The 455509-nt window shown below is 64.4% G+C and carries 433 protein-coding genes, 3 tRNA genes, 1 other RNA gene, 1 pseudogene and 2 riboswitches (2 of these 440 cut by a window edge); of the genes and pseudogenes, 181 read left to right on the top strand and 257 right to left on the bottom strand.

The genetic code is table 11. The annotated features are described in order from the left end of the window. On the top strand, positions 1 to 157 hold the end of the coding sequence (locus P9A16_RS07230; RefSeq protein ID WP_050744019.1) for an HIT family protein. The gene continues 269 nt to the left of window position 1, outside the view; 157 of the gene's 426 nt are visible here — the last part of the coding sequence; its start codon lies off the left edge, out of view; its stop codon occupies positions 155 to 157. Positions 158 to 206: 49 nt separating this feature from the next. On the opposite strand, the gene P9A16_RS07225 is transcribed toward P9A16_RS07230, so the two are convergent. From P9A16_RS07225 to P9A16_RS07190, 8 genes are all read right to left on the bottom strand, one after another. After that, positions 207 to 551, bottom strand: a complete 345-nt coding sequence (locus P9A16_RS07225; protein ID WP_278025614.1) for an AzlD domain-containing protein — start codon at positions 549 to 551, stop codon at positions 207 to 209. Beyond that, positions 548 to 1282 (bottom strand): AzlC family ABC transporter permease, encoded by a 735-nt coding sequence (locus P9A16_RS07220; RefSeq protein ID WP_023515319.1) that lies wholly within the window; start codon positions 1280 to 1282, stop codon positions 548 to 550. The genes P9A16_RS07225 and P9A16_RS07220 overlap by 4 nt, the downstream gene beginning before the upstream one ends. A 252-nt stretch (positions 1283 to 1534) precedes the next feature. Further along, positions 1535 to 4045 carry an ATP-dependent Clp protease ATP-binding subunit ClpA gene (gene clpA / locus P9A16_RS07215; RefSeq protein WP_023515318.1) on the bottom strand — a complete coding sequence of 837 codons (2511 nt, stop codon included), beginning with the start codon at positions 4043 to 4045 and terminating at the stop codon, positions 1535 to 1537. A 9-nt stretch (positions 4046 to 4054) separates the two neighbouring features. Further along, a complete protein-coding gene (clpS, locus tag P9A16_RS07210; protein WP_037408383.1) occupies positions 4055 to 4405 on the bottom strand; it encodes an ATP-dependent Clp protease adapter ClpS in 351 nt (116 codons plus the stop codon). A gap of 295 nt (positions 4406 to 4700) precedes the next feature. Beyond that, a complete protein-coding gene (locus P9A16_RS07205; protein WP_024271064.1) occupies positions 4701 to 5054 on the bottom strand; it encodes a phasin family protein in 354 nt (117 codons plus the stop codon). Positions 5055 to 5273: 219 nt separating this feature from the next. Then, positions 5274 to 5477, bottom strand: coding sequence for a DUF3126 family protein (locus tag P9A16_RS07200; protein WP_024271065.1), 204 nt, complete (start codon positions 5475 to 5477; stop codon positions 5274 to 5276). A gap of 152 nt (positions 5478 to 5629) precedes the next feature. Then, positions 5630 to 6463: a serine O-acetyltransferase gene (gene cysE, locus P9A16_RS07195; protein WP_050744023.1), complete on the bottom strand. Its 834-nt coding sequence runs from the start codon at positions 6461 to 6463 to the stop codon at positions 5630 to 5632. An 88-nt stretch (positions 6464 to 6551) separates the two neighbouring features. Then, on the bottom strand, positions 6552 to 7337 hold the full coding sequence (locus tag P9A16_RS07190) for an alpha/beta fold hydrolase (protein WP_023516618.1): 786 nt from the start codon (positions 7335 to 7337) through the stop codon (positions 6552 to 6554). Between the two features lie 166 nt (positions 7338 to 7503). On the opposite strand from P9A16_RS07190, the gene P9A16_RS07185 reads away from it, so the two are divergent. Both P9A16_RS07185 and P9A16_RS07180 read left to right on the top strand, forming a co-directional pair. Next, a complete protein-coding gene (locus tag P9A16_RS07185; RefSeq protein WP_023516619.1) occupies positions 7504 to 7752 on the top strand; it encodes a zinc-finger domain-containing protein in 249 nt (82 codons plus the stop codon). A 22-nt stretch (positions 7753 to 7774) separates the two neighbouring features. Further along, the gene (locus tag P9A16_RS07180; protein WP_278025612.1) at positions 7775 to 8935 is read left to right on the top strand and encodes an FAD-dependent monooxygenase; all 1161 of its coding nucleotides are present in this window, start codon (positions 7775 to 7777) and stop codon (positions 8933 to 8935) included. A gap of 90 nt (positions 8936 to 9025) precedes the next feature. On the opposite strand, the gene P9A16_RS07175 is transcribed toward P9A16_RS07180, so the two are convergent. Beyond that, positions 9026 to 10216 (bottom strand): cystathionine beta-lyase, encoded by a 1191-nt coding sequence (locus tag P9A16_RS07175; protein ID WP_023515489.1) that lies wholly within the window; start codon positions 10214 to 10216, stop codon positions 9026 to 9028. A gap of 357 nt (positions 10217 to 10573) precedes the next feature. Here P9A16_RS07175 and P9A16_RS07170 point away from each other — a divergent pair, with 357 nt between their 5' ends. The 22 genes from P9A16_RS07170 to P9A16_RS07070 all read left to right on the top strand — a co-directional run bounded on the left by P9A16_RS07170 (position 10574) and on the right by P9A16_RS07070 (position 30575). Then, positions 10574 to 11602, top strand: coding sequence for an amino acid ABC transporter substrate-binding protein (locus P9A16_RS07170; protein WP_023515490.1), 1029 nt, complete (start codon positions 10574 to 10576; stop codon positions 11600 to 11602). A 97-nt stretch (positions 11603 to 11699) separates the two neighbouring features. After that, positions 11700 to 12908 (top strand): amino acid ABC transporter permease, encoded by a 1209-nt coding sequence (locus P9A16_RS07165; RefSeq protein WP_023515491.1) that lies wholly within the window; start codon positions 11700 to 11702, stop codon positions 12906 to 12908. 1 nt (position 12909) lies between these two features. After that, positions 12910 to 14064, top strand: coding sequence for an amino acid ABC transporter permease (locus P9A16_RS07160; RefSeq protein WP_024271067.1), 1155 nt, complete (start codon positions 12910 to 12912; stop codon positions 14062 to 14064). A gap of 19 nt (positions 14065 to 14083) precedes the next feature. After that, a complete protein-coding gene (locus P9A16_RS07155) occupies positions 14084 to 14860 on the top strand; it encodes an amino acid ABC transporter ATP-binding protein (RefSeq protein ID WP_023517566.1) in 777 nt (258 codons plus the stop codon). Positions 14861 to 15111: 251 nt separating this feature from the next. Beyond that, entirely contained in the window at positions 15112 to 16167 is a 1056-nt protein-coding gene (locus P9A16_RS07150) for a type I restriction endonuclease (protein ID WP_023517567.1), read from the top strand. A gap of 431 nt (positions 16168 to 16598) precedes the next feature. Beyond that, the gene (locus P9A16_RS35695; RefSeq protein ID WP_336620594.1) at positions 16599 to 16772 is read left to right on the top strand and encodes a helix-turn-helix domain-containing protein; all 174 of its coding nucleotides are present in this window, start codon (positions 16599 to 16601) and stop codon (positions 16770 to 16772) included. Then, positions 16769 to 16978: a hypothetical protein gene (locus P9A16_RS07145; protein ID WP_278025611.1), complete on the top strand. Its 210-nt coding sequence runs from the start codon at positions 16769 to 16771 to the stop codon at positions 16976 to 16978. Before P9A16_RS35695 ends, P9A16_RS07145 begins: the two co-directional genes overlap by 4 nt. Before the next feature lie 364 nt (positions 16979 to 17342). Further along, complete coding sequence (locus tag P9A16_RS07140) at positions 17343 to 17522, top strand: hypothetical protein (protein ID WP_278025610.1); 180 nt, start codon at positions 17343 to 17345, stop codon at positions 17520 to 17522. Further along, complete coding sequence (locus tag P9A16_RS07135; protein ID WP_278025609.1) at positions 17497 to 19077, top strand: AAA family ATPase; 1581 nt, start codon at positions 17497 to 17499, stop codon at positions 19075 to 19077. Before P9A16_RS07140 ends, P9A16_RS07135 begins: the two co-directional genes overlap by 26 nt. 145 nt (positions 19078 to 19222) lie before the next feature. Next, positions 19223 to 19414, top strand: coding sequence for a hypothetical protein (locus tag P9A16_RS07130; protein WP_278025608.1), 192 nt, complete (start codon positions 19223 to 19225; stop codon positions 19412 to 19414). Beyond that, entirely contained in the window at positions 19411 to 19863 is a 453-nt protein-coding gene (locus tag P9A16_RS07125) for a hypothetical protein (protein ID WP_278025607.1), read from the top strand. The genes P9A16_RS07130 and P9A16_RS07125 overlap by 4 nt, the downstream gene beginning before the upstream one ends. Before the next feature lie 860 nt (positions 19864 to 20723). Next, complete coding sequence (locus tag P9A16_RS07120) at positions 20724 to 21122, top strand: hypothetical protein (RefSeq protein ID WP_278025606.1); 399 nt, start codon at positions 20724 to 20726, stop codon at positions 21120 to 21122. Next, the gene (locus tag P9A16_RS07115) at positions 21112 to 22485 is read left to right on the top strand and encodes a phage portal protein (RefSeq protein ID WP_278025605.1); all 1374 of its coding nucleotides are present in this window, start codon (positions 21112 to 21114) and stop codon (positions 22483 to 22485) included. Before P9A16_RS07120 ends, P9A16_RS07115 begins: the two co-directional genes overlap by 11 nt. Before the next feature lie 15 nt (positions 22486 to 22500). After that, positions 22501 to 24258, top strand: a complete 1758-nt coding sequence (locus P9A16_RS07110; RefSeq protein WP_278025604.1) for a prohead protease/major capsid protein fusion protein — start codon at positions 22501 to 22503, stop codon at positions 24256 to 24258. Next, complete coding sequence (locus P9A16_RS07105; RefSeq protein WP_278025603.1) at positions 24258 to 24485, top strand: phage head-tail joining protein; 228 nt, start codon at positions 24258 to 24260, stop codon at positions 24483 to 24485. The genes P9A16_RS07110 and P9A16_RS07105 overlap by 1 nt, the downstream gene beginning before the upstream one ends. Then, positions 24482 to 24799 carry a DUF2190 family protein gene (locus P9A16_RS07100; RefSeq protein ID WP_278025602.1) on the top strand — a complete coding sequence of 106 codons (318 nt, stop codon included), beginning with the start codon at positions 24482 to 24484 and terminating at the stop codon, positions 24797 to 24799. The genes P9A16_RS07105 and P9A16_RS07100 overlap by 4 nt, the downstream gene beginning before the upstream one ends. Beyond that, the gene (locus tag P9A16_RS07095; protein ID WP_278025601.1) at positions 24799 to 25161 is read left to right on the top strand and encodes a hypothetical protein; all 363 of its coding nucleotides are present in this window, start codon (positions 24799 to 24801) and stop codon (positions 25159 to 25161) included. Before P9A16_RS07100 ends, P9A16_RS07095 begins: the two co-directional genes overlap by 1 nt. Positions 25162 to 25208: 47 nt before the next feature. Further along, a complete protein-coding gene (locus P9A16_RS07090; RefSeq protein WP_278025600.1) occupies positions 25209 to 25493 on the top strand; it encodes a hypothetical protein in 285 nt (94 codons plus the stop codon). Positions 25494 to 25506: 13 nt separating this feature from the next. Then, the gene (locus tag P9A16_RS07085; protein ID WP_278025599.1) at positions 25507 to 27684 is read left to right on the top strand and encodes a phage tail tape measure protein; all 2178 of its coding nucleotides are present in this window, start codon (positions 25507 to 25509) and stop codon (positions 27682 to 27684) included. 9 nt (positions 27685 to 27693) lie between these two features. After that, on the top strand, positions 27694 to 28257 hold the full coding sequence (locus P9A16_RS07080; RefSeq protein ID WP_278025598.1) for a hypothetical protein: 564 nt from the start codon (positions 27694 to 27696) through the stop codon (positions 28255 to 28257). A 112-nt stretch (positions 28258 to 28369) separates the two neighbouring features. Next, positions 28370 to 28879 (top strand): terminase small subunit, encoded by a 510-nt coding sequence (locus P9A16_RS07075; RefSeq protein ID WP_278025597.1) that lies wholly within the window; start codon positions 28370 to 28372, stop codon positions 28877 to 28879. Then, positions 28797 to 30575: a phage terminase large subunit family protein gene (locus tag P9A16_RS07070; RefSeq protein ID WP_336620587.1), complete on the top strand. Its 1779-nt coding sequence runs from the start codon at positions 28797 to 28799 to the stop codon at positions 30573 to 30575. The genes P9A16_RS07075 and P9A16_RS07070 overlap by 83 nt, the downstream gene beginning before the upstream one ends. A 3-nt stretch (positions 30576 to 30578) precedes the next feature. On the opposite strand, the gene P9A16_RS07065 is transcribed toward P9A16_RS07070, so the two are convergent. Together P9A16_RS07065 and P9A16_RS07060 are read right to left on the bottom strand one after the other, a co-directional pair. After that, positions 30579 to 30941, bottom strand: a complete 363-nt coding sequence (locus tag P9A16_RS07065; RefSeq protein ID WP_278025596.1) for a hypothetical protein — start codon at positions 30939 to 30941, stop codon at positions 30579 to 30581. After that, positions 30928 to 31221, bottom strand: coding sequence for a hypothetical protein (locus tag P9A16_RS07060; protein ID WP_278025595.1), 294 nt, complete (start codon positions 31219 to 31221; stop codon positions 30928 to 30930). The genes P9A16_RS07065 and P9A16_RS07060 overlap by 14 nt, the downstream gene beginning before the upstream one ends. Before the next feature lie 168 nt (positions 31222 to 31389). Here P9A16_RS07060 and P9A16_RS07055 point away from each other — a divergent pair, with 168 nt between their 5' ends. After that, complete coding sequence (locus P9A16_RS07055; RefSeq protein ID WP_278025594.1) at positions 31390 to 31728, top strand: hypothetical protein; 339 nt, start codon at positions 31390 to 31392, stop codon at positions 31726 to 31728. Between the two features lie 19 nt (positions 31729 to 31747). Here P9A16_RS07055 and P9A16_RS07050 read toward each other — a convergent pair whose 3' ends face one another. The 3 genes from P9A16_RS07050 to P9A16_RS07040 form a co-directional block, all read right to left on the bottom strand. Then, positions 31748 to 32251, bottom strand: coding sequence for a hypothetical protein (locus P9A16_RS07050; RefSeq protein ID WP_278025593.1), 504 nt, complete (start codon positions 32249 to 32251; stop codon positions 31748 to 31750). A gap of 102 nt (positions 32252 to 32353) precedes the next feature. Continuing rightward, entirely contained in the window at positions 32354 to 32569 is a 216-nt protein-coding gene (locus tag P9A16_RS07045) for a hypothetical protein (protein WP_278025592.1), read from the bottom strand. 422 nt (positions 32570 to 32991) lie between these two features. Beyond that, positions 32992 to 33462 carry a hypothetical protein gene (locus tag P9A16_RS07040; protein ID WP_278025591.1) on the bottom strand — a complete coding sequence of 157 codons (471 nt, stop codon included), beginning with the start codon at positions 33460 to 33462 and terminating at the stop codon, positions 32992 to 32994. Between the two features lie 130 nt (positions 33463 to 33592). Between P9A16_RS07040 and P9A16_RS07035 the strand changes: the two genes are divergently transcribed. Then, positions 33593 to 33820 carry a helix-turn-helix transcriptional regulator gene (locus tag P9A16_RS07035; RefSeq protein ID WP_278025590.1) on the top strand — a complete coding sequence of 76 codons (228 nt, stop codon included), beginning with the start codon at positions 33593 to 33595 and terminating at the stop codon, positions 33818 to 33820. 9 nt (positions 33821 to 33829) lie between these two features. Here the strand turns inward: P9A16_RS07035 and P9A16_RS07030 are convergent, their stop codons facing one another. Next, positions 33830 to 35116 carry a tyrosine-type recombinase/integrase gene (locus tag P9A16_RS07030; protein ID WP_278025589.1) on the bottom strand — a complete coding sequence of 429 codons (1287 nt, stop codon included), beginning with the start codon at positions 35114 to 35116 and terminating at the stop codon, positions 33830 to 33832. A gap of 130 nt (positions 35117 to 35246) precedes the next feature. Further along, positions 35247 to 35336, bottom strand: a tRNA-Ser gene (locus tag P9A16_RS07025). A 537-nt stretch (positions 35337 to 35873) separates the two neighbouring features. Between P9A16_RS07025 and P9A16_RS07020 the strand changes: the two genes are divergently transcribed. The 4 genes from P9A16_RS07020 to ybaL all read left to right on the top strand — a co-directional run bounded on the left by P9A16_RS07020 (position 35874) and on the right by ybaL (position 38986). Continuing rightward, positions 35874 to 36401: a DUF992 domain-containing protein gene (locus P9A16_RS07020; RefSeq protein ID WP_023513433.1), complete on the top strand. Its 528-nt coding sequence runs from the start codon at positions 35874 to 35876 to the stop codon at positions 36399 to 36401. 84 nt (positions 36402 to 36485) lie between these two features. Further along, positions 36486 to 36749 (top strand): hypothetical protein, encoded by a 264-nt coding sequence (locus tag P9A16_RS07015; RefSeq protein ID WP_023513432.1) that lies wholly within the window; start codon positions 36486 to 36488, stop codon positions 36747 to 36749. Positions 36750 to 36774: 25 nt separating this feature from the next. Next, complete coding sequence (locus P9A16_RS07010) at positions 36775 to 37122, top strand: hypothetical protein (RefSeq protein WP_023513431.1); 348 nt, start codon at positions 36775 to 36777, stop codon at positions 37120 to 37122. 79 nt (positions 37123 to 37201) lie between these two features. Next, positions 37202 to 38986 carry a YbaL family putative K(+) efflux transporter gene (gene ybaL / locus P9A16_RS07005; protein ID WP_278025588.1) on the top strand — a complete coding sequence of 595 codons (1785 nt, stop codon included), beginning with the start codon at positions 37202 to 37204 and terminating at the stop codon, positions 38984 to 38986. A gap of 31 nt (positions 38987 to 39017) precedes the next feature. Here the strand turns inward: ybaL and P9A16_RS07000 are convergent, their stop codons facing one another. The 7 genes from P9A16_RS07000 to pcsA form a co-directional block, all read right to left on the bottom strand. After that, positions 39018 to 39725, bottom strand: a complete 708-nt coding sequence (locus P9A16_RS07000) for a FadR/GntR family transcriptional regulator (protein ID WP_367182441.1) — start codon at positions 39723 to 39725, stop codon at positions 39018 to 39020. A 202-nt stretch (positions 39726 to 39927) separates the two neighbouring features. Beyond that, positions 39928 to 40998: a BMP family ABC transporter substrate-binding protein gene (locus tag P9A16_RS06995; RefSeq protein WP_023513428.1), complete on the bottom strand. Its 1071-nt coding sequence runs from the start codon at positions 40996 to 40998 to the stop codon at positions 39928 to 39930. A gap of 51 nt (positions 40999 to 41049) precedes the next feature. Continuing rightward, complete coding sequence (locus P9A16_RS06990) at positions 41050 to 41970, bottom strand: ABC transporter permease (protein ID WP_023513427.1); 921 nt, start codon at positions 41968 to 41970, stop codon at positions 41050 to 41052. Then, on the bottom strand, positions 41970 to 43064 hold the full coding sequence (locus P9A16_RS06985) for an ABC transporter permease (protein ID WP_023513426.1): 1095 nt from the start codon (positions 43062 to 43064) through the stop codon (positions 41970 to 41972). Before P9A16_RS06985 ends, P9A16_RS06990 begins: the two co-directional genes overlap by 1 nt. Further along, positions 43054 to 44625 carry an ABC transporter ATP-binding protein gene (locus P9A16_RS06980; RefSeq protein WP_023513425.1) on the bottom strand — a complete coding sequence of 524 codons (1572 nt, stop codon included), beginning with the start codon at positions 44623 to 44625 and terminating at the stop codon, positions 43054 to 43056. Before P9A16_RS06980 ends, P9A16_RS06985 begins: the two co-directional genes overlap by 11 nt. A gap of 48 nt (positions 44626 to 44673) precedes the next feature. Further along, positions 44674 to 45645 (bottom strand): quinone oxidoreductase family protein, encoded by a 972-nt coding sequence (locus P9A16_RS06975; RefSeq protein ID WP_023513424.1) that lies wholly within the window; start codon positions 45643 to 45645, stop codon positions 44674 to 44676. A 21-nt stretch (positions 45646 to 45666) separates the two neighbouring features. After that, positions 45667 to 46389, bottom strand: a complete 723-nt coding sequence (gene pcsA, locus P9A16_RS06970; protein ID WP_023513423.1) for a phosphatidylcholine synthase — start codon at positions 46387 to 46389, stop codon at positions 45667 to 45669. Between the two features lie 244 nt (positions 46390 to 46633). Here pcsA and P9A16_RS06965 point away from each other — a divergent pair, with 244 nt between their 5' ends. Further along, positions 46634 to 47842, top strand: a complete 1209-nt coding sequence (locus P9A16_RS06965; RefSeq protein ID WP_023513422.1) for a UbiH/UbiF family hydroxylase — start codon at positions 46634 to 46636, stop codon at positions 47840 to 47842. On the opposite strand, the gene P9A16_RS06960 is transcribed toward P9A16_RS06965, so the two are convergent. Both P9A16_RS06960 and P9A16_RS06955 read right to left on the bottom strand, forming a co-directional pair. Continuing rightward, complete coding sequence (locus P9A16_RS06960) at positions 47810 to 48772, bottom strand: AEC family transporter (protein ID WP_023513421.1); 963 nt, start codon at positions 48770 to 48772, stop codon at positions 47810 to 47812. The two genes, P9A16_RS06965 and P9A16_RS06960, sit on opposite strands and share 33 nt — an antisense overlap. Before the next feature lie 144 nt (positions 48773 to 48916). Further along, positions 48917 to 49666 carry a cytochrome c biogenesis CcdA family protein gene (locus P9A16_RS06955; protein ID WP_037408391.1) on the bottom strand — a complete coding sequence of 250 codons (750 nt, stop codon included), beginning with the start codon at positions 49664 to 49666 and terminating at the stop codon, positions 48917 to 48919. Between the two features lie 229 nt (positions 49667 to 49895). On the opposite strand from P9A16_RS06955, the gene P9A16_RS06950 reads away from it, so the two are divergent. Further along, positions 49896 to 49971, top strand: a tRNA-Lys gene (locus P9A16_RS06950). Between the two features lie 273 nt (positions 49972 to 50244). Beyond that, complete coding sequence (locus P9A16_RS06945; protein ID WP_278025587.1) at positions 50245 to 51042, top strand: M10 family metallopeptidase C-terminal domain-containing protein; 798 nt, start codon at positions 50245 to 50247, stop codon at positions 51040 to 51042. A 46-nt stretch (positions 51043 to 51088) separates the two neighbouring features. Here P9A16_RS06945 and P9A16_RS06940 read toward each other — a convergent pair whose 3' ends face one another. The 6 genes from P9A16_RS06940 to P9A16_RS06915 all read right to left on the bottom strand — a co-directional run bounded on the left by P9A16_RS06940 (position 51089) and on the right by P9A16_RS06915 (position 60406). Then, positions 51089 to 52642 (bottom strand): caspase family protein, encoded by a 1554-nt coding sequence (locus tag P9A16_RS06940; RefSeq protein WP_023514237.1) that lies wholly within the window; start codon positions 52640 to 52642, stop codon positions 51089 to 51091. Beyond that, complete coding sequence (locus tag P9A16_RS06935) at positions 52642 to 54306, bottom strand: caspase family protein (RefSeq protein ID WP_023514238.1); 1665 nt, start codon at positions 54304 to 54306, stop codon at positions 52642 to 52644. The genes P9A16_RS06940 and P9A16_RS06935 overlap by 1 nt, the downstream gene beginning before the upstream one ends. Continuing rightward, positions 54306 to 55199: an OmpA family protein gene (locus tag P9A16_RS06930; protein ID WP_023514239.1), complete on the bottom strand. Its 894-nt coding sequence runs from the start codon at positions 55197 to 55199 to the stop codon at positions 54306 to 54308. Before P9A16_RS06930 ends, P9A16_RS06935 begins: the two co-directional genes overlap by 1 nt. 67 nt (positions 55200 to 55266) lie before the next feature. Continuing rightward, positions 55267 to 58578, bottom strand: coding sequence for a c-type cytochrome (locus P9A16_RS06925; RefSeq protein WP_024271071.1), 3312 nt, complete (start codon positions 58576 to 58578; stop codon positions 55267 to 55269). A 106-nt stretch (positions 58579 to 58684) separates the two neighbouring features. Further along, positions 58685 to 60019, bottom strand: a complete 1335-nt coding sequence (locus tag P9A16_RS06920; protein ID WP_024271072.1) for a ferredoxin reductase family protein — start codon at positions 60017 to 60019, stop codon at positions 58685 to 58687. 165 nt (positions 60020 to 60184) lie between these two features. Then, the gene (locus P9A16_RS06915) at positions 60185 to 60406 is read right to left on the bottom strand and encodes a hypothetical protein (protein WP_037408405.1); all 222 of its coding nucleotides are present in this window, start codon (positions 60404 to 60406) and stop codon (positions 60185 to 60187) included. Between the two features lie 186 nt (positions 60407 to 60592). Between P9A16_RS06915 and P9A16_RS06910 the strand changes: the two genes are divergently transcribed. Both P9A16_RS06910 and P9A16_RS06905 read left to right on the top strand, forming a co-directional pair. Next, positions 60593 to 61948: a M10 family metallopeptidase gene (locus P9A16_RS06910; protein WP_023517241.1), complete on the top strand. Its 1356-nt coding sequence runs from the start codon at positions 60593 to 60595 to the stop codon at positions 61946 to 61948. Between the two features lie 162 nt (positions 61949 to 62110). Further along, complete coding sequence (locus P9A16_RS06905) at positions 62111 to 62731, top strand: GntR family transcriptional regulator (protein WP_023517240.1); 621 nt, start codon at positions 62111 to 62113, stop codon at positions 62729 to 62731. A gap of 53 nt (positions 62732 to 62784) precedes the next feature. On the opposite strand, the gene P9A16_RS06900 is transcribed toward P9A16_RS06905, so the two are convergent. The 5 genes from P9A16_RS06900 to cysG form a co-directional block, all read right to left on the bottom strand. Then, positions 62785 to 63600, bottom strand: a complete 816-nt coding sequence (locus tag P9A16_RS06900; RefSeq protein ID WP_023512814.1) for a ferredoxin--NADP reductase — start codon at positions 63598 to 63600, stop codon at positions 62785 to 62787. 211 nt (positions 63601 to 63811) lie between these two features. After that, positions 63812 to 64312, bottom strand: a complete 501-nt coding sequence (locus tag P9A16_RS06895) for a DUF934 domain-containing protein (RefSeq protein WP_023512813.1) — start codon at positions 64310 to 64312, stop codon at positions 63812 to 63814. 11 nt (positions 64313 to 64323) lie between these two features. After that, the gene (locus P9A16_RS06890) at positions 64324 to 65997 is read right to left on the bottom strand and encodes a nitrite/sulfite reductase (protein WP_023512812.1); all 1674 of its coding nucleotides are present in this window, start codon (positions 65995 to 65997) and stop codon (positions 64324 to 64326) included. A gap of 9 nt (positions 65998 to 66006) precedes the next feature. After that, a complete protein-coding gene (locus P9A16_RS06885) occupies positions 66007 to 66324 on the bottom strand; it encodes a DUF2849 domain-containing protein (protein ID WP_023512811.1) in 318 nt (105 codons plus the stop codon). 1 nt (position 66325) lies between these two features. Further along, positions 66326 to 67765 (bottom strand): siroheme synthase CysG, encoded by a 1440-nt coding sequence (gene cysG / locus P9A16_RS06880; RefSeq protein ID WP_023512810.1) that lies wholly within the window; start codon positions 67763 to 67765, stop codon positions 66326 to 66328. Positions 67766 to 67962: 197 nt separating this feature from the next. Between cysG and P9A16_RS06875 the strand changes: the two genes are divergently transcribed. Beyond that, a complete protein-coding gene (locus tag P9A16_RS06875) occupies positions 67963 to 68550 on the top strand; it encodes a deaminase (protein WP_023512809.1) in 588 nt (195 codons plus the stop codon). Between the two features lie 8 nt (positions 68551 to 68558). After that, positions 68559 to 69392 (top strand): nucleoside triphosphate pyrophosphohydrolase, encoded by an 834-nt coding sequence (gene mazG, locus P9A16_RS06870; protein WP_023512808.1) that lies wholly within the window; start codon positions 68559 to 68561, stop codon positions 69390 to 69392. A gap of 187 nt (positions 69393 to 69579) precedes the next feature. On the opposite strand, the gene hflX is transcribed toward mazG, so the two are convergent. The 9 genes from hflX to dusB form a co-directional block, all read right to left on the bottom strand. Next, positions 69580 to 70902: a GTPase HflX gene (hflX, locus tag P9A16_RS06865; RefSeq protein WP_023514953.1), complete on the bottom strand. Its 1323-nt coding sequence runs from the start codon at positions 70900 to 70902 to the stop codon at positions 69580 to 69582. A 77-nt stretch (positions 70903 to 70979) separates the two neighbouring features. Next, a complete protein-coding gene (hfq, locus tag P9A16_RS06860; RefSeq protein ID WP_023514954.1) occupies positions 70980 to 71222 on the bottom strand; it encodes an RNA chaperone Hfq in 243 nt (80 codons plus the stop codon). 96 nt (positions 71223 to 71318) lie between these two features. Next, positions 71319 to 72182, bottom strand: a complete 864-nt coding sequence (locus P9A16_RS06855; RefSeq protein WP_024271074.1) for a D-amino-acid transaminase — start codon at positions 72180 to 72182, stop codon at positions 71319 to 71321. Positions 72183 to 72219: 37 nt separating this feature from the next. Next, positions 72220 to 73596 carry a Trk system potassium transporter TrkA gene (trkA, locus tag P9A16_RS06850; protein WP_023517251.1) on the bottom strand — a complete coding sequence of 459 codons (1377 nt, stop codon included), beginning with the start codon at positions 73594 to 73596 and terminating at the stop codon, positions 72220 to 72222. 30 nt (positions 73597 to 73626) lie between these two features. After that, entirely contained in the window at positions 73627 to 74991 is a 1365-nt protein-coding gene (ntrX, locus tag P9A16_RS06845; RefSeq protein ID WP_023513269.1) for a nitrogen assimilation response regulator NtrX, read from the bottom strand. Then, positions 74981 to 77251 carry a sensor histidine kinase NtrY-like gene (locus P9A16_RS06840; protein WP_050743373.1) on the bottom strand — a complete coding sequence of 757 codons (2271 nt, stop codon included), beginning with the start codon at positions 77249 to 77251 and terminating at the stop codon, positions 74981 to 74983. The genes ntrX and P9A16_RS06840 overlap by 11 nt, the downstream gene beginning before the upstream one ends. Positions 77252 to 77458: 207 nt before the next feature. Then, entirely contained in the window at positions 77459 to 78913 is a 1455-nt protein-coding gene (gene ntrC, locus P9A16_RS06835) for a nitrogen regulation protein NR(I) (RefSeq protein WP_023513271.1), read from the bottom strand. Then, a complete protein-coding gene (locus tag P9A16_RS06830; protein ID WP_023513272.1) occupies positions 78913 to 80061 on the bottom strand; it encodes a two-component system sensor histidine kinase NtrB in 1149 nt (382 codons plus the stop codon). Before P9A16_RS06830 ends, ntrC begins: the two co-directional genes overlap by 1 nt. Then, on the bottom strand, positions 80058 to 81083 hold the full coding sequence (gene dusB / locus P9A16_RS06825) for a tRNA dihydrouridine synthase DusB (RefSeq protein WP_023513273.1): 1026 nt from the start codon (positions 81081 to 81083) through the stop codon (positions 80058 to 80060). Before dusB ends, P9A16_RS06830 begins: the two co-directional genes overlap by 4 nt. 145 nt (positions 81084 to 81228) lie before the next feature. Here dusB and P9A16_RS06820 point away from each other — a divergent pair, with 145 nt between their 5' ends. Next, on the top strand, positions 81229 to 82440 hold the full coding sequence (locus P9A16_RS06820; protein WP_023513274.1) for a bifunctional 2-C-methyl-D-erythritol 4-phosphate cytidylyltransferase/2-C-methyl-D-erythritol 2,4-cyclodiphosphate synthase: 1212 nt from the start codon (positions 81229 to 81231) through the stop codon (positions 82438 to 82440). Between the two features lie 2 nt (positions 82441 to 82442). Then, complete coding sequence (locus P9A16_RS06815) at positions 82443 to 82940, top strand: CinA family protein (RefSeq protein WP_156032052.1); 498 nt, start codon at positions 82443 to 82445, stop codon at positions 82938 to 82940. Between the two features lies 1 nt (position 82941). Here P9A16_RS06815 and P9A16_RS06810 read toward each other — a convergent pair whose 3' ends face one another. The 13 genes from P9A16_RS06810 to cckA all read right to left on the bottom strand — a co-directional run bounded on the left by P9A16_RS06810 (position 82942) and on the right by cckA (position 96352). Beyond that, positions 82942 to 83805 carry a hypothetical protein gene (locus P9A16_RS06810; protein WP_023513276.1) on the bottom strand — a complete coding sequence of 288 codons (864 nt, stop codon included), beginning with the start codon at positions 83803 to 83805 and terminating at the stop codon, positions 82942 to 82944. A 58-nt stretch (positions 83806 to 83863) separates the two neighbouring features. Next, positions 83864 to 84313 (bottom strand): type II toxin-antitoxin system RatA family toxin, encoded by a 450-nt coding sequence (locus P9A16_RS06805; RefSeq protein ID WP_023513277.1) that lies wholly within the window; start codon positions 84311 to 84313, stop codon positions 83864 to 83866. 9 nt (positions 84314 to 84322) lie between these two features. Continuing rightward, entirely contained in the window at positions 84323 to 84886 is a 564-nt protein-coding gene (locus tag P9A16_RS06800) for an AAA family ATPase (protein WP_023513278.1), read from the bottom strand. Between the two features lie 10 nt (positions 84887 to 84896). Beyond that, positions 84897 to 85460 (bottom strand): hypothetical protein, encoded by a 564-nt coding sequence (locus tag P9A16_RS06795; protein WP_023513279.1) that lies wholly within the window; start codon positions 85458 to 85460, stop codon positions 84897 to 84899. Positions 85461 to 85531: 71 nt separating this feature from the next. Next, a complete protein-coding gene (gene lipA, locus P9A16_RS06790) occupies positions 85532 to 86509 on the bottom strand; it encodes a lipoyl synthase (RefSeq protein ID WP_023513280.1) in 978 nt (325 codons plus the stop codon). 90 nt (positions 86510 to 86599) lie between these two features. Next, on the bottom strand, positions 86600 to 88045 hold the full coding sequence (lpdA, locus tag P9A16_RS06785; protein WP_023513281.1) for a dihydrolipoyl dehydrogenase: 1446 nt from the start codon (positions 88043 to 88045) through the stop codon (positions 86600 to 86602). A gap of 88 nt (positions 88046 to 88133) precedes the next feature. Then, positions 88134 to 88394, bottom strand: coding sequence for a YdcH family protein (locus tag P9A16_RS06780; RefSeq protein ID WP_023513282.1), 261 nt, complete (start codon positions 88392 to 88394; stop codon positions 88134 to 88136). A gap of 66 nt (positions 88395 to 88460) precedes the next feature. Beyond that, positions 88461 to 89102: an SGNH/GDSL hydrolase family protein gene (locus P9A16_RS06775; protein ID WP_023513283.1), complete on the bottom strand. Its 642-nt coding sequence runs from the start codon at positions 89100 to 89102 to the stop codon at positions 88461 to 88463. 15 nt (positions 89103 to 89117) lie between these two features. Then, positions 89118 to 90467 carry a pyruvate dehydrogenase complex dihydrolipoamide acetyltransferase gene (locus tag P9A16_RS06770; RefSeq protein WP_024271075.1) on the bottom strand — a complete coding sequence of 450 codons (1350 nt, stop codon included), beginning with the start codon at positions 90465 to 90467 and terminating at the stop codon, positions 89118 to 89120. Positions 90468 to 90482: 15 nt separating this feature from the next. Continuing rightward, complete coding sequence (locus P9A16_RS06765; RefSeq protein ID WP_024271076.1) at positions 90483 to 91868, bottom strand: pyruvate dehydrogenase complex E1 component subunit beta; 1386 nt, start codon at positions 91866 to 91868, stop codon at positions 90483 to 90485. Positions 91869 to 91885: 17 nt separating this feature from the next. Then, complete coding sequence (gene pdhA, locus P9A16_RS06760; protein ID WP_023517283.1) at positions 91886 to 92932, bottom strand: pyruvate dehydrogenase (acetyl-transferring) E1 component subunit alpha; 1047 nt, start codon at positions 92930 to 92932, stop codon at positions 91886 to 91888. A gap of 149 nt (positions 92933 to 93081) precedes the next feature. Next, a complete protein-coding gene (locus P9A16_RS06755) occupies positions 93082 to 93390 on the bottom strand; it encodes an FtsB family cell division protein (protein ID WP_023516821.1) in 309 nt (102 codons plus the stop codon). A 352-nt stretch (positions 93391 to 93742) separates the two neighbouring features. Beyond that, positions 93743 to 96352, bottom strand: coding sequence for a cell cycle histidine kinase CckA (cckA, locus tag P9A16_RS06750; protein ID WP_439603671.1), 2610 nt, complete (start codon positions 96350 to 96352; stop codon positions 93743 to 93745). Positions 96353 to 96674: 322 nt separating this feature from the next. Between cckA and P9A16_RS06745 the strand changes: the two genes are divergently transcribed. After that, complete coding sequence (locus P9A16_RS06745; RefSeq protein ID WP_023516819.1) at positions 96675 to 97661, top strand: flagellar biosynthetic protein FliO; 987 nt, start codon at positions 96675 to 96677, stop codon at positions 97659 to 97661. 173 nt (positions 97662 to 97834) lie between these two features. Here the strand turns inward: P9A16_RS06745 and dksA are convergent, their stop codons facing one another. Further along, positions 97835 to 98254, bottom strand: a complete 420-nt coding sequence (gene dksA, locus P9A16_RS06740; RefSeq protein WP_024271077.1) for an RNA polymerase-binding protein DksA — start codon at positions 98252 to 98254, stop codon at positions 97835 to 97837. Positions 98255 to 98616: 362 nt separating this feature from the next. On the opposite strand from dksA, the gene P9A16_RS06735 reads away from it, so the two are divergent. The 5 genes from P9A16_RS06735 to P9A16_RS06715 all read left to right on the top strand — a co-directional run bounded on the left by P9A16_RS06735 (position 98617) and on the right by P9A16_RS06715 (position 104625). Beyond that, complete coding sequence (locus tag P9A16_RS06735; RefSeq protein ID WP_278025586.1) at positions 98617 to 100587, top strand: putative bifunctional diguanylate cyclase/phosphodiesterase; 1971 nt, start codon at positions 98617 to 98619, stop codon at positions 100585 to 100587. Between the two features lie 73 nt (positions 100588 to 100660). Further along, positions 100661 to 101185, top strand: coding sequence for a SixA phosphatase family protein (locus P9A16_RS06730; RefSeq protein WP_023517022.1), 525 nt, complete (start codon positions 100661 to 100663; stop codon positions 101183 to 101185). 157 nt (positions 101186 to 101342) lie between these two features. Beyond that, the gene (locus tag P9A16_RS06725; RefSeq protein WP_024271079.1) at positions 101343 to 102818 is read left to right on the top strand and encodes a YcjX family protein; all 1476 of its coding nucleotides are present in this window, start codon (positions 101343 to 101345) and stop codon (positions 102816 to 102818) included. Then, positions 102815 to 103876, top strand: a complete 1062-nt coding sequence (locus tag P9A16_RS06720) for a YcjF family protein (protein WP_023512197.1) — start codon at positions 102815 to 102817, stop codon at positions 103874 to 103876. The genes P9A16_RS06725 and P9A16_RS06720 overlap by 4 nt, the downstream gene beginning before the upstream one ends. 200 nt (positions 103877 to 104076) lie before the next feature. Further along, positions 104077 to 104625 (top strand): hypothetical protein, encoded by a 549-nt coding sequence (locus P9A16_RS06715; protein WP_278025585.1) that lies wholly within the window; start codon positions 104077 to 104079, stop codon positions 104623 to 104625. Here P9A16_RS06715 and folK read toward each other — a convergent pair. The 3 genes from folK to folP are packed head-to-tail and all read right to left on the bottom strand — an operon-like array spanning position 104618 to position 106394. Continuing rightward, on the bottom strand, positions 104618 to 105136 hold the full coding sequence (gene folK / locus P9A16_RS06710; protein WP_023512199.1) for a 2-amino-4-hydroxy-6-hydroxymethyldihydropteridine diphosphokinase: 519 nt from the start codon (positions 105134 to 105136) through the stop codon (positions 104618 to 104620). The genes P9A16_RS06715 and folK overlap by 8 nt on opposite strands. Further along, a complete protein-coding gene (gene folB / locus P9A16_RS06705; protein ID WP_278025584.1) occupies positions 105126 to 105494 on the bottom strand; it encodes a dihydroneopterin aldolase in 369 nt (122 codons plus the stop codon). Before folB ends, folK begins: the two co-directional genes overlap by 11 nt. A gap of 27 nt (positions 105495 to 105521) precedes the next feature. Beyond that, positions 105522 to 106394, bottom strand: a complete 873-nt coding sequence (gene folP, locus P9A16_RS06700; RefSeq protein WP_278025583.1) for a dihydropteroate synthase — start codon at positions 106392 to 106394, stop codon at positions 105522 to 105524. Positions 106395 to 106608: 214 nt separating this feature from the next. Here folP and P9A16_RS06695 point away from each other — a divergent pair, with 214 nt between their 5' ends. Beyond that, positions 106609 to 107220 carry a DUF922 domain-containing Zn-dependent protease gene (locus P9A16_RS06695; RefSeq protein WP_023512202.1) on the top strand — a complete coding sequence of 204 codons (612 nt, stop codon included), beginning with the start codon at positions 106609 to 106611 and terminating at the stop codon, positions 107218 to 107220. Between the two features lie 438 nt (positions 107221 to 107658). On the opposite strand, the gene P9A16_RS06690 is transcribed toward P9A16_RS06695, so the two are convergent. Together P9A16_RS06690 and P9A16_RS06685 are read right to left on the bottom strand one after the other, a co-directional pair. After that, positions 107659 to 107979 carry a 2Fe-2S iron-sulfur cluster-binding protein gene (locus P9A16_RS06690; RefSeq protein WP_023512203.1) on the bottom strand — a complete coding sequence of 107 codons (321 nt, stop codon included), beginning with the start codon at positions 107977 to 107979 and terminating at the stop codon, positions 107659 to 107661. Positions 107980 to 108181: 202 nt separating this feature from the next. Continuing rightward, positions 108182 to 108550 (bottom strand): Hpt domain-containing protein, encoded by a 369-nt coding sequence (locus tag P9A16_RS06685; protein WP_023512204.1) that lies wholly within the window; start codon positions 108548 to 108550, stop codon positions 108182 to 108184. Between the two features lie 529 nt (positions 108551 to 109079). On the opposite strand from P9A16_RS06685, the gene P9A16_RS06680 reads away from it, so the two are divergent. Beyond that, positions 109080 to 115733 (top strand): hypothetical protein, encoded by a 6654-nt coding sequence (locus tag P9A16_RS06680; protein ID WP_278025582.1) that lies wholly within the window; start codon positions 109080 to 109082, stop codon positions 115731 to 115733. 204 nt (positions 115734 to 115937) lie between these two features. Beyond that, positions 115938 to 116909 carry a Tim44 domain-containing protein gene (locus P9A16_RS06675; protein WP_023514982.1) on the top strand — a complete coding sequence of 324 codons (972 nt, stop codon included), beginning with the start codon at positions 115938 to 115940 and terminating at the stop codon, positions 116907 to 116909. Positions 116910 to 117119: 210 nt separating this feature from the next. Here the strand turns inward: P9A16_RS06675 and P9A16_RS06670 are convergent, their stop codons facing one another. The 4 genes from P9A16_RS06670 to P9A16_RS06655 form a co-directional block, all read right to left on the bottom strand. Further along, positions 117120 to 117722 (bottom strand): ABC-type transport auxiliary lipoprotein family protein, encoded by a 603-nt coding sequence (locus tag P9A16_RS06670; RefSeq protein ID WP_439603670.1) that lies wholly within the window; start codon positions 117720 to 117722, stop codon positions 117120 to 117122. Positions 117723 to 117871: 149 nt separating this feature from the next. Then, a complete protein-coding gene (locus P9A16_RS06665; RefSeq protein ID WP_023514980.1) occupies positions 117872 to 119242 on the bottom strand; it encodes an MlaD family protein in 1371 nt (456 codons plus the stop codon). Between the two features lie 60 nt (positions 119243 to 119302). Further along, positions 119303 to 120088: an ABC transporter ATP-binding protein gene (locus P9A16_RS06660; protein ID WP_443021627.1), complete on the bottom strand. Its 786-nt coding sequence runs from the start codon at positions 120086 to 120088 to the stop codon at positions 119303 to 119305. Between the two features lie 8 nt (positions 120089 to 120096). After that, positions 120097 to 121248 carry an ABC transporter permease gene (locus P9A16_RS06655; protein WP_024271081.1) on the bottom strand — a complete coding sequence of 384 codons (1152 nt, stop codon included), beginning with the start codon at positions 121246 to 121248 and terminating at the stop codon, positions 120097 to 120099. Between the two features lie 130 nt (positions 121249 to 121378). On the opposite strand from P9A16_RS06655, the gene dgcA reads away from it, so the two are divergent. Further along, complete coding sequence (gene dgcA, locus P9A16_RS06650) at positions 121379 to 122362, top strand: N-acetyl-D-Glu racemase DgcA (RefSeq protein ID WP_023514977.1); 984 nt, start codon at positions 121379 to 121381, stop codon at positions 122360 to 122362. Here dgcA and P9A16_RS06645 read toward each other — a convergent pair. Together P9A16_RS06645 and P9A16_RS06640 are read right to left on the bottom strand one after the other, a co-directional pair. Beyond that, a pseudogene (locus P9A16_RS06645) lies at positions 122332 to 123048 on the bottom strand (MFS transporter); the annotation flags it as partial. The gene dgcA and the pseudogene P9A16_RS06645 sit on opposite strands and share 31 nt — an antisense overlap. Positions 123049 to 123360: 312 nt before the next feature. Then, positions 123361 to 124197: a UDP-2,3-diacylglucosamine diphosphatase gene (locus tag P9A16_RS06640; protein ID WP_023514975.1), complete on the bottom strand. Its 837-nt coding sequence runs from the start codon at positions 124195 to 124197 to the stop codon at positions 123361 to 123363. Positions 124198 to 124432: 235 nt separating this feature from the next. Here P9A16_RS06640 and P9A16_RS06635 point away from each other — a divergent pair, with 235 nt between their 5' ends. Then, the gene (locus tag P9A16_RS06635) at positions 124433 to 126745 is read left to right on the top strand and encodes an NADP-dependent malic enzyme (protein ID WP_024271082.1); all 2313 of its coding nucleotides are present in this window, start codon (positions 124433 to 124435) and stop codon (positions 126743 to 126745) included. Positions 126746 to 126760: 15 nt separating this feature from the next. Here P9A16_RS06635 and P9A16_RS06630 read toward each other — a convergent pair whose 3' ends face one another. Further along, positions 126761 to 127123 carry a winged helix-turn-helix transcriptional regulator gene (locus tag P9A16_RS06630; RefSeq protein WP_023516842.1) on the bottom strand — a complete coding sequence of 121 codons (363 nt, stop codon included), beginning with the start codon at positions 127121 to 127123 and terminating at the stop codon, positions 126761 to 126763. 110 nt (positions 127124 to 127233) lie between these two features. On the opposite strand from P9A16_RS06630, the gene P9A16_RS06625 reads away from it, so the two are divergent. Then, entirely contained in the window at positions 127234 to 127941 is a 708-nt protein-coding gene (locus tag P9A16_RS06625; protein ID WP_023516843.1) for a glutathione S-transferase family protein, read from the top strand. A 31-nt stretch (positions 127942 to 127972) separates the two neighbouring features. Here the strand turns inward: P9A16_RS06625 and P9A16_RS06620 are convergent, their stop codons facing one another. Both P9A16_RS06620 and P9A16_RS06615 read right to left on the bottom strand, forming a co-directional pair. Further along, a complete protein-coding gene (locus P9A16_RS06620; RefSeq protein WP_024271083.1) occupies positions 127973 to 129562 on the bottom strand; it encodes an ABC-F family ATP-binding cassette domain-containing protein in 1590 nt (529 codons plus the stop codon). A 151-nt stretch (positions 129563 to 129713) separates the two neighbouring features. Next, on the bottom strand, positions 129714 to 130775 hold the full coding sequence (locus tag P9A16_RS06615) for a phytanoyl-CoA dioxygenase family protein (protein WP_023513103.1): 1062 nt from the start codon (positions 130773 to 130775) through the stop codon (positions 129714 to 129716). 269 nt (positions 130776 to 131044) lie between these two features. Between P9A16_RS06615 and P9A16_RS06610 the strand changes: the two genes are divergently transcribed. Further along, positions 131045 to 132154, top strand: coding sequence for a DUF2865 domain-containing protein (locus tag P9A16_RS06610; RefSeq protein WP_023513102.1), 1110 nt, complete (start codon positions 131045 to 131047; stop codon positions 132152 to 132154). Here P9A16_RS06610 and bluB read toward each other — a convergent pair. From bluB to P9A16_RS06585, 5 genes are all read right to left on the bottom strand, one after another. Then, positions 132147 to 132839, bottom strand: a complete 693-nt coding sequence (gene bluB, locus P9A16_RS06605) for a 5,6-dimethylbenzimidazole synthase (RefSeq protein WP_023513101.1) — start codon at positions 132837 to 132839, stop codon at positions 132147 to 132149. The two genes, P9A16_RS06610 and bluB, sit on opposite strands and share 8 nt — an antisense overlap. Positions 132840 to 132885: 46 nt before the next feature. Next, positions 132886 to 133106: riboswitch (cobalamin riboswitch) on the bottom strand. Positions 133107 to 133162: 56 nt separating this feature from the next. After that, the gene (locus tag P9A16_RS06600; RefSeq protein ID WP_023513100.1) at positions 133163 to 133981 is read right to left on the bottom strand and encodes an SDR family oxidoreductase; all 819 of its coding nucleotides are present in this window, start codon (positions 133979 to 133981) and stop codon (positions 133163 to 133165) included. Positions 133982 to 134217: 236 nt separating this feature from the next. Continuing rightward, positions 134218 to 135729 (bottom strand): sensor domain-containing diguanylate cyclase, encoded by a 1512-nt coding sequence (locus P9A16_RS06595; RefSeq protein ID WP_023513099.1) that lies wholly within the window; start codon positions 135727 to 135729, stop codon positions 134218 to 134220. Positions 135730 to 135827: 98 nt separating this feature from the next. After that, positions 135828 to 136184, bottom strand: coding sequence for an ammonium transporter (locus P9A16_RS06590; RefSeq protein ID WP_023513098.1), 357 nt, complete (start codon positions 136182 to 136184; stop codon positions 135828 to 135830). Positions 136185 to 136187: 3 nt separating this feature from the next. Then, positions 136188 to 137867, bottom strand: coding sequence for an NAD+ synthase (locus tag P9A16_RS06585; RefSeq protein ID WP_023513097.1), 1680 nt, complete (start codon positions 137865 to 137867; stop codon positions 136188 to 136190). A gap of 314 nt (positions 137868 to 138181) precedes the next feature. Between P9A16_RS06585 and P9A16_RS06580 the strand changes: the two genes are divergently transcribed. The 4 genes from P9A16_RS06580 (at position 138182) to P9A16_RS06565 (ending at position 142986) form a co-directional block, all read left to right on the top strand. Continuing rightward, on the top strand, positions 138182 to 140110 hold the full coding sequence (locus tag P9A16_RS06580; protein ID WP_439605212.1) for an LTA synthase family protein: 1929 nt from the start codon (positions 138182 to 138184) through the stop codon (positions 140108 to 140110). Positions 140111 to 140165: 55 nt separating this feature from the next. Beyond that, positions 140166 to 140696, top strand: coding sequence for a DUF1003 domain-containing protein (locus P9A16_RS06575; protein ID WP_023513095.1), 531 nt, complete (start codon positions 140166 to 140168; stop codon positions 140694 to 140696). Positions 140697 to 140839: 143 nt separating this feature from the next. Continuing rightward, on the top strand, positions 140840 to 141262 hold the full coding sequence (locus tag P9A16_RS06570; RefSeq protein WP_024271085.1) for a TadE family protein: 423 nt from the start codon (positions 140840 to 140842) through the stop codon (positions 141260 to 141262). Between the two features lie 2 nt (positions 141263 to 141264). Then, positions 141265 to 142986 (top strand): pilus assembly protein TadG-related protein, encoded by a 1722-nt coding sequence (locus tag P9A16_RS06565; protein WP_023516586.1) that lies wholly within the window; start codon positions 141265 to 141267, stop codon positions 142984 to 142986. Positions 142987 to 143010: 24 nt separating this feature from the next. Here the strand turns inward: P9A16_RS06565 and P9A16_RS06560 are convergent, their stop codons facing one another. From P9A16_RS06560 to P9A16_RS06550, 3 genes are all read right to left on the bottom strand, one after another. Then, positions 143011 to 143406: a GFA family protein gene (locus P9A16_RS06560; protein ID WP_037408414.1), complete on the bottom strand. Its 396-nt coding sequence runs from the start codon at positions 143404 to 143406 to the stop codon at positions 143011 to 143013. Positions 143407 to 143529: 123 nt separating this feature from the next. Continuing rightward, positions 143530 to 144903 carry a class II 3-deoxy-7-phosphoheptulonate synthase gene (locus P9A16_RS06555; protein WP_023516307.1) on the bottom strand — a complete coding sequence of 458 codons (1374 nt, stop codon included), beginning with the start codon at positions 144901 to 144903 and terminating at the stop codon, positions 143530 to 143532. 182 nt (positions 144904 to 145085) lie between these two features. Then, on the bottom strand, positions 145086 to 145316 hold the full coding sequence (locus P9A16_RS06550; RefSeq protein ID WP_023516306.1) for a hypothetical protein: 231 nt from the start codon (positions 145314 to 145316) through the stop codon (positions 145086 to 145088). A gap of 147 nt (positions 145317 to 145463) precedes the next feature. On the opposite strand from P9A16_RS06550, the gene P9A16_RS06545 reads away from it, so the two are divergent. Next, positions 145464 to 146366 carry a LysR family transcriptional regulator gene (locus tag P9A16_RS06545; RefSeq protein ID WP_024271227.1) on the top strand — a complete coding sequence of 301 codons (903 nt, stop codon included), beginning with the start codon at positions 145464 to 145466 and terminating at the stop codon, positions 146364 to 146366. On the opposite strand, the gene gor is transcribed toward P9A16_RS06545, so the two are convergent. Continuing rightward, positions 146344 to 147732: a glutathione-disulfide reductase gene (gor, locus tag P9A16_RS06540; RefSeq protein WP_023515095.1), complete on the bottom strand. Its 1389-nt coding sequence runs from the start codon at positions 147730 to 147732 to the stop codon at positions 146344 to 146346. The genes P9A16_RS06545 and gor overlap by 23 nt on opposite strands. 272 nt (positions 147733 to 148004) lie before the next feature. Between gor and P9A16_RS06535 the strand changes: the two genes are divergently transcribed. Beyond that, on the top strand, positions 148005 to 148340 hold the full coding sequence (locus tag P9A16_RS06535) for a hypothetical protein (protein WP_023515094.1): 336 nt from the start codon (positions 148005 to 148007) through the stop codon (positions 148338 to 148340). Positions 148341 to 148382: 42 nt separating this feature from the next. Here P9A16_RS06535 and P9A16_RS06530 read toward each other — a convergent pair whose 3' ends face one another. The 3 genes from P9A16_RS06530 to rpiA form a co-directional block, all read right to left on the bottom strand. After that, the gene (locus P9A16_RS06530) at positions 148383 to 149249 is read right to left on the bottom strand and encodes a hypothetical protein (RefSeq protein ID WP_023515093.1); all 867 of its coding nucleotides are present in this window, start codon (positions 149247 to 149249) and stop codon (positions 148383 to 148385) included. A 99-nt stretch (positions 149250 to 149348) separates the two neighbouring features. Next, positions 149349 to 149891, bottom strand: a complete 543-nt coding sequence (locus tag P9A16_RS06525) for a DUF2059 domain-containing protein (RefSeq protein ID WP_023515092.1) — start codon at positions 149889 to 149891, stop codon at positions 149349 to 149351. Between the two features lie 18 nt (positions 149892 to 149909). Then, complete coding sequence (rpiA, locus tag P9A16_RS06520; RefSeq protein WP_023515091.1) at positions 149910 to 150608, bottom strand: ribose-5-phosphate isomerase RpiA; 699 nt, start codon at positions 150606 to 150608, stop codon at positions 149910 to 149912. A gap of 201 nt (positions 150609 to 150809) precedes the next feature. Between rpiA and P9A16_RS06515 the strand changes: the two genes are divergently transcribed. Continuing rightward, the gene (locus P9A16_RS06515) at positions 150810 to 151484 is read left to right on the top strand and encodes an HAD family hydrolase (RefSeq protein WP_278025580.1); all 675 of its coding nucleotides are present in this window, start codon (positions 150810 to 150812) and stop codon (positions 151482 to 151484) included. A gap of 17 nt (positions 151485 to 151501) precedes the next feature. Further along, positions 151502 to 152302 carry an APH(3'') family aminoglycoside O-phosphotransferase gene (locus P9A16_RS06510; RefSeq protein WP_023515089.1) on the top strand — a complete coding sequence of 267 codons (801 nt, stop codon included), beginning with the start codon at positions 151502 to 151504 and terminating at the stop codon, positions 152300 to 152302. Here P9A16_RS06510 and P9A16_RS06505 read toward each other — a convergent pair whose 3' ends face one another. Continuing rightward, positions 152303 to 154177 (bottom strand): L,D-transpeptidase family protein, encoded by a 1875-nt coding sequence (locus P9A16_RS06505; protein ID WP_023515088.1) that lies wholly within the window; start codon positions 154175 to 154177, stop codon positions 152303 to 152305. Between the two features lie 530 nt (positions 154178 to 154707). Between P9A16_RS06505 and fumC the strand changes: the two genes are divergently transcribed. From fumC to P9A16_RS06490, 3 genes are all read left to right on the top strand, one after another. Then, positions 154708 to 156099 (top strand): class II fumarate hydratase, encoded by a 1392-nt coding sequence (gene fumC, locus P9A16_RS06500; RefSeq protein WP_023515087.1) that lies wholly within the window; start codon positions 154708 to 154710, stop codon positions 156097 to 156099. A 166-nt stretch (positions 156100 to 156265) separates the two neighbouring features. Further along, positions 156266 to 157336, top strand: a complete 1071-nt coding sequence (locus tag P9A16_RS06495; RefSeq protein ID WP_023515086.1) for a GGDEF domain-containing protein — start codon at positions 156266 to 156268, stop codon at positions 157334 to 157336. 306 nt (positions 157337 to 157642) lie between these two features. Next, on the top strand, positions 157643 to 158290 hold the full coding sequence (locus tag P9A16_RS06490; protein ID WP_023515085.1) for a L,D-transpeptidase: 648 nt from the start codon (positions 157643 to 157645) through the stop codon (positions 158288 to 158290). 23 nt (positions 158291 to 158313) lie between these two features. On the opposite strand, the gene P9A16_RS06485 is transcribed toward P9A16_RS06490, so the two are convergent. The 4 genes from P9A16_RS06485 to P9A16_RS06470 all read right to left on the bottom strand — a co-directional run bounded on the left by P9A16_RS06485 (position 158314) and on the right by P9A16_RS06470 (position 161156). Further along, positions 158314 to 159075, bottom strand: a complete 762-nt coding sequence (locus tag P9A16_RS06485) for a M15 family metallopeptidase (protein ID WP_024271226.1) — start codon at positions 159073 to 159075, stop codon at positions 158314 to 158316. 25 nt (positions 159076 to 159100) lie between these two features. Next, the gene (locus tag P9A16_RS06480; RefSeq protein WP_023516548.1) at positions 159101 to 159487 is read right to left on the bottom strand and encodes a hypothetical protein; all 387 of its coding nucleotides are present in this window, start codon (positions 159485 to 159487) and stop codon (positions 159101 to 159103) included. A gap of 78 nt (positions 159488 to 159565) precedes the next feature. After that, positions 159566 to 160174 carry a pyridoxamine 5'-phosphate oxidase family protein gene (locus tag P9A16_RS06475; protein ID WP_023516547.1) on the bottom strand — a complete coding sequence of 203 codons (609 nt, stop codon included), beginning with the start codon at positions 160172 to 160174 and terminating at the stop codon, positions 159566 to 159568. Positions 160175 to 160247: 73 nt separating this feature from the next. Next, positions 160248 to 161156, bottom strand: coding sequence for an alpha/beta hydrolase (locus tag P9A16_RS06470; RefSeq protein ID WP_023516546.1), 909 nt, complete (start codon positions 161154 to 161156; stop codon positions 160248 to 160250). A 48-nt stretch (positions 161157 to 161204) separates the two neighbouring features. On the opposite strand from P9A16_RS06470, the gene P9A16_RS06465 reads away from it, so the two are divergent. Then, positions 161205 to 161675, top strand: a complete 471-nt coding sequence (locus P9A16_RS06465) for a MarR family winged helix-turn-helix transcriptional regulator (protein WP_023516545.1) — start codon at positions 161205 to 161207, stop codon at positions 161673 to 161675. Here P9A16_RS06465 and P9A16_RS06460 read toward each other — a convergent pair. From P9A16_RS06460 to P9A16_RS06445, 4 genes are all read right to left on the bottom strand, one after another. Beyond that, positions 161672 to 162883, bottom strand: coding sequence for a low temperature requirement protein A (locus P9A16_RS06460; protein WP_023516544.1), 1212 nt, complete (start codon positions 162881 to 162883; stop codon positions 161672 to 161674). The two genes, P9A16_RS06465 and P9A16_RS06460, sit on opposite strands and share 4 nt — an antisense overlap. A gap of 17 nt (positions 162884 to 162900) precedes the next feature. Then, on the bottom strand, positions 162901 to 163467 hold the full coding sequence (locus P9A16_RS06455) for a TMEM175 family protein (RefSeq protein WP_023516543.1): 567 nt from the start codon (positions 163465 to 163467) through the stop codon (positions 162901 to 162903). A 73-nt stretch (positions 163468 to 163540) separates the two neighbouring features. Next, positions 163541 to 165367: a monovalent cation:proton antiporter-2 (CPA2) family protein gene (locus P9A16_RS06450; RefSeq protein WP_023516542.1), complete on the bottom strand. Its 1827-nt coding sequence runs from the start codon at positions 165365 to 165367 to the stop codon at positions 163541 to 163543. 57 nt (positions 165368 to 165424) lie between these two features. After that, positions 165425 to 165799 carry a gamma-butyrobetaine hydroxylase-like domain-containing protein gene (locus tag P9A16_RS06445; RefSeq protein WP_024269945.1) on the bottom strand — a complete coding sequence of 125 codons (375 nt, stop codon included), beginning with the start codon at positions 165797 to 165799 and terminating at the stop codon, positions 165425 to 165427. A gap of 200 nt (positions 165800 to 165999) precedes the next feature. Between P9A16_RS06445 and moaA the strand changes: the two genes are divergently transcribed. Together moaA and P9A16_RS06435 are read left to right on the top strand one after the other, a co-directional pair. After that, entirely contained in the window at positions 166000 to 166986 is a 987-nt protein-coding gene (moaA, locus tag P9A16_RS06440) for a GTP 3',8-cyclase MoaA (protein ID WP_088016467.1), read from the top strand. Between the two features lie 23 nt (positions 166987 to 167009). Beyond that, the gene (locus P9A16_RS06435) at positions 167010 to 167660 is read left to right on the top strand and encodes a DUF1176 domain-containing protein (protein ID WP_278025579.1); all 651 of its coding nucleotides are present in this window, start codon (positions 167010 to 167012) and stop codon (positions 167658 to 167660) included. A 1015-nt stretch (positions 167661 to 168675) separates the two neighbouring features. Here the strand turns inward: P9A16_RS06435 and P9A16_RS06430 are convergent. Continuing rightward, positions 168676 to 171219 (bottom strand): methyl-accepting chemotaxis protein, encoded by a 2544-nt coding sequence (locus P9A16_RS06430; protein WP_023516025.1) that lies wholly within the window; start codon positions 171217 to 171219, stop codon positions 168676 to 168678. Between the two features lie 387 nt (positions 171220 to 171606). Between P9A16_RS06430 and P9A16_RS06425 the strand changes: the two genes are divergently transcribed. From P9A16_RS06425 to P9A16_RS06410, 4 genes are all read left to right on the top strand, one after another. Then, entirely contained in the window at positions 171607 to 172515 is a 909-nt protein-coding gene (locus P9A16_RS06425) for a DMT family transporter (protein WP_037405572.1), read from the top strand. A 120-nt stretch (positions 172516 to 172635) separates the two neighbouring features. Next, entirely contained in the window at positions 172636 to 173271 is a 636-nt protein-coding gene (gene mobA, locus P9A16_RS06420) for a molybdenum cofactor guanylyltransferase MobA (protein WP_023516027.1), read from the top strand. Further along, entirely contained in the window at positions 173268 to 173792 is a 525-nt protein-coding gene (gene mobB, locus P9A16_RS06415) for a molybdopterin-guanine dinucleotide biosynthesis protein B (protein ID WP_023516028.1), read from the top strand. The genes mobA and mobB overlap by 4 nt, the downstream gene beginning before the upstream one ends. Before the next feature lie 218 nt (positions 173793 to 174010). Next, positions 174011 to 174763, top strand: a complete 753-nt coding sequence (locus tag P9A16_RS06410; RefSeq protein ID WP_023516029.1) for an aminoacyl--tRNA ligase-related protein — start codon at positions 174011 to 174013, stop codon at positions 174761 to 174763. Between the two features lie 55 nt (positions 174764 to 174818). On the opposite strand, the gene P9A16_RS06405 is transcribed toward P9A16_RS06410, so the two are convergent. Continuing rightward, on the bottom strand, positions 174819 to 176981 hold the full coding sequence (locus tag P9A16_RS06405) for an OmpA family protein (RefSeq protein WP_024270139.1): 2163 nt from the start codon (positions 176979 to 176981) through the stop codon (positions 174819 to 174821). A 184-nt stretch (positions 176982 to 177165) separates the two neighbouring features. Beyond that, a complete protein-coding gene (locus tag P9A16_RS06400) occupies positions 177166 to 179361 on the bottom strand; it encodes an OmpA family protein (RefSeq protein ID WP_278025578.1) in 2196 nt (731 codons plus the stop codon). A 339-nt stretch (positions 179362 to 179700) separates the two neighbouring features. Here P9A16_RS06400 and P9A16_RS06395 point away from each other — a divergent pair, with 339 nt between their 5' ends. From P9A16_RS06395 to P9A16_RS06380, 4 genes are all read left to right on the top strand, one after another. Beyond that, positions 179701 to 180483: an ABC transporter substrate-binding protein gene (locus tag P9A16_RS06395; protein ID WP_023516005.1), complete on the top strand. Its 783-nt coding sequence runs from the start codon at positions 179701 to 179703 to the stop codon at positions 180481 to 180483. A 169-nt stretch (positions 180484 to 180652) separates the two neighbouring features. Then, the gene (locus P9A16_RS06390) at positions 180653 to 181456 is read left to right on the top strand and encodes an ABC transporter permease (protein ID WP_023516004.1); all 804 of its coding nucleotides are present in this window, start codon (positions 180653 to 180655) and stop codon (positions 181454 to 181456) included. Continuing rightward, positions 181453 to 182283: an ABC transporter permease gene (locus tag P9A16_RS06385; RefSeq protein WP_023516003.1), complete on the top strand. Its 831-nt coding sequence runs from the start codon at positions 181453 to 181455 to the stop codon at positions 182281 to 182283. The genes P9A16_RS06390 and P9A16_RS06385 overlap by 4 nt, the downstream gene beginning before the upstream one ends. A gap of 144 nt (positions 182284 to 182427) precedes the next feature. Next, a complete protein-coding gene (locus P9A16_RS06380) occupies positions 182428 to 182694 on the top strand; it encodes an usg protein (protein ID WP_024270141.1) in 267 nt (88 codons plus the stop codon). A 13-nt stretch (positions 182695 to 182707) separates the two neighbouring features. Here P9A16_RS06380 and P9A16_RS06375 read toward each other — a convergent pair whose 3' ends face one another. Then, positions 182708 to 183436 (bottom strand): DUF2270 domain-containing protein, encoded by a 729-nt coding sequence (locus P9A16_RS06375; protein WP_443021626.1) that lies wholly within the window; start codon positions 183434 to 183436, stop codon positions 182708 to 182710. 131 nt (positions 183437 to 183567) lie between these two features. Between P9A16_RS06375 and P9A16_RS06370 the strand changes: the two genes are divergently transcribed. Genes P9A16_RS06370 through P9A16_RS06360 form a run of 3 tightly spaced genes read left to right on the top strand, consistent with a single transcriptional unit; the run spans position 183568 to position 185700 of the window. Then, on the top strand, positions 183568 to 184383 hold the full coding sequence (locus tag P9A16_RS06370) for a methyltransferase (RefSeq protein WP_023516749.1): 816 nt from the start codon (positions 183568 to 183570) through the stop codon (positions 184381 to 184383). A gap of 50 nt (positions 184384 to 184433) precedes the next feature. Then, positions 184434 to 185324 (top strand): NAD(P)-dependent oxidoreductase, encoded by an 891-nt coding sequence (locus P9A16_RS06365; protein ID WP_256363699.1) that lies wholly within the window; start codon positions 184434 to 184436, stop codon positions 185322 to 185324. A gap of 1 nt (position 185325) precedes the next feature. After that, complete coding sequence (locus P9A16_RS06360; protein ID WP_023516747.1) at positions 185326 to 185700, top strand: hypothetical protein; 375 nt, start codon at positions 185326 to 185328, stop codon at positions 185698 to 185700. Positions 185701 to 185728: 28 nt separating this feature from the next. On the opposite strand, the gene P9A16_RS06355 is transcribed toward P9A16_RS06360, so the two are convergent. The 4 genes from P9A16_RS06355 to P9A16_RS06340 all read right to left on the bottom strand — a co-directional run bounded on the left by P9A16_RS06355 (position 185729) and on the right by P9A16_RS06340 (position 188192). After that, on the bottom strand, positions 185729 to 186217 hold the full coding sequence (locus P9A16_RS06355; RefSeq protein ID WP_024270142.1) for an Lrp/AsnC family transcriptional regulator: 489 nt from the start codon (positions 186215 to 186217) through the stop codon (positions 185729 to 185731). Positions 186218 to 186283: 66 nt separating this feature from the next. Continuing rightward, on the bottom strand, positions 186284 to 186922 hold the full coding sequence (locus P9A16_RS06350) for a uracil-DNA glycosylase family protein (RefSeq protein WP_023512829.1): 639 nt from the start codon (positions 186920 to 186922) through the stop codon (positions 186284 to 186286). Between the two features lie 93 nt (positions 186923 to 187015). Next, positions 187016 to 187330 carry an EthD family reductase gene (locus tag P9A16_RS06345; protein WP_023512828.1) on the bottom strand — a complete coding sequence of 105 codons (315 nt, stop codon included), beginning with the start codon at positions 187328 to 187330 and terminating at the stop codon, positions 187016 to 187018. Positions 187331 to 187628: 298 nt separating this feature from the next. Then, on the bottom strand, positions 187629 to 188192 hold the full coding sequence (locus P9A16_RS06340) for a thermonuclease family protein (protein ID WP_023512827.1): 564 nt from the start codon (positions 188190 to 188192) through the stop codon (positions 187629 to 187631). 269 nt (positions 188193 to 188461) lie between these two features. Between P9A16_RS06340 and P9A16_RS06335 the strand changes: the two genes are divergently transcribed. Next, entirely contained in the window at positions 188462 to 189997 is a 1536-nt protein-coding gene (locus P9A16_RS06335) for a sensor histidine kinase (RefSeq protein ID WP_023512826.1), read from the top strand. 41 nt (positions 189998 to 190038) lie between these two features. On the opposite strand, the gene P9A16_RS06330 is transcribed toward P9A16_RS06335, so the two are convergent. Together P9A16_RS06330 and cobT are read right to left on the bottom strand one after the other, a co-directional pair. After that, the gene (locus P9A16_RS06330; protein ID WP_023512825.1) at positions 190039 to 190416 is read right to left on the bottom strand and encodes a diacylglycerol kinase; all 378 of its coding nucleotides are present in this window, start codon (positions 190414 to 190416) and stop codon (positions 190039 to 190041) included. Between the two features lie 101 nt (positions 190417 to 190517). Continuing rightward, a complete protein-coding gene (gene cobT, locus P9A16_RS06325; RefSeq protein WP_023512824.1) occupies positions 190518 to 191534 on the bottom strand; it encodes a nicotinate-nucleotide--dimethylbenzimidazole phosphoribosyltransferase in 1017 nt (338 codons plus the stop codon). 287 nt (positions 191535 to 191821) lie between these two features. On the opposite strand from cobT, the gene P9A16_RS06320 reads away from it, so the two are divergent. The 4 genes from P9A16_RS06320 to P9A16_RS06305 all read left to right on the top strand — a co-directional run bounded on the left by P9A16_RS06320 (position 191822) and on the right by P9A16_RS06305 (position 194137). Further along, a complete protein-coding gene (locus P9A16_RS06320) occupies positions 191822 to 192604 on the top strand; it encodes an adenosylcobinamide-GDP ribazoletransferase (RefSeq protein ID WP_024270134.1) in 783 nt (260 codons plus the stop codon). A gap of 37 nt (positions 192605 to 192641) precedes the next feature. After that, on the top strand, positions 192642 to 192863 hold the full coding sequence (locus tag P9A16_RS06315; RefSeq protein ID WP_023513218.1) for a DUF1289 domain-containing protein: 222 nt from the start codon (positions 192642 to 192644) through the stop codon (positions 192861 to 192863). Then, a complete protein-coding gene (locus P9A16_RS06310) occupies positions 192860 to 193558 on the top strand; it encodes a retropepsin-like aspartic protease family protein (protein ID WP_278025577.1) in 699 nt (232 codons plus the stop codon). The genes P9A16_RS06315 and P9A16_RS06310 overlap by 4 nt, the downstream gene beginning before the upstream one ends. A 96-nt stretch (positions 193559 to 193654) precedes the next feature. Beyond that, positions 193655 to 194137 (top strand): SRPBCC domain-containing protein, encoded by a 483-nt coding sequence (locus P9A16_RS06305; protein ID WP_023513216.1) that lies wholly within the window; start codon positions 193655 to 193657, stop codon positions 194135 to 194137. A 24-nt stretch (positions 194138 to 194161) separates the two neighbouring features. Here the strand turns inward: P9A16_RS06305 and P9A16_RS06300 are convergent, their stop codons facing one another. From P9A16_RS06300 to P9A16_RS06280, 5 genes are all read right to left on the bottom strand, one after another. After that, positions 194162 to 194923: an ABC transporter permease gene (locus tag P9A16_RS06300; protein ID WP_023513215.1), complete on the bottom strand. Its 762-nt coding sequence runs from the start codon at positions 194921 to 194923 to the stop codon at positions 194162 to 194164. Further along, positions 194920 to 195846, bottom strand: coding sequence for an ABC transporter ATP-binding protein (locus P9A16_RS06295; RefSeq protein WP_023513214.1), 927 nt, complete (start codon positions 195844 to 195846; stop codon positions 194920 to 194922). The genes P9A16_RS06300 and P9A16_RS06295 overlap by 4 nt, the downstream gene beginning before the upstream one ends. 92 nt (positions 195847 to 195938) lie before the next feature. Further along, on the bottom strand, positions 195939 to 196760 hold the full coding sequence (locus P9A16_RS06290; protein ID WP_023513213.1) for a sulfite exporter TauE/SafE family protein: 822 nt from the start codon (positions 196758 to 196760) through the stop codon (positions 195939 to 195941). 368 nt (positions 196761 to 197128) lie between these two features. After that, a complete protein-coding gene (locus P9A16_RS06285) occupies positions 197129 to 198283 on the bottom strand; it encodes an extensin-like domain-containing protein (protein WP_443021631.1) in 1155 nt (384 codons plus the stop codon). Positions 198284 to 198715: 432 nt separating this feature from the next. Next, on the bottom strand, positions 198716 to 200536 hold the full coding sequence (locus P9A16_RS06280) for a methyl-accepting chemotaxis protein (protein ID WP_278025576.1): 1821 nt from the start codon (positions 200534 to 200536) through the stop codon (positions 198716 to 198718). Between the two features lie 209 nt (positions 200537 to 200745). Here P9A16_RS06280 and P9A16_RS06275 point away from each other — a divergent pair, with 209 nt between their 5' ends. Then, entirely contained in the window at positions 200746 to 201132 is a 387-nt protein-coding gene (locus P9A16_RS06275; RefSeq protein WP_023513210.1) for an acyl-CoA thioesterase, read from the top strand. Positions 201133 to 201193: 61 nt separating this feature from the next. Here the strand turns inward: P9A16_RS06275 and P9A16_RS06270 are convergent, their stop codons facing one another. The 4 genes from P9A16_RS06270 to P9A16_RS06255 all read right to left on the bottom strand — a co-directional run bounded on the left by P9A16_RS06270 (position 201194) and on the right by P9A16_RS06255 (position 204979). Continuing rightward, on the bottom strand, positions 201194 to 202366 hold the full coding sequence (locus tag P9A16_RS06270; protein ID WP_023513209.1) for a DUF1501 domain-containing protein: 1173 nt from the start codon (positions 202364 to 202366) through the stop codon (positions 201194 to 201196). A gap of 8 nt (positions 202367 to 202374) precedes the next feature. After that, positions 202375 to 203847, bottom strand: coding sequence for a DUF1800 domain-containing protein (locus P9A16_RS06265; protein ID WP_024270135.1), 1473 nt, complete (start codon positions 203845 to 203847; stop codon positions 202375 to 202377). Positions 203848 to 203908: 61 nt separating this feature from the next. Then, a complete protein-coding gene (locus tag P9A16_RS06260) occupies positions 203909 to 204262 on the bottom strand; it encodes a DMT family protein (RefSeq protein ID WP_023513410.1) in 354 nt (117 codons plus the stop codon). A 129-nt stretch (positions 204263 to 204391) separates the two neighbouring features. Continuing rightward, positions 204392 to 204979, bottom strand: a complete 588-nt coding sequence (locus tag P9A16_RS06255) for an NAD(P)H-dependent oxidoreductase (protein WP_023513409.1) — start codon at positions 204977 to 204979, stop codon at positions 204392 to 204394. A gap of 88 nt (positions 204980 to 205067) precedes the next feature. Between P9A16_RS06255 and P9A16_RS06250 the strand changes: the two genes are divergently transcribed. Next, the gene (locus P9A16_RS06250; protein ID WP_023513408.1) at positions 205068 to 205994 is read left to right on the top strand and encodes a LysR family transcriptional regulator; all 927 of its coding nucleotides are present in this window, start codon (positions 205068 to 205070) and stop codon (positions 205992 to 205994) included. Here the strand turns inward: P9A16_RS06250 and P9A16_RS06245 are convergent. Both P9A16_RS06245 and P9A16_RS06240 read right to left on the bottom strand, forming a co-directional pair. Next, positions 205981 to 206757 carry a LytR/AlgR family response regulator transcription factor gene (locus tag P9A16_RS06245; RefSeq protein WP_023513407.1) on the bottom strand — a complete coding sequence of 259 codons (777 nt, stop codon included), beginning with the start codon at positions 206755 to 206757 and terminating at the stop codon, positions 205981 to 205983. The two genes, P9A16_RS06250 and P9A16_RS06245, sit on opposite strands and share 14 nt — an antisense overlap. 4 nt (positions 206758 to 206761) lie before the next feature. Next, positions 206762 to 207853 carry a sensor histidine kinase gene (locus P9A16_RS06240; protein ID WP_023513406.1) on the bottom strand — a complete coding sequence of 364 codons (1092 nt, stop codon included), beginning with the start codon at positions 207851 to 207853 and terminating at the stop codon, positions 206762 to 206764. Positions 207854 to 208057: 204 nt separating this feature from the next. Here P9A16_RS06240 and P9A16_RS06235 point away from each other — a divergent pair, with 204 nt between their 5' ends. Next, on the top strand, positions 208058 to 208690 hold the full coding sequence (locus tag P9A16_RS06235; RefSeq protein ID WP_023513405.1) for a M10 family metallopeptidase C-terminal domain-containing protein: 633 nt from the start codon (positions 208058 to 208060) through the stop codon (positions 208688 to 208690). A 67-nt stretch (positions 208691 to 208757) separates the two neighbouring features. Here the strand turns inward: P9A16_RS06235 and P9A16_RS06230 are convergent, their stop codons facing one another. Next, positions 208758 to 209708 (bottom strand): alpha/beta hydrolase family protein, encoded by a 951-nt coding sequence (locus P9A16_RS06230; RefSeq protein ID WP_037405545.1) that lies wholly within the window; start codon positions 209706 to 209708, stop codon positions 208758 to 208760. Between the two features lie 213 nt (positions 209709 to 209921). Between P9A16_RS06230 and P9A16_RS06225 the strand changes: the two genes are divergently transcribed. Continuing rightward, on the top strand, positions 209922 to 210827 hold the full coding sequence (locus P9A16_RS06225; RefSeq protein ID WP_245290348.1) for a LysR family transcriptional regulator: 906 nt from the start codon (positions 209922 to 209924) through the stop codon (positions 210825 to 210827). Positions 210828 to 210857: 30 nt separating this feature from the next. Here P9A16_RS06225 and P9A16_RS06220 read toward each other — a convergent pair whose 3' ends face one another. Then, positions 210858 to 211802: a DUF3137 domain-containing protein gene (locus tag P9A16_RS06220; protein WP_023516738.1), complete on the bottom strand. Its 945-nt coding sequence runs from the start codon at positions 211800 to 211802 to the stop codon at positions 210858 to 210860. A gap of 112 nt (positions 211803 to 211914) precedes the next feature. Between P9A16_RS06220 and uvrB the strand changes: the two genes are divergently transcribed. Next, the gene (gene uvrB / locus P9A16_RS06215) at positions 211915 to 214983 is read left to right on the top strand and encodes an excinuclease ABC subunit UvrB (RefSeq protein WP_024270137.1); all 3069 of its coding nucleotides are present in this window, start codon (positions 211915 to 211917) and stop codon (positions 214981 to 214983) included. Positions 214984 to 215016: 33 nt separating this feature from the next. Here the strand turns inward: uvrB and P9A16_RS06210 are convergent, their stop codons facing one another. Then, on the bottom strand, positions 215017 to 216714 hold the full coding sequence (locus tag P9A16_RS06210) for an ATP-dependent nuclease (protein ID WP_024270138.1): 1698 nt from the start codon (positions 216712 to 216714) through the stop codon (positions 215017 to 215019). Between the two features lie 938 nt (positions 216715 to 217652). Here P9A16_RS06210 and P9A16_RS06205 point away from each other — a divergent pair. Further along, positions 217653 to 218078, top strand: coding sequence for a hypothetical protein (locus P9A16_RS06205; protein WP_024270462.1), 426 nt, complete (start codon positions 217653 to 217655; stop codon positions 218076 to 218078). Between the two features lie 15 nt (positions 218079 to 218093). Here P9A16_RS06205 and P9A16_RS06200 read toward each other — a convergent pair whose 3' ends face one another. Both P9A16_RS06200 and dusA read right to left on the bottom strand, forming a co-directional pair. After that, positions 218094 to 218681, bottom strand: coding sequence for a J domain-containing protein (locus P9A16_RS06200; RefSeq protein ID WP_130515702.1), 588 nt, complete (start codon positions 218679 to 218681; stop codon positions 218094 to 218096). Between the two features lie 121 nt (positions 218682 to 218802). Beyond that, positions 218803 to 219870, bottom strand: a complete 1068-nt coding sequence (gene dusA, locus P9A16_RS06195; RefSeq protein ID WP_023515524.1) for a tRNA dihydrouridine(20/20a) synthase DusA — start codon at positions 219868 to 219870, stop codon at positions 218803 to 218805. Between the two features lie 107 nt (positions 219871 to 219977). Here dusA and P9A16_RS06190 point away from each other — a divergent pair, with 107 nt between their 5' ends. Together P9A16_RS06190 and P9A16_RS06185 are read left to right on the top strand one after the other, a co-directional pair. Further along, positions 219978 to 220505 carry a gamma carbonic anhydrase family protein gene (locus P9A16_RS06190; protein WP_023515523.1) on the top strand — a complete coding sequence of 176 codons (528 nt, stop codon included), beginning with the start codon at positions 219978 to 219980 and terminating at the stop codon, positions 220503 to 220505. Between the two features lie 97 nt (positions 220506 to 220602). Continuing rightward, positions 220603 to 222513 (top strand): caspase family protein, encoded by a 1911-nt coding sequence (locus P9A16_RS06185; protein WP_023515522.1) that lies wholly within the window; start codon positions 220603 to 220605, stop codon positions 222511 to 222513. A 48-nt stretch (positions 222514 to 222561) separates the two neighbouring features. On the opposite strand, the gene P9A16_RS06180 is transcribed toward P9A16_RS06185, so the two are convergent. Genes P9A16_RS06180 through P9A16_RS06170 form a run of 3 tightly spaced genes read right to left on the bottom strand, consistent with a single transcriptional unit; the run spans position 222562 to position 224706 of the window. After that, positions 222562 to 222957, bottom strand: a complete 396-nt coding sequence (locus tag P9A16_RS06180; RefSeq protein ID WP_023515521.1) for a Fur family transcriptional regulator — start codon at positions 222955 to 222957, stop codon at positions 222562 to 222564. Beyond that, on the bottom strand, positions 222954 to 223784 hold the full coding sequence (znuB, locus tag P9A16_RS06175) for a zinc ABC transporter permease subunit ZnuB (RefSeq protein WP_023515520.1): 831 nt from the start codon (positions 223782 to 223784) through the stop codon (positions 222954 to 222956). Before znuB ends, P9A16_RS06180 begins: the two co-directional genes overlap by 4 nt. Then, positions 223777 to 224706, bottom strand: a complete 930-nt coding sequence (locus tag P9A16_RS06170; RefSeq protein ID WP_023515519.1) for an ATP-binding cassette domain-containing protein — start codon at positions 224704 to 224706, stop codon at positions 223777 to 223779. Before P9A16_RS06170 ends, znuB begins: the two co-directional genes overlap by 8 nt. 99 nt (positions 224707 to 224805) lie before the next feature. On the opposite strand from P9A16_RS06170, the gene znuA reads away from it, so the two are divergent. Both znuA and zigA read left to right on the top strand, forming a co-directional pair. Next, a complete protein-coding gene (znuA, locus tag P9A16_RS06165; protein ID WP_023515518.1) occupies positions 224806 to 225822 on the top strand; it encodes a zinc ABC transporter substrate-binding protein ZnuA in 1017 nt (338 codons plus the stop codon). 242 nt (positions 225823 to 226064) lie between these two features. Then, entirely contained in the window at positions 226065 to 227270 is a 1206-nt protein-coding gene (zigA, locus tag P9A16_RS06160) for a zinc metallochaperone GTPase ZigA (protein ID WP_023515517.1), read from the top strand. Positions 227271 to 227316: 46 nt separating this feature from the next. Here zigA and mgrA read toward each other — a convergent pair whose 3' ends face one another. The 7 genes from mgrA to P9A16_RS06125 form a co-directional block, all read right to left on the bottom strand. After that, the gene (gene mgrA / locus P9A16_RS06155) at positions 227317 to 228348 is read right to left on the bottom strand and encodes an L-glyceraldehyde 3-phosphate reductase (protein WP_023515516.1); all 1032 of its coding nucleotides are present in this window, start codon (positions 228346 to 228348) and stop codon (positions 227317 to 227319) included. Between the two features lie 212 nt (positions 228349 to 228560). Continuing rightward, positions 228561 to 229694 (bottom strand): Gfo/Idh/MocA family protein, encoded by a 1134-nt coding sequence (locus P9A16_RS06150; protein WP_023515920.1) that lies wholly within the window; start codon positions 229692 to 229694, stop codon positions 228561 to 228563. Positions 229695 to 229706: 12 nt separating this feature from the next. Then, entirely contained in the window at positions 229707 to 230468 is a 762-nt protein-coding gene (locus P9A16_RS06145) for a sugar phosphate isomerase/epimerase family protein (RefSeq protein ID WP_023515921.1), read from the bottom strand. A gap of 63 nt (positions 230469 to 230531) precedes the next feature. Continuing rightward, positions 230532 to 231614 (bottom strand): ABC transporter ATP-binding protein, encoded by a 1083-nt coding sequence (locus P9A16_RS06140; protein ID WP_023515922.1) that lies wholly within the window; start codon positions 231612 to 231614, stop codon positions 230532 to 230534. Positions 231615 to 231617: 3 nt separating this feature from the next. Beyond that, positions 231618 to 232547 (bottom strand): carbohydrate ABC transporter permease, encoded by a 930-nt coding sequence (locus P9A16_RS06135; RefSeq protein WP_023515923.1) that lies wholly within the window; start codon positions 232545 to 232547, stop codon positions 231618 to 231620. Continuing rightward, positions 232540 to 233442 carry a carbohydrate ABC transporter permease gene (locus tag P9A16_RS06130; protein ID WP_023515924.1) on the bottom strand — a complete coding sequence of 301 codons (903 nt, stop codon included), beginning with the start codon at positions 233440 to 233442 and terminating at the stop codon, positions 232540 to 232542. Before P9A16_RS06130 ends, P9A16_RS06135 begins: the two co-directional genes overlap by 8 nt. Positions 233443 to 233570: 128 nt before the next feature. Beyond that, a complete protein-coding gene (locus P9A16_RS06125; protein ID WP_037408037.1) occupies positions 233571 to 234806 on the bottom strand; it encodes an ABC transporter substrate-binding protein in 1236 nt (411 codons plus the stop codon). Positions 234807 to 235228: 422 nt separating this feature from the next. Between P9A16_RS06125 and P9A16_RS06120 the strand changes: the two genes are divergently transcribed. Both P9A16_RS06120 and P9A16_RS06115 read left to right on the top strand, forming a co-directional pair. Further along, the gene (locus tag P9A16_RS06120) at positions 235229 to 236272 is read left to right on the top strand and encodes a LacI family transcriptional regulator (RefSeq protein WP_023515926.1); all 1044 of its coding nucleotides are present in this window, start codon (positions 235229 to 235231) and stop codon (positions 236270 to 236272) included. Between the two features lie 127 nt (positions 236273 to 236399). Beyond that, entirely contained in the window at positions 236400 to 237653 is a 1254-nt protein-coding gene (locus P9A16_RS06115) for an MFS transporter (protein WP_278025575.1), read from the top strand. A 74-nt stretch (positions 237654 to 237727) separates the two neighbouring features. On the opposite strand, the gene gndA is transcribed toward P9A16_RS06115, so the two are convergent. Further along, on the bottom strand, positions 237728 to 239158 hold the full coding sequence (gndA, locus tag P9A16_RS06110; RefSeq protein ID WP_023513302.1) for an NADP-dependent phosphogluconate dehydrogenase: 1431 nt from the start codon (positions 239156 to 239158) through the stop codon (positions 237728 to 237730). Between the two features lie 27 nt (positions 239159 to 239185). Here gndA and P9A16_RS06105 point away from each other — a divergent pair, with 27 nt between their 5' ends. Further along, on the top strand, positions 239186 to 239347 hold the full coding sequence (locus P9A16_RS06105; protein WP_156032031.1) for a hypothetical protein: 162 nt from the start codon (positions 239186 to 239188) through the stop codon (positions 239345 to 239347). Positions 239348 to 239370: 23 nt separating this feature from the next. On the opposite strand, the gene ccoS is transcribed toward P9A16_RS06105, so the two are convergent. Genes ccoS through ccoG form a run of 4 tightly spaced genes read right to left on the bottom strand, consistent with a single transcriptional unit; the run spans position 239371 to position 243876 of the window. Continuing rightward, positions 239371 to 239526 (bottom strand): cbb3-type cytochrome oxidase assembly protein CcoS, encoded by a 156-nt coding sequence (ccoS, locus tag P9A16_RS06100; protein ID WP_023513303.1) that lies wholly within the window; start codon positions 239524 to 239526, stop codon positions 239371 to 239373. Beyond that, complete coding sequence (locus tag P9A16_RS06095; RefSeq protein ID WP_023513304.1) at positions 239523 to 241811, bottom strand: heavy metal translocating P-type ATPase; 2289 nt, start codon at positions 241809 to 241811, stop codon at positions 239523 to 239525. Before P9A16_RS06095 ends, ccoS begins: the two co-directional genes overlap by 4 nt. Next, on the bottom strand, positions 241808 to 242305 hold the full coding sequence (locus P9A16_RS06090) for a FixH family protein (RefSeq protein WP_023513305.1): 498 nt from the start codon (positions 242303 to 242305) through the stop codon (positions 241808 to 241810). Before P9A16_RS06090 ends, P9A16_RS06095 begins: the two co-directional genes overlap by 4 nt. Then, a complete protein-coding gene (gene ccoG / locus P9A16_RS06085) occupies positions 242305 to 243876 on the bottom strand; it encodes a cytochrome c oxidase accessory protein CcoG (protein ID WP_037408047.1) in 1572 nt (523 codons plus the stop codon). The genes P9A16_RS06090 and ccoG overlap by 1 nt, the downstream gene beginning before the upstream one ends. Before the next feature lie 121 nt (positions 243877 to 243997). Between ccoG and P9A16_RS06080 the strand changes: the two genes are divergently transcribed. The 4 genes from P9A16_RS06080 to P9A16_RS06065 all read left to right on the top strand — a co-directional run bounded on the left by P9A16_RS06080 (position 243998) and on the right by P9A16_RS06065 (position 246443). Next, positions 243998 to 244753 (top strand): helix-turn-helix domain-containing protein, encoded by a 756-nt coding sequence (locus P9A16_RS06080; RefSeq protein ID WP_023513307.1) that lies wholly within the window; start codon positions 243998 to 244000, stop codon positions 244751 to 244753. Positions 244754 to 244817: 64 nt separating this feature from the next. Then, complete coding sequence (locus tag P9A16_RS06075) at positions 244818 to 245234, top strand: hypothetical protein (protein WP_023513308.1); 417 nt, start codon at positions 244818 to 244820, stop codon at positions 245232 to 245234. Next, on the top strand, positions 245231 to 245587 hold the full coding sequence (locus P9A16_RS06070) for a VOC family protein (RefSeq protein ID WP_023513309.1): 357 nt from the start codon (positions 245231 to 245233) through the stop codon (positions 245585 to 245587). The genes P9A16_RS06075 and P9A16_RS06070 overlap by 4 nt, the downstream gene beginning before the upstream one ends. A 118-nt stretch (positions 245588 to 245705) precedes the next feature. Beyond that, positions 245706 to 246443 carry a GGDEF domain-containing protein gene (locus P9A16_RS06065; protein WP_023513310.1) on the top strand — a complete coding sequence of 246 codons (738 nt, stop codon included), beginning with the start codon at positions 245706 to 245708 and terminating at the stop codon, positions 246441 to 246443. 80 nt (positions 246444 to 246523) lie between these two features. Here the strand turns inward: P9A16_RS06065 and ccoP are convergent, their stop codons facing one another. Genes ccoP through ccoN form a run of 4 tightly spaced genes read right to left on the bottom strand, consistent with a single transcriptional unit; the run spans position 246524 to position 249918 of the window. After that, a complete protein-coding gene (gene ccoP, locus P9A16_RS06060; protein WP_023513311.1) occupies positions 246524 to 247387 on the bottom strand; it encodes a cytochrome-c oxidase, cbb3-type subunit III in 864 nt (287 codons plus the stop codon). 2 nt (positions 247388 to 247389) lie between these two features. Further along, positions 247390 to 247542 (bottom strand): CcoQ/FixQ family Cbb3-type cytochrome c oxidase assembly chaperone, encoded by a 153-nt coding sequence (locus tag P9A16_RS06055; RefSeq protein ID WP_023513312.1) that lies wholly within the window; start codon positions 247540 to 247542, stop codon positions 247390 to 247392. Between the two features lie 11 nt (positions 247543 to 247553). Next, entirely contained in the window at positions 247554 to 248285 is a 732-nt protein-coding gene (ccoO, locus tag P9A16_RS06050) for a cytochrome-c oxidase, cbb3-type subunit II (RefSeq protein ID WP_023513313.1), read from the bottom strand. A 10-nt stretch (positions 248286 to 248295) separates the two neighbouring features. Beyond that, positions 248296 to 249918 carry a cytochrome-c oxidase, cbb3-type subunit I gene (ccoN, locus tag P9A16_RS06045; protein ID WP_024270886.1) on the bottom strand — a complete coding sequence of 541 codons (1623 nt, stop codon included), beginning with the start codon at positions 249916 to 249918 and terminating at the stop codon, positions 248296 to 248298. Positions 249919 to 250127: 209 nt separating this feature from the next. On the opposite strand from ccoN, the gene P9A16_RS06040 reads away from it, so the two are divergent. Beyond that, complete coding sequence (locus tag P9A16_RS06040) at positions 250128 to 250610, top strand: hemerythrin domain-containing protein (protein WP_023514170.1); 483 nt, start codon at positions 250128 to 250130, stop codon at positions 250608 to 250610. A gap of 4 nt (positions 250611 to 250614) precedes the next feature. Here P9A16_RS06040 and P9A16_RS06035 read toward each other — a convergent pair whose 3' ends face one another. From P9A16_RS06035 to hemN, 8 genes are all read right to left on the bottom strand, one after another. Beyond that, positions 250615 to 251322, bottom strand: a complete 708-nt coding sequence (locus P9A16_RS06035; RefSeq protein WP_024270885.1) for a PAS domain-containing protein — start codon at positions 251320 to 251322, stop codon at positions 250615 to 250617. Positions 251323 to 251559: 237 nt separating this feature from the next. Then, positions 251560 to 252489: a lipid A biosynthesis lauroyl acyltransferase gene (locus tag P9A16_RS06030; protein ID WP_024270884.1), complete on the bottom strand. Its 930-nt coding sequence runs from the start codon at positions 252487 to 252489 to the stop codon at positions 251560 to 251562. A gap of 10 nt (positions 252490 to 252499) precedes the next feature. Then, complete coding sequence (locus P9A16_RS06025; RefSeq protein WP_023515659.1) at positions 252500 to 253528, bottom strand: zinc-binding dehydrogenase; 1029 nt, start codon at positions 253526 to 253528, stop codon at positions 252500 to 252502. A gap of 13 nt (positions 253529 to 253541) precedes the next feature. Next, positions 253542 to 254828, bottom strand: coding sequence for a beta-ketoacyl-ACP synthase (locus P9A16_RS06020; RefSeq protein WP_023515660.1), 1287 nt, complete (start codon positions 254826 to 254828; stop codon positions 253542 to 253544). Between the two features lie 9 nt (positions 254829 to 254837). Then, on the bottom strand, positions 254838 to 256037 hold the full coding sequence (locus P9A16_RS06015) for a beta-ketoacyl-ACP synthase (protein ID WP_023515661.1): 1200 nt from the start codon (positions 256035 to 256037) through the stop codon (positions 254838 to 254840). Further along, entirely contained in the window at positions 256034 to 256516 is a 483-nt protein-coding gene (locus P9A16_RS06010; RefSeq protein WP_023515662.1) for a 3-hydroxyacyl-ACP dehydratase FabZ family protein, read from the bottom strand. Before P9A16_RS06010 ends, P9A16_RS06015 begins: the two co-directional genes overlap by 4 nt. A 115-nt stretch (positions 256517 to 256631) precedes the next feature. Next, positions 256632 to 256916 (bottom strand): acyl carrier protein, encoded by a 285-nt coding sequence (locus P9A16_RS06005; RefSeq protein WP_088016464.1) that lies wholly within the window; start codon positions 256914 to 256916, stop codon positions 256632 to 256634. Positions 256917 to 257041: 125 nt separating this feature from the next. Further along, positions 257042 to 258391 (bottom strand): oxygen-independent coproporphyrinogen III oxidase, encoded by a 1350-nt coding sequence (gene hemN, locus P9A16_RS06000; RefSeq protein WP_023515664.1) that lies wholly within the window; start codon positions 258389 to 258391, stop codon positions 257042 to 257044. A 210-nt stretch (positions 258392 to 258601) separates the two neighbouring features. Here hemN and P9A16_RS05995 point away from each other — a divergent pair, with 210 nt between their 5' ends. After that, positions 258602 to 259327, top strand: a complete 726-nt coding sequence (locus P9A16_RS05995; RefSeq protein WP_023515613.1) for a Crp/Fnr family transcriptional regulator — start codon at positions 258602 to 258604, stop codon at positions 259325 to 259327. 9 nt (positions 259328 to 259336) lie between these two features. Here P9A16_RS05995 and P9A16_RS05990 read toward each other — a convergent pair whose 3' ends face one another. From P9A16_RS05990 to P9A16_RS05960, 7 genes are all read right to left on the bottom strand, one after another. Beyond that, the gene (locus P9A16_RS05990; protein ID WP_024270883.1) at positions 259337 to 259765 is read right to left on the bottom strand and encodes a L,D-transpeptidase; all 429 of its coding nucleotides are present in this window, start codon (positions 259763 to 259765) and stop codon (positions 259337 to 259339) included. Between the two features lie 152 nt (positions 259766 to 259917). Beyond that, on the bottom strand, positions 259918 to 260898 hold the full coding sequence (gene cbiB / locus P9A16_RS05985; RefSeq protein ID WP_024270882.1) for an adenosylcobinamide-phosphate synthase CbiB: 981 nt from the start codon (positions 260896 to 260898) through the stop codon (positions 259918 to 259920). Next, positions 260895 to 261908, bottom strand: a complete 1014-nt coding sequence (cobD, locus tag P9A16_RS05980; RefSeq protein WP_023516628.1) for a threonine-phosphate decarboxylase CobD — start codon at positions 261906 to 261908, stop codon at positions 260895 to 260897. Before cobD ends, cbiB begins: the two co-directional genes overlap by 4 nt. Further along, positions 261905 to 263212 carry a cobyrinate a,c-diamide synthase gene (locus P9A16_RS05975; protein WP_023516629.1) on the bottom strand — a complete coding sequence of 436 codons (1308 nt, stop codon included), beginning with the start codon at positions 263210 to 263212 and terminating at the stop codon, positions 261905 to 261907. Before P9A16_RS05975 ends, cobD begins: the two co-directional genes overlap by 4 nt. Then, positions 263209 to 264051: a uroporphyrinogen-III C-methyltransferase gene (gene cobA, locus P9A16_RS05970; protein ID WP_023516630.1), complete on the bottom strand. Its 843-nt coding sequence runs from the start codon at positions 264049 to 264051 to the stop codon at positions 263209 to 263211. Before cobA ends, P9A16_RS05975 begins: the two co-directional genes overlap by 4 nt. Further along, the gene (locus tag P9A16_RS05965) at positions 264051 to 264527 is read right to left on the bottom strand and encodes a cobalamin biosynthesis protein (RefSeq protein ID WP_051758722.1); all 477 of its coding nucleotides are present in this window, start codon (positions 264525 to 264527) and stop codon (positions 264051 to 264053) included. The genes cobA and P9A16_RS05965 overlap by 1 nt, the downstream gene beginning before the upstream one ends. Positions 264528 to 264726: 199 nt before the next feature. Continuing rightward, positions 264727 to 265797, bottom strand: a complete 1071-nt coding sequence (locus P9A16_RS05960; RefSeq protein ID WP_023516632.1) for a serine hydrolase domain-containing protein — start codon at positions 265795 to 265797, stop codon at positions 264727 to 264729. A gap of 157 nt (positions 265798 to 265954) precedes the next feature. On the opposite strand from P9A16_RS05960, the gene P9A16_RS05955 reads away from it, so the two are divergent. After that, positions 265955 to 266740 (top strand): TSUP family transporter, encoded by a 786-nt coding sequence (locus P9A16_RS05955; protein ID WP_023516633.1) that lies wholly within the window; start codon positions 265955 to 265957, stop codon positions 266738 to 266740. A gap of 159 nt (positions 266741 to 266899) precedes the next feature. Here the strand turns inward: P9A16_RS05955 and cobO are convergent, their stop codons facing one another. The 8 genes from cobO to P9A16_RS05915 all read right to left on the bottom strand — a co-directional run bounded on the left by cobO (position 266900) and on the right by P9A16_RS05915 (position 278258). Beyond that, positions 266900 to 267541, bottom strand: a complete 642-nt coding sequence (cobO, locus tag P9A16_RS05950) for a cob(I)yrinic acid a,c-diamide adenosyltransferase (RefSeq protein ID WP_023516634.1) — start codon at positions 267539 to 267541, stop codon at positions 266900 to 266902. A 26-nt stretch (positions 267542 to 267567) separates the two neighbouring features. After that, positions 267568 to 271383: a cobaltochelatase subunit CobN gene (cobN, locus tag P9A16_RS05945; protein ID WP_024270881.1), complete on the bottom strand. Its 3816-nt coding sequence runs from the start codon at positions 271381 to 271383 to the stop codon at positions 267568 to 267570. Between the two features lie 247 nt (positions 271384 to 271630). Continuing rightward, the gene (cobW, locus tag P9A16_RS05940) at positions 271631 to 272680 is read right to left on the bottom strand and encodes a cobalamin biosynthesis protein CobW (RefSeq protein WP_023516956.1); all 1050 of its coding nucleotides are present in this window, start codon (positions 272678 to 272680) and stop codon (positions 271631 to 271633) included. A gap of 3 nt (positions 272681 to 272683) precedes the next feature. After that, the gene (gene cobU, locus P9A16_RS05935) at positions 272684 to 273208 is read right to left on the bottom strand and encodes a bifunctional adenosylcobinamide kinase/adenosylcobinamide-phosphate guanylyltransferase (protein ID WP_024270880.1); all 525 of its coding nucleotides are present in this window, start codon (positions 273206 to 273208) and stop codon (positions 272684 to 272686) included. Between the two features lies 1 nt (position 273209). Then, on the bottom strand, positions 273210 to 274004 hold the full coding sequence (locus P9A16_RS05930; protein ID WP_278025573.1) for a CbtA family protein: 795 nt from the start codon (positions 274002 to 274004) through the stop codon (positions 273210 to 273212). Between the two features lie 12 nt (positions 274005 to 274016). After that, on the bottom strand, positions 274017 to 274193 hold the full coding sequence (locus P9A16_RS05925; protein WP_023514761.1) for a CbtB domain-containing protein: 177 nt from the start codon (positions 274191 to 274193) through the stop codon (positions 274017 to 274019). A 48-nt stretch (positions 274194 to 274241) separates the two neighbouring features. After that, positions 274242 to 274608, bottom strand: a riboswitch (cobalamin riboswitch). Positions 274609 to 274687: 79 nt separating this feature from the next. Next, positions 274688 to 276643 carry a peptidoglycan-binding domain-containing protein gene (locus P9A16_RS05920; RefSeq protein ID WP_278025572.1) on the bottom strand — a complete coding sequence of 652 codons (1956 nt, stop codon included), beginning with the start codon at positions 276641 to 276643 and terminating at the stop codon, positions 274688 to 274690. 154 nt (positions 276644 to 276797) lie between these two features. Continuing rightward, positions 276798 to 278258 carry a cobyric acid synthase gene (locus P9A16_RS05915; protein WP_023517379.1) on the bottom strand — a complete coding sequence of 487 codons (1461 nt, stop codon included), beginning with the start codon at positions 278256 to 278258 and terminating at the stop codon, positions 276798 to 276800. A 246-nt stretch (positions 278259 to 278504) separates the two neighbouring features. On the opposite strand from P9A16_RS05915, the gene P9A16_RS05910 reads away from it, so the two are divergent. From P9A16_RS05910 to bmt, 6 genes are all read left to right on the top strand, one after another. Further along, positions 278505 to 278648 (top strand): hypothetical protein, encoded by a 144-nt coding sequence (locus P9A16_RS05910; RefSeq protein WP_023517380.1) that lies wholly within the window; start codon positions 278505 to 278507, stop codon positions 278646 to 278648. A gap of 140 nt (positions 278649 to 278788) precedes the next feature. Then, positions 278789 to 279067, top strand: a complete 279-nt coding sequence (locus P9A16_RS05905; protein WP_156032029.1) for a hypothetical protein — start codon at positions 278789 to 278791, stop codon at positions 279065 to 279067. A 341-nt stretch (positions 279068 to 279408) separates the two neighbouring features. Then, on the top strand, positions 279409 to 280407 hold the full coding sequence (locus tag P9A16_RS05900) for an ABC transporter substrate-binding protein (RefSeq protein ID WP_023517381.1): 999 nt from the start codon (positions 279409 to 279411) through the stop codon (positions 280405 to 280407). Positions 280408 to 280663: 256 nt separating this feature from the next. Next, positions 280664 to 281575, top strand: coding sequence for an ABC transporter permease (locus tag P9A16_RS05895; RefSeq protein ID WP_024271523.1), 912 nt, complete (start codon positions 280664 to 280666; stop codon positions 281573 to 281575). Then, the gene (locus P9A16_RS05890) at positions 281568 to 282611 is read left to right on the top strand and encodes a quaternary amine ABC transporter ATP-binding protein (protein WP_023515527.1); all 1044 of its coding nucleotides are present in this window, start codon (positions 281568 to 281570) and stop codon (positions 282609 to 282611) included. Before P9A16_RS05895 ends, P9A16_RS05890 begins: the two co-directional genes overlap by 8 nt. Before the next feature lie 303 nt (positions 282612 to 282914). After that, positions 282915 to 283928, top strand: coding sequence for a betaine--homocysteine S-methyltransferase (gene bmt / locus P9A16_RS05885; RefSeq protein WP_023515528.1), 1014 nt, complete (start codon positions 282915 to 282917; stop codon positions 283926 to 283928). Positions 283929 to 283966: 38 nt separating this feature from the next. Here the strand turns inward: bmt and P9A16_RS05880 are convergent, their stop codons facing one another. The 3 genes from P9A16_RS05880 to P9A16_RS05870 form a co-directional block, all read right to left on the bottom strand. Further along, positions 283967 to 284386 (bottom strand): DUF1801 domain-containing protein, encoded by a 420-nt coding sequence (locus P9A16_RS05880; protein ID WP_023515529.1) that lies wholly within the window; start codon positions 284384 to 284386, stop codon positions 283967 to 283969. A 152-nt stretch (positions 284387 to 284538) separates the two neighbouring features. Continuing rightward, the gene (locus P9A16_RS05875; RefSeq protein ID WP_023515530.1) at positions 284539 to 285672 is read right to left on the bottom strand and encodes an aminotransferase class I/II-fold pyridoxal phosphate-dependent enzyme; all 1134 of its coding nucleotides are present in this window, start codon (positions 285670 to 285672) and stop codon (positions 284539 to 284541) included. Continuing rightward, a complete protein-coding gene (locus P9A16_RS05870) occupies positions 285669 to 286316 on the bottom strand; it encodes a helix-turn-helix transcriptional regulator (protein ID WP_023515531.1) in 648 nt (215 codons plus the stop codon). Before P9A16_RS05870 ends, P9A16_RS05875 begins: the two co-directional genes overlap by 4 nt. Positions 286317 to 286443: 127 nt before the next feature. Here P9A16_RS05870 and P9A16_RS05865 point away from each other — a divergent pair, with 127 nt between their 5' ends. Beyond that, positions 286444 to 286791: a hypothetical protein gene (locus tag P9A16_RS05865; RefSeq protein ID WP_024271524.1), complete on the top strand. Its 348-nt coding sequence runs from the start codon at positions 286444 to 286446 to the stop codon at positions 286789 to 286791. On the opposite strand, the gene P9A16_RS05860 is transcribed toward P9A16_RS05865, so the two are convergent. Further along, positions 286776 to 287660 (bottom strand): LysR family transcriptional regulator, encoded by an 885-nt coding sequence (locus tag P9A16_RS05860; protein WP_037409434.1) that lies wholly within the window; start codon positions 287658 to 287660, stop codon positions 286776 to 286778. The two genes, P9A16_RS05865 and P9A16_RS05860, sit on opposite strands and share 16 nt — an antisense overlap. A gap of 97 nt (positions 287661 to 287757) precedes the next feature. On the opposite strand from P9A16_RS05860, the gene P9A16_RS05855 reads away from it, so the two are divergent. After that, positions 287758 to 288057 (top strand): hypothetical protein, encoded by a 300-nt coding sequence (locus P9A16_RS05855; protein WP_023514475.1) that lies wholly within the window; start codon positions 287758 to 287760, stop codon positions 288055 to 288057. Positions 288058 to 288113: 56 nt separating this feature from the next. On the opposite strand, the gene P9A16_RS05850 is transcribed toward P9A16_RS05855, so the two are convergent. The 5 genes from P9A16_RS05850 to P9A16_RS05830 all read right to left on the bottom strand — a co-directional run bounded on the left by P9A16_RS05850 (position 288114) and on the right by P9A16_RS05830 (position 294067). Further along, positions 288114 to 290285, bottom strand: coding sequence for a vWA domain-containing protein (locus P9A16_RS05850; RefSeq protein ID WP_023514476.1), 2172 nt, complete (start codon positions 290283 to 290285; stop codon positions 288114 to 288116). Between the two features lie 14 nt (positions 290286 to 290299). Further along, entirely contained in the window at positions 290300 to 290821 is a 522-nt protein-coding gene (locus P9A16_RS05845) for an RNA polymerase sigma factor (RefSeq protein ID WP_023514477.1), read from the bottom strand. 79 nt (positions 290822 to 290900) lie between these two features. Beyond that, positions 290901 to 291593, bottom strand: a complete 693-nt coding sequence (locus P9A16_RS05840; RefSeq protein ID WP_245290462.1) for a phosphodiester glycosidase family protein — start codon at positions 291591 to 291593, stop codon at positions 290901 to 290903. A 99-nt stretch (positions 291594 to 291692) separates the two neighbouring features. Next, positions 291693 to 292376 (bottom strand): ferredoxin, encoded by a 684-nt coding sequence (locus P9A16_RS05835; protein WP_278025571.1) that lies wholly within the window; start codon positions 292374 to 292376, stop codon positions 291693 to 291695. Between the two features lie 107 nt (positions 292377 to 292483). Then, positions 292484 to 294067 (bottom strand): trimethylamine methyltransferase family protein, encoded by a 1584-nt coding sequence (locus P9A16_RS05830; protein ID WP_023514480.1) that lies wholly within the window; start codon positions 294065 to 294067, stop codon positions 292484 to 292486. Positions 294068 to 294437: 370 nt separating this feature from the next. Here P9A16_RS05830 and P9A16_RS05825 point away from each other — a divergent pair, with 370 nt between their 5' ends. Then, positions 294438 to 295133 (top strand): corrinoid protein, encoded by a 696-nt coding sequence (locus P9A16_RS05825; protein ID WP_023514481.1) that lies wholly within the window; start codon positions 294438 to 294440, stop codon positions 295131 to 295133. 48 nt (positions 295134 to 295181) lie between these two features. Here P9A16_RS05825 and P9A16_RS05820 read toward each other — a convergent pair whose 3' ends face one another. Further along, positions 295182 to 295340: an entericidin A/B family lipoprotein gene (locus tag P9A16_RS05820; protein WP_023514482.1), complete on the bottom strand. Its 159-nt coding sequence runs from the start codon at positions 295338 to 295340 to the stop codon at positions 295182 to 295184. 14 nt (positions 295341 to 295354) lie between these two features. On the opposite strand from P9A16_RS05820, the gene P9A16_RS05815 reads away from it, so the two are divergent. The 10 genes from P9A16_RS05815 (at position 295355) to P9A16_RS05770 (ending at position 303462) form a co-directional block, all read left to right on the top strand. Next, a complete protein-coding gene (locus P9A16_RS05815) occupies positions 295355 to 295996 on the top strand; it encodes a DUF1638 domain-containing protein (protein WP_023514483.1) in 642 nt (213 codons plus the stop codon). A gap of 96 nt (positions 295997 to 296092) precedes the next feature. Beyond that, a complete protein-coding gene (locus P9A16_RS05810) occupies positions 296093 to 296875 on the top strand; it encodes a formyl transferase (RefSeq protein ID WP_023514484.1) in 783 nt (260 codons plus the stop codon). A gap of 208 nt (positions 296876 to 297083) precedes the next feature. Then, the gene (locus tag P9A16_RS05805; protein ID WP_023514485.1) at positions 297084 to 297386 is read left to right on the top strand and encodes a virulence factor; all 303 of its coding nucleotides are present in this window, start codon (positions 297084 to 297086) and stop codon (positions 297384 to 297386) included. After that, entirely contained in the window at positions 297379 to 297966 is a 588-nt protein-coding gene (locus P9A16_RS05800; RefSeq protein ID WP_023514486.1) for a methylenetetrahydrofolate reductase C-terminal domain-containing protein, read from the top strand. Before P9A16_RS05805 ends, P9A16_RS05800 begins: the two co-directional genes overlap by 8 nt. Positions 297967 to 297969: 3 nt before the next feature. Then, entirely contained in the window at positions 297970 to 299064 is a 1095-nt protein-coding gene (locus P9A16_RS05795) for a methylenetetrahydrofolate reductase (protein ID WP_023514487.1), read from the top strand. A gap of 90 nt (positions 299065 to 299154) precedes the next feature. Further along, positions 299155 to 300120 carry a methyltetrahydrofolate cobalamin methyltransferase gene (locus P9A16_RS05790; protein ID WP_050743298.1) on the top strand — a complete coding sequence of 322 codons (966 nt, stop codon included), beginning with the start codon at positions 299155 to 299157 and terminating at the stop codon, positions 300118 to 300120. Position 300121: 1 nt separating this feature from the next. After that, positions 300122 to 300445, top strand: a complete 324-nt coding sequence (locus P9A16_RS05785) for a hypothetical protein (RefSeq protein ID WP_037409419.1) — start codon at positions 300122 to 300124, stop codon at positions 300443 to 300445. Between the two features lie 36 nt (positions 300446 to 300481). Next, positions 300482 to 302554 carry an ASKHA domain-containing protein gene (locus P9A16_RS05780; protein WP_023517074.1) on the top strand — a complete coding sequence of 691 codons (2073 nt, stop codon included), beginning with the start codon at positions 300482 to 300484 and terminating at the stop codon, positions 302552 to 302554. Between the two features lie 186 nt (positions 302555 to 302740). After that, positions 302741 to 303049 (top strand): hypothetical protein, encoded by a 309-nt coding sequence (locus tag P9A16_RS05775; protein ID WP_023517075.1) that lies wholly within the window; start codon positions 302741 to 302743, stop codon positions 303047 to 303049. A 14-nt stretch (positions 303050 to 303063) separates the two neighbouring features. Beyond that, the gene (locus P9A16_RS05770) at positions 303064 to 303462 is read left to right on the top strand and encodes a hypothetical protein (RefSeq protein ID WP_023517076.1); all 399 of its coding nucleotides are present in this window, start codon (positions 303064 to 303066) and stop codon (positions 303460 to 303462) included. A 37-nt stretch (positions 303463 to 303499) separates the two neighbouring features. On the opposite strand, the gene P9A16_RS05765 is transcribed toward P9A16_RS05770, so the two are convergent. Next, complete coding sequence (locus tag P9A16_RS05765) at positions 303500 to 304417, bottom strand: LysR family transcriptional regulator (protein ID WP_023517077.1); 918 nt, start codon at positions 304415 to 304417, stop codon at positions 303500 to 303502. A gap of 116 nt (positions 304418 to 304533) precedes the next feature. Between P9A16_RS05765 and P9A16_RS05760 the strand changes: the two genes are divergently transcribed. Continuing rightward, positions 304534 to 304752, top strand: coding sequence for a hypothetical protein (locus P9A16_RS05760; RefSeq protein WP_024271527.1), 219 nt, complete (start codon positions 304534 to 304536; stop codon positions 304750 to 304752). 105 nt (positions 304753 to 304857) lie between these two features. Then, complete coding sequence (locus P9A16_RS05755; protein ID WP_023516964.1) at positions 304858 to 305061, top strand: hypothetical protein; 204 nt, start codon at positions 304858 to 304860, stop codon at positions 305059 to 305061. A gap of 105 nt (positions 305062 to 305166) precedes the next feature. Here the strand turns inward: P9A16_RS05755 and P9A16_RS05750 are convergent, their stop codons facing one another. Further along, the gene (locus P9A16_RS05750; protein ID WP_023516965.1) at positions 305167 to 305775 is read right to left on the bottom strand and encodes a GNAT family N-acetyltransferase; all 609 of its coding nucleotides are present in this window, start codon (positions 305773 to 305775) and stop codon (positions 305167 to 305169) included. A gap of 298 nt (positions 305776 to 306073) precedes the next feature. Here P9A16_RS05750 and P9A16_RS05745 point away from each other — a divergent pair, with 298 nt between their 5' ends. After that, a complete protein-coding gene (locus P9A16_RS05745) occupies positions 306074 to 307081 on the top strand; it encodes a GlxA family transcriptional regulator (protein WP_023516966.1) in 1008 nt (335 codons plus the stop codon). A 38-nt stretch (positions 307082 to 307119) separates the two neighbouring features. Here P9A16_RS05745 and P9A16_RS05740 read toward each other — a convergent pair whose 3' ends face one another. The 5 genes from P9A16_RS05740 to P9A16_RS05720 all read right to left on the bottom strand — a co-directional run bounded on the left by P9A16_RS05740 (position 307120) and on the right by P9A16_RS05720 (position 313150). Then, positions 307120 to 308364: a GGDEF domain-containing response regulator gene (locus tag P9A16_RS05740; RefSeq protein WP_024271528.1), complete on the bottom strand. Its 1245-nt coding sequence runs from the start codon at positions 308362 to 308364 to the stop codon at positions 307120 to 307122. Between the two features lie 221 nt (positions 308365 to 308585). Beyond that, positions 308586 to 309413 (bottom strand): response regulator, encoded by an 828-nt coding sequence (locus tag P9A16_RS05735; RefSeq protein ID WP_024271529.1) that lies wholly within the window; start codon positions 309411 to 309413, stop codon positions 308586 to 308588. A gap of 186 nt (positions 309414 to 309599) precedes the next feature. Then, entirely contained in the window at positions 309600 to 309863 is a 264-nt protein-coding gene (locus P9A16_RS05730) for a hypothetical protein (RefSeq protein ID WP_037409439.1), read from the bottom strand. A gap of 147 nt (positions 309864 to 310010) precedes the next feature. After that, positions 310011 to 312488, bottom strand: a complete 2478-nt coding sequence (locus P9A16_RS05725) for a mechanosensitive ion channel family protein (protein ID WP_023514139.1) — start codon at positions 312486 to 312488, stop codon at positions 310011 to 310013. Between the two features lie 104 nt (positions 312489 to 312592). After that, the gene (locus P9A16_RS05720; protein ID WP_023514138.1) at positions 312593 to 313150 is read right to left on the bottom strand and encodes a DUF924 family protein; all 558 of its coding nucleotides are present in this window, start codon (positions 313148 to 313150) and stop codon (positions 312593 to 312595) included. A 152-nt stretch (positions 313151 to 313302) separates the two neighbouring features. Between P9A16_RS05720 and P9A16_RS05715 the strand changes: the two genes are divergently transcribed. Next, positions 313303 to 314700: a M10 family metallopeptidase C-terminal domain-containing protein gene (locus P9A16_RS05715; RefSeq protein ID WP_023514137.1), complete on the top strand. Its 1398-nt coding sequence runs from the start codon at positions 313303 to 313305 to the stop codon at positions 314698 to 314700. A 314-nt stretch (positions 314701 to 315014) separates the two neighbouring features. Then, positions 315015 to 315320, top strand: a complete 306-nt coding sequence (locus P9A16_RS05710; RefSeq protein WP_037409425.1) for a DUF3307 domain-containing protein — start codon at positions 315015 to 315017, stop codon at positions 315318 to 315320. A gap of 27 nt (positions 315321 to 315347) precedes the next feature. On the opposite strand, the gene P9A16_RS05705 is transcribed toward P9A16_RS05710, so the two are convergent. Further along, complete coding sequence (locus P9A16_RS05705) at positions 315348 to 316247, bottom strand: hydrogen peroxide-inducible genes activator (RefSeq protein WP_023514135.1); 900 nt, start codon at positions 316245 to 316247, stop codon at positions 315348 to 315350. Between the two features lie 168 nt (positions 316248 to 316415). On the opposite strand from P9A16_RS05705, the gene katG reads away from it, so the two are divergent. Beyond that, positions 316416 to 318590, top strand: coding sequence for a catalase/peroxidase HPI (katG, locus tag P9A16_RS05700; RefSeq protein WP_023514134.1), 2175 nt, complete (start codon positions 316416 to 316418; stop codon positions 318588 to 318590). A 101-nt stretch (positions 318591 to 318691) separates the two neighbouring features. On the opposite strand, the gene P9A16_RS05695 is transcribed toward katG, so the two are convergent. From P9A16_RS05695 to P9A16_RS05680, 4 genes are all read right to left on the bottom strand, one after another. Beyond that, positions 318692 to 318871: a hypothetical protein gene (locus P9A16_RS05695; RefSeq protein ID WP_023514133.1), complete on the bottom strand. Its 180-nt coding sequence runs from the start codon at positions 318869 to 318871 to the stop codon at positions 318692 to 318694. Positions 318872 to 318966: 95 nt separating this feature from the next. Further along, positions 318967 to 319998 (bottom strand): ABC transporter ATP-binding protein, encoded by a 1032-nt coding sequence (locus P9A16_RS05690; RefSeq protein ID WP_024271530.1) that lies wholly within the window; start codon positions 319996 to 319998, stop codon positions 318967 to 318969. Next, positions 319986 to 321680, bottom strand: coding sequence for an ABC transporter permease (locus tag P9A16_RS05685; RefSeq protein ID WP_023512530.1), 1695 nt, complete (start codon positions 321678 to 321680; stop codon positions 319986 to 319988). The genes P9A16_RS05690 and P9A16_RS05685 overlap by 13 nt, the downstream gene beginning before the upstream one ends. A 17-nt stretch (positions 321681 to 321697) precedes the next feature. After that, entirely contained in the window at positions 321698 to 322675 is a 978-nt protein-coding gene (locus P9A16_RS05680; RefSeq protein ID WP_023512529.1) for an ABC transporter substrate-binding protein, read from the bottom strand. 405 nt (positions 322676 to 323080) lie between these two features. On the opposite strand from P9A16_RS05680, the gene P9A16_RS05675 reads away from it, so the two are divergent. After that, positions 323081 to 323971 (top strand): DMT family transporter, encoded by an 891-nt coding sequence (locus P9A16_RS05675; protein WP_023512528.1) that lies wholly within the window; start codon positions 323081 to 323083, stop codon positions 323969 to 323971. 107 nt (positions 323972 to 324078) lie between these two features. Here P9A16_RS05675 and P9A16_RS05670 read toward each other — a convergent pair whose 3' ends face one another. The 4 genes from P9A16_RS05670 to P9A16_RS05655 form a co-directional block, all read right to left on the bottom strand. Next, positions 324079 to 324813 (bottom strand): hypothetical protein, encoded by a 735-nt coding sequence (locus P9A16_RS05670; RefSeq protein WP_023512527.1) that lies wholly within the window; start codon positions 324811 to 324813, stop codon positions 324079 to 324081. Between the two features lie 111 nt (positions 324814 to 324924). Next, positions 324925 to 325158, bottom strand: coding sequence for a tautomerase family protein (locus P9A16_RS05665; protein ID WP_023512526.1), 234 nt, complete (start codon positions 325156 to 325158; stop codon positions 324925 to 324927). Positions 325159 to 325201: 43 nt separating this feature from the next. Next, on the bottom strand, positions 325202 to 326026 hold the full coding sequence (locus tag P9A16_RS05660; protein WP_023512525.1) for a hypothetical protein: 825 nt from the start codon (positions 326024 to 326026) through the stop codon (positions 325202 to 325204). A 110-nt stretch (positions 326027 to 326136) separates the two neighbouring features. Next, positions 326137 to 326748, bottom strand: a complete 612-nt coding sequence (locus P9A16_RS05655; RefSeq protein WP_023512524.1) for a TerC family protein — start codon at positions 326746 to 326748, stop codon at positions 326137 to 326139. Between the two features lie 376 nt (positions 326749 to 327124). Here P9A16_RS05655 and P9A16_RS05650 point away from each other — a divergent pair, with 376 nt between their 5' ends. The 12 genes from P9A16_RS05650 (at position 327125) to argE (ending at position 341198) form a co-directional block, all read left to right on the top strand. Continuing rightward, a complete protein-coding gene (locus P9A16_RS05650; RefSeq protein ID WP_023512523.1) occupies positions 327125 to 328600 on the top strand; it encodes an NAD-dependent succinate-semialdehyde dehydrogenase in 1476 nt (491 codons plus the stop codon). 208 nt (positions 328601 to 328808) lie between these two features. Next, positions 328809 to 330056, top strand: coding sequence for a flavin-containing monooxygenase (locus P9A16_RS05645; protein WP_023512522.1), 1248 nt, complete (start codon positions 328809 to 328811; stop codon positions 330054 to 330056). 44 nt (positions 330057 to 330100) lie between these two features. Next, positions 330101 to 331174: a LysR family transcriptional regulator gene (locus P9A16_RS05640; RefSeq protein ID WP_023512521.1), complete on the top strand. Its 1074-nt coding sequence runs from the start codon at positions 330101 to 330103 to the stop codon at positions 331172 to 331174. Then, positions 331171 to 332652: an aldehyde dehydrogenase gene (locus tag P9A16_RS05635; protein ID WP_023512520.1), complete on the top strand. Its 1482-nt coding sequence runs from the start codon at positions 331171 to 331173 to the stop codon at positions 332650 to 332652. Before P9A16_RS05640 ends, P9A16_RS05635 begins: the two co-directional genes overlap by 4 nt. Positions 332653 to 332919: 267 nt before the next feature. Next, on the top strand, positions 332920 to 335001 hold the full coding sequence (locus P9A16_RS05630; protein ID WP_024271531.1) for an oxidoreductase: 2082 nt from the start codon (positions 332920 to 332922) through the stop codon (positions 334999 to 335001). Positions 335002 to 335011: 10 nt separating this feature from the next. Further along, entirely contained in the window at positions 335012 to 336097 is a 1086-nt protein-coding gene (locus tag P9A16_RS05625; protein WP_023516719.1) for an ABC transporter ATP-binding protein, read from the top strand. Further along, positions 336094 to 337023, top strand: a complete 930-nt coding sequence (locus P9A16_RS05620; RefSeq protein WP_023516720.1) for an ABC transporter permease — start codon at positions 336094 to 336096, stop codon at positions 337021 to 337023. The genes P9A16_RS05625 and P9A16_RS05620 overlap by 4 nt, the downstream gene beginning before the upstream one ends. Beyond that, positions 337020 to 337829: an ABC transporter permease gene (locus tag P9A16_RS05615; protein WP_023516721.1), complete on the top strand. Its 810-nt coding sequence runs from the start codon at positions 337020 to 337022 to the stop codon at positions 337827 to 337829. Before P9A16_RS05620 ends, P9A16_RS05615 begins: the two co-directional genes overlap by 4 nt. Before the next feature lie 19 nt (positions 337830 to 337848). Further along, positions 337849 to 338865 carry an extracellular solute-binding protein gene (locus P9A16_RS05610; protein ID WP_024271532.1) on the top strand — a complete coding sequence of 339 codons (1017 nt, stop codon included), beginning with the start codon at positions 337849 to 337851 and terminating at the stop codon, positions 338863 to 338865. Between the two features lie 57 nt (positions 338866 to 338922). Continuing rightward, on the top strand, positions 338923 to 339345 hold the full coding sequence (locus P9A16_RS05605) for a RidA family protein (protein WP_023513978.1): 423 nt from the start codon (positions 338923 to 338925) through the stop codon (positions 339343 to 339345). A gap of 11 nt (positions 339346 to 339356) precedes the next feature. Beyond that, the gene (locus tag P9A16_RS05600; RefSeq protein WP_023513977.1) at positions 339357 to 340034 is read left to right on the top strand and encodes a DUF1028 domain-containing protein; all 678 of its coding nucleotides are present in this window, start codon (positions 339357 to 339359) and stop codon (positions 340032 to 340034) included. A gap of 3 nt (positions 340035 to 340037) precedes the next feature. Beyond that, positions 340038 to 341198 carry an acetylornithine deacetylase gene (gene argE, locus P9A16_RS05595; protein ID WP_023513976.1) on the top strand — a complete coding sequence of 387 codons (1161 nt, stop codon included), beginning with the start codon at positions 340038 to 340040 and terminating at the stop codon, positions 341196 to 341198. A 10-nt stretch (positions 341199 to 341208) separates the two neighbouring features. Here the strand turns inward: argE and P9A16_RS05590 are convergent, their stop codons facing one another. Continuing rightward, complete coding sequence (locus tag P9A16_RS05590; RefSeq protein WP_023513975.1) at positions 341209 to 342450, bottom strand: benzoate/H(+) symporter BenE family transporter; 1242 nt, start codon at positions 342448 to 342450, stop codon at positions 341209 to 341211. 110 nt (positions 342451 to 342560) lie between these two features. Here P9A16_RS05590 and pdxR point away from each other — a divergent pair, with 110 nt between their 5' ends. Next, positions 342561 to 344051, top strand: coding sequence for a MocR-like pyridoxine biosynthesis transcription factor PdxR (gene pdxR / locus P9A16_RS05585; RefSeq protein ID WP_023513974.1), 1491 nt, complete (start codon positions 342561 to 342563; stop codon positions 344049 to 344051). Between the two features lie 71 nt (positions 344052 to 344122). Here pdxR and P9A16_RS05580 read toward each other — a convergent pair whose 3' ends face one another. The 4 genes from P9A16_RS05580 to P9A16_RS05565 all read right to left on the bottom strand — a co-directional run bounded on the left by P9A16_RS05580 (position 344123) and on the right by P9A16_RS05565 (position 348305). Beyond that, positions 344123 to 345199 (bottom strand): ABC transporter ATP-binding protein, encoded by a 1077-nt coding sequence (locus tag P9A16_RS05580; RefSeq protein WP_023513973.1) that lies wholly within the window; start codon positions 345197 to 345199, stop codon positions 344123 to 344125. A gap of 27 nt (positions 345200 to 345226) precedes the next feature. Continuing rightward, on the bottom strand, positions 345227 to 346048 hold the full coding sequence (locus P9A16_RS05575) for a carbohydrate ABC transporter permease (protein ID WP_024271533.1): 822 nt from the start codon (positions 346046 to 346048) through the stop codon (positions 345227 to 345229). Then, positions 346045 to 346908 (bottom strand): carbohydrate ABC transporter permease, encoded by an 864-nt coding sequence (locus P9A16_RS05570; protein WP_023516777.1) that lies wholly within the window; start codon positions 346906 to 346908, stop codon positions 346045 to 346047. Before P9A16_RS05570 ends, P9A16_RS05575 begins: the two co-directional genes overlap by 4 nt. A 65-nt stretch (positions 346909 to 346973) precedes the next feature. Then, a complete protein-coding gene (locus P9A16_RS05565) occupies positions 346974 to 348305 on the bottom strand; it encodes an ABC transporter substrate-binding protein (RefSeq protein ID WP_024271534.1) in 1332 nt (443 codons plus the stop codon). 212 nt (positions 348306 to 348517) lie between these two features. On the opposite strand from P9A16_RS05565, the gene P9A16_RS05560 reads away from it, so the two are divergent. The 4 genes from P9A16_RS05560 to P9A16_RS05545 all read left to right on the top strand — a co-directional run bounded on the left by P9A16_RS05560 (position 348518) and on the right by P9A16_RS05545 (position 353013). Next, positions 348518 to 350116 carry a GMC family oxidoreductase gene (locus tag P9A16_RS05560; RefSeq protein ID WP_023513780.1) on the top strand — a complete coding sequence of 533 codons (1599 nt, stop codon included), beginning with the start codon at positions 348518 to 348520 and terminating at the stop codon, positions 350114 to 350116. A gap of 92 nt (positions 350117 to 350208) precedes the next feature. Next, a complete protein-coding gene (locus tag P9A16_RS05555) occupies positions 350209 to 350967 on the top strand; it encodes a GntR family transcriptional regulator (RefSeq protein WP_023513781.1) in 759 nt (252 codons plus the stop codon). Between the two features lie 8 nt (positions 350968 to 350975). Further along, positions 350976 to 351944 carry an ROK family protein gene (locus P9A16_RS05550; RefSeq protein WP_023513782.1) on the top strand — a complete coding sequence of 323 codons (969 nt, stop codon included), beginning with the start codon at positions 350976 to 350978 and terminating at the stop codon, positions 351942 to 351944. Between the two features lie 10 nt (positions 351945 to 351954). After that, complete coding sequence (locus P9A16_RS05545; RefSeq protein ID WP_023513783.1) at positions 351955 to 353013, top strand: SIS domain-containing protein; 1059 nt, start codon at positions 351955 to 351957, stop codon at positions 353011 to 353013. Positions 353014 to 353101: 88 nt separating this feature from the next. Here P9A16_RS05545 and P9A16_RS05540 read toward each other — a convergent pair whose 3' ends face one another. From P9A16_RS05540 to P9A16_RS05525, 4 genes are all read right to left on the bottom strand, one after another. After that, the gene (locus P9A16_RS05540; RefSeq protein ID WP_023513784.1) at positions 353102 to 354370 is read right to left on the bottom strand and encodes a D-tagatose-bisphosphate aldolase, class II, non-catalytic subunit; all 1269 of its coding nucleotides are present in this window, start codon (positions 354368 to 354370) and stop codon (positions 353102 to 353104) included. After that, complete coding sequence (locus P9A16_RS05535) at positions 354370 to 355347, bottom strand: tagatose kinase (protein ID WP_023513785.1); 978 nt, start codon at positions 355345 to 355347, stop codon at positions 354370 to 354372. The genes P9A16_RS05540 and P9A16_RS05535 overlap by 1 nt, the downstream gene beginning before the upstream one ends. Before the next feature lie 34 nt (positions 355348 to 355381). Further along, positions 355382 to 356593, bottom strand: coding sequence for an ROK family protein (locus P9A16_RS05530; protein ID WP_023513786.1), 1212 nt, complete (start codon positions 356591 to 356593; stop codon positions 355382 to 355384). Between the two features lie 66 nt (positions 356594 to 356659). Further along, the gene (locus tag P9A16_RS05525) at positions 356660 to 357544 is read right to left on the bottom strand and encodes a sugar phosphate isomerase/epimerase family protein (protein ID WP_037409430.1); all 885 of its coding nucleotides are present in this window, start codon (positions 357542 to 357544) and stop codon (positions 356660 to 356662) included. A gap of 409 nt (positions 357545 to 357953) precedes the next feature. Here P9A16_RS05525 and P9A16_RS05520 point away from each other — a divergent pair, with 409 nt between their 5' ends. The 3 genes from P9A16_RS05520 to P9A16_RS05510 are packed head-to-tail and all read left to right on the top strand — an operon-like array spanning position 357954 to position 361536. Then, positions 357954 to 359477 (top strand): sugar ABC transporter ATP-binding protein, encoded by a 1524-nt coding sequence (locus tag P9A16_RS05520; protein WP_023516346.1) that lies wholly within the window; start codon positions 357954 to 357956, stop codon positions 359475 to 359477. Positions 359478 to 359507: 30 nt separating this feature from the next. After that, positions 359508 to 360476, top strand: coding sequence for an ABC transporter permease (locus P9A16_RS05515; protein ID WP_024271535.1), 969 nt, complete (start codon positions 359508 to 359510; stop codon positions 360474 to 360476). Between the two features lie 46 nt (positions 360477 to 360522). Beyond that, complete coding sequence (locus P9A16_RS05510; RefSeq protein WP_023513615.1) at positions 360523 to 361536, top strand: substrate-binding domain-containing protein; 1014 nt, start codon at positions 360523 to 360525, stop codon at positions 361534 to 361536. 94 nt (positions 361537 to 361630) lie between these two features. Here P9A16_RS05510 and P9A16_RS05505 read toward each other — a convergent pair whose 3' ends face one another. Beyond that, positions 361631 to 362161 (bottom strand): dihydrofolate reductase family protein, encoded by a 531-nt coding sequence (locus P9A16_RS05505; protein ID WP_023513616.1) that lies wholly within the window; start codon positions 362159 to 362161, stop codon positions 361631 to 361633. Between the two features lie 217 nt (positions 362162 to 362378). Between P9A16_RS05505 and P9A16_RS05500 the strand changes: the two genes are divergently transcribed. After that, positions 362379 to 362684, top strand: a complete 306-nt coding sequence (locus P9A16_RS05500; protein ID WP_023513617.1) for a hypothetical protein — start codon at positions 362379 to 362381, stop codon at positions 362682 to 362684. Positions 362685 to 363044: 360 nt separating this feature from the next. Here the strand turns inward: P9A16_RS05500 and P9A16_RS05495 are convergent, their stop codons facing one another. From P9A16_RS05495 to P9A16_RS05450, 10 genes are all read right to left on the bottom strand, one after another. Further along, positions 363045 to 364553, bottom strand: a complete 1509-nt coding sequence (locus tag P9A16_RS05495; RefSeq protein ID WP_023513618.1) for an amidohydrolase family protein — start codon at positions 364551 to 364553, stop codon at positions 363045 to 363047. Continuing rightward, complete coding sequence (locus P9A16_RS05490; protein ID WP_023513619.1) at positions 364550 to 365488, bottom strand: nucleoside hydrolase; 939 nt, start codon at positions 365486 to 365488, stop codon at positions 364550 to 364552. The genes P9A16_RS05495 and P9A16_RS05490 overlap by 4 nt, the downstream gene beginning before the upstream one ends. Then, positions 365485 to 365910 (bottom strand): VOC family protein, encoded by a 426-nt coding sequence (locus tag P9A16_RS05485; RefSeq protein ID WP_023513620.1) that lies wholly within the window; start codon positions 365908 to 365910, stop codon positions 365485 to 365487. Before P9A16_RS05485 ends, P9A16_RS05490 begins: the two co-directional genes overlap by 4 nt. Before the next feature lie 8 nt (positions 365911 to 365918). After that, the gene (locus P9A16_RS05480) at positions 365919 to 366812 is read right to left on the bottom strand and encodes an ABC transporter permease (RefSeq protein WP_023513621.1); all 894 of its coding nucleotides are present in this window, start codon (positions 366810 to 366812) and stop codon (positions 365919 to 365921) included. After that, positions 366809 to 367846 carry an ABC transporter permease gene (locus tag P9A16_RS05475; RefSeq protein ID WP_023513622.1) on the bottom strand — a complete coding sequence of 346 codons (1038 nt, stop codon included), beginning with the start codon at positions 367844 to 367846 and terminating at the stop codon, positions 366809 to 366811. The genes P9A16_RS05480 and P9A16_RS05475 overlap by 4 nt, the downstream gene beginning before the upstream one ends. After that, positions 367843 to 369423 carry an ABC transporter ATP-binding protein gene (locus P9A16_RS05470; protein ID WP_278025570.1) on the bottom strand — a complete coding sequence of 527 codons (1581 nt, stop codon included), beginning with the start codon at positions 369421 to 369423 and terminating at the stop codon, positions 367843 to 367845. The genes P9A16_RS05475 and P9A16_RS05470 overlap by 4 nt, the downstream gene beginning before the upstream one ends. Positions 369424 to 369569: 146 nt before the next feature. Beyond that, positions 369570 to 370595 (bottom strand): BMP family ABC transporter substrate-binding protein, encoded by a 1026-nt coding sequence (locus P9A16_RS05465; RefSeq protein ID WP_037407166.1) that lies wholly within the window; start codon positions 370593 to 370595, stop codon positions 369570 to 369572. A gap of 116 nt (positions 370596 to 370711) precedes the next feature. Further along, on the bottom strand, positions 370712 to 371032 hold the full coding sequence (locus P9A16_RS05460; protein WP_023512230.1) for an NIPSNAP family protein: 321 nt from the start codon (positions 371030 to 371032) through the stop codon (positions 370712 to 370714). Next, a complete protein-coding gene (locus P9A16_RS05455; protein WP_023512231.1) occupies positions 371029 to 372669 on the bottom strand; it encodes a GMC family oxidoreductase in 1641 nt (546 codons plus the stop codon). Before P9A16_RS05455 ends, P9A16_RS05460 begins: the two co-directional genes overlap by 4 nt. Before the next feature lie 3 nt (positions 372670 to 372672). Continuing rightward, the gene (locus P9A16_RS05450) at positions 372673 to 373500 is read right to left on the bottom strand and encodes a uracil-DNA glycosylase (RefSeq protein WP_037407164.1); all 828 of its coding nucleotides are present in this window, start codon (positions 373498 to 373500) and stop codon (positions 372673 to 372675) included. A gap of 259 nt (positions 373501 to 373759) precedes the next feature. Between P9A16_RS05450 and P9A16_RS05445 the strand changes: the two genes are divergently transcribed. Continuing rightward, positions 373760 to 374392 carry a TetR family transcriptional regulator C-terminal domain-containing protein gene (locus tag P9A16_RS05445; protein ID WP_023512233.1) on the top strand — a complete coding sequence of 211 codons (633 nt, stop codon included), beginning with the start codon at positions 373760 to 373762 and terminating at the stop codon, positions 374390 to 374392. A 58-nt stretch (positions 374393 to 374450) separates the two neighbouring features. Here the strand turns inward: P9A16_RS05445 and P9A16_RS05440 are convergent, their stop codons facing one another. Then, a complete protein-coding gene (locus P9A16_RS05440) occupies positions 374451 to 374726 on the bottom strand; it encodes an ArsR/SmtB family transcription factor (protein WP_371260042.1) in 276 nt (91 codons plus the stop codon). A 127-nt stretch (positions 374727 to 374853) separates the two neighbouring features. Here P9A16_RS05440 and P9A16_RS05435 point away from each other — a divergent pair, with 127 nt between their 5' ends. After that, complete coding sequence (locus tag P9A16_RS05435; RefSeq protein WP_023512235.1) at positions 374854 to 376050, top strand: MFS transporter; 1197 nt, start codon at positions 374854 to 374856, stop codon at positions 376048 to 376050. A 76-nt stretch (positions 376051 to 376126) separates the two neighbouring features. Here P9A16_RS05435 and P9A16_RS05430 read toward each other — a convergent pair whose 3' ends face one another. The 10 genes from P9A16_RS05430 to P9A16_RS05385 all read right to left on the bottom strand — a co-directional run bounded on the left by P9A16_RS05430 (position 376127) and on the right by P9A16_RS05385 (position 386972). After that, complete coding sequence (locus P9A16_RS05430) at positions 376127 to 377341, bottom strand: pyridoxal phosphate-dependent aminotransferase (RefSeq protein ID WP_023512236.1); 1215 nt, start codon at positions 377339 to 377341, stop codon at positions 376127 to 376129. A gap of 171 nt (positions 377342 to 377512) precedes the next feature. Continuing rightward, positions 377513 to 378415: a DMT family transporter gene (locus P9A16_RS05425; RefSeq protein WP_023512237.1), complete on the bottom strand. Its 903-nt coding sequence runs from the start codon at positions 378413 to 378415 to the stop codon at positions 377513 to 377515. Between the two features lie 80 nt (positions 378416 to 378495). Continuing rightward, positions 378496 to 378870 carry a nuclear transport factor 2 family protein gene (locus tag P9A16_RS05420; RefSeq protein WP_023512238.1) on the bottom strand — a complete coding sequence of 125 codons (375 nt, stop codon included), beginning with the start codon at positions 378868 to 378870 and terminating at the stop codon, positions 378496 to 378498. 18 nt (positions 378871 to 378888) lie between these two features. Further along, positions 378889 to 380196 (bottom strand): aminotransferase class III-fold pyridoxal phosphate-dependent enzyme, encoded by a 1308-nt coding sequence (locus P9A16_RS05415; RefSeq protein ID WP_023512239.1) that lies wholly within the window; start codon positions 380194 to 380196, stop codon positions 378889 to 378891. 40 nt (positions 380197 to 380236) lie between these two features. Continuing rightward, positions 380237 to 381436 carry a M20 family metallopeptidase gene (locus P9A16_RS05410; RefSeq protein ID WP_197032897.1) on the bottom strand — a complete coding sequence of 400 codons (1200 nt, stop codon included), beginning with the start codon at positions 381434 to 381436 and terminating at the stop codon, positions 380237 to 380239. Positions 381437 to 381515: 79 nt separating this feature from the next. Further along, positions 381516 to 382472: an agmatinase gene (speB, locus tag P9A16_RS05405; RefSeq protein WP_023512241.1), complete on the bottom strand. Its 957-nt coding sequence runs from the start codon at positions 382470 to 382472 to the stop codon at positions 381516 to 381518. 39 nt (positions 382473 to 382511) lie between these two features. Beyond that, the gene (locus tag P9A16_RS05400) at positions 382512 to 383420 is read right to left on the bottom strand and encodes an ABC transporter permease (RefSeq protein ID WP_023512242.1); all 909 of its coding nucleotides are present in this window, start codon (positions 383418 to 383420) and stop codon (positions 382512 to 382514) included. A gap of 9 nt (positions 383421 to 383429) precedes the next feature. Next, entirely contained in the window at positions 383430 to 384704 is a 1275-nt protein-coding gene (locus tag P9A16_RS05395) for an ABC transporter permease (RefSeq protein ID WP_023512243.1), read from the bottom strand. After that, positions 384701 to 385810: an ABC transporter ATP-binding protein gene (locus P9A16_RS05390; protein WP_024270603.1), complete on the bottom strand. Its 1110-nt coding sequence runs from the start codon at positions 385808 to 385810 to the stop codon at positions 384701 to 384703. The genes P9A16_RS05395 and P9A16_RS05390 overlap by 4 nt, the downstream gene beginning before the upstream one ends. Before the next feature lie 82 nt (positions 385811 to 385892). Continuing rightward, positions 385893 to 386972 carry an ABC transporter substrate-binding protein gene (locus tag P9A16_RS05385; protein ID WP_024270602.1) on the bottom strand — a complete coding sequence of 360 codons (1080 nt, stop codon included), beginning with the start codon at positions 386970 to 386972 and terminating at the stop codon, positions 385893 to 385895. A 147-nt stretch (positions 386973 to 387119) separates the two neighbouring features. On the opposite strand from P9A16_RS05385, the gene P9A16_RS05380 reads away from it, so the two are divergent. The 3 genes from P9A16_RS05380 to P9A16_RS05370 are packed head-to-tail and all read left to right on the top strand — an operon-like array spanning position 387120 to position 390992. Further along, entirely contained in the window at positions 387120 to 388763 is a 1644-nt protein-coding gene (locus tag P9A16_RS05380; RefSeq protein WP_023516602.1) for a 5-guanidino-2-oxopentanoate decarboxylase, read from the top strand. After that, entirely contained in the window at positions 388760 to 390235 is a 1476-nt protein-coding gene (locus P9A16_RS05375) for an FAD-binding oxidoreductase (RefSeq protein WP_024270601.1), read from the top strand. The genes P9A16_RS05380 and P9A16_RS05375 overlap by 4 nt, the downstream gene beginning before the upstream one ends. Next, a complete protein-coding gene (locus tag P9A16_RS05370; RefSeq protein WP_024270600.1) occupies positions 390207 to 390992 on the top strand; it encodes an IclR family transcriptional regulator in 786 nt (261 codons plus the stop codon). The genes P9A16_RS05375 and P9A16_RS05370 overlap by 29 nt, the downstream gene beginning before the upstream one ends. Here P9A16_RS05370 and P9A16_RS05365 read toward each other — a convergent pair. The 4 genes from P9A16_RS05365 to P9A16_RS05350 are packed head-to-tail and all read right to left on the bottom strand — an operon-like array spanning position 390983 to position 394592. Further along, a complete protein-coding gene (locus P9A16_RS05365) occupies positions 390983 to 391729 on the bottom strand; it encodes a molybdate ABC transporter substrate-binding protein (RefSeq protein WP_023511858.1) in 747 nt (248 codons plus the stop codon). The two genes, P9A16_RS05370 and P9A16_RS05365, sit on opposite strands and share 10 nt — an antisense overlap. Beyond that, positions 391722 to 392513, bottom strand: a complete 792-nt coding sequence (locus tag P9A16_RS05360) for an ABC transporter ATP-binding protein (protein ID WP_278025569.1) — start codon at positions 392511 to 392513, stop codon at positions 391722 to 391724. The genes P9A16_RS05365 and P9A16_RS05360 overlap by 8 nt, the downstream gene beginning before the upstream one ends. Next, complete coding sequence (locus P9A16_RS05355; protein ID WP_443021624.1) at positions 392503 to 393537, bottom strand: FecCD family ABC transporter permease; 1035 nt, start codon at positions 393535 to 393537, stop codon at positions 392503 to 392505. The genes P9A16_RS05360 and P9A16_RS05355 overlap by 11 nt, the downstream gene beginning before the upstream one ends. Next, positions 393534 to 394592, bottom strand: coding sequence for an ABC transporter substrate-binding protein (locus P9A16_RS05350; RefSeq protein WP_023511855.1), 1059 nt, complete (start codon positions 394590 to 394592; stop codon positions 393534 to 393536). The genes P9A16_RS05355 and P9A16_RS05350 overlap by 4 nt, the downstream gene beginning before the upstream one ends. Positions 394593 to 394793: 201 nt before the next feature. Between P9A16_RS05350 and P9A16_RS05345 the strand changes: the two genes are divergently transcribed. Next, the gene (locus P9A16_RS05345; RefSeq protein WP_023511854.1) at positions 394794 to 395003 is read left to right on the top strand and encodes a TOBE domain-containing protein; all 210 of its coding nucleotides are present in this window, start codon (positions 394794 to 394796) and stop codon (positions 395001 to 395003) included. A 51-nt stretch (positions 395004 to 395054) separates the two neighbouring features. On the opposite strand, the gene P9A16_RS05340 is transcribed toward P9A16_RS05345, so the two are convergent. The 4 genes from P9A16_RS05340 to P9A16_RS05325 form a co-directional block, all read right to left on the bottom strand. Next, a complete protein-coding gene (locus P9A16_RS05340; protein ID WP_024270599.1) occupies positions 395055 to 396071 on the bottom strand; it encodes a FecCD family ABC transporter permease in 1017 nt (338 codons plus the stop codon). Next, positions 396072 to 397100 (bottom strand): iron ABC transporter substrate-binding protein, encoded by a 1029-nt coding sequence (locus P9A16_RS05335; RefSeq protein WP_023516793.1) that lies wholly within the window; start codon positions 397098 to 397100, stop codon positions 396072 to 396074. Positions 397101 to 397174: 74 nt separating this feature from the next. Further along, on the bottom strand, positions 397175 to 398407 hold the full coding sequence (locus tag P9A16_RS05330) for a molybdopterin molybdotransferase MoeA (protein WP_023516792.1): 1233 nt from the start codon (positions 398405 to 398407) through the stop codon (positions 397175 to 397177). Between the two features lie 15 nt (positions 398408 to 398422). Continuing rightward, the gene (locus tag P9A16_RS05325; RefSeq protein ID WP_278025567.1) at positions 398423 to 398770 is read right to left on the bottom strand and encodes a gamma-glutamylcyclotransferase family protein; all 348 of its coding nucleotides are present in this window, start codon (positions 398768 to 398770) and stop codon (positions 398423 to 398425) included. 170 nt (positions 398771 to 398940) lie between these two features. On the opposite strand from P9A16_RS05325, the gene P9A16_RS05320 reads away from it, so the two are divergent. Continuing rightward, positions 398941 to 399837, top strand: coding sequence for a bestrophin family protein (locus tag P9A16_RS05320; RefSeq protein WP_023516790.1), 897 nt, complete (start codon positions 398941 to 398943; stop codon positions 399835 to 399837). A 170-nt stretch (positions 399838 to 400007) separates the two neighbouring features. Continuing rightward, complete coding sequence (locus P9A16_RS05315) at positions 400008 to 400487, top strand: NUDIX hydrolase (protein WP_023516789.1); 480 nt, start codon at positions 400008 to 400010, stop codon at positions 400485 to 400487. Between the two features lie 151 nt (positions 400488 to 400638). On the opposite strand, the gene P9A16_RS05310 is transcribed toward P9A16_RS05315, so the two are convergent. The 3 genes from P9A16_RS05310 to P9A16_RS05300 form a co-directional block, all read right to left on the bottom strand. Then, positions 400639 to 400714, bottom strand: a tRNA-Lys gene (locus tag P9A16_RS05310). Between the two features lie 117 nt (positions 400715 to 400831). After that, positions 400832 to 401749: a PhzF family phenazine biosynthesis protein gene (locus P9A16_RS05305; protein ID WP_023515670.1), complete on the bottom strand. Its 918-nt coding sequence runs from the start codon at positions 401747 to 401749 to the stop codon at positions 400832 to 400834. 128 nt (positions 401750 to 401877) lie between these two features. Continuing rightward, positions 401878 to 402984 (bottom strand): endonuclease/exonuclease/phosphatase family protein, encoded by a 1107-nt coding sequence (locus tag P9A16_RS05300; protein WP_023515669.1) that lies wholly within the window; start codon positions 402982 to 402984, stop codon positions 401878 to 401880. A 154-nt stretch (positions 402985 to 403138) separates the two neighbouring features. Between P9A16_RS05300 and P9A16_RS05295 the strand changes: the two genes are divergently transcribed. Then, positions 403139 to 404755, top strand: coding sequence for a hypothetical protein (locus P9A16_RS05295; protein WP_023515668.1), 1617 nt, complete (start codon positions 403139 to 403141; stop codon positions 404753 to 404755). 12 nt (positions 404756 to 404767) lie between these two features. Here the strand turns inward: P9A16_RS05295 and P9A16_RS05290 are convergent, their stop codons facing one another. Next, positions 404768 to 405184 (bottom strand): Lrp/AsnC family transcriptional regulator, encoded by a 417-nt coding sequence (locus P9A16_RS05290; RefSeq protein ID WP_023515667.1) that lies wholly within the window; start codon positions 405182 to 405184, stop codon positions 404768 to 404770. A 138-nt stretch (positions 405185 to 405322) separates the two neighbouring features. Between P9A16_RS05290 and P9A16_RS05285 the strand changes: the two genes are divergently transcribed. Beyond that, entirely contained in the window at positions 405323 to 406966 is a 1644-nt protein-coding gene (locus P9A16_RS05285) for a M20/M25/M40 family metallo-hydrolase (protein ID WP_023515666.1), read from the top strand. Between the two features lie 164 nt (positions 406967 to 407130). On the opposite strand, the gene P9A16_RS05280 is transcribed toward P9A16_RS05285, so the two are convergent. From P9A16_RS05280 to P9A16_RS05270, 3 genes are all read right to left on the bottom strand, one after another. Beyond that, positions 407131 to 408354 carry an aminotransferase-like domain-containing protein gene (locus tag P9A16_RS05280; RefSeq protein ID WP_023515665.1) on the bottom strand — a complete coding sequence of 408 codons (1224 nt, stop codon included), beginning with the start codon at positions 408352 to 408354 and terminating at the stop codon, positions 407131 to 407133. Positions 408355 to 408821: 467 nt separating this feature from the next. Further along, positions 408822 to 409841: a ketol-acid reductoisomerase gene (gene ilvC, locus P9A16_RS05275; protein ID WP_023515598.1), complete on the bottom strand. Its 1020-nt coding sequence runs from the start codon at positions 409839 to 409841 to the stop codon at positions 408822 to 408824. Between the two features lie 59 nt (positions 409842 to 409900). Then, positions 409901 to 410542 (bottom strand): TetR/AcrR family transcriptional regulator, encoded by a 642-nt coding sequence (locus P9A16_RS05270; RefSeq protein WP_023515599.1) that lies wholly within the window; start codon positions 410540 to 410542, stop codon positions 409901 to 409903. A 408-nt stretch (positions 410543 to 410950) separates the two neighbouring features. Between P9A16_RS05270 and P9A16_RS05265 the strand changes: the two genes are divergently transcribed. The 5 genes from P9A16_RS05265 (at position 410951) to P9A16_RS05245 (ending at position 413688) form a co-directional block, all read left to right on the top strand. Next, positions 410951 to 411331 (top strand): hypothetical protein, encoded by a 381-nt coding sequence (locus P9A16_RS05265; protein WP_037407109.1) that lies wholly within the window; start codon positions 410951 to 410953, stop codon positions 411329 to 411331. A 117-nt stretch (positions 411332 to 411448) separates the two neighbouring features. Beyond that, positions 411449 to 411748 carry a hypothetical protein gene (locus P9A16_RS05260; protein ID WP_023514552.1) on the top strand — a complete coding sequence of 100 codons (300 nt, stop codon included), beginning with the start codon at positions 411449 to 411451 and terminating at the stop codon, positions 411746 to 411748. A gap of 10 nt (positions 411749 to 411758) precedes the next feature. Continuing rightward, on the top strand, positions 411759 to 412121 hold the full coding sequence (locus P9A16_RS05255; RefSeq protein WP_023514553.1) for a DUF4087 domain-containing protein: 363 nt from the start codon (positions 411759 to 411761) through the stop codon (positions 412119 to 412121). A gap of 202 nt (positions 412122 to 412323) precedes the next feature. Then, a complete protein-coding gene (locus P9A16_RS05250) occupies positions 412324 to 412533 on the top strand; it encodes a cold-shock protein (protein WP_024270543.1) in 210 nt (69 codons plus the stop codon). Between the two features lie 141 nt (positions 412534 to 412674). Beyond that, positions 412675 to 413688: a bifunctional helix-turn-helix transcriptional regulator/GNAT family N-acetyltransferase gene (locus tag P9A16_RS05245; RefSeq protein ID WP_023516161.1), complete on the top strand. Its 1014-nt coding sequence runs from the start codon at positions 412675 to 412677 to the stop codon at positions 413686 to 413688. On the opposite strand, the gene P9A16_RS05240 is transcribed toward P9A16_RS05245, so the two are convergent. Next, positions 413630 to 414874, bottom strand: coding sequence for an FAD-dependent oxidoreductase (locus P9A16_RS05240; RefSeq protein ID WP_023516661.1), 1245 nt, complete (start codon positions 414872 to 414874; stop codon positions 413630 to 413632). The two genes, P9A16_RS05245 and P9A16_RS05240, sit on opposite strands and share 59 nt — an antisense overlap. 43 nt (positions 414875 to 414917) lie before the next feature. Further along, entirely contained in the window at positions 414918 to 415325 is a 408-nt protein-coding gene (locus P9A16_RS05235; protein WP_023516662.1) for a winged helix-turn-helix transcriptional regulator, read from the bottom strand. Positions 415326 to 415493: 168 nt separating this feature from the next. Here P9A16_RS05235 and P9A16_RS05230 point away from each other — a divergent pair, with 168 nt between their 5' ends. Continuing rightward, a complete protein-coding gene (locus P9A16_RS05230; RefSeq protein WP_023513501.1) occupies positions 415494 to 416381 on the top strand; it encodes an NmrA family NAD(P)-binding protein in 888 nt (295 codons plus the stop codon). Positions 416382 to 416424: 43 nt separating this feature from the next. Here the strand turns inward: P9A16_RS05230 and P9A16_RS05225 are convergent, their stop codons facing one another. Then, complete coding sequence (locus P9A16_RS05225) at positions 416425 to 417177, bottom strand: pyridoxine 5'-phosphate synthase (RefSeq protein ID WP_023513502.1); 753 nt, start codon at positions 417175 to 417177, stop codon at positions 416425 to 416427. Positions 417178 to 417425: 248 nt separating this feature from the next. Here P9A16_RS05225 and P9A16_RS05220 point away from each other — a divergent pair, with 248 nt between their 5' ends. Both P9A16_RS05220 and P9A16_RS05215 read left to right on the top strand, forming a co-directional pair. Then, a complete protein-coding gene (locus P9A16_RS05220; RefSeq protein WP_023513503.1) occupies positions 417426 to 418523 on the top strand; it encodes a hypothetical protein in 1098 nt (365 codons plus the stop codon). A 328-nt stretch (positions 418524 to 418851) separates the two neighbouring features. Beyond that, entirely contained in the window at positions 418852 to 419529 is a 678-nt protein-coding gene (locus P9A16_RS05215) for a MerR family transcriptional regulator (RefSeq protein WP_037407177.1), read from the top strand. A gap of 79 nt (positions 419530 to 419608) precedes the next feature. Here the strand turns inward: P9A16_RS05215 and P9A16_RS05210 are convergent, their stop codons facing one another. Next, complete coding sequence (locus P9A16_RS05210; RefSeq protein ID WP_023513703.1) at positions 419609 to 420736, bottom strand: ATP-dependent DNA helicase; 1128 nt, start codon at positions 420734 to 420736, stop codon at positions 419609 to 419611. A 189-nt stretch (positions 420737 to 420925) separates the two neighbouring features. Here P9A16_RS05210 and P9A16_RS05205 point away from each other — a divergent pair, with 189 nt between their 5' ends. Continuing rightward, positions 420926 to 421972, top strand: a complete 1047-nt coding sequence (locus P9A16_RS05205) for an AbrB family transcriptional regulator (RefSeq protein ID WP_023513702.1) — start codon at positions 420926 to 420928, stop codon at positions 421970 to 421972. A gap of 6 nt (positions 421973 to 421978) precedes the next feature. Here the strand turns inward: P9A16_RS05205 and P9A16_RS05200 are convergent, their stop codons facing one another. The 5 genes from P9A16_RS05200 to P9A16_RS05180 form a co-directional block, all read right to left on the bottom strand. Next, positions 421979 to 422347 (bottom strand): hypothetical protein, encoded by a 369-nt coding sequence (locus P9A16_RS05200; RefSeq protein WP_023513701.1) that lies wholly within the window; start codon positions 422345 to 422347, stop codon positions 421979 to 421981. Positions 422348 to 422445: 98 nt separating this feature from the next. Further along, entirely contained in the window at positions 422446 to 422808 is a 363-nt protein-coding gene (locus tag P9A16_RS05195) for a nitrile hydratase accessory protein (RefSeq protein WP_023513700.1), read from the bottom strand. Continuing rightward, entirely contained in the window at positions 422795 to 423454 is a 660-nt protein-coding gene (gene nthB / locus P9A16_RS05190; protein WP_023513699.1) for a nitrile hydratase subunit beta, read from the bottom strand. Before nthB ends, P9A16_RS05195 begins: the two co-directional genes overlap by 14 nt. After that, a complete protein-coding gene (gene nthA, locus P9A16_RS05185; protein WP_023513698.1) occupies positions 423451 to 424077 on the bottom strand; it encodes a nitrile hydratase subunit alpha in 627 nt (208 codons plus the stop codon). The genes nthB and nthA overlap by 4 nt, the downstream gene beginning before the upstream one ends. A gap of 35 nt (positions 424078 to 424112) precedes the next feature. Continuing rightward, positions 424113 to 424706, bottom strand: coding sequence for a LysE family translocator (locus tag P9A16_RS05180; protein WP_023513697.1), 594 nt, complete (start codon positions 424704 to 424706; stop codon positions 424113 to 424115). 126 nt (positions 424707 to 424832) lie between these two features. Here P9A16_RS05180 and P9A16_RS05175 point away from each other — a divergent pair, with 126 nt between their 5' ends. After that, complete coding sequence (locus tag P9A16_RS05175) at positions 424833 to 425678, top strand: aldo/keto reductase (protein WP_023515972.1); 846 nt, start codon at positions 424833 to 424835, stop codon at positions 425676 to 425678. 90 nt (positions 425679 to 425768) lie between these two features. On the opposite strand, the gene ilvN is transcribed toward P9A16_RS05175, so the two are convergent. Continuing rightward, positions 425769 to 426341 carry an acetolactate synthase small subunit gene (ilvN, locus tag P9A16_RS05170; protein ID WP_023515971.1) on the bottom strand — a complete coding sequence of 191 codons (573 nt, stop codon included), beginning with the start codon at positions 426339 to 426341 and terminating at the stop codon, positions 425769 to 425771. 19 nt (positions 426342 to 426360) lie between these two features. Then, positions 426361 to 428139, bottom strand: a complete 1779-nt coding sequence (locus P9A16_RS05165; protein ID WP_023515970.1) for an acetolactate synthase 3 large subunit — start codon at positions 428137 to 428139, stop codon at positions 426361 to 426363. A 345-nt stretch (positions 428140 to 428484) separates the two neighbouring features. Between P9A16_RS05165 and P9A16_RS05160 the strand changes: the two genes are divergently transcribed. After that, positions 428485 to 430533: an ATP-binding protein gene (locus P9A16_RS05160; RefSeq protein WP_023514435.1), complete on the top strand. Its 2049-nt coding sequence runs from the start codon at positions 428485 to 428487 to the stop codon at positions 430531 to 430533. Between the two features lie 64 nt (positions 430534 to 430597). Here P9A16_RS05160 and miaA read toward each other — a convergent pair whose 3' ends face one another. Beyond that, a complete protein-coding gene (gene miaA / locus P9A16_RS05155) occupies positions 430598 to 431527 on the bottom strand; it encodes a tRNA (adenosine(37)-N6)-dimethylallyltransferase MiaA (protein WP_051758653.1) in 930 nt (309 codons plus the stop codon). Between miaA and serB the strand changes: the two genes are divergently transcribed. Together serB and P9A16_RS05145 are read left to right on the top strand one after the other, a co-directional pair. Further along, on the top strand, positions 431526 to 432416 hold the full coding sequence (serB, locus tag P9A16_RS05150; protein WP_024270542.1) for a phosphoserine phosphatase SerB: 891 nt from the start codon (positions 431526 to 431528) through the stop codon (positions 432414 to 432416). The two genes, miaA and serB, sit on opposite strands and share 2 nt — an antisense overlap. Continuing rightward, positions 432416 to 432970 (top strand): GNAT family N-acetyltransferase, encoded by a 555-nt coding sequence (locus P9A16_RS05145; RefSeq protein WP_023514438.1) that lies wholly within the window; start codon positions 432416 to 432418, stop codon positions 432968 to 432970. Before serB ends, P9A16_RS05145 begins: the two co-directional genes overlap by 1 nt. Positions 432971 to 433061: 91 nt before the next feature. On the opposite strand, the gene P9A16_RS05140 is transcribed toward P9A16_RS05145, so the two are convergent. The 7 genes from P9A16_RS05140 to P9A16_RS05110 all read right to left on the bottom strand — a co-directional run bounded on the left by P9A16_RS05140 (position 433062) and on the right by P9A16_RS05110 (position 438846). Then, positions 433062 to 434594, bottom strand: coding sequence for a DegQ family serine endoprotease (locus P9A16_RS05140; RefSeq protein WP_439603950.1), 1533 nt, complete (start codon positions 434592 to 434594; stop codon positions 433062 to 433064). Between the two features lie 117 nt (positions 434595 to 434711). After that, entirely contained in the window at positions 434712 to 434900 is a 189-nt protein-coding gene (locus P9A16_RS05135; RefSeq protein WP_023514440.1) for a DUF2065 domain-containing protein, read from the bottom strand. A 7-nt stretch (positions 434901 to 434907) separates the two neighbouring features. Further along, positions 434908 to 435834, bottom strand: coding sequence for a protease modulator HflC (hflC, locus tag P9A16_RS05130; protein ID WP_024270541.1), 927 nt, complete (start codon positions 435832 to 435834; stop codon positions 434908 to 434910). Then, complete coding sequence (hflK, locus tag P9A16_RS05125; protein ID WP_023516053.1) at positions 435834 to 436961, bottom strand: FtsH protease activity modulator HflK; 1128 nt, start codon at positions 436959 to 436961, stop codon at positions 435834 to 435836. Before hflK ends, hflC begins: the two co-directional genes overlap by 1 nt. A gap of 154 nt (positions 436962 to 437115) precedes the next feature. Further along, complete coding sequence (locus P9A16_RS05120) at positions 437116 to 437637, bottom strand: dihydrofolate reductase (RefSeq protein WP_023516052.1); 522 nt, start codon at positions 437635 to 437637, stop codon at positions 437116 to 437118. Between the two features lie 15 nt (positions 437638 to 437652). After that, a complete protein-coding gene (locus tag P9A16_RS05115; RefSeq protein ID WP_023516051.1) occupies positions 437653 to 438447 on the bottom strand; it encodes a thymidylate synthase in 795 nt (264 codons plus the stop codon). Between the two features lie 87 nt (positions 438448 to 438534). Beyond that, on the bottom strand, positions 438535 to 438846 hold the full coding sequence (locus P9A16_RS05110; protein ID WP_023516050.1) for a DUF2853 family protein: 312 nt from the start codon (positions 438844 to 438846) through the stop codon (positions 438535 to 438537). Between the two features lie 238 nt (positions 438847 to 439084). Between P9A16_RS05110 and P9A16_RS05105 the strand changes: the two genes are divergently transcribed. The 5 genes from P9A16_RS05105 (at position 439085) to P9A16_RS05085 (ending at position 442120) form a co-directional block, all read left to right on the top strand. Beyond that, the gene (locus P9A16_RS05105; protein WP_023516049.1) at positions 439085 to 440416 is read left to right on the top strand and encodes a putative bifunctional diguanylate cyclase/phosphodiesterase; all 1332 of its coding nucleotides are present in this window, start codon (positions 439085 to 439087) and stop codon (positions 440414 to 440416) included. Positions 440417 to 440448: 32 nt separating this feature from the next. After that, positions 440449 to 440809: a transfer-messenger RNA gene (ssrA, locus tag P9A16_RS05100) on the top strand. A gap of 209 nt (positions 440810 to 441018) precedes the next feature. Next, positions 441019 to 441540, top strand: coding sequence for an SspB family protein (locus P9A16_RS05095; protein ID WP_024270540.1), 522 nt, complete (start codon positions 441019 to 441021; stop codon positions 441538 to 441540). Between the two features lie 9 nt (positions 441541 to 441549). Next, positions 441550 to 441759 carry a DUF4169 family protein gene (locus tag P9A16_RS05090; RefSeq protein WP_023514230.1) on the top strand — a complete coding sequence of 70 codons (210 nt, stop codon included), beginning with the start codon at positions 441550 to 441552 and terminating at the stop codon, positions 441757 to 441759. A gap of 136 nt (positions 441760 to 441895) precedes the next feature. Continuing rightward, positions 441896 to 442120, top strand: coding sequence for a ribbon-helix-helix domain-containing protein (locus tag P9A16_RS05085; protein WP_023514229.1), 225 nt, complete (start codon positions 441896 to 441898; stop codon positions 442118 to 442120). Between the two features lie 116 nt (positions 442121 to 442236). Here the strand turns inward: P9A16_RS05085 and P9A16_RS05080 are convergent, their stop codons facing one another. The 4 genes from P9A16_RS05080 to P9A16_RS05065 all read right to left on the bottom strand — a co-directional run bounded on the left by P9A16_RS05080 (position 442237) and on the right by P9A16_RS05065 (position 452101). Further along, a complete protein-coding gene (locus P9A16_RS05080; RefSeq protein WP_024270539.1) occupies positions 442237 to 446034 on the bottom strand; it encodes an AsmA family protein in 3798 nt (1265 codons plus the stop codon). A 42-nt stretch (positions 446035 to 446076) separates the two neighbouring features. Next, positions 446077 to 447498: an FAD-binding oxidoreductase gene (locus P9A16_RS05075; RefSeq protein ID WP_023514227.1), complete on the bottom strand. Its 1422-nt coding sequence runs from the start codon at positions 447496 to 447498 to the stop codon at positions 446077 to 446079. A 251-nt stretch (positions 447499 to 447749) separates the two neighbouring features. Next, entirely contained in the window at positions 447750 to 450926 is a 3177-nt protein-coding gene (locus P9A16_RS05070) for an efflux RND transporter permease subunit (protein ID WP_023514226.1), read from the bottom strand. Beyond that, positions 450926 to 452101 carry an efflux RND transporter periplasmic adaptor subunit gene (locus P9A16_RS05065; protein ID WP_023514225.1) on the bottom strand — a complete coding sequence of 392 codons (1176 nt, stop codon included), beginning with the start codon at positions 452099 to 452101 and terminating at the stop codon, positions 450926 to 450928. Before P9A16_RS05065 ends, P9A16_RS05070 begins: the two co-directional genes overlap by 1 nt. Positions 452102 to 452400: 299 nt before the next feature. Here P9A16_RS05065 and P9A16_RS05060 point away from each other — a divergent pair, with 299 nt between their 5' ends. The 3 genes from P9A16_RS05060 to P9A16_RS05050 form a co-directional block, all read left to right on the top strand. After that, entirely contained in the window at positions 452401 to 453222 is an 822-nt protein-coding gene (locus P9A16_RS05060) for a cyclase family protein (RefSeq protein WP_023514223.1), read from the top strand. A gap of 48 nt (positions 453223 to 453270) precedes the next feature. Further along, entirely contained in the window at positions 453271 to 453684 is a 414-nt protein-coding gene (locus P9A16_RS05055; protein ID WP_023514222.1) for a carboxymuconolactone decarboxylase family protein, read from the top strand. Between the two features lie 102 nt (positions 453685 to 453786). Next, positions 453787 to 455509, top strand: the 5' portion of a protein-coding gene (locus tag P9A16_RS05050; RefSeq protein WP_023514221.1) for an ATP-dependent helicase. Its footprint extends 737 nt past the window's final position; the window shows 1723 of its 2460 coding nt (coding positions 1–1723); its start codon is at positions 453787 to 453789; its stop codon lies off the right edge, out of view.

Here is a 455509-nt window from a genome sequence, read left to right as displayed (position 1 = left end):
CAACGAACCGGCCGCCGGCCAGACCGTCTACCACCTGCATTTCCACGTCATCCCGCGCGTCGAGGGCCTGCCGCTGAAGCCGCATTCCGGTACGATGGAAGACCAGAGCGTGCTTGCCGCCAATGCGGAAAAGCTGCGCAGGGCATTGGCGCGGTAAGAAACACCACGAAAGCCGGAGACGGAGCGCGCGGAAGGCGCGCTCCGTTTCAAACGCCGAGCAGCGCCAGCCCTGCGGCAAGGAAAGCGATGGCCGCGGCGATGCCGGCGATCTGCCTGAATCGGCCGCCGAAGAAGAAGCAGAGACCGCCGAACACGACAGCCCCGAGGCGCAGCCAGAGAGGCGAAGCCTCCAGCGTGCCGGTCGGGAAGAAGATCAGCTTGGCGATGACCGCCGCCACCAGCGCCGTCGCCACCGCCCTCACCCAGTTCAGGACCTCGGACCGCTCGTCGATGCGATTGCCGGCGATGACACCCGCCCAGCGCCAGAGGTCCGTCGCCAGCCAGCCGGCAACGGCGATGTAGATATAAGGCCAAAGACCACCGAAACTCATCGCGCGGCCTCCCGGCGGCGCAGCGCCCTTTCGCCCCACCAGGCCGCGGTCCCCCCGATGACGCCGGTCAGGAGGATATCGTATTCCGGCGCGACGACCGCGAAGACGTAACCGAGCGCCAGGCCGATGCCGAGCGCCCAGTAGATCACCCGGTGACGCGCTGAAATCCAGATCGAGGTCAGAAAGTAGACCGGCGTCAGGAAGAAGAGACAGCCGGAAACGATCGGCGGAAATTCCGAAACCGCACCATAGACAAGGCCGACGAGCACAATATTGGTGAGCGTCAACGTCACGCCAAAGCCGGCGAAGAAGGCGACGCGGCCCCCACGCGGCACGTCCCTTACCTTCTCCATCGCAAAGACCCAGGCGGTGATGGCGACGAAATGCGAGATGATCAGCAACAGCCAGGTCGGCGTGCGGCTGGTGCGGATTTCCGGAATGAGCGCCGCCACCATCGGCATCATCCGCACCGACGAAAGCGTCACCGCGAGAAAGGCCGTGGCGATATGCGCACCCGACAGCATGGAGCCGACGAGAATCACTTTTGCCGGCAGCGCCCAGACCATGCCGGTCATGAACATCACCTGGTCGACCGGGATCTTCGCTTCCGCGGTAAAAGCCGCGAAACCGACGAAGGACAGCATCAGGATGATTGCCGGCAGGCTGAAGATGCCGCGCATGCCGAGGAGGAACCAGTGGATTTGGGGTTGGGGTTCGGGCGGGGCGGTCATTCAATTCTCTTGTAGCAAAGCAAGGCCGTACGGAGTTTTGTCCCGGCCCCATGAGTTGGCAAGCTCACTTCGCCCACTGCTGTCATCTCTGGCCTCCGACCCGAGGATCCACACCCGCCCCGTAGCGCTGGATGATCGGGGCAAGCCCGACCATGGCGGAGGAAGGGTTTGCGGCGGAGCGACGGTTGCGCCACGTCCTCAACAATATAGGCCGGGCAGTCGCCTGCCCGGCCCATTCGTTTCATCGAACCGTTATTTCTTGCGCGGCACCTTCGGAACGGCGCCGGACGACTTGCGCGGCGGCTCGTCCTTCGGTTCCTCTGCCTTGGCCTCCACCACCTTCTTCGAAGAGCGAGCCTTGGCGGGCGCGGCCTCCGCGGCGACGGTTTCCTTGGGCTTGCGGGGCTTGGCCTTCTTGGCGGCAGCCTCCTCGACCTCGGCCTTTGGCTTGATCCGCGCCGTCTCCGGCACGGCGTCGAGAATCAGGCCCTTCGAGCCGTCTTCCTTCACACCGACGGAGACGCGCACGACGCCGCCCTTCTTGAGCTTGCCGAAGAGGATTTCGTCGGCCAGCTTCTTCTTGATGTTCTCCTGGATAACACGCGCCAACGGACGGGCACCCATCTTCTCGTCGTAGCCCTTCTCGGCCAGCCAAGCGATTGCCTCCTGCTGGAGATCGAAGGTGACGTTGCGCTCGGCAAGCTGGGTTTCCAGCTGCATGACGAACTTCTGCACGACCTGATGGATGACCGGCGTCGGCAGCGAGCCGAACGGGATGATCGCATCGAGACGGTTGCGGAATTCCGGCGTGAACAGGCGGTTGATCGCCTCCATGTCCTCGCCCTCGCGCTTCGACGAGCCGAAGCCGATGGCAGCCTTGGCCATGTCGGACGCGCCCGCATTGGTCGTCATGATCAGGATAACGTTGCGGAAGTCGATCTTCTTGCCGTTGTGGTCGGTCAGCGAGCCGTGATCCATGACCTGCAACAGGATGTTGTAGAGGTCCGGATGCGCCTTCTCGATCTCGTCGAGCAGCAGCACGCAATGCGGATGCTGATCGACGCCATCGGTCAGGAGACCGCCCTGGTCGAAGCCGACATAGCCGGGAGGTGCACCGAGCAGACGCGAGACCGTGTGCCGCTCCATGTATTCCGACATGTCGAAGCGCAGGAGTTCCACGCCGAGCGACGATGCGAGCTGCTTGGCGACTTCCGTCTTGCCGACGCCGGTGGGGCCGGAGAAGAGGTAGCAGCCGATCGGCTTGTTCGGCTCGCGCAGGCCCGCGCGGGCAAGCTTGATCGCCGACGACAGCGCCTCGATCGCAAGGTCCTGGCCGTAGACGACGGAGCGCAGCTCCTTGTCGAGGTTGGCAAGAACCTGCTCGTCGTCCTTCGACACCGTCTTTGCCGGAATGCGGGCCATGGTGGCGATCGTCGCCTCGATCTCCTTCTCGGTGATCAGCTTGCGGCGCTTCCCCACGGGCAGCAGCATCTGGGCCGCACCGGTCTCGTCGATCACGTCGATCGCCTTGTCCGGCAGCTTGCGGTCGTTGATGTAGCGCGCCGACAGTTCCACCGCCGTCTTGATCGCCTCGTTGGAGTATTTCAGCTTGTGATACTCCTCGAAGTAGGGCTTCAGCCCCTTCATGATCTCGATCGTGTCGTCGATGGTCGGCTCGTTGACGTCGATCTTCTGGAAGCGGCGGACAAGCGCCCGGTCCTTCTCGAAGAACTGGCGGTACTCCTTGTAGGTCGTCGAGCCGATGCAGCGGATCGCACCGGACGACAACGCCGGCTTCAGGAGGTTCGAGGCGTCCATCGCCCCGCCGGACGTTGCGCCGGCGCCGATCACCGTATGGATCTCGTCGATGAACAACACAGCGCCCGGATAGTCTTCGAGCTCCTTGACGACCTGCTTCAGCCGTTCTTCGAAATCGCCGCGATAGCGCGTTCCGGCGAGCAGCGTGCCCATGTCGAGCGAGAAAATCGTCGCGTCAGCGAGCGCTTCCGGCACTTTGCCCTCGACGATGCGCTTGGCGAGGCCCTCGGCGATAGCGGTCTTGCCGACGCCGGGATCGCCCACATAGAGCGGGTTGTTCTTGGAGCGGCGGCACAGGACCTGGATCGTCCGGTTGACCTCGGCATGACGGCCGATCAAGGGGTCGATCTTGCCGTTCTTGGCCTTCTCGTTGAGATTGACGCAATAGGCCGTCAGGGCATCCTGCTTCTTGGCAGGCTCTTCCTGCTCGCTGGCGCCGCGGGTCTGCTTCTGCTCGTTCTCGCTCTCCTCCGCGCCGCGCACCTTTCGCTCCTCGGTCGAACCGGGGCGCTTTCCGATGCCATGCGAGATGAAGTTGACGGCATCGTAGCGTGTCATCTCCTGCTCCTGCAGGAAATAAGCGGCATGGCTTTCGCGCTCGGCGAAGATCGCGACGAGCACGTTGGCGCCGGTCACTTCTTCGCGACCGGACGACTGGACATGGATCACCGCACGCTGGATGACGCGCTGGAAGCCGGAGGTCGGCTTGGAGTCTTCCTCGTAGCCCGTCACCAGATTGGCGAGGTCATGGTCGACATAGTCGGTGACGGTCTTGCGCAACACGTCGAGATTGACGTTGCAGGCCCCCATCACGGCCGCCGCGTCGGCGTCGTCGATAAGGGCCAGCAGGAGGTGCTCGAGCGTCGCATATTCGTGGTGGCGCTCGTTCGCGTAGGTCAGTGCCTGGTGGAGCGCCTTTTCAAGGCTTGCAGAAAATGTTGGCACGTTCGTTCCTCATTTCTTTTCCATGACACATTGCAGCGGATGCTGGTGCTGGCGGGAGAAATCCATCACCTGTGTCACTTTGGTTTCGGCAACCTCGTAGGTGAACACGCCGCACTCGCCTACGCCATGATTGTGCACATGCAGCATGATCCGTGTCGCCGCTTCGCGGTCCTTCTGGAAGAAACGTTCCAGAATGTGGATCACAAACTCCATGGGCGTATAATCATCATTGAGAAGCAGGACGCGGTACAGGCTCGGCTTCTTCGTCTTAGGTTTCGTGCGGGTAATGACGGAGGTGCTGCGACCGGGAGTGTCGCCGCCGCCTTCCCCATCCTGCATTCGAACCCGTCTCACATCCATTTTCGTGTTCATTCCCTTGACTGTGACCCGGACCGCGGGCCCTTCATGCGGTCGCTTTGCCTGTGGCGCACCGCTTGTCCGAGGTTGCCTTCTGGAGCTGTTATCTAATGTCTCGGCCCACGATTGTAAGACCCCCGCTTCGCACTGCAATCATAATCGCGGGTCATCCGAAGGAAATAGCGAAATTTGCCGCCGCCGCGTCAGCCTCGCGCAATCCCCGGAACGCGCAAAGGCCGGCTGCGGTTGCCCGCAGCCGGCCGATGAACGCTATACGCGTACGCAGTACTTGGAAAAATCAGGCGGCGACGGCAGCCTTGGCAGCGGCAGTCGCCTTGGCGACCGGTGCTTCGTAGGGCTTGTAGGCGCCCTTGGCGAGATCGGCATACATTTCGCTGAGCTTGGTGGCTTCGGCGACGAAACCTTCATAGGAGGACTTCACGAAGGCCGTCTGCAGTTCGAGAGCAGCTTCGACGCTCTTGACGCCCGAGAGCTTTTCGAAGTGAGCCACGCCGTTCTCGAAGGACTTCTTCGAATAGTCGGCGGTCTCGGTGGCGATCGCCTGCCAGCTCTGGGCAGCAGTGGTGTAGCTCTTGACGAACGTGTCCACGGCTTCCTTGCCCTTCTTGTTTGCCTCGTCGAAATTGAACATCGAAGTCTCCTTTGGATCCCGGTGGTATGGTCCGAAATCTATATGCAATGCACAAAAAAGTCAACAAAGATGCTGCATTGCAATATTTTGCAACCAAAGCAAGAGCTTGCGCAATAGGTACGATTATTGGACCTGACAAAAGCCGATTTGTCGCAAAAGAATAACAAAAGGCCCGGCGCCAAGGGCAGCCGGGCCTTAAACCTTGCGAATACCGATCGATCAGAGGTCGATGTCGAGGATCGCCATGGAGAAGTTGTAGGACAGTTCGCCGTCCTCGTCGTCGCGGAAGATGACGCCCAGGAACTCGTCGCCGAGATAGACTTCCGCAGACTCATCCTTGCGCGGACGGGCCTTGATGACAATCTCCTTGTTGAGATTGCGCTTGAAGTAGGCCTCGAGTTTCCTGATTTCTTCCGGCTTCACGATCTGTCTCCGTAACGGTTGATTTGCCGCGCTTCTCGCACCTGCCTCCGGCCCTGTAAACCCTCGAATTCCCCGAGAAAGCGACTTTTCCCGCTTTGGAGCCCTTCGCGCAACGCCGGGTGCAGAACTGCGTTACGCCTTCGCTGGCATTACTAGAGATCGTAGTCGAAGGCCGCCAGGAGCTGGTCCATGGCACGCGACGGCTCGTTGCAGCCCGCCTCGCCGATCACCTTGGCCGGCACGCCGGCAACGGTCGATTTCGGTGGAACGGGCTTGAGCACGACGGAGCCAGCAGCAATGCGCGAGCAATGGCCGACATGGATGTTGCCGAGGATCTTGGCCCCCGCGCCGATCATCACGCCGTCGCCGATCTTCGGATGACGGTCACCCCCCTCCTTGCCGGTGCCGCCGAGCGTGACATTGTGGAGGATCGAGACATTGTCGCCGATGACGGCCGTCTCGCCGACGACGAGGCCCGTCGCATGGTCGAGAAAGAAGCCCTTGCCGATGCGCGCAGCCGGATTGATGTCCGTCTGGAAAACGCTGGAGGAGCGGCTTTGCAGGTAGAGCGAGAGGTCGCGCCGGCCCTTCGTGTACAGCCAGTTCGCCAGACGGTGGGTCTGGATGGCGTGGAATCCCTTGAAATAGAGCACGGCATCAAGGAAGCGCAGGCAGGCAGGGTCACGGTCATAGACGGCCTGGATATCGACGCGCAGGATTCCGCCCCATTCCGGCCAGTCTTCCAGCATCTCGTCGAAAATCTGGTGCAGGAGGTTGGCCTGCAGGTCCGGATGGTCGAGCCGCTCGCAGACGCGGTGGATCACGCTTTCCTCGAGCGAACGCTGGTTCAGCACCGTCGAATAGAGGAAGGCCGCCAGCAGCGGCTCGGCCTGGGCGGCGACGCGGGCTTCCTCGCGCAGGCTGTCCCAGATCGGATCCATGGCCTTGAGCTTCTCGCCGGCCCTGAGTTCGTTCATCGCGACCATCGCCGCACTCCTTGTCGTCTGTCCCATTCAATATAGAGCAAATGGTGCCGGTGCGAAATGGCTGGCGCCGATCGTCGTAAACGGCCGCTCAGCGACCGCCGATCTCCGCATAGAATTCCAGAACAGCGTGTTTGAAGACCTTGTCGCCGACAGCCAGCATGTGGTCGCGACCGGGAATGTCGAGCGCCCTTGCGTCCGGCATCAGGTCGGCGAGCGGCTGTGGCGCCCCGGCGATATCGTCCTTCGTGCCGACGCCGATCAGCGCGGGCATGTCGATGCGCGCCATGTCGGCTTCCGTCAGGAGATCGCGCGAGGTCATGATGCAGGCGGCAAGCGCCTGCCGGTCGGATTTCGTCTGGTCGGCAAAGGCCCTGAACATGCGGCCGCGATCGTGCGTCACCACGTCGAGCGAGGGCGCCAGCAGCGCATCGGCAATGGGGTCCCAGTCGCCGACACCCTCCACCATGCCGATGCCGAGCCCGCCGAAGACGACGGAGCGCACGCGGTGCGGATGGGCGAGTGCCAGGAAGGCAGTGATGCGCGCGCCCATGGAGTAGCCGAACACATGGGCTTCGGGGATCGCCAGATGATCGAGCAGCGCAGCCGCATCGCCGGCCATCAGCGGCGGCGTGTAGAGCGCGGGATCATGCGGCTTGGCGCTCTTGCCGTGGCCGCGGTTGTCGAGCGCGATGACGCGGTAGCCGGCATCGCCCAGCGTCTTCAGCCAGCCGGGAAACACCCAGTTGACATTGGCGCTGGAGGCAAAGCCATGGATCAGCAGCACCGGTGGGCCCGACGGGTCGCCCTCGTCGAAGAAGGCGAGCTCCAGGCCATCATGGGTGAAACGGGAAAAGGGCGGGGGATCAAGGTTCATCGCGGGCCGTCTTTCGTTTGCATGCCCTGCTCTTACTGCCCTTTGCCCGCGGAGAAAACGGCAGGCATGCGGAAATCTCCCGGGGCGCGGCGGTTTTGCATCTACACATTTGCCGTGAAGGCGACTATGGTCCGCGCCAGAAAGACGGCATTTCAGGAGCATTGACATGGCTGGCCACAGCATTCCCCATTTCCAGAACGACGGCGGCCATGGCTCGATCGAGATCGGCGTGAAGGAATTCATGTGCGTCGGCGCCTCGGTGCCCTATGACCACCCGCATGTCTTCCTCGACATGGGCGACGACAACGAGAAGGTCTGCCCCTACTGCTCGACGCTCTACCGCTACAACCCGGCACTCAAGGCCAGCCAGACCGATCCGGCCGGCTGCATCTTCACCAACCAGGTCGCGGCGTGACGGCCGGAAGGCCGCCGCAGACATGCCCTCCGTAAAATCCGCATGCATCGTCGGGGCCGGCATTGCCGGCCTGACGGCAGCTCTCGCGCTCGCCCGCAAGGGCATTGCCGTGCATGTCCTGGAACAGGCGCCCGCACTCGAAGAAGTCGGCGCCGGCCTGCAGCTTTCGCCCAACGCCTCGCGCATCCTTGCCGATCTCGGCCTCCTCGATGCCCTTGCCGCGTGCTGGAGCGAACCGGACCATATCCTCCTGTCCTCGGGCCATATGCTTGCCCCCCTCGCCTCCGTCCCGGCCGGTGCCGCCGCGCGCAAGCGCTGGGGCGCGCCCTATGGCGTGCTGCATCGCGCCTCGCTGCAGGCCGTACTGGTAGATGCCGTCAGCCGGGAACCGCTCTGCACGCTGACGACCGGCCGGCGAATCGATACAGCCGAGGACGCTTTGGCCATCGCACCGGCCGACGTGGTCATCGCCGCCGACGGTGTCTGGTCGGCGCTGCGAAAGGCGGTGCCGGGCGCCCTGCCGGCGCGGTATTCGGGGACAATCGCCTGGCGTTTTCTGGTGCCCTATGGCGCCGCGCCGCCCTTCCTCAATCCGCGCACGGTGACAGCCTTTCTCGGCCCGCAGGCCCACCTGGTCGCCTATCCGCTGGCCGAGGCACAGGCGTTCAATGTCGTTGCCCTTCACGCGCATGGGCAGACACCGGCCGCCGGCTGGTCCCGCACGGGCGATGCCGCCGCCCGCACCCGCCTGCTCGATGCCTTCTCACGCTGGCACGCCGATATCCGCCAGATGCTCGCAGAAGCGCGCGGTCCGCTGATGTGGCCGCTTTTCGAATGCCCCGACGGGGCCTGGACCGATGGACGCCAACTCGTGCTCCTCGGCGATGCCGCCCATGCCATGACGCCTTTTGCCGCCCAGGGCGCAGCGATGGCGATCGAGGATGCGGCGCTCTTGGCAAACCGTCTCGCCCGAACATCCGACACGGCACAGGCGCTCCGGCAGTTCGAGGCGACCCGCCGCGAGCGGGTCGCCAGTGTGCGCCGCCGCGGCGCCTTCAATCGATTCGCCTACCACGCCCGCGGCCCGATCGCGCTCAGCCGCAATCTCGTCCTGTCGCTGCGCGGGCCCGAAAGCCTCGCCGCCGATCTCGACTGGCTTTACGGCTACCGCACACCGGAGTGAACGGGCGCCGGAAATCTTCCGCTTCTCCTACAGAGTGGAGATGACCACGCGTGGGCGGAGAGGACGCCAACGCGCCCTCCCCAAGAGCTGTCAGACAGCCCGCGCCGCCGCCAGGCCACGCTCGATGTCGGCCTTGATGTCCTTCACGTCCTCAAGCCCGATCTGAAGGCGAAGCACCGGGCCTTCCTCCGGCCCCTTGGCAACGCGGCGATCGCCGAGATTGACGTGCACCGCAAGGCACTCGAAGCCGCCCCAGGAATAGCCAAGGCCGAAAATGCCGAGCGCATCGAGGAAGGTATGGGCCTTCGCCTTGTAGCGCTCCGGCGAACCGCCCTTGAGGACGATGGAGAAGATGCCGCTTGCGCCCTTGAAGTCGCGCTTCCAGAGGTCATGGCCGGGGAAGCTCGGCAGAGCCGGGTGCAATACGCGGGAAACATCGTCGACACCCTCCAGCCAGCGCGCCAGCTCGAGCGCGCTTTCCTGGTGCCGCTCCAGCCGTACGCCCATGGTGCGCAGTCCGCGTAGCACCTGATAGGCATCGTCGGGCGAGGCACAGGTGCCGAGCGTGATCTGCGTCTCGTGCAGCTGTTCCCAATGGGCCGCATTGGCCGAGACCGTGCCGAACAGCACATCCGAATGGCCGGCCGGGTATTTCGTCGCCGCATGGATGGAGATGTCGACGCCGAAATCCAGCGGGCGGAAATAGAGCGGCGTCGCCCAGGTGTTGTCCATGCTGACCACGGCGCCGTGCTTGTGCGCGACGGCAGCGATCGCTGGGATGTCCTGCATCTCGAAGGTGTTGGAGCCGGGCGCCTCCGTATGCACCAGCCTTGTGTTCGGCCGGATCAGCGCCGCGATGCCGGCACCGATGGCCGGGTCGTAGTATTCGACCGTAACGCCGAGGCGCTTCAGCATGGTGTCGCAGAAATGGCGGGTCGGATGGTAGACCGAATCGACGATGAGCGCATGGTCGCCTGCCGACAGGAAAGCGAGGAACGGCACGGTGACGGCGGCAAGGCCCGAGGGCACGAGGATGGTGCCGGCCGAGCCTTCCAACTCGTCGATCGCCGCGCAGAGCGCGTCCGTCGTCGGCGTGCCGCGCGTGCCGTAGGTGTATTTCTGCGCCCGGCTTTCCATGGTCGCCGCATCGGGAAAGAGCACGGTAGAGGCGTGAACGACGGGCGGATTGACGAAACCGTGGTAGTCCGCCGGGTCGTTTCCGGCATGGGCAAGGCGGGTGTTCACGCCGGCGCCGGCGAGGATTTCGTCTCTGTTTTTCATGATCGATCCGAGGAAGGCAGGAGGGGATTTGAGGCGCTGACTTTTGGACAGGCGCGGCGACAGGTCAACCCCATGCGACAGCGTGGACGCGGCTTCCAAAGCGCTTCAAGTGGGAAAGACGCGAATTTTTTGAGCGGTTTACTGCACAAATCCACGATTTTTCGCCCAAAACCACAGCAATCGCCGACAAATTTAGGTTACCGGCCGGAAAATGGCGGCGCTCACTTGACCCTGTGAAATTTTGAGCATGAGATAAGCAACCTCGCGCCGGGAGGGTGGCGAGTTCCATGGGCGCGCCCGTCAAAGGGTGCGGGGCCTGCGGACAAAACAAAGACAACAGAAAAAGGTTGTGAAAAAATGGCAAAAAAAATCGTGACGGCGCTCGTTGGCGCTGCCGTACTGGGGCTTGGCGCGACGGCAGCACAGGCAGACACGCTCTCTGACGTGAAGGCCAAGGGCTTCGTGCAGTGCGGCGTGAACGGTTCGAACCTCGCCGGTTTCGGCGCGCAGGATTCGTCGGGCAATTGGGCTGGCCTCGACGTCGATCTCTGCAAGGCCGTGGCCGCTGCCGTCTTCGGCGATGCCACCAAGGTGAAATTCACCCCGCTCTCGGCCAAGGACCGCTTCCCGGCCCTGCAGTCGGGCGAAATCGATCTTCTTGCCCGCAACACCACCTGGAGCGTCAGCCGCGATTCGCAGCTCGGCTTCGATTTCCGCGCCGTGAACTACTATGACGGCCAGGGCTTCATGGTGAAGAAGGAACTCGGCGTGAAGTCCGCGCTGGAACTGTCCGGCGCCTCCGTCTGCGTCCAGTCCGGCACGACGACGGAACTGAACCTTGCCGACTACTTCCGCTCCAACAACATGGACTTCAAGCCGGTCGTCTTCGAAGCGCAGGACGAAGCGGACGCCGCCTACAATGCCGGCCGCTGCGACGCCTACACGACCGACGCCTCGGGCCTCTACTCCATCCGCCTGAAGATGGCCAATCCGGACGACCACATGGTTCTGCCGGAAATCATCTCCAAGGAGCCGCTCGGCCCGGCCGTTCGCCAGAACGATTCGAAGTGGTTCGACATCGTGACCTGGTCGCACTATGCGATGGTGGCTGCCGAAGAGTTCGGCATCACGACGGCCAATGTCGAGGAGATGAAGAAGTCCGCCAACCCGGACATCAAGCGCTTCCTCGGCGAAGAGGCTGATTCGACGATCGGCGCCGACCTCGGTCTGCCGAAGGACTGGGCCGTGCAGATCATCAAGGCCGTCGGCAACTACGGTGAATCCTTCGAGCGCAATGTCGGCGAAGGTTCCCCGCTCAAGATCGCCCGCGGCCTGAATGCGCTGTGGACGAAGGGCGGCCTGCAGTACGCACCGCCGGTCCGCTAAGCGGTTCGCGCACACTCCTTCCGGGAGGGCAGATAGCTGCCCTCCCCTTTAAACAGAACGCCCGGAAAACAGGGCGAACCAACGTCAGGGGAAATGCATGGCTCTTGCGGATGCCCGAACAGGGTCCGGCGAACCGCCGAAGGTATCTCTTCTCTACAATCCGGCACTGAGAAGCATCGTCTATCAGGTCGTCACGCTCGTCGTGATCATCTCGGCCGTCTGGTACGCGTGGAACAACGTCGTCCAGAACCTCGCGCGTGCCAACATGACGGCCGGATTCGGCTTTCTGAACAGCCGCGCCGGCTTCGACCTCGCGCAGACATTGATCGCCTATTCGAGCGACTCGACCTATTTCCGGGCGCTCCAGGTCGGTCTTATCAACACGCTCGTCGTCGCCGTCGCCGGCATTGTCACCGCGACGATCGTCGGCCTGCTCGTCGGTATCGGGCGGCTGTCGCACAACTGGCTGATCGCCCGGCTCTGCACGGTCTATGTGGAAATCTTCCGCAACATTCCGCCGTTGCTCGTCATCTTCTTCTGGTATCTCGGCGTTCTCGCCCTGCTGCCGTCGATCCGCACCATCTTCCAGCATCTCAAGGAGGATCCGGACGCCGTCTTCTTCATCTCGAACCGCGGCATCTACATGCCGGCGCCGGTCTTCGGCGAGGGCTTCGGGGTCGTGGCATCCGCCTTTGTGATCGGCGTTCTTGCCGCCATCGCCTTTGCCGTCTGGGCCAATGCGCGCCAGCGTGCCACGGGCCAGCGCCCACCGGTGCTGTGGGTCAATCTCGGCCTGATCGTGCTCTTCCCCTTCCTCGTCTTCCTCGTCATGGGCAGCCCCGTGACGCTCGACTACGCGGTGCCCGGCTCCTTCAACATGAAGGGCGGCATGGTCATCGGGCCGGAATTCCTGGCACTCTACCTCGCACTGTCGCTCTACACGGCCTCGTTCATCGCCGAGATCGTGCGCGCCGGCATCCGCGGCGTGTCCAAGGGCCAGTCGGAAGCCTCCTATGCGCTGGGGCTGCGCCCCGGCCAGGCGACCCGCCTCGTCGTGCTGCCGCAGGCGCTCAGGATCATCATTCCGCCGCTCACCTCGCAGTATCTCAACCTCATCAAGAACTCCTCGCTCGCGGTCGCCGTCGGTTATGCCGACCTCGTCGCGGTCGGCGGTACCATCCTCAACCAGTCCGGCAAGTCGATCGAGATCATCTCGATCTGGATGCTGATCTATGTCTCGATCAGCCTCATAACCTCGCTGTTCATGAACTGGTTCAACGCCAAGATGGCCCTGGTGGAGCGCTGAGATGGCTGAAAGCATTACCTATGTCCGCGACCGGTTCCTCGAAGCGGAAAAGCCGCCGTCCTCCGACCGTTCGGTGTTCGCCTGGATCCATCGCAACCTCTTTGCGTCCGTCACCGACGGTGCAATGACCATTGTCGCCATCCTGGCGATCGTCTGGTACCTGCCGGCAGCCCTCAACTGGCTGTTCGTCTCCGCCGTGTGGACCGGGACCGACCGCATGGCGTGCCTCACCACCGAGCAGGGCGGCCAGCTTCCCGCCGGCTGGAGCGGCGCGTGCTGGGCCTATGTGAACGACCGCTTCGTGCAGTTCATGTTCGGCTCCTATCCGCGCGACCAGCTGTGGCGCCCGCTGCTCGTCGTCGTCATGTTCGTCGGTCTGCTCATCCCGTTCCTGATGCCGAAGGCGCCGCGCAAGGGGCTGAACGCGCTCCTGCTGCTCGTCGTCTTCCCGATCGTCTCCTTCTTCCTGCTGCTCGGCGGCTCGTTCGGCCTGCGCCATGTGGAGACCTCGCTGTGGGGCGGATTGATGGTGACGCTCATCATCTCCTTCGTCGGCATCGTCGTCTCGCTGCCCGCCGGTATCCTGCTGGCGCTCGGCCGCCGCTCGACCATGCCGATCCTGAAGACGGTCTGCATCGCCTTCATCGAACTGATCCGCGGCGTGCCGCTGATCACCGTTCTCTTCATGGCCAGCGTGCTCCTGCCGCTGTTCCTCGAGCCCGGCAACAATATCGACAAGTTCCTGCGCGCGCTGATCGGTGTGTCGATCTTCGCATCCGCCTATATGGCGGAGGTTATTCGCGGTGGTCTTCAAGCCATTCCGAAAGGACAATATGAAGCGGCCGACGCTCTTGGTCTAAACTACTTCCACAAAATGACCTTCGTCGTGCTTCCGCAGGCCATCAAACTCGTGATCCCGGGTATCGTGAACACCTTCATCGGCATGTTCAAGGATACCTCCCTCGTCACGATCATTTCGATGTATGACCTGCTCGGCATCGTGAAGGCGAGTTTTGGGGATTCGGGCTGGATCACGCCGGTCACACCGTTGACAGGCCTGATCTTCGCCGGCTTCGTATTCTGGATTTTCTGCTTCGGCATGTCGCGCTATTCGGCCTTCGTGGAACGCCGGCTCGATACGAACCACAAGAGATAACTGAGAGGAAACAACAACAATGGCAAACCAGGCCCAGGCGCAACAGATGACGGTCTCCGCGACGGACGTCGCCGTCGAGATCGTCAACATGAACAAGTGGTACGGCGATTTCCACGTGCTGCGCGACATCAATCTCAAAGTCATGAAGGGCGAACGCATCGTCATCGCCGGCCCGTCGGGCTCCGGCAAGTCGACGATGATCCGCTGCATCAACCGCCTGGAAGAGCATCAGAAGGGTCAGATCGTCGTCGATGGCATCGAGCTCACCAACGATCTGAAAAAGATCGACGAGGTGCGCCGCGAGGTCGGCATGGTGTTCCAGCACTTCAACCTCTTCCCGCATCTGACGATCCTCGAAAACTGCACGCTCGCCCCGATCTGGGTACGCAAGATGCCGAAGAAGGAAGCCGAGGAAGTGGCGATGCACTACCTCAAGCGCGTCAAGATCCCGGAACAGGCGAACAAGTATCCCGGGCAGCTCTCCGGCGGCCAGCAGCAGCGCGTGGCGATCGCCCGTTCGCTGTGCATGAAGCCGAAGATCATGCTGTTCGACGAGCCGACATCGGCGCTCGATCCGGAAATGGTCAAGGAAGTGCTCGACACCATGGTGTCACTGGCCGAGGAAGGCATGACCATGCTGTGCGTGACGCACGAAATGGGCTTTGCCCGTCAGGTCGCCAACCGGGTGATCTTCATGGACCAGGGCCAGATCGTCGAGCAGAATTCGCCGGCCGAGTTCTTCGACAACCCGCAGCACGAGCGTACCAAGCTCTTCCTGAGCCAGATCCTGCACTAGCGGCAGCCAAGGTCCCGTAGCACAGTGCAAGGCCGGAGCATCCCGCAAGATGCTTCGGCCTTTTGTATTGTCCGCCTCTTCCCATCCACTACAGCAATACGTCCTCCCTTTTTTTCAGCTACCGCAGACGACAGCCTTCAAAAACACGTGGCAAGAGAAGAGCACTGTAAACTCAGACCAGCAAAGGCAAGCGGCTTGACTTGCAACGAATGATTGCGCAACTCTATCAAGATAACGGGTAGGGGGAAAAAATGAGTACGGTAGAGGAAAGCCTGCGAGCAATCGCAGAGCGCGTAAAGTCGCATTCGAGCACGATGGCAACTGAAGAAGCTGTGAAAACAGCTGTGGTACTCCCGTTCCTCCGCTCACTGGGATACGACGTGTTCGACCCAACCGAGGTCGTCCCCGAGTTCACAGCCGACGCAGTGGGCAAGAAAGGCGAGAAAGTTGACTACGCCATCAAGATCGATGGTGAAATTCGAATTCTGATCGAATGCAAACCCATCTCAGTCCAGTTGGACAAAAAGCACCTCGACCAGCTCTTCAGATACTTCACGGTTACCAATGCGAAATTTGCCATATTGACCAATGGACGGACCTTCAATTTCTACACGGATCTTGAGGCCACCAACAAACTGGACACCCGGCCATTCTTCGTCTTCGACTTGACTGACTTCAACGCAGGAATCCTGTCCGAACTTCGCAAATTTGAAAAAGGCTCCTTTGACGTATCAGCAATCCTAGCAACAGCCGAGCGTCTCAAATACACGTCGGGGGTAAAGCAGGAAATATCAAAGCTGATAGAAGATCCTACCGAAGAGTTTGTGCGCTTGGTATCCCGAAGTGTATATGACGGCCAGATGCGTGCACAGGCAAAGGAAATGTTTACCGGTATTGTCCGCGCAGCCTTCAGAGAAGTGATAATGGACTCAGTAAAAAATCGCCTCTCCAGCGCACTTGCTGATACACAGGAAGTTATTCAAAACATTGAAGAGCCGACAGAAGATGAGCCAGAGGTTGTTACCACAGACGAGGAGCGTGAGGGCTACATGATCGTGAAGGCGATTGTGCGGGATACGATTGACTCCAAACGGATCGCTATGCGCGACGCAAAATCCTATTGTGCCGTGCTCGTTGACAACAACAACCGACGCCCGCTGGCTCGCCTATGGTTCAACCGTTCCGTTAAATACATCGGTCTTTTTGACGGCGAGACTGAAGATCGCACAATCATCGATTCACTTGATCAAATTTACGATCACAGCGAAAGGCTCCGGGCTACAGCAAGGAGATACGCAGGTGAATGAGCTGTGATCAGCTAAGCTTGCATTAGCACCAGCGTTGGCGGCGCATGCACATGAATGCCACCTTCGCTGGATATCACAAGTTCAAAATGGCTAAAAACGCCAACGACATAATGGAACTGGAAAACACAACAGTTGGCGGAAGAGGTGTCTATCATACCAATGCAGCTAAGCAATTGATATTGCCTAGCTCTTTATTTTAAGATTTTCAGAAGTACCCCAACAAATACCCCGAGAGAAAAGAGCTAGGGGCGCGGTAACGAGCGTCACGGAAAGAAAAAGCTTGACAAATTTTGTAAATGGCCCTATTGTGCATCTCGTTTTGAGTGCAGAAGGGTACGCATACAAAACTACGACAAAATGTAAATCCTGTCAACCCCTCGGAGGAAAAAATTTTGGAAGCTGCGAATGACAACCAGCCAGGCGACCTTTTGATGGGCGCCGGTGCGATTGCGAAGCATCTCGGTATCACGAGCCGCCAACTGTATCGCCTGTGCTATGCGGGCAGCGTCCCGACGTTCAAGCTAGGGGGCGCTGTCGCTGCGCGCCGCTCCACCCTCGCCCGGTGGCTGGATGAGCAAGAATCCGGCGCGAGGGCGACGGCATGACGGCCGACGAGATCCAAGCAGAGATTGAAGCCTTCGACCGGAGTGCCCGTGCCCTGTTCGGCCTGGAAGACGGCGACGATTGGCAACACTTCACCAGCGAGTCCGAACATCCTGACCTTTATCGCCAGCGGCGAAGGCTGGAGCGGAACCTCGCCCTGGCCGAAGCCGCCACCCGCCTAGTCCCTCCCCGCCCGCGCGGCTCCTGACCGCCCGCTTCGAAGCTGAGATGCTCTCGGATCATAAGACCCGAGAGCGGCATCAGTCAGGATCCAAAAAGATATCTCAGGGAAAGCATTAGGGTTTCGACAATAAGCCTCGCCGCTACATTCTCAAATATTCTTTTATACATACTGTTACTCCTTGTTTTCTTGTTATTGGTATTCAGAAACTGAATACATTTGTAGAATATCAAGGCATGGAGATGAATGTCACTATTTTTTGTAGTGGCTCAAGAAAAATTATCCGCCGGCATCAGTCGGCGGGCAACACTATGGGGAATCAATGCACCTTCTATCATTAAGACCCGCGCCGCCAGGCAGCGGGAAGCTTGTCGCTCGCTTAGATGTCCAGATGGACGGCTTGCGGCTTTACAATCTCGCCCTGAAACAGACCGGTTGCGGGCCGCGCGTCTTTGCGCCGTCCGCTTTCGGTAGCGCCGTCGCCACCTTCACCCACGAAATCAACGCGGCGCTGGTTGCGCTGGCCATGGGAGAGTTAGACCGGAATGGCATCGATCTTAAAGCAGCTTGAAACCAATCTAGACGACCTTCGGGGAATGTCCGCCCCACTCGCCACCAACACAGACAGCCGTGAGAAACTCGTTCTCGGAGTTTACGACCGTCTGCTTGACCACGGCCATGCCACGGTGAACGTCGTTCTGGCGCCGGCGCTGCCGGACGGATCACCGGACTTTGGACACGCCGACCCAACCAATCTAGAGGCGCTGCCGGCTGATGAATGGCCGGAAGATCCACAGGTCGCAAAACGCGTCAGCATCCTAATCGACCAGATCGACGGTTGTGATCCAGCAACCTCGATGCTGCTGTTCTTTACTGACTTCGGCGACCCCGTCTTGGAGCAGATCGCAGGCCCGGAAGCCGACGGCGACATCGCAATGCGGATCGTCGGTCGCGATATCGGCGCACGGCCACCGGAAAGCGCACCCACGCCATTGTCGCAATCGATGGCCAAGCTGCGGGAAGAACTCTTCCAGCCCGTCGCTGCCAATGACAACGTTGCGCCTGCTGCGAAGAAGCTGTTCACGGTCATCAGCCCGGCTGATTTTGCGGACGCGCCGGTTCCGTCGCGCAAGTGGTATATCGAAGAACTCATTCCGGCTCGAAATGTGACGCTACTCTCCGGGGATGGCGGTACGGGGAAATCGCTGGTCGCCTTACAGATTGCGGTCGCCGGTTGCCTCGGCGCCGAGACGCTAGGGCTCGCGCCTGCGTTCGGTCGCACGTTGGTACTGGCGGCCGAAGACGAGTGGGACGAACTGCACCGACGGCTTGATGACATCTGTGTAGCACAAGGGACGACCCTAGCGGCCCTCCGCGGTATGCGCGTCATACCAGCCGCAGGCCAGGATGCCGAACTCGTCAGGGCAGACGCCAAAGGCCGGATACAGTTCACCAACAAGATGGAGGCGCTCGTCGACGAAATCGTCGATTTCCAGCCGTCTCTGGTGGTGCTGGACACCTCTGCAGACCTCTTTGGCGGCAACGAGATTGACCGCAATCAAGTGCGGTTCTTCATCTCGGCCTTACGTGGTCTCGCAATGGAACTCGACTGCACTTTCCTCCTGCTGTCGCACCCGTCCGTAGCTGGCATGCAGACGGGCACGGGCATATCCGGCTCAACCGCTTGGAACAACTCAGTGCGCAGCCGGCTCTACCTCACGGCCGACAAGGAGGATGACGACGCCCGCGTGATGAAGGGAATGAAGGCAAATTACGGGCGCAAGGGCGGCGAGATCCGCATGCGGTGGCAGGGCGGCATATTCGTCCTTGACGACGGGCGGCCTGCTGCGGGCTCCGTATTGCTAGCGGCGCGTGCCGAGCGGGTATTCGTCGAAACCCTCGCGAAGCTCTTCCAGCAGGGACAGAGGCTCAGCCCGTCACCTTCCGCGACCTATGCGGTGAAGATAATTGCGGCTCATCCCGATGCCAAGGGCTTATCGAAGAAGGAACTGGTTGCGGCTCAACAGCGATTGCTCGACTCCGGGAGCGTGCGGATTGTTGAGGAGGGCTCGCCGTCACGACGGACGAAGCACCTTATAGTGGTCGACGACCAGCCTTCAGACTAGGGGTACAGACTACCTACAGACTACCTACAGACCCCTTCAGACTGGGGGTGCTCACACACCCCCTTATACCCCCTGAGAGTGCGAAGGGGTTCGCACCCGCCCTTGGTGGGCGGTGCACCCCTCCACACTTTAAAAAGGAGAAAGCATGATCCACGCCACGGACCTCCACGCCCTCGCCGACCGGCTCGAGCGGCTGGCGCCATCGCACCGGGATCCGCATCGGTATTTTGAAGAGAAGAGCGAGATCGTCGCCGAGCTCAGGCGGTTGGCAACATTGCCGACGAGAATGGTGCCACCACCAGCCAACGACAACCACCCGAGGAGGACCGCAGCATGATCGCACAAGCCCGCAAGAACCTTCGGCAAGCCATCCCCTCCGCCGCGTTCGGAACGCCCGGCTGGGAAGCGATGCAGGCCGCGGCGCGATGGGTCTCCGGACAAACTCCGCAGGTCGATTCCATCCTCGACAAGCTCGGCCTGCTCACAATCGCCCAGCGTTGCCTCGTGGCGGGCGACACGCTTGAGGCGGTAGGCGAGGATGGCCCGTACGGCACAACCGCTCAGCGGCGCGCGTGGGCCGCTGGTAGGCTTGAAGCGGCTTGTCGGGCCATGCTTGTTGCTCAGCAGGTCATCGAGCTCCAGACAAAGGCAGCGGCGAAGATCGTGTATCTAGAGAAGAAACTCGAGCTGGCCCGTGCTGAGACAAGGGCAGCGGCGCGGTACGGTCAGATACAGGTGCCCTTCCGGGAGAAGGCGCCGGTGCGGATGGACTGGGCGGCGGAGTGAAATTCGGCAATTTTTTGCCTAATTGACGGCGATCAAGTGGGACATTTGTCCCACTTGATTTCCCTACCATTTCCGGGGTGGCGTTGATGAAACGCCACCTTTCTGTCAGCCACGCGCACTCAGCGCACCGAGGGGTGAGAGGGTACTGCTGTCAGAAGTGGCCAAATACCTGATAGAAAAAAGGAAAATTGCGTGAGTGCCACTAACGCGCACTGAACATGGCGACAGGTGAATACGGAAATTTTGGCATCTGGGTCCATTTTATGGGCTTTTCCATACAGTAGTATGAAGGTGTGGCGGGAGTTTCCGCCCTATTCCATACAGTACTGTAGATAGCTCAATTGATCCACCTACCGTTTCATTGAGCAATTCGCCCCCGCGTTAATATTTTTCGGCAAAACCTTCACTTTCCGGCTTTTCGTTCCCCTTATAAGTAGAGGGTGGCGAAACTGCGCAAATTTGCGCAGTTTCCAATTCATTGAGTTTTTCGCCCCGACGTTAATGTTTTCGCCCGGAATGTCCACAAAACGCGATCTCGGCGGGTATTCCTGTGAGAGGGTATGAAGGACGTTCCTAACGGGAACATCTCCCTTCTCTGATTTCTTTGCCCTTTCCGGCGCGGCGTTCACAAAACGCCCGTTCTGCAGTCCTCGATTGCCCGCAGGATGGGTAGTAGTGGGGAGAATACCTAGCAATTCCGAAATCGCCGCCGTTGCCTTCATCCCTCGGCGCGATCAGCCCGTCGAGCGCTTCGCAGCGCTCCGGGCAAGTTCCAAAAAGTCTCGGCCTTCGGGCCGGGGCTTTTTTTGTGCCCTCGTCAGAACCTTGATCTGTCAAATCCGAAACATAAGGAGGCCGCCATGGCGACCGACCACGCCCCGCCGTCGTGCGACCAGGGCCGATACCTGACCTTCATCGACGCCCAGAAGACGACCGACATCCCTATCGATACGCTGTTCACCTGGCATAGGCTCATCCTGGCCATGGGGCACCAGTTCGGCCAGAAGATCCGCGGCGTCTGGAATTTTTCGCCGCACGAATTGTATCAGTTCAATGTGGCGGCAGCACTTTCGACGGCCGGTCATCCGGTCGGGATTGAGCAGCTTCGCCAGATCATTGATGGGACCAAGGAGCCTGGCCGCCCTACAGGGTCGCTGTTTCTCACCACCAAGAGCACCTTCGCCATCGTCGCGGTAAACGTCGTCGACCTATGGGACTTGCTCGCGGGGATGCTGGAAAGGGCTGTGGATGCTGAATAGAATCCGCCAGTTCTTCAGCGGGAAGCGCAGTTACGACGGCGCACAAGGCGGCCGACGCTGGCGCGGCACGCCCGACATGCCGAACCAGTTGACTGCCACCCTTGAGGCTCGTGGGCCGCTTGCAAAGCGTGCCCGCTATCTTGCCGGCAACAATGCGCTCGCTGCCTCCGCTGCCACGGCATGGGTGTCTGCCCTCGTCGGCAACGGAATCAAACCGCAAAGCACGCATGCCGACACAGCGATCCGCGCCACGATGAACACGTCGTTTGAGGCGTGGACAGACGTGGCCGACATGGAAGGTATGACGGATTTTTACGGCCTGCAGGGCATCATGGCCCGGCGCATGGTGATTGACGGCGAGGCGTTCGCCTTGCTCATCAACACCGACGAAGGCCTGCGGATTCGCCTTATCGATGCCGAGCAGGTCGATGCCAGCCTATCACGTCCGACCGAGTCTGGCCGTGTCGTGCAAGGCATTGAGTTCGACTCCTCGGGTCGCCGTGTTGCCTATTGGATCATCCCCGATCAGGCAGGCCAGCCCTATGCATCAGCCGCGCCGGCTCGCCGTGTCGATGCGGCCGACGTCGTCCACATGTTCCGCCCTGAGACCCCCGGCCAGGTTCGCGGCATCTCTTGGTTCGCCCCCGCAATGCTGCGGATGGCTGATCTCGATCAGTGGCGTGATTCACAGTTGATGCGGCAGAAAACGGCCGCGCTTATGGCTGGTTTCATCGTCAGCGCCGATGGCGGTGCGACCCCAGCCGAGGGCGAGCAAAACGGTTCTACTGTGATTGGCGGCCTGACGCCAGGCGGCCTGCACTACCTCAATCCGGGGCAGGACTACAAGCAGTCGACACCCGCCTTGGTCGGCGCAGAGGTTATCGCCTTCGCCAAGATGGTGGAAAGAGAAATCGCCGTCGCCCTCGGCTTGCCGGCCACAGCCCTCACCGGCGACCTATCCGATACGAATTTCAGTTCTGCCCGTGTCGGCCTGATCGAATTCCGGCGCCTAGTGGAAACCATCCAGCATGGCGTGATCGCCTTTCAGGCATTGCGTCCGATCTGGGTTCGGTGGGCCACAACCGAAGTTCTTTCGGGACGCATCCAGACGACCGTGGCGGCCGCATTGCCTGCGAAGTTCATCCCGCCGAAGACCATGTGGGTGGACCCGTTGAAAGACGTGCAGGCCGAAGTCATGGCGATCGACGCCGGCCTCATGTCGCGGCGCGAAGCCGTTACGGCGCGCGGTGTCGATATCGAAGTCCTCGACGCGGAACGCGCCGCAGATGCAGACCGGGCAAAGAGCCTGGGCTTGGTTCCGCCTCCCGCTAACGAGAACGAACCGGCCATCTCGGCCGCCTAATTATCGGAGCACATAATGACATTGCCCACCGGCACGCAACAGCGCGCCGCGCCTATGCGCGCGACCACATGGAACAAGGACGACTGGACCTTCGATCTTGTTCTTTCAACCGGGGCAGCCCGCAACATCGGCAGCATTGTCGAGGTTCTGGACCTTTCCGGCGCCACCTGGCCGGAGACGATTCCCCTGTTGGATTCCCATCGGCAAGGTTCGCTCGATGACAATATCGGTGATGTCAGCAACATTCGCTTGGAAGGTGCTGAGATTGTCGGAACGGCCAAGCTGAGCAAGCACTCAGCGAAGGCACAGCGCATTGCCGCGGAGCTTACGGAGGGCCGATCGTTCGGGTCCTCCATTGGATACTCCGTTGGGAAATGGGCAGAAACATCGACCGGCGGAAAGCGCACGCTGACCGCCAAGCAGTTCCAAATCCTTGAAGTTTCGCTCGTCTCGGTTCCGGCAGATGCCGCGGCCGGCGTCCGTTCTCACTCTGAAGAAAGCCATTCAATGACCACCACCCAGACTCGCGCTGAAATCAATACCGCTATCCGCGCAGCCGCCAAGGCCGCCAACCTCGACCAGGCATGGATTGACGCGCAGATCGATGCCGAGGCCGACATCGCTACCGTGAATGCTGCCGCGCTCGAAGCCATCGCAGCACGCAGCCAGGCGACCAGCACGATCCGCACCACGGCCAAGGTTGGCGAAGACCACACCGATCCGGAGAGCATCCGCTCGGCGATGAGCGACGCACTGGCGCATCGCCTCGCGCCTGCCGCCGTGAAGCTCGAAGGCCGCGCAACCGAATTCCGCGGCCATGCCGTTCTCGATCTTGTCGGCGACCTGGCCGTAGCTCGCGGCGAGCGCATCAATTTGCGCGACCGCGAGGCCCTTCTGCAGCGTGCCGTCGGCGCCCATTCGAGCAGCGATTTCCCATTGCTTATGTCAGCAGCGACTAATAAGGCGCTACTGGCGAACTACCAGATCGCCGCACCGACCTATCGCTCCTGGTCGGCACGCAAGCCATTCTCTGACTTTAAGGCGCACCAGTTCTTGCGTGTTGGCGACGTCCCGGCCTTCACGGAAATCAACGAATCCGGCGAAGTGAAGTACGGCACCATCTCGGAAAATGCTGAGAAGGTGACGGCGAAAGAGTACGGGACGGGCATCGCCATCGGCCGTAAGGCACTCATTAACGACGATCTCAGCGCCCTCAGCGATTTCTCTTCCGGCATTGCTATCCGCGCCGCCAACGATGAGAATCGAATGGCATACGCCCTTCTGGCTGCCAACGGTGCGCTATCGGATACCAAGGCGCTCTTCCACGCTGATCATGGCAACCTCGGTGCCTCCGGTTCGGCGATCGACGCGACCAGCATCGGTGCGGCGGTTGCTGCCCTTCGCGCGCAGAAGAGCCTCGACGGCCTCGTCCTGAACCTGCAGCCCGCCTTCCTGGTTGTCGGTCCGGCTTACGAGACGGCCGCCCGCCTGATCCTCGCATCGATCAACGCGACGAAGGCAAGCGACGTCAATATCTGGTCTGGCTTCGCCACGCTGGTAGTGGACGCCAACATTACCGGCAATGCTTGGTACTTGTTCGCGTCGCCGTCTGCCGCTCCGGTCGTCGTGTACGGTTATGTCGGCGGTGTCGAAGGCCCGCAGGTTCGCTCGGAACGTGACTTCGACACGCAGGCCGTCAAGGTCGCGGCAAGCCTCGATTTCGCGGTGGGCGCCATCGACTATCGCGGCGCCTACAAAAATGCCGGCGCATAATGAACGCCGAAGATCTTAACGCAATGCGGGCGGCCCTTGTGGTCGCCCGTTCCTCCGGCCATCTCGAGGTGGAATTCAATTCCGGTGGCACTCGTCACCGGATGATTTACCGCTCCGTCGCCGAAATTCAATCAGCCATCGACGCACTCGACCGTGACCTCGCCGCCATTAGCGGCACGCGGGTGAAGCGCTTCGTGCCCTACTACGACAAAGGATTCTCAGAGTGAAATCATTCATCCAGACCGGCGATATCGTCGAAGTTCTCGCCCCCGCCGACGTGAAATCCGGTGATATCGTCGAGGTCGGCAAGCTTGTCGGCATCGCCTGCACCGACGCTCTGTCCGGCAAGCCCGTCAACATCAAAACCAGCGGCTGCTTTACCGTCAAAAAGGTGAGTGCGCAGGCGTGGACGGTTGGTGCGCCGGTCTATGTCGCCTCTGGCGAGGCCACGACGACGGCCAGCACCAACACCCCGCTCGGTCACGCCCTGGCCATTGCTGCGAGCCCGTCAGCGACCGGCGTCGTCCGCCTGTCCGTGTAATGGACTGGCAAGCAGCAAGGTCGGCCGCCATCGCGGCCGTCCACACCGCCTTCGCCGAGCCGGTGCGCCACAGTCCCCTGAAGAACGGCACGGCCGACCCATCCCGCCCGCTGACCGACCTCATGGCCATCCTGCATTCGCCTTCGGTCGACGGCTCGATCTCGCTGGGCAATGGGATGATCACGACGGTGTCGGCCAGCGCCCACGCCCTAGTCATAAGCCGCGCCGCCTATCCCAACATCGTCTTGCGCAGCAAGGACAAGGTCCGCGCCACTGCCCGTCCCGGCAGCCCCTGGTTTGAGATCTCAAAGATTTCGGACCGGCACTCCGGCATCATTTTAGTGGAACTTAGTGAAGCCTAATCCCCCGGCCCGCCTCGCGCGGGCCTCCTTATTTTCAAGGAGACCCCATGTCTGTCACCCTTCAAAAGCCCGTCGCCAATGGCCCCGAATTCGTCAAATCCCTGACGTGGCGGCCGATCAAGCTCGGCGACTACCCGTACATCATGCAGGCCGCTGGCTCGATGGCCCAGGGCCAAATGGGCGCCTTCAGCGACGACCTGCTCAATCTGGTGGCGCACTTCTCCGGCCTGCCGCGTGCTGTCGTCGATGAGATCGACGAAGTCGACGGCGAGCCGGTCCTCAATTCGTTGGGCGACCACCTCGCCGCCCATCTGAAGAAACTCCAGAAGTAAGAGTGTCAGGCCGATGAGCAGCACGCGCGAATCCAAACTGATTGTCGGCCTGATCGACCACGTATCTCAGCCGGCGCGTAGGATCAGCGGCGCCATCTCGGCGCTCAACCGCCAGACGTCTTCTATGATGGCCCCATTCCGTGGAATGATCGGTCCGGCACTGGCACTCGGTTCCGGCTACCTCGGCGTCACGAAGGGCATAAGCTCGACAGTCGGCGCAGCGATGGACTTCGAGTCCGCCTTCGCGGACGTCAAGAAAGTCGTCAACGCCAGCGATGCGCAGTTCGAGGTGATGTCGCGCTCGATCCGCAAGATGTCGACCGAACTGCCCATGGCGTCGACGGAGATCGCCGCATTGTTCGCGGCCGCCGGTGAGTCTGGCATCGCGACGAACGAACTGCAGTCTTTTGCCGAGATGGCATCGCGCGTCGGCATTGCATTCGACATGTCCGCGGCCGATGCCGGCGAGAGCCTTGCGAAGCTGAAGACCCAATTCGGCCTTACGGTTGCGGAGACCGGCGATCTTGCTGACGCGGTCAACCACTTGTCCAACAACATGGCCTCGAAGAGTTCGGAAATAACGACCTTCTTGCTGAAAGTCGGTTCGCTTTCCGAAATGGCCGGCTTCGCGAAGGAAGAAGTTGCCGCCCTCGGCTCGGCTATGATTGCTGCCGGCGCTCAGCCGGAAGTCGCCGCGACTGCGATGCAGAACGTCGCGAAGAAGATGACCGCCGGTTCGCTCGCCAAGAAGGAGCAACGCGACGTTGCGAAAATGCTTGGCCTGGACCTTCCGACCCTCTCGAAGGAGATGCAGAAGGACGCTCCGGGCGCTGTCAAGAAGGTCTTGAAAGCGATCTCGAAGCAGTCCAAGGATAAGCATATTTCGTTGCTTTCCGGCTTCTTCGGTGATGAGGCCAAGGCCTTCGCGCCGCTGATCGCCAATACCGAACTCATGGACAAAGCGCTCGATTCGGTCGCGGACAAGTCCAAATACACCGGATCGGCTTTCCGCGAATTCACGGCGCGAGCGGACACGACTTCAAACGCACTCGCCATCCTGCGCAACAAGATCGCCTACGTCTTCGAGGATATCGGTCTAAGTTGGCTGCCTCAGCTGAAAGCCGGCATTGCTGACTTCGGCCATGTGCTCGATACGCTCGACTCCCGCTTTACGATCTTCGACGAATTCAAGTCGCGGATAGGCGGCTTCCTATCCGGCCTTGGCGCCACGGACGGCAGCGATGCGCTGAAGGGCATCCGGGATTTCATCTTCGGTGCAGAAGACGCGGCAGGAGCCGCCGATAAATACGGGCGGCTCTTTGGCCAGTTCCAGGAATATGGCAAGGCCGTCAGGGAATTCGGGAAAGAAATAAAAGACAACCCCGTAGTGAAATTCCTGTCTGACCTTTCGCCGTACTACATTGATGCGCTCAAGTGGTCAGTTGGCTTCCTAGCCGTGTCTGCGGGCATCCGGAAGCTTGCGAGCGCCCTCTGGTTTCTTTCCGGGGCATCCACAATTGTAGGCGCGCTAAAGGCGCTGGGCGGCGTTGCCACCGCTCTCGGTATTGGCGGCGGCGGACTTGACAAGGTGATCGGCGCCGCCGGCACCAGTGCGGGCTCGATCTACGGCAAGGCGTTCGGGCTGGCGGCCAAGGCGGCGATCATTGCCGGCATCACACTCGCCGTCGCCGAGGCCCTGCAGACATTCGACCCGAAGGGGAACCTAGGTGGTGTCACATCCCCCGTCGACAATTGGCTGCGCGACAAAATGGGCTTGCCTGCAAGGGATTCGGGGATAACGCCGGGTGAGTTGTGGGACGGATTCGGGAACATTCTGCCAAAATCCGACACGACTCCGACTCAGGATCGTCTGTCATCAGTTGCTACGGACCTCGGCTTCAGGGAATCGCCAATATTTGGCGACACTAGCGGCTCTCCTCGCACGACGGGGGAGATGCTGGCTGGCCTCGACAAGCCCATCACGCTGGACGGCCCTACCATAAGCCAACTCTTGCAGCCGTCACGTGGCGTGCAGGAGGTGCGCGAGGTCAACAAGCAGCCTCCCGAGATCAGGCTATCGGTGGTGCAACACATCACCGGCGTTTCGTCGCCAGAGGCGGCAGCGGACGCTGCCGCCTCGCGCCTGGGGCAGGCCGTGAAGTCTGCCGTTGAATCTTCCTACTCCGACTAAGGATAGATCATGACCATCACAGTAAAATGGGCTGACGGCAACCTGAAGAAATACGAAAAGGATATCGCTCGGCTTGCCGAGCGGTTTCCCAAAGTCGTACCGCAAGAGATCAACAAAGTCGGCAATAAGGTGCGCACGCAAGTCGTGCGGACATTGACAAAACAGACTGGTTTGCCGCGCTCTACTATCGTCAGGGCAGTCGGCACAGAGGGAGCAGCCGCAGGCAAGTTGTTCTATACCATGAAGAGCGCGGGCGGCGACATCCGCCTTCGCTTCTTCAAGCCGCGAGAAACACGGAAGGGCGTAGTCGCCAAGCCTTGGGGAAAGCTGACGCCGTATCCGGGCACGTTCATGAAGGGCGGCAAGTTCCCCAAGCGTGTCGACTCCGCCTACCTGTCGCCCGATGTGTGGCGTCGTCTCAACAGCAGCGGCACCCGGATAACGCAACAGCGCAGCGGGGTTCGCATCCCCGTTGAAATGATCACCGGAGCAACAGCCGAGGCCTTCGATAAGATGGCAGCACCCTTGCTCGAGCAGCGCATCACCAAGGTCATTCAGAAGTTGCTGAAATAGCCTTCGGTGGGCGGGTCCTCCCCGGCCCAGAGGCCATGCGCGGCGGGCTATCCCGGAAAATCAGTCTGCACAAATTTTCCTATATCATTTCCTTCCCAAGAATGAGGTTCTAATGGAACTGAAAACTGCCGCTGTTGCAGGGCTTCTAGGGCTGTCCTCTAGAAGAATTAACCAGCTGGAGCAGGAAGGAATCGCAGTCCGAATTTCACCGGGAACCTTCGACGCGCCGGCCACGATCCAGAACTATGTGCGGCACGTCTCGGGCAAGGCCGGCAGCCAGACTGCCAACCTAGACCTCAATGCCGAGAACGCTCGCCTGGCTAAAGAACGTGCGGACGCGCAGGCTCTCAAGAACTCGCAAACCCGTGGCGAACTGGTCGAAGCCGAGGCCGTTGCGCAGACCTGGGAAGGCATCGTCTCCGAGGTCCGAAGCGCAATGCTTGCCGTGCCCGGCCGCCTTCGCCGCCGTGCTGGCGCCTCGCTCGACGCCGCTGCGATCGAGCTCATAGATCACGAAATCCGAGAGGCTTTGACCGCCCTTGCTGACCCTGACAAAACTCAGGCGGCGCGCCCTCGCGAAGGCGAAGCCGCCGCCGAAGATGAGGCTCTCGACATGGATTGAGAGCGAGATCCGCCTTCCCGAATCCGTCGCCGCCGTTTCCGGCAAGATCAGGCTGTACAAGCCGCAGCGGGAAATAGCGGACGCAATCGGCGATCCGCTCATCGAGCGCGTCACCCTAGTGAAGCCGGTCCGCGTCGGCTTCACGACCTTGCTCACCGGCGCTATCGCCGGCTTTGTGGCGAACGATCCGTCGCCCATCCTCGCCGTCCTTCCGACCGAAGCCGACTGCCGCGACTACGTCGTTTCCGACGTGGAGCCCATTTTCGACGCCTCGCCGTCCATCCGTTCTTTGCTGTCCGGCGACACGCGCGAAGGCGACCGCGACACGATGCTTTCCCGCCGTTTCCCCGGCGGCTCGCTGAAGGTCGTTGCGGCAAAGTCACCGAAGAACCTGCGCCGGCATAACGTCCGCGTTTTGCTTATCGACGAAGCCGACGCAATGGCGGCAACGAAAGAAGGCAACCCGCTTCTCCTGGCTGAGAAGCGCACGCTGTCCTTCGCGGACCGCAAGATTGTGATCGGTAGTACGCCCGTCGATACCGACACTTCGAACGTCCTGAAGCGGTACGAAGAGTCCGACAAGCGGGTATTCGAATGCCCTTGTCCGCACTGCGGCACGTTCCACGAATTGCGCTGGGCACACATTAAATGGCCGGACGGCGAGCCTGAAAAGGCGGCATGGGAGTGCCCCACGTGCGAGGAGGTGGCGACCGAGAAGCACAAGCTGCAGATGGTCGAGAATGGCCAGTGGCGCATCACCGCGCCGCACGTCAAAGGTCATGCGGGATTCAGGCTTAACGCGCTCGTCTCCCTTCTGGAGAATGCTGCTTGGGGCAAACTGGCCGCTGAATGGATTGCGGCCCAGAAGGACCCGGAAGACCTCAAGACCTTCATCAACACCATCCTGGCAGAAGGCACGACCGGCGGCGGGACCGAGCTTGATGAGCAGGAACTGCTGGAGCGGCGCCAGCCCTTCAGCCTCGACAATATCCCCGCCAGCATTCTGACCATCACGGCCGGCGTCGACGTCCAGCACGACCGTCTGGAAGTCAGCCTTGTCGGGTGGGACCGGGACGGCCTGCCGCATGTTCTCGGCCACGTCATCATCGACGGGCAATGGGACGACGATGAGACCTGGGCCGACCTCGACGCCCTGTTGAAGGAGCGTTGGAGACACCCCGCTGGCGGTACGCTCGGCGTTGACGCGGCATGCGTGGACGCTGGCGACGGCGTCACCATGGATAAAGTAATAGCCTTCTGCGGGCCGCGTATCCGACGCCGGGTGATGGCGATCAAAGGCCGTGGCGGTAACATCCCCTGGATCGCCGCCAGCCGCTCGGATAAGCGCCGCGGCTCGCTCTGGATTGTCGGAGTCGACGGCATAAAGGCCGCGCTCTTCAACCGCCTGGCGAAGGGCGAAATCCGGTTCTCCGATAAGCTTGATATCGACTACTTCGAGCAGCTCACAGGAGAGCGAATGATCGTCCGATATCGCCGAGGCGCGCGGCAATATGAGTTCGTGCCGGTTGTCGGCAAGCGGCACGAGACCCTGGACTGCGCCGTCTATGCCATCGCGGCTCAGAAGACCCTGACCATCAATATGGAACGACGCGAGTCGGAACTGAAGCAAGAGCCCCAGGCCGCACCGCGTCCGCGGGTTATTGAATCGGACTGGATTAAAGGACTGACAGGTTAGGTATTAGCTCTGGGGCTTAGGCAGGCCTAGAATATCCGCGACCCATGAAGGTGGCGACGACGGTTTAACGGTTGGTGCTGGTGTTTTAAACCAGTCCCACGCTTCGCGTGGCATCCAACCGTTCATGTTGCTCGAGTCGATCTCTGCGACGATGAAGAAGCGTCCATCGAAGAATGGCCTCAGCTTCTGCGTTAGATCCAAAGCGCTGAGCCTAGTTTTTACTGCGTATAGTACGGGAAGATGATTCCAGAATGACAAGATGTCGGCGCTATCGACAATGTATTGCCCCAGGGCCATCAGGTTCATTCCATCATACGCCCCGTATATAAAATAGGTATAGACGCCGTTCTGCTTATCGCTGTCCATCGATCTCTCCGACATACGGGTTCCCGACGGGCACAGCGTCAATGACTGGCCCCCTATTGCTATCACCCAGAAGATCGATACGCCGCATCTCCTGAATGTGAGCCTCAGAATGAAGCCTGTTCGGATCCGTTCGCTGCCAGTAAATGTAGTATCCGGCCACGAACGCGGTCATCGCGAAAGACATGCCGATCGCGATATGACCGGGAACTTCAGCCCCAGCGACGTACAGAGCGGTTGTCAGCGTGTAAAGCGCGCCGCACATCCAAATCAGCGGCGTCAAGACACTTCCGGAAGTGCTTACTTTTTGGACCAGGTTCAACATTCTTGATCAACCCTGAGTGACCACTAACCATTCCACTGGTTGGCGCACTTCCGCAACCGGATTGATTGAAACTCCACAAACAAGTTGCGCGGCCAACGGCGGCAGCGGCGTAGGAAAGGGAACAATATGAAAATCACCGAAATGACACTCGCCCGCAGCACGCCACGACACGACGGCACGGCCCTGATGGCCGTTTTCACATGCGAGATGAATGGTCTCGAAATGCGAAAATGCGAGATCGTTCGGCGCACCGATGGCTCGCCCTGCGTCAAGATGCCGGGCGTCAAGATGGGCGGAGGCACCCTAAGGGCAGTGCGAATACTCGACGTCGATGTCTGGAACGAGTTCGTCCAGATGGCGATGGCGCGATACCGGGAAGAGATGCAGGCCGAGCCCGAGGACGCCGGCTTGCGGCGCGTGCTATGCGCCGGCGAGCGGGAGTCGTTGCGGGCGGCTGGTATTTGAACAATGAAGGTGGCGCAGGTCAGATTCGCCGGGGTTCGTTTAGCTTACGCTGCAAATCATTCATTTGAGTGCTGCGGAGACGGTCGGCATGCCTTGATATCTCAGCGTCTGACATCGTGGTCTCCTTGACGCTTTCCCATTCTGGCATGATGCTTCGGAAGTAGGCGCTTCTACGAATCATATTTTTCTCAAAGCGCTCCATGTCTGGTGCGCCACGCTCCTTCATGGCCGCAAATAGCTCCAATGTCTCTCGTTCTTTTACCTCAGAATACGCGTCCAATGCGTAATCTGTGAAGGCGCGCAGCTTGATTGCTGACCCTGCAAACTTCCAAGGATCGTCCTTGTATGCGGCGTATTTCAAGTCAAATAGGTTCCAGAGGTCGCCGCTGCGCGTGCAATCCATAACTTCCTTCACTTCCTCTTCTGTGGCGTCCGTCCACAGAACTCGCATTAGGAAGTCACTCTGCTCCTCGTTCTCGATTGTTTTTACGAAGGCCTTGAATGCGTCGATTGGGTTGGTCACAGGTCGATTCTCCGCTAGCGTTCGCAACCGTATGGCGAGCGTGCCAGCGTGTCTAGCGCAAAACAAAGCCGCCCGCCAATGATGGCGAGCGGCTTTGCACAGTCAAGCCGCAGCAGCGAATGCCTCAACGTCATCGAGCGTTCCGTCATAGGCATGATGCGTGGCCCCCAACACGACCGTGTTGCTTGCATCGACGACCATGTAGCCGGCACCATACCAATCTCGCAAATATGAACGGGCAGGCGTCTTGTGGAGCGAATATCCCTGCTTCTTGAGCGAGCGGCGGACAGCGGATTCACGGGTGGAAAGGTTCAACATTGGACGATCTCCTGGCCGAGTGTTTCGATAAAAAGGAGATGTCATGTACCGGCAAACAACGACATCTCCCCCCGTGAGGGGATTGCCGACCATCGTTGCCGCGAACCGGGGCCAGTGTCGAACTCTGGAGCCGGCGCATCCTGAGATGCTGCGAGGTGGACGATAGCGTCACGCCAAGTCGGCGTCAACCTATCGACTTAATACCGTATGAGGCCGCCCCGTCTTGTGTAGGCGACGGTGGTGATGGGCGGCCTCCGGTGTCTGAAATCTAGTGGGTGCCGCCAGCGGACCGGCGACACCCGACGCCCCGTGCTCAAGCGAGGCGCCACCTCCTCGCGGAGGATAAAGACCCCGCGCAGCCTATGGGCGCGCTGGGGCAAGTTGCCCACCGGAACATGCGGTGAAACGGTGGGCAGGAAACTTTACGATGCCATGTCGATGCGGGTGTAGAACCCTGCCCGCAACTGGAGCAGGTCTCCATAGATCGTCTCGACGAGGTCGAAGCCTTCGGCGATCGTCTCGCGGATCCGGAAGGCGCCAAGGTCATGCAGCACGGCTTGGAGCATGACGGTCTCGAGGTTCAGGACGCCGCCTTCATCGCTCTCGACGAGATAGGCCAGCACACGGAGCTTATCGGCGAGCTCCGAGGACTTCGTCACCGGAGCGGCGGCGAGCGCTTCAACGACGGCTGTGTGTGCGTTGTTGATGCCGTCCATGGCTTCGTCTGGCATGGGCTGAAGATTATGCATGCTGGTCTGCAATTGTAGCGCCAGCGCCGCCATGCGTGGAATCTCGGTAGCGTCAGCCTGGTCATAGGGGAAGTGCGGCGGTTGTCTTAACGGGACGAGCCTGCGCGGCTCAAGCCTTCTGTCGGTGTGTGCCTGGGTGTGCATGGTGGGTCTCCTCGTTGATGTGGCGTCTATGAAAATAACCGTAAGGGATATTTATCTGTACGTCAAGCACATAAATAAACGAGAGGGTTATTTTCGTTGCCTTGAGAGGGGCTAAGGCGTATCTAAGGTCATGATTACAAACGCTCAAATTCGGGCCGCTCGCGCCCTCCTAAACTGGAAGCAGACCGAGCTGGCAAAGGCCGCCAAGGTGTCTGAGATGAGCGTGAAGAACCTCGAAAAGGGTGACAAGGACCCGCGAGTCAGCACGGTCAAGGCCGTGCAGGCCGCTTTCGAGTCGGCCGGCATTGAATTCATCGACGGTGGTGTGCGAAAAGTCGGCGACGTGGAGTCGCCATAATGGCGACTCCTACCGCCTTTTGCCGATGAGCAGGTCTGCAGCCGGCACCAGATCAGCGGCGATTAGGTCCGCCCACTCCTGCGCGAGTTCCTTGCGGCGCTCGAGGTGGAGCGCTCGGTTATACGCGCCCTCGACCTTTTCCTTCGGGACGTGCGCCAGCATAAGGTCAATCACGGCTCGGTCAGACGGGAAGCGCTCGTTCATGATGGACGAGAACGTCGAGCGGAAGCCGTGCGGTACATGATGCCCGTGATACCCCGCCCTATTCAACAAGTACCCCATAGCGTTTTCGGACATGGGCTTGTGCGAGTGTCGAGCGTTCGGGAAGGCAAGCACGCCGCGGCCGGATAGCTGCCGCAAGGCGGAGATCGCTTCAACGGCCTGCCGGGACAGCGGGACTAGATGGTCCCTCGCTTCATCATCCTTATGGTGGAGACGAAGTTTCATCCGCTCGGCGGGAATCTGCCAAAGCGGATTGGCCTCGACGTCCGCCCATTCCATCCAAGGCGTAGTTGCCAGCGTGCCGGGACGCGCCGCCGTAAGTGCGAGGATCCGCAGCGCCAGCTTTGTAACGGGGTGCGCCGTCTCAGCGTCGACCTTTGCCAGCATCTCCCTCGCCTTTCCAAGGTCGGTGATGGCGGGCTGCCGCCCTCGCTTCATCGGTGCCATCGCTTTCTGGACGGTGGCGGCAGGGTCGCTGTCTGCCCTCCCCGTGGCGATGGCGTACACGAAGACTCCGCTGAGACGCTGCCTGATACGCCGGGCCGTATCCTTCGCGCCCCTCGCCTCGATTGGCCGCAAGGAAGCTATGACATCGGCCGCGGTCACGTCACGGATCTGGACCTCGCCGAGGACTGGAAAGATTTCCTTTTCCAGACTGCTGATGACGTCGTCAGCGTGCCGCGCAACCCACTGCGGCTTGTTGAGATCAAACCATTCCCGCGTGATCGCCTCGAGCGTGGTCGCTGTGTTGGTGGCGGCCTGCTTGCGGAGTTTCTTCGTAAGGCTCGGATCCTTGTGCTGACGAAGCATGTCTTTCGCTTCGTCGCGCGCCTTCCTGGCATCCAGCAGTGACACGCTTGGATAAGGTCCGATTGACAGCAGCTTCTCTTTACCGCCGAAGGAATATTTGAAGCGCCATAGCTTGCCGCCAGATGGAGACACGAAGAGATACAGCCCGCCGCCGTCGGCGATCTTGAACGGCTTCTCCCTGGGCTTCTCGTTTCGGACTTTCAGGTCGGTTAGCATGGCGATACCCCAAATACCCCGTTTCCTGAAAAGGATACCCCGGATCATACCCCGTTTCCAGTGGGGTATAGAGTGGCAAGCGGCGGCAAAGGACGGCAAAGTCAGCCAAAGACCGAAAGACTTTATCCAATTATTTCAGTATTTTGCGGTAGTTTTCGGTAAAGCTAGGTAAGGTAATTGGCGGAAGAGGTGGGATTCGAACCCACGGTACGGTTTCCCGCACGCCGGTTTTCAAGACCGGTTCCTTAAACCACTCGGACACTCTTCCCCTGTCTGAAGGCCAAAGCCTGCCGGCTTTGGAGCGATGTGCAACCGGTCTCCGCCGGCCCCATCCTTCAGGCGATGCCGGCTTTGTAGCAGCTTTGGCTGCATCGTCAACGTGCGAGGGCCGGCTAGCGGCAGACTTCGTCGCCAACATCTTGTTTTGAACACAATGCCCTCCTATATAGCCGTCATCGGCATTGCTGATGAGCGCTGGAAAGCTTCTGCCGCTCGCAATGGCCGCATCACCTGATGCCCTTGACCACGGATGTACTGGCATTGGTGAAAAGGTGATGATGAGGAAGGTCGGTGCGTTTTCGCCCCGGCCTTTTTTGTTTTCGGCCATCAAGCGCTCACGGGGCGCAGTCCCTGCCTGTGGTCGAAAAGCCTCGCCCGGCAAATGCCGCGTTATGCGGCCGGTGCAATATCTTATCAAATCGTTACCTGCCCACACTCTGCCACGATCTTCTCCATGAGATGACCTGCGGCCGGGAACCAATGCACCGGATTCGCCATTACCGTGCCAGTTAGAAGGAGTGCACAAATGAACAAGAAGCTTGGAACGATCCTTGCGCTGGGCCTTGCGCAAGCTTTCGCAACGACCGCTGGCGCGGCCGACATGGTGGCACGCGATCCCGCCCCGACCTATGTCGAGCGCGGGGGTGATCGCGACGGCGTGAAGATCGGCATGCTGACCTGCGACGTCGGCGGCGGCGTCGGTTATGTCATCGGCTCGGCCAAGAGCGTCGATTGCGTCTTCTCGTCCACCCGCGGCGAGCAGGACACCTATAGCGGCGTCATCCGCAAGATGGGCGTCGACCTCGGCTTCACCACGCAGGGCCGCATCGTCTGGGCGGTCTTCGCCCCGACGGCCGGCTACCACCAGGGCTCGCTCGGCGGCCTCTATCAGGGGGCGACAGCCGAAGCGACGCTTGGCTTCGGCGTCGGCACCAACGTGCTCATCGGCGGCACCTCCGGGTCGATCCACCTGCAGACGATCAGCGTCAGCGGCCAGATCGGTCTGAACCTTGCGGCCACCGGCACATCGGTGACCCTCACGCCGCAGGGCTGATACGGCAGAGACGGGCGGCTTCGGCCGCCCTTTTCTTTTGCCGCGCGCCGGCGTTCTGGTAGAGTTGCACGGGAGGAGTTTCACATGACCCGTATCGCCCTCGCCGCTTTCGCCGCACTTTTCCTTGCCGCCTGCACGACGGATGGCACCCGCGCGGTGGAGCCCATTCCGGGCAGCATCACCTATGGCGGCCAGCCGCGCACCAAACTCACCAAGGCGCCGATCGGCAGCACGTTCGAGCACACGTTCAACGATCGCTATGGCCGCCCCGTTGTGGAAACCTACCGCATCCAGCCGGATCGTTCGCTTCTCCTGATCCACCGCTACACGCGAATCGAGTATTTCTGAGGTGATGCAGGCCATGGAGACGACAATGCTGGAAAGCACCGACATCGAACTGGAAGACGAACGGCTGAGGCAGCTCGACATCCTCGCGCAGGAGCGGGCGATGACGCCCCCCGAACTGCTGTCGCACTATGCGTCCGGCTCCTTCGGCTTCCACGAGGCGGTACACACGGCATCCATCGTGCTCGACCTCGTCGACGACCAGCTTCTCCACCATCCCGCCATCGCCGGCAACGACGAATGGTTCCGCCTCGCCGCCCGGGCGAGTGAAGCGCTCTTCAACCTATACCAGTCGATGGGTGCGGCACAGCTTGCAACCCATGCCACGGACGAGGGCAAACGGCCGGAAGAGCTGAACGCCAGCAACGACGATTGACGGCGTTCCCGCCTTGCGCGACGGGGCCGACGGCCCTACCCTATCCTCTTGAATTCCCACGAATTAAGGATAGACGCGCTTGCCCCATGCGACACCGCTGATCGCAACCCTGGTTGCCGGTATCTGCCTCGCCTTCCTGGCGGGGCTGGTCGCACATCGCTTCCGCCTGCCGCCGATCGCCGGCTACCTTCTTGCCGGCGTCGTCATCGGCCCGTTCACGCCCGGTTTCGTCGCCGACCAGAAGCTGGCGAACGAGCTCGCGGAAATCGGCGTCATCCTGCTGATGTTCGGCGTCGGCCTGCATTTTTCGCTGAAGGATCTCCTCTCCGTGCGGGCCATCGCCATTCCCGGAGCGATCGGCCAGATCGTCGTGGCGACCCTCTTCGGCCTCCTGCTTGCACTGGCGATGGGCTGGTCTGCCGGCAGCAGCTTCGTCTTCGGCCTGTCGCTTTCCGTCGCCAGCACCGTGGTGCTGCTGCGCGCCCTGCAGGAGCGCCGCATGGTGGAGACGGAGCGGGGCCGGATCGCGGTCGGCTGGCTGATCGTCGAGGACCTCGTCATGGTGCTGACCCTCGTGCTGCTGCCGCCGCTCGCCGGCGTGCTGGGCGGCACGGCGCAGACGGCCGATGTCGATCCGGAGCTGACGCGGGCGCTCGGCATCGGCGCGCTCTGGACGGCGGTGGGTGTGACGGCGCTCAAGGTCTCGGCCTTCATCGCGCTGATGCTCGTCGTCGGCCGCAAGGTCATCCCGATGATCCTGCACTACGTGGCGCATACGGGCTCGCGCGAGCTCTTCCGCCTGTCCGTGCTCGCCATCGCGCTCGGCGTCGCCTACGGCTCTGCGAAATTATTCGGCGTCTCCTTCGCCCTCGGCGCCTTCTTTGCCGGCATGGTGCTGGCGGAATCACAGCTCAGCCAGCAGGCGGCGCGGGAAACGCTGCCGCTGCGCGATGCCTTTGCCGTGCTCTTCTTCGTCTCCGTCGGCATGCTGTTCAACCCGGTCAACCTGATCGAGCGGCCGCTGGCGATCCTTGCCACCTTCATCACCATCGTCTTCATCAAGTCGGCCGCCGCCTATCTCATCGTCAAGGCCTTCGGTTATCCGCGCACCATCGCGCTGGTCATTGCCGCAAGCCTCGCCCAGATCGGCGAATTCTCCTTCATCCTCGTCGTGCTCGGGGTCGGGCTCGATCTCCTGCCGGCCGTAGCGCAAGATCTTGTCGTGGCCGGTGCACTGTTCTCGATCCTGGTCAATCCGCTTCTCTTCATGGCCGTCGATCACTATGGCGCGAGGCTGGATGCTGCAGCAGCACAGGAGCCGGACGGCAGCACGGCCGCAGTGCCCCAGCCGGAAGAAGCGGCCGAGGACGTTCCCGAACCGACGGCACTCATCGAGCATGCGATCGTCGTGGGCTACGGCCGGGTCGGCAAGCGTATCGTCGAGCGGCTGCGCGCCGCCGGCATGCCGGTACTGGTCATCGAGGAGCGGGCCGGCGTGGCAGAAGCCCTGCGGGAAAGCGGCATCGAGGCGATCGGCGAACCCGCAGGCGGGCGCGGCGTGCTCCTGCAGGCAAACATTGCCGGCGCACGCTGGTTCGTGACGGCGATACCGGATGCCTTTGCAGCCGGGACGCTGATCGAGCAGGCGCGCGCCGCCAATGGCGCAATCCGCATCGTGGCGCGGGCGGCATCCGGGGCGGAGGCCGATCACCTGCGCCAGTTCGGCGCCAACCATATCGTGATTGCCAAGGAAGAGGTCGCCGCGGCCATGGCGGACCGCCTGCTTTCCGGGGAGGCTCGGCCGGCACGCGAGGAGGATGGCGTGCAGGGCGAACTCAACCTCGCCGCACCGTCATCGCTCTGACGGGCGCACGCTTTTACGCAACACGGCCGCGCTACATGCCTTCGCGCAGCGCCTGCACGACGCGTTCGCGCCCGACCTTGATGACGTTCTCCATCGCCCGGCGCGCACCGTCCTCGTCCCGCTTGTCGATCTCCTCGACGATGCGGATGTGGCTGGTCGAGACATCGCCGATCTTGCCACGGTCAGCGGCCGGCGAGGAGAGCTTGAACGCGCCGACGAGACCTGCCTCGATGAGGCTGCCGAGCGTGCGCAGGAAGGGATTGCGCGAGGCCTCGAGCACGGAGAGGTGGAACTTGAGGTCGGCCATGGCCAGCGTTTCCGCCGTGTGTTCTGGATCCCCCATGGCGACGGCAAGGCGCATCATCTGGCTGATATCGGCCTCCGTCGCGTGGCGCGCCGCCAGCGCCGCCGCCTGCGGCTCGAAGGCGAGACGCACTTCGGACAGATGCAGCAGGAACGCCTCGTTGACGCCGACGGCGAAATACCAGGTGAGGATATCGCTGTCGAAGAGGTTCCACTGGGTGTTCGGCGTCACCCGCGTGCCGATGCGCGCGCGCGGCACGACGAGCCCCTTGGCGGCCAGCGTTTTCATCGCTTCGCGCAGCACCGTTCGGGAGACCTTGAAACGCGCGGCAAGCTCGGCATCGCCGGGCAAGGTCGCGCCGACGGGATAGTCGCCGGCAATGATTGCCCTGCCCAGTTCGTTGACGACCTGCGCGTGACTGGTACGCGTGTTCATCCCGCTGATGACGGTTTCTAACAAACCCCTGCGCAACGACGTCCCCTCCTCCGCCAAGGACCACCCATTTTGGTCCAAAGCCATTCGGCAGGTATAGAGCGCGCCGCCGATTCCGCAAAGGCCGTTCGCATCATCGGCCCTTCACAAACGAAAAAGGCGCCCCGATGGGGCGCCTTCCGTGCTGGAATGGGTCAGCTTCAGCTTACTTCGGCAGCTGGTCGTCGACGCCGGCGATGTAGAAGTTCATGCCGAGCAGCGTGCCGTCGTCGGCAACAGCGCCATCAGCCAGCCAGTCCGAGCCGTCCTGCTTCTTGATCGGGCCGGTATAGGGGTGCAGTTCGCCTGCGCGGATCTTGGCTTCCGCCTCTTCCGCCAGCTTCTTCACGTCGTCCGGCATGTTGGTGTAGGGCGCCATGGTGAGGATGCCGTCCTTCAGGCCATCCCAGACTTGCTCCGACTTCCAGCTGCCGTCCAGAACCGCCTTGGTACGCTTGATGTAATAAGCACCCCAGGTGTCGACGATGGCGGTGAGCTGGGTGTTCGGGCCGGCCGCGATCATGTCGGAGGCCTGGCCGAAGGCCTTGATGCCGCGCTCGGAGGCAACCTGCATCGGCGCAGTCGTGTCCGTGTGCTGGGTCAGGATGTCCACACCCTGGTCGATCAGCGCCTTGGCCGCGTCGGCTTCCTTGCCCGGGTCGAACCAGGTGTTTGCCCAGATGACCTTGACCTTGAAATCCGGGTTGATCGACTGTGCGCCGTGCACGAAGGCATTGATGCCCATGACAACTTCCGGGATCGGGAACGAAGCGATGTAACCGGCAACGCCCTTCTGCGACATCTTCGCGGCGATCAGGCCCTGGATATAGCGGCCTTCATAGAAACGCGCATTGTAGGTCGCGACGTTCGGGGCGGACTTGAAGCCCGTCGCGTGTTCGAACTTCACGTCCGGAAACTTTGCGGCGACCTTGATCGTGGCGTCCATGAAGCCGAACGAGGTGGTGAAGACCAGCGCGCACCCAGAACGGGCCATGCGCTCGATCGCACGCTCGGCATCCGGGCCTTCCGGCACGTTTTCGAGGAAGGGCGTCTCGATCTTGTCGCCGAATTCGGTCTGAAGTGCCTGGCGGCCGATATCATGCGCCTGGGTCCAGCCGCCGTCGGTCTTGGAACCGACATAGATGAAGCAGATTTTCGTCTTGTCCTGGGCGCTTGCGGCAGCGGCAAAGCCGAGAACGGCCGTCGAGGTTGCGAGAGCGAGAATGATTTTCTTCATTTTATCCTCTTTAGGTTATCAGGAGTGGTGTTCCCGTCTTCTTGTTCTTCGTCACCGGTCGGGCACGAACGGTTTTCCAAGCGAGGCAGGCGTGTTGATCAGCGTCATCCGCCGATTGTGCGATATCAGGATGAGGACGACAACCGTGGCGATGTAGGGAAGCGCCGACAGCAGCTGTGAGGGGATGCCAAGGCCGAGCGCCTGGGCATGCAGCTGGCTGATCGACACCGCGCCGAAGAGATAGCCGCCCGCCAGCAACCGCCAGGGGCGCCAGGAGGCGAAGACGACAAGCGCCAGCGCGATCCAGCCGCGGCCGGCGGACATGTTCTCGACCCATTGCGGCGTATAGACCAGCGAAAGCTGGGCACCGGCAAGCCCCGCGCAGGCGCCGCCGAACATCACCGCAAGATAGCGTGTGCGGATGACGTGAATGCCGAGGGCATGGGCCGAGGCGTGGCTGTCGCCGATCGCCCGCACCTTCAGGCCCGCGCGGCTGCGGAACAGGAACCAGTTGACGCCGAAGACGAGCGCGATCGACAGGTAGAAGATGATGTCCTGCTTGAAGAGCAGCGGGCCGAGGAAGGGAATGTCCGACAGCAGTGGGATGATGATCGGCTGGAGCTTGACGCCGGACATGCCGACATAGGGCTCGCCGATCTGGCCGGAAATGCCGAGGCCGAGAATGGTGAGTGCAAGGCCGGTCGCCACCTGGTTTGCGACGAGCGTCAGCGTCAGGAAGCCGAAAAGCAGCGAGAACAGCGCGCCGCAGGCAATGCCGGCAAGAACACCGATATAAGGCGATCCCGTCGACTGGGTCACGGCAAAAGCCAGCACCGCGCCCATGACCATCATGCCCTCGACACCGAGATTGAGCACGCCGGCCCGCTCGCTGACGAGTTCGCCGAGGGAGGCCAGCACCAGCGGCGTCGCCGCGGTGATGACGGTGAGAAGGATGGCTTCAATGATACCCATCAGTGCGCTCCGCCTTCGCTGGACGGACTGAACCGCGAGAAGACCAGCCGAATCTTGTATCGGATGAGGGTGTCGCAGGAGAGCACGAAGAACAGGAGCAGCCCCTGGAAGACGCGCGTCACCTTGTCGGAAACGCTGAGCGTCAGCTGTACCGCCTCGCCGCCCACATAGGTAAGCGCCAGGAACAGGCCAGCGGCGATGATGCCGAGCGGATTGAGGCGGCCGAGGAAGGCGACGATGATCGCGGTAAAGCCGTAGCCGGGCGAAATGATCGGCTGCAGCTTGCCGATGGTGCCGCTGACCTCGGAGATGCCGGCAAGACCGGCAAGCGCACCGGACAGCAGCATCGAGAACCAGATCATGCGCTTCGACGAAAAGCCTGCAAAGCGCCCAGCCCGCTCCGACTGGCCGAGAACGGTGATCTCGAAGCCCTTCAGCGTATAGCGCATCATGATCCACAGACCGACGGCGGCTATGATGGCGAAGGCGAAGCCCAGATTGGCCCTTCCCGAGGCGATGAGTTCCGGCAGGATCGCTTCCGGCGCGAAATCCCGTGTGACAGGGAAGTTGTAGGCATCCGGGCTACGCCAGGGACCGCGCACCAGCCAGTCGAGGAAGAGCTGGGCGATATAGACCAGCATCAGGCTCGTCAGGATCTCGTTGGTGTTCATATGCGCCTTGAGGAAGGCGGGGATGGCGGCATAGAGCGCGCCACCGATCATGCCGCAGATCAACATCAGCGGCAGGACGAGCGGCGAATGCCAGTCGTGGAAGACGACGGGCACGATGGCGCCGGCAATCGCCCCCATGATGAACTGGCCCTCGGCGCCGATGTTCCAGTTGTTCGAGCGATAGCAGATCGAAAGGCCGGCGCCGATGAGGATCAGCGGCGCAGCCTTGATGGCGATCTCGTGCAGCGACCAGATGTCGAGCAGCGGCTCGATGAAGAAGCTGTAGAGCGCCGAGACCGGATCCTTGCCGATCAGCGCGAACATGATGCCGCCAGCGATCACCGTTAGGCCGAGGGCGAGGAACGGCGAGAGGATGGAGTAGAGCGTCGAGGGATTGGCGCGCTTTTCCAGTTCAATGCGCATGGGCCACCTCGCCTTCCGTCTTGCCGTACATACCGCCCATCAGGAGGCCGATCTTCTCGCGGGTGAGTTCATGCGCCGGATAAACGTCGGAAAGCCGCCCTTCACTGATGACGGCGATCTCGGTTGCGACTTCGAAAATCTCGTCGAGGTCCTGGCTGACAACGAGCACCGCCGAGCCGGCTTTCGCGAGATCGACGAGCGCCTGCCGGATGCGGCTTGCCGCGCCCGCATCGACGCCCCAGGTCGGCTGGTTGACGATCAGCACGGCGGGCTGGCGGTCGAGCTCGCGCCCGACGATGTATTTCTGCAGGTTGCCGCCGGAGAGCGAGCCGGCCGCCGGATCCTCGCCGCTCTTGCGCACGTCCATCGTCTCGGAAATGCGCTTCGAGGCGATACGCACGACCGCATGGCGGATGACACCGAGCACGCCACCGGCAAGAAACGTCTTGCGGTCCGACTGGTTGCGCGCCAGGACGAGATTGTCGGAGAGCGGCAGCGCCGGCACGGCGGCATGGCCGTGCCGTTCCTCAGGGACGAAGCCGGCGCCCATCAGCCGGCGCGCCGTGATACCGAGATTGCCGGCCGCCTTGCCGCGGATGGAAACGGCGGTGGCATCAGGCACCGGATATTCGCCCGAGAGCGCGTCAAACAGCTCGCCCTGGCCGTTGCCGGCAACGCCCGCGATCGCCAGAACCTCGCCGCCCCGCACCTTCAGACAGACATTCTTCAGCGCGACGGCAAAGGGCGTGCGCGCGGGAACGCTGAGGTGCCGGGCTTCGAGCAGCACGTCACCCTTCGTATTGGTGCCTGCCGCCGTCACCGAGGCGACATCGCTGCCAACCATCATGCGGGCCAGCGAGGCTGGCGTTTCCTGGCGCGGATCACAGGCGCCGGTCACCTTGCCGTGGCGCAGTACCGTGGCGCGATCGCAGATGCGCTGCACCTCTTCGAGGCGGTGGCTGATATAGAGCACCGAACGGCCTTCGGCCTTCAGCTTGGCCAGCGTCTCGAACAGCCGGTCGGCCTCCTGCGGCGTCAGCACCGAGGTCGGCTCGTCGAGGATGATGAGTTCCGGGTTCTGCAGCAGCGCACGCACGATCTCGATGCGCTGGCGTTCGCCGACCGAAAGGTCCGCGACATGCGCCTTCGGATCGAGCGGCAGGCCGTAGAGATGGGAAAGGCGCGAGGCCTCTTCCGCCACCTTCGAAAGCGAGATTCCCGGGCTCAGCGACAGCGCGATGTTTTCCGCAACCGTCAACGCTTCGAAGAGCGAAAAGTGCTGGAAGACCATGCCGATGCCGAGCCGGCGGGCAGCACCCGGGCTCGGAATGCGTACGGGGTCGCCCTTCCACAGGATCTGCCCGCTGGTCGGCGCCAAAACGCCGAAGAGCATCTTGACGAGCGTGGACTTGCCGGCCCCGTTCTCGCCCAAGAGGGCGTGGATTTCGCCCGGCTGGATGTCGAGATCGATGGCGTTACACGCGGCAAATGAACCAAACAGTTTGGTCAGGCTGCGGACAGCCAGCAACGGGCTGCCCCCGGACGCTCCAACGGCTGACACTCTTCCCCTCTTTCCTGCAAACCCATCCTGCCGCCCGTTCGGGTCGTGTCAGGGAATGAGCAACGTCGTTCCACTCGTTTTTCTTGCTTCCAGATCCGTGTGCGCGCGTCCCGCCTCGGCCAACGGATAAGTCTGATGAATATTGATACGCACTTTGTTGCTTTGCACAACATCAAAGAGCGAGTTTGCACATGCATCCAGCGCCTCGCGCGTGGCGATATAGGCAAAGAGCGTCGGGCGCGTGGCGTAGAGCGAGCCCTTCTGCGCGAGCAACCCCATGTTGAAAGCATCGACGGGGCCGGAGGAGTTGCCGAAGCTGACGAAGAGGCCACGCGGCTTCAGGCAGTCCAGCGACTTCGGGAATGTATCCTTGCCGACGGAATCGTAGACGACGTCGACGCCCGCCCCGCCCGTCAGTTCGCGCACCCGCGCGACGAAGTCTTCCTTGCCGTAATCGATGACATGGTCGTAACCATTGGCGAGCGCGAGATCGATCTTCGCCTGAGAGCCCGCCGTACCGATGACCGTCGCTCCGAGCGCCTTCGCCCATTGCCCGGCAATGAGCCCGACGCCGCCAGCGGCGGCATGGAAGAGGACCACGCTGCCGGGCCTGACCTGATAGGTCTGGAGCAGCAGGTATTGCGCCGTCATGCCTTTCAGCATCATGGCCGCCGCCGTTTCCAGCGAGATGCCATCCGGCACCTTTACGAGATGTTTCGTCGCGACGTTGCGTTCGGCCGCATAGGCGCCGTCCGCCGACGCATAGGCAACGCGGTCGCCGATCGCAAAATCCGTGACGCCCTCGCCGAGCGCTGTGATCGTGCCCGCCCCTTCCTTGCCGGGAATGAACGGCGGCTCGGCCTTGTAGAGCCCCGTGCGGAAATAGACATCGATGAAGTTGAGGCCGACCGCGGCCTGCTTGATCTGCACCTCGCCCGGTCCCGGCGCGTCGAGCGCCACGTCTTCGAGCTTCAGTACTTCCGGCCCGCCGAGGCTGCGGACGACGATCGCCTTGGTCATCAGAAAATCTCCCTGATATGTCTACCGGCCGAGATTGGGAAAGACCTGCAGCACGGCGCCGACGACATAGAGATAGATCCCCGTCGCCACCACGCCCCAGACCACCCAGGCCGGCGTATCGAAGTGCAAGAGCAGCGCATATCCGCTGAGCAGCGCCCAGAGGAAGAAGACTGCGAGATTCAGCGCCCGCAGCCGCTGGACGCGCACCGGATGCAGGAAATTGATCGGCATGAAGGTGAGGAAGACGGAGACGAAGACGATGATCGACGCGGTCAGCTCACTCGCCTGGATGACGAAAAGCGTGAACACCACCATGTTCCAGACGACTGGAAAGCCGGAGAAGAAATATTCGTCCGTCTTCATGCCCATATCGGCATAGTAGATGGCGCTCGACACGACGATCGCTCCAGCCGCCACGAAAGACCATGGCTCGCCGATCATGCCGCTCTGGTAGAGCGCAAAGGCCGGCAAGAGCACGTAGGTCACGTAGTCGATGACGTTGTCCAGCGTGTCGCCGGACCAGTTCGGCAGCACTTCCTTGACGCGCACCTTACGCGCGATCGGCCCGTCGATGCCGTCGACGAGCAGCGCCAGGCCCAGCCACCAGAACATGTCGACAAAACGGTGCTCGGCCGCGGCCACCACGCCCAGAAAGGCGAGGAAGGAGCCGGATGCCGTCAGGATATGAACGGAAAAGGCACGAATCTCCGCGTAGGGTACGCGTTTGTAGTTGAAAAACTTCATAGCCCTTCGCAGTCCATTCCCTGGGGTTTTCGCCGGCGGTCCGCCGACATGCCCTCTTACGCGGTGTCACTGTCCGTAATATGCATTGATTGCCCTGTATCGCCAGTAGAAATCGGTCACCGATCACCCGACTTCACACCCTGCGCCGATTCATCCCATGGAAATTGCCTCTTTGCCGGCCTAGGGTCTGCCGCTAGAAGCACCCCAAACCTGTGGGTAACGCTTGACGCTTCGGAGGTCGGCCATGAGACAATTCGATATCGCGGTCGTCGGCGCCGGTCTTGCCGGCAGCCTCGCGGCGCTGGCGCTTGCCGATTCGGGCGCACGCGTTGCACTGATCGCCCCGCCCGCCCGCGCCAACGACGGCCGCACCACGGCCCTGATGGACCAGTCCATCGCCTTCCTCAGGACGCTGGGCCTATGGCAGGAGATCGCCCGCCACGCCGCGGCCCTTGAAACCATGCAGATCCTCGACGGCACCGCGCGGCTCTTGCGCGCACCGCCCGTCGCCTTCCGTTCCGGCGAGGTCGGGCTCGAGGCCTTCGGCTACAACATTCCCAACGCGCCCTTCCTCGCGGTGCTCGACGCCCGCATCGCGGCAAAAGGCACGATCGAACGGATCGAGAGCGGCGTGACGGCCGCCAATGCCTTCGAGCAGGGCGTAGAGCTCACCCTCGACGACGGCGAGCGTATTCTGGCCGGCCTCGTTGCCGGCGCCGACGGCAGAAAATCAAAGATCCGCGACAGCGCCGGGATCGCCGTCAAGGCCTGGTCCTATCCCCAGGCGGCCCTCGTGCTCAACTTTTCGCACGAGCGCCCGCACGGCAATGTCTCGACGGAGTTCCACACCGAGAGCGGCCCTTTCACGCAGGTTCCCCTGCCCGGCAACCGCTCCAGCCTCGTCTGGGTGCTGCCGCCGAAGGAAGCCGCGCGCCTCAAGGACCTACCCGCGACAGAACTCGGCCATGCGGTGGAAACGCGCATGCAATCCATGCTCGGCAAGGTCACGGTGGAAGGCTCCGCGCAGAGTTTCCCGCTTTCCGGCATGACGGCCGAGCGCTTCGGCAAGGGCCGCATCGTGCTCCTCGGCGAGGCCGCCCATGCCTTCCCGCCGATCGGCGCGCAGGGCCTCAATCTCAGCCTGCGCGACATCATGGCGCTGAAAGAGCTGATCCAGGGCGCGGCGCCGGCAAACGACGCAGGGATTGGCGAACGCTTCGACCGCAAGCGGCAGGCGGACATCCGCTCGCGCACACTGAGCGTCGACCTGCTCAACCGCTCGCTGCTCTCCGATTTCCTGCCCGTGCAGTTCCTGCGCTCGGCCGGCCTGCACCTGCTCTCCGCCCTCGGTCCCCTGCGCAGCATCGTCATGCGCGAAGGCATCGAGCCGCTCGGTTCGTTGAAAGCCTTTCGCGATGGTCTACGGGAACGGGTCGCCCGGAAGCAGGCCTGACTTGATGAGGTAGAGCAGGACGGTCACCGTCGCGACGGACAGCACCGTCGTGATGAGGATGGTCGCCGACGCCCGTTCCTGCCACACCCCGTATTGCTGGCCGATGACGAAAACATTGGTCGCCGTCGGCAGGGCCGCGAGCAGCACGGCGGTAAAGACCCAGACCGGATCGAAATTACCGGCAAGCCCGAGCATCAGATACATGGCCACCGGCAGCAGCAGCAGCTTTGCCGGCACGATATAGCCGATCTCCACCGGCACCCGCTTGAGGGGCCGAAGCGCCAGCGTGACGCCCATGGCAAAGAGCGCGCAGGGCGCCGCCGCCTGCGCGAGATAGTCGATCAGCCGCTGCAGCGGCACCGGCGGCTCGAAGCCGGCAAAGGCCGCGGCGAAGCCCGCCGCCGTCGCGATGATGAAGGGATGGGTGACGATCTTGCGCACCACGCCGCCAGCGATCTTGAGCGCCGGCTGCTTCTCCCCGCCGGCAAGCGCCATCAGCGCGGGCGCGACCATGAAATGCAGCATGTTCTCGAAGCAGAAGACCAGCGCCACCGGCACCGCCGCCGGCTCGCCGAAGGCGAGCAGCGCCAGCCCCGGCCCCATATAGCCGATATTGCCATAGGCGGCGGCCAGGCCCTGGATCGTCGCCTCGCTTATCGCCGCCCGCCGCACCCAGAGTCCGATGGCGAAGATCAGACCGAAGACGAGATAGGTCGCGCTGATATTGGCGAGGATGAAGTCGACGCGCGTCAGCTGTTCGATCGGCGTCTTGGCCACCAGCTTGAAGAACAGGGCCGGCAGCGCGATGTAGATGATGAAAGTGTTGAGCCAGCCGAGCGCCTCGACCGGCTGGCGCGTGATGCGCGCGACCACGTAACCGAGAAGAATCATGCCGAAGAACGGCAATACAAGTCCGATGATCTCAGCCATACACCGAAGCGTGCTCCCGCTTGCCTGGGGCATATCGCGCAAATGCATGCCGCTGGGCGCGCACGATATGCGAAGAATCGAAGGCCCGACACGCCGGGACTCGGTTCCGCGAGGATCGCAGCGCGCTTCAGGTCACATCCCCGGTTAGCCGATTTGCGAGAGAATGGGAAACGTTTGCTGGAACCAGATGGCGACGGCGCTGATATAGCCGAAGATGAAGGCGAGGCCGGTGAGGACAAGCAGAACGCCCATCACCTTCTCCACCGTGCCGAGATGACGGCGGAAGCGCATGAGGAAGCGCATGAAGGCGCCGGAGAACCCGGCCGCAATCCAGAACGGCACCGCAAGCCCGAGCGAATAGACCGCAAGCAGGACGGCACCGTCGCCGACCGTTTCGCGCGCCGCGGCAACGCCGAGGATCGCCCCCAGAACCGGCCCGATGCAGGGCGTCCAGCCGAAGGCGAAGGCCAGGCCCATGATATAGGCGCCGGACGCCGTCGCCGGCTTGCCTCCCCCCTGGAAGCGCGCTTCGCGGGCAAACAACCCGATCCGCAGCAGGCCGAGAAAATGCAGGCCCATCAGGATGATGATGACGCCGCCGATCTGCGCGAGAATGTCGAGATGCCGGCGGAGCACCATGCCGATCGTCGAGGCGCCTGCCCCGAGTGCCACGAACACCGTGGCAAAACCGAGCGTGAAGCAGAAGGCGGCCAGAAGCACGGCCCCGCGCGTCTCGCGTCGCACGGCCACCGCATCGCCGCCCTTGAACTGCTCAACGGAAATGCCCGCCATGTAACAGAGATAGGGCGGGACGAGCGGCAGGACGCAGGGCGACAGGAACGAGAGGGCTCCGGCAAGAAGCGCGCTCAACAGGGAAATATCGGCGATCGACAATGAACTACTCCGCAGCGGCGGGGAGAGACGGGCCGGCGCGAAACCGGCCATGTCCGCCCCTCCAATTGCGCTTCGTAGTATCCGCCGAAGTCCTCTCCTGCCAATCACCTTTTGGAGAACGCGACCAAATGCAGCAAAAGCTGTTTTTCGCCGCATTTTCCGGGTTGACCCGGCAAATGCTCCTGCCTATGTTCCGCCCACTTCCGCGGGGCACCTTCGCACCGCCAGGGAGCGCGTAGCTCAGCCGGTAGAGCAACTGACTTTTAATCAGTAGGTCCAGGGTTCGAATCCCTGCGCGCTCACCACAAGACCCCAGTGACACCGACAAAATTCGGCGTATCGCCCTTGGAAGCCAGGCCTTCTAAAGGCCCACTTACGATGCGGCTGTGCAACCTTTGAGCGGCTACCCATAATTGCGTCCGTTAAGTTTCCGGCAAGCATGGGGCTTCTAACCTTGCGCTCTAGATTCGTGCATTCGAGCGCATAAAATGTCATTTGATAACAAGACTATTCAGATCGATTACTGGTTCTATCGCGTCAATGGAGTGAACACGCCGGATCCGAAGCATCTCTGGGGCATGCCTTATGCCGGCTGGGGTCTGAAGCGAGTCGGCCTTGGCGAGGAAATCACGACGGCCCAGACGCAAAGCGCGTCAGATTCGCCGGGCGGCTGGGAAAAGAACCCGACGGGGGGCATTTTCTCGATGGACTTCACCGGTTCCGGCATCAGCATCAAGTTCTACGAAACGGGTCTGTTCACCCTCTATGTACCGAACGGGCCGCATATCCTCGACGTGAACAACGAGCTGCCGCCGATCGCTGGCTTCCGTCTGGATACGAACCTGCATTGGCTGGAGCGATCCGATATCGCCTACGGAAGCGAATGGATGCTGATCGATTGGCGGGGCGGTTCGTTCACGAAAGAGAGCTATGTCAGGATCGATGTGCTGTTCGCCAATGAAATGAACGGCACCGCCAAGGCCAACGTCCTGAAAGGTGGCAAAACCATCGATTACATCACCGGCGGCAAAGGCGCGGATGTGCTGACGGGCGGGGGAGACGCCGACCTGTTCATTTTCCGCAAGGGCGATACCGGAAAGACAAAGAAAACGGCCGACCTGATTACGGATTTCAGTGCGAAGGATGGCGACAGGATCGACCTGCACCTCTGGGACGCCAATACAAAGAGACCGGGAACCCAGGATTTCAAGTTCATCGCGCAGGACAAGTTCTCGAAGGAGGCCGGAGAACTGCGTTACGAAAAGAGCGGCAGGGAAACGCTGCTGCTGGGCGACACCAATGGTGACGGAAAGGCGGACTTCATGGTTCGTCTCAAAGGCTCGATCATCTTCCACTTCGACCTTTTCGAGTTCTGAGGCGGCCGCGCGTGCGGCCACCATCGGCAATCCCGCAAGCGAGCGCTCAATAGACCGCGTATTTCAGCAGCCCGAGCGACCAGTTGACGCTGCGGTTTTCCGTATCGCGGGTCCAGGTCTGCTGCAACGTGCCGGCAATGTCGGCGATGGTGGTGCGGGCGTCGAGCTCCTTGGTCAGGCCGTAGTCGCTGGGAGCGACCCTGGTGAGATCGACGTCGTCGGCGATGACGATGGCGACCAGCACATTTTCGCTCGGGCCTTCCGCTTCGAAGTCGAAGCCATAGTAGTCGTCCGGAATGGTGAGCGGGGTGTTGGCGGTCAGCGGCGTGATCTTCTGGGCCGATTCGTTCGGGAAGATCTGGGTCGCCTTGCCGTCCCTGTCGACGTCGTAGAGGATCAGGTGCCCGCCCGTGCCGCTGGTCACGGTGATCTTAAAGACGTCGCCGTTCTTCAGGCTGTCGGAGGAGAGCACCACCTTGACGTCGCCCGTCTCGGCCTTGCCGAGGATGTCACCAACGGCATCCACCGGATCGGCGGCGACATAGGCGGTCTGCGGGGTGTTCTCGACCTTCACCTCCTCGACCTTGCCGTAATCGGGCGTCTGCTGCTGGGTGTCGCCGCCCGTTTGCGGCTGCTGGTATTGCTGGGCGGTGGCATCGGCGGTCGGCGTGGTGGCGCTGGCGCCAAGCAGCGCGTAGTTGACCTCCAGCTGCGGGTCGAGGCCCTGGCACTGGGTCTGCGCGGTGCAATAGGTCTGCGACTGCTTCTTCACATATTCCAGCAGCTCGGCATTGGAGACGATGCCGTTGCCGTTGCTGTCGCCGGCGGCGATCTCGTGGCCGTTCACATAGGAAAGCGTGAAGACGCCGTGGCGTTCTTCCGGCGGCAGGCGCGTGTCGTCCCAGGCCACCTGGTAGGACGAGGCGGCGCTCCAGGCCTCGACGCCGTTCTGCTTGGCGATTTCGGGCTTGTCGACCACCGCGACGTCGATGCGCAGGCCGCGTGTCTTCACCGCTTCGACCGGCTTGGCGAAGGGACGCGGCAGGAAACGCGCGCTTTCCAGCGCCTCGCCGACATTGGTGGAAAGCGAGCGCGAGATCGTGCCCGAATGGCAGGCGTCGATGACGATGGAGACGGCACGGTCCTTCAGTTTGGCGAGCATCGCGTCGATCTCGTCGTCGAGAATGACGTTGGTCCAGTCCCCATCGCCGGCGGCAATGTCGAAAGTGGACAGCGCTTCGTCGAGCCCGTCCTCCTCGTCACCGTTCTGGTCCTTAACCTGAAGGCCGTGGCCGGAAAAATAGAAGTAGACGCGGTCGCCAGGCTGGGTGCCGGCGACAAGCCATTCCTCGATGCTGGCGAGAATGGCTGCCTTGGTCGCATCCTTGTCCCGGAGGATACGGATCGATTCCGGGGCAAAACCCTGTTTTTCCTTGAGCAGCTTCTCGATCAACGGCACGTCGTTCTTCGGCCCCTCGAGGAACATCTTTTCGGGCAGCGTGGCATAGGTGCCAATGCCGATCAGAAGCGCCCTGTCGGCCGCCTCGGCGGTGGCAGCCAGGCAAAGCGAGAGGAGAAGAGCGGCGGCGTAACGGATCATCAGAGCGATTCCCGCGTATAGAGGGGTTGGATGGCGACACTCGCCTCCTTGCCGTCGAGCCGCGTCAGCAGCGCCTGCAGCAGGGTTTCGGCGGTCACGGTCTTGTCGGCAAGCACCGCGCCGATCGCATCGACGGGCTCGCCGGTCCAGATCGTGATCAGGTGATCGGCGCCGAAGGGTTTGACCACCTCGACATCCGTCAGCTTGAATTGCGAGCTGGTGGTGCCGGCTGCCTGCATGTCGAGGAACTGCACCTCGCCCGTATTGGCGAGATTGAAGACCAGCATGTTCGGATAGCGGCCGGGCGGAGCATCGAAGCGCAGGCGGTTTCCGGCGGCATAGATGTCCTTGACCGGCGTCAGCGAGACGGAGCCGGGATTCTGGCTCGCAAGCGCCTTCAGGAAATCGAGCAGGACATATTTGTCGACCACCGCCTGGATACGGTCCGCCCCGACATTTTCCGCCGCCACGTCGCCGTTCGGCGTGTAGAAGACGCCGCTCGCCACATCCCAGCGATAGGCTGTGCCACTGCCATCCGCGTTCTTCGGCTTGTCGGCCGCGCCATCGACCTGGAGCGCGATGCTACCCGTCCAGCCGAGCTCCTTGGCCGACTTGATGGTCTTCTGCGCGGCCGCAGTGCTGCCGGTGTCCGTCGTCGCCACCGTGGCATTCTCGACGGGAATGCCACGCGTCAGCCGCACGACGACCTCGCTCTCCGAGCGGGCCACCTGCGGCATGAAGTTCGGCACCTGCAAGGCTTCCGAACGGTTTTTCACGTTAGAGAAGATGTAGTCTTCCAGTTCGATACGGGTAATGACACCATCGCCGTCGCGGTCTGCGCTCCCTTCAAGGGCGCGGGCGAAACTCCAGCTGAGCGCACCGCGCGGCTCGCCGTCGATGATGACCTCCGGCGTCGGCTGGCTTTCCAGCGAGGCGGCAAGCACGGTTACCTGCTTGAAATCGATTTCCTTGAGGTTGGCGCCGGCGAGCGCCTCCTGCGAGGGCGGTGCGAGCTTGACCGTGACGGCTGGCGCCAACCGGGTCTTGCCGGTGACGGAACGGCTCATGCCGCCGGAAAAGCAGCTGTCGGACACGAAGAGCACATGTACGCCCTTGGCTTCCGCCTCGCCGAACCAGGCATTCATCTCGTTGTCGACGATGATCTCGTTCGAGGTCTCCGCATAGCGGTTGCGGTCGAAGCCCGGCAGCTGGAGGAACTCGTCGAGCCCGTCGGCCTCGTCGCCGGCGACGAGTTCGGGCATCTGCGCGCCGTGGCCGGCATAGGTGAAGATGATCGTGTCACCGGCCGCCGCCTCGGCCACCATGTCGATCCAGGCCTTGCGGATGTCGTCCTTGCGGGCCTCGGCATCGGTAAACTTCCGGACTGTGAAGCCGGCAGCGCTCATCGCCCGGTAGACGTCCTCCGCATCGCGCACCGCGCCGTCGAGGCTGACATCGTTCGGATACTGATCGGCACCGACGACAAGCGCGTGGGTCTGCGCGGCAAAGGCCGGAAGCGGCGCAGCGGCGGCAAGGCAAAGCGCCAGCGCGGTTCCGGCAAGGGAACGACGCAACAGCGCGCGGACACGGCAAACGGGAGCGCCGTCGCTCTTCGAGGCAAAGGCAAGGCAGACAGGCTCCAGCAGGCGGGGCAGCACTCTCATCACTCCACGTCCACTTCCACCCGGCGGTGCAGCTGGTTCAGCGTTTCCGTATCATAGGCACTGGCATCATCCGGCTTGAACGGCTGGTCCTCGCCCTTGCCCTCCACGGTGATCGCACCGGCATAGCCGTTGCTGGAGAGATAGCTTTTCAACGTCTCTGCGCGGGCGACGGAGAGCCTGTAGTTGGCCTCCGCCGAACCGACCGGATCGGTATGGCCGATCAGCGTGATCGCACCAGGCTTGACCGCCTTCAGGCATTCCGAGAGATCCTTTGCGGCCTCGATGCCCTCGGGTGTGAAATCCGCCGTGCCGAAGACGTAGCGCACGGGCGTCGACTTCTTCTTGATCTTCACGCCGCGGAAGGAAACCTTGCAACCGCCCCGCATGGCCAACTGCACGGGCCGCGGTGCGGCAAGGCGCATTTCGCTGGCGAGCCTGTCGAGGCGCAGGATGTACTGCTCGTCCGGCGCCATCCAGTCCGGCGTCAGCGTCTCGTTCGAGCCGTCCTCCAGGGCAAGCTGGTAGAAGCGCGCGGCCTGTTCATAGTCCTTGCGCTCGCGCGCGAGATCGCCGAGCGCATCCAGCACCTGCCAGGGACCGCCATACTGGCGCTGCAGGTCTTCCAGCGCCTGCCGATGATCGGAAAGCCGGCCGCCGCTGCCGACGGCGGTCGCGATGCGGTTGAAGGTCGTCAATGCTGCGATACGGCCGGTGAGCGCCCGTTCGTTGGCGCTGCAATTGGCCGTGCCCGCCGTTTCCGCAAGCGCGCGTGCCTTCTGCTCGTCCCCTGCATTGAGCGCCTCGACGACACCGGTAAAGGCCTCACAGGCCGCGGCGGCAGGCGCCGCTCCGGCCAGTACGAAGAGTGTCGCTGCAAGGGATCGCATCAGCATTGTCGGTCCAGCCTTCATGTCCTCATGTAAGAAATGGGCAGGGGCCCGAAGGCCCCCGCCCCTCACGTCATTTGATCTCGAAGGTCACCATCTGGACGCCGCTTGCCCCGTTGTCCTTCTCGGCCTGTTTGGCGAGATTGACGGCAATGCCGCGCGTCAGCGGCTGCTTCGTGCTTGCGGCCAGTTCCTTGGCCTTCTCGGCCGTCAGCTTCTGGTCGCCAAGGCCGCCGATGCGGCAGTAGGCGATCATCGTTTCGCCGGGAGACGGCGAATCGAAGGTCAGGTTGCCCGTGCCCGGCTGCGGGATCAGGCGGCGCTCACCGGGATTGAGCGTGGTGCTGCCGATCATCACGTCGGGGATGATCTCCACATTGCCGGTGTCTTCCACATACATCACCTGCAGCTCGCAGGCATGGTTCGTGCTGAGTTCAAAGGCAAGGTAATCCCCAACCTTCGCGCTTGTCGACGGCACATGCAGGGCAAGCTTCACCTTGCTCTCCTGCGCCTTGTCGTCCTGCTTGTAGGGCGGGACATAGACCTTCTCCTCGGGCTTGGCATACTGGTCGCCACCCGTGGCCTGATCGGCCGGCTTCTGCTGGTAGTCGGTGCCGGCCTGTTCCTGCTTCTGTTCCGGTTTCTGCTCCGGCTGCTGGTAGCCGCTGTTGTCGGCGGACTGCTGGCCGGCATTGCCCTCCGGGTTGACGCCGCGCTTCAGCGGCTCGAGCTGGAGAAGCGGCTGAAGCATGAAGGCGTATTGCTCCTCGACCTCGACGCGCGGGATCGTCGCACCCGATTCGAGTGTCGCCACCCAGTCGATGCCGATACGCAACGCATTGACATCGGTGAGACGGCGGATATCGGAGGCGAACTCTTCCGGCGTCATGTCGAATTCGGCCGCCAGCTGCTCGAAGTTCAGCTCGTCCTCGTACTTGTCGGCGAAGTAGGTGAAGATCTCGGCGCCGCCGGGAGCCTTCAGGCTGGTCTTGCCGCCGCCGGCCGTCGCTTCCGTGATGCCGAGGCGATCGAGCGCGGCGACGAAACGATCGGTGTCGCGCTTGTACACCTCGTTCAGTTCCTCCTGCGGAACATAGACGGCGAGCAGTTCGTCCTGCTGGTCCTTCGAAAACAGCGTCGACGTCTCGATATGTTCACGCAGCTGGTCACGCTTGGAGAGGATGCCGTCGAAATGGCAGTCGAAGCAGGAGCGTGCATTGATGATCTCGACGCCCTTGCCGATCGGCCGCTTGCGGAAGGAGACGATCGCCGTCGGGCCGATATCGAGCTGGTCGCCCTTGTCGGTCGACAGATAGTAACCCTGCATGCCGTTCGGAAGCGAGAAGATCATTTCGCCGCCGTCATGATCGAAGGGTTCGAGGCCCGCCTTGAGGCGCACGCCCTCCGGTCCTGCCGGGAAGCGCTTCAGCACCTGCTTGCCGACATCGCCGGCAAAGTCATAGGACTTCCAGTAGTAGCCGCCGAAGGGCATGTCGTGCCGCTCCAGCATGCGGTTGTGGTCGGAAACGCCGGAGGAACCATCAGCAAAGCCGGCGCGGACGATACGACGGCGCTCGATGTTCTGGTCGACCGGCACACCGAAGCGCTTTTCCAGCTCGGAAATGTTCGTCGGCAGCTTCATGAGACGGTTATAGACCTTCGGCCGGGCACCGTTGCTCATGAACCAGTCGACACGCATGATCGGCAACTGCGTTTGCGTCGCCTTGGCAAGCGAGTGCAGCTGGGCGTCGCTGGCCGGGTCCACGCCATAGAAGTATTCGTTGATCAGGAAGTCGTAGTCCTCCTGGCTCCATTCGAGATCGCGCAGGTCGACACGCACGAGCAAGCCGTCGGAACCTTCCACTTCTTCCGGAAGTACCAGTTCCGGTCCGTAAGAGAGCGAGTTGAGCAGCTTCTTGAACCCGCCCGCCAGAACCTTCATGCGCTTCAGGAAGGTTTCATGGCTCTCGCAGCTCATCATCCCGTTGTACTGGTCGCGATAGCTGAAGTAGCGCATGAACGGCTGGTCGTGTTCATCGACCTTGGAAACATCGCGCAGCGCCAGTTCGACGAAATCGAGATATTTCAGCATCGGCCGCGAGCGCTCGGTCTTCGTCGCGGACACTGCTGTCGGGATAGCATCCTTGTTCAGCGAGTTGATCCAGTTGGCAAGGCTCTGCACTTCCGCATCATCGGGGCGCTTGCCGAGCGGCATGCGGCCGCTGGTGACGCTGGTGTAGAGCAGCGACTTGGCGGCGTCGCCCGGCGTCACGAAGGCCGGATTGGCGGCAATCGAGGCAAGATCACCCGAAGGGAAGGAACCCTGCGAGCTTTCGCCCGGGCCATGGCAGTTGCGGCAATATTTGCCGATGAAAGCGTCGGCCGCCGAAGCGAATTCGGCGCTGCCGCCACCGGCGGCGAGCGCTGTTTCGGCGGTCGCTTCGCTGCAGACCGGCGCGGTGCTGGTCTCGACCGGTGTCACCTTGACCTCGCGGTCTGCAAGGAAGGCATACATGGCCTGCTTGTCTTCATCCGACAGCGTCGAAAGGCCTTGCGCAATACGGCGCATGACCGGATCGGCCAAAGGCGAGCCGGAGAGTTTCTTTCCTTCGTCGATCAGACCCTTGGTGAAGACCTCGTGCGAGGCAAGGCCGGCCATGCGGGCCTTGGTGATATCGGGCGCGACGGCACCGGTCAGGCCCTTCTCGCCCTCATAGGCGCGGGCCAGATCGAGACCGTAGGTCGTGGTGCGCGGCGTATGGCAATCGCCGCAGCCGCCGACATTCTCGACCAGGTAGCGGCCGCGCTCCATCTGCGTTTCCTCGCGCGGCTGGTAAGCCGGCACGGTGAAATGGCTACGCTTCCAGAGCGTGATCGTCGTCTGGCGGCTGAAGGGGAAGGCGATCTCATGTTCCTTCGAGGCGGCATCCGACTGCGGCAGCGTCTCGATATAGGCCTTGATGTCGAGCACGTCCTCCGGCTTCATGCCGCCATAGGACGTGTAGGGCATGACCGGATAGAGATTGTCGCCGCTCTTCTTGAGGCCCACCATGACGGCATTCAGGAAGTCCGCATTGGACCAGCCGCCGATACCGTTCGGATGGGCGGAAATGTTCGGCGCGAAGAACTTGCCGATCGCCGTCTGCATTTCCATGCCGCCCGAAAGCAGCTCGGTGTTGTCACCGGAGCCGTGGCAGGCGCCGCAGCCGGCTGCGCCGAACAGCAGCTTACCATTTTCGGCATTCGCCTTGTAGGTGCCGTAGGCATCGGCCGCGAACTGGTCGATGGCGAGCGCTCCGGTGGGACAGAACGCCGCCACGGCAAGGCCGATGGCAGCGGCAAGCCGGGCGCCGGGGCTGAAGAATGATGTCCTGAACATGCGCATGGCTTGTTCCTTTCGCTCCATGAAGCCGGCGCACCGGCTGGAAATGCAAACCCTTGAACCACAATTCCGAAAGAAAAACCGCTTCGCAGTTTCCTTGGAAACTGCCCTACCGAAATTCGAAACGCTCGAACTCGACGCGGCGCGGCGCCTTGCCGAGTTCCCTCAGTCCTTTTTCGATCGCCATCCGCAAGGGCGGCGGGCCGCAGAACCACAAATCGGCCTCCGCCGGGTCCATGCTCGTGCCGGCAACGAGCTTCGATGCGTCGAAGCGGCCGTCGGTCGCCGAATTGTGCAGCACGAAATTGAAGTTCTCGAGCTTTTCCGCCTGCGCCCGAAACGTGTCGAGGCCGATCGCCTCGGCCCCGTCGCGCACGCAGTAGACCATGTGGATATCCTGCCCCTCGTCGCCCTTCAGCCGGCTCGCCATGGCGAGGAACGGCGTGACGCCGATGCCGCCGGCTAGCCAGATCTGTTTCTTGCCGCCGCGCTTGTGGTTGAAATGGCCGTAGCCGCCCTCCAGCGTCAGCGCATCGCCGACGGCCACCGTCTCGCGCAGCGCCTTGGTGTAGTCGCCGAGCGGCTTGATGGCGAAACGCACCGATCCGTCGTCCTCGATGCCGGCGATGGTGAAGGGATGCGGCTCGCGCAGGCCCGGCTTGTTGACGCGAAAAAAACCGAACTGGCCGGGCATGGCCCGGATCTTGCGGCCTGTGGGTCTGGCCGAGATGATCGTCGCTCCGTCATGGCGCTCGACATTCACCACCTCGTATTTCCGCGTGCGCAGCCAGGGCAGGAGCTGGGTATAGGCATAGCTGACGATACCGAGCGCGGCAAAGAGGTTGAGGTAGACCGCCAGCAGCACTGTGCCATCATAAGGCCGCTTGATGAACATCTGGTGGAAGGCGACGAGCACGAAGAGCAGGCCGATGAAACGGTGGGTGATGCGCCAGTACTGGTAGGGAATCTGGAAACGTGTTTTCGGGATCACCTTCACCAGGCTGAGGACGAGCAGGAAGACGAAGCCGTAGAAGGCCCACTCGCCCGCCGTTTTGGCAAGCAGGTTGAGGCCGCTGGTCACCGAAAGGCCCTGGAAATCCGGCGCGACGAAATAGTGCACCAAGATAAGACAGAGCACCGCGATGCCGATCTTGCGATGGAACTGGTAGATGCGGTCGAGCCCGCCGAACAGCCTTTCGATGAAAGGCGGGCGGGTCGCCATGAACTGCGCGATACCCATGGCAACGAAAGCCATGGAGGAGGCCATCAGGGAGAAGGTGGTTCCCGCATTGGTATGGCTGACGGCTGGAACGGCCAGCAGCCCGGCAAAAATGATCAAAAGCGTCGCGACGATGGAACCCGCAGTCAACGTATGCCCCCACAAATTCAACTGGTCCGGTCCGAAATCCAGGGGCATGCTGGCAAGGCCCATGACGTTCGTCAACCGCATTCCTCCTATCGACGGGCGGGCGCACGGCTTTATTCGGGATGGTTTATTAGGAAAGGGAAACGTCTGGAAAGAGCGCCGGAGGTAGCATCGATGCTGCATGCGAATGTGCAAAGGGCGCCTCGCGGCGCCCTTCTTTTTTAGTCGGCTTCGTGAGCGGGTCTACTTTCCGAGCCGCTCGATCTCCTCACGCGCCCGGTCGGCGAGCGGATGCTTCGGATGGCGCGCGATAAACAATTCCAGCGCGTCACGCGTCCCTTTCGACTTCAGATTTTCATACTCAGCCTGTACGGCCTTCTCGGGATCGGAGGGCTTTGCCATGATGCCGCCAGTGCCGGCCGGCGCCTCACCGGCCGCTGCAAGGACAAGGCTGGTGGTCGCCACGATAGATATCTTTGATAGCAATTTTAACCTCCGGTCGAATACCATTCGGCAATTGTCCGTCCTGTTCTACGGGCTTCCATTTCACCACGGGAAGCGTGCATGGTTCAAGTGTTCACAGAATCGACCTGAATTGCGGTCTATCCAAGGCACGCACCCCACACACCAAGCAGACGAGGAGAATGCGACATGACAGGTACAGGCAAGACCACCAAGACGATCGGCGAGACCGGCATATCGATGATTGACGGCGTTCTGTCGGGCATGGCCTGGTCGGGCTCGGTGACCTATGCGTTCCCCACGTCGTCGTCCGCCTACACCTATGCCGGTGAAAAAGACAACGGCTTCGGTTCGATATCCTCCATGCAGCAATCCGCTGCCCGTTTCGCACTCGATACGAGCTTCGGCAGCGCCGCGAACAACGGTTTTTCGGTCGAGGGGTTCACGGGCCTTTCCATTTCACAGGGAAGCACGACCAGTTCCAACCTGCGTTTTGCCGAATCCAACGACCCGGATACGGCCTGGGCCTACTATCCCGGCACGACCAACGGCGATGGCGACCTCTGGTTCGGCCGCTCGTTCGACTATCGCTCGCCCGTCGCCGGCAACTACTCCTGGGCCACGATGCTGCACGAAATCGGCCATGCGCTCGGCCTGAAGCACGGCCATGAGACAGACGACGGTTTCCCTGCCCTGCCGGGCAACAAGGATTCGATGGAGTATTCCATCATGACCTATCGTTCCAACATCGGCGGCCCGGCGGACGGCTACAGGAACGGCGAATTCGACTATGCCCAGTCCTACATGATGGCCGACATTGCCGCCCTGCAGCGCATGTACGGCGCCGATTTTTCAACCAATTCGGGCAACACGGTCTACAAATGGAAGCCCGGCAGCGGCGATACGCTGGTCAATGGCAAGGTCGCCATCGACGCGGGAGGCAACCGGATCTTCGCCACCATCTGGGACGGTGGCGGCAAGGATACCTACGACCTCTCCGCCTACAAAACCGGCGTCAATGTCGATCTTCGCCCCGGCCAGCATTCGAAATTCAGCGACGTCCAGCTTGCCCTGCTGAACTTCGAAAGCGATGCCTATGCCCGTGGCAACATCTTCAACGCACTCCTCTTCAAGGGTGACACCCGCTCGCTGATCGAGAACGCCAAGGGCGGCAGCGGCAATGACGTCCTGCGCGGCAACCAGGCGAACAACACGCTGCAGGGCAATGCCGGCAACGACAAGCTCTTCGGTATGGCCGGTAACGATAAGCTCATCGGCGGCGCCGGCAACGATGTGCTCACCGGCGGTGCCGGCAACGACGACTTCATCTTCAAGAAGGGTTACGGCCGCGACACGATCACCGACTTCAAGGACAATGTCGACGATATCGATCTTCGTTCCTACAATTTCTCCAAGGTGAGCAGCGTGCTCAGCAAGGCTTCGCAGGTCGGCGACGATGTGCATATCAAGCTCTCGGCCACCGACATCCTGATCCTCGACGACTTCAAGCTGAAGGATCTCGACGCGCGCGACTTCCTGCTCTGATTTCTCAGCAAGAATTCAGGCAAAGATGGGCCGGAACGCACGTTCCGGCCTTTTTCATGCCTTTCACGGCCCGAAGCCGGCGGAAACTTCAGTGATATATCACAACAATGGACAGCGGCCTCACGGCATGCGACGATGTGATATATCAAACAGGGATACGAAATGACGGAAAGCGCGGCTTCGCAGGCCCACCTCGCCTATCTCGCCCTCGAAGGGTTGCTCGTCACGCTCAAGCTGAAACCCGGCTCGCTCGTCACGGAACGCCAGCTCATCGCGCTTGCCGGCCACGGCCGCACGCCAGTGCGCGAGGCGATCCAGAAGCTGGAATGGCAGGGCCTGATCGCCGTGCGCCCGCGGGCCGGCCTGCAGATCACCGCGATCAGGCCCGAGGACCACGCCGAGGTCATGGCAACGCGCCGCCAGCTGGAGCCGCTTGCCGCCGAGCTTGTCGCCCGCAATGCGGACAAGGCGCACCGCGAATCGCTCGTCGCCTGCGCGCAGGCGATGACCGCCTGCTCGATCCATTCCGACATCGAAGGCTTTCTCGCCGCCGACAAGGCTTTCGACGAGATCATGGAGGCGGCCTGTCCCAACCGCTTCCTGACGACCGCCCTCGCCCCGCTGCAGACCCATGCCCGCCGCCTCTGGTTCGCGCGTGCCGACAGCCGGCAGATGGACCGCTCGGTGGACCTGCATGTGAAGGTGATCCGCGCCATCCGAAACGCCGACGGCCCCGCCGCCGCCGCCGCCATGGCGACCCTCATCGACGACCTCACCGGCTGAAACGAAAAGGGCGGCCCGAAGGCCGCCCGTCAATCTTCAAGACCGGCGTTCGCTCAATCGACGAAGGCGCGTTCGATGACGAATTCGCCGGGTTTGTTGTTAGCGCCTTCGATCAGGCCGGCCTCTTCCAGGAGCACCTTGGTTTCCTTCAGCATGGCCGACGAGCCGCAGATCATGCCACGATCGACCGCCGGGTCGAAATGCGGCACGCCGAGATCGGCGAACATCTTGCCATTGCGGATGAGGTCGGTGATGCGGCCCTGGAACGGATAGTCCTCGCGGGTCACCGTCGCATAATGGCGCAGCTTGTTGCCGACGACTTCCGCAAGGAACTCGTGGTTGCGGATCTCTTCGACGAGGTCGAAACCGTATTTCAGTTCGGCAACCTCGCGGCAGGTATGCGTCAGGATGACCTCATCGAATTTCTCGTAGGTTTCCGGATCGCGAATGAGGCTGGCGAAGGGCGCGATGCCCGTGCCGGTCGAGAACATGTAGAGCCGCTTGCCCGGCGTCAGCGCGTCGAGCACCAGCGTGCCGGTCGGCTTCTTGCGCATCAGCACCGTGTCGCCCGGCTTGATCTGCTGGAGATGGGAGGTCAGCGGGCCGTCCGGCACCTTGATCGAGAAGAACTCCAGCTCCTCGTCCCAGGACGGGCTGGCGATCGAATAGGCGCGATAGACCGGCTTGTCGCCGACCATCAGGCCGATCATGGCGAATTCGCCGGAACGGAAGCGGAAGCTTTCCGGGCGCGTCATGCGAAAGCGGAACAGACGATCCGTATAGTGCTGCACGCTCGTCACCGTCTCGGCGAAAACGCCGGCGGGAATGGCGGAGGCCACAAAATCTTCGGTCTTGGCAGGTGCGTTCATTTCGGGATCGGTCCTGGCTTCGCGTCGAGAAAATTTGACGATAGGCAGATATTACATCCTGAGCAGCAAAGGAAGGTATTCCGTTCCAATGCGCTGATTGGCCGCGCAATAGTTTGCCGCTCATGTCGTTTTTGCGCAAGACCGGCCGTCCGGCCTTGATCTCGCGCAAAGCTGCCACGAAATTGCGGCTATTCGCCGGCCGGCGCCCGCATCAGGCCCGGCGGCGCCAGCTGTAGGAACCCGCATCTCCGGAAGGACGCGCAGTCGGCTGGTAGTAGTTGTCGATGCCCGGCAGGCGGTTTTCCGCAAGCCGCTTCAGCGCCGTCGCATTGGTGACGGCGAAGCTGTCGATACCACAGCGCAGCATCAGCGGGATCTGGTCGATCAGCACGTCGCCCACCGCCCTCACCTCGCCCTTGAAGCCGAGGCGCGCGCGCAGCAGCGAGGCATGGCTGAAGGCCCGCCCGTCGTTGAAGGCCGGAAAAGCGACTGCGACCAGCCCGATGCGGTCGAGATGACCTTCGAGCTTGCGCACGTCGTCCGCCGGATTGATCAGCACGCCGAGGCCGACCTCGTCCGTCTCCGAGACCTTCGCGAGGAAATCGCCGAGGCCGAGGATCGCCTTCTCGTTCGAGCCGGCCTTGGTCTCTTCAGTTTCGACCACCCAGGGATCGTCGGTCACGAAGCCGGTTTCGTTCCAGATTTTCGTCATCACCGGTCTCCTCAGGCTGCCGCGGCGGTCTTGTCGCCGTAGAGCGCATCCTTGAACGGCTGCGGCCCGACGCGGCGATAGGCGGTCAGGAAGGTCTCGGAGGGCTCAAGGCGCAGGCCGAGATAGGTATCGACGATCACCTCGATCGCATCCGTCACCTTTTCCGGCTCGAAGCCGCGTCCGATGATCTCGCCGATCGACGTGTTCTCGTCGCCGGACCCGCCGAGCGTGATCTGGTAGAGTTCCTCGCCCTTCTTCTCCACGCCGAGCAGGCCGATATGGCCGACATGATGGTGACCGCAGGCATTGATGCAGCCGGAGATCTTGATCTTCAGCTCGCCGATCTCGGCCTGGCGCTCGGGCGAGCCGAAGCGGGTGGAGATCTCCTGCGCGACCGGGATCGAGCGGGCATTGGCCAGCGCGCAGTAGTCCAGCCCGGGACAGGCAATGATATCCGTGATGAGGCCGGCATTGGCGGTTTCAAGCCCGGAGGCGACAAGGCCGCGATAGATCGGCTCGAGATCGGCCAGCGCCACATGCGGCAGGATCAGGTTCTGCTCATGGCTGACGCGGATCTCGTCAAAGGCGTATTCCTCCGCAATGTCGGCGACCGCCTCCATCTGCGCATCCGTCGCATCGCCCGGGATGCCGCCGATCGGCTTCAGCGAGATCGTCACGCTGGCATAGTCGGGGTGCTTGTGCGGATGCACGTTGTGCTGCACCCAGCGGGCAAAATCGGCATCAGCTTTCTTCCACTGTGCAAGGCTCGCCCAGCCTTCGGCGCGCGCGGCAAGTGCCGGCGGCGCGAAATAGGCGGTGATGGCGGCGATGTCCCTTTCCGGCAGCTTCAGCTCGGTGTTCCTGAGTTCGGCGAACTCCACCTCCACCTGCCGCGCCAGTTCCTCCGCGCCGGTCTCGTGCACGAGGATCTTGATGCGCGCCTTGTACTTGTTGTCGCGCCGGCCATGCAGGTTGTACACGCGCATGATCGCGGTCGTGTAGGACAGGAGGTCCTCTTCCGGCAGGAAATCGCGGATCTTCTTGGCGACCATCGGCGTGCGGCCCTGCCCGCCGCCGACATAGACGGCAAAGCCGATCTCGCCGTTGTCGTTCTTCTTCAGGTGCAGGCCGATGTCGTGCACCTGGATCGCCGCGCGGTCGCGCTCGGCGCCGGTGACGGCGATCTTGAACTTGCGCGGCAGGAAGGAGAATTCCGGATGCACGGAGGACCACTGGCGCAGGATTTCCGCATAGGGACGCGGATCGGCGACCTCATCAGCCGCAGCGCCGGCGAAATGATCGGCCGTGACGTTGCGAATGCAGTTGCCCGAGGTCTGCAACGCATGCATCTCCACCGTCGCGAGATCGGCCAGCGCGTCCGGCAGTTCCGACAGTTTCGGCCAGTTGTACTGGATGTTCTGCCGCGTGGTGAAATGGCCGTAGCCACGGTCATACTTGCGCGCGATATAGGCCAGCATGCGCATCTGGCGCGCATTCAGCGTGCCATAGGGAATGGCGACGCGCAGCATGTAGGCGTGGAGCTGCAGATAGACGCCGTTCATCAGGCGCAGCGGCTTGAAGGCATCCTCGGCAAGTTCCCCGGACAGGCGGCGGCCCACCTGATCGCGGAACTGCTCCACCCGGCCGGAAACAAAGGCGTGATCGAATTCGTCGTAGCGATACATAGGCGTTCCTCAGGCGGCCGAAGCGGCCGTCGCAGTCAAGCCGGCATAGCCGGCGGCATAGGGAATGGTCGGGCCGGCGGCACGGATGCGCTCGCGCATGCGCAGCGGCCGCAGCACGCCGTCGATCTCTTCGACATCGACGACATTCACGTCAACCACCTTGTTGTCGGCGAAGGCCTGCTTGCCGGTCGCTTCCAGCGCGTCGACGGCCTCCTTGTGGCGCGCGACGAAGGCAGCCTGGAGCTGCTCGTTCCAGGTGCCGCTCGCATCCAGCCAGACGGAAATACCGTCGGAAAGGCGGTTGGCTGTCAGAACCTTGTCGGCCATGTCATGCTCCCAATACTGCTGTGGTGCGAACCGGCTCGCGGACAGCGAGCGGCTCGGAATGTTCGAAATTGGCGCCGGCAACGGCGTCGCCGATGATCACCATGACGGGACCGGTCAGCTCGTCGCGGTGCTCGAGGCCCGGCAGGTCCTTCAACGTGCCGTGCAGCAGCCGCTTTTCCCGCCGGCTGGCATTCTCTATGACAGCGACCGTCGTCTCGGCCGGCAGGCCCGCTTCCATCAGCCGGGCGGCGACGGAGGCGGCGACCGTGCGGCCCATATAGACGGCCACGGTGGCGCCGGAGATCGCAAGCCGCGCCCAATCCGGCAGGACAGAGCCCGTCAGGTCGTGGCCTGTCGTGAAGACGAGCGAGGACGCGACGCCGCGCAGCGTCAGCGGCAGTTCGAAATCGGCAGCTGCGGCGAAGGCGGAGGTGATGCCGGGCACGACCTCATAGGTGACGCCCGCCTGGCGGAGCGCCGCCATTTCCTCGCCGGCACGGCCATAGACCAGGGGATCGCCGGATTTCAGGCGCACGACACGTTTTCCCGCCTTGCCGAGTTCGACAAGCAGGTCGTTGATCTCTTCCTGCGACTTGGAATGACAGCCCTTGCGCTTGCCGACGGAAAGGCGCTCGGCATCGCGGCGCCCCATGTCGACGATGGCCTGCGGCACCAGCGCATCGAAGACGATGACGTCGGCTTCCATCATCACGCGCTGGGCGCGCAGCGTCAGGAGATCCTCTGCGCCCGGTCCGGCGCCGACGAGCCAGACATGACCGGCGGCCCTGCCCTGCGAGGTCAGGAGGGAATCGGCAATACGCTGCGCGAGTTCGATATCGCCATTGTTGACGGCATCGGCCACGGCGCCCTGAAAGAAGCGGCGCCAGAAGACGCGCCGCGTCACGCCGCGCGGCAGGATACGATCGACGGCTTCGCGGTAGCCGTTGGCGAGGCTGGCAAGGCGGCCGAGCGAAGGCGACAGGATCTGGTCGACCTGCGCGCGAATCATCTGCGCCAGGACGGGGCCTGCCCCCTCCGTGCCGATGGCGACGGCGACGGGTGCCCGGTTGACCAGCGCCGGCGTGAAGAAATCGCAGTAGTCCGGCTGATCGACGGCATTGACCGGAATGCGCAGCGCACGGGCCGCGATGGAAATCGCCCGGTCGGTGGCAGCGTCGCCCGTCGCCGCGAAAACAAGCGTCGCATCGGCAATGGCGTCGCTGGAAAAGGATGCACGCACCAGCTCCAGCCCCTTGTCGGCGATGAAGCGGGCGAAGTCGGCCTCCGGCGTCTCGGCGAGCACGACGATCCGGGCATCCGTGTTGAACAGCAGCCGCGCCTTGGCAAACGCCTCGTCACCCCCACCCACGACAACGACCGTCCGGCCGCTAACGCGGAAGAACGCCGGGAATGTCGAAAGCTTCTGGTGTGCTGCGGTCATGGTGTGGTCCGGTTGAAGTCTGCGCACTATCGCGAAAAATGGCCACAAACAAAAGAAACAGAAATTCCAATGGCTCCGGGGGCGCGTATTGTTTTGCTCGCACCTCCCGCATTTTGAGCATAAGTCACCGGCCACCCTTGCCTGCCCACCGCACCGGCCGCTATGGAGGCACTGTCACGCCAACGGGGATTCCCATCATGGACCAGTCCGCCCTTGCAAAGCGCCTCCTCGATGTCATCGAATTCGATATTCTGCCGTTGACGCGCGACGGCGTTGCCGCCGGCAACAAGGTTTTCGGCGCGGCTATCCTCAACAAGGCCGATCTGTCGCTCGTGATCGCCGAAACCAACAACGAGACGGAAAACCCGCTCTGGCACGGCGAAGTGCACACGCTGAAGCGCCTTTACGAGCGCATCGAGAAGCCGGACACGAAAGACTACATCTTCCTCTCCACGCACGAGCCCTGTTCCATGTGCCTTTCGGCCATCACCTGGGCAGGCTTCGACAATTTCTACTATTTCTTCAGCCATGAGGATTCGCGCGACAGCTTTGCGATCCCGCACGATCTGCGCATCCTCAAGGAAGTTTTCCGGCTCAATCCCGGCGGTTATGCAAAGACGAACGCCTTCTGGCATTCCGCCGCCATCGCCGATCTCATCGCCACTTCCGACGAGACCGCGAAGGCAGCCTTGAAAGCACAGGACGCAAAGATCCGCGCCGCCTATGACGACCTGTCGGACGCCTACCAGTCCGGCAAGACCGGCAACAACATCCCCCTCAACTGAGAACCGCGATGGAACCGAGCCGCAACATCGAACGCCTGATCGAGATCATGGCGGCCCTGCGCCAGCCTGAGACCGGCTGCCCCTGGGACGTCGTCCAGACCTTCGAGACGATCAAGCCTTATACGATCGAGGAGGCGTACGAGGTCGCCGACGCCATCGAGCGGAACGACATGGACGACCTGTGCGAGGAGCTGGGCGACCTCCTCCTTCAGGTGGTCTTCCATGCCCGCATGGCAGAGGAGCGCAGCGAATTCGACTTCGGCAACGTCGTCGAAGCCGTCACGCGCAAGATGATCCGCCGCCATCCGCATGTCTTCGCCCGCTCGGACGCGGACACGCCCGAAGCGGTGAAGCTGCAGTGGGATGCGATCAAGCAGGCGGAGAAGCGGGAGCGCAAGGAGCGCCGCGCCAGACGCGGCCTGCCGGACGACCCGCTCCGCGGCCATCTCGGCTCCGTGCAACGTTCCTTCCCCGCCCTCGTCGAGGCGCTGAAGCTTCAGGAACGCGCCGCCAAGGTGGGCTTCGACTGGTCCGAACCGGCGCCGATCCTCGACAAGATCGAGGAGGAGGTCGGCGAACTGCGTGAAGCGCTGCGGAACGATGACAAGAAGGCCGTCGCCGACGAACTCGGCGACCTCATCTTCGCGCTGGTCAATATCGGCCGTCATGTCGGCGCCGATCCGGAAATGGCGCTGCGCGGCACGAACACGAAGTTCCGCAACCGCTTCTCGCATATCGAGGACAACCTTGCTGCCAACGGCGAAAGCCTCGAAGCGGCGACGCTCGAGCGGATGGAAGAGTTGTGGCAGGCGGCAAAGCGGATCGAGCGGCAGTTGACGTAAGGGGCTGAAAGGCCCCTCATCCGCCTGCCGGCACCTTCTCCCCGCAAGCGGGGCGAAGGGGCAGGATGCAAGGCCTTCTCTTATCCGGGACGTTTCGGTTTTTAGGAAACCGGTGCGACACCCCCTTCTCCCCGCCTGCGGGGAGAAGGTCGCGGCAGCGGGATGAGGGGCACTCAGCCCGGCGCCCTCAGCGCTCCCAGTCCTCGACCACTCTCTTGCCGCCAATGCCGAGCCGGCGGTCGAGTTCGGCAGCTTCCGTTTCGGTCAACCGCAGTTCCAGCCGTACATTGCCGTCTTCCAGGTCCTCGCGCGCATCGACGATCGAATGATCGTAGACCCAGGGCAGAAGCTGAAGCTGCGTGACCGGCAGGATGACGTCGCGATCGACCAGCACGCCGGAAAGCCGCTGGTTGATCTCGGAAAGCAGCTTGTCGACGCCCTCGCCGGAGATGGCGGAGACGGCGATGACGGTCGGCTGGCTCTCGGCTTTCTGCACCAGCGCCTCGCGCGCTTCGGGCTCCAGCCGGTCGATCTTGTTCCAGACCTCGAGGATGCGCTCCGCCCCGTCCTTCTCGTCGATACCGAGATCGGCGAGGATGCGCAGCACGTCCGAGGACTGCGCGCCGTTGTCGGGATCGGACATGTCGCGCACATGGAGAATCAAATCCGCCTCCAGCACCTCTTCCAGCGTCGCGCGGAAGGCGGCAACGAGGTGGGTCGGCAGGTCCGAGATGAAGCCCACGGTGTCGGAAAGGATAACGGTGCGGCCCTGCGGCAGCTTCATGCGGCGCAGCGTCGGGTCGAGCGTGGCGAAGAGCATGTCTTCCGCCAGAACCCCTGCCCCGGTGATGCGGTTGAACAGCGTCGACTTTCCGGCGTTGGTATAGCCGACGAGCGCGACGATCGGATGCGGCACCTTCTTGCGCTTGGAACGGTGCAGCTGGCGGGTGCGGCGCACCTGCTCCAGCTCGCGCTCCAGCTTGACGATCTTGTCCTGCAGCAGCCGGCGGTCGGCCTCGATCTGGGTTTCGCCTGGACCGCCCATGAAGCCGGCGCCACCGCGCTGGCGTTCAAGGTGGGTCCAGCTGCGGACCAAGCGGCCCTTCTGGTAGTTGAGATGGGCAAGCTCGACCTGCAGCGTGCCTTCCTTGGTGGAGGCGCGCCGGCCGAAGATTTCGAGGATGAGGCCGGTGCGGTCGATGACCTTGGCACCCCATTCCTTTTCGAGATTGCGCTGCTGTACCGGGGTCAACGGGTGATCGACGATGACGAGACCGGCATCGTGTTCATCGAGCAACGCCTTGATCTCCGCGATCTTGCCGGTGCCGAGCAGCGTGCCGGGCTTCGGCTGGCTGACGGGCACGACGGCAGAGGAAGCGATGGTCAGGTCGATAGCCCGGGCAAGGCCGACGGCCTCTTCCAGCCGCGCCTCGTCGGACCGCATGGTCACGGTCGGATCCGGTTTTCCACGTGCGGCCTTGAGGACCGGCACGATGACGACGGCGCGCATATCGTCCCGGTGCTTTTCAGCCTCCGGAACGATGGAATCCTTGCTTGTATCGGATTTCTTAATGGTCTTGGGTCCTGTCAGGAGCCGCTTTCCTCGGTCTCGAACATCTGCAACGGCTGGCCGGGCATGATGGTCGAGATCGCGTGCTTGTACACGAGCTGCGAGTGACCGTCGCGACGGAGCAGCACGCAGAAATTGTCGAAGGAAGTGACAACCCCGGTCAGCTTGACCCCGTTGATGAGAAAGATCGTCAGGGAAATCTTTTGCTTGCGAACGGTATTAAGAAAAAGATCCTGCAGGTTCTGAGAACGTTCCGCCATCGCGCCGCTTCTTTCTGATTGCCGGCCCTTGAGACCGGTTGACTAAAATAAATGTCCCCAGGCCCGACACGACGTGGCGGACCGTCAATTTTGGTATCAAATCGCGGTCTTCTCCGCAACGGCGAAAAAGGCCTCGCGGATTTTCTGTGCCGTCATGCCGGGATGCCCGTTGGCGATCGCGTGTCCGTCGATCGAAACGACCGGCAGGCAGATCGTCGTCGCCCCGGTCACGAACACTTCCCGCGCCTCCAGCATTTCCGCCAAGGAAAAGCGGCGCTCCTCGACGGCAAGGCCCAGCTTTTCAGCGACATCCATCAGCGTCGTGCGGGTAATGCCCTTGAGGATGCCGTGATCGGCCGGCCGCGTGACCAGCGTACCGGCCCGGTCGACGATCCAGAGATTCGTCGCGCCGCCCTCCGTCACATGGCCCTCCGCATCCACAAAAATCGCTTCCTGCGCGCCGGCCTCCTTCGCCTGCTGGCGGGCCAGCACATTCGGCAGCAGGCCGACGGTCTTGATGTCCACCCGCCCCCAGCGATTGTCGGCCACCGTGGCAGCCTTGATGCCCGAGGCGTATTTGGCAGCGTTCACCGCCGGATCCAGGCTTTTTGCCGTGACGACCAGCGTCGGGCGCACCTCCGGCGCGGGAAAGACATGATCCCGCTTCGCGACGCCGCGCGTCACCTGGAGATAGACCATGCCGTTCGTCACGAGATTGCGCCGCAACACTTGCCGCAGGATGCCGGTCAGCGCCGCGCGCGGCATCGGCGGGCGAATACGGATTTCCGCCAGCGACCGGTCGAGCCGGTCGAGATGGCGGCCGAGATCGACGATAAAACCCTGCTGGATCTGGCAGACCTCATAGACCGCATCGGCAAAGACGAAACCGCGGTCCAGGATATGCACCGCCGCATCGGCATGGCGGACATATCGGCCGTTGACATAGGCGATGCGCGGCATGGATGTTCCCGTTATAGGCGTTTGCGGACGCAAACGCTCAGAAATACTGGATGCTGACCCGGAAAAGCTGCTCGACATGGCGCACGGCCGCAGCAGCCGCGAACAGCACGACGCGATCCTTCGCCTTGATCTTGGTGTTGCCATCCGGCCGGATCACCGTCTTGTCGCGATAGATCGCGCCGATGCGGATACCGGACGGCAGTTCGATCTCGCGCAGCGGCTTGCCGACGAGCGGCGAGGTCTCCAGTGCTTCTGCCTCGATCACCTCGGCAGACCCCTTCTGCACCGCATAGACCGAGCGGATACGCCCCTTGCGGACGTGCTGGAGGATGCCCGATATCGTCACTGCGCGCGGATTGATATGCGCATCGATGCCGAGCGTCTTGGTAAAATCCTGATACATCGGGTCGTTGATCAGGACGAGGTTCTGCTTGCAGCCGAGGCGCTTGGCCATCACGCTGCCGAGAATGTTGATCTGGTCGTTGTTGGTCAGTGCAACGATCAGGTCCGCATCCTGGATATCCGCCTGCAGAAGCATCTTCTGGTCGAGCGCCGATCCGTGCAGCACGACGGCATTGCGCAGCTTGTCGGCGATGACGACCGCCCGCTCGCGGTCGCTCTCGATGATCTTCAACCGCGTCTTCGACTGATAGTCCTCGATCGCCTTGGCGACGAAATAGCCGATATTGCCGCCGCCGGCGATGACGATACGCGCCGCCTCCTGCTCCTCATGGCCGAACAGCGCCAGCGTGCGCCGGACGTGCTCCTTGTCGCAGACCACATAGGCAAGATCGCCCGAATGCAGCTGGTCGGAGGAATTCGGCACGAACAGCTTGCCATTGGAGAAGATGCCAGTGACGGTGGCGTTGAGATCCGGGAAGAGCTCGCTGAGCTGCTTCAGCGGGGTCTCGACGACCGGGCAATCCTCCATGCATTCGATCGCCACCATGACGATGCGGTCGTCGGCAAAGCGCACGACATCAGTCGCGCCCGGGAAGGAGATGCGCCGCAGCACCATCTTGCCCACCTCGATTTCCGGCGAGATGGTGACGTCGATGGGCATGTCGTCGCGCGAATAGAGATCGGAATACTCGGGCGCAAGGTAGCTCTGTGAGCGGATACGCGCGATCTTCGTCGGCACGTTGAACAGGGAATGCGCCACCTGACAGGCGACCATGTTGATCTCGTCGAACAGCGTGACGGCGATCAGCATGTCCGCCTGGTCCGCGCCGGCCTTGGCCAGCACTTCCGGATGCGCGCCGTGACCGACGACGCCGCTGACGTCGAGCGTTTCCGTTATGGCCGATATCAGCGAGGGCTGCGTGTCGATCACCGAAACGTCGTTGCCCTCTTCCGAGAGCCGTTCCGCAATACCGTAGCCGACGCGCCCGGCGCCGCAGATGATGACCTTCATGCCCAAGAATCCCTCAAGTCGCTTGGCGCCTTATACGCCAAGCGACTTCAGTTTGCGATGGAGCGCGGAGCGTTCCATGCCGACGAATTCCGCCGTACGGGAAATGTTGCCGCCAAAGCGGTTGATCTGGGCGATGAGATAGTCCCGCTCGAACATTTCGCGCGCCTCGCGCAGCGGCAGCGTCATGATGTGCTGGTCGCCCTGCGTGGAAATCTTCGGCAGCATGTCGCCCACTTCCGTCGGCAGCATGTCGGCGGTGATCGGTGTATCCGGACCGTCGCTGCGCGCGAGAATCATCAGCCGCTCGATATTGTTCCGGAGCTGGCGGATATTGCCGGGCCAGTCATGCGCCTGGAGCACCGCAAGCGCGTCGTCGCCGATCTTGCGGGCGCGGATACCCGCCTGCTCGCTGATCTGGCGCATGAACATGTCGACGAGGAAGGGAATGTCCTCGCGCCGTTCGGCAAGCGGCGGCACGCGCACGGGCACGACGGCAAGCCGGTGGTAGAGGTCTTCCCGGAAACCGCCTTCGGCGATCAGGCTTTCGAGATTGTAGGCGGTGGAGGAGATGATGCGCACATCCACCTTCACCCGCTTCGAACCGCCGACGCGCTCGAACTGCTGATCCACGAGCACGCGAAGGATCTTGTTCTGCGTCTCGCGCGGCATCTCGCCGATCTCGTCGAGATAGAGGATACCGCCATGCGCCTCCTCAAGCGCCCCTGTCCTGCGCGGTTGGCCGGGTGTGCCCTCGGTGCCGAACAGCGCGATCTCCATGCGCTCGGGCGTGATCGCCGCCGCGTTGAGCACGACGAACGGCCCGCTCGCCCGGCTCGACTTGCGGTGAATCATGCGCGCCACCAGCTCCTTGCCGGAGCCGGAGGGGCCGAGAATCATGATTCGGCTGTTGGTCGGCGAGACCTTTTCGATGTTCTGGCGCAGCTGGGAGACGGCGACCGAGGTGCCGATCAGCTCAACCGGGTCGCCGGAGCGCTTCTTCAGCTCCGTCACCTCGCGGCGCAGCTTGGAGTTCTCCAGCGCCCGTTCGGCGATCAGGATCAGCCGGTCGGCCTTGAACGGCTTCTCGATGAAATCATAGGCGCCACGGCGGATCGCCGAGACGGCCGTCTCGATATTGCCGTGGCCCGAAATCATCACGACCGGCAGGTCCGGATGGCGGCTCTTGATCTCGTCGAGCAGCGCGAGGCCGTCGAGCTTGCTGCCTTGCATCCAGATATCGAGGAAGACGAGGCGCGGCACGCGGTCGCTGATCGCGGCCAGCGCGCTGTCGCTGTCATAGGCCGTGCGCGTCTCGTGCCCTTCGTCCGAAAGAATGCCGGAAACGATCTCGCGGATGTCCTCTTCGTCATCCACCACAAGAATATCAGACGCCATGGCTCACTTCCTTGCTCTTCTTGTCCGCATCGACGGCCGCCGTTTCCTCGTAGGGCAGGATCACACGGATCATCGCCCCATGGCCGTTGTCGAAATCCGCCGGGGCATCATGCAGTTCCAGCTGCCCGCCGTGGTCTTCGATGATTTTCTTCACGATGGCGAGGCCGAGCCCCGTGCCCTTCTCGCGCATCGTCATGTAGGGTTCGAGAATCCGGTGCCGGTTCTCCGTCGGCAACCCCTTGCCGTTGTCAATGACATCAACGACGAACCGCCGTCCTGCGTCGTCGGGCGTCGCGCGCACGAGGATTTTCCGCTCCTCGCGCGTCACTTCGGGCGGCAGGGCCTCGATGGCCTCCACCGCATTCTTGATGAGATTGCCGAAGGCCTGGCCAAGCATGCGCGTATCGAACAGGCCTTCGAGCGGAACCTCGCCGAGATCCTTGCGGAAATCGACATGGGTATTGCCCATCTCGCGCAGGAAGACAGCATCCTTGAGGATGTTGCGCAGGTCCGACCGCTCCTTCGTCGGCTTCGGCATGCGTGCAAAGGCGGAGAACTCATCGACCATGCGGCCGATATCCTCGACCTGGCGCACGATGGTGTCCGTACACTGGTCGAAGACCGCGCGGTCCTCCGGATCGATCTGCTTGCCGTAGCGGCGACGGATACGTTCGGCCGAAAGCTGGATCGGCGTCAGCGGGTTCTTGATCTCGTGCGCGATGCGCCGCGCCACGTCCGCCCAGGCGGTCGAACGCTGCGCGATGACGAGATCGGTGATGTCGTCGATGGTGATGACGTAGGATTCCTTGGCGTCCTTCGCCTCCTCGCGCGTCACCTGCACGTTGAGCGTCCGCTCTTTGCCGCCGTGCATGATGTTGATCTGCTTGCGGTAGTTGTTGCGGTGGCGGGTAGCCCCCTCGGCTAGCACCGCCGCGATTTCCGGCGCCACCGCGGTCAGCGGCTGGCCGATCAGGTCGTTGGCGTTGCGCCCGAGCAGGATTTCGGCCGAAAGGTTGGCGATCGTCATGCGCCCGTCGTCTTCCACGCCGATGACCGCCGCCGTCACGCCCGAAAGCACCGCCTCGATGAAGCGGCGGCGGTGGTCGACCTCGTCCTTCGCGTCAAGGATCTGCTCCTGCTGCGCGCGGATTTCCGCGATCATCTTATTGAAAGTGCGCGAGAGGTTGCCGACGTCGCCGTCGACCGTGCGCACCGGCACGCTGACATCGAGATTGCCCGAGGCGACGCTGTCCGCCGCGCCGATCAGCTGGCGGATCGGCCGCACGATGCGGTCGGCGACGGCGATCGCCGTCCAGATCGCCGCGAGCAGCACGATGAGGGCGAAGCCGAGATAGAGCACGCCGAAGGCGATCTGCAGCGTCGTGCGCCCGGCCTCGAGCGCCCGGTACTCCGCCGTGTTCTCCTCCATCAGCCGCATGGAGCGCATCACTTCGGGGTCGACGGTGCGGATCGTGTAGAGGAAGGCGTCAGAAATATTGTCGAGCTTGATGATGGCACCGACGAGATTGGTGGCGCCCGGCGGAATGAGCGTCGGCTGGCCGGCCGCAGACGCCTTCAGCGCATCCTCCGGCACGGCCGGCAGCGGGTTCTCGATCTGGATATTGGCCTGCAGGATGGTCGAACCGTCGGCCCGCAGCAGGAAAGCGCCGAGCATGCCGCGCCCGCGCGCCTGCCGCGTCATCAGATCGACGAAGCCCGTGCGGTCGAGGCTGTAGAGCTGGCGGTTGCGATCGAGATCGTTCGCCATCGACGCCGTCTGCCCCTGCAGATAGCTCGCGTTTTCCAGGACGTAGGCCTGCGCCACATTGAGCGAGGAACTGACAATCGACTGGGTGCGGATGGAGAACCAGCGGTCGAGGCCGACATCGAGCGTGATGGAGGCGAAGATGGCGACGAGCACGGCAGGCGTGATCGCGACGATGGAGAACAGCGCCACGATGCGCACATGCAGGCGGGCAGCGGCGCGTCCGCGGCGGCGCGCGCGCAGGAGACGCAGGATCTCGCGGCCGATCAGGACCATCAGGCCGACGATGAAGACCGCGTTGATCGCCGCCGAGGCGATGACGACGTTCGCCTCCGGCTTGATCGGCGTCAGGCCGAGCAGGATGAACAGCGAGATGGTCGCGGCAACGAGGGCACCGCCGGCCAGCACCAGACCAGGCAGGGCAAAAGAGGCCCGTCGATCGCCGGTCGCTCCCTTTCCATTCTCGTTCGAAAGCAGGCTCACGCCTTCCGTCATCTGCCGCATCGCTTCCCCGGCCGGGCATCCCGAAGGGCGCCGGCGTTCTTCTCGTGTTTTCCGGAGTAGCGCCGACCGCATGAGGGACCGGCCACATTCGTACCCGCATCCATGACGATCAGGCACGCAAGCCTATTCGGCCGCAAACCCCTCTGTTACCCTCAAGCAACAGATTGTGGCCAAAATGCAACGCCCCCTGCCGTTAAGTCAAGCAGAACGCGAACTTCTGTATACAGATACACCCAGTTCGCGAATTTTCTTGCGCAGCGTGTTGCGGTTGAGGCCGAGCAGGTCGGCCGCCTTGATCTGGTTGCCGCGCGTCGCTGTCAGCGCGGCGAGAATCAGCGGATACTCCACCTCGGCCAGCACGCGCTCATAGAGCCCGGCCGGCGGCAGGCCGTCGCCGAAGCTTGCAAAATACTGCCGCATGTTCTCCTCGACGGCCTGCGAGATGGAGAGCGAGCCGCTTCGGACCGCTGCCTTCTCGATCGGGCTGTCGGGAATGTCGGCACGCAGCTCCGCCTCGATGATCTCGCGGGAGATGACGTCCTGCGGGTAGAGCGCGGTGAGGCGGCGCACGACGTTTTCGAGTTCGCGCACATTGCCCGGCCAGGGATGCGCCTTCATCAGTTCCAGCGCCTCCTGGTCGAAGCGCTTGGCGTCGAGCCCTTCCTTCTCGGCCTGCTGCACGAAGTGGCGCACGAGATCGGGAATATCCTCCGCGCGGTCACGCAGCGGCGGCAGGCGCAGCGGCACGACGTTGAGGCGATAGTAGAGGTCCTCGCGGAAAAGCCCCTGGTTGATCGACTGCTTCAGGTCCTTGTTGGTCGCCGCGACGATGCGCACGTCGGTGCGGATCGGCGTCCGCCCGCCGACTGTCGTATATTCCCCCTGCTGGAGCACGCGCAGCAGCCGCGTCTGCGCATCCATCGGCATGTCGCCGATCTCGTCGAGGAACAGCGTGCCGCCCTCGGCCTGCTCGAAGCGGCCGGTCGAGCGGTTCTGCGCGCCGGTGAAGGCGCCCTTCTCGTGGCCGAACAGTTCCGATTCGATGAGGTCGCGCGGGATCGCCGCCATGTTGATCGCGACGAACGGTCCGTTGCGGCGCTTGCCGTAGTCGTGCAGCGCGCGGGCGACCAGCTCCTTGCCGGTGCCCGATTCGCCTGTGATCATCAGCGTCAGGTCCGTCTGCATCAGGCGGGCGAGCACGCGGTAGATTTCCTGCATCGCCGCCGAGCGGCCGACGAGCGGCATGCCGTCCTGCGTGTCGTCGTCGAGCCGCGCGGGCTTGCGCTTCGGCTCCGACAGGGCCCGGCCGATGATGGCGATCAGCTCGGTGAGGTCGAAGGGTTTCGGCAGGTAGTCGTAGGCGCCCTTCTCCGAGGCCTTGATCGCCGTCATGAAGGTGTTTTGGGCACTCATCACGAGCACCGGCAGGTCCGGCCGCGCCTTCTTGATGCGCGGGAGGAGGTCGAAGGCGTTCTCGTCGGGCATCACGACGTCGGTGACGACGATGTCGCCCTCGCCGGCGGCGATCCAGCGCCACAGCGTTGCCGCGTTGGAGGTGATGCGCACGTCATAACCCGCGCGGCTGAGAGCCTGGTTGAGAACCGTGCGGATCGCGGCATCGTCATCGGCAACGAGGACTGTGGCGCCTGTCATCAATCATGTCCTTTGGTCTTGGGAAAGTCGTCGTCTTCGCTGACGCCGCGGGAGGCCGGCATCAGCACGCGGAAGGTGGTCCGGGAGGCCTGGCTGTCGCATTCGACGATGCCGCCATGCCCCCCGATGATCTTGGCGACCAGCGCGAGCCCGAGGCCCGAACCGTTGGTCTTGGTGGTGATGAAGGGATCGAACAGATGCGGCAGGAGATCCGCCGGCACGCCCGGCCCGTTGTCGTGCACGCAGAATTCCAGCGGCAGCGAGATCTTTTCCCGCGTGCCGGCAACGGAAAGGCGGATGCCCGGACGGTAGGCGGTCGTAAGCTGGATCTCGCCGTCCGGCCGCTCGCCGATCGCCTCGGACGCGTTCTTGATCAGGTTGAGGAACACCTGCACGAGCTGGTCTCGGTTGGCAAAGACCGGCGGCAGCGACGGATCGTAGAGTTCCGAGATCTTGATGTTGCGCGCAAAACCCGCCTTGGCGACGACCTTCACATGGTCGAGCACCGAATGGATGTTGAGCGGCACACGGTCGACCGGCCGCTCGTCGGAAAACACCTCCATGCGGTCGACCAGCGAGACGATGCGGTCCGTCTCGTCGCGGATGAGCCGGGTCAGCGTGCGGTCCTCGTCGATGACGGAGGTTTCGAGAAGCTGTGCCGCGCCGCGGATGCCGGAAAGCGGGTTCTTGATCTCATGCGCCAGCATGGAGGCAAGCCCCGTCACCGAACGCGCCGCCCCGCGATGGGTGAGCTGCCGGTCGATCTTGTCGGCCATCGAGCGTTCCTGGATGACGACCACCACCGAACCCGGCTCGGTCGTGACAGGCGCCACATAGATATCGACCAGTTTTTCCGCCCCGAGCCGCGGTGAACTCAGGTCGACGCGGTATTCACTGACCGGGGCCTTGCGCTCGCGGACCTGATCGATCAGCGTCAGCAGCGGGCTGCCGAAGGGAATGAAATTGGAGATGTCGTGCCGCGAGAGATAGCCCGCGCTCGACCCGAAGAAGGATTCGGCTTCCCAGTTGGCGAAGGCGATCAGCCCGCGCGCATCGACGAGGATGACAGGATTCTGGATGGCGTTGAGCACGGCGAGCGCCAGGTCCGGCGCCTTCGCGGCATTCTGGTCGAAGGGCCTGTCCGTCATGCCGCCTCTCCGAGCCTTGCTGCGCCACCCGCAAGCAGCGCCGTCGCGAGCCTGTCGGCGACGGCATCGCTATCGCGCGCCGTCATGATCTCCGCCTTGGCCGACCCCGTAAAGCCGGGTGCAAAACGCTCCAGATACCAGCCGACATGTTTGCGCGCATGGCGCAGCCCCGCCTCGACGCCGTAGAAGTCGAGCATCATGCGATAGTGCTCCACCGCAACCGCCGCGATCTCCTCCGTCGAAGGATGCGCCGCCGCGCCCGCCAGCACTGCCGGATGCCACGGCCGGCCCTGCGCCCCGCGCCCGACCATCACCGCGTCCGCGCCCGAGCGCCGCAGGATCTCGCGCGCGTCCTCGGCCGTATCAACGTCGCCGTTCGCCACCAGCGGGATGGTCAGCACGTCGCGCACCGCGCGGATCGCGTCCCAGTCCGCCTTGCCCTCGTAGAACTGCATGCGGGTGCGCCCATGCACGGTGATCATCGCCGCCCCCGCCGCCTCGGCGCGCGCTGCGATATGCGGCGCGTTCAGCGAATCGTGGTCCCAGCCGAGCCGCATCTTCACCGTGACCGGCACCTTCACCGCGCCGACCGTCGCCTCGATCAGCCCGAGCGCATGATCGGGATCGCGCATCAGCGCCGAACCGGAATAGCCGCCGATCACCTTCTTGGCGGGGCAGCCCATATTGATGTCGATGATATCGGCGCCCTCACCCTCGGCGATCCGCGCCGCCTCGGCCATCCAGTGCGCCTCGCGCCCGGCGAGCTGCACCATATGCGGCCGGATGCCGCAATTGCGGATGCGCGACCAGCTTTCCCGCGCATTCAGCGCCAGCTCCCGGCTCGCCACCATCTCCGTCACGACCAGCCCCGCGCCGAAACGCCAGGCGAGATCGCGGAACGGCAGGTCCGTGACGCCGGACATCGGCGCGAGGACCACCCGGTTGCGCAGGGTCCGGCCGCCGACGTCGAGCGGCGCTGACAGACTGGGGATCGTCAAATGCTCATCTTTCAAGCAAGTCATCTCTCTGCACTATTTTTAGCCATTGTTCTCGTTCTTGCCAAGCTGCAATCCTGCATGCCCGCAATTTTCCTTACAGCGCTGGAATTGCGGCACCCTTCCGGCTAAACCACCTCAAATCGCTTTGAAACGGGAGCTACGAGACCAGATGCTGGCGGAAAATGCGCTATCCTGCGGTGTGGTGATCGTCGCCGCCGGTCGCGGCGAACGGGCGGGCAGCCATGCCGAAGGCCCCAAGCAGTACCGCCGCATCGGCGGAAGGCCGGTCATCTCCCATACGCTCGATCTCTTTGTCAATTGGCTGCCCGCCCGGCGTATCGTGGTCGTGATACATCCCGATGACGAAGCGCTGTTCGAGAATGCACGCGCGCAGTCCCTCCCCGCCGGCGACCGCCTGACGGTCGTCACCGGCGGCGCGACGCGCCAGCAGTCCGTTCTCGCCGGCCTCGAGGTCCTTGCGGAAGGCGACGTCACCCATGTCCTCATCCAGGATGCCGTGCGCCCCTTCGTCGAGCCCACCATCCTGGAGCGCACGCTGACCGCCTTCCACCATGGCGCCCGCGCCGTGCTGCCGGCCGTCGCCGTCGCCGACACGCTGAAGCGCGCGGACGCCAACGGCAATGTCGCCGAAACCGTCTCGCGCTCCGGCCTCTTCGCCGCCCAGACGCCGCAATCCTTCCATTTTCAGACGATCCTCGAAGCCCATCGCCGCGCCAGCGCCTCCGGCCGCACGGACTTTACCGACGATGCCTCGATCGCCGAATGGGCGGGCGTACGCGTCCACCTCGTCGAAGGCGGCGCGGGCAACGTCAAGCTTACCTTACAGAAGGACATCGCCATGGCCGACCAGCGCCTCGCCACCGCCCTGCCCGACGTTCGCACCGGCAACGGTTACGACGTGCACCAACTCGTCGAGGGCGACGGCGTCACGCTCTGCGGCCTCTTCATTGCGCACGACCAGAAACTCTCCGGCCATTCCGACGCCGACGTCGCGCTGCATGCGCTGACCGATGCCCTGCTCGCCACCTGCGGCGCGGGCGATATCGGCGATCATTTCCCGCCCTCCGACCCGCAGTGGAAGGGCGCGGCGTCCCGCATCTTCCTCGAACATGCCGCCGGCATCGTGCGCGCCAGGGGCGGCGTCATCATGAATGCCGATGTCTCGTTGATCGCCGAAGCGCCGAAGGTCGGCCCGCACCGCGAGGCGATGCGCCAAAACCTTGCCGATTTCCTCGGCATCTCCATCGATCGCTGCTCGGTCAAGGCGACGACCAACGAGAAGATCGGCTTCATCGGCCGCCGCGAAGGCATCGCCGCCATCGCCACCGCGACCGTCGTCTACAGGGGAACCGACGCATGAGCATCTGGCCAAAGGACATCGAAGAGGCCGCACAGACGATCGTCACCGATTTTGCGGCGCGCGGCCTTTTGATCGCCACCGCCGAATCCTGCACCGCCGGCCTCATCGCCGGTGCGATCACCGAAATATCCGGCTCCTCCAACGTCTTCGACCGCGGCTTCGTCACCTATTCCAACGAGGCGAAGCGCGAGATGATCGGCGTCGCCAATGCGACGCTGAAGGCGCACGGTGCCGTCTCCCGCCCGACCGCCATCGAGATGGCCGAAGGCGCCATCGGCAATTCCGGCGCAAACATTTCCGTGGCTGTGACGGGCATTGCCGGCCCCGGCGGCGGTTCGGAGGAAAAGCCCGTCGGCCTCGTGCATCTCGCCGCCGCCCGCAGGGGCCATGCGACGCTGCACCGGGAGATGCGCTACGGCAATATCGGCCGCAGCGCCGTGCGGCTTGCGACGGTGCGGACCGCCCTCGACATGCTGATCGAGCTGTCGAAGACCGATTGAGCTATTTCGTCGATCCCGGCAGACAGAGGCCGGTGACGTCGAGCAAGGCCTCCATGCGGACCTTCGCGTCGGTCGCTTCCCACCAGGGAACGCCGGTCGCCAGATATTCCTTGGCCATCCAGGCGTCGTTCGTCTCCTTTTCGCGGCGAACGGCGTCTTGGTATTCCTTGCCGGCCCGCTTTTCCGTCATGCATTTCGTGTAGTCGTCGCTGCTCAGCAAACGGCTGGCATAGATGCCCTCGAAATCGCCCGTGCTGCCCGCCTTGCCGGTCTCGATGTCGGCGACGCGCGCCGCCTGCTCGCGGGAAATGTCGAGATCGACGGTCTCGATATAGACCCGCCGCCCCCAATCCATTTCCTTGTTTGCCGGGTCGACCGGCGCGATCTCATAAATCCGGCTGAGGAGTTTTGCACCCCCTATGACGTCCGAGACGACCGCGACGGTCGTCAGTTTGTAGGTAAGGTTTCGCGCCTCGACCTTTCCGGTAAGCAGGCCCATCGGTTCGTGCTTGCGCGTCACCGTCACCGTCTCCCCGACAGGCACCGCCCGGATATCCGGCGTCACCGTCTCCTTGCCGTTGAGGAAGAGATACATATTGGCGATGCGGCCGGGTGGAAAATCCCGGTCGGTGTAGAGCAGCGGCTGCGGATAGGAGCCGGGATTGCGCGAGTGCGTGCTCACCTTCAGCCCTTCGGAGAGCCAGTAACTGCCGGCGATCGGGCGTTTGTCGGCATCGAGCAGCAGCACATAGCTTCCAGCCTTGCGCAGCAGCGCCAGATCGGGCTCGGCGGATGCCGCATCGGCCGAAAATACCGCAGCAGCCAGCAGAAAACAGCGCAAACGTCCCATCGTCACAGCACCCATCGTCCGCCTCCCGGCCGTTGATATCTAGGGTGAATGACGGATGATCGGCCGGTTTTGTTCAGCCGCCGTAGATCGTGGCCGCGCGCTTTTCAAAAGCCTCGGTGAACATACGGAAGGCGCGGTCGAACATCGAGCCCATCAGCGCGCCGAGAATCCGGCTCTTGAATTCGTAGTCGATGAAGAAATGCACGGAGCATCCGCCGTCCGGCAGCGGCTCGAAGCGCCAGCGATTGTCGAGATAGCGGAACGGCCCGTCGATATACTTGACGTCGATCGCCCGTTCGGCGCGGTTGAGAAGAACCTGCGTCGTGAACGTCTCGCGGATCGCCTTGTAGCCGACGGTCATGTCGGCGATCAGAAGTTCCTTGCCGTCGCGTTCCTTGCGCGAGCGCACCGTAAGCCCCTCGCAGAGCGGCAGGAATTCCGGATAGCGCTCGACATCGGCGACGAGGTCGTACATTTGCTCGGGCGTATGGGGAACCGGACGGCGGGTTTCGAACTGTGGCATGGCCGAGAGCTAATATTGCCGCGCGAGGATGGCAAGTAGCTCCCGGTTCTCGGCCTTCGATTTCAACACGCAAACCGGCACATCCGGTCCATATGCCGCAAGCTTCTCCTTGATTTCCGGGCTCTCCGTCTTCTCGAAGTTCCAGATGTAAGCGAGGAACTCGCGCGTCATCCGCTCCGGGCAGCCATCGGCCATTTCCGGCCGCGACCGGCCGCGGAATTTCAGCCAGCGCGACAGGACGCCGTAGAGCGACGCCCAGCGCGGCGGGCGAAGCCAGAGGACGAGATGCGTGCGCGGCAGGCGCTCCGGCAGGGTGCCAGGGCTGGTGCCGTCGATGATCCAGCGCTCCTCCGCCACGATCGCCTGAAGGCGCATCAAGGCCTCAGCACGCGGTCGCACGGTCCAGCCCGGCAGCCAGAAGATCTCGCGGTCCATGGAGACATAGGGCAGGCCGAGCCGCTCGCTCAGCTTTCGCGCCAGCGTCGATTTTCCGCTGCCCGAGCAGCCCATGACCAGCACGCGCTCCGCCGTGTTCAGCCGCGCGGCGGCGGTCTCTTTCGTGATGGTGATCATGGTGGTTCTCCTATGCGCCGACGCGCGTCAGCAGGCGGCGCGCCTCACGTCGCGAAGACAGGGTGACGAGCGGTACGCCTTCGCCATGCTGCTCCAGCTTGCGGATGAAGACCGGTGCAGATTTTCTCTCGAAATTCCAGATGTAGTCGAGGAAGGTGCGGTCCGGCAGTGGTTCCGGGCAGCCCGCCGCCATTTCCGGCCGCACCGTGCCGTGGTAGCGCCAGACACGACGCGCGACGCCGAGAAGGCAGGTGAGCCGCGGCATGCGCACCCAGATGACGAGATCCGAGCGCGGCACGCGGAGGTCGAAGGTGGACGGATTGCTGCCGTCCATGACCCAGCGCTCCCGCGCCACCAGCATTTTCAGGATATCGAGCCGCGCGGCCGGATCACGCTCGCGCCAGCCGGGCAGCCAGCGCACGTCCCGGTCGATCGACTGGTACTCCAGGCCGAACCGCGCGGCGAGCGCCTTTGACAGCGTCGACTTGCCGCCGCCCGAGCAGCCGATGACCAGCACGCGGTTCGCCGTCTCCAGTCGCTCGGCCGCTTCCTCGATCGTGATCGAAACCGTCATTGCCATCCCCGAAACGCAAAACCCCGCCGTCGGGCGGGACGGCGGGGCTTAAAGGAAGGCTGAGGAAAAGTCTATTCCGCGGCGGCAAGAACCTTGCGTTCGCGCGCGGCCTTGAGCCGGGCGAAATCGTCGCCGGCATGGTGCGAGGAGCGGGTCAGCGGGCTGGAGGAGACCATGAGGAAACCCTTGGAATAGGCGACGGTTTCGTAGGACTTGAACTCTTCCGGCGTCACGAAGCTCATGACGGCATGGTGCTTGCGGGTCGGCTGGAGATACTGGCCGATGGTCAGGAAATCGACGTCGGCCGTGCGCAGGTCGTCCATCAACTGGAGCACTTCGTTGCGCTCCTCGCCGAGGCCCACCATGATGCCCGACTTGGTGAACATGGTCGGGTCCAGTTCCTTCACGCGCTGCAGGAGGCGGACGGAGTGGAAGTAGCGCGCACCCGGACGAACCGTCAGGTAATTGCCCGGCACGGTCTCCATGTTGTGGTTGAAGACGTCGGGCTTGGCGGCGACGACACGCTCCAGCGCGCCCGGCTTCTTGAGGAAGTCCGGCGTCAGGATTTCAATCGTCGTCAGCGGCGAGGCTTCGCGGATCGCCCAGATCACCTTCTCGAAATGCTCGGCCCCGCCATCGGCGAGGTCGTCGCGGTCGACGGAGGTGATGACGACGTGGGAAAGACCCATCTGCTTGACGGCCTTGGCGACGTTCTCCGGCTCCGCCATGTCGAGTGCATTCGGCTTGCCCGTCGCCACGTTGCAGAAGGCGCAGGCGCGGGTACAGATCTCGCCCATGATCATGAACGTCGCGTGCTTCTTGTCCCAGCACTCGCCGATGTTCGGGCAGCCGGCCTCTTCGCACACCGTCACCAGCTTGTGGGAGCGCACGAGATCGCGCGTTTCCTGATAGCCCTTGGACACCGGCGCCTTGACGCGGATCCATTCCGGCTTGCGCAGCACTTCCGTGTCGGGCCGATGGGCCTTTTCCGGGTGGCGAACGCGCGGGGCGTTGGGATCAAGATTGGTGCGGTCGAGAATGGTGACCATGTCGATTCCACTTTCCTGTGGGGCGCCAACACCCCTTGCGGACCGGAAATTAGCGGGCCCGCCTCCATGTGGAGGCGGGCTTTAGCACGTTCAAGCGTTCAGTGCACGCCCATAGGCATCGAGCACGCTTTCCTTCAGCGTTTCCGAAATGGTCGGATGCGGGAAGATCGTGTGCATCAGTTCTTCCTCGGTCGTCTCCAGATTCATGGCGATGACGAAACCCTGGATGAGCTCGGTCACTTCCGCGCCGACGAGGTGCGCGCCGAGCAGTTCACCGGTCTTCTTGTCGAAGATCGTCTTGACGAGACCCTGGTCTTCGCCGAGCGCGATCGCCTTGCCGTTGGCGACGAAGGGGAAGCGGCCGACGCGGATGTCGCGACCCTGTTCCTTGGCCTTGGCTTCCGTCAGGCCGACCGAGGCGACCTGCGGATGGCAATAGGTGCAGCCCGGGATCTTCGACTTGTCCATCGGATGCACGTTCGGCAGGCCCGCGATCTTCTCGATGCAGATGACGGCCTCATGCTCGGCCTTGTGGGCCAGCATCGGCGGACCGGCGACGTCGCCGATCGCGTAGATGCCCGGTACGTTCGTCTTGCCGTAACCGTCGATGGCGATGAAGCCGCGGTCGGTCTTCACGCCGACGGCTTCAAGGCCGATATTTTCCACATTGGCCTGAACGCCAACGGCGGAGATCATCCGGTCGGCGGTGATCTTCTCGACCTTGCCGTCCTTCATCTCGACATGGGCGGTGATCGAGTTCGCCCCCTTCTCCACCTTGGTGACCTTCGCCTCCAGATGGATCTTCATGCCCTGCTTTTCGAACTGCTTCTTGGCGAGTGCGGAGATTTCCGCATCCTCGACCGGCATCACCGTCTTCATCACCTCGACAACCGTCACATCGACGCCGAGCGTGCGGTAGAAGGAGGCGAATTCGATGCCGATGGCGCCCGACCCCATGACGAGCAGCGACTTCGGCATCTCTTCCGGCTTCATCGCCTCGAAATAGGTCCAGATCAGCTTGCCATCCGGCTCGATGCCGGGCAGTGCGCGCGGACGCGCACCGGTGGCGATGACGATATGCTTGGCGGCGTAGGTGCCTTCGGGAAGAACATTCTTCGGCAGCGGCGCCTGCGGCTGCTGGATCGCCTTGGTCGTCTTGGACACGACGATCTCGCCCGGCTTGGTGATCTTGGCTTCACCCCAGATGATATCGACCTTGTTCTTCTTCATCAGGAAGCCGACGCCGCCGTTCATGCGCTGGGCGATGCCGCGCGAGCGGGCAACGATCGCCTTCAGGTCCGGCGTCACCGAGCCTTCGATCTTGATGCCGTAGTCGCCCGGATGCTGGGCGTAGTGGAATATCTCGGCCGAGCGCAGCAGCGCCTTGGTGGGAATGCAGCCCCAGTTGGAGCAGATGCCGGCGAGATGTTCGCGCTCGACGATGGCCGTCTTCAGGCCCAATTGCGCCGCGCGGATCGCGGCGATGTAGCCGCCCGGACCCGAACCGATAACGATGACGTCGTAGGCATTCGACATGAGCGCTTCCACTCCTCTGTTGTTCTTCTGCGCCACAGTCGGCCAACCGCCGCCACGGCCTTGACGAGAAGCGGAAGCACTCCGCCCCTCAGGGAAGCTGCTCGACCTTTTCCGGCCGCATCAGCATCCCGTAGATTTCATCCTTGAGCCGCATCCTCTCCTTCCGCATGTCGGCCATGTGGAAGTCGGCGACGGGCTCGATATCCGTCTCGGCGCGGTGGATCGCGAGATTCACCGCTTGATACTCCTCGGAAATCCGGTGGAAATGACCATCGACCTCGCGCAGGTGGCGGATCTTGGCCAGGTGCTCCGGAAATTCCTCTGCCAGCTGGTGCGGGGTATTCGGCATGTCCATCTCCTTCTTCTGATGATGGTGCCAGCCTAGCGCGCCCGCGCCTTCACTCCTTGATCCCGATCAAAGCCCGAGCATCATGCGCACGACCGGCTCGAGACCCTTGCCGATCGCCCGCGTGTTCTTCGCATCGAGATGCACGCCGTCGAGCGGCGTGGTCTCGGCCACCGCGCCCGCATCGAAGAAGCCGCAGCCGGCTTCGTCCGCCAGGTCCGCATAGAGCGTCGCCAGCATCGCCGATTGTTCCACGCCGCCGGCGAACATCGCCGCAAAGGCGGTGTTCGCGGTTTCGCACAGCGGCGGCGGGGAGACGATCAGCACCTCCGGCCCCTCCTGGTCACCGAACGACCAGGCATGGTGGCGCACGAGCGACACCAGCCGCTCCATGCCCTGCACGGCGCCAAAGGCGGTGCCGCAAACGACCGGCTTCATGTCATTGGCGCCGAGCAACAGGATGACGAGGTCGATCGGATCGTGGCTGTGCAGGATGGTCGGTAGGATGCGCGCGCCGTTGCGGTCGCAGTCCGCCATGTGGTCGTCATAGGCGGTGGTGCGGCCGTTGAGGCCCTCCGCGATCACGGTGACACCCGGTCCGAGGGCCTTGGCGAGCACGCTCGGCCAGCGATCCTCGAAGGCGTGCCGGTCGAGCGTTTCCGCTTTGTAACCCCAGGTCAGGCTGTCGCCGTAGCAGAGAACCGTCTTCATGGCCGCACTCCGCTATCAGACGAGCATCCCCATCGGGCTCTCGATGTAGCGCTTGAAGGCGCCGAGCAGTTCGGCACCCAGCGCGCCATCGACGCAGCGGTGGTCGGTGGAGAGCGTGACCGTCATCGCGTTGACGATGACCATCTGGCCCTTCTTGACCACCACCCGCTCCGTGCCCGCGCCGACTGCCAGGATCGTCGCATGCGGCGGGTTGACGACGGCAGCGAAGTTCGAGACGCCCATCATGCCCATGTTGGAGACCGCGGTCGTGCCGCCCTGGTATTCCTCGGGCTTCAGCTTGCGCTCCTTGGCCCGCTTGCCGAGGTCCTTCATCTCGTTGGAGATGGCCGACAGGCTCTTCAACTCCGCCTTGCGGATGATCGGCGTGATCAGGCCGCCCGGGATGGAAACGGCGACGCCGACATCCGCGTGCTTGTGCTTGACCATGTTCGTGTCGGTCCAGGAGACGTTGGCGTCCGGCACGTCACGCAGGGCGAGTGCCATGGCCTTGATCACCATGTCGTTGACCGAGAGCTTGTAGGCCGGCTTGCCGTCCTTCTCCGGCGCGGAACCGTTGATCTGGGCACGCAGCGCCAGCAGCGCATCGAGCTCGACGTCAACGGAGACGTAGAAGTGCGGGATCGTCTGCTTGGATTCCTGCAGGCGCTTGGCAATGGTCTTGCGCATGCCGTCATGCGGCACGAGCTCGTACGAGCCCTGCTCGAACAGCTTGAGCACGGCCTCTTCCGACATGCCCTTGGGGGCCGCGGCGGGCGCTGCGGAGGCGGCGGCAGCCGGGGCTGCTGCTGCGGCGGCGGGCTTGGCACCGCCGGAGGCGATCGCCTTCTCGACATCGCTCTTCACCACGCGGCCGTGCGGGCCGGAGCCGGAGACCGACTTGATGTCGACGCCGGCATCCCTGGCGATACGCCGGGCGAGCGGCGAAGAGAAGAGGCCGTTGCCGACGAAATGACCGTTGCCGGTGCTGGCAGCGACAGCAGCCGGCGCGGCTGCGGCCGCGGGCTTCTCTGCTTCCTTCGGCGCTTCGGCCTTGGCCTCGGCAGGCTTGGCTTCCGCCTTCGGCGCGGAACCACCGCCGGCAGCGGCTGCCGACACATCTTCACCGTCGGCGGCAAGGACGGCGATCAGGCTGTTGACCTTGACGCCTTCAGTACCGGCGGGCACGACGATCTTGGCGACAACGCCCTCGTCGACGGCCTCGACTTCCATCGTCGCCTTGTCGGTCTCGATCTCGGCGATGACGTCACCGGATTTCACGGTGTCGCCTTCCTTGACCAGCCACTTGGCGAGGTTGCCCTCTTCCATGGTGGGCGAGAGGGCGGGCATCGTAATGTTGATCGGCATTTCGGCGCCCTCCCCTTATTTGTAGCAGACGGTTTTGACCGCCTGGACGACTTCGCCGACATTCGGCAGCGCCAGCTTTTCGAGGTTCGCGGCGTAGGGCATCGGAACGTCCTTGCCGGCAATCGTCAGGATCGGCGCATCGAGATAGTCGAAGGCCTGCTGCATGACGCGGGTCGCGATCTCGGTGCCGACGGAGGACTGCGGATAGCCCTCTTCCACGATGACGAGGCGGCCCGTCTTCTTGACGGATTCGATGACCGTCGGCAGATCCATCGGGCGGATGGTGCGAAGGTCGATCAGCTCGACGTCGATGCCGTCCTTCTCCAGTTCCGCAATCGCCTTCAGCGCGTAGGTCATGCCGATGCCGAAGGAGACGACGGTGACGTCGTTGCCCTTCTTGTGCACGCGCGCCTTGCCGATCGGCAGAACGAAGTCGTCCATCTTCGGCACGTCGAAGCTCTGGCCGTAGAGGATTTCGTTTTCGAGGAAGATGACCGGGTTCGGGTCGCGGATGGCCGCCTTCAGGAGACCCTTCGCGTCGGCCGCCGTGTAGGGCATGACCACCTTGAGGCCCGGAATGTGGCTGTACCAGGCGGCATAGCACTGCGAGTGCTGGGCCGCGACGCGCGCTGCCGCACCATTCGGGCCGCGGAAGACGATCGGCGCGCCCATCTGGCCGCCGGACATGTAGAGCGTCTTGGCCGCGGAGTTGATGATCTGGTCGATCGCCTGCATGGCGAAGTTGAAGGTCATGAACTCGACGATCGGCTTCAGGCCGGTCATCGCCGCACCGACGCCGACGCCGGCAAAGCCATGCTCGGTGATCGGGGTGTCGATAACGCGGCGGGCGCCGAATTCCTGCAGCAGGCCCTGCGTGATCTTGTAGGCACCCTGGTATTCGGCGACTTCCTCGCCCATGACGAAGACGTCGTCATCGCGGCGCATCTCTTCCGCCATGGCGTCGCGCAGCGCTTCGCGCACCGTCGTCGCCACCATTTCGGTGCCGGCCGGAATATCCGGATCGGCGGCAACTTCGCCCTTCGGCTGCGCCGGAACGGGCGCGGCAGCGGCGGCAGGTGCCGGCTCGACGGCCTTCGGCGCCGCGGCTTCAGCGGGCTTGGCGGCGGCCTTCGGCGCGGCGACCGCGTCGGCGCTCTCGCCGTCCTGCAGCAGCACGGCGATCGCCGTGTTCACCTTGACGCCCTCGGTGCCGGCGGCGATCAGTATCTTGCCGATCACGCCTTCATCGACGGCCTCGACTTCCATCGTCGCCTTGTCGGTTTCGATTTCGGCAATCACGTCGCCGGACTTGACGGTGTCACCCTCGTTCTTCACCCATTTGGAGAGCGTGCCCTCCTCCATGGTCGGAGACAGGGCGGGCATGAGAATCTCGATTGGCATTGGTGTCCCTCCCCGGATTACAGCAGGATGTCGGTGTAGAGTTCGGATGCATCCGGCTCCGGATCGGCCTGCGCGAAATCGGCGCTGTCGGCGACGATGTCACGGACGTCCTTGTCGATCTGCTTGAGATCGTCCTCGCTTGCCCACTTGTTTTCCAGAAGGCGGGCGCGCACCTGCTCGATCGGGTCGTGCTCGGAACGCATCTTCTGCACTTCGTCCTTCGAACGGTACTTCGCCGGGTCGGACATCGAGTGACCGCGATAGCGGTAGGTCTGCATCTCGAGGATGACCGGCCCCTTGCCCGAGCGGCAATGTTCGACGGCTTCGTCGGCGGCGGCCTTCACGGCACGTACATCCATGCCATCCACCTGGTAACCGGGGATGTTGAAGGATGCGCCGCGATGCGAGAAATCGGTCTGGGCGGAGGCGCGCGAAACGGACGTGCCCATGGCGTAGCGGTTGTTCTCGATCACGTAGACGACCGGCAGCTTCCAGAGAGCGGCCATGTTGAAGCTCTCGTAGACCTGGCCCTGGTTGGCAGCGCCGTCGCCGAAATAGGCGAGCGAGACATTATCGTTGCCGCGGTAGCGGTTGGCGAAGGCAAGGCCCGTGCCGAGCGAAACCTGCCCGCCGACGATGCCGTGGCCGCCATAAAAGTTCTTTTCCTTGGAGAACATGTGCATGGAGCCGCCCTTGCCCTTGGAAAGGCCGCCACGACGTCCGGTCAGTTCCGCCATCACGCCGCGCGGGCTCATGCCGCAGGCGAGCATATGGCCGTGGTCACGATAACCCGTGATGACCTGGTCACCTTCCTTCAGCGCCAGCTGCATGCCGACGACGACCGCTTCCTGGCCGATATAGAGGTGACAGAAGCCGCCGATGAAGCCCATGCCATAGAGCTGGCCAGCCTTTTCCTCGAAACGCCGGATGAGCAGCATTTCGCGATAGGCGTGAAGATCGTCTTCCTTGGAGAACTCGGCAATCGTGCCGCCGGTGAAGTCTTTCTTTGCAGGCTTTGCCGCGGTTTTGCGGCTGGACGTGGACGCGGTTTTACGCGGAGCCATTCGTTCCTCCCTATGTTTGCCTCTTGGAGGAAACCATAGGGGAGAAAGCCCGCCTCAGCAATGCCATAAATGCATGGCTTATATTCTTCCCAACCCATTGATTAGTAAGGCATATTTACGATTAACCAGATTTCGGTTAATCGACTTCTTCAATGGAAAATAACGATTTCGTCGGCTCTGGACATATTGAGATAGGAGCGTGCTTTTTCGTCGAGCATGTCACGCTCGAGCGAGCCATCGCTCATCAGGGCCACCTCTTTTTCCAGGATCTGACGCTGCCGCACGAGGACGTCCAGGCGCGCCTGACGCTCTACTCTCTGCCGTTCGAGCTCCTCCATCCCCCTGAGGCCGAAATCGCCATGGACGGAATGATAGCCGAAGTAGGAAAGGAATGCGACTGTAATCACCGGCAACGCCAGCCGGCCGAATTTCCGCTTCTTATGGTGTTTGGTCCACATGCACAGCAGTCCCGATACGCAATACGGGTACGACACTAGCGGCAAGCGGTTAACCGACCATTGACCATGATGGTTGGGCAAAGAAAAAACCGCATCTGCCGATGCGGCCCCGGTTTTTCCGTTGAAAGGCCGGTGCCGTCAGGAGCCGAGACAGAGCAATCGCATTTGGAAGGAAGCCGCTGCCTCATTCCCCTTCTCCCCACGGGGGGAAAGTGCCGGCAGGCGGATGAAGGGGATGGCAAAGGCGCAAATGATCCGTCCCCCCCCTCATCGACCCCTTCGGGCCACCTTCTCCCCACCGGGAGAAGGAAAGAAAGGCACTGTCGAATTCCCTATGCGATTGCCTGAAGGCTCAGGCGTCGAGCATTTCCCGCACGGCCTCGGCAAGCTGCTTCAGAGAGAACGGCTTCGGCAGGAAGCCGAACTTGGCGTCCGCCGGCAGGTTGCGGGCAAAGGCGTCCTCGGCATAGCCCGAGACGAAGATGAACTTGAGGTCCGGATAGGTTTTCCGCAGCTCGCGCAGCAGCGACGGACCGTCCATCTCGGGCATGACCACGTCGGAGACGACGATATCGACGGCACCGTTCAGCTCTTCCATGATGTCGAGCGCCTCGACACCGGACCCGGCCTCGTGGACGGTGTAGCCGCGGGTCTCCAGCATGCGCTTGCCGCCGCGCCGCACCGCTTCCTCGTCCTCCACGAGCAGCACCACGGCCGAACCGCCGGTAAGGTCGCGCGGCTCCTTGTCCGCTTCCCGCGCGGCCACGGCCGTCGATTGACCGCCGGTCTGCGACAGTGCCTGCACCGCGCCCGCCGCTTCCGCCGGCACCACCTCTTCGATATGGCGCGGCATGAGGATGCGGAAGGTCGTGCCACTGCCGACTTCGGAATCGAGATAGATGTAGCCGCCGGACTGCTTGACGATGCCATAGACCATCGAAAGGCCCAGCCCTGTGCCCTTGCCGACTTCCTTGGTGGTGAAGAAGGGCTCGAAGATCTTGTCGATGATTTCGGGCGGGATGCCGGTGCCCTGGTCGGCCACGTCCACTTCCACATAGTCGCCCGGCGGCAGATCGCGCAGGTTCCGTGCCGCCGCCTCGTCGGCCTCCACATTGCGGGTGCGGAAGGTGATGGTGCCGCCCTCCGGCATGGCGTCGCGCGCATTGACCGCAAGATTGATCAGCACCTGCTCGAACTGGCCGAGATCGGTCTTCACCGACCAGAGGTCGCGGCCATATTCGACATCGATCTTGACGTTGGTGCCGGTCATGCGATCGACGAGCATGCGCAGGTCACCGATGACGTCGGTGAGGTTGAGCACGGTCGGGCGCATCGTCTGCTTGCGCGAGAAGGCAAGCAGCTGGCGCACCAGCACCGCCGCCCGGTTGGCGTTGCGCTTGATCTCCATGAGATCGGCAAAGCTCGCATCGGACGGGCGCGCGGACAGAAGCAGGTGGTCGGAGGAAAGCAGGATCGCCGTCAGCACGTTGTTGAAGTCGTGCGCGATGCCGCCGGCGAGCGTGCCGACCGCATTCATCTTCTGCGTCTGCGCCATCTGCGTCTCAAGCGCCTTCTGCTCGGTGATCTCGACGGCATAGACGATGGCCGCCTCCTCCGGCGCCTCGTCGCTCTGGTCGATGACGGCGTTCACATAGAAGCGGAAATGCCGGCCGTCGTCGGCCGGATGCAGCGAGTCGATCGGCGCGATGTCGCCCTGCCGGTCCTTCGCCGCATCGAGCGCCGATTGCAGGCGCAAGCGATCCGTCTCGTGCACGATGGTCTCGAGCTTGGCGCCGCGGTCGATATCGTCGCGCGAGACGACGCCCGAGAACAGCTTCAGGAATGGCGCGTTGGTGCGCAGGATCCGACCGCCGCCATCGACCGAGGCGATGGCCATCGGCGTGTTGTTGAAGAAGCGCGTGAAGCGCATGGAGGCAATCGAGGCGGACTGATCGTTCGCGCTGCCCTCCTCGCGCGCAAGAACGATGGTGCGGCTTTCGCCAGGCGCCCCGTCGCGCGTCGTGGAAACGCGGTGCACGATGCGCACCGGAAGGCTCTGGCCGTTCGTCTTGCGCAGGTCGAGATCGAGCAATTCGGTGCGCTTCAGGCCAGGCTCGGCCTGCACGGACTGGATAAGCGCCAGCCCCTCGCCCGCCACCATCTCGGCGATCGACAGCGAGCCGGGATGGAACTTCGCAAGATCGATGCCGAGCCATTCGGCAAGCGTCGCGTTCAGGTAGACGATCTCGCCCTTGCGGCCCGCGGAGAAGAAACCGGCTGGTGCATGGTCCAGATAGTCGATGGCGTTCTGCAATTCCTTGAAGAAGCGCTCCTGGTCGTCCCGCTCGGAGGTGATGTTGGAAATCTGCCAGATATAGAGCGGTTGCTTCGGCTTGTCGCGGTTCGGCAGGATACGCGCCTTGAGGCGATACCACTGTGCGCCCGAGCCGCCGGAGCCGGCCGGGTTGAGCGGCTTCTGGACGCGGAACTCCTCGGCGCCTTCCTTGCCTTCGTGCAGGCCGTTGGTCAGGCGATAGACGGCTTCGGTCGCGTCGCGATTGCGCGACAGCAGGGTCTCGAGCGTCTGCACCTCGGCAGCGCCGTTCGCCCCCGTCAACGCGCCATAGGCCGCATTGGCGTAGACGATGCGGCCCTTGCGGTCGGTGACGACCGTGCCATCGGGATGCGCATCGAGAAAGGCGCGTGCCAGATCATCCGAGCGCGCTGCCTGCGGCATGACCTCGATGAAGCCGATCAGCGCGGAAACGACGAAGAAGATGCCGGCCATGGCGAGAACGCCGAGAACCCCGAGCACGAGCTCGTTGTCGAGCTGGTTCTTGAAGACGATGAACGCCCCCGCCGAAGCCGCCAGCACGACCGCGAGCAGCACCACACGCAGCGCCACCGCCGGCCGCACGCCGCGGTCCACGATCGGCACATTATCCCCGTCCGGCCGCTTCATCGTCGTCATCAGTCCCTCGTCTGCAACAGTCCGGGTCTTGCGCTTGACCCGAACCCGATGCCAGAATCATGTTTATCCGCACGAGGGAAGCGCAAAAAGCCGTCGAGGGGAAGCAAGGCCGCGAATTCACAGGGAATATTCCCGGCTCAAACATCGCAATTTCCCTAACCTGCCATACTTACGCGACGATGACGACGGCAATCCGTGCTGGACAACCGGTATACCGCGCTTGTAGGACCCCGGGAAAAGCCGTCAAATGCAGCCAACCGGCCCGAAAGGCCGAACTGCTGGGCCAAAACTGCTGAGAAGGAGTGACCGCGCCATGTTCCAGGAGATTCTCGCAGAGAACGGCACGAAGTTCGTCATCGCCGCGGTGGTGGTGCTGCTCGGCCTTCTCTGCCTCGCGCTGGTGCTCTGGATCATCCGGGGCCGCCCCTCCTCGCCCTTCATCCGCGGCGGGCGCAACCGTGCGCCGCGCCTTGCCGTGCTCGATGCCGCGGCAATCGATACGCGCCGCCGCCTCGTCCTGATACGCCGGGACGACGTGGAACACCTCCTGATGATCGGCGGCCCGACCGACATCGTCATCGAAACGCGCATCGCCCTCCCGTCGGCTGACCATACCCAGCCAACGGAAAAAACCAACCAGAGGACCGAGCGTGCCGAGCCCGCACCGGTGCTGCAGGAAACAGTGGCGAAGGCGGCCGAACCCGCGATCGCCGCCCGCACCACCGCCTCGGCCGGTGCTGTCGCATCGACCAACGGCACGGTGGAGCGCCGCCCGGCGGCAACGCCGGAGGGCGTCTCGGCGATGACCAGGGTGCTTTATGCCGGTGAGGACGATACCGCTCCCCGCACCACTCCGGCGCAGGCGGTCAGCCAGCCGGTCCAGACGACCCAGCAGGCGCAGACGGCCATGCAGCAGCGTACGCCGGAGCGCCGCATCGAGGACGTCCTCGAACAGAACCGCCAGCGCGTCCTGCCCCAGTCCACGGTAACGCACACGACACAGGCAACCGCCGGCCAGACGGTGCAGCGCCCGATGGCGACGCCGACGCTCGCCAAGCCGACGCCCCAGCTTGCCGACAACCCGGCGCTGGTCAGCGAGTTCGAAAAGATCCTGGAGGCCGAAATGGCCAGCAGCGCCGCCGCCGGCACGACCGCCCACACAGCCGCCCAGCCGACGCTCAACCCGACGCAGACCGCCGCCACGATCGGTCATGGACAGCCCGTCGCAAAGAGCCGCGAGGAAACGGAAGCGGAGATGGCGCGCCTGCTCGGTGAAATTGCCGCCAATCGCAAGGCGTAAGACAACCGGTCCGAACCGCACAGAAAAAAGCCGCTGGAAACACGAGGTTTCCGGCGGCTTTAATTTTGGTCTTGCCAGCACCGAACAACACGAAACCTGCCGGCACCGGAAACATCCGGTGTTCGATTACCGCGAAGCCTGCCCTCGGACCTCCTCAGATCCATAGGAAAGGTCTACTCGTCGCGATACACCTTCTCCCGACGCTCATGGCGCTCCTGCGCCTCGATCGAAAGCGTGGCGATCGGGCGGGCGTCGAGACGCTTGAGGCCGATCGGCTCGCCTGTTTCCTCGCAGTAACCGTAAGTGCCTTCGTCGAGACGTTGCAGCGCCGCATCGATCTTGGAGATCAGCTTGCGCTGGCGGTCACGTGCCCGAAGTTCGATGGCACGGTCGGTTTCCGAAGACGCCCGGTCCGCAAGATCCGGATGATTGGCGCTTTCTTCTGCCAGATGGTCGAGGGTTTCGCGCGCTTCGCGCAGGATGTCGTTTTTCCAGGCGTTCAGCTTTGCTCGAAAGTAAGCCCGCTGGTTTGCATTCATGAATTCATCGCCCTCATCGAGGACGAAATTGCTAAGATCGATCTTCTCACTCAACGCGATTCTCCTGAAGAACATCTCAAGGCGCGCTGTATATCCCCACGGGTAACGTGTTTCAAGCCTGTAGAAACTTACCCACGGTTTTTCGCGTCTGCCTCTGTTTTGAACCTTGCCAGACTAATATTTCATCAAGATTACAACGGGATGGCAAAATCGGCCGCCAAACATCCCCGTCGCCTCGCCCAAAGGGCGCTCTATCGCCTGTCTGTCGCATCGTCCTGCACCAAATATAGGCACGCGATTGCCGATCCGGGATAAGGGTAGGACGATTTTCTTTCGCGAACCTGTAGCGCCCTGGATTCAGACTTATTTTAGCAACTCATGCTTTTCTCTTGCCGTAAGGGCAGGAGCACGCATTGATGTTCAGCAGGGCAAAGGCCATTCTTTCGATCGAATCCGGCAATCCGGAGCTCGTCCAGGCGCAGCTTGCCGCCTTTACCAAGCAGGTGCCGCTGCTCTACTTCATGCTGGTGACGAATACTGTCGCCATCACCGTCACCCATTTGGACACCGCTCCCGTCTCTCTCACCCTCTACATTCCCTCCGCGCTCTATGCCATCAGCCTGTTCCGCCTCGTCCACTGGTGGTTCAGCCGCAACCGGCGCTACACCAATGCGGAGGCGGTGGGCCGGCTGCGCTCGACCTATCGCCTGACCGCACTGCTCGGCGCCGGCTTCTGCGCCTGGTCGCTGAGCCTCTATCCCTATGGCAACGCCTACCAGCAGTCCCATGTCGCCTTCTACATCGCCAACACGGTCGTCGGCTGCATCTTCTGCCTGATGCACCTGCGGGCGGCCGCGCTCGCGCTGACGGCCATCGTGCTCGGCCCGTTCACCATCTTCTTCGGCACTTCGGGCAATCCGGTCTTCACCGCGCTCGCTCTCAATGTCGCACTTGTCACCGTCGCCATGGTGTTCATTCTCTTCACCTACTACCGGGATTTCGGCGCCCTCATCCAGTCGCAGAAGGAGCTGGAGGCGCGCCAGGCGGAAACCCAACGCCTCAGCGACGAGAACCATCGCCTCGCCAATCTCGACAGCCTGACCAACCTGCCCAACCGCCGCCAGTTCCGTGCCGAGCTCGAAACGAGGATCGCACGGGCGGAGAAGAACCGCACGGGCCTCGCCCTCGGCCTTATCGACCTCGACGGCTTCAAGCCCGTCAACGACACCTTCGGCCACGGCATCGGCGACAAGCTGCTCGTCGAGGTCGGCGAACGGCTCCTCGCCTTTGCCGGCCAGGGTCTGTTCCCGGCCCGCCTCGGCGGCGACGAGTTCGGCATCATCTTCGAGGGCAAGGCCTGCGCAGAGCGGCTCCATGCGATCGGCGACGAAATCTGCGCGGCCCTCCAGGAACCCTATGTCTTCAACGGACAGACAGCACGCGTTTCCGGCTCGCTCGGCATCTCGATCCTCGGCGATGCCGGCACCACGGCCGACCGGCTCTTCGATCGCGCCGACTTTGCCCTTTATCTCGCCAAGCAGAATTTTCGCGGAACGACGGTCGTCTTCTCCGCCGAGCACGAGGCCGAGATCAACGAGCAGGGCCGCATCCAGCAGGCGCTGCGCGCCGCCGATTTCGAGAAGGAGATGTACCTCGTCTTCCAGCCCATGGTCGATGCGGACACGAACGGCATCTCCGCCTATGAGGCACTTGCCCGCTGGCAGAGCCCGACCCTCGGCAACGTGCCGCCCGGTATCTTCATCCGTGCAGCCGAGCGGGCCGGCATCATCGGCCGGCTGACGGAGATCCTGGTGCAGAAGGCGCTGGCGGCCACACAGAGCTGGCCGGATCACATCCGCCTCTCAGTCAACCTGTCGACCCGCGACGTCGTCTCCAACAAGACCGTCGATGCCCTGCTCGAGATCATCGCGCAAAGCGGCGTCGACCCGGCCCGCCTCGACATCGAGGTGACGGAGACGGCCGTCATGCGCAACTTCACGCTCGCCGCCGACAACATCCGCCGTTTCGCCGACCGCGGCATCGGCATTGCGCTCGACGATTTCGGCACGGGCCATTCGAGCCTCAACTACGTGCACAAACTGCCGCTCACCAAGATCAAGATCGACCGCAGCTTCATCGTCGATATCGCCACGAACGAACGCAGCCGCAGCATCGTCAAGACGATCGTCGACCTCTCCCGCAACGTCGGCTGCGTCTGCGTTGTCGAAGGCATGGAGACCCATGAGCAGGTCGCTGCGCTGCGCGGCCTCGGCTGCCGCATGATGCAGGGCTACTACTTCGCACGGCCAGAGCGGCTGGAACACACGCTGGCTTGTCAGGCGCCATCCGACACGATCGTGAACGCGCCCGTGCGCAAAACCGGTTGATCTTTCCCGCAAGGACAGACATGAAGTCGGAATGCGGCACGGATCGTTTGCTGCAGGCGGATGGAGGACACACTTGGCATCTCTCGGCACGCCGGCCTTCCGGCTCTACATCCTTCGTCACGCCCGCGCCGCCTGGGCCGAGCCCGGCCAGTCGGATTTCGACCGCGCCCTCGACGACGATGGCTTTGCCGAAGCCGAGGTGATCGCCGAGGAAGCCGCCGACCAGGGCTACAGGCCGGACCTCATCATCTCCTCCACCGCGGTTCGTTGCCGCCAGACCGCCGAGCCTTTCCATCGCTCGGTGAGCGAGGAGTTGACCATCGATTATGTCGATTCCCTTTATTCCGGCACGGTCGACACCTATGCCGAACTCGCCTTCGCGGACCGGCAGGAGACCGCCGTGATGATCGTCGGCCACAATCCGATGATCGAGGAGTTCTTCCACCGTCTCGTCGGCAAGGAGATCGCCGAGACCGCCGCCCCCTTCGGCTATCCGACAGCAGGCCTTGCCATCCTGGATTTCGACGAGCGCCCGACCGAAGACAACTATGCCGGCGCCTGCCTTGCCGGCTTCATGACACCGCGCCCGGCGCATTGAGGCGCAGCGCGATCCCTCGGGGCCGCCTCTTGATTTTCGGCATCGCGCTGGCGCAAAACCGCTGCAGATTCCTGCGTGACATGGTTTGCGTGAAAAGGCGGCCTCTTTTTCCGCCGGATTTCGTTTCCTATATCGCCTTCGATGCTGGAAAGAGACCTTGCCCCCTAGCCTGACCACCTTCACCGACGAAGCCCTGCTCGCGCTCGACGCGCTGACCGGCCGCGCCACCAACCTCGTCAACCCGTCGATCCGCCTCGGCGTGACGGGCCTGTCGCGCGCCGGCAAGACCGTCTTCATCTCCTCGCTCGTCCACAACCTGCTGAATGGCGGCCGCCTGCCGCTGTTCGAGGCAGGGCGCTCGGGACGTGTGTCAAAAATCCGGCTGGAGCCGCAGCCGGACGACGCCGTGCCGCGCTTCCAGTACGAGGACCATATCCGAGCGCTGGTCGCCGATCGCCTCTGGCCAGATTCGACCCGGGCCATCTCGCAGCTTCGTCTGACACTCGATTATGAAAGCGCCTCCGGCTGGGGTCGCCTGCTGTCACCCGGAAAACTGTCGATCGACATCGTCGACTATCCCGGCGAATGGCTGCTCGACCTGCCGCTGCTCGCGCAGGATTTCCGCACCTTCAGCGCAAACACCGTGGCGCTCGCACAGTCCGGCATCCGCGCGGAGCTCGCGCGCGACTGGCTGGCGCTGTCGGCCACCATCGACCCGGCAGCTTCAGCCGAGGAAGCGACCGCGCGCACGCTGGCAGAAGCCTTCACCGCCTATCTGAGGGCCTGCAAATCCGACGAACGTTCGCTCTCCACCCTGCCGCCCGGCCGTTTCCTGATGCCCGGCGACCTCGAAGGTTCGCCCGCCCTCACCTTCGCCCCCCTGCCGAACCTGCCGGAAGGCCGCCCGGACAGGGGATCGCTGCATGCCATGATGGAGCGCCGCTACGAGGCCTACAAGACGCATGTGGTGCGCCCGTTCTTCCGCGAACATTTTGCCCGGCTCGACCGGCAGATCGTGCTGATCGACGCCCTTCAGGCCATCAACCGCGGCGCCGAGGCCGTACACGACCTGGAGCGCGCGCTCGGCGACGTGCTCGATTGTTTCCGCGCCGGCACGAACAGCTTTCTGTCCTCCTTCGTGACACGCCGCATCGACCGCATCGTGATTGCCGCCACCAAGGCGGACCATCTGCACCACGAAAGCCATGCGCGGCTGGAGGCCGTCACCCGCCGCCTCGTCGAGCGCGCCGTCGAGCGCATCGGCATGAGCGGCGCCGGCATCGAGGTGATGGCGCTCGCCTCCGTGCGCGCCACCCGCGAGGCGACCGTCAAGCACGATGGCGAGGACCTGCCGGTCATCGTCGGCGTGCCCATGGCCGGCGAGCGGATCAACGGCGAGATCTTCGACGGCGAACGAAAAACAGCTATATTTCCCGGGGACTTGCCGAAGGATCCGGATTCACTTTTCAAGGAACTTGAATCCGTTCCTGAAGGCGAGGCGCCGCATCTCCTGAACTTCGTGCGCTTCCGACCGCCGCATATCGAGGAGACGGGCGGCGGCCTGAAACTGTCCGTGCCGCACATCCGCCTCGACCGCGCACTGCAATACCTGATCGGAGACCGGCTCGCATGAACGACCGTCCGCGCAAGCCCGCCGCCTTCGCTTTGCCCGCCGGCTCCCCGCAGCCATCCGAGCATGCAAAGCGCCGTGCGCCCGCCGCCTTCGACGACGCCGTCACGCTGACGCCGGATGCTGAGGATCCCTTCATCGCCACCACCGCCGACCTGCCGGATCTGGCACCGCCGATCGCCACCCCGCGCAAGCGCCGCCTCACCCTCGGCCGCATAGCCCTCGGCGCGCTCGGCCTCCTCGTCTCGCTCGCCGTCGGGCTCTGGGTCGATTCGCTGATCCGCGATCTCTTCAGCCGCAACGACTGGCTCGGCTATCTCGCGATCGCCGCTGCCGCGATCGCGGTTCTCGCCGTCTTCGGCCTTGTCGCGCGCGAACTGATCGGCCTGCGCCGTCTCGCCGCCGTGCAGGACCTCAAGCACGACGTCGCCGAAGCCGCCCTGTCGCCAAGCCCGTCGGTCGGCCGCGCCATCCTCGCCCGCCTCGTGCATCTCGTGGCCGCCCGGCCGCAGACGGCGCGCGGGCGCGCGCGTCTCGCCGAGACCGAAGGCGAGATCATCGACGCGGCCCACCTCGTCGACCTTGCCGAACGCGAATTGATGGCGCCGCTCGACCGCGAGGCGCGTGCGCTGATCCTCGGCGCGGCCAAGCGGGTCTCCATCGTCACCGCCGTCAGCCCGCGGGCGCTGGTCGATCTCGGCTATGTCATTTACGAGAGCAGTCGGCTGGTGCGCGGCATGGCGGAACTGTACGGCGGCCGTCCCGGCAAGATCGGCATGCTGCGCCTGATGCGTGATGTCATCGCCCATCTCGCCGTTACCGGCTCTATTGCCATGGGCGACAGCCTGGTGCAGCAGGTGCTGGGCCACGGGCTTGCCTCGAAGCTTTCCGCCCGGCTCGGAGAAGGCGTCATCAACGGCCTGATGACGGCGCGAATCGGCATTGCCGCCATGGATCTCTGCCGGCCCATGCCCTTCCGCGCGCTGAAACGGCCCGGCATCGGCGATTTCATCGGCGACCTTACACCGAGCATGACGAACGGCCGGCGCGACGACGCCTGACCCCCGGCACCGTGCATCATTCGCGACGCGCAGGCGGGGTCCTGGAACTGTGGGCTCGTTGCAACACCCCGGTTTTCAGGGCCTGCATGACCGGTAAATGACGAAGGGCAAGACGCCCGGAAACCGTCCATTAACCATTTTCGCGCAAATCTCGTCGCACACAAGCAGGCCAGATGGCCGTCGCCCATCAAGGATCGTTCATGTACTCGCGCACCTCTTTGATCGCCCGCGTCTCCGTAGCGGCCTTCCTCGCAGCCACCGTCATCGCGCTTCCCGCCTCCGCCGGCTCGCGCGACAAGGCGTTCTTCGAACAGGTCACCGGCAGCTGGCAGGGCAAGGGCGAGATCGTCGCCGGCAAGTACAAGGGCACCAAGTTCGCCTGCGACCTGACGGGCGACACCGCACCCGCCAAGGGCGCCGGCATCCAGCTCGAGGGCTTATGCCGCGTCGGCGTCTTCAAGCAGCCGATGTCCGCGCTCATTACCAAGTCGGGCAGCACCTACAAGGGCAAGTTCCTCGACGGCGCTTCCGGCAAGGGCCTCGACATCACCTCCGGCCAGGTCAACGGCGACAAGGTGGTCGTCGGCATCAACCGCCAGAAGCTGAACGGCGCGATGATCGCGCGTCTCGAAGGCGACAACAAGATGAACATCACCATCTCGGTGAAGGTCGAGAACAAGATGGTGCCCGTCATCGGCGTCTCGCTCGACCGCAATCTCGACGACATCGCCGTCGGTTCGATCAAGTAACCTTCCACCATTCCGGGCCGACGCTCGCCGGCTCGATGCCCGCGACATCCGCATCCTCCAGCCAGGACCTCACCGTGCGCCCCCCGACCGCAAGGTCGGGCGCAACGTCGGCAAGCGGCATCAGCACGAAGCCGCGCCCCGTCATGCGCGGATGCGGCAGCTCCAGCCGCCCGCCGGATTGCGCCACGCCCTCATAGGTCAGAACATCGATATCGATGGTGCGCGGACCCCAGCGCTCCTTGCGCTCGCGCTTCATGTCACGCTCGATGGAAAGGCAGGTGTCGAGCAGCGGCTCGGGCGCAAGCGTCGTCTCCACCAGCGCACAGGCATTGAAGAACCAGTCCTGGTCGGTCTTGCCCCAGGGCGGCGTGCGGTAGAGCCGCGAGACGGCCGTCACGCGGCAGTCCTCCCGCGCGTCGAGCGCCTGCAACGCCTCGGCCATGGAGCGCACGGGATCGCCGATGTTGCCGCCAAGGCCGAGCGAAGCCCGGCGGAAAGGCTCAGACGGCATGATCGACCGTCACCTGCACATAATCCAGCACGCCGGGCACCGGCGCGTTCGGCTTGCGCACTGTAATGCGGGCACGGGAAATCTGCGGGAAGCGGGCACCGAGCACGGTGGCGATCTCCTGCGCCAGCGCCTCGATGAGATAGCGCCGCTGACCTGTGACGATCTTCTCGATCTCCTGGAAGGCGACGCCGTAATCGACGGTCGATTCGATCGCGTCGTCGGAAAGCGGGCGCAGCGGCCGCACCTCCAGCTCCGCATCGACGAAGAACCGCTGGCCGAGGAATTCCTCGGCGTCATGCAGGCCGTGGCGGGCGAAGAAGGCACAGTTCTTGAGCGTGATCGTGTAGGTGGTGGTCATGGTCTTTCCTGTCTGGCTGCCTGTCTGTCAGGCGCGCGCCTCGCGCGCCGTCACCTTGCGCCTTGCGTCAAGCATAGCATCCGCCATTGCCAGCGCATCCCTGTTGATTGCGACATCGTGCACCCTGAAGACCGCCGCACCGGCAGCCCGCAGCAGCGCGGTCGTGGCGGCAGTGCCGGCATCCCGGCCTTCCGCCTCGCGCCCCGTGACGGCGCCGACGAAACGTTTGCGCGAGGTGCCGGCCAGGATGGGCAGTTCGAAACCGAAAAGCTCGCCGAAACGCGCCATCAGTTCGAGATTTTCCTCCGTATCCTTGGCAAAGCCAAAACCGGGATCGAGTACCATCGCCTCTCGCGCGACACCCGCCTCCCGGGCGATCTCCAGCGAGCGGCCGAGGAAGAGATACTGGTCCCCCACGACATCCGGCTGCTTCTGACGGTCGCGGCCGGTATGCATGATGCACAGCCCCGCCCCGGTCGCGGCGGCAACGCCGGCAATGTCGGGTTCGCGCTGCAGGCCGTGCACGTCGTTGACGATATGCGCCCCGGCCGCGACGGCCAGCCGCGCCGTCTCGGCCCGGTAGGTATCGACCGAGATGATCGCGTCCGTCGTAGCTGCAAGCGCCTCGATAACGGGCAGAATACGGTCCTGCTCCTGCGCTGCCGACACGGAAGCCGCGCCCGGTCGGGTGGATTCTCCGCCGATATCGACGATCTCCGCCCCCTCTTCGAGACAGAGCATGGCCTGCGCCACCGCCTTGTCCGTGCTGTCGAAGCGACCGCCATCGGAAAAGGAATCCGGTGTAACATTGACGATCGCCATCAAAATGCCACGCGGGCCGAGCTCCAGGGAGCGCCCGTGGGCGAGCGCCCAGCAAAAGGGCTCGAATGGTGAAAACATGGCGGTTTTCCTCGCAGTTGGCGACAGCGCCTTGGACATCTCCTAGACACCCTTAGCTTTAAATCAACGGATTTGACGCTAAGGCTATCGAGCGGCGTCCCGGATAGGGTGTTGCGCTCGCCGAGCCTATGCCCCAAGCTTGGGGGAAGTTCAACCGGCGCTTTCGGCCGGTTTCCACACCGGATGTCCCGGTGGCGAAAGGAATGCTGACTGAATGACGACCATCGCTCGCCTGATGGCCCTTGCCGCCCTCGCCTGCCTCGCGTCCCAGCCCGCCCGCGCCGAGACCATCACCTCGAAGACCTTCGCCTATTTCTCCGTCGGCGGACGCACCGCGGCCGAACTCGACGAGGAACTGTCGAAGCGCGGTCCGATGATGAAACACAGCGGATCGCGCCATCCCGGCGCCACCCGCATCAAGTGGGGCGGCTCGGTCACCTATGTGCGCCGCGGCAGCCGCTGCGCGGTCGGCGAGGCGCGGGTGACGCTCTCCACCGAGATCATCCTGCCGCGCTGGAAGCACCGCAAGCGTGCCACCCCGTCGCTCGCGCTGATCTGGGATACGCTTTCGAGCGACATCAAGCGCCACGAGGAACGCCACGCCGAAATCGCCCGCACCCATGCCCGCAGCCTGGAGCGCACACTGAAAGCCCTGCGACCCGAGGCCGACTGCGAACGCATGCAGGCGCGGGTCGATCGGGTGACGGCGGATGCCGTAACGAAACACGACGCCGACCAGGCCCGTTTCGACCGCATCGAATCGAAGAACTTCAACGACCGCATGATGCGCCTTCTGGTGCACCGGCTGAAGAACCGCGCCGAGTAAAGGCGCACCGCGCCGGCAGGTATATCTTGAAGGAGTTTTAATGGAACGGGACCGGGCCAAGGCACGGAGGCGTTTCCATGCATGAAATGACTGGTTAGTTTTAGCGATAGCGCAATTCCGCAAATCGCCGTATGTTTATATCAACAGTGAACGGGAAGACGACTTTCCTTCCCGAAGTTGCATGAAGCGGTTTGTAACAGGTTCTCCTGGCGCGTCCTTATCAAAGCAGCAGGTGTCTCCTCCCTCTCCTGCCTGCGATGCGCCCTCCTGGCCTCGCTCGTCCTGACCGACCGGCGAGGCTCTTTTTTTGCCCTTCTATTCTTGCAGGCGAGCAGAACCCGGCGATCTCTTCTTCACGCGCAAAGAAGAGGCGACAAGAGGCCGGCCGAAACCAAATCGGCTTCGGCCGGTACTTCCGACAATCTGAAGGAAAAGATGTCAGGCCTGGCGTTCGGGAACGTGGACCACGAGCCCGTCAAGCGCATCCGACATCTTGATCTGACAGGAGAGCCGCGAGGTGGGGCGCACCTCGTAGGCGAAGTCCAGCATGTCCTCTTCCATCGCTTCCGGCGGGCCGACGGTCGCGCTCCAGGCATCGTCGACATAGACGTGACAGGTCGCGCAGGCGCAGGCGCCGCCGCACTCGGCCTCGATGCCGGGCACGGAGTTGCGCACGGCGTTTTCCATGACCGTGGAGCCGTTGGCGACATCCAGTTCGTGGCGCGTGCCGTCAAAGGCGACGATGGTGAGTTTGCTCATGATGGCTTCCGGATCCTCAAGACTGCCCGGGCGGGCGAACGAACGGCCGGCGGAAGGATGGTCGAACGCGCCGGTTTTCCGCGGACGTTTCCAACAAAACCCCTCCCCAGTCAACATCGCGCGCCCGGCAGGATCCGGATGGTCCGGGCGCGGCATCGGCTTTTCCCGCCGCGCCAGGGAAGACACGGCGGGTCTGCGCCGTTCAGCGGCAGAGTTTCAGGATGAAGTTTTCCGCCTCGACCACGGCGGCGGCAACGCCGGCAAGCGCGATTGCATCGGCCGGATTGTCCTCGAGCACAGCGGCCGCCTTGCCGACGGCGGTGGCGCCGACGGACTGTGCGGAGCCCTTGAGGCGATGGGCGACGGCAGCGCGGGCGGCGCCCTCCAGGCTCGCCAGGTCCTTCATGCTCGCGCGCGCCTGCCGCGCGAACATCTGCAACACTTCCAGCTCCAGCCCCTTGTCACCCATGGTCTGGCGGGCAAGGTGTACCAGATCGATCGGCTTTTCCCCGGAATGGGACATGCCGCCTGCATTGTCCGGCGCCTCGAATGCAATGTTGAGCGCTGCCATTTGCCAATATCCTTATAGACGCGATGTACGCATGTTTCTTTGTGGTGCACGCAGGTGTCGATGCGGCACGGGTGTTTCCGTCGTTCCGCACAGGGACATGGGACGTTCATTCTGCGCGGCCGGCGCGCCTATCCGATTAAAAGACGGCGCAAAATGGGCATGAATCGCGAACTATGGTTAACGGCTGAAAAATAGCCATTTTCGCAGGTTTTCCATCGCGATACAGAATCGCCCGATATTAACTTCCTGTTAAGTTTCGGGCGAAGGGAGATGGCAATGAATTGTGTGATACAGGCTAATGTGTCACTACGATACGACCGGATAGTCCCGGTGGATAAGCCGTGGGCGGAGATACACCGCTTCGCCTTTTCGGTCTATCGAGCGAATTTGGAATGAACGGCGGTCCGGACGCTGCGTGCCATGAGGGTATGCAGCAAGACCGGCCACCAACCGGACCGGTTCGAATGCGCCTGAGCAGCGGCAGCGCGCATGAAGCCCGATCCCGGACATGGTAACGAGGCGTATCCGCATGGCGACGAACAAGCCCACCGAGTCGATCGACGACAAGGCCTTCCAGGCCCTGGAAGAAGCACTGAAGATCGACTTTGATGATCTAGCGCCGGAGACGCCCTCGAAGAAGGACGCTTCGGAGGCCCATGTGTCTGAACCAGCAAGCCGCGTTCCGAACAAGACGCAGGAAAAGCCTGCGAGCCGCCCTGCATCCGGCGAGACCGCGCGTGGCCTCAGCCCCGAGCAGGCACCGAAAACCCCGGCCTTCACCCCCGCCAACGACGGCTCCCGCAAGACGCCTGCCGCGATCCTGAAGTCGCTGGACGTGCGCTCGGGCCGGGCCTCGATCCGCATGGCCATCCTGATGTCCATTCTCTGGGTCATCGGCGGGCTGGGCGTTGCCAACCTTCTCTATGCGCCCGAGATCTGGCAGATCCGCTCGGTGGCCGACCTGGTGGCGCTGCCCGGTGCCATCGGCATGGTCGTCGCCATCGTCATGCCGATCATGCTCTTCTTCGCCTTCGCGATCATGATCTCCCGCGCCCAGGAACTGCGCAGTGCCGCCCGCTCCATGGCGGAAGTCGCACTCCGTCTCTCCGAGCCGGAAACCGTCGCGAGCGACCGCATCATGAGCGTCGGCCAGGCCGTCCGCCGCGAAGTCTCCGCGATGAACGAGGGCATCGAGCGTACGATCGCCCGCGCAACCGAGCTCGAAACGCTCGTGCATTCCGAAGTCAACGCCCTCGAGCGCAGCTATTCCGACAACGAGATGCGCGTGCGCACCCTCGTCCAGGAACTCGGCTCGGAGCGCGAGGCGATCGTCAGCCATGCCGAGCGCATCCGGTCGTCGATCTCCGGCGCGCACGAACAGCTGAAGGACGAGTTGGCCAGCGCCGGCGACAACATCACCCAGCGCCTCGCCACCTCGGGCGAAGCCTTCGCCTCCATGCTCGACACCCGCGCCGCGATGCTGATGGAGAAATCCGACAGCGCGACGCAGACGATCGGCGCCATGCTGTCGGCCCGCACCGACAGCCTGCTCTCGACGCTCAGCTCCTCCGGCCTCGCGCTCGCCAACGAGTTCGACAGCCGCCTCGACCAGCTCACCAAGAACCTCGATTCGCGCGGCCGTGACCTGCTGCAGCAGTTCGAGACCCGCGCGAGCTCGCTCGACACCAATACGGAAAAGCTGAATGCCGCGTTGAACGAGCGCGCCAAGCAGCTCAATGAGACGCTGATCGCCCGCACCCGCGAGATCAGCGAAAGCCTGTCGATCGGCCAGCAGGCCGTCACCGGCGGTCTCGACCACATTCTCCAGTCGATGAACGCCGCGCTCGACGAAAAGGGCGCGCAGTTCCGCCAGAGCCTCAAGAACGCCGCCGACGACACCGTCATGGACCTCGACCTGCGCACCGGCTTCTTCGACGAGCGCATGCACGCGACCGTCGGCCAGATTGCCAGCGCCTTCGACCATCGTGTCGAGGAGTTCACCCAGGCCTTCGACCAGCGCGCCGGCTCGCTCGACAGCAAGCTGATGGAGAGCCTTGCCCGCATCAACGAAACGGTCGCCAGCGGCCGCGACGCGATGGATGGTATCCTCACCTCCAGCATCGACCGTCTCGGCAACACGCTCACCGACCAGTCCTTCGCACTGGCCACGACGCTCGCCACCAGCCAGGAAGTCCTCGAAAGTGCGGTCTCCGGCCATGCCGACGCCATCTCCAATGCCGTCAGCGGTGCGCATGAACGCATGGGCGCGGTCCTCTCGGAAAAGTCCGCCGCCCTTCTCGGCGGCCTCGCCGACGTGCAGAACCGCATCGAAAGCGGCTTCGGCACCCGTGCCGAAGCGCTGGCGGAAAGCATTTCCGGCAGCGAACGCCGCCTGACGGACGCGCTGGATTCGCGCGGCTCGGCCATCGCCACCGACATCGAGGCCGCACAGGCCCGCATGGAAGAGGCCCTTGGCGCCCGCGCCAGCGCCCTGGTGGAAAGCATTTCCGGCAGCGAGCGCCGCCTGACGGATGCGTTGGATTCGCGTGGCACCTCCATCGCCTCCGGCATCGAAACCGCCCAGGCGCGCATGGAAGAGGCCCTCGGCGCCCGCGCGGACGAGATCGCCTCGACGATCGCCGCCAGCCACAACCGCATCGACAGCGCGCTGTCCGAGCGCACCACCGCCCTCTCCTCGATGCTGAACGAGACCGGCAGCCAGCTCGAACAATCCGTCGGCGCCGCCGCCGGCCGTGTCGAGAACGCCCTGACGGGCGCCGCCCGCCAGATCGACGACGCCATCACCGGCCGCACGGCCAATCTCGCATCGGTTCTGTCCAACAGCGCCGGCGCGATGCAGTCCGCGATCGACGCGGCGGCTGAACGCGTCGAAACAGTCCTCTCCGAAGGCAACCAGCAGCTCACGGGCGTCCTGCATGGCCAGGCTACCGAATTCGCCGAAGCCTTCTCCGGTCGTGCCGCCAACATCGCCGAACAGCTTTCGGGCCGCGCATCCGAACTAGCCGGTTCGCTCGTCTCCACCCACGAGCAGATCCGCGCGACGCTCGACGACCGCATCGACGCGATCAACCTCGCCATCACCGAGGGCCGCAACCAGCTCACCGAAACGCTCAACGATCAGGTCACCTCCATCGGCACCTCGATCGCCACCAGCGCCGGCATGCTGGAACTGTCCATGGAGCAGCTTTCGGACCGTGCGTCGACGCTCACCGGTTCGCTGGCCTCCACCCATGACGAGATTCGGGCAACGCTCGACGACCGCATCAACGCGATCAACCTCGCCATCACCGAGGGCCGTAACCATCTCACCGAGACGCTGAACGACCAGGTGACCACCATCGGCACCTCGATCGCCACCAGCGCCGGCATGCTGGAACTGTCCATGGAGCAGCACGAGGAGGCTCTTCGCCGCACCATCGACGGCAGCGGCGCCCTGCTCGACCAGCGCGTGCGTGAAAGCGTCGGCGCCGTCGCGGAACGCCTCGTCGAAACCTCGGCGAAGATCGTGCACGCAGCCGACACCTTCGGCAGCCGCATGGAGCAGACCGTCGACAACGTCGCCAACCGCTTCGACACGACCGGCAGCCGCCTCGAGGAAAACCTCGGCAAGCTCGAATCCCGCATCGAATACAGCGTCGACCACGTCTCCGGCCTTGTCGATACGGCAGCATCGCGCATCTCCGACACCCTGTCGGAGCGCCTCACCGATCTCGACCGCGCCGGCGGCGACGTTTCGCTGCGTGTATCCGAAGCCCTCTCCCGGCCGATGGCCGAGGTGGAGCGCATCGGCGACGAGACGACGGCACGCATCGCCGCCGCCCTCGCCGGCCGCGTCACCGACATCGAGCGCCTTGGTGCCAGCGCTGCCGAGCGCATCGAAGGCGCCCTCTCTGGCCGCCTCACCGATATCGAGCGCGTCACCGGAGAAGCTGCCGAACGCATCGACGGTGCGCTGGCAAGCCGCGCCGACCAGATCGCCCGCGTCGCCGGGGAAGCGGCTGACCGCATCGACGATACGCTGATTGCCCGCGCCACGCAGATCGAGATGACCGTCGGCAGTGCCGCCGAGCGTATCGACAGCGCCCTCGTCAACCGCGTCGACGAGATCAACCGCGTCGTCGGCCAGGTCGCAGACCGCATCGACGACACGCTGCTCGCCCGCGCAACGCAGATCGAGCTGACGGTCGGCAATGCCGCCGAGCGCATCGACGGCGCCCTCGTCGGCCGCGTCGACGAAATCAGCCGCACCGTCGGCGAGGCTGCCGAACGGCTCGAAGGCGCGCTCCTCAACCGCGCGAGCCAAATCGAACGCACCGTCGACAGTGCCGCCGAACGCATCGACGGCGCCCTTGTCGGACGTGTCGACGAAATCAGCCGTACGGTCGGGGAAGCCACCGAACGTCTCGAAGGCACGCTCCTCAACCGCGCGAGCCAGATCGAGCGCTCCGTCGGCGACGCCGCCGAGCGTATCGATGGCGCCCTCGTCAACCGCGCCGACGAAATCAGCCGCGCCGTGGGTGAGGCTGCGGAGCGCATCGACGGAACCCTGGCCAGCCGTGCCAGCGACATTGCCCGCATTGCCGGAGAAGCCGCCGAACGCATCGACGGAACACTCGTTGCACGCACCGGCGACATCGAACGCATCACCGGAGAGGCTGCGGAGCGCATCGCCGGCACGATCGACGAGAAGACCGGCCGCATCGAGGAACGCCTCGGCACGATGGACCGCGCGCTGACCATCGGTCTCGACAGTGTCAACCGTACGATCGACGGCAAGGCCGCAGGTCTTGCCGCAACGCTGCGCGACGCCGTTTCGCAGGCCGCCCAGGACATGGACGCCGAAGCGGTCCGCTCCGCCCAGTCGCTCGCCAAGACCGGTGAGGAATTCGCCAGCCTCAGCTCGTCGCTGCGCGGCGCCGTCTCCCGTGCAGCCCAGGAAATGGGCGTCGAGGCCCAGCGCGCCGCCGAAAACATCGCCCGCACCGGCGAGGAGTTCGCCGGCAACCTTTCGGCCCGCAACGAAGCCTTCGCCCGCGCCGTCGAAGAGACCACCTCCTCCGCCGTCGCCCGCTTCACGGAAACGGAAAACCGCCTTGCCGACCAGGCCCAGTCGCTGCGCGCCGGCCTCGGCGACGTCGAAAAGGCTCTGGAAGCGCGCGGTGCCTCCATCCGTTCGACGCTCGACGAACGCACCCGCGAGCTCAACTCCATGCTGGCGAGCCGCACGGAAGAGCTGGCCCGCCTGATCGACGAGGAAGCCCGTCCGGTCATCGACAGCTATGCTGCCGTCGGCCGCGAGGCTGCCGAAGGCATCGGCGGTGTCGCCCGTGACGCTGCCGAGCGCATCAGCGGCGTCGCCCGCGAAAGCGCCGAGCGCCTGCGCAACGAGAACGCCGCGCTCATCAACGCGATCTCCGCCCGCACGGCCGATACGCTCGCCGCCATCACCAGCCGCACGGAAGAAGCCGCCGGCACGATGCGCGAGATCGAAAGCGGCCTTGCCGCCAATGTCGAAAGCCTGATCGCCCGCCTCTCGGAAAGCAACGGCGCGATCGCCGGCATCGTCGATGCCGCCAGCCAGACGCTCGGCGCCATCGATGGCCGTCTGATGAGCACGGCCGAACGCTTCTCCACCTCCGCCGAGCGCGCCTCCGACATGGTATCCACCACGTCGCGCCTGCTCGAGGGCAAGGTGGACCGCCTGTCCGACATCTCGTCCGGCACGCTGTCGCAGATCGGCGGCATCGTCGGTCGCTTCGAGGACCACTCGAAGATCCTGTCGCAGGCCTCGGATCTGCTCGCCGCCGCCCAGTCGAACCTCGTCTCGACGCTGGAAGAGCGCCAGGACGCGCTGCGTTCGCTCTCCGTCGGCCTCGTGCAGCGCTCGGAGGAGATCGAGAAGACCATGCAGTCGCTCGAAGGCATGGTCGAGGGCGTCTTCACCCGCGCCGAGGAGCGCTCGAACCTCATCGCCGGCAACCTGCGCGGCGGCATCCAGACGTCGTTCGCCGAAGTCGGCCGCATCCTCGGCGAGACCGAGAAGCGCGCCGAGGCCGCTGCCAACACGCTGCGCGAGCAGCTGACAAAGGCCGGCGAGGAAGCAGGCCAGTCGGTCGAGGGTTCCTTCGCCCGCGCCGAAGAGCGGACCAAGGAAGTGGCGAACCGCCTGCGCGGCAGCGTCGGCGCCTCGCTCTCCGATGTCGATCGCCTGCTCACCGAAAGCGGCAAGAAGTCCGAAGCCGCCACGACCGTCATGCGCGAAACGCTGCGCGAGGCCGTCGAGGAAGCGGTCGGCAAGTTCTCCGGCGCGACCGAGGAAATCCGCCGCGCCGCCGCCGACATCCGCAAGGAGCTCGACCAGACCCGCGGCGAGCTGAAGCGCGGTGCCTTCGACCTGCCGGAAGAGGCCAAGGAAAACGCGGCGCAGATGCGCCGCGCCGTCAGCGAGCAGATCAAGGCCCTGCAGGACCTGTCCGACATCATCGGCAAGTCCTCCTCGGCGCTGGAAGTCTCCCGCCCGGCCGCGGTTCAGGCCAAGGTCGTACAGCAGGCACAGCCGGTGCAGGAAACCCGCGTCGAGCCCCGCCGCGAGGAGCCGGCCCAGCAGCTGCGCGGGAGCCTCGGCCTCGAGCGTGCCGCACCGGCCACGGTGCCGCAGCGCGCACAGCCCCTGCCCGCGGAATCCGAAGCCAAGACCACCGGCGAAGGCGGCTGGATGCGGGATCTCCTGCGCGGCGCCGTCTCGCGTGAGGAGGCCCAGTTCGGCCAGCCGCGCGCCGATGGTCAGGCGGCTCGTCCGGACAGCCGCAACCCGCGCCATGTCGTCGAATCGCTGAACTCGCTCTCGGTCGATATCGCCCGCGCCATCGACCACGATGCCTCGGTCGACCTGTGGCGCCGCTACCAGCGCGGCGAGCGCGACGTCTTCACGCGGCGCCTCTACACGCTGAAGGGCCAGCAGACGTTCGACGAGATCAAGCGCAAGTACGAGCGCGAGCCGGAGTTCCGCACCGCGGTCGACCGCTACATCTCGGACTTCGAGAAGCTGCTCGCCGACGTCGCCCGTAACGACCGCGACAAGGTCATGACGCAGACCTACCTCACCTCGGACACCGGCAAGGTCTACACCATGCTGGCCCATGCGGCAGGCCGCTTCAGCTAAGCTGATCCGGACGGAAAACGAAACGGCCGCCCGCAAGGCGGCCGTTTTGCGTTCAAGGCCCCAATTGGCGGAGCTGATAACGCACCTTTGATGAGACATGCCCTTCCGGGTGACCGATTTCCGGCGACGGAACCTTAAAATCCGGCTCTCCAGCCGCTATATGCGAACCAACGCGCCTGCGGGCGCATGGGAAGAGAGACGGAAATGATCTTTATACAAGGCTTTGGACGCATTCTGGCGACGCTGGCAGTCGCGGTGATGGTGATGATGACGGTGGTGGACGTGGCGGAAGCCCGCCGCGCCGGCGGCGGCCTCGGCAGCCGCGGCAGCCGCACCTTCTCGACGCCCTCGACGACGCGCACCGCACCGACGGATGCCCAGCCCATCGACCGCACCATGACGCGCCAGCAGTCGGCCCAGCCGTCCGCGGGACGCAACGCCACGGCCACCAATCCGCGCCCCGGCCTCTTCGGTGGTTTCGGCGGCACGCTGCTCGGCGGCCTGATGCTCGGCGGCCTCGTCGGCATGCTGATGGGCCAGGGGCTCGGTGGCGGCATCGGCATGCTCGGTCTTCTCCTGCAGATCCTGCTGATCGCCGGTGTCTTCCTGTTCCTCCGCCGCATGTTCGCGCAGAAGAATGCCACCGCCTATGCCGGCAGCGGCCATGCCCGCAACGCCACGCCGGACGGCGGCTCGCAGTTCAAGATCCCGAGCATCGGCGGCGGCAGCCGTCAGGCCGCACCGCAGCCGAAGGGCGGCGACGAGCTCGGCATCAAGCAGGCCGATCTCGAACAGTTCGAAAGCATGCTGAAGGAGCTGCAGGCGGCCTATGCGGCCGAGGACTTCCGCACGTTGCGCCAGATCACAACGCCGGAAGCCATGTCGTACCTTGCCGAGGAACTGAGCGACAACGCCACTCAGGGCCTGAAGAACGAGGTGCGCGACATCCACCTCGTGCAGGGCGACGTTGCCGAAGCGTGGCGCGAAGGCGCCGACGAATACGCCACCGTCGCCATGCGTTACGAGAGCATCGACGTGATGCGCGACCGCTCGACCGGCAAGCTCGTTTCCGGCGATCCGGACAATCTGACGGAAGCGGTCGAGATCTGGACCTTCGTGCGCCGCGACGGCGGCGACTGGAAGGTCTCGGCCATTCAGGGCGTCGAAAACGCCTGACGGGACGGCTGCGCGTCGGCGCGGCCCCTCATCCCGTTGTCGCAACCTTCTCCCCGCAAGCGGGGAGAAGGAGCAAGGGGCACAGTTTTCCAATCAACATGGCGTTGTTTGCCTGGGGAAACCCGCAAGGCACTCCCCTTCGCCCCGCTTGCGGGGAGAAGGTGCCGATAGGCGGATGAGGGCCTTTCTACGCCCGCGTGTCGAAAGAAATCAGATCGCGCCGAGCGTCCAGCCGACAATATCGGCCGTGACCGCGGCAAAGGCCGCGTCGAGCGCCTTCACGAAGGCCGGATTGCCCGCACCGCCAACCGGAACCGTCGCACGAAACACCTTCTGTGCCCGGACAGTCCCGTTGCGGTCGTTGAGCAGCTTTGCCGAAATCTCCACCACCGCCGCATCGGCGCCGGCGGTCTGCACCTCGAAGGCGCGGATATCGGTGACGATCTGGTAGTCGATCGCCAGCCCCTCGCCCGGCTTGCCGACACCGCCAAGACGGCCGGTGTTCTCGAAAGCCTGCACGAGCTTGGCCTGCACCATCTTGCTCAGGCTGTCGCTCCACTGCGCGCCGGCAAGGTACTGGATTTCGGAGGCGGACGGGCGGATGACGATCTGTTCGCTGTCGAGCGCCTTCAGCGCCGAAGGCTGCGGCACGAGGATCTGCCGGCTCTTGGCCGAAGGGCCTTCGACGGCCGTGACGGAGGAGAGCGCGAACGTATCGTTCTTGGCCTGTGTGCTGCCGCAGGCGGCAAGCGTCGTCGCCAGGACGGCCACGAGCGCGGCGCGCGCCGCAGTCCCGTTCCGCAACAAACCCATACCCGAACTCGTCATGTCGTCCTCAAACCCTTGTAACTGCCTGTGTAGCAGCGGCACGGCATGCTGTCACGGCTGCGCGGACGGACAAATCCGCCTCGGCCCGCCGGCGGCCGGCAGTTGTGGGGATAGGGCCACACCTTGCGGCCGGATCAGCGCCGGTTGCGACCGTCATACTGCTTGACCGTGTCGCCGCCGAAGAGCAGGCGCTGCGGATTGCGCTCGAAGCCGGAGATCGCACCGTCGAGATTCTGGATGGTGCGGCGTGTATCAAGCACCAGCGCCTCGATATCCCGCAGCCCCGAACCGGAGAATCGCTGCAATCCGTCGGCAATCGGTCCGATCCGCCCGTTCAGCGTATCGGCCGCCTGCTTGATCGACTGCAGCGTCGCCTTGGCCTCGGCGAAGAGCGATTCGGAATCCCCCTCGCCTAGGAAGCCGTCAAGCTTGGCGAGCACGCCATCGACGCGCGTGGAGGCGGCATTCAGCTTGTTGCTCATCTGCTGCACGTCGGTGATGATCTGGTCGATATCCTCCTCGCGGGCGCCGATACGGTCGGCGACGCCCGTCACGGAGGCGATGGCCTTGCGGGCATCGGCAGTCGCGACCGAAATGTCGTTGATCGCCCCGCCGACCTTCTGCGGATCGACCGCAGCGATCAGGCTGTCGATCTTGTCGAGCGAGGCCGTCGCCTGCTTGCCGAAGGTATCGAAGGTCTCGGCCGTCTTGCGGAAGCCCTCGACCGTGGTCTTGATGTCGCCGGACGCGGCCGCGATGTCCTTGCTGACCTTGTCGACATTGCCGACAAAATCCTCGACCTTCTTCGGGTCGACAGCCTTGATCAGCTCGTCGACCGAGGCGAGCGTCGAATCGAGCCGGCCGGAAAGATTGCGGAAGGTTTCCGACAGGCCACCGACGCTCTGCAGGAACTCGTCCACCTTCTCGCCGTTGCGGGCGAGCGAGCCGGAGAACTGCTCGGCATTCTGGATGGTCGTCGTCAGCGGCCCTCGTGCATCGGCGACGAAGCCCTGGATATCGGTGATCGCCGCATCGGCACGCTTCAGGATCTTGTCTGCGGTCGACAGGATGTTCGTCACGCTCGACTGTTCCGCCTGCAGCACCGCCGGAACCTCGGTATCGAAGGCCTGGCGCAGGATGTTCGGATCGGCAGCACTGCCGCCGGAAAGCTCGATATAGGCCGCGCCCGTCAGACCCTGCACTTCAAGCACCGCGGTCGTCGTCTGCTTGACCGGCGCGCTGGTCGAGACCTCCGTCATGGCGACGGAGAAGAGCGGATCGTCGGCATCGATGGCAAGGCTGCGTACGGAGCCGACCGGGATGCCGTTGAAGCGCACGGGCGAGCCGATGCTGAGCCCGTTCGCCGATCCCGGGATGCGGATCGCCAGCTGCGCCATCTCGCCGCCGCGGCCGTATTGCGACATCCAGTAGACGAAAGCGAAGGCGGCAGCCATGACGAGGACGGTGAAGAAACCGACGAGGGCGTAATTGGCTTTGGTTTCCATGCTTCGGGCTATCCTGCTCGCAGTTCCATCCACCCGGGCCCATCGGCCCCGGACACGTCCTTACGTTTTGCGCACGATCGATCGCGCGCGCTTGCCCCGGAAATAGGACTGCACCCAGGGGTCGTCAAAGGCCAGCATGTCCTCGATCGTGCCTTCGACCATGACCTTCTTCTGCCCGAGAACGGCGATGCGATCGCAAACCGAAAACAGGCTGTCGAGGTCGTGAGTCACCATATACACGGTCAATCCGAGGGTGTCGCGCAGTTTGGCGATCAGCTCGTCGAATTCCGCCGCGCCGATCGGATCGAGGCCCGAGGTCGGCTCGTCGAGGAAGACGAGCGCCGGGTCGAGCGCCAGCGCCCGCGCCAGCGCCGCACGCTTGATCATGCCGCCCGAAAGCTCGGAGGGAAATTTGTTCGCGGCCTCCGGGGCAAGGCCGACAAGCTCGATCTTCAGCCGCGCCAGCTCGTCCATCATCGACTGCGGCAGGTCGAGATATTCGCGCATCGGCACCTGGATGTTCTCCATGACCGTCAGCGAGGAAAAGAGGGCACCGTGCTGGAAGAGCACGCCGAGCTTCATGTCGAGCGCCAGCCGCTCGGCCTCGCTCGCCTTGTCGAAATCCATACCGAAGATGCGGATGTTGCCGGAGCGGCGCGGCAGAAGGCGCAGCACCGTGCGCATCAGCACCGACTTGCCCGTGCCGGACGCGCCGACGAAGCCGAGAATCTCGCCGCGATAGATATCGAGATTGAGCTCATCCAGCACGATGTTGCTGCCGAAGCCGACGGTCAGATCCTTGACCGAAAGCACCACGTCGTCCGCCTTTGCCGAAACCTGCTCCATGGACATCCCTAGAAATCGATCGCGGCGTAGAACATGGCGAAGAGGCCGTCGACGAGGATGACGACGAAGATCGACTTCACCACAGCGGCGGTGACGTGGCGGCCAAGCGATTCGGCGCTGCCGCCCACCTTCAACCCCTCGACCGAGGCGACGATGCCGATGATCAGCGCCATGAACGGCGCCTTGATCATGCCGGACACCACCGTCGAGAGGTCGATGGCCTCGCGAAGACGCGACAGGAAGGTGTCGAAGGTGATGCCGGAATAGGACCAGGCGACGAAGGCTGCGCCGCCGAGGGCCGCAAAGTTGGCGATGATGGTTAGCAGCGGCAGCGCCACCGTCAGTGCCACCAGCCGCGGGAAAACGAGCACGCCGATGGGGCTGAGGCCCATGACCTTCAGCGCGTCGATCTCCTCGCGCATCTTCATCGAGCCGATCTCGGCCGTGATCGCGCTGCCGGAGCGGCCGGCGATCATGATGGCGGTGAGCAGCACGCCGACCTCGCGCAACTGAAGGATGCCGACGAGGTCGACGACGAAGACCTCCGCCCCGAAGTAGCGCAGCTGGAAAGCGCCCTGCTGGGCGATGATCGCACCGATCAGGAAGGACATCAGGAGGATGATCGGCACCGCGCGGACACCCATATGGTCGATCTGGTGCACGATCGCCGAGGGCGAGACGCCGCTGCGGCGCCCAAGCTTCAGTTGCGCGCCCCGCACCGCCGAGCCGAGGATGAACATGGCGGCGACCGTATCGTCCCAGACGTCCATCATCGCGCGGCCGATGGGGGTGAAGATGCGCTCGAACAGGGTGCCCTTCCCGCCGCCGCCATACCGTGGTTCGGCGAGCTTTTCCGGCAGGGCAGAAATCAGGTCGGCGTAGTGCGTACCCTCGCGATCGGTAAGGCTGACCTCGTTGCCGCCGCCCTGCCGCTCGGCGATCGCCCGGCGCAGCAGCCAGGCGCCGGCCGTATCCATGGCCGAAACGCCGCTGAGGTCGATTTCCAACGCACCGGCCTGCCCGCGGCCGATATCGGCCAGCCGCTTGCTGGCGGCAACCGCGTTCGTGTTCACCCACTCGCCGGAAAGGCGCCAGACCTCCCGGCCGTTTTCAGGCGGGTTTTCGATCGCGATGTCGAGGGGGGAACGGGTGGCGGTCAAGTCTCTTGCATCTTCCCGTGCTTGGGACAACATGCGCCTGTCTTACCGGCTCGCCGCCCATCTGTCACCGAACGAACCTGCAAAAGCCCCTTCCCGCCTCGATTTTTTCAAGCCTGCCAGGATCAGTCCCATGCGCCGCACGATGCTCGCCACCACCGAAAGCTTCCCGATTGCCGGCACCTTCACCATTTCGCGCGGCGCCAAGACGACGGCCGAAGTGGTGACCTGCACGATCGGCAGTTCGGGCCTTTCCGGCCGCGGCGAATGCGTTCCCTATGCGCGCTACGGCGAATCGGTTGCCGGCGTGCTCGCCGCCATCGAGGACATGCGCGGCGCCGTGGAGGACGGCATCGGCCGCGAAGAACTGGGCAGGATCATGTCCGCGGGTGCGGCCCGCAACGCCCTCGACTGCGCGCTCTGGGATCTCGAGGCGAAACTGTCGGGGGTGCCGACCTGGCAGGTGGTCAATGCCGCGGCGCCGCAAAAGCTCGTCACCGCCTTCACGCTCTCCCTCGGCGAACCCGAGGCGATGCAGCGCCAGGCCGCACAGGAGGCAGGCCGCCCGCTTCTCAAGGTCAAGGTCGGCACGGCGGACGATGCCGCCCGCATCCGCGCGGTGCGCGCCGGCGCCCCCGAGAGCGCCATCATCCTCGACGCCAACGAGGGTTGGACGCCGGAAAACCTCGCCTATCACTTCGCGCTCTGCGCCGAGGCGCGCATCGCCCTTGTCGAGCAGCCGCTTCCGGCCGGAAACGATTCGGCCCTGCGCGACATTGCCCGCCCGGTCCCGATCTGCGCCGATGAGAGCGTGCACCAGACGCAGGACATCCCCAAACTTGCCGACCGCTACGACGCGATCAACATCAAGCTCGACAAGGCCGGCGGGCTGACGGAGGCGCTCGCGCTGCGCGAGGCGGCGAAGGAATGCGGCCTGAAGATCATGGTGGGCTGCATGGTCGGCACGTCGCTGGGCATGGCCCCGGCCGTGCTGTTGGCGCAGGGCGCCGATTTCGTCGATCTCGACGGCCCGCTGCTGCTTGCCCGCGACCGCGAACCGGGTCTGCGCTATGAAGGTTCCACCGTCTATCCGCCCGAGGCCGCGCTCTGGGGCTGAACACGCGGCGCGACGATGCGTCCGGCAATGACCGAGAGAAGACCGGCAGCGGCAACGAGCGACATCAGGTAGAAGCCCTGGACGCCGTACCAGCTGAAGGCATAGCCCGAGACGAAGGTGGCGAGCGCCGTGAAGACGCCGGTGTAGAAGAAATAGAGCCCCTGCGCCGCCGCCTCCTGCTCCTCCGCCACGCGCTCCACGAGCCGGCTCTGCGCGCTCATATGGATCAGCGCGTAGGTGAAGGCATGCAGACATTGCAGCGCGAAATAGCCGGCAAAGGACATGTCCATCGGAAAGAGGATCCAGCGGCCGACCGCAACGGCGCCGCCGACCATCATCATGGACCAGAGATTGAAGCGGCGCCGCAGCTGGACGGCAAAGAGGAAGAAGAGCACTTCGGCCAGAACGCCCGCGCTCCAGAGAATACCGACATCGACGCCGCTGAACCCCATCTTCTGCCAGTAGATCGCCGAAAAGGCGAACAGCATGGCGTGGCTCGCATTGACCAGCGAGACGCCGATCAGCATGAACTGCACATCCGCCTGCCGCAGCGTGCTCTTCGTCGGCATGGTCGCGATCGCGGCAATCGGCGACGGACGGCGCGGCTTGCCGATCCTGGGCGCGATCACCGCGCCGATCACGGTCAGCACGAAGGCCACCGCCATCGCCGGCAGCACCATCGCACCGCAATACGGCGGCGCGCCGGCGGTCACGGTAAAACCGGAGGGGGCATTCATTGGCGGGGAACCTGCGTTGGAACGCCCTCCGCTCTATCATGCCGATGTACGTACGCCAATGCGCTATTTCTGCCCACCGGCGGGAATGCCGAACTTGTGAAACCGGACACAGGCGCAGCGCGATCCGCCAGCTTCCGCCCCATGCTTTTGCATCCCGGATGCACGCAAGTTGCCGCAGGGCAGTTCCGCTTTTCTTCGAATCGCGGAAACGCTCTATCTCGTTTTTACGCAAAACCACTACGCGCTTCCGCTGGAATTTCTCTAAGCGGCCTCCGGCTCCCGGGTCTCGATCGCCAGCATCCGGTGCGAGACCGGAAGGACTTCGGCGGGGCTTGAGGCGAGCTTCTGCCAGGTGATCAGTTCCATCTCCCCGTCATGGTGTTCGGCAATCGCCGTGCAGCTCTCCACCCAGTCGCCGCTGTTGATATAGCGGATGCCGTCGATCTCGGTGATGACGGCGTGGTGGATATGGCCGCAGATCACGCCGTCGGCATCGTGGCGCCGCGCCTCCTCGACGACCACCTTCTGGAACTCGCCGATGAAGTTCACCGCCGTCTTGACCTGCTGCTTGGCCCAGGAAGAGAACGACCAGTACGGCAGGCCGAGCCGGCGGCGGATGGCGGCGAAGACCACGTTGATGGCGATAGCCGCGTCATAGGCCCAGTCGCCGAGATAGGCGACGACGCGGGCATGGCGCACGACGACGTCGAACTCGTCGCCATGCAGCACGAGATAGCGCTTGCCGTCGGCCGCCTCGTGGATGATGCGATCGGCCACTTCCACGCCGCCGAAATGGGTGCCGGGGAAGTCGCGCAGGAATTCGTCGTGGTTGCCGGGAATGTAAATGATGCGTGTGCCCTTGCGCGCCTTGCGCAGCAGCTTCTGCGTGACATCGTTGAAGGCCTGCGGCCAATACCAGTTGCGCTTCAGGCGCCAGCCGTCGACGATGTCGCCGACGAGCACGATCGTTTCCGCTTCATGATGCCGCAGGAAGTCGATCAGGAAGTCCGCCTTGGCCGCCTTCGATCCCAGATGCACGTCCGAGATGAACAGCGTGCGGAAGTGGCGGACAGTGGGGTCGGCAAGGGTCGCAGTCATGCGTTCTTCTCCGGGTGGCCGGCCGCCGCGGTGGTCGTCGGGAGGGGCGGCTTTCAACCCGTTGAAAACCAGACTCCTGTTTCAGATTGATGACACACCTATGCCTTTTTCGGCGGCAAATAGGCATTGCACAGGCCGCTGATTGCGGCTTTATGGAAGACTCGGAAAACTTCACGTCGCGGCGGTTTCGCAGAGCCAAGAGCCGCAACGAAAACAGCATATGGCAGGGAGCATCATGAGCACGGGTGACAAATCGCGGACGCAGGACGGTCCGGCAAGCGGCGACATCGACCAGCAGGCCCTCTTCTTCCACCGCCACCCCCGCCCCGGCAAGCTCGAGATCAACCCGACCAAGCCGCTCGGCAACCAGCGCGATCTGGCGCTTGCCTATTCGCCGGGGGTCGCCGCGCCCTGCCTTGCCATCCGTGACGACCCCAACACGGCCGCCGACTACACGGCACGCGCCAACCTCGTCGCCGTCGTCTCGAACGGCACGGCCGTGCTCGGCCTCGGCAATATCGGTCCGCTCGCCTCCAAGCCCGTGATGGAAGGCAAGGCGGTGCTCTTCAAGAAGTTCGCCGGCATCGACGTCTTCGACATCGAGATCGACGCGCCGACCGTCGACGAGATGGTCAATGTCGTCTCGGCGCTGGAGCCGACCTTCGGCGGCATCAACCTCGAAGACATCAAGGCGCCGGAATGTTTCGAGGTGGAGCGCCAGCTGCGCGAGAAGATGGATATCCCCGTCTTCCACGACGACCAGCACGGCACTGCCATCATCGTCGCTGCAGCGGTCCTCAACGGCCTGGAGCTCGCCGGCAAGGCGTTGTCGGACGCCAAGATCGTTGCTTCGGGCGCCGGCGCGGCCGCGCTTGCCTGCCTCAACCAGCTCGTTTCCCTCGGCGCGAAGGTCGAGAACATCTGGGTGCATGACATCGAGGGCCTGGTCTACAAGGGCCGCGAAGCCCTGATGGACCAGTGGAAGAGCATCTATGCGCAGGAGACCGACAAGCGCCAGCTCTCCGAAACCATCGACGGTGCGGACGTCTTCCTCGGCCTGTCGGCCGCCGGCGTGCTGAAGCCGGAGCTGCTCGCGCGCATGGCGGAAAAGCCGCTGATCATGGCACTCGCCAATCCGACGCCGGAAATCATGCCCGAGGAGGCGCGCGCCGCCCGCCCGGACGCGATGATCTGCACCGGCCGGTCGGACTTCCCCAACCAGGTCAACAACGTCCTCTGCTTCCCCTACATCTTCCGCGGCGCGCTCGATTGCGGCGCGCGCACGATCAACGAGGAGATGAAGATGGCCGCCGTGCGCGCCATCGCCTCCCTCGCCCGCGAGGAAGTGTCCGACGTCGCCGCCCGCGCCTATTCCGGCGACACGCCGAGCTTCGGTCCGAACTACCTCATCCCCTCGCCCTTCGACCAGCGCCTCATCCTGCGCATCGCGCCGGCCGTTGCCCGTGCGGCGGCGGAAACCGGCGTGGCGACACGCCCGATCGCCGATTTCGACGCCTATCTCGACCAGCTCAACCGCTTCGTCTGGCGCTCGGGCTTCGTCATGAAGCCGATCTTCGCTGCGGCGAAGAACGCGGCCAAGAAGCGCGTGATCTTTGCCGAAGGCGAAGACGAGCGTGTGCTGCGCGCCGCCCAGGTGCTGCTGGAGGAGGACATCGCCAAGCCGATCCTCATCGGCCGCCCGCAGATCATCGAAGCGCGCCTCAAGCGTTACGGCCTGCGCGTCCGCCCGCAGACGGACTTCGAAGTGGTGAACCCCGAGGACGATCCGCGCTACCGCGATTATGTCGACGACTATTTCCGCATCGTCGGCCGCCGTGGCGTCATTCCGGAAGCCGCACGCACCATCGTGCGCACCAACCAGACGGTCATCGGCGCGCTCGCCCTCAAGCGCGGCGAAGCCGATGCGCTGATCTGCGGCGTCGAAGGGCGTTATGCCAAGCACCTGCGGGATGTCAGCCAGATCATCGGCAAGAAGGAGGGCGTGCTCGACTTCTCCGCCCTCAGCCTGCTGATCTCCCAGCGCGGCGCCACCTTCTTTACCGACACCTATGTCACCTTCGACCCGACGGCCGAGGAAGTGGCACAGATGACGGTCATGGCTGCACAGGAAATCCGCCGCTTCGGCATCACGCCGCGCGCCGCCCTGGTCTCCCATTCGAACTTCGGCTCGCGGGATTCCGACAGCGCCTTCAAGATGCGCCGCGCCATGGAGATGGTGCGCGACATGGACCCGACGCTCGAGGCGGACGGCGAAATGCACGGCGATGCCGCGATCTCCGAGGCGCTGCGCCAGCGCGTCATGCCGAATTCGACGCTGTCCGGCGAAGCCAATCTCCTTGTCTTCCCCAATCTCGACGCCGCCAACATCACGCTCGGCGTCGTCAAGACGATGACGGACAGCCTGCACGTCGGCCCGATCCTGCTCGGCGCCGCCATGCCCGCCCATATCCTGTCGCCGTCGGTCACCTCGCGCGGCGTGGTGAACATGGCCGCCCTTGCCGTGGTGGAAGCCTCCTACCCCGCCTGAGCCGCAATCCCCGCCTTACGAAACGGCCGCCGCCTCGGCGGCCGTTTTTGTTTGCGGTGCCGGGTGCGCGGCATCCCGCGCCTCCCACCAGTCGCCGAGCGCATCGACCAGCGGCAGCAGCGTCAGGCCGGATGGCGTGAGGTCGTATTCGACCCGCAGCGGATAGCCGTCGAACACCGTGCGCTGCACGATGCCCGCCTTTTCCAGCTTGCGCAGTTCGAGCGTCAGGATGCGGTGCGAGACGGTGGGATTGTCGCGCCTGAGGTCGCTGAAGCGCTTCGTTCCGTCCTTGAGGTAATAGATCAGCAGCGTCGGCCAGCGGCCGCTCAAGACCTGCATGACCTCCTCGATCGGGCAACGGGAAACGAGATCCTTCATGACGGGCTCCGGCGTGGTGACAAAAATGTGCGTAATTTACATGGGGGCAGGCAAGGCTTAGGTCCAGTGTCGCTGCGCAGCGTGGTCAACAGAAATCACGGAGAAGAACATTGGAACCGATCCTCGTCTACGGCTTCCCCGCCGGAAGCTCCATGGGCCTTGTCGCCGCGCTGGAGTGGCTGGGAAAACCCTATCGCCTCTGCCGCGTCGACATGCTGGGCGACATGCGCGACCCTGCCTATGCCCGCCTCAACGCCCGGCATGAGACACCCGCCCTCGTCACCGATGACGGCCGGGTGATCACCGAAACCATGGCCATCGCCCATTGGATCGCCGCACGCGACACGGAACGGCGCGTCAGCTTCGAGGCAACGGCGGCGGAAGCCGACCGCATGGTTCAGCTGATGGCCTTCCTCAACACCGGCTTCACCGGTTCCTTCAGCCCGCTCTGGTCGGCGCTCGAACTGGAGACACCGGACCCGGTGCTCGAAGATTCGCTGCGTCGCTGGGGCCGCGAGGGTGTCATCGAACGGCACGACAAGCTGGAGACGATGCTCGGCAACACGCCCTACCTTGCCGGCGACCGTCCGACATTGGCGGACGGCGTGCTCATCGGCGTCGCCCGCTGGCTCGACTACCACGCCGTCGCCCCGGCAAGTCGCTGGCCCCGAATCGAGGCCATCCGCCGCCGACTGGAGGCCGACCCTGCCGTCGTGTTCGCCACCGCACTTGAAAGCGGCGAGACACCGGCCGGCAACGGCGCCTTCAAGGGCCACGTTCCGCTTGCCGAGGTCATCGAGCGTTTCGGAAAGGCCTGAAGAAGGAAGGTCGGGCAAAAACCCGGCCTTCCTATCCTCCTGCAGAAAGCTCCAGCTGGCGCGTGACACCGATCGCCGTCAGAAACGCCTCGTCATGGCTGACGACGAGGAGCGCGCCGTCATAGGCGCGCAGTCCCGCCTCCACCCCCTCGATCGAATCGATATCCAGATGGTTCGTCGGCTCGTCGAGGACCAGCAGCGCCGGCGGCCGGCCCCCGCCGAGCACGCAGGCTAGTCCGGCACGCAGCAGCTGCCCGCCCGAAAGGCTGTCGGTGACCTGCAGCGCGGCATCCGCGCGGAACATGAAACGCGCCAGCGCCGCCCGGCAGGCATTTTCGCCGGAACCGGGATTGATCCGGCGAAAATTATCACGGATCGACAGGGCCGGATCGAGCAGGCTCACCTTCTGATCGAGCATGGAGGCGTCCGTAAAGAGGCGCACGCTGCCCTGCCACGGCATCAGCGCGCCGGTGACGAGCGCCAGGAAGGTCGTCTTGCCCGCGCCGTTCGGCCCCGTCACGGCCACCCGCTCCGGCCCGGTCAAGGTGAAGGAAAGGTCGCGGATGACCGGACGGTCCGGCCGGTAGCCGGCGGTGACGCCGTCCATCCGGAGCACCGTCTTGCCGGCGGCAAGATGGGTCGGCAGCACGCTGACGCTCAGCGGCTGGAGGATTTCGATGCGCTCGCGCGCTGCCGCCACCGCCTCGCCCGCCTGCGCCTGGCGGTCCTCGGCAAGCCGCGCATTGGCGCCGCCCGTCAGCTCGCTGCGCTCCTTCATCGCGCCCAGCATGATGCGCGGAATGTCGCCACGCGCTTTCTTGCGGCGGCCGGCACTGTCCTTGCGCGCCTTGCGCTCGGCAATGACCTGCATGGTGTGCGCCACCTCGGCGGCATGCCTTTCCGCATCCGCAAGGTCACGATGGGCGGCGGCGAGTTCCAGCGCCTTGCGCGCACGATAGGCGCTCCAGTTGCCGCCATAGCGGGTGGCGCCGATCGTCGTCAGCTCGACGATGGCATCCATGGTCTCCAGCAGCGCGCGGTCGTGGCTGACGACGATCGCCCCCGCCCGCCAGCCGGCGAGCAGATCGATGACCGCCTGCCGCCCATCCCGGTCGAGATTGTTCGTCGGCTCGTCGAGCAGGAGAAAATCGGGCCCGCTGAAGATGAGGGCCGCGAGCGCCGCCCGCGTGCGCTGTCCACCGGAAAGGGCGGCAAGCGGCGTCTCCGCCTCCGCCTCCAGCCCGACGCGGGCGAGCGCGGCGGCAAGCCGCGCCTCCAGCGTCCAGTCCGCATCGGCAAGGGCCTCGGCGTCCGCCTCCCCGCGCGCCGCGCGGGAAAGCAGGTCGAGCGCCTCGACGATGCCGAACAGGCTGGCAACGGTTTCCTGCGGGTTGACCTGCACGCTCTGGCGCAGCAGCCCGACCGTGCCGTTCACGGCGACGGTGCCGGCCTGCGGCGTGAGCGCACCGGTGACGAGCTTCAGCAGCGTCGTCTTGCCGACGCCATTGCGGCCGACGAGGCCGGCGCGCTCGGCGCCGAAGGTCAGGTCGAGATCGGAAAGGAGGGCGTGGCCGTCAGGCGTGGACCACCGGATTTTGGAAAGGGTGATGGAATGCGGCATGAATAGAGATTTCCCCGAGGACAAAACGAAGTCGGTTTGTGGTCGGGTTGAAATCCATGGTGCACCATCCGGTCGGCATTGCGTTGCCGGAAATCTAGGGTCGAACCGGCCGCCTTGCAAGGGTGCGGCCGGTTCGTCCGTTTTTTTAGGCTCAGGCCGAGGGCTGCTTCAGCCGCTTCGACCATTCGTCGGCCTTGCCCTGGCCGGCATCCTTCCAGGGCGAGCCCTTGAGGCCGAGCTTCGCACGAAACCCCATGGCCGAGATGATCAGGCGGTTCATACCGGAGGCGATGAAGGGCAGCGAGGCGATGTGCAGACCGGTAAACGGCAGGAAGGGATTGCGGCGCAGCGAGCCGTAGATCTCGATGCGCGTCGTCGTCTTGTAGCTCGGGCTGCGGGCATGGAAGCCGTGCGTGTCGGCGACGACAAGCGTGTTCGCCTTCACCGTCATCTTGACCGGCTGGCCATAGCCCAGCGCCGTCAGCTCGTCCGGCATGATGCGCAGCGAGCCGCGGGCGGAATACTTGTTCTCGATCGCATCGGCATTCTCGCTGATGTCGCGCTCCCAGGCGAGGCGCTGCGGCGTCATCTCGTGCGAGCCGGGCACATAGGCGAACGGGCCGTCCTCCTCGCCGACATCGCGCAGGAACAGCCACGCCTTGGCCGTCGGCTGGAACGTGTCGCTGTGCAGCGCGGTCTGCGGGTCGGTCGAACCCTGCGTGATGACGGACGGCAGCGCCATCACCACCTGCACGACGAGCAGCGGCTGGCCGGCATGGGACGAGACGTAGCGCAGGAGATTGCTGACGCGCGGGTCGTTGCGCGCCGCCTTGAAGCCCGGCAGGCTTTCGAGGTCGCTGTCGTCGATGATCGCGCGGCGCGTGACGGTTTCGCCCTGCAGCATGTCGTAGCGCTCGAAATCCCGCTCGGCGATCTCGCGGGTGACCGCGGCAAACACGTCGGGCGACAGGAAGTTCTCGATCTTCACGAAACCGTTCTCGGCATATTGCCGGCGGTGATCCGGGGCGACGAGGTTTTCCAGCTTCTTGCGGCGCCAGGCCGCCATGCGCATGGCAAGCGAAACGCGCTTCTCGTGCAAGCCCTTCCGGTTCAGCCACTTGCTGCCGATGATGGGGTTGTCAGCGAAGGATTTTGCGCCGGATGCGAGCTGAAGCGCGTACCAGGGGCTGAGCAAGATGGAGGAAATCCGCATGAATACCTGCCTGCAAGGGCCGGGGTTCCGCCATAGGCGGTTGCGCCATCCGGGCGCAGACCGGCTGTTGAGTTTGTCGAGAGTGCTACACCAAGGCCCATGGGAGATCAATTGCGCGCCACGGGCAAAAAGGTGAATACGCAACTCATATTTTGTGACCGACATTAATCACAAATCCGGGAGCACGTTGCGCTTCCCCCGCCAGGGCCTATGATAGGAACTGCATATGCGGCCGGAACGCGGCCCAACCAATTCACGGGATCGATGATGTGACCGGGCGCCTTCGCCTCCTCCTTGCCATTGCAACCGGCCTGCCGCTGCTCCTGTCGGGCGGCACGGCGGCGGCGAACGTGTGCGAGCGCCTCCAGGCGGAGCTGGCCAACCTGCCCAAGGTGGTGGTCGATACGACGAGCGCACGCAAATATGCCGGCGCGATCGCCCGCCAGAACATTCAGCTGCGCAAGGCCAGGAGTGACCAGCGCCGCCTTGGCTGCTCGGGCGGCAGCATCATCGTGGTCGGCGGGGCGAATGCCGAAGCTTGCGACACGCTCTCAAGCGTCATCGGCAAGATGGAGCGCAACCTTGAAATCCTCGACAAGAAGCGCCGCGAATTTGCCGGCGGCACCTCGTCGCAGGGCAAGCGCAGCCGTCTCACCGCCCTCCTGGCGAGCAACGGCTGCGGCGACGAGGCGAAGGTCATGCCGATCGCGGCGACCGAGACGCTGCGCACGCTCGATGAAAAGCGCACCCTGCCCCTCGGCACCGCGCCCGACGGCAGCGAGCGCCTGCAACTGCGCTCGCTCGGCGGCAGCAACGGCCATGGCAACCTGCGCACCGTCTGCGTGCGCACCTGCGACGGCGGATTCTTCCCGATCTCGTCGGGCGCGACGCCGCTCGACTTCCGGCGCGACCAGAAGGTCTGCGCCATGATGTGCCCGGAAACCGAGACCGAACTGTTCTACCAGTCGATGACCAGCGGCCAGGAAACCGAGCAGATGACCTCCACGGTCACGGGCCGCCCCTATTACGAAATGCCGAACGCCTTCTCCTACCGCACGCGCGACCTTTCCAAGCCCGGCGCCTGCGGCTGCAACCTCTCGGCCTACTATCAGGAGATGATCAAGCGCGAGAAGGCGCTGAAGGGCGACGACGCCGAGACCGCGCGCGCCGGCACCGCCGACGATTCCGACAGCGGCTCGATCACCACCATTCGCACCCTGCCGAAGAAGGAAGAGACCCCGGTCAAGGTGCCGGCGAAGGTCGAGGAGCGCGACTACGACCCGGCCAGCAGCAAGGTGCGCACGGTCGGCCCGGTCTTCCTGCCGGCCAACGAATCCGCCATCGACCTCGGCCGCCCGGTGGATGCCGGCGTCAACTGACGCCTTCCTCCGGCCAGCGTTCCTCGAACACCAGGTCTTCCAGCGGCAGGCGTTGCCGCCAGCCCTTCACCGCCAGCTCCGGCTCGCCGTAGAGCCGGTCGACGAAGCCGACGCACAGCCAGGCGACGATCTCGACATGACCGGGTATGCCGAGGATCGAACGGATATCGCTGTCGTGGAAGATGCTGACCCAGCCGACGCCAACGCCTTCCGCCCGCGCCGCGAGCCACAGATTCTGCACGGCGCAGACCGTGGAATAGACGTCCATTCGCGGGTTGTGCGTGCGACCGAGAACCACGCTGCCGCCGCGGGTCGGATCGCAGGTCACGCAGATCGACAGCGGCGCCTTCAGGATACCCTCCAGCTTCAGCGCACGATACTGCGCCTGACGCTCTCCTTCGAACATCGCCGCCGCCTCGGCATTGGCTTTCAGGAAGGCCGCATGCACCGCCTGACGGGTCGCCGCGCTGCGCACCAACAGGAAGTTCCACGGCTGCATGAAACCGACGGACGGGGCATTGTGGGCGGCCTGCAGCAGGCGGCCGACGAGGTCGTCCGGCAGGGGATCGGTCAGGAACTGGTCGCGCACGTCGCGGCGCGTTTCGATGGCACGGTAGACGGCTTGCTTTTCCTCGCGGGAAAAGGCGCCCGCCCGGACCAGAGGGTCCAAGGGTTCGCTTCGCATCGTCATCTCCCCAACAATGCGTCACAACCTGCCGCCGTCCGCGCGGTTCGGTCTATCGTGCCAGGCCGGTCTTCTGACTTCGGGTCACGCGGCAGGCACCTGCCTTCCCGGTTGAACAACCAGTGGCAAAAGCCTGAATCGATTCAAGCTTTTACGGTGCAAACCATCCCCGTCACAGCGTTGGGCACGTTCCGGACCTGGGTTTATCACCCGCACCGGATTCCCGATTCTCCCGCCGGAGCGGGCACCTGACGCGAAGGATATGCGCATGGCTTGCGGGCACGATCAAGCCCGCCTGCGCCATGCACCGCCGTGCCTGCGCCTCAGAGCGGCGCATCCGGATGGGGCGAGCCGTCATAGGCACCCCAGATAGACTGGTCGAAGCAGATCACCGAGCCCGTCATCAGGCCGGATTCCGGCGAGGAGAGATAGGCGCAGGCCCGCGCCACCTCGGCCGGATCGACGAGCCGCCCGAAGGGCTGGCTTGCCGCCGCTTTCGCCAGCCAGTCGTCGGCCGCGCCATGGAATTCGCGCTGGATGCGATCCTCTCCCTCCGAGGCCATCCAGCCGATGTTGAGGCCGTTGACACGGATGCGGTTGCGCAGAACGGCATAGGCCGTGTTCTTGGTCAGCGTCTCGAGCGCGCCCTTGGAGGCACAATAGGCGGCGATGAAGGGCTGGCCGGCCTTGGCCGACATCGAACCGATATTGACGATGGTGCCCTCGGTCTTCTCGCGCCGCATCACCGTGATCGCCTCCTGCATGAGGAAGAACGGCGCGCGTACGTTGACCGCGAACATGCGGTCGAACAGCTCCGGGCTCGTATCGAGGATCGTGCCGCGGTCGGTGATGGCGGCGGCGTTGACCAGCGCGTCCACACGGCCGAAGGCCGCGTCGCAGGCGGCAATGACCGCGCGCGCATCCTCGACCACAGCGAGATCGGCCTTCACATAGAGTGTCGCAACACCCGTCGCGCCGGAAATCTCCTTGGCCTTCGCCTCGCCCTTGGCGGCATTGCGACCGCAGATGACGAGACCCGCCGCACCCCGCTCGGCAAAGAGCCGGGCGATCGTCGCCCCCAGCCCCTGCGTTCCTCCCGTGACGACGGCGATCTTGCCGTCGAGCCGCGCACCTTCACTCATGCCATGCCTCCCTTGCAGACCGGCCGATGCTGGCTCGCGAACAACGAGAAGCCGATCGACACATGATTCATTTCCGCAAGCAAATCCCCTATCGGGCTGTTTCTCAAGCCATTTCCGGAGACAGAGACCGACCGGACACGACTATCTTCAGACAGGGCCGGCGCCTGCTGCGGTGCATCCTGGCGGAAACCCCATGGAAACAAGGCGGTAGGCGCTTCAGTGCGCAGGGCGACTGGTCAGGCCGCGCGTACCGCACCGGCTTCGGCAATCGCGTCGCCAGCCATGTCGCCGACATGAACGGCTCGGTTGCGACCGGCATTCTTGGCCGCATAGAGCGCCGCATCCGCCATCACCATCACGTCGTGCAGGCTACCGCCATGGTCCGGGAACTGGGCAATGCCCGCGCTGCCGCCGATGACCAGAAGCTGCCCGTCATGGGCGATCGGTATTTGCGCATCCCGGACAAGGCCCTCAGCAAGCTCGAGGAGCATCTCGCGGCTGGAGACACCGCCAAGGAGCACGGAAAACTCATCGCCGCCGAGGCGGGCGACCGTGCCGAGCGGGCCGATACGCTCGGAAAAGCGGCGTGCGACAGCCTGCAGCACCGCATCGCCAGCTGCATGGCCGTACCGGTCGTTGACGGCCTTGAACCGGTCGAGGTCGAGAGCGACGATCGAGAAGGGCTGGCTCTCGCCCTTGCGGATGGCATGGCGCACCTCTTCGTCGAAACCGCTGCGGTTCTTCAGCCCCGTCAGCGGATCGTGCTGGGCAAGGAAAGCGTTCTGCGCCTCGCTGCGCTGCAGTGCCTTGACCAGTGCAGAGAAGCGCAGCGTGACAAACAGCATGACGCCGGCAAAGACCAGCACGAACATCGCGATCTGCGGCAGTGCCGATTTCCAGACGAACAGGCCGGGCATGTTCGGCCGCCAGGAGGCGACCATCGGATTGTAGGTATCGGCACCGACCGGCGTCATCACCAGCCCCGGCTCCTGCGTCACGATGGGCGTGAAGCCGAGGTCGCGCAAACCGAGCCGCCGCTCGGTATTGGCCAGCATCTTCTGCGAAACCGGCTTGACGGTGATCAGCAGCGTCGGCTGCATCCGGCTTGCGGGAATGTAGAGCGACTTCGGGATAACTGCCTGCACGACGACGATGCTCATGACACGGTCGATGAGGCGCATGCCGGAGACGTGGATTTCCGGCAGCGCCGGCGTCAGCAGGTCGGGGTCCTCCTTGGCGCCCTGGACCTGCCATCCGCCACGGTCGGGCGACAGCGCCTCGCGGTAGGCGCGCTCGGCCTTGAGCGTCAGGTCGCTCACCCAATGCAGCTTCTCGCGCGCCTTGCTTTCGGAAACCGTCTCGCCGCGATGCACGCCGAGCACCTTTTCCCCGTCCGGCGTGGTGAAGATCATCCAGGAAAAGCCGAAGTCGGCCCACATCCAGTCGCGCAGCTGATCCTTGACGAAGGCATCACCCGGCATGCCGTCCTTCAGTTCGTTGAAGGTCTTGTCCCAGAAGGACAACTGGCTCTGGTACTGCACCACCTGGTCGATCTGATGGCCGAATTCGTTGCGCACCAGCGTGCGCTCGGTCTCGGCGGCAAAACTGTCGGCCCGCTCGATGGCATAGTCCAGCACGAGATAGTTCGCGGCGCCGAACAGGACGACGATCATCACCGCCGCCATCCGGATCGCCAGACCAACCCCGCGTCGCCGCTTTGCGCGGCCCACCTGCGCCTTGCCTGTCATCGTTTCCCTGCCTGTCCCCTGCCGGTTTTTCCGGCTTATGGGACGAAGGCTAAATGACAGACGGCAAAATTCGCTTAAATGAGCTGGTGAGCGAAAGCTTAACTTCCGCCAGCCGGACCCGGAAAACCTGACGCTCCATCCTGCCGCGTCTCCTCCTCCGCCGAGAGCTTCCGGCAGATAGACTGCATCAGCACAAGATTGCGCTGGTCGCGCCAGGTGGTGACGACACCCCAGACGAGGAGCAGCAGGATGGCAAGGAAGGCAACGCCGAGAATGACGAGGCTGCCGGTTGCAAGGCCGTAGAAGCCGAAAACCGCCGGCGTAGCGAAATAAGCAATCTGCGCCGAAAGCTGCCGCCCGGCCGAAAGATCACTGAGTGACCACAGACGGATCAGCCGGACTTCCTCCTCGGTGAAGGCCGGGCGCATGCCCGGCTTGTCGGCGGGATCGCCCACGCCCTACCCCCGGTCGCGATAGCGATTGGTGATCGGATAGCGCCGGTCTCGGCCGAAATTCTTCTTGGTGATCTTCACGCCCGGCGCGGACTGGCGGCGCTTGTACTCGGCGATGTAGAGCAGGTGCTCGACGCGGTGCACGGTCGCCGCGTCATGCCCGCGGGCGACGATCTCCTCGGTGCTCATCTCGCGCTCCACCAGGCATTCGAGGATGTCGTCGAGCACCGGATAGGGCGGCAGCGAATCCTGGTCGGTCTGGTTGGGACGCAGCTCCGCCGACGGCGCCTTGTCGATGATGTTCTGCGGGATCACCTCGCCCGTCGGCCCAAGCGCGCCTGGCGGCACATGCGCGTTGCGCCAGCGCGAGATCGCATAGACCTGCATCTTGTAGAGGTCCTTGATCGGATTGAAGCCGCCGTTCATGTCGCCGTAGAGCGTCGCATAGCCGACCGACATTTCCGACTTGTTGCCGGTCGTCACGACCATCGAGCCGAACTTGTTGGACACCGCCATGAGAATGGTGCCGCGTGCGCGGCTCTGGAGGTTTTCCTCCGTAATGCCTTCCTCCGTGCCTTCGAAAAGCTCCGAAAGCGAGGAGAGGAAGCCGGTGACCGGGGCCTCGATCGGCACGATGTCATAGCGGCAGCCGAGCAGCCGGGCGCAATCGGCCGCATCCTTCAGCGAATCCTTCGACGTGTAGCGGTAGGGCATCATGATGCAGCGCACCCGCTCCTCGCCGAGCGCATCGACGGCAATCGCCGCGCAGATTGCCGAATCGATGCCGCCGGACAGGCCGAGCACGACGTTCTTGAAGCCGTTCTTGTTGACGTAATCGCGGAAGCCGAGCAGGCAGGCCCGGTAGTCGGCCTCCTCCTTCTCGGGAATGCGCGACGCCGGCCCACCGTCGCAAACCCAGCCGTCCGCCCGCTTCTTCCAGGTGGTGAGCGCGATCGTCTCCTCGAACTGGCTCATCTGGAAGGCGAGCGATTTGTCCGCATTGAAGGCGAAGCTGGCGCCGTCGAAGACCAGTTCGTCCTGTCCGCCGAGCTGGTTGGCATAGAGCAGCGGCAGGCCGGTCTCGATGACCTGCTTCAGGACGACCTGGTGGCGGATGTCGACCTTGCCGCGATAATAGGGGGAGCCGTTCGGCGACAGCAGGATTTCCGCGCCGCTCTCGGCCAGCGTCTCGCAGACGCCGAGATCGCCCCAGATGTCCTCGCAGATCGGGATGCCGAGACGCACGCCGCGGAAATTGACGGGACCGGGCATCGCGCCCTGGTCGAAGACGCGCTTCTCGTCGAACTCGCCGTAGTTCGGCAGGTCCACCTTGTCGCGCACCGCGATCACCTTGCCGTCGTCGATGACGGCGACCGCATTGTAGCGCCCGGTTTCGTCCTGCCTCGGAAAGCCGATGATGACGCCGGGGCCGCCCTTGGCGGTATCGGCCGCCAGATCGTCGACCGCGCGCCGGCAGGCTTTCAGGAAGGCCGGCTTCAGCACGAGGTCTTCCGGCGGATAGCCGGAGATGAAGAGTTCGGTCAGCAGCAGCAGATCGGCGCCCTGCCGGGCGGCGTCCTCACGGGCGGCGCGCGCCTTGGCAAGGTTGCCGGCGACGTCGCCGACTACAGGGTTCAATTGCGCAACCGCGATGCGCAGCGTCGCCCTGCCTTGATCGGAGGTCATGTCTTGATCGGAAGTCATGTCTGCGGACCCATCTCTTGCTGGTGTCCGAGCCTGCGGCCGCGCGTCGCTGTCGCCCTCTCGAACGGTCGACAAGCTCTTTAGAGCATGGCGGACGTTTTGGGAATGAAGCGCGGAGCGTTTGCCGGACCTTTCGGCGCAAGAGCCCGGTTTTCAACGGGTCCGCAGCGCCATGGCGGGCCTGCAACAGACGGAACCAAAGCGGGGGACGAACGTTGCAGAAACCGTTCATCTCCTGTTCAAGATGACGTCCGTATGACAGATACACGAAACTTTCATGAAATCTGGAGACGGCCTTGGCCCTGTTCACCTCCGCAGCCGTGGCAATCAATGCAACCGAAGAACGCGCCGTCGAGGCCGGCTTCTTCGCGCGCCATGCCAAGACGCTTGCCGTCCTGCGTTCCCTTGCCGTTTCCGCCCTTCTTGCGCTCCTCACCGTCGTCGTCGTCGAATGGATCACGCGCGGCGCGCTCGATCAGGTGCGCCTCTATTTAACCAATCTCGAACAGCCTGCCTGGACGACGACGGGCGTCTTCTTCCTGCTCTACCTCGCCGTCGACGCGCTGATCGGCCGCCAGCACAAGGCTGTCCTGCTCGTCTCGCCGCTCGTCGTGCTGATGGGCGTCATTTCCCAGCAGAAGCAGGTCTTCCTCACCGATCCGCTCTACCCGACGGACCTGCTGTTCGGCCGGCAGATCCTGGAACTCATGCCCGTGCTCGTGCAGGACCGGCCGTGGACGGCCGCTCTCCTCGCCGTCGCCGTTCTCGCCTCCGTCGCCGGCCTCATCAGCCTGTGGGTCTTCGCCTGGCGCCGTTTCCGGCCGCTGACGAAGAGGGAACGCCTGACGCGGCTTGCCGTCGCGCTACCGCTTCTCGCCGGCTTCGTCTCCATCATGGACTATAACGAGTTCTCCTGGGTCCGCGACCGGTTGAAAGTCTTCCCGATCATGTGGGACCAGGCGGAGAACTATCGCCACAACGGTTTCGTCATGGCCTTTGCCATCAACCTGCCGATGGCAAACGTCCAGGCGCCCGCCGGCTACATGACCGAGGCGATCGACAAGATCCCCTCCAAGCCGCTGCCGGCCGGTACCACGCACCGTTCGAAGCCCGACGTGATCGTCGTCATGAGTGAATCGCTGTGGGATCCGGCACGCATCGAGAGCGTGAAGCTTTCGGCCGACCCGATGCCCGTCATCCGCGAAAGCCAGGGCGGCAACGTCTTCTCGCCGGAATTCGGCGGCCTCACCGCCAATGTCGAGTTCGAGGCACTGACCGGCTTCTCCAACGCCTTCCTGCCGACGGGCTCGATCCCCTACCAGCAATATGTGCGCAAGCCGATCCCCTCGCTTGCCACCTTCTTCCGGGCGGAAGGCTACACGGCGCGCGCCATCCATCCGTTCTCCGGCTGGTTCTGGAACCGCAACAGCGTCTACAAGGCGTTCGGCTTCGAGACCTTCAAGGACGTCGACAAGATGCCGCCGCTCGCCAAGCGTGGCAACTTCACCTCGGACGAGGCGCTGACCAAGGAGATCATCCGTCAGGCGGACCTGCAGGAAGATCCCTTCTTCTTCTTCACCGTCACGCTGCAGGGCCACGGCCCCTATGACGACGGCCGCTACGCCAAGACCGACATCAAGGTCGACGGCAAGCTCGATGCCCGCGACAACCGCATGCTCGCAAGCTACGCGCAGGGCGTGAAGGAAGCCGACAACAGCCTGAAGATGCTGATGGACTGGGCCAAGGACCGCGACCGCGAGACGATCATCGTCGTCTTCGGCGACCACCTGCCGCCGCTCAACACCGTCTACCAGAACTCCGGCTACATGAAGGGCATCACCGCTTCACGCAAGGGTTCGCCCGAGGTGATGAAGAAGGAACACGAGACCCCGCTCGTCATCTGGTCGAACAAGACGGGTGCGGAAAAGGAAATCGGCACGATCAGCCCGGCGTTCCTGTCCTACTACATCCTCAAGGAAGCCGGCTTCGAGCATCCCTACTACACCGGGTTCCTCGGCGCGGTGCACGAGAAGCTGCGCGTCATCGACCGCTACATGCTGATCGACGCCAAGGGCAACGGTACGGGCGGCTGGGCGCGCAAGAAGACGATCGACCCGCTGGTGCGTGACTTCCGCTTCCTGCAGCACGACATCATGTTCGGCAAGCAGTACGGCCTCGAGCGCTTCTTCAACTCCCATGCGGAACTGATGGCCGCAGGCTACTGATTTCCCAGAAAAGAACGTTAGGTTAGGGCTCCGATTCCCACAACGGAGCCCGGCCATGAGACCCTTCGACGACGCCGCCCAGATCCTCTTCGGCAAAGCCTCCAGCGAACTCGACGATACCGAGCGCGAGGTCCTTCTCCATTCCCGCGAGGGTCGCATCCTTTCAGAGGATCGCAACGACGCCTATGACGCAAAACAGTCTGTCGGCGAGCGGGTCGCAGACGCCATCGCCCGCGTCGGCGGCTCGTGGGCCTTCATCATCACCTTCCTCGGCTTCCTCGTTGTCTGGACGATCGTCAACACGATCGTGCTGACGCGTGAAGCCTTCGATCCCTACCCCTTCATCTTCCTCAACCTCGTGCTCTCCATGCTCGCCGCCCTTCAGGCGCCGATCATCATGATGTCGCAGAACCGGCAGGCCGCCCGCGACCGCTTCGAGGCCTCGAAGGATTACGAGGTCAACCTGAAGGCCGAGATCGAACTGATGGCACTGCACCACAAGATCGACACCCACTTCATCAGCGAGATCGCTGCGTTGAAACTGGAGGTTCTGCGCTTGCACGAGGTGCTGCGGCAGAGGGAGTGACAATCGTCCACAACCTATCTGAGTTACAATTTTAGCTAATTCAATTAATAGGAGAAAATTAACACACAGGGCGCACGATATAGGTGCATTCCACCAGAATGCGCGAATACCTTGTCAGCGGACAATCCCAAGGAGGAGATGTCATGCACACGCTGTCTAACCTGGTAAAGGATCGATTCGGTACTTCGGCTCTGGAATTCGCGATCATTGCGCCCCTGTTCTTCCTTGTGCTCTTTACGCTCATCGCCTACGGCGTCTATCTCAGCGTAACCCATGCGGTACAGCAGGTCGCAGCAGACGCGGCCCGCACGGCGGTTGCCGGCCTCAACCAGACCGAGCGCATCACGCTCGTCAACCGCTACCTCGATACGTCCCACTTCGACTACGCCTTCCTCAATCGTGCAAAGATGCAGGTCGTCGTTACCGACGATCCGGCCAACCCGGAGCAATTCACCGTCACGATCACCTACAACTCCGAGGATCTGCCGATCTGGAACCTCTTCACCTTCGCCCTGCCCAGCCAGAAGATTAAACGCTACTCCACCGTCCGTGTCGGAGGAATGTGACCATGAAACGCTCTCGCACCTTGCTTTCCGACCGCGACGGCAACATTGGCACGCTTGCCGCCATCAGCCTGCCGCTGCTGATCTTCTCGCTCGCCCTCGGCGTCGACTACGGCTACCTCACCGTGCAGCAGCGCGAGTTGCAGACCGCCGCCGACCTTGCTGCCATTGCCGCCGCCTCCAATGTCAACGACGCGGAGAAATCCGCCGCCAGCTACTTTGCGCTCAACAACCTCCCTGTCGCCGTGACGGGCAAGGACGGCGCCACCATCCCGGCCGTCGTCACCACCTTCAACTCCAAGGCGACGCCGGCAACGGCTGTCGTCGAGCGTGGTCGCTACACGGCCGATCCCGACATCGCCCCGGCGGAGCGCTTCAAGGCGGCGAGCGCCGATGCGGACGCCGCACGGGTGACGATGACCCGCTCGTCGGATCTCTTCGTCGCAACGCTCTTCACCCCCAAGTCCCCGCTGCTCTCGGCAACCGGCTCGGCCGCCCGCTCCAAGACGGCGGCCTTTTCCATCGGAACACGCCTTGCCAGCCTCAATGACGGAATCCTGAACGCGGTGCTCGGCCAGTTGCTCGGCACCAACCTCTCCCTCAATGTCATGGACTACCGGGCGCTGGTCGATACCGACATCTCCGTCAACCCTTTCCTGAAGGCCGTCGCGACGCACCTCAACCTGACGGCAGGCACCTATGAGGACGTGCTGAACGCCGGCATCACCATGCCGCAGCTCCTCGCCTCGATGCGCGCCGTCGAGGGCCTGTCCGGCCCCGTGCGCTCCGCATTGCGGCTCGTCGAGCAGGCAACGGCCGGCAGCAAGGTGAAGCTGCCGCTGTCCCGCATTCTCAATCTCGACCCGAAGAAGGGCCTAGCGATTGCCACCGGCGGCGACTGGAAGATGTCGATCAACGCCCTGCAGATGATCACATCGGCCGCAGCGCTCGCCAACGGCAAGAACCAGGTGGCGCTCGACGTCGGCGCCGTCGTGCCCGGCCTTGCCGCGGTCAAGGTGACCCTCGCCATTGGCGAACCGCCGGTGGAAACGCCCTCGCACCGTCTCGGTGCACCGGGCACCGCCGTGCGCAGCGCCCAGACGCGGCTTGCCGTGGAAGTCTCCGTCGATGGCCTCGCCGCGCTTGCCGGCCTGCGCATCAAGCTGCCGCTCTATGTCGAGGTCGCGGCCTCGGAGGCAAAGCTCTCCGATATCCGCTGCCTCGGCGGCTCGCCGACGAATGCCAATGTGGTGGTCGATGCGGTGCCTGGCGTCGCGGAGGTAGCCATCGGCAAGGTCAATCCGTCCGTGCTCTCGGACTTCTCGGACGACGCACGGGTGGAAAAGGCTCGCATCGTCGATTCCGCCCTCCTCAGCATCGACGCGATCGCCCATACCGAAGTGAAGAACCTCGGCAGGACCCGCCTCACCTACACGCCGACGGAAGTCGCCGCCGGCACGACGAAATCCGTCTCGACGCGGGACACGCTCACCTCGGCCGTGCGCACCCTCTTCGGCAATCTCGACGTCGACATCAACATCAAGCTGCTCGGCCTGCCGATCGGCATTCCCGGCATCGCCGCGGCACTCGGCAGCACGCTCGGTGCCGTGACGCCCGCCATCGACGAACTGCTCTACAACCTCCTGATCCTCGCCGGCGTCCGGGTCGGCGAGGCGGACATCCGCGTGACCGGCGTCAGCTGCCAGCGGCCGGCGCTGGTGCAGTAGACCGGACGGTGCGCCGCCGCTGCCTCAGCGCGTCTGGGGCAGTTGCGGCGCACCGTCGTTGATTTCGTAGTAGTCGCCCTTGTCGGTACAGAAGATGTGCACGCCCATCTCGAGCCCGGTCGGCAGGTCGAAGGCACCGGCCATGACCGATATGTGATCGGCCGTATCGCCCTTCCAGAATAGCGCCGAGCCGCAGATGCGGCAGAAGCCGCGCCCGGCAGTCGCGCTCGCCCGGTACCACGTGATGTTCTCTTCCCCTTCGATCGTCAGCGCGTCGTTGCGCACGTCGGTAGCGGCGTAGAAGTGGCCCGTCTGCCGCCGGCACTGGCTGCAATGACACGCAACCACCTTGCCGAGCGCGCCACGGGTGCGAAAGCGCACCGCGCCGCACAGACAATGCCCCGTATGTTCCTCACTCATGCCTTCCCCCCAAACGGAAACCGGGCCAGCTTTTCCAGCTGGCCCGGTCCTGTCAATTTCACATTCCTGAATGCTTGCATCAGTTCCGCTAATCTACGGAACCAAAGCATGAACGAATGGCGATCAACCGTTCACAACCATGCGTTTTTCATCGCGGCCGCCCTTCATGCGCTCGGCAAGAAGGAAGGCGAGCTCCAGCGCCTGGTCGGCATTGAGGCGCGGATCGCAATGCGTGTGGTAGCGGTCGGCGAGGTCATCGCCCGACAGCGCCCGGGCGCCACCCGTGCATTCCGTCACATCGTTGCCGGTCATCTCGATATGGATGCCGCCTGGATGCGTGCCTTCCGCGCGGTGGATCTGGAAGAAGCTTTCGACTTCCGACAGGATCCGCTCGAACGGACGGGTCTTGTAGTTGTTGAGCGTGATCGTGTTGCCATGCATCGGATCGCAGGACCAGACGACCTTCTTGCCTTCCCGCTCGACGGCGCGGATGAGCTTCGGAAGGTTGTCGGCGACCTTGTCGTGGCCGAAGCGGCAGATCAGCGTCAGGCGGCCAGCCTCGTTCGCCGGGTTCAGGAGGTCGGTCAGCTCCAGAAGGCCGTCGGCGGTCAGCGACGGGCCGCACTTGAGGCCGAGCGGGTTCTTGATGCCGCGGCAATATTCGATATGCGCATGGTCGGCCTGGCGCGTGCGGTCGCCGATCCAGATCATATGGCCGGATGTCGCGTACCAGTCGCCCGAGGTGGAATCGACACGGGTCAACGCCTGCTCGTAGCCGAGCAACAGCGCCTCATGGCTGGTGAAGAAATCGGTCTCGCGCAGGCCCGGATGGTTTTCCGCGCTGATGCCGATCGCCTTCATGAAATCCATGGTCTCGGAAATCCGGTCGGCGAGCTTGCGGTAGCGCTCGGCCTGCGGTGAATCCTTGACGAAGCCGAGCATCCACTGGTGCACGTTCTCGAGGTTGGCGTAGCCGCCCATCGCGAAGGCGCGCAGCAGGTTGAGCGTGGCGGCAGACTGGCGGTAGGCCATGATCTGGCGTTCCGGGCTCGGCACGCGCGCCTCTTCCGTGAACTCGATGCCATTGATGATGTCGCCGCGGTAGGACGGCAGCGTCACGTCGCCCTGCTTCTCGATGCCCGAGGAGCGCGGCTTGGCGAACTGGCCGGCAATGCGCCCGACCTTGACCACCGGCTGCTGGGCGCCGAACGTCAGCACCACGGCCATCTGGAGGAAGGCGCGGAAGAAGTCACGGATCGTGTCGGCGCCGTGCTCGGCGAAGCTTTCGGCACAGTCGCCGCCCTGCAGCAGGAAGCCCTTGCCCTCGGCCACATTCGCAAGCGAGGCCTTCAGGCGCCGTGCTTCGCCGGCGAAGACCAGCGGCGGAAACTTCGAAAGGCGCTCTTCGGTCGCCGCCAATGCGGCGAGATCGGGATAGTCCGGAACCTGCTGGATGGGCTTGTGCCGCCAGCTACTCGGGGTCCAATTCTCTGCCATGATACTCACCTGTCCTGATGCGCCCAAGAAAGCCCGGGGCGCCACGTCCGTTTGAAGATGCGGGCTTATAAACCGTTAGATGGGTCTTGCATAGCCGCAGTTCCAGCCGCATCGACGCATTTGCAACGGTTGCGGCCCCGCTCCTGGACAGGCAATAAAACACCGCAAGCGACCGGTCTGGTCTAGAAACGACGCAGGATTGCATGTGAGGCAACCGGCCCGTCCGGCAGGACCCGCCGGGTGGCGCCCCGCTTCGGTCGGCTGCGGCCGGCAAGGAGACGCGAGAGAAGCGCGCTCACCCCTTCGAGACCCCGCCACGCCTCCGCCTCCAGCGGATCGGACAAGGGGTCCGCCCGGCGCCGCTTCGTCATCTTCTCCGCCCTGTCGAGGGCGATCATCCATTCCGGGCTCATGACGGCCTCCTGTTTCCGGTATCCTTTCCGAGATAGCGACCGCTCGCCGGCCGGCGTAGATGCGGAAATGAAACGTCCGTTTCACGGATGAGCGATGCCGGCCGGCGGCTTTTGCGCTAGAAAAGGGCGTTCAACAGGAGCCGGTGCATGTCGGAAGTCGACTGGAGCGATCTGCAGCTTTTCTTCCACGTCGCGACGGAGGGCGGCCTTGCCGGCGCGGCGGCGATCACGGGTGCCAGCGCACCGACGATCGGCCGGCGCATGCTGGCGCTGGAGCGGGCCATGGGCCGCACGCTCTTCATCCGCAGCCAGCAGGGTTACAGGCTCGCGCCGGACGGCGTGGTTCTGCTGGACCATGTCCGGACGATCCGCCGCACGACCGCCGACATCACCCGCTGGCACGGCGATGCCTTCGCATTGCCCATCGTCTCGATAGCCGGCGACATCTGGGTGATGGACTTCATCGCGGAAAACACGCGCGCGCTGCGTGGCCCGGCCGACAGTTTCCGCCTGTGCTGCAAGCATTTTCCGGCAGGGGAAGACCTGACCTATCGCCACGGCATGATCGGCCTCTTCCACAGCGCACCGAAGAGCGGCAATGTCGCCGTGCGCAAGTCGGTGACCGTGGCCTATGCGGTCTATCGCGCCGCAGATCTCGCCTTCGAGGCGGACCCGCCCTGGGTTTCGATCGGCACCGAGGTCGCCGTGTCCGATGCGGAGAAATGGGTTTTCCGCAACCACGAGCCGCAGATCCACACCTGGACGAATGCGCCGGCCGTGCTCGCGCGGCTGATCGCCGGTGGCGCCGGGCGCGGCGTGCTGCCGGCCTTCGTCGGCGACGCCATGCCCGCGCTCGTGCGCGAGGGCTCCCCAATCGAGGATCTCGGCCATCCGCTCTGGCTCGCCGTCAACGACGACGACCGCCACCGGCCGGAAATGCGGCTGGCCCTCGATCGCCTCGCAGGCCTCTTCAAGCGCCACGAGGACCGCTTCGCCGGCCGGCTGGCCGGCGAGGAACAGCCGTCCGTCAGAGCCGCTGCCCGTTCCTGACGCGATAGCTCGGCTGGTACATGGTCACCAGCTCCTCCGACGCCGTCGGATGCACTGCCATGGTGCGGTCAAAATCGTCCTTGGTGACGCCGGCCTTCAGCGAGATGCCGAGCAGCTGCGCCATCTCGCCGGCCTCATGGCCGAGAATGTGCGCGCCGACGACCTTGCGATCGGCCGCATTGACGACGAGCTTCATGATCGTCTTTTCCTGCCGGCCGGAGAGCGTCGCCTTCATCGGGCGGAACTCGGCGCGGTAGACCTCCAGCTCGTCGAAGGTCTTTGCCGCCGCCTCTTCGCTGAGGCCGACGGTGCCGATCTCCGGCTGGGAGAAGACCGCGGTGGCGATGAGGTCGTGGTCCGGCGAAACCGGGTTGCCGCGGAACTCCGTCTCGATGAAGCACATCGCCTCATGGATCGCGACAGGGGTGAGCTGCACGCGGTCGGTGACGTCGCCGAGCGCGAAAATGCCGGGCACGTTGGTGCGGGAATGGGCATCGACGATGATCGCCCCCCGCTCGTCCGTCGCAACGCCGGCCGTGTCCAGGCCGAGGCTGCCGGTGTTCGGCGCGCGGCCGAGCGCCAGCATCACCTGATCGACGGCAAGCGTCTCGCCCGTCTTGGTGGTGACGGTGCGCCCGCCACCCTCGACTTCGCTCACACGGGTGATGATGTCCTCGCAGAGGATGCGGATCCCCTTGGCGACCATCGCCGCCTGCACGCCCTGGCGCATGTCCTGGTCGAAACGCGACAGGATCTGCTTGCCGCGGTAGATCAGCGTCGTCTCGACGCCGAGGCCATGGAAGATGTTGGCGAATTCGACCGCGATGTAGCCGCCGCCGGCGATCAGGATGGATTTCGGCAGTTCCGGCAGGTCGAACGCCTCGTTGGAACTGATGCAGAGCGCATGGCCGGGCAGGTCGGCATGCGGCGTCGGATGGCCGCCGACGGCGATGAGGATGCGCTCGGCCGTCACCAGCTCGTCCGTCGCCGTCAGGCGCACGGTGTTCGGCCCGACGAGCACGGCGCGGCTCGCAAGGATTGTCGCGCCCGCATTGTCGAGGCCCTTGCGGTAGAGCCCTTCCAGACGGGTGATCTCCTTCTCCTTGGCTGCAACGAGCGCCTGCCAGTCGAAACGGGTCTCCCCGACCTGCCAGCCGAAGCCGGCGGCATCCTCGAAATGTTCAGGAAACTGCGAGGCGTAGACATAGAGCTTCTTGGGCACGCAGCCACGGATGACGCAGGTACCGCCGAAACGGAACTCCTCGGCGATAGCCACCTTCTTGCCCATGCCGGCGGCAAGGCGCGCGCTGCGCACGCCGCCGGAGCCTCCACCGATGACGAAGAGGTCGTAGTCGAATGTCGGCATGGTGATCTCCTGCGGGCAAGCCTGGCCGGACGGCCGTCTGACGGGGGCCGACGGTGCGAATCCGCCGTCGGGCGCTACACATATAGGAACAGCAGGGCCAAAAGGAAAAGACCACGTCGCCGCAGCCCGGCGCTGCAGGCATTTCCTCCCCTTCACGTCTTCGCGAGATCCGCCCAAAAATGGGTAGGACGACGGCGGCAATTCCCGTTTACGTCCGCCCGCATGCACTCTAAGAATTGCACGCTCGATTGTGGGCTAACTGGATGACAAATATGCACAAATTCAGACATTTCACAGCAGCCGCCGCAGCACTCGTCATGCTTGCAGGCCCGGCCGCCGCGGAAGACCTCGTCTTCAAGCTCAAGAACGGCACCGGCTCGGTGCTGACCCGCTTCCACACCTCCCCGGTCGGCGTCGACAAGTGGGAAGAGGATGTTTTCGGCGAGCAGGTCCTGAACCCCGGCGAAACGATCGAGATCACCATCGCGGACGGCCGCAGCGTCTGCGAATACGACATGCGCTTCGAGTTCACGGAAGATTCCGACCTCGACACGACCACCGATACGCAAAACCTCTGCGAGCTCGGCGAATACACGATCCACGAATGAGCCCGCCCGGGATCGCCGCGCATTGCGGCGGTCCCGCACGTCTCAGGCCATGACAGTGCCGCGCTCGACGGCCGCCTGAAAAGCCTCGGAAATCGCCGAAAACTTGAGCGCCTGCCAGCGCCGGTATTCTAGGACGAGATCCGGTGAGACCCAGCAGTCGCCGCGATTGCCGGCAAGCGCCCAGCCGATCAGCCCCTCGTCCCGCGCCCTGGCCAGGATGCGTGCCGTGTGGCTCTGCGAGATCAGGTAGCGCGCGGCAATGCCGCTCGACGTCACCGGTCCGATCCAGACCCGAGTTTCTGTCAGGTGCCACGGCGCCCGCGCCGCGATGTCGTGCAGGATGTTGCTGCCCGCTTCCGCCCGGGTGAACAGGCCGACGGCATTCGGCGGGCGACACCAGCCCTGCGCGGAAAGCAGCAGGCGCGCCATGCGCGTCTGTGCAGGAAGGATGAGGTCCGGCGCCGCCCGCAGACGCTCCGCACGCCCCGCGCCGTCCATGCGGTCGAGCGCTTCCAGATGGGTGCAGTACCAGCGGCGGATCAGGTCTTCCGTATGCGCCCGCGCAACGAAAACCCGCTGCCGGCGGTCGCTGTTCGCAAGCGGCTCGACGAGACCGTACTGCCGCATCTCGGCCAGGAAGGCGAGAACGGTGTTGCGGCTGGCGATCGGCGTATTGGCAAGGAAGCGCAGGAGATTGCTGGGCGAGATCGGCGGGCGCGCCGGATCGAGACGATGCTCGAAGTGCAGCGCTAGCGTTGCTTGGCTGAGAAGCCATTTTTGCAGGTCCGCCAGATAGCGCACCTCGCGGGGAATCTCGCGATGCGTGGCCAGAAGCTCGGCGGCGGAAAAAACGAGACAGTCCTGGAACCGACTGTCCGCAAGAAGACGGTCGACGCTATAGACTATCATCTGGTCGGGAACGCGATCGGCGAAAGATCGCTCTGGCAGCACGGGCGACAGGGCGGCATAACGGAAAAGGGCGGCTCGCGCCGCCCCTTCATCATTCGGTTACTGCTGCGGCTGCGCTTCGCCGCCCTCGGCCGACGCTGCGGCGCCGAGGATCGGGTTCAGCTTCTTGGCGCTTTCGGCACGCAGGTCGCGGTCGACGCCGACAGCCCAGATCTCGGCGGCCTTCATGACTTCGCGCGTGGCGATCGGGCCGTCCGACAGCAGCTTCTTGCCGACCGGCGAGCTGTAGAAGTCAGCGATCGACTTCAGCTCTTCCTGGGTGAAGGTCTTGGCGTAGATCGTCGCGGCTTCCTTCTCGAGGTCGGCGCGGCGCGGGGCGAGCGCCAGAGCCTGCTCGTCGACGGTGGCGTTGATTTCCGTCTCGTGGTTCGGCGAGGCCTGGACGAGCGTCGCCTTGATGCGAACGGCAAGACCCGGCAGGATGTTGTCGAAACCGTTCGTGGCACCGATCGCGTCGATGGCGGCGCGGGCAGCCTTGACCTGCTCATCGGTGACGTCCTGCGCCTTGGTGGCGCCGGCAAGCGCTGCCGATACGATGAGGGTCGCCGCGAGGGTCCGGCCGAAACCAGCAAATTTGATCATGTCGGTCTGTGCTCCTGTCTAGTCTTTTGCCGTCAGCGTGCGCGCACCCGCGGGTCCCGCGATGATGGCCAGCGACGCCATGTTGATGAAGAGTCCGTGTTCGACGACACCGGGAATGTCATTGAGGTTGCTTGCGAGCGCATCTGCATCAGGAATGCGGCCAAAAGATGCGTCGAGAATGTAGTGTCCACCGTCCGTCATGAACGTGCCGTCGCCCGAAGCGCGCAGCGCGATTCCCCCGGAAAGCCCAAGGCGGGCCGCCGTCTTCTCGATGGCGATGCGGGTGGCGGTGAGACCGAAGGGATTGACTTCGATCGGCAGTTTGAAGGCGCCGAGCGTCTCCACGACCTTGGTCTCGTCGGCAATGACGATCATGCGCGTCGAGGCGCTGGCGACGATCTTCTCGCGCAGCAGCGCGCCGCCGCCGCCCTTGATGAGGCGCAGCTTGCCGTCGACTTCATCGGCGCCGTCGATGGTGAGGTCGAGTTCCGGCAGTTCGTCGAGCGACTTCAGCCGCACGCCGAGCTCGACGCAGAGCCGCGCCGTGCGCTCGGAGGTGGGCACGCCCTCGACCTTCAGGCCGCCGGCGACCTTTTCCGCCAGGAGCCGCACGAACTCCTCGGCGGTCGATCCGGTGCCGATACCGAGGCGCATGCCGTCCTCTACATGGGTGAGCGCGACCTCTGCGGCCTTGATCTTCATTTCCCGGGCGTCCATGCCCAAAACTCCTTGAATGGTCGTCGGCCGGCGCCGAAGCGGCCGGATTTCCGGTGAGACACTTACACGCCCCCGCCGGCAAACGAAAGCCAAAAACGCCGCCCGTCCCATGCCGGCCAAGGCGGAGAAGGCGATTGCAAATGCCGGCGCCATCGCATACCGGAAGGGCCTGCCTGCGTCCTCCCCATACAAGGTTTCCCCATGTCCGCTTCTCTCGTAGTCTTCGATCTCGACGGTACGCTCATCGACACGGCGCACGATCTCGTGGCAAGCCTCAACCACACGATCGGCCTCGAGGGCCTCGAGCCCGTCGGTTACGGCGACCTTACCTATCTCGTCGGCCACGGCGGCCAGGTGATGATCAAGCGCGCCTTCGCGCTGCGCGGACGCGACATTTCCGAGGAGGAGCTGCAGCGCATGCTCGCCGCCTTCGTCGAGCACTATTCCGGCGCGATGCCCGGCGTTTCCGTGCCCTATCCGGGCCTTCTCGACGCCATGGACCGCCTTGTCGACGCCGGCCACCGCCTTGCCGTCTGCACCAACAAGCTGGAAGGCCTCGCCCGCCGCCTGCTCGACGGCCTCGCCCTCACCCCGCGTTTTGCGGCGATCACCGGCGGCGACACCTTCGCGGTGCGCAAGCCGGACGCCGAGCACCTGCTCGGCACCGTCCGCCTTGCCGAGGCCGATCCGAAGCGCACGGTAATGATCGGCGACAGCCTCAACGACATGCTCGTCGCCCGCAATGCCGGCGTGCCCTCCATCGGCGTGCCCTTCGGCTACTCGGACGTACCCGTCGCCGACCTTGAACCGAGCCATGTCATCACCCATTTCGACGAATTGACACCCGACCTCGTCGAGCGGCTCATCGCCCGCTGATATCCCGGAGGAAAGCCTTGGACTGGACGGAAACACTCTTGAACCTCCAGTCCGGCTGGACTCCCGTCCATCAGGGCGAATCCGGCGACCGGGTTTTCCGCAGCCCGGATGGCCGCAGCTACGCCAAGCTGGCAACCGGCAACCGTGCGCCGGAGCTTGCCGGCGAACGGGACCGTCTCGGCTGGCTCGCCGGCCGGGGCATCGCCTGTCCCTTGCTGGAGGACTGGCGGGAGAACGAACACGGCGCCTGCCTGGTGATGAGCGCCGTGTCCGGCGTTCCCGCCGTCACGCTTACGGGCGACGACCTTCTGAAGGCATGGCCGTCGATGGCCGAACAGCTTGCGGCCATGCACGCCCTTCCCGTCGCGGATTGCCCCTTCGAAAAGAACCTTTCCGGCATGTTCGCCCGCGCCGCCGACGTGGTGGCGCGCGATGCCGTCAATCCGGACTTCCTGCCCGACGAGGATCAAGGCCAGCCGGGCAGCGTGCTCCTCGCCCGTGTTGAGGCAGACCTGCCGCAGCGGCTCGCGCAGGAAAAAACGGACCGCGTCGTCTGCCACGGCGACCCCTGCCTGCCGAATTTCATGGTGGACCCGCACACACTGCGTTGCACGGGCCTGATCGATCTCGGCTGGCTCGGCACGGCGGATCGTTGTGCCGATCTCACGTTGATGCTCGCCAACGCTTCGGAAAACTGGGCAACGCAGGCACAGGCGGCAGAGGCCTTCGACACCCTATTCTACGCCCTAAAGATCGAGGCGCCCGATGAGGGGCGCCTCGCATTCTATCTCAGGCTGGATCCGCTGACCTGGGGTTGATCAGCTTTCCCCCTGCCGCGCCTTCTGCGTGGCGGCGAAGGCCTTGCGCATGTAGCCGTCACGGTCATAGACATCGTCGAAATACTCGACCACGCCGTCCTTGTTCGGCCAGGCGGTGAAGTAGGCGATGTAGATCGGAATGTCGGCCTTGACGTTCAGCGCCTTGTTCTTGCCACCGGCGATTTCCTTGCCGACGTCTTCCTCGCTGACACCAAGCACCGCGGCGGCCATCTTGCGCGGCTCGGCAAGACGCACGCAGCCGTGGCTCAGCGCCCGCATGTCCTTCTTGAAGAAGCTCTTCGACGGTGTGTCGTGCATGTAGATGGCGTGGCTGTTCGGGAACAGGATCTTCAGTTCGCCCAGCGCATTGTCGCCGCTCGGCGGCTGGCGGACGGAGACGCCCGCGGTCGAGCCGTACCAGTTGACCGACGACGAGGCGACCGCGCGGCCGCCGACAGCGACCTCATAGCCCATGCGGTCGAGATAGGACGGATCGTTCCGGAGCTTCGGCAGCATCTCGTTGATGATGATCGACTGCGGCACGCCCCAATAGGGGTTCACCTCGACGGTCTGCACCTTGTCCTCGAAGAAATAGGTCTGGTTCGACTTGGAGCCGACGACCGTGCGCATCGAGAACTTTTCCGCGCCGTCCTCGTAGTAGTAGACTTGGAAGGCCGGCTGGTTGATGAAGACGTGGCGCGCGCCGAGATCGACCGGCAGCCAGCGCGCCTGTTCCAGCGCCACTTCGAGCTTGGCGACCTTGTCAGCGACCGAATCGCCGCCGACGAGCTTTCGGATCGACGCCTTGCCGACGACGCCATCCGGTTTCAGCCCGTTCTCCTTCTGGAAGGCTTCGACGAGCGCGACCAGCTCGGGTGTGTAGTCCGGCGTGTCCTTGTAGTTGGCGATGGCAAGCGAATGGTCCGTCTTCAATGCATCCGAACCGTGCCTGACGACACCCTTGACGATGTTCGCAAGTTCCGGATTGCTCTGGCCCGGCTTCAGCACGGTGCCTTCGGCGATGACGACACGGTCCTCGCCAGAGGTCTCCGCCTTCAACTTTGCAAGCTCGGCCTTCAGCGCCCGGAAATCGGCGCTCGCCGGAGAACGGCTTTCGAGATAGCCCTTGACGTTGCTGCTCATCGCCACGTTCTTCAGCGCCGCGACGAGGTTGACGTCCTTGCGCTTGAAATCGTGGTAGCCGGAGATCTTGTTCGGATCGATGCGGCCGCGCACGGCGTCCTGCACATAGGCGGCGACGGCCGCGGAAAGACCGACCTCGAAGGCCGCAAGCTCGCTGTAGCGCGCATTCATGTCGGCGCTGTCAAAGCTTTCGGCCGGGATCTTGACTGCATAGTCCCAGGGATCGAGGCCGACGGCGGCCGCATCGGCCAGCACCGCGATGGCGGTCTTCGCCTTGTCGTTGATGCCGGTGCCGTCGATCCAGACGAATTTCTTCTGCGTGCCGTAGAACGTCTCGACCGCCTTGGCGGCATCCGGTGTCGCACGCACATTGATGGTGGAGAAGGCGGCGCGCACACCGGCATCGCCGGCCGGCGCGATATCGGCCGAAATGGAGCTGGTGACGACCGGGTCGGCCAGCTTGTCAACCGCGACACGCCTCAGGGCATCGGCCTTGTAGGTGTAGTAGCGCGGGCCGGTAACACGCGGAAGCGGCTTGGCTTCCTGCTTCACCTCGGCGCCAGGCAGCGCCACGCCGGTCGTGACGCCGGGGAGCGGCTCGGACTTCTGCTTCTTCTTGCCGTTCAGCCATTCCATGACGGTCAGGGCGTTGGCGGGTGTCGCATGGAGCGAAACAGTGGCGCAGGAAAGAGCCAGCGTGGCGGCCAGCACGGCAGTCTTGGTAAGCTTCATCTGTATTCCATTCCCCGAATGAACCGTACGCACGGTCTCTGGCGGCGCCCGAACCAGCAGGCCGGTAAGTTATAGGAAAGGATGGTTGATGAAAAGGAAACGCCCCTTCCCCCAGCCCTCGCAAAACCTCACGAATCCGTGACGCCAGACCCTGGCAAGCCAGACGGATGAAGCCCCGTAAAAATTTGAATTGGCGTCGATTTTTCCTGCGGGAAACACAAATTCCGCAAAATCCGCCTTGAGAGCGCGAAAAAACAAGCGGGCGGTTGTGATGGAAAAGGCACAGCGCCGAAAGCCCCGGCCGGACCTGTCGGCGCCCCTGCGCCGGCCTAATCGATTTTAACCGAAAGTCTCGTGCGCCCCGCCAATCCGCCCCTTGCAACCCCGTCGCAGATGGGCCAGAGATTTGCGCGATTTTTTCGCGCCAGCGCGGGGCCCCGGAAGGTCCGCGCGTGCCCGGCCTGCCGCTTCCCATGCGGCGGCACCGCCGGCGGCTCACCGAAGCGCATGGGTATTTAGCGGGAAGCACAATGACATCGACGCGCACGGAAACGGATACATTCGGCCCCATCGAAGTGGACAACAGCCGCTATTGGGGCGCGCAGGCCCAGCGCTCGCTCGGCAACTTCAAGATCGGCTGGGAAAAGCAGCCGCTGTCGGTCGTACGTGCCCTCGGCATCGTCAAGCAGGCTGCCGCCCGCGCCAACATGGAACTGAACCGCCTCGACCCTGAAATCGGCAAGGCCATCACCGAGGCCGCGCAGGAAGTCATCGACGGCAAGCTCAACGATCATTTCCCGCTCGTCGTCTGGCAGACGGGTTCGGGCACCCAGTCGAACATGAACGCCAACGAGGTGATCTCCAACCGGGCGATCGAAATGCTCGGCGGCGTGATGGGCTCCAAGAAGCCGGTGCATCCGAACGACCACGTCAACATGAGCCAGTCGTCGAACGACACCTATCCGACAGCCATGCACATCGCCTGCGCCGAGCGCATCGTGCACGACCTCCTGCCGGCGCTGAAGCACCTCCACGCCGCGCTCGAAGCCAAGGTCAAGGCCTTCGACCACATCATCAAGATCGGCCGTACGCACACACAGGATGCAACGCCCCTCACCCTCGGTCAGGAGTTCTCCGGCTATGCCGCGCAGGTCGCTTCCGCGATCAAGCGCATCGAACTGACGCTGCCGGGCCTGTGCGAACTCGCCCAGGGCGGCACCGCCGTCGGCACGGGCCTCAACGCCCCGGTCGGCTTTGCCGAAAAGGTCGCCGCGCACATCGCCGCGATCACCGGCATCGACTTCGTGACCGCACCGAACAAGTTCGAGGCGCTGGCCGCCCACGATTCCATGGTCTTCTCGCACGGCGCGATCAATGCGGCCGCCGCAGCGCTGTTCAAGATCGCCAACGACATCCGCTTCCTCGGCTCCGGCCCGCGCTCGGGCCTCGGCGAACTGGCGCTGCCGGAAAACGAACCCGGCTCCTCCATCATGCCCGGCAAGGTCAACCCGACCCAGTGCGAAGCCCTCACCCAGGTCTGCGCCCAGGTCTTCGGCAACCACGCCTCGCTCACCTTCGCCGGCAGCCAGGGCCATTTCGAGCTCAACGTCTTCAATCCGCTGATGGCCTACAACTTCCTGCAGTCCGTCCAGCTCCTCTCGGATGCCGCGATCTCCTTCACGGACAATTGCGTCACCGGCATCGAGGCCCGCGAGGACAACATCAAGGCGGCGCTCGACCGCTCGCTGATGCTCGTAACCGCACTCGCCCCGAAGATCGGCTACGACAACGCCGCCAAGATCGCCAAGACCGCCCACAAGAACGGCACGACGCTGCGTGAGGAGGCCGTCGGCGGCGGTTACGTCACCAACGAAGAATTCGACGCGGTTGTGCGCCCTGAGAAGATGATTATGCCGGGTTGAGGCAGAATTTTCGAATATTCTACTACGGAGGCCGCAGATCATTGAATCTGCGGCCTTTTTTCTGACTGCTTTCCGTTGCGGCAGCTACAACCGTTAATCATTCCCAAAGCATTTGGGTATTATTTTGCGGGATGGGAGCCAATGAAGGAAATCAGGAGCAGCCGACATGAACACGGCCGTTGCGCAAAAGGTCCAGGTGCCGGATATCGCCGCGCAGGTGACCTATGCCATGCGCATAATGGGTGTCTCTCCCATCCCGCGGAACTACGAGCTGTTCTATGAGGCCTATATCGGCTCCAACCCCAAGCTGACGCGGGAACTCGCGGCACTCGGCAGCAAGGCCTCGCAGGAGGAGCTGGACGAGATCGGCGCCCAATATTTCGGCCACCACCATGGCGCCACCGCCATCGACGGCGCGCACACGCGGATCGTCGGTGAGCTGGAGGGCCTGCTGCGCCTCCTCAAGCAGGAGCAGACCTCGCTCGAAAGCTACAACAAGCTGCTCGACGAAACGGTCGTCCGCATCACCGGCAAGAACGCCACGAGCGTCGACATCATCAGAAGCGTCATCGGCGTGCTCACGCAAGCGACGGGCGACACCATCAACCAGGGCAAGGAGATGGTGCAGAACGTCGCACAGAAGTCGATCGAAATGGACAATGTGCGCAAGGAGCTCGACGAGTACAAGCGCATCGCCAACACGGATTCGCTGACGCAGCTTTCCAACCGCCGCGCCTTCGACGACAAGCTCTCCGCCATCTACAATTCGACGATGTCGCGCAACGTGACCGCGCTGATCCTCGCCGATATCGACCACTTCAAGAAGATCAACGACACCTATGGCCACCCCGTCGGCGACAAGATCCTCGCTTCCGTCGGCAGCCTGATCCGCGCCAATGTGCGCAAGGACATCCTCGTCGCCCGCACCGGCGGCGAGGAATTCGCGATGATCGTCGAGGGCAACACCGAGGAAGAGGCGATGGCGATCGCCGAGCGGATCCGCATCGCGCTGGAGCACACGCCCTTCAAGAACTCCAAGACCGGCGTCAACTACGGCCCCATCACCATTTCGCTCGGCTTCTGCATGGCCTCCTGGGCGGAAGGCCCGGGCGAACTCTACTCCAAGGCGGACATCGCCCTCTACTGTGCCAAGAACGGCGGTCGCAACCGCACCATGCCCTTCGAGGACGGCATGAAGAAGGACTTCTCCAAGAGCTGGCTGATCTACCGGAAGTAGGCGGCCAAAACTCCTTTCGAAAACGGCGCCTTCGGGCGCCGTTCTGCATTTTGCGCTCCCCGATGGAACCCCGGCCGCCATCGCGCGTTCCAGGCGCAGGAGGAACGCGCCATGCAAACGGGATTTTTCGAGCTGACGATGCTGACCGCCCTGATGTTGAGCAGTCTCATTTGGATCCAGCCCTTCTGAAGCGGCCGGAGGCCTGTTCCCGCCGGAACATCGTGGCCGGCAGCGCTGTCCTACAACGTCCCCATCAGAACAAGGCGCCGGGCACGAAGCCGACGGCCGACGACAGGGACCAGGACAATGAAAACGCTCGCCATCGCACTTCTCGCAGGCCTCCTCTCCACCGCAGGCGCCGCCGTTGCCGCCGACAATACGGTCGATCCGGTCGAGGTCGCCTCGCTCTCCTCCTCCACCCAGAAGACCGGCTGGCTGCAGGTGCTTTCGGGCGGCAAGCCGGTGAAGTCGGAAAAGAAGATCGCCGCCGTCTCCCGCGCGCCGATCGCCCGCGAACTGGTCGCCTTCACGGAGAAGGTCGCGCCGGGCACCATCATCGTCGACAATTCCGAACGCCGCCTCTACCACGTCCTTGGCTCGGGCCTCGCCATGAAATACGCCATCAGCGTCGGCCGCGAAGGTTTTATCTGGACCGGCTCGGAAAAGGTGACGCGCAAGACCGAATGGCCGACCTGGACGCCCCCGGGAGACATGCGCGCCCGTGAAGCCAAGAAAGGCAAGATCCTGCCCGTCTCCATGAAAGGCGGCCTCGAAAACCCGCTCGGCTCGCGCGCCATCTACCTCGGCTCGACCATCTACCGCATCCACGGCACCAACCAGCCGTCCTCGCTGGGCAAGGCGCAGTCCTCCGGCTGCATCCGCATGGCGAACGAAGACGTCGAACACCTTTATGCCCAGGTCACGACGGGCGTCACGGTCATCGTTCGCGATTGATTTCGAGAGCCATCGCCCACCCCTCAGCGGCAGGCGGAAGCGCCTGCCGCTTTTGCGATCGCGATGAGGTCCGGGCGGTATTCGAAGTGCATCGTATCGTAGTGATACCAGCGCCCGCCCCAGACAAAGCCGTGCTGCTCGAAGAGCGCGACGATCTCCAGCGGATACTTGTTGGAATATTTCGGCACCTTGCCGGGCTTGCCGCCCGACCAGATCCAATAGTCGGCGAACTTGGTGTTGAGGTCGATGGCAGCCCCGAAACTGTGCACCGACATGTTTTTCGCACCGGACACTTTTCGCCAGTTGAACACACCGGCAGACGGCGCGAGATAACGCTTCAACTCCGGTTTGGCCATGAGCGCATCGCGCACCTTCTCCAGCGCCGCCGCCGCACCCTGCCGCTTCGTCACACGCAGCGTCTCGCCGAACCATTTGACCGGCACCAGATCCGCCTGCACCGCCTTGGCGGATTTCCCATAAAGCCGCATCATCAGCGCATCGCTGCGGATGCGGCCGGGGTCGAAGTCGACGGCGGGTTTCGCCTCACAGGCCCCCAGCGGATAGATCTGCCGCAGGCTGTCCTCGACGTCGCCGGCAGCAAGCGCCGCCTGGTGATCCTTCGCCTTGCCGTCGTCGATCTCAAGCGGTGGCCCGCCGTCCTTGAAGACAAGCGTGTTTCCCTCGATGCCGGCAAGGCTTTCCGGATAGGCGGCCACCAGCAGTTTCAGGCGGGCCGCAAGGTCGGGTTCCGCAGCACCGGCCGGGGACGCGGCGACGACCAGCATCGCCGCAGCGGCCGCGAGGCGCCGGCTAGTTGACCGAGATGTTGATATAGTCGCCTCCCGCACCGCGCCAGATTTCGACATAGATCTGCACGTCGCCGTCGAGCAGACGGCGGGCGGCGCTGCGCTCGATACGGCCGGCGCGGATCATGCGCTCGGCAAGCTCGCGGTTGCGCGCGGAAGCGAAGAAACTGTCGAGGTCGTCGCCGGGCTGGCGCACGCCGAAGCGATGCACATTGGCGCGGTCCTGGCGGAGGACCTGCCAGGGCTGAGTCAGGCGTTCGTTGTTGGAGTTGTAGAGATCGTCCTGGCCGATATAGGCGCCGTAGCTCTCGATCAGCTCATCCGCCCTGGCCGCACCGGCCGAAACCGCGAGCACAGCGGCGAAAGCCGCCGCAAAAAGTCTTTTTCGCATTCCCTGCTCCACTTTCCGGCCAAAGCCGATCATCATCGAAGACAAGACGGGTGACGGTGGCGGGATATTCGCCGACGCCTACCACATGGACGTGGCGGCACGGCCGGGCCAGTCCCGGTCGTAGGCGGCGCCGTCGAAGCCCTTCTTGGCCGAGGCGAGCATCTGCCCGACCGTCGGCAGGCAGGCCGTATCGCGGTGTTTTTCCGGATTCCAGAGGTCGGCGCGCAGCACCGCGCGGGCGCATTGCGAATAGACCTCGTCGATGGTGATGACGACGACGGAGCGCGGGTGTTTGCCGTCCATCACGAAGCGTCCGGTGATCTCGGCGTCAATGCGCACCACGGCGCGGCCGTTGAGGCGCATCGTCGTGTTGGAGCCGGGAATGAGGAACATCAGCGCGACACGCGGGTCACGAACGATGTTGGAAAGCGAATCGATGCGGTTGTTGCCGCGCCAGTCCGGCAGCATCAGGGTACGCTCGTCCTCGATATGAATGACGGCGCCGGCATCGCCGCGCGGCGAACAATCGAGCCCCTCCGGTCCGACCGTGGCAAGCGCCATGAAGGGCGAGGCCTCGATCATCATGCGGTATTCCGGCAGCAGATAGTCCGTCACCTTGGCGAGCGAGGCTTCGCCCGGCGCCCCGTAAAGCGCGTTCAGTTCCTCGACCGAAGTGACGATGCTCATGCCTGTCTCCTGTGCTGTGCGACCGCTGCCGCGCTTCGCACCCTTGCATGACAGGCGCGTGACGGAAAGCCCGTCAGGCGGCGATGCGCTCCCGATCCTCCGCAAGGAACTGCACGATCCGGTCGATGACAGGCGCGGCGGAGATGATGCGGCGATGACCGAACCCGTTCGCCCATTCGAGCGTGACATTCGGCCCGGACGCGGCGTAGCGCCGGGCGTGCAGCGCCGGCACCTCCTTGTCGTCCTCGGCATGAAGGACGAGCATGGGAGACTTCAGCCGGCCGGCCCCATTCGCCGCGTCGAAGGCCGAAAGCGGCGCGCCGGCGATGCGCTCGACATGGCTCTCCAGCGCGCCCTGCGCCTTCGGCCCGAGCTTCAGGAAACGGCCGAGGTCCTTGAACAGCCAGGTCATCTCGCTTGGAGAGCCGATGGTCACCAGCCGGCGCGGCCGGTGCGCCGGCACCGACGGCACGAGGCCGCTCGCCGCGCAGGCGAGCGACGCCCCGCCGAAGGAATGCCCGCAAAAATAGTCGAAACCGCCGAAACGCTGCCACGCCGCGTCGATCGCCCTGACGGCCATCGGCAGCGTCAGCGTGCGCCCGCCCGAGGCGCCGTGCCCCGGCAGGTCGAGCGCCACCACCTCATGGCCGGCGGCGACCAGTGCCTCCGTCAGCGCCGAAAGATAGGCCGCGCGCGAGCCCCAGCCGTGCACCACGAGAACGCGGCCGGCAAAATTCTGGCATGGCCGCGCAGCAAAACGGTGCGCCACGGCCCGACCGCCGGCAAAGGCGAGCGGCACGCGTTCGGCCTGCCGCATCCAGCCGGCCGAACGCGCGAAAAGGTCCTTCTCCTTCGCCGTGCGCGGCCGGCGGCCGGGCGTCGTCGCAAAGAGGCGGAAGGCGGCGCGACCGGCCGCATCGGGGGAGATCCTCGCGACGCCGGACAGCGCCAGCCGGATGACCTTCAAGCCAAAGGATGCCATAGTGGGAATCCAAAAAAAATGTTCAATGCTGAACAATAAAGTACAACGATGAACAAAAATCAAGCCTTCCCCTGGGATCATCCGCGCTTTCGCAGCTGGATCGGCGTAGGGCGTGCCTGCCAGCTGATGCAGCAGGCGATGAGCCGGGCGATCGCCCATCTCGGCATCAAGCCGCCGCATCTCGACATCCTGATCAATCTCTATCGCTTCGACGGCATTTCCCAGCAGGACCTCGCCCGCAAGCTGCTCGTCGGCCGCTCCAACATGAGCATGCTGCTGCCGCAGCTCGAAAAGCGCGGCCTGATCGAGCGGCGGGCCGACGCCAAGGACAAGCGTGTGCTGCGCCTGTCGCTGACGGAGGCCGGCCGCAGCCTGACCGAGGAGGCGATGACCCTGCAGACCGGCCTCATCGACCGCACCCTCTCGCAGGCACCGGCCGAGCGATGCCTGGAGGTCGCCGAGGCGATGGAGGACATCATCCGCATCCTCCAGACGATGGAACCGGAAGACCCGGTCTAGACCGTGGCGACGTGATCCGCCCGCGTCGATTTCAGCGACAGGAACTCCCAGAGCGCGACACCGAACAGGACGGCGGCCGCGGCCATGAAGAGCTGGTAGGGCTCGACGAAGGGTACGGCCACCGAGAGCGCAAGCAGCGCGGCGCTGCCGGCGATATGCGACAGCGGCGAGCGGCCGCGGATCGCCGCCTTGAACCAGATGTTGCCTGCAAGGAAGACCACAGGCCCGCCGATGATCGCACTCGCCGTCTTGAAATCGACCGCGCCATGCGGATGGGCAAGCGCGAACTCCTCCGCCACCGCCGAGAGGATGATGCCGGCGACAATCGGGATATGGGCATAGGTGAAGGCCATGCGCGCGATGCGGCCCGGCGTCGCCGAATGCTCGATGAGATGCGCCGCCTCGCCATGGCCGAAGCGGAAATAGATCCACCACATGGTGGCGGTCGAAAGGAACGCGACGGCGAGCAGGAGAATGGTGAAGCCGTCGAGCAGCTCCATGCCGGCAACCGTCCGCCCGGTGACGAGGATCGTTTCGCCAAGGCAGATGATGACGAAAAGCGCGCAGCGCTCCGCCATGTGCTCGCCGGAAACCTGCCAGTCCCCCACCGTCGAGCGACCGAGGCCGGGCACGACGAAGCCGAGCGCCGGAGAGGCATATTCGATAGCGAGCGCGACCAGCCACAGTCCCAGCCGTGCCTCGCCCTCGACAAAGGCGCCCGCCAGCCAGAACACGCCGGAAAACACCGCCCAGATCGTGATGCGCGTGAAGTTGAGGCTGTTCTGCGGCCATTCGCGCCGCATCACATAGGCGGTGAAGGCCGCGCGGCCGACCTGCATGGTGACGAAGACGAGAGCGAAGAGCAGCCCGCCCGCGCCGAAGGCCGTCGGAATGGCGATCGACAGCATCAGGCCGAGGAACATCAGCACGAAGAGCAACAGGCGCACCGGCGCCTTGTCCGGATCGAGCCAGTTCGTCACCCAGGTCGTGTCGATCCACACCCACCAGATGGCCATGGTCAGCATCGCCGCCTCGACGAGGCCGAGCAGCGAGTAATGCGCCGCCAGCGAATGGGAAAGCTGGATGATCGTCAGCACGAAGACGAGGTCGAAGAAGAGTTCGGCGAAGGCCACCTTGCCTTCCTGGGCGGTGCCGCGCGCCCTGAGGCAGGCGGAATTGGCGAAACGGTCGTCGGTCGTCGCCGTCATGGCTGGCGTTCCTTTTTCTACAGGCGCTCGATCCGCCGGTCGGGCACGATCCACAGAAGCGCGACCGCGGCATAGATGACATGGGAAATCACCGGCGAGACAAAGGCAAGCCCGATCGCCGCGAGATAGAAGAGCGGCGAGAAGCGCCCCTTGAAATCGCGCCCGAAGGCCTCGCGCAGCCGCTCGGCATCGGGGTGCACGGCAACGATGCGCACCTGCAGGATCTCGTAGGCGACGGCGGAGAGCAGCAGGATCGCGCCATAGAGCGCGGTCGGAAGCGGTGCGGCCGGATTGTTGCCCATCCAGGCCGTGACGAAGGGAATGAGCGACATCCAGAACAGGAGGTGCATGTTCGCCCACAACACGCCGCCGCTCGCATTGCCGCACACCGTCAGGAGATGGTGGTGGTTGTTCCAGTAGATCGCGACATAGACGAAGCTGAGGAGATAGCCGAGAAAGACCGGCATCAATGGCATGAGGGCAGCCAGCGTCGGCTCGGCCGGCACGGTGAGCTGCAGAACCATGATTGTGATGATGATGGCGATCACGCCATCGCTGAAGGCTTCGAGCCGTCCCTTGTTCACGCGCGCCTCACACCCCTGTCTTTATTAGACATGAAGCAAGTTGCGCTGAGTCGCTACAGCGGATTTTTCGGCGTCAGCCCGCCTCTTCCTGCTCGTGGCGCTGGCGTTCCTCCTCTGCCGCCGCACGCTGGCGCCCGGTGCGCGCCGCGACGATGTCGGCCGGCTGGGCGTTGCCGCGGATGAGCTGACGACCGGCATAGATGCCGCCGACCGTTTCCAGCTCCAGCCGCTCGCGGTCAACGTCGCGGAACTCCTCCACCACCTCGGCGGCAAGGTCCTCGTCCTCACCCAGAACCTTCAACGTCTCGCGGCTGAACACCATCGCCGATTCGAAGGTCTCGCGGATCTGGAAGTCGACGCCGGCATGGACGAGGTCGACGGCATGGCCGCGGTCGTAGGCTCGCGCCAGGATCGGCACGAGCGGGAACTCCTCGCGCACCACCTCGGCGATCTTCACCGCCGCCGCCTTGTCGTCGAGGCAGATGAGGATCGCTCTGGCGGTCGCCGCGCCGGCGGCGTGCAGGATGTCGATGCGCGCACCGTCGCCATAATAGACCTTGAAGCCGAACTCCGCGGCATCGCGCACGAACTCGGCATCCTTGTCGATCAGCGACAGCGTGTAGCCGCGGGCGAGCAGCGGCTGGCTGACGATCTGGCCGAAGCGGCCGAAGCCGATCATCAGCACCGTGCCCTCGACATTCTCCGGCAGCGTCAGCCCCTCGGTGGACGGCTGCTGCTTCGGCACGATGCGATCGTGCAGGATGACCATCAGCGGCGTCAGGATCATCGAGATGATGATCGTCGCCGTCAGGATGGCATTCTCCTCGCCGTTGAAGATGCCGGCGGAAACGGCGGCGGCGTAGAGCACGAAGGCAAACTCGCCGCCCTGCGCCATCAGCACGGCCCGTTCCAGGCTTTCGGCATGGCACGTCCCGAGCAGCCGGGCGACCACATAGATCAAGAGGGTTTTGGCGACCATGTAGCCGACGACGCTCGCCACGACGAGCTGCCAGTTGGCGGCGATGACGCCAAGGTCGATCGCCATGCCGACGCCGAGGAAGAAGAGGCCGAGAAGGATGCCGCGGAACGGCTCGATGTCGGCTTCAAGCTGATGACGGAAACTCGATTCGGAAAGCAGCACCCCCGCCAGGAATGCGCCCATGGCCATCGAAAGACCGGAAACCTGCATGGCAAGCGCCGAACCGAGAACGACGAGCAGCGCCGCCGCCGTCATCACCTCGCGCGCGCCGGAGGCCGCGAGCACCCGGAAGAGCGGATTGAGCAGGTAGCGCCCGGCCAGCACCAGCGCCACGATGGCACCGATGGCGATGCCGATGGAAAGCCAGCGGTCGGAGGCATCCGTCGCCGCCGCCCCCGTGCCGAGCAGCGTGACGATGGCAAGCAGCGGCACGATGGCAAGGTCCTCGAAGAGCAGGATCGCGATGATGCGCTGCCCCTTCAGGGTCGACATCGTGCCCCGCTCCTGCAGCATCTGCATGACGATGGCGGTGGAGGTGAGGACGAAGCCCGTTCCGGCGACGAAGGAGGGAACGAGCGGGAAGCCCAGCGACACGCCGATGCCGGTCAGCGCCGCCATCGCGCCCATCACCTGGATCGCGCCGAGCCCGAAGATGTCCTTGCGCATGCCCCAGAGCCGGGAGGGCTGCATTTCCAGCCCGATGATGAAGAGGAACATCACCACGCCGAGTTCGGCGACATGGATGATCGCCTGCGAATCGGCGAAGAAACCGAGGCCGAAGGGACCGATCGCGAGCCCCGCGGCGAGATAGCCGAGCACCGAGCCGAGCCCGATCTTCTTGAAGATCGGCACGGCCGCGACGCCTGCCGCCAGGAGCACGACGACCTGGGTGAGATCATTTGCATTCGCTTCGGCTGCCAAGGGGCATCTCCCGTTCGCTTCTGGGTGGACGCTACCCTCGACAGGCAGTCCGATATGTTACCGCGGTTTCTGCGAAATATCGCGGTTCATGCCCTTCTCCGCAAGCTCACGCTCATAAGCGGCGAAGAGTTCCGCGCCTTTTTCCCCGAGTTCCCGCAGATAGGACCACGTGTAGATACCGGTATCATGAAGGTCGTCGAAGCCGATGCGCACGGCATAGTTGCCGGTCGGCGTCATGGCGATGATCGCGACATTGCGTTTTCCCGGTACCGTCACCTTCTGGCCCGGCCCGTGGCCCTGCACCTCCGCCGAGGGCGAGAGCACACGCAGGAGTTCGGCCGAAAGATCGAAGCTGGCACCGTCGTTGAAGGTCACGACGAGGCGCTGGCGGTCCTTCGACACACGCAGTTCGGTCGGCCAGAGATCGCTCATCCCGTTTCCTTTCCGTCTGTTTTCGCGAAGGACTATGCGCCAGATCAAGGATGCGCAAGGCGGAAAATGCTGTCATAATCCCGTGACCGGCTTGACGCTGCGCTTCCGGCGCACGACATGTCGGCAATGGAGGACGTGTCTTGAATTCGTATGCAGGCCCGCTGGGTGGCGCGAACCTAATCGCGCAGTCCGACGCACCGATGATCGATCCCTTCGGCCGCGCCATCACCTATCTGCGCGTATCGGTGACCGACCGCTGCGATTTCCGCTGCACCTATTGCATGGCGGAAAACATGACCTTCCTGCCCAAAAAGGACCTCCTGACGCTGGAAGAGCTGAACCGGCTCTGTTCCACCTTCATCGCCAAGGGTGTGCGAAAGCTGCGGCTGACCGGCGGCGAACCCCTGGTCCGCAAGAACATCATGCATCTCGTGCGCGAACTCGGCCGCCAGGTGCATGATGGGCGCCTCGACGAACTGACGCTGACGACCAACGGCTCGCAGCTCGCCCGGCACGCGGCCGAACTTGCCGATTGCGGCGTGCGCCGCATCAACGTTTCCCTCGACACGCTCGATGCGCAGAAGTTCCGGACCATCACCCGCTGGGGCGAGCTCTCCAAGGTTCTGGAAGGCATCGACGCCGCGCAGGCCGCCGGCCTGCACATCAAGATCAACGCCGTCGCCTTGAAGGATTTCAACGACCGCGAGATCCCCGACCTGATGCGCTGGGCGCACGGCCGCGGCATGGACCTCACCCTCATCGAGACCATGCCGATGGGCGAGATCGAGGAAGACCGCACCGACCGCTACATGCCGCTGTCGGAAATGCGCGCCCGCCTCGAGAGCGACTTCACCCTGACGGAAAATGCCTACAGAACCGGCGGCCCGGCGCGCTATGTCACGGTCGCCGAGACCGGCGGCCGCCTCGGCTTCATCACGCCGATGACGCACAATTTCTGCGAAAGCTGCAACCGCGTGCGCCTCACCTGCACCGGCACGCTCTACATGTGCCTCGGCCAGAACGATGCGGCCGATCTGCGCCTTCCGCTGCGGGCCTCCGACGACGACGCCCTGCTCTCGCAGGCGATCGACGAGGCGATCACCCGCAAGCCGAAGGGCCACGATTTCGTCATCGACCGCCGCAACCGGCCGGCCGTTGCCCGTCACATGAGCGTCACCGGCGGCTGATCCCCGCCGAAAGCGAGGTTTTGGTGAAAATCCTTCCGCCCGCCCTGCCCGCCCTTTTCCTTGCCGCCGCCCTTCCTTCCTTCGGCCTTGCCGCCGAGCGGCCGGAGGGCATCGCCGCCGCTGAGGCGATCGCCAAAGCCGCCCTTGGCGCGGATTGCGACATGAACGGCATGGAGGAGGTGCCGATGGTCGGACCGGAGGCAGAAGGGTTCGGACACGCCCTCTACCGTTTCACCTACAAACCCGACTACGACCCGAACGGCCCCGGTGTCGAGGCCACGCTCTACCAGCTGTTCTGTGGCTCGGGCGCCTACAACATCCGCAACGCTTTCGTCCTGCAGACAAGCGATGCCGACACGCCGAAGCTCATCGCCTTCGCCACGCCGGATCTTGCCTATGCCTATGCAAACGAGGAAAACAGCCGACTGACTGCCGAGCCGAAGATCAACGGCTTCCGCGCCACCACCCTTCTGGTCAATGCCAGCTTCAACGAGAAGACCCGCACCATCACCAGCCACGCCGCCTGGCGCGGCATCGGCGATGCCTGGGACAGCGGCGACTGGGTTTTCCGCAACGGCAATTTCATGCTGACCCGCTTCGAGTTCGACCCGACCTACGGCGACCCGGACCCTGCGGTGCCGGAAAGCTATGTGGTCTACGAAGCCGGCAAGTAACGGCGGCGCTTCCGATTTCCGGCGCATCCGCACCCGCCACCAACGCCTCCGCCATGCCGGATCAAGGGCGCGGCCTACTCAGCCCAAGAGACGCTCCTCCCACCTATCTCCCGTCGCCGCGCACGTGATCCGGGGTCCAGCTAACGCGCGTTCGCACAGCTAGAAGACTCACCCAACCCGTTGACGCCCCCCCTTCCGCGCCGCAAACGCGGCGCCGCGGGCCCCCGCATAACGTCCGGTATGACGGGAGAAGAGTTGTGTGTAAACGCAGGCGGCAGCGCTTGTCTCACCCATCCCATGAACGCCAATTGCACGAAAACCCGCCCCCGCATTTTCCCCGCCTCCTTCACTCATGCCTACAATCCCCCATCCCGCCACGGATACACCGCGAGGCGTCGTGGCGAGGCGGGGTCGGCGCTTTTGGCGAGGGACGGACGTAGGCCGTCGCCCAAGGGGCCTGCGGAAAATGGTCTCCCTCCGGCGACACGGGGGAAGCGGCGGGCGTCGGACCGAGCCTTCCGCTTCATGCCCCGAACGGCGCGCCGGGCGTGCCTGTGCGGCACACAAGGGGGCCGGTCTGGCGGATGCGTCGGCATCGTCCGCCGGGATGAGACCGTCCGGAAGGCAAAACCTTCCGTCCACCATCGCCATGGCGCGCGATGGCAGATGACAAAACGGAAACGGCCTCCTTCCGGAAACCGGCGAACACCATCCATCGTCCCGGCCTTTGCAGAGAGACCGGAGTTGCGGGCAAAAACCGCTGAACGGGGCGCTGAAAGGCGCCATACATTACTTTCAGATGCGGCACCTTCCAGCGCCCCGTCCGATGCTCCTTGAAAAAACCACGGGCGGAAAACCGCCGCGTGGATGTCGGTGCAAAACAACGCCCGCGCCGCCGGATCCATCAAGCAAGCCACGGCCTCTAAAGGTGGGCAAGATCTCTCTTCCCACAACAAAACGGCCGGGCTCCTGCCCAGCCGTTCCATGCTCGTGAGACGCGTTTTTCAAACAGTCTTCAAGCCGCGTGGTGCTGCCCGAAATAGCCGCCCTGCCGCGTATCGAGGTCGCGCGTCTTGAAGTGGTCAATCTTCTGGTTGAGCACCTGGACGCGGTGGCGCAGGCCGTGGATCTCGGCCGTGTTCTCCTCCACCATCGCCGCGTTCTGCTGCGTGATGAGCTCAACCTGGTGCACCGCCTGGTTCACCTCGTTGATGCCGTCGTACTGGGCGGCCGCGGCCGCCTCGATCTTGCCGACCAGCGCGTGGATCGAGGAGATATGCTCGTTGATGACCGTCAGCGCCTCGCCGGTCTCGGTGACGAGCGCGACGCCGTTGCGCACCTGTGCCGAACTGTCGGAGATCAGGCCCTTGATCTCGCGAGCGGCGCCGGCACAACGCTGGGCTAGCTCGCGAACCTCCTGCGCGACGACGGCAAAGCCGCGACCTGCCTCACCCGCCCGCGCCGCTTCGACGCCGGCATTGAGCGCCAGGAGGTTCGTCTGGAAGGCGATTTCGTCGATGACGCCGATGATCGTGCTGATCTTCTCCGACGACCGGTTGATCTCGCCCATGGCGTCCACGGCCTTGGCCACGACCTCACCGGAGCGCCGGGCATAGCTGTGCGTCTCGTCGACGGACACCGCAGTCTTCTGGGCGCTTTCGGCCGTCGAACGCACGATGTCGGTGAGCTGGCGCAGCGCCCGCGAGCTTTCCTCCAGCGCCGCCGCCTGCTGTTCGGTACGGCGGGCGAGATCGTCGGCGGAGGTGGCAAGGTTGCCCGTGCCGCCATTGATCTCCATCGTCGTCGCCCGCACGTCCGACAGGGTCACGCGCAGCGCCTCGACGGCGTTGTTGTAGGTGCGCGCCATCGCGACATATTCGGCGGCAAGCGCTTCCGTCATGCTCTCTTCGAGATTGCCGGCGGCCAGCTGACCAAGCACGTCGGAAAGCGCGGTGAGCGCTTCGGTCTGCTCCGCCTCGATGCGGGCCTGTTCGCTGGCCCGGCGGGCCTGCTCCTCGGCCGTCGTCTGGCGCTGGGCCTCGGCCTCCTGCTCCAGCCGGACGTTTTCCCGCGCCGCATCGCGGAAGACGGCGACCGAGCGCACCATGTCGCCGATCTCGTCGCCGCGGTTGCGGCCGTCGATGCTGATGTCGAGGTCGCCGCTCGCCAGCCGCGACATGGCTTCCGTCACCCGCTTCAGCGGCCCGCGCAGCGTTTCCACCAGCATCAGGCCGCCGATGATGGCGAGCAGCGTGCCGGCGACCATGGCGATGATCGAGACATTGGCCGAACGCTGGCTGTCCGTCTTGCCCGCCTCCTGGGCGCTGGAGACGAACTGTTCCAGTGTCTGGCTGGCATCGGCGACGGAGGCGTAGGCGGCGACGCGCGCGGCCTGCCATGTCTCGCCGACCGAGATGAGATCCTGGGTGCCCTGCTCGATCCTTGCAAGCGACGGGGCGAGCTTCTGCGCGAGATCGCGCAGGGCGGCGTTCTTCGTGCCGAGCTTGGCAAGTTCGGCGGCGCTGCCGGCAACGGCCTTCACATCCGCCAGCACGGCATCGCGGCTCGGCTGATCGAGCTTGCGGTGCAGCTCGCTGATGTGCAGGCGCGTCTCGTCGATACCCTTGAACGTATCGCCCATCAGCGTGATCAGCGTCTTCAGGAGCACGATCTCCGCATCCATGCCGACGAAACGCTTCGCCGCCGTGTCGGAGTTCTTGCCGGCCTCCTTGAGGAAGTCGGCATCGAACTTGGCAAGCTTGGTCAGGACGGGCACGAACTTCGTCTTCTTGGCCTCCACGTCGTCGCTGCCGGCAAGGATGTCCTTGACCTTGGCGACCTCCGCCTCGAAGGGCTTGATCTGCTCCAGCGCCTTCGGCGAGGCGATCGCCTTGGATTCGGCGAGCTGCTTGAGGAGCTGCGGCAGGTAGGTCTCGGCCGCCTTGACCTTGTCCTCCGCCTTCATCGCCAGCGCGACGGGCTTGCGGAACTTGCCGATGCGCTCGGCAAGCCCCTGATAGGCCGCGGCGTCGAACAGCAGCGCCTTGGCAAAGGCTTCCTTCTCGCCCGATTCGTTGCGGATGACGCCGATCTGCTTTTCGGCGAAGGCACCGTCCTTGGCCATCGCCGCCAGCGCCTCTTCCAGACCAGCCGTCACGGCGTTGCGCTTCTGGTCGATCGACCAGAGCGTTTCGCTCTGCCCGCGCATGGTGCCGGCCAGTGCCACGACGGACGCGATCTTCGTCTTCTCGGCCGCATCGGGCAGAAGGGCGTCGAGATCGTTGATGCCGGCCTCCTGTTCGTCGATGCGTTCGCCGAGCGCCGTGCGCGTCGCCTCGCCCGGCTTGTCGACGAAGTCCTGCAATCCGGTGCGCAGATTCTGGAAATGCGACAGGCTGTTGATCGTCTCGCGCGTCACCGTCATGTGACCGTTCAGCGTGCTCGCGGTGAAATAACCGACAAGGCCGATGCCCGCGATCAGCGCGACGAGAGGAATGACGAACAGCAGCACCTTGGTGACGATGCGGCGCTGCTGGAGCAGGCGGTCGATGAAGGACATGGGTTCCCCGACGTTTTTTATGACGACCAAGATCCCGTCGGGTGTTCCTCAAAGCCGAAACGGCCGCTCAGGCTCGTTGTCGGAGCGCGGCCGGTATCCGATATCGGGGCATCGGCCGGCCTTGCATCAGGCGGCGCGCCCCCACCCGTCGCATCATGCGATCGCTCATTGGGATGACGCAACGATAGGGGGGGAAGCTTAATGAAATCCTTCGGCAAAGCGGCAGGAATTCAAGCCTTTGCGCCAGAATCATCATACTTTTCTGCCCGGATTTCGCGCAATTGCCGCTCGATGCGGCAACCACCCCGTTTGTTCCAACCGCCGGGGTGATGGAATGCGGTGGGCATTGTGCCTAAGAAGGAGAAAGACACGCTTGGAATCATCCGCATGACCGCCTCCGCCAACGCCAAGGGTGCCCTGTTCATGGCCATCGCCATGGTCGGCTTCACCTGCAACGACGCACTCGTCAAGTCCGTCACCGGCGGCATGAACACCGGCCAGATCCTTTTCGTGCGCGGCCTGATGACGACACTACTCGTCGTCGCCATCGCCCGCTGGATGGGCGCGCTCGGTTCCTGGCGGGTCGTGCTGCAGCCGGCTGTCGCCCTGCGCATCGCCGCCGAAATCCTCGCCTCGCTCGCCTATGTCTCGGCGCTCGGCGCCATGCCGCTTGCCAATACGGCCTCGATCCTCCAGGCCCTGCCGCTCGCCGTCACGCTCGGCGCAGCGCTGTTCCTCGGCGAAACGGTCGGCTGGCGGCGGTGGCTGGCCATCGTCGCAGGCTTTGTCGGCGTGCTTATCGTCATCCGCCCCGGCCCGGAGGGTTTTTCGCTCGCGGCCGTCTATGTCATCGCCTCGGTTGTCGGCGCGGCGGCACGCGACCTCTGTACCCGGCGGATCGACCCGTCCGTGCCGACGCTCTTCATCAGCGTCATCACGGCGGCGTCGATCACCGTCACCGGCGCCGTGATGATCGTGCCGCTGGGCGGCTGGCAGCCGGTTTCCGGCGAGGCTTTCACCCGTCTTGCCGCAGCCAGCGTGCTGCTGCTCGTCGGCTACCAGACCATCGTCATCGCCATGCGCACCGGCGAGATCTCCTTCATCGCGCCCTTCCGCTATACGAGCCTCATCTGGGCGATCGCCATCGGCTTCCTGTTCTTCGGCGAAGTGCCGGATTTCTGGATGACCGTGGGCGTCCTCATCATCGTCGCCTCCGGCCTCTACACCTTCTATCGGGAGAACCGCCGACGGGACGCGGAGGCCGTGGCGCAGGAATCGAAGCCGGAATCCCCCTGACAGGCTTGCGCGCCGTCACTCCATCTGGTCGTTTGTGCCGCGGGTGCGCACGGTAAGGTGATTACGCCCGGCGGCAAAATGCTCTAGACGAAGACGGAAAGACCTTCCGATGGAAGCGAGATGACAGCAACGCATGCGATAGTGGGAGTGATCCTTGCCGGCGGCCTTTCCTCCCGCATGGGCCAGGACAAGGCGCGCATCCGCCTCGGCGGCACGGCTCTCATCGACCGTGCGGCGCGGCGCCTCCGGCCGCAGGTCTCGGCCATCGCCGTCAATGCCAATGGCCCGGTGCTCTTCGAACGCGGCGAGGAGCTGCCGGTCTTCGCCGACCTCGATGCCGCCCGCGCCGGACCGCTCGGCGGCGTGCTTGCCGCGCTCGACTATGCGCGGCGTCATCATCCCGAGGCGAGCCACGTCGCCACCGTACCGACGGACAGCCCCTTCTTCCCGACCGATCTCGTCGCGCGCCTGTCGCGCGTCATCGACACGCCGGAGCGCATGGCGGTCGCCCGCTCCGTCAGTGGCCTCCACCCCGTCTTCGCCCTCTGGCCGGTGACGCTTGCCGAGGATCTCGGCGAATGGCTGGCCGGCGGCGGGGCGCTGCGCGTGCGCAGCTACCTCGAGCGCCACCAGGCCCGCGAAATCACCTTTCCGCTGCTCGAGACCTCGCGCGGCGAGTTCGATCCCTTCTTCAACATCAATACGCCCGACGATCTCGACGAGGCGGAAAACTGGCTCTGGGTGCTGGAACGATGACACGACCGAAGATCTTCGGGATTGCCGGATGGAAGAACTCCGGCAAGACCGGCCTTGCCGTGCGCCTGGTGAGCGAGCTCGTCGCCCGCGGCTACCGCGTCTCCACCATCAAGCACGCCCACCACGACTTCGACATCGACAAGGTCGGCGCCGACAGCTACCGCCACCGCCAGGCCGGCGCGCTCGAGGTCACCATCGTTTCCGGCACGCGCTATGCCATCATGCACGAGCTGCGCGGCGCTCCTGAGCCGAGCTTCGAGGAAATCCTCGCGCGCCTTGCGCCCTGCGACCTCGTGCTGATCGAGGGGTACAAGCGCGAGCCGATCCCCAAGATCGAGGCCCGGCGGCTGGAGGCCGCCAACCGCATGCCGCTCGCCCCCGAAGACCCTCACATCGCCGCCATCGCCGCCGATCATCCCGTCACAGACACGGCCCTGCCCGTCTTCGACCTCGACGACACCGCGACCATCGCCGATTTCGTCGTCACTGTGACCGGGTTGCCCGTTCCGCCCGCCGTTTGACAATTTTTGCCGCTGCCCTTAGATGCGATGCCATGAGCACCGCACGCGCGCCCCTTGCCGAACGTCTCCGCACCTGCCTGCAGGTCGCCGTTCTGCGCGCCAACGGCCGAGGTCTCCGCGTCCAGTCGTAACGACCGGATCGCTGCACGCGTCCGGCGGCCGGCTGGACGTAAAGCCCCCCAACAGCTTCCTTCAACGATGCCAGGGAGACAGGCACCGTGCTCAATCTTTTTAACGTGAATGCGCTCGTCCATTGGGAAGAGCGCGACATCGAGCTGCGCGACCAGATGGTCCGCTTCTTCTCCGGCGAGGTGCGCAGCTTCCTGCGGTCCGTCAATCCCGCCTGGGACATGCGCCGCGTGGAGGCCCCCGTGCTGACGCCGCGGGCGCTGATATCCGACGCCTATTCCAATGCCGATATCTGGGTGCAGGAACGGCTGGCATCCGGCGAGACCGAGCTGGTTCTGCGGCCGGAGACCACGCCGTCGACCTACGCTTACATGCAGCACCTCCTGGCGACCCATACCGGCACGCGCCTGCCGCTCTGCGTCTGGCAGGCCGGCCGGTCGTACCGGCGCGAGCAGGACCAGGCGACGAAGCACATGCGGCTGAAGGAGTTCTGGCAGCTCGAATTCCAGTGTGCCTACTCGGCCGATACCGGCAACGACTATCATGCCGCAGCGCTAGAGCCGGTCCGCCGCATGATTGCCGCGCTCATCCATCTGCCGACGCGGATCGTGCCCTCGGACCGGCTGCCCGCCTATTCCGAGACCACCATGGATGTCGAGGTCGACAACGGCGACAAGTGGATGGAGGTCTGCTCGATCTCGCGGCGCACCGATTTCCCGATGCGTTATCGCACCCAGACGAGGAAGGGTGAAGTACACGAACACGAGGTCCGCGTGCTGGAAATCGCCATCGGCCTCGACCGCTGCGTCTACAACTGGTCGCTCGCCGCCGAACGTGTGTGAAATGAAAAAGGCCGCGGAGGGATCCGCGGCCTTTCTCTGTTCGAGGCGTGGTCGATCACTCGGCCATCGCCACCGGCTTCACCAGCGGTGTGACGCGGCGGATGGTGACCCGGCGGTTGAGCTGTTCGGCGGCGTCCGTGTCGATCTTCAGGAAGCGCTCGCCATAGCCCTGCGTGGCAAGGTTCTCCGGCGGGATGTCGTAGACGTCGGTCAGGATGTTGGCGACGGCCTCGGCGCGCTCGTCCGAGAGCACCAGGTTCGATTCGTCCGAACCGACGGCATCCGTATGGCCCTCGATCAGGAAGGTCTCGCCGGGATCCTTGTCGAGGATCTCGTTCATCGCCTCGGCCACCTTGCGCAGCGTGGACGCCTGGTTCATCGAGATGTCCGCTGACCCCGTCGCGAAGGTGATCGTATCGAGGTCGATGCGGCGCACCTTGTCACGGATACGAGCCGAGTACTTCACCTCGTCCAGCGTGTAGACACGCTCGACCGGCTCGACCGGCGGCCGCTCCAGGAAGTCGCGATAGTCGGCGCGGTCTTCGGCGGACGTGTCGATGATGTATTCATCGACCGGGATCGTCAGGCGCATCGGCGGCAGCCGCTCGCCGGGATCGACGAAGGTCGGCCGGCTGTCGCGGTCGATTTCCGGCGCATAGAACATCACATATTCCCGGCCGTCGCCGTCGATACGCGAACGCTGGATGATTTCGCCGTAGCGGTTGCGGATGGTGACGACGCGGTCGCCGTTCGGCCGCTCGATGACCTCGCGCACGCGGCCGTTCGGCAGGTCCTCGTAATAGGTTTCCGTGGCGCGGCGCGACAGGCGGCGGCCATCGTCGGACCGAACGATGATCCTGTCACCGAAATTGATCACGAAGCGGTCGTCGACCTCGCGCTCGACGCGCCAGCCGTCGCGATCCTCGTAGCGCGGCCGGCGGTCACGGCGCTCGCCGCGTTCACGGTCGCCCGATTCGTAGCGGATACGATCGCGGCCTTCCCATCCGACCTGCGCATCGCGGTCGGATTCGGGAACGCGCACGCGCACGTCGCGACGCTTCTCCTCGCGTTCGCGGCGCAATTCCTCGCGCGAGCGGTCACGGCGGTTGTCCCAGTCCTTGTCGCTGTCGAGAACGGCAGCGCCGTCGATGAACGGCAGCTCGATCGTCTCGGTGGTGCGCGACGGGTCGCGGGCGATGCGCTCACGGTCCTTGTCGCGCTCGCGGCGCGGACGCCCCGCGGTCTCGTCCGGACGCTTGCGCTCCCGCTCGGCCTCGCGCTTGCGCTCCTCACGACGTTCCTCGCGGGTCTTTTCGCGCCCTTCCTGCTGCTGGTCCGTATCCGCCTCGCGCCGGCGGCGCTCTTCGCGCGCCTTCTGGCGATCCTGCTGCTGCTGGTCCTCGCTCTCGGCTTCACGCTGCTTCTTGCGGCGCTCCTCGCGGTTCTGCTGCTGCTCTTCCTGCTGGCGTTCGGCATCGCGCTGACGCTGGCGGCGTTCCTCGCGCGCCTTCTGGCGGTCCTGCTGTTGCTGGTCCTCGCCCTCGGCCTCGCGCTGCTTCTTGCGGCGCTCCTCGCGGTTCTGCTGCTGTTCTTCCTGCTGGCGTTCGGCATCGCGCTGACGCTGACGGCGCTCTTCGCGCGCCTTCTGGCGATCCTGCTGCTGCTCGCCTTCGCCCTCGGCTTCACGCTGCTTCTTGCGGCGCTCCTCGCGGTTCTGCTGCTGCTCTTCCTGCTGGCGTTCGGCATCGCGCTGGCGCTGGCGGCGCTCTTCGCGCGCCTTCTGACGGTCCTGCTGCTGCTGACCTTCGCCCTCGGTCTCACGCTGCTTCTTGCGGCGTTCCTCGCGGTTCGGCTGCTGTTCTTCCTGCTGGCGTTCCGCGTCGCGCTGGCGCTGGCGGCGCTCCTCGCGGGAATTCTGCCCGCCCTCTTCCTGGCGGCGCTCCTCTTTGCGGCGCTCGCGGCGTTCCTCACCCTGACCGTCGGCATCGCGGTTGTTCCGCTCGCGGTTGCGCGGGCGCTCTTCACCGCCTCCCTGCTCCTCGCGGTTGCGCTTCTTGCGGATGAGTTCCTCTTCCTCGGACTGCACCACCGTCACATCGGATTTTTCGACGAGCGGCAGCACCGGCCGCATCATGGCGGCCTCGACCGGCTGCCAGATAAACGACAGCGAAGCGATGGGCAGGGCCACCGTTGCCAGAAGTCTTGTTCTCTTAAGCATTGGCGTTTCCTCGTTTGCCAGCGTTCGGACGCTATTGCATCAGGGTTTGGGGCGAATTTGTGTTTCCGCGCAAGCCGCCCGCCGTCGATATCAGACGCTAATTCATGGCAGATGAATTCGCGCTGAATGCACAAGGACCGCCGGCGGCTACCGGCGGTCCTTGCCTAAACGCATGAAGATACGATCAGTTCGCCCGCGCCATGGGGCGCACCAGCGTGGTGACGCGGCGGATGGTGACGCGGCGGTTCTGCTGTTCGGCGACCTGCGTCTTCACCTTCAGGAAGCGCTCGCCATAGCCCTGCGTCTGCAGGTTTTCCGGCGGAATGCCATAGACATCCGTCAGGAGGCTGGCGACCGATTCGGCCCGTTCGTCCGAAAGGACGAGGTTGGACTTGTCGGACCCCACGGCATCCGTATGGCCCTCGATCAGGAAGGTCTCGCCCGGATCCTTGTCCAGAACCTTCTGCATGGCCTCGGCGACGGACCGCAATGTGCGGGCCTGTGACATCGGCACATCGGCGCTGCCGGTGGCGAAGGTGATCGTGTCGAGGTCGATACGGCGTACCTTGTCGCGCAGGCGGGCGGAATGTTTCACCTCGTCGATCGTGTAGACCCGCTCGACGCGTTCGACCGGCGGCTCGGCGAGGAAGTCGTAATAATCCCGGTCCGGATTGCTCGACGTGTCGATGATGTAGTCGCTGACGGGAATGCGCAGGCGCATCGGCGGCAGCTCGTAACCGACGTCGACGAGGCCCGGCCGCGGCGAATCGTCCTCAAGCTCCGGCGCATAGACGAGAATGTATTCCCGCCCGTCCCGGCCGACGCGCGACCGCTGGATGATATCGCCGTAGCGGTTGTAGATCGTCACGATCTCGACGCCGCCCGGACGCACGATCGTCTCACGCACGCGGCCCCGGGCGAGGTTGTCGTAATAGACCTCCTCCGAATCACGCCGCAGGCGCGGGCGATCGTCACCGCGCACGATCAGCTGGTCACCGACCTCCAGCACCGTGCGATTCTCGACGCGCTCGACGATGTTCACCTCGGTGACGCTGTTGTCGATCGTCGTGTTGTTGACGGTGTTGTTGTTGATGATCGTGTTGTTGATCACGGTGTTGTTGATGATGTTGGTCGTCTCCGGCACGGCGAAGTCGGGCGCCTCCTTCACGCGCTTGCCTTCTTCCTTGATCGCCGCCTCGATCCTGCCGGGCACGGCCTCGCGCACCTCTTCGGAGATCGTCGCCTGGGCAGCGTCGTCGGTTTCGGGAACCGGCACGTCCTCTTCCTGCGCGCGCAGTTCCTCGCGCTTCTTGCGACGCTGCTCGCGGCTCTCCTGGCCACCGGCATTGTCGGCGTCCTTGTCGCTGTCGAGCACAGCAGCCCCGTTTTCGACGGGCAGAACGACGGTCTCGTCGGTCTTGGCCGGATCCTCGGCGATTTCCTGTTTTTCCGCCTCGGTCATCGTGTCGACAACCTCGGGCACCGGCTCGGTTACCGGCGTCTCGCCGGTCTCGGCCGTGGCGGGCTGATCCGTGCCGGTATCCGCCGGGCTTTCCTCTCCGGCAACCGCCGGCTGCTCACCCTCGCCCACTGCCGGCTGCTCGCTTTCGCCGGCCGTCGTCTCCGACGTACCGCCATCCTGCTGCTGCACGGGCTGTTCAGCCTGCTCCTCAGTGGCCGGCTTCTGTTCATCCAAAGCCTTCTGCTCTTCGGCGGCCTTCTGTTCGTCCGCCTGCCGCTGCGCCTCCGCCTCGGCGGCCGCCCGTTGCGCTTCGTCTTCAGCCGCCTTCTGATCGGCTGCGGCCTTCTCCGCGTCTTCGGCGGCCTTCTGTTCCTCGGCCTGGCGCTGCTCTTCTTCCGCAGCAGCGCGCTGCGCTTCGTCTTCAGCCGCCTTCTGCTCCGCCGCGGCCCTCTCGGCCTCTTCCGCGGCCTTCTGCTCTTCGGCCTGGCGCTGCTCCTCTTCCACAGCAGCGCGCTGCGCTTCGTCTTCAGCCGCCTTCTGCTCCGCCGCGGCCCTCTCGGCCTCTTCGGCGGCCTTCTGTTCCTCGGCCTGGCGCTGCTCGGCTTCCGCGGCGGCACGCTGGGCTTCTTCCTCGGCCGCCTGCTGCTCGGCCGCGGCCCTCTCGGCCTCTTCAGCGGCCTTCTGTTCCTCGGCCTGGCGCTGCTGCTCGTCCTCGGCAGCGCGCTGTGCCTCGTCGTCCTGCTGCTGTTGCTGTTGCTGGAGCAGCAGTTCTTCTTCGCTCGGCTGGCTTTCGCCGGTGCTTTCCTGGGCAACCTCGAACGGCTTCATCAGGGCATCGGCCAGCGTCGGCGTCGCAATCAGCGCGGTCGACAGGACCGGCAGCGCCACGGTTGCAAAAAGTCTGGAGCGGAAAGTCATCGTTTTGTCCTCACGGTGTCCCGTCTTATTCTCAAGAGAGGGACGCCCGGCCCTTCCGGCCGTTTACGTCCCCGTCACAATCCTTCAAAGGTCTGGCATTCGCCGCCTTAACCCCGCCTGAACGGCGTCCGTTGCGACGCGAGATAGGCCGCGTGCGCAGCCCTGCCAGGGGGGCGCCATGAAATTGTCGGGGAAACCGGGCGGAAAGACGGCGCGAATCCAGTTGATTTTTTGGCGAAAACCGGTCGATTATCGGCGCCAAGCGGGCAGCCCTGCCCGCTTCAATTCGAGGCCCGGACAACAAGAAAAACCCGAGAGCCTTCAACAGAGAGGATCAATATGCGTATTTCCAAACGTTTCACGCTCGCAGCGTCCGCTGCAGTCATCGCCCTCTTCGCGACCTCCGCGATGGCAGAAGGCGAGAAGATCGTGATCGGCACGGAAGGCGCCTACCCGCCCTTCAACAATCTCGAATCCGACGGCACGCTGACCGGCTTCGATGTCGATATCGCCAAGGCAATGTGTGAGGAAATGAAGGCCGAGTGCACCTTCGTCACGCAGGACTGGGACGGCATCATTCCGGCGCTCATCGCGAAGAAGTTCGACGCGATCATCGCCTCCATGTCGATCACCGCCGAGCGCAAGGAGCAGGTCGACTTCTCCAAGAAGTACTACAACACGCCGCCGGCGATCGTCGTCCCGAAGGATAGCGAGATCAAGGAAGCCACCCCGGAAGCGCTGGCCGGCAAGTCGCTCGGCGCCCAGGGCTCGACAACGCATTCCAACTATGCCGAAGCGCATATGAAGGATGCCGAGGTCAAGATGTACCCGACGGCCGACGAGTACAAGCTCGACATCGCCAATGGCCGCATCGACGCCGTCATCGACGACGTGGTGGTACTCTCCGAATGGCTGAAGACCGACGACGGCGCCTGCTGCAAGCTGCTCGGCACGCTGCCGGTCGACCCGGTCATCAACGGCGAAGGCGCCGGCGTTGCCGTGCGCAAGGGCGATACCGCGCTCGCCGACAAGTTCACGGCAGCGGTCGCGGCGATCCGCGCCAACGGCAAGTACCAGGAAATCAACGCCAAGTACTTCCCGTTCGACGTCTACGGCGATTGATCCGCAACACCTCTGTGTCATGCGGGTTTTTTCTGACCCCATCACCAGAATGCACGGGCGGGAGGGCTTGCTCTCCCGCTCCTTTTGTTTGAGAACTTGCACATAAGAAAAGACGGGTGCATCACGCGCCCGGACAACAAGCGCAAGGCGCATCGGGGGTTCTTCTGGCATGAGCGGGTTCTTCACCGCCATCGTCGAGGCGGTATCCGCATTTCTCGGGATCATCGATCCCCTCTGCGGGCCGATCGGCATCTTCACTCTTTTTGCCGGCGACACGCTGCTTGCCTGCGGCAATGCCGGATGGGGCGACGAGATCGCCTTCGGCTTCCTGGTGACGGCAAGCCTTGCTGTCGCCACCCTGCCCGTCGGCCTCGTCATGGGCTTCTTCATCGCGCTGGCAAAGCAGTCGGAAGAAAAGTCTCTGCGGATGTCTGCCAACATCTACACGACGCTCTTCCGCGGCCTGCCGGAGCTCCTGACGCTCTTCATCGTCTATTACGGCCTGCAGATCCTCGTGCAGAATCTGATGACCGCCGTCGGCTATGAAGGCGCGGTCGAGATCAACGCCTTCTTCGCCGGCATGATCGCACTCGGCGTCGTGTTCTCGGCCTATTGCTCGGAAGTGCTGCTGTCGGCCTTCAAGGCCATTCCGCGCGGCCAGTACGAGGCGGGCTACGCCCTCGGCTTGCACCATGGCCGCACCATGCGCCTCATCGTGCTGCCGCAGCTCATCCGCGTCGCCCTGCCCGGCCTCGGCAATCTCTGGATGGCGCTCCTGAAGGATACCGCACTCGTCTCGGTCATCGGCCTGCCGGATATCCTGCGTCAGACGGGCGTCGCTGCCCGCGTGACGAAGGAAGCCTTCCAGTTCTACTCCATCGCCTGCCTGCTCTTCCTCGTCCTCGCCTTCCTCTCCTCGCTGGTCTTTTCGGCGATCGAAGGCTGGGCAAAACGTTCGGAGGTCGCCCGATGAGCGTCGTCACCACCCTCATCCCGCCGCAGGCCCCGCCGGAAGCCCCGCCGAAGCCATTCACCGCGGGCCGTTTCTTCGGCAACATCTTCATGGGCGTCTGGCTGGCGCTCACCGTCGGCGTCTTCCTGATGATCGTCAACGGCTGGGATCCCGACAAGTTCACGAAATACGGACCGAGCTACCTTTCGGGCCTTGGCGTCACGCTGCTGCTCGTCATCCTCTCCGTCGTGCTTGGCGGCCTCATTTCTCTGCCGCTCGCCTTCGCGCGCATGTCGAAGAACCCGGTCCTCTCGTGGATCGCCTACGGCTACGTCTATTTCTTCCGTGGCACGCCGCTGCTGACGCAGCTCTTCCTCGTCTATTACGGCCTCGGCAGCTTCTCCGCCGAATTGAAGGCCTGGGGCCTCTGGTGGTTCTTCCGCGACGCCTGGAACTGCGCGCTCCTGACCTTCACACTCAACACCGCCGCCTACCAGGCCGAAATCCTGCGCGGCGCCATCGAAAGCGTGCCGCGCGGCCAGCATGAAGGCGCCTCCGCGCTCGGCCTGCCGAAGCAGGTCGCCTTCTTCAAGGTCATCCTGCCGCAAGCGCTCATCGTCGCGCTGCGCCCTTATGGCAACGAGATCATCCTGATGATCAAGGGGTCTGCCATCGTCGCCATCGTCACGGTCTTCGACCTGATGGGCGAGACCCGCCGTACCTTCTCGCGCACCTTCGATTACCAGGCCTATCTCTGGGCGGCGCTGCTCTATCTCCTGATGGTGGAGCTGCTGCGCAACCTCTGGGCCTGGCTGGAAACGCGTCTGACGCGCCACCTGAAGCGATGACGCCTTTTGGCAGCACTCACGGATGAGTGCTGCCAAATACCTGATTGCAAAGAAAAAATCCCGATACGGGCCAAACTTAAAGAGTTCATTAACCTCGCGGGCGCTCAATCATAAGGACCATCATTCACACGCAATGAGGTCCCTATGACGAACGACATGGCAATGCAGCTCAAGGGCTACGGCATGACCACGGCCCAGATCCTCTACCGCATGCCGGATCACCCCCAGCTTCTGCAGACCTATATCTGGCAGCACTACGATCTCGCCCCGGACTTCCCGGAGATGAAGGGCTTCCTGAAATTCTGGCAGGAAAAGCTGGACGGCCCCCTCCATTCCGTCCGCTACGTTCATCGCCGGCTGATCTCGGCAACGGAATGGCGGGCGCTGAAGGGCGAATTCGTCATCAACTGAGGCCCGGCCGTGATCAGACGTGCACGGATCCATGTGCCAGCTCGGTGTCGGACATGTCCACCTTGAGCGAGAAATACAGGATCACGGCATAGAGCAGCAGCACGGAGGCGATCACCACGCTGCCGGGTACCGGCCCGAGCGCCGCATTGGCGACCACATGCTCGAAGGCAAGCGTCATGTCCTTGCCCGCCGTCGCCGGCCGCTGCATCATCGATGACGAGATCTTGAGCGCCCAGGCGAGCAGGAGGATCAGGTAGAGCCAGCAATAGTTGCGCCGCAGCCGCCGGCAGGCCGCATCGCGGTAGCTGATCAGGAACTCCGGCTTGCGCAGGCTCTTGGCGATGGGCGCCGCCCAGTCGAGATCGAGCGTGGCGCGCGGATTGAGGATTTCGGCAAAGTAGAACCGCTCGAGCTGGCGCACCCGTGCGCGGTAGACGTCGAAGAACCGGTAACGCCGCGCCTCGATCATCAACAGCAGCGAGACGAGCAGCATCGCAAAGAGCAGAACGCCGTGATGCGAGGTGGGCGTCGACAGCGAAACGGACAACAGTGCCGCCACCACCGTGATCGCCCAGTTCGAGGTGCGGTCGATGCGGTCGCGCCAGCCGGCCATGCGCCCGAGTTCGCCACGATAGTAGTGCACCATCGTGTTGATCGTCTCCATCGGCGTTGCCGGCAGCGCCGGGCTGCCGGTCCGCCTGGTCTCGGCAGCGGGCGAAAAGGGGGGCGTATCGGCGGGCATGTCATTCCTCCCAATGGTCTTTTTGGTTTTGGGAGAAGGATCATGCGCCTCTTTCGGCGATTGATAAATGCCTATTTGCAGGTGAATGGCGCCATTGCCAAAGCCTGGCCCGGGCCGTAAGAGACGCCTCCATGACCAAGATCGACGAAGATGCGCTCGCGGAAGCCTACAACCGCGCCCTTTCGCTGGAAAAATCCGGCGATTTCGATGCTGCCGCCAAGGCCTATGCCGAAGTGCTGGCGCTCGACCCGGAAGATCACGGCGGCGCCGCGGTGCGCCTTGCCTCGATGGGCCGCGGCGACACGCCGGAAAAGGCGCCCGACGCCTATGTCACCACGCTCTTCGACCAGCATGCCGAGGTCTTCGACAACGTGCTCGTCGACCAGCTCGGCTATTGCGTGCCGCTCACCGTGCGCCAGCGTTTCCAGGCCCTTGGCATGGGCCCGTTCAAGCGCGTGCTCGACCTCGGCTGCGGCACGGGTCTGACCGGCGGCGCGCTGCGCGACATGGCGGAAGACATCACCGGCATCGACCTGTCGGAAAACATGGTCGAGATCGCCCACGACAAGGATCTCTACGAGACGCTCTATGTCGCCGAGGCCGTCGACTTCCTCGACGACAATGACGACGAGCCTTTCGACCTCATCACCGCGACGGACGTGCTGCCCTATCTCGGCGCGCTCGAACCGCTGTTCTTCGGTGTGGCCGAAAACCTCGTGCCCGGCGGCCATTTCATCTTCTCCTCCGAAACGCTGTCCGAGGAGACCTTTGCCGGCCGCCCCTTCATGGTCGGTCCGCACCAGCGTTTCGCCCACGCCGCCGCCTATGTGCGCCAGCGCCTCGAAGAGACGGGCTTCGACATCGTCGAGATCACCGACATCACGGTACGCCTTGAAGAAGGCGAGCCGATCCTCGGCCATCTCGTGCTGGCGAAATACCGCGGCTGACGAGAAACACTTTCGCAAAAACCGATGATCCGCTACACCTCCTGCCAACGATTGCAGGAGGTTACAGCATGGCAAAGGTTGCATTCATCGGTCTCGGCGTCATGGGCTATCCCATGGCTGGGCACCTCAAGGTCAAGGGCGGCCATGAGGTCGCGGTCTACAACCGCACCTTCGCCAAGGCGGAAAAATGGGCGGCCGAATTCGGCGGCAAGGCGTTTCGCACGCCGGCGGAAGCGGCTGCCGATGCCGACTTCGTCTTCACCTGCGTCGGCAATGACGACGACCTGCGTTCCGTCACCATCGCCGAAGACGGGGTTTTCGACGGCATGAAGCCCGGCGCCATCCTCATCGACAACACCACCGCCTCCGCGGAAGTCGCGCGCGAACTCGACGCCGCCGCGCGCCAAAAGGGTTTTGCCTTCGTCGACGCCCCAGTCTCCGGCGGCCAGGCCGGCGCGGAAAACGGCGTCCTGACCGTCATGTGCGGCGGCGAGAAGGATATCTTCGACAAGGCACGACCGATCATCGACGCCTATGCGCGCATGGTCGGCCTGATGGGCCCGGCCGGCGCCGGCCAGCTTGCCAAGATGGTCAACCAGATCTGCGTTGCCGGCGTCGTGCAGGGGCTCGCCGAGGGCATCCATTTCGGCAAGAAGGCCGGACTCGACATGGAGGCGGTCATCGACGTGATATCCAAGGGCGCGGCCGGCTCCTGGCAGATGGACAACCGCCACAAGACGATGATCGCCGGTAAATACGACCTCGGCTTCGCCATCGACTGGATGCGCAAGGACCTCGGCATCGTGTTGTCGGAAGCCCGCCTCAACGGCGCGAAACTGCCCGTCACCGCGCTGATCGACCAGTTCTACGGCGACGTGCAGGATATGGGTGGCAACCGCTGGGACACGTCCTCGCTGCTCGCGCGCCTTGAGAGGAAGTAAGGTGGCGCTCCGCCACGCCCTCTTCGCCCTGACCGCCGGAGCCGTGCTTGCCGCTCCGGCACAGGCGGACGATGCCGGCCGGCTGGCGCTCGCCACCGCCCTCAACGGCAAGATCGCCCGATGCTGGTCGGTGCCGGCGGACCTGCCGGACCATGTGCAGACGGTCCGCGTGACATTCTCGTTGACGGAGGCAGGCGAACTCATCGGCTCGCCGGCAATCGACGGCCCGGTCGGCGGCGATGCGGCGACAAAGGGTTTTGCCGCCAGCGCGGTGCGGGCGGTCGTGCGCTGCGCACCCTTTGCGAGGCTGGCGGAGCTTGCGCCCTACGATGCCTGGAAAACGGTCGTCGTGACCTTCAGGCGGCCGGATCTGTGAAAACCCGGCCGCAGCAGCGCAAGGCCGCCTATTCCTCGCCGCTCTTCTGGTTGTCCACCATCATGTAGTCGAGCGGCAGCTCGGTCGTGTACTTGATCTGCTCCATCGCGAAGGCCGAGGAGACGTCGCGGATCTCGATGCGCGCGATCATGCGCTTGTAGAAGGCGTCGTAGGCGGCAATGTCGGGCACGACGACGCGCAGCAGGTAGTCGACCTCGCCGCTCATGCGGTAGAATTCCACCACTTCGGGGAATTCGACGATCACCTCGGAAAAGCGCTTCAGCCATTCCGTCGAATGGGCGTTGGTGCGGATCGACACGAAGACCGTGACCTTGGTGTTGATCTTGACCGGATCGAGCAGCGCGACGCGCTTGCGGATCACGCCATCCTCTTCCATCTTCTGGATGCGCCGCCAGCAGGGCGTGGTCGAGAGCCCCACCTTCTTGGCGAGATCAGCCACGGCGAGCGTGGAATCTTCCTGCAAGAGGCGCAGGATTTTGCGGTCCAGACGGTCCATTGATTTCCCCTACGAAATTTAATTCCCTCATATACCGCGATGGCGACAAATTGAAAGAATTGCATTTCACTCCGTAAGGGTTTTCACCCGCTTTCGCAACTCGGGTAGAATTTCCGCCTCAAACCATGGGTTGCGCTTCAGCCAGCCGGTGTTGCGCCAGCTCGGATGCGGCAACGGCAGCACGGAAGGCCCCTCGTTGCGGTGAAGGTGCCGGCGCCAGTCGCGCACCGTCTCGGTCATGCTGGCGGCCTTCGCCGCACCCAGATGCCAGGCTTGCGCATATTGCCCGATCCCCAGCACCAGCTCGATCTGCGGCATGGCGGCAATCACCCGGGCGCGCCACAGCGGCGCGCATTCGCGGCGCGGCGGCAGATCGCTGCCATGGGCGTCATAGCCGGGAAAACAGAAGCCCATCGGCACGATGGCGAAGTTCCGCGGATCGTAGAACCCGTCGCGCGTGACGCCGAGCCAGTCGCGCAGCCGGTCGCCGGAAGCGTCGTTGAACGGCAGGCCGCTCTCATGCACCCGAAGCCCCGGTGCCTGGCCGGCGATCAGGATGCGCGCGCTGTCGGAGAGGACGGCGACGGGCCGCGGCTCGTGCGGCAGCCGGTCTGCCGGTCCCTTTGCTGGCGTGTCGCGACAGACCCGACAGGCCGCGATCGCCGCGCGAAGGGCGGCGATCTCTTCGGTCCCTGTCTCGTCCATCGACCGCCCCTCCTTGAGCCTTCCCGCAATGGATCAGATCGACCAGCACGACGCCGGTCCCGGAAAATTCAACGCGACGCCTACGCTGAAACCCTACCCTTCAACGACTTCGCTGATCTGCACGACGGGGGCGATGTCCGTATAGTTGGCGACGTCCGCGGCGATCTCCGTACGGTGGGGACCCAATGCCTCCTGGAATGTCGCCAGATCCGGAGAGTAGACATGGCACGCCGCGACGAACCCCGGCGCGCTTCCAGGTTCGCGACCCGCAAGGCCCCTGTCGATCTCGTAGCGCAGGCAGGCATCGCCGAGCCGTTCCCGGAGCAGCGGCATATGGCGGGTGCGGTAGTAGTCGTGATCGAACTTCGAACCGCCATCGGCGGGATAGTAGACACTCATCTTGATCATGGTGGGCTCCTGCCTGAACGCCTTTCCGAGCGTCGGAGGGGCCTTTCTAGCGCACCGCCTCGCAAAGCGCATCCAGATTTTGGCTGGAGCGGTTTGACGGGAGCAAAGCAGTTTTCGCCGTGCGTTTTGAAGCGGTTGCAGCAGGTCGCATACGGGCCGGCCATCAACCCGAGGCACACGGCGCGGCTTGCTCGGTAGCGGCGCTTCGATCACCTGCCACTCGAAATCCGTCGATCCGCAGCTCCCTTCAGGAAGCCTGACCAGAACAGCGACCGCCAGCAGTCAATGAGTGCGCGACCTAAAGCCCGAACGCCCCCAGAATGCCGCCGAGCATACCCGGCTCCGCATCATGCGCATCCTCCTGCGGCCGGCCGTTCGTCTTGCGCCATAGCTGCGGCATGTCGAAATCGGCACCCCACAGGCCCTTGCGCTCGGCTCGCGCGAACTGCTCCTCGTCCTCATAGCCGCCATAGGCGACCGCCAGCCCCTCGCGCACCATGCGCGCTCCGAGATCGCCCGCCGGGTTCTCGCAGCGCGCCAGCCAGCGATCGTACTTGTCCGTGCCCTGCGTGCGGCAGGTGATGGGCCCAGCCCGCAGGAACTCCGCAAGCCGCGAGCGCGCGGCGACGCCGCAGCGCCAGTCCGCGCCGTCGCGCCGGCAGATCTGCGTCAGCTCCGGCGTGTCCATGCCGACGAGCCGGATGCGGTGGCCGTCGAGCGTCAGCGTATCACCGTCCGCCGCCCGCGCCGCACCGGTGAAGGTCTCGCCGCCCCCGCCGCCGACGCGCGCCACGATCAACGCCGTCAGCGCGAGGATCGCCATCGCCACACCGACATCGCGCGCCCGCCTGGAAAGCCCCATGGAGTCCCGTCCTTGCCCCGGCAGTTCCAGCAGAGCCGCGCGGGCGCCTGCAGGCGGAACTGCGTAAAATGAAAGAGATAGGGTGTTTTCGCGATTCGGAGAAAGGCGGAAATACCCCAGCGTCATGCCGCTACGTCACGATGGTGGCGCGCTGCCGGCAGGTTGTTCCGGAAAATGCCGGAATGGTTCGCAAATGGTTTATGCGCGGCAGCATCTTCTTAAGGATTCCCCCCTAGACTTCAATCCTGTCCGCAACAGTTGCAATCGTGATGAGTACCGGCGTCAGTACCTCGACCGACAAGATCATCGTCGACAAGTCGCGCAGCCATCGAAACAAGGCTGTCTCGCGGACCGTTCGCGCGACCCGGGAACGCCTGCAGACCGCCACCGGCATCGCGCCGGGCTTCGAGCGCGAGATGCTGCAGCTGCATATCGCCTCGGCCGCCCAGAATGCGCTCGCCGTACCCGTCGTGGTCGTGCTGATTGCCGCCGTCGGCGTCTATCTCACGCAGGAGATCGGCCTTCTCGCCTGGGCGATCCTTGCGCTCAGCGTGCATGCACTCGGCATGATCGTCGCCCGCCGGGCGCACAAGCAGGAAATCACCGCCGACAACACCCGCCGCTGGCAGCGCATCTTCCTCGCCGCGCAGGTCGCGATGGGCCTCGCCTGGGCTGCCTTCTCCCTGCAGACCTGCGGCCCCTGCGGCAACGCCACCTTCGATTTCTACAAGGGCTCCGCCCTGCTCGTCGCGCTCGCCGTCACGGCCATCAGCACGCTGATGCTGCGCCATGCCGTGCTCTATGCCTTCCTGCCCACGGTCGTCGCGCTCTCCATCTCCGCCCTGCTGCGCCCCAATCCGGCGACGTTCGGCATGGTGACGATCATCTCCGCCGCGCTGATCTTCCTCATCTTCATGACGAACCGCCTGCGCCACACCAGCGCGCAGCTGCTCTCCTCCCAATCGGAAAAGGACGACCTGATCGCCGAACTGGAAGTGGCCAAGTCCATGTCGGACGAGGCCCGCCGGCGCGCCGAAGAGGCAAATCTCGCCAAATCCCGCTTCCTCGCCTCCATGTCCCACGAGCTGCGCACGCCGCTCAACGCCATCCTCGGCTTTTCCGAGGTGATGTCGACGGAGGTGCTCGGGCCGCTCAACAACCCCGTCTACAAGGAATACACCTCCGATATTCACCGCTCCGGCCAGCACCTGCTCAACCTCATCAACGAGATTCTCGATCTTTCGCGCATCGAGGCGGGCAAGTACGACCTGTCGGAGGACAGCGTGCATCTCGTCGATATCGCCGAAGATTGCATCGGCATGGTGCAGCTGCGGGCGCGGGCGAAGAACATCACCATTTCCGAGCAGGTCGAAGGCGACATGCCGGCCGTCTGGGCAGACGAGAAGGCACTGCGCCAGGTCGTCCTGAACCTCCTGTCGAATGCCGTGAAATTCACGCCCCAGGGCGGCGAGATCTTCGTCAAGGCCGGCTGGACCGCCGGCGGCGGACAGTACATCTCGATCCGCGACAACGGCCCCGGCATCCCGGAGGAGGAAATCCCCGTCGTGCTCTCCGCCTTCGGCCAGGGCTCCATCGCCATCAAGAGCGCCGAGCAAGGCACCGGCCTCGGCCTGCCGATCGTCCAGGCGATCCTCGCCAAGCACAATGGCGAGTTCATCCTGAAATCCAAGCTGCGCGAAGGCACCGAGGCCATCGCCATCCTGCCGGCCAAGCGTGTGCTGCAAAGCCTGCCCGCCGTCACCGAGACCCAGGCCGTCGCGCCGCGCAGGAAAAGTTTTGCCTGAAACGTTTGCCGTCCGGGTCCTCGGGTCGGGCCCGAAACCGTTCAGATGAACTTCGACGCCACCACATAGCCGGCATAGACGGCGTTGGCGATGATCAGGCAGAAGACGGCGAAGGAACCGAGGTCCTTCGAGTGCTTGCCCATCTCGGAAATCTCCGGCGAGACACGGTCGACGATCTCCTCGATCGCCGTGTTGAGCGCCTCGAAGGCGATCATCAGGAGGAAGAGGATCGCCATGGCGACATACTGGAAGAAGGATGCGCCGACGAGGGTGAAGAGCACCATGGCGACGCCGAAGGCGATCAGCTCGTGGCGGAAGGCGGATTCGCCGAGCAGGCGGCGCGCGCCGGCGGCTGAATAGGTCGCTGCCGCAAACAGGTGGCTGATGCCCGTCTTCTTCTCGATTGGTCCCTGACCCATTCCCGCAATCCCGTTTTCGCCGCTCTCATGAAACACGCCCGCATGACGGGCGTGTTTCGCGCTCTCAATCCATGCCATTGAGGCTTTTTGCCGGCCGCTCGTTAGGTGCGGTTGCTGACGCCCGCCTGAACGAAGGTCGCCATGCCGGAATGGCAGGCCGCCGCCGCCTTGACGATGCCGGCGGCAAGCGCCGCCCCCGTGCCCTCGCCGAGCCGCATGCCGAGCGCGAGCAGTGGCGTCTTGCCGAGCTTCTCGATCGATTTGAGGTGCCCCGGTTCGGCCGAGACATGGCCGATCAGGCAGTGGTCGAGTGCGGCCGGATTGGCCGCGCGCAGGATAGCGCCCGCCGCCGTCGCCACATAGCCGTCGAGGATGACGGGAATCTTCTGCATGCGGGCAGCGAGGATCGCGCCGGCCATGGCGGCGATCTCGCGGCCGCCGAGGCGGCGCAGCACCTCCAGCGGATCGGAAAGATGCGCCCGGTGCAGCTCGACGGCCCTCTTCACCGCCGCCACCTTGCGCTGAAGGACCTCGCCTTCCGAGCCGGTGCCGGGCCCGACCCATTCCTCCGCCGTGCCGCCATAGAGCGCCAGGTTGATCGCCGCGGCGATCGTCGTGTTGCCGATGCCCATCTCGCCGATGCACAGGAGATCCGTGCCGCCGGCAACCGCCTCCATGCCGAAGGCCATGGTGGCCGCGCAATCGCGCTCGGACAGTGCCGCCTCCTGCGTGATATCGGCGGTCGGATAGTCGAGCGCCAGGTCGAAGACCTTCAGGCCGAGATCGTGCGTCACGCAGATCTGGTTGATCGCCGCGCCGCCGGCCGCAAAGTTCTCCACCATCTGCGCGGTGACGGAGGACGGATAGGGCGTGATGCCCTGCTGGGTGACGCCGTGGTTGCCGGCGAAGATGGCGACCAGCGGCCGCGTCACGGCCGGCGGCCGGCCGGTCCAGGCGGCGAGCCAGAAGGCGATCTCCTCCAGCCGGCCAAGCGCGCCCGGCGGCTTGGTGAGCTGCTTGTCGCGTTCGCGCGCCGCCACCAGCGCAGCCGAATCGGGGCCGGGCAGGTTGCGCAGCAATTCACGAAAATCATCGAACGGCAGGCCGCTGGCACTCATCTTGGGGAATTCCTTAAGTTTCGGCTTTCAAAGGCGTGTGTTTGGTGTCTCCTAATAGAGGCAGGGCGCGAATCCGACAACCGCATTTGCGGCGGCCTTCGTCGCCCTTTCGTCACAGGGCAATCGGGTAGGATGGCGCGGTTTGCAAAAAGCCCCTCACCTGCCTGCCGGTATCCTCTCCCCGCAAGCGGGGCGAGGAAGGAAAACCTCCCCGTTTGCGGGAAGAAGGTCCGGCAGGGGGATGAGGGGCGCGTCACAAGCCGAACCGCCTTCGGAAAGGACCAGACTTGGCCATTCAGGACTATATCGACGACACCGCCCGCTCGGTCGCCTTCCTCTCGCGCGTGCCGGTGCCGCAGCGTCATTTCATCGGCCATGACGGACGGTTGTCGCGCGCCGTACGCGCCTTCCCGCTGGCCGGCGTGCTGATCGTGCTGCCCGCTGCCGCCCTCGCCGCTCTGCTGTCTGCGCTCTCCGCACCGCCGCTGCTCATCGCCTTCGCCACACTCGCCGTACAGGCCCTCCTCACCGGCGCCCTGCACGAGGACGGGCTTTCCGACAGCGCAGACGGCATCGGCGGCGGGCGGGACCGGGAGAGCGCGCTCGCCATTATGAAGGACAGCCGCATCGGCTCCTACGGCGCGGTCGCGCTCATCCTCTCCTTCGGGCTGCGGGCCGCAGCCATCGCGGCCCTTGCCGCCGTCCTCACACCGTCCGGGCTCGGCATGGTGCTGCTCGCCGCCGCCGCCGCCAGCCGCACCGCGATGGTCTGGCACTGGTCGCTGCTGCCGCCCGCCCGGCGCGACGGTGTCGCAGCCTCGGTCGGCGAGCCGGACAGCGGCGCGACGATCATCGCACTCGCAAGCGGCATCCTCCTTGCCGCCGCGCTCCTGCTGCCGCATGGCAGCGTGCTGTCCTTCGTGCTCGCACTCCTCCTCGCCGTGGTCGCCGTCCTCGCCTTCAACCGTACCGCGCTCGGCAAAATCGGCGGCCATACGGGCGATACGATCGGCGCCACGCAGCAGCTCGCGGAAATGTCAGTGCTCTTCGCCCTTGCCTTGGCGCTCTGAGCTGCCGATATAGGAAAAACAATTTTCGGGAGCCGCGATGGAATCGCCCTGTATCCTCGTCTGTTCGATCGACATGGTGACCGGCTACTGCTTCGGTTGCGGTCGCACGCGCGATGAAATCGGCGCCTGGACGCTCTATTCGTCAGACCAGCGCCGCGCCATCATGGCCGAGCTTCCCGCTCGTCTTGCCACCGTCGAACGCAAACCGCGACGCGAGACCCGCCGCACCCGCATGGCCCGGGAGCGCGGCGAAGCATGAGGCTGTACATCCTTCTCGGCATCCTCGCCATCGGCCTCGGCGCCCTGATCCTCAACCATGACAGCGGCCGCACCATGGGCATGGACAACAACGATTTCGGCCGTCTCGTCACGCTGTCGGCGATCGCCACCATGATGGCGGCCGGCGTACTCGCCGGGCGACGGCAATGGGGCGAAAGCATACGCCAGGCCGGAATCTGGCTGGTGATCATCCTCGTTCTCGCCACCGGCTATCTCTATCGCTTCGACCTGCAGGAGGTCGGCAACCGCCTGACCGCCGGCCTCATTCCCGGCCGCGCCGTGGTGACGACCAGCGCCAGCGGCGAACAGATCCTCGTCATCCACAAGGGCGTGTCCGGCCACTACGAGGCCGAGGTAACGATCGACGGCACACCGCTGCGCATGCTGGTCGATACCGGCGCCAGCTCCGTCGTGCTGTCCTACGAGGACGCCATGCGCCTCGGCATCAACCCGGACGACCTCGTCTTCTCCATCGACGTGTCCACCGCCAACGGCCGGGCGCTCGCCGCTCCCGTCACGCTGCGCCAGGTCGCCATCGGCCCCATCCTGCGCGGCACCATCCGCGGCATGGTCACCGAACAGGGCCGACTGGAACAGAGCCTGCTCGGCATGAGCTTCCTCGAAACGCTCGGCTCGATCGAGATCACGCGCGACGAATTGCGGCTGAAGGATTGAGGCAGCGCGCCCGCCCGTTGCAGGCGCTCGCAGAGAAAACCGCTATCGCATATACGGGTCGCGGCGGCACGCGAACGACACGGAAAAGGAGACGGCATGAGCCCGAAACCCACCGGCCACGTTCTTGGCAATGACCTCGTTCTCACGCGGACGTTCCGCGCGCCCATCGACGATGTCTGGGCGAGCGTGACGAAATCGGAGCGCACCGCCCTCTGGTTCGGCCGCTGGGAAGGCGATGCCGGCCCCGGCAAGACCGTGCGGCTGCAACTCACCCACGAAAAGGACCAGCCGTGGTCGGATGTCGTGATCGAAGAATGCGAAGCGCCGCACCGGCTGGTCGTCGCCATGAAGGATGACTACGACGACTGGCGCATCGCGCTGACATTGACGCAGACGGACGACGACACGACCGAGCTGCGTTTCGTGCAGCCGCTCAGCGACCGGAAGCTTGCCGGCGATGTCGGGCCGGGCTGGGAGTATTACCTCGACATGCTGGTCGCATCGCGCGAAGGCAAGGCGCTGCCGTCCTTCGCGGATTACTACCCGTCGCAGAAGGCCTACTATCTCGACGGCGCGTGACCGCCCGGGTGCTCCCGAACCAAATCAGTTCTTCAGCTTGTACCCCGTCTTGAAGATCCAGGCGGTGATCGAAAGGCATACCGCCAGGAAGCCCAGCACTGTCACGAGGCTGACGATGGGGTTAACGTCGGCGATCTCGTAGAAGCTCCAGCGGAAGCCGGAGACGAGGTAGAGCACCGGGTTGAAATGGCTCACCGCCTGCCAGAAGGGCGGCAGCATGTCGATCGAATAGAAGCTGCCGCCGAGGAAGACGAGCGGTGGGATGATCAGCATGGGGAAGAGGTTGAGCTGCTCGAAGTCCTTCGCCCAGATGCCGATCATGAAACCGAACAGGCTGAAGCTGACGGCCGTCAGCACGAAGAACAGCACCATCATGAACGGGTGCTTGATCGAGATGTCGACGAAGAGCGAAGCCGTGACGAGAATGATCGTGCCGACGATCAGTCCCTTGGTGGCCGCCGCGCCGACATAGCCGATGACGATCTCGATCATCGAGATGGGCGAGGACAGGATCTCGTAGATCGTGCCGGTAAATTTCGGGAAATAGATGCCGAAGGAGCCGTTGCCGATGCACTGGTTGAGCAGCGTCAGCATGATGAGGCCGGGCGCGATGAAGGCGCCGTAGGACACGCCCTGCACCTCCTGCATGCGCGAGCCGATCGCCGCGCCGAAGACGATGAAATAGAGCGAGGTGGTGATGACCGGCGACACGATGCTCTGCAGCAGCGTGCGGCGCGTGCGCGCCATCTCGAATGCGTAGATCGACTTGATCGCCTCGATGTTCATCGGCCCTCTCCCACCAGTTCCACGAAAATGTCTTCCAGCGAACTCTGCTCGGTGGAGATGTCCCTGACCCGAAGCCCCGCCTGCGACAGCGCGGAGAGGAGCGAGGATATGCCGGTGCGCTCACCGGAACTGTCGAACTCGTAGACCAGCCGCTCGCCGCCCTCGGCAAGCGTCAGTCCGTAGGACGACAGCGTATCGGGCACGGCCGCAAGCGGCTCGGCGAGTTCCACCGTCATCTGCTTGCGTCCGAGTTTCGCCATCAGCGCCTTCTTGTCCTCGACCAGCAGGATCTGGCCGTGGTTGATGACGCCGATGCGGTCCGCGATCTCCTCGGCCTCCTCGATATAGTGCGTCGTCAGGATGATGGTGACGCCGGAGGCGCGCAGGCGCTCGACGAGCTGCCACATGTCCTTGCGCAGCGAAACGTCGACCCCCGCCGTCGGTTCGTCGAGGAACAGCACCTTCGGCTCGTAGGAGAGCGCCTTGGCGATCAGGACGCGCCGCCGCATGCCGCCCGAGAGGTGGCGCAGCACCGTGTCCTTCTTGTCGTAGAGCGAGAGGTCGCGCAGGATGCGCTCGATGAGCGCCGGGTTCGGCGAACAGCCGTGCAGACCGCGCGAGAAGGCGACCGTGTTCCACACCGTCTCGAAGGCATCGAGCGTCAGCTCCTGCGGCACGAGGCCGATGATCGCGCGGGTCTTGCGATAGTCCGTGAGGATGTCGCTGCCGGCGACCGTCACCGAGCCGCCCGACGGCGTGACGATGCCGCAGATGATCGAGATCATCGTCGTCTTGCCCGCGCCGTTCGGCCCGAGCAGCGCCAGGATCTCGCCCTCCTCGATGTCGAGGTCGACGCCCTTCAGCGCCTGGAACCCCGATGCGTAGCTCTTGGTGAGATTGCGGATGGAAACGATGGGCGCCATGGGAGGGTCCGGAGAGAGGGATTTCATGCGGAAGGACACCCTATATGGCGTGTCCCTCGTCGATTTTCACCCTGAGGGCGCAAAAAAGTCGCTCAGCCGTAGATGCTCGCGAGGAAGCGCAGCGAAACGAGGATGAGGAAGATGCCGAAGCCGACCTCGAGCTGCCGCTTGCTCATCGAATGCGCCAGCCGGACACCCCAGGGCGTGACGACGAGGGCGATCGGCACGATGAGCGCGACGGCCACCCAGTTGATGAAACCGGTGGAGAACGGCGGCAGGCCCGGCTCGCCCCAGCCGGCCCAGATGTAGCCGACGATGCCGGGAATGGAGATCAGCACGCCGACGCCGGAGGACGTCGCCACCGCCTGGTGGATCGGCCGGCCGAAGGAGGTCATGTAGGTGTTGTTCAGCACGCCGCCGCCGATCCCCATCAGGCCGGAAAGCGTGCCGATGACGACGCCTGCCACCTGGTTGGCGATGCCCGTCGGCAAATCGTTGCCCACGCGCCAGGTATCGCGGTTGAACAGCATGCGCAGCGCCACCAGCAGCGCGATGCCGACGAAGATGAGGCGAAGGCCGACGCTGGAGATCAGCGCAGCGATGACCGAGGCGAGGATCGCGCCGAAGGGCAGCGCGACGATCCAGCTCTTCAGAAGGTCCACATCCACCGCGCCACGCAGCCGGTGCGAGGTGAAGGAGCGGATCGAGGTCGGCACGATGATGGCGATGGAGGTGCCGATGGACAGGTGCATGCGCACCGCCTCCGGCACGTCAAGATAGCCGAATACCTGGTAGAAGACCGGCACGAGGATCGCCCCGCCGCCAATGCCGAAAATGCCGGCAAGCAGGCCGGACACGACGCCCGCCGCGACGAGCGCGAGCGCGAAGAGAACAAGATCGGCGACGGGGGGCATGGCAGGCTCCTGGGGATCCGCCAGGACGGCGGCGACTCGCGGGAATTTCGCATTTGCGAAGTGCGCACTGTCATCAAACCGTGACCCATTTCAACCATTGTCTGACGCGAGGCCGGCAGGAACGACACGCACCCCGCTCACCAGGCGTTCCCCCTGCCCTCGCGCAGCGGCCTTGCTCCCGGACCCTGAGGGAGTTTTCGGCGGCCCCATCCGCCTGCTTCCCCCGCGGAAGCACGCCTGACATCCTCGCCGGTCCGCGCCGGCGACGGTGATGGAATGTGACGTTCCAGGCGGCCCCACCCTACGGGTTGCCACCCCTTCTTTCGACCGGCGCCCCGCCGGTCTTTTTTTGCCCTCAGATCAGGCCGTTACAGGCTGCAATGCCTGTAGCCGGATTTGCGCGCCCTGAGATCGAAGTGGAAGTGGTCCTTGTGGAAGCGGTCGCTGCCCGGCCCGAGCACGGTGGAAAAATACTTGCAGCTGTCGCCGCGCACCGATTTCAGGAGGCCCTTTTCGCGGAAAGCGAAGAAACCCTTCTTCTCGATGGCGATCGCCTTGCCGTTCTTCAGCACGATCTTGCCGACATCGATGGCGTTGCCCTTGGCGTGTTCCGACATGGAAGCACCGCGCTGCGAGTTCATGGTGCGGCAGGAATAGGAGGACATCTGGTGGATGGCCGAGACGCCCGAGAGATAGCGGGTGCGGCTGGACGGAACGAGCTCGTTCTTCACCCAGCGCGCGAAGGCCTCGGTGATCTGGCAGTTGACCTGGGCCGCCGGCTTGATCTGGATGCCCCCGGAAAGGCCCGACAGCTCGATCGGCCAGGCGATGCCGCAGGAGCGCCCGCGGGAAATGCGCGGCACGTCGCGGAACTTGACGCCGAGCTTCTGCAGCCGCTGGCGGCAGGCCTTTTCCGAAGCCGGCATGCCGCCCATGGTTTCCGGCATCTGCATCGGATTGTTGAGGCGCGGCAGGAAGGCGACCTGTTCGCCCTCATTCGTCTGCCGGCGGCGGGTCGTCGCCTTGTCCGGCACCTGGAGGTAATCGCCGCCGTCAGGCGCCTCGCCGAGCTCGACGCCGGCGTCCGACATCGGGATCGTCGCCGGCTGGCCGATCTGCTGCGGCGTGTCCGAGCCGATGCCGTCGACGACGACCTGGGTGGCGTTGCCTTCCGCGATCTCGTTCGCCTGCGCCTCCGCCAGCCCCTCGACGCGCGCGACGCCGAGCCCCTCGTCCATGTTGACGCCGCCTTCCGGCACCGTCAGCACGCCGGAGGAGGCCTGGACGGGCTGGGTGATGCCCATCGCCTCGTCGCTGTCGATCATCGGCAGGCGTTTCTTCTCCGCAAGCGGCGTGACCATCGCCGTATCGGCCGCGGCCGTCGTCTCGACCGGATAGTCGGTGAGATCGCCGCCCGTGTCGCCGATATCGGCGGCAGGGCGCTGCGAGACTTCCTCCGAGGGTCGGATGGCGCCGACGATGTCGTCGGGCGGTGTCATGCCCCCGGAACAGGCGGCAAGCATCGCCGGGATCAGGAACAGCCCGAGCGGCCGGCGCAGACGAGAAACAAACGCTATACCCATTGTCACTTCCGCCAGCCCTGCCCCGCGCCCTGCGGGTCCCGGTTGCGCACATTGTTGTCCGGTCATGGTGCAGGTCGCTTTTGTCCGCATTCGGACGGGAAAAGCCCGAAACCGGACGCGAAAGCGATCGTCCTGCATTTCCAGAGGATTTTCGCGCAACAGGGTAAAGGAACCGTTTTCAGACACCCCGCGAGATTAGTGGGGGGAGCCAGCCGCACAGAACAACGCTGCTCTTGTCGGGAGACACACGCAGGCCGGTCTTCATGGCCGATCTCCCCCTCTGCATTGCAGACACCTTGCCGAACCGACCCCAACGAAAAACCCCGGCGCCTGGGGCGCCGGGGCAAGTTCGTCCGGAGATCGTCTTTTGCGTTATGCCGCGCGGCGCCGGTTGTCCGCCGCTCCGGCTGCGTTCAGCCGGAAATTGCCGAGCAGGGTCTTCAGCTGCTCGCTTTCCTGGGTCAGCGTCTGGCCGGCCGCATTGGTTTCCTCCACCATGGCGGCGTTCTGCTGGGTCATCTGGTCCATCTGGTTGACCGCGGTGTTCACCTCGGCAAGGCCGGTCGCCTGCTCGCGTGCCGCGGTGGCGATGGAGGTCACCTGGTCGTTCACCTTGTTGACCAGCGCCTCGATCTCGTTCAACGCATCGCCCGTCGAGCGCACCAGCGCCACGCCGGTGCCGACCTCCGTCGCCGAATTGCTGATCAGTCCCTTGATCTCCTTGGCCGCATTGGCCGAACGCTGAGCAAGCTCGCGCACCTCCTGCGCCACGACGGCAAAGCCGCGGCCGGCCTCCCCTGCCCGCGCCGCCTCGACGCCGGCATTGAGGGCAAGAAGGTTGGTCTGGAAGGCGATCTCGTCGATGACGCCGATGATCTGGCTGATGCGACTGGAGGCGTCCTCGATGCGGCTCATCGCGGCGACCGCATCGCGCACGATCATGCCGGAGCGGCCGGTCGACTGCCTGGTCTCGGCCACCATGCGGCTCGCGTCGGCGGCGCGGTCGGAGGCGTTGCGCACCGTCGCGGTGATCTCGTCGAGCGCGGCGGCGGTTTCCTCGAGCGAGGCTGCCTGCTGTTCCGTGCGGTGCGACAGGTTGTTGGCCGCTTCCGCGATGCCGCCGGCACTGCCGTGCACGATATCGGTGGAGCGGGCGATGGCGTTGATGACGCTGGACAACGCATCGACGGCGCGGTTGAAGTCGTCGCGCAACTTGGCGTATTCCGGCGCGATCGCCTGGATCGAGACCGTCAGGTCGCCGTTGGCAAGACGCTCCAGCGCCTGGCCGACGGTGTTCATGGCATCCATCTGCCCCTGGCTGACCGCCCGCTGGCGGCGCTCGCCCTCGCTGCGCTCCTCGTCAAGGCGCCCCTGCTGCTCGCCCTCGCGAAGACGAAGCTGCGCACGCTCGGCGACCGACTGGCGCAGGATGGAAACGACCTTGGCCATCTCGCCGATCTCGTCCTTGCGGTCGGTTTCCGGCACGTCACTGGACACATCCTCGTCGGCAATCGCCTGCATCGAAGTCTTCAGACGTAAGACCGGGCCGGTCACGCTCTTCACGATGCCGTAGGCGGCAAGGATGATGGCAAGGCCCCCGACGGCGAGGATGATCGCCGTTTCGACGGCGTTGCGGCGGAACATGGTGGCAAGATCGTCCGCATAGACGCCCGTGCCGACGATCCAGCCCCAGGGCGCAAAGCCGGCGACGTGCGAATATTTCAGCACCGGCTCCTCGAAGCCGGGCTTCGGCCACAGATAGTCGACAAAATCCTGGCCGGTCGGGCTTGCCTTCACCGCCTTCACGAATTCGACGAAGATCTTCTTGCCGGTCGGGTCGGCCATGCCGGACTGGTCCGTGCCGTCGAGCGCCGGCTTGATCGGATGCATGACGATCACGGCGTTCATGTCGTTGATCCAGAAGTAGCCGCTGTCCTCGTAGCGCAGCGCCCGCACCGCGTCCTTCGCCCGTGTCTGCGCCTCTTCGCGCGTCAGCGTGCCGGTGGTTTCAAGTGCATGATAATACTCAAAGAGCGTCAGCATGCTCTGATCCATCGCCGCCAGCTTCGACTTGCGCTCGGCAACCATCGCGTCCTGAGAATGGTAGAGACTGTAGACAAGTGCTGCGGCGATGATGGTCAGGGCCAGACCGACGAGCAATGACAGGCGTGTGGATATTCTGAAATTCTTCATCGGGTCTCCTCAACACGAACGGACGCGGTACTCCAACCTTTCCGAAGGTCCGGGAAACCCTTTAAAATCGCCTAAAATTGCAATCATCAATTTTTAGAGTTTGAAAATACTCGGAAATACCAAAAACCGGTTCGGCGCGCCGCAGACAAGCCCTCTTCCGCCGCTGCACGCATTCCGCTAGACCGGTATCAGCCAAGGAGAGGATGCGCATGACCAGCAACAGCACGCCGAACGGACAACTCACCCTTCGCACGCTCGCCATGCCGGGCGACGCCAATGCCGCGGGCGATATTTTCGGCGGCTGGGTCATGGCGCAGATGGACCTTGCCTCCGGCATCCGCGCCGCCGAGCGCGCGCGCGGCCGCGTCGTCACCGCCGCCGTCAAGGAGATGGCATTCGACCTGCCGGTGAAGATCGGCGACACGCTCAGCATCTATACGGACATCGTCCGCGTCGGCCGCACCTCGATCACGCTCTCCGTCGAGGCCTGGGCACAGCGCTACCTCACCACCACGCTGGAAAAGGTCACGGGCGCCACCTTCGTCATGGTCGCGCTCGACAAGGACGGCCACCCGACCCCCGTTCCGGTCGAGTAGCCGCCGGGAAGCCGTCCGCGATGCAACAGCCAGCCACCGCCTCGACCTGCCGGGCCAAAGGTCAGCCGCGCAGATAGGCCGCCCGGCTGTCGAAACTCAATCCCGGAAACACCGCGGTCTCGAGGTCGCGCGCCGAAATGCCGAACTGCTGGCGCAGCATGGCGGCTGCCAGCTGGCGCAGGTCCGTGGTGGGTCTGAGGTCGCGCCCGTCGAGCAGGTCGCCTTCGGAAAGCGAAGGCCAGTCGCGATAAACCTTGCCGCCCGCCACTGCGCCGCCCGACAGGATCGCAAGACCGCCTGTGCCGTGGTCGGTGCCGTCAGAACCGTTCTCCCGCGCCGTCCGCCCGAATTCGGTGATGGCGAGAATCGCCGTCTTGCGCCAGACATCCGCCGGAAGGCTCGCCTTCAGGGTGGTGATCGCCGTCGCGAGGTCCTTGACCGGCCTCCGGAAGCTGCGCGCCTGGTTGAGATGTGTGTCCCAGCCGTTGATGGAGAAACTGGCGATCCGGTGGTCGGCCGCCAGCATGCCCGCCGTCAGCTTCGCGACCGAAGCGATGCCGGCTGCGCGCTTGCCTTCCGTGCCATGGATCGTGTCCGAGAGCATGTCGGTCGCCGTCGCCTCGCGCAGCGCGGCGGCAAAGAGCGGATCGTTGCGGTAGAGCCGGACAAAGAAGGCCTGCTCGTCCTCGGCAAGCGCGAGATCGGCCCGCGTCGACCAGACATCGACCGGATTGCCGCCCGTAAGGATCAGCTCGGCCGTGGTGGTGACATCGATCGCCCGGCGATCGGCCGGGCGCGGAATGCTGGCGATCGCCCGGTTGAGCCAGCCGGTGCGCTCGTCGCGCACCGCAGCGCCGCCGCTTTCCAGCATGTCCTGCCCGTCGAAATGGCTGCGGCCGTCGCGATAGGGCGTGGAGATGGCGTGTACGAAACCCAGTTCGCCCGCCTTCCAAAGCGGCATCAGGTCCGCCGCCGCGGGATGCAGGCCGAAGAAGCCGTCGAGATCGAGGAGCCCCTTGTCGGCACCAAGCGCCAGCTTCGGCCGCAGCACCTTCAGCGCCGGGTCGCCGTAGGGCTGCACCAGCGCAAGCCCGTCCATCGCCCCGCGCAGCACGATCGTCACCAGCCGGTTGTCGCCGGGCATGGCCGCAAAGCTGACGGGCGTGACGAGCGGCGCGGCTGCCAGGCAGCAGGCCCCGGACAGGAAGGCTCGACGGTTGAAGTCGCTGGCCATACCTTCTCCTAACGCCGGTTGAATTCGGGGGATGCCAGCACCATTGCCAGCCCCACCGCACGGCTCGGCGCGCGTGCCACGGTCTCGATCGTGTCCGCCCGCGCCGCATCCGCCATCGTCGCCTCCAGGAAGGCGCGCGGATCGGCCTTGTCGCCGAAGCGCGCCACCAGGCGCCGCGCCCAGGCGATGCGCTCGGTAAGCTGGCTGGCGGTGATCCAGGCCGAAAGCCCCTCTTCCCAGCCCGCCGGGCTCGGCGCCGACCAGATCGGCTGGCCGAGCCGGTCGATGATGCCGACGGAGAGCGGATTGGCCGTCAGCGCCGGCTTGCCCTCGGCGGTCATCATCATCACGTCCGCAAGCGCCGCGACATCGGCCGCCGGACGGCCGCCACCCTTCTTCGCCCCGTCGCCCGGCACAAGCGCCTCGGCCGGTACATCCAGCGCACGCAGCGCGGCAACGACGAAATCGAACGGCTGGCGCGCCTTGCGGCCGCCGTCCTCCCAGCTTCGAGGATGGTCGAGCATCGCCCGGTAGACCGCAGGCAGTGCACCACCGCTGCGCTTCCACGCCGTCACCATGGCGTCCACCACCGGCTGCGGCGGGTCGTCGGCGATGAAATGCACGACGAGCTTACGACAGATGTGGCGACGGGTCTCCTTGCGCGCGGCGAGGTCGTCGAGCAGCGCATGGATATGCATCATGTCCCGCCGCTTGCCGCCATACTCCCGCCCGAGAACCCGGTAGGTGCCGGGCTCGGCCGAGCGCGGGCGAAAGGCGGTCTCGTAGACCGGTGCGCGATACCAAAGCCCGGTCAGCACATAGGCCGCCGAACGCACGTCCTTCTGGCTGTAGCCGCTGCCGGCCCCCATCGTGTGCAGCTCGATGAGCTCGCGCGCGAGGTTCTCGTTGAGCCCCCGGCCGGACTTCAGCCCCACCGGCGAGTTCGGCCCGACGGAGCGGGTCTGGTCGAGATAGGCGAGCATCGCGGGATGCAGGGCCGCCGCCTTCAGGAGATCGGCAAAGGAGCCTGCAAGATGCGGGCGGATGGCCTCCGCCTCGTGCAGCGGCGCCAGAAGCCGCATCGCGCCGCCCTTGCGCGCGTCGATGGCGAAATGATCGCACCAGAAGGCGACCAGCCGCTCGTAGAAGCCGTTCGGCGAAAAGACCGCCTGCCGCACCTTCAGGTGCCGGTCGCGCTGCAAGGTATTGGCAAGCGCTATGGCATAGGGGTTGATGGTGCGCGTGCCGACGGTCATCAGCGTCTTCTTGTCGCGCGCCGCCTTGTAGGCCGCGTCGAGGTCGCGATAGGCGGCAAACCGCGCCCGGCGGCCGGCAATGCCCTCCGCCGGAAAAAGACAGGGGTCCCGGCCGCCGCGCTCCACCTGGCGCAGCAGCGCGGCGACGCTGTCAGGCGCAGCCTCCCCCGGCCTCCGGCCATAGCCGAAGCGCAGGGACGCCATGGTAGCGAAGCTTGTCGTCACGCGAACCTCATCCATCGCCCGAAGGCTTACCCCCGATTGCGACTATTTTACGGGAAAAGGCCTATCCCTTGAAGACGAAGGCCGCACCGGCGGCGATCAGCATGAAGCCGATGGCATGGTTCCAGGTGAGGCTCTCCTTGAGCCAGAAAACCGAAAAACCGGCGAAGACGAGCAGAGTGATCACCTCCTGGATCGTCTTCAGCTGGGCCGCCGAGTAAACCTCGTGACCGATGCGGTTGGCCGGCACCGCCAGGCAATATTCGAAGAAGGCGATGCCCCAGCTGGCAAGAATCGCGATGAAGAGCGGCGCCGACTTGAACTTGAGGTGCCCGTACCAGGCGAAGGTCATGAAGACGTTGGAGAGGCAGAGCAGCACGATCGGCCAGACGGCCGCGGGAGAGAGGCTGAAGGGCATCACGAATCCTGATTCCTGAGGAGCTGCGACAAGGGAATAGCCCACTTGCCTGCTCCGTCAAGACCGCTCCCTGAAATCGCGACCCTCGCCGCCGCGCACCGCCGGCCGATCGCGGGACACGCCTCCGCCTCACCCCCAGGCCTCGACGAGATAGCGGCGCGGGTCTTCCTCCGCCTCGCCTGCCCTGCCCCAGGCGTCGAGCCTCGCCGCATAGTCCCGGCCCGCTGAAAACAGCGAGAGCTCGTCGCGCTTGTCCGCCCGGTAGACGAGAAAGGGCGGCTGCCAGGACAGGCCGCAGCGATGGGCGCTCGCCTCCAGCGGGCGCAGCAGTTCCGCCATGGTGAACCGGTTGGCGCCGCCGGGCACATAGGCCCCCGGCACATTGCCCGCCGTCGCCGCAACGAGCAGCGGTTTGCCCGCCAGCAGACGGCCCTCCGCCTCGTAGTGGACATAGACCATGCGGGTGAACACGGCGTCCTGCCAGGCCTTGAGAAGCGGCGGCGTGGAATACCACTGGATCGGGAATTGCAGCACGATGCGGTCGGCCGAAAGCAGCCGGGCCGCCTCCGCGCCGGCATCGACCCCGCCGTCCGGATAGAGCGAATGCACATCGATGAGTTCGACCGCCGGCAGCCGCAGGGCAGCGGCAGCAAGCACGGCATTGGCGCGCGAGCGGGCGAGATCTGGGTGAAAGAGAAGGATCAGTGTCTTGCTCATGGCGTCGTCTCCTGTGTTGACGCCATCAGGATGCCGCGAACAGTAAAATCACTCCAATGGATGATTTGTATATGGTATTATCTGTTTCATGAATTTACGCTCGGTCGACCTCAACCTGCTCGTCGTGCTCGACGCCCTGCTCGACGAGGCGCATGTCTCGCGCGCCGCCGTCAAGCTGAACCTGTCCCAGCCGGCGACGTCGAGCGCGCTCGACCGCTGCCGCCACCTCTTCGGCGATCCGCTTCTGGAGCGCGGCAAGGGCGGCATGCGCCTGACGCCGCGGGCGGAGGCGCTGCGCGACCCGCTGAAGACCCTTCTCGCCGGCATCGCCGCCGTCGTCGATGCGCCGGAGGAACCGCTCGCAGACATCCGCCAGACGGTGCGCATCGTCACGGCAGACCATCCGGGCATCCTGATCGCCGGTCCGCTGCACCAGGCGCTCGCCGGCCCCGCCCCCGGCATCGACATCGTCATCCAGCCCTGGCACGGCGCGCCGGCGGCCCTCGAATCCCTGGCGCGCGGGGCGAGCGACATCGCAGTCTCGGTCTTCCCGAGCGTCGATGCGGCCGCCTTCCATTGCGAGACGGTGCTGGAGGAACATTATGTCGTGGCGATGCGCCGGGACCATCCCGCCGCGGCCGGCTTTTCGCTCGACCGCTGGCTTGCCTATCCGCACATCCTGGTGTCCGGTCGCGGCGACACGCGCAGCGGTTTCGACGACCAGCTGTCCGCCCTCGGCCGGAGCCGGCGCGTCGGCATCGTCGTGCCGAGCTTCCTGATGGTGCCGCCGCTGCTGGAGGAAGGCGATCTCATCGCCATGATGCCGAGCCACTGCCTGCCGGCGGACGCGGCGGCGCGCTTCCACATCGCCCGGCCGCCGATCCCCGTTCCCGGCTTTCCGCTGCACATCGCCTGGCATCGCCGCCGCGACAAGGATCGCGCCGTCCGGCATGTCGCGGGCGTGCTGCGCGCGCTGCTGGCCGGCGCCGAAGCGCCCGCCTTCACCCCTGCATGAGCCCGTCCCGCACCGCCCGCAGATAGGTCCGGCCGACCTTGATCTCGGTCTCGTCGCGCAGCACGACGTGCAGCACATTCAGCGGCCCGCGCTTCACCCGCGCCACCTGGTCGCGCCGCACGATCGCGCTGCGGCTGATGCGCAGGAAATCCTCCGTCGGCAAGCGCCGCTCCAGCGCCGAAAGGCTCTCGTTGTAGAGGAAACTGCCCTGGTCGGCGTGCAGCTGCACATAGTCGCCGTCCGCCTGGAAACGCGTCACCCTTTCGGCCGGAATGCGGATCGTCTCCCGGCGCGATTTCACCCAGAACTGCGTCGGCCGCGTCGCCTGATCGCGCAGCGCCTTGCGCAAAGCCGCGACAGTCTCGCGCAGCTCCACCACCGTGTCCCGGTTCTCACGGGCAAGGATCATCTCGCGCGCCCGGTCGAGCGCCTGCCGCAGCCGCTCCGGCGTCACCGGTTTCGTCAGATAGTCCACCGCGTTGCATTCGAAGGCACGGATGGCGTGGTGGTCGAATGCGGTGACGAAGATCGGCAGGGGGGCATGCGTACCGGCCTGTTCGAGCACATCGAACCCGCTGCCGCCAGGCATCTGGATATCGAGCAGCAACACGGAGGGCGTCAGGGCGGCGATCTGTTCAAGCGCCTGCGGCACGTCGCCGGCCTCGCCGGCAACGCTCACCCCCTCGATGGTGGCGAGCATGCGAACCATGCGACGCCGGGCGATCGGTTCGTCATCGATGATAAGGACGGAAATTTCGGTCATGCGTTCATGCGGTCCTGATAGGCATGGTCAGGGTCACCCGGAATCGGCCATCGCTGGTCCGGCCGTAGTGAAACCCACTTGCGTCGGGAAAGCGCCGTGACAGGCGCTCGCCGACATTTCTGAGGCCGATGCCGAAACTCGCCCCGCCGGGCTGCTGGTCGGCAAGCGCCATGTCGTTCTCGACGAAGAGCCACAGGCGGCCCGCCTCCTGCCTGGCACGGATGGCGATGGTCACACCCCCTGTCTTGCGGCAGGCGCCGTGCTTGACGGCATTTTCCACGAGCGGCTGGAGGATGAGGCTCGGCACAGGAACCTTGCGCAGCTCCTCCGGCAGGTCGATCTCCACCGCCATACGGTCGGAAAAGCGGCGCTGCTCGATGGTGAGGTAACCGGCTTGCAAGGCGACCTCCTCCTCCAGCAACAGGTCCTGCAGCGGATCGAGCGCCAGCGTCGTGCGCAGATAGGCCGAGAGGGAGAAGACCATGTCGCGTGCGTCGTCGCGCTCGCCTTCCTCGATCAGCCCGGCCATGGAATTGAGCGTGTTGAACAGGAAATGCGGGTTGAGCTGGTAGCGCAGCGCCCGCATCTGCGCCGCCATGGCCTCCTCGCGCATCTGCGCCAGCCGCCGCTCGCGGTCGCGCAGGTCGAAGCTGTAGGACAGGGCGAGGAACAGGCAGCTCCAGCCGAAATAGAGCGACGTCCCGTAGATCACGTTGTAGGCGATGCTCGTCATGTCCCACACCGGCGCCTCGGGATAGACGCAGATCGTGTAGATCGCATAGTCGATGCCGCAATAGAGCACACCGCCGACGAGCGACAGCACGAAGCACAGCACGGCCTTGACCGGCAGCGCCAGCGCCTTCAGCCGGATCAGCACCATCGTCAGGACCACAGCCAGCAGAGCGGCGCCCGACAGGAGGAAGAGCTTGCCGATCGCCGATTCGATCGGGTCCGTGCCCGCCAGCCCCCACAACAGGCTGGAGCTCAGAAAAACGGCAACGAGATACAGCCCGCCGAAGCGCAACGTTGCCCGTTGCAGCTGCGATTCGCTCTGGTCGGCGTGAAAAACAAATGGCAGACTCGATACCGTGCTCATTTCGCGAATAATCGTTTTTTCCCGGAAAACTGTCGAGTGCCGTTCACCGACGAAAATCAACCGTTCGTCGAAAGTGCGACCGTTCGGCTGTCGCTTTGCGCCCCTTCGCCGCCCCCGCGCTTCACAAGCCGGCCCGCTCCCGACCATTCATGCGCACCGGTTGGCTGAAAGGCCGCCGATGTTTCATGATTCCGGAGATATTCTATGGCTACCCTCAAAGGTGACAACAAGAACAACTTCCTGATGGCGGACCCGATGAACGGTGATTCCGTCTACAAGATCTATGGCTACGGCGGCAACGACCGGATTTTTGGCCATTCCAGTGCCCACAACAAGATCTACGGCGGTGATGGCAACGACATCATCTACGGCGGCGACTACAAGAACACGATCGAGGGCGGCAAGGGCAACGACCAGATCCATGGCGGCGACGGCCGCGACGTCATCATCGGCGGCGCCGGTGTCGACAAGCTGTGGGGCGGCGACGGCGGGGACCGCTTCGTCTTCAAGAGCATCTCGGAGATCGGCAAGGCCGAAGGCCGCCGCGACGTGATCGAGCAGTTCAAGTCCAACACCTTCGACGGCCGCGACAAGATCGACCTGTCCGCCATCGACGCCATCGCCGGCACCAAGAAGAACGACGCCTTCACCTGGGTCGCCAAGGAAGGCGCTGCCTTCAGCGGCAAGAAGGGCGAACTGACCTGGACCGAGACCCAGCTCAACAACGGCCACTACACCAAGCTCGTCCTCGGCGACGTCAACGGCGACAAGAAGGCCGACTTCATCCTGGAAGTCGATTCCTTCAGCGACCTTTACAAGGGTGACTTCATCCTCTGATCGCTCCTCCCAAGCGGCGCGAAACGCCGGCTTCGCCGGCGTTTTGTTTTCTATCCGCCTCAAGGCGTCAGTTCATGTACCGGGCCAGATACGACAGCACCTTCTCGGGATGGCGGCCGAACCAGTTGTAGCCGTCTTCGAAGCGCTTCGTCGTGCCTTCGATCCAGTGAAGCTCCTTGTCAGTGCTTGCCAGCGCGTCGAATGTGCTCTGCGCGTCGCTCGGATTGTTGATGATCGCATCGTCCTTCACTTGCCACATCAGGACGGGGAGCTTGATGTTCGGCGCCCAAAGCCTGCCCGACATGTCCGCAGCGGCAAAACCACCCAGCTTGAGAAGTTCCAGATCGATCAGTTCCTGATACTGCGCGATACCCTGGTAGCCGCTGAGCTTGGTGAAGACCGACGTCATGTTCGGCACCAGCGGGCTGAGCAGGCATCTGACGTTCTCGAAAAGCTCGGGACGCTTGCTGATCGCCGCATATTGCGAGACGCCGCCCAGGCACTGGCTGAACAAGGCGACATCCATCTTGCCCAGGCGCGGATGGGCATCGACGAACGTCTTCACACCGACGCAGTCGCGCCATTCCCACTGGCCGACGCCGCAGACCCCGCCATTGGCCGCACCGCTCTGCCCGTGGTTGCGGAAATCATAGGTCAGAACGTTGTAGCCGGCATCGGTCAAATGCTTGTACTGGATCACAAAGTCGATCTCGACCGGCTCGATGAAGTCGGCCCAGGGCTTGCCCATATGGCCGGGATAGCCGGCACGGCACATCGGAAGGGCGTGGTTGAAGATGACGAGTTTGTTGCTCTCGCCGCCCTTGGCCGGAATGTACCAGGCTTCGAGCGGCGTGCCGTCGTCCGAGGGGATGGACAGGTCGTGCCAGCCTTCCATGCCGTATTCGTCGGGGTTCTTGAAGATGAAGCTGCGCGGCATCTTCACCATGCCGGCCAGCGCCTTGACCTTGGCGTGATCCTCCGGGGAGACGGTTTTTTCCTGCTCCAGGGCCGTCCGCATTCTTTCCTTTGAAATTCCGGTCACAACATGACTCCTTTATCTGTCCGAAGATGGGGTATCCGATCGAGACCATGCTGGCGTGCCGAAGCATGATGTCCGTGGATATAGGGCGCATGCTAAACGGGGGAATGGATCGGATAAACCGCCTGGACACGACATCAGTGTTTAGTCATAACTGACAATATGCCACTTGATCCCTCCCTGCTCCCCGCCATGGCGTGGTTCGTCCACGTGGCCCGCCGCCGCAGCTTCACAAAGGCGGCCACGGAAATGGAGGTGACGCGCGCGACCGTGTCCCAGCATCTGAAATCGCTGGAGCGGCACCTGAACGTGCGGCTGCTGCACCGCACCACACGCGACATGTCGCTCACGGAAGAGGGCCGGCGTCTGTTCGACGTGCTGCAGCCCGCCTTTGCCGCGATCGAGGGCGCGGTCACCGACCTCGGGGAGGCCGGCGCCGAGCCGTCGGGCATGATCCGGCTGTCCGTTTCCCGCGTCGCCGCCCGGTCGCTGATCGAGCCGCATATGGCGGCGTTCCTGGCGCTTTACCCGAAGCTGCGGCTGGAACTGGTGACGGACGACGGTTTCTCCAACATCGTCGCCGACGGGCTCGATGCCGGCATCCGGCTGGGGGAAAGTCTGGACGCGCACATGATCGCGGTGCCCATCACGCCGCCGATGCAGATGGCGATCGTCGGCTCGCCCAGCTATCTCGATCGCCGCGGCATTCCCGAGACGCCGCAGGACTTGAAGCATCACAACTGCCTGTCCTACCGCTTCACCTCAAGCGGCACCATCGACCGCTGGTCGTTCATCACGCCCGACGCCGAGGCACGCACCGTGGTCTACGAGCCCGACGGCAACGCCATCTTCAACGACGATGACAGCATGCTGCGTGCCGCGCTGCAGGGCGTCGGCCTGGTGCAGCACCTCGATCTGTGCGTCCGTCCCTATCTACAGGATGGCTCGCTGGTGCGGGTCCTGCTGCCCTGGGCCCACCCTCGCCCGAGCTTTTTCCTCTACGTGCCATCGCGCGCCCAGATGCCCGCCAAGACCCGCGCGCTCGTGGACTTCCTTGTCGAACAGCGCAAGAAACTCGCGCGGCAAATCGCCGGATAACAGGTCCGCCGAGCCCGGAGGCGACACCCTCTACCCGATCTTGCGCACCAGTTGCGCCGTCGCCAGCAGCGTCACGAGATCGCGGATCATCGGCCGGATATAGCGGTCGAAGTCGATCGGCGTGTCGACCGGCGGCAGCTCGAAGAAGTCCTTCTTCGTCGGCACCAGCAGGTAGCAGTCCCGGCCCTTGAGGGCGAGACGCACCACGTCGTCCCGCCACACGCTCGCGAGGTAATCCAGCGCCTTCGCGAGCGTGCCCTGCACGATGGGCGTTGCCGCCTCCGCCCGGTCGGTGCGGAACTCGTGATAGGCGTCGACGTCAGGGTTGCCGCTGGTGACGAGCGCCAGCACCCCGCCGCCGAAGAGGTCGCGCATGAAGCGATGCACGGCGTTCGGTTTCCGCACCGCGACCAGAAGGCCGGGAAACGCCTCCTCCCGCTCGAAATGGAAGATCACGCCCTTGAAGGTCGTCTGCCGGCTCTTGCCGCTGCCGGTGCTGAGCTCCGTCTCGGAGAGCGTGAAGGCCAGCCCTTCGTGCACGCCCGCGATCATGTCGCCGTGTTCGGAGCGGTCGCGCGGCGCGAACTCCTTGTCCGGCATGCCCGAGAGGAACCGCGGCGTCGCGCCGTGCACATATTGCACCTCGTCGACGAAGCCGAAGACCAGCGGCAGCATGCGGTCGCGCAGGCCCTGCTGGAAGCGCGTCGCCGGCCCCACCGCGAACTTCCAGGCGAGGGTCGCCCCGAAGACCAGCACGCCCAGCGTGACGAAGGTCCAGTCCTCCTCGATCTGCGTGGCGACGAGATAGAGCAGCAGCGCCGAAAACAGCAGGTAGACGCCGAGCACCAGCGTCAGGTTGAGATACATGTCGCGCGCCACCTTCGGCCGCGCCGCATTGTAGGCCGCCACCGCCGCCCGCACCTCCTCGAGCGCCCCCTCCTTCGGCATCAGCGCCGCCTCGTCCACCGTGCTCATGCGCCCCCCCAACCCCGTTTCGAGGATAACGGCCGGAGCGCGCCGCAAATTCGTTTCCCTTTTGTACTCTTCACCCCTTCCCTTTCCGCATGACTCTCGCCATATTCCCCGCATGGCCAGAACCCCGAAAAAATCCTCGCCCTCGAACCCCGGTTTCGAGGAAGCCCCGCAGTCCGACTTCGAAGGCGCGCCGCTTTCGGGCAGCGTCTCCGACTGGGTGAAGCAGCTCGAAGCCGAGGCGGAGGCCGCCAGCGTCGAAAGCCGCCGCGAGGTCGCCTCGAAGGCCGGCAAGCACCGCAAGACCGTGGAGAACGCCGCCCGCCGCCACACCGAGCAGGTCACGGCGACGAAAACCTCCCGCGGCGTCTCGATCGGCGCTTCCTCCGACCCGAAGACCCGCGCCGCCGCCGGCCTCATGCCCGTCTCCGGCCTCGACGTTTCGCTGGAGGACGCCGCGTCCCTCGGCGCCGGCACCGCCGTCACCGCGACGGTGGACGCGCTGTCGAAGCTGATCGAGAGCGGCAACCCGCTGTTCAAGGACGGCAAGCTCTGGACGCCGCACCGCCCCGCCCGCCCGGCCAAGTCGGAGGGCGGCATCCCGATCCGCATGGTCACCGAATACAAGCCCGCCGGCGACCAGCCGACCGCCATCAGGGACCTCGTCGAGGGACTGTCGGACGGCGAGCGCAGCCAGGTCCTGCTCGGCGTCACCGGCTCGGGCAAAACCTTCACCATGGCCAAGGTGATCGAGGAGACGCAGCGCCCCGCCGTCATCCTCGCGCCGAACAAGACGCTGGCCGCCCAGCTCTATTCCGAGTTCAAGAACTTCTTCCCGGAAAACGCGGTCGAGTATTTCGTCTCCTACTACGACTACTACCAGCCGGAAGCCTATGTGCCGCGTTCCGACACGTTCATCGAGAAGGAGAGTTCGATCAACGAGCAGATCGACCGCATGCGCCACTCCGCGACGCGCTCGCTGCTGGAGCGCGACGACTGCATCATCGTCGCCTCGGTCTCCTGCATCTACGGTATCGGCTCGGTCGAGACCTACACCGCCATGACCTTCCAGATGGAGGTCGGCGAACGGCTCGACCAGCGCCAGCTCCTGGCCGACCTCGTCGCCCAGCAATACAAGCGCCGCGAGATGGATTTCCAGCGCGGCTCCTTCCGCGTGCGCGGCGACACGATCGAAATCTTCCCCGCCCACCTGGAAGATGCCGCCTGGCGCATCTCGATGTTCGGCGACGAGATCGACGCGATCACCGAGTTCGACCCGCTGACCGGCCAGAAGACCGGCGACCTGAAATCGGTAAAAATCTACGCCAACAGCCACTACGTCACCCCCCGCCCGACGCTGAACGGCGCCATCAAGGGCATCCGCGAGGAGCTGAAACACCGCCTGACCGAGCTGGAAAAGGCCGGCCGCCTCTTGGAAGCCCAGCGCCTCGAACAGCGCACGCGCTACGACCTCGAAATGCTCGAAGCCACCGGCTCCTGCGCCGGCATCGAAAACTATTCGCGCTACCTGACCGGCCGCCGCCCCGGCGAGCCGCCGCCGACCCTCTTCGAATACGTGCCCGACAACGCGCTGATCTTCATCGACGAAAGCCACGTCACCATCCCGCAGATCGGCGCCATGTACCGCGGCGACTTCCGCCGCAAGGCGACGCTGGCCGAATACGGTTTTCGCCTGCCCTCCTGCATGGACAACCGCCCGCTGCGCTTCGAGGAATGGGACGCCATGCGCCCGGACACCGTCGCCGTCTCGGCGACGCCCGGCGGCTGGGAGCTGGAACAGTCCGGCGGCGTCTTCGCCGAACAGGTCATCCGCCCGACCGGCCTCATCGACCCGCCCGTCGAGGTGCGCCCGGCCAAGAGCCAGGTCGACGATGTGCTGGGCGAAATCCGCGAGACCGCTGAGGCCGGCTACCGCACGCTCGTCACCGTGCTCACCAAGCGCATGGCCGAGGACCTTACCGAATACCTGCACGAACAGGGCGTTCGCGTGCGCTACATGCACTCGGACATCGACACGCTTGAACGTATCGAGATCATCCGCGACCTCCGCCTCGGCGCCTTCGACGTGCTGGTTGGTATCAACCTGCTGCGCGAAGGCCTCGACATCCCCGAATGCGGCTTCGTCGCCATCCTCGACGCCGACAAGGAAGGTTTCTTGCGCTCGGAAACGTCCCTCGTCCAGACCATCGGGCGCGCGGCGCGAAACGTCGACGGCAAGGTCATCCTCTACGCCGACCAGATCACCGGCTCCATGCAGCGCGCCATGGACGAGACGACCCGCCGCCGCGAAAAGCAGGTGGCCTACAACGAGGCCAACGGCATCACCCCGGAATCGGTGAAGGCAAAGATCTCCGACATCCTCGACAGCGTCTACGAGCGCGACCACGTCCGCGCCGACATTTCCGGCGTCTCCGGCAAGGGTTTTGCCGATGCCGGCCACCTCGTCGGCAACAACCTGAAGGCCCATCTCGAAGCGCTCGAAAAGCAGATGCGCGACGCCGCCGCCGACCTCGACTTCGAAGCCGCCGCCCGCATCCGCGACGAGATCAAGCGCCTCAAGGCCGCCGAACTCGCCGTCATGGACGACCCGATGGCAAGGCAGGAAGCGTCAGGCGCCGAAGGCGCAAGGGGGAGTGGAAAGGGCTCGGCGAAGGCCCAGGCCGGGAGCGGAAAGAGGAAAACCGGCACCGAGCACGAGTCGATCTCCCCCCTTGAGGGCGAGATGCCCGGCAGGGCAGAGGGGGATACCCCTTCCGGCAAACCCTCGGCAAAATCCCTCTTCCAGAAACCCTCGCTCGACGACATGGGCCCGGGCACCGACACCGAGCGCCCGCTCTTCCGCAAACCGCATCTGGACGAGATGGGCCGCGACGTCGCGGAGCCGGCGGGCAAATCCCTCTTCCGAAAGAACACGCTCGACGAAATGACCGTCGGCCGCACCGAAAAACCCGTCACCGGCGACCTGCCGGACCGCCCCCCGGAAACCCTCAGCACCAAGAAGCGCACCTCCCCCCTCCTCGAAGGCCAACCCGAGCGCGCGAACGGCGCCGAGGATGCCAAGCCGGTGCGGCGGGGGAAGGTTGGCGTGGGGAGCTATGAGGACCCCGCCGAGGCGAAGCGCAAGGGGCGGACGAAGGGGAAAACGGGGCGGCCGGGGCGATAGTAAAAACTTTAAATGCACTCAGTAAGGCACTTGTCAATCGAAAATTGTTTCCGTAGCAACTTTCGAAAGTTCACCAATTGCGCCATCTATAGATTGAAAAACAGCGAGAAATCGCTCGAAATCTTCTACTGAAGTCGACAAAGAAAGTTCAGCAAGCAGCTTATCTTGAGCCTTCGTTTTTCCGTTGTCAGAAAACTGGAAAGGCTCCACCAAACCTGCCGCATCCTCTGAGTAAGAACTAAAATAGCTCTTATTTTCACTATACATTGCCTTAATAAGACGATCAGGGAAAAGGCCTTCTATAGGAAAACCACTTCGAACAGAAACGAAGTGTCGATTACTTTCGAATGGTACGGGTGGCTTCCGACCACTCAAGTAACCTTGGAGATCTTTACGATATTTTACACCAGCATCATCTCCATCAAGGACTGTGACGAAAACGCATTCCTTTGATACAAATTCATAAGTCACTCGAACGAATTCCGCCAAGTCACGGACTCCAGAGAAAGTTATAAATTTTGCCTTCTCAAAATTAGGAAAATCTCCATCAGCTATAATTCCCGATGATTTCATATAATTAAATACAGACTCAAATATGGATCGGTCAGTTTTACCCTCAACCGCAATATTGTATTTTGCAAGGCTGTAATAATCCGAAAATTTGACCCCTATCGATTTGCGGATTTTATAGGTCGCATCATTAAAATTAGAAAATCTAGAAACAACTGTGTTTCCAGAGGTCTTTTCGCAGCCTAGAATATTTTCCACATTCTTCGGTACGAATGCCAACGAATGAGTAGTAATTATGACGTGCGAATTCACCGCCAAATGGCGAATTAGGTTGTTTACCGTTCTGGTAAGCTCAGGGTGAAGATATGATTCCGGCTCCTCAACTATCCACAGCACCTCCTTTCCATTGCTTCGTTTCCTTCCATCTATCCATCGAAGGCCTGCAAATATCGCAGCAGCCTGTATCCCCGTGCCTTTCCTCGATAATTCTGTACTAATATTATCGGAGATCATAAAATCAATTTTGCTTACTAAAGAATCTATGGATGATTCAGAAATGGATATATCGGCAGTAATTTCAGAAAGCCCAGCGCTAGACAGATAGTCATTAATGGATTCCGATGTTTTCTGCAAAATAGAATTTACGCTCGGAACAACAGAAACGATCGTTGGATTTATCTCAGTCTTCAATTCCGGAAAAATGAAATCTGTGAATATGTCAGAAAAACTCTTTGCGGATGGGACATAATAAACATGAAAATGGTCAAAAATTAAATCAAGCAATTCACCAAGTATTCTAGAATACTGCGCATTCTTTGCATTGTCTTTTGGACGCTTAACATTTCCAAAGAATTGATAAACAGGCTTCCTTTCATTAAAATACAAATTTAGAGAAACAATTCCATCGCCTTCAGGTGTAATTTCGTGCAAATTTCGCAGCTGATCATGAAGCTCCATAAAATGCTTATCCCATTCATGCTCGATTTCCGGCTTGAATGAGACAGTTATACTAGTCTTCTCACGTTGCACCCCATGTGGAAGATCAATCCTTGGATCATATTTATTCTGAACCCTACCCGAGAAAAATATCTCCAGCGCCCTTGCAATATTTGATTTTCCAGAATTATTTGGACCAACGATACTAACGAGACTGGGAGTCTCAAAATTGATCTCGTTTTTCACAGTTCTATAATTTTTTATTCTGACAGCTGCAATTTTCAAGGACAGTCTCCCTTGGGTATTCCACAAGCATAAATTGATTCGATATATTTGAAATCGCCATTTTACGACCAGTGAGATATGGCAAATTTCCCTTCATTTTCCCCGCCCCAACCACCCCATGCCATACTCCCCTCATCCCGCCGCGGATACACCGCAAGGCGTTGCGGCGAGGCGGGGTCGGCGCTTTTGGCGAGGGACGGACGTAAGCCGTCGCCAAGGGGGCTCGCGGAAAATGGTCTCCCTCCGGCGACACGGGGGAAGCGGCGGGGCGTCGGACCGGGCCCTCCGCTTCATGCCTCGAACGGCGCGCCGGGCGTGCCTGTGCGGCACACAAGGGGGCCGGGCGTGATGGATGCGTCGGCATCGTCCGCCGGAGCGGCGTTTTCCCGGGAAAGGCGTCAAAACCTTTCCGTCCGGGTGAGGCTCAAGGTGAGCCCGCCCGGCGCGCAAAACCGGACAAAACCGCCCCGGAAACCGGCGACGAACGTTCTTGCGCCCAGCCTTTGCAGAGAGACCCAAGTCGCGGGCAAAAACCGCCGAACGGGGCGCTGAAAGGCGTCATATACACTCTTCTGACAAGGCGGCTTCCAGCGCCCCGTCCGAAGCCCGATGCCCGCACCCCGGCGCATTTTTTGCGCGCGGGAAGGCGAACGCCTGTCCGCACGCTCCCCGGAACCGGCGCACCGCCCGCGCCCGCCCGGCCGGAGCGCCCCTTCCCGCGCCGCAGACGGCGGCGAAGCCGGGAGGCGGGCGCAAGAGCCCGTCCGGCTGAAACGAGACCGCTTCGCCGCCGGACGATGCGATAGAAACGGGATCGGAAAGCCTTTCCGGTGAACCGGATACCCCGGCACACCCCCCTCGGCAGGGCCGCAGTCCCGTGCAGCGCGCAACCGGCGCGGGCCGGCGCGGCATCCGCCCCAACCCCGACAGGAGCCCCGATGGCCGATCGCCCCCAGCCTCCCCCGTCCGACCTTGCCCTCCTCGTGCGCGCGGCCGAGATGCTGGCCTTGCCGCAGCGCGTCTGCCGCATCCGGAACTGCCGCCGCCGCGGGTACTGCGCCCGGTTCTTCCACGACACGCAGGAACCCTGCTGCCTCGACCATCTCGATGCGGAGCAGCGCCGCCTGTTCGACGATTTCGTCCAGATCGTGCGTGCTGTCAGGGATTTCGGCAATTCCCGCGGAAAGCTCGCCTTCGCCTCGCCCTGGCGCGAGACCCGCGCCCTTCAGGACGCCGCGGTGGAGGCCGCCCGTCCGCTCCTGCGCGGCGCCGCGCTTGCGGAGTACCGCGCCTTCGCCACCGCGCGGGCGAAAAACAGGCTGCCGGTGCGATACGAGGGCGACGAGCCGCCGCTGCCCCGTTGAGACGGCGCGGGCGGCCTATTCCGCCGCCTCGCCCTTGACCTCGACCGGCAGCGGTTCGAGCGCCGCCGCCAGCTCGTAGGAATAGCCCTCCAGCATGGAATAGGCCTGCTCGATGACCGCAATCTGCCCCTCCGCATTGCGGATCGCCTCGGCGATCGACTGCGAACGGGCGCGCAGCATGGAGCCGAGAAAATCCGTGCCGGGCTTGCGGCCGAGCCGGTCGATATGCTGGCGCACGCGGTTGCGGTGGCGCTCCAGCTCGAGGATGTGGAAGCGGCTCTTGACGATGTCGTCGGAGAGTTTTCGGCGCATCGCCGCCAGCGGATCGAAGCTGCCGGGCTCGCGCTCGTCGAGGATCACGTCGTTGACCAGCGGTTCGAGCAGCATCAGGCCCTTGAGGTCGCGCGGATCGGCGAGCTGCGGGTCGAAGCCGGTGTCGTCGAAGACCTTTCGGCGCACGGGATCGCGCAAAAGGTCGTAGCAGGTCTGCAGGCGGGCGAACTGGTCCGCGTCGCCGCCGGAATCCGGGTGCATGCCCTTGGCGGCCTTGCGATAGGCCGCCTTCACCTGGTTGTCGTCGGCATCGCGCTCTATTCCGAGCATGGCGTAGGGATCGATCACGCGGCCACCTGTCCGTCTTTTTGCACTGCGTCGTCTCTGTAACAAACTCTCCGACCCCTAGGGGACGAAATTGTGGTCGGCGCAAGGCGATGCACAGAAAGCGCTATTCCGCCGCCGCGGCCGTCTCGGCCCTGGCGGACAGCACCGCCGCGAAGGCCGCCGCGATCACCTCCGGCCCCGCCCCCGGCTTCGTCGCGTCGGTCGACAGGATCTGCCGGTATTTTCGCGCGCCCGGAAAGCCCTGGAAGAGCCCGATCATGTGCCGCGTGACATGCGCCACCCGTCCGCCGCGGGCGATCACCCCGCCCGCATAGGCCATCATCGCATCCCGCACCGCTTCCCAGTGCTCCGTGGAAAGAACCTTCGGATCGGATAGGCGACCAGCCGTCTGGAGCGGATGCAGAAAAAGAGTATCCACGCCCGCAAGGATGCCGCTATCCTGATACGCAGCCCGCCCGAGCATGACGCCGTCCAGCCCCGTCATCTCTTCGAGCGCCTGCCCCAGGGTGTGAAGCCCGCCGTTGAGCCCGACGAAAAGGTCCGGGTTCTCCGCCTTCAGCCGGCGCACCAGGCCGTAGTCGAGCGGCGGAATGTCCCGGTTCTCCTTCGGCGAGAGCCCCTGCAGCCAGGCCTTGCGGGCATGGACCCAGACGGCATCCGTCCCGGCGGCCCTCACGCGCGAAACAAGCTCGCGCAACGCCACCTCCGGATCCTGGTCGTCGACGCCGATGCGGCATTTGACCGTGACAGGAATGGCAACCGCCGCCTTCATCGCCGCCACGCAATCGGCGACAAGCTGGGGCTCGCGCATCAGGCAGGCGCCGAACGTGCCGGACTGCACCCGGTCCGACGGGCAGCCGACATTGAGGTTGATCTCGGCATAACCAAACCCCTCGCCGATCCGCGCCGCTTCGGCCAGTTTTGCCGGATCGTTGCCGCCGAGCTGGAGCGCGACGGGCTGCTCCACGGCGTCGAAACCGAGCAGTCGTTCGCGGTCGCCGCGCAGGATCGCATCCGCGACGATCATCTCAGTGAAGAGCAGCGCGTTCGTCGTGAGCTGGCGCGCGAAGACGCGGTAGTGGCGATCACTCCAGTCGATCATCGGCGCGGTGGCGAAAATCTTCGTCCCCGTTGTCACGGCCTGCTGGTAGAATGTGGCTGCGTTCGTCATGGCGCGGCTCATACTCCATATGGCCCGGAAAAACCACCCTGGCCTTTCCCCGCCCTCCTTCACCGGTGCTAGAGTGACGGCAGGAATCAGACCTGCCGGAGGAAACCATGCCGCTCTATGCCCTCGACGACCACGCCCCGAGCCTTCCCCAAGGCGACCGCTACTGGGTGGCGCCGGATGCGAACGTCATCGGCCGGGTCGTCCTCGGCGAGGATGTCGGCATCTGGTTCGGCGCCACGCTGCGCGGCGACAACGAGCCGATCACCGTCGGCGCACGCTCGAACATCCAGGAGGGCGTGATCGTGCATGTCGATCCCGGCAGACCAGTGACGATCGGCGAAGGCTGCACGATCGGTCACAGCGCCATCATCCACGGCTGCACCATCGGCGACAACTCCTTGATCGGCATGGGTGCGACGGTGCTGAACGGTGCGGTCATCGGCAAGAACTGCCTCGTCGGTGCCAATGCGCTGGTGACGGAAGGCAAGGTGTTTCCCGACAACTCGCTGATCGTCGGCGCGCCCGCCAAGGCGATCCGCACGCTGGACGACGAGGCGGTTGCCGGGCTCAGGCGCTCCGCCGAAAGCTATGTGCGCAACTGGCAGCGCTTCAAGATCGGCCTCAAGGCGCTCTGATCCCGGTATTCGACCGGAAAAATCCACCGGAAAAACTTCCCCGCCCGACAGGGTTGCGGCATACTTCTCCTCGCCATGAAGGCCGCGTGAGGGGACCATGCTGCTTCGTCTCGCCATCCTGCTTCTTGCCGTCGTCATCGGCCAGCCGGCCCTTGCCGCGCGCAAGGCCGCCCTTTTGATCGGCAATGCCACCTATGCCGCGCCGGCGACGGAGCTGAAGAACCCGCCCAACGACATCACGGCGATGAAGGCGACGCTGGAGACGGCCGGCTTCGAGGTGACGGTGCTCGAGAACGCCGGCCGCGCGGCGATGTCGCAGGCCCTTGCCGGCTTCGAGGAAAAGGTCGCCGGTGCCGATATCGGCCTCATCTACTATTCCGGCCATGGCATCGAGGTGAGCGGCGACAATTTCCTCATCCCCGTCGATGCGAAGCTCGCCTCGGACCGCGACGTCAAATACGAGACGATCCTGCTCGACGACCTCCTGCATGCGCTGGCCGGCGCCACGAAGCTGAAGCTCGTGCTGCTGGATGCCTGTCGCGACAACCCGTTCCTCACCTCGATGAAGCGGCCCTCCACCCGTGGCATCCCCACCCGGGGCCTCGCCCGCGTCGACAGCGCCGAAAGCAACATGCTGATCGGCTATGCCACTGCGCCCGGCGACGTGGCGCTCGACGGCGACGGCGCGATGAGCCCCTATGCCGCGGCGCTTTCCCGCCACCTCGTCACGCCGGGGCTGGAGATCGAGGCGGCGCTGCGCGCGGTCGCCAAGGACGTGTTCGAGGCGACGGACGGCAGGCAACGCCCGTTCAAGACGGGTTCGCTGTTCGAGACGGTTGTGCTCGGCGAAGGCCGTGCATCCGACGCCGCCGGCAGCGCCATCGGCCAGGGCGATCCCTGCCGGGATGCGAGCGCGCACTGGGCGGAAATCCGCGAGAGCAAGGACAAGGCGATGTTCGAGGATCATCTGCGCCTTTTCCCGGCCTGCGCCTTTACCAACATCGCCCGCCAGCGCATGGCCGCGCTCGCCCCCGCCGTCAGCCGGCAGGAAACATCCGGCGAAACCGAATGCGACCGCCTGGCGGCCGCCGAGAACGACCCGTTCAAGCTGGCCGCCGCCAAGGGCGTCGATTTCTACAAGATCGATTTCGCCCGCGCGATACCGGCCTGCGAGGCGGCGATACGCGAGAATCCCGACGAAAAGCGCTTCGCCTACCAGCTCGGCCGGGCGCTGGACAATGGCGGCCGCTTTGCCGAAGCGCTGGTGCAGTATCGCAAGGCCGCCGATCTCGGCAACCACCAGGCGATGCGCAATCTTGCGATTCTCTACGAGAATGGCGAAGGCACGGCGCAGGATCGCGCCGAGGCCATGCGCTGGTTCCGCAAATCCGCGGACCTCGGCAATGCCTTCGCGATGAACAAGGTCGGCCTCCTCTATGATGAAGGGCTGGGTGTCGCCAAGGACAAGAAGGAGGCCTACCGCTGGTTCAGCAAGGCCGCCGAGGCCGGCAACGCCGAAGCCATGACCAGCCTCGGCTTCGCACTGACCAACGGCGACGGGGTCAAGCAGAACCATGCACTGGCCCTGGAATGGTACCGGAAAGCCGCCGATGCCGGAAACGCGCAGGCCTACAACAACATCGGCACCATGTACGAACGTGGCCGCGCGGTGCGCAAGGACAAGCAGGAAGCATTGAAATGGTATGCGAAGGCCGCGGAAAACGGCAATGGCCAGGGCGCCCAGAACGCTGCCGCCATTCTCGACGGCATCGACACGGAAAACGATCCCGTCACGGCAGCGGCCTGGATGGAGAAAGCCCTTCGCCTCGGCCACCAGGGTGCGCGCTACCAGATGAAGGACAACACCACGGCCTGGTCGCTCAAGTTCCGCAAGGCCCTCCAGCAGCGGCTGGTCGAGGCAGGCGTCTATTCCGGCGCGATCGACGGCCAGTTCGGCCCCTCGACCATCCGCGCCGTCGAGGCGATCTTCGACAAGAAGGCGGGTTGAGACCTCCAGCCGAGCCAGCCGAAGCGCTCACGCTTCGGCGGAAGCGCTCTAGGCACAGCCCGCACAGGTGCCGCGAATCTCGATCGTCGTTTTGCCGGTCTTGAAATTGCGGTCCATCGCAAAGCCCTTCAGCCGGTCCTCGATGACGTGGTCATGGAACTCGGTGACCTTGCCGCAGGTCTCGCAGATCGTGAAGGCGGTGATGCCGTGGGCGTGACAGCCGTCCTCCGGATGGGCGCAGGCGACGAAGGCATTGATGCTTTCGAGCCGGTGCACGAGGCCGAATTCCAGCAGCTTGTCGAGGGCCCGGTAGACCTGCAGCGGTGCACGAAACCCGTTGTCGCGCAGCTTGTCGAGGATCGAATAGGCGCTCAGCGGGCCTTCGGAATGCGACAGCACGTCGAAGACGAGGCCCTGGTTGCGCGTCAATGGTTGCGTGGTCATGCCCGACCTCCCTGGCTTGCTGGCGAATGATCCGCTCCGCTCGTCCTCGGCCTGGTGAGCAGGCTTAGAATGAACAGAGCCAGGGCTGCAACCACGATCGAGGGACCTGAGGGCGTGTCGAATTTCAAGGAACCGAAGAGCCCGCCGACAACGGCGAGTGCCCCGACGACCGAGGCGAGCACCGCCATGATCTCCGGGCTCGTGGAAAAGCGCCGGGCCGTGGCCGCGGGAATGATCAGCAGCGAGGTGATCAGCAGGATGCCGACGATCTTCATGGCGATGGCGATGACGAGTGCCATCAGGAGCATGAAGGCAAGCCGCGTGCGTTCCGGCTGCAGGCCTTCCGCCTCCGCCAGTTCCGGGTTCACCGTCGAGGCGATCAGCGGGCGCCACAACCAGATAATGGCGAAGGTGACGAGCACGCCGCCGCCCCAGACGAGGTCCACGTCGGCGCGCGTGACGGCGAGAATGTCACCGAACAGGAAGCCGACGAGGTCGATGCGCACCCAGGTCATGAAGGAGACGATGACGAGGCCGATCGCCAGCGTCGCATGCGAGAGGATGCCGAGCAGCGCGTCGGTGGAAAGCGTGCCACGCCTTTGCAACAGCAGGAGGAGAAGCGAGACGGACGCGGCGACGATGAAAACGGAGAGCAGAAGGTTGAACTCCATCAACAGCGACAGCGCGACGCCGAGCAGCGCCGAATGCGCCATCGTGTCGCCGAAATAGGCCATGCGCCGCCAGACGACGAAACAGCCGAGCGGCCCGGCGGTGATCGCCAGTCCCACGCCGGCAACGAGGGCACGGATGAAGAAATCGTCAAGCATCGCGCCGCTCCTCGCCGCTGCGGGCCGGCGCCGGTCCGTGGTCGCAGCCGCAGTTCGGGCCATGCACATGGCCGATGCGCATCGGCCCTGCCCGCCCGCCGGTCGGCAGGATATCGACGGAGCGCCCGTCTTCAGGCCGGCAATCGTCGGTGATCGAGCCGTCGGCATGCAGCACCCGGCCGTCCGGCAGGTGCGTATGGTCGTGGTTGTGGTTGTAGAAAGCGAGCGTCTGGCCGGCACGGGCGCCGAACAGCTTCAGATATTCCGGGCTCTGGCTCACGGTCTCCGGCGTCCCGCGGCAACAGACATGGCCGTTGAGGCAGATGACGGTGTCGGTCTCCGCCATCACCACATGCAGGTCGTGCGAGATCAGCAGGATGCCGCAGCCCGTGGTGTTGCGGATCGTCTTGATGAGGTCGTAGAGCGCGATCTCACCGGAAAAATCGACGCCCTGCACCGGCTCGTCGAGCACCAGGAGGTCCGGCTTGCGGGCGATCGCCCGGGCCAGCAGCGCACGCTGGAACTCGCCGCCCGACAGGTGCTGCACCTCTGCGCGCGCGAGATGCCGGATGCCGGTCGCCTCCAGCGCGGCATCGATCTCCGCGCCCTTCAGCGGCGAGGTCAGCGTCATCAGCCGGTCAACGGTGAGCGGCATGGTCCAGTCGATCGACAGCTTCTGCGGCACGTATCCGACCTTGAGGCCGGCCTTGCGCTCCACCCGGCCCTCGTCGGCCTTCAGCACGCCGATCGCCGTCTTGGCCGTCGTCGACTTGCCGGACCCGTTGGGGCCGATCAATGTGACGATCTCGCCCGGTGCAATGGAGAACTCCACGCCGCGCACGAGCCAGCGGCCCTGGCGACGAACGCCGACGCCCGCAAGCGAGACGAGCGGCTGGACGGTCTTGGTGGGGGTCTGCAGCATCATTTTTCCAAAAGCCTGTTGCGTCAGGGTATGGCACACGTTATAGCATAACGCAATTGATGTAATAACATTACATTGCAGTTCAAGACGGAGATCCCCATGCAAAAGGCCGTTCGCACCCTCCTCCTCACCACAGCGCTTTTTTCCGCCGGCACCATCGCCGCGCGGGCCGAGACGCCTGACGTGGTCGTGTCGATCAAGCCGATCCATTCGCTCGTCACCGCGATCATGCAGGGCGTCGGCGAGCCGGCCTTGATCGTCGAGGGCGGCGCCTCGCCGCATACCTATGCCTTGAAGCCGTCCAATGCGGCTGCCCTGCAGGATGCGGACGTGGTCTTCTGGGTGGGGCACGGCCTCGAAGCCTTCCTCGAAAAGCCGCTTGAAGCGCTCGGCGGCAAGGCGACCGTCGTGGAACTGGAGGATGCGCCCGGCCTCAAAAAACTGCCCTTCCGTGAAGGTGGCCCGTTCGAGGCACATGACCATGAGGGCGAGGACGGACACGATCACGCCCATGGCGAGGAAGGCCACGACCACGGCAAGGAGGCAGACGGCGGCCATGCCGGGGAAGCCGGGCACGAAGGGCATGAACACGGCACCTTCGACATGCATCTCTGGCTGAGCCCGGACAATGCCCGCGCCATCGCCGCCGAAGCCGCCCGTGTCCTGTCGGAAAAGGATCCCGACCATGCCGCCGCCTATCAGGCGAACCTTGCGGCGCTCACCGAGAAGCTCGGCGCACTCGACAAGGAGATCGCGGAAACCGTCGCCCCCGTGAAGGACAAGCCCTTCATCGTCTTCCACGACGCCTACCAGTATTTCGAGCACCATTACGGCGTGGCCACCGCCGGCTCCATCACCGTCAGCCCGGAAACCATGCCCGGCGCCGCCCGCCTCACGGAAATCCGCGAGAAGGTGAAGACGCTTGGCGCAACCTGCGTCTTCGCCGAGCCGCAGTTCGAACCCAAGCTGGTGAACGTCGTCATCGAAGGCACCGACGCGAAATCCGGAACGCTCGACCCGGAAGCCGCCACGCTGGAGCCCGGCGCGGACCTCTACTTCACCCTGATGCGGAGCATTGCGACCTCGCTGCGCGATTGCCTCGGTCAGAAAGGCTGAGTGCGACCCGGAATGGACCCGTGATCCGCTCCCCGACCGGTGAGCACGGCACGCTCACCTTCCTCCGTCATGCGCGGGCCTGATCCGGGCATCCAAGATCGGGCATGCCGGCCGGGTAGCCGGGGCAAGCCCGGAAATGCGGTGCGAACCGGTCGATAGGATGAACACACGAACGAGGCGGGAGCATCCCGCCTTTTTCGGCCCCAAAAATGTAATAGTATAACATTAAGAGGCAATCGCCCATGGACAACCGCCTTCCCGTCACCGTCCTCTCCGGCTTCCTCGGCGCCGGCAAGACGACGCTGCTCAACCATGTTCTGAACAACCGCAGCGGCCTGCGTGTCGCGGTCATCGTCAACGACATGAGCGAGGTCAACATCGACGCCGCCCTCATCCGCGACGGCGGGGCCGACCTTTCACGCACCGACGAACAGCTCGTCGAGATGACGAACGGCTGCATCTGCTGCACGCTGCGCGACGACCTCCTCGCCGAGGTCCGCCGGCTGGCGGAGATGAACCGCTTCGACTACCTGCTGATCGAATCGAGCGGCATTTCCGAGCCGCTGCCCGTCGCCACCACCTTCGATTTCCGCGACGAGAACGGCCTGAGCCTGTCGGATGTCGCCCGGCTGGACACGATGGTGACGGTCGTCGATGCCGCCAACCTGCTGAAGGACTATGCGTCCGAGGACTTTCTCGCCGATCGCGGCGAAACGGCGGGCGAAGGCGACACGCGCACGCTGGTGGAACTGCTCGTCGAACAGATCGAATTTTCCGATGTCATCGTGCTCAACAAGACCGGCGCGGCGAGCCCCGACGACCTTCGCGCGGCACGCCAGATCGTCGGCAGCCTCAACAGCTCCGCCCGCATCGTCGAAACGGATTTCGGCCGCGTCGAGCTCGCCGACATCCTCGGCACCAGCCGCTTCGATTTCGAGAAGGCGAGCGAACACCCGCTCTGGTTCAAGGAACTGCACGGCTTCAGGGACCATGTGCCGGAGACCGAAGAATACGGCATCCGCTCCTTCGTCTACCGTGCGAAGAAACCCTTCCATCCGGCCCGCTTCAAGGCCTTCCTCGGCGAGACCTGGCCCGGCGTCGTCCGCGCCAAGGGCTTCTTCTGGCTTGCCACCCGGCCGCACCATGTCGGCGAGCTGAGCCAGGCGGGCGCGCTGGTCCGGAGCGGCCGGCTCGGTCTCTGGTGGGCCGCCGTGCCGCGCCAGCACTGGCCGCAGGATCGGGCGGCAGTGGAGGCCATTGCCAGCGCCTCGGATCCCGTCTGGGGCGACCGGCGGCAGGAGCTCGTCTTCATCGGCGCGGACCCGATGGATGAAGCCGCGCTCCGCCGCCGGCTGGACGCCTGTCTTGTCGAGGCGGAAACATTCGAGCCTGCCCGCTGGGCAAACCTGCCGGACCCCTTCCCGCTCTGGGCCCGCAAGGCGGGATAAGCGGATGAGGTGCTCGCCCGGCCTTGCGGCCGGGCGAGCCATCCCGTCAGTCGAGTTCGGCGGACTTCTTCCAGAGGTTGATGTCCGCACCCTGGCTGTAGGTGTCGATCGCAGCCAGTTCTTCCGCGGTAAAGTCCGGCTTTTCCAGTGCCTTGACGCAGTCGACGATCTGCGCGGAGCGGCTGGCACCGATCAGCGCGGAGGTGATGCGTCCGCCGCGCAGCACCCAGGCGATCGCCATCTGGGCCAACGTCTGGCCGCGCCGCTCGGCGATCTCGTTCAGCTTGCGGACATTGTCGATGATCTCGGGGCGGATGAAGTCCGTCTTGAGGAAGTGGTTCAGCGCCGCGCGGCTGTCACCCGGAATGCCCCCGAGATATTTCGCGGTCAGCATGCCCTGCGCCAGCGGCGAAAAGACGATGGAACCGATGCCGAGTTCATCCAGCGTATCGACGAGGCCATCCGTCTCGATCCAGCGGTTGAGCATGGAATAGCTCGGCTGGTGGATGATGCAGGGCGTGCCAAGGTCCTTCAGGATCGCCGCCGCCTCGCGGGTGCGCTGCGAATTGTAGGAGGAGATGCCGACATAGAGCGCGCGGCCGGAGCGCACGATATGGTCGAGTGCGCCGCAGGTTTCTTCGAGCGGCGTCTCCGGATCGAAGCGGTGGGAATAGAAGATGTCGACATAGTCGAGACCCATGCGCTTCAGGCTCTGGTCGCAGGAGGCGATCAGGTACTTGCGGCTGCCCCACTCGCCATAGGGACCCGGCCACATGTCGTAACCGGCCTTCGAGGAAATGATCAGCTCGTCGCGCAGATGGGCGAAATCCGTGCGCAGGATCTCGCCGAAGGCGATTTCGGCCGTGCCGGGTGGCGGGCCGTAATTGTTGGCGAGGTCGAAATGGGTAATGCCGAGGTCGAAGGCAGTGCGGCACATATCGACTTTACGGTCATGCGGCGTGTCGTCGCCGAAATTGTGCCAGAGCCCGAGCGAGATCGCCGGCAGCTTCAGGCCGGTCCGTCCCAGCCGGTTGTAGGTCATCGTGTCGTAACGGTTTTCCGCAGGCTGCCAGGCCATGATAAATTCCTTCGTTCGTTCGTGGCGAGTCTCAATACCGCTCTCCTGCGCATCGCGACAAGAGGCTTTTCCCCCTCTCCCCGCAAGCGGAGAGAGGGGACTTGCCCCACGAACGGGTATTGGCTGGGGAGAACGGTGCGGCATGTCCCCTTCGCCCCGCTTGCGGGGAGAAGGTGGCCGGCAGGCCGGATGAGGGGCGGCCGCGGACAATATTACCGCAAAAGCGCCCGCGCCTCCTCGATGCCCAACGCCGCAGGCTGCGTGCAGGTCGTCACGATATCCACCGCCCTGCCCTCCCCGGCCGAGCGCAGGATCGCGGTCAGGACGTCGATCGTGTGCAGCGAGCGGTCGAGCGAGCAGCGATAGTCGCGGCCGGTCGTCACCGCCTCCATCATGTCGGCAAGGCCGATGCCGCGGTAGTTCGCCTGTCGGCCCCAGTCGAACTGGTAGTTCTGCGCCGTCAGCGGGTGGTCCCAAACCTCCACCGCGACAGGCTCGCGGTCCGTGCCGGCGACCTCCACCGTGCCGCCGAAGAAATTCGGATCAGGCACGAAGACGGCGCCTTCGGTGCCGTAGAGTTCCATGTTCTGGTGGCGATGCGCCCAGACGTCCCAGCTCGCCATCAGCGAGACCTGCGCGCCGCTGACGAAGTCGAGGATGGCATGGATGTTCGTCGCGACGGCCACCGGCACCTTCTCGCCGAGACGGGGACCGTTACCGATGGTGCGCGCCTCATACGCCCGGTTTGCGAGCGCCACGACGCGCCGCACCGGCCCGACGAGATTGACGAGGTTGTTGACGTAGTAAGGCCCCATATCGAGGACCGGCCCGCCACCCGGCGCGAAGAAGAAGTCCGGGTTCGGATGCCAGCTCTCCATGCCCGGCCCCAGCACATGCGCGGTGCCGGACATGATCTTGCCGACCCTGCCGCTGTCGATGAGATGGCGCACGAACTGGTGCGCGCCGCCAAGATAGGTATCCGGCGCCGAACCGACCTTCAGCCCCCTGGCATCGGCGATGCGACGGAGATCCTCGCCCTGCTCCAGCGTCAGCACGAACGGTTTTTCGGAATAGACATGCTTTCCGGCCTCCAGCGCCCTTTTCGAGACCGGGTAGTGTGCCTCCGGCACCGTCAGGTTGACGACGACATCGACGGAAGGGTTGGCGAGCAGCGCCTCGATCTCCTGCGCTTCCACGCCGAACGCCTCCGACCGCGCTCTGGATGCGGCAGGGTTGATGTCGGCGCAGGCGACGAGCCTCAGGTTCCTGAACGTCGGGATCAGCCTGAAATAGGCACTCGAAATGTTGCCGCAGCCGATGATGCCGACTCCGTATTCCTTGCTCATGGCGGTCAGTCCTTAAAATGCCTTGATGGTCGCGATCGAACGCGTGGCGAGCCGTGCGATATCCTTGGGGTTGTCATGTTCGACGATGAAATGCCGCACGGGCGAGCCGGCGAGCGCCTTGGCCAGATCCGCCCAGGGCACGATACCGTGGCCGACATCCGCCCAGCCGTCCTCGTCGGCATTCTCGCCTTTCGGCGCGATGTCCTTGACGTGCACGGCGGTGATGCGATCGCCGTATTTTCTGATCCAGGCGAAGGGATCCGCACCGCCACGGATGATCCAGGCGATATCCGCCTCCCAGGCAAGGTCCGGACCACCGGCAAAGAGGTGATCCAGCGGCACCGTACCGTCGGGCAGCGTGAAGAACTCGAAGTCATGATTGTGCCAGCCGAAGGTAAGACCGTCCTTGCGGATTGGCTCGCCGGCCTTCTGCAGGCGCTCGCCGAAGGCGCGCCAGCCGGCAGCGTCCGTCGGACGGTCCTCCGGCAGGAGATAAGGGCAGTAGACAGCGACGATGCCGAGCGTGCGGCAGATGGCAAGCACGCGTTCCGGCTCGCTCTCAAGCATATCGAGGCTGAAATGGGCGGTCGGCATGGTGAGACCGTTCGCATCGAGATCGGCCTTCACCGCAAGGATCGCCGCATCGTCGAGCGCGGCATAGAGGGCGCCATACCCCTCCACCTGCTTGTAGCCTGCCTCGGCAAGAATGCGGAAAACCGCCGAAAAAGGCTGGAAGTCACGGGCGCTGTAAAGCTGGAAACTGACTGTCTGCATCAAGAAATCCTCGTCTTGCTGAAAGTGGAAAACCGGCTTGAAGGTAGGCAAGCCGTGCCGGCCCTAGATCCGCTCCTCCGTCTGCGCATCGAACAGCGAGGCGAGCCCCATGTCGAAGGCGAGCGTGACGGCGGTTCCCGGCGCAAAGCGCCGCGCCCCACCGACGCGGACGGAAAGGGTATGACCGGCATGTCTGAGCCAGAGCAGGTTGTCGGCCCCCATCGGCTCCTCGATGTCGACGGTCGCCTTGTGGGTCTCGATGCCCTCGGCATTGACCGCGACATGTTCCGGCCGCACGCCGAGCACGACGCTCCGGCCGGGCTGGAGCAGGTCCAACGCGCGATAGCCGTCGAGCGCGAAATCGACGCCATTGGTCGCGAAGACCGGCCTGCCGTCCCGCGCTGCAATCTCGCCGCGCAAAAAATTCATCGACGGGGAGCCGATGAAGCCGGCGACGAACATGTTTTTCGGCGCATTGTAGATCGTGTTGGGATCGGCGAGCTGCTGGATGACACCGCTCTTCATAATGGCGATGCGGTCGGCGAGCGTCAGCGCCTCGATCTGGTCGTGGGTGACGTAGACCATCGTGTTCTTCAGCGACTGGTGCAGCCGCTTGATTTCCACACGCAGTTCCGAGCGCAGTTTCGCATCGAGATTGGAGAGCGGCTCGTCGAACAGGAAGACGTCGACATCGCGCACCAGCGCCCGGCCGATCGCCACGCGTTGACGCTGGCCACCGGAGAGTTCCGAGGGCTTGCGCTTGAGGAGCGGACCGATCTGCAGGATTTCGGCGGCGCGGGCGATTCGCTTGTCGATCTCCGGCTTGGGCACCTTGGCGACCTGCAGACCGAAGGAGAGGTTTTTCTCCACCGTCATCTGCGGGTAGAGCGCGTAGGACTGGAACACCATGCCGATGCCGCGGTCCTTCGGCTCCTCCCAGGTGACGTTCTTGTTCTTGATGAAGACCTGCCCGCCGGTCGGCTCCAGAAGGCCGGCGATGCAGTTGAGCAGGGTCGATTTCCCGCAGCCGGACGAACCGAGAAGCACCAGGAACTCGCCGTCGCCGATGTCGAGATTGAGGTTTTCCAGCACGTTGACCGCGCCGAAGCTGAGCGAAAGGTCCTTGATCGATACGGAGTTCTGCATGGCTTATCCCTTCACGGCGCCGGCGGCGATGCCGCGGACGAAGAGACGCCCCGACACGAAATAGACGATGAGCGGAACCGCGCCTGTCAGCAGCGTCGCGGCCATGTTGACGTTGTATTCCTTCACCCCCTGCACGGAGTTGACGATGTTGTTGAGCTGCACGGTCATCGGGTAGACCTCCGGCCGGGTGAAGACGACACCGAAGAGGAAGTCGTTCCAGATCCCGGTAATCTGCAGGATCATCGCGACGACGAAGATCGGCAGCGACATGGGCAGCATGATGCGCAGGTAAATCTGCCAGAACCCTGCCCCGTCGATGCGCGCCGCCTTGAACAGTTCCTCCGGGAGCGCGGAAAAATAGTTTCGGAAGAGCAGCGTCAGGATCGGCATGCCGAAGATGGTGTGTACCAGGACGAGGCCGGTCAGCGTGCCGTAGATCCCCATTTCGCGCAGCACGATGACGATCGGATAGATCATCACCTGATACGGAATGAAGGCCCCGACGATGAGGATGGTGAAGAAGACATCCGCGCCTCTGAACTTCCAGTTGGCGAGCGCGTAGCCGTTGACCGAGGCGACGAGGATGGAGATCAGCGTCGAGGGCACGGTGATGCGCACGGAATTCCAGAAGCCGCGAGACAGGCCATCACAGTTGAGGCCGGTGCAGGCGCTGGCCCAGGCCTTCGCCCAGGGTTCGAAAGTGATTTCCAGCGGCGGCGAAAAGATGTTGCCGAGGCGGATTTCCGGCATGCCCTTCAGCGAGGTGACGATCATGACGTAGAGCGGCAGCAGATAGTAGAGCGCGGCGACGAAGAGCGTGCCGTAGAGCATGATGTTGCGGCCGGAAAGGGCACGGCGAGGCTTGGCGCCCCAGGGCTCCGCACCGGCTTTGGCAGCGGCTGCGGGAGCGGAAAGAATGACGCTGTCAGACACGCTTGCGCCCTCCGAATTCGAGGTAGGCCCAGGGGATGATGATGATGGCGACCGTGACGAGCATCATGGTGGAGGCGGCAAAGCCCTGCCCGAGATTTTGGGCCTGGAACATGTAGTCGTAGACGTATTTCGCCGGCACCTCCGAGGCGATACCCGGCCCGCCGCTCGTCTGCGCCACCACGAGGTCATAGACCTTGACGATGCCGCTGGCGATGATGACGAGGGTGGTGATGAAGACGGGGCGCATCATCGGGATGACGATGAAGAGATAGGTCTTCCACATCGGGATACCGTCGACGCGCGCCGCCTTCCAGATGTCCTCGTCAATGCCGCGAAGCCCCGCAAGCAGCAGGCACATGACAAGCCCCGTGCCCTGCCAGAGGCCGGCAATCAGCACGCCGTAGATGACGATCTGCGCATCGTAGAGCGGATCGAAGGCAAAGCTTTCCCAGCCGAGCGAACGCACGACGGATTGCACGCCAAACTCCGGATTGAGGATCCACTGCCACACGAGGCCAGTGACAATGAAGGACAGCGCGAAGGGAAAGAGGAAGATCGTGCGAAACGTGTTTTCGAAGCGGATCTTCTGGTCCATCAGCGCCGCCAGCACGAACCCCATGACGAGGCTGAAGACCAGTGTCAGCGCGCCGTAGATCGCGAGATTCTGGATCGAGACGATCCAGCGCGGCGCATCCCACAGGCGCTCATACTGGTCGAGGCCGACGAACTTCGCCCGTGGCAGTAGCTTCGAATTGGTGAACGAATAGACGACCGTACAGATCGTGCCGCCGAGAAAGATGACGACGGCGGTGAGCATCATGGGAATGGAGGCAATCTTGGAACTGAGATTGCGCAGCAGTTTACGGGGACGACCGGTGTGTGCCTGGCCCGTCATGGGTCACTTCCTCCTTGGTCTCGATCAGGGATGTGCCCCGCGAGGGGCGCCACCGGCCAGCGGCAAGCCACCGGCCGATGCATTCACCCGCAATTCCGGAGGCAGACCCGCCGGAATTGCCCACCCGATCAGTCCGCCGAAGCGATGATGTCGGTGAACCGCTTCTGCGCATCTTCCGGCGTCATCGCGGGATTGGCGAAGAATTCGGAGAAGAGGTCCTCCTTCTGCTTCTGGCTGTCGGCCGTCAGAAGCTGGTCTGTGCCCTCGATCACATTGCCCTTGGCGAGGATGTCGAGGCCCTTCTTCATGCAGTCGTTCGCCGCCGCAAGATCGACGTCGCCCCGAACGGGAAGCGAGCCTTTCTTGAGGTTGAACGCCACCTGGGTGACCGGGGAGAGCAACGTGGAGGCCAGCACTTCCTGCGCCTTGGACTTCTCCGCATCCGCCAGAACCGGGAAATAGAAAGCATCGCCGCCGGTCGAGATGACCTCGTTCACGCCGAGGCCCGGAAGGCAGGTATAATCCTTGCCGGCCACCTTGCCGGCGAGCGCGAACTCGCCCTGCGCCCAGTCGCCCATGATCTGGCCGCCGGCCTTGCCCGTTATCACCATATTGGTCGCCTGGTTCCAGTCCTGCACATTCGTGCCCTTGGACATGCGCCGCGCATCCTCGGCCGCCTTGAAGACCTTTGCCATGTCAGGACCGGCCGCCACCTCGGCGTCCTTGTCCTTGAACACCGCGTTGAACGTGTCCTTGCCGGCGATCGCCACCATCAGCACGTCGAAGGCACCGGCCGCCTGCCAGGGCTGGCCGCCGAGGGCGAGCGGAACGATGCCGGCCTTTTCCAGCGCGGGCGCGGCGGCAACGAACTCGTCCCAGTTCTTCGGAACAGGCACGCCCGCCGTCTCGAAGGCGGCGTTCGACAGCCACAGCCATTGCCAGGAATGGATGTTGACCGGCGCGCAATAGACCTTGCCGTCGACCGTGCAGCTGTCGAGCAGGCTGGCGGGCTTGACGATCTCCTTCCAGTTCTCGCGCGTCGCCACATCCGTGAGGTCGCGCAGGAGGCCGGCCTCGATCAGCTCCTCCGCCTGGCGCCCGTGATTGAACTGGGTCGCCCCCATCGGGTCGCCGCCGGTGATGCGGCTGACCATGATCGGGCGCGCCGTGCCGCCGGCACCTGCAATCGCGCCATCGACCCATTTGTTGCCCGTCGCATCGAAGGCCTTTGCAAATTCCGCGACCGCCGCAGCCTCCCCGCCCGACGTCCACCAATGGGTCACCTCCAGATCGGTCGCGTTGGCGACGGCAAACGGCAGGACCGCGGTCGCTGCCAGCGCAGCAGCCATAAAGCGCATTTTCATGAGTCTCCTCCCTCACTGAAACGTTGCAGTAAAAACGTAGCCTAATCGTTTTCATCACGCAACAGGAGTGAAAGACAAAAGCGGCTTTTCCGCCCCGCGCAAATTTTACCGACCAGAGAATACCGTATTTCTGGCGAGAAGGGTCGCAACGGGAGCCACGTAAAATCATGTTAAATAATTGTTTATTTTATAAAAAAATGAATATTTGAAAACTGGTACATACGGAAAATTTCGCAAGTGCATAAATTATGGCTTTGCGGTGCAAAACGAGCCCTCCGGCTTACCTGGGCCACCAACGGCGTATTTTTTGCTAGACAAAGAATCTGTATCGTTACAGCTTGAAGCAACTCGTCGCGAGGGAGTGGCGGGCCAAGGTAAAAAATGTATAACCGGTCCAAGGGCGCAGAGGTGGCAGGCGGGGGATGGACAAGACGAAGAGCGAGGGCCCGACCGGAGCGCTTCCACAACCGGGCGAGCGGCCGACGCTGAAGACGATCGCCTTCATGACGGGCCTCGGCATCACCACGGTTTCGCGGGCGCTGAAGGACGCCCCCGATATCGGTGCGGAGACGAAGGAGCGCGTGCGCCTCGTCGCGCGCCAGATCGGCTACCAGCCAAACCGCGCCGGCGTGCGCCTGAGAACCGGCAAGACGAATGTCATCAGCCTGATCCTCAGCCTGGAGGAAGAGATCATGGGCCTGACAAGCCCCATGGTCATCGGCATTTCGGAAGTCCTCGCGACGACCCAGTACCATCTCGTGGTGACACCCTACAGGGCGCAGGGCAATGCGCTGGATCCGGTGCACTACGTGCTGGAAACGGGCGCGGCCGACGGCGTGATCATCTCGCGCACCGAACCGAAGGACCCGCGCGTCGCACTGATGATGGAGCGTAACTTTCCCTTCGCCACGCACGGGCGCACGGAAATGGATCTCGCCCATCCCTACCACGATTTCGACAACGAGCGTTTTGCCTACGAGGCGGTCCGCAAGCTCGTCGAGCGCGGCCGCAAGCGGCTCATCCTGCTGCAGCCGCCACCCTACCTCACCTTCTACCTGCATATGCGGGCAGGGTTCGAAAAGGGCATTCGCGATTTCGGCGCGATGGCGCTGCCCTTCAATCAGGTGAACCTCGACAACAATCTCGTCGATATCCGCAGGGCCGCGGAAGCGCTGTTCAGCGCACCGGACGGGCCCGACGGCATCGTCTCGGGCAGCGGCGGCGGCGCAGTGGCACTGATCGCCGCGCTGGAGGCCAACGGCCGCAAACTCGGCGAGGACATCGACATGGTGTCGAAGGAGCCGCACATGTTCCTGCAATGGCTGCGGCCCGAGGTCGTGACCATGCGCGAGGACATCCGCCTTGCCGGCCGCGAGCTCGCCAAGGCCGTCATCGGCCGCATCGAGGGAGCGGCGCCGGAAGACCTGCAGACCCTCAGCTATCCGATCCCGACGGACGACACCTGACACACGCCCCCTGCCCCGGCTGGCCGGAGCCCCGCTGTGGTCATTTCTGGCCGTTGCGGATCGCTCGTTTTTACGGCACCGCAGAGCGGTCGCGTGAATCAGCACGGCAGGCGGGCAAGGAGCGGTGATGGCCGACGAGAAACAACGACTGAACTATGTGCTGTTCCTCATCGCGGGCGCCGGCCTTGTCAACATCGCAAGGGCGATGACGCTCTCGTTCCTCGCCATCAAGCTGCAGCAGACCTTTGGTCTCGGACCGGCGATGATCGGCATGTTGCTGGGCATCGGTCCGCTCGTCGGCGCGGTCGCCGCACCCTTTGCGGGTTCGCTGTCGGACAAGGTGGGCCGCAAGGCCGTGCTGACGCTTACGCTGCTGTCCATGGCCCTGGCCATGGTCGGCATGGGGGTCGCCGAGACGGTGCTCGCCTTCTGCATCGCCCAGGTCGTCGCGGCCGTCGCGGTTGCGATCAACGAACCGGTTTCCCGCGCGCTGATGAGCGACGTGTGCCCCGAACCGCTGCGTCTCAAATATTTCTCCTGGCGCTACATGGCGATCAATTTCGGCTTTGCCGTCGGCCCGCTGATCGGCATTGCGGCGGGCGCCGCGTCCATGACGCTCTTCATCATCGCCGGCGCCGTCTATGCGATGTTCGCGCTTGCGCTCTACCTGCTGGCCGTGCCGCTGCACCGCAGCGCGGTGGAGCAGGCTTCCACACCGAGACTGTCGGTGCTTCAGAGCATCAAGACCGCGGCCCGCGATGCGCGCCTTGCCTTCTTCGTCGGCGGTGGCACCCTGCTGATCGCCGTATACGGCCAATGGTCGGCCACGCTCGCCCCCTATCTTTCCGGCAGCATACCCGGTGGCGTGGAGATCTTTGCCTACATCGTCTCCATCAACGGCGCGGTCGTCCTGATCGGAAACCCGTTCGCCCGCCGCTTCATAGAACGCGCCGGCGCACTCAATGCCCTCATCGTCGGCTGCCTGCTGTTCCTAGCCGGCGAGCTCGGCTTCCTCTTCTCCTCCGGCCTCTGGGGCCTTGCCATCTCGATGGTCGTTTTCACCATCGGCGAAATCCTGGTCGTCCCGTCGGAATACATGCTGGTCGACGGCATCGCGAACGACCGCAACAGGGGCAGCTATTTCGGCGCCCACTCGTTCTCGAGCCTCGGCAATTTCGTCGGCCCGACCTTCGGCGGCCTCATGCTCGGCGCCTTCGGCGGCCCCGGCATGTTCCTTCTGTTCGCGGGCTTCTCGGTGGCCAGTGCCATCCTGTTTGCGATCGGCGCGAGAATGCCCCCGCCCAAGGCCTCGGCGAAACCTGCACTCGCAGCCCTGTCGGACGGCGCCATCGGCCCGCATCTTCGCGGCGTCTATGCCTGACACAGCCGCAAGACACCCGCAAACGAAAAGGCCCGGTCTTGCGACCGGGCCTTTTCTCATCGTGTCGCCGGATCTCAGGCGTTGAGGCCGGAACCCCACGGACCGTGATGGCTGTCGGCACCGTCGACGCGGTCGAAGCCATGGGCCCCGAAGAAGTCGCGCTGGGCCTGGATGACGTTGGCCGTGCCGCGCGCGCGCCGGTAGCTGTCGAAATAACCGAGCGCAGAGGCGAGCGCAGGGACCGGCAGGCCGTGCAGCGCGGCAGTGGAGACGACGCGGCGCAGCGCCCCGTCGGTTTCCTTGACCATGGCCGCAAAGGCCGGTGTGACGATGAGGTTCGCCGCATCCGGCGCCTTGGTGAAGGCGCTGGTGATCTCGTCGAGGAACTGCGAGCGGATGATGCAGCCGGCACGCCAGATCTTGGCGATGGTCGGCATCGGCAGGTTCCAGCCATATTCCTTCGAGGCGGCGGACATCACGGCAAAGCCCTGCGCATAGGCACCGATCTTGCCAGCCAGCAACGCGCTTTCGAGGTCCTTGATGAAGGCGGCCTTGTCGGCCATGGCGAGTGCCGGCACGTCCGGCAGGCCGAGGATCCTTTCAGCGGCTTCGCGCTCGTTCTTGAACGAGGAGATCGAGCGGGCGGCGACGGCGGCCTCGATGCCGGTCGCCGGCACGCCCATGTTCTGCGCCTCGATGGCGGACCATTTTCCCGTACCCTTCTGGCCGGCCTTGTCGAGGATCATGTCGACCATCGGTCCACCGCCGATCGGGTCCTTGGCGGCAAGAACCGTCTCGGTGATCTCGATCAGATAGGATTCGAGGCGGCCCTTGTTCCATTCGCCGAAGACGGCGCTGATTTCCGACGCGCTCATCTTCAGGCCGTCGCGCAGGATGCCGTAGATCTCGGCGATCATCTGCATGTCGGCATACTCGATGCCGTTGTGGATGGTCTTGACGAAGTGACCGGCGCCGTTCTCGCCGAGCCAGGCGACGCAGGGCTCGTCCTTGTACGTGGCGGCGATCGAGGTCAGCACCTTCTCGACGCGCTTCCACGACTCTTCCGTGCCGCCGACCATGATGGAGGGGCCGTGACGCGCGCCTTCTTCGCCACCGGAAACGCCCATGCCGATGAAGGTAAGGCCGCTGTCCTTCAGCGCATCGAAGCGGCGCATCGTGTCGCGGAAGTTCGCGTTGCCGGCATCGATCATGATGTCGTTCTGTTCGAGATAGGGACGCAGCAGATCCATCTGCTGGTCAACCGCGGCACCGGCCTGGATCATGATGATGATCGGCCGTGGCGGGCGGATGGCGGCAACGAATTCCTCGATCGTCTCGCAAGGGACGATCTGCCCCTTGAGGTCGCCAGCTTCCTCGTAGAACTCCTTCGTGCGCGCCACCGTGCGATTGAAGACTGCGATCTTGTTGCCTTTTTCAGCAATATTGAGCGCAAGGTTGGACCCCATCACGCCGAGACCGATGAGACCGATTTCCGCCTGTGCCACGTTCATACCTCCGTAGGATGGCGCGGCGTGGGATACTTCCAGACCCATGCCGGAAACGCCGCGCAGAAAGAGAGTGAGGAGCTCTGCTCCAGCGGTGGTGTTTTGGCATTCAAATCGATTTACGACAAGGGATTGTTTGTCTTTGGCGGGATTTTCACCGCCATCTGCATGGCGATTCAGATCCCATAATTCACCCGCCTGCAGCGGCGCCGTCAGCGCTTCGGCTTGTCGTCGCCATCGTCGAGAACGCGCCAGGCGGCGCCCTCGACATCGTCATACTGCCCGCTCTTCAACGACCAGAGGAAGGCGGCAAGCCCGAGCCCGCCGAGAAAGAGCGCGATGGGAATGAGAAAGACCAGCGTGTTCATGCCGCGCGCACCAGCGGATTGACCGGGCGGGCCTCGTCCGCCGCCCGCATGGCGAAGGCCGGCATCTGGCCGCGCAGGCGCAGCGAATTCACCACGACGATGATCGACGAGGTGGACATGGCGATGGCGGCGATCAGCGGCGTGGCGTGGCCGAGAATTGCGATCGGCACGGCGACGACATTGTAGCCGATGGCGAGCGCGAAATTCTGCCGGATAAGACGGCCGGCACGGCTGGTGGTCGCATGGGCGAAGGGCACGGCCTCGAGGCTCTCGTGCAGGAAGACGAAATCCGCCGCCTGCCGGCCGACATCGGCCGCCGTGGCCGGGGCGATGGAGACGTGGGCGGCGGCGAGCGCCGGCGCATCGTTGATGCCGTCACCGACCATCAGCACGCGGTGGCCGGCCGCCGCCCGCTCGGTGACCGCTTCCGTCTTTTCCCGGGGCGACAGCGCAGCACGCCAGCGCGCGATGCCGAGAAGGCCGGCGATGCGGGCAACGGCCGGCGCCCGGTCACCCGAGAGGATCGCCATATCGATCTGCGCCCGCTTCAGCGTGGCGATGGCATCCTCCGCCCCAGCCCTCAGGGTGTCCTCGAAACGGAAGGTTTCCAGCACCTTGCCATTGCGCGAGAGCACGACTTCCGAAAGCCCGTGTTCCTCGTCGCCGGCCGCGGCACTGCCGCTGGCGAAGGCGCGGTTGCCGAGGCGATAGAGGCCCTGGGGCGTCTCCGCCTCCAGGCCGCCGCCAGCAACTTCCGTCACGCTTTCAAAGAGCGGCATCGGCCCTGCCCAGGCGCTCGCCAGCGCCATCGACAGCGGATGGCGCGAATGGGCGGCGAGCGCCGACGCCAGCGCGAGATGGGTGCGATCGGCCTTTTCGCGATCGACGAGGCGCGGCTTGCCGAGTGTCAGCGTACCGGTCTTGTCGAAGACGGCGGTGTCGATCTCGGCAAGGCGTTCCATGGCCGACCCATCCTTGACCATCACGCCGCCGGCAAACAGGCGTCCTGCCGCAACGACCTGCACCACCGGCACCGCGAGGCCGAGCGCGCAGGGGCAGGTAATGATCAGCACGGCGATGGCGACGAGCATCGCATGCTTCCAGTCGCCATCGTAAAAACCCCAGCCGAGGAAGGAGACGAGCGCCAGCAGGTGCACGGCCGGCGAATAGATCTGCGCGGCGCGGTCGGCGATGCGGCGATAGCGGGCCCGCCCCCCTTCCGCGGCCTCCATCAGACCGATGACCTCCGACAGGAACGAATTGCGCGCCGTGGCGACAGCCTCGACGGTCAGCGAGCCGGTGAGGTTCATCGCACCCGCTTCCAGCCGCGTGCCCGGCGAGGCGGCCAGGGGATCGCTCTCGCCGTTGACGATTGAGCGGTCGATGTCGCTTGCGCCCGAAAGCACGCGGCAATCGACCGGGATACGCTCGCCGGCGGCGATGGAAAGGTGCTCGCCGACGGCGATCTCCTCGACGGGCCGGTAGTCGCGGCTGCCATCCGGCCGGATGACCATCGCCCCGCGCGGCGAAAGGCGGGCAAGGCCGGTTATGGCCGAGCGGGCGCGGTCGCGCATGACGTGGTCCAGCGTACGGCCGATCAGAAGGAAGAAAAGCAGGCTCACCGTCGCGTCGAACCAGGCATGCTCGGCGCTGTGCAGCGTCTCCCAGAGCGAAACGGCGTAGGAGAGCGTGATGGCGAGCGCGATCGGCACATCCATGTTGGTGCGGCCGTGACGCACCGCATTCCAGGCCGACTGGTAGAAGAAGCGGCCGGCATAGATCAGCGTCGGGCCGGCGATCAGCGCGGAGATCCAGTGGAAGAGGTCGCGCGTGGCGGCCTCCGCGCCCGACCAGACGGAGACCGAGAGCAGCATGATGTTCATCGCGGCGAAGCCGGACACGGCAACGGCGCGGATCAGCTGGTTGCGCAGGCGGTCGTCGCCTTCCGCCGCCAGCGAGAAGAGATGCGTCTCATAACCCGTGGCGCGAATGGCGCTGGCGATCTCCTGCGGATCGGTGCGCCGGCCTGCGACCTCCTCCTTCCAGACCACCGAAACGCGGCGGGTGGAGAGGTTGACGCGTGCCCGTTCCACGACGGGCAGCGCGTTCAGCGCGCCCTCGACCGTGGCGATGCAGGCGCCGCAATAGACGCCCGGCACGCTGAGGTCGTTCTGGCGCAGGCCTTCGCCGACGGGGCGGCTCGCCAGCATCAGTTCTTCCGAGGAAGGCAGCGCCGCACGCTGTGCATCGATGGCGCCCTCCGTACCGGGTGCGCAGCAGCTCATTTCGCCCCTCCCGCAACAACGGTGCGCACGGTCTGGTGGAAGACCTTCTCGCCATCGCGCCTCGTGCTGATATCGACGACCCACTGGCCGGCCGGCACCGCGCGGTCCGCCGCGAACAGCCCCTCGCCCGCCGGCTGAAGAGCGACCGTGAAATCCTTGCGCTCGTCGACGGGCCGCTTGAACACCGCCGAGACGTCGTCGGCGACAACGGGAGCGCCGTTCGCATCGGTGACACGGTAGACGATGCGATCATCCTTCACGGTGAGGTCGCCCTCGATGCCGCTGGCCGCAAGCGCGCGCGCTTCCGCCACCTTGCCGTTGAATTGCTGGCTGGCGACATAGGTGTTGGGCACGACGAGGCCGCTCCAGCTGTTCGAGGCATTCCACGCCATGATCAGGTTGACGGTGATGATCGTGCCGAAGAACAGCACCATGACACCCGCCATATGCCAGCCGGTGAAGACAAACCCCTGTTCCTTGCGTTCCATGGCCATCACTTTGCTCCCGGCGTGTTGAAATTGGCGGAATAGACGTCGCGCTCGTGGCCCTGCCGGTCTTCCGCGATAATCTGGAAGCCTTCGGCGGCTTCTGCAAGCCGATCCTTCGGCAGGGTGACGAAAACACGCAGCGCCGTCACCTTGTCCGGATCGGCCGGTACATCGACACTGCGGCCGTCGGCGCTCTCATGGCCGGCGATCTTCATCGTTGCGCCCGGCATGCCCTCGATCGACACGGTGATGACGCGCGGCTCGGGGATCATGTTGAGCAGCTTCACCGCATAGCCGTTGCGGATCGAACCGTCCGATTCGACAACGAACTGCGGATTGCGGTCGTGGATGACGTTGAGGTCCAGCCGGTCGCGCGAAAGGAGCGCGAAGAGCAGCGCAAAGCCGGCCAGCGACCAGACGCCGAAATAAAGCAGCGTGCGCGGGCGGAAAATGATGCGCCAGTCGAAATGCCGGATCTTGCCGCCGAAGGCGCCGTCGGCACCGCGCACGCGCTTCGGATCGACCGGCTCCGTGCCGCCGGCCGTGGCGAGCGCCATGTTGGCCGAATAGTCCGACAGCGTCGCATAGGCGATGAGGCCGCGCTCCTTGCCGATCTTGTCCATCACATTGTCGCAGGCATCGATGCACAGCGCGCAGGTGATGCATTCGAGCTGCTGGCCGTCGCGGATGTCGATGCCCATGGGACAGACGACGACGCAGGCGTTGCAATCGACGCAATCGCCGACGCTCTCGCCGGCGGCGATCGCCTTCTTGGCATGGCGGGTGCGCGGCTCGCCGCGCCAGTCGTTGTAGGTGACGACCAGCGAACTCTCATCGAGCATCGCCGCCTGGATGCGCGGCCAGGGGCACATATAGGTGCAGACCTGCTCGCGCATCAACCCACCGAAAATGTAGGTGGTCGCGGTCAGGATGGCGACGGTGATGTAGGCGACGGGCGGCGCTTTCAGCATCGCGAAATCGACGAGCAGCGTCGGCGCATCGGCGAAATAGAAAATCCAGGCGCCACCGGTCGCAACCGCGATCACCAGCCAGACGGCGTGCTTGCTGACACGCTTCCAGATCTTGTCGAGCGTCCACGGCCCGGTGTCGAGCTTTATCCGCGCATTGCGGTCGCCTTCGATCGCCCGCTCCACGACAAGGAAAAGATCGACCCAGACAGTCTGCGGACAGGCATAACCGCACCAGGCGCGCCCTACCGCCGAGGTGACGAGGAAGAGCCCGAAGCCCGCCATGACGAGCAGGCCGGCGACGAAGAAGAATTCCTGCGGCCAGATCTCGATGAAGAAGAAATAGAAACGACGGCCGGCAAGGTCGATGAGCACCGCCTGGTCCGGCGCGTGCGGCCCACGATCCCAGCGAATCCAGGGTGTCAGGTAATAGATGCCGAGCGTGATCAGCATCACCAGCCACTTGAACTGCCGGAAGCGGCCTTCCGCACGCTTCGGGAAGATCTTCTTGCGCTTTTCGTAAAGCGGCTTTCGAACCTTCGCCGAATTGACGGGTTCCGCCTCATGGCGCTCGATGGAATTGTAGATCGTCGTGGTATTCTGTTGCATGTCTGTCGGCCGCACCTGTCGTTGTGCCGGCACAATGACGCCAACGACGGTCTCCATCGTTGATCTACGTCAAGTTTTGGACATAGCAGGGCGTGGCGGGTTGCCGCACAGAGGACGGACAATGACGGGCACCATCCTGGCCAAGCGCTACGGCGACTACCGCGAATACGCACCTGCGGACGCGCTCTCGGCCGTCATTCGCTGCGCCTGGATGCATCGTGCGCCCGAAAACCCGCCGGCCGCACGCATTGCTGTCGTGCCGGATGGCTGCGTCGACCTGTTGTGGACGGAACAGGGTTTTCGCGTTGCCGGGCCTGATCGTACCGCCGCCTTTCCAAAACTCCGGCCGGGCGAGACGATTCTCGGGTTGCGCCTGCGCCCCGGCATCGCCCGCCACCTCTTGCGCTGCGATCTCGACGCGCTGATCGGCAAGGTCGTGCCCCTTGCCGACATCGGCCTGCACGGGCTGGTCACCCAGCACGAGCGCCTGCTTGCAACTTCTGGCCCCCGGCAGAGACTGCGGCTGCTCCAGGCGATTTTCGCCACCGGCATGGGAGAAATTCCCGACCTGCGGCCCGATGCAGCGGCCCTGTATGCACTGAGCGCTCGTCGGCCTCCGGAGGTCATCGCCGCCGAAATCGGCGTGACGACGCGCACGCTCCGGCGAATCAGCGTCGCCGAGTTCGGCTACGGGCCGAAGGCGTTGGCCCGTATCCTCAGATTGCAGAGCCTGCTCGACCGGGTCGCCGGGCCGGGCACCTCCCTCGCCGGCCTTGCCGCCGACACGGGCTTTGCCGACCAGGCGCACATGAACCGGGACGTGCTGGCATTGACCAGCCTGACGCCCGGCGAGATCCAGAGGCAGATGCGCGTCTGACATGTCCGTTTTGTTCAAGACTTCGGCAAGGGACCGCGTATCGTGGCGCCGAATGGAGAAACCGATGACCACCCTGCCCGCTCGTATCATCCACCGCACCATCCGGTGTGACTGGCGTGCGGTGCACGCCTTTGCCGCCCGGCCGGAAAACATGCCGCTCTGGGCCTCGGGCCTTGCCGCCGGGCTGACGCGCGACGGCGAAGACTGGATCGCCGTCGGCGGGCCGATCGGCGATGTGCGGGTGCGCTTCGCCCCGCCGAACGATTTCGGCATCGTCGACCATCGGGTGACGCTGCCGGACGGGCGGGTGGTGGACAATGCGCTGCGCGTCGCGCCGAACGGCGATGGTACGGAGGTGATGTTCCTGTTGCTGCGGCAACCGGATATGGACGACGCAGCCTTCAAGCGGGACGCGGCCCATGTGGCGCGTGATCTCGAAACGCTGGCGAGACTGATGGAAGAAAAGGACGGACAGGAATGAGCACCAGAGGCGCAGATCGCAAGATCGACTACATCGAGTTCAACGTCGCGGATATCGCGGCAAGCAAGGCCTTCTACGGCGCGGCCTTCGGCTGGACCTTCACCGACTACGGCCCGCAGTACTGCGAGTTCCAGGACGGCCGCCTCACCGGCGGCTTCACGACGCTTGCCCCGGTCAGCGCCAAAGGCGGCCCGCTCGTCATCCTCTTTGCCGATGCGCTGGAAGAGGTGTTGGCACGGGTGACGGCGGCGGGCGGAGCGATCGTCAAGCCGATCTTCGACTTTCCCGGCGGCCGGCGCTTCCAGTTCACCGACCCCGACGGCTACGAGCTCGCGGTCTGGTCCGACCAGTGATTTGCCTGCCGTAACGTCAATGTGAACGGCCGGATGCCTTTTACCGAAGGAATTCAGGCTTTCTCAATAAGACGCTCCTAGTCAGGGCCCGCGATCAATACGGACGCGGGCTTTTTCCATGTACAAAATCCTCGGCAAGGCATTGACGGTCGGCATTCTCTCGACGCTGGCATCCCTCGCCATCAGCTTCGCCTTCGTGCCGCTCATGGGTGGCCAGGTGGCGGGCGCCGGCCTCGTCATGACCATCGTCTGTCCGATCGCCATCTCCATTCCCGTCTCGATCCTGCATTTTTACCAGGCGGACCGGCTGCGCGCCGCCAATGCCGCCCTCGCCAGTGCAAAGGACCAGCTTGCCGAGGCCTATGCCCGTCTGAAACACCAGGCGCAGCGCGACGCGCTGACGGGCGTGCTCAACCGCGCGACCTTTCTGGCCGAACTTGAAGCCCGCAGCCGCAATGGCCGCTCCGGCGGCCTGCTCTTCCTCGACCTCGACCACTTCAAGTCCGTCAACGACCGCTTCGGCCACGCCGCGGGTGACGAGGCGCTGCGCCTCGTCGGGGCGCTTTTGGGCAAGCTTTCGGGGGAGGACGACCTCATCGGCCGGCTGGGCGGCGAGGAGTTCGCCGTCTTCCTCGACGCCGCCTCGCCCGACCACATGCTGGGCCATTCGCAGACGATCCGCGAGGCGGTGGAGGCAATCGACCTCCGCGCGCCGGCAGGTATGCGCATCGCGCTCGGCATCAGCATCGGCGTCTTCCACTGCGCGCCGCGTTTTGATCCGGTCGAGGCGCTCGCCGCCTCCGATCGCAACCTCTACCGGGCAAAATCGATGGGCCGGAACACGGTCGTCGCCTGAAGGCTGTTCCGCCGGGCAAGCTCCTGACCAAAAAAAGGCCGCGGAAACCGCGGCCTTCGTCGTTTGGTGATCCCGGCCGCCTACTCGCCGCCGCCCAGCGAGTGTACGAAGACGGCAAGCTGCTTGACGGACGGATCGCCGAGACGAGGAAGCCAGGCGGGCATGACACCATGTTTCGGCGCACGCACCTGCTGGGCGATGGCGGCCTCGCCCTCGCCCTTCAGCCAGATGGCGTCGGCAAGGTCGGGGGCGCCCATTTCACGGTTGCCCTTGGCGTCTTCGCCGTGGCAGGCCGCGCAGTTGTCGGCGAAGATCTGCTTGCCGGGTTCCACGAGGCCGGCATCCGACGGCGTGCCCGTCAGGCTGACCACATAGGCCGCGACCTGCTTGATCTCCTCCGGCTGGAGGATTTCGCCATAGGCCGGCATGTCCGAGATGCGGGTCTCGTCGTCGCCCGGATGGCGGATGCCATGGGCGATCGTCTGGTAGATGTCGTCCACCGTGCCGCCCCAGACCCAGTCGTCGTCGTTGAGGTTGGGGAAACCCGCGGCACCGGCCGCGCCCGAACCATGGCACTGGGCGCAATTGACCTTGAAGGCCGAGGCGCCGCCGGCAATCGCAAACTGCGAGAGCTGCGGATCGGCCATGATCTCCTGCAGCGACGATTTCGCGATGCGGTCGACCATGCCGGCCTGCGCCTGTTTTGCCTCGGAAAGTTCGATGGCAACATTGGCGCGGCTCGACCAGCCGAGCATGCCGGTCGTGGCATCGGAGATCAGCGGCCAGGCCGGAAAGGCGATCGTATAGCCGATCGCCCAGACGATCGTCGCGTAGAACGACCAGACCCACCAGCGTGGCATCGGGTTGTTCAATTCACGGATGCCGTCCCATTCGTGGCCGGTGGTTTCGACGCCCGAGATTTCGTCAATATGCTTCTCGGCCATGATCAGTCCTCCTTGAGAGGGATTTCAGCGGCCCGTTCGGCGGCCTTGCGGGCGCCGGGGCGAAGGGTGAAGGCGACGACGGCGAGGAAGAACAGCGTCATGGCGAGCAGTCCCCAGCTGTCGGCGAAGTGCCGCATGGCGGTGTAGGTTTCCATGAGCTTCCTCCTCAGCGGTAGCCGCTGGCATCGTCATAGGTGGAGAAGTCCACCAGCGTGCCGAGCATCTGCAGATAGGCGACGAGCGCATCCATTTCGGTAAGCTTGGCCGGGTCGCCATCGAAATCGCCGAGCTTGGCCTTCGGATAACGGGCCTCGATGCCCGACGTGTCGGCATTCGGGTCGGCCTGCGCCTTGATGTCGGCGGCAGCGTTGGCGATCATCTCGTCGCTGTACGGCACGCCCACGGCGCGGTTGGCCTCGAGATGCATCGAGACGTTCTTCACCTCCAGCGGCGTTTCCTTGAGGAAGGAATAGCTCGGCATGACCGATTCCGGCACGACCGAGCGCGGCTCGATCAGGTGCTGGACGTGCCATTCGTTCGAATAGCGGTCGCCGACGCGGGCAAGGTCCGGACCGGTACGCTTGGAACCCCACTGGAACGGATGGTCGTACATCGATTCCGCCGCCAGCGAATAATGCCCGTAGCGCTCCACCTCGTCGCGGAACGGACGGATCATCTGGCTGTGGCAGGTGTAACAGCCCTCGCGAACATAGATGTCCCGGCCGGCGAGCTCCAGCGGCGAATAAGGCCGCATGCCCTCCACCTTCTCGATGGTGTTTTCCAGGTAGAACAGCGGGGCGATCTCGACGATGCCGCCGATGGTGACCACGAAGAGCGAGCCGACGAGGAGAAGCGTCGCGTTGCGCTCGAGGATCGCGTGTTTGTCAAGAATGGACATCGGGTCCCTCCTATTCGGCCGGCTGCAGCTTCGGCGCGGCACCCGGGATCGGGGCCTCGTCGCGCTGGTAACCGAGGATTGTCATGGTCACGTTGTAGGCCATGATGAGTGCGCCCAGCAGGAACAGCCCGCCGCCGGCAGCACGCAGCACGTAGTAGGGGAACATGGCGGCGATCGTTTCGGCGAACGAGTAGACCAGGAAGCCCTGCTCGTCGTATTCGCGCCACATCAGGCCCTGCTGGATGCCGGCGACCCACATGACAGCGGCGTAGACGACGATGCCGAGGGTTGCCAGCCAGAAGTGCCAGTTGACCATGCGGATCGAGTAGAGCCGCTCGCGCTTCCACAGCTTCGGCACGAGGAAGTAGATTGCGCCGAAGGTGATGAGGCCGTTCCAGCCGAGCGCGCCCGAATGCACGTGGCCGATGGTCCAGTCCGTGTAGTGGCTGAGCGAGTTGACCGACTTGATCGACATCATCGGGCCTTCGAAGGTCGCCATGCCGTAGAAGGCGACGGCCATGACCATCATGCGCACGATCGGATCGGTGCGGATCTTGTCCCAGGCGCCCGACAGCGTCATCAGGCCGTTGATCATGCCGCCCCAGGAAGGCATCCAGAGCATGATCGAGAAGACCATGCCGAGCGTCTGCGCCCAGTCCGGCAGCGCCGTATAGTGCAGGTGGTGCGGGCCGGCCCAGATATACATGAAGATCAGGGCCCAGAAGTGGATGATCGACAGGCGGTAGGAATAGACCGGACGGTTCACCTGCTTCGGGATGAAGTAGTACATCATGCCGAGGAAGCCGGCCGTCAGGAAGAAGCCCACGGCGTTGTGTCCGTACCACCACTGCGTCAGCGCATCCTGCACGCCGGAGAAGGCCGAGTAGCTCTTCACGCCGAGGAACGAGACCGGGACGGCCAGGTTGTTGACGATGTGCAGCATGGCGATCGTCACGATGAACGACAGGAAGAACCAGTTCGCCACATAGATATGTGGTTCCTTGCGCGTCATGATCGTGCCGAGGAAGGCGATCAGATAGGCGACCCAGACGATAGTGAGCCAGATATCGACATACCATTCCGGCTCGGCATATTCCCGGCTCTGCGTGATGCCGAGCAGGTAGCCGGTGGCGGCCATGACGATGAAGAGCTGGTACCCCCAGAACACGAACCAGCCGAGATTGCCGCCGAAGAGGCGGGCACGCGACGTGCGCTGCACCACGTAGAAGGAGGTCGCAATCAGCGCATTGCCACCAAAGGCAAAGACCACCGCGGATGTGTGCAGCGGGCGCGTGCGGCCGAAATTCAGCCAGGGCTCGATGTTGAGGTCGGGGAAGGCCAGCTGCAGCGCCACGACGACGCCGACCAGGAAGCCGACGACGCCCCAGAACACCGTCGCAATGACGCCGTACTTGACGACCTCGTCGAAGTAGCCCTCGTCGTCCTGCGAGGACTTGACCGCGACAGCCGGCGCGAAAGAGATGCGCCGGATCATGAAGAGCGTGCTGGCGAGCAGCACGAAGAAGAGAACCCACATGTGGGCCTCGAAGAACCTGTCCTGAGCAAAGGCTGCGCCGAGCAGCGCGATGAACGCCCCCACGGCCAGGACGATCGTTTCCGTTACATATTTCATCGTTGGCATCCCCCAACTCGTCAATTTCCCGCAAACACCGGTTCCCTCGCGGAATCGGCCCTTGCGCTCGACTGAGCCTTCGCAGATGCGGCCGGAAGCATCCTTGATATGGATCAAGGCGAAGCGCGGTTGCCAGCGGCATCAAGGGACAGGTTGACGCAGCCGCGCGTCGAAACGCTCGCGGCACTCTCGAACCGAGGGAACACGACATGACAGACTATACAGGGATCGCCCGGCTGCTTTCGGATACCCCGACGGACGCCGTTTCACTGGACTGGCTGAAAAAGGCCCATAGCGCGCAACTGACACTCTGCGAAGCGCTGGAGGATATCGCCGACAGCCTGCCGGCAAACGTCAACCGGCAGAAGTGCATGTATGCGGCCAAATCGCTGATGCCGCTGGTGAACGGCATCCACCGCTACGAGGAAGAGGCGGTGTTTCCGCTCCTGGAGCGTAAGGCCTCCGGCGACCGGGAGCTGATCGATTCCATTGCCCGGCTGAAGTTCGAGCATGTCGAGGACGAGTGCTTTGCGGAAGAGCTGACCGATACGCTGAACCGGCTCGGCAGCGGCGATGACACCGTGAACGCGGAAGCCGCGGGCTACATGCTCCGCGGCTTCTTCGAATCGATCCGGCGCCACATCGCCTTCGAGCAGCAGTTCATGCTGCGGGGCACCGGCCTTACTTCCTGACCGCTCAGGCGGCGAGCGGCCCCTGCTGCGCCGTTTCCTGCAGAACCAGGATGGCGCCGAGCACATTACCCGCCGCCGACAGGCACGGCGTCATGCGGCAACGCGTGATCGCCTGCCCCCGGCGCGGGGAAACATAGTCGTATTCCACCACGTCCCCGGCAAAGCAGTGATCGAGATTGCGTTTCACACGGCTCTCGAAACGCTGCACGCCGATGAACTCCACGATATGCCGGCCGACGAGATCGATGGGCTTTTCGCTGAAGCACTCGGCATTGAGCGGATTGGAGTAGAGATAACGATAGTCCGTCGTGATGACGGCGACGCGGTCCGGAAGGCTGTCGAGAATCGCCTCGTTGAGCAGTCCATCCTCCACCACGCGCGGCGTGGAAACGGGACGCCCGGCTTCGAGCATCTCCACCCGGAACGGCGCGACACCCTCTTCCGTTCCGAAATACCGGTCCAGCAGCAGCTTGAAATGATGCGCCTGCCGGAGCACGCAGGCCTTGTCATCCGCCTCTTCCCGAAGGAGATCCACCACGAACTGGAATTGGGAGCGAAACTCGGAGGCGTCGCTCGCCTCCTTCTGCAACACGGCCGCCAGGGCCGGTTCGATTTCCCTGTCCAGCATGGAAACGAGCCGTTCGTTTCCGGTCTTCACCGCATGCTGGAGTTGTGAATACTTAAACCAGAACAACTCTACAAGAGCTTTCAATGCATGCTCCCCGAATTGCTGAAAATTACAGCAATTGCATCACTACACTATTTGAAATGTTCAGAAATGAGATACAGCTTTGATCGTTCCCCTCCAAATATGCTGCCCAAAGCGCTTACATTAGCAAAATGGTAACAGCGAACGAGAGGATGTCAAACCCCAAATTCGACGAAAGTCGAATATTTCGCGAAACTGAACGTGTTCAAAATCGCGATTGAAAGAAACAATAGTAAGCAGTCAAGTAATAAGGCCGCGCTTGATATTCCAGCGGTCATGATACCAGAGCCACTGGCCGGGATATTCCCGCACCCACTGCTCGACCTTGTCGTTCAGCATCTGTGCGGTCGCATCCACATCGACGGAGCCGTTTTCCCTGCGGGGAATGTGCATCGCCGGTTCCAGTTCCAGCCGGTAGCGGTTGCCCGGCAGGCGGATGCAGCGCGCGGGATAGACCTCGCAGTTGAACTGGCGCACGAGCTTGGCCAGCAGCGGGTTGGTCTGCACCTTCTGACCGAAGAATTCCGTGTGCAGACCCTTGTTGAACTTCTGGTCGACCAGCACGCCAACCGGACCGCCCGCTTCCAGCTTGCGGGCAAGCGTGAAGGACGAGCCGGCATGGGACGGCACGAGATCGCCCATACGGGCGCGGCGGAACTCGAAAACCTTGTCGGCAACGTAAGGATTGTTGGGCGGGCGGAAGAGCACCGTCACGTCGAGGCCGAAGGAGGCACCGGCGACCGGCAGCAGCTCGAAATTGCCGGTATGGGCGGTGAAGACGATGAAGGGCCGCGGATTGTCGCGCAGGTCCACGAAAAGCGGAATGCCCGAGACCTCGATGCGGCCGGCCGTTTGACGCGCGGGATCGAAATCGAAGAGACGGTCGAGGAAAACATATTCGGCCGCAAGCCGACCCATGTTTCCCCAGGCGTCGAGCGCGATCTCAGCGATCTCGGCCTCGGGCTTCTCCGGAAAGGCATTGCGCAAATTGGTGAGCGTCAGCGTGTGGCGCTTCGTCTTCGGCCCGATCCAGCGCGCCACGCGATCGGCGAAATTGATCGCACCGTCTGCCGGCAGCAGCTTCAGGAGGCTGAGCAGGCCGAAGACGAGCTGCGCCACCGACCATTGCTTGAACTTCCTGAGCGCCAGGACGAGGCGTGTGACGATCATCCGCACGGTATCAATCCAGCTTCAGGACGATCTTGCCGAAGATCTGGCGCGATTCCATGCGCTCCAGGGCCGTCGCGATACCGTCGAAGGTGACTTCCGTATCGATGACCGGATGGACGAGGCCGCGCGCCATCTTCTGCATGGCGTTCGCCATGTTCTCCATGCGGCAGCCGAAGGAGCCGAGCAGCTTCAATTGCTGCTGGAAGAGCATCATCAGGTTCAGGTCGGTCGAGACGCCTGAAGTGGAGCCGCAGGTGACGAGCCGCCCGCCGCGCTTCATGCAGAGCATGGAGCCGGCCCAGGTATCCTTGCCGACATGTTCGAAGACGACATCGACGCCCTTCTTCTTCGTCAGCTTGCGCACGACGCCCTCGAAACGGTCCTCGCGGTAATTGATGACATGATCCGCGCCGAGCGCCTTCGCCTTCTCGATCTTGTCGTTCGAACCGACGGTCGTGATGACGGTGCAGCCGATCTTCTTGGCAAGCTGGATCGCCGCCGTGCCGATGCCGGAGCCGCCGGCATGCACGAGGATCGTCTCGCCGGGCTCAAGCTTGGCATTGTCGAACAGCATGTGCTCGACGGTGCCGAAGGTGACGGGGGCGAGTGCCGCCGCAACCGCATCGACACCGGGCGGGGCCGGCACGAGCAGGCGGGCGGGAAGGTTCACCTTCTCCTGTGCGAAGCCGTCCAGATGGAAGCCGTGTACGCCGCCGACATGTTCGCAGAGATTGTCGCGGCCTTCGCGGCAGGGCTTGCAGAGGCCGCAGGTGCGCGCGCCATAGATCGAGACGAGCTGGCCGGGCAGCACGTTGGAGACGCCCGGGCCGAGCGTTTCGACGACGCCGGCCGCTTCCGCGCCGATGACCAGCGGCATCTTGCGCTTGGCAAAGGCCATGCCGCGCCAGCCCCAGACGTCGATATGGTTGAGGGCAACGGCCTTGACGCGCAGCGTCACCTCGCCGGGGCCGGGAGCGTCCGGTTCCGGGATATCGGTGAGTTCAAGCTTGCGGTCGTCGAGAAGCTGGAGAGCGCGCATATCAAGATTCCTATCAGGCGGGTTCGGCCGTCATGACGAGGCTGGCGTTCTGGCCGCCGAAGCCGAAGGAGTTGGAGAGGACCGCGGAAACGCGCGCATCGCGCTTCACGTTCGGCACGACGTCGAGCACGATCGCCGGGTCGGGGTTCGTGTAGTTGATGGTCGGCGGCAGGGTCCCGGTCAGCATGGTCTGGATCGAGAACACCGCCTCGACCGCGCCGGCCGCCGTCAGCGTATGGCCGATCATCGACTTGTTGGAGGAGACCGGGATGTTCGCCAGCTTGTCGCCAAAGACCGTCGACATGGAGAGATACTCCATCTTGTCGTTTTCCGGCGTCGAGGTGCCGTGGGCATTGATATAGCCGATGCCGCTCTCGTCGATGCCGGCGTCTTCCAGCGCAGCACGGATCGTCGCGATGGCGGGGCCGCCATCCGGCGAGGAACGGGTGCGGTGGAAATGGTCCGCCTTCTCGCCGCACCCCTTGAGGATGCCGAGCACCTTCGCGCCGCGGGCAATGGCCGATTCCAGCGATTCCAGCACGAGCGTCGCCGCGCCCTCGGCGATGACGAAACCATCGCGGTCCTTGCTGAAGGGCTTTGAGGCCCTGGTCGGCGGGTCGTTCTGTGTGGAAAGCGCGGAGAGAAGCGCAAAGCGGATCAGCGCCTCGGCGGTCACCGAGCCGTCGGTGCCAACGGTCAGTGCCCGGTCGGTGCGGCCCTGGCGGATCGCCTCGACGCCGAGCTGGATGGCAGTGGCGCCGGAGGCACAGGCGGTAGACAACGTGACGGGCAGCCCGCGCGTACCGAAACGATCCGCGAGCCGCTCGGAGATCGAGCCAAAGGCCCAGGCCTCATGCAGGGCAGGTTCGGCCTTCTCGCGCAAGGCCGAAAGGAAGCGGTCATAGGCATCGCCCGGACGCTCGGACGGCGGAGCGCGGTCGGCGAGCGCAAAACGGTCGCGCCAGTCCGGTTCGATCGGGGGAGCGGCGAGGAAGAGCGGACCGCCGAATTCGCCGGAAAGGCCGGCCTGTGCCAGTGCCTCGTCCGTCGTCTCGCGGGCATAGGCGTAGGAGCGCTCGACCGGATTTTCGACGGGCAGGTCGATGAAATCCACCGTGCCGGAAATGCGGGTGTTGAGCCCGTCCACCGGGAAGCGCGTGATGCCATGGATGCCGGACACCCCACCGACGAGCGCCGTCCAGTTGTCCTTGAGGCCCTGCCCCAGCGAGGTGATGACGCCCATGCCGGTGACGGCGACGATCGGGCGGCCGAGATGATCCCTGTAAGCGGCATTCGTCATGGCCGGCTCCTACTTCTCTGCGACAAGGATTGCGACGCCTTCGCCGCGGGCATGGCCGACCGTGGTGACGACGGCGCTTTTCGCCGCTTCGGTCATCACGGTCTCGGCCTTCGTATCGAACGGCGCGACCTTGACACCCGCGCCGAGCGTCAGGGCCGCAATGGCAAGGCCAAGCGGAAACTGCGCTTCCAGCGCCTGGCCGGTGACCGCGCTGAAGCCGCGCACCGGGCTGCCGGCAAAACGCGTGTCGAGCCAGGCCTTTTCACGCGCCGTCGGGCCGTGCTGGCCGGAGGCGCCGGAGAAGACCAAGGTCTCGGCACCGGCCGAAGCCCCGTCGGCCAAGCGCTCGAGGCGGGCTTCCAGCCGGCCCTCGTCCCGCGAGCCGCGATCGCCGCCGATGGCGTCGATGGTCGCATAGATGCGCGCACCGCGCGCCTCGGCGTGGGCACGCGATTCCAGAACGAGGAAGGCCGCGGCCGTGCCAGTGATGATGCCACCGCCAGCCGCTTCATCGCGCGACCAGAGCGGCGTCCAGCCGCCCGTCGCATGCGCCTGCATGGCCTCGTAGAGCATGATGACATCCTGCCGCTCGGCCACCAGCGCACTGCCGACGAGCGTATGCGTCGACTGGCCGGAGCGGATGCGGTGGAAAGCGGTCTCGATGGCGGAAATGCCAGCCGCCTCCTCGCCCATGAAGGTGCGGGAGGAACCGGTGACCTTGTGCACGATGGAGATATTGCCGGCGAGCAGGTTGGACAGCTGGGCAAGGAAGAGTGTCGGGCGCAGTTCGGTCGTCAGCTTCTCGTTGAGCAGATGCTCGCGGTCATTGCGCTTGAGGCCTTCGTCGACGATCAGCGAATCGACCGCGATGTCGCGCTCGCCGCCGCCGGCCGCAACGATCATATCCATCGTGCCGCAGGCATCCGCATCGTCCTTGAAACCGGCATCGTCGAGCGCGAGGCCGGCGGTGAAGACGCCGAGGCGCTGCCAGTTCTCCATCTGGCGCTGGTCGCCGCGCTTGGGGATCTGCTGGTTCCAGTCGATCTCGGGCATCGGATGCACCGGATAGGGCGCAAAACGCTCCGTCTCGATCTTCAGCGCCGGCGCGCTCGCGCCACCAAGGATTTCCACATGCGCCGCGGCGCCGACACCCTGGCAGGTGACGATGCCGACGCCCGTGATGACCACATCGTTGTTCGCCATGCTCATTTCCCTTCCGCAGACGCTTCGAGCGCCTCGAACAAACCCACCTCGACGGCGCGCTTGCGCACGATATCGGCGAGCGGCACCTCGGCAAACGGCATGGTGCGCAGCTTCAATTGCGCATCGCAGACTTTCTTGCCCGAGGACGTGATCTTCGCCTTGGTCACGGCATAACCCGACCCGTCATGCTCCAGTGCCGCCTCGATGTCGAGCACGGCATCCGGCTCGACGAAGGTGCGCATCTTGGCGCCGTCGACGGTCATCAGGAAGGGCATGGCGGCAAAATCCGTCGCAGCCAGCACGAGGAAGCCGGAGGCCTGCGCCATCGTCTCGATGAGCAGCACGCCCGGAACGAGCGGCATGCCGGGAAAATGGCCTTCAAAAACGGGGCTCTTCGCCGGCACGACCGAGCGGGCCTTCAACACGCGGCGCGCGCCGTCAACGGCCTCCACGCGATCGATCATCTGGAAATATTCGAGCAGCATCGGGATACCTCCGGCAGGTTCCGGAAATCGAAAGGCCTGCCGGAAACGGCAGGCCGTGCACCACAAGCACCGGGATCGTCAGGAACACGGCCGCAAACCGGCCGGCGCCGTTGCCTCAGGCCTTGGCAGCCCGCAGTTCGTCGATCTTGGCGCAGAGGTTCTTCAGGACGAAGTACTCTTCCGTCGCGACCTTGCCCTCGTTGACGTCCTGGGTCCACTGTTCCAGCGGGATCTTGATGCCGAATTCCTTGTCGATCGCAAAGACGATGTCGAGGAAGTCGAGGCTGTCGATGCCGAGATCGTCGATCGTGTGGCTGTCCGGCGTGATCGTCTCGCGATCGATCTCGCTCGTCTCAGCAATGATGTCGGCAACCTTGTCGAATGTAGCAGTCACGCCCATACCTCATGAATCTATAGTCGGGCGATCCTATATGGAAATAAGACGCAATTGCCAATGGGTTTGATGAGGGCCCTGCGCAGTCGGCGATGCTGTGTTGCGCAAACAGCATGGCCACGCGCCGCCGGTCAGACCGCGATGGAATGCCGCCCGCGTCCGCTCGCCAGATGCGCATCGAAGACCGCAGCGACGGTGCGGGCGAAGGGTCGCCCTGCCGCGGTGAGCACGAAACGGTCGCCGTCGATGCGGGCAAGCCCGTCCCGGTCGGCAAGGGCAAAACCGATCGCCTCGGCCCGGATGATGCCGGAGAAGGCGGGATGGCTTGCGGCAAGCGCCGTGAAGGAAAAGCCGAAATCGCACATGATCTTCTCGATCACGAAGGCGCGGGCGCGGTCCTCCCCGGTCAGCGCGTAGCCGCGGACGGCGGCAAGGCCACCCTCCTCCACCCGGCGCAGATATTCGCCCGTCGCCGGCATGTTCTGCACGTAACCTTCGGGAAGCTGGCCGATCGACGATGCACCGAGCCCGACCAGCGCGTCCGCCTGGTCGTCGGTATAGCCCTGGAAATTGCGCCGGAGCGTGCCCTGGCGCGCCGCCACGGCGAGCCCGTCGGCGGGAAGCGCGAAATGATCGATGCCGATCGCCTCATAGCCGGCCGAGACCAGCATGTCGGCCGCAAGCGCCATCTGCTCGAACCGCGCGACCACGCCCGGCAGCGCCGCCTCGTCGATCATCGTCTGGTGCTTCTTCATCCATGGCACATGGGCATAGCCGAAGAGCGCGATACGGTCGGGCGCAAGCGACAGGACCGCGCGAACCGTCTCGGCCAGCGTCTCCAGCGTCTGGTGCGGCAGGCCGTAGAGGATGTCGCAATTGACCGAGCGCACGTTCCGCGCCCGTGCGGCCTCCACCACGCCGCGGGTCTGCTCGAAGGTCTGGATGCGGTTGATCGCCTTCTGCACCGTGGGGTCGAAATCCTGGATGCCGAGGCTGGCGCGGGTCATACCGATATCGGCCAGCGCATCGTGCCTGGCGTCATCGAGATCGTTCGGATCCATCTCTACGGAGATTTCCGCATCCGTCGCGAAGGAAAAACTCGCCTCCAGACAGGTCTTCAGCGTCCGCATGTCATCCGGCCGCAGGAGGGTCGGCGAACCGCCGCCGAAATGCAGCGCCGTGACGGGGACCTCCCGTGACACGCGTCCTCCGATGGCGGCGATCTCCGCATGCAGCCCCTTGAGGTAGGCTTCGACGGGTTCATAGCGCAGCGTCTGCTTGGTGTGACAGGCGCAGAACCAGCACAGCCGGTCGCAATAGGGAATGTGGGCGTAGAGCGAGAGGCGATTCTCTGCCGTAAGGCGCCCCAGCCACCCGGCATAGACGTCCGGTCCGATGCTTTCGTCGAAATGCGGCGCGGTCGGATAGCTCGTATAGCGGGGAACCGGCGACGAAAGGCGTTCTACGAGGGTGTGCTGCATGGTCATCTCCTTGCTCACATAGCAAATAAACACGAAATGGCCGTCGACATTTGATTTTGATCAAGTGAAAGCCGGAATGAGTGCGCTAGGATTTGACAATAGTCAGGAAGCGCTATTTTGCCGCTAGGCGGCACGCTTTATGTTCAGAACCACGTGCGGTAGCACGGCATTATTGCGCCGCAGCACCCGCCGGGCGAAAGGAAAGCCGATATGGAAATTCGCCGCCAAGATATCCATAACTCCGATATTCCGGTCGTATGTCGCGCCTGCGAGGCCCGCCATGGCGGCGTGTGCGGCGCGCTGACCTCCGAGCAGCTTTCCGAACTCAACAAGCACTCGTTCCGCAACCGCCTGGACACCGGCGCCGAAGTCATCGGCCAGGGCGAGACGGTGGTGAACTATTCCAACATCATGCGCGGCGTCGTGAAGCTGACCAAGGTCATGGCGGACGGCCGCCAGCAGATCGTCGGCCTGCAATTCGCCCCCGATTTCCTCGGCCGGCCCTTCCTTGAGGAAAGCGCCATCACCGCGGAAGCGGCGACGGAAAGCGAAGTGTGCAACTTCCCCCGCCATGTGCTCGACCGTCTCGTCAAGAAGACGCCGGAACTGGAACACAAGCTGCACCGGCAGGCGCTGAAGGAACTGGACGAAGCCCGCGACTGGATGCTGACCCTCGGCCGCAAGACGGCGCAGGAGAAGGTGGCAAGCTTCCTCTACCTCATCGCCACCCATATCGACCCGGAATGCGTCGACATGTCGACCTTCGACCTGCCGCTCTCACGCGCCGACATCGCCGATTTCCTCGGGCTGACGATCGAGACCGTCAGCCGGCAGTTCACCAAGCTGCGCAAGGAAAACGTCATCCGCATCGAGAACAACCGCCATGTCACCGTTCCCGACATGGACCGGCTGATGCGCTACGCCGGCAACGATTGAGCAAAATGCTCAGCGCGTGATGACGATGCGCGTGTTGGACAGCCCGTGGCGATTGGCCATCTGGAAGAAGGTCGCCGCATTGTTCGGGTGGAGGCGTACACAACCATGCGACGCGGGACGACCGAGGCGCTTCGTCTCGTAGGTCGCATGAACCGCATATCCGCCCTTGAAGAAGATCGCATAGGGCATCGGCGCGTTGTTGTACTTGCGCGAGCGATGGTTGCGCGAGGCCCACTTCGCCGACCAGGCTCCCGTCGGCGTGCCGTACCCCTTGCGGCCGGTCGAGACGCGCCAGCGATACTTCACCGCGCCGTTCTGAGTAACGACCATGGTCTGCGAAGAAAGACTGATCTGGGCGATAAGGTTGGCAGACAGAGCGGTCTGGGTCTGGAACAATACAAGAAGGAATGCGACTGCGGTCGCAAACAAGATACGCATGACTTCCCCTCTATTCGATTGCGCACGGCTTCCACGCCATGTCTCACAGCGAGACAGAATATAGACGTTTCAGACTTCCACAATATTGACGGGGGTGACGAAAAGAAAACGAAGTTAAGGCGTAAAATTTTATCAAACGCTGTGCAGCGCGCTCACAGCAAAGCGACAAGAAGCATCGCCAGCAATACAGCAGCAGCGAGTGCGGCGCAGGCGCCGGAGAATATCCGCAGGGACAGATCGATATCGGCGACTGTCGCCACGGTGCGCCCGCTGGCATTCATCATCGGTTCGTCGACGCGTGTGCCTCCATAGATGCGCGGGCCGGCAAGGCCGATGCCGAGCGCCCCGGCCATGGCCGCTTCCGGCCAGCCGGAATTCGGCGAGCGATGGAGGCCGGCGTCGCGCAGCGCCGTGCCGACCGCATGGCGCGCCGCCGCCCTGCCCTTCACCGCCCAGGCACCCACAGCGATAAGGAAGATGGAGAACCGTGCGGCGGGCCAGTTGGCGAAATCGTCCAGCCGGGCGGAAGCCCTGCCGAAATCGAGGTATTTCGCGTTCTTGTGGCCGATCATCGAATCGGCGGTGTTCAGCATCTTGTAGGCGAACAGGCCCGGCAGGCCGAGAAGCGCATACCAGAGCGCCGGAGCGACGACGCCATCGGAAAAATTCTCCGCCAGGCTTTCGATGCCGGCACGGCAGATGGCCGGCTCGTCGAGCGTCGCCGGGTCGCGGCCGACGATCATCGACACGGCCTGCCGCCCGCCGGCAAGACCGTCGCGCTTCAGGCCGCTGGAGACGGCACGCACATGATCGTAAAGGCTCTTCTGCGCCAGGAAGACCGCGACGATCACGATTTCCACGAGGGCGCCGAGGATACCGAGCGATGCGAGCAGCCGGTGCACCACGAAACCGGAAAGCGCACTGGCGGCAAGCAGCACGGCGATACAGACGGCACCGTTGAAGCGCTTGGTGTCCGCCGAGAGGCGCTTGCCGTTGAAGAGCTTGTCCATCAGCCCGATCGCCCGGCCGAACAGCACGACCGGGTGCGGCACGCGCCGCCACAGCCAGTCCGGATCGCCGACGAAGCGGTCGAGCAACAGCGCCAGCAGAAGCAGGAGAAGCGTTTCGCTCATCGTCCGGCCATCACCGCCGCCAGCGCCGCCGCCAGCCGGGCATCCGAGGCCGCATCAGGCGCAAGACCGAAGCGCAGCCAGCGCGGATTGTAGTCGAAGGGGCGCACGAGGACGTGCTGGCCGCAGAGCCCTTCCTGGAGGCCCGCCGCATCCATATGGTCGACCAGCGAGAACAGGCCGGTGCCGCCGACAACAGAAAGGCCCGCATCGGCAAGGACCGCATCAAGCGCGGCCTTGCGCGCCTCGATTGACCGGCGAATGGCGGCCGTATCGGCGGTCATCAGGCCGGTGGCGATGGTCAGCGCAGGGCCCGACACGGCCCAGGGACCTAGACCGTCCTCGATCCGCTCGACGATCGACGTTTCACCGATCACGAAACCAAGGCGCAGGCCAGCAAGGCCGAAGAACTTGCCGAAGGACCGGAAGACGAGAAGGCCCGGCATGCCATCGCCGGCGAGCGGCGCGACGGCGGCTTGGGGACGCATGTCGGCGAAAGCCTCATCGACGACAAGAAGGCCGCCGCGGCCGGCGATGCGCCGGTAAAGGTCGAGCAACGCGTCGCGCGAAAACAGCCGGCCGTCCGGATTGTTCGGATTGACGACGACGACCAGGCCATGGGCATCGCTCACCGCATCAAGGCCGGCGACGCGGTCCACCGCCACGCCGGCATTTTCCAGCACGCGGGCATATTCGCCATAGGTCGGCGAGATGACGGCGGCACGCCGGCCGGCAGCGACGAACCGCGGCAGCAGCTGGATGACGGACTGCGTTCCCGGCACAGGAAAGGGCAGCGCGCCCGATGCGCCATAATAGCGGGCGGCGGCGGCACGGGTCGCGTCCTGGCGGTGGCGATCCGGCAACCGGTGCCAGGCGGCAACATCCACTTCGGGCAGGGTTGCGGGATTGGGGTTGATACCGGTCGAAAGATCCAGCCAGTCCTCTGGCCGGCCGCCGAAACGGCCGGCGGCAGCGGCGATGCCGCCGCCATGAACGATACGCGGCGCGGTCATGCCGCCTCCGGTGCGAGATCGATGAGGTGCATATAGGAGCCACTGACGCTTCCGCGACGCAGGCCCGCCTCGCCGAGATCCTCGCCGATCGCGTCCGTGACGGAAAAGAGGCGCTCCGCCGCACCTTCGCTGGCGACGGTCGAGTAATGGAATTCGTGGGCGGTCATCGGTGCTGAAAATCCCGAGCCGGCAAGCGGCACCACGCGGCGGTAGCCGAGATGACGCCGACGTTCGGCAAAACTGGTGACGAGCGGCAGGAGGCCGAGCATGCCATGGCGGGATCCGTCCGCCGCAACCAAAGCCTCCCCCAACGCCATGTAGCCCCCGCATTCGCCATAGATGCGCGCCCCCCGGCGCGCTGCCGCCTGCATGCCTAGACGGAAGACATCCGCATTGGCAAGAGCAGCCCCGTGCAGTTCCGGGTAACCGCCGGGCAGATAGACGGCATCCGCGTCAACCGCCGGCGCTTCGTCAGCCAGCGGGGAAAAGAAGGAAAGGCTCGCTCCCGCCATGCGCCAGCCCATCAGGAGGTGCTCGTAGGTGAAGGCGAAGGCGACGTCGCGGGCGATCGCAATGCGCTGGCCGAGCGGCGGCAAGCGTGGCACGGCCCTCTCCGGCCGCCCCCTTTCCTGCCGTGCGGCGACCGCAATCAGGCGCTCCAGATTGCAGCACCGCGTCACCACCGTGGCCGCGTGGGCGATGAAATTCTCCAGCATGCCATGCTCGCCGGCCTGCACGAGGCCAAGATGCCGCTCCGGCAAGGCAAGAAGCGGATCACGCTCCAGCACGCCGAAGATCTCGATGCCACTGGCCTCCAGCGCGCCGCGCAGCATGGCCTCGTGCCGCAAACTGCCAACCTTGTTGAGGATGACACCGACAAGGTGGATATCGCTGCGATAATCGCGATAGCCCCTCACCAGCGCGGCGACGGACTGGGACATGCGGCTGCAATCGACGACGAGCACGACAGGCAGGCCAAGTGTCGCCGCAAGGTCTGCCGGTGCGCCGGTGCCGTCGGCGGCGGCGTCGAAGAGACCCATCATCGCCTCGACGAGCAGGAAATCCCCCGCACCGGCCTGCTCGGCGGCATTGGCGCGGATGAGGCCCGGCCGCATCGCCCAGGGATCGTAGTTGAGACAGGCCTTGCGACTGGCGGCTGCGTGAAAAGCCGGATCGATGTAATCCGGCCCCGCCTTGCCGGAAACGAGGCCAAGGCCCGCATCGGCAAGGGCACGCGCGAGCCCCAGCGTCACCGTCGTCTTGCCGGAGCCGGACGCGGGCGCAGCAATGAGCAATCCGCTCATGCCGGATCCTTCAGTCCACGGGAGCCGAACGGATCGGGCGCCAGAACGCGCCCCTCCGTCAGCGCACCGAGCCAGTCGAGCGAGGCGCGCAGGCGCACCACCTCGCCGACGACGACGATGGCCGGCGGCTCAAGACCGGCCGCTGTGACATCGACCTCCGCGCGCGCAAGCGTCGTCTCCAGCACCTGCTGCTGGGCGGTCGCAGCATTGCAGACGAAGGCGACGGGTTCGTCCGGCGCGCGGCCTGCGGCGATGAGATTGGCGGCGATCTGGCCGATATGCTTCATCGCCATGTACATGACGATGACCGGCGAGCCCTTGGCGATGCCCTCCCAGTTGATGCGGTCCGGCACGAGGCCGGAAGAATCATGGCCGGTGAGGAAGGTGACGGCGTGGTTGACCTCGCGGTGCGTTACCGGAATGCCCGCATAGGCAAGGCCGCCGATGCCGGCCGTGATGCCCGGCACGATGCGGAACGGAACGCCATGTTCGATGAGGGTCAGCGCCTCCTCGCCGCCGCGGCCGAAGACGAAGGGATCGCCCCCCTTCAGCCGCAGCACGCGGTTGCCGGCGCGCGCCAGCTCCACGAGCCGCAGCGAAATGTCCCGCTGCTTGTGCGAGGGCTTGCCGCCGCGCTTGCCGGCAAATTCCAGTACGGCGCCCGGCCGGGCGAGCGACAGGCACTCGGCATTGACCAGCGCGTCATGCACGATGACATCCGCCTGCTGGAGCGCGTTGGCGGCATGCAGGGTCAGAAGGCCAGGATCGCCCGGGCCGGCACCGACGAGCCAGACACTGCCCTTTTCCATGGGCGGGAGGGCGGCGAAGAGGGTTTGCATCAGGCGGGTTCCCGACTTGAATCAGAATGCGAAGGCGCGGACTCAATCCCGAAGGAAAGCGCCGCAAGCGACTGGAAAGATTCGGCGATCGCCACGGTGGCATGGGCCGATTTCGTCTTCTCCACGACGAGCCTGCCGCTGTCGCCGGCCAGCGCCAGCGCCGCCGCCTCCGCAACGCCGTGGCAGCCGGTGATGGCGAAGACACGCTCCGAGGGATTGGCAAGACGGGCTGTCTCCGCTTCCAGCCGGGCCGCCGGAAAAGTGACGAGCGGAACGGCAAAATGCCCGGCGACGGCATGCATGGCCGGTTCCTCCGCGCGGGCATCCAGCGTCGCGACGAAGGCGACATCATCGGGGATAGGGATGACGGACAGGGCAAGATCGAGGAGTTCCGCCGGCGGCGTACCGCGTTCGCAGCCGAGGCCGAGGACGAGCATACGTCGTCCGGTATCAGGGGATGGGGCCTCAGCGCGCATGACGGTCTCTCGCAAAATTCCACGCGAAAGGACCCGGCCTTGCCGTCCACCGACAGTTCCGGATGAAGCCCCTCTGGGTCAGCCGCACCGGACACCGCTCGGCCCGCCCCGCGGGCACCGTCGCTGGTTTCTTAGTACCGGAGGGCGGGAAGCCGGTCAAACCGGATTGCGGCATGATCCGCACCGGTTGCGCCACGCCTCACGCAGAGACGAGATTGGCGAGCACGATCTCCCGCCACAGGCGTGTCGGCGACACCCAGGCGTCCGGCGCATTGTAGTTGCCGGAGAAGATGACGCAGGCAAGATCCGCCTCCGGCATCAGCCAGAGCCGCTGGCCGCCATTGCCGAAACCGGCCATCCACGGCCGCTCCGCGCCGAAGGCCGGCACCGGTGCCGCGCCGAGAAACCAGAAGTGGCCGTAGTCGAGCCCGTCGTCGGTCGAAACGGCCCGCGCCAGCGACACGTCGAGCCAGCCTTTCGACACGACCTGCCGCCCGTCGATACGCCCGCCCTCCAATACGAGGCGGCCGATGCGCAGAAGATCCGGCGCGGAAAGGCGAAGGCCGGAGGCCGGCGAAGCGACGCCGTCCGCCCCGCTCAGCCACTCGAACCGTGAAATGCCGAGCGGCGCAAACAAGGCCTCTCGGGCGAAATCCTCGATCCGCTGGCCGCTGCCCCGCTCGATGATCGCCCCAACCAGCGCGGTTGCCCCGCCGGAATAGACCCAGTGCGTGCCGGGCGCCTGCAGCACCGCCCGCTCCAGCACGAAGCGATAGCGATCCGGGGCGTTCTCCATGGCGATCTCGCTGTTCAGCGGATCGGCGTAGGAGCGGTACTCGTCCCAGTCCAGCCCCAGCGTCATGGTCAGCGCATGACCGATCGTCAGGTCCGCGCGGGCCGGGTCCGCGGCAAGATCCGGATAGTCCGGAAACTGCGCCAGAAGCGGCGCCTGCGGCGGCGGGACGAGACCCCGGTCGAGCGCGATGCCGTAGAGCAGCCCCACCACGCTCTTCGTCACCGACCGCAGATCGTGCAGCGTCGTGGCATCGAAGGCGACCGCGCCGAGTGGCATGCCCCAGCTTTCGTCGACCGCGGTGCGATAGTGCTCCAGCACCAGCTTGCCGCGCCGGCTGACCAGCACCGCATGCACGTCGCGGATGAGGCCGGCTTCGATACCGGCGAGCAGCTTGCGTTCGAGGCGCGGATCGAAGCCCTGCTCCGCGGCGGACGCCCGCTCCCATTCGCTGCCCGTGTCCAGACCCTTGCTCATCCTCACCTCTCCTCGTGGTGCCATTAAGCCTGTTTGACCCGTCTTGCATGGCCGGCGCAAGCGCCTTCCCGGCTTGCGGGCACCCTGGGCTTTGCTTTTGCGGCGCAGTCTGACAGAAGTGCGGAAAATCCTCTCCTAGCATAGTCCGAGTCCCGCCTTGGCCGACATCGCCCTTCATATCCTCGTCTTCCTGTTCTTCGCTGCCTTCCTTGCCGGTTTCATCGATTCCATCGCCGGTGGCGGCGGCATGATCACCATTCCGGCCATGCTGATCGCCGGCATACCGCCGCTCGAAACGCTCGGCACGAACAAGCTGCAATCCCTCTTCGGCTCCGGCTCGGCGACGCTCGCCTATGCCCGCGCCGGCCATGTCCGGCTTCGCGAACAGATGCCGATGGCCGTGGTCTCGGCGGTGGGATCGGCCTTCGGCGCCCTGCTCGCCACCGTGGTGCCTGGCGACGTGCTGAAGGCGATCCTGCCCTTCCTGCTGGTGGCCATCGCCGTCTATTTCGGGCTGAAGCCGAATATCGGCGATGTCGACAAGCACCGCCGCATGAGCGTTTTCCTGTTCACCGCCACCATCGTGCCGGCGATCGGCTTCTACGACGGCGTGTTCGGCCCTGGCACCGGCTCGTTCTTCATGCTGGCCTTCGTGACGCTGGCGGGTTTTGGCGTGCTGAAGGCGACGGCACACACCAAGCTCCTGAATTTCGGCTCGAATGTCGGCGCCTTCGCCGTGTTCCTCGCCTATGGCGTTGTCCTGTGGAAGGTCGGCCTCGTGATGGGCGTCGGACAGTTCCTCGGCGCACAGGCGGGCTCGCGCGTCGCGATGAGGGTCGGCGCGAAAATCATCAAGCCGCTGCTCGTCGTCACCTCGATTGCGCTTGCCATCCGCCTGATGGCCGATCCCAGCCATCCGCTCCGCGTCTGGCTGGGGTGGTGATTCCAAAAGGCGAGCGACCAACCAAAGTCCGTCACCTACCCGCCGGCATCCTCTCCCCGCAAGCAAGGCGAGGAACGATCTGCGCGTCGTTTTCCTGCGTCTCCCCGCCTGCGGGGAGAAGGTCTCGGCACAGGAGGATGGGGGCAACGCCCCCGGGGTTTAGTACTCCACGCCCTGCTGCGCCTTGATGCCGGCGCGGAAGGGGTGCTTCAGCAGCTCCATCTCGGTAGCAAGGTCGGCGATCTCGATCAGCTCTTCCTTGGCGTTGCGGCCCGTCAAAACGACATGCGTCATGTAGGGCTTCTCCGTCTTCAGGAACGCAATCACCTCGTTGACGTCGATGTAATCATAGCGCAGCGCGATATTGATCTCGTCGAGCAGCACCATCGAGTTGCGCTCGTCGCGGATCAGCTCCTTCGCCTTCTCCCAGGCCTTCTCGGCCATTGCGACATCGCGCGCGCGGTCCTGCGTTTCCCAGGTAAAGCCCTCGCCCAGCGTGAAGAACTGGCAGAGATCGGAGAAATGCGCCTCGATGAGATCGCGTTCGCCCGTCACCATGGCGCCCTTGATGAACTGCACGACGGCACAGGGCTTCTTGTGCGCGATATGGCGGAAGATCATGCCGAAGCCGGCAGTGGACTTGCCCTTGCCCTTGCCGGTGTGGACGATGACGAGACCCTTCTCGTCCGTCTTGGTCGCCATGATCTTTTCGCGCGCCTGTTTTTTCTTCGCCATCTTCTCCGAGTGGCGGGCAAGCTCGGCTTCGCTCATGCCGGCGGTTTCGTCGTGGTTGTCGCTCATCGTTCTTCCCTTCGTCTCATTCGCAATCAGGAGGCCTTGCGCGCACCGAGCATGTCCAGGTCGAAGCGCGCGGAATTGGAGCGCGGCGTCCACAAGCCCCGGTCGATCGCCTCGGCAAACCGCGCCGCCAGTTCGGCAAGCGCCGCCGGGTTCTTCTCCATGAGGAAATCGCGCACCCGCTCGTCCAGCACATAGGCCTGGTAGGCCGCCTCGAAATGGTGGTCCTTCACCGCACCGGTCGTCGCGGCGAAGGCGAACATGAAATCGACCGTCGCGGCAATCTCGAAGGCCCCCTTGTAGCCATGGCGCATGACGCCGTCGATCCATTTGGGATTGACGACACGGGCGCGCACGACGCGGCCGATCTCATCCTCCAGCGTGCGCACGACAGGCTTTTCCGGCCGCGACAGGTCGTTGTGGTAGATGACGGGCTGCCTGCCGGAGAGATGCTCCGCTGCAGCCGCCATGCCGCCCTCGAACTGGTAGTATTCATCGCTGTCGAGCAGGTCGTGCTCGCGGCTGTCCTGGTTCTGCACGACGGCCTCAAGGCTCTTCATGCGTGCCTCCAGCCGCTCGCGCATCGGCACGCCGTCGCTCGTCCCGTCATAGGCATGCGCGCCCCAGGCGAGCCAGGCTTCGGCAAGGTCGCCGCGCTCCGTCCACAGCCCCTCGTCCATCATCGTCTGGAGGCCGGCGCCGTAGCCGCCGGATTTCGCGCCGAAGATGCGGAAACCGGCCTGCTTCAGCGCCTCATCCTCGGACGTACCCTTCGCCGCCAGCGCTGCCGCCTCCGCCCGCATGCGCGCAGCGATCGGATTGTCGGCATCGTCCTCGTCCAGCGCGCCGACCGCACGCACGGCCCTGTCGAACAGCGCGATCTGCTCGGGGAAGGCATCGCGGAAGAAACCGGAGATGCGCAGCGTCACGTCCACGCGTGGATGGCGCAGCATGGCGGGCGGAATGATCTCGAAGCCGGTGACGCGGCGCGAGGCCATGTCCCAGGTCGGCTTGACGCCGATCAACGCCATGGCCTGGGCAATGTCGTCGCCGCCGGTGCGCATGTTGGAGGTGCCCCAGGCGGTGATGCCAAAGGAGGTCGGCCATTCGCCATGGTCCTGCGCATAGCGGGTTACGAGCAGCTCGGCAGATTTTTTGCCAAGCTCCCAGGCCGCCGGCGTCGGCACGGCCCGGCTGTCGACGGAGTAGAAATTGCGCCCGGTCGGCAGCACGTCCGGCCGCCCGCGCGTCGGCGCGCCCGAGGGGCCGGGTTCGATGAAGCGGCCGTCGAGGCCGCGCATGAGCGCCGTGATCTCCGCCGCTCCGCAGGCGGCAATGGCCGGACCGATGGTGCTTTCGATCGTGTCGAGCACGGCGCGGGTGGCGTGCCAACTTCCCGGGCAAGGGAACGTGCCGTCCACCAGCTTTGCAGCGAGCAGCTCGACGCGCTCCACGGTGTCGCCATTGCTGCGCCATGGGGCGTCGGACTGGGCTTCGAGGATTTGCGGGCGCGGGCCGGGCCACGGGTCGGAGGGGATACAGTCGAGCGGGTCGAAGTCTTGCCGCGGGATATCCCCTCTTGAGGGGGAGACGCCCGGCAGGGCAGAGGGGGGTATCGCAAACGCATCCGCCGCGATCGCCCGCTGCAGGCTCGCCTCGCCGCCCTCGCCGAGACCGCGCGGCACGCGGGCGAGCGCCACCGTCAGGTCGGTCAGGAGCCGGCCCTCGGGCGAGACGCCAAAGACGTGCAGGCCGTCGCGGATCTGCATTTCCTTGAGGTCGCAGAGATAGGCGTCAAGCTTCTGCAGGGCCGTCTCCTCGCCATCGCTGCGGGCGATGCCGGCGTCGCGGTCGAGGCCGATGTCGCGCACAAGATCGAGGATCTGCTTCGTCAGCAGCTTGATGCGCCGCGGATCTCCGCCGGAAGCCTCGTAATACTCGTCGACGAGCGCTTCGAGATCCTTTAGCGGGCCGTAGGTCTCGGCACGGGTCAAGGGCGGCGTCAGGTGGTCGATGATGACGGCGGCGGAGCGGCGCTTGGCCTGCGTTCCCTCACCCGGATCGTTGACGATGAAGGGATAGAGATGCGGCACCGGGCCGAGCACGGCCTCCGGATAGCAGGCCTCCGACAGTGCCAGCGCCTTGCCGGGCAGCCATTCGAGATTGCCGTGCTTGCCCATATGCACGATGGCATGGGCGCCAAAATGCCGGCGCAGGAAGGCGTAGAAGGCGAGATAACCGTGCGGCGGCACGAGGTCCGGCGAGTGATAGGTGTCCTTCGGATCGATGTTGTAGCCGCGCGCCGGCTGGATGCCGACCAGCGTCTCGCCGAAACGGGCGAGCGGCAGGGCGAAGACATCGCCGGTGACGAAGGGATCGTCCTCCGGCGCGCCCCAGCGGGCCGTCATCTCCGCCTGAATCTGCGCCGGAAGAGAGGCAAAGAAAGCCTTGTAATGATTCAGGGAAAGCGTTTCGCGGACTTCGCGCCCGTCGCTCGCCGCATTGGTCGGGCCGGCCATCAGGTGGGCGATCAGCGCGTCACCGTCTGCCGGCAGACTGTCGACCGCGTAGCCCGCCGCCGCCATGGCACGCAGGACCTCCAGCGTGCCGGCGGGCGTGTCGAGGCCGACGCCGTTGCCGAGGCGCCCGTCGCGGTTCGGATAGTTCGCCATGACGAGGGCAATGCGGCGTTCCGCCGGCGCTGCCCGCCGCAACCGCGCCCAGCCGGCGGCCAGCCGGGCGGAAAAGCGGATGCGGTCCTCGACCGGATCGAGGCTGACAATGTTCGTCTCGACGCGCTCGTCATAGCGTGCGGCCGCCTTGAAGGAGACGGCACGGGCGAGTACGCGGCCATCGACCTCCGGCAGCGAGACGTTCATGCCGAGATCGCGCGCCGTCAGCCCCTGCCCCGATGCCTCCCAGGCCTCGCGCGAAGAGCCGGAGAAGACGACCTGCAGGACCGGCGCGCCGGTCTCGTCGAGCACCGTCGGCTTGCGGCCGGCACCGGGCGCGGACACGGCGAAGCTGGTGGCGTTCAGCGCCACCCCGGGCTGGACATCCGCGAAGGCGGCGCGGACCGTCTCGATGGAGACGGGCTCCTTGAGACTGGAGACGAAGAGCGGCAGGGCCCGAACACCTTCGGCCGCCAAGGCTTCGATCAGCATTTCGACCGGGCGCGTCTCGCCACTCTGGACATAGGCGCGGTAGAAGCAGATGGCAGCGGTCGGGGGAGCGTTTTCCTCTAAAGCGGGGCAAGCGGCACCCGCCAGCCCCAGCCAGGTCTCGATATCGACCACACCCCGCCCCGGCCACCAGATGCCGGCCTTTTCCAGCGGCGTTGCGGGTTCCGGCTTGCTGCCGCCCAACACCAGCGCGTCGGCATAGGCGAGGAAACGGTCCGCGTTGTCCGCGCCGCCCTCGTTGAGATAGGCCCAGAGGCTCTGGCGGTCGGCATCGTCTATGCGATTGAAGGGCACGAGACCCTCGTCCGGCCGGTCATCGCCGGGCAGCGCCACGAGCCGGATGCCATTGGCGACAGCGGTTGCAAGCAGCGCTTCCAGCACATAGCGGAAGTAGCTGGCGCCGCCGAGGGCACGGATGACGATGAGTTTGGCGTGGCGCGCCGTGCGCTCGACATAGGTATCCACCGACATCGGATGGGAGAGCGTGGCGAGACTGGCGAGCCGCAGCCGCGTTTGCGTCGCGCGCGCCCGGTGGGCGGCGGCGATGGAGGCAAGCTCCGTGTCGGCGGCCGAAAGGAAGAGGATATCGCCCGGCGTCTGGCCGAGGTCGATCGCCTCCCGGCCATCTGCGATGGTGCCTTTCTGGGCTAGAAGGAGATGCATGCCGCGCCTCCCTTCTGCCGGCGCATCGAGCCGGTGGTCCCTTGGGTCAAGCCCGAAGATGACGATGGACGGCAGGGACGGTGGGCAACGATCGCCCCCGCCGCGCCGATCGATGGGCTTTGCAGCCTCTCCTCCCCTCCGTCATCCCCGGGCTTGGCCCGAGGATCCATCGACGCGGCACGCCCAAAAAGGCCGAGCCGCACCTGAAACGCCGAAGGGAGGGACTGCTGCATGCTCATGCCGGAATTCACACCGCCGCAGCGATGGCCGCACGCACGGCGGCTTCATCCATGTCATGCAGGCCGATGACGACGAGGCGGGTACCGCGAGCCTCGCCCGGGGCCCAGGCACGCTCGAAATAATGGTCGATACGGCTGCCGACGGCCTGGATGAGCAGGCGCAGCGGCTTGCCGGGCACATCGGCAAAACCCTTGACGCGCAAGACGTCATGCGTGGCGATGGCGCCCTTGAGACGCTCGATGAAGGCGGCCGGATCCACGATGGCGGGCAGCTCGACGACAAAACTGTCGAACTCGTCGTGGTCGTGCTCCTCGCCGTTCTCGTGCTCCATCTCGTGGTGCGACTTGCGGTTGGCGATGTCGTCCTCCGTGCCGACGCCGAGGCCCAGCAGTACGGCGGCGGCGACCTCGCCATTCTTCGCCTCGATCATCGAGGGTTTGCGTTCCGTGCGAGAGGCGACCTCATCGCGCACCGCCTTGAGGCCTTCGGCATCGATGAGGTCGGTCTTGTTGAGCACGATGAGGTCCGCTGCCGTAAGCTGGTCCTCGAACAGTTCCTCGAGCGGGCTTTCGTGGTCGAGGTTCTCGTCCGTAACGCGCAGTGCATCCACCTTGTCGTGGTCGTCGGCAAAGCGGCCTGCGGCAACGGCGGCGCTGTCGACGACCGTCACCACGCCGTCCACCGTCACCTGCGTCTTGATTTCCGGCCAGTTGAAGGCGGCGACCAGCGGCTGCGGCAGGGCGAGGCCCGAGGTCTCGATGACGATGTGGTCCGGACGGTTTTCCCGCTCCAGCAGCTTCGTCATGGTGGGGATGAAATCGTCGGCGACGGTGCAGCAGATACAGCCGTTGGTCAGCTCGATGATATCGTCCTCGGTGCAGGCTTCCGCGCCGCAGCCCTTCAGCACGTCGCCGTCGACCCCGAGATCGCCGAACTCGTTGATGATGAGCGCGATGCGTTTTCCTCCGGCATTCTGCAGGAGGTTGCGGATCAGCGTCGTCTTGCCCGCGCCGAGGAAGCCGGTGATGACGGTGGCGGGGATCTTCTGTTGCAGCATGGCTCAACCCTTCATTTTCAGCGGCAGTCCGGCCGCGATAAAATAGACTTCGGGCACGAGGGCGGCGACCTTCTGGTGCAGCCGCCCGGCATGGTCGCGGAATTCGCGCGCCATGCGGTTTTCAGGCACGATGCCGAGGCCGACCTCGTTGGAGACGAGCACGATCCGCCCCGGCGCCTTTCGAAGAGCCTCCAGGAGACCCGAACATTCGGCGGCGATGTCGCGCTCCTCCAGCATCAGGTTCGTCACCCACAGCGTCAGGCAGTCGACGAGCACGGCCCTGTCGGCCCGGGCGACGTCAGCGATGCGCGCGGCGAGCGCCAACGGCTCCTCATGGGTGTGCCAGCCGTCGCCGCGGTCCTCCCGGTGCCTTGCGATGCGCTCGCGCATCTCGTCGTCGAAGGCGCGGCCCGTGGCGATGTAATGACGCGAGAGGCCGGTCTCGGCGACCAGCCTCTCGGCAAAAGCGGATTTTCCGGAACGCGCGCCGCCCAGAACCAGGACGGCTCCGGGCGATGTCACTGTCATATCAGGCTGCCTTGGCGATCTTCTCGTTGGCAAAGCCGAGCGAGAGGCCGAGCACGATCCAGAAGAAAAGGGTCGTGGCAAGGGCAGCGACGGCGAACTCCGCACCGAGCACGGCCGGAACGTTGCTGGAAATGTCGCTGGGCTGCGGGGCGCCATAGACCTGCGGCGCCGCGATCAGCGCAATGCCGATGACCTTGGCGACGATGTTCGGCTTGAGGAACAGCAGGTAGAGGCCGGCCGCCGACAGGATGACGGTTGCGATCCACCACACCTGGCGGTCGCCGAGATCGGCGGCAGGGAAGCCCGGAAGCTCCGGCGGCACGCCGATGGCCGGCAGCATGTGCACGGCAAGCCAGCCGGCCGCGCCCCAGAGCGCGCCGTTCGCCACCGTGATCGGATGGCCGGACACGAGGCTGAAACCGGCAAGCAACAGGCCGAAACCGGCGCCCGTGACGAGGTTTGCCAAAAGCGTGCCGGAGAACCGGCTCATGCCGAACATGATGCCGCCTTCCTCGTGATCCTCGCCCTCATGGGCATAGGCGACGGAGACCGGCGAGAGCGCGGAGGCCATGTCGAGGATGACCGCGCCGAGCGAGGAATGCTCCTGCGTCTGTGCAGCGCCTTCCGTGCCCGTGGCCGGCGTCGTGCCCTCGGTTGCGGGTGCGGCTTCGTCGCCGCCCTCGAACTCCTCGGCATGCAGGATGAGCGGCACGACTCGAGCCTCCTGGGCGGCTGTCATCAGCACGCCGGAGAACAGCCCGGCCACCAGGGCGGCCAGGAGATAACGAACGATCATGTCGAAAACTCCTTAGTGGCAGGGAAAGCCGTAGGAGTGACGCGTATCGTGTGCCGTGTCGTGCAGCACGGCGGAATTCGCAAGGCCTGCACCGAACACCAGGAAGGCGCCGAGCAAAAGAGCGCAAACACCGGCGACGAGACGGTCGTTTGCGGAAAGGGTAACAGAAGACGTAGTCGAAACAGCCATGACAACCTCCGTGCAGGCAGCGGGGAAACCTCCCCAGGTCGGACGAAATGTCCTTCACATTGGCTGGCAGGTCTCCTGGCTCGCAGCGTCGGGCGTTGAAAACGCCTGCGGGGCCCCCTCGCCTTCCCAGGCTAAGGCATCGCGAAAAGGCGGACGATTCGTAGAAGAAGAGGCGTCCAACCCCTGCTGATCGCGATGCCACCCAGTGGCTTTTCCGTCTGGTTCTCACAGCGCGAAACCAAGGCACCATTGCCCCGCTCCCCGCAGATCCTCCCATCCGGATGGGCGTCCCTCGCCACTCTACAGTCGCGGGGTCGGCCGTGATTGCAGCGCCCTGGTTGGGTCCGCCGCGTCACATTCCCATTTACTCCCCGATCCGTTTCCGGATCCGGGAACCATCCAATAGTCTGGATGATTATGCTTCCACCCCCGGGAAGTCAATCGACCGGCAGCGTCATCACCTGTGCTGAAACCGCCGCCCGGCCGTCGTATTCTCAATAGCCGGGGATGATCACCAGACCGCCGCCATCGTTGTAGTAGCCGTCGTCGCGGTAGTAGCGCTCGTAGTAGCCGTCGACGGGGCCTTCCAGCACGTCATAGTCCTGCTGGTAGCGGCGCTGGCGATTCTGCCGGGCCTCGGCATATTGCGCAGCCTGCCGAAGGGCACGGTACTGCTGGCGGGAAAGATAACCATCGGCGCGGTAGCCCGACGAGCCCTGCCAGGCGGCGATCGCCGAACGGGTGCGCGAACCGAAGACGCCATCGACGCCGTAGGTGTTGAAGCCGAGCATGCTGAGCCAGCGCTGCGCCTGGGCGCGGGTCGAGCGCTCCATATAGGCCTCGCGCCGGTCGACGATCGGCTGCTCGGCCTTGCGCTCAGTCTCGACAATCGCCGTTTCGCTGTCCGTCCTGGGCTTTGCTTCCTGCCGGGCGGTGTTTGACAGCGCCGACAGGCGCTCGCGCGCATCGGCGACGAAGCGGCCGTCCGGATATTCGTCGAGATAGGCGCGGAAAGCCTTTTCCGAGCCGTCGAGCACGGCCTTCTGGAAAGTCTCTTCCTCGCGCTTGGCCGCATCGTCGGCCTGCTCGACGGCAAGGCCGCGGTCCTTCCTGTCGGCGCCCTGCGCTTCGTTTTCACGGGCGGCAGTCGCCGTGTCGTTCTCCTGCGCGGCACGCTCGGCGGCGGCCGCCTCCTCGGCGCGCTTTTCAGCCTCTTCTGCAAGGCGGGCCGCCTCGGCAGCCTTCGCCTCGGCATCGGCAGCCGCCTTCGCGGCTTCCGCCTTCAGCCGCTCCACCTCGGCCGCCTTTTCTTCGGCAAGCTTGCGTGCAGCGGCGGCCTCTTCCTCGATCCGCGCCTTCTCGGCCGCAGCCGCCTTCTCCGCTTCGACGCGCTTGGCTTCGGCTTCGCGCCGGGCCGCGGCTTCCTCTTCCGCACGCGCCTTTTCCGCAGCGGCCGTCTCTTCGGCCTTTCGTCGTTCGGCTTCCGCCTTCAGCCGGGCCGCTTCCTCCGCCTTGGCCTTGTCGGCGGCAGCCGCGGCCTCCGCTTTCAGCCGGTTGGCCTCGGCAGCCTGCTCTTCGGCGCGTTTGCGGGCAGCCGCTTCCTTCTCTTCCGTCTCCGCCTTCAGGCGTGCGGCCTCTTCGGCCCGGGCCTTCTCCGCCGCTGCGGCTTCCACGCGCGCCTTCTCGTCGGCCGCAGCCTTTTCCTCGGCAAGCTTGCGCACTGCTGCGGCCTCTTCGGCCCTCTTCGCATCCGCTTCCGCCTTCAGGCGCGCAGCCTCTTCGGCCCGGGCCTTCTCCGCCGCTGCGGCTTCCACGCGCGCCTTCTCGTCGGCCGCAGCCTTCTCTTCGGCAAGCTTGCGCGCCGCCGCAGCCTCTTCGGCCTTCTTCACGTCCGCTTCCGCCTTCAGGCGCGCGGCTTCCGCGTCCGCCTTCGCCTTTTCCGCCTCCGCCGTTTTGCGCGCATCCTCCTCAGCCTTCAAGCGGGCCGCCTCGGCGTCGGCCTTTGCTTTTTCAGCCTCGGCGGTCTTGCGGGCCGCTTCTTCAGCCTTGGCCTTTTCCGCTACTGCCTGTTCTTCCGCCTTCGCCTTCTCGGCCGCAGCAGCCTCGTCGACCTTCGCCTTGGCGTCCGCCTCGGCCTGCTGTGCCGTGCCCGTCGCCGGCTTCGCCTTGGCGGCGGCCTGCAACTCGGCAATGCGCAGACGCGCCATCGAGGCGAAGGTGCCGTTCGGATACTGTTTCAGATAGCCTTCATACTGCGTGACATCGCTGCCGGCAGAGACCTTCTGCCAGAGGGAAAACTCCTCTTCCCAGCGCTTGCCGGCGCTGCCGGCCTCCTTGCCGGTGGCGCTCTGCGCAAAGACGGCCGCCGGCTGGCCGGCGAGCGACAGCCCGACGATGCCGGCAATGCCGAGCCGCACCAGAACGGAGCGTGCGAGAGGTCCAGAACCCATGTATCTCACCCTTTCGGATCGCGCGAAGGCGCCAGCACCCGGCGATCCCGGGCGGATTTCCGTCACTCCTCGCACCGAATTCTGGCGCAACTTTGGTGCGGCAGGCCGGCAGCGGAGGAACCCGATGGCTGTACGTTTCAGATGGGCGGTTTAATCAGTCCCGGCTTAAAAGACCGTCGAGCCAGCGCGGGTCGAGAACGGCCTCCAGCTCCGCCGCAACCCCATCGAGCGCCGCATCGACACTCTCGCGGTAATCGAAGCCGCCGCCCTCAATGCCGAAATCGGCCAGCAGCCGCGCACGGTAGGCGTCGCTCGACAGGAGGCCGTGCAGATAGGTGCCCATCACCCGCCCGTCGGCCGAGACCGCACCGTCCGGCCGCCCGTCGATACGGACAGAGGGGCGAAGCGTATCCGGCCCGGTGGTGCGGCCGAGATGGATCTCATAGCCCTCGAGCGGCACATCATATTGCAGGGAGCGGGCCGCGCTGTTGCGCACGGTCTTTTCCGGCGCCATCTCGGTCTCGACCGCCAGCAGGCCGAGGCCCTCGACCGCGCGCGCGCTGCCCTCGATGCCAAGCGGATCGGCGACGCGGCTGCCGAGCATCTGGTAGCCGCCGCAGATGCCGATGACCCGGCCGCCGCGCCGCATATGCAGGGCAAGGTCTCGGTCCCAGCCGGCAGCGCGAAAATCCGCAAGATCCGCGATAGTGGATTTCGAGCCCGGCAGGACGACGAGGCCTGCATCGGCCGGAAGCCGCTCGCCCGGCCGCACGAAGACGAGGTCCACCTCCGGCTCGGCCTTGAGCGGATCGAGGTCGTCGAAATTGGCGATGCGCGAGAGGACGGGCACGGCGACCTTCAACGCGCCGCCACCGCCCCTGGCGAGGCGCTCCAGCACGACCGAATCTTCGGCCGGCAGGCGCGCGGCCTCTCTCAGCCACGGCACGACGCCGAAACAGGGCCAGCCGGTGAAGCGGGCGATCTCGGCAATGCCGCTGTCGAACAGCGTCCCGTCGCCCCGGAACTTGTTGATGAGATAACCGGTGACCATGCGCCGGTCTTCCTCCGGCAGGATGGCATGGGTGCCGACCAGCGAGGCGATGACGCCGCCGCGATCGATATCGCCGACCAGCACGACCGGCACGCCGGCGCGCGTGGCAAAGCCCATATTGGCGATGTCCCCGGCCCTGAGGTTGATTTCCGCCGGCGACCCCGCGCCCTCGACAACGACGAGATCGGCGCCGGCGGCAACCGTCTCGAAACTTTCCATGACGGCGCCCATCAGCTGCGGCTTCAGCGCCTGGTAGTCGCGCGCCTTCGCCTGCCCGAACACCCTGCCCTGCACGATGATCTGGCTGCCGACATCCGATTGCGGCTTCAGGAGAACCGGGTTCATGTGCACGGAGGACGGCACGCGGGCAGCCAGCGACTGCAGCCATTGCGCCCGGCCGATCTCGCCGCCATCCGCCGAGACGGCGGCATTGTTCGACATGTTCTGCGGCTTGAACGGACGCACCGCCAGCCCGCGGTTGGCGGCAATGCGGCAAAGCCCCGCCACCAATACCGTTTTTCCGACATCCGAGCCGGTGCCCTGCAACATGATCGTTCTGGTCATGCGGCTCTCGTAGCATTCCCATACATTCCCGAAAAGCCCTGATTTACCGCAATCTTGCCGCAATCTCTGCCCGGCCGGCGACGCATTTTTCCACGGCTTCGCCATGCACCGCGAGCATGGCTGTCATGCTGTTCCCTTTGCGACATATTCCGCCGTGAACGACCATGGTTTTCGCTCCCGGGAGTGCCTATATCAGCGTCATCACACAGCCGGGGCGCGTGGCTTCGGGTTTCAAGGACAAAGACAATGCTGTTCATCTTCAGCAAGCCGAATTTCGTACAGATCGCCTGGAACGGCGAAGCCCCCCAGAGCCAGTCCCGCGTGCGCAACGTCGTGATGGATGCGCCGCTCGGTCCCCTCGGCTTCATCCGCACGCGCAACGTCGGCTGATCTTTCGAGCGTGACGTCAGGTCCGCTCGTCTACGGCGCCGTCTCTCTCCGGGAGGCGGCGTTTTTTATTGCCTTTCAGGGTCCTTGAACGGCGAAAGCCGTGCATCCCTTCCGGTGATACACGGCTTGCCAAAATACGCATGGCGGCATCTGACAAATACGCGTCAGAGCCAGGCACCCCGGTACGCAATACCTTTCCGGAGCAGGCGGCGATGTCCCCCGCCGTGAGAGAACAAATAGCGGCACATCCTTACCGGACCGTTATCGGGACCTTAAGCAAAGATGAATCGCGCTCTTTTTTGAATATTTTTGCGATTATTTTCAAAAGGCCCGAAGCGGCGCGTTCGGAACAGGATTTGTCCGCTTTCAGCGACCATCGCGGCACGCCACGCAAAAGGGCGCTCGATCATTTGCCCTGACGCGAGCAAACGCCCAAAATTTCCACCGCAGGGTTGCCGGTATTTCAGCCTTTTGCCCTCCGGCAAAGGGCTCGACGGCGGCCACCGGGCGCGCAGGAGGTTGATTTCTCTATGGGAACCCGTAGGCTGCCCCTCGTGACGCACGAAGACAGGTTGCCGGTGACAGGGTTCCGCCGGCAAGTCAAAAAAAGCTCGGCGTCGCTGCAGCAGGGGGATTGGCTCGCCTCACCTGGCATCGAATCCCCGTGGCTGTCGCAAAACTTTCGGGCAGTCGGGATAACGCAGTAACCTGCGCTGCCCTCCGGGTTGATCGCTGCATCCAAGACTGGGAGGTCTTATCCATGAAGAAGCTCCTTGCTTCCACCATCCTTGCTGCCGGCCTTTACGGCTTTGCCGGTTCTGCCCAGGCGGCAGAATGCGGCGAGGTCTCGATCGCCGAAATGAATTGGGCCTCGGCGGGCGTCGCCGCGCATGTCGACAAGCTCATCCTCGAAAACGGCTATGGCTGCACGGTCACGCTGGTGACCGGCGACACGATGCCGACCTTTACCTCCATGAACGAAAAGGGCGAGCCGGACGTCGCGCCTGAAATGTGGGTCAATGCCGTGCGCACGCCGCTTGACACGGCGATCGCCGAAGGCCGCCTGATCCAGCTTGCACCGCTGCTTTCGGAAGGCGGCGTCGAAGGCTGGTGGATTCCGAAATTCCTCGCCGATGCCCATCCGGACATCAAGACCGTTCAGGATGCGTTGAAACACCCGGACCTCTTCCCCGCGCCGGAAGACGCTTCCAAGGGCGCCGTGCACAATTGCCCCTCGGGCTGGAACTGCCAGGTCTCGACGGACAACCTCTATCGCGCACTCGACGCCGACAAGGACGGCTTCACGCTCGTCGATACGGGCTCGGCAGCGGGCCTCGACGGCTCGATCGCCAACGCCTTCGAGAAGAAGAGCGGCTGGCTCGGCTACTACTGGGCGCCGACCGCCATTCTCGGCAAGTACGAGATGACCAAGCTCTCCTTCGGCGTCGAGCACAACAAGGCCGACTGGGATGCCTGCACCGCCGTGCCGGACTGCCCCAACCCGAAGGTCAATTCCTATCCGACCTCCGACGTCTTCACCGTCGTGACCAAGGCCTTCTCCGAAAAGGCCGGCGTTGCCATGGACTATATGAAGACGCGCCAGTGGGACAACGGCACGGTCGGCAAGGTGCTTGCCTGGATGGATGCCAACCAGGGCACCAACGAGGACGCCGCAAAGCACTTCCTCGAAACCTATCCGGACATGTGGACCAAGTGGGTCGCACCGGAGATCGCGGAAAAGGTCAAGGCCGCGCTCTGACGACGGTCCGCCGGCAGCCCTTTCCGGCTGCCGGCCTTCCAGCGACCTGAACGAGGGTGCAGGCAAACCGCCCGACGCCCGCCCAAGAAACTGCAGAGGTCGCAAACAGCACAGTATCAAGCGGCAGTTCGTGCGAAGACGAGCTGCAAGCCGGTAACCAGAACAAGAATATCCCTGTGCGCGCCGTTTCGTTCGCAAGGCAAGAACATGCCCTTGCGGAACGGGACAATAACTTCCGGTAGAAGAGGGGAAGAGGATGGCAGGCCTATGCGAACTATTGCCAGGCTTTCTTTGCAAGTTTCCGGCTTTCAGTGATGCCAGTATCCGCGGAGCAAGAAAAGTCATCGACGACGGCTTCAAGAGCCTCGTCAGAAGTTACGTCAACATCATCGATGCAATGGTTCAGCCGTTGCAATGGTTCCTGAACTATCTGGAGCGGCTGTTCGTCAGTTCGCCCTGGCCGATCATCCTGATCGCGATGCTGGCCATCGTCTATTTCGGCAGCCGCAACATCAAGATCACCATCGGCACGGCCATCTCCATGTGCGCCATCGGCCTTCTGGGCCTGTGGAACGACACGATGGTGACGCTCGCCATGGTGACGGTCTGTACGCTGATCGCCGTCATCGTCGGCATCCCGATCGGCATTCTCATGGCAAGGTCGGATCGGGTGCAGGCCTTCGTCAACCCGATCCTCGACGTGATGCAGACGATGCCGAGCTTCGTCTATCTCATCCCTGTCGTCATGATCTTCGGCATCGGCAAGGTGCCGGGCCTCATCGCGGTCGTCATCTATGCCGTGCCGCCGATGATCCGCCTCACCAATCTCGGCATCCGCCTCGTCGACAAGGAGGTGCTGGAAGCGGCCGACGCCTTCGGCTCCTCCGGCTGGCAGAAGCTGAAGAACGTGCAGATGCCCCTTGCCCTGCCCACCATCATGGCCGGCATCAACCAGACCATCATGATGTCGCTCGCCATGGTCGTCGTCGCCTCCATGGTCGGCGTCGGGGGGCTCGGCAAGAACGTGCTCCAGGCCATCAACAACCAGTTCTTCACGGTCGGGTTCCTCAACGGGTTCGCGCTCGTGGCCATCGCCATCATCTTTGACCGCACAAGCCAGGCCTATGGCAAGCGGCTGCAGAAGCATTCGGAGGTAATTCATGGTTAGTCATGCAATCGAGGTCCGCAATCTCTACAAGATCTTCGGACCCCGCGGCGGCGACTATGTCGATGCGGTCAAGAACGGCCTCGGCAAGGCCGAGCTGAACCAGAAATACGGCCATGTGCTGGGTCTGCGCGACATCAACATCTCCATGCCGGCCGGCGGCATCATGGTGGTGATGGGTCTGTCCGGCTCGGGAAAGTCGACGCTGATCCGCCACATCAACCGGCTGATCGACCCGACTGCCGGCGAAGTGCTCTATGACGGCGTCGACGTGTGCCGGATGAACGAGAACGACCTGCGCGAATTCCGCCGCCACAAGACGGCGATGGTGTTCCAGAAATTCGCGCTGCTGCCGCACCGCACGGTCCTCGAAAACACCGTCTACGGCCTCGAGATCCAGGGCGTAGCACAGGCGGAGCGCGAAAAGCGCGCCAAGCAGTGGATCGCCCGCGTCGGCCTTGCCGGCTTCGAGAACCACTATCCGAACCAGCTTTCGGGCGGCATGCAGCAGCGCGTGGGCCTTGCCCGGGCACTGACCAACGACGCGGACATCCTCTTGATGGACGAAGCCTATTCGGCGCTCGACCCGTTGATCCGCGTCGACATGCAGACCGTGCTGCTCGACCTGCAGAAGGAACTGAAGAAGACCGTCGTCTTCATCACCCACGATCTCGACGAGGCACTGCGCCTCGGCGACAAGATCGCCATCCTGCGCGACGGCATGGTCGTGCAGCAGGGCACCGGGCAGGAGATCGTGCTGAACCCCGCGGACGAATACATCACCGCCTTCGTCAAGGAGGTGAACCGCGGACGGGTGGTGAATGTCGAGACGATCATGGCGCCGCTCTCGGGCAATCCCGAGGGCATGCCGATCACCACGGGCACGGTGCTCGAAATGGCCGCCCGCGCCATGACGGCCGCCAACCAGACGCTCGCCCATGTGGTCGACGAGGCGGGCCGACCGATCGGCGCTATCAGCCTCAGCGCCATCATCTCCTCGATGGTGACGCCGACCAGCCACGAGGCGAAGGCGGCCTGAACCGCACCGCAGACAGACAGAGAGGGCGCTCCCGGGCGCCCTCCTCCCGTTTAGGAGTGGCCGGCTTCGTTTCGCCCCGTTCCTCCCCACCCTACACACCGCCGTCTCCTTCCTTTCTTGCCTTTCCTCGGACTCCCCCGCTCTCCTTCCTCACTCTCGCGCTTGACCCGAGGATCCACGCGGCATCCGGAGCTGTGGATGATCGAGGCAAGGGTTGCGACCTTCCTCGAACGAGCCGCCAATCCGCCGTTGCAATCACATAAAGAAATCTTTATATGATGTGACAAACAGAAGGATCCACCGATGACCGCGACGAACCCGCTTGCCCAGCTTCTTGCCGAAAAGCCCTTCCTGCTTGCCGATGGCGCGACCGGGACTTCGCTCTTCGCCATGGGCCTCGAAGCCGGGGAAGCACCGGAGCTGTGGAACGAGGCCAAACCCGAGAACATCACGAAGCTGCACCAGGACTTCGTCGATGCGGGCGCGGACATCATCCTCACCAACACCTTCGGCGGCACGCGCCATCGCCTGAAGCTGCACCATGCGCAGGACCGCGTCTTCGACCTCAACAGGAAGGCCGCCGAGATCGCCCGTGCCGTCGCCGACAAGGCACCGCGCAAGGTGATCGTCGCCGGTTCCGTCGGCCCGACGGGCGAACTGCTCGTGCCGCTCGGGGCGATGACCTATGACGATGCCGTTTCCGCCTTCGCCGAACAGATCGAAGGTCTGAAGGCCGGTGGTGCGGATGTCGCCTGGATCGAGACCATGTCCTCGCCGGAGGAAATCCGCGCCGCGGCCGAAGCGGCCACCAAGACCGGCATGCCCTTCGTCTATACCGGCTCGTTCGACACGGCCGGCAAGACCATGATGGGCCTGCATCCGCGGGACATCCACGGCGTTGCTGGCGATATCGGCGCAGGCCCGCTCGCCGTCGGTGCCAATTGCGGCGTCGGCGCATCCGACATCCTGTCCTCGCTGCTCGACATGACCGGGGCCGACCCGTCCGCGACCGTCGTCGTCAAGGGCAATTGCGGCATCCCGGAATATCGTGGCGCGGAAATCTACTATTCCGGCACGCCGCCGCTGATGGCTGATTATGCCCGCCTTGCCCGCGATGCCGGCGCGCGCATCATCGGCGGCTGCTGCGGCACGTCCTGCGAGCACCTCGCAGCCATGCGCGTTGCGCTCGACGCGCATGAGCCGCGCGAACGTCCGACGCTGGAAACCATCATCGAAAAGATCGGCCCGCTGCGCAACAAGACCGCCGACGAAAGCGCCGCCGCACCTGCCCGCGAACGCGGCCGCCGTCGCGGCTGAGGCCAGAAGGGCGCCCGGTGGTGGGCGCCCTTTGTCGTTCAGGCACCCGATTTTCGCCGGTGATAGGTCAGGGCGGCGTGGAGACAGAAGGCCAGCGGCGCCCGTGGCAGTGGTTCGCCCGCGGGAATGAGGATCGCACGATTGCCCTCAAAGCCAAAAACCCCTTCAAACTGCATCCGGAACGTCGGCACGAGCGTGGTCTGGCAATTGAAGAACACCGCGCCGCAATCCGCCGCCTGCCGGGAAACGCCCAGCCGGATGGAACTGCCCGACCGGCTCTCCTGCGTGAGATAGGCCGGCTCGCCCCATTTGAGCGTTTCAACAAGGGCGCCGACGCCCGGTGTTTCCGCGGCGACCGCGAAGATCGCCTCACGGATTTCCATCAATCGTGCCCGCACCGCCGCCGGATAGCGGTCGAACACCACGGCGACCAGTGCCGGTATCGGCGGAGCAGTCATCGTGTCTCCTTTCGCTGGGCGTGCCGCTGTACACTGCCGCAGCGCGTCTGCTCTGTCGAGAGGAGGACGATCACGCATGAAGGAAGCCACCGCACGCTTCGAGAGAGGCGGCGGCAGCACCGGACCCCGATTGCCGGACCGTCGGGAGGAGCTTACGACGCTTCCAAAAACGCCCGCCATGCTGCAAGTCCCGCCTCCATGTTGCGCCGACCGACGCCGACACGGAAACGATCCGACGGTACGGGCAGAAGGTCCGAGACATAGAGGCTGGAAGGCAGCAGCAGCACGCCCTTCTCCTCGACCAGCCGGCGGCAATGCTCCTCGACGCCATCCGCACCGCGATAGCGCGGGAAGGCGACGCAGCCGCCGTCCGGCTCGGCCCAGTCGTAAAGATCCGGATAGTCGGCGAAAAAGGCACCGAGCTTGGCCATATTCTCCGCGCAGAGCGTGCGGTTGCGGGCGAAGATCGTTTCGCGTGCCTTGATCGCGATACCGGCCAGCACCTCGGAGGGGCGCGCATTGCAGATGGAAAGATAGTGTTTCATCTTCTCCATGCGCGACAGCAATGCATGGTCACGGCTGGCGATCCAGCCAACACGCAGGCCTGGCAGGCCATAGGCCTTGGACATCACATTGAGTGAAATACCCCTGTCGAACAGGTCGGCCGCCTGCGGCAGGCGCTTTGCCGCGTCGATCTCCAGTCCGCGATAGACCTCGTCGGAAAAGAGATGGATGCCGCGCTCGGCACAAAGATCGACCAGTCCACGGAAAATCGCCTGATCGGCGATGGTGCCCGTCGGATTGTTCGGGAAATTGACGGCGATGAGTTTTGTTTCGGGGCGCAACGCGGCGCGCACGTCGTCGAGATCGAGCTGCCAGCGGTTTTCCGGCCGGAGCGCAATGCCCGTGACGTTGCCTGATATGGTGACCGGCATGGTCTCCATCGACTGGTAGTTCGGCACGGTGACGATGGCATGGTCACCGGGTGAAAGCAGCGCCAGCATGGCGCAGTACAGCCCCTCCTCCGCGCCGGCGAAGGTCAGGATGTCGGCGCCCGACAGCGTGTCATAGGTCGTTGCGATGGTCTCGCGCAGCTCCGGCGCGCCCCAGGTTTCGGTATAGCCGAGCGCCACGCGCTCCCAGGCCTCGCGATCCGCGGGTCCCGCCAGCGCCAGGAGGTCCGACATGGTCATCGTCTCGGCATCGCTTGCCGTCATGTGGTGGCGCGCCTTGAATTCCCAGCGCGAGAAATGGGTTTCGAGGCGGAAATCCGGCAGCGTCGTCACAGGGTCCTGTCCTTCTGGTTCTGGCGCCGGGCATCGGCGAGATAGTTGTAGATCGAAGCGCGCGAGGCGCCGATGAGGCCGGCGAGATGATCGACGGCATTGCGGGTCTGGAACAGGCCGCGTTCGTCGAGCGCGGCGACGAGCGCCACCCGGTCGCCCTTCTTCAGCGCCGTCAGCGCCAGCCCGCGGGTGCGCAGCCAGTCGTGCAGCGCCGTGTTGATCTCCTCGCGCCAGTCGCCGGCGAAAAGCGAGGCCGGGCGGGCGGCTGCTGCACCGGTAAAGGCCGAAAGCAGCCTTGCCGCGGCATCGAAATGCGAGACATCCATGTTGATGCAGAAGAGGCCGAGCGCCTGGCCGAAATCGTCCTTCAGCACCGCCGTCACCGACTTCAGGCGCCGCCCGTCCTCGCCGGTCTTCTCGTAGGGGCCGTAGATGCCGCCCTCGCCGGCTTCCTCCAACTCCTCCTCGACGAGCGATTCCATGCCCGCCTTGCGGCCGGAAAAGGCATTCCAGATGCCGGCGATCAGACCCGTCTCGAGATCGTGCAGCACGACTTCGGCATGGGGATAGAACAGGGTCGAGATGGCCGCGGCCGTCGCGGTGTGCTGGCGAAGCAGCAGGTCGGCATTCGATGAGTCGTACATGCGGACAAACAACCCAAAGATAGATAATTTGTCAATATTGGATTTTTAGTCTAAACATTCACTGACCGGCTTGCGACCCGCTTTTTCCCTGTCCTATTTAAGACGACGTGATTCTTGGGAGACCATCATGAGTGCCGATCTTGCAGCCTTTCCCGACCGGGAGACCGTGGCCGACAAGCTGGGTGCCCTCGGCGAAACCGAGCAGGCCTATCTGCGCCTGCTGATGGAAAACCCCAAGCAGGACGAGAACCTGCTTGGAGGCCTCGACCTGTATCTCAACCGCGCCGCCGCTGCCCGCTTCCTCAACTCCCTGAAGCTGGAAAAGCTCGGCGAATGGCTGGGCGAGGCGGCGCCGGCGCGCCTGCAGATGCGGCTGACCGAAGCCGCCCGCTCCAGCCAGCACGCCGCCTATGCCGCCTTCCGCGCCGGCCTCACCCGCTCGGGCGGCCTCGAACGCGCCTATCCGAAGGCCTGATCGGCCGGCACCGCCAGCGGCCCGAAGGATTTGCGGATCATGTCGGCCATGCCGTCGATCGTCGGCCCGCTGCGCCGCGGATTGCGCTTCAACACGACGCGGGACGAATCGATCGGCGGAAAGCCGTCCGCCGCGGTCAGTTCGCGCGTGCCGGGCGGGATGTTGCTGCGCGACAGCGGCGCGACGGTCAGCCCGCTCATGACCGCCGATCGCAGGCCCCCGCTGGTGTCGCAGGTATAGGCGATGCGATAGGGGATCGTATGCCGCTCCAGCGAGCGCAGGGCGAAATCCCGGCACCAGCTCGAGCGCCAGTAGACGGCCACCGGCATCGGGCGTTCCAGATGCCGGTTGTGCGCCACGGAGGTGACCCAGACCGTCGGATCGATCGCCAGAAGCTCGCCGGAGACCCCGTCGCACCAGTCGAAGATGATGGCGAGGTCGAGCTCGTCGGCCTCCAGTGCCGCAAGCTGCTGGGCGGTGTAGCCACAGAGCACCGTCACCTCGGTATCCGGATGAATTTCCGCAAACGCCGCCAGCGCATTGGGCAAGACCGTCTGGTTGTATTCCTCGGGAATGCCCACGCGCACCGGGCCGTCGAGCGGCACGGTGCGCATCGCCGCCGTCGTCTCGTCGACGAGCCCGACGATGCGCCGCGCATAGGGCAGCAGCCGCTGGCCCTCCCGCGTCAGGGCAACACCGCGCGGGCCGCGCTCGAAGAGCATCGCCCCCACCGAATCCTCCAGCTTGCGCACTTGCATGCTGATTGCCGATTGCGTGCGCCCGAGCCTGTCGGCGGCATGGGTGACATTGCCGGCCTGGGCGACGGCGACGAAAATACGGAGCAGATCGCTTTCGAGAGGGGGATACATGGCGCCATCGCTTTTTCTGATGCCTGCCATAATCGCTATTCGTTTGTGAAATGTCTACGGTTTTGCTTGGCTTTGTCGTGAAAGAGAAGGCAAGGCCATGGGAATCATCGGAAAACTACGAGAAGAATGGATGCGGTTTCGCCGGAGGCAGGCGGAACGGGAAGCCTTGCGGCTGCTCGTTGCGCGGCGCGATACACGATTGCTGCGCGATGTCGGGCTGACATTGGCCGAAGGCAGCCCGCGCGGCTACGAGCAGCTGCCACAAGCAAAGGAGCGCCGCTGGACGGCGCCCCTCATCCGGCTGCGACTGCTGCCACCCAGCACGTGGAGCGAAGGCGATGCGGCGCCGGCGGCCGCAAACAACAGTTGCAAGGCGGCGGAAAAACCCGCCGCTTAGCCCGTCTCCCCCATGTGGGGAGACGTTTCGGCAGACCGAATGAAGGGCGACCTGCCCTACTCCGCCTTTTCGCCGGAAAGGCCGCCGGCGAGCTGGACGAGTTTGAGGAACTCGGCGCGATAGCCGAAGGGGTCGTTGCCCTTCGCTGCCTCTGCAAGCCCGAGGATCGAGCCATAGGCGTAGTCCTGCAGGGCCGTCACGCCCTTCAGCTTCTGCCCGAAGGCGGCGACGGCGACCGAGAAGCGTACATCCGTCGAGGCGGCGCTCACATCGGCGACGGCATTCGCATCCGTCACCGGCAGGGTTGCCAGTTCGCTCGTCTCGCCGTCCGGCTTCTTCCAGCGCATCTTCAGGAAGGCGAGTTCGCCGCTGCCGCTCTCGGCCGCCGGCTGTGCCTTGCCATAACGCAGCGGGTCGTTCAGCACGGCGGGGCTGCCCTTCGGCGTCACCTCGTAGATCGCCGTCACCCGATGGCCGGAGCCGATGTCGCCGGCATCCACCTTGTCATTGTTGAAATCCTCGCGGTTGAGCACGCGGGTCTCGTAGCCGATCAGGCGGTATTCGGCGATGCGGTCGGGATTGAACTCGATCTGGAACTTGACGTCCTTGGCGATGGGGAAGAGCGAGGAACCCGCCTCCTCCACCAGCGTCTTCTGTGCCTCGGCCAGCGTATCGATATAGGCGGCCGTGCCGTTGCCGTTCTGCGCCAGCGTCTGCATCATGCCGTCATTGTAGTTTCCGCGGCCAAAACCAAGCACCGAAAGGAAGATGCCGCTCTTGCGGCGCTCCTCGATGATGCGCTTCAGGTCCTCGTCGCTGGCCGGGCCGACGTTGAAATCGCCGTCCGTCGCCAGCATGACGCGGTTGACGCCATCCTTCTTGAAGGCCTTCTCCGCCAGCCGATAGGCCGCCTCGATGCCCTCGGCGCCCGCCGTCGAGCCGCCCGGCTGGAGCGTGTCGATGGCGTCGAGGATTTTCTGGCGGTCCTTCGCCGCCGTCGGCTCCAGCACCACGCCGGCGTTGCCGGCATAGGTGACGATGGAAACGGTGTCCGTGTCCTTCAGCTTGCCGACCAGCAGGCGGAAGGCGCCCTTCAGCAGCGGCAGCTTGTCCGCCTCGTCCATCGAGCCGGAGACATCGATGAGGAAGACGAGGTTGGCGGCGGGCTGCGCCGTCGGCACCGTCTCGAACCCCTTGATGCCGATATGCAGCAGCTCGGTGTTCTTGTTCCAGGGCGTCGGCATGACCGTGACGGTGGCGTTGAACGGCTTTTCCGCGGTCTCCGGCCCCTTCCAGTCATAGGGGAAGTAGTTGACCAGTTCCTCCACCCGCACCGCCTCGAGGTCCGGCAGGCTGCCGCCGAGCAACGCACGGCGCACATAGGAATAGGAGGCCGTGTCGACATCAGCCGAAAAGGTCGAGACCGGATCGGTGGTGACGCTCTTGACCGGATTGGGATCGGCCGAAGCGAAACGCTCGCGGTCCTCCTCGGGCACGGGCATCGCGATGGCATCAGCTGCCGCGGAGGGCTGTGTTATGGCGCGGCTCAGGGCCTGCATGTTGGCGGCACCCTCGACGATAGCAGATTCGTGTCCGCTGAGATCGATATGACCAACGGACGTTTCGGCAGTGGTCTGGCTCAGTTCCGGCGTCGGAACAACCCCGCCGAGCAAGGATGAATCCGGGACGATGGCGACCACCTCCTCCTGACGGCTTTCAGCGAGCGGGGCAGGTTCGGTAGAGAACACCGTGGTCGTCTGAGTGGCGTCCGCCTTCGCTTTCGCATCGGACGACCGCTTCGCACTGCCGCCCTGGCCGCTCTCCTTCAACGCGGCTGAAACGTCTTCCGCATTGAATTCACCCGCCTTCGCTTCCAGCTTGCGCGCACGCAGATCGGCATCGACCGGCTTTTCTACGACCTCCGTCTCCGTGGTCAGCGGCACGGTGCCATTGCGCACCAGTTCATAGCTGACAAGACCAGCGACTGGCACGACGAGCAGCGTGGCAAGGGCCGAGCCGGCGAGAAATTTGCGGTTCATGATGGGGCTCCATATCCGGTTGAAGATGGAGCTTTGACGCCCGCCCGAGCACGATCCTTGGGGGCTGGTCGCATTTTTTTCCGCGCCGTCGAACGCCTCCATGGCGGCGGCAAGCGCGCGGGCACGGGCCGCGGGGTCGGCGGCGGGAGCCCTGTTGCGGGCAAGTTTTTCGAGGTCGAGATCGCTCATCGTCTGTCCTTCCGTCACGCGGCCGCATCGCGCAAAAGCACCTTCAGGCGCTTGCGGGCTTCGTGCACATGCCAGGAAATCGTCGTTTCGGCGCGGCCGAGCACATCGGCCGCCGCCGCATGGCTGAGCCCCTCGCCGTAGATCAGCAGCACGGCGTCGCGCTGCTTGTCGGGCAACTGCCGCACCGCCTGCCAGAGCTCCTCATTGCCGTCGTCAGCGGGGGCGTCGTCCAGCACGGCCTGTTCGCGCAGATAGGCGGCGTCGCGCCATTCGGCCCGGCGCCGCTTGCGCAGCTGGTCGCGCGCCGCATTCAGCGTCACCGAATAGAGCCAGGTCCCGAAGCGGCTGGCGCCCTTGAAACCGCGGATGGCGCTGGCAAGGCGTATGCACACCTCCTGTGCCACGTCCTCGGCATCCTGCCGGTCGCCGCACCATCGCCAGGCGACGGCATGGATAAAATCATAGCGGCCTTCGACAAGCGCGGCGAACGCCTGCCTGTCGCCTGAGGCCGCCTTTTCGACGAGTTCTGTTTCCACGGGTCCATCCCGATTGCTGTGCACTATCCTTTCAGACGTGTCTCGGGCGGCGATCCTTGGGCCTGCGTTCAAAAAAATCTCACCAGGGCAGATTTTTTACGACGGCGATGATGGTCCCCATCACGGCGTCCCGGTCGTGGCGCCGGATTTCCGGGGCGTAGAGGCTGGAAATGCTGCCGTCGAGAAAGAGCGCATTTTTACTGTGCAGCCGGTCACGGAAAAGCGTCGCGAAATCGTGGAAGCGCACCGGAGTTTTCGAGATTGCGAAGGCGACCCGCCCGTCCGGCAGGATGCCGACGCCGTTGCGGATCTGCAGGCTGCTGGCATCGGGCAGGAAACGCGGATGGATGGATCCGTCGATGACCAGCATCGGTCCCGATTGCGTCGCCGCGACCGGCGACAGCCCGGCCTTCGCATAGGCGTCCGTCTCCATCACGCCCGCTTCGCCATCCCCCACCCAGAAAACGCCGTTCGGCTTCATGAAGAAATTGCCGAAGGCGTCGCCGCGGTTGAGCGCGCCCGTCTCCCTGCCGTTTTCCATCAGCAGCCCCACCGGACCATAATCCGGATGATACATGCCGCCGTTCATCGCAAAGCTCATGTGCTGACTGTTGCCGAGGAGATGGGTGTTGAGCTGGTCGTAGGTCGCACCGCGCTTTCCGAGCGTCGCCGTGCCGTAGAGGCGGATCGTATCCACCTTCGGATCGAAGGTGCAGACGGTGTAGCGGCCCGACAGGTGGTCGATCTCGGTGCATTTTGGCGGTTCGGCCATGACGGGGCTCCCGAGAGCGAGGAACAGGAGAAGAATGAGAAGGACGCGCATGGCGTTTGGCTCGGCTGGCATTGCGGCGAATTTAGCGGCGGGTTGCCGTCATAGCGAGAGCGCCGCCATGTGGAAGCGCAGTTGCGCATCGTTATAGCGATAGCTTGCGCCGACGGGACAGGCGGCGCGGGCAAGGCAGCCGGCCGACATGCAGCCGCCCTGCCCCACGGGCGTGCGCAGATAGGCGCGGCAGGCGGAGACGTCGAACAGATCCGGGCGAACGGCTGCAGCGGGACAGGTGGTGAGGCAGGGCTTGTCCGGACAGTGGTCGCAGGGATGCGGCGATGCCCGCGACGGCGCGTCCCCGATCGGATCGGCAAAGCCGAGTGCGCCGCGATAGCCGTGCCAAAGGCCGTAGACGGGGTGGATGAGGATCCCGAGCGGCGAGGCTTTCAGGCCCTCGGCCCGCATCGCCCAATGCTGAAACGGCTGCCAGGGCGGATCGGAGGGAAACCAGGCGGTCGCCCCTGCCGCCGCGGCAACGGGCTCTATCACCGCCTTCGACCAGGTGTCGAGCGGATCGGGGCCGGATCGCCCTTTCCGCCAACGGGAAAAGGCCGGCCAGAGAGAGCTGCCAATATTGCCGATGAGCACGACGCTTGCTGCCGGGCGGCCATCCGCCAGCTCAGGCGGTGTTTCGCCCTCACGAAAATTCACGGCACCGCGCAAAAAAAGTCCGTGCGGCTGGAGAGCCGCACGGACGGTTTCAAGATCAGGACGACGCGCCCTCACCGGGTCACGTCTCCCTTGATTTCATAGTGGGGACGCCAGACGTCCTTCTGGATCATGTCCGCCACCCGCGTTGCTCCGCCTTGCTCCCTGGCGCGATCGGGACCCTTTCAGGTGAAGGCGTCCGGCATCGAATCCTTGCGGGCCGCCATATAGGCCAGCAGCGCGTCGTCGATCGCCGGATCGAGATAGGGCGCCTCGTAGTGCTCGAGCCAGGTGCGGCAGAGCGCGTTGGCGCGGTCTTCGATACGCTTCTGTCCCTCGATTTCCCACTGCTCGAACGAATTGTTGTCGGCAAGCGGCGAGCGGTAGAAGGCGGTCTGGAAGTTGGCCTGGGTATGGGCGCAGCCGAGATAGTGGCTGCCCGGGCCGACTTCGCGGATCGCATCGAGCGCCTGGGCGTTCTCCGAGAGGTCGATGCCCTCGGCGAATTTCTGCTGCATGCCGAGCTGGTCCTGATCGATCATGAACTTTTCGTAGGAGGCAACGAGGCCGCCTTCCAGCCAACCGGCGGCGTGCAGCACGAAGTTCGTGCCGGCGAGCAGCGTCATGTTCAACGTATTGGCCGATTCGTGGGCGGCCTGCGCATCCGGGATCTTCGAGCCGCAGAGCGAGCCGCCGGTCCGGAACGGAATGCCGAGACGGCGGGCGAGCTGCGCCGCGCCGTAGGACACCAGCGACGGCTCCGGCGAGCCGAAGGTGGGCGCGCCCGACTGCATGGAGATCGAGGCCGCGAAGGTGCCGAACAGCACCGGCGCACCCTTGCGGATGAGCTGTGTGAAGGCGGCGCCGGCGAGGACTTCGGCAAGGATCTGCGTCAGCGTGCCGGCGACCGTCACCGGGCTCATCGCGCCCGACAGGATGAACGGCGAAACGACGCAGGCCTGGTTATGCCGCGCATAGACCTTCAGCGCGCCCACCATGGTCTCGTCGAAGACCATCGGCGAGTTGGCGTTGATGAGGTTCATCATGACCGTGTTGTTTTCGACGAACTCGTCGCCGAAGACGAGCTTGGCCATGGCGATCGAATCTTCCGCACGTTCCGGCGCGGTGACCGAGCCCATGAACGGCTTGTCGGAATATTTGATGTGGCTGTAGACCATGTCCAGGTGACGCTTGTTCACCGGAACGTCCACCGGCTCGCAGACCGTGCCACCGGAAGAATGCATGGACGGCGCCATATAGGCGAGCTTCACGAAATTACGGAAATCCTCGATCGTTGCATAGCGGCGGTTGCCTTCCAGGTCGCGCACGAAGGGCGGGCCGTAGACCGGCACGAAGACGGTGGCCTTGCCGCCAATATGCACGCTGCGCTCGGGATTGCGGGCATGCCAGGTGAAGTTCGACGGCGCGGTCTTCAGGAGTTCGCGGCAGAGGCCCTTGGGGAAATGCACGCGCTCGCCGCGCACGTCGGCGCCGGCGTCCCGCCAGAGCTGGAGGGCTTCGGGGTCCTCGCGGAACTCGATGCCGATCTCTTCCAGCACCCGGTCGGCGTTCGCCTCGATGAGCTGCAGGCCTTCTTCGTCGAGGACTTCGTATTCCTTGATCTTGCGGGTGATGTAGGGCAGCGACGGGCCCGGGCCGCCCCCGGTGCGCGAGGCGCGCCGCGCGGCCGCACCCCGACCCTCACGCGAACGGCGACCGCCGCCTTCACCGGCGCCCTCGCCTGCCACCTGCTGAATGTCCTCGCTCATGATCCGTCTTTCCTTGTTGTCGCGGTGCAGAAAAGCACCGCGGGCCTTGTTCTTTCCGGCGCCCGAACGCGCCTCTCGTTCTATGCTAGCAAGCCGCCGGGGCGGGGCGGTTCTCAATGCGCCAAGCGGTGGCGCACGCGGGATACCGGCATGGGCGAGACTATAGCGGGATTGCGACGGGCAGCGTAGCGGCATTGACGTGTTTGCACTGTCAATTCACGGCTTTACCGGCTATTCATGCAAGAAGCGGGAAACGGGTCGCTTTTCGCCATATGCGACGTCGCTTTCAAAATCAGGTTCGCGCAAGAGGAACGCTATTCCTTATGGTGAGAGCCTGCCGCCGCAGCGCCACTGGAGACGAGGAAACACAATGTCTGACGACGAAATCATTCTCGCCGATCTCTCCGACGAAGAGCTCGTGCAGCAGATGCACGACGACCTCTACGACGGCCTGAAGGAGGAAATCGAGGAAGGCACCAACATCCTTCTCGAGCGCGGCTGGGCCCCCTACGACGTCCTGACCCAGGCGCTCGTCGAAGGCATGCGCATCGTCGGCGTCGATTTCCGTGACGGCATCCTCTTCGTTCCGGAAGTGCTGCTTTCGGCCAATGCGATGAAGGCCGGCATGTCGATCCTGCGTCCGCTGCTCGCCGCTACCGGCGCGCCCAAGCAGGGCAAGATGGTCATCGGCACCGTCAAGGGCGACATCCACGACATCGGCAAGAATCTCGTCGGCATGATGATGGAAGGTGCCGGCTTCGACGTCATCGACCTCGGCATCAACAACCCGGTCGAAAACTACCTCGAGGCCATCGAACGCGAGCAGCCGGACATCCTCGGCATGTCGGCGCTGCTGACGACCACCATGCCCTACATGAAAGTCGTCATCGACACGATGAAAGAAAAGGGCCTGCGCGACGATTACGTCGTTCTCGTCGGCGGCGCACCGCTGAACGAGGAATTCGGCAAGGCCGTCGGCGCCGACGCCTACTGCCGCGACGCGGCCGTCGCCGTCGAAACGGCCAAGGAATTCATGAAGCGCAAGCACAACATGCTTGCCGGCTGATTTTTGAAGGGCGCCGGTCTTGCACCGGCGCCCTTTCACCATGATCTATCAATTGACGGAATGCACGACCCGGCGACCGGCATCCTGGGTCGCATCCACCGCGTTGGCGGTGTCACGGCCGAGGCCGCGGATGGTGTTGCCACAGGCGCTGAGCACCAGCAGCGCGGTAAAGACAATGCCGAGACGGGCAAGATTTTTCGCGGTCATGGCGGGATCCTCTCATGAATGCACTCGACTCGGAAATTAGACCAGCCGGCGACGAAGCGGAACGTGGCAACGCGGAAAAAGTTCGCGTCATCGCCTGCGGCGCCATCGCCCGTGAAGTCCTTGCCATCCGCGAGGCGAACGGTCTTTCCCATATCGACCTGCTCTGTCTTCCCGCGATCTGGCACGCCCACCCGGAAAAGATCACGCCCGGCGTGGAGCAGGCGATCGCCGAGGCGCGGGCCGAGGGGTTTTCCCGCATTTTCGTCGGCTATGCGGATTGCGGCACGGGCGGATTGCTCGACCGGCTCTGCGAGCGCGAGGGCGTCGAGCGCATCGCCGGGCCGCACTGTTATTCCTTCTTCGCCGGCAACGCCGCCTTCGCGGCCAAGGACGACGACGTCACCTCCTTCTTCCTCACCGATTTCCTCGCCCGCCAGTTCCGCGCCTTCGTCATCGAACCGCTCGGTCTCGATCGCCATCCCCAGCTTAAGGACATGTACTTCGGCAATTACAGGAAGCTCGTCTATCTCTCGCAGGTCGAGGACGAGGGTTTGAAGCAGAAGGCGAAAGAGGCGGCGGACTATCTCGGCCTTGCCTACGAGTATCGCTTCACCGGTTACGGCGACCTGACGGGCGAGCTTTTACGCGCCCGCTAACCAATCCTTAGCCCTGCCCGGCAAATCCCCAACGCAGTTACCGCTTCCTAAGCCATCGCGACGAAGATGCCGCAAAAGACTGGCGAGGCCTGGGACATGACGGAACGCGACATACGGATGGAAACGGTGGCCATGCTGATCCAGCCCGGCCCCAACCCGGAAATCGTCGTCAACGCCGTCAAGACCACCTTCCCGAACCTTGTCGTCATCGAGGAGCAACCCGAATCGAAAAAGCTGTTCATCCGGCGGCGCGCGAAAAAGCTTGGCTGGATGCAGGCCCTCGGCCAGCTCGCCACCATGGTCGTTTCCAAATACGGCAAGCGCTTCACCGCAAAACGCGCTGAGGAAATCCTCGAAGAATACGGCGCAAACCCCTCGACGGACTCGACAATCCGCCGCATCGCCATCCCCTCGGCCAACGGCCCCGAACTGCTGACAGCGCTGGAAGAGGTGCGGCCGGCCGCACTGCTTCTCGTCAGCTGCCGCATGATGAAGGCCGGGACGCTCGCGGCGATCGCCTGCCCCGTCCTCAATTTCCACGCCGGCATCAATCCGCGATATCGCGGCCTGCAAGGTGGCTACTGGTCACGCATCGAGCGCGACGAGGCAAATTTCGGCGGCACCGTGCACCTCGTCGATCCCGGCGTCGATACAGGCGACGTGCTCTACCAGCAGCGCGTCACCCCCTCCAAACGCGACACGATGCACACCTATCCGCTGCTCCAGACGGCGGCCTCGACGGGCATCATCGTCAAGGCGATGCGCGATGCGGTGACCGGCAATCTCAAGCCCTTGAAAATAGCGGCGCCCTCGCGGCAATGGTATCATCCGCCGATCTGGACATGGCTCTTGAACGGCGTGACCCGCGGCATCTGGTAATTCCTTCTGTATAGTCGAATCCCACGTCGTTTTTGAACATGGGGCAGTCGTGGCGAGTGAAGCCCGCGACGCGGCCAAACCGCATTGTCAGCGCTAGAGCAATTCCAGGAAAAGTGTGCCACGGTTTTCCGTCCGGATTTGCGCAATAGGAGGAAGAGCGTTTTCGCGATCCGAAGAAACACGCAAACGCTCTGGGAGAATTTTCGACATGGCAGACCGCATCATCGTCTACTGGCGCGACATCCCCGCCCAGGTCATCATCAAGAAGGGCCGCACGAGCGCCAAGCGGGAACTGTCGCTGCGCTTCACCGAGGCGATCGACATGTGCGCCATGCGCACGGGCGCCGCCGAGACGGACGACTATCTCGCCGAATGGCGCAAGGCCGACCCCATCCCCGTCTCCGACGATCTGGAGACGGAAGCCGACAAGGCCGCGGCCGAGCTGGAAGCCGCCTATGACCGTGAACGGCTCGTCGCCCTCGTCAAGGCCGGAGGCCGCGACAATGGCTGACGCCATCCAGAAACCGGGCAATGCCGCACCCGCCAAGAAGGCCGCCACCGGCGCCTTCACGCCGGCCGGCGTCTCGCCGAGCCGCCGGGCCCGCCGCAAATACACGATCCGCCTGTGGGCCGTGCGCAACTCCCGCTTCTTCGAGTGGTTCTACCACCGCTTCGCCGAGGTTTTCCTGCTCCTCCATCCCGTCTGGAAGCTGTTCGGCTACCAGCGCGTCGAACGGCCGATCACCTTTGTCGAAAAGCATGTGAAGGGCTTTCTCTTCGACTGTCGCATGTGCGGCCAGTGCGCACTGTCGTCCACGGGCATGTCCTGCCCGATGAACTGTCCCAAGCAGCTTCGCAACGGCCCCTGCGGCGGCGTGCGCGCCAACGGCAATTGCGAAGTGGAACCGGACATGCCCTGCGTCTGGGTCCAGGCCTGGAAGGGCTCCCAGAACATGGCCAAGGGAGATGCCATCATGAACGTGCAGAAGCCGGTGAACCAGTCGCTGCGCGAAACCTCCTCCTGGCTGCGCGTGACGGCCGAAGCCGCCGCGGCCAAGGAAGCTGCCGCCGCTGCCGGAAAGGACGCCTGATCCATGGCGCATATCGACGAAAACCCGCTCGGCCCCCACCTGCCGCTCGATCCCCTGCCCGGTCATTCCTCGCTCGGCCGGCTGGAGCGCGTGCTGCGCCGCGGCGAATTCGCCGTCACGACGGAACTCAACCCGCCCGACAGCGCCAACCCGGAAGACGTCTACGAGCGCGCCGCGATCTTCGACGGCTGGGTGGACGGCATCAACGCGGTCGATGCGTCCGGCGCCAACTGCCACATGTCCTCCGTGGGCATCTGCGCGCTCCTGACCCGCATGGGTTATGCGCCGATCATGCAGATCGCCTGCCGCGACAAGAACCGCATCGCCATCCAGGGCGACGTGCTCGGCGGCGCGGCCATGGGCGTCACCAACATCATGTGCCTCACCGGCGACGGCGTACAGGCCGGCGACCAGCCGGGCGCAAAGCCGGTCTTCGACCTCGACTGCATGTCGCTGCTCGAAACCGTGCGCATCATGCGCGACAATTCGAAGTTCCTCTCCGGCCGCAAGCTGACCTCGCCGCCGAAGGTTTTTCTGGGCGCGGCGATCAACCCTTTCGCCCCGCCCTACGACTTCCGCCCCTATCGCCTCGGGAAGAAAATCGAGGCTGGCGCACAGTTCGTACAGAGCCAGTACTGCTTCGACGTACCGATGTTCCGCGAATACATGAAGAAGGTGCGCGACCTCGGCCTGCACGAGAAGTGCTACATCCTCGTCGGCGTCGGCCCGATGGCCTCGGCCAAGACGGCGAAGTGGATCCGCTCCAACGTGCCCGGCATTCACATTCCCGATTCCGTCATCGCGCGGCTCGAGGGCGCCCAGGACCAAAAGAAGGAAGGCAAGCAGCTCTGCATCGACATCATCAACGAGGTGAAGGAGATCGAGGGCGTTTCCGGCATTCACGTCATGGCGTACCGACAGGAAGAATATGTCGCAGAGATCGTGCATGATTCCGGCGTGCTGAAAGGCCGGCGCCCCTGGAAGCGGGAACCGAACCCGGTCGACCAGCTCGTTGCCGAACGCATCGAAAGAACCCGCGAGGGCGTCGAGCAGAACCAGCAGCAGATGGCGGAGATCGCTGCCCATCACCCCCATTGATCCCCATGCCGGCCACCGCCGGCATGCCGCTTGTAACACCGGAAATCGCGCGCTAGATCAAACTTGGCGCCCCGCCCCAGAGGACCCTATATGACACGCACCATCGTCGCCTCGGCCACCCGCGAAATCATCATCGGTTTCGACCAGCCCTTCTGCGTCATCGGCGAACGCATCAATCCGACCGGCCGCAAGAAGCTGGCCGCGGAAATGCAGGCCGGCAACTTCGAGACCGTGATCAAGGACGCGCTGGAACAGGTCGCCGCCGGCGCCACCATGCTCGACATCAATGCAGGTGTAACCTCGGTCAACCCGAACGAGACGGAGCCGGGCCTTTTGGTGCAGACGCTGGAAATCGTCCAGGGCCTCGTCGACATTCCGCTCGCCATCGACAGCTCTGTGACCGCCGCCATCGAGGCCGGCCTGAAGGTCGCCAAGGGCCGCCCGCTGGTCAATTCCGTCACCGGCGAGGAAGAGAAGCTCGAAGCCATCCTGCCGCTCGTCAAGAAGTACGACGTTCCGGTCGTCGCCATCTCGAACGACGAGACCGGCATCTCGATGGACCCGGACGTGCGCTTCGCCGTTGCCAAGAAGATCGTCGAGCGCGCCATGGACCATGGCATCAAGCCGCATGACATCGTCGTCGACCCGCTCGTCATGCCGATCGGCGCGCTCGGCGATGCCGGCCGCCAGGTCTTCCAGCTGCTCTATCGCCTGCGCAACGAACTGAAGGTCAACACGACCTGCGGCCTTTCCAACATCTCCTTCGGCCTGCCGCACCGCCACGGCATCAATGCCGGCTTCATCCCCATGGTCATCGGCGCCGGCATGACGTCCGCCATCATGAACCCCTGCCGCCCGCAGGAAATGGAAGCCGTGCGCGCCGCCAACGTGCTGAACGGCACCGACGCCAACTGCACCAACTGGATCATGACCTACCGCGACCACAAGCCTGCCGAAGGCGGCGCCGTTGCCGCCGCGTCCGCAGCTCCGGCAGCCGGTGGCGGCCGCCGTGGCGGCCGTGCAGCCCGCGCCGGCGCCGGCGCGGCCCGGGAATAACGTGGCCGGCGGGCGACAGCTCCGTCGCGACGCCTTCAGCCTCTGGCTGGAGGCGCCTCTCGTAATCGCCATGCGCTGCCACGAGATGGGGATGGCGGCGATGACGGGCTCGACCCAGAACACGGCCGAGATGACCCGGATGGTCACCGAAAAGATGGCTGCCACGGCGGAAAGCGTCGTGGCGGCCAATTTTGCTGTTGCAAAGGCCATGATGACGGCGGCATCGCCCGAAGCTGCGGCCCGCGCCGTCTCGGAAGCCGCGCTGAAGCCCTACGGCAAGCGCGTGCGCCGCAATGTGCGGCGTCTCTCGGCCAGAAAGGGCTGAGATGCGTCGTTTCACGCCGAAAAGAGAGTACGACCGATGCGCATCGAAGGTGAGAACGAGATCAACATGACCGAAGCCTCGGTGAAGGAGCCGCTCGTCCTCTTCATGCCCTCGGGCAAGCGTGGCCGCTTCCCGGTGGGCACGCCCGTTCTGGAAGCCGCGCGCAAACTCGGCGTCTATGTCGAAAGCGTCTGTGGCGGCCGTGCCACCTGCGGGCGCTGTCAGATCGAGGTGCAGGAAGGCAATTTCGCAAAACACAAGATCGTCTCCTCCCTCGACCACATCTCGGAAAAGGGCCCGAAGGAAGAGCGCTACGAAAAGATCCGTGGCCTGCCGGATGGCCGTCGCCTCTCCTGTTCCGCCCTCATCCTCGGCGATCTCGTCGTCGATGTGCCGCAGGACACCGTGATCAACGCACAGGTCGTGCGCAAGGCCGCGACCGACCGTGTGATCGAGCGCAACGCCGCGGTCCAGCTCTGCTATGTCGAGGTGGACGAGCCAGACATGCACAAGCCGCTCGGCGATCTCGACCGCCTGAAGGTAATGCTGGAAAAGGACTGGGGCTGGAAGGATCTCCTGATCGCCCCCCATCTCATCCCGCAGGTGCAGTCGATCCTGCGCAAGGGCAACTGGGGCGTCACCGCCGCCATCCACCGCGACATGGATTCCTCGCGCCCCTTCATCGTCGCCCTTTATCCCGGCCTGAAGAACGAGGCCTATGGCATCGCCTGCGACATCGGCTCGACGACCATCGCCATGCATCTCGTGTCGCTGCTGTCGGGCCGCATCGTCGCCTCTTCCGGCACGTCCAACCCGCAGATCCGCTTCGGCGAAGACCTGATGAGCCGCGTCTCCTACGTCATGATGAACCCGGACGGCCGGGAAGCCATGACCAAGGCCGTGCGCGAGGCCGTCAACAGCCTGATCGGCAAGGTCTGCGGCGAAGGCGAGGTCGACCGGCACGACATCCTCGACATGGTGTTCGTGGCAAACCCGATCATGCACCACCTCTTCCTCGGCATCGATCCGACAGAGCTCGGCCAGGCGCCCTTCGCGCTCGCCGTGTCGGGCGCATTGCAATACTGGGCGCACGAACTCGACATCGACGTGAACCGCGGTGCGCGGCTCTACACGCTGCCCTGCATCGCCGGCCATGTCGGCGCGGATGCGGCGGGCGCGACACTTTCCGAAGGCCCCTACCGGCAGGATCGCATGATGCTGCTCGTCGATGTCGGCACCAATGCGGAAATCGTGCTCGGCAACAAGGACCGTGTCGTCGCCGCATCCTCGCCCACCGGGCCTGCCTTCGAAGGCGCGGAAATCTCCTCCGGCCAGCGCGCTGCACCAGGCGCGATCGAGCGCGTGCGCATCGATCCCGCGACCCTGGAGCCGCGCTTCCGCGTCATCGGCGTCGACAAGTGGTCGGACGAAGAGGGGTTTGCCGAAGCCGCCAAGAGCGTCGGCGTCACCGGCATCTGCGGCTCGGCGATCATCGAGGTCGTCGCGGAGATGTACCTCGCCGGCGTCATCTCCGAGGACGGCGTGGTCGATGGCTCCATGGCGGAAAAAAGCCCGCGCATCCTGCAGAACGGGCGCACCTTCTCCTACCTGCTGCATGACGGCGAGCCGCGCATCACGGTGACGCAGAACGACATCCGCGCCATCCAGCTCGCCAAGTCGGCGCTCTATGCCGGCATCAAGCTCCTGATGGAAAAGCTTGGCATCGAGCATGTCGACACGATCCGCTTTGCCGGCGCCTTCGGTTCCTTCATCGATCCGAAATACGCCATGGTGCTCGGCCTCATCCCGGATTGCGACCTTGCCGAGGTGAAGGCCGTCGGCAACGCCGCCGGCACGGGCGCGCTCATGGCGCTTCTCAACCGCGACCACCGCCGCGAGATCGAAAGGACGGTCGCCCATATCGAGAAGATCGAGACGGCGCTGGAGCCCAACTTCCAGCAGCTTTTCGTCAACGCCATGGCGCTGCCGAACAAGGTGGATCCCTTCCCGGAACTCGCCAAGGTCGTCACCCTGCCGGAGCGCAAGGTGCTGGCCGACGATGGCGGCGGCGAAGGTGGCGGACGACGGCGGCGGCGCAGCCGGGAGTAGGAGGCACGGCGCGCCCTCGGGGCAAAATAGTCCGCCTGCAGCCCCCCATAAACCACCCCGCAAAGAATCCGTTTTGTTTTCGGCGGTTCATCGGCATGATCCGAGAATAGGGCGACAGTCTCGCCCGTTGATTGCCATATCGACCGCGTAACCTCCCGCAATCCCCAGCGTGTGAAAGCCTCGTCCATGACGCTTGCCCGCCTCATCGCCGCCAGCCTTCTTCTTGTCGCCAGCAGCCTGCCGGCGCGCGCCCAGGAGGACTACCCTTTCACCGGCGAATGGGAATGCGACGGCGCGCCCTTCGTCTTCACCGCCACGGCCTACAGCATCGGCGACGACACCTACGACGTCCAGGAGGTGCAGGAGGGGTCGGACGGCTCCTACACGCTGTTCCTCTCCGACGAGGTCTACATCTACCTGTCCGCGATCACCGCGGACACGCTCGATTTCTCCTCTTCCGAAAGCAGCCATACGCTGAGCTGCCGCCGCTACTGACAGAAAGTGTTCCGATGAACCGCGCCCGCCTTCTCGCCCTTGCCCTTTGCCTCGGCATCGCCTCGCCTGCCCTTGCCGATACCTATGCGGCGATCAGCAACACGGCGATGGCCATTACCGGGGATATCGAGTTCGACGATTTCGGAATCACCTTCGAGAACGGCAAGCAGATCACCTTCGACGAACTTGTCGACGATACGTTCGTGGTGGGCGGCGAGACGGTGGCAGCGTCGGTCTACAGCCTCAAGGAGGCATCGGATCCGGTCCTCAACAACGGCAACCGGCTGTGCGGCGAGCCCGTCACCTATGTCGCGTCCTGGGGCGATGCCGACACGACGACCGTCGCCGTCTTCGCAACACAGGACATGCCGGAAAGCGACGCGCAGATGTGCGCGTCCTATACCTACGAGTAGGCGGCCGGGAGGCCGGGCACCGCCGGCCCGCCGTGGTTCAGCAGGCGACCTGCAGCATATCCATCGGCCGGCGCTCCATGCGGGCGAAGGCGGCGCGGATATATTCCGCGACGGCGAGCGCCGGCGTTTCCGCCTCCTCGTTGACGACGAGGCCGATCAGGTAATGACCGAGATCCGGCAGGCCGTCCTTCTCGCCGAGCGCCACCATGTCGTCCCCCACCAGGAAGCGCGCGAGTGGCGCAACTGCAAGGTCCGCCCGGATGGCGGCGCGCTGGCCCATGTGATGGGCGCAGAAATAGGCGACGCGGAAATCACGACCCGACCGGCTCAGCTCCTCGAGCGCCCGCGCCCGCCAGATGCAGCCTTCTTCCCAGACCGATACCGGCAGAGGGTTCTTCAGATGCGCATTGCCGCAATTCTTGCCGGCCCAGACGAGCTGCTCCTTGAGCAGGATTTCACCGGGAACGGGAATGGTGCCGTCCGTGGCATTGAAGATGGCAAGGTCGAGCCGGCGTTCGGCGACGGCGCGGCGCAGATTGCCGCTCGTCTCGATCGATACATTGACGGCGATCGACGGATAGGTCTCGGCAAAGCGGCGGAGCACTTCCGGCAGGATGAGCTCGCCGACATCGTCAGGCGCACCGAGCCGCACCACGCCGTTCATTTCCGGCATCATGAAGCGTGACACCGCCTCGTTGCTGAGGGCGATCAGCCGGCGCGCATAGGACAGCAGCACTTCACCATGATGCGTCAGCACCACGGAACGCGCATCGCGGCGGAACAGCGTGCAGCCGAGCAGTTCCTCCAGCTTCTTGATCTGCATGGAAACGGCAGAGGGCGTGCGGTGCACCGTTTCGGCGGCCGTGGTGAAATTGCCGGTCTCGGCGATCGCCACGAAGGTTCTGAGGATGTCGAGTTCCAGCAAGGGGAGCGTCTGGCGCATCAGCAGGTTCATGCCTACCTCCATGGATCAGAAAATCTGAAGCAAACTGTCACTTCATTTCGTTTGATTGAAAACCGAGATGGGCGGATAGTCAACCTCACAAGCCACCGAGTGGAAGGAAAAACGCCATGGATACGCAGAAATCGTACGCAAGCGGCGCCGATCTCGCCGTTGCGGTTCGTGGAAACGGATTTTACTACGCAATACGGCGCTTCGTGGGCGACGCGATAGAAGCCCGCCGCCGGCGCAATGCCGCCCGCCACACAGCCGAAGAACTGGCACAGCTGCCATCCTACCTCAAGGACGACATCAACTGGCCGGCCGCCATCAATCATGAAGAACACTGATAAATCCAATCAAATATATTCGTTTGATTGATGCATAAGGTTGCGACATAGTCACGATCAAGGTCGCGACCTTTCGAAACCTCCCAAGCTCGAAAGGACCCTGAAATGGCAATAGCATTGGAACATCGTCCGGTACGGCGTGCGTCTGGCACCCGTCACACCGGCAACCTGTCTCATCCCCTCCGGGATGCCTTCGAACGGATCGTATCCGCCTGGCGGCGGTATCGCACCGAGCGGGAGCTGGAAGGCCTGTCCTTCGACCAGCGCAAGGATATCGGCTTCCGTTCGTGGGACAAGACGACACGATGACGGATGACTGTAGCGGCAATCCGCCGAAGAAAGACGACGCCGAAGACCGCCGGAGCTGACCGTCAAACGTCCCTCCGGCGGTTTTCTTTTATAGCATGCCGCGCCTCAGGGCCGCAGGATCGGCACCGCCGGCGCCGCCGTTTCCGGCAGGACGCCCGTCACTCGCGGATCGTCGAAGACCTCCACCTGGCGCTTGACCGGCGTGAATCCCGAGCGAATGTAGAAGGACAGAGCCTGCGGCGCGTCGAGCGTGCAGGTATGCACCCAGAAGCGGCGGATCGGCGGATGCCCGTCCCGCGACCAGGCACGTGCGATCGCCCGGTTCATCAGCCAGCGCCCCGTTCCGTTGCCGATCGTCGCCGGCGTCAGGCCGAAGAAGGCAAGTTCGCAGACACCCTCCTCGCGAAAATCCAGTTCCAGCAGCCCCTCGCCCTGCCCGTCCTTCATCACGGCATAAACCTCGACGTCGGAATGATGGAGAATTGCCTTGAGATCGGCCTCCGCCATGGCGAGGCGCGAGGCCCAGAGCCATTCGGCACCGATGCGGCCATAGAGGTCGCGATACCAGGCGATCTCCGGCCGGGCGATGTGCTGGAGCACGATTCCAGCCTGTTCGGGATCGGCGCGTCCGGGTGGCGGTGCCCGCATTTCAAGACAGGTCACCACGGCAGCGAGCTTTCCAGCCGGCACGTCCGAATATCCATCTGGCAGCATCGATTTCACCTTGCAAGAGTTCACTCCCCTATGTCGCGTGGCGGGGACACTTGTCAAACGGAACGGCGCGGCCTTCTTGCGTCGGCGCATGCTGTCGCAATCGGACGATGCCGGCGACAGGGTCGCAAATGTGCAAGTGCGGAGGCAAAGACACAATTCCGCCGGAAGACGCTGGCATTTCAGCGATACGCAGCGTGCCTCAGTCGTAACCATCCCTTTCGGTGTCGCAAAAATACTAGCGCACCTGCCGGCCTGCCTGCGACGATTGCGACATCGCGCCCCCAGCATGGACACTCCGATGAACAAGCAAAACGTCAAGAAGCGCTCTCTCGTTTTCTTCCTGGTGCCCAACTTCTCCATGCTGCCCTTCTCAGCGGCGATCGAGACCCTGCGCATCGCCAACCGCATGCTCGGCTACGAGGCCTATACCTGGCGCCTCGCCTCGACGGACGGCCAACAGGTTCTGTCCTCCAGCGGCATCGGCATCGAGGTGAATTCCTCGCTCACCGACGAGCGCAAGCACCTCGGCGGCGAGAGCCGCCCCTCCATGGTGCTGGTCTGTTCCGGCATCTATGTGGAGGATTTCTCCAACAAATCGGTCAATGCGTGGCTGCGTGAGGTCTACAACCGCGGCATCGCCGTCGGTTCGCTGTGCACCGGCGCCCATGTTCTCGCCCAGGCCGGCCTCCTCTCGGGCAAGCGCTGCGCCATCCACTGGGAAAACCTGCCGGGCTTTGCCGAGGCCTTTCCGCAGGTCGATGTCTACGCCGACCTCTACGAGATCGACGGCAACATCTATACCTGCGCGGGCGGCACTGCTTCGCTCGACATGATGCTGAACCTCATCGACCAGGATTTTGGCGAGAACCTCGTCAACCGCGTCTGCGAACAGGCGCTGACCGACCGCGTGCGCGGGCCGCACGACCGCCAGCGCCTGCCGCTGCGCGCCCGCCTCGGCGTACAGAACGCCAAGGTTCTGTCGATCATCGAACTGATGGAAAGCAATCTCTCCGAGCCGCTGTCCCTGCTGGAGATCGCCGACAGCGCCGATCTCTCGCGCCGCCAGATCGAGCGCCTGTTCCGCCAGGAGATGGGCCGTTCGCCCGCCCGTTACTATCTCGAAATCCGACTCGACCGCGCGCGCCACCTGCTGGTGCAGTCCTCGATGCCGGTGGTGGAGGTCGCGGTCGCCTGCGGCTTCGTTTCCGCCTCACACTTCTCCAAGTGTTATCGCGAACTCTACAACCGCTCGCCCCAGCAGGAACGTGCCGAGCGCAAGCTGACGCTTTCGGCCATCGCCCGCTGAACCGAAAAATGCTGGCTCAGGCCCCGCCTCGGCGGGGCTCAGCTTGCCAAGGCGCTCATCAGCGACAGCTCTGAGAAGACCCGGTTCCGGCCGGCATGCTTGGCCATGTAGAGGAACTGGTCGGCAGCGTTCAGGTAGTTGTCGAAGGTCTCCCGGCCGGAAATCGCCGCAAGGCCGGCGGAAACGGTGATCGTCAGGGGTTCGCCGTCCGCGTTGATCGGCTGGGCCGCCAGTTCCTGGCGAAGCCGCTCGCAGTAATCCAGCGCTTCCTCCAGCGGCAAGCCGTTGAAGATGATGCCGAACTCCTCGCCCCCGAGTCGCGCCAGAAGATGGCGATCGCCGACCCTGTGCTTGAGCCGGCGCGAGATGGCCTTCAGCACGATATCGCCGACCTCGTGGCCATAGGTGTCGTTGAGGCGCTTGAAATGGTCGATGTCGAGGATGGCGATCGACATGGGCTCGCCCCGGCGCAACGCCTGGTCGACGAGCCGTGGCCCCGCCTCGAAGAAGTAACGCCGGTTGTAGATGTCGGTGAGATAGTCCCGCGCCGCGATACGGTGCAGCGACTGCACGCGCTTCTGGATCGCGGCGACGTGGAAGATCCGGCTGTTGAACTCTTCGACAAGAAAGGGTTTCTGGATGTATTCATCGCCGCCGGCACGCAGGAAGCGGGCGGCGACCATGCGGTCCTCGGAGGTCGAAAGGCCGACGACCCGCACGGCATCGTCGCCGTGGCGTTGGCGGATCTCGCCCAGGAGATCGAAACCGTTCATGTCGGAGAGCGCGAGATCACAGACCACCATGTCGATGCCGCCGTGCGAATCGAGCGCATCGAGCGCCGCCGCACCGCTTTCGACCGCAATGATCTGGAAGCGCTGCTTGGCGATCAGGCTCACCTGCCGCTGCAGGCTTTCCGGATCGGAATCGACGACGAGCACCTGCGTCTTGCCGCTCGTCAGGATGCGGTCGACGGCCAGCACCAGCTGCTGGATCGCCGCCGGATTGTCCTTGACGACATAGTCGAGCACGTTCTTGGCGAGGATATGATCGCGGGTCGCATCGCTGAAGGAACCCGTGAAGACCAGCGGCGCGATCCCCTTCGAGATCACATAGTCGAGCGCTTCGCAGTTCGGCGCATCGGGAAGATTGAGGTCGAGCACGGCCAGCACGAATTCCGGCGCATCGCCTTGGAAGATCGCCCGGACGGCAGCCATGCTGGAGCAATGGGTGACGGCAAGCCCAAGCTCCCGCTCAAGCCTGTACCTGAGCGCGGTGGAGAACATGCGCGAGTCTTCCACAAGCAGCACCTGCTGGCCAGAATGGCGCAGAAATGCAGGCCCTCGCTGCGGATTTGGATCCACTCCCACGTCGTCCAGTACCCTGATGATGTTCCGGTCTGAAACGCATTACAAACCACCGGTTTTACCAACTGGTTAATCCGGAAAGAAATATCTTACGCTACGTAAGGGACATATCCGGGTGGATCACGGAAATGTCAGGAAAATCAGGCCGTAAGGCGCTGCTGAGCCGTCTTGATCTGGGTCAGTGTGTCCAGATTCTGATTAACGCGGCAGTAGAATTCCTCATCGATGAACGGACGCATGATGAAGTCGTTCCCGCCGGCCTTCAGGAAGCGCGCGGAAAGCAGGCGATCGGTCGAGGACGACACGCCGATGATGCGCAGCTTGTGCGATCCGATCGTACCGCGAATGCGCCGCGTCAGCTCGAAACCGTCGATGTCGGGCATGTTGTAGTCGGTGATCATCAGGCCGATATCGGGATTGGCTTTCAGCAGCGCAAGCGCAGCCGAGCCGTTCTCCGCCGTGCTGACGCGGAAATTGTAGCGCTTGAGGCGCGTCGTCAGCAGCGCCCGGGCCGTCGCGCTGTCATCGACGATCAGGACGTGGTGATTGTGATTGGTCAGGAAGCGGCAGACCGATTCGGCCAGCATATCGACGGCGAAGATGTTGTCCTTCAGGATATAATCGACGATTTCCTTGGAGAGCAGCTGGTCGCGCGTCTTCTGCTGAAACGTGCCGGTGAAGACAATCGTCGGAATGCTGAGATCGACGAGATAGTTCAACGCCTCGCCGTTCTCGGCGCCCGGCAGGTTGATGTTCGAGATCGCGAGCGTGATCTTGTCACTGGACTTGTCATAGGCAAGCTCCAGCTCCTCGAAGCTGCGGCATATCTCGACATCGATGTCGAAAAGTTCCTTCAGGCGCTTTGAGATCATGGATGTGAAGACATTCGAGTCCTCGGCAACAAGAATACGGTGATGCGAGAGAGACGCGCCGGAATACTGCATCCCGGAAATGCCGATAAATGCCATGATATGCCTTCGTGGTATGAATGTTCCCCAGGTTAAGACCTAGCGGCAACCCTTTGCGAAAGCGTTAAATTTAGAGGGCATCAAAAAGCGGGAAGCGATTCTCCGCCTCACCGCGCAAAACCCGTCGCCCTAAAGCAAAGCGGCGCGGTTCATCTTCCGCGCCGCAGCAAAGACCCATCCGGAAGCTTACTTGACCGAGGCCGAGCCGCCCTGGATCTCGACATTCTCGCCGCCGTTCAGCGCGATACGGTCGCCGTTCGGCAGGGTGACGAAACAGCCGGTCGGGCAGATCGTTTCCGTCGCTCCGGGCTCGAGCGCGACCTCCATACGGCTGCCGCCCTCAACGATGACGAGCACCTGGGTGTCACCGTCCTTGTTGGTCACCGAGGCAGCCATGGCCGGAGCGGACATCGCAGCCGATACCAGCAGCATCATGATCATTCGCTTCATCATTGCCCGGCGCCGCAGCGCCGCCCCTGTTTCACAAGCCCTGGAGGAACACTATCGCTCCTCGTCGGGATTTGCATGTGTTTTATGGGGAAACGGCTGAATGCAGCGTGAATGCGGCGTTCATGTGCCGCAAATCAGGCGCTCCGATCAGGTTTCGGGCACCTCGTCCGCGGTCTTGCCGCGCCGGCCCGCCACCTGCGGGCGCATCTTCTGCGTGGCCTGATCGAGCAGCGTGGTGATGAGATCGGCCCCTTCCGGCGAGATCTTGATCGGCACCTCCGCCGACGCCGGCGCGCCGATGGCGACGCCCTCGGTCCGGAACCGTTCGAGCACGGCGGCGCGCAGATCGGATTTCACGCCCGTGCCATTGAGGATATCCGCAAGGAAGGCACGGACCTCGAAATCCAGCGTCGAAGACGAAAAGGCCTGGAAGACCACCATCGGCTCCGGATTGCGCAAAAGCCCCTGCTGTGCACGCACGACCTCGACGAGGATTTCCTGCACCCTGCGCGGGTCGTTGCTGCCATGCACGCTGATCATCAGATCGACACGGCCGAGCTTGTTGCGATGCGTCCAGTTGCCGACCTGCCCGTTGATCAGCACCGAATTTGGCACGATCACCGTCTGGCGCTGGAAGGTCTCGATCTCGGTGGCACGTACGGAAATGCGGCGCACGAAGCCCTCGGTCGTGCCTGCCACCACCCAGTCGCCCACCTTGAACGGGCGTTCCGCCAGCAAAATGAGGCCCGAAACGAAGTTCGAGACGATGTTCTGCAGGCCGAAACCGATACCGAGCGAGAGGGCACCGGCGACGAGCGCGAGGCTGGACAGGTTGATACCTGCCGCCGATATGCCGACAAGGCCGGCCAGCGCCACGCCGGCATAGCCGACGGCGGTGCGTACGGAGTTGCGCACGCCCGCATCGACCTGACTGCGCGCCAGGACGTTGCCGTCCACCCATTTCTGGAACCAGCGCGTGATGACGAGGCCGGCGACGAAGAGCAGGATGCCCGCAAGGATGCCGATCAGCGAGATCGTGATGCTGCCGATACGAATCTCCGTGAAGATGCGGTAGGCCCAGGATTCGATGTCGGCGATCTGGAAGCCCCATTGCAGGAGAACCAGCGGCACGAAGAAGACGAAAATCAGCAGATAGATGCTCAGGCCCGCGGCAAGCCCCACCTGGTCGAGCGACACCTGCCCGAGGCCGAAGCGCGCTTCCAGCCGCTTGCCCACCGCCGTTTCGGCAAAGGCGTTGGGCGCGGAAACGGCGCGGCCGGAAAGGAAGCCGATATACATGGTTACGATGATCGCGCCGGTGACGACGATCTGCGTGGCGATGAAGCGCGCCATGCCGACATAGCCGAACAACGAGGCGAAGATGAGCCCGAGACCGGTCAGCATCAGGAGGATGAAGATCGATCGCGGCCAGGGGCGCCCCTGCGAATCGGGCGTTTCCCCCTGATGCAGCACCGGCTTGATGAAGGCAGTGACGACGAGCAACGCACCGATGACGATCGAGGCGAAGAAGCTCTTCACCACCGTTAGCACGACCGGAGAGCCCAGTGTTTCACTGATCGTGCCGAGGAAATAGTCGGCGCCGTTGACGAGGGCCATGCTGAAGATCAGCAGCCACAGAAGCTGCGCGCCACGATCGGAGACCCGCACCAGTCGCCAGTGGCCGTCGCCGGGCGACAGGACCGCATTGGCAAGCTGCGCCACGAAGAAGATCGCCACCATGACCCCAAGCGCCACCGACGCGATCGGCGCGATGTCGGAGCGCAGCACGTTGAACGTGTCGAGGAAGAAGTAGCTGGTACCGGCAAAGGCGCCGACGGCGATGCTCGGCAGGATCGTCGACCAGAAGGCGACGGAAAGCCGGGTGATATAGTGCGGCTTCTGCTGCTGTACGGCGCGCGTGATGAAGGGTGAGAACAGCCGGTAGCCGCCGGACAGCAACACCAGCGCTGCCATCAGGGAGAGCCCGACGGCGCCCAGAAGCTGCATGCGCTTGAACTTCCAGACGAACTGCAGCCAGGCCGTTACCGTACGCCCGAGCGTCGCCGTCTCGTTGCTGAGCGCACCGGTGGCCTCTGTGAAGAGCGCGGTGTTGACATCCGTACGCTTCAGGATCGCGTCGGTGAAAAGCTGCCGGCGGATTTCCGTGATACGGTTGGAAAGCTTCGTCGCCTCGATGGAAAGGTTCTCCGCCTCCCCGGTCAACGCATTGATCTCGTTGCGCTCCCCGGCAAGCTTCTTGCGCTCCTCCACCACGACGGCAGCTTCGGCCGGTGCCCCCTCGGCCGGCGGATCGCCCAGCTCGGTCTGGCGCGCCTTGATCGCCTCCAGCCGCGGCCGCGTCGCGACGGAGATGGCAAGGATCGTCCGGTTCAGCGCCTCGGCCTCGACCTTCAGTTCGACGAGCCGCGCATCGTCGTCCTTGAAACGGTCCACCCGCTCGCGAATCGCATTGAGCTGACCGGCGGCGCGATCGAGGTCGTTGCTCGCCTGCTCGAGCTGGGTCGCATCGACAATGGCGGGCGCGGCGGGCGTCTGCGCGCGGGCGGGCACCGCCGCGAGCAGGAGAACGGTGAAAAGGACGGAAAGAAGGCGGAAGGTCGGCAACAGGCCATCCTCAATTGAACGGAAACAGACGACGCAGCGCAGGCATGCGATTGCGCCCCTTCTACCCACGAATGCGGCCATTTTAAACCGGCCGGCCCGCGATGCTAGAATCCGGCACCCGGCTCGGCGAGATAGGCCTCCTCCTCCCGCGTGGAGACGCGGCCGAGGAAAGCGTTGCGATGCGGAAAGCGGCCATATTCAGCAATGACGTCCCGGTGGCGGACGGCATAGTCGAGATACATCTCGTCGCCATGCGCCTCGAACAGTTCGACGGAGAGGTCCTGGTCGGCCAGCGCTTCGGAATGCTCGAGCGGCATATAGAAGAAATGGCGCCGGTCATAGGGAACCGCCTTGTCGGCGCCCACCTCCAGCGCAAGGCGCGCTTCGCGCCGGGCGATCCAGTCGGTGGCGAAGGCCAACGGCGAGGCGCGGTACATATTGCGGGGAAACTGATCGAGAACGATGATGGCGGCAAGCCGCGCCTCCGGGCTCGCCCGCCATGACGCCGTCACCGCCTGCGAGAGGGCAAAATGCGTCTCGACGAAGGTTTCGCGCACATGCGCGTCGAGCCCCGGCGTCGATTGCCACCAGTCCTTTGCCGTCAGCGTCTCGCACCAGAAGTCGACGACCTCCTGCGGTGTCCTGATCCTGTTCTCGCTCATGCCGTCTGTCTCCGTTCGTCTTCGCCGCAATATGGCGGGGTGCGACCGGGTTGCAAGGGGGCGGCGTTAGCAAAGCGTTTGCCCTTTTCGTGAGCGCCGCCTTTACCTCGCCCGCGCTAGCCTGCGCGCACGCGACGAAAGCAGGGCCAACAATGCTGAAATTCACCGGTCTTTCCACCTCCGCCTACCGGAAGACGGGTTTCGACCTGCTGCTCGCCCTGGAGGGCTCGACGCGGCGCGCCTATCTCGACACGGCAGCCGATCCGGCGCCGACGATCGGCATCGGCTTCAACCTGCGCTACAATCTCGAACCCGTGCTGAAGGCAATCGCCGGCAGCAGCTGGAGCACGGCGCTGCAGGCCAAGCTGAAGGCCGTCATCGACCAGAGCTATTCCAGGGGAGAGACCGCGCTGCTCAACGGCCGGCTCGATAAGGTCATGGCCGACTGGAATGCGACGCGCGATCCAGCCGTGCCGAAAACCTTCGCCTTCTCGTCCGATGCCGAAATCCAGGCGGCGCTGACCGCGCTTTCGCCTCGCTACGAGAGGGCGATCGACACGTGGCTCGCCGGCATTCCCAACTCCACCGAGCGCGCCGTACTCTTCAGCATGGCCTACAACGCACCGTCCCTGCTCGGGCCGAAGCTGAAGGCCGCCATCCTGGCCGGCGACCGGGCGGAGGCCTGGTACGAGATCCGCTACAATTCCAATGGCAGCGGCCATGCCGGCATCGCCAACCGGCGTTATGTCGAGGCCGAACAATTCAAGCTCTTCGCCAGCGAGGGCACGGCGACGACCGCGGAAGCGCTCGATGCGGGCCGCATGTATGCCGCGCACCGGGAAAAGATTCTCTCCTATGAAGGCCGCTTTGATGCCGATACCGCCGGCCGCATCAAAGGGTTTTCGGGCATCGGTGCGATCTTCGAGGAATATGCCCCCGCCATCGTCAGGCTGAAGGCCGCCTATGGCATAGCCAAGGGCATGGCGCTGGAGGAACTGCAGGTCGCCTCCGCCACTCTCCGCAATCTCTCGGGCGACGGGACGGCGCACGACACGGCCTCCAACGATGCCGATCTCCTTGTTGGATCCTCGCACGCCAACACGCTTTCCGGCGGCCGCGGCAACGACGCGCTGGTCGGCCTTGCCGGAAATGACAGGCTCGATGGCGGTGCGGGAAACGACTGGCTGAGCGGCGGCACCGGCGCGGACAGGCTGACGGGCGGCGCTGGCGCCGACACCTTCGTCTTCCGCAGCGCCGCCGATATCGGCCTTGCGACACGCGACCGCATCGCGGATTTCGAGCCCGGCCGCGACCGCATCGACCTTTCGGCCATCGACGCCAACGGCTCTGAGGCGGGCCACAGCTTCACCCTTCTTGCGCGGGGCAAGGCCTTCACGGGCGAGGCCGGCGAGTTGCGCTGGCATACGACGACAGCGAAGGGCAAGGCCGTCACCATCGTCGAAGGGGATATCGACGGCGACAAGACCGCCGATTTCCGCCTCGACCTCGACGGCAAGCTGGCACTGAGCAAGGGCGACTTCCTGCTCTGACAATCGCTCGCCACCGCAGCGGACGCAAAACCGCCTTGCAGCTTTGCCACAGCGTCACGCTGGCGCCGCTTCTTCATTGAAACGCTGGAATGCCGGCGCTCAAACGCGGGTGCACCGGAAGGCGCGCTGCAGCGAATCTACGGGACGCAAACACGAGCCGAGGCGGGCAACCTGTTCCCCAGGGAACAGCGCGGCGCAGATGGTGCAATAAAACAACGGTTCACCCCGCCGATCGCATGGAACCCCGGCTGCCGGCGGCACGACCATAACGCCCAACCTGCACAGTTCATTCGATGACGAACGAAATTTTGACCATGGGTCTGCTGTTGTGCGCCGGGCATTGGCTCGCCGACTATCCCCTGCAATCCGACTTCCTGGTGAGGGCCAAAGTCGAGGGCCCCCTGCGGGCCTATCATCTCATCGCCCATGCCGGCATCCACGGCGCCGTGGTGCTGCTGGTGACGGGAAGCGCCCTGCTCGGCCTTGCCGAATGGGCCGTGCATGTCGTGATCGACGAGGCGAAGATCCGCGGGAAGATCAGCTTTGCGCAGGACCAGGCGCTGCACCTGCTGTGCAAGCTCATCTGGCTGATCATCAGCGTGGTGCTGATCATGCCGTGAGGGGACGGGAGCCCGTTCCGCGCCCATTCACCCCTGCTTCTTCAGGCCGGCATCGCGCACGATTTCCGCGATCGTGGCGAACTGGGCCGAAAGCGGATTGCTCTTGCGCCAGACCATGCCGATCGTTCGTGTCGGTCGGGGCTCGGCCAGCGACGATATGCAGACCGAGGCGGACCGGGTTTCCGTGTCGACGGCCATCTGCGGAATAAGCGTCACACCGATGCCCGCCCCGACCATCTGCACCAGCGTCGACAGCGAGCTTCCCTCCATCAGGTCACGCACCGACGACGCCCCGATATTGCAGACCGAAAGGGCCTGGTCGCGGAAGCAATGCCCCTCCTCCAGCAGCAGCAGCCGCATTTCATGGAGCCGGTCGGAACTCGGCACCGGCTTTCCGGCGTCCTCCAGAGGACGCACCAGCACGAACTCCTCGTCGAAGAGCGCGATTTCCTTGAGGGCCGGCTCCGAAATCGGCAGGGCGACGATGGCCGCGTCGAGCTTGGCTTCCGTCAGGTCCTCGATCAGCCGCTGCGTGATCGCCTCGCGCGGCCGGGGATCGATGCCGGGATAAAGCGTCGCCAGCGCCTTGATGATGTCGGGCAGAAGATAGGGCGCGACGGTCGGGATGACGCCGAGACGGAGGCGGCCGGCAATCGGCCCATGCGCTGCCCGGCCGAGATCCTCCAATTCGTCAACCGAACGCAGGATCGCCCGCGTCCGCTCGGCAAATTCCTCGCCCAGCCCCGTCAGCCGGATGCGCCGCCCGCCGCGCTCGACGAGCGGCACGCCCACCAGGTCCTCCAACTCGCGGATCTGCACGGAGAGCGCCGGCTGCGATATCGCGCAGCTCTCCGCAGCCCGGCCGAAATGACCGATGCGGGCAAGCGCCTCGAAATAGCGCAGATGTTTCATGGTCAGGCCATTCATAACCTGAGCATATCGGAGCATTTAGTTTTTACAATTGGAGTTTATGATTGGCCTTTGCTACGCCTTGGCAACCCGGAAGACGCTTCGCTGCGGCGCCGACCCAAGAGGCGCGCCTGCAAGTACCCTTCCGGTGTCCTGTCGAATCAAGAAAATCCGTTGGAGGACCAAATGGATACGAAGACGACGACGACCGGCAAGTGTCCGGTCATGCACGGCGGCGCCACCGCCCTCAACAATTCCGTCATGGAATGGTGGCCCAACGCGCTCAACCTCGACATCCTGCACCAGCACGACGCGAAGACCAATCCGCTGGGCAAGGGCTTCAACTACCGCGAAGAACTCAAGAAGCTGGACGTGGAAGCGCTGAAGGCGGACCTGCGCGCCCTGATGACCGACAGCCAGGAATGGTGGCCGGCCGACTGGGGCAGCTATGTCGGCATGATGGCGCGCGTCACCTGGCATGCCGCCGGCTCCTATCGCGCCGCGGACGGCCGCGGCGGCGCCAACACCGGCAACCAGCGTTTCGCCCCGCTTAACTCCTGGCCGGACAACGTCAACACCGACAAGGGCCGCCGCCTGCTCTGGCCGGTCAAGAAGAAGTACGGCAACAAGATCTCCTGGGCCGACCTGATCGCGCTCGCCGGCACCATCGCCTATGACGTCGCAGGCCTGGAGACCTTCGGTTTCGCCTTCGGCCGCGAAGACATCTGGGGGCCGGAAAAGGACGTCTACTGGGGTGACGAAAAGCAGTGGCTCGCCCCGAGCGACGGCCGCTATGGCGACGTCTCCAAGCCAGAGACGCTGGAAAACCCGCTCGCCGCCGTGCAGATGGGTCTCATCTACGTCAATCCGGAAGGCGTCAACGGCAAGTCCGATCCGCTGGCGACGGCCGCGCAGATGCGCGAGACCTTCGCCCGCATGGGCATGGACGACGAGGAAACCGTCGCGCTGACCGCCGGCGGCCACACGATCGGCAAGTCGCACGGCAATGGCAGCGCGGGTGATCTCAGCGCGGATCCGGAGGCCGCCGGCCCGGAATTCCAGGGCCTTGGCTGGATGAACACGAAGGGCCGCGGCATCGGCCGCAACACGGTCGTCTCCGGCATCGAAGGTGCCTGGACCTCCGAACCGACGAAGTGGGACAACGGCTTCTTCGAAATGCTGTTCAAGCACGAGTGGACGCTGACCCACAGCCCCGCCGGTGCGTCCCAGTGGGCGCCGATCACCATCGCCGAGGAAGACAAGCCGGTCGACGTGGAGGATTCCTCCATCCGCACCATCCCGATGATGACGGACGCGGACATGGCGCTCAAGGTGGACCCGATCTACCGCGAGATCTCGCTGCGCTTCAAGAACGACTTCGCCGCCTTCTCCGACGCCTTCGCCCGCGCCTGGTTCAAGCTGACCCACCGCGACATGGGCCCGAAGTCGCGTTACTTCGGCCCGGACGTGCCGGCGGAAGAGCTCGTCTGGCAGGATCCGATCCCGGCCGGCCGCACGGACTATGACGTCGCTGCCGTCAAGGCGAAGATTGCCGCCTCCGGCCTTCCGGCCGCAGATCTCGTCGCCACCGCCTGGGACAGCGCCCGCACCTTCCGCGGTTCCGACTTCCGTGGCGGCGCGAACGGCGCCCGCATCCGCCTTGCTCCGCAGAAGGACTGGGAAGGCAACGAGCCGGCGCGTCTCGCCCGGGTCCTCGCCGTCCTGGAGCCGATTGCGGCCGCGTCGGGCGCAAGCCTTGCGGACGTCATCGTTCTCGCCGGCAACTGGGGTGTCGAGCAGGCGGCGAAGGCCGCAGGCGTCGACGTCACGGTGCCCTTCGCACCGGGTCGCGGCGATGCGACGGCCGAGCAGACCGATGCGGACGGCTTTGCCCCGCTCGAACCGCTCGCCGACGGTTTCCGCAACTGGCAGAAGAAGGACTATGTGGTGAGCCCGGAAGAGCTGCTGCTCGACCGCGCCCAGCTCATGGGCCTGACGGCGCCGGAAATGACGGCACTCGTCGGCGGCCTCCGCGTCGTCGGCACCAACCATGCCGGCACCGCTCATGGCGTGTTCACCGACAAGGTCGGCGCACTGACGACGGACTTCTTCGTCACGCTTACCGACATGGGTTATTCGTGGGTTCCGACGGGCAACAACCTGTACGAGATCCGCGACCGCAAGACGGGTGCCGCCAAGTATACCGCGACGCGCGTCGACCTCGTCTTCGGCTCGAACTCGATCCTGCGCGCCTATGCGGAGGTCTATGCTCAGGACGACAACAAGGAGAAGTTCGTGAAGGACTTCGTTGCCGCCTGGGTCAAGGTCATGAACGCCGACCGCTTCGATCTGGCCGCCTGACCAAAAGACCAGCCCGGTATCCGGGAGCGACGCATATCCCTTCCCCCGCTTCGGCGGGGGAAGGCCTGCCGAAAGGCCCAATCGGCCTTGGCACCGTCGAACTACGAGGGATCTGCTGTTCCCTTGTAAGCCCCATCCGCGGATTTGGGCTTGCGGCCAGACGGCGCTTTTCCGGCGCGCTCGCGGGCATGGGCCTCCGGTCCGGCAACGATCACGCCCGGTTTCTTTTCTTCCCGGCGCTTGTCTTCCTTCGACCTGGCAACGTCAGAGATCTTGTCCATGGCTTGCTGTTCTCCGTTGAACGATCAGAGGCCTAACGAAGCCGCCGGTCCCTGGTTCCCCGGAAAACCCAAATGTCGCCTCTCCCGTTTCAGGGCTAGAGCCGCCATGCGGAAACAATTGTCACGGATACGGTGTCGCCCGGTGCCGGTTTCTCACGGCTGAAGGCGCGCAGGATCTGGCCGTCCGCCAGCGCCAGCGTCAGGCTGTAGCGCTCTCCCTCGTAGAGCGATGAGCGGACCTGTGCCGCGATCCCCTCGCCGCCCAGCACCACATCCTCCGGCCGAACGAGAACATCGGCCACCATGCCGCCGTCGGACACGGCCGACGCCAGCAGGGTCCGCAGCACCTCCCAGCCGAGTTTTCGGGGCATCCCCGCAGTCACCGCAAGTGAAAGAACGGCGCCGCGGCCGATCAGGCTGCCGACAAGCCGCCCCTCGGGGCGGGCATAGATCTCCTGGGGCGGCGCAACCTGCAGCAGCTCGCCCCGGGACATGACCGCAATGTCGGTGGCGAGCGCCATGGCCTCGCTCTGGTCGTGCGTGACATAGACCATCGTCGCGCCGGAGCGCTGGTGGAACTCGCGAAAGGTCTCCTCCATCTCCTGTCGCAGGTGCCTGTCGAGATTGGCCAGCGGCTCGTCGAGCAGCACGACATCCGGCTGGGTAACGAGGCAGCGTGCAAGCGCGACACGCTGGCGCTGGCCGCCGGAGAGGTCCGCCGGACGGCGCTCGGCGAGATCGGCAAGGCGCACGGTCTCGAGCGCCTCGACGATCCCGCGGCGATAGGCATCCTTCGAAACGCCGCGCACCTTCAGCGGATAGCCGACATTGTCGGCGACGCTCATATGCGGCCACAGCGCATAGGACTGGAACACCATCGCCATGTTGCGCCGCTCGGGTGGCAGGGACTGCGCGGGATCGGCCAGAAGCCGCTCGCCAAGGAAGATCGCGCCGTCGCTCGGCGCTTCGAAACCGGCGATCATCCGCAGCACCGTCGTCTTGCCGCAGCCGGACGGGCCGAGCAGCGCAAGGAAGCCCCCGTCGCGCACATCGAGCGAGACGCCCTTCACCGCCGGCCGGCCGGTGCCGAAATCCTTGCTGACATTGTTGAGGATCAGCTTCGCCACGGCACCACTCCTTTCGGCAGGTGCTTCGCAATCGTTTCGAGCAGCAGCATCATGGCGACGACCATGAACACCACGAGCACCGAGAGGGCGGAAGCGAGATCCGAGCCACCGCTGTCGTCGAGATTGTAGATCACGACGCCGAGCGTCTGCGTACCCGCGGACCAGAGCAACGCCGAAACCGTCAGCTCGTTGCAGGCGATGAGGAAGACGAGGATGACGGAGGCGCCGGCGGCAGGCGCCACCAGCGGGATCAGAATATCTCTCAGACGCACGAAAAAGCTGGCGCCGGCCAGGCGCGCCGCCTCCTCGAGCGCCGGATCGAGCTGGCGGTAGGCGCTGACGACGGGTTTCAGACTGACCGCGAAGAAGCTCGCGAAATAGGCAATGAGGATGATCCAGATCGTGCCGTAGAGCTTCACGTTGAAGACCGGCAGGGGCGCTGCGAAAACGAGGATGAAGGCGACGGCGATGACGATGCCGGGCAGCGCGTAGGGAATCTCGATCAGGTTCGCCAGGACGCGCACCGTCGCATCCCGCCGGCGCGTCAGCAGGTAGCCTGCAAGCACCGACAGGGCGAGCAGGCCGATGGCGGTGGCGGCGGCAAGGAACAGGGAGTTGGCAAAGGCGGTCCGGGTGATCGCCTGCCGCAGCAGGACCTCCTCGAAAGCATGGAAGGACAGGGTGTCGATTGTCAGCGGCACGCCATAGGCCGGCACGAGCGCACCGGCCACGAGTGCGAGAAAGGGCGCGACCAGCATGACGAAGAGGAGGACCACCAGCAGGGGCAGGAAGACGAAGCGCCATCGGCCAACGGGAAGGCATGCCGCCGTACCGGCCTGGCCGAGAATGCGATAGTCCCGGCCGCCGAGTGCACGCTCCTGCACGGCAAGCCCGGCCACCGAAATCAGCACGATGACGCCCGAAAGCAGTGCGACCTCGCCGAAGGTGCGATCCGTGAAGGCGGCGAACTTGGTGAAGACAAGGGTCGAGAGAGTGTAGATCGATGCCGGGATGCCGAGAATCGCAGGAATGCCGAAATTGCCGATACAGGAGACGAAGGCGATGGCGGCGCCGGCGATCATGCCAGGCAACGCAAGCGGCAGGACGATATCCCGGAACGTGCGCAGGGCCGAGGCGCCGGAAAGGCGCGCCGCCTCCATCCCGTCGCGGGGCATGTTCATCAGCCCGGCCCGCAGGGCCAGATAGACGAGCGGCGCATGCTGCACCCCGTAGAGCAGCGCAATCCCGCCGACCGAATAAAGCGGCTGCGGCGAGCCGAGCGACGGCGCGATGTGCAAGGCCTTCAGGAGCGGGCTTGCGGGGCCGGACATCTGCACCCAGGCCAGCGCCGTCACCTGCGGCGGGATCATCATCGGCAGCACGAAGAGAAAGCTGAGCGTTCCCCGGGCCGGCATGTCGGTCAAGGTCAGCAGGAAAGCGAAGAGCGAGCCGATCGCCAGCGAGATGACCGTGCCCAGAACGGCGGTGACGAGCGTGAAGTAAGTCGCCGACCAGAGCGCGCGATCGGTGAGCACGTCAAACGCGCCGCCATCGGCGAAGGCGATGATGCCGGTCACCGCCAGCCGCGCCAGGGGCAGCACGCTGAGGACGACAACCACGCCTGCTATAAGCGGAAGCAGCCAGATCGGCTGGCTGCTTCCCGGACGAACATAACCGTACATGAACGTCGCGGCGCGCCTCAGTTCGAGCCGAAGGAACCGGAGAACGTCTTCAGGTCCGCATCCGCGTTCTTCAGCGCGGTCGCCGCGTCGAGCGGCAGAACGCGGATGGTCTCGCGTGCGGGAAACCCTTCGGGCATGGCGATGCCGTTGCGTGCCGGGATGTAGCCGAGCTTGACGAAGCCTTCCTGCCCCTCGACCGAAAGAACGTAGTCGACGAACTTCCTGGCCGCCTCGGCATTCTTCGAGGATGCGAGGATGCCGACAGGCTCGGTCACGGCGGAAACGCCCTCGGCCGGGAAGACGAACGCGACGGGTGCCCCCTTCGCCTTCTCGCGGATCGGCATGTAGTCGACGACCATGCCATAGGCCTTTTCGCCCGAAGCGACCGCCTTCAGCACCGCACCGTTGCCACCCGCCGCCGTGACGCCGTTTTCGGCGAGCGCCTTGTAGTAATCCCAGCCGAGGCCATCGACGGCCGCCAGCGTCTGGGTGTGGATGAGGGCGGCGCCCGACGTCAGCGGGCTCGGCATGGTGGCAAGCCCCTTGGCCTCCGGCTTCGTGAGATCCTGCCAGCTTGCCGGCTTCATGGCGGCCGCGGTGTTGTAGACGATGCCGGTGGTAATCAGCTTGGTAGAGTAATAATAGCCGTCCTTGTCATAGAGGCTGGCATCGTAGTTTCCGGCTTCCGGCGAGGCATAGGCGAGCAGCTTGCCGTCCTGCTTCAGCCGTTCGAGCGTGACGGTATCAGCGATCAGCAGCACGTCGGCGACCGGATTGCCGGCTGCGATCTCGGCCTGGAGCTTGGCCATGATCTTCGGCGTGCCATCGCGCACCCAGTCGACCTTGATATCGGGATTGGCAGCCATGAAGCCATCGACGGTCGCCTGCGCGTCCTCGTTCGGCTGGCTGGTGTAGAGCACGAGATTTGCGGCGGAGGCCGGCAGGGCGGCGAAACTGGCGGCGAGGAGGGCGGCGGCGGAAACAAGGGTTTTCATGGGAGCATCCTTCCGGGAACGTCATCGCTCCCTACCCCGGTCGCTTGACACCTATGTGACACCGCCGCCTGCGCCGTGGCTACGGCCGGCACCCTGCGAACACGCCGCATGATGATGGAGCGTTGCCCTGCCCTGACTGGCGGACGACCTGCCTATGTTCAGCAGCACATCCAGGAGAAAAATAGCCAGCTAAGGATTTTCCATCATTGTAAAACACCTTGAACCTGCGCCCTTCGACCACCGGAAGACCTTCCATCGATGGCGCAGCGTACCGGGCTTGCCGCTGGAGGTCATACCGATCGCACCGGAACCGAAAGTCCCTGTTGACGGATGCAAGCAGCGCTGGACGAAGGCCGTCCGATCCCGCTTTAACGTCCCGGCACGACATGTAGCGATCGGAAGACGATGCCAATCCACGAACTTGCAGCACTCGGCGCGGCAACCTGCTGGGCCCTGACGGGATTGATCTCGGCAGGCCCCGCCGGGCATCTCGGCGCGCCAGCCTTCAACCGGGCGCGCCAGATCTTCGTCACCGCGCTCCTGGCATGTTACGTCCTCGCCACCGGAGTCTGGCGCGACCTGGACATGGCAAGCGCCGGCCCGCTGCTCCTGTCCGGCCTGATCGGCATTTTCATCGGCGATACGCTGCTCTTCGAAACGCTCAACCGCCTCGGCCCGCGCCGATCCGGCATCCTCTTCGCGCTGAATGCGCCGATTGCCGCGCTGCTCGGGTGGCTGGTTCTCGGCGAGACCCTGTCGCCCTTCGCAGTGGCCGGCATCCTGATGACCGCGTCGGGCGTGCTGCTCGCCATCGTCTTCGGCAAGCGCCGGGCGCAGATGCATCAATGGGAAACGATCAAGGGACCGCTTTCCATCGGCGTGCTGCTCGGTATCGGCGCTGCGACAGGTCAGGCTATCGGCTCCATCCTCGCCCGACCGGTCATGGCGACCGGGATCGATCCCTTCCTGGCCTCGCTGCTGCGCGTCGGCGTCGCCGCCTTCTGCCTCAGCATCCTGATCCAGCTACCGATTCCCTCCATCAAGCCGAAGGGACCGCTGACGCTGAAGGTCGCTGCGCTCACCGCCCTGACCGGCATCCTCGCGCTCGCCATCGGCATGACGCTGCTGCTGTTTGCCCTTTCCGGCGGAAAGGTCGGCATCGTCTCTACCCTGTCGGCCACCTCGCCGGTGATGATCCTGCCCATGCTTTGGCTGAAGACCGGCGAAAGGCCCGCCGGCGGCGCCTGGGCCGGCGCCCTCCTGGTGGTCGCCGGCATGGCTCTGATCTTCATGTAGGAGCAGCGTGCGCCGTCGCGGGAACACTTCGGGATGTCACCGCCGATACCGCCAGAGCCGGCCCCGCTCATCGCCGAAGGCTTCGAGCCAAAAATCCCCGAGCCTGTTCATTTCTGCCGAGACGGCACGACGAGCAGTCGCGACCAGGAGAGACCTTCCCCTTCACAGGTGATGCGCAGAACTTGCATGGAGCCGGCCCCGACGGGAAGGCTCCATGTTGCGGGATCCGCGAGCGTGCATGCGGAAAGATCGAGCGCTCCGTCATCGATCAGGTCCACCGCCGCAAGCGGGCCAAGCCGGTCATAGGGCTCCATCGCCGCGGCCAGCTGGTCGGCTGCAATCTCCCACCGCCGGCGCAGTTCCCCGGCCGTCAGCCCGTAGCGGGTTCCGTCCAGGTAGCGGACATCGATGCCGGCCTGCATGGAATAGGTCATGACATCCGGCGTTTCGCCCCGGGCCGATGCACTGCCCGCCGGCAGGGCCTTTCGCTCGGACAGAAGGTCGAAGGCATCCCGGCGCTGGGCCAGCGCCTCGTTCCGGATGCTCGGCGTCAGGCCGGATGGATCGCTCTCATAGTCCGGCACCAGCCGTGTCCTGTAGACCGGCCAAAGTGCCTCCTGCGCCGTAGCCGCATCGATGAGCACGACGAAAACCGTGCTGACGGTCGCGTTGTAGGATCCGAGATTGTCGCTGACGGTGCGCAGGACGAGAATTTCGCGGGCACCGACCCCAAACACCTCGTCGCGCACCGAGAGCGCGTCCGGCGGCGTTGCCATCGCCGTTGCGGCGGACCAGGTGAAAACCATCCCCGACACGAAGCCCGCCTTGCCCATCGATGTCATGCCCGGCCTCCTCGCGGTTCGGCTGCAATCCGTGCCGGCCGGCCTACCTCCCCCGCCTGGCACCGACCGAAGGTAAAAATACGGGGGCCCGCAGAACCGGCACCTGCGGCCTCAGTCTTCGGGACCGTAGCCCGGCATCCGGTAGATCCTGCCGGGTTGCCTCTGGATATCCGGCACATAGACCTTGGCCATCCATTCCTCGTCCTTGACGTCCTCGATCGCGACCGACACGAGGTCCTCGCCGCAACCAAGCGTCGTCGTGACGGCCAGGGTAAGGGCGTCGGAAAGTGCCTTCTTCTGCTCTTCCGTGCGCCCTTCGACCATCTTGAGTATCACATGCGGCATCGCTGCCTCCCTGTCGCGTTTCGCAGGCCGTGCTTCGCAGTGCCTACGGCCATTGTTTTGCCCATTCCTTCAGCTCCGCTCTTGCCTTCTCCGGCCAGCCCGTCACCGGGGCGGGAAAGACAGCGATCTTTTCGCCGTCCGGCTTCCAGGCCACATAGGCGCGACGGTCGCTCGAGGAGAGGAAGACCAGCCCCGCCTCGTCAAGGCATGCATGCGGGCGGCACGCAGTGCCGACGAAGTCGTCTCCCTTGAACTCACCGCTTCCCACGCCGCTCATCAATTGCTGGAACTGCGAGAAATCCGAGCCGAGCACCATCTTCAGGCTGGCGGCGATCTCGGCATTGGCAAAGGCGTCAGAGGGATGTGCGAAGGTGCGCTCCCGCAGATTGCCCCAGCCGCGCGTTTCGTCCGGCTGGAAGGCCACCGGCGCAAGCGGCGTCATGCCCCGGTCGGCGGTCCATTGCCAGCGCTCGGTATCCCGCCCGGGAACGCTCGCCGTCGAGAACAGCAGTGCCGGGCCATCCACCGAATGCGACACGGGCGTGCAGCTGTCGAGGGGACCGTCTATGCGCGGCGCCCCCTTTTCGGGAAAGGACAGCACGAAGGGGGAACCTTCACAGGCATTGCCCCCGACCGAACTCGTGCCCACGACCACGACCGTGCCGCCGAAGGCGTAGACGTCGTCCAGAAAGATGAGCGCATTGGTGTGCAGTTCCCGACCGTCGACGGTGAGCACCTTCTCGAAATCCCGCTCCTTGATCTCGATCGTGCGGCCCGCGATCTTTTCCAGCTCCACCGCGCCGGCGGATGGGGCAAGGCCGGCAAGGCAGCCAATGAGGGAAGCCGTGAGAATCAACCGTCGCGTCATGAAAATCTCCTGCACTTTGCCTGCAGGCTAGCCCGGCGCGGCCGTCTATCGCAACCGGGCAATCCCTTTTCAGGCAGGCAGCAACGGCGGCTGCCGCGAAGACGTCACGCCTAGCCAGCGGCCAGATAGGGCATCACCTCCAGCGCGCCGCGATAGATCATGTCGAGCGCGACATAGAGGATGATCGCAAGGCCGACATAGGCGATCCAGCGGTGCCTGTTGAGCAGATTGGCGATGAAATTGGCCGCGATGCCCATCAGCGCAATCGAGAGCGCAAGGCCGATGACCAGCACGCTCGGATGCTCGCGCGCGGCGCCGGCGACGGCAAGCACATTGTCGAGCGACATGGAAACGTCGGCAACGACGATCTGCGTGGCGGCCTGAAGGAAGGTCTTTTTCGGCGTGTCCTGCAGGCTCGCCTCCTCTTCCCCGCCATGGCCGGCATGCAGCTCGCGCCACATCTTCCAGCACACCCAGAGCAGCAGCAGGCCACCGGCGAGCAGGAGGCCGATGATCGCAAGCAGATGCACCGCGACCGTCGCAAAGGCGATGCGCAGCACGGTCGCCGCCAGGATGCCGACGAGGATCGCCTTCTTGCGCTGCTCGGCCGGAAGACCCGCCGCCGCAAGACCGATGACCACCGCATTGTCGCCCGCGAGGACGAGATCGATTGCAATGACCTGCAAGAGCGCCGTCAGTCCGGCCGCTGTCAGAATTTCCATGCTCCGTCACCTATTGGTATGCGCCGGCTGACGAACGTCTCGAAGGCACCGGCGATTGATGTGTTGCCCTGCGCGACCGGATCGGGTGCCCGCCGCGTCCCGCATGCCCATTCATCGCCGAAAGCCGGCGTGAGGTCAAAGTGCCACACCAACAATCCCCCGCCGCTTTTTGCCGCCGTCGGGCGCCGGCCCTGCGGCTCCCTCATGCGCAAACCGCCAGTTCCAAGGCCGCCGCAATCGCCAAGACGCAGGGTCGACGATCACAGGAAGGAGCCGGCCGAAAAGGGTGGCCGGAGCATGCGGCATCATCCCGATTGCAGGCGAGCGGTTGCTCGCCTATTGCATCTTCGAGGACGTCTCATCGGGAGGACACCGTTTGGCCCTGTCTCGCAATCTCATCAGCCGCCTGAAGAACCCGGCATTGTTCGAAGCGATCGGCGATCCCGCCTGGCTCGGCCTTGCCGCCGACAACCCCATCTTCGCGGTCTTCAATCCCGCCACCGGCGCACATCTGGCCGACATCCCCGACATGGGCGTCGTCGAAGCACGCACGGCGATCGAGCGGGCCGGCGAAGCCCAGACCGAATGGGCCGCGCGCACCGCGCGCGAGCGGTCCGACACGCTGTGGCGCTGGCACCAGCTGATCGTGCAGCACACGGACGACCTTGCGACGATTCTGACCGCAGAGATGGGCAAGCCGTTTGCCGAGGCGAAGTCCGAGGTCTCGCATGCCGCGGCCTATCTGCAATGGTATGCGGAGGAAGCGAACCGGGTCTATGGCGAAACGATCCCCGCCCCCTCCCGCGACCGGCGCATGATCGTCATCAAGCAGCCGATCGGCGTCGTCGGCGCCATCACGCCCTGGAACTTTCCTGCCTCGATGGTCGCGCGAAAGATCTCGCCGGCGCTTGCCGCCGGCTGCACGGTCGTTCTCAAGCCGGCAGAACAGACACCCCTCGTGGCTGGCGCGATGTTCGCGCTGGCGGAAAAGGCCGGCTTTCCGCCGGGCGTCGTCAACCTGATCTATGCCGCCGAGGGCGACGCCATCGGCCGCGAACTCTGTTCCAATGCGACGGTGCGCAAGATCAGCTTCACCGGCTCCACGGAAGTGGGACGGCTGCTGATGCGGCAATGCGCCGACCAGGTGAAGAAGCTCAGCCTGGAGCTCGGTGGCAACGCCCCCTTCATCGTCTTCGACGACGCGGATGTCGATGCTGCCGTCGACGGAGCCATCCAGGCGAAGTTCCGCAATGCCGGCCAGACCTGCGTTTCCGCGAACCGGCTCTATGTGCAGGCCGGCGTGCACGACGAATTCGCACGGAAATTCACCGAGCGGGTGCGCACGCTCTCCGTCGGCGACGGTTTCGACCCCGATGTCGCGATCGGCCCGCTGATCGACACCCGGGCGCTCTCCAAGATCGAGGCCCATGTCGCCGATGCGGTCGACCGTGGCGGCAGCATCCATTGCGGCGGGAAACGCATCGAGGGCGCCGGCACCTTTTTTGCACCGACCGTGCTCACCGGCATCTCGCGCGACATGCGCATCGCGCAGGAGGAGACCTTCGGCCCGCTCGCCCCGATCATCCGCTTCACGGATGCCGATGCGGTGGTGCGCGAGGCGAACGACACGATCTACGGCCTCGCCGCCTATTTCTACGCCTCCAATCTCAGCCGCGTTTGGCGGGTGGCGGAGGCCCTGGAATACGGCATGGTCGGCATCAACACAGGCCGCATGTCCTCGGAAGCCGCCCCCTTCGGTGGTGTCAAGCAGTCCGGCATGGGACGGGAGGGCTCCCGCCATGGCCTGGAGGACTATCTGGAGATGAAATATCTCTGCATGGGCGGCATCTGACGGCAAGCCCCGGCGAACCCGCCGGGGCCGCTCATCCCTTCCCGATCCACCGGCATGCCCTGCGCGCGCCCGCAGAATTCGGCCAGCTTAGCGGCCGCCTAATCAGCGCTGAATCAAACGCTCATGTCGGCGCTTTCCGCCTTCCACTACACATCGACCCCGATACAGCAGCAGGGGCCGGTGCTCCGGAAACGGGAAGGAAAGCGGCATGGCAGTGGAAAAAGTGGATACGCTCGTCATCGGTGCCGGTCAGGCGGGCGTTGCGATGAGCGAGCACCTCGGCAGACGCGGCCTTGCCCATCTCGTTCTCGAAAAAGCCCGTATCGCCGAAAGCTGGCGCACCGCCCGCTGGGACAGCCTCGTTGCCAACGGCCCGGCCTGGCACGACCGTTTCCCCGGCCTGACCTTTGCCGGCCTCCACGACGACGCCTTTGCCCCCAAGGAACAGGTGGCCGACTACTTCGTCACCTATGCGGAGAAGATCAAGGCGCCGATCCGCTGCGGCGTCGAGGTCAGGTCCGTGCGCAAGGAGGGAGACATCTTCCGCATCGAGACCTCCGACGGCGTGATCGAGGCGAAAAACGTCGTCTCCGCAACGGGTGCCTTCCAGCGCCCGGTCATGCCCGCCCTGGTGCCGGCGCAACAGGGCCTCACGCAGATCCATTCCAACACCTACCGCAATCCGGGCCAGCTGCCCGAGGGCGCAGTGCTGGTGATCGGAGCCGGCTCCTCCGGCACGCAGATCGCCGATGAGCTGCTGCGGGCCGGCCGACGCGTCTATCTTTCCATCGGCCCGCACGACCGGCCGCCGCGGCGCTACCGCGGCAAGGATTTCTGCTGGTGGCTCGGCGTGCTCGGCATCTGGGACCTCAAGGTGCCCGCGCCGAACACCGAGCACGTCACCATCGCCGTCAGCGGTGCCTATGGCGGCAACACCGTCGATTTCCGTCGCCTCGGCAATCGAGGCATGACCCTGCTCGGCCGGGCCGAAAGCTTTTCCGGCGGCGTGCTGCATGTCGCCCCCGACCTTGCCGACAACATTGCACGGGGTGATGCCAACCACCTCTCCCTGCTCGATCGCGCCGACGCCTATGCCGCCGAAAACCATCTCGACCTGCCGGAGGATCCCGAAGCACGCCGTCGTGAGGCGGATCCGGCCTGCCTGACCGATCCGATCCTCGCGCTCGACCTCAAGGAAGCCGGGATCAGCACCATCATCTGGGCGACGGGTTATGCGGTCGATTACGGCTGGCTGAAGCTCGACGCCCTCGACGAAAAGGGCCGCCCCGTCCACGACCGCGGCGTCTCCAGGGTACCGGGCCTCTTCTTCGTCGGCCTGCCGTGGCTCTCTCGCCGCGCCTCCTCCTTCATCTGGGGCTGCTGGCACGATGCGGATTACCTTGCCGGCTACATCGCCGAGCACCGCGGTACGGAGCGGATCGCCGCGGCCTCCTGAAATCCGACGGCGCCCAAAGCCCGCAAGGAGGAAGCGAGCATGCCATGAACCGACATTCCGCCCCCGAAGACGAGCCCGTCATTCACAATCCCGAGGAGCGTGCCCTTTCCGCGCGTGCGAATCTGTTCCTTAATTGGCGCCTCAACAGGGGAACAGACATGGTGTTGCGCTTCACGCTCCGGCAACTGGAATATCTCGTCGCGGTCGGGGAATTCGGCTCGGTCACCGAGGCGGCCGAACGGGTCAACGTCTCCGCCCCATCCGTCTCGGCCGCGATCTCGCAGCTCGAGAAGGAATTCGGCATCAACCTCTTCGTGCGCCGTCACGCACATGGCTTGTCGTTGACCCAGGCCGGCCACAGCTTCGTCGCGCAGGCACGGCAGATCCTCTCAGAGGCCGCAAAGCTCAACGCCCTTTCCAACGAACTGACGGGCCAGGTGCGCGGGCCGCTGCATGTCGCCTGCCTCGTCACCTTTGCGCAGGCCGTCATCCCCTCGCTGCGCCGCGCCTTTTCCGACGCCTATCCCGACGTCGATTTCTTCCAGTACGAGCGCGACCAGGCGCGCATTCTCGAAGGCTTGCGCATGGCGCGCTTCGACATCGCACTCAGCTACGACCTCGACATTCCCGCCGACGTGACCTTCCACGAGCTGGCGGTCCTGCCGCCCTATGCGGTGCTGCACGAGGATCATCCGCTGGCCGGCCGCAGCGGTGTCACGGTGGAGGATCTTGCACCCCATCCGATGATCCTGCTCGACCTGCCGCACAGCTCGGCCTACTTCCTGTCGCTCTTCCGCGAGGCCGGCCTCACACCGCATATCGCCGAGCGCACACGCGACATGTCCGTGATGCGCGCCATGGTCGCCAACCGCTTCGGCTATTCCATCGCCAATATCCGGCCAGTCTCCACCTATGCGCTGGATGGCGGCCGGCTGACTTTTGTGCCGCTGACGGGAAACCTGCGTCCGATGCGCATGGGCATCCTGTCGATGGCCGGTTCGACCCCGGCACTCACCGTCCGGCGCTTCATCGATTTCTGCGGCGAGACGATCCGCGGCATGGGTATGGACCTGCCGGTTTGCGCCGATGCCGCCCAGCAAGAGAAAGGCAATGCATGACGACGACGACCGAATGGCGCGAGCGCGCCGCACGCCTGAAGTTCCGCAACGGCCTCTACATCGACGGAAGCTTTCGCGAGGCGGCAAAGGGCGGCCGGTTCGAGACCGTGAACCCGGCCAATGCCGAAGTGCTGACGGCGGTTTCCCGCGGCACCGCTGACGATATCGACGCCGCCGTGGCCTCGGCGCGCCGCGCCTTCGACGACGGCCGCTGGTCGGGCAAGTCGCCAGCCGAGCGCAAGGAGGTGTTGCTGCGCCTCGCCGTCCTCATCCGCGACAACATCCCGGAACTCGCCCTTCTCGAAACACTCGACGTCGGCAAGCCGATTACCGACAGTTCGACCATCGATGCGCCCGGCTCCGCCCACTTCTTCCAGTGGCACGCGGAGGCCATCGACAAGCTCTACGACGAGATCGCGCCCACCGGCCGCGGCGATCTCGCCCTGATCCGCCGCGTGCCGCTCGGCGTCATCGGCGCCGTCGTGCCGTGGAACTTTCCGCTCGACATGGCGACGTGGAAGCTCGCGCCGGCGCTCGCCACGGGCAATTCCGTGGTGCTGAAACCAGCCGAACAATCGCCGCTCTCCGCCCTGATGCTGGCCGAACTCGCCTCCGAGGCGGGCCTGCCGGACGGGGTGCTGAATGTCGTGCCCGGTTATGGCGAGGATGCCGGCCGGGCGCTCGGCCTGCATGGCGATGTCGACGCGCTCGTCTTTACCGGCTCGACCAAGGTCGGCAAGCTCTTCATGACCTATGCCGGGCAAAGCAACATGAAGCAGGTCTGGCTGGAGACCGGTGGCAAGTCGCCCAGTCTGGTCTTCGCCGATGCCGATCTCGACAAGGCGGCCGAGATGGCGGCCTTCGGCATCCTGTTCAACTCCGGCGAGGTGTGCTCGGCCAACTCGCGCCTGCTGGTGCACCGCTCCGTGCAGGAGGAGTTCACGCAGAAGGTCATCGCCGCCACCGCCGCCTGGCCACTCGGCGATCCGCTCGATCCCGCAACCCGCATGGGCCCGCTCGTTGAAAGGGCCCATGCCGACCGCGTCGCCTCCTATATCGACATCGGCCGCAAGGAAGCCCGCCTCGCCCATGGCGGCGAACGCGAGACACGCAATGGCTCGGATTGCTACATCCAGCCGACGATCTTCAACGACGTCGCGCCGGATGCCCGCATCGCCCGCGAGGAGATTTTTGGCCCCGTCCTCGCCATCACGCCTTTCGACAGCGACGAAGAGGCGCTGCGCATGGCGAACGACAGCGAATACGGGCTTGCCGCATCCGTCTGGACGAAGGACCTTTCGCGTGCGCTCTCCGTCTCCGACCGTCTCCACGCTGGGACGGTTTCGGTCAACACGGTCGACGCGCTCTCAGCGATGACACCGTTCGGCGGCATGAAGCAGTCCGGTTTCGGTCGCGATCTCTCCCTTCACAGCTTCGACAAGTACTGCGCGCTCAAAACCGTGTGGGTGAAATACTAGGCATCGGCCGCCCGGCCATCGACCATCAGGGCGCCGGCTCCCGCCGCGATCACATGCATTGCGGGGGGGCGGCGCCAAAATTTTTCATAATTGACTGAAATCAAAAGATATTTTGCAAGAGACTGAATATCCTCGCATCGATCGAGGATATCGGGCAGTCCGGCAAACAGTCTCGATTAGCCTGAACCTAATCCATGCTTCCGGAACGCATCATTTACCCGAAGCCCTTCCCCCAATCCTATAGCCTCACAAACCCCGAGGATTGCCATGCGTGACGCCAAATACGACATCCTGTTCGAACCCCGCGCGATCGGCCCGCACGTCGCCAAAAACCGGTTCTACCAGGTGCCGCATTGCAACGGCGGCGGCTACCGGGACCCCTCGGCGGCGGCGGCGATGCGCGGCATCAAGTCCGAGGGCGGCTGGGGCGTCATCTTCACCGAGCAGACCGAGATGCACCACACCTCGGAAATCACGCCCTTCATCGAGCTGCGCCTGTGGGAGGACAAGGACATTCCCGGCCTTCGCCGCATGTCCGACGCGATGAAGGTGCACGGCGCGCTCGCCGGCATCCAGCTCGCCTATTCCGGCATCAACGGCCCGAACTTTTATACCAAGGAAGTGCCGCTCGCGCCCTCCGCGCTGCCGATCCGCACCTTCACCAACGATCCGGTGCAGGCCCGCGCGCTCGACCTCACCGACATCAAGAATCTCCGCCGCTGGTTCGTCAACGCCGCCAAGCGCTCGAAGCTCGCCGGCTTCGACCTGATCTGTCTTTACGGCGCGCACGGGTTCGGCATCTTCCAGCACTTCCTGTCGCGCGCCACCAACCAGCGCACCGACGACTATGGCGGCAGCCTGGAAAACCGCTCGCGCTTCGCCCGTGAGGTGGTGGCCGATATCCGCGATGCGGTCGGCGATACGACCGCGATCACTATGCGCGTCAGCCTGGATGAGACCATCGGCGAACTCGGCTTCTCCAATGCCGAGGTGCGCGAATTCGTCGAGATGAACGCCGATCTGCCGGATCTCTGGGACCTCGCGCACGGCGCATGGGAAGACTGTTCCGGGCCCTCCCGCTTCAAGGAGGAGGGCGCGCAGGAAATTCTGGTCAAGGGTATCCGTGAGCTTTCGTCAAAACCCGTCGTCGGCGTCGGCCGCTTCACCTCGCCGGATGTGATGGCGCGCATGATCCGCCAGGGCGTGCTGGATTTCATCGGCTGCGCCCGCCCCTCCATCGCCGATCCCTTCCTGCCGAAGAAAATCGAGGAAGGCCGCATCGAGGATATCCGCGAGTGCATCGGCTGCAACATGTGCATCACCGGCGACATGACCATGTCGATCAGCCGCTGCACGCAGAACCCGACCTTCATGGAGGAATGGCGCAAGGGCTGGCACCCGGAGCGCATGAACGAGAAGGGCGAGAGCCAGACCGTGCTCGTCGTCGGCGCAGGCCCCGCCGGGCTGGAGGCCACCCGCGCCCTCTCGCTGCGCGGCTATGACGTGACGCTGGCCGAAGCCACCACGACGCTCGGCGGCCGTGTCTCGCGCGAACGGCTGCTGCCCGGCCTTTCCGCCTGGGGCCGCGTGGTCGATTACCGCCAGTACCAGATTTCCCAGCGCACCAATGTCGAGACCTATTTCGACAGCCGCCTCACCGCCGAGGACGTGCTCGGCTTCGGCTTCGAACATGTCGCCATCGCCACCGGCTCGCGCTGGCGGCGCGATGGCGTCGCCCGCCAGCATGTCGTGCCCATGCCGATCGATCCCGCCATGACCGTCTGGACGCCCGACGACATCATGGGCAAGGTCCACCCGGAAAACCTCGCCGGCAAGACCGTCGTGGTCTACGACGACGACCACTATTACATGGGCGGCGTGATGGCCGAGGTGATGGCCAAGGCCGGCGCGAGCGTCATCCTCGTCACGCCCTCGGCCTATGTCTCCGACTGGACGCGCAACACGCTGGAACAGGGCGCGATCCATGTGCGCCTCGACGATCTCGGCGTCGACATCCGCCTCAACCGCGGCGTCACCGCCATCCGCGCCGGCGAGGTCGAGACCAACTGCACCTATACCGGCCGCCGGAAAACCATCGGCTGCGACGCCGTGGTCATGGTCGCCTCGCGCCTTGCCGAAGATGCGCTCTACAACGACCTGATCGCCCGCAAGGACGACTGGGCCGACGCCGGCATCAGGAGCATAAAGATCATCGGCGACGCCAGCGCCCCGGCCCCCATCGCCTGGGCGACCTATGCCGGCCATCGCTACGCGCGGGAACTGGACACGGCCGATATCGGCGACGACCTGCCCTTCCGCCGCGAAGTCACCCAGCTCGAACCGGCGTGAGGAGCACGGCATGACCCAGCCCAAGGCCATCGAAGTGAAATCGGTCTCGAAGACCTTCGGGGCCTATCAGGCGCTGAAATCCGTCAGCTTCGACATCGGCAGCAACGAATTTTTCACCATGCTCGGCCCCTCCGGCTGCGGCAAGACCACGTTGCTGCGCATGCTGGCCGGCTTCGAAAGCCCGGACACCGGCTCGATACTGCTCAACGGCAAGGAGGTCGTCGCCATCCCGCCGCACAAGCGCCGCGTCAACACCGTCTTCCAGAGCTACGCCCTCTTCCCGCACATGACGCTGGAGCAGAACGTCGCCTACGGCCTGGAAAACCTCGGCTGGGACAAGGCGCGTATCAAGAGCCGCGTCGGCGAGATGCTGGAACGCGTGCACATGTCGGCGATGGCGAAACGCAAGCCCGCCCAGCTTTCCGGCGGCCAGCGCCAGCGCATCGCACTCGCCCGCGCGCTTGCGCCCGAGCCCGAAGTGCTGCTGCTCGACGAACCGCTCTCCGCCCTCGACCTTAAACTGCGCCAGGCGATGCGCGACGAACTGCGCACCCTGCAACGCGACACCGGCATCACCTTCGTCTTCGTCACCCACGACCAGGAAGAAGCGCTCGACATGTCCGATCGTATCGCCGTTCTCGGTGGCGGCGAGGTGCAGCAGATCGGCACGCCGACGGAAATCTACGAGGAGCCCGTCAACCGCTTCGTTGCTGATTTTGTCGGCGAGACGAACTTTCTGGAGGTCGAAGTGCTGGAAACCGCGGCCGGGGAAGCGACCGTCCGCACGCCCTTCGGCCTGTCGATCACCGTACCGGCCACCGGCCCCACGGCCCGGGGGCGTGCGACGCTTTCCGTGCGTCCGGAAAAGATCAACCTCGGCAATCAGGCCCAGGGAGCGACGGACGGCGTCACCTTCGAGGGGCGCATCACCAACAAGAACTATATGGGCGGCTACACCCACTACACGCTCGACGTCGCGGGCACCGAACTGCGCGCCTCGCGCCGCAACGCCTCGCGCGAGGGGGACACGATCCCGCTCGGCGCAAAGGTTCCGGTCGGCTTCGTCGTGGCTTCGGCGCGAGTGCTGACGGCATGAGCGACACCGCCCTCCACGCCCCCGCCGGAACGGAGCGCGCCCCGCGCACCCGCTTCTGGCACGACCTCTCCTTCTGGGGCCTGCTGCCGTCACGGCTGCTGATGGGCTTTGCGCTGATCCTGCCGATCTTCATCATCGCCGCCGTCTCGCTCGCCACGCGCGGCGCCCATGGCGGCTTTGCCTGGGACCTCAACCTCGCGGGCTATCGCCAGATCCTCTTCAACGAGGGCTGGACGGGCGAGCTGGAGTTCACCCCGCAATACCTTCTGATCATCGGCCGCACCTTCCTGCTGGCCGGCGCGACGACGCTGATCTGCCTTCTCTTCGCCGTGCCGGTCGCCTATTTCATCTCGCGCCAGCCGCCCGGCCGCAAGGCAATCCTCGTCTATCTCGTGACGCTGCCGTTCTGGGTCTCGATGATCCTGCGCGTCTATGCCTGGATGATCATTCTCGGCAAGGACGGCATCCTGCCGCGCCTCTTCGAAGCCTTCGGGTTCTCTTCCGGCATGAGCTTCATGTTCAACGACGGCGCGACGCTGACGGCGATGGTCTATACCGCCATGCCGCTGATGGTCCTGCCGGTCTTCGCCTCCATCGAAAAGCTCGACGGCACACTGATCGAGGCGTCGCACGATCTCTACGGCGACCGCTGGGTGACGCTGCGCCGGGTGATCCTGCCGCTGACCGCCCCGGGCCTTACGGCCGGCGCCATCCTCGTCTTCGTGCCCTCGCTCGGCGCGGTGCTGGAGCCGACGCTGATGGGGGGCGGCAAGCAGATGATGATGGGCTCGCTGATCCAGCTGCAGTTCGGCGGCGGCCGCAACTGGCCCTTCGGCGCGGCGATCGCCATGGCGCTGATGGCGCTCGTCATGGTCTTCCTGATCGTCACCGCGCTGCGCGCCGCCCGCCGGGAGGTGACGCCATGAACATTCGCCACGACGTCAAGCACTACCCGGGCCTCGGGGCCCTCACCGCTGCCTTCTTCCTCTACCTCTACGCCCCGCTCGCCATCATCGTCGTCTACTCCTTCAACGCCAACCGCGTTGCGGGTGTCTGGACGGGCTTTTCCCTCGACTGGTACGGCTCGGCACTCAACAATGCCGCGCTGATGAACGCGCTGACGACCTCGCTGATGGTGGCCGCCATCGCGACCGCCGTCTCCACCCTCATCGCGCTTTCCGCCGCGCTCGCAATCATCCGCGGCAAGGACCTGCGCTTCCGCAAGCTTTCCGAGACGATCGTCAACCTGCCGCTGCTCCTGCCGGAAATCGTGCTCGCCGTCGCCACGCTCATCCTGTTCTCGCTGCTCGACATCCAGAACGGCATGCTGCGGCTCGTCGTCGCTCATTCCGCCTTCTGCACGCCCTTCGCCTTCCTGCCGATTCGCGCCCGCCTGCAGGGCATGTCGCTCGATCTCGAGGAGGCGAGCGCCGACCTCTATGCGGATCGCTGGACGACCTTCCGCCGGGTGACGCTGCCGCTGATCTTCCCCGGTGTCTTCTCCGGCGCGATGCTCGCCTTCCTCATTTCGATGGACGACTTCATCACCTCGAACCTGCTTGCCACGGGCGGCTCGACGACGTTGCCCGTCTACATCTTCTCGCTGATCCGCGCCGGCACATCGCCGGAGCTGAACGCCATCGCGACCCTGCTGATCCTTGCCTCACTCATCCTTGCCACCGTTGCGCTCCTGGTCGCGGCGCGCGGCGCCCGTGAGAACGCCGAACCATAATCAAAGAGAGGAACAGACAATGAAGACCTATCTTGCAGCCACGGCCCTTGCCCTCTGCTTCGCCACCGGCGCACAGGCCGCGGGAGAACTGAACATCTATGCCTGGGCCGAATCCATCTCGCCGGCCCTCATCGAAAAGTTCTCCAAGGAGAACGACGTCAAGGTGAATGTCGACAGCTTCACCTCCAACGAGGACCTTCTCACCAAGCTGCAGGCCGGCTCCTCCGGCTACGACATCGCCACGCCGTCGCAGCATTTCCTGCGCGTCATGATCGACGAGGGCCTTATCGAGAATTTCGAGGCCAGCAAGCTGAAGGCCTACGAGAACATCGAGGAGAAATGGCGCAACCAGTGGTGGGACGAGCAACAGGCCTATTCGATCCCCCTCGCCTACGGCACTGCCGGCTTCGTGGTGAACACCGATCAGTACAAGGGACCGACCGACAGCTTCAAATACTTCTTTGAGCCGGACGGTGAGCTGAAGGGCAAGATCGCCCTGCTCTCCTATCCTGACGAGGTGATCGGCGCGGCCCAGCTCTATCTCGGCGTGCCCTTCTGCTCGGAGGACCAGGCGGAGATGAAGAAGGTTCTGGATCTGCTGATGGCCCAGAAGCCGGCTGTCGCCGCCTACTCCTCCGACAATATCGCAAGCCGTCTCGCCTCCGGCGAGGTCTCGGCCCATTTCTGGTGGGACGGGGATTCGCTGAAGGCGCGCAAGGCCGGTTCGCCCGTCAGCCTCGCCATGACCAAGGAAGGGCTTGTCGGCTGGATGGACAGCCTCGTCATCCCCAAGGGCGCGCCGAACCGCGACAATGCGGTAAAGTTCATCGAGTTCCTCTCCACACAGGAAAACGCCACCGAGCAGATGAACTTCTACGCCCATTCCTCGCCGATGAAGGTCGTGCAGGAGAAGGTCACCTACACCAAGGACAAGGCACCCGAGCTCTATCCCGACGTGCCGATCACCTTCTCGCGCACCTGCTCGGCCGCCGCGCAGGACCTCGTGACCCGCGTCTGGACACAGCTTCTGCAATAGTTCGCCATGGCGCCGCGGGTAACCGCGGCGCTCCCCGCCATCGTCAAGGAGACATCCATGCCCGTGCACACCCGCATCCGCCCCTTCAACACCAGGGAAACCTACCCCGAGCAAAAGCTGAACAACGACCTCTGCCAGGCGGTGGTGGCGCGCGGGGCGACGGTGTTCGTGCGCGGGCAGATCGCACAGGATCTCGACACGCGCGAGAGCCTGCATATCGGCGATGCCGGCGCGCAGGCCCGCAAGGCCATGGAAAACATCAAGATGCTGCTCGAGGAGGCGGGCTCCGACCTCAGCCATATCTGCCGCGTCGTCGTCTATCTCATCGACATCCGCTATCGCGAGGCCGTCTATACGGAGATGGGCAAGTATCTCCAGGGCGTGTTCCCCGTCTCCACCGGCCTCGTGGTCTCGGCGCTCGCCCGTCCGGAATGGCTGGTCGAGATCGAGGCGACCGCCGTCATTCCCGACGAAGCGTGAAGGAGGACCGCATGACCTTTTCCGTCTCGGGCCGCTGCGCCGATACCGGCATGTTCGGCATCGCCGTGTCCTCGTCCTCGCCGAGCGTTGCGGCGCGCTGCGCCCATGTGCGCGCCGGCGTCGGCGCCGTCTCGACGCAGAACGTCACCGATCCCCGGCTCGGCCCGAAGGGGCTTGAGCTGATGGCGGGCGGACTGTCGGCTGAGGCCGCACTCGAACGCCTCGTTGCGGAAGCCCCGCATATCGAATACCGCCAGCTCGCCCTCGTCGATGCGGCGGGCCGCACGGCCGCCTATTCGGGCGCGAGAACCCTCGGCACCCATGCGACGGCGCGCGGCAACAACGTGGTCGCCGCCGGCAACATGCTGACGACGACGGCTATCCCGCAGACGATGGTCGAGGCCTTCGAAGCCGCCACCGGAAAGCATCTCGGCGACCGGCTGATTGCAGCGATGCGTGCGGCCGTCGCCGCCGGCGGCGAGGAAGGACCGGTCCATTCCATGGGCCTCGTCATGGTCGACAAGGTTTCCTGGAACGTTGCGGACCTGCGCGTCGACTGGACCGACGGCGACCCGATCGAAGATTGCGCCGTGCTGTGGGAGCGCTGGCGCGGCGAGATGGACGCCTATGTGACGCGTGCGCTCAATCCTTCGGGGGCGCCGAGTTACGGCGTGCCGGGCGATCTTTGAACCATGATCCCCTCGACGCCCGACATTCTCGCCCGCCTCGTCGCAGAGCCGACGATCTCGCGCCGCTCGAACCTTGCGCTGCTCGACCATGTGGAAGGGCTTCTGCGCCCGGCAGGCGCACGCATCGAGCGTTTCGCCCATCCGGACGGCAGCCGCGCCAACCTCTGGGCCAGCATCGGTCCCGAGGGGCCGGGCGGCGTTGTCCTGTCGGGCCATACGGACGTCGTGCCGGTGGAGGGACAGGCCTGGAGCAGCGATCCCTTTACGCTGACCGAGCGCAACGGACGTCTCCACGGTCGCGGTACGGCGGACATGAAGGGTTTCGTCGCGGCGAGCCTTCGCGCCGCGCTCCTTGCTGCCGGCCGGCCGCTGAAACGCCCCCTGCATCTCGCGCTTTCCTATGACGAGGAGATCGGTTGCATGGGCGTGCGCGGCATGATCGAGGCGTTGGCGGGGCGCGCCGAGCGGCCGGCGCTCTGCATCGTCGGGGAGCCGACGGAGATGCGCATCGCCACCGGCCACAAGGGCAAGCAGGCGCTCCGCGCCTGCTGCCACGGACAGGAAGGCCATTCCGCCCTCGCCCCGAACGCCCTCAACGCGCTGCATCTCGGCGCTGCCTTCATAAAGGCGCTGCAGACGCGGCAAGAGGCGCTTGCGGAAAACGGTGCGCGCGACCCCGACTATGATATCCCCTATTCGACCATCCACGCGGGCATGATGCATGGCGGCACCGCGCTCAACATCGTGCCGAACCGCTGCGAGATCGACTTCGAGATCCGCACCATCGCCGAGGACGACCCGCACGCCATCCTCGCCGCCATCGCGGCCGATGCCGAGGCCATCGCGAGCCCCTATCGCAATCTGTTTCCCATGGCCTGTATCGAGATCGAGCCCGTCTCGGACTATCCCGGCCTCAACACCCGAACCGACGCACCCGCCGTACGTCTCCTGACGAGGATCCTCGGCGACGAGAGCACGCACAAGGTCGCCTTCGGCACCGAGGGCGGCCTCTTCGAGGAGGGGCTTGGCCTTTCCACCGCGATCTGCGGCCCCGGCTCGATGGAGCAGGGCCACAAGCCGGACGAATTTGTCAGCCACGCCCAGCTCGAGCGTTGCGATACGGCACTGGCGCGTCTCGTGGCCGAGCTTGAAACCACGTTCTAGGAGCACAAACTTATGGCCGCCATTGCCTGTCCGCCACCTTTCCGGGGCTGACAGGCCCCGTAGGCCGGGGCAGACGCACCCGGCCATTCAGCACGCCATAGGCAAGAAGTCCGATGACCAGCCCCCAGAAGGCCCCGCCGATGCCAAGCAGGTTGATGTTCGCGGCGGAGGCGAGAAAGGTGATGAGCGAAGCCTCGCGGGAGGACGGATCGGCCATCGCCCCCGCAAGGCTGCCGCCGATCGTGCCGAGCAGGGCGAGACCGGCGAGCGTGGTGATGAAGGTTGCGGGAAAGGCCATGAAGACGGCCGCAAGCGTCACGCCGAACACCCCGACGAGCACGTAGAAGCAGCCTGCGGCAATCCCGGCGATCCAGCGTTTGCGACCATCCTCATGGGCTTCCCGGCCGGTGGCGATGGCAGCCGTGATCGCCGCGATGTTGAAGGCGTGGGATCCGAAGGGCGCCATGACGAGGGAACCGAGCCCCGTCACGGCAAGGATCGGATTGGCGCTCGTCCTGAAGCCATCGTTGCGGAGCACCAGCATTCCGGGCATGTACTGGCCGGTCAATGTGATGAGGAACATCGGCAACGCGACCGACAGCAGCGCATTCAGCGAGAATTCTGGCATGGTAAAGACCGGTGCGGCAAATTTCAGCGCAAGGCCTGACAGCTCGACCCTGCCCTGCGCAAGCAGGAAGACCAGCCCGAGCACGAGGATGCCGACCACGGCATAACGGGCGCAGAACCGCTTCAACACGACATAGGCGAGAATGAGCAGACCGACCAGCAACGGATCGACGCTCGCGCCGCTGAACGCGCCGATGCCGAACTGCAGCAGGATACCGGCGAGCAGGCCGGATGCGATGCCCGGCGGGATCAGCCGGATGACCTTCTCGAAGCAACCCGAAAGGCCGAGCGCGACGAAGGCAGCCGCCGAAACCATGTAGGCACCGACCGCTTCCGCATGGGACGTGGTGGCGAGCGCGGTGACGAGGAACGCCGCCGCCGGTGTCGACCAGGCGGTGATGATCGGTTCGCGATAGTGCCAGCTCAAAACAAGCCCGGTCACGCCGACGCCGATGGAAACAGACCAGACCCAGGACGCCGTCAGGTCCGGGCCGAGGCCCGCAACCTTGGCAGCCTGAAAGACGAGAATGAAGGTGCCGCCATAATTGACGATGACGGAGATCAACCCGGCAACGACGGGATGCGTCAGATCATGGAGGCGGATGGGCGATGGTACGGGGGACATGTTGTGACGAAGCTCCTGGACGCGACGGCGCATGGCCGACGAAGGGCTTGACATCTAGCCGGCAAATGGCCGGATTATCCCATCCATTTCGTCAAGAAGGCTCAGACCAATTGTTCAGGCATTCCCAACTGGAAACCGTAAAGGCCTGGCTTGCCCAGCCCGCCCATGCGGCCCTGCCGCTTCACGCGCGGATCCAGCGGGCGATCCGGCAGTTGATTCTCGACGGCGCACTTGGCGCGGGAAAGCCCCTGCCCGCCTCGCGGGCGCTTGCCGGGTCGCTCGGTGTCTCGCGCGACACTGTCGAGGCGGCCTACGCCCAGCTTCACGCCGAGGGCTTCATCGAGCGCCGGGTCGGCAGCGGCAGCTTCGTATCCGAGATGACCGAGTTCTCGCCACCGCGCCGGCCCGCACCGCGCGACCGGCGGGTGCGCAAACAGGCGCCCGCCCTCAGCAAGCGCGGCGAAGCCATGTTCCGCAGCGGCGGCGTTCGCGAACCGCTCGCACCGAGACCTTTCGCACCCGGCGTGCCGGAGACGCGCACATTCCCGCTGCACCTGTGGGAACGCCTCGAGCGGCAGGTGTTGAAGGAGGTCGGCACCGGCGCGCTGCTTCACGGCGATCCGCAGGGAACCGAACCGTTGCGACGCGCCATTGCCGACTACATCAACCTCGAGCGCGGTGCCCGCGCCACAGCCGACCGGATGCTGGTTCTCACCAGTTCGCAACAGGCCCTGACGCTGTGCGCGACGATGCTCTTCGATCCCGGGGACCGCATTTTCATCGAAGACCCGGCTTATTATGGCGCGCGCAGGGCCTTCGAAGCAGCGGCACTCGACTGCGTGCCCGTCCGCCTCGATCGCCAGGGGCTGATGGCCGAACAGATCATGGCCGAGCCCCGGGGTGCCAGGGCTGTCTTCCTGACGCCCTCCCACCAGTTCCCGACGGGCGCCACGCTGGCGCTCGACCGCCGCCTCGCCCTCATCGAATGGGCGGCCCGCCACGAGGGCTGGATCATCGAGGACGACTATGACAGCGAGTTTCACTATGCCGGCAAACCGACCGCCTGCGTGCAGGGCCTCGATCCGCACGAGCGGACCATCTATATCGGCACCTTCACCAAATCGCTCTTTCCGGGCCTGAGGATCGGCTATGCACTGCTGCCGCCCGCGCTCGTGCAGCCGATGACCGTCGCGCGCACCTTGCTCGACGGGCATTCGGCGCCGCTTGCGCAACTGACGCTCGCCCGCTTCATGGAGGGTGGGCATTTTGGCGCGCATGTCCGCACGATGCGCAGCGTCTATGCCGCACGCCTGGAGGTGCTGGTCGGTCTCGTTCGGGCACATCTGTCCGGGTTCGTGGAACCGCGCGTTCCCATCGGCGGCCTGCAGATGCCGTGCGTGCTGACCGGCAACCTCTCCGAACATGCCGCTGTCGAGGCAGCCCGCCGGACCGGTATCGAGTTACTGGGCCTGTCGTCGCTTCACGCAGGCGGCCATGGCAAGGCGGGCTTCCTGATGGGCTTTGCCGCCTATACGCCGGCGGAGATGGACGTCGCAGTCCGGAAACTCGCCCAGGCGTTTCGCACGGTGGTGAATTCGTAACCCCACAGGCGAGCACTGCCGGCACCCCGATGACAACCACTCGCGGTGACCGGGCGGTTGATGGCGCGTCGCTACCCCTCTATCTCGACCCGCCCGCCCGTCGCGCGGTCGAAGAGGTGCAGCTTGTCCGTTGCAAAATGCGCATCGACACGCTCGCCAACCGCATGGCTGACCCCATCGGGCGTACGGGCGATGATGCGGCCTTCCGGGGTGGACAGGAACCAGAGTTTTTCGTGCCCGAGGTTTTCGACGCCCTCGACCGTGCCGATGATGGACGCCCCCTCGCCCGCGCCAAGGCGAACGTGTTCCGGGCGGATACCGACGGTCAGTACGGCGGGAAGATGGCGCGCGCCGGGAAGGGTCAGACCGCCGATACGGATGTCGCCGCCGTCCGCCCGGCCCTCGAAGAAATTCATCGGCGGCGAGCCGATGAACTTGGCGACGAAAAGGTTGGCGGGGCGATGATAGACCTCTTCCGGCGTGCCGAACTGCATGAGGTTCGAACGACCCGCCTGCTTCAGCGGGGCGAGAACGGCGATGCGGTCGCCCATCGTCATCGCCTCGACCTGGTCGTGGGTCACGTAGATCATGGTCGAGCCGAGCTCGCGGTGCAGCTTGCTCAGCTCGTGGCGCATGGCAGCACGGAATTCGGCGTCGAGATTGGAGAGCGGCTCGTCGAACAGGAAGACCGCGGGCTTGCGCACGATGGCGCGGGCGAGCGCCACGCGCTGGCGCTGGCCGCCGGAAAGCGCGCCCGGCCGCTTGTGCAGGTGATCCTGAAGACCGACCATGCGCGCCACCTCCGCCACGCTCGCCGCGATCTTGTCCTTCGCCTCGCCGCGCAGCCGCATGCCGAAGGAGATGTTGTCGGCGACCGACATATGCGGGAAGAGCGCATAGTTCTGGAACACCATGGCGACGTCGCGCCGGGCCGGATCGACCTCGTTGACGACGCGGCCGCCGATGGAGATGTTGCCGGAGCGGCCCTCCTCCAGCCCGGCGATCAGGCGCAGCGTCGTCGACTTGCCGCAGCCGGAGGGGCCGACGAAGACGACGAACTCGCCCGATTTGATGTCGAGATCGAGATTGCGCACGACATCGACGGAGCCGTAGGAGATATCGATGCCTTCCAGGGAAACGGCGGACATGGCTTTTTTCCTTGATTGATCGGGGGCTTACTTGACCGCGCCGAGGCTGAGGCCCTGGACGATGCGCCGTTGCGCCAGAATGGCGAACAGCGCCATGGGCAGGATGATGATGATGGAGGCAGCCGACATCGCGCCCCAGTCGATGGAGGCGTAGCCACGGAAGCCGGCGACGGCGAGCGTCACGGTCTGCGCCTTCTCGAAGGTCAGCGCGAGCGCGATGGTCAGCTCGTTCCACATCTTGATGGAATTGAGGATGACGGTGGCGGCGATGCCCGGTGCCGCGATCGGCACGTAGATCGTCCAGACGATGCGCAACGTGCTCGCGCCCTCCAGTCGCGCCGCTTCGGCAAGCGCTTCGGGAATATCGGCGAAGAAGGCGCGCAGCAGCCAGATCGTGAAGGGCAGCGTGAAGACCTGGTAGATCAGCGCCAGGCCGATCACCGTGTCGTAGAGCCCGATGGACTGGAACAGCACATAGATCGGCACGATGAACAGGAATTCCGGCAGCATGTAGGAAACGAGCAGCCAAATCAGGATCGTACGGCGTCCCGGCACATGCTTCTTGTTGAGATAATAGGCGGCCGGAATGCCGGCGGCGAGAGCCAGCACGTTGCCGATGGCGCAGACGATCAAGCTATTGAGGAACGCGCCGGAAAAACCCGTCGAGAACCACGCCTTGACGAAATTCTCCCAGACCGGCGTGAAGAACCAGACCGGCGGCATGGCGAAGGCGTCGACCTGCGTCTTCAGCGCGATGGTCAGGATCCAGAAGATCGGAAACAGCGAGACGGCGACGGCGAGGACGGCGACCGCATAGGGCCAGAGGGCGCGGCGGGTGGAAGCGCTCATGCCTTTTCTCCTTCATCGGTGTCGATCATCAGGTAGATGATGCAAAGCGTCAGGATGATCAGCGAGAAGACGACGGCGATGGCCGCGGACTCGCCGAACTTGTAGGACTTGAAGGCCGTCTGGTAGGCGAGTGTCTGCACGCTTTCGGTGGCCCTGAGCGGCCCGCCGCCGGTCGTGCCGAAAATGATGTCGAAGACTTTCAGCGTGTCGATGGTGCGGAAGATGACAATGGTGATCAGCACCGGTTTGAGCATCGGCAACGTGACGTGGCGGAAGGTCTGGAAGGGTGTCGCCCCCTCCAGCCGCGCTGCCTCGAAGGGCTCGGCCGGCAGGCTTTTCAGCGCAGAGGACAGAATGATGAAGGTGAAGGCCGTCTGCCACCAGGTGTCGATCATGATGATCGAGGGCATGGCGGTCGGCACCGTGCCGAGCCAGGCGGGACCGGGAATGCCGACGAGCGACAGAAGGTAGTTGACGATGCCGAGCGTCGGATCGAGCATGACCTTCCAGATCAGCGACACGGCGATGCCAGAAACCATCAGCGGCAGGATCATCAGCGTGCGGATCAGGCCCGCGCCGATGCGGATACGGTTGATGGCGAGCGCCAGGCCGAGGCCGAGCAGGGTCTCGATGACCACGGCGAAGACAGCGAAATAGAAGGTGTTGAACAGCGCCTTCGAGAAGCCGCTGCCCGACAGGATACGCACGAAATTCCGCAGCCCGACGAATTTCGCCTCCGAACCCCAGTTCCATTGGAGCAGCGAGAGATAGCCGGCATAGACGACCGGGTAGAGCGTTCCGGCGGCCAGAAGCACGAGGGCCGGCGCGATCAGCCAGCGGATATGTTTGTCTCGGCGCATGGTCGATACGATCCTGCTTTCGGGAAAAATGGGGCCGGACAGGCCGGCCCCGCGGGAGAAACGGTCTATTCGAGCGTGTCCTGAACGTTGGTCTGGAGTTCGGCCACCGCATCCTCCGGCGACGTACCCTGGTAGATCTGGTGGATGGCGTCGACGATCATGAGCACGACGTCGTTCCAGCCCTGGCGGAACACCGAGGTGGGGCGGGTGTGCTGCATCTGAGTCTTCACGGCCGCGACATAGCCGGCATCAAGTGCCTTGACGTAGTCGGCATCGGCCCATGCGGAATCGCGCGGCGCACCGCCTGTCGCCACACCCAGCGCCGCCGTCATCTTCTTGTTCGTCGCCCATTGCACGAAGAGCCAGGCGGCATCCTTCTTCGGCGAGTTCCTGGCGATGGAAATGCCCCAGGACCAGTGGCCGCTGTAGCCGATATCACCCGTCGAGGCCGGCAGCGGCGCATAGCCGACCTTGCCCGCGATGGCCGAGGTCTTCGCATCCTCGAAGCTCGGACCGAAGACCGAGGCATCGACGAAGAAGGCGGCATTGCCCTGCGAGAAGAAGCGGCTGGCATCCTCCCAGCCATAGGACAAAGCACTCGGCGGACCAGCCTTCAGGAGGCCTGCATAGTAGGAAAGGCCCTTGGCGATGCGCGGATCGTCGAAGCGCGGCTTCGACCAGTCTCCGTCGAACCAGATGTTGTAGGGAAGGTCGGCCGGCTCGTTGCCCCATGCGTCGAGCACGATGCCCGTCATCGTATCGACCAGTTCGGCCGAGCGCTTGCCGCGCATCGAGGCGCCGAAAATCTTGCCCTCACCCTTGGCGCTGATCTCGTTCGCGGCAGCGATCAATTCGTCCATCGTCGCCGGCACCTTGCCGCCGAGATATGTATCGATCAGCGCCTTGTTGTAGAAAAGCGTATAGGCCTCGAACGAGATCGGGATCGCATAGAGCTGCGGATCGGGCTTGCCGACCGGGAAAGACGCACCGGCGCGAAAACCTTCCGGGTAGTCGGCGAGATTGTAGTCGGCATCCGTCTTGGCGGCATCGTTCAGATAGGGCGTCAGCGGTTCGACGACACCGGCTTCCCATTGCGTATAGAGCGCCGAGTCCATCTGGATCATGTAGACGTCGGCAACGGAATTGGCCGAGCGGACGGCAAGGTTCATGCGGTCCGAATAAAGGTCCTCCGCAAAGGCATCGATCTTCACCTTGATGCCGGTCTCCACCTCGAATTCCCCGACATGCTTGCGCAGCTCGGCCGTCCACGGGTGCTCGCTGAGCAGCACCGTGATTTCCTTGCCGGACTGCTGCTTCCAGTCGATGGCGTGCGCGCTGGTGGACAGCGTGAAGGCGACGGAGGCGGCCGTCAGCGCGAGAAATGCCCTTCGTTTCATGATCATGCTCCCGGTTGGTTTTGATCCCCACGCAGTTAGTTGTTCACTTGACAACTTGTTACTACATGTTAAAGACCAGCTAACACAGGCTTGAAGCCCTGTCTAGTGCCCGAGCAGACGCATCGAACGGCGGAAAGCCCACCATCGATGCATTTGCCAGCGGACGAGAACGGTCAGACTATCCGGCGACAGGCCGAGACGAAGAGGATGCGATGCGCAAGAGCCCCCAGGAATTCGACTATGTCATCGTCGGCGCCGGTTCGGCGGGCTGCGTGCTGGCCAACCGGCTGAGCGCCGACCCGGCCGTTTCCGTCTGCCTCGTCGAGGCTGGGCCGAGCGACCGCAGCCTCTTCATCCGGATGCCCGCGGCGCTGACCTTCCCCATCGAAAGCGACCGCTACAACTGGAAATTCGAAAGCGAGCCGGAGCCGGAACTGCATGGCCGCAGTATCGGTCAGGCGCGCGGACGCGGCCTCGGCGGCAGCTCCTCGATCAACGGCATGGTTTTCGTGCGCGGCGCGAAAGAGGACTACGACGGCTGGCGCGAACTCGGCGTCGATGGCTGGGATTTCGAGGATTGCCTGCCCTTCTTCAAGAGGCTGGAAAACTTCGAGGGCGGCCGCGACCCGATGCGCGGTGGTGCAGGCCCCATCGATGTCGTGCGCAGCAAGGCCGACCACCCGCTCTACCGCACCTTCCTGAAGGCTGGGCAGGAGTTCGGCCTGCGTGAAGCCGGCGACTATAACAGCGGCGCGCAAGACGGCGTCCACATCACACAGGCGACCATCCGCGACGGCGTGCGCTGCAGCACCAGCCTCGCCTATCTCACCCCGGCAAAAAATCGCCCCAACCTCACCGTGATGACAGGCTGCCTCGTCGAAAAGATCCTTCTCGACGGCCGCACAGCAACGGGCGTCACGCTCTTGCAGCGCGGCGAGCGCAAGACGCTGCGCGCCGCCCGCGAAACCATCCTGTCGGCCGGCACGGTCGGCTCGCCGCATCTGCTGATGCTCTCCGGCATCGGCGACCGTGAGGCCCTGAAGGAGCACGGCATCGCCAGCGCCGCCCACCTGCCCGGCGTCGGGGCCGATCTACAGGACCATGTCGTTGCCCCGTTGCGTTTCACCTCGCCGGGCGGCGTCTCGATCCGCCGGCAGCTCAACATGGTCGGCCGGCTGAAGCTCGGCATCGAATGGCTTTTGTTCAAGCGCGGCCTCGGCGCGACCAATTTCTTCGAGGTCGGCGCTTTCTTCAAGAGCAGCGAGACCGTGCCCTATTTCAACATGCAGCACGAATTCCTGCCGTTCCTCGCCGATTTCCAATCCGGCAAGGTGACGATCTCCGATGGTTTCCAGTATTTCGTCAGCCAGATGCGGCCCTACAGCCGCGGCCGGATCGCGCTGAAATCCGCCGACCCCGCCGCAAAACCCTCCATCCGCTTCAACTATCTCACCGACCGGCGCGACACGCTCGAAATGATCGACGGCATCCGCAAGACGCTGGACATGGCGCACCAGCCGTCCTGGGATCATTATCGCGGCCAGCCGGTCGATACGCCCGGCCTCAAGGCTTCGGACGCCGAGATCGAAGGGTGGCTGCGCACCGTCGCCAACACCGAACACCACCCGACCAGCACCTGCCGCATGGGCGCGGACGACCATGCCGTCACCGACGCCGCCGGCCGGGTGCACGGGCTGGAAAAGCTGCGCATCGTCGACGGCTCCATCCTGCCACGCGTGCCCTCCGCCAACATCAACGCCCCGATCATCATGGCCGCGGAAAAGATCGCCGCAACCATGACGCGGCGCTGATGGCGAAGGGAACATTCTCAAGGTGCGCTTGCCGACTTGTCTCGACATGTTAGAGACTGTTGGTTTGACCGCCTCACGAGAAAGGAAAACCGATGACCGAGACATGGCTGAAGAAGAAACCGATCCGCAAGAGCGGCGCTGTCCCGATGTATGCGCAGGTGGCCGAAATCCTCGACGGCGCGGTGAAGGCGCGCAACGGCGCGCATTTCGCCCTGCCCTCGGAAGGTGAACTGTCGCGGGAATTCGGCGTCTCCCGCGTCACCATCCGCCAGGCGCTCAAGCAGCTCGAAACCCGCGGCGTCATCTATAGCGAGCACGGCCGCGGCTACTTCAGCACCGCCTCGCGCATGAAGGGCGTCTCGGGCTTCCACAGTTTCACGACGGAAGTGCGCAAGCTTGGCGCCGAGCCCGGCTCTGTGGTCGTCGCCTTCGAGGAAGGACAGCCTCTGTCGCCCGCCTTCCGCAAGCATCTCCAGACCGAGAGCGAAAGCGGCCCGGATTTCCTCTTTCTGCGCCGGGTGCGCAGCATCGACGGCGATCCGGTGGCGCTGGAGGACGCATACCTGCCTGCCGCGCTCTATCCTTCGGCAACGCGGGCAATGTTCGAGGGTGCTTCGCTTTATGCCGAGATGGCATCGACCTGGGGCATCGTGCCCACCTGGACGGACGCACTGTTCGAGCCGGCAGCGGCCACGGACGAAGAGGCCGCCCACCTGAAGATCGCGCCCGGCGCACCGGTTCTCACCGTCTGGCGTGTCACGGTCACCGATACGGACCAGGCCGTCGAATATGTGAAGTCCGTCTACAAGGGCGACGGCTTCATGCTGAACGTCAATCGATATCGCCTCTAGGAGCACCCGTGTCGCAACAGGATTTCGCAATCGGCATCGACATCGGCGGCGGCAGCACGAAGATCGGCCTCGTCTCGACTGGGGGCGAGATCATCGAGCGACGGCGCGTGGTCGTCGGCGATACCGACGATGCGGACACGATCGTCGCGCAGTATGCCGAAACGGTCCGCGACATCCTGGGCGCACATCCGGCGGCGAGGGTGCTGGGGATCGGCATCGGCTTCCCGGGCCGCATCCATCCGGACAACCTGTCCGGCGATCTCGGCAACATCCCTGCCCTCGACAACTTCCCGCTGGCCGAGCGGATCGGCGGGCTGTTTTCCCTTCCGGCACGGATGGAGAACGACGGAACCGCAGCCGGTCTTGCGGAAGCGATGTTCGGCAAGGATCGCACTGCCCGCCGCCTTCTCCTGATCGCGGCAGGGACCGGCATCGGCGTTGCGCTCACCATCGACGGAAAGCCGTTCATCACGTCGGGCGGAGGCCTCGGCAATGCCGGGCAGCTCATCATCCACGGCAGCGACGGCCGCCCCTGCCGCCAGGGATGCGTCGGTTGCCTGGAATCGCTGGCGTCCGGCGACGCCCTGAACGGCATCGCGCGGCGCTATTGCGTCGAGGTGCCGGACAGTCCACTCGCCAGAAGAGCAAGTGACCACGGACGGGAGGCCGATGCGTCCGATGTCATCGCAACAGCGCTTGCCGGCGATTCGGCCGCAAAGGCGATGCTCTCGGATGTCGGGCGATGGCTCGGCCGCGGCGCGGCGACCTGGGCGCAGATCTTCGCGCCCGACGTCATTCTGCTCGGCGGCGGGTTGAGCGCGGCCGGCAACCTGCTGCTCGCCCCGCTGGAGCGGGAAGCGCGGCTCTCGGGCCTCGACCTCTATCTCGCACCGGTCCGTTTCGCGCTTGCCTCTCTCGGCAACGACGCCGGCATCATCGGTGCGGCAGCGCAGATCTTTCCCACCCCCAAGCCATGATGGAGTTTCCGTGTCCCAGTCCTATCTCGACGAAATCGCCGAACAGCCGGCGGCAATCCGCAAGCTCGGCCGGCTCGTCACGCCCGACCTGATTGCCAAGGCCAAGGCGATCCGCACCGCGATCGACAACGGCGATGTGCGGCATGTCCTTCTCACCGGCATGGGCGGCTCCCTGTTCAGCGCCTACGGCACCTGGCTGCGGCTGAGCCAGGCACTGCCGGTCCCGGTCTCGCTCTGGGATACGTCCGAACTGATCCAGCAGGCGCCGGCGCTGCTGCGGGCCGGCACCATGGTCATCGCCATCTCGCAGTCGGGCGAAAGCGTCGAACTGCGCCGCATGACGGAACTGGACGCCGGCGTCACCGTCAAGGTTGCGATCACCAATCCCAGCGACAACACCCTCGCCCGCTGGGCCACGCTGGCGCTGGCGACGGAGGTCGGCCCCGAACAGACCGTATCTACCAAGACCTATTCCGCCGGCCTTGCCACACTCTACATCCTGGAGCGCCTGCTGACCGGCGACGGCGACACCCTGGCAGCAGACATCGCCACGCTCGCCGATGCCGCCGAAACCCTGCTCTCCACCCTGCCCGCCCAGATGGACGAAACGCTGGCCGCGCTCGGCCACGACAGACCGCTGACCTTCATCGGCCGCGGCGCAAGCTATGCCAGCGCCCAGATGGCCGCGCTGGTGACGGCTGAGGCCGCAAAGGCCCCGACACAGGCGCTGTCCGGCGGCCAGTTCCGACACGGTCCGCTGGAACTGGTGCGCGACGGGTTCCGCAGCCTGCTGTTCCTCGGCGGCGCCGGTGCGACGCTCGACCTCAACCTGAAGACCGTCGCCGACATCACCCGCTTCGGCGGCCGGTGCCTCGTCATCGCGCCGGAAGCCACGGCAGCGGCCGTTGCGGGGAACGAACCGGTCCTGTCCCTGCCCGAGGTTGCGGAAGGGCTTCTGCCTGTGCTGGAAATCCTCCCCATCCAGCTCCTGATGGTCCCGATGGCCGTCGCGCGCGGCTTCGAGCCTGCAAAATTCCTCAACGGCTCGAAGATCACCGTCATCGAGTAGCAACGCGAACACCACCCCGGCCCAGAAGCGGGGGTGGCGTTTTCCATGCTGAAGAGCACGACGGATTTCCTTGCGCCGGAAAACCGATCTATCGGTTGCCGGCGGCGGCGTAGGCGGCGAGCGTTTGCGTAATCCGCCAGATGACGACGGCCTCCGGGTCCAGCGGCCTGTCGGCGAACCGGCTCGCCGGAGACATGTGCTGCCAGAACAGCGGGAGCGGCACGGTGCGGTCCTTCAAGGCAGTAAACAGCCGCCCGACGGCGGCCTCCGCTTCCGGGGTCGCCCAGTAGTAGCGAATGCGGTCGGAAAGCGAATAGTGCCGCAGCAGCCGCTCCTCCTCCTTCGCGCCATGATAGTGCCGGCACCAGTGCTCGGGGTGATGCAGCATGACGGCCTCCATGGCCGCCATGAGGGGGCGCTCCCCGTAGTCGGGGACCAGGTCCGACGCGATAGCATCCAGTGCATAGAGCGCTTCGCGAAGCACGAATGTCAGTTCCGGGCCGACCTTCAGAATGGGGAAGCCATCCTCGACAAGCGCGGCGAGCGAACCGGTTCCCTGGTAGTCGGTCGAATGCGCCTCGAAGACGAATTGCGGTTCCGCATCGAGAACCTGCGCAAGCCCAGCGATCTTTGTCCGGTCGTAGAAGATCACATTGTGGTTGCCGAATTCGACGCCCGGCTGCACGACGAGGCCGATTGCGCGCTCGAAGGCCGCCGACAGCCCGGCTTCGGCGAAGACCCGCCGATGGATTTCGATGGTCTTGCGGGCGGAGACACCGTCCGTCGGCTCGATCGACGTCAGGGCGTGATCGGCGCCGCCCGGCGGCGGCACCTCCGTTCCGATGACATAGACAGGCATGGCGCCGCCGGCAGCGGCCGCACGCGCTTCCGCAACGGCGGCAAGCTGGCAGGCACGACGCGCCGTCGTTTCGTCATCCAGCGCCGCCGGCTCGCCACGGCACCCCATGGAGGCATCGAGGTGGATCTTGCGGAAGCCGGCATCGACATAGGCCGCGACCATCGCCTCCGCCTCGGCCATCGCCTCTTCGGCCGGCTGCTCGCGCCATGGATTGGGGCCGAGATGATCTCCCCCGAGGACGACAAGCTCCCGTGGGCAGGCCTCCTCCACGGCCAGTTCGTGCACAAGGCGGGCAAAATCCGCCGGCCGCATGCCGGTATAGCCCCCCTGGTGGTTGACCTGATTGCACGTCGCCTCGATCAGCACGGAACGTCCGGTCTTTGCGCCATGCCGCAACGCCGCCCGCAGGACCAGCGGATGGGCCGAGCAGACCGACGTTATTCCCTTCGGCGTGCCCTGGCGCCGCAGCACCGCAAGTTCCTCCAGCGCAACCCCCATCACGAATATCTCCCCGTCGAAGCGATGAAAGCGTCGAGTTCGTCCCGCGTTCCCGCGCCCTCCATCGGGCCGAGGCGGGTCACGTTGCGGGCACCTGCGGCGGCGGCATAGGTCAGGGCGTGTTGCGGCGTCAGGCCAAGGCGACGGCCGGCGACATAGGCGCCGCCGAAACAATCGCCGGCACCCGTGGGATCGACCTCCTCGACCACGAAGGCCGGCACGTCGACCCGCGTTCCGTCACGGTTGAAATAGCTGGCTCCATCAGCGCCACGCTTCAGGACGACCTCCTTCACGCCGCGCTCGAACAGGCGGCGAACCGCAGCCGTTTCGCCATCCACGCCGGCCGCCCGCTCCAGCTCTTCCCCCGACGGCAGGAGCAAATCGGCGGCGGAGACGAGGCGATCGAAACGGCGCTCGGTTTCCGCGTCGAGTTTCAGCTCCTTGCGGATGTTCGGATCGACGGACAACGTACCGCCACGGGCCTTGATGATATCGACCGCCTTGTCGATGACGGCAATGGCACTGGGCATCGACAGCGCCGAGCCCATGACGTGCAGGTGCCCGCCGCGCCCGACAAGGTCGCTCACAGGTACGCTCCATCCGAAACGCGCCGCGGCAGACCGCGCGATGTTGAACACGAAGTCGCGCGAGCCGTTGTCCCGATAGCGGACGAAGGCGCTGCCCGTCGGGAATTCGGGATCGATGGAAATGGCCGAGACATCGACGCCATCGCGCTTTAGGCGCTCGACGTTCACACGCCCGAAATCGTCATCGCCCACGGCACCGATCATGGCGGCCTGGCCGCCGAAGCGCCCGCATTGGGAAATGAAGATCGCCGGAGCACCGCTGGCAAAGGGGCCGATCAGCGGCTGGGCCTCGACAAATCCCGTGCCGACCGTCGTCGCGACGATCTCGACAAGGATCTCGCCCACGCAGATCGTGGGGCCGAGCGCATCCGGTGCCAGTGCAGACGTCATGAGGGATACCTCGCTTTGATGCTGGGGGCCACGCCTAGGTGGCGGTTGAGCGTTGCAGCGCCGGATCATCGGCACCGAGGTCTTCATTTTCGAGCGACAGGAAGCGCTGATGCAGCATGCAGGCCGCCCCGAAGGCGGGGCCGATTTCCGTGTCGTCGACGGAAATCTCCGGCGCAGGGAACAGCGTGCTCTGCCCCTCCGCCATATGCGCAGCTACGCGGGCCGCGACCAGCGGATAGAGCCCGGCCACCGATCCCCCGAGCACAATCCGCTCGGGATCGATGAGGCGGCATGCCTGCAGCAGGGCGCAGGCGAGATGCCGCGACCAGTCTTCGGCAATGTTCACGGCGGCGGGAACACGGTCGCGCACATCCGCGATGAAAGCGTGCAGTCCGGGCGCCGCCGAACCGGTCGCCGCGCGATACCGTGCCACCAGTGCCTCACGCCCGATCAGCTGCTCGAACTTCTGCCCGCCGCTGCCGGGCACCAGGATGTGACCGATCTCGCCCGCAAGGCCATGGCCGCCGCGAAAGAGCTTGCCATCGATCATGATCCCGCCGCCGATACCGGTCTCCATCGAAAGGAAGAGCGTGACGCCCGCCCGGCCGTTCCGGTAGCTGTCGCCGATCGCAAAGGCATTGGCATCGTTCTCGACCGCAACGGGCATGGGAACCGGAACGGCATCGCGGGCGATCTGCCCGAGCGGCACGTTTCGCCATCCGATGATCGGCGCCAGCGCAACGACCCCGTCCGGTCCGATATGCGCGGGGGTCGATATCCCGAGCCCCCTGCACCGGGCAAGCATGCCCGGGTCCATGGCACCGACGGCCATCTCGATCGCCTGCTGCATCGCAGCCTCGACGGTCGAGGAGACCGTGTCAAACGCCTCGCTCCGATAGAGCCGAACCTGGGCGGCAAGGTCGATGACGGTCGTCGAAATGTGCTCGACACCGATTTCGACGCCGATGAAGAAGGCGGCATCGGGCACGAGCTGGAGCATGATCCCCGGCCGCCCGGCACGGGCCTGGCCGGCGCGGTCGGGGCCGTCGCCATCGATCTCCTCGACGAAACCGCTTCCCGTCAGCTCCGCCACGATCTGCCCCGAGGACGAGCGGTTCATGGCAAGTTGCCGCGCCAGCTCCGCCCGGCTCATGCAGCGGTTGCTGTAGATCGCCTGCAGCGCGGCCACGATGTTGTTCTGCCGAATACGGCGCGGCGTGCTGCCGATGGAAACGATATCGCTCATCTCCCGATCCCCCCGAATGAACCCGCCTCGACCCTACACGGACAAAGCACGTTGCTAGAAGAGCCTTTAGGGCCGGGCGTTCGTTGCCCGGCGGCGCTTGGCCTCTTCGAGCTTCATCTCGATAAAACCCTTGGCATGAGCCGCCAGCGGGTCGTTCTGCGTCCAGGTATCACGCCAGATGGCGCAGACGAGCGACAGCCCCTCATCGACCACCGCTGTGGAAAAACTCTCGAACACGATGTCGCGCTTGTAATCGATGTCGAGGAGCGCGTCGAAGATCGCATCGAAATCGATGACCCCGTCCCCAAGATAGCCGCGATTGCTTTCGCCGATGTGGAAGTACCCGATCTTGTCGCCTGCAAGCCGGATGGCTGCGGCGGGATTGGCCTCCTCGATGTTCATGTGGAACGTGTCGAGATGCAGGCGCACATGATCCGAGCCGGTGTCCGCGATGAACTTCAGGCCCTGGGCGGTCGTGTTGAGAAGGTTGGTCTCGAAGCGGTTGACGATCTCGAGAACGATATCGACGCCTGCGGCCTTGCCTGTCTCGGCCGTTCCGGCAATCGCCGCGACGCTGTTGTCCCAGCCGCGCTTCGTCGGCTGCCGACCGTATTTGGTGTGCGCGGAATAGAGAATACCGCCAAGCTTGGTGCCGCCGATGTCGCGCACGGCGCGCACGGCGTCCGCCAGCATCGCCTTGCCGCCGGCAACGACGGCCTGATCCTCACTCGAAACGTCGCGATCGATCGGAAGCCCCATCGTCACGCCGATCTCGACATCAAGGGACTGGGCTAGCTTCGCCAGGTGATCGAGATCGAACTTCTCCGGTCGCAGATAGGCGAATTCGATCGCGCGATAGCCGTGCTCGGCGGTCTTGCGCAGGGCCATCTCAAGCCCCTCCTGGGTTTGGCCGCCCGTCCAAACAAATGAATGAATACCCAGTCGACGCATCACAATTTCCTCCACAAAGTCGCTTCGCTGGCGACATGGCTATCTCTATTAGTATTTTTACGCAACAAATATTTTTGGGATGAAAATCCCTAAAAGCGGTTCAATATCGTGGAAAGTTCGTAAAAATCATAAAATCCACCTTCATGATCGAGAAAGACCACCAGACGCAACAACCCAAAAGGTCATTCATCCGATATAATTTGCATGCTTAAGCAACAAACCTTGCGTCGCCAATTTTTTTGCGTTAGGTGGTGTGCATGGCGAGCGCGATTTCGCCGGCTGCCGGGAGGGCTGACATCATCAGCGGGCGCGTTAAAGCGCCCCCGCTTCTGCCGCCCTAAGGCCGGCCTCTCCCCACACATCGACAAATTCCCGCCCTTGAGGCGGGCGACCATGCAGGAGGAGCGCAATGGTTGCGAATGAACCGACTTTGCAGGACGGGGGCGACACACCGCCGCCCTTGCTGCAGGCCCTGAACCTCTCAAAAACCTTCAACAAGGTTCCCGCCCTCATCGATGGGCGGATTACGCTGCGGGCCGGCACCGTGAACGCGCTCTGCGGGGGCAACGGCGCCGGCAAATCGACCTTCCTCGGCATTCTGATGGGGCTGCTGCGACGCGATTCGGGAAGGGTCTCCATCCGCGGCAGGGAGCTCGAGTTCGGATCGCCGGCCGACGCGCTCGATGCAGGCGTCGCCATCATCACACAGGAGCTCAGCCCGTTTCTCGACATGACCGTGGCCGAGAACCTCTATCTCGGCAGGGAGCAGCGGCGCGGCCGTTTCTTCGTCGACGACCGGCGCATGCGCGCGGAGGCCGAGGATATCCTGGCGCGCCTCAAGTTTGACATCCCGGCCAGCGCCCGGCTGCGCGATCTCTCCGTTGCCCAGTCGCAACTCGTCGAGATCACCAAGGCGATCAGCCAGCGCAGCGACATCCTGATCATGGACGAGCCGACATCGGCCATCGGCGAACGCGAAACGCAGATGCTCTTCGACGCGATCCGTACCCTGACGGCCGAGGGCGTCGGCATCATCTACGTTTCCCATCGCCTGACGGAAATCTTCGAAATCTCTGATGACTACACCGTCTTCCGCGACGGCCGCTTCATCGAGGGCGGAGCCATCTCGAATATCGACCGCAAGGGTCTCATCCGGTCGATCGTCGGCCGGGACCTGCTGGATCACCGCCGTGAGCCAAAATCCTTCAACACCGAAAAACCCTTGCTGGAGGCCCGCGGTTTTTCGGCAAAGAACCGGTTCAGCGATATCAACGTGACCCTGCATGCCGGCGAGATCGTCGGCCTCTACGGCCTGCTCGGCTCCGGTCGCAGCGAGTTCGTGAACGCCCTCTACGGCAACGAACCGCGCGATGCGGGCGAGGTCCTGATCGACGGCAAACCGACCGACCTGCGAACGCCGGCCGATTCCATCCGTGCCGGTATCTCGTTGGTGACGGAGGACCGCAAGCAGACGGGCTTGTCGCTGACCGCCTCCGTCGCGCACAACATCACCGTGGCGAACCTTCCGCACTATACGCGCGGCGGCTTCCTGAAAGGTGCGGCGGAGGCTAGCAGCGTCCGCGCGCACATCAAGTGCTTCTCGATCAAGACCGCTTCCGCCGACCTGCCGGTGCAATCGCTGAGCGGGGGCAACCAGCAGAAGGTCGTATTGGCGCGTTGCATCGATACCGATCCGCGCATCCTGATCTGCGACGAGCCGACCCGCGGCGTCGACGAGGGCGCCAAGCGCGAAATCTACGCCTTCCTCGAAAGCTTCGTCAAAGCGGGCAACGCGGTGCTGATGATCTCGTCGGAAGTGCCCGAGATCCTGGGCAATGCCGACCGCATCATCGTCTTCCACCGCGGCCGGATCGCAGGCGAAGTCTCCGGCCCCGACGCCACCCAAGAAACCCTAGTCCACCTGGCATCCTGACCGGACGCATCGCTCGTGGAGGAGACCACCATGAATTCCACCGACGCTTTCAAGCGCGATATCCAGATCGGAACGCTGATCGCCCGCTACGGCATCGTGATCTCGTTCGTGTTGCTCTTCATCATCCTGTCCCTAGCCTCGTCGAACTTCCTGTCGACGAACAATCTGCTCAATGTCCTTCGGCAGGTGTCGATCAACGGCGTGCTGGCGGTCGGAATGACCTATGTCATCCTCACCGCGGGGATCGACCTGTCGATCGGTTCGCTGCTGGCCTTGGCCGGCGCGGTGGCCGCAAGCTTGGTTACCGGCGCGGATGCGTTCAACCCGGCAATCGCGGTGCTTGCCGGCATCGCCACCGGCGCCGCCTGCGGCGTCGTCAACGGCGGCATCATCGCCTATTTCAAGGTGCCGGCATTCGTCACCACGCTCGGCATGCTGAGCGTGGCGCGCGGCGCGACGCTGCTCTACAGCGGCGGCCGCCCCATCCCCAATCTCAGCCCAGAATTCCGCTGGCTCGGCCAGGGCCTGGTCTTCGGCATTCCCGTGCCGGTCATCATCTTCGCCATCGTCTTCGCCATTGCCGCGATCGTGCTTCGCTACACGGTCTACGGGCGCCGGATCTATGCGGTCGGCGGCAATCCGCGCAGCGCCAAGACCAGCGGCATCAACACGAACGGCATCGTCTTCTCGGTCTACGTGATCATGGGTGCACTCGCAGGTCTTGCCGGCGTCATGCTGACCGCACGCACCACCTCGGCCCTGCCGCAAGCCGGCATCGGCTACGAACTCGACGCCATCGCCGCCGTCGTCATCGGCGGAACAAGTCTCACCGGGGGCATCGGCCGTATCGGCTACACGCTCGTCGGGGTGCTGATCATCGGCATGATCAGCAACGGTCTCGATCTGATGGGGGTGTCCTCATACTACCAGCAGATCATCAAGGGTTCGATCATCGTCCTCGCGGTGCTGATCGACCGCTCCCGCGCGCGGAGCGAATGACACCTGGAACGCGGCCATCGCCGCCTGCAACTGGAGGAATTGCACTATGAAAATGACCCGACGTTCGCTTCTTGGCGCCGCAACAGGCCTTTGCCTTGCCACCGGCTTTTCCAGTTCGGCCGCTCACGCCGAAGCCTTGAAGATCGCCGCCATCGTTCAGAGCCTCAACACCGAATACAACGTGCTCTGGGCCGACGCCGCCAAAGCGCATCCCGCCCTTTCCGACGGCACGGCGACGCTGACGATCCTCGACGGCCGCCAGGACGTGCTGACGCAGTCCAACCTGTTCGACACGGCGATTACGGAAAAGTACGACGCCATCGTCTTCATCCCCGTCGACATCGATGCCGGCAACGAACCGATCGAGCGCGCGAAGGCCGCCGGAATTCCGGTGTTCGGCTCGAACACCGTCGTCTCCAACACCGCGCTCTACGACACCTATATCAACTCGAACGACGTCGAGGCGGGCGAGCTTCTGGCAAAAGCCGTGATCGACAAGGCCGGACCGGACGCCAAGATCGTCATCCTGGAAGGTATGCTTGGCCAGTCTGCACAGGTCCAGCGCCTCGAAGGCATCCAGAAGGTGCTGAAGGACAATCCGGGCGTCACCGTCCTGGAGCAGAACACGGCCAACTGGTCGCGCGCGGAGGCCATCACGCTCATGGAAAACGTGCTCACCGCGCACGGCAAGGATGTACAGGGCGTTCTGGCGGAAAATGACGAGATGGCCGTCGGCGCCATCGAAGGCATCCGCAACCATGGCCTCGATCCCAAGAGCGTCCCCGTTGCCGGCGTCGACGGCATCAAGGACGCGCTGGAGGCCGTGAAGCGCGGCGAACAGCAGATGTCCATCCTTCAGGATGCCAGCGGCCAGGCCCAGGGTGCCATCGACCTCGCCCTCAGCAAGCTGGCCGGGGAAAGCTACAAGCCCCGCGCCGCCGTCTGGGATGTGAATGGCGGAAAGCTCGCCTGGAACGGCGGCAAGGAGCAGCACTATTATGTGCCGTGGCTCGCCGTCACCGCGGAGAATGTCGACGCGGTTCTCGGCGCAAGCAAGTAGGCCCGAACCACCGGGACCGGACGCGCGCGTGCCCCTGACGGGGCACGCGTTGGTGTCGGTCGCCGGACGCGTTTCCCCTCCGGCATATCCCCGATCAGGCAGGAACGTAGGTCAGCCGGATCACATCCTCGCAAATCCTCTCGCTCGCCACGAAATGGAGCGCTGGCCGGGGACCGGCGAAATAGGGCGTGCCGCGACCGAGCACGACGGGATGCAGGTAGATACGGTATTCGTCGATCAGACCAAGGTCGCCGAGGCTCTTTGCAAGATGCGGACCGGCCACCTCGATCTCCCCTTCATGTTCGGCCTTCAAGGCACGGATCGCCGCCTCAAGGTCATCGCCGAGAAGTGCAGCATTGGGCCCGACAGACTGCAGCGCCTGCGACGCGACCCATTTCGGCTGCCTCCGCCATGCCACGGCGAAGGCATGCTCGTCCGCGCCCCATTCGGGGTGTTCGTCATCCCAGTAGCGCATGATCTCGTATATGCGGCGGCCGTAGATGCTGCCGGTCTGCCCGCGGGCCTCTTCGATGAAGTGCCGGAAGAGCGTTGGGCTTGGCGCGAAGGCCGTATGATCGACATAACCATCCAGGGACTGGTTCATTCCAAACACCAGCTTCGCCACTGCCGCCTCCTCTGCCGATCGGCACGTTCGCCTGTTTCCGATCGCACTGGCAATCAACGACAGACTAGGCTAACCGGTTTCATATCGCAACCAGTTTGTCGCTGCGCGCGGCAACCCCACCTGCCGATGGAAAGAGGCAGGGTTGTGCAAAGTTTGGGTTGACCGCTTTCGACGGCGCAGCGAAACTTCAGTCCTTGATAAGGCAGGAGGAAAACCAATGGACGAACCAGACCGGTGGCGCCACATGGCAAGCGCGCCGCGAGACGGTAGCCGGATTCTCGTCACCGTGCGCTCGTCCGAACAGGGACCGGCGGAAGTCGACGTCGCCTACTGGGCGAATGGCGACCGCTTCGGCGCAGAAGGCTGGCGCGCCTCCGACTCTTCCCCCGGCCGCGTCATCGAATATGCCGAACCGGAGCTGAAGTGTTGGATGCCGATGCCCTCGGCCAGCCTCAGCCGGGCCTCCGCACCCGCGCCCTGGGAGGGCGAAGACGCCCAACAGCTCGACGGATCGGGGATCTAGAGCAGTTCCAGCAAAAGTGCTTAGCGTTTTTGCGTCAGGGATTGCGTAAAAACAAACAGATAGTGCGTTTTCGCAATTCGAAGAAAAGCGGAAACGCTCTAGCGAGGCAGGCTCCGCCTCCTCTCAGATCCCGCCCGTGCGGCTCCGCCACGCGGGCGGGCTTCCCGGCTTTTCTCCGAAAAGGAAGAGACGTTTCCTACGGCGTGAAAGCACACCATCTCGCTGACCATCGTCAGCACCGGCTGCCGTGTCGCCCTGCCCGTCACCGCCAATGTCGGCGAATGCTTCGAGCCGGTCTGGCTCATGCCGGCACTACGGGAGATCTTGCAAAAGCTCAGCCTTGTCGGCTCGAAGCGCTGATCAACCGCCATCGCCCTGATAGCGGTTGATGGCAATGTCCATCCCCGTCGCCCTGCGATGGATTTCGGCCATGACAGGCTCGAAGACCGCGTTGCGACGCTCGAGCTCGGCATGCTCGGCAAGATAGGCCGGCACCAGCGCGGCAACCTCGTCAAAGACGGCCGTTTCATCCACCGTGGTCAGGCGTCCGCCTTGCATGACGATCCGTCCGGCGACCATCACCGTTTCGATCGAGGATCCGTTTTCCGAATAGACCAGATGTTTGGCGACATCGTTGAGCGGCATGAAGGGGTAGGTCTTCAGATCGAGAATCAGGAGATCGGCCGCCTTGCCGACCTCCAGCGAGCCCGTCACCTCCTCCAGCATGGCCGTCTTCGCGCCACCGATCGTCGCCATGGTCAGGATTTCATGCGCCGCCACCCATTTCTCGTGGTCGGGTCCGGCGGCACTGTGCACGAGGCCGGCAACGCGCATGACGTCGAAGATGCGCGACGTGTCGTTCGAGGAAACACCATCGGTGCCAAGCCCGACCGTCACACCGGCATCGAGCAGACGGCGGATCGGGGCGATGCCTGCGCCGAGCTTCAGGTTCGAGACGGCATTGTGCGCGACGGAGACGCCCGCGTCCCCCATCAGCCGCATGTCCCCGTCGCTGACCCAGACGGAGTGTGCAATGGTCGTGTTGCGCTTCAGGAGACCGAGATCGTGCATGTAGGCGATGAGAGACTTGCCATGCAGCACCGGGCCCGTCACGGCCTGCGTCTTCGTCTCGAGAATATGGGTATGGAAGGGCACATGCCGTGCGACCGCAAGGTCCATGCAGGCGGCCATGAGATCGGGCGTGCAGCGCTGCGGCGCCGAGGGGGCGATCATGAAGTTCAATCGGCCCGCCTTGCCGTGCAGGCTGGAGAAGGCGGAACGGCAGTAATCCATATAGGCGCCCGCAGTCATCGGGGGCCCGAAATCGAGACGCGCCTGCAGTTCAGGGGGCATCACCTCGCGCGCGAAGGGCAAGGCGTCGAGCGTGTGCACATTCATCACGGCGCTCGAGACATTGGCGCGAATGCCGGCATCTTCATAGGCCCGGAACACCGTGGCAAGCCGGTCAAGGTCGTGCCTTGGCGGGTCGAAGAAGTCGTCGCAGAAGGTGGTGACGCCGTTGCGCAGCGATTCCATCGCCAGCAGCAGGCTGCGCAGATAGAGCAGCCGCTCGCCGATCGGGTCGTTCATCAGCAACGGATAGGCATAGAGCAGCCAGATCTCGAGCGGCATGCGCTCGTAGCGACCGCGAAGGAAAGTCTCGCTGGAATGGGTGTGCGCGTTGACGAGCCCGGGCATGACCAGCTTGCCGCGCCCCTCGATGATGCGTGCGCCCGGCCCAGCGGCGATCGTGCCGCCGACCGCCTTGATGGTCGCGCCGTCGATGAGGATATCGCCGGAAAAGGGAGCCGAACCATGCTCTTCGTCCATGGCGACGATCGTCGCGTTGCGGATCAGCGTCTCGCTCATGGCAGGTTTCCGAGGGATTGCAGCAGGAGATCGTAGTAGGCGGCGGGATCGCCGTCGCGGACATAGAACACGTTTTTCGGCCGGTCGGTGATCTGCCACCAGTCGGCGACCGTCATGCCGGCGGTCAAAGTGCCGTTGAGTTCGACGGAGACATTGATCCGGCGCCCCGAAAACATCTCCGGCGCCAGCATGAAGGCGGGCACGCAGGGCCCATGCAGCGGCGCGCCCTCCCAGCCATATTTTTTCAGATCGAAGGTCTCGGAGAATTCCAGCATCTCCGCCGTCGCCACCCCGCAGCGGTTGGCAAGCGCCCGCATCGCATCGAGCCGCGCACGCGTCGAGCGCATCCGGTGCGTCACGTCGAGCGGCAGCAGCGTCGTCCTGATGCCGGCCCTCAGCACGATGTCGGCGGCTTCGGGGTCGACATAGCAGTTGAACTCCGCGGTCGGGGTTATGTTGCCGACCTCGAAATAAGCGCCGAGCATCGCGACGACCTCGCGGACCTTTCCGGCCATGTCAGGCGCCTTGCGCAGGGCCATCGCGAGGTTCGTCACGGGCGAGAGCGCGCAGATGGTGATCTCGCCGGGATGCGCACGGACGGTATCGATGATGAAATCGACACCGTGTTTCTCCCGGGCTTTGATGGATGGCGGCGGCAGGTCCGGGCCATCAAGACCCGTCGGACCATGCACATGCTCGGCCATGACCAGCGGGCGGATGATCGGGTGCGGGCAACCGGCGAAGACAGGAACATCCGGCCGACCGGCCAGCTCCATCAGCTTCAGGCAATTGGTGACCGTATGCTCCAGATTGATGTTGCCGGCCGTCGCGACGAGGCCGAGCACGTCGAAGGCTTGCCGCTGGCCGAGAATCATCAGGATTGCAGCGGCCTGGTCTTGCCCGGGATCGGTGAGGATGATGAGCTTGCGCATCATGCCGCCACCTTGCCCGGCGCGCCGCCTTCCAGCCACGCGTAAAGCTCCCAGGTCTCGCCGTCCGGCCCATGGAAATAGAGGCAGCGGGCATTCCAGGGATAGTCGGCCGGCGGCCCGACGAAGACCACGCCCTCCGTCGCAAGGTCCGCATGGAGCGCATCGATATCGGCCGGGCTGTCGAGCCTTACGGCGACGAGCACGGCCGAGGCCGACCCTTTCGGCACGCACACATTGGCGTGCGTCTCGATATGCGCCCGGTCCCACACCGCAAGCGTCAGGCCCGCGCCGATGAAGTCGGCGAAGCCCGGCGCGCGATGCTGGAGCTTGAAGCCGAGTTTCTGCGTGTAGAAGCGGATGGATGCCTCGAGATCGGTGACCAGGATACAGACGTCCCGGATCGGATGGCGTTGTGCGAACATCATGATGCCTCCTATTGGTCCCGCAGTTCGGCGAAGGAACTTGCCGCTTTCGCCCCGCCGCGCAGCTTGCCGGAAAGCCAGACGCCGAAGACGGTGGCGAGATAAGGCAGCGCCTGCAGAAGATCGTGCGGGATCCTGTCGCCGAACATGAGCTGGGCGCGGATACCGATCGCCCCGACCACCGCGAAGAAGAGCGCGGCGAAGGTCGCGCCCACCGGATGAGCGGCTCCGAAGATGACCGCGGCGAAGGCCATGAATCCACGCCCGGCGGTCATGCCCTGGGCGAAGAACTGCAGGCTGCCGGCGGCAAGTTCCGCACCGCCGATGGCGCACAGAACCCCGCCGATCGAAAGCGCCACGAGCCGCATGCGCGACGGGTTGGCGCCGACCCCGCGGGCGGCAAAGGGGTGCTCGCCGCAGGCTGCGAGCCGAAGGCCGAAACGTGTTCGCCGCAGCAGGACCCACATGGCGAAGACGACGAAGGGCATGGCGGCCACAGAGATCGACAGCACTCCGTAGGTGCCGAAGGCCGGCCCGAGCTTGGGAATGCCGAACGGGGCCGTAACGGTCGCCTGGCTGCCGAAGATCGACTGGACGGCGAGTGCCGTGCCGCCGACACCGAGCCCCGTCAACCCGAGGCCGGCGATGATGGGGTTGGCCTTCAGCCTGTCGATGACGAACCAGAGAAGCACCGACGCCAGCACACAGGCAAGGATGGCGATGAGGATGGCCGCCGCCACGGATTTGGTAAGCATGATGCCGAGGATCGTGGCACAGGCGCCGATGATCATCAGACCTTCAAGGCCGAGGTTCCAGACCCCTGCCCGCTGGGCGATGACGCCGGCGAGCGTGACGTAGATCAGCGGCGTTCCGGAACGCAGGATGGCGATGATGATCTCATTCATGACGAACGCCCTCCAAAACGCAGCACCCTGTCGACAAGCTTCGACCGTGCCGTGATGAACAGCGCGATCGCTGCATTGATGATGTCGATGGCCGCCGCCGGCAGCCCCGCCATGATCGGCAGGTAGAGCGCCGCGGAAGCAAGGCCGCCGAAGAACACGGCTGCCACCGCCGTTCCGACAACGGAGAGATTGGCAACGAGCGCGATGAGGATCGCCGTGAAGCCATGCGCCGGCAGGAAGCCCGAAGCGATACGGCCGTTCGGCCCCATGAATTCGATCGTGCCGGCAAGGCCCGCCAGCGCCCCGGAAATGAGGAAGCTGGACAGGCCGAGCTTCCAGAGCCGTGCCCCCTGCCACTCGACCATCGTGCCGTTGCGGCCGGCAAGGCTCGCCAGCACCCCGAAGGCGGTCCGGTTCACCAGCAGCCACATCAGGATGCCGACGATGGCCGCGATGGCAATGATGGTCGGGGAGAGGCCGAGGGAATCGGAAATGCGGTAGGCCGCATCGAGCGGCCGGCTCGATGCCTGTTGGCCGGAGCCCGAGGGATCCTTGAGCGGTCCCGCGGTGACATAGACCAGAAGCAGGCCGGCCATGAAGTTGCCCATCAGCGTGGTGATGACCTCGTCGGTGCCGGAGCGAAGGCGCAGCAGGCCCGGCCAGAGAGCCCAGAGGGCGCCGCCCAGCATGCCGGCAAGCAGCAGTGCGGGAATGACCAGGACGGCAGGCCCGCCCTTCAGCGCCTCGGCCGCAAAGGCGGCGCAGATCGCGCCGACATAGAACTGGCCCTGCGCGCCGATGTTGAAGAACCCCGCCCGGAAGGAAATGCCGACGCCGACCGCCGTGATGAACAGCGGCAGCGCCCACCGGAGGCTTTGTTCGATCGCGCCACTGCGCAGGAACGCCCCGTCGAGCACCGCCCAGAGCATGACGGGTGCATTGTAGCCGGCAAGCTGGAAGACGAGTGCGCAGAGCACGAGCGCGAAGATGACGAAGACCAGACTGCGGAGGACGGTGATAAGGCTGTCTTTCATGCGTTTGCCCTCACAGCAGCGCCGGTCATGGCAGCCCCCACCGACCCGATGTCGAAGGGCGCGCGGAACTCCCCATTCAGCCGTCCCGACAACATCACCACGACGCGGTCGGAAATATCGAACAGCTCATCGAGATCCGACGAGATGAGCAGGATGGCGGCACCGCGGTCGCGGGCCTGCCTCAGCGCCTGCCACACGAAGGCGGTCGCGCCGATGTCGAGGCCGCGTGTCGGCTGGGCGGCGATGATCAGCCGCGCGGCCGGATCGACCTCGCGCGCGAGGATCACCTTCTGTGCGTTGCCGCCGGAGAGCGAGCCGGCCCTCTGCCCGCAATTGTGGTAGTGCACGCTCCATGCCTTGAGCGAGCGGTCGCACGCCTCGCGGATGACCGCGGGCCGGATGACCTTGAGCAGACTGCCCTGCAGCAGGTCCCGCGCGCTCCAGTTCTGCCAGAGCGAACTGGTAAGGCTGAGGCCTTCCACGTTGCGCTCGAAGGGAATGATCCTGAGACCGATCGCACGGCGGGCGGCAAGCGGCTGGCGGGTCACGTCCTGCCCGGCGAGAGCGATCGAGCCGCCGTCGAGGTCCGCGAGGGCGGAAATCGCCCGGACCAGTGTCTTCTGCCCGTTGCCTTCAACACCGGCGATGCCGACGATTTCGCCCGGACGGATATCAAGGTCGATCGTGTCGAGTGCGATGCCCTCGCTGTCCGGCCGGGTGGAAACGGCCTTCATCGACAAGACGGCAGGGCCTTTTGCCTGGGACGGCTGGTCGGCATCCCCGCCGGCCGGGGATTTCGTTCCAACCAGGGCGTCGCGGTCGTGCCCATCGAGCGTCCTGGCCACCGCATCGCCGACGATCAGATTGGCCAGCCGCTCGGCCGGGACCTCGGCGATCGGAAGCGGCCCCTCCACCTTCCGGCCGCCGCGCAGCACCGTGACCGTATCCGCGATACCGAGCACCTCACGGATCTTGTGCAGAATGAGGATGACGGTGACGCCACGCGCCTTGAGGCGTCGAACGCGGGAAAACAGCATGTCGATGCCCGCCGGCGACAGCACCGCCGTCGGCTCGTCGAGAATGAGGACGCGCGCATCCGTCACCAGCGCACGCGCGATCTCGATGCCCTGCTGCGTCTCGATCGGCAGGTCGCGGATCCGCCGGTTGAGATCGACCTGAACGTCGAGCCCGGCAAGATGCGGCCGCCATTTCTCCGCAAGCGCCTTGCGGCTGTAGATGCCGCCCTTGTCCGTCGCCCCGAACTCCATGGTCTCGGCAACGGTGAAGGACGGCGGCAGGGCAAAACTCTGGTGGACGAGTTCCACGCCCGCGGCGCGGCTTTCCCTGACCTGCCCCGTGCGGATTTCATGCCCCATCACGTCGACGGCACCGAAAGTCGGCCGCACGAGGCCGGCGGCGACACGGGCGAAGGTCGTCTTGCCGGCGCCGTTCTGGCCCACGACGGCATGGATCTGGCCCGGAGCGAAGGAGGCTGAAACCTCCGACAGAGCCGTCACGTCACCGAACTTCACGGTGACATCGCGGCACTCCAGGGCCGACTTCGGAAGATTGGGCATGATACGGTTCCCAACGAGAGCAGAGGTTCACGTCCGTCAACAGGGCTGGAGACGAGCCGCGAACCTCCCGCGACCATCCCTCGGGGACGGCCGATGCCGATTGTCCGTCAAGCCTCCACGCCGGCCCGATGGGCCGGCGTGGAGGCTCAAAGCGTTGTGTTGAACGGGACCTTGATGGATCCGTCCAGAATGCCCGCCCGAACCTTGTCGACCTCGACGAGCGCTTCCTTCGCCTTCGCATTGAGATCTGCCGGTCCCTGCTCGGCGAAAACAGGCGAAGGAATGAAATCGATGACGCCGGTGCCGAGGCCCGTATGCTCATGCGTACCGCCCTTCCAGTCGGAGCCGACGGCCTTGGTGACCTCGTTGTAGAGCGAGACGCCGAAATCGAGGCTGACGATGGAGATGAGCGACTTCGGACCGAGCTCGTACTGCCCGGGCGCAAGGCAGCTCACCATGCGACCTTCCTTTTCATTGGCCGCAGCGATGATGCCGCCGTCGGTGGCCGCCGCATCGGTCTGGATGTAGTCGATGCCGTCATTGTACATCTGGGTGGCGATTTCCTGCCCCTTGGCGGGATCCTGGAACGAGCCCGCAAAGGCGGCGACGACGCTGGCATCCGGCCGGATGGAGTGCACGCCGGCCTTGAACGCGTTGAAATCGGCATTGAGCGGGGGAATCGAGACGCCGCCGATGAAGCCGGTCTTTCCGGTCGAGGTCATCCTGGCGGCAAAGACGCCCGAAAGATAGCAACCGAGATAGTAGTCGTAGGAAACGGTCACCACGTTCGGGATCGCCGGTTCGAAGGGGTCGCCGAAAAGCTGGATCCACTTGGTGTTGGGATAGGACGGCGCCAGCGCCTTGAAGGGCTCGGCCACTTCGTTGAAGGTCGAGACGATGATCGCAGCGCCCGCATCGCCAAGCGTGCGGTAGATGGTCTCGTAGGTCGCCGGATCCTGCGCGTAGATGGCGCGGTACTCGAAGCCCTTTTCCTCCGAAAGCTGCTTGAGCTTGGCGATCATCTGGTCCACCGGACCGTTGTCGCCGGCCGCCTGCGTGTGAACGAGCGCGACCAGCCCGCCGGAGGCGCGGGCGAATTCGGGCACGATGCTGGCTGCAAAGCCAAGCGCCGCGGCGCCTGCGCTCGCCTGCAGGAATGTGCGGCGATGCATCCTGTGCTGTGCATTGGTCCCAGTCTTGTCTGTCATGATGGTTCCCTCTTTTATCGATTGTCGTTTCGCATGCGCATTCGCCGACACGCAGGCCCTGCTGCGCGTCGGTTGCCGCCTCAAAGAGGAGGCGAATAGGAGGCCGGGTTCATGATCATCACCTCCTGCTTCTGGATCGCGTCCAGCGCCCAGACCTCGGAGATGAACGTCTGCCAGTCGGGGTCGGCATACATCGCCGTCCGGCGCGCCTCACGGTCGGCGAGACTGTCGTAGGCCCACATCAGAACCGTGGTGTGAAGGGTGCCGAGTTCCGAGGAATAGAGGCCGACAAAGGTGTTGAGGTGGCGCTTCTGCACGGGCAGGCCGTCAGCCTCGTATTTCTTCATCCACTTATCGACCGTACCGGGCTTGAAGGTATAGGTGCGGTGTTCGAGGATCATCGGATCGCTCCTTCTGCGTTCAGGATGAACTCGGCGCATTTCTCGCCGATCATGATGGCCGGTGCATTGGTGTTGCCGCTCGAGATGATCGGCATGATCGAGGCGTCGGCGACGCGCAGCCCCTCGATGCCGCGGACCTTGAGCCGCGCGTCCACCACGGCCATGGGATCGTTGCCCATCTTCGCCGTTCCCACCGGATGGAAGGTCGTCATGGCCGTTGCACGAAGCCAGCGTGTCAGCGCCGCATCGTCAAGCGCCTCCGGCCCGGGCGCGAGCTCCTTGCCGCGGTATCGGTCGAAAGCCTTTTGGCCGACGATGTCCCGGGTCAGCCGGATGGCGTCGATCATCGTGCGAATGTCGAACTCGTCGCGCAGGTAGTTGGCCAGGATCTTCGGCTTGTCGGCGGGATTGGCCGACCGCAGCGTGATCTCGCCGCGGCTCACCGGATTGACGGGGCCGACACGGATCGTGAACCCGTGGTTGGCTTCCACCGCCTGTTTCTTGCGGAACGGATTGGGGAAGTGCAGGTTGGCCGTCTTTTCCAGCGCCGGCATGAAATGCAGCTGGATGTCCGGCGCGACGAGACCATCGTTCGAGCGGATGAAGGCGCCGGCCTCGTAGGGAAAGGTCGTCGTGATGCCTTCCCCGAACAGCATGCCCTGGGCAACGGCCGGTATGAGCTTGTCGGCACGCAGGTCGCCGAACAGGGTGATCGGCTCCCGGCATTCCCAGCTCATGACGCAGTCGACATGATCCTGAAGGTTCTTGCCGACACCCGGAAGATCGAGCACGGGCTTGATGCCGAGTGCGCGCAGCTCGTCGGCCGGCCCGATGCCCGAGAGGAGCAAGGCCTTGGGGGAATTGACGACGCCCGCGGACAGGATGACCTCACGCCCAGCATGGGCGCGCCCCGACCGACCGTCCCTGACATAGTCGACGCCGCATGCCCGGCCGTCTTCGATGACGAGGCGCGTCGTTTCCGCCCCCGTCAGCACGGTCAGGTTCTTGCGATCGAGCGCGGGGCGCAGGAAGGCCCAGGACGTCGACCAGCGCTTTCCCTTGCGGATGGTGAAGTCGTAGCGGCCGAACCCTTCCTGGGTGGCGCCGTTGAAATCGTCGTTGTCCGGGTAGCCGGCCTGCAGGCCCGCCTCGCAGAACACGTCCATCAGCGGATTGTGGCCACGGGCCCGGCAGACGGTCAGTTCGCCGTCTGCGCTGTGGAACGCATCCTTGCGCTGGATATGGGTCTCGGAGCGCCGGAATGCCGGCAGCACCTCGTCATAGGACCAGCCGGGCAAGCCAAGCTGCGACCAGCGGTCATAATCGTGGCGATTGCCGCGCACGTAGATCATGCCGTTGATGGTCGAGGTCCCGCCCAGCACCTTGCCGCGCGGCCAGTAGAGCGAGCGGCCGTTAAGGTAGGGCTCGGGCTCCGTGTGATAATGCCAGTTATAGATGCCCGAATGGAACAGCTTGCCCATCAGCATCGGCAGCCGGAACAGCGGATTGCGATCCTTGCCGCCCGCCTCGATCAGCAGCACACGGTTCGCCGGGTTCTTCGACAGGCGGTTCGCAAGAACGCAGCCCGCCGACCCCGCGCCGACGATGATGAAATCATATTCCGGGGCAGACGCCATGGATCACCATGCGACAGGCTGGCCGCCCATCGCCTCCAGGTAGGAATTGCACAGAAGGAACGGATTTTCCCGGCCCAGCACATCATCGGCAAAAGCGGGATGCGCGCGCTGGACATAGGAGACATGGCCCTCACGCCCCTCACCGACACCGGCCGCGGCAAAGATATCGGCGGCAGCCGCGCCGAAACCCAGGAAGACGACGGGCGCGTCCCGCGCCAGAAGCGTTTCGACCACGCGCAGCATCAACGGCCGCCAGAAGGGCAGATGCCCGCGCGACTGGTGCGGATCGATATCGACGCGAAAACGGGAGAGCGTCAGCGATGCGTTGAGCAGGAGGACACCCTCCCTCACCCAGCGGTCGGCAATCAGGCTGGGTGCCTCGAACACCCCCGCCGGATCACACAGCAGATGGCGCACATCCGGCCATCGGCCGAAATCCCGTGCGAGGCTTTCATCGCCGAGGCGCGCGGCCGCGATGAGCTGCATATAGGCGCGGATGCTCTTCGAGAACATCTTGTCCAGCTCACCCCAGCCAGCAAGATTGCCGGCCTCGAAAGCGCGGCCCGTTGCAAAACCGGGTTCAGGATAGGGATCCTGCCCGAGGATCAGGCAGCGCACATCCCGCGGCGCAATGCCGTCAAAGGCCGCGAGCATATGCGCCCCCGGCGGCTGGCCGGGAAAAACCTTGCCACGGCGGGCCGGAAAGATCGGCTCCCACGCCTCCAGCTCGAGATCGCCGCCGACACGATCGAAATCCGCGCCGACGGAGCCGAGTGCGGCACGCCAGAGCTGCGGCAGGTCGCCTTCCCAGCCGGCAAGCGTCTGCGCCATCGCCTCCCTCAACCGCATCGACATCCCGGCCTCCCCTTCCGTCCACTGAAGGGAAGACTAGACAAAACTTGACCAAAGTGTCAACTTTCCAAAAGACAAAAAATGACGACTCGGTCAATTTTTCCTGACAAACACGTCAGCTTTTGGCAAAGATCGAAACGCTTGCATTTCGCCGGAAAACGCGGCAATTGCGCGGACGATCCCGCCACCACGCACGATTGCCTGGTACGAAGCGACGGCGAGATGGAGGCGGAACGACATGGCAAGGTCAGCTAAAGATCCCGAGGAGCGCATCCGCGAGCGCAACATGCGCCTCATCATCAAGGCGGGGATCGAAATCTTCGCGCGCAAGGGCTTCGACGGCACGCGCATCGCCGAGATCGCGGAGGCTTCAGGCCTGCCAAAGGCCAATGTCTACTACTACTTCTCCTCCAAGGAGGAGATCTACACCGCGATCATCGCGCATCTCATCGCCAGCTGGGACGATGCGCTGAAATACATCTCGCCCGAACGCGAGCCCGCGGAGGCCTTCCGGCTCTACATCAAGGCAAAGCTCGAATACACGCGCAAGAACATCGCGGAATCCCGCCTCTTCGCCAGCGAGATCATCCAGGGCGCGCGGTTCCTGAAGAAGAAGGATCGCGACCACATGCGCCAGATCACGGATGCGCATGTGGCCGTCGTCGAGGGCTGGATTGCCGCCGGCAAGATGCTGCCGGTCGATCCCCGCCACCTCTTCGTCATGCTGTGGGCATCGACGCAGTTCTACGCGGACTTCGAACCCGTCGCCGCCGACGCCCTGAAGAAGTCGCGCCTGAAAGCCGAGGACTACGAAAAGGCAGCCACCACCATCACCGAAACGATCCTGAGGGGCATTCTCCGCAATCCCTGAGCGTTTGCGCTGAACCAGGACACCGTGAGGGTCTCGCGCGGCCGTCCCGGACAGTCAGCTACGTCTCGGCGGAGGCGGACAGCACCGAACCGATCAATCCCGGAAACCGCGCCTCCAGGTCGTCGTGCCGGAGGCTGAGGCGGCGGCCGCGGCCCAATGGCTCATTGCGGATGATACCGGCCTCGCGCAGCACTTTCATCAGATGCGACTTGGTCGACTTCGGCATCGAGGGGTCGGAAAGATGACATTGGGCCATCTCGAGCGGGCCGTCGGCGAGCTGGCGCACGATGGCCAGCCGCTCGGGATCACTCAACGCGAAGAGCACGTCGGTCAACCGCATATCCTTGCGGGCGGGATGCGGGAGTTCTGGTATCTCGGGCGCCATGGTTCGAATTTAGTTGAACCATGATGGAAATGATAGTAGATATTGGTTCGAAATTATTCGAACAATCAGGTGCCCCGTGACAGATGCGACGCTCTTCACGCCGCTACGCAGCCGAACCGGCTTCCGCATCACGCTTGCCGGCATGGCGGTGATGATGGCCGGCGCCAGCGCGCCCTCGCCGTTTTATCCGCTGCTGCAGCAGGAGATCGGCTTTTCGGCGGCCACGCTGACCGGCATCTTCGCCGTTTATACCGTCGCGCTGCTGGCCTCGCTGCTCGTCACGGGATCGCTGTCCGACCATGTCGGCCGGCGGCCGGTGATCTCCGGCGGCTTTGCGCTGATGGCGCTGAGCCTGCTGCTGTTCTGGCAGGCGGGCGACGTGGGCGGATTGATCCTGGCGCGCGCCTTGCAGGGCATCGCGGCGGGACTGTTGCTCTCCGCGCTATCAGCAACCGTGGTCGATCTCGAACCGAGGGACAGGCCGGGCAGCGCCGCGGTCTGGAACTCGGTTATTCCGCTGGGCGGGCTCGCCGTGGGGGCTCTTGCGGCCGGCATTCTGATGGATGCGACGGACATGGCGGAGGCGGATGTGTTTGGCACGCTGGTCGTCGCCTATGCGCTGTTTGCCGCTGCGATCTGGCTCATCCCGGAGACCGCGCCACGGCATGAAGGTGTCTGGGCCTCGCTTCGCCCGCGGGTCGGCATACCCGCCGCCGCCGCCAGGGCGTTCTGGCGGAGCGCCCCCGCCGTTATCGCGGGCTGGGCAACGGGCGGGCTCTATCTCTCGCTCGGCGCACCGATCGTCCGGCACGTCTTCGGCGCGAAGGATCATGTGACGCAGGCGAGCGTGATCGTGCTGCTCTGCGCCGCCGGCGCGGTTGCCTGCTACATCGCACGCGGACATTCCTCACGGCGGGTCACGCTTTACGGAACCTCGGCGCTTTCGATCGGAACGGCGCTGACGCTTGCGGCGATCGGCTGGCAGTCGCTGCCCGCCTATCTTGTGGCTCTGGTGATCGCCGGAACGGGTTTCGGGACCTGCTTCTACGGCGTGCTGCGGTCGATCGTCCCGGTCGTGCGGCCGGACGAGCGCGGTGAGCTCTTCGCCGCACTGTTCACGCTGAGCTATCTCGCCTTCGGCCTCCCCACCCTGCTCGCCGGCATCGCCGTCGGCATGTTCGGGCTGACGGCGACGACGCTGGGCTACGGCGCGCTGATCGTTCTGTTCTCCGCGACCGCAGGTCTGCTGCGCAGATTCGGCACGTCGGATTGACGTTCTCCGCGAGAGGCCGAGGTCAAGCAGTCCTCGGGCCTGGATTCCACGCAAATCCGGACGGAATCCCGCATTCTCAAAGCGCCTCACAAAAACGACGAAGACGCCCCAGCCCCTTCGCAATCAGGTCCTCTGCTCCGGAAAAGGAGAGGCGAATGAAGCTGTGCATGTTGGGCCCGAATGCGACGCCGGGCACGACAGCGAGGCCTTCCGCAGCGAACAGGCGTTCGGCAAATTGCGTGCCCGAAAGCCCGGTCGCAGAGACATCGACGAAACAGAACATTCCGCCCGTAGGCCGGACGAAACGCAGCTGCGGCAGCCGCGAAAGTTCGGCACTCATGAGGTCGCGACGGCGGCGCAGTTCGTTGGAGAAAAACAACATTTCCTCATCGCCCGCCTCTTCCAGCGCGACCGCCGCCGCATCCTGGACGAAGGTCGGCGAGCCGAACAGCATGCATTGGGCCATGTTGTGGAGATGGGCGGCGGCCGAGGATGGGGCCAGCGTCCACCCCACGCGCCAGCCTGTCATCGCATGGGATTTCGACAGGCTGTTCACGATGATCGTGCGCTCCCGGATCCCCGGCAGCGACGCGGCGGAAAGGAACGCACCGTCGAAGACGGCATTCCGGTAGACCTCGTCGCTGATGATCCACAGGTTGTGCCGTTCCGCAACGGAGGCGACGGTTTCGAATTCGGTGCGATCGAGCACGTAACCGCCGGGATTGTTGGGAGAATTGAGGAGGATCGCCCGGGTCCGCTCCGTCACCTGGGCCAGGATCGATTCCTTCGAAAGCCGTGCGCCGCCGGCGCCCATGGATAGTTTGACCGGGCGTGCCACGGCGCCACCGGCACGGATGGTTGCCTCGTAGGTCGCATACCAGGGCTCCAGGTAGAGCACCTCGTCCCCCGCCCCCGCGACGGTCATCACGGCGGCGAAAAGCGCGTTCTGGGCGCCGGCGAAAACCGTCACCTGATCGGCCGACCAATCCTGACGGTCGAAACGGTTTTGGGCACGGGCGACGTTCCTGCGAAGCTCCGGCGTCCCCGGAACCGGTGCATAGTGCGTCCGCCCCGCCCGAAGGCTTCGGATCGCGGCATCGGTAATCCTGACGGGCGTGTCGAAGGAGGTGTCGCCGAGACAAAGACTGACCACATCCTCTCCGCGGTCCAACGCATCCGCCGCGGCATCGGCGATGACCCAGCCGGCCGCCCCTTCGCTGGCGATTGCCCTCGTATGCGCCGAAAACCGCAAGCTCCCGTCAAGCGTATCTGTGTTTTGAGACAGTTCCATCAATACCTTCTCCCCTCGCGGCGCCTCTGGCAAACGCATCACCCGCTGAGTTCACCCGGGCATTTTCCGTCGTCACACTCCCGAAGACCTCCGCCGCGACACGAACCGTGCGGATGGCAGAGGATCGTTTTCGCATGGGACCCAGCCCTTTCTTCATCGATCTCGGCGCCCTCAACCCGACCGCGACCCGATGGTCGCGACAAAGGTTCCGGCGACGATGAGGGCGGAGGCAATGATCACGGAAAAGCCGATCCGATCGCCCAGCAGGGCGGCAGACAGCGTCAATCCGGATACGGGCTGAAGAAACTGCATGAGGCTCATGCGGCCGACGCCGCCCTGGCCAAGTGCCCAATACCAGAGAACATAGCCGAGGATGGTGACGCCGAAGGCGAGATAGGCCAACGCCATCCAGGTTGCCGTCTTCCACAGGGTGGGATCGACCGGTCCGAGCAGCCAGGGTGTCAGCGGCAGAAGGAGGCAGGCCGACAGGCCCGCCCCCCAGAAGGTGATCGCGCGCGCCGGATACCCACGCTTCTGCAGGTTCCCGCCGATGACATATCCCGCGCAGGCGAACAGCGTCGACGAGAGGACAAGCAGATCGCCACCCAGCGTCGCGTCGCCATCCGTGGCGCCCCCGCGCCCAAACACCAGCAGGCTTTCTCCGCCGAGGGCCACGGCACATCCGATCCACCAGAGACCGGACGGCAATCGCCCTTCCGACGCATAGGCGATCGCCGATGTCGTCACCGGCATGCATGCAAGGATCATCGCGCCGTGCGTGGCGGACGTTGACTGCATTCCCCAGGAAAAAAGCGTTGGAAAGGCGACCATGCCGCAAAATCCCGCAAGCGCGACCTGGGCGACCTCCCGGTTCGTCGGCGGAAGTCTGATGCCAAGCAAGAGGGCAAGCACCAGCCCAACGAGACCACCCGCAACCGTGCGGATCGCCATCACGCCGAGTGGTGAAACTTCGCCGAGCGCGAGTTTGGTGCCGACCGGCGAGGCGCCCCACAACAACACCGCCAGCAAGGCAGCCCCATAGACCCCGATCAACGCCGCACCATCCGATCTCACGACATTCCCGCCTTCCACTCCCCGAGAAACCTCCGCCCCGAAACAAGGCGCTCCCCCGTACAGAGGAAACGACAGACCGGTCAGATCTCGAAATGCCAGACTTTCGCGACGATCTGCCACTTGCCGTCGATGAGGACGAAAGTCAGCTCGTCAACGAACCTCTTCGGCAGGTAGACGTCCTTCACGCGGGCATGCGCGGTCGTTGGGCTGGAAACCGTGATCGAGAGGATCTCGTCCTGGCGCACATCGCCCTTCCCTTCAGGAGACGGCCGATTGGCCACCAGATCGAGATAGGCATCGACATCCAGGTTCACGAGCTTCCCCTCCGTCGCGGAATAGAGCTGCGCGCGGGGATGAAAGACCGAGCGGAACCCCTCCACATCACCGAAATACAGTGCGTCCAGATATGCCTGGACCGCTGCATGGATGCCTTCAGCCGCAGAATTGTCAGTCATGTCGATATCTTCCTCTTTTCAAGCTGCGCCGCGTTCGAATTCGGCATCCGCCAGGTTCAGACCATGGTCGAGAGCCGCCAGCAGCGTATCGAGTTCAGCATCCGAGATGATGAACGACGGCGCAAGGAAAAGGGACGTCTGTTCGCCGCTGGTACCGATGATCGCCCCCGCCTCGATTGCCCGGGCCGCCACACGTGACGCGACGGGGGACACAGCCGTGTCGGCATACCAGTCGCGCCAGTCGGGGCCGTGGAGTTCGACGGTCCAATGCAGGCCAAATCCGTCGACCCGCGCAACGCTCGGATGCCGCCGTGCGATATCCACTAGCCCCTGCTGCATTCGCCCTTCCAGCGCCTTGACGCGGCGGATGATGTCACCGTCCTTCATGACAGAAAGGTAGGCACGGATCGCGGCAACCGCACTGGGATGTGCCCGGAAGGTGCTGTAGGTCTGCCAGCTCTTGTCCTTCATCTCATCGACGATGTCCTTCGACATGACGACCGCACCGGCAGGAGCAGAACCGCCGGCAAGGCACTTGCCCAATGTGACGATATCCGGGCGGGTCTCGCCGCCCTGGAAAGCGAACCAGCGACCACTGCGGCCAAGACCGGTAACGACCTCGTCGGCGATCCAGAGGGATCCGGCCTTGCGTGCGGCCCTCGCCACATAGTCCTGATAGTCCGCGTCGTAGTAGGTGCCGCCCTGCGTGTAGTCGATGATCGTGGCGGCGACAGAAGAGAGTGCCTCCTCGGTGCCCGCCATGCGATCGGCGAGCGGCCGGTTGTCGGAAACACCGCCATATCTGGCATTGACCGGGCCGGGGATGATCCGCACGGGGACCTGCGCGGGAACCGGCTTGCTGCCGCCGCCCTGGATGGCAAGGCCACCGTGCCAGTGCGGCTGCACGGTCATCTGCCGGGCAAGCCCTGCCATGCCGTGATACGCGCGCTCGCGGGTCGCCAGCTCCGTTCGGCCGGTAAGCGCCTGGGAAAAGGTCAGCGCGAGATCGTTCGCTTCGCTTCCCGACAGGAAGAAGCGGACGGCGCCCACCCAGCTCTTCTCCTCGCCGAAGGCGATGTCGATCAGATCCTCGGCAGCCGCCTCACGCTCGGCCCAGAACCAGCCTTCGTTGATGACGGGGTTGGATGCCGCCTTGACCATCGCCTCGACCATCGCCGGATGCTTGTGGCCGAGTGGCCCGCCGGTGTTGCTCCCGTCGATCAGGCGCCGACCGTCCGCCAGGATGAAATATACGCCCTCGCCATCGACGACCTTGATGACCGGGTCCTTGCCCGCGTTGAGACCGGTTTGAAGAAGTCTGCTCATGAGAGCCTCCATGTAGAAATGAATGAGTGATTTGGTCGCGTCAGTCCGCCGAAGCGACCCCGCACAGATCGACGATCATGCGGCTCCAGATGCCGCAGGCTTCGACGAGATCCGCAACCAGGATGTGTTCGTCGGGCGTGTGTGCCCATTTTTCATTGCCGGGCCCGAGGCCGACCGTCGGGATGCCCGCCGCGCACATGAACGTGCCGTTGACGCCAAACCGCCAGGAGGCGACCGTGTCGGGCCGTCCGGTCATGGCTTCCCGTGCACGAAGCGCAGCCGAGACGACCGGGCTTTCCGGATCGACCCACATCAAGGGGTAGTGCACGATGACGGCAAGGTCGTAGGTGAAGCCCGCATTGCCGGAAGCGATCCGCTCGAGAATGTCGCGAAGCTCCCGCTCGCAGCTTTCGGCCGTCTCGCCGCGTACATATCGCCTGTCGACCCGGATGATACAGCGGTCGGGCACCACCGCCGTCCCGTTGTCCGGCGAGGATTTCATGGAAATCAACGTCACCGTGGCCGGTCCGAGAACGGCGTCGCCCTTCATGGCCGCCGCATAGCGTTGCAGTTCGTCAAGGAACGGAGCGGCTTCGAACACCGCATTGACGCCATTGCCGGGTTCCGACGCATGGGAGGTGCGGCCGTGGACCGTGATCTCCACATCGATCTTGCCGCGATGACCGATGTGAACGCGGCCACGGCTGGATTCGGTGTTCAGTCCGAAATCCGTGCGCACACCCCGGGCGATGACCGATGGCACACCCAGCGGCGAATCCACTTCCTCCCCCACATCGGCGACGAAAACCACATCGCCGCAAAGTCTCACCCCGGCCTTTTTGATCGCCGCGATCGCATAGGCGCTTGCCATGACGTTGCATTTCATGTCGCAGGTACCGCGGCCGTAAATCGCGGTCCCCTCCTCGCCCCAACGGCACGCATCGACCAGCGCGCCGCTGAAAGGGTCCTTCATCTCCCCTGTCGGGACATGATCGATATGGCCGTTGACCATCAGGGACGGTCCATTGCCTGCACCGCGCAGCAGCGCGATCACATTGCCGTTCGCATCGGTTTCGACGGTATCGAAGCCGAGCTCCCGCAGATGCCTGGCATAGATTGCCGCCACGGCACCTTCCTCGAAGGAGAGGCTGGGCGTCCGGACGACCTCCTGGCACGCCGCGACCATTTTGTCGGCGTCAAGGCACCCGTCTATTGCTGCAAGGATCATGTCGTTCGTCATTCTCGTCACACCCCTTTCGGTCCGGCGGCCGTTGGTCTTCCCGGCGATGTCCGGGTTGGTCCTGGCGGTGTCCATCCGGTTACCTGGCCTTCTCGACCGCCTTCGCCATCACGCACAGCATCTCGAACATCATGTTCGCGGCCGTGACGCAGGTGATGCCGGTCGGATCGTAAACCGGAGCGACTTCGCTGATGTCGGCGCCGACGAGGTCCTTGCCCTGTAGCGAGCGGATGATCACCTGGAGGTCGCGGGGCAGAAGGCCACCGATTTCCGGCACGGCGGTGCCCGGCGCATAGGCAGGGTCGATGCTGTCGATATCGAGGGAGATGTAGAAGGGGCCATCGCCGAGAACGCTGTTGATCTTCTCGATCACCGCGGCGCGCCCCATCTCCTCGTACTCGTCGAGGGTGATGATGTTGTACCCCTTGTCATAGCCGAACTGGACATCGTCATCGCCGAACCGGCTGCCGCGCAGGCCGAGCTGCACGACGCGCCGGGGATCGATGAGGTTCTCCTCATAGGCGCGGCGCATGAACGTGGCGTGGTTCACCTTCGTGCCGCACATCGTGTCCATGACGTCGGCATGGGCGTCGATATGCAGGATGCCGACCGGCCGGTCGGAGGCAAGCGCACGCAGGATCGGCGTCGGGATGGTGTGGTCGCCGCCGATGGCAATGGGCCGGATGCCGGCGTCCTTGACCTCCTGGAAATACGCCTGGATCTGATCGATCGACGCGTCCTTGTTCAAGGGATTGATCGGCGCGTCGCCGATATCGGCGACGGTGCACAGGTCATACGGGCGAACGCCCGTCACGGGGTGGATACGGCGGATGATGCGCGAAGCCTCGCGCACACCGGCGGGTCCCTGACGGGGACCGGAGCGATAGTTCAGGCCGAGATCGAAGGGAACGCCGCACAGTCCGATATCGATGCCGCGCACGATGTCGTGGCGCCGCGTCCGCAGGAACGTCGCGACGTCGGAAAAGCGCGGCGTTACGGCCGCATCGACGGGTTGGAAGTCGCTCTTGTCAAGCATGGCTGTCTCCTGAATTTTGTTGTTTGAGATTGTGCTGGATCAGGCGGCGACGCCGCGCATCCGGTCCGATCGCCGTCTGAGCAGTTCGACCGCCGTAAGAAGACCGAGAGAGAGGAAAACGAGGATGGTCGCCATCGCCAGGATCGTGGGGCTGATCTGCTCCCGGATGCCGGCCCACATCTGTCTCGGAACAGTGCGCTGGTCGTAATCGGCGAGGAAGATGACCGTCACGACCTCGTCGAAGGACGTCGCGAAGGCAAAGACGCCGCCCGAGATCACGCCGGGCAGGATCAGCGGCACGATGACCTTGAAAAACACGCGGACCGGAGAGGCGCCGAGGCTGAGCCCGGCCCTGATCAGGTTGCGGTCGAAACCTTCGAGGGTCGCGGCGACGGTGATCAGGACGAAGGGCGTGCCCAGAACGGTGTGAGCGATGATGAGGCCTGCGAACGTGCCCGTCAGCCCCAGCTGGGAGAAGACGAAATACATGCCGGCGGAGGTGATCACGAGCGGAACGACCATCGGCGAGATGAGCGCACTCATGACGAGGCCACGCGCCGGCATGTTCGGGCTCGTCAGCCCCAATGCCGCCAGCGTGCCGAGCAGCATCGACAGAAGCGTCGTCGCGACGGCGATGACGAAGCTGTTCTTCAGCGAATGGATCCACTGTGCATTGTTCCAGCTGTCGACCAGATAGCCCCAGCCGAATGGCGCATTCGGATCGTTCATTCCGTTCTGGATGATGTCCCGATACCACCGCAGCGAAAACGCCGACGGATCGAGCTGAAGCATGTCGCGCGAGAAGGTGAAGTAGGGCGCGGCGTTGAACGACAGCGGAATGATCACCAGGATCGGGGCGATGAGAAAGAGAAGAACGAGGCCGCAGAACGCCAGATAGCTGTAATGGGCGATGCGGCCGGCGACGGAAGTATGTGCGGGAAGCGCCATGGTCAGCTCCTAACCCATCCTGAGGCCGTTGCCGCCGGTGAGGCGGTTGAACAGCCAGTAAACGAGGAGAACACCCACCAGCAGGATCGAACCAAGGGCAGCAGCAAGACCCCAGTTCAGCGACTGCTGCATATGATAGGCGATGACATTGGAAATGAGCTGGCCGCTCTGCCCGCCGACGAGTGCCGGCGTGATGTAGTAGCCAACGGCGAGCACGAAGACGAGAAGGGAACCGGCAAGAACACCGGGAACGGTTTGCGGGAGATAGACCCTGCGGAAGGCGGTGACAGGCGATGCACCGAGCGAGAGCGCAGCCCGGACATAGGACGGCGGTATCGATTTCATCACGCTGTAGAGCGGGAGGATCATGAACGGCAGCAGCACATGCGTCATGGCGATGAGCGTGCCCGTGACGTTGAAGATGAGCGGCAGCCGGTTCGCGTCGTTCACCACGCCGACGAAGACGAGGATGTCGTTGATCACACCCTGCCCCTGAAGAAGGACGATCCAGGACGTCGTGCGGACGAGCAGAGACGTCCAGAACGGCAGGAGGACGAGCATCATCAGCAGGTTGGATGTCTTCAGCGGCAGCCTTGCCAGCAGCGCGGCGACGGGATAGCCCAGCACGAGGCAGAGACCCGCCACGGCGGCGCTGACCCAGAGCGTGCGCAGGAAGAGCGTCTGGTAGATCGCCATGTTCGCATCGACGCGCTCGACCGAGCCGTCGGCAGCATGCTGCAGGTCGAGTGCCGCAAGGAAATGCCGCGACGTGTACGGCTGGCTCAAGCGCTTGATGAGTGCCCAAAGCCCGGGATTTCCCCAGTCCGGGGCCGCCGCGACAAGCGTTTGCTTCCAGCCGTTCGCGGGCTCGGACGACAGTTCCCTGACCGTCCGCATCACCAGCGGCCGGGCCCCTGCCCAGTCGAAATTGAGCGCCGACGTGACCTGCCCCAGCTTTTGCTCGTCGTTCGCCTGCCTGAGATCGGCGGCGAGATCCGCGTAGACATTTTCCGGAGGCGTGCCGTTGCCGTCCCATTCCGCAAGCGAAAGGGAGGTACGGTGCAGAACCGCCCCGAATTCATCATTGCTGACGGCCCGCTGCAACATGGTTGCCAGCGGCCACGCGAACATGACCAGGAGAAAAATGCAGAGTGGCGCAACGAGGGCCAGCGCCCGCAACTGGGCTTGTCTCTTCGAGCGTCGGTGCTGCTTCATGACCGAGGTGGCGGGCAGAACAGCAGGCTCCGGAGCCGGCCATCCCGCGGTGGCGGTGCTTCCCCTCATCGCGCCGCCTCCCGACCGCGGCCGGATGCCTCGTCGAGAGCCCGGCAGTCGCCGACCTGCCAGCCAAGCCGGATGGGTTCGCCCTTCCTGAAGGTCCGCCGGAGCGAGGCGTTCTGAACCTTCACCACGAATTCGTGTTTGCCGAACACACGCACCTGGATGCGCGAGTGGTCGCCGACATAGACCTGATCGACCACCTCCCCGCCCACCACAGTTTGCCCAGGCCCCACTGTCGCCGGTTCGACGACGATGCGTTCGGGCCGAAGGGAAAGCAGGGTCGCCCCACCGACCGCAGCCTTTGTAACGGCAAGCGCACTGAGGACGTCGCCGTTGTCGATCCTGACCCGGCACACGTCCCCGTCCCGCTCCGTCACGGTTCCAGGCAGGACATTGTTCTCGCCGATGAACTGGGCCACGAAGCTGTTGCTTGGCGTCTCGTACACCGCGTCCGGCTTCGCCAGCTGCTGGATCTTGCCGAAATTGAACACCGCGATCGTATCCGACATCGTCAGGGCTTCGGCCTGGTCGTGGGTGACATAGACGATGGTGACGCCGAGCCGCTCGTGGATGCGCTTGATCTCGTATTGCATCTGCTCGCGCAGCTGCTTGTCGAGCGCGCCGAGCGGCTCGTCCATCAGCACGAGTTTCGGATCGAAGACGAGGGCGCGCGCGACCGCGACACGCTGCTGCTGGCCGCCCGAAAGCTGTGCCGGCCGGCGGTTGCCGAGATACGGCAGTTCGACCATGTCCAGCGCCCGCTTCACCTTCTCGGCCGTATCGGCCTTGGAAATGTTCCGGACCTGCAGGGGAAAGGCGAGGTTTTCCGCAACCGTCATATGTGGGAACAGAGCGTAATTCTGGAACACCATGCCGATGTTTCGGCGCTGGGGAGCCACCCGGTTGATGGGCCGGCCGTCGAGGAAGATTTCGCCGGACGTCGCGGTCTCGAAACCGGCAAGCATCATCAGGCATGTCGTCTTGCCGGAGCCGGAAGGCCCGAGCATGCTCAGGAACTCCCCTTCCCGCACATCGAGATTCAGATTGTCGACCACCGATACAGTGCCATCGTAGGTCTTGCTAACGTTCGCAAAATTGACTGACGCCAACGTCCTGTCTCCACCCAATCGTTCACCGGCTGCCGGCAGCCACGGCTGCCAGCAGGTAAAATCTCGCAGGTTGAAGGGACGGCTACTTAGCCAGCCACGAATTGAACCGGGCAAACAGCTCGTCGCGGTAGGTCGACCAGAACTCGCTATCGGACTCGATGGCGTTTTCGAGATGCGCGGTCGGGACGAAGTCCTTCATCTCGACGCCGGTCTTGTCGTTCTTGCCGATCAGGGCGATGGCGGATTTGCGGACAGGCCCGTAGGAGCTGGAATTCGTGATTGCGGCCTGCTGCGTGGTCTCGCTGACGAAATGGACGAATTTCGTTGCAGCCTCGAGGTTCGGTGTTCCCTTCGGGATCATCCAGACATCCCTGTCCCAGACCTGCCCGTCCCAGACGATGGTGAACGGTTGCTTTTCATCGTTGATGGCGTTGAAGATACGGCTGCTGTAGGCGGAGGTCATGACGACCTCGCCATCCGCCAGAAGCTGCGGCGGTTGCGAGCCCGCCTCCCACCAGACAACGGCGGACTTGATCGTATCGAGTTTCGCGAAGGCGCGGTCGACCCCCTCCTTGGTCTCCAGAACCTTGTAGACATCGGAAGCCGGCACGCCATCCGCCAGCAAGGCCCATTCGAGATTCACATCCGCCGATTTGCGCAGACCCCGTTTGCCGGGAAACTTCTCCAGATCAAAGAAGTCCGCGATGGTTTTCGGGCCATCGGCCAGCTTCGACGTGTTGTAGGCCATGGATGTCGACCAGATCACCGAACCGATACCGCAGTCGCTGAGCGTCCCCTCGACGAAATCCTCGCTGGCCGCCGTGCCGTCCGTGGCGGCCGGAAGCCCCCCGGCATCCTGCTTTTCGAGGATGTTGTCGAAGCAGCCCGTTTCCGCAAGCGCCTTCTCCCCGACAACCACGTCCCAGGTGACGTTCCTGGCTTCGACCTGCGCTTTGATCTGGCCGAGGCCGCCATTGTAATCGACGGAGTTGACGGCGATCCCGGTTGCCTTGGTGAAGGGCTCGTAGAACGCCTTCTTCTGGGCTTCGGTATAGGCGCCACCCCAGGAGACGACGGTGATCGCCTCCGCGGCAAACACCGGCACGGAAAGGCCACCGGCGGCAATGGCGATGGCGGCGACGGACGTCAAAAATCGTTTCATGTTCCGAGTTCCCACTCTTTGTTGATAAAATTCCGAATTACGGAAGTTATTTTCATTTTTCAGAATGAGTAGGGGGTTGCCGGAACCTTGTCAACAGCATATTCAGTATAACAGAAATTGCTTCCGAAAAACGGAATTGGAGGATCCATGAAAAATACCGGCGGAAGAGAACTCGTCGCACAGCTCGAGGGATACGGCATCGATACGGTCTTCGGCATGCCCGGCGTGCACACCCTGGCCTTCTTCGACCCCCTGGCAAAAAGCACGATCCGCCATATCGGCGCACGACACGAACAGGGCGCCGGCTTCATGGCCGACGGCTATGCCCGTGCCACCGGAAAGCCCGGTGTCTGCCTCATCATCAGCGGCCCGGGGGTCACCAATGCCGCCACGCCGATCGGGCAAGCCTATTCCGATTCCATTCCCGTTCTGGCGGTAACGAGTGCGATCGCCCGCGACGACATGGGCCTCGGGCGCGGCATGCTGCACGAGATCACCAACCAGCAGGCCGTGACCGCGCCGATCACCGGCTTCAGCGCCACGGCGTTGACGGGCCGGCAGATCAGCGAGCATCTGGCGAGGGCGATGACATCGTTCCGGACGGAACGGCCGCGCCCGGTTCACATCTCGATCCCCCTCGACATTCTCGACGAGGACGTTGCGCCGCGCCCAGTCCGAACATTCCTTCCCCGCCAGCCCGGCCCGAACCCCGAGGACGTAAAGGCAGCGGCAGACCTGTTGCGCGCGGCGAAACGGCCGATTGTCCTGGCCGGCGGCGGCTGCCGCAACGCGGGGGCCGCCCTGACGCGCCTCGTGGAAAGCCTGCAGGCACCCATCGTCACCACGGTCGCCGGCAAGGGCGTGGTTGCGGAATCGCATCCCCTTTCGCTGGGATCCACGCTCCAGAGGGCAAGAATCCGCAGGCTTGTCGAGCTCGAGGCCGATCTTGTGATCGCGATCGGCACCGAGATCTCGGAGCCGGACCTCTATGTCACCGCAGACAGCGAGGCGGCTTCCGATGGGCCGGCGCGCACGGACACGACCCGCCTCGCCATTTCCGGAAGGTTCGTCCGGATCGACATCGATCCCGCGGCAACGGTCAGGGACTACACGCCCGACGCGGCAATCGTTTCGGATGCGGGGCTTGCCGCTGCGGCGCTTGCCGATGAGATGAGCCGGCAGCCCCTCTCCTCGACCTGGGATTTGGATTTCGAGACCATCCGGCAACAGGTCCGGCAGGAGATATCGCCGCTGGAGCGCCAGCACGTCGCCGTGCTCGACGCCATCAGGAATGCACTTCCCCCGGATGCACTGGTCTACGCCGACATGACGCAGATCGCCTACACGGGATGCGTCTATTTCCCCGTCGACGTTCCCGGCACATGGCACTTTCCAGTCGGGTATGGAACGCTGGGATACGCCCTGCCCGCGTCGATCGGCGGCGCCGCCGGATCGCCCGGACGCGCCTGTCTCGCGCTTGTCGGCGATGGCGGCCTTCTCTTCACCGTTCAGGAGCTCGCGACCGCGGTCGAACAAAAACTCCCCCTGCCGATCGTTCTCTGGGACAATGACGGCCTCGGCGAGATCGCCGATTTCATGCGGGCAAGAAATATCCCGGAAGTGAGCGTCCGCCCGCTGAACCCCGATTTCGTGGCCCTTGCCGACGCCTTCGGCTGCCGCACGGCGACGCCCCGATCGCTGGAAGAGATCGAAGATGCGATTCGCGGCGCCCTTTCTGCCGACCGCCCGACGGTCATCCTCGTCAGGCAGGATGCCGAGTATCTTCGATGAAGCCCGAAGCGCGCGCCAGAAAGGTCGATTTCGAGGCTGCCGCCGGCGAACTGGACGCGCGGTTTGCGTCCAGGTTCACTGTCGCTCTCGCCACCAGGGACCATCACGGCCACGACGAAGGGTGGCATCCGGCATCGGCACCCGATGGCGTGCTGTTTGCAACGACGACCGAGGATGTCGTCGATGCCGTGCGCATCTGTGCAGCATACGGGGTTCCGGTCATTCCCTACGGGAGCGGCAGCGCCATGGAAGGCAGCGTCAACGCCATTTTTGGCGGGCTCTCCATCAACCTCTCCGGCATGACCGCCGTGCTGTCGGTGAATGCATCCGACATGGATTGCACCGTCGAGGCGGGGTGCACCCGCTCGGTGCTGAATTCGTTTCTCCGGGACACCGGCCTTGCCTTTCCCGTCGATCCCGGCGCCGATGCGACCCTCGGCGGCATGGCCGCCACCCGCGCATCCGGAACGATGACCGTGAAATACGGCTCCATGCGCGACAACGTCATCGGCCTGGAAGTCGTTCTGGCGGATGGAACGGTCGTGCAGACGGGAGGGCGTGCAAGGAAATCGTCATCCGGCTACGATCTGACAAAACTCTTCGTCGGCTCGGAGGGGACATTGGGGATCATCACGAAATTGACCCTGCGGCTTCATCCCATCCCGGAACATGTCGTCGCCCTGCGCGCGGTTTTCGAAGAAGTAGGGCTGGCGGTGGAGTTCGTCGTTCTCCTGATGCAGCTCGGCTACCCCGTGGCGAGAGCCGAATTCATGGACGAGCTGGCGCTGGAAGCGGTGTGCAGATACGAGAGGCTCGACTATGAGCGCCGCCCCACTCTGTTCCTCGAATTTCATTCGAGTGTCGGCCCGCTCGACGGAACGGCCGAGGCTGTCGAGGATCTTGTGAGGCAGTGCGGTGCGAAATCCGTTCACTGGGCTTCGACGACCCGTGAGCGGGCGGAAATCTGGAAGGCCCGGCACAGTGCGGCCCATGCGGAGCCACTGCTGCGGCCGGGCGCGAAGGCGATGGTGACGGATGTGTGCGTGCCGCTATCGAACCTGGCGGCCTGTATCGCCGAGACGCGGGCCGATTTGACATCCACCGGGCTCTGCGCCCCGATCGTCGGCCATGTCGGCGACGGAAACTTCCATCTGGCGATCCTGATCGATCCAGCAGCGAAATCAGAGATTGACGAAGCCGAGCGCCTTCACGCAAGGCTGGTTGCACGCGCGCTCGGCTTTGGCGGAACCGTCAGCGGCGAACACGGCATCGGCCTTGGAAAGCGTCCGTATCTGGAAGCCGAACATGGCGCAGGCCTTGCAGTCATGAAGTCGATCAAACAGGCACTGGACCCACAGGGGCTGATGAACCCGGGAAAGATCTTCCTTCCGGACCACCCTGAGGGAGCAACAGAATTCTCACATGCGAGCATGGATCAAGTGAATGAGCAAAACGAAGGAAAATGGGTCTGAAAAGGGATCGAACCCGCTGCGGCGGATCGCGACTGTCCTGGACGCCGTTGCGTTTTCGTCGTCCGGCCTGACCCTTCAGGATATCGCCAACGCGGCGCAAATCCCGGTCTCGTCGGCCCACCGCATTACCAATACCCTGCTGGATGTCGGGTATCTCGAGGCGGCGCCGAACAAGAAGGTCTATCTCACCGGCCCACGCCTGCGGCGCCTCCTCAACCTGAGCTTCGGGGATGCCCCGATCGAGAAGATAGCCTCGCCGCTCCTGACCGAACTGGCCAACAAGCTGCAGGAAGTGGCTTTCATTTGCCGGCTGGTGGCCGGCAAGATCAAACTGGAGGCCTTTGCCTTCCCGCAGGAAGCGCCATCCTCGCTGATCCACCCCGGATATGAATTCCCCTTTCACGCAACCGCGAGCGGCAAGGCCATGCTGGCATTCCAGAACGAGGATTTCATCGCGGACGTGCTCAGCGCGGATATCCCTAGGTTTCAGGCCGGCACGACCGTCGACCGGGCCGAGATCCGGCAGCAACTGGATGCGGCGCGCCAGCGGAGATATGCCGTGAACGACATGGAGTTCGACCCGGGCGTCTTCGCGCTCGCGGCCCCCGTCACCTTCGAACACGGAGACGTGTTCCTCACCGTCGGCATCGTGGGCATGAGCGCGAGGATGCATAGCCGCTTCGAGGAAACCGAGATGGCGACGTTCGTGAAGTCGGCCGCCGGCAGGCTGTCCCACCTGCTCTCAAGTCATCGCTGACGGCGCTGCCCTGTGGCGGCACGGCTTTCGAACCCGTTCCGCAGCAGAAGCCGCTCTGCCGGTTCAGACAACAGGAAGTCCCGAAAGGCGACGGCGTCCTCTGCCGCGCCTTTGCGTAGCGCCAGGCCATAGGCGATATCCGGCGCATAGGCGGGCGGGATCGCCACGATGCCGAAAGCGGGGTCCTTTGCGTGGAGACGGGCATTCGATGCATAGCCGAGGAAAAGATCGACTATGCCCTCGGCGATCAAACCCGCGGCACTACGCCCCGGCGGCGAATGACGCCCGCCGACCAGTTGCAGGGCCCGGGCCTTGAGCGTTTCGCCGAGACCGCGATGATGGGCCTCCAGACGATCGAACATGTCGAACGCATAGTCGCCCGACGGATCGTCGCCCGGCGTCGATATGCCGATCCGGGTCGAAGGGGCCGAAAGCACCGTCACGAGATTTTCCGCGGTCAGCCCGAGGCCGGTGCGGGCGAGAACGACGAGCCGGTTGCGCGTAAAACAGACCGCTTCCTCCGTCAGCCCGGTCGACGCAAGATGCTGCGGATGGGCCATGTTGGCGGAGGCAAAGAGGTCGAAGGGCTCGCCCGCCTCGATCCGTTCGCGCAACAGCCCGGCCGGCCCCAGCGATACGGAAACTGGAACGCCGGCGGCCTCCCGGAAGGCATCGGCAATGTCCGGCAGGGCGTGCCGCAGGCTGCCGGCGGCGAGGATGCGGATCCCCTCAGTCATCCTGCTTTCTCCTGCGCACCCTCTGCCGGAAAAGCGGTACGAAAGCGGTCTCCTCCCGATCCCCACCGCCGAGCCGAACACCGCGGACGGGAACGCCGTAGAGCGCCTCGAGGCTCGCTTCCGTCATGACCGTCGCGGTCGGGCCGAACAGGGTCTGTGTCTCCGGCAGCATGAGGAGGACCTTGTCGGCGATCGCGGTCGCATGGTTCGGCTGATGGGTCGTGAAGGCGATCGCCAGTTTCTGGCTGTCGGCCAGCCGTCCGAGCAGCGAGAGCACGATGTCCTGGTTCTTCAAATCGAGCGCGGAGGCGGGTTCGTCGAGCAGCAGCACATCGTTCTCCCCGGCCAGCGCCCGGGCGATCAGGACGAGCTGGCGCTCCCCGCCCGACAGGGAGCCGATGCTGCGCGCCGCATAGCCGGCCATGCCGGTCGCCTCCAGCGCCGTCATCGCCTTCTCGACGTCCGCCGCACCCGGCGTGCCGAACAGGGCAACGTGCCGGGCGCGCCCCATCAGCACGATATCCAGTACGGAATCAGGAAATGCACCGGAAAACTCCTGCGGCACGACACCGGTTCGCGGATTGGTTTCGACGGTGCCGGAGGTCGGCGTCAGCAGCCCCGCGAGCACACGCAGCAGGGTGGATTTGCCGCGACCGTTCGGGCCGAGGATCGCGGTGATCTCCCCGGCGCGGAGATCGAGATCGAGTGCGCGGAACTGCCAGCGGTCGCCGTCATAGGAGTGACCAGCCGTGTCGAGATGCAACATGACGAGATCAGAGGCCATGACCGCCTTTCTGGGTCTGCCGCAGCACCAGAGCAAAGACTGGCGTGCCGATCAGCGCCGTCAGGATGCCGAGCGGGATTTCCGTCGACGTGGCCGTACGCGTGACCGTGTCGATCGCGAGGAGATAGAGGGCACCGAGAAGGAGCGAGGCCGGCATCATGACACGATGATCCGGCCCGACCAGCAAACGCGCCATATGCGGCACGACGAGCCCGACCCAGCCGATGACCCCGCTGACGGCGACCTGCGCGGCGACGATGCACGAGACCAGAACGAGCACCAGCCAGCGCAGCGGCTGGACGGAAACACCGAGGGTGCGGGCGTCCTCATCGCCCATCGACAGGAGATTGATGCGCCAGCGAAGGCCGATGAGCAGCACACCGCCCAACACGACCGGCGCGGCAACCAGGAGAAGCTTGTCCCGGTTCGCGGTGGCAAAACTGCCGAGCAGCCAGAACACCATGGCCGGCAGCTTGTCCTCGGTATCGGCAAGGTATTGCAGCAGGCTGACGAGAGCGCTGAAGAAGCCGGTGACGACCACCCCGGCGAGAACCAGCGCGAGAATGTTGCGGCGGGCGACGATGCCGTTGAGGGCGTAGACGAGAACGAGGGCCGACAGCCCGAAGGCGAAGGCCGAGGCGAGGAGCCCATAACGCGGGAGGCTGAAGAGGATCGCGAGCGTCCCGCCGAAGGCAGCCCCCGAGGAGACGCCGACCACTTGCGGCCCGACCAGCGGATTGCGGAACACGCCCTGCAGTGCCGCCCCGGACAGGGCGAGCCCCGCCCCCGCCAGCACGGCGAGGAGAATACGCGGCAAACGCACCGTGAAGACGACATTCGCCTCCATCGGCGTGACGGGAACCTCCGGGGGGCTGATCGGCGCCAGCAGAATGGCGATCACACGCGCAAAGGGAATGTCGTAACGACCGATGCCGAGCGCGGCGATGGCGGCGACCGCCAGCACGATCAGCAGCACTGCCACCGTTGCCCCGGCCGGCCGTCGCGCAGTCACCCCACCGCTCATTGGCCGGCGCGATAGTCCGTGCGGTAGAATTCCTTGTAGTAGGCGTCCGCTTCCTTCTGCATGTCGATATCCGCGAAACGTTCGGGATAGAGTTCCTTCGCCATCCAGAGTTCGCCGAGCGCCATGGCTTCCGGCATCGGATACCCCCACGCCTTGGCATATTGCGGCATCAGATAGATGCGGCCGCTCCTGACGGCGTCGATCGTCTGCCAGGAGGCCGCCGTCTTGATCTCGTCGACCACGGCCGGGTAGCGCTCCTGCACGAAGATGACGGAGGGGTTCCATTTGAGCACATCCTCCATCGTCACCTGCTTGAAGCCGGCGATCTCGTTGGCGACGTTGCGGGCGCCGGCGCGCTCCATCATCAGGCCGGTGTATTTGCCGCGGCCATAGGTCGAAAGTTCGGGGTTGGCCATGTAGACGGGGACACGCTTGTCCTCGGGAATGTCGGCAAGGCGCTCGGCGACAAGGGCACGGGCCTTCTTTGTGGCCGCGATCATCGCCTCGCCCTTCCCCTCGCGGTCGAGGATATCGGCAATCAGCCGCACGCCGGCCGCAAACCCTGCATCGATCGCCGCCGGTTCGTCCGCGACATCAGGGTTCATCTTGACGGCTTCTTCCGGCGGTACGTCGAGCAGCGATATGGCGACGACGGCAAGCCCGGCCTCCTCGATCTGCTTGACCATGTCGGCCGGCGCGTAGTTCGTGACGAACACCACGTCGGGCTTCAGCGTCAGCAGCTCCTCGATGTTTACCTTGGTCAGGCCGCCCGGCATGGCAAGGTCGGGAAGGTTAGGCACCAGCCGCACGTACTTGGCGCCGAGCTGCTTCTTCCACTCGTCGAGCACGCCAACGACCTTGTCCATCGCATCGAGCTGCACGGCGATGTTGAGGGTCTGGTGCTGCAGGATGACGACACGGTTCACCACGTCGGGAACGTGCACCTGCCGGCCGATCTGGTCAGTGACGACGCGATCCGCCCAGGCAGGCGCGGCGAAGAGAAGGCCGGCGATCGCGAGCGCGATCTTCGGGGCAGTGGCAAGACGTGCGAGCATGAAGGAATCCTCCGATCGGAAGCGAAGGGATAGCAGCTATCCCCGGTCGGCAACAACGTTATATTTTTAGAAATATTACGTACGGTGGTTTTTTGAGAAGCGCCGGCAAATCTGGAGGTGTTCTCCCGGTTTGCGTGGTAGTCACCGGGTAACGCGGCGTATTATGGCGCGCCGTCAAAGACAGGAGCACAGGAGAGCCCGATGAAAATCAGCGCCCGCAACCGCCTCAAGGGCAAGATCATCGAAGTGACGAAGGGTGCGACCACCGCCCATGTCCGTATCGAGGTCGCCGGCGGCGCCGTCGTCACCGCGTCGATCACCAACGAATCCGTCGACGAACTGGGCCTTGCCGTCGGTGGCGAAGCCTATGCGGTCGTCAAGGCGTCCGACGTGATGGTCGCGGTCGACTAACATCCCGATTGAACACCGCTTGCCGCGACGACGCGCGCGGCAAGCGCCTCGTTACCAGCCCCGCTTTCCGGCGATCAGCAGCCACAGGAAAAAGGGCGCGCCGACGGTTGCCGTCAGGATACCGAGCGGCACCTCGATGTCCGCGATGGAGCGCGCCAGCATGTCGACGACGAGGAGATAGGCGGCGCCGAAGAGCATGGCGGCCGGCAGCAGGCGCCGGAAATCCGGCCCGACGAGCATGCGGGCGATATGCGGGATGACGAGGCCGATCCAACCGATGATGCCGGTCACGGAGACCGTCGCAGCCGTCACCAGCGTCGCACCGGCGATAAGGGCGATGCGCGTCTTCACCGTATCGATGCCCAGCGTGCGCGCCTCCTCCTCGCCGAGCGTCAGGATGTTCATCCGCCAGCGCAGCAGCAGCAGCGGCACGAGGCCGAGGACGACGGCGGGCAGGATGGAGAGCACGTCGAAGCGGGTGATCGCCGTCATGCTGCCGAGCAGCCAATAGGTGATGGCCGGGAGCTGGTCGTAGGGGTCGGCCAGGACCTTGATCAGCGAAATGCCGGCGCCGATCAGCGCCTGGATGGCGATGCCGGCAAGCACCAGCGTCAGCACCGGATCGCGCTCGCGCACCAGCGCGCCAATGCCGGTGACGACAATCACCGCCATGAGACCGCCGGCAAAAGCGGCGAGCTGGATGGCGAGCACCGGCAGGGAGAGGAAGATGCCGAGCACCGCCCCGAGGCTGGCGCCGACCGAGACGCCGAGCAGGTCCGGCGAGACGAGCGGATTGCGGAACAGGCCCTGATAGGTCGCGCCCGCCGCCGCCAGCCCCGCGCCGACGACGACGGCCGCCATGACGCGCGGCAGGCGCACGTTCCAGAGGACGGTGGCGAGCAGCGGATCCGTCGTCTCGCCCGTCACGAGCTGCCTGAGGGCGGTAAAAAGCGGCTGCGGCCCGTCGCCGTATTTGCCGACCATCATCGAGAGGGCCACCAACCCAACGAGGCCGGCAAGACCGAGCATCACGGCAAGCCGGCCCGGTGGGGCAGCGCGTGGCCGCATCTACTTCGCCGCACCTTTCAGCAGCGTTGCAATCTGCTCGTCGCTGAGCTCCACCTGGTAGAACAGCTTGAAGAAGGTACGCACCTCCTCATCGAGCGCCGCGGGAAACGCGTCCGGATAGAGCGTGTGTTCCAGCCAGGCGATGCCGATCAGGCGATTGATGCCGGGCGGCGAATCGATCCAGCCGAAGGGTAGCGTCGGCGTCGCGTGGATGCGGTCGGCCTTCACCGCCTCCAGCCCCGCCCAGAGCGGGTCGTCCTTCACGGTTTTCGCAAATTTCGGCGAGGCGGCGAGAATGACGTCCGGCTTCCAGGAGAGGATCTGTTCCAGCGAGACCTGGGTGAGGCCGCCCTTGCCCGCAGCCGCCGCGACATTGCGGGCGCCGACCGCTTCGAGGATCTCCATGTTGATCGAGCCGGCAAGGCCCGTCTCCAGCCCTTCCGCGCCGCGGCCGTAGTAGACGGCGGGGCGCTTGTCCTCAGGAATGTCGGCAAGACCCTTTTCCAGCGCGGCCAGCCTTTCATCGGCATAGGCGGCAAGCGTCTCCGCCCGCGCCGCGACGCCGAGTATCGCCCCGGTCTCGCGCAGCATCGCGCCGGTTCGGGCAAAGGCACCGTCGACAAGCACATAGGGTATGCCGGTCTGCGCCTGCACCTTGTCGGCAAGCGAGGCATAGGTCGGGTTCACCGTGCCGACATCGATGATGATGTCAGGTTTTGCCGCCAGCACCGCCTCGATATTGGCCGTGCCGCCCTTGCCGGTGAGCTGGCCGAACGTGGGAAGGTCCCGGGTCGCCGGCAGCAGGAAGGCCTTTTCCTCCGCCTTCGGCTCGCGCACCCAGCCGGCGAGCTTTTCCGGCGCCAGCACATAGACCAGCACGGAGGCGGGTGGGCCGGCGGCGAGCACCCGCTCCACCTTATCGGGAATGTCCACGACGCGCCCGGCCGCATCGGTGATCGAACGCGCCACAGCGGGCAAGGCCGAAAGGAACAGGGCAAAAAGAACGACAAGGCAGCGCAAGGCCGGCATGAATCTCTCCAACGATATGTTTTTGGAAATATATCCGTGCTTTGCATCGACATGGCAACAGGCAGGAGCACCGGTCAGCCGGGAAATCTCTGCCAGACCGGCAGCGTGTCGACATTCTCCCCCGCGTCGATCATCCCCTCCCCGGGTTCGAGAACAATCATGACATCCACAAGCGCGAGATGGCGCAGGCTTGCGGATCCGCCATAGGGTAGCGGCTCCACGGCCGTTGCGCGGCTCCTGGAATCGAGCCGGAGCCGCCCCAAATGCACCTCGATCCGCCCGGCGGATCTTGCGAGCGGGCGATCGACCGGCAGGCGCAGGACGCTGGCATTTAACGGCCGCCCCTCCAGCCGCGCGAGAACCGCCCGGCCGAGAAGTGCGAAACCGACCGCCGCAGCCAGCGTGTTTCCCGGCAGGAGCAGGATCGGGCAGTCATCGATATCGCCGAAGCCGACCGGCTTGCCCGGCCGCATGTCCAGCTTCCAGAACTCGAGGAAGCCGCGACGGGAAACGACCCTCGCCAGATGATCGGCAAAGCCGACGGATGCGCCGCCTGACGAGATCAGAAAGTCGTGATCCGCCGCCGCCTCGACGAGACGTTCAAGGATCACCTCCGGATCGTCATGCGCCATGCCGAGATCCGTCACCGCGGCGCCGGCCGCAAGCAGCATATGCGACAGCATCGGACGGTTGCTGTCAAAAACCTGGCCAGCCGCCAGCGAACCGGGACTGTCCACCAGTTCGTCACCGGTGGACAGCAGCGCCACCTTCGGCCGCGGCGCCACCAGCACGGAGCGAAGACCGAGGGCAGCAAGCAGCGCCATCTGGCCGGGGCCGATGCGTGCACCTGCCTCAAGCAGAGTATCACCCCGCGAAACGTCCTCGCCGACGCGGCGGATATGCGGCTTGGCCCCGTCCCGGACACGAAGGCGCACCTCCCCGCCCTTAATCTCCGCAGCCTCCTGCACGACGATGCGGTCGGCACCGGGCGGAACCGGCGCGCCCGTCGTGATGCGCACCGCCTCGCCGGGGCACAGCGCCGGCACGACAATCTGGCCCGCGGTGATCGTCTGCACGATCCTCAGAACCGCAGTCCCGTCCGGGCCAATATCAGACGAGCGGATGGCAAAACCGTCCATCGCGGCATTATCGAAGCGCGGCAGGCAGGTGGATGCGACGATATCCTCGGCAAGGACATGGCCGAAGGCTGCGGAGAGCGCCATGCGCACCGGTGGAAGCGGTGCTTCGATGTAGCCGGCTATGAAGGCCAGCGCATCCCGGAGCGATTTCGGTGCCTCCTCGTTCATCGCCGCGCCCGTCCCCTATGCCCTGACGTAGACGAAGGCGCGCCGGCCCGATTTCAGGAAGACCTCGACCCGATCGTAATCCGAGACTTCATAGGCGTCCGCCGCGGCGAGCTCCTTCGCGGTGATGCAGAAGACCTTGCCCGGCACCTCGTCCTCCGCCTTCTCCGAGGGAATGACGATCAGATGAACGCACTCGCCGCTCTTGCGCAACACCTCCGGATCGGTGATCTCGAGCTTGTCCGTGCGATAACCCGTCATCGCATCGTCCTCGCCATCGAGCAGGCGGCCGAAGGACGCGAGCTGAACGCTTGCCAACCGGAGCGTGCCGTAGGAAAACAAGAGGATATCGGCGGGTTCGGTCATTCAAGGGTCCTTTGCACGGCAGGGCGTTACAGGCGCCGGAAGCGTCCTTCCGTCGACATGACGGCCGCATCCAGTCCTCCGGCGGCGCGATGTATTTGCAATGATATAGCGACGACCATGCTTCTACAAACCGAATCCTCCCTCCATAGCCGAACGGACGATCGCCGCCGATGATCATTCGCCCTCGCCCCAGCCTGCTCATGCTGTTCTTCGTTCTGAAGGGGTCGGTGATCCTGCGCACATGGCCGCAGCTCGCCGCAGTCGGCGTGCTCTCCGCCGCCGTCGTCACCGCACACCGCTATGCGCCAAACCTCGTTCCCGGCGTCAATCCTGCGCCCCTGACACTGATCGGCATCGCCCTCTCCATTTTCCTCAGCTTTCGCAACAGCGCCTGCTACGATCGCTGGTGGGAAGCGCGCAAGCTCTGGGGGCAGATCCTTCACACCGCCCGCGATATCGCGCGGCAGACGGTCGTGCTCGACGACGGCTCCGGCACACCGTCGCAGGAGCGGCGGGAGATCCTCGCCGCGATCATCGCCTTCGGCCACGCTGCCGTCCGGCAGCTGCGCCGGGAAACGACCAGCCAGGCGACAGGCGAGGCCGCGCTGCCCGCCCATCCGGCGGACGCTATCCTGCACAGCGTGGCGGCATTGATCGGCCGCATGCTGCGCCAGAACCGCCTCGCGCCCGTCGAGGCCCTTGCCCTCAACGAAAGCCTCGGGCGACTGACGCAGGCGCTGGTCGGTTGCGAACGCCTCGCCAACACGCCTCTGCCCTTCGCCTATACCCTGCTCCTGCACCGCACCGCCTATCTCTTCTGCTTCATCCTGCCCTTCGGTTTCGCCGACATGCTGGGCTGGGCGACGCCGCTCGCCGTCATGCTCGTCGCCTATACGTTCTTCGGCCTCGATGCGCTCGGCGAGGAACTGGAAGAGCCTTTTGGCCTGATGCCGAACGACCTGCCGATCTCGGCCTATGCCACGACGATCGAGATCCATCTGCGCTCCGCACTCGGCGAAACCGACCTGCCGCCCATGCCCGCCCCGGTCGACTACGTCCTCACCTGAGGCCAGGCGCTCCCGGTTCGCGAGGCGATCGGGCAGAGACGCGCAACGCACCCTCTTCCCTATCGTTATATTTCATGAAATATAACGATAGGGATAATCCACAGGGCGGCGCCTTTAAGCGGCGAAACACCGGCCGAAGGGTCCCCTGATGAAAGGGGCCGACGGATACCATGCAGGAAGAAATTCGCATCGCTGTCGCCCTCGTCGTTCGCGAAAACGGCGAGACGCTCCTGCTGCGCAAGCGCGGCATGCCCCTGTTCATGCAGGCGGGCGGCACCATACGGGATGGGGAAGCGCCTAAGGCGGCCCTTGCCCGCCGGCTGCATGGGGAGCTCGGCCTTGTCATCCCGCCCTCGCGGATGGCACCCTTCGGCTGCTTCGAAGCCGAGGCGGCCGATGCGCCGGATCACCTCGTCATCGCCTATGTGTTTCTGGTCAGGTTGCAGGATGAAACGGTCGCACCGACGACGGAGATCGACGAGGCGATATGGACCCCGGTCCAGGAAACCCCCGCCCTGCCGCTCGCCCCGCTGACGCGCAACTACATCCTGACCCTCTATTGGCAGATGCAGTTTGGCACCGACCTCCCGGAGAGGTTCGACCCAAAACCGGTCCCCGCCCAGACCCGCGCCGGCCAGCAATACGCCTGAAAAGGACGCAGCAGAACAGGCCCAGCCAACACCTTCAGCAGCAAGCACCTGCACGGCAGAAAACGTCCCGGACCAGCGGAGAGGCCCCTAGGGCCTAGTTTATGTTTTACAGGAAGAAATCAGCGTAACCATTTCTCTCTTAAGAGAAAAATGGTGGGTGATCACGGGCTCGAACCGTGGACCCGCTGATTAAGAGTCAGCTGCTCTACCAACTGAGCTAATCACCCACTTGACCGCTCCAGCGGTCTGACCGGGCGTATAAAGGCGTTCGCGGAGCTTGTCTATAGCCATCCCGAAAAAAGATGCGTCTGCGGATAAATTTCTTCCGCACCGCAAAATAACCGTCACAAATCCAGCGTTCCCCACGCGATGCGAACCGCCTCGCCGCCGATGCGCGCGCCGGCGATCGCCCCGCCCGCAATATCGAGGTGCAGGTGAATGAACGAGGGACGGCCCATTTCGACACCCTGTTCGATCAACAGCGGATGGTGGCCGTCCACCAGCTTGTCGAAGAAGTGGATGGCCCCGGACATGGCGGCGACCGCGGCGCCCGTCGCCGGGTCCTCGGCGATGCCCATATCGGGCGCGAACATGCGGGTATGGAAGCGCGCGAGATGATTGACGCCGCCGCGGCAATAAAGATAGGCCGAGGCAAGTCGCCCTTCCGCGAAGGGCGCGCAGCGCTCCCAGAGCGTCGGATCGAACTCGACCGCAGCGGCGGCCGCAAGATCGTGCACCGGGATCATCACGAAGGCGACGCCGGCACTCCACAGCGAGGGAACGTGATTCTCGAAGCCGATCTGGCCGGGTTTCAGGCTGAACGCATCGGCGAGCGCCTGCCGGTCGAACGTCGCCTCCAGACGTGCCGCCTTGCGCGGCAGGTCGAATTCGGCGAAGGCCGCCTTCTGGATGCCGAGCTTCACCGCGCAGCGCACCGGGCCGACATTCTCCTCCAGCACGCTGACGAGATCACGCGGGCCGGCCTCGCCGCCCTCGCCCGCCTCGGCAATGGCGATTGCCGCGCCGACCGTCGGATGGCCGGCAAACGGCAGCTCCCGGCCCGGCGTGAAAATGCGCAGGCGCGCGCTGTGCGCCGGGTTTTCCGGCGTCTTCACGAAGACGGTCTCGGAAAGATTGAACTCGCCGGCAATGCGCTGCATCGTGCCGTCGTCGAGATCATCGGCATCGAAGACGACGGCCAGCGGATTGCCCGCAAGCCGCGTGTCGGTGAAGACGTCATAGATGGCGTAGCGACGGGGCAAGGTATTCTCCCTGTTCAGTTTTTGCCCGAAGGCATTGTGCTAGAATTGCCCGAGGCACAGGCAGCGGGCAAGGGAAAATCATGCCATGCGCGCTGCCGGGACTTTCTGCTTCCCGCACGCCCGGGCGCCTACAGATCGAGCGTCATCATGACGGGGCAATGGTCCGAGGCCTTCGGCCGGTCCCAGCCGACGCGCGGATACCGTTCCACCTCTTGCCCCGGCGGGAAGGGTGTTCGGAAGGGTTGGCCGGCGCGGATGATTTCGGGCATGCGCTGTGCATTGCGCTCGGCAAGCGAGGGCGAAAGCCAGATATAGTCGAGCTGGCAGAGGTGGCGCTCCTCCGGCCCCCGGCTGTGATAGAGCGTCCAGCGATCGTCCACCGGCCGGCGCAGCATCGGGTTGACGGCAAAACCATCCACCGTGAAGGCGTCAAGCGCGCTCACCGGCTCCCTGCGGGGGATAAAACGATAGCCGTTGCGCTTGTCGCCCTCGACCGCCAGCTTCTCCTGATAGTCGTTCATGTCGCCGCAGATCGCGAAGGCCTTGTCCGCCGTGTGGCCGGCACCGAAGCGTTTCTCGATGATCCGGCGCACCGCCCGCACCTCGGCCATGCGCACCGGCATGGTCGATTGGCGCCCGTCGACACCGTCCCTGCTCGACCCCATCGACTTGAAATGCACCACATAGAGCGTCAGCGGCCGGCCGCCAATGCGCAGGTCCATCTCCAGGCAATCCCGCTTGAAGATCCTGTCATCCGGATTGTGGCCCTGTCCGAGATCCGGCGTGTAGAGGTCGAAATCGCGATAGGTGACCGCCGCATGGCTGCGGATATCGACGCATTCGATGCGCTGGCCGTCACGCGTCTCCTCACGCATCAGCACGGACACGTCGATGCCGCGGCTGTCATTGCCCTCGATCAGGTATTTCTGCCGGTAGCCATTGCCGACCATGCGGAAGAGATAGCCGTATTCGAACGCCTGCAGAGCCGCCATGTTGTCGGTTTCCTGCAGGCAGAGAATGTCGGCATCCGCGTCTGCGATGGCGAGCGCCGAATGCTGACGGGCATCGTCGGTATGCGCGATGGTGCGCGCCTCCTCCAGCCGCTGGTACTCCGCCTCGTTGCGGATGTCGAAGAGGCGCAGCACGCGGTCCTGGCGAAGCTGGTTGCGAAAACCCGTGAAATCGAAACGGGTCATGAGGTTTTCGATGTTGAACGTGGCGAGGCGCAGCGACATGGGGGCTTTCAAGGTTTTCCGGCAATGCCGGGCAAGTGTAACCGGCTGACCGGCAATGGAAAGCCGCTTTTCGTCGCTCGCGGAATAAACCGGCTTGCCACACCGTTACCCAGTGCGGATGATGCGCATTCCGGTCGCGGGCGGAGGATCGCTCATGGGTGTTGTTTCCTGCACAGTACGGGCATTCCTGGCCGCCTGGTTCGCGCTGTTCCTCCTTGCCTTTTCGCCCGCCGGCGCCGCGGAAAGCTACATTACCGGCCCCGGCGAAGCCGCCCGCGCGGCAGGGCGGGTCGCCGAAGCGCTCGGCAAGACGCCGCGGGTGCACACGATCCGAATCACCGAAAAGGAAGTGAACCTCGTCGTCGAGGGTGCCGGAACCGGCGACGTGGATGAGTGGCGGGTGCGTCAGGCGACCCGCCTCCTCTTCTTCCAGGCCGAGATCGTCGGCGGCCCGTCCGCGCGATCGGCGCCGGCCATGGTGTCCGATCTTGCAAGCGGCCTCTTTCCGCTCGATGCGGTTCCCCTTGCCAAGGCCGACCAGGTCGCCACCCGCGCCATCGGCTATGCCAAGCTCGAAGGCGGCGGCGCGGTGCAGTCGATCGAGATATCGCGGCGCGTGAACCTTCTGCCGACGCCCTCCTATGGCGATATCCGCTGGGCGATCTACGTCGCTTCGCCGCGTGAAAGCGCCACCGTCTATGCGGATGCCGAGGGCACGATCATCGGCGGCGACCTCTCCAACACCAACCGCGCCCGCCAGATGGATTTCTTCAGGGACGAGGACTGGCCGAAGGAGGCCGCGCTGGAAAGCCTCGCCTCCGTCATTGGCAGCAAGCCCATTGTCCGCGATCTGACGGTCTATCCGAAATCCGTGCAGGTGAAGGCCGACCATCCCAGCCTGCCGGAAACCACGGTCGGCTATTCCTGGGACATTTCCGGCGTCACGCGCTCGCCCATCACGTCGCCGATGTTCCCCGGCACATCGGCTCTGCCCGGCTTTTCGATCGGGGATGTCGACCTCTCGAAACTCTCGATGATCCGCGACAAGGCGAAGGCTGCCTGGCAGAACGACAAGTCGACGATGAGTTACATGATGCTGAAGCTCTCGACAGACGGCCCCGGCAAGCCGGAGCTGCGCTGGGTGGTGCATTTCACCGATCTCGGCCAGCCGGGAGAAATGACGCTGTTCAGCGCCAGCGGCACCGTGGAGGTGACCACGGACGGCACCGTGCGCGCCGCCAACCTGCCCGATGCCCGCAAGCCGAAGCGCAACTGGCTGGATCCGGCCACGGCATGGCAGACGCTCGACACGATCGGCGAGCAGTTCGGCAAGAACGCGCGCTTTGCCGAAATCATCATCAGCAAGGATTCGATGAGCCTGCTCGCCGAAGTGCCCGATACGCCCGGCACCATGCGCGACTACAACGCCAACGATCGCGGCATCACCGCCTCGAGCATGATGATGCCGTGGGATGCGGAGTTCCGGCCGGAGCGGCTCTTCCGCATGCAGGACCTCGCCTTCTTCTCCACCGAAAAGCTCCGCGCACTGACAGCCCGCACCTTCACCCGCCTGCAGGTGGGCTCGGAAATGGCCGTGGCGCGCTACACCTTCTCGATCGGCCAGCTGATGTCGCCGGACGGCAGCTTCATGGTGCCTTCGCCGGACGGCAAGGTAACGCTGGAAATCCGGCTGGAGGCGGCCGATGGCTGGAAGGGTGGACGCATCACCTATTCCTCGACCGGCGAGGAAATCGACATCGTGATGCCGTAGGCCTGCACGCCCTCACAAGGTCGTCAGCAGCAGGCTGGTCTCCGATTTCGAAACGCCATCCATCGCGCGGACGCCACGCAGCACGCGCTCGAACTCCACGAGATTGTCCGCGTGGATTTCCGCCACGAGATCCCAGGCGCCGTTGGTCGTGTGCAGCGCCCGGACTTCCGGGAGACCGCGCAGCGCCTGGATCGCGGCCAGCGTCTTCTGGCCGGTGATCTCGATCATCATGATGGCGCGCACGGCATGCGGGTCGTCCGCCTCGGTCACGCGCACGGAAAAGCCGGCAATGACCCCGTCGCGCGTCAGCCGCTCCATCCGGTTCTGCACCGTGCCGCGCGAGACCTTCAGCTCTTCCGCGAGAGCGGAAAGCGAGGCGCGCCCATCCTTGCGCAGCAGGGCAAGGAGCTTGCGGTCGATCGTATCCATCACACCTGCCGAATTGTCAGTTTCTTCTGCCGAAACGACAATACGACCCGCAATTTTTCCAAAAAATTGCCGTTTCGCCTGCCGTTGTCCTTGGCTAGCCTTGTGCTTATTTCAATGCAACCGCTTTCGGCAGGTCCCATGACAAACGACACCGCACATGCCATCGCAACCGAGCGAACCCGCGCGCTCTCGCTTCTGATGACCCGCTGGCCGAGCGTGACGGGTTCGCCGGACGAGGCGGATTTTTCGCAGAAGTTGCGGGCGCATCTTGCCGAAACACCCTATTTCAGCCGCCACCCGGAGCAGCTCTTTACCGTGGACAGCCATGGCGAACCGCTGACGCGAAGCGTCGGCGCGCTGGTGCGCGGCAGCGGGCGGCGCACGGTGGTGCTCGCCGGCCATTTCGATACGGTCTCGATCGCCAATTACGGCACGCTCGCGCCGCTCGCCTGCGATCCCGAGCCGCTGACCGAGGCGCTGGTGAAGGAACTCGAAAGCCGGCCGCTGAATGCCGCGGAAACCAAGGCGCTGAAGGATTTCGAAAGCGGCGATTTCATCGCCGGGCGCGGCCTGCTCGACATGAAGAGTGGCCTTGCCGCCGGCATCGCAGCGCTGGAGCGCTTTGCGGGATTGGAGATCAAGGAAGGCAACATTCTCTTCGTCGCGACGCCCGACGAGGAGAACCGTTCGCGCGGCATGCGCAGCCTGCGCAACGCGCTGCCGGAGATCAGCCGGCGCTTCGACCTCGATATCGTCGGCGGCATCAATCTCGATGCCTCGAGCTGCGAGCGCGACGGCGAGGAGGGCCGCGCGGTCTATCTCGGTTCGATCGGCAAGTTCGCGCCCTTCGCCTTCGTCATCGGCCGGCCGACCCATGCCGGCTATCCGTTCAACGGCACGAGCGCCCACCGCATCAGCGCCGAGATCGTGCGCGCCGTGGACACCGTGCCGGAACTCAGCGACGAGGCCTTCGGCGAGCGCTCGCCGCCACCCGTCTGCCTCGAGGCGCGCGACATCCGCGACGGCTACGACGTCACGACGCCGGACCGCGTCTGGCTCTCCTTCAATTGGCTGACCCACCGGCGCAGCGCGCGCGACATCATCGGCGACTTCCGGACACTCGTTTCCGGCGCGCTGGAGATCGCGCTTCGCACGCAGGACTCCCACGCGGCGCGCTATCGCGGGCGCGACGCGGGCAGGACCGACGGCCTCGTGCTCGACTATGCCGAACTGCAGGAGCGGGTGACGGCGCGCGGCGGCAGTGCGGCGCTCGCCCGGCTGAAAGCTCTCGATGCCTCGCTTGCCGGCAGCACCGATCCCCTGAAGGTCAGCCGCGAGATCGTGTCGGCAGCAGTGACCGAGGCGGGCATCGAGGGCCCGGCGGTGATCATCGGCTTCGGCAGCCTGCATTATCCGCTGGTGCATCTCGACCAGTCCGAGGCCGGCCGCCGGATGCAGGCCCGGCTTCAGCCGGTGATGGAGGAGGCCGCAGCGCGGCACGGCACCTCGATCAAGTTCAAGCAGATCTTTGCCGGCATTTCCGACATGAGCTTCTTCGGCCATCGGCCGGAGGCCGGCGAAACCGGCCTGCTCGCCGCCAACACGCCATCGGCGGCCTTTACCGACGATGCGCCGGACGGCCTGATCACCTTCCCGACGGTCAATATCGGCCCGTGGGGACGGGACTATCACCAGAAATGGGAGCGCGTGCATGCACCCTATACGTTCGGGGTCTTGCCGGATCTGGTGTTCGAATCGGTGCTGGCCTGCCTGGAGGAATAGGCCCCTCATCCGGCCTTCCGGCCACCTTCTCCCCGCAAGCGGGGCGAAGGGATATGGAGTGCCGGCTTCCCAAACCAATGACCGGTTCATGGACCACGTCCCCTCTCCCCGTTTACCGGGAGAGGGTTAGGGTGAGGGGCAAACCCTACCGCATCCGAAGCGGATCAGGCCGCAAGCCGCTCGCTGGCGAGCAACCGGCCGAGGCGGGAAATACCTTCCTCGATGGTCGCAGCGTCGGCACAGGAGAAGCTGAGACGCAGCGTGTTCGCGCCGCTGCCATCTGCATGGAAGGCCTGACCGGGCACGAAGGCGACCTTCTCCGTCTCGATGGAACGGGCGAGCAGCTTAGCGCCGTCCATGCCGGCCGGCAGCGTGACCCAGACGAACATGCCGCCTTCCGGCTTCGTCCAGGTGACGCCCTCGGGCATGTATTTCTGCAGGGCGGCGAGCATGGCGTTGCGGCGCGCGCTATAGGCCGCCTTGATCTTCGCAACCTGTGCATCGAAACCGCGCTCGGCGACGTGGGCGATGGCCATCTGGTTGATGGTCGAGGAATGCAGGTCGGCCGCCTGCTTCATCAGAACGAGCTTGCGGATGACGGGCGCTGCGGCGACGATGTAGCCGACGCGCAGGCCAGGCGCGAGCGTCTTGGAGAAGCTGCCGCAATAGATGGTGCGTGCCGCATCGATGCTGCCCTTGCGGGCGATTTCCAGCGCCAGGATCGGCGGGATGGCCTCACCGTCATACCGCAGCGACTGGTAGGCGGCGTCCTCGATGACAGGGATTTCCAGCTCTTCGGCGAGCTCGAGCAGCTTTTCGCGGCCCGCCCGGTCGACCGTCTCGCCGGTCGGGTTGGCGAAATCGGCGGAGAGATAGGCGAACTTCACCCGGCCACCGGCTTCCGTCGCCGTCGCACGATAGGCCTCCGGCGTGCGGTTGCCGGAAAGGTTCAGCCGGTCGTAGGTCGGCTCATAGGCATTGAAGGCCTGCAGCGCGCCGAGATAGGTCGGCCAGGTGACAAGCGCCGTGTCCTTCGGCGACAGGAAGAGCTTTCCGAGATAATCGAGGCCCTGCTGCGAACCGGAAACGATGAAGACGTTTTCCGCCGAACAGGTGATGCCGATCTTGCCCATCTCGCCGGCGAGCCAGTCGCGCAGCGGCTTGTAGCCCTCGCTGACGGAATATTGCAGGCCCGCCGCCGCGCCCTCGCCGGCCAGCACATCGGTGTAGGCGGCGGAGAAGGCTTCCTTCGGAAACAGGGCCGGATCCGGAATGCCACCTGCAAACGAAATGATGTCAGGTCGTTCCAGGAGTTTCAGCAGTTCACGGATTTCGGATGCCTTCATGCGCGACGCACGCGTCGCGAAGGCTTGTTCCCATTTGAACATAGGGGTTTCCTCGGGCTTGTTGTTTGAACCCACCTCATCACGGCGCAGTATTTATGTCAATAATGCTGACCTAAATATTCGCACCAATAGAACATGCCCGCGACCCGAGGTTTCGCGCGGGTCTAATCTGGCCGGAGCATCCCTGCCCCGGCACCCGTTTCAGCGGAACACAACGCTCAGGTGGCGCGGTCGCTGTAAAGGCCGAGCAGGATAAGCATGGCTATACTGCTCAGGATAAAGAGATCGAACCAGGCGAAGTATTGCATGATGGTGGACATCGCATTTTCCTCCCGACAGCGGAACGAAACACGCGCGTATTTTGTTCCTGTTCGCGCCTCGTGGCAAGTTTATTACTTACTGCGCCGCAAAGAAGGAAAAGGATGCACTGCATTATTTCAGGTTGCCTGAAATAGAAAGCCGGGCGGAAAACCGCCCGGCCGGTATCGTCCTGCCTGAAGCAGAAGCGATTAGTTGACGGTCTTGTCGACCAGCTTGTTCTTGCCGATCCATGGCATCATGCCGCGCAGCTTGGCGCCGACTTCCTCGATCTGGTGCGAGTCGTTGTTGCGGCGGATACCCTTGAAGCGGGCGCCGCCGGCCTTCCATTCCTGCATCCACTCGGAGGTGAACTTGCCGGTCTGGATGTCGGCGAGGACGCGCTTCATCTCGGCCTTGGTCTCGGCGGTGATGATGCGCGGGCCCGTGACGTATTCGCCCCACTCGGCCGTGTTGGAGATCGAGTAGTTCATGTTGGCGATGCCGCCTTCATAGATCAGGTCGACGATCAGCTTCACTTCGTGCAGGCACTCGAAATAGGCCATTTCCGGTGCGTAACCGGCTTCGACCAGCGTTTCGAAGCCGGCGCGGATGAGCTCGACGAGACCACCGCACAGAACGACCTGTTCGCCGAAGAGGTCGGTTTCGCACTCTTCCTTGAAGTTGGTCTCGATGATGCCCGAACGGCCGCCGCCAACGCCGCAGGCGTAGGAGAGCGCGAGGTCGAGGGCGTTACCGGAAGCGTTCTGGTGAACGGCGACGAGGCAGGGAACGCCGCCGCCCTTCTGGTATTCGCCGCGAACCGTGTGGCCCGGGCCCTTCGGCGCGATCATGACGACGTCGACCGAAGCCTTCGGCTCGATGAGGCCGAAATGCACGTTCAGGCCGTGTGCGAAGGCGATGGCGGCGCCGTCACGGATGTTGCCGGCGATTTCGCCCTTGTAGATGTCGGCCTGGAGTTCGTCCGGGGTCGCCATCATCAGGAGATCGGCCCACTTTGCGGCTTCGGCGACGGTCATGACCTTGAAGCCGTCGGCTTCGGCCTTCTTGATGGTCGGCGAGCCGGCCTTGAGGGCGATCACGAGGTTCTTCGCGCCGGAATCCTTGAGATTCAGGGCGTGCGCACGGCCCTGCGAGCCGTAGCCGACGACGGCGACGTTCTTCGCCTTGATGAGGTTGAGATCGGCATCACGATCGTAATAGACGCGCATGGATGGTTCCTTCCCTTAGCTAGTCTGTTTCCATTGAACCGGCGGGTTCGCCTGCCGGCTTATCCTTTCACGCCATGAAGCGTCAGGAAGGCATCGACCGCCTTCTCCGCGCGCGGCGAGAATTCCTTTTTGAGCGCTGCGGCATTCTCGCCGAGCAGCATGCGCAGATGCATGTCCGAGACGATCAGGCCGTAGAGCGTGCCGTATGCCTCGTCCGCACTGTCGAAGGCAAGCAGCTTCGCCTTGCGGCCCGCCTCCAGAAGGGCCGCAGCGCGCTTGCTGATCTGCCGGCGGCCGCGCTCCTGCAGGAGGCGGCCGAGACCGGCGCCCTCGCGGCTCGCCTGGCCGATGGCAAGACGGTTCAACGCCAGCGACACATCGCCCGAGAGCACATCGATCAGGTCACGGGCAAAGGCGACGAGATGCGTGCGCAGCGTCTCGGCCGTCAGGGCGCCCGCCCCCACCTCGACCGTACGCACCTTGCCGGCCTGATAGGTGATCATCGCCGAGATCAGCCCGTCGCGATCGCCGAACCACTTGTAGAGGCTTTCTTTCGAACAGTTCGCCGCGCGGGCGACACCGGCCGTCGTCAACGCCCGCTCGCCACCCTCCACCAGCAGGCCGAGCGCACGCTCCAGCACCGCGCCCTGACGTTCCGTCAGTCCCGCGGCCGCAGCCCCCGCCTTTGCCTGCTCGAACACCTGCAAGATATCCACCCGATCGATTGCGTACCGTACCGTACGGTTCTGTGCTTTCTAGCGATCTGCGCGCCGAAGGTCAACAGCCTTCTGACAAAGAAGAAAAGAAGGGTGATTTGCCCTGCCGAATCTCTTTTCAACCGGGCCATGCGACATGCAACAATCGCTGCAACGCACAATGAGATCGAAATTTTCTTTCCGCTATGTCGCTGATTTGAAACATAACTCCCCATCAAACGAGCAAACGGCCCGCCCAGGACAAAATTTTTCGCTTCCCAATCCGTTTCCGCTCGTTAAGATTTGTGAGACCTGCGGTGCAGCAGGCTGATCGCGTCGCGCATCGGCAAGCCGGCATCCAGGCTTTCAGTCAGGAGTACGACGCCAACCGCCCTTACGCCAAGGAGACAGAAAATGATGAATTTCCTGCCAGACCTTCACGAAGGACATGCTCCCATCACTCTGCAACAGCTGTTTGGCGCCGCCCTTGAAGCGCTCGACGCCTGGGAGGACGAGCGCGCCGAACCGATGGTGATCTACGAGGACCAGATCGTGCCCATCGGCACCGTCTTCGAAAGCATGCGCGCGTGCACCGATATCCTGCCGCGCACCCTGGTGGACATCGTTTCCGACACGCTCGCCCGCAATCCGGCAACAGCCGAAGCGGAGATCAGCACGTTCGGCGACGCCGCCCAGCTGGCCGGCGCCCTTGTCGAGCAACGCCGCCTGTGCGGCGAGGCCGCGATCGCCGCCTTCCTCGATCATCACCGGGTCGACAAGCGCCGTCCGGCGTGATTCCCACCGGTCCCGCCAAGGGCGGGACTTTTTCTTGCATGGGCCGATCAACACGCGAATAAGAGGCAGGCGCTGCGCGTTATAGCTGCACCTGCTCTCCTGCGACGGATCCGCCCCATGCTTCGTCTCCTTGCCTCAGCTCTGCTTCTCTCCACCCTGTCGGCTCACGCCGCCGAGGAGCCGCCCTATGTCGGCACCTGGGATTGCGAGGTCTCGACCTTCACCTTCACCGCCGAAACCTATGATTCCGGCGAAGGACCGATGCCGATCCTGAAAAGCGAACAGGACGGCGGCGCCTACACGCTGACCTTCGCCGACGACTACCGCATCGGCCTAGCCAACATCACCGCCAGCGAGATGGACTGGGCATCCGAGGCCAGCGGCGACACGTTCCATTGCAAGAAAATCAAGAATTGAGGACGCGACGATGAAGAAGCCGATCCTTTGCACCCTGCTCGCCCTGCTGGCCACCGCCCCTCTTGCCCAGGCAGCCGAGACCCGCTGCGGCTGGCTGCAGAACCCGACCCCCGCCAACTGGTGGCTGGACGACAGTGAGGGAACCTGGACGCTCATGACGCAGGGTGCCGGCGACGAGCCTGCCGGTTTCGACCGGATTCCCGACATTTCCACCGGCGACTATGTGCGAACCAACGGCAACTACGGTTATGCCTGCGCCTGCATGAAAGTGGAGACCGACGCCTCCGAAGGCCGGATCGTCGCCATTCACAGCTTCCGGCAGCTACCGATTTCACAATGCTCGAACGATACGGCGCTGCCGGCGGCCGAATGAAAACCATAGGCGATCCGGCCCGCACACATCTTGACCCGGAACGCCGAACCACCTATTTCTCTCGCATCGAGATTTGAACGTTGACTTCTGCATTTGCAGGCGCTCGCGCCTGCAGTTACGAACCTACCCTTCAAATTCGACCTCCCATGGTCGCCATCCCGGCGGCCGAAGATTGATTTGACGGCTTAGGAAAGGTTTCGTCATGGCAACTGGTACCGTAAAATGGTTCAACACGACCAAGGGTTACGGCTTCATTCAGCAGGATAGCGGTGAGCCGGACGTTTTCGTCCACATCTCCGCCGTTCAGCGCGCTGGCCTCGCAGCGCTCAACGAAGGTCAGAAGGTCAGCTTCGAGCTGATCCGCGACCGCAAGTCCGGCAAGATGTCGGCTGACCAGCTCGTCGCAGCCTGATAGGCCGCTACAGCATTGGAATTGGAAAGGCCGGAGCAATCCGGCCTTTTTTGCATCTGCTCTCCAGCTCTCCCAGGCGACCACACAAATTACTTGACTGAGTCAAATAAATAGCAACGATGGTGATCGAAGGAGATCATCATGACGGCTGTTATCCATGAGGAAGCCGGTGCGGACACGATCGAAGCGGTCCGCGCTTTCAACCGCTTCTATACGAACCGTATCGGCGTGCTCGACCGCGCCTATCTCGACACGCCCTATACGCTGACCGAAGCGCGCGTCATCTACGAGCTCGCCAATGGCGGCGCTACCTCCGCCTCGCAGCTGACGACGGAGCTGTCGCTCGACCCCGCCTATGTCAGCCGCATGTTGAAGAGCTTCGCCGGCACCGGTGTCATCGACATCCGCAAGGACCCTACCGATGGCCGCGGACGGTTGCTGAGCCTGACAGAGAGCGGCCGGACAGTGGCAGCCGACCTCGCCACGCGGTCGCGGGCGAGCATCGCAACCCTGATCTCGCCGCTTGACGCCACCGCACGGCGCCGGTTGACGACGGCGCTCCGTGACGTCACGACCCTGCTCGCCGGGAAAAACCCTCCAGCCCCGATCGAAATCCGCCCCCACCGGGCCGGCGATATGGGCAGGGTGATTGCCAGCCAGGCGCAGAGCTATACCGAGACCTATGGCTGGAACGAGGAGTACGAGGCGCTGGTCGCCGAGATCTGCGCGAAGTTCCTGCGCGATTTCGACCCGGCCTTTGAACATTGCTGGATCGCCGAGCGGGATGGCGCCCTCGTCGGCAGCGTCTTCCTGGTGAAGGCGAGCGAAACGACGGCCAAGCTGCGCCTGCTGCATGTCGACGGGGCGGCGCGCGGCCACGGACTTGGCACACGACTGGTGACGGATTGCATCCGTTTTGCGCAGGGCGCCGGCTACAGGCGGCTGGAGCTCTGGACGAACGACATTCTGACCGCCGCCCGCCGCATCTATCAGACGGCCGGTTTCACGCTGGAGAACGAGGAGCCACACCACAGCTTTGGCCAGGATCTCATGGGGCAGACCTGGGCGCTCGACCTTGCCGGCTGGCAGGAGCTGGTCACGCCTCCTGCAACGCGCGCTCCAGCCAGCGGCATTCCTGAAGCCCGGCCCGTGTGAAGGGGTCGGCGAGCGTGCCGGAAACGATGGCCGCAAGGAGCTGCGGTGCCGGCGGTATTTTCGCGACCGTCGCCACCAGCCGGTCGCGCAGCCAGGCGATCGCCCGGGAATCCGACTGATAGAAGGGCGTGAACACGTAGGAGAGCAGCTGGAACAGCCGCACATGGTTGCGCCGGGCAGCCGCGTAGGCCGCCAGCCCCTCCTCCACGGAGGCGGCCGTAGACAGGGCATGCGCCAGCGCCGCCGCATCGAGCAGCGCCATGTTCGCCCCCTGCCCGAGCTGCGGGCTGGTCGAATGAGCGCTGTCGCCGATGAAGGCGATGCCGTCGGCCACGGGCGGCAGCGTGGTGCGGTGGGCATAGCGGGCGAGCGTCAGCTGGTCCCAGTCCGTGATCTGGTCGAGGAAGGGCGCGGTCTGCGGCCAGTAATCGAGGATGCGCGCCTTCCAGCGGGCAAGACCGGCCTGCTGCACCGCGTCCGCATCGGCCACCTTCAGGCTCCAGAAGAAGGCGACCTTGCGCCCCTCGCCCGCGTGCCCCCGCCCGACCGGCAGCACGCCGATCATCACCCTGGCCGCGTCATAGCGCTGCGCGAGGGCCTGAGCATCATGCGGGATGCCGTCACAATCGAGCGTCGCCCAGAAGGCACCCCAGGGCAGTTCGCGCACATCGGGCGCCACGACGGACGCAGCGGCAAGCTGCGAACGGGCGCCCGTCGCGTCGATCACCAGATCATAGTCGCCGACGATCTCGCCCTCGGGGTCGTGCAGGGCGGTACGGGCCTGCCGCGTCTCGGCCTTGGCAAGCGTGATGCCGGTGCGGACCGGCAGGCCTGCTGCTGTCACCGCATCATGCAGCGTCGTAAAGAGTGCCGCCCGGTGCACCGCAAGGCCATAGCGGCCGCCGGCCAGCGCATCATAGCGCACATCGAGCACCGTGCGGCCGCTCCGCGCATCGGCACCGTGCAGCCGGTCGATGCGGTTGCCCAGCGCATGAATGGTCGGGGAAAGGCCGAGCGCATCGAGCACGGTGAGCCCGGTCGGCTGCATCAGAAGGCCGGAACCGACGGGCGACGGCTGCTCGAAGCGCTCGATCAGTTCCACCCGGTGGCCCGCCCGCGCCAGAAACAGCGCCGCCGCAAGCCCCGCGGGCCCGGCGCCGGCGATACCGATATCGAGTGGCTTCATGGCCCTTTTCCCGCATGCAACGTCCGGCGCAGCGGCCGAAGCGTCAGTCCTGAGCCGCGTCGTAGGCCTGTCGGGCGGTCCGGATCGCGGCGTGGTTCTCGGTAGACCACTGCACGAGGGAGCGCAGAAGCGCAAGGAAGGAATGGCCGAGCGGCGTCAGGCAATATTCGACGCTCGGCGGCTGGGTGGGATAGACGGTGCGGGTGAGATAACCGTCGCGCTGCAGATCGCGCAGCGTCTGGGTCAGCATGCGCTGCGAAATATCGGGAATGAGGCGGCGCAGCTGCGAAAAGCGGCGCGGCCCGTCGGCAAGGCCGAGAACCATCAGCGACGTCCACTTGCCGCCGACACTGTCCAGCACGTCGCGCACCGGACAATCGTCCATCGACATTGCAACACCATCGATCAGAAACACGCGCTCGCCCTCTGCGCGATCGACGATCTTGTTCATAGCCGGTTCCCTCCAGGTAACCACCGCATAAAAAACTGCCTTCTTTACAGCTCCTAACAGATTACCAGATAAGAGCAAGTCTCAATAAGAGAGCAACACACAGCAGGTCCCGGGCGTCTCCCCGCCACGCCTGCAGGACCGGCCGCAAGGCCCCAGAAAGGCAAAGACATGACCGACACAGTTCTCGTTACCGGCGCTTCCGGCCAGCTCGGCCGCCTCGTCATCGACACGCTTCTCGCCTCCGGCAAGCTTGCGCCCGCCAACATCATCGCCACGACCCGCGACGTTGCGAAGCTCGCCTCCTATGCCGACAAGGGCGTCACCGTGCGCGCCGCCGATTTCGACGATCCCGCCTCGCTCGACGCGGCCTTCGCCGGCGCCGGCAAGGTGCTCATCATCTCCACCGACGCGCTCGACACGCCCGGCAAGCGCCTCGCCCAGCACAAGGCGGCCGTCGCCGCCGCAGCGAAAGCCGGCGCGAAGCATATCCTCTACACGTCGATGCCGCAGCCGGACGATTCGCTCGTCACCTTCGCCCCCGACCATCTCGGCAGCGAGGAGGCCATCAAGGCGACCGGCATCCCCTACACGATCCTGCGCGACGGCTGGTATGCGGAAAACCTCTTCATGTCGCTGCCGCATGCGCTGCAGACAGGCGCCTGGTACACCTCGACCGGCGCAGGCAGGATCGCCCACATCACCCGCGCCGATACTGCCGCCGCCCTTGCCGGCGCCGTGCTGAAGGCCGGCAGCGAGAGCCGCACCTATACCCTGACCGGCACGAAGACGCACACGGCCGAGGAGATCGCCGCTCTCGTTTCCGCGGCGACCGGCAAGCCGCTTGCCGTCGTGCACGTCACGGATGCCCAGCTCGCCGAGGGTCTGAAGGCGGCCGGCCTGCCGGAAGGCTTCGTGCCGACCATCGTCTCCTTCGACGCCAACACGCGTGAAGGCAAGATCGCCATGGTGACGGAAGACGCACAAGCGCTTTCCGGCCGCACACTGACGTCCTTCGAGGACTTCGTCGCCGCGAGCAAGGCTGCGTTTCTCGGTTGATCCAACCTTGGGTGCGGCGCTCGAACGGGCGCCGCACGGATTGTCAGACGTCCTGGCCGCAGGCGCGGCAGAAGCGCCGGACGGTTTCCGCCATGCCGTATTCCAGCGCATCCGCTGTCAGGCCGTGGCCGATCGACACTTCGGCAAGGCGCGGGATGCGCGCGACGAGCGCCGGCAGATTGGCAACGGTCAGGTCATGGCCGGCATTGACGTCGAGGCCGAGCTCGAAGGCGATATCCGCCGTCTCCCCGAGCAGTTCGGCAATCCGCACTGCCTCGGCCGGGTTGTCGTAGCAGCCGCCATAGGGGCCGGTATAGAGCTCGATCCGATCCGCACCGACCTCCTTCGCGATGGTCAGCGCCTCGCGGTCCGGATCGCCGTCGGCAAAGACGGAGACACGCAGGCCGAGCTTCTTCAGCCGGCCGACGATGTTGCCCAGAAGATTATGATTCTTGCGGAAATCCCAGCCATGATCGGAGGTCGCCTGGGAGGGATCATCCGGCACGAGCGTCACCTGCTCGGGGCGGTGCTCCTCGACGAGCTGCATGAAGCTCTCTTCCGGAAACCCCTCGATGTTGAACTCGGCACCGGAAAACTCGGTGTCGATGAGGCTTCGGATCGGCGCCAGATCGGAAAAGCGGATATGGCGCTGGTCTGGCCGGGGGTGCACGGTGAGGCCGCTTGCGCCTGCCTGAAGGGCGATCCGGCCAAGGCCGGTGACGCTCGGCCAGGGTAGGTCCCGACGGTTGCGCAGCATGGCAATGGCGTTGAGATTGACCGACAGTTTCGCAGGCATGGCGACACAAACTCCTCTTGCTGGGCACAAGGTCTAGCCTGTTGTTTCCACAAGGGCAATCGCCTCGAAGGCCAGGCGCACCGCAGTCTTGCGGCTTTGTGGCGGGGGCCTGTGCATGCCCCCTTGCCGTTGCGCAAGAATCACCGGTAGAATCCCCGTGATTTTTGGGGGATGCCGTGTGCGGCGTCCCGTCTTGGGGAACGGAAAGGAAATCGGGCAGCAGCGATGGTCTCCTCTGTGGCGACACCATGAGCAGGACCGACAGGCCGGCGTGCGAGCGTGTGCGGCGCGCGCTGGATGCCATCATCGCGAGCGAAGCATTCTCCCGGTCCGAGCGGCTGCGCTCGTTTCTTTCCTATATCGTCGAGAACGAACTCTCCGGCAAAGCAGCCCAGCTGAAGGGCTACAGCATCGGCATCGACGTTTTTGGACGGCCGCCGGGTTTCGATGCCGGCAACGATCCGCTCGTACGCGTCCAGGCCGGCAAGCTGCGAAAACTGCTGGAGCAGTATTACGAAACGGAGGGCGCTGGAGACCGCCTGCGCATCCGCGTTCCCCTCGGCAGCTACGTCCCGGAATACAGCGCCGCCGTCGACAAGCCGGAGGCCGCGGACGAAGCCCGGAACCTGCTGCCCTCCGTCACGCGGACACCCCGGCACACGCCGGACACCCGTCGTTCCTGGCTTCCCGCGCCGATCTCCTCGCCGCTCGCCCTGCTCTCGTTGCTGCCGCTCTTTTTCCTGGCGCCCTCGATCTATCCGGACACGTCCAGTGTGGCGATCGCCAAGGCGCAGCTTATGCTGTCGGTGCAGAACAAGCTTGCAGGACGCGTCCAGGCGCTGCCGAGCCTCGACATCCTGCAATGCTGGCCATCGGGCGGCGAGTGCAATGCGCTGGCCCGCGCCATTGCCGGAGCGGCCGGCTACCACAGAACCGTGCATCTCGTCGGTTCGCACAAGGAGGAAGAACCGCACGCGCTGTCCTATGCCATCCGCATCGAGAACCGGCCGAACGGCCAAGGCATCTATGCCCGGTTGATCCACGAGCCGTCTGGCACCACGGTCTTCACACGCCACTTCTCGCGCGAACAGCTGCGCAGCGAGGGCGGCATCGCCTATGAAGCGGTCACCTTCACCGCCCGCACCCTTACGGCCGCCGGACCGCTCTATCGCCACGCCATGCGCATCGGCGTGGCCAGTAACCTCATGGAATGTCTTGCGAAGGTGGAACAGGACCCGCCGCGCGGAACACCCGTTGCCGATGAGCCCGCCGCCTGCAATCTGCTGCCTGCGGCGCTTGCCGGCGTGTCGCCGACGCAACGCCCCTTCACCACCTTGACGCGTTGAATCTGCCGCACCCAACCGAGAGGCGTCACCAGAAAATACATCCCTAGATATAACGATAGGCACATGCCCCCCGGGGGTTTATTTTACGATGCAGGGCGGATTGGTAATGTGTGCCGCTCGGATTCAGAATCCTGCACAATTGAGTCGCATATGGGATTCAGAATCCTTGCACGATCGTATACAGTTTCATCGGCATGCACAGTCGGCGAAACGATGAAGGGCATAGTCCGCCGGCTTGTCACCCAGCCTTCACAGTGAAGCTGGTCACGGGCCGGCGACCGGGGGTTAAGCACATGACCAATCTACTTGTTTGCGAGCTGCTTTCATGATGACCAACGAGTCTAAGAAAGCCGACAGCCGGCAGGGCGCGCGCAGATCCATCCGTTTTCTGCCGGTCGCGCCCTTGCCGGAGAACCTGCCCGACGGGCGCCTTGCGATAGCGGACATGGCCAACGCCTTCGGCGTGACCCACCGCACGCTGCATTTCTACGAGGAGAAGGGCCTTTTGACCGCGGCCCGCGTCGGCCCCATGCGGGTCTACGGCCCGGATGAAATCCAGCAGATGGCGGTGGTCAACACCTGCCGCGAGACGGGCATGCCCGTCGCAGTGATCCAGGAGCTGCTGGAGCGCCTTTCCGCTGCCGAAAGCCAGGAAGAAGCCGATGGCATCTTCCGCAACGCCATGACCGCGCGCAAGCGCGAGCTGGTGGCGCAGCAATCGACGATCCGCCGGCAGATGCAGCAGATCAACGAACTGCTCGACTTCAGCTCCTCCCACGAGCCGGAGACGAACGACAACACACCCAGCGCTCATCTGACACCCGCCGAGCATCGCTGCCTCGCCCTGATGGCGGAAGGCTATCCGACGAGCCGCATCGCCCGCGCTCTCGAAATCGAGCCCGGCGAAGTGCAGGTGATGGAAAAGAACATCATCACGAAGTTCGACAGCAACAACCGTTTCCAGGCCGTCGCCAAGGCGGTCATGCTCGGCATCGTCGGTCACTGAGACCGATGAGACGGGCCGGACATGACGACCGGCCCCTTCCATCCGCTTCCTGAAGAGCGGTCCGCCGTGCGGGTCCTATCTATCGCACGATGGTAAGCGTTTCCGCGGCGCGCGTAATGGCAGTGTAGAGCCAGCGTTCGCGCGTGTCGCGGAAAGCGTAACTTTCATCGAACAGCACGACATTGTTCCACTGCGAGCCCTGCGCCTTGTGCACGGTCAGCGCATAGCCGAAATCGAATTCGTCATAGCGCTTGCGGGTCGACCACGGAATCTCCTCGTCGAGATTCTCGAAGGCAGCCTTCAAAAGCTTGATCTTGGCCGCGCCGCGATCCATGTCGTCGTCTTCCGGCCGGATCATCAGGTTGATGCCGGGCTTCACCGTCTCCTTGGACGAACTCATCACCTGCCAGAGCGAGCCGTTGAGCAGGCCCTTAGCCGGGTCATTGCGCAGGCAGACCAGCTTGTCGCCCGATTGCGGATAGTCGGTGGTGAACCCCTTCAGTTCACGCAGGCGCTGATTGTAGCGCCGCCGCGTGCGGTTCGTGCCGACGAGCACCTGATCGGCATCGAGCACGAGCGACTGGTCCACCTCGTTGCGGCCGATGACGCGCGCAGCACCATAGTCGCCAAAGTCGATCTCCCGGCCCTCGCGCACCTGCATGGCGAGCTGGATGATCGGATTGTCGCGCGCTTGCCGGTGGATATCCGTCAGAAGGTAGTCCGGCTCCTGGTTGGTGAAGTAGCCGCCGCCGGACACAGGCGGCAGCTGGCCGGGATCACCGAGCACGAGGATCGGCGTGCCGAAACTCATCAGGTCCTTGCCGAGCGCCTCATCCACCATCGAGCATTCATCGACAACGACAAGGGCGGCCTTGGCCACCGGGCTCTGGCGGTTGATGGAGAACATCGGCGCGATCGAGGTCTTGCCCGTCTCTTCGTCCGATACCTCTTCCTCGCCGCGCGGACGGTAGATCAGCGAATGGATCGTCTTGGCATTGCTCGCGCCCTTGGAGCGCAGCACCTGGGCCGCCTTGCCGGTGAAGGCGGCGAACAGCACCTCGCCGTCGACATTTTCCGCAAAGTGGCGCGCCAGCGTCGTCTTGCCTGTGCCGGCATAGCCGAACAGGCGGAACAACGGTTCGCGCCCGTCCTTCAGCCATCGCGCGACGGCCTTCAGCGCTTCATCCTGTTGGGGTGCAAATTCCATGTCCGGACTTGGCAGGATTCGGCGCTGCGAAGCAAGGGGGACATGGCTGTTTCACGATACGGCGGCAGGAAACGCCCCTTCAGCGATTTCCCCCTGTTCGCAGGCGCCCTGCCGCGCTATTGAGAGCCCAATTTTCCGGAGCAATGCTTGTCCCGCGCCTCTCCTCCCGCAAAGAGCACCGTCCCGCCCATGGGGTTCGGCAAACTGCCCGCCGCCCTGCAATGGCTCGCGGTCGGCGCCCTCTCGGTTGTGACAACGGTGCCGCTGGAACTCGGCGGCTTTCCGGCCGCCCTCCTGATCGGGCCGATGCTGGCCGGCATCGCCGTGGCGCTGGGCGGGGGAACGATCCGCCTGCCGCGCATCTTCTTCTTCGTCGTTCAGGTCGTTCTGGCGCTGATGATCGCCACCACCGTCTCCGAGGATTTCCTCGGCACCTTCCAGCGGAACTGGCCGCTCATGCTGTTCGTCGTGGCCTCCGTCATCAGCGTCAGCACGTTGTGCGGCTGGCTGATCACCCGCACCGGCATCCTGCCCGGCACGACGGCGATCTGGGGATCTTCGGCCGGCGCCGCCTCGACCATGATGATGATGGCGGAAGCCTACGGCGCCGATGCCCGGCTTGTCGCCTTCATGCAATATCTGCGCGTCGTCTTCGTCGCCAGCCTTGCTACGCTCGTCGCCCATTTCGGCGGGCACGACGGGGTGGTAATACCGCCGCATGCCTGGTTCGAGCCGGTTCCGCTGCCGCCACTCGTCTCCATGCTGGCAGTCGGCATCGTCTGCGGCCTCGCCGGCCAGAAGCTGCGCATCCCGGCCGGCGCCTTCCTGGTGCCCTTCGCGCTTGCCGCCGTGTTCAATGCATCGGGCACCGTCAAGATCGAACTGCCGCAATGGCTGCTCGTCATCGCCTTCACACTGCTCGGCTGGAACATCGGCCTCGGCTTCACCCGCGCCATTCTCCTGCATGCGCGACGGGCGCTTCTGCCCACCGTGCTCTCCATCGTCGCGCTGATCAGTTTTTCCGGCCTGCTTGCCGGCCTGCTGGTCCTCGTGCTCGGCATCGACCCGCTGACAGCCTATCTCTCGACCAGCCCCGGCGGACTTGATTCCATCGCCGTCATCGCCGCCTCCAGCAATGTCGACGTCGCCTTCGTCATGGCGCTGCAGACAGCCCGGCTCATCCTGGTGACCCTGTTCGGCCCCTGGCTCGCCCGCTTCGTCGCCGATCGGGCGTGAGGGCTTTCAAAAGCGCGAAAATCCGGTGAGAGACGGCATGATCACACCGCGCCCGTCCTCCAGGAACAGCGAAAGGCCGCGCACCACCTCATCGCTCGGATTGCCGTAGACTTCCAGCCGCTCCACGGTGCAGTGCTCGGAGACGCACTGGATATGCGCATCCGACATTTCCCAGTGATGCAGGACATCCGCCGAATTGCGATAGAGCTGATAGCTGACCGCACGCATCTCCGCCTCGTCGATGAACGCACGCACCATCAGCTGTGGCGCGTTCTTCTCCACGAAATCGACCGCGGCACGCACGGCCGCGCAGAAGGGTTGCAAGCGCCCAGTCTTGATCCTCATCACATTTCGAAAGAGCAGCTGGTCCGTCATCAGGGTCTCCATTGAGTGAATGGAGCGCCTTATGGAAGCTCAACCATGGTTGAGGTCAATAGGGGTTTGCGCCTCGGAAAAACGTCCTGCGGGCCCGGCTAATCGCCAGGCGCATTTTCGAGGAGGATGGGGCTGCCGTGCGGCGTCGCTTCGGCGGCGCGGGCCCAGCGGTCGGACAACGCGGCCTGCTCCACCTCGCTGGCAACGCCCCGGGCGGCCAGCAGCGTGGAAAGCGCGGCGACCCAGCAATCGAAATAGTCCGCGCCATCGACCGCCCGTCCGGACCGGTGAACCTCACGCGACAGGGCTTCGGCCCATTCGCCCCACGTGAAGACGCCTCGTTCGTGGAGACGCACCGTCATGGCGAAGGCCTGTGCCTGCCAGGGCTCGGCAAAGACCGGATCGCCCTCGAGGGATTTCGGCAGGCCGGGCGAATCGGCGGGCGTTTCACACCGGCTCAAGATAGCTCTCCCAGGCGTCGATCGATACGGTGAGACCGGGTGCGGCCCCCTCGCCCCAGATCTCGGCGCCGTCGAAGACGACGGTATAGATCCATTGCGGGTTCTCGCCCTTGCCATGCGCGCTGTCATCCGGAAAGACGAAAGCGCCCTGCACGGTCTCGACCACGCCGATCTTGCCGCGGGCATAGCGCGGCAGGCGCGTATGCGTCGCCGGATTGAAATTTCGAGTGCGTACATGCGCGCCGGCGGCAAACCGCGGCGCCGTGTCGAGTGGACGATCGCACGGCCCGCCCCGGGCAAGAACGGCCGGAACCATCTCCGCCGTCAGCACGCGCTTGGGCGGCGTGCCCTTTTCCAGCATCCGCCCTTGGGCAAGCTCCGCCCCGCTGACGAAGCCGTGGCGCTGCAGCAACGCTTCCAGCGCCCGGATCCAGATCTCGTAGTAGCTCGCGGCAAGATAGGTGGCCGGCGGGATGTTTTCCCGCGCATGGCGGCTCTCGTCGATGGTCCAGGCACCGAAGGCGCCGCAGGACAACGTTACGCCGAGTGCCCGCTTTTCCCATTCGGCGTGGAAGTATGGCTCATTCACCTCCGGCGCAACGGGACCGAAACCGTGCAGGCCGCCGAGATCGTGTGGCCCGTTCATGCCCGCCCCTCCGGGGACAGTGCCAGCCCCGTGCCGATCATCGCATCGCGCGTCACGAGGTCGGCAAGCGCTTCCTGGTCGAGCCCCTCGCTGCCCGCCGGCCGCGCAGGCACGACGAGATAACGCAACTCCGCCGTCGAATCCCACACGCGGACCTTCCGGTCCTCAGGCAGCGTGACGCCGAACTCCTCCAGCACACCGCGCGGGTCCATGACGGCACGCGCCCGGTAGGCCGGCGCCTTGTACCAGACCGGCGGCAGGCCGAGCACGGACCAAGGATAACAGGAGCAGAGCGTGCAGACGACGAGATTGTGCGTCTCGCCATCGTTGAACACCGCCCGCATATGCTCGCCCTGCCGGCCGGTATAACCGAGGCTGGCGATCGCCGCCGTCGCATCCCGCTTCAGCCAGGCGGCGAAGTCCGGCTCTGCCCAGGCCTTGGCAACGACGCGCGCGCCGTTGCGCGGACCGATCTTCGTCTCGTAGGTCTCCACGATGACGTCGATGGCCTTCGGATCGATCAGGCCCTTTTCCGTCAGGATGGTTTCGAGCGCACGCACGCGCGCCTCCATCGGCGAGAAGTGGTTGTCGTGATGATGGTCGTCATGATCGTGGTCGTGCATGGCAATCCCTCCCGTCCGGCTTCCGTTGTACGCCGCTAGCGCAGCATCGGCCAGAGGCTTGCGACAAGCAGCAGCGCCATCGATATGTTGAACCACTTCAGTCGTACCGGGTCTGACAGCCATTGGCGCAGCGCCGAGCCGAAGCCCGCCCATGTGGAGACGCTGGGGAAATTGACGATGGCGAAGGCGACGCCCACAATCAGCACGCTCATCGTGTAGTTGGCCGAATTCGTGTAGGTCGCCATGGCGGAAACGGCCATGACCCAGGCCTTCGGGTTGACCCACTGAAACACCGCGGCTTCGAGGAAGCTCATCGGCCGCGCGCCCGTCTTGCCCTCGCCCAGCGAGCGCGACGTGCCGATCTTCCAGGCGATCCAGATGAGATAGGCGCCGCCGGCGACTTTCAGCACCGTGTAGACCATCGGCACCGCCTCCAGGAGCGCGCCGAGCCCGAAGCCGACGGCGAGCAGCAGCACGAGGAAACCGACGCCGATGCCGCACATATGCGGGATCGTGCGCACGAAGCCGAAATTCACGCCCGAGGCAAACAGCATCATGTTGTTCGGGCCGGGGGTGATGGAGGTGGTAAAGGCAAAGACCAGAAGCGCCAGAAAAATCTCGATCTGCATGGGAGGTCCTGAATATCCCGGTTGTTTTTTCCGATTGATAGTCCATCTCCTTGCAACGACCAGCCAATTCTTGTCATGCATGCAATTTGAATGGCTGATGCATGGCCCTTGCAAGCGGAGCGCAACATGAAAGCGGAACTACCGGCAGTCACTTTCCCTGGCGGTCGGCAGGTGCCGGCCCTCGGGCTCGGAACCTGGCACATGGGCGAAGGCGATGCCTCGATGGCCGAAGAGGCGAACAGTCTGCGCACCGGCATCGATCTCGGCATGACGCTCATCGATACGGCGGAAATGTATGCCGATGGCGGTGCCGAAACCGTGGTCGGCGAGGCGATCAGAGGACAGCGCGACGCGGTGTACCTCGTCAGCAAGGTGCTGCCCTACAACGCGAGCCGCAGCGGCACGATCGCCGCTTGCGAAGCGAGCCTGAAACGCCTCGGCACCGACCATATCGACCTCTACCTCCTGCACTGGCGCGGCAGCCATCCGCTCGCCGAGACGGTCGATGCCTTCGAGACACTGAAGGCGCAAGGCAAGATCGGCGCCTGGGGCGTCTCCAACTTCAACCAGGACGACATGGTCGAACTGCTCGACGTGGCGGAGCCGGCGCGCCCGCTGGCCAATCAGGTGCTCTACAACCTCGCCCGCCGCGGCATCGAATATGACCTGTTACGCTGGAGCCAGGTGCAGGGCGTGCCGATCATGGCCTATTCGCCGCTCGACGAGGGCCGCCTCGTCGGCCACCCGGTGCTGAACGAGATCGGCCGCATCCACAAGGCGAGCTCCGCGCAGATCGCCCTTGCTTTCCTTTTGACCCGCCCCGGCGTCATCGCCATCCCGAAATCCGGTTCGCCGGACCGGGTGCGTGAAAACGTCCGCGCCGCCGAAATCCGCCTGACCTCGGAGGATCTGCGCCTCCTTGACGAAGCCTTCCCGCCGCCCACACGCAAGCGGCCACTGGAAATGATCTAGGAACGAAAAAGGGGCCTTCGCGCTGTGGCGGAAGGCCCCTGTGATGTTTTTTCCCGCCTCCAAAGCGAAGGCGGGCAGCCCGTTATCGGCTCACATGCCCTGCGGGCCGCGGTTCATCGCGGCAATGCCCGTGCGGCACACTTCGCTGAGGCCGAGCGGCTTCATGACGGCCACGAACTGGTCGACCTTGGACGACTTGCCCGTGATCTCGAAGATGAAGTGGTCGGTGGTGGCGTCGACGACCTTGGCATGGAAAGCATCGGCAAGGCGCAGGGTTTCCGCGCGCATTTCGCCGGACCCCGTGACCTTGACCAGCGCGACCTCGCGCTCGATCGGCCGCTCCTGGCCCATCACCTTGGCACGAACGGTGAGATCGACAACCCGGTGCACCGGCACGATGCGCTCGAGCTGCGACTTGATCTGTTCGAGAACACCGGGCGTGCCACGCGTCACGATGGTAATGCGCGACAGATGCGCCTCGTGTTCGGTCTCCGAGACGGTGAGGCTCTCGATATTGTAGCCGCGGCCGGAGAACAGGCCGATGACGCGGGCAAGAACGCCCGGCTCGTTGTCAACGAGCACGGAGAGCGTGTGGCTCTCGGCGACCTGCGTTTCCTTGGCGATGAAATAGGCAGAGCCGGTGGGCTGAAGGTGTGCGTTCATAATTGTCTCTACCTCTACATCAAACGAGCTGGCGACCCTTGGCGTCGATCGCATTGGCGACCGCTTCGTCCGTGGCCTCGTCCGGCAGCAGCATTTCGTTGTGCGCCTTGCCCGACGGGATCATCGGGAAGCAGTTGGCAAGGTTCGCCACGCGGCAGTCGAAGATGACCGGACGCTTGACGTCGATCATTTCCTGGATCGCGCCGTCGAGATCGCCGGGCTTGTCGCAGGCGATGCCGACGCCGCCATAGGCTTCCGCGAGCTTGACGAAATCAGGCATCGCCTCCGTGTAGGAGTTCGACAGGCGGTTGCCGTGCAGGAGCTGCTGCCACTGGCGGACCATGCCCATATACTGGTTGTTCAGGATGAAGATCTTGACCGGCAGCTTATACTGGACCGCGCAGCTCATTTCCTGGATGCACATCTGGATCGAGGCGTCGCCCGCGATGTCGATGACCAGGCTGTCGCGATGCGCGACCTGCACGCCGATCGCCGCCGGGAAGCCGTAGCCCATCGTGCCGAGGCCGCCCGAAGTCATCCAGCGGTTCGGATGCTCGAAGCCATAGAACTGCGCCGCCCACATCTGGTGCTGGCCGACTTCCGTCGTGATGTAGGTGTCGCGGTCCTTGGTCAGCTCGTAGAGACGCTGGATGGCATATTGCGGCATGATCACGTCGTCGCTTGCCTTGTAGGCGAACGAGTTGCGCGCCCGCCACTTGGCGATCGACGTCCACCAGTCGTTCTGGACCGTCTTGTCGTAGTCCTTGGCGGCAGCACGCCACTGGCGGACCATGTCCTCCAGGATAGCGCCGACATCGCCGAGGATCGGAACATCGGCGCGGACGTTCTTGTTGATCGAGGACGGATCGATGTCGATGTGGATCTTCTTCGAATTCGGCGAGAAAGCATTCAGGCGGCCGGTGATGCGGTCGTCGAAGCGCGCGCCGATGCAGACCATGACGTCGCAATCATGCATCGCCATGTTCGCCTCATAGGAACCGTGCATGCCAAGCATGCCCAGCCAGTTCTTGCCGGAAGCGGGATAGGCGCCGAGGCCCATCAGCGTGGAGGTGATCGGGAAGCCGGTGATCTCGACCAGTTCGCGCAGGAGGCGCGAGGCTTCCGGCCCCGAATTCACGACGCCGCCGCCGGAATAGATGACCGGCCGGCGGGCCGAGCGCATCAGGCTGACGGCGGCCGCGATCTGGTTCGCATCACCCTGCAGCTTCGGCTGGTAGCTCTTCTGGATCGGCGCAGCGGACGGCGGCGTATAGGTGCCGGTCGCGAACTGGACGTCCTTCGGGATGTCGACGACGACGGGACCCGGGCGGCCGGACTGCGCGATGCGAAAGGCCTCGTGGATGACGCCGGCGAGCTCGTTGACGTCCTTGACCAGCCAGTTGTGCTTGGTGCAGGGGCGCGTGATGCCGACCGTATCGCATTCCTGGAAGGCGTCCGACCCGATGAGCGTGGTCGGAACCTGACCGGTGAGGCAGACGAGCGGGATGGAATCCATCAGGGCGTCCTGCAACGGCGTGACCGCATTGGTCGCACCCGGCCCCGAGGTGACGAGCATGACGCCGACCTTGCCGGTGGAGCGGGCATAGCCTTCGGCCATATGGCCTGCGCCCTGTTCGTGGCGCACGAGGATATGCTCGATGTCCTCCTGCTGGAAGATCTCGTCATAGATCGGCAGGACGGCACCGCCCGGATAGCCGAAGATATGTTCTACGCCGTTGTCTTTCAGGGCCTGCAAGACAATTTCGGCGCCCGTCATCTGATTTTCTGTTCCGCTCATCGGATTTCCGTCCGTCTCTTTGGTATTTCAGGTGTGAATATCGAACTTCTGGGCATAAAAAAAGGCCCCTTGGAGGAGCCTGCTTACCGCGCATGGGTGCTTTCGCCGGATGGTTACACCATCCTGCCCATGCGCCTTCCCACCACAAGAATGATAGCCGTCAGATTTTTCATGGGGCGAAGTGTTAACGGCAAAGTCCACGCGCGTCAACGCCTTTCCGTCTGTTTCGAAACGGCACGAATTGCGCTCTCTTTGGGAAATGGCCCGCCGAGGACGCCCCGGGACGAAACGTCTTATTAAGCGGCAGGCGCTAGACTTCTCCATTGATGGCAAGGAGTGCCGTGATTGCTGAACAATGATTTCCAAAGCTCCATCGTGGCTGGAGAGCAGGATCGCCGGGATGGCGTATCGACGGGCAACCGCCTGCTGGGCCGCGTCGTCGCCTGCAACGGATCGCATGCCACCATCAGCGCCGTTGCGGAAAGTGGAGAGACAGCGCTCACGGAACTGTGGGCGGTCGGCCGCCTCATTTCCATTTCCGTCGGCCGCAACCGCGTCGTCGCCCTGGTCTATTCCATGTCCACCGACCAGAAGAGCTGGGTGGAGAATCACGACACCGTCTTCCGCATCGAGGTGGAACTGCTGGGCGAGGTCCATGTCGGGGCCGATGGCCGCGAAGCGTTTTCCGCCGGCATCACCGACTACCCGCATCTCGGCGCCGTCGCTCACCGCATCCGCGCCTCGGATCTCGCCAAGGTCTACGATACCGGCAAGAACGACGTCTGCGCCATCGGCAAGCTGACGCAGGACGAGACGCTCGACGCAACGATCCACGTACCCTCCATGCTGGAAAAGCACTTTGCCGTCGTCGGCACGACGGGCGTCGGCAAATCCACCGCGGTCACATTGCTGCTGCACAAGGCGATCCAGGCCGATCCGCGCCTGCGCGTGCTCATCCTCGACCCACACAACGAGTTCGCCTCGGCCTTCGGCGACCTTGCCGTCGTCATCGACACCGAAACGCTGGACCTGCCGTTCTGGCTGTTCAAGCTCGAGGAATTCGCCGAAGTGGTCTTCCGCGGCCGCCCGCCGGTGCACGAGGAGATGGATATCCTGCGCGACCTGATCCCGGAGGCCAAGCGCGCCTTCCGTGGAACAAGCGACAATGGCCTGATGCGCCGTACCAGCGAAAAGAGTTCGGTGACCTCGGATACGCCGGTGCCCTTCCGCATCGCCGATCTGCTGGCGCTCATCGACGAACGCATCGGGCGCCTCGAAGGCCGGGCGGAAAAGCCGCATCTGCGCTCGCTCAAGGTCAAGATCATGTCGGCGATCAATGACCCGCGCTACCATTTCATGTTCTCCTCGAACACGATCACCGACACGATCCTCGACACGATCGCCCGCATTTTCCGCATTCCCGGCGACGGCAAGCCGGTCACGACCTTCCAGCTTGCCGGAATCCCCTCGGAGGTCGTCAATTCGGTCGCGTCCGTGCTTTGCCGCATGGCCTTCGAAATCGGCCTGTGGAGCAATGGCGGCGTACACATGCTCGTGGTCTGCGAAGAGGCACACCGCTACGTGCCGGCCGACATGAAGCTCGGCTTCATGCCGACGCGCCAGGCCATCGCCCGCATCGCCAAGGAGGGTCGCAAATACGGCGTCTCGCTCGGCATCATCACCCAGCGCCCCGGCGAACTCGACCCGACGATCCTCTCGCAGTGCTCGACGATCTTCGCCATGCGTCTTGCCAACGAGCACGACCAGGAGATCATCCGCTCGGCGATCCCCAACTCCTCGTCCTCGACAACCAGCTTCATCTCCTCGATCGGCAACGGCGAAGCGATCGCCTTCGGCGAGGCCGTGGCCGTGCCGATGCGCATGCGCTTCTCGCGTGTCGAAACCAGCCGTCTGCCGAAGGCGAACGGCACCGGCGTCAAGATCAACGAGGAGACGCCGCAAAGTGTGGACCTGCGCTCCATCGTCGCCCGCATGCGCGCCATCACCGGGCCTGATATTTCCGGCTTCCAGAATTCCTTCCTTGCCGCCCAGGGCCAGACCATGCCGCTCCCGACCGGCTACGAGGATGCACCCTACGAGGACGAGGAAGGCTACGTCGAGACGCTACAAGCAGCCGCCGCGACCCAACCAGAGCCGTACCGACCCGATATGCTGCCGGGCGCCCAGAGTGTCTACGACCCATCGCCCCAGGAACGTTTCGAGGCGATCCGCCGGGAGCTGACCTCCGAACCGCAGCGCGCCGCTGCCGACCCCTACCGCCAGCCGGTAACGCGTCCTGCACCGGCCTTCGGCGAGCAGCAGGAGCCGCGGCGAGAGGGTTCCATTCGCGAACAGCTTCTCAAGAAGCCGTTGAGCAGCCTGATCCGGCGTTAAGCACGACGGCCCCTCCCAATGTCCTGCGCGTCAGGACATTGGGAGGGGCCGATCGCAAAAACCTCTAAAAAACCTCGCCGGGCGTGCCCGTAGGGGCCAGCGGATCGATGCGCTGCCAGCTCTCGTCGAGCTGGTTGCGGAACCAGGTCATCTGGCGCTTGGCATATTGCCGCGTCGCCGCCGCCCCGCGCTCGGCGACCTCAGCCGCGCTCATCTCGTCGGCCAGCATCGCCGCGATCTGCGGTACGCCGATCGCCTTCATGACAGGCATGGCGGGAGAAAGATCGAGCGCCAGCAGCGCCTGCACCTCCGCCACCGCGCCGGAGGCAAGCATCGCGGCGAAGCGCCGGTCGATACGGGCAGCGAGCACCGCACGGTCCGGCAGGACGACAATCTTCTGTGCCCTGTCCGCATCGATGACGGCCGGTCCCCTCGCTGCCTGGAAGGCCGAGATCGACTGCCCCGTCGCCTCCAGCACCTCCAGCGCCCGCACGATGCGCTGGCCGTCGGCCGGCTTCAGCCGCGCCGCCGTTTGCGGATCGCCAATCTCGAGCGCGTGGTGAAGGGCTTCGGCCCCCTCTTGCACAAGCCGGGCACGCAGGCGCGTGCGGACGGCCTCGGGGATCGCCGGCATGTCGGAGAGCCCGCCCGTCAGCGCGCGAAAATAAAGTCCCGTTCCGCCGACGAAGACCGGCAGCTTTTCCCGCTGCCGCAACTCCGTGACGACCGCCGTCGCCTCACGCAGCCAGTCGCCGGTCGAATAGGTCGCGCCGGCCGGCACATGGCCGTAGAGCCGGTGCTCGATGCCCCCCATATCGTCCGGCTGCGGTCGGGCGGTGAGGATATCGAGCGTGTCATAGACCTGCATGCTGTCGGCGTTTACCACCACGCCGCCGTGCTCGGCCGCCAGCCGCACGGCGAGCGCGGACTTGCCGCTGGCCGTCGGGCCCGTTATCAGGATCGCGTCCCGCTTTCGATCAAGGTTTCTCATCATGGCTTTCGTTGCCACGCTTGTCGCCAATCCGTCAAATCCTGTCCTGACGCCCGCCCTCGCCGAAAAGGCTGCCGATGCGGTCAAGGCGTCCGGCCTCTACTGGCTTGCCGACGGCATTGCCTGCGATATCGCGCTGCGCGACGGCAGCGATCTCGAGGCATCCGAGGCGGCCATCCGCGCTGTCATCGGCAGCGAACCGGTCGACCTTGCCATCCAGGAAGCGGAAACGCGGCGCAAGAAGCTGCTGATCGCCGACATGGATTCGACGATGATCGGCCAGGAATGCATCGACGAGCTCGCCGCCGAAGTCGGCCTCAAGGACAAGGTCGCGACCATCACAGCCCGCGCCATGAACGGCGAGATCGCCTTCGAACCTGCGCTTCGCGAGCGTGTCGCCCTGCTCAAGGGGCTGCCGGTCTCCGTTATCGACGAGGTCATCGAAAAGCGCATCACGCTGACGCCGGGCGGGCGCGAACTGATCGCGACCATGAAGGCGAAGGGCTATTACACGGCGCTCGTCTCCGGCGGCTTCACCGTCTTCACGAGCCGTATCGCCGCGACACTCGGCTTCGACGAGAACCGCGCCAACCTGCTCATCGACGCCGACGGCAAGCTGACCGGCGAAGTGGCCGAGCCGATCCTCGGCAAGCAGGCCAAGGTGGACGCCCTGATCGAGATTTCCGAACGGCTCGGCATTTCGCCTGACGACGCCATGGCCGTCGGCGACGGCGCCAATGATCTCGGCATGCTGCATCTGTCGGGCGCCGGGGTCGCACTGCACGCCAAGCCGGCCGTCGCCGCAGAGGCGAAGATCCGCATCGACCACGGCGACCTCACTGCGCTGCTCTACCTGCAGGGCTACCGCAAATCCGATTTCGTTGCCGGCTGATGCCTATCGCCACGACCAGCCGCCTCACGCTCCGGAACTGGGAGGAGAAGGACCGGGACCTCTTCCACGAGATCAATTCCGATCCCGTGGTGATGGAGTTCTTCCCGTTCCTGCGCACCCGCGCCCAGTCCGACGAACTCTTCGAGCGCCTCCGCGACACCATCGCCGAGACCGGCCTCGGCTTCTACGCGCTCGCCGAGCGGGAAAGCGACGCGGCGCTCGGCTTCTGCGGTCTCGCGCGCACGACGGAACGGCTTGAACCGCACCTGCCGGCCGGCACTGTGGAAATCGGCTGGCGGCTGGCCCGGCGTCACTGGGGCAAGGGCTACATCACCGAGGCCGCCGAACGGCTGCTCGCCTTCGGCTTCACAGAAAAGAACCTCGGCGAGATCGTCTCCTTCGCAGTCGCCGGAAACACGCGCTCGATCGCCGTCATGCAGCGCATCGGCATGCGCGCGGCTCCCGAGCGGAATTTCGACATGCCAGGCCTCGACGATACGCTGCGCCCGCACGTGCTCTACACGCTGGATCGTGCAACCTGGTACAATCGCTAGCCACGGCCATGAAAACGGCCGTTGAAGCAATGCTCCAACGGCCTGAATCCGTTTTTCGGCTTTCGCCTGCAAACCCTTGGCGGGACTCGCCTTAATCGATGCGCACGGTGATGTAACGCAGCGCTCCGGTGCGGTTGGCGATCATCATCAGCGCGTTGCGGCGGTCTTCGGACTTCAGCTTGGCGATTCGGGCCTTGACCTCTTCCGCCGTCGCTACCGCCTCCTGGCCGATCTCGACGATGACGTCGCCGGGCACGATGCCGCGTTCGGCGGCAGCCGAATCGGGCGCCACCTCGGTGATCACGACGCCCTTGACGCTTTCGACGATCTCGAAGGTCTTGCGCGCCTCCTCGCCGAGGTCGCTGATGCCCATGCCAAGCACCATGTCGGCCTTGCTGGGCTGGGCTTCGCCGGTCTCGGGCGTCGTGCCTTCCTCCGTCGTGCCCTCGTCCTGGGTCACCTCGTCACCCTCGGCCTGCTTCTCGCCGTCCTCGAGGCGGCCGAGCGTGACCTTGACGGTCATCTCCTTGCCGTCGCGCAGCAACACGACGTCGACCGCCTTGCCGACCGGGCTTTCGGCAACGACGCGCGGCAGGTCGCGCATCTCGTCGACATCCTTGCCGTCGAAGCGGGTGATGACATCGCCGGTCATGATCGAGCCGTTGTCGACCGGCCCGCCCTTGATGATGCCGGCAACGAGCGCGCCCTTGGCCTCGCTCATGCCGATGCTCTCGGCAATGTCGTCAGTGACCGGCTGGATGCGTACGCCGAGCCAGCCGCGCCGCGTCTCGCCGAAATCGCGCAGCTGCATGAAGATGTTCTGCGCAAGCTCCGTCGGCACGGAGAAGCCGATGCCGATCGACCCGCCGGAAGGCGAGATGATCGCCGTGTTGATGCCGATGACCTCGCCCTTCATGTTGAACAGCGGACCGCCGGAATTGCCGCGGTTGATGGCGGCGTCCGTCTGGATGAAATTATCGTAGGGGCCAGCATTGATGTTGCGCCCCCGCGCGGAAATAATGCCGACGGTCACCGAGCCGCCAAGGCCGAACGGGTTGCCGATCGCCATCACCCAGTCACCGATGCGCATGGTGCGGGAATCGCCGAACGGCACCGCCTTCAGCGGCGATTTCGGCTCGACCTTCAAGAGCGCCAGATCGGTCTTCGGGTCGGTGCCGACGAGTTTTGCCTTCAGCTTGGAACCGTTGGCGAAATTCACCTCGATGTCGTCGGCTCCCTCGATGACATGGTTGTTCGTGGCGATGAAGCCCGAAGGGTCGATGACGAAGCCGGAACCGAGCGAGTTGACGGTCTGGCCCTGGTTGGAGCCCTCGCCCCCCTCACCCTTGAAGAACTCGTCGAAGAAATCCTGGAAGGGCGAACCTTCCGGCACCTGCGGGATGGGCGCCTTGTCGTCGCTCTTGACGTTCTGCGAGGTGGAGATGTTCACCACGGCGTCGAGCAGGTTTTCGGCAAGATCGGCGACCGATTCCGGGCCGTTCGGCTTGACCTCCGCAGCTGCCGGCACGGCAAACGGTCCCCCCGCGACCAGCGAAAAACTCACCGCGAGTGCGAGTGCCGCATGGGCAACGCTGGACCTCATCTTCAAAGCCATGGTCGGCATCCTCTTTCGTCTGATTGTCGCGGCGAGTGTTTGCCCCGGATACGGCAAAAATCAGTCCGCCGCGCTGAATTCATGTGAAGTCTTGCCCGTCTTCGCAGGCAGCCGCAAGGGCCGCGTTCACGCGCCGCGGATGAACCACACCATGGCGACGCCGAGCGCCACGGCGACGAGCCCGGAGGCACGCAGCTGGCTTTCCGGAATCTGCGGCAGCATTTCCGCCATGCGCTTCAAAATCGAAGGGGCCAGTGCGTACACCAGCCCCTCGATGATCAGGAAGAACGCGATCCCCGTCAGGAAATCGGTCATGCCGTTCTCAGTTTGCGGTCGACGGCGTCGTCGCCGTGCCCGAGGTCACCGGCTTCGCACCGGCGGCATCCTCGAAGTAGCGGAAGAACTCCGACTGCGGCGACAGCACAAGCGTGGTGTCGGAAGTGCTCATCGCATCGCGATAGGCGATCATGGACCGGTAGAAGTCGTAGAAAGCCGCATCCTGGGAGAAGGCTTCGCCGTAGACACGGCTGCGTTCGCCGTCGCCCTCGCCTCGCAGGATTTCCGAATCGCGCTGCGCGGCGGCGACGAACTCGACGACCTGACGGTCGGCGATGGCGCGGCGGCGCTGGCCTTCTTCGTTACCACGGGCACGGATGAGTTCGGCTTCCGCCAGACGCTCGGCCTTCATACGGTCATAGGTCTGCTGCGAGACTTCCTGCGTCAGGTCCGTACGACGGATACGAACGTCGGAGATCGTGAGGCCGAGGCTCGAGGCATCGTTCGTCAGTTCGCCGCGCACTTCACGCATCATCGAGGCGCGCTCTTCGGAAAGAGCGGACTCGAAGCCGCGCAGACCGTAGACCCGGCGCAGGGCCGCGTCGAGACGGGTACGCAGGCGCGCTTCAGCCGATTCCCGATCGCCCGAAACCGTTTCGCGGAAGCGGCGGGCATCGGTGATCTTGTAGACCACGAAGGCATCGACCTCGTAGAACTTGCCGCCCGAGACCTGGACGCGGATGTTGTCGAGATCGAAGCGCAGCGCCTGATCCTGGATGTACTGCACGCTGTCGGCATCCATGAAGCCGAAGGGCAGCTTGAAGTAGAGGCCGGGTTCGGACTTGACGTCCTGGATCTGGCCGAAGCGGATGACGATCGCCTGCTGGCGCTCGTTGACGACGAACACCGAGGAATAGACGATGAAGAGGAGAACGCCGACGGCGATCAGGATTGCCGGTATACGGTTGCCCATTACTGCGTGCCTCCCGCCTGCTGGCCGGTGGTGCGGCCGAGTTCATTGAGGGGAAGGAAGGGAACCACACCCTGGCCGCCCTGCTTCTCGTCGATGATGACCTTCTTGGAGTTCTTCATCACGTCTTCCATGGTTTCAAGGAAAAGACGCTTGCGGGTGACATCGGGCGCTACCTTGTACTGTTCGTAGATGGAGAGGAAGCGCGCCGCCTCACCTTCCGCTTCCTTGACGACACGGTCCTTGTAGGCGGCCGCCTCTTCGCGGATCTGCGCCGACTGACCGCGGGCAAGACCCAGCTTCTGGTTGGCGTACTGGTTGGCTTCCTCGACGAAGCGGTCTTCGTCCTGCTCGGCGCGCTGCACTTCGTCGAAGGCGTCGGCGACCTCGCGCGGCGGGGCAGCGTCCTCGATGGCGACGGTGTTGATCGAGATGCCGGCGCCGTAAGCGTCCATGGTCGCCTGGATCGTCGTCTTCACGCCCTCCGCGATGGCCTGACGGTTGTCGCGGAAAATGTCCTGGGCGGGGCGGCGGCCGACGACTTCGCGCATGGCGCTTTCGGAAACCTGCTGCAGCGTCTCCGCCGGGTATTCGAGATTGAAGAGGTAGGACTGCGGATCCGTGACCGAATAGAGCACCGAGAACTGCACGTTGACGATGTTCTGATCACCCGTGAGCATCAGGCCGGAATTTTCGGCATTCGACGAGGCCGAGCGGCGGCCGATATTCTGTTGCTGCTCGGTGATCTTGACGAGTTCGACGGTTTCGAGCGGCCAGAGGTGGAAATGCAGGCCGGGCATGGCGACTTCCTGCTTCGGCTTGCCGAAGCGCAGCTCGACGCCGCGTTCGTCCGGCTGAACGGTGTAGATGGCGTTCATCAGCCAGAAGACGCCGACAAGAAGCAGCGCGATGACCACGACGCCGCCATTGATGCCACCAGGCATGACGTTCTTCAGCTGATCCTGGCCGCGCCGGATGATGTCCTCGAGGTCGGGCGGGCCGCCATTGCCGCTTCCGCCGCCGCCGCGGGGCCGGTTCGGACCCTGCCCCCATGGCCCCTGATTGTTTCCACCACCGCCGCTGCCACCGCCCCAAGGGCCGCCGCCGCCGTTCTGATTGCTCCAGGGCATCAATACCTCTTTCTTTATATCCCTACGTGCCGCGCTTCGCGGAATGTTTCACCGCGCTACGCGAGGTGAACCCGTTATAGGTATCACTCCGGCACCTTTCAACAAATCCGCGTGAGCTTGCCGGCTTGTGCGGCAAAATAGTTCGTGATCGAGGCTACAGGACCGCTTTTCGACGCCAGGTGACGAAGCGCATGGCGTGGCTGTCCTTCTCTCCCTGCGGAATCGGCTCGTCCACCACTTTTTCGAAGACTGCCGGATCGATATCGGGAAAGCGCGCATCGCCCTCCACATCCGCCTGGACATGGGTGACGTGCAGGATGTCCGCCCGGTCGAAGGCCTGCGCATAGATCTGCCCGCCGCCGATGACGCAGATCTCGTCCACGCCAAGTCCTTCCGCCTCACGGCGGGCAGCGGAAAGCCCTGCGTCGAGCGAGGAAACGACCGCAGCGCCGGGTGCGGAAAATGACACATCACGGGTGATGACGATGTTCGGTCTGCCCGGCAGCGGCTTGCCGATCGATTCCCAGGTCTTCCGCCCCATCACCACCGGCTTGCCGAGCGTCAACTGCTTGAAGCGCTTGAGATCCGACGGCAGGCGCCACGGCAGGTCGCCGTCGCGGCCGATGACGCCGTTCCTGGCGGCAGCCACGACGAGGACGATCTTGGCTTCAGTCATGCGAGTACCCGAAAATCAGACGGCGATGGGCGCCTTGATGGTTGAATCGGCTTCATAGCCAATCAGGGTGAAGTCCTCGAATTTGAAGGAGAAAAGGTCCTTCACATCGGGATTGAGCTTCATGAAGGGCAAGGGCTTCGGGCGGCGGGCCATCTGGGTGCGCACCTGCTCGAAATGGTTGGAGTAGATATGCGCGTCACCCAGCGTATGCACGAAATCACCCGGCTGCAGGCCGGTCGCCTGCGCCACCATCATGGTCAGCAGCGCATAGGAGGCGATGTTGAAGGGCACGCCGAGGAAGATGTCGGCGGAACGCTGGTAGAGCTGGCAGGAGAGCTTTCCATCCGCCACGTAGAACTGGAACAGGCAATGGCAGGGCGGCAGCGCCATCTCGTCGACCAGCGCCGGGTTCCAGGCCGAGACGATATGACGGCGGGAATTCGGATTGCGCCGGATACTGTCGACGACGGCGACGATCTGGTCGAGATGGCGGCCGTCATGGGTCGGCCAGGAGCGCCACTGGTAGCCGTAGACCGGGCCGAGTTCACCCTCGGCATCCGCCCATTCGTCCCAGATGGTGACACCGTTCTCATGGAGATAGCCGATGTTGGTGTCACCCTTCAGGAACCACAGGAGTTCATGGATGATCGAGCGCAGATGCAGCTTCTTGGTGGTCAGAACCGGAAAACCTTCCGAGAGATCGAAGCGCATCTGGTAGCCGAAGACGCCACGCGTGCCCGTGCCGGTCCGGTCGCCGCGGTCGGTACCGTTTTCCATTACATGGGCGAGAAGGTCGAGATATTGCTGCATGGTCGCCGCCGATTCGTTGTCCAGCGTGAGATACTAGAGCGGGAACGGCGGCGGCCAAAGCGTGAAATCGGGTTGTCCCGGATTTCCTCAGGCGAGCGCGCCGAGCGTGCCGAGTTCCTTTGCGGTGAGATAATAGAAGGTGACGCGCGATTTCGTGCGGTCGTCGGCCATCGCCTTGCAGACGGCCTCCACCGCCTTGTCGGCGGCCTCGCCCGTGATGCCGAACTTCTTGGCGCACCACTTTTCCTTGACGCGGTTCAGCTCTTCCGGGTCGGAGCAGGAGACAAGCGAGGAGTCCCGGTTGCGCAGCGCGATGCCGAGATGGCTCACGATCTTCTTTACGATGGCCTCGTCCGCACCACTGTCATACTTGCGGACGTCTGCGAGATAATCGGTCATGGCATCTCCTCTCCGATTGCGCGGCCGCCGCCGTCATGGCGCACCGGCCGACGGCCATGTTTTTCAAGCCGCTCCGGCAAGTCAAGCGCTAATAAAGCGCCAGCGAAAGCCTCCACATGGCGCAGGCCCCGCTCGCCTGGGTTTTACCGAGCGATATTTTTGCACTTTCTGAAGGAATTTCCGCTACAGCTATCTGCACAAGACCTGATGGACCACCCCACCGCGAGTACCCCCGCATGTGAGACAGACTGACGACTATTCCGATCGTTTCCGGCTCGTCTATGCCACGGCCTCCCTCGCCGCAGGCGTGTTGACGGCCGGCTGGGGCCTCGTCTTCGCGGCGATGCAGGAATGGTCGATGGTCGCCATGGACGTGGCGCTGGTCACCGTCGCGATCGCCAGCTTCGTGCTCGCCCGGCGCCGCCAGCTGACCGCTGCCATCTTCCTTTCCCAGGTCGCCTTCCTCGTCATCATCGCCGCCTTCTGCCTGCTGTTCGACGTGCCGAACGACATCGCCCCGCGGGTCTCGCATCTCTTCCTGCTCGTGCTGGCGATGATCGGCTATATCAACTACCAGCAACGCCCGTCGCGCCGGCAGCTCGCCATCGTCGCGCTCTCGCTTGCGACCTTTGTCGTCTTCGCCAGCACGCAGGTCGCCCTGCCCTTCGCCCGGCCGATTTCCAACGATTTCCGCTTCGTCGGATCGTGGGTCAACGTGACGATCGCCGTCACCATGCTGTGTGGCTGCCTCTACATGATGCGGCAGGAATTCGCCCGCAATCTCGGACGGGAGCGCGACATCACCGCCGCGCTGAAGAACCGGGAATTCGAGCTGTTCTACCAGCCGCAGGTGGACCAGACCGGCACGGTCACCGGCGCGGAGGCGCTGCTGCGCTGGCGGCGGCCGGACGGCAGCTTCGTGTCGCCTGCCGAATTCATCCCCATCGCCGAGCAGGCAGGCCTGATGCCCGCCATCGGCGACTGGGTGCTGAACGAGGCTCTCAAGACGCTCTCCTTCTGGCAACAGGACGAAGCAACTCGCCACCTGAGGCTCGCGGTCAATGTCAGCGCCGACCAGTTCATGAAGGTCGACTTCGCCGACACGGTGCTCGCCCGGATCCGCGCGCAGGACATCGACCCGGCACGCCTCAAGCTGGAACTGACCGAAAGCATGATGGCGAACGACGTCGATGCCATCGCGGAGAAGATGGGCGTGCTGCGAGCCGCCGGCCTCACCCTCTCGCTCGACGATTTCGGCACCGGCTATTCCTCGCTCAGCCATCTGCGCCGCCTGCCGATCCAGGAGATCAAGATCGACCGCTCCTTCGTCAAGGACGCCCCGGAGAGCAAACGCAACCGCCTGCTGCTCAAGAGCATCTTCGACATCGCCCGCACGCTGGACCTGTCCGTCGTCGCCGAAGGCATCGAGACGAAGGAACAGTTCCTGCTCCTGCAATCCTTCGGCGGCATGGCCTTCCAGGGCTTCTATTTCGGCCGCCCGGTCCCGCTTGCCGACTTCCAGAGGCAATGGACGGCGGAAACTCCGCCCTCGCTCGCCGAAACCGCCTGAACCGAAAAACTTTGCCAAATCCCTGTCACAAAGCCCTTTTCTTGAAGGCCGAGAGCGCCTATATGAAGGGTGCTGCCTCGGCAGCTATGGCAATAAACGGGCGGTGTAATAAACCCATTGGACCCGGGGGCGGTACCCGGCGCCTCCACCAAAAACCGGTCTTTCCAAGCAGACCGGCTTTTGATGGGGGCGAAATAGGATCGACAAGGGCGTAAAGATCGACTTTTTGCTCGGCATTGTACCACCGTTATCGGGCTAAACTTGTAGTTGCAAACGACAACTATGCGGAAGCTCGTCTCGCTGCCTAATGGCGGTGTGACACTTCACTCAAAGTCCTGACGGGTCGCACCGGCAGGCGGGGTCCGAAGGCACCTGGCAACAGAAGCCTTCACCTTCTCCAATCCCTTGAAATGGTCTATAGCTGTGCCAGATGACTCGTGCCCTAGGGTATGAGGCCAAGGCAATTCCAGCAAAAGCGTGAAGCGGTTTTGCGGTCGGAATTGCGTTGAAACAAGAGACGGAGCCTTTCTGCATTTCAACGAAAAGCGGAAGTGCTCTCATGCAATGCCTGAACACAAAGGCTGGAAGAAAGACAGGAACGGATGGCGCAAGACCACATTCGCTATGACATTCTCGCCCAGGACGCGCTGCGCAGCGTCATCCGCAAGGTTTTGTCCGAAATTGCGGTCACCGGCCATCTGCCGGGCGAGCACCACTTCTTCATCACGTTCCTGACCAACGCCCCCGGCGTGCGCATCTCGCAGCACCTGAAGGCAAAATATGCCGAGCAGATGACCATCGTCATCCAGCATCAGTTCTGGGACCTCAAAGTCACGGAAAGCCTGTTCGAGATCGGCCTCTCCTTCTCCGACACGCCGGAAAAGCTCGTCATCCCGTTCAACGCCATCCGCGGCTTCTATGACCCGTCGGTAAGCTTCGAACTGGAATTCGACGTACCGGCCGTCGAGGAAGAGGAAGAACACTCCGCCGAGATCACCGCCTACCCCGTCGCTGCGGAAAAAACCGAAGAAACCACCGAGGACCCGACGCCGCCGACCGGTGGCGACGACAACAACAAGGGTGGTTCCGTCGTTTCGCTCGATTCCTTCCGCAAGAAGAACTGAGGCCGCGCGATGAGCGGCGACGTCGTCAATCTCCGCCAGGTTCGCAAGCAGAAGGCCCGCTCCGAAAAAGAGAAGCAGGCCGAGCAGAACCGCATCAGCTTTGGCCGCACCAAGGCGGAGAAGACACTGACGCGCACGCTGAACGACAAGGCGCAGAAGGCGTTCGAACAGGGCCAGCTGGAACGGCCGGAAGACGATCCCAAGAACGGCAAAGGCTGATCTTTCAAGCCCTTGCCGAAAGAAGCGGAATCGATCCGTCAGAAGGCTGCGGCATTTGTCGAAGCAGCAGGGCGCGCCCGTTGGCTCTCGCACATGGAGCGGCTCCAGACGGACGGCACCTTTGTGGGGGACGGGCATGATCCGCAAATACTCGACCACCCTGCACGGCCACCGTACGAGCTTCTCGCTCGAGCCCGCCTTTCACGACGAGCTGAAGGCCATCGCCGTCGAGCGCGATCTACCGCTCGCCGCCCTCATCCGCGACATCGACGACGAAAGGGGCATCGAGGGCAACCTGTCCTCGGCCCTGCGCCTTCATGTGCTGGGCTGGCTGAAACGCAAGGCGAACGGCACGGCGTAAAGCAAGCCCCCCGCAAAACGCTGCGGCGCTCCTGATGCGCGCCTTCCGCGGCCGCAAATCCCGTTTCCGGGTCGCGCGGTGCGCCGCCATCCGGTCCTTGCCCTTCCCGGAACGGCTCAGTTCACACCGGGCAGCCCATCGAAATTGAGGTTCTGTCCACTGTCGAGCGGCGGCAGTTCACCGCCACGCTCCACGCCTTCGCCCGGCAGGACGGGCAGGCGGCGGCGCTCCGCCTCGTCCTCGGCCCGGCTGGCCTCCGCCGCCGCGCGCTGTTCGGCAAGACGACGGGCCTGCTCCTCGGCCTCCCGCAGGCGGCGTTCGTCGTCCGCAGCCTTGCGGCGGGCACGCTCGGCGGCTTCGGCGGCCTCCCGCGCGCTCCGTTCCCGCTCGACGCGCTCGCGTGCCTCGGTGCGGCGGCGCTGCTCCTCCTCCATCTGCAGGCGCATCGCTTCGGCAAGTGCGGCGCGCGCTTCCGCACGCGAGCGATAGAGCGCGGCCTCACGCCGAAGGCGCTGCTTTTCCAACACGTTTGCCTGCAAGGTTTCCACCCGGCGCCGCTCCGTCTCGAAGCGCCGCAGCGAGAGGTAGTTGGCAAGCGGCTGCACGTCGAGCGCCACGCCTGGCGCCTCCACGAGGCCGCGATAGTCGAGTGCCACCTCGGGTTCCGCCCCCGCCAGCGCGTCCTCGCCAGCCGCATAGGTGACGGACAGCCGACCCGCCATCATATCGCCGGCAAGATCGATATCCGCATCGCCGGAGAAGGCCGCCTTGCCGTCACCTGCGGCCACGCTCTGGACGCGCAGTTTGCCACCGGCAAGCGCAAAGGGCAGGCGCACGGTGCCCAGCACTGCTTCGCCCGCGAGAATCGCATCCGCCGCAAACCCGGCGACGCGCTCGGGCGTGATATCGCCCTCGATGCCATCGGCCGCCTTCAGCAGCGCCGGCAACGCGCCGGTATAGATCCCACGCAGGGTGAGGTCGGAGATTTGCGCCTCGCCCGAACCGCTGGCGCCCTCGACCATGGCACGCACGCTTTTGCCCGAGGCATCGACAGCCAGCGTCACATCCGCCTTGCCCGTCGCGACGGCCCCCAGCGGGCCCGCCCAGACGATCTTCGCCAGATCCACACCCGACAGGTCCACCCGCGCCTCGAACAGGCCATTCTCGTCCGCATTGGCGACCTTGAGGCGCCCGGCCAGCCGGCCGCCCAGCCAGTCGCCCGCCATATCGGTCAGCGTCAACTCGCCACCCTTCCAGACGAGATTGCCCGAAAAGCCCTCCACGGCCCCATAGAGGCCCGGCCAGAAGGCCCCCACCTCCAGCGCGACGGAGAGATCGGCGGCATCCTGAAGCGGCTGCACGAGCGGCGCCGCGTTCAGCCCGCCGTCGAGCACATCCGTCACCGGCCCGGCGACGGCTTCGGCGAGGAAGGCGAAATCCACCGTATCAAAGCGCAGCGCGCCCGTGCCCTTGAGCACCGGCGCCGTGCGATCGAGCGTGAGGCGGCCGGAAAAGGCGTTGCGGTCGGCCTCCCCGGCGACATCGGTGATCGTGATCGCCGCAGCGCTCGTCGCCACCGATGCCTGCAACGCGAGCGGAAGGCCTGCGCCGGCCTGCGGCACGGCGATACCGTTCATCATCAGATAAGGCTCGATGTCATCGCTCTTCGCCGAAAGGGCGAGCATACCGGCCGGGAAATCGGCCGCGGAGAGCGCAGCCGTGCCCTTGGCCGAGATCGTCGTACTGCCGGCGCTGAAGACGAGGGAGACATCGGCCGGTCCCTCTTCCCGCTGCTTGACACGGAAGGTGACGCTGCCATCCGGATCCGCATCGAAGGGCAAGGGGTCGAGCCCGATCTGCCCGGCCAGCACCACCGACTGCGGATTGAAGATGCTGCCCTCAAGCTCGAAATTGCGCCCCGCCAGAAGGTCCGCGGGCGTCGCGGCGGAAAGCTTCATTTCGACCCGTCCGTCATTGACGGGGCCGCTGATCGTCACGGTCGCCGGATCGCCCGCCTCGCCGGAAACGGCCAGCCGAACGGCAAGGTCCGCATTGTCGTAATAGCCGGCATTGGCGAGGAAACGGGCAAGCACCGGATGCTGGGGCAGATGCCGCGCCAGAAGCTCGGCCACCGGACGCATCGCAGCCGCCTTCACCGTCATGTCGAGCCCGGCGCTCGGCGCAAGGAGCGAACCGCCGAGCGTGCCGCTGGCCGAAAGGGTCGCACCATCCAGCGCGGCGATGTTCAGGCGGCTCAAGGTCAGAAGGCCGTCCTTAATGGACAGCGCCGCGCTGACGCCGGAGGCGCTTTCACCGAAGGCGAGGAAACGGTCAGCCTTGATATCGAGCGCGATCGAATGGTCCAGCACGGCGGAAAGCGAGGTATCTCCCGCCACCAGGCCGACAAGCGCCTGCAGCGATTCCAGCGCAACCTCGTTGCCGCGCAACTGCAGCGACAGCGTGGGAACATCCGCACGTGACTCGCGCTCCATGCGGCCGAGCAGCGAGGCGCCGCCGATGGCGATCTCGAGATTTTCGAAGCGCTGCAACTCGTCGGTCAGATTGACCTCGGCGGAAAAACCGGCGGTCTTGAGCTTGCGGATTTCCGGATCCACGGATCCGGCAAGCCAGGTCGCCAGCCCTGAGGGCTGGTTCGAGGCGACCAGCAGATCGCCGACAAAGCCGCGGTTGGCCTTGAGCGTCAGCCGGCCCCTGGCCTCGAGCGTCGTGCGGCCGGGCAGGAGCGCATCCGCCCGGTCGATCTGCCAGCCTTCCCCATCGGGCTTCACATCGAGACGCACCTCGCGCACGGTCGTGTCACCGACCACCACGGCGGGGAGGAACAGGCTGGCGCGGCCGGGCACCTGCGGGATCGGGATATCGGCAGCGATGGCGAGCAGCGCCTGTAGCCGCTGGCGAGCGGAGACCTGCGGGTTGCGGCCCGTCTTGCCGCCCTCCCCGCTGTTGCCGATGCGTGAGACGTCGATCTGCTGGCCATCGGCGATCAAGAGGAATTCCGGCGCGCGACCGGTATCGAGCGTCGCCTCGCCGGTCACCACATAGGGATCCTCGCGCGGGCCGGCTTCAAGGCGGTATTCCGGCACGCGGATGCGCTCGTTGGAAAGTTCGAATTTTCCCGCGACACGGATCGGGTCGGCCGGCCCCTCACCCTTCGGTCGCGGCTTTTCCGAGATGGTGAAGTCGCCGCCATATTGCGGACGGAAATCGACGACCTTCAGCGCACCGTCCAGATCGGCAGTGAAGGCAAGCCGGTCGGGCACGATGCGGGCGCGCAGGGAGAGCGCACCATTCTCCACCTGTCCGCTCGAAAGCTGGAACGCCCCGCTCTCGCCATCAAGCGCCGCGCGCCCGTCGATGCGCCAGGGGCCGCCGAGCGATTTCGCCGAAACCTGTGCATCGAGGCCGGTGACACGGCGGGTGCGGCCAGTCTGGGCATCGACGAATTCGATCTCGCCGCCGGATATCGCGACGCTTTCCAGGATGACGGTGCGGGCGGGAATATCGGACTTGCGGCCGCGCGCCCAATCCAGCGTGCCGTCCTCGAAAAGCTTGATGCGCGCCTTCGGCTCCTCGATGCGCATATCGAAGATCAGCGCCTCGCCGGAGAGGAACGGGGCCAGTTCCGCATCCATGGAGAAACGCGCAATCTCGACCAGCGGCTGGCCATCCTCCGGCGCGCCGACGCGCACGTCGTTGAGCGTCACGGAGGGGAACGGGATCAGGCGTGCGTCGACGCTGCCATGCACCACGACGGTGCGGCCCATGATGCGGCTCGCCTCGCGTTCAAAATCCTGGCGGAAGCTGGTCCAGTCGACGAAAAGCGGAGCAAGCAGCGCCGCAAAGAGCGCCACGACCACCAAGCCGCCAACGAAGAGCATGATTCTGGAAAGCACGCCGCCTGCCTTGAATTTCGTTTCACCGCCTCAGGATAACGACTAATTGCCTGAGAGGGTCGAAAAAATCTTGCCGGGATTCAGAATGTTGTCCGGGTCGAGCGCCTGCTTGATCTGCCGCATCAGCTGGACCGTGCCACCGAGCTCACCCGGCAGAAAGGCCTGTTTGCCCTGGCCTATACCGTGTTCGCCGGTGCAGGTGCCGTCCATGGCAAGCGCCCGGGCGTTGAGCCGGCCGACGAAAGCCTCGACCTTGGCAACATGCGCCGGATCCTTGTCGTCGAAGACGAGGCTGACATGGAAATTGCCGTCGCCCGCATGGCCGACGATCGGCGCAAGAAGCCCGTGTTCCTCGATGTCGCGCTCGGTTTCCGCCACGCAGTCGGCAAGGCGCGAGATCGGTACGCAGACATCGGTGGCGATCGCCTCCCAACCGGGCCGCAGCGCCTTGGCCGACCAGTAGACATTGTGCCGCGCCTTCCAGAGTTTCGCGCGCTCCTCCGCATCCGCACTCCACTGGAAGGTCCCACCGCCGCATTCGGCGGCGATCGCGCCGAACTCCTCCGATTGCAGGCGAACGCTGTCCTCATTGCCGTGAAACTCGACGAAGAGCGTCGGCTGCTCGGGCAGCGTCAGGCCCGAATAGGCGTTGCAGGCCTTGATCTGCAGCGTGTTGACAAGCTCGATGCGGGCGACGGGAATGCCGAGCTGGATGGTCATGATGACGGCATCACAGGCATCCTTCAGCGTCGGGAAGCCGCAGATGCCGCCGGCGATGACCGACGGGATGCCCTGCAGGCGCAGCGTCACCGAGGTCAGCACGCCGAGTGTGCCCTCCGCCCCGACGAAGAGCCGCGTCAGGTCGTATCCGGCGGAGGATTTTCGCGCCCGGCGGGCGGTGCGGATTTCCTCGCCGGTGGCTGTCACGGCGGTGACGGCGAGCACATTGTCCTTCATCGTGCCGTAGCGCACGGCATTGGTGCCCGAGGCGCGTGTCGAGGTCATGCCGCCGATCGACGCATTCGCGCCGGGGTCGATCGGGAAGAACAGGCCGGTATCGCGCAGATAGACGTTCAGCTCCTCGCGCGTGATGCCGGGCTCGACCGTGCAGTCGAGGTCCTCGGCATTGACTTCCAGGACTCGCTTCATGTTGCTGAAATCGATGGAAATGCCACCATTCGGCGCATTCACCTGCCCCTCCAGCGAAGAGCCCGTGCCGAAGGGGATGACGGGAACCGTCAGTTCCGCGCAAAGCGAGACCACAGCCTTCACTTCTTCGGCACTCTCGACGAAGACGACACCGTCAGGCAGCTGGGCGGGAATATAGGTCGTCGTGTGTGCATGCTGGGCGCGGATCGCCTCACCCGTCTGGAATCGCGTGCCGAAACGCTCCGCCAGGCGCGGCAGTGCCGCTGCGATGCCCTCGTGGTTGCGTGCGCCGCCCCTGATATCCGCCAAAGCCATCGTAAAATCCTCAACTCCGTGGGGATTTACTCAGCAAATTGAGGAGCGGCTGTCCAGCCGCAATTGCGCAAAGGATAAAAGTCGTGGCCGCCCTCTTCCCGGCCTGTCGGCCACCGTCTCCCCGCAAGCGGGGCGAAGGGGTATACAGTTCTGATTTCCACACCCCATGCCCGTTTGCAGGGCAAGTCCCCTCTCCCTGCTTGTGGGGAGAGGGTGAGGGCAGATCACGGCGAGGGACAGCACCCCGGCCTTCACTCCGCCGCCTGTGGCAGGACAGCCGCCGGCTGCGGCAGCGCCGTGTCGTCGCGCCGCCCCAGCGTCTCGGCATGGGCAAGCTCGGCGGCAAGACGCTTTTCTTCGTCGGCATGCGGGCTGGTGAAGCGGGCGATGACAAGATAGGCGACGGGCGTCAGGTAGAGCGTGACCACGGTCGCAAGGCCGAGGCCGCCGACGAGCACCCAGCCGAGCGAGATGCGCGCCTCTGCGCCCGCGCCGCTGGCAAGGATCAGCGGCACCGCACCGACGACCGTGGCGATCATTGTCATCATGACGGGCCGCAGGCGGATATTCGAGGCGTTCTCTATGGCGCTGCGGATATCTTGCCCGCGGTCACGCAGCTGGTTGGCGAATTCGACGATCAGGATGCCGTTCTTCGCCATGATGCCGACAAGCAGCACCAGCCCGATCTGGCTGTAGATGTTGAGCGTCGTGCCCGTCACGATCATCGCGAAGACCGCGCAGGCGAGCCCCAGCGGCACCGTCACCATGATAATGATCGCGCTGACGAAGCTTTCGAACTGCGCGGCAAGCACGAGGAAGATGATGGCGAGCGCAAAGCCGAAGGTGATGAAGAGCCCGTTCGAGTTCTCCTGCAGCGTCGCCGCTTCCGCCATGGGCAACACGCGGGAGCCCTCCGGCAGAAGCGGCTCGGCCATTTCCTGAACGAGGGAAAGCGCCTCGCCGAGCGCCAGGCCGTCCTTCAGGCCGGCCGAAAGCGAGACGGCGCGCAGCTGCTGCTCGCGCGAAAGCTGCGGCGCGACGGCCTTTTCCTCCAGCGTGGCGATGGACGACATGGGCACGATCTTGCCGTCACCGGTCTTCAGGAAGATGTTTTCGAGATCCATCGGGTCGTTGATCGGCTGTGTCGTCGAAGAGAGCTTGACCGGATAGGCCTGCCCCTCGACATAGATATCGACGACGCTCGTGCCTTCGAGCATGGCCTGCAACGCGGCCGAAAGGCCGGTGATGTCAATGCCGAGATCGGCGGCGCGCTCGCGGTCGACGGTCACGGAAAGCTGCGCCTGGTTGGCCTCGTAGTTCAGCCGCACGTTCTGGAAGCGGCCGCTGTCCTCGATCTTTCGCACGAGTTCCGCCGCGGCATTGCCGAGCTTGGTATAGTCGTTGCCGACCAGCGCGACCTGCAGGCCGTTGCCGGCGCCGCGGATGCCGAGGCTGTTCGGTTGCATGGCGAAGGCGCGCACCGAGGGCACGGAACCGACCGCCGCGTTGATGTCCTGCACGATCGCCTGCTGCGTGCGCTCGCGCTCGCCCCAGGGCGCCAGCGTCAGCACCATGAAACCGCTGTTCGTCGAGCCGCCCTGGCCGGAGATCGAGAAGATGTTGATGATCTCGCCATCCTCGTAGAGCGGGCGCAGCTTGTTCTCGATCAGCTTCATCTGGTCCTGCGCATATTCCAGCGACACACCCTGCGGCGCGTTCACGCGCAGCATGACCATGGACCGGTCCTCGCTCGGCGTCAGCTCGGACTTGATGGTGAAGAAGGAGGTGGCGCCCGCCGCGGTGAAGAGCAGCGCGACGACGAAGACGATGAAGGGCGCGCCGAGGCAAGCGCTCAGCGTCGAGCGGTAGAAGCGCGACGCCGCTCCGCCGATGCGGGCGAGAAGGCCGCTATGCCCGTGCGTCACGTCCTTGGTCAGCATGCGCGAGGCGAGCATCGGGCAGAGCGTCAGCGCGACGAAGGACGATAGGAGGATGGCGAAGGCGAGCACGAAGCCGAACTCGCGGAAAAGCCGCCCGGCCTGACCGGGCAGGAAGGAGAGCGGTACGAAGACGGCGGCGAGCGTCGCGGTGGTCGCGATGACCGCGAAGAACACTTCCAGCGTGCCGAGGATGGCGGCGGCGCGCGGCTTCAAGCCCTCGGCACGGCGGCGCACGATATTTTCGAGGACGACGATCGCATCGTCCACCACGAGGCCCGTCGCCAGCACGATGGCAAGCAATGTCAGGATGTTGACGGAGAAGCCGGCCATGTAGATGGCCGCAATCGTGCCGATGAGCGCGATCGGCATGCTGATCGTCGGGATCAGCGTCGCGCGCCAGTCGAGCAGAAAGAGATAGATGACGAGCGTGACGATGACGACGGCGACGACGAGTGCGATCTCCACCTCATGGATCGCACCCTCGATGAAGACAGCGTCATCGCTGGTGATCTTGATCTCGGTGCCTTCGGGCAGGATGTTGTCGAACTGCGCCACCATCTGCTTCACACCGTTGGAGATGTCGAGCGTGTTGGATTGCGCCTGGCGGATGATGCCGAGACCGATACCCTGGCGACCGTTGGAGCGCAGCGCGGTCGAGCCTTCGTCCGGCCCCATCGTCACCATGGAGACGTCGCCGAGGCGAACGCGGTTCTTCAGGATGAGGTTTTCGAAGTCGGCGGGCGTCGTCAGGTCCGCGGTTGCACGCACCGTGATGTCCTGGCTCTGGCTCTTCAGCGAGCCGGCAGGCACGTCGAAGGCGGCGGTGGCAAGCGCATTGCGCAGGTCCGCGACCGTCAGCCCGCGCGCAGCGAGCTTGGACTGGTCGACATCGACGCGAAAGATCTTCTCCTGGTCGCCATAGACGGCGACATCGGCAACACCCTCGACGGACGCGAGCCGGTCGGTGATCTCGTTTTCGGCGAGAAGCGTCAGGTCTTCGAGCGACAGCCTGTCCGAGGTCAGCGCCAGGCGCATGATCGGCTGGCTGTCCGCATCCGCCTTAACGACGCGCGGCTCGTCGGCGCCGTCGGGAAGCTGGTTCGCCACCCGGCCGAGCGCATCGCGCACGTCGTTGGCGGCCTGGTTGACGTCGGTCGTATCGGAGAATTGCAAGGTGACGCGGCTGCGTTCGAAGGAGGAGGACGAGGAGATGTCCTTGATGCCCTGGACCCGCGAGACCGCGCCTTCGATCACGTCCGTCAGCTCGCGGTCGACGGTTTCCGGTGAGGCGCCGTCGAACTCCGTCGAGACGCTGATGACCGGCTGGTCGACGGAGGGAAGCTCGCGAATCTCCACACCGTTGAAGGCGGCAAGGCCGGCGACGACGATCAGCGTGTTGAGCACGAGGGCGAAGATCGGCCGGCGGATGAAGAGCGCGGTGAAACCCGCCTTGCCGGACGTGTCGAGCGCGTTCCCCTCCCCCGACATCACGACCCCTCCGCCACGGAGGAGGTCGTCTGCTGGTCACGCTCCCGCGCCGCCGTGCGCACCGCGCCGCCCGGCCGCAGCGTCTGCACGCCCTCGGTGACGATCTGGTCGCCCTCGGCGATCTCGGCCTTCACCAGAACCTTGTCCGGATTGCGCTGCACGATGTGAACCGGCACGCGCTCGACCTTTTCATCCTTGACGCGCCAGACATAGGAGCCATCGGCGCTCCACTGCACGGAAAGCGGATCGACGCTCGGATAAAGGTCGCCGGCAAAGCGCATGGTCACCTGGAAGGACATGCCCGCGCGCAGGAGATCCTCGGGATTGTCGATCTGGGCGCGCACGCGCAGTGTTCGGCTTTCCTGGTCGATGCGGTTGTCGATCGCCTGCACCTCGCCCGTAAAGGTCTCGCCCGGCCGCGCGACCGCCGTCGCCGTCACAGCGCCACCGACGCGCATGCTTGTCGCAAACCGCTCCGGAACCCAGAAATCGACGAGGATTTCCGAGCGGTCGTCGATGCGGGCAATCGCCGAGGCTGTGGTGACATAGTCGCCGGGGTTGACGGAGATGATGCCGACGACGCCGCCATAGGGCGCGGTGATGTCGCGGCGGCGCAGCGTCAGCTCAGCATTCTGCAGCGCCAGTTCCGCAGCCTGCACCGCCGTCTGGGCGTCCTGCAATTCGGCAATGCTCATGGTGGATTTCAGGTTCTCGATCCGCGTCAGCTTCTGCCGGGCGCTGTCGCGCGCCACACGCGCCTGATCGGCTGCGATGCGTTGCTCGTCGCTGTCGAGGCGGGCGATCACCTGGCCCTGCTCCACCCGTTCGCCGGACTTCACCAGCACTTCCGTGAGGTTGCCGGTGGCATAGGGCGTGACGGTCACGGTGCGGATCGCCTCGCCGTCGCCGATGGCGTTCAGCCGGTCGTTGACGACCGACATGGCGGCAGGCTTGGTGGCGACAAGCGCCGGTCCGCCACCGAAACCGCCGCGGCGGCCACCTTCGCGGCCGCCCTGCGCCTCACCGTCGCCGGCCGGCGCGATGACCGCCACGAGCGACCCCGGCAGACCCGTGGCCTGCAGCGTGGCGTTTGCCCCGGGCACGAAGCGACCCCAGAGCAAGACCCCGGCCGAAAGGACGCCAAGGCTTATGAGGAGCTGTTTCCAAACCCGCATGCAATCTGTCTCCGAAGGAAGCGAACCGTCGCCTGTTGCGGCGCGACATAGGCCAAGTATCCCGCTTTGAAAATGAACGAGCAATGAAAGAATGCGTTCATTACCGAAATGTAAGATTGGCGGCCCGCTCTGTTACCGAAATGTAAGAAAAGGTGGAGAAATCTTCCTTCGCCGCGCTTTTTGCGAGCACGTGCATGACTGGACGCCTCCAACACTTGTGATAGCTTTTTCCCGGCCCCAGCGGCCGAGCCCTATTTCAGTATTCTTTCATCAACGCATTGAACGACAGGGGGAATTCCATGTGTGACGCCTGCGTCATCGATACCGTCAAGAACCGCATGCTTTCGAGGAGAAGCTTTTTCCGCGCCGCCGCCGCCGGAGCGGCAACGGTCGCTGCCGCAGGTAGCGGCGCGCTGAGCCCGGCACTGGCCCAGGCACCGACGAAGGCAACGGACCTCACCCACGAACTCTATGAGGAGTTCCCGACCTTTTTCGGGCCGCAGCAGTTCTGGCGCGAGCAGAAATTCAACTACAAGGAACACAAGTTCAACATCTTCGAACTCCGGTACAACGAGCACACCGGCACCCATCTCGATGCGCCGCTGCATTTTACCGAGGACGGCACATCCGTGGCGGAAATCCCGGTATCCGATCTGGTCGTGCCCCTCGCCGTCATCGACATCCGGGAAAAGGCCGCCGCCAATGCCGATGCGCAGCTGACGCCGGATGACATCAAGGCCTGGATATCCGCCAATGGCGACCTGCCGGAAAAGGCCTGCGTTGCCCTTCTTTCCGGCTGGGACAAGCACCTCGGCACCGACAAGTTCCGCAATGCCGATGGCGAGGGGAAATTGCACTTCCCCGGCTTCCATGTCGAAGCGGTGCAGTACCTTGCGGAAAATTCGAGCGCCGTCGGCATCGCCGTCGATACGCTTTCGCTCGACCACGGCATCTCCCCGGATTTCGCCACGCACTATTCCTGGCTGCCCTCGGGCCGCTGGGGCCTTGAAGCGACCGCCAATCTGGACAAGCTTCCGGCCAAGGGCGCAACCCTCATCGTCGGCGCACCCAAGGTGCGCGGCGGCACGGGTGGCCCGTCCCGTGTCATCGCACTCGCCTGATCCCTTCCGGCCGGCGGTTTTCCGCCGGCCCATTCCTCGGAGACGCTCATGAGCACCGTCAAGCCCGCCGACAATCTGGAAACCGATCCGCGCGTCAAGGCGGTGTTCGATGACATCCGCGCCACCCGCAAGTCGGACTTCGTCAACAACATGTGGCGCTACCTCGCCTTCGACCCGGCGCTCCTGGAGCGCACCTGGGCGGAGGTGAAGGTCGTCATGGCGACACCCTCGACGCTCGATCCGCTCGTCAAGGAGATGCTCTATATCGCGGTCTCGATAACGAACGGCTGCAGCTATTGTGTCCACTCCCACACCGCGGCGGCGAAAGCCAAGGGCATGACGGACGCGCACTATGCCGAACTCCTGGCCATCGTCTCGCTTGCCGGCAAGACGAACCAGCTCGCCACCGCCCTGCAGGTGCCCGTGGACGACGTCTTCGATGCGGACCGCCGACAGGCCTGAACAGCGCCGCTTTCCACAATCTTCCGGCCATTCTTTTCCCCCGTGGAATAAAAGCAGAACGGAAAACTGGCCTTTCGGGACCGAATCACTACATTGAGCCGCATGATCAGCGGTTACGACGACATTCCCTTCTTCGACGAGGACCCGCAGCTGGCCGGCAAGCCCGCAGCACCGGCCAAGCCGACGGGCGGCATCGCCGCGCGTGCCATGGCGGCCCGCGACGCGCACCGGGCGCCGGATTATCTCTCCGGCCTCAACCCAGAGCAGCGCGAGGCGGTGGAAACGCTCGACGGACCCGTGCTGGTGCTTGCCGGCGCCGGTACCGGCAAGACGCGCGTGCTGACCACCCGCATCGCCCATATCCTCGCCACCGGCCGCGCCTTCCCCAGCCAGATGCTGGCCGTGACCTTCACCAACAAGGCGGCACGCGAGATGAAGGAGCGCATCGGCCTCCTCGTCGGCGGGGCCGTCGAGGGCATGCCCTGGCTCGGCACCTTCCACTCGATCGGCGTGAAGCTCCTGCGGCGCCACGCCGAACTCGTCGGCCTCAAGTCGGATTTCTCCATCCTCGACACCGACGATGTGGTGCGGCTGGTCAAGCAGATCATCCAGGCCGAGGGCATCGACGACAAACGCTGGCCGGCAAAGCAGTTCGCCGGCATGATCGACGGCTGGAAGAACAAGGGCCTCGATCCCGCGCAGATCCCGGAGGGCGATGCCCGCGCCTTCGCCAACGGCAAGGGCCGCGAACTCTACATCGCCTACCAGAACCGCCTGAAGACGCTGAACGCCTGCGACTTCGGCGACCTGCTGCTGCACCCGATCCGCCTGTTCCGCGCCAATCCGGATGTGCTCGCCGAGTACCACCAGAAATTCCGCTACATTCTCGTCGACGAGTACCAGGACACCAACACGGCGCAATACATGTGGCTGCGCCTGCTCGCACAGCGGCCGAAAGGCACGCCGCAGAATGTCTGCTGCGTCGGCGACGACGACCAGTCGATCTATGGCTGGCGCGGTGCGGAAGTGGACAACATCCTGCGCTTCGAGAAGGATTTCCCGGGCGCCAAGGTCGTCAAGCTGGAGCGCAATTACCGCTCCACCGCCCATATCCTCGGTGCGGCCGGCCACCTCATCGCCCACAACGAGGACCGCCTCGGCAAGACGCTGTTCACCGACCGGCGCGACCCCGAAGACGACAAGGTCGTCGTGCATGCCGCCTGGGATTCGGAGGAAGAGGCCCGCGCCGTCGGCGAGGAGATCGAACAGCTCCAGCGCAAGGAGCACAAGCTGAACGACATGGCGATCCTCGTTCGTGCGTCCTTCCAGATGCGCGAATTCGAAGACCGCTTCGTCACGCTCGGCCTCAACTACCGCGTCATCGGCGGCCCGCGCTTCTACGAGCGCCTCGAAATCCGCGATGCCATGGCCTATTTCCGCCTGGTCAGCCAGCCGGCCGACGACCTCGCCTTCGAGCGCATCGTCAACACGCCGAAGCGCGGCCTCGGCGACACGACGATCCGCAACCTGCACGACTATGCCCGCGCCCGCGACATCCCGATGCTCGCCGCAGCCGCCGATATCATCGAGACGGACGAGCTGAAGCCGAAGGCTCGCAAGGCGCTCTTCGACGTCGTCACCGATTTCCGCCGCTGGCAGTCGCTGCTGGAGACCATGCCGCACACCGAGCTTGCCGAGCAGATCCTCGAGGAGAGCGGCTACACCGCCATGTGGCAGGCCGACAAGTCGGCGGAAGGACCGGGCCGCCTCGAAAACCTGAAGGAACTCATCCGCTCGATGGAGGCCTTCGAATCGATGCGCGGCT

This window comes from Shinella sp. 838, assembly GCF_029623935.1.
Classification (GTDB): Bacteria; Pseudomonadota; Alphaproteobacteria; order Rhizobiales; family Rhizobiaceae; genus Shinella.
Note: the sequence above shows the minus strand (reverse complement) of the source record. Positions and strands in the feature narration are given on the sequence as shown.

Coding starts and splice junctions, on each gene's coding strand:
- pdhA (WP_023517283.1), bottom strand. CDS start 92,932: ATGGCTCCGCGTAAAACCGCGTCCACGTCCAGCCGCAAAACCGCGGCA.
- P9A16_RS07160 (WP_024271067.1), top strand. CDS start 12,910: ATGGCTGAAAGCATTACCTATGTCCGCGACCGGTTCCTCGAAGCGGAA.
- P9A16_RS06150 (WP_023515920.1), bottom strand. CDS start 229,694: ATGAGCAAGGAATACGGAGTCGGCATCATCGGCTGCGGCAACATTTCG.
- P9A16_RS06445 (WP_024269945.1), bottom strand. CDS start 165,799: ATGAGCGATCTCTGGCCGACCGAACTGCGTGTGTCGAAGGACCGCCAG.
- P9A16_RS06615 (WP_023513103.1), bottom strand. CDS start 130,775: ATGCGGATTTCCTCCATCTTGCTCAGCCCCTGGTACGCGCTTCAGCTC.
- P9A16_RS06260 (WP_023513410.1), bottom strand. CDS start 204,262: ATGCCCTTCAGCCTCTCTCCCGCGGCCGTCTGGCCGATCGTGCTGCTC.
- P9A16_RS05450 (WP_037407164.1), bottom strand. CDS start 373,500: ATGGCGCAGACGCTTGCCGGCTGGGAAGGCGACCTGCCGCAGCTCTGG.
- P9A16_RS05095 (WP_024270540.1), top strand. CDS start 441,019: ATGGCGCAAGACCACATTCGCTATGACATTCTCGCCCAGGACGCGCTG.
- P9A16_RS07080 (WP_278025598.1), top strand. CDS start 27,694: ATGACCATCACAGTAAAATGGGCTGACGGCAACCTGAAGAAATACGAA.
- P9A16_RS05090 (WP_023514230.1), top strand. CDS start 441,550: ATGAGCGGCGACGTCGTCAATCTCCGCCAGGTTCGCAAGCAGAAGGCC.
- P9A16_RS07165 (WP_023515491.1), top strand. CDS start 11,700: ATGGCTCTTGCGGATGCCCGAACAGGGTCCGGCGAACCGCCGAAGGTA.
- bluB (WP_023513101.1), bottom strand. CDS start 132,839: ATGCGAAGCGAACCCTTGGACCCTCTGGTCCGGGCGGGCGCCTTTTCC.
- P9A16_RS05470 (WP_278025570.1), bottom strand. CDS start 369,423: ATGCCCAATCTTCCGAAGTCGGCCCTGGAGTGCCGCGATGTCACCGTG.
- P9A16_RS06290 (WP_023513213.1), bottom strand. CDS start 196,760: ATGCCCCCCGTCGCCGATCTTGTTCTCTTCGCGCTCGCGCTCGTCGCG.
- P9A16_RS05295 (WP_023515668.1), top strand. CDS start 403,139: ATGGGTGTTGTTTCCTGCACAGTACGGGCATTCCTGGCCGCCTGGTTC.
- P9A16_RS05705 (WP_023514135.1), bottom strand. CDS start 316,247: ATGAATGGCCTGACCATGAAACATCTGCGCTATTTCGAGGCGCTTGCC.
- P9A16_RS05920 (WP_278025572.1), bottom strand. CDS start 276,643: ATGGGTTCTGGACCTCTCGCACGCTCCGTTCTGGTGCGGCTCGGCATT.
- folB (WP_278025584.1), bottom strand. CDS start 105,494: ATGACCACCACCTACACGATCACGCTCAAGAACTGTGCCTTCTTCGCC.
- P9A16_RS06945 (WP_278025587.1), top strand. CDS start 50,245: ATGCCTTATGCCGGCTGGGGTCTGAAGCGAGTCGGCCTTGGCGAGGAA.
- P9A16_RS06475 (WP_023516547.1), bottom strand. CDS start 160,174: ATGAGCATCGTCACTTCGGTCGAGGAACTGAACGCGCTTTACGGGGCG.
- P9A16_RS05120 (WP_023516052.1), bottom strand. CDS start 437,637: ATGACTGAAGCCAAGATCGTCCTCGTCGTGGCTGCCGCCAGGAACGGC.
- P9A16_RS06800 (WP_023513278.1), bottom strand. CDS start 84,886: ATGATCACCATCACGAAAGAGACCGCCGCCGCGCGGCTGAACACGGCG.
- P9A16_RS06010 (WP_023515662.1), bottom strand. CDS start 256,516: ATGCTGCTCGAATATTTCCAGATGATCGATCGCGTGGAGGCCGTTGAC.
- P9A16_RS06090 (WP_023513305.1), bottom strand. CDS start 242,305: ATGGCCATGGAACGCAAGGAACAGGGGTTTGTCTTCACCGGCTGGCAT.
- P9A16_RS06125 (WP_037408037.1), bottom strand. CDS start 234,806: ATGAAAATGCGCTTTATGGCTGCTGCGCTGGCAGCGACCGCGGTCCTG.
- P9A16_RS06305 (WP_023513216.1), top strand. CDS start 193,655: ATGAGCCCGAAACCCACCGGCCACGTTCTTGGCAATGACCTCGTTCTC.
- P9A16_RS05325 (WP_278025567.1), bottom strand. CDS start 398,770: ATGACCGAACCCGCCGATATCCTCTTGTTTTCCTACGGCACGCTCCGG.
- P9A16_RS06570 (WP_024271085.1), top strand. CDS start 140,840: ATGCACACGCTGTCTAACCTGGTAAAGGATCGATTCGGTACTTCGGCT.
- P9A16_RS06905 (WP_023517240.1), top strand. CDS start 62,111: ATGACGGAAAGCGCGGCTTCGCAGGCCCACCTCGCCTATCTCGCCCTC.
- P9A16_RS05370 (WP_024270600.1), top strand. CDS start 390,207: ATGAGCAAAACGAAGGAAAATGGGTCTGAAAAGGGATCGAACCCGCTG.
- cobD (WP_023516628.1), bottom strand. CDS start 261,908: ATGACCGCGCCGCGTATCGTTCATGGCGGCGGCATCGCCGCTGCCGCC.
- P9A16_RS06385 (WP_023516003.1), top strand. CDS start 181,453: ATGAGCGTCGTCACCACCCTCATCCCGCCGCAGGCCCCGCCGGAAGCC.
- P9A16_RS05055 (WP_023514222.1), top strand. CDS start 453,271: ATGAGCACCGTCAAGCCCGCCGACAATCTGGAAACCGATCCGCGCGTC.
- P9A16_RS07190 (WP_023516618.1), bottom strand. CDS start 7,337: ATGAACCTTGATCCCCCGCCCTTTTCCCGTTTCACCCATGATGGCCTG.
- P9A16_RS05315 (WP_023516789.1), top strand. CDS start 400,008: ATGCAGGAAGAAATTCGCATCGCTGTCGCCCTCGTCGTTCGCGAAAAC.
- P9A16_RS06515 (WP_278025580.1), top strand. CDS start 150,810: ATGTCCGCTTCTCTCGTAGTCTTCGATCTCGACGGTACGCTCATCGAC.
- P9A16_RS05210 (WP_023513703.1), bottom strand. CDS start 420,736: ATGGAATTTGCACCCCAACAGGATGAAGCGCTGAAGGCCGTCGCGCGA.
- P9A16_RS05400 (WP_023512242.1), bottom strand. CDS start 383,420: ATGGCGCTTCCCGCACATACTTCCGTCGCCGGCCGCATCGCCCATTAC.
- P9A16_RS05365 (WP_023511858.1), bottom strand. CDS start 391,729: ATGACTGAGGGGATCCGCATCCTCGCCGCCGGCAGCCTGCGGCACGCC.
- P9A16_RS06335 (WP_023512826.1), top strand. CDS start 188,462: ATGAGTACCGGCGTCAGTACCTCGACCGACAAGATCATCGTCGACAAG.
- miaA (WP_051758653.1), bottom strand. CDS start 431,527: ATGATGAGAAACCTTGATCGAAAGCGGGACGCGATCCTGATAACGGGC.
- P9A16_RS05300 (WP_023515669.1), bottom strand. CDS start 402,984: ATGTCGCTGCGCCTCGCCACGTTCAACATCGAAAACCTCATGACCCGT.
- P9A16_RS06490 (WP_023515085.1), top strand. CDS start 157,643: ATGAAAACGCTCGCCATCGCACTTCTCGCAGGCCTCCTCTCCACCGCA.
- speB (WP_023512241.1), bottom strand. CDS start 382,472: ATGCTTGACAAGAGCGACTTCCAACCCGTCGATGCGGCCGTAACGCCG.
- P9A16_RS06275 (WP_023513210.1), top strand. CDS start 200,746: ATGACCAGCAACAGCACGCCGAACGGACAACTCACCCTTCGCACGCTC.
- P9A16_RS06315 (WP_023513218.1), top strand. CDS start 192,642: ATGGAATCGCCCTGTATCCTCGTCTGTTCGATCGACATGGTGACCGGC.
- P9A16_RS05620 (WP_023516720.1), top strand. CDS start 336,094: ATGAGCGACACCGCCCTCCACGCCCCCGCCGGAACGGAGCGCGCCCCG.
- P9A16_RS06990 (WP_023513427.1), bottom strand. CDS start 41,970: ATGGGTATCATTGAAGCCATCCTTCTCACCGTCATCACCGCGGCGACG.
- zigA (WP_023515517.1), top strand. CDS start 226,065: ATGGACAACCGCCTTCCCGTCACCGTCCTCTCCGGCTTCCTCGGCGCC.
- nthB (WP_023513699.1), bottom strand. CDS start 423,454: ATGAACGGGCCACACGATCTCGGCGGCCTGCACGGTTTCGGTCCCGTT.
- P9A16_RS07125 (WP_278025607.1), top strand. CDS start 19,411: ATGATCGCACAAGCCCGCAAGAACCTTCGGCAAGCCATCCCCTCCGCC.
- P9A16_RS06225 (WP_245290348.1), top strand. CDS start 209,922: ATGGCGTGGTTCGTCCACGTGGCCCGCCGCCGCAGCTTCACAAAGGCG.
- P9A16_RS05745 (WP_023516966.1), top strand. CDS start 306,074: ATGAACAAGCAAAACGTCAAGAAGCGCTCTCTCGTTTTCTTCCTGGTG.
- P9A16_RS05415 (WP_023512239.1), bottom strand. CDS start 380,196: ATGAGCAGACTTCTTCAAACCGGTCTCAACGCGGGCAAGGACCCGGTC.
- P9A16_RS05215 (WP_037407177.1), top strand. CDS start 418,852: ATGACCAACGAGTCTAAGAAAGCCGACAGCCGGCAGGGCGCGCGCAGA.
- P9A16_RS05675 (WP_023512528.1), top strand. CDS start 323,081: ATGCCAATCCACGAACTTGCAGCACTCGGCGCGGCAACCTGCTGGGCC.
- P9A16_RS06025 (WP_023515659.1), bottom strand. CDS start 253,528: ATGCGCGCTCTCCAGCTTCTCGACGACCGCAAGCTTGAACTCACCGAT.
- P9A16_RS06145 (WP_023515921.1), bottom strand. CDS start 230,468: ATGCAGACAGTCAGTTTCCAGCTTTACAGCGCCCGTGACTTCCAGCCT.
- P9A16_RS05115 (WP_023516051.1), bottom strand. CDS start 438,447: ATGCAGCAATATCTCGACCTTCTCGCCCATGTAATGGAAAACGGTACC.
- mobB (WP_023516028.1), top strand. CDS start 173,268: ATGACACGACCGAAGATCTTCGGGATTGCCGGATGGAAGAACTCCGGC.
- P9A16_RS06890 (WP_023512812.1), bottom strand. CDS start 65,997: ATGTATCGCTACGACGAATTCGATCACGCCTTTGTTTCCGGCCGGGTG.
- P9A16_RS06745 (WP_023516819.1), top strand. CDS start 96,675: ATGTTCCAGGAGATTCTCGCAGAGAACGGCACGAAGTTCGTCATCGCC.
- P9A16_RS06330 (WP_023512825.1), bottom strand. CDS start 190,416: ATGGGTCAGGGACCAATCGAGAAGAAGACGGGCATCAGCCACCTGTTT.
- P9A16_RS06840 (WP_050743373.1), bottom strand. CDS start 77,251: ATGACGGAAGGCGTGAGCCTGCTTTCGAACGAGAATGGAAAGGGAGCG.
- P9A16_RS06960 (WP_023513421.1), bottom strand. CDS start 48,772: ATGGCTGAGATCATCGGACTTGTATTGCCGTTCTTCGGCATGATTCTT.
- P9A16_RS06560 (WP_037408414.1), bottom strand. CDS start 143,406: ATGAGTGAGGAACATACGGGGCATTGTCTGTGCGGCGCGGTGCGCTTT.
- P9A16_RS05070 (WP_023514226.1), bottom strand. CDS start 450,926: ATGTCGGGGGAGGGGAACGCGCTCGACACGTCCGGCAAGGCGGGTTTC.
- P9A16_RS05880 (WP_023515529.1), bottom strand. CDS start 284,386: ATGACTGCTCCGCCGATACCGGCACTGGTCGCCGTGGTGTTCGACCGC.
- P9A16_RS06230 (WP_037405545.1), bottom strand. CDS start 209,708: ATGCGGACGGCCCTGGAGCAGGAAAAAACCGTCTCCCCGGAGGATCAC.
- P9A16_RS07085 (WP_278025599.1), top strand. CDS start 25,507: ATGAGCAGCACGCGCGAATCCAAACTGATTGTCGGCCTGATCGACCAC.
- P9A16_RS06295 (WP_023513214.1), bottom strand. CDS start 195,846: ATGGCGCCCATCGTTTCCATCCGCAATCTCACCAAGAGCTACGCATCG.
- P9A16_RS06240 (WP_023513406.1), bottom strand. CDS start 207,853: ATGAGCACGGTATCGAGTCTGCCATTTGTTTTTCACGCCGACCAGAGC.
- ccoS (WP_023513303.1), bottom strand. CDS start 239,526: ATGAACACGCTGGTCTTTCTCATTCCCATCGCGCTCTTTCTCGGCGGG.
- P9A16_RS06830 (WP_023513272.1), bottom strand. CDS start 80,061: ATGACGGACAGGCCCTTCGACCAGAATGCCGCGAAGGCGCCGGACCTG.
- P9A16_RS05655 (WP_023512524.1), bottom strand. CDS start 326,748: ATGGAAATTCTGACAGCGGCCGGACTGACGGCGCTCTTGCAGGTCATT.
- P9A16_RS05775 (WP_023517075.1), top strand. CDS start 302,741: ATGACGCTTGCCCGCCTCATCGCCGCCAGCCTTCTTCTTGTCGCCAGC.
- cysG (WP_023512810.1), bottom strand. CDS start 67,765: ATGACCGCAGCACACCAGAAGCTTTCGACATTCCCGGCGTTCTTCCGC.
- P9A16_RS06020 (WP_023515660.1), bottom strand. CDS start 254,828: ATGACGAATGCCGCTTACAGGGATCATCTCGGCCGCCCGATCGTCGCC.
- P9A16_RS06665 (WP_023514980.1), bottom strand. CDS start 119,242: ATGGAAACCAAAGCCAATTACGCCCTCGTCGGTTTCTTCACCGTCCTC.
- P9A16_RS06460 (WP_023516544.1), bottom strand. CDS start 162,883: ATGACGGCGACGACCGACGACCGTTTCGCCAATTCCGCCTGCCTCAGG.
- P9A16_RS06140 (WP_023515922.1), bottom strand. CDS start 231,614: ATGCAGAACTCCGTATCGATCAAGGACCTTTCGCTCAGCTTCGGCGCG.
- P9A16_RS05975 (WP_023516629.1), bottom strand. CDS start 263,212: ATGAGCGGATTGCTCATTGCTGCGCCCGCGTCCGGCTCCGGCAAGACG.
- ccoP (WP_023513311.1), bottom strand. CDS start 247,387: ATGGCCGAGAAGCATATTGACGAAATCTCGGGCGTCGAAACCACCGGC.
- P9A16_RS05610 (WP_024271532.1), top strand. CDS start 337,849: ATGAAGACCTATCTTGCAGCCACGGCCCTTGCCCTCTGCTTCGCCACC.
- P9A16_RS05605 (WP_023513978.1), top strand. CDS start 338,923: ATGCCCGTGCACACCCGCATCCGCCCCTTCAACACCAGGGAAACCTAC.
- P9A16_RS05180 (WP_023513697.1), bottom strand. CDS start 424,706: ATGCAGATCGAGATTTTTCTGGCGCTTCTGGTCTTTGCCTTTACCACC.
- P9A16_RS05075 (WP_023514227.1), bottom strand. CDS start 447,498: ATGGCTTTGGCGGATATCAGGGGCGGCGCACGCAACCACGAGGGCATC.
- P9A16_RS05480 (WP_023513621.1), bottom strand. CDS start 366,812: ATGAATGAGATCATCATCGCCATCCTGCGTTCCGGAACGCCGCTGATC.
- P9A16_RS05685 (WP_023512530.1), bottom strand. CDS start 321,680: ATGTACGGTTATGTTCGTCCGGGAAGCAGCCAGCCGATCTGGCTGCTT.
- clpS (WP_037408383.1), bottom strand. CDS start 4,405: ATGGATGTGAGACGGGTTCGAATGCAGGATGGGGAAGGCGGCGGCGAC.
- P9A16_RS07020 (WP_023513433.1), top strand. CDS start 35,874: ATGAACAAGAAGCTTGGAACGATCCTTGCGCTGGGCCTTGCGCAAGCT.
- P9A16_RS05895 (WP_024271523.1), top strand. CDS start 280,664: ATGGCAGGCCTATGCGAACTATTGCCAGGCTTTCTTTGCAAGTTTCCG.
- P9A16_RS05465 (WP_037407166.1), bottom strand. CDS start 370,595: ATGCATCGCCGCACATTCCTGCAGGCGAGCGCAGGCGCCGCGGCGCTT.
- P9A16_RS05250 (WP_024270543.1), top strand. CDS start 412,324: ATGGCAACTGGTACCGTAAAATGGTTCAACACGACCAAGGGTTACGGC.
- P9A16_RS05420 (WP_023512238.1), bottom strand. CDS start 378,870: ATGACTGACAATTCTGCGGCTGAAGGCATCCATGCAGCGGTCCAGGCA.
- ntrC (WP_023513271.1), bottom strand. CDS start 78,913: ATGACAGGCGCCACAGTCCTCGTTGCCGATGACGATGCCGCGATCCGC.
- ccoN (WP_024270886.1), bottom strand. CDS start 249,918: ATGAAATATGTAACGGAAACGATCGTCCTGGCCGTGGGGGCGTTCATC.
- P9A16_RS05830 (WP_023514480.1), bottom strand. CDS start 294,067: ATGAGCGAGGACATTCAGCAGGTGGCAGGCGAGGGCGCCGGTGAAGGC.
- P9A16_RS05640 (WP_023512521.1), top strand. CDS start 330,101: ATGAACCGACATTCCGCCCCCGAAGACGAGCCCGTCATTCACAATCCC.
- P9A16_RS05570 (WP_023516777.1), bottom strand. CDS start 346,908: ATGCGCCGAGACAAACATATCCGCTGGCTGATCGCGCCGGCCCTCGTG.
- P9A16_RS07120 (WP_278025606.1), top strand. CDS start 20,724: ATGGCGACCGACCACGCCCCGCCGTCGTGCGACCAGGGCCGATACCTG.
- P9A16_RS05670 (WP_023512527.1), bottom strand. CDS start 324,813: ATGACATCGATGGGCAAGGCGGGCTTCGTGTCGGGGATGGTTTTCACC.
- P9A16_RS05395 (WP_023512243.1), bottom strand. CDS start 384,704: ATGAGGGGAAGCACCGCCACCGCGGGATGGCCGGCTCCGGAGCCTGCT.
- P9A16_RS06530 (WP_023515093.1), bottom strand. CDS start 149,249: ATGATAGTCTATAGCGTCGACCGTCTTCTTGCGGACAGTCGGTTCCAG.
- P9A16_RS06565 (WP_023516586.1), top strand. CDS start 141,265: ATGAAACGCTCTCGCACCTTGCTTTCCGACCGCGACGGCAACATTGGC.
- P9A16_RS06345 (WP_023512828.1), bottom strand. CDS start 187,330: ATGATCAAGATGAGTGTCTACTATCCCGCCGATGGCGGTTCGAAGTTC.
- P9A16_RS05490 (WP_023513619.1), bottom strand. CDS start 365,488: ATGATGCGCAAGCTCATCATCCTCACCGATCCCGGGCAAGACCAGGCC.
- mobA (WP_023516027.1), top strand. CDS start 172,636: ATGACAGCAACGCATGCGATAGTGGGAGTGATCCTTGCCGGCGGCCTT.
- cobO (WP_023516634.1), bottom strand. CDS start 267,541: ATGAGCGACAACCACGACGAAACCGCCGGCATGAGCGAAGCCGAGCTT.
- P9A16_RS06400 (WP_278025578.1), bottom strand. CDS start 179,361: ATGACTTTCCGCTCCAGACTTTTTGCAACCGTGGCGCTGCCGGTCCTG.
- P9A16_RS06380 (WP_024270141.1), top strand. CDS start 182,428: ATGACGAACGACATGGCAATGCAGCTCAAGGGCTACGGCATGACCACG.
- dusA (WP_023515524.1), bottom strand. CDS start 219,870: ATGACGAACGCAGCCACATTCTACCAGCAGGCCGTGACAACGGGGACG.
- P9A16_RS06875 (WP_023512809.1), top strand. CDS start 67,963: ATGGACCAGTCCGCCCTTGCAAAGCGCCTCCTCGATGTCATCGAATTC.
- P9A16_RS05345 (WP_023511854.1), top strand. CDS start 394,794: ATGAAAATCAGCGCCCGCAACCGCCTCAAGGGCAAGATCATCGAAGTG.
- P9A16_RS07135 (WP_278025609.1), top strand. CDS start 17,497: ATGGCATCGATCTTAAAGCAGCTTGAAACCAATCTAGACGACCTTCGG.
- znuB (WP_023515520.1), bottom strand. CDS start 223,784: ATGCTTGACGATTTCTTCATCCGTGCCCTCGTTGCCGGCGTGGGACTG.
- P9A16_RS07105 (WP_278025603.1), top strand. CDS start 24,258: ATGAACGCCGAAGATCTTAACGCAATGCGGGCGGCCCTTGTGGTCGCC.
- lpdA (WP_023513281.1), bottom strand. CDS start 88,045: ATGTCGAATGCCTACGACGTCATCGTTATCGGTTCGGGTCCGGGCGGC.
- P9A16_RS06855 (WP_024271074.1), bottom strand. CDS start 72,182: ATGCCGCGCATCGCCTATGTCAACGGCCGATATGTCCGCCATGCCGAT.
- P9A16_RS06070 (WP_023513309.1), top strand. CDS start 245,231: ATGAGCACCAGAGGCGCAGATCGCAAGATCGACTACATCGAGTTCAAC.
- P9A16_RS05530 (WP_023513786.1), bottom strand. CDS start 356,593: ATGAGCGATATCGTTTCCATCGGCAGCACGCCGCGCCGTATTCGGCAG.
- P9A16_RS06355 (WP_024270142.1), bottom strand. CDS start 186,217: ATGGACCGTCTGGACCGCAAAATCCTGCGCCTCTTGCAGGAAGATTCC.
- rpiA (WP_023515091.1), bottom strand. CDS start 150,608: ATGGACGCCCGGGAAATGAAGATCAAGGCCGCAGAGGTCGCGCTCACC.
- P9A16_RS06795 (WP_023513279.1), bottom strand. CDS start 85,460: ATGACGGTTTCGATCACGATCGAGGAAGCGGCCGAGCGACTGGAGACG.
- P9A16_RS06525 (WP_023515092.1), bottom strand. CDS start 149,891: ATGATCAAATTTGCTGGTTTCGGCCGGACCCTCGCGGCGACCCTCATC.
- P9A16_RS05525 (WP_037409430.1), bottom strand. CDS start 357,544: ATGCGTCGACTGGGTATTCATTCATTTGTTTGGACGGGCGGCCAAACC.
- gor (WP_023515095.1), bottom strand. CDS start 147,732: ATGCCGACATTCGACTACGACCTCTTCGTCATCGGTGGAGGCTCCGGC.
- P9A16_RS05445 (WP_023512233.1), top strand. CDS start 373,760: ATGGCAAGGTCAGCTAAAGATCCCGAGGAGCGCATCCGCGAGCGCAAC.
- P9A16_RS05755 (WP_023516964.1), top strand. CDS start 304,858: ATGGCAATAGCATTGGAACATCGTCCGGTACGGCGTGCGTCTGGCACC.
- cobU (WP_024270880.1), bottom strand. CDS start 273,208: ATGACAGTGACATCGCCCGGAGCCGTCCTGGTTCTGGGCGGCGCGCGT.
- P9A16_RS06635 (WP_024271082.1), top strand. CDS start 124,433: ATGAGCACGGGTGACAAATCGCGGACGCAGGACGGTCCGGCAAGCGGC.
- P9A16_RS07225 (WP_278025614.1), bottom strand. CDS start 551: ATGAGTTTCGGTGGTCTTTGGCCTTATATCTACATCGCCGTTGCCGGC.
- hemN (WP_023515664.1), bottom strand. CDS start 258,391: ATGCAGCACACCCTCGTAGAACGCCTTTCGTCGCCGGTTCCCCGCTAT.
- P9A16_RS06505 (WP_023515088.1), bottom strand. CDS start 154,177: ATGAAGCTTACCAAGACTGCCGTGCTGGCCGCCACGCTGGCTCTTTCC.
- P9A16_RS05635 (WP_023512520.1), top strand. CDS start 331,171: ATGACGACGACGACCGAATGGCGCGAGCGCGCCGCACGCCTGAAGTTC.
- P9A16_RS05175 (WP_023515972.1), top strand. CDS start 424,833: ATGAAAGCGGAACTACCGGCAGTCACTTTCCCTGGCGGTCGGCAGGTG.
- P9A16_RS05965 (WP_051758722.1), bottom strand. CDS start 264,527: ATGCGCGCTGAGGCCCCATCCCCTGATACCGGACGACGTATGCTCGTC.
- P9A16_RS05820 (WP_023514482.1), bottom strand. CDS start 295,340: ATGACCGCGAAAAATCTTGCCCGTCTCGGCATTGTCTTTACCGCGCTG.
- P9A16_RS06675 (WP_023514982.1), top strand. CDS start 115,938: ATGATCTTTATACAAGGCTTTGGACGCATTCTGGCGACGCTGGCAGTC.
- P9A16_RS06600 (WP_023513100.1), bottom strand. CDS start 133,981: ATGAGTGAAGGTGCGCGGCTCGACGGCAAGATCGCCGTCGTCACGGGA.
- P9A16_RS07035 (WP_278025590.1), top strand. CDS start 33,593: ATGATTACAAACGCTCAAATTCGGGCCGCTCGCGCCCTCCTAAACTGG.
- P9A16_RS06770 (WP_024271075.1), bottom strand. CDS start 90,467: ATGCCGATCAACATTACGATGCCCGCCCTCTCGCCCACCATGGAAGAG.
- P9A16_RS06680 (WP_278025582.1), top strand. CDS start 109,080: ATGGCGACGAACAAGCCCACCGAGTCGATCGACGACAAGGCCTTCCAG.
- P9A16_RS06055 (WP_023513312.1), bottom strand. CDS start 247,542: ATGGAAACCTACACCGCCATGCGGCACTTCGCCGACAGCTGGGGACTG.
- cckA (WP_439603671.1), bottom strand. CDS start 96,352: ATGAAGCGGCCGGACGGGGATAATGTGCCGATCGTGGACCGCGGCGTG.
- P9A16_RS07155 (WP_023517566.1), top strand. CDS start 14,084: ATGGCAAACCAGGCCCAGGCGCAACAGATGACGGTCTCCGCGACGGAC.
- P9A16_RS05460 (WP_023512230.1), bottom strand. CDS start 371,032: ATGATCCTCGAACACCGCACCTATACCTTCAAGCCCGGTACGGTCGAT.
- P9A16_RS06935 (WP_023514238.1), bottom strand. CDS start 54,306: ATGAGAGTGCTGCCCCGCCTGCTGGAGCCTGTCTGCCTTGCCTTTGCC.
- P9A16_RS05995 (WP_023515613.1), top strand. CDS start 258,602: ATGGAAATTCGCCGCCAAGATATCCATAACTCCGATATTCCGGTCGTA.
- P9A16_RS07030 (WP_278025589.1), bottom strand. CDS start 35,116: ATGATCCGGGGTATCCTTTTCAGGAAACGGGGTATTTGGGGTATCGCC.
- P9A16_RS05500 (WP_023513617.1), top strand. CDS start 362,379: ATGGACGAACCAGACCGGTGGCGCCACATGGCAAGCGCGCCGCGAGAC.
- P9A16_RS05915 (WP_023517379.1), bottom strand. CDS start 278,258: ATGACCAGAACGATCATGTTGCAGGGCACCGGCTCGGATGTCGGAAAA.
- P9A16_RS07115 (WP_278025605.1), top strand. CDS start 21,112: ATGCTGAATAGAATCCGCCAGTTCTTCAGCGGGAAGCGCAGTTACGAC.
- P9A16_RS06735 (WP_278025586.1), top strand. CDS start 98,617: ATGTTCAGCAGGGCAAAGGCCATTCTTTCGATCGAATCCGGCAATCCG.
- ntrX (WP_023513269.1), bottom strand. CDS start 74,991: ATGGCGTCTGATATTCTTGTGGTGGATGACGAAGAGGACATCCGCGAG.
- P9A16_RS05850 (WP_023514476.1), bottom strand. CDS start 290,285: ATGAGCGATCTCGACCTCGAAAAACTTGCCCGCAACAGGGCTCCCGCC.
- P9A16_RS06940 (WP_023514237.1), bottom strand. CDS start 52,642: ATGATCCGTTACGCCGCCGCTCTTCTCCTCTCGCTTTGCCTGGCTGCC.
- P9A16_RS06015 (WP_023515661.1), bottom strand. CDS start 256,037: ATGAGCATGGCGAACAACGATGTGGTCATCACGGGCGTCGGCATCGTC.
- P9A16_RS06985 (WP_023513426.1), bottom strand. CDS start 43,064: ATGCGCATTGAACTGGAAAAGCGCGCCAATCCCTCGACGCTCTACTCC.
- P9A16_RS05765 (WP_023517077.1), bottom strand. CDS start 304,417: ATGAACCTGCTGATGCGCCAGACGCTCCCCTTGCTGGAACTCGACATC.
- P9A16_RS06575 (WP_023513095.1), top strand. CDS start 140,166: ATGAGACCCTTCGACGACGCCGCCCAGATCCTCTTCGGCAAAGCCTCC.
- P9A16_RS06180 (WP_023515521.1), bottom strand. CDS start 222,957: ATGACCACGCAACCATTGACGCGCAACCAGGGCCTCGTCTTCGACGTG.
- P9A16_RS06765 (WP_024271076.1), bottom strand. CDS start 91,868: ATGCCAATCGAGATTCTCATGCCCGCCCTGTCTCCGACCATGGAGGAG.
- P9A16_RS06685 (WP_023512204.1), bottom strand. CDS start 108,550: ATGGCAGCGCTCAACATTGCATTCGAGGCGCCGGACAATGCAGGCGGC.
- P9A16_RS05905 (WP_156032029.1), top strand. CDS start 278,789: ATGGCGGCATCTGACAAATACGCGTCAGAGCCAGGCACCCCGGTACGC.
- P9A16_RS05085 (WP_023514229.1), top strand. CDS start 441,896: ATGATCCGCAAATACTCGACCACCCTGCACGGCCACCGTACGAGCTTC.
- P9A16_RS05515 (WP_024271535.1), top strand. CDS start 359,508: ATGAATTCCACCGACGCTTTCAAGCGCGATATCCAGATCGGAACGCTG.
- P9A16_RS05430 (WP_023512236.1), bottom strand. CDS start 377,341: ATGGAACTGTCTCAAAACACAGATACGCTTGACGGGAGCTTGCGGTTT.
- P9A16_RS05565 (WP_024271534.1), bottom strand. CDS start 348,305: ATGAAACGAAGGGCATTTCTCGCGCTGACGGCCGCCTCCGTCGCCTTC.
- P9A16_RS06340 (WP_023512827.1), bottom strand. CDS start 188,192: ATGGGGCTTTCCAGGCGGGCGCGCGATGTCGGTGTGGCGATGGCGATC.
- serB (WP_024270542.1), top strand. CDS start 431,526: ATGGCTTTCGTTGCCACGCTTGTCGCCAATCCGTCAAATCCTGTCCTG.
- P9A16_RS05805 (WP_023514485.1), top strand. CDS start 297,084: ATGGCAGACCGCATCATCGTCTACTGGCGCGACATCCCCGCCCAGGTC.
- P9A16_RS07045 (WP_278025592.1), bottom strand. CDS start 32,569: ATGTTGAACCTTTCCACCCGTGAATCCGCTGTCCGCCGCTCGCTCAAG.
- P9A16_RS06555 (WP_023516307.1), bottom strand. CDS start 144,903: ATGGCAGAGAATTGGACCCCGAGTAGCTGGCGGCACAAGCCCATCCAG.
- znuA (WP_023515518.1), top strand. CDS start 224,806: ATGCAAAAGGCCGTTCGCACCCTCCTCCTCACCACAGCGCTTTTTTCC.
- P9A16_RS05110 (WP_023516050.1), bottom strand. CDS start 438,846: ATGACCGATTATCTCGCAGACGTCCGCAAGTATGACAGTGGTGCGGAC.
- P9A16_RS05575 (WP_024271533.1), bottom strand. CDS start 346,048: ATGAGCGCTTCCACCCGCCGCGCCCTCTGGCCCTATGCGGTCGCCGTC.
- P9A16_RS06695 (WP_023512202.1), top strand. CDS start 106,609: ATGACGACCATCGCTCGCCTGATGGCCCTTGCCGCCCTCGCCTGCCTC.
- P9A16_RS07095 (WP_278025601.1), top strand. CDS start 24,799: ATGGACTGGCAAGCAGCAAGGTCGGCCGCCATCGCGGCCGTCCACACC.
- cbiB (WP_024270882.1), bottom strand. CDS start 260,898: ATGAGCGAAACGCTTCTCCTGCTTCTGCTGGCGCTGTTGCTCGACCGC.
- P9A16_RS05590 (WP_023513975.1), bottom strand. CDS start 342,450: ATGTCCCCCGTACCATCGCCCATCCGCCTCCATGATCTGACGCATCCC.
- P9A16_RS07205 (WP_024271064.1), bottom strand. CDS start 5,054: ATGTTCAATTTCGACGAGGCAAACAAGAAGGGCAAGGAAGCCGTGGAC.
- P9A16_RS05665 (WP_023512526.1), bottom strand. CDS start 325,158: ATGCCGCATGTGATACTCAAGATGGTCGAAGGGCGCACGGAAGAGCAG.
- P9A16_RS05720 (WP_023514138.1), bottom strand. CDS start 313,150: ATGAGCGAGAACAGGATCAGGACACCGCAGGAGGTCGTCGACTTCTGG.
- P9A16_RS05355 (WP_443021624.1), bottom strand. CDS start 393,537: ATGAGCGGTGGGGTGACTGCGCGACGGCCGGCCGGGGCAACGGTGGCA.
- P9A16_RS06280 (WP_278025576.1), bottom strand. CDS start 200,536: ATGAAGAATTTCAGAATATCCACACGCCTGTCATTGCTCGTCGGTCTG.
- P9A16_RS06040 (WP_023514170.1), top strand. CDS start 250,128: ATGACAGACTATACAGGGATCGCCCGGCTGCTTTCGGATACCCCGACG.
- P9A16_RS05475 (WP_023513622.1), bottom strand. CDS start 367,846: ATGAAAGACAGCCTTATCACCGTCCTCCGCAGTCTGGTCTTCGTCATC.
- P9A16_RS06690 (WP_023512203.1), bottom strand. CDS start 107,979: ATGAGCAAACTCACCATCGTCGCCTTTGACGGCACGCGCCACGAACTG.
- P9A16_RS06550 (WP_023516306.1), bottom strand. CDS start 145,316: ATGAGCCCGGAATGGATGATCGCCCTCGACAGGGCGGAGAAGATGACG.
- P9A16_RS06430 (WP_023516025.1), bottom strand. CDS start 171,219: ATGTCCTTCATCGACCGCCTGCTCCAGCAGCGCCGCATCGTCACCAAG.
- P9A16_RS06115 (WP_278025575.1), top strand. CDS start 236,400: ATGGCCGACGAGAAACAACGACTGAACTATGTGCTGTTCCTCATCGCG.
- P9A16_RS05510 (WP_023513615.1), top strand. CDS start 360,523: ATGAAAATGACCCGACGTTCGCTTCTTGGCGCCGCAACAGGCCTTTGC.
- P9A16_RS05860 (WP_037409434.1), bottom strand. CDS start 287,660: ATGTATCCCCCTCTCGAAAGCGATCTGCTCCGTATTTTCGTCGCCGTC.
- P9A16_RS05735 (WP_024271529.1), bottom strand. CDS start 309,413: ATGGCATTTATCGGCATTTCCGGGATGCAGTATTCCGGCGCGTCTCTC.
- P9A16_RS05815 (WP_023514483.1), top strand. CDS start 295,355: ATGAATGCACTCGACTCGGAAATTAGACCAGCCGGCGACGAAGCGGAA.
- P9A16_RS05630 (WP_024271531.1), top strand. CDS start 332,920: ATGCGTGACGCCAAATACGACATCCTGTTCGAACCCCGCGCGATCGGC.
- P9A16_RS06485 (WP_024271226.1), bottom strand. CDS start 159,075: ATGCTGGTCGTCGCCGCGTCCCCGGCCGGTGCTGCGGAACCCGACCTT.
- P9A16_RS06545 (WP_024271227.1), top strand. CDS start 145,464: ATGTCGGAAGTCGACTGGAGCGATCTGCAGCTTTTCTTCCACGTCGCG.
- P9A16_RS06095 (WP_023513304.1), bottom strand. CDS start 241,811: ATGAGCTGCTGCGCACCCGGTACGGAGGGCGCCATCGATGCACAGCGT.
- P9A16_RS06245 (WP_023513407.1), bottom strand. CDS start 206,757: ATGACCGAAATTTCCGTCCTTATCATCGATGACGAACCGATCGCCCGG.
- P9A16_RS05600 (WP_023513977.1), top strand. CDS start 339,357: ATGACCTTTTCCGTCTCGGGCCGCTGCGCCGATACCGGCATGTTCGGC.
- katG (WP_023514134.1), top strand. CDS start 316,416: ATGGATACGAAGACGACGACGACCGGCAAGTGTCCGGTCATGCACGGC.
- P9A16_RS05290 (WP_023515667.1), bottom strand. CDS start 405,184: ATGGATACGATCGACCGCAAGCTCCTTGCCCTGCTGCGCAAGGATGGG.
- P9A16_RS06235 (WP_023513405.1), top strand. CDS start 208,058: ATGGCTACCCTCAAAGGTGACAACAAGAACAACTTCCTGATGGCGGAC.
- P9A16_RS05800 (WP_023514486.1), top strand. CDS start 297,379: ATGGCTGACGCCATCCAGAAACCGGGCAATGCCGCACCCGCCAAGAAG.
- P9A16_RS05245 (WP_023516161.1), top strand. CDS start 412,675: ATGACGGCTGTTATCCATGAGGAAGCCGGTGCGGACACGATCGAAGCG.
- P9A16_RS07150 (WP_023517567.1), top strand. CDS start 15,112: ATGAGTACGGTAGAGGAAAGCCTGCGAGCAATCGCAGAGCGCGTAAAG.
- P9A16_RS06995 (WP_023513428.1), bottom strand. CDS start 40,998: ATGAAGAAAATCATTCTCGCTCTCGCAACCTCGACGGCCGTTCTCGGC.
- hflX (WP_023514953.1), bottom strand. CDS start 70,902: ATGCGCGCCGTCGTCATCGTGCCGGTCCTCAAGGCCGCACGTGGAAAA.
- P9A16_RS07185 (WP_023516619.1), top strand. CDS start 7,504: ATGGCTGGCCACAGCATTCCCCATTTCCAGAACGACGGCGGCCATGGC.
- P9A16_RS05645 (WP_023512522.1), top strand. CDS start 328,809: ATGGCAGTGGAAAAAGTGGATACGCTCGTCATCGGTGCCGGTCAGGCG.
- P9A16_RS05740 (WP_024271528.1), bottom strand. CDS start 308,364: ATGTTCTCCACCGCGCTCAGGTACAGGCTTGAGCGGGAGCTTGGGCTT.
- P9A16_RS05855 (WP_023514475.1), top strand. CDS start 287,758: ATGGGAATCATCGGAAAACTACGAGAAGAATGGATGCGGTTTCGCCGG.
- P9A16_RS06285 (WP_443021631.1), bottom strand. CDS start 198,283: ATGCTTGCCGCCTGTTCCGGGGGCATGACACCGCCCGACGACATCGTC.
- P9A16_RS06250 (WP_023513408.1), top strand. CDS start 205,068: ATGAATTTACGCTCGGTCGACCTCAACCTGCTCGTCGTGCTCGACGCC.
- ccoO (WP_023513313.1), bottom strand. CDS start 248,285: ATGTCCATTCTTGACAAACACGCGATCCTCGAGCGCAACGCGACGCTT.
- hflK (WP_023516053.1), bottom strand. CDS start 436,961: ATGCCCTGGAGCAATCAGAACGGCGGCGGCGGCCCTTGGGGCGGTGGC.
- P9A16_RS06780 (WP_023513282.1), bottom strand. CDS start 88,394: ATGCCGAATACCCCGCACCAGCTGGCAGAGGAATTTCCGGAGCACCTG.
- P9A16_RS06465 (WP_023516545.1), top strand. CDS start 161,205: ATGAACAAAAATCAAGCCTTCCCCTGGGATCATCCGCGCTTTCGCAGC.
- P9A16_RS05235 (WP_023516662.1), bottom strand. CDS start 415,325: ATGAACAAGATCGTCGATCGCGCAGAGGGCGAGCGCGTGTTTCTGATC.
- folK (WP_023512199.1), bottom strand. CDS start 105,136: ATGCCGTCTGAGCCTTTCCGCCGGGCTTCGCTCGGCCTTGGCGGCAAC.
- P9A16_RS06910 (WP_023517241.1), top strand. CDS start 60,593: ATGACAGGTACAGGCAAGACCACCAAGACGATCGGCGAGACCGGCATA.
- moaA (WP_088016467.1), top strand. CDS start 166,000: ATGATCGATCCCTTCGGCCGCGCCATCACCTATCTGCGCGTATCGGTG.
- P9A16_RS05715 (WP_023514137.1), top strand. CDS start 313,303: ATGCTGAAATTCACCGGTCTTTCCACCTCCGCCTACCGGAAGACGGGT.
- P9A16_RS05320 (WP_023516790.1), top strand. CDS start 398,941: ATGATCATTCGCCCTCGCCCCAGCCTGCTCATGCTGTTCTTCGTTCTG.
- P9A16_RS05455 (WP_023512231.1), bottom strand. CDS start 372,669: ATGGCGTCTGCCCCGGAATATGATTTCATCATCGTCGGCGCGGGGTCG.
- P9A16_RS05285 (WP_023515666.1), top strand. CDS start 405,323: ATGACAAACGACACCGCACATGCCATCGCAACCGAGCGAACCCGCGCG.
- P9A16_RS05680 (WP_023512529.1), bottom strand. CDS start 322,675: ATGAAAACCCTTGTTTCCGCCGCCGCCCTCCTCGCCGCCAGTTTCGCC.
- P9A16_RS07055 (WP_278025594.1), top strand. CDS start 31,390: ATGAAAATCACCGAAATGACACTCGCCCGCAGCACGCCACGACACGAC.
- P9A16_RS07010 (WP_023513431.1), top strand. CDS start 36,775: ATGCTGGAAAGCACCGACATCGAACTGGAAGACGAACGGCTGAGGCAG.
- P9A16_RS06300 (WP_023513215.1), bottom strand. CDS start 194,923: ATGAACATCGAGGCGATCAAGTCGATCTACGCATTCGAGATGGCGCGC.
- P9A16_RS06965 (WP_023513422.1), top strand. CDS start 46,634: ATGAGACAATTCGATATCGCGGTCGTCGGCGCCGGTCTTGCCGGCAGC.
- P9A16_RS05060 (WP_023514223.1), top strand. CDS start 452,401: ATGTGTGACGCCTGCGTCATCGATACCGTCAAGAACCGCATGCTTTCG.
- cobA (WP_023516630.1), bottom strand. CDS start 264,051: ATGCAAACCCTCTTCGCCGCCCTCCCGCCCATGGAAAAGGGCAGTGTC.
- P9A16_RS05870 (WP_023515531.1), bottom strand. CDS start 286,316: ATGTACGACTCATCGAATGCCGACCTGCTGCTTCGCCAGCACACCGCG.
- cobT (WP_023512824.1), bottom strand. CDS start 191,534: ATGAGTGCCAGCGGCCTGCCGTTCGATGATTTTCGTGAATTGCTGCGC.
- P9A16_RS06885 (WP_023512811.1), bottom strand. CDS start 66,324: ATGGCCGACAAGGTTCTGACAGCCAACCGCCTTTCCGACGGTATTTCC.
- P9A16_RS05540 (WP_023513784.1), bottom strand. CDS start 354,370: ATGGGGGTTGCGCTGGAGGAACTTGCGGTGCTGCGGCGCCAGGGCACG.
- P9A16_RS35695 (WP_336620594.1), top strand. CDS start 16,599: ATGGGCGCCGGTGCGATTGCGAAGCATCTCGGTATCACGAGCCGCCAA.
- P9A16_RS05065 (WP_023514225.1), bottom strand. CDS start 452,101: ATGCGGGTTTGGAAACAGCTCCTCATAAGCCTTGGCGTCCTTTCGGCC.
- P9A16_RS06190 (WP_023515523.1), top strand. CDS start 219,978: ATGCCGCTCTATGCCCTCGACGACCACGCCCCGAGCCTTCCCCAAGGC.
- P9A16_RS07000 (WP_367182441.1), bottom strand. CDS start 39,725: ATGAACACGCGTACCAGTCACGCGCAGGTCGTCAACGAACTGGGCAGG.
- P9A16_RS07040 (WP_278025591.1), bottom strand. CDS start 33,462: ATGCACACCCAGGCACACACCGACAGAAGGCTTGAGCCGCGCAGGCTC.
- P9A16_RS05910 (WP_023517380.1), top strand. CDS start 278,505: ATGCTGTTCATCTTCAGCAAGCCGAATTTCGTACAGATCGCCTGGAAC.
- P9A16_RS06080 (WP_023513307.1), top strand. CDS start 243,998: ATGACGGGCACCATCCTGGCCAAGCGCTACGGCGACTACCGCGAATAC.
- P9A16_RS05485 (WP_023513620.1), bottom strand. CDS start 365,910: ATGATGTTCGCACAACGCCATCCGATCCGGGACGTCTGTATCCTGGTC.
- P9A16_RS06640 (WP_023514975.1), bottom strand. CDS start 124,197: ATGACTGCGACCCTTGCCGACCCCACTGTCCGCCACTTCCGCACGCTG.
- lipA (WP_023513280.1), bottom strand. CDS start 86,509: ATGGTCACCATTCTCGACCGCACCAATCTTGATCCCAACGCCCCGCGC.
- P9A16_RS07075 (WP_278025597.1), top strand. CDS start 28,370: ATGGAACTGAAAACTGCCGCTGTTGCAGGGCTTCTAGGGCTGTCCTCT.
- P9A16_RS05625 (WP_023516719.1), top strand. CDS start 335,012: ATGACCCAGCCCAAGGCCATCGAAGTGAAATCGGTCTCGAAGACCTTC.
- P9A16_RS07170 (WP_023515490.1), top strand. CDS start 10,574: ATGGCAAAAAAAATCGTGACGGCGCTCGTTGGCGCTGCCGTACTGGGG.
- P9A16_RS05380 (WP_023516602.1), top strand. CDS start 387,120: ATGAAAAATACCGGCGGAAGAGAACTCGTCGCACAGCTCGAGGGATAC.
- P9A16_RS06585 (WP_023513097.1), bottom strand. CDS start 137,867: ATGACCTCCGATCAAGGCAGGGCGACGCTGCGCATCGCGGTTGCGCAA.
- mgrA (WP_023515516.1), bottom strand. CDS start 228,348: ATGGCCTGGCAGCCTGCGGAAAACCGTTACGACACGATGACCTACAAC.
- P9A16_RS06715 (WP_278025585.1), top strand. CDS start 104,077: ATGTACTCGCGCACCTCTTTGATCGCCCGCGTCTCCGTAGCGGCCTTC.
- P9A16_RS05135 (WP_023514440.1), bottom strand. CDS start 434,900: ATGACCGATTTCCTGACGGGGATCGCGTTCTTCCTGATCATCGAGGGG.
- P9A16_RS07015 (WP_023513432.1), top strand. CDS start 36,486: ATGACCCGTATCGCCCTCGCCGCTTTCGCCGCACTTTTCCTTGCCGCC.
- P9A16_RS05615 (WP_023516721.1), top strand. CDS start 337,020: ATGAACATTCGCCACGACGTCAAGCACTACCCGGGCCTCGGGGCCCTC.
- P9A16_RS06425 (WP_037405572.1), top strand. CDS start 171,607: ATGACCGCCTCCGCCAACGCCAAGGGTGCCCTGTTCATGGCCATCGCC.
- P9A16_RS05260 (WP_023514552.1), top strand. CDS start 411,449: ATGCTTCGTCTCCTTGCCTCAGCTCTGCTTCTCTCCACCCTGTCGGCT.
- dusB (WP_023513273.1), bottom strand. CDS start 81,083: ATGACTTGCTTGAAAGATGAGCATTTGACGATCCCCAGTCTGTCAGCG.
- P9A16_RS05780 (WP_023517074.1), top strand. CDS start 300,482: ATGCGCATCGAAGGTGAGAACGAGATCAACATGACCGAAGCCTCGGTG.
- P9A16_RS06030 (WP_024270884.1), bottom strand. CDS start 252,489: ATGATCGTCACACGCCTCGTCCTGGCGCTCAGGAAGTTCAAGCAATGG.
- P9A16_RS05750 (WP_023516965.1), bottom strand. CDS start 305,775: ATGCTGCCAGATGGATATTCGGACGTGCCGGCTGGAAAGCTCGCTGCC.
- bmt (WP_023515528.1), top strand. CDS start 282,915: ATGACCGCGACGAACCCGCTTGCCCAGCTTCTTGCCGAAAAGCCCTTC.
- P9A16_RS06900 (WP_023512814.1), bottom strand. CDS start 63,600: ATGAACGCACCTGCCAAGACCGAAGATTTTGTGGCCTCCGCCATTCCC.
- P9A16_RS07110 (WP_278025604.1), top strand. CDS start 22,501: ATGACATTGCCCACCGGCACGCAACAGCGCGCCGCGCCTATGCGCGCG.
- P9A16_RS07175 (WP_023515489.1), bottom strand. CDS start 10,216: ATGAAAAACAGAGACGAAATCCTCGCCGGCGCCGGCGTGAACACCCGC.
- P9A16_RS05280 (WP_023515665.1), bottom strand. CDS start 408,354: ATGTTCAAATGGGAACAAGCCTTCGCGACGCGTGCGTCGCGCATGAAG.
- pcsA (WP_023513423.1), bottom strand. CDS start 46,389: ATGAAGTTTTTCAACTACAAACGCGTACCCTACGCGGAGATTCGTGCC.
- P9A16_RS06130 (WP_023515924.1), bottom strand. CDS start 233,442: ATGACGGGCCAGGCACACACCGGTCGTCCCCGTAAACTGCTGCGCAAT.
- P9A16_RS06775 (WP_023513283.1), bottom strand. CDS start 89,102: ATGAAGACGGTTCTCTGCTACGGCGACAGCCTGACCTGGGGTTACAAA.
- P9A16_RS05360 (WP_278025569.1), bottom strand. CDS start 392,513: ATGGCCTCTGATCTCGTCATGTTGCATCTCGACACGGCTGGTCACTCC.
- P9A16_RS07140 (WP_278025610.1), top strand. CDS start 17,343: ATGGACGGCTTGCGGCTTTACAATCTCGCCCTGAAACAGACCGGTTGC.
- P9A16_RS06220 (WP_023516738.1), bottom strand. CDS start 211,802: ATGAGCACGGTGGACGAGGCGGCGCTGATGCCGAAGGAGGGGGCGCTC.
- P9A16_RS06370 (WP_023516749.1), top strand. CDS start 183,568: ATGACCAAGATCGACGAAGATGCGCTCGCGGAAGCCTACAACCGCGCC.
- P9A16_RS06310 (WP_278025577.1), top strand. CDS start 192,860: ATGAGGCTGTACATCCTTCTCGGCATCCTCGCCATCGGCCTCGGCGCC.
- P9A16_RS06405 (WP_024270139.1), bottom strand. CDS start 176,981: ATGCTTAAGAGAACAAGACTTCTGGCAACGGTGGCCCTGCCCATCGCT.
- trkA (WP_023517251.1), bottom strand. CDS start 73,596: ATGAAGGTCATCATCTGCGGCGCCGGGCGCGTCGGCTACGGTATTGCG.
- P9A16_RS05335 (WP_023516793.1), bottom strand. CDS start 397,100: ATGCCGGCCTTGCGCTGCCTTGTCGTTCTTTTTGCCCTGTTCCTTTCG.
- P9A16_RS05810 (WP_023514484.1), top strand. CDS start 296,093: ATGACGGAACGCGACATACGGATGGAAACGGTGGCCATGCTGATCCAG.
- P9A16_RS05535 (WP_023513785.1), bottom strand. CDS start 355,347: ATGACGTCTGCACTGGCACCGGATGCGCTCGGCCCCACGATCTGCGTG.
- P9A16_RS06170 (WP_023515519.1), bottom strand. CDS start 224,706: ATGCTGCAGACCCCCACCAAGACCGTCCAGCCGCTCGTCTCGCTTGCG.
- dgcA (WP_023514977.1), top strand. CDS start 121,379: ATGCGCCGCACGATGCTCGCCACCACCGAAAGCTTCCCGATTGCCGGC.
- P9A16_RS05990 (WP_024270883.1), bottom strand. CDS start 259,765: ATGCGTATCTTGTTTGCGACCGCAGTCGCATTCCTTCTTGTATTGTTC.
- P9A16_RS05695 (WP_023514133.1), bottom strand. CDS start 318,871: ATGGACAAGATCTCTGACGTTGCCAGGTCGAAGGAAGACAAGCGCCGG.
- argE (WP_023513976.1), top strand. CDS start 340,038: ATGATCCCCTCGACGCCCGACATTCTCGCCCGCCTCGTCGCAGAGCCG.
- P9A16_RS05730 (WP_037409439.1), bottom strand. CDS start 309,863: ATGAAGCGAATGATCATGATGCTGCTGGTATCGGCTGCGATGTCCGCT.
- P9A16_RS06755 (WP_023516821.1), bottom strand. CDS start 93,390: ATGTGGACCAAACACCATAAGAAGCGGAAATTCGGCCGGCTGGCGTTG.
- P9A16_RS06720 (WP_023512197.1), top strand. CDS start 102,815: ATGAACGACCGTCCGCGCAAGCCCGCCGCCTTCGCTTTGCCCGCCGGC.
- P9A16_RS05140 (WP_439603950.1), bottom strand. CDS start 434,594: ATGCCGACCATGGCTTTGAAGATGAGGTCCAGCGTTGCCCATGCGGCA.
- P9A16_RS05795 (WP_023514487.1), top strand. CDS start 297,970: ATGGCGCATATCGACGAAAACCCGCTCGGCCCCCACCTGCCGCTCGAT.
- P9A16_RS06660 (WP_443021627.1), bottom strand. CDS start 120,088: ATGGAGCAGGTTTCGGCAAAGGCGGACGACGTGGTGCTTTCGGTCAAG.
- folP (WP_278025583.1), bottom strand. CDS start 106,394: ATGTTTTCACCATTCGAGCCCTTTTGCTGGGCGCTCGCCCACGGGCGC.
- P9A16_RS07180 (WP_278025612.1), top strand. CDS start 7,775: ATGCCCTCCGTAAAATCCGCATGCATCGTCGGGGCCGGCATTGCCGGC.
- P9A16_RS06630 (WP_023516842.1), bottom strand. CDS start 127,123: ATGAAGGATCTCGTTTCCCGTTGCCCGATCGAGGAGGTCATGCAGGTC.
- P9A16_RS07145 (WP_278025611.1), top strand. CDS start 16,769: ATGACGGCCGACGAGATCCAAGCAGAGATTGAAGCCTTCGACCGGAGT.
- P9A16_RS05555 (WP_023513781.1), top strand. CDS start 350,209: ATGACCGAGACATGGCTGAAGAAGAAACCGATCCGCAAGAGCGGCGCT.
- P9A16_RS06255 (WP_023513409.1), bottom strand. CDS start 204,979: ATGAGCAAGACACTGATCCTTCTCTTTCACCCAGATCTCGCCCGCTCG.
- P9A16_RS06620 (WP_024271083.1), bottom strand. CDS start 129,562: ATGCCGCATTCCATCACCCTTTCCAAAATCCGGTGGTCCACGCCTGAC.
- P9A16_RS07220 (WP_023515319.1), bottom strand. CDS start 1,282: ATGACCGCCCCGCCCGAACCCCAACCCCAAATCCACTGGTTCCTCCTC.
- P9A16_RS05840 (WP_245290462.1), bottom strand. CDS start 291,593: ATGGCCGAACCGCCAAAATGCACCGAGATCGACCACCTGTCGGGCCGC.
- P9A16_RS05930 (WP_278025573.1), bottom strand. CDS start 274,004: ATGATCGTTCGTTATCTCCTGGCCGCCCTGGTGGCCGGGCTGTTCTCC.
- P9A16_RS05960 (WP_023516632.1), bottom strand. CDS start 265,797: ATGAGCAAGGGTCTGGACACGGGCAGCGAATGGGAGCGGGCGTCCGCC.
- P9A16_RS05165 (WP_023515970.1), bottom strand. CDS start 428,139: ATGAGCGGAACAGAAAATCAGATGACGGGCGCCGAAATTGTCTTGCAG.
- P9A16_RS05770 (WP_023517076.1), top strand. CDS start 303,064: ATGAACCGCGCCCGCCTTCTCGCCCTTGCCCTTTGCCTCGGCATCGCC.
- P9A16_RS05255 (WP_023514553.1), top strand. CDS start 411,759: ATGAAGAAGCCGATCCTTTGCACCCTGCTCGCCCTGCTGGCCACCGCC.
- P9A16_RS05350 (WP_023511855.1), bottom strand. CDS start 394,592: ATGCTCGCACGTCTTGCCACTGCCCCGAAGATCGCGCTCGCGATCGCC.
- P9A16_RS05520 (WP_023516346.1), top strand. CDS start 357,954: ATGGTTGCGAATGAACCGACTTTGCAGGACGGGGGCGACACACCGCCG.
- P9A16_RS05145 (WP_023514438.1), top strand. CDS start 432,416: ATGCCTATCGCCACGACCAGCCGCCTCACGCTCCGGAACTGGGAGGAG.
- P9A16_RS05205 (WP_023513702.1), top strand. CDS start 420,926: ATGGGGTTCGGCAAACTGCCCGCCGCCCTGCAATGGCTCGCGGTCGGC.
- uvrB (WP_024270137.1), top strand. CDS start 211,915: ATGGCCAGAACCCCGAAAAAATCCTCGCCCTCGAACCCCGGTTTCGAG.
- P9A16_RS05225 (WP_023513502.1), bottom strand. CDS start 417,177: ATGCCTGCGAAACTGTCGGTCAATCTCAACGCCATTGCCATGCTGCGC.
- P9A16_RS06810 (WP_023513276.1), bottom strand. CDS start 83,805: ATGGGTGCTGTGACGATGGGACGTTTGCGCTGTTTTCTGCTGGCTGCT.
- P9A16_RS06670 (WP_439603670.1), bottom strand. CDS start 117,722: ATGGGTTTGTTGCGGAACGGGACTGCGGCGCGCGCCGCGCTCGTGGCC.
- P9A16_RS05495 (WP_023513618.1), bottom strand. CDS start 364,553: ATGAGCGAGACGCTGATCCGCAACGCGACGATCGTCGCCATGGACGAA.
- cysE (WP_050744023.1), bottom strand. CDS start 6,463: ATGGTCGCGATGAACGAACTCAGGGCCGGCGAGAAGCTCAAGGCCATG.
- ccoG (WP_037408047.1), bottom strand. CDS start 243,876: ATGCAACAGAATACCACGACGATCTACAATTCCATCGAGCGCCATGAG.
- P9A16_RS06350 (WP_023512829.1), bottom strand. CDS start 186,922: ATGGACGAGACAGGGACCGAAGAGATCGCCGCCCTTCGCGCGGCGATC.
- P9A16_RS05890 (WP_023515527.1), top strand. CDS start 281,568: ATGGTTAGTCATGCAATCGAGGTCCGCAATCTCTACAAGATCTTCGGA.
- P9A16_RS05375 (WP_024270601.1), top strand. CDS start 388,760: ATGAAGCCCGAAGCGCGCGCCAGAAAGGTCGATTTCGAGGCTGCCGCC.
- P9A16_RS05900 (WP_023517381.1), top strand. CDS start 279,409: ATGAAGAAGCTCCTTGCTTCCACCATCCTTGCTGCCGGCCTTTACGGC.
- P9A16_RS06595 (WP_023513099.1), bottom strand. CDS start 135,729: ATGACAGGCAAGGCGCAGGTGGGCCGCGCAAAGCGGCGACGCGGGGTT.
- ilvN (WP_023515971.1), bottom strand. CDS start 426,341: ATGAACGCACACCTTCAGCCCACCGGCTCTGCCTATTTCATCGCCAAG.
- fumC (WP_023515087.1), top strand. CDS start 154,708: ATGACATCGACGCGCACGGAAACGGATACATTCGGCCCCATCGAAGTG.
- P9A16_RS05230 (WP_023513501.1), top strand. CDS start 415,494: ATGACCGACACAGTTCTCGTTACCGGCGCTTCCGGCCAGCTCGGCCGC.
- P9A16_RS06005 (WP_088016464.1), bottom strand. CDS start 256,916: ATGGGCGTGACTGCTACATTCGACAAGGTTGCCGACATCATTGCTGAG.
- P9A16_RS05925 (WP_023514761.1), bottom strand. CDS start 274,193: ATGGCTGTTTCGACTACGTCTTCTGTTACCCTTTCCGCAAACGACCGT.
- P9A16_RS06375 (WP_443021626.1), bottom strand. CDS start 183,436: ATGCCCGCCGATACGCCCCCCTTTTCGCCCGCTGCCGAGACCAGGCGG.
- hflC (WP_024270541.1), bottom strand. CDS start 435,834: ATGGGCAACCGTATACCGGCAATCCTGATCGCCGTCGGCGTTCTCCTC.
- P9A16_RS05385 (WP_024270602.1), bottom strand. CDS start 386,972: ATGAAACGATTTTTGACGTCCGTCGCCGCCATCGCCATTGCCGCCGGT.
- P9A16_RS05710 (WP_037409425.1), top strand. CDS start 315,015: ATGGGTCTGCTGTTGTGCGCCGGGCATTGGCTCGCCGACTATCCCCTG.
- P9A16_RS06390 (WP_023516004.1), top strand. CDS start 180,653: ATGAGCGGGTTCTTCACCGCCATCGTCGAGGCGGTATCCGCATTTCTC.
- P9A16_RS06925 (WP_024271071.1), bottom strand. CDS start 58,578: ATGCGCATGTTCAGGACATCATTCTTCAGCCCCGGCGCCCGGCTTGCC.
- P9A16_RS05220 (WP_023513503.1), top strand. CDS start 417,426: ATGAGCAGGACCGACAGGCCGGCGTGCGAGCGTGTGCGGCGCGCGCTG.
- P9A16_RS05330 (WP_023516792.1), bottom strand. CDS start 398,407: ATGAACGAGGAGGCACCGAAATCGCTCCGGGATGCGCTGGCCTTCATA.
- P9A16_RS06470 (WP_023516546.1), bottom strand. CDS start 161,156: ATGGCATCCTTTGGCTTGAAGGTCATCCGGCTGGCGCTGTCCGGCGTC.
- P9A16_RS05560 (WP_023513780.1), top strand. CDS start 348,518: ATGCGCAAGAGCCCCCAGGAATTCGACTATGTCATCGTCGGCGCCGGT.
- P9A16_RS06495 (WP_023515086.1), top strand. CDS start 156,266: ATGAACACGGCCGTTGCGCAAAAGGTCCAGGTGCCGGATATCGCCGCG.
- P9A16_RS07065 (WP_278025596.1), bottom strand. CDS start 30,941: ATGGACAGCGATAAGCAGAACGGCGTCTATACCTATTTTATATACGGG.
- P9A16_RS06200 (WP_130515702.1), bottom strand. CDS start 218,681: ATGCTCGGAATAGAGCGCGATGCCGACGACAACCAGGTGAAGGCGGCC.
- nthA (WP_023513698.1), bottom strand. CDS start 424,077: ATGCACGACCACGATCATGACGACCATCATCACGACAACCACTTCTCG.
- P9A16_RS06805 (WP_023513277.1), bottom strand. CDS start 84,313: ATGCCACAGTTCGAAACCCGCCGTCCGGTTCCCCATACGCCCGAGCAA.
- P9A16_RS05760 (WP_024271527.1), top strand. CDS start 304,534: ATGGATACGCAGAAATCGTACGCAAGCGGCGCCGATCTCGCCGTTGCG.
- P9A16_RS05865 (WP_024271524.1), top strand. CDS start 286,444: ATGAGTGCCGATCTTGCAGCCTTTCCCGACCGGGAGACCGTGGCCGAC.
- P9A16_RS06975 (WP_023513424.1), bottom strand. CDS start 45,645: ATGACCAAGGCGATCGTCGTCCGCAGCCTCGGCGGGCCGGAAGTACTG.
- P9A16_RS06480 (WP_023516548.1), bottom strand. CDS start 159,487: ATGCGAAAAAGACTTTTTGCGGCGGCTTTCGCCGCTGTGCTCGCGGTT.
- P9A16_RS05660 (WP_023512525.1), bottom strand. CDS start 326,026: ATGACGCGACGGTTGATTCTCACGGCTTCCCTCATTGGCTGCCTTGCC.
- P9A16_RS06895 (WP_023512813.1), bottom strand. CDS start 64,312: ATGACGAAAATCTGGAACGAAACCGGCTTCGTGACCGACGATCCCTGG.
- P9A16_RS06535 (WP_023515094.1), top strand. CDS start 148,005: ATGCACAAATTCAGACATTTCACAGCAGCCGCCGCAGCACTCGTCATG.
- P9A16_RS06120 (WP_023515926.1), top strand. CDS start 235,229: ATGGACAAGACGAAGAGCGAGGGCCCGACCGGAGCGCTTCCACAACCG.
- P9A16_RS05240 (WP_023516661.1), bottom strand. CDS start 414,874: ATGAAGCCACTCGATATCGGTATCGCCGGCGCCGGGCCCGCGGGGCTT.
- hfq (WP_023514954.1), bottom strand. CDS start 71,222: ATGGCGGAACGTTCTCAGAACCTGCAGGATCTTTTTCTTAATACCGTT.
- P9A16_RS06820 (WP_023513274.1), top strand. CDS start 81,229: ATGCTGGCGGAAAATGCGCTATCCTGCGGTGTGGTGATCGTCGCCGCC.
- P9A16_RS06395 (WP_023516005.1), top strand. CDS start 179,701: ATGCGTATTTCCAAACGTTTCACGCTCGCAGCGTCCGCTGCAGTCATC.
- P9A16_RS06075 (WP_023513308.1), top strand. CDS start 244,818: ATGACCACCCTGCCCGCTCGTATCATCCACCGCACCATCCGGTGTGAC.
- cobN (WP_024270881.1), bottom strand. CDS start 271,383: ATGCATCTCCTTCTAGCCCAGAAAGGCACCATCGCAGATGGCCGGGAG.
- P9A16_RS05200 (WP_023513701.1), bottom strand. CDS start 422,347: ATGACGGACCAGCTGCTCTTTCGAAATGTGATGAGGATCAAGACTGGG.
- P9A16_RS05410 (WP_197032897.1), bottom strand. CDS start 381,436: ATGACGAACGACATGATCCTTGCAGCAATAGACGGGTGCCTTGACGCC.
- P9A16_RS07130 (WP_278025608.1), top strand. CDS start 19,223: ATGATCCACGCCACGGACCTCCACGCCCTCGCCGACCGGCTCGAGCGG.
- P9A16_RS05790 (WP_050743298.1), top strand. CDS start 299,155: ATGACACGCACCATCGTCGCCTCGGCCACCCGCGAAATCATCATCGGT.
- P9A16_RS07090 (WP_278025600.1), top strand. CDS start 25,209: ATGTCTGTCACCCTTCAAAAGCCCGTCGCCAATGGCCCCGAATTCGTC.
- cobW (WP_023516956.1), bottom strand. CDS start 272,680: ATGCTGCAACAGAAGATCCCCGCCACCGTCATCACCGGCTTCCTCGGC.
- P9A16_RS06930 (WP_023514239.1), bottom strand. CDS start 55,199: ATGCTGATGCGATCCCTTGCAGCGACACTCTTCGTACTGGCCGGAGCG.
- P9A16_RS05825 (WP_023514481.1), top strand. CDS start 294,438: ATGTCTGACGACGAAATCATTCTCGCCGATCTCTCCGACGAAGAGCTC.
- P9A16_RS06065 (WP_023513310.1), top strand. CDS start 245,706: ATGTACAAAATCCTCGGCAAGGCATTGACGGTCGGCATTCTCTCGACG.
- P9A16_RS05265 (WP_037407109.1), top strand. CDS start 410,951: ATGATGAATTTCCTGCCAGACCTTCACGAAGGACATGCTCCCATCACT.
- P9A16_RS06185 (WP_023515522.1), top strand. CDS start 220,603: ATGCTGCTTCGTCTCGCCATCCTGCTTCTTGCCGTCGTCATCGGCCAG.
- P9A16_RS06270 (WP_023513209.1), bottom strand. CDS start 202,366: ATGGCCAGCGACTTCAACCGTCGAGCCTTCCTGTCCGGGGCCTGCTGC.
- P9A16_RS06205 (WP_024270462.1), top strand. CDS start 217,653: ATGGCCGATCGCCCCCAGCCTCCCCCGTCCGACCTTGCCCTCCTCGTG.
- mazG (WP_023512808.1), top strand. CDS start 68,559: ATGGAACCGAGCCGCAACATCGAACGCCTGATCGAGATCATGGCGGCC.
- P9A16_RS05580 (WP_023513973.1), bottom strand. CDS start 345,199: ATGTCCGCCGTTTCCCTGGAAGGCATCGATATCTCCTACGGCTCCGTC.
- ilvC (WP_023515598.1), bottom strand. CDS start 409,841: ATGCGCGTCTATTACGATCGTGATGCCGATCTCAACCTCATCAAGGCG.
- P9A16_RS05340 (WP_024270599.1), bottom strand. CDS start 396,071: ATGCGGCCACGCGCTGCCCCACCGGGCCGGCTTGCCGTGATGCTCGGT.